Here is a 461,373-nt window from a genome sequence, read left to right as displayed (position 1 = left end):
TTCAGCGATGCTAGCGGTTTACATGCGGGCGAGAATATCAGTGTTACCGTTGACGCAAGGGCCAGGCGCACGCCTCGACAGATTCCCAGGCAGAAGACTCAGTTATGGGAGTGGCAGGCGGATGCGCACTGGCCGCAAGGGGAAGTGTTCTGGCAACCGCTGTATTTCGCTGCCCGGGGTGACCGTTTCGGTGTGCGTGGCGAAGTCGATAGCAGTATCCTCCGTCTCCGCACGGGAAAACTCTCTCTGGCGGAGATCGGGGAGATCGGTCTGGCCGGCAGCATGGACTGGAGCGCCAACACGCTGCACGATTTAGATCTCGACGCGCCTGATCTCCAAATGGCAGGGTTGTATAGCCAGATCGTAAAACCTTTTCTGGTCAACACTTCTTTTTCCGCATTGAAGACCGGCGGGCAGGCGGGAGTAAAGTGGCGATTCCGGAATGGTGTGAGCGAAATGCTCGATGTCGATCTGCGTGACGTATCGCTGGAGGACGAGGGCGGGCGCTTTGCGCTGCGCGATATCAATACGCGCATACCCCTGCGTGCAGCTGGGCTGACGCACGCCGCCATTACGATAGGGGGTGGTCACGTAAGCCGGCTACCGGTGGGGCCGGTCCATATCCCCCTGGAGATAACCGGATTAAATGAACCTGGTTTTCGCATACCCCGAATGGAAGCACCCTTGCTGGACGGCAAGCTGACCCTGGAGAACTTCAGCGCCATCAGGCAGGCGCAGGGATCGCTCCCCGGCTGGCACTGGCAGTTCAGCGGCGACCTCTCATCCATATCCATGGAGCAACTCACCCGTGCGCTCGGGATTCAGCCGATGCGCGGCACTCTCTCGGGAAAAATCCCCAAGGTAACATTCGATGGCTCCGCTATTGAAGTGCAGGGCGCCCTGCTTCTCAACGTGTTCGATGGCACGGTGCTGGTGTGGAATCTGAAAGCGCTGGAGCCATTCGGCTCCGCGCCCTCCCTCATGGCGGATGTGGACATGCGCAATCTCGATCTTGACCTGCTCACCGGCGCATTCTCATTTGGCAATATGGAAGGCCGCATAGATGTGGCCGTGCATGATCTCGAGCTTTTTGACTGGAAACCAGTGAAATTCGATGCCCGCCTCATGAGCAGCCCGGGCGATTACAGCCGCCGCATCAGCCAGCGGGCAGTGCAAAGCATTTCATCACTGGGTGGAGTCGGCGCTGCCGCCGCAATCCAGCGCAGTTTCCTGCGTGTCTTTGATGAATTCGGCTATTCGCAGATCGGGTGGAGCTGTAGATTGCGCAATGGTGTCTGCGATATGGGCGGGATAGAATCGGAACCTATGCCGCACGGATATCTGATCGTCAAAGGCGGCGGAATCCCGGCGATCACAGTGATAGGTTATAATCGCAGGGTGGACTGGCGGGAATTGGTAAGTCGTCTTCAACGGATTACGGACGCCAATGCCAGACCTGTCCTTCAACAGGATAAACAATGAAGAACCTTTTGTTCCAGGCAGCTTTGCTGACCCTGGTCAGCGCGATGCCAGCCGCCTGCGTCACCATCAATATTTATTTCCCTGCCGCCGCAGCCGAAAAAGCAGCAGACAAGATAATAGAAGAAGTGTGGCAACTCAAGAAACCAGAGGGGGGTGAGAAGACGGAGCCCGTTTCGCCTCCTTCTCCTTCCCAACCTGCGGTAGAGCCGCAGCAGCAGCCATAACAGTAAAGGCAAACATCATGGTCAGTTCGATTTTCCGGGCAGCGCTGCTGATGCTATTATCATTGATGCCGCTTGCCGGGCATACCCAGGCCAATATCGAAATCGATACCCCCGCGATAGCAAGCATCAAGCGGAGCATGCAGCAGCGCCATAGCCAACTGGAGTCGTATTATTCAAGTGGAGCAATAGGCTTCACGCGCGACGGCCTCATTGTCATGCGGGACGCCAATGCGGTACCCTTGGCGGCGCGGCAGTCGGTGAATGGATTGATCGCAGCGGAAAATCAGGACAGGAACGCGCTTTATCGCGAGATTGCCCGCGCCAATAGTCACCCGGAATGGGAAGCAGATATTCGCTCCACCTTCGGCCAACGCTGGATCGAACTGGCACGGAGCGGCTGGTGGTATCAGGGTGCGGACGGCGGATGGGTCAAGAAGTAAGGCGGGCGGCCGGGTACCCTCAAAAACAGATGCGCAGGATTTATTTGAATGTCTAGCGTGACTCCCGTACTGGTTTTCGACATCGAGACTGTTCCCGATACAGAGGGATTGCGCAGGCTCTACAATCTTCCCCATGAGCTTCCGGCCGTCGACATCGCCGAGATGGCGTTTCAGTCGCGCCGCCAGACTGTCGGAAGCGATTTTCTTCCCCTGCACCTGCATAAGGTGGTGGCGATTTCCTGTGCGCTGCGCGACAAGGATGAATTCCGTGTATGGTCTTTGGGGAGCGCAGCGGATTCCGAAGCCGAACTCATACAGCGCTTCTTCGACGGCATAGAGAAATATAGTCCCCAACTGGTCTCCTGGAACGGAGGCGGGTTCGACCTGCCCGTGCTCCACTACCGCAGTCTCATCCACGGCCTGAAGGCCCGGCGCTACTGGGACATGGGCGATGATGACCGCGAATTCAAATGGAACAACTATCTCAGCCGCTACCATACACGGCATCTCGATCTGATGGATATCCTGGCGTTGTATCAGCCGCGTGCCAATGTTCCACTGGATGAGCTGGCGAAGCTGGTGGGTTTTCCGGGGAAGTCGGGGATGGATGGCTCCCAGGTCTGGAGCGCTTTCCAGAAAGGCGAGATTGCCGCCATTCGCAACTATTGCGAAACGGATGTGGTGAATACCTACCTTGTGTTCCTGCGCTTTCAGCTTATGCGCGGAACCTTCAATAACGAACAGTATCAACGTGAATGCGAACTGGTTCGCTTCACCCTGAGCAAGTCTTCCGAGCCGCATTGGCAGGAATTTCTCGAACAGTGGTTCTGTTTGAGCGAAGCCTCTTCATTTCTGGATTAATAGCTGCTCCGGCTGCTCAGGCTGCTCATTCTCCTGTATGAAGGTGCGGCAGATTCCGGAAAGCACCCGAGGGTAGAATATCCAATCCTTCTGAACCCGTTCCCGATTTCGGATTTGACAGGGTGATATGACCTCGATGCGCGGCAAGCCTCGTCCTTCAGAACGGGGAAGGATAGCGCGGACGGCGTAGCCGTCCTACAATGCTGTTTATAAGCAGAGCCATTAAGCCTTGAAACGCCTCCAGGCCTTCAAATACGAACTGATGCCAACCAGCGATCAGCAGCACAACATGCGCCGCTTCGCGGGGTCATGCCGGTTTGTGTTCAATAAGGCTTTGGCGTTGCAAAAAGAGCGTTTTGAGCAGGGGGAGAAGAAGCTCGGCTACGCCGGGCTGTGCAAGCTGCTCACCGAGTGGCGCAATGGCTCGGAGACGCCGTGGCTGAAGGATGCGCCCGTGCATCCGCTGCAACAGTCGCTCAAGGATCTGGAGCGTGCCTACACCAACTTCTTTGCCAGGCGTGCTGACTTCCCCCGCTTCAAGCGTAAAGGGCAAAGCGACAGCTTCCGCTACCCCGACCTGAAACAGATCAGGCTCGACCAGGCCAACAGCCGTATCTTCCTGCCCAAACTCGGCTGGCTGCGTTACCGCAATAGTCGAGAGGTTCTGGACGAACTGCGCAACGCCACGGTCAGTCTGAGCGGTGGCAAGTGGTTCGTGTCGGTCCAGACCGAACGTGAAGTGGAAAAGCCCATACCGAAATCCAGCAATGTCATTGGCATCGATATGGGCGTGATCCGGTTCGCCACGCTCTCGGACGGCAGTCACCTTGCACCGCTCAACAGTTTCAGGCGGCACGAAACGGCACTCCGTAAAGCGCAACAAATCATGAGCCGTAAACAGAAATTCAGCAACAACTGGAGGAGAGCCAAAGCCCGCGTCCAGCGTATCCATTCCCGCATCGGTAACACCCGGCGCGACTACCTGCACAAGGCCACGACAGCTATCAGTCAAAACCACGCGATAGTGTGCATCGAGGACTTGCAGGTGCGCAATATGAGCAAGTCTGCCAAAGGCAATATCAAGAATCCGGGCAGAAATGTCCGGGCCAAGTCTGGCCTGAACAAGTCCATTCTCGATCAGGGCTGGTTCGAGTTTCGCCGCCAGCTGGACTACAAGCTGGCGTGGAACGGTGGCTACCTCATCGCCGTGCCGCCGCAGAACACCAGCCGTACCTGCCCGTGCTGTGGGCATGTATCAGCCGATAATCGCCAGACGCAAGCGCGATTCGCGTGTGTGGAATGCGGGCTCACAGAAAACGCCGATGTTGTCGGCGCGATCAACATTTTAAGGGCGGGACACGCCCGGTTCGCCTGTGAAGTGAGCGATGCAACAAGGTCGCCAGCAGCAGGAACCCACCGAAGCGTCTCAGGAGTGGCCCAATGCCACGTTTGACCGCCGCAGGAATCCCCCAACTTCAGGTGGGGGAGGATGTCAATGCTCCCGTTCTTATCGAATCCCTGGATCAGGAAGGCCGGGGCGTTGCGCACGCTGAGGGCAAAGTCATTTTCATCGAGGGTGCCCTGCCGGGGGAGGTTGTTACCTATAACGCCTATCGCAAAAAACCCAGCTTCGAGCTTGCCCAGGTCAATCAAATTCTCAAGTCTGCGTTTTCGCGCGTAACGCCGGAATGCCACCATTTCGGCATCTGCGGCGGGTGCAGCATGCAGCATATGGATGCTCGCACCCAAGTGGCAGCAAAACAGCGCGTGCTCGAAGATAATCTCAAGCACATCGGCAAGGTCGCACCCGAACTGATATTGCCGGCGGTTTATGGATCACCCTGGGGTTACCGGTACCGGGCGCGGTTATCGGTCCGTTACGTGGCAAAAAAAGGCGGGGTACTGGTCGGTTTTCATGAAAAGCGCAGCAGCTTCATTGCCGACATGCAGACGTGCAGGATCATGCCATCGCGTATTTCCGCGCTCATCATGCCATTACGAAAGCTGGTGGAAAACCTGTCCATCCGCGAGTGCCTGCCGCAGATTGAAGTTTCACTGGGCGAGAACGTGGATGTACTGGTCCTGCGCATTCTTGAACCCCTGACCGCGCAGGATGAAACCTTGCTCAAGGCTTTTGCCGATCAGCATCACGTTCAGCTTTTTCTGCAAACCGGCGGTCCTCAAACAGCTTATCCTTTCTATCCCAAAGACGCGCCGGAATTGAGTTATACGCTGCCGGAATTCGATGTAACCATTCCGTTTCACTCCACTGAGTTCACCCAGGTGAATCCGGCGGTCAATCGCATACTGGTGCGGCGGGCGCTAAACCTGCTTGATCCCCGAGCGGGAGAACGCATTGCGGACTTGTTTTGCGGCTTGGGTAATTTCACCCTTCCCATTGCGCGGCGCGGCGGACAGGTGGTGGGCTACGAAGGCAGCGCGGCGCTCGTTTCCCGCGCCCGTCAAAATTCACAACGAAATGGGTTGGCGGGCGGTACGCGTTTCATGGAGGCCAACCTGTTTGAAATCGATGAAAGCTGGATGCGGGAGCAGGGGGATTTCGACAAGATGATGATCGACCCTCCGCGGGAGGGCGCTATCGCCGTGGTGACTGCTCTCGAAGAGAAACAGCTCAAGCCGTGGCGCATTGTTTACGTCTCCTGCAATCCTGCCACACTCGCGCGCGACGCGGGCGTGCTGGTGCACAGGAATGGGTATGCGTTGAAGGCGGCAGGTGTGATCAACATGTTTCCGCATACCGCGCATGTCGAGTCCATCGCGCTGTTCGAGAAAGCCAGCGAGCAAGCTTGAAAAAGGCATGAAAAAGGGCGACTGTTTCCAGTCGCCCCGGAGGTATTGCCGGATTCCCCTGGCTTGCTCGCCGGAGTTTATCCTGTAATTTATCTATCGCGCTCTTCGCGTCAGTCTTTCTCGCCCGACAAAGCCAGCAGCAGGTGCAGCAGGCTGGTGAAGAGGTTGTACAGGCTGAGGTATATGCCCATGGTCGCCATTACGTAGTTGGTTTCCCCACCGTTCACGATGCGGCTTACATCAAACAGAATGAAGCCGGAGAACAGCAGTACCGCAACTGCCGAAATGGCAAGCGAAGCTGCCGGTATGGCGAAGAACAGATTGGCGATCGACGCGATCATCAGGAGTATCAGCCCCACGAACAGGAAGTTCTGCATGAAGCCAAAATCCTTCTTTGTCACCGTGGCGATGGTCGCCAGCGTGAAGAAGATCGCTCCTGTTCCCGCTGCGGCGGTTGTGATGATTTGCGCGCCATTCTTGAAATGAAGCGCATATTGCAGCATCGGGCCTAACCACCACCCGGCAACAAAAGTAAACAGAAACAGTAGCCCGATTCCCACCACGCTGTTACGGGTGGCGCTCACCCCAAACAGCAATCCCATCATGACGGCCAACATCACCAGCGGCCCCATGATAGGCGCTTGCGCGAGGAACGCGAAGTTGGTGCTCATTCCGATCATAGCACCAATCACCGTTGGAATCATGGTCAGGCCAAGCATCCAATAGGTATTGCGCAGGACCTTGTTGCGATCGACCGCAAGTCCTGTTTGCACAGTCGGGCTGGAATATCGAAGTTCAGGTTGCATGACGTCTCCTTGGTTGACGAAACTTTACATGCATAAGACTACTCATCTTTATGGAAAGTTGCAATCCTGTCGTTATTGCAGGTGCGCTGCTGGAAAAACAGGTCCCAAACGAGTATGATTCGCAAGCAGTTTCGGAGGCATGGCCGAGCGGTTTAAGGCAGCAGTCCGATTGTCATTGGAAGAGTGGCCGAGCGGTTGAAGGCACCGGTCTTGAAAACCGGCAATGGGCAACCATTCGTGGGTTCGAATCCCACCTCTTCCGCCACTTCAGTCCCTGAGTGGACACGGCGTTTACGCCATTACCCGCCACCAGCGTCTGGATAGGCGGAACTTTGATCCCATAATACTGACTTCGCCCATATAGACCTCGACGCACTGTGCGGGCGTGCGAAGATGATCGCGGCGAAGCCGTCGCCTTTCAGCCGATTGCGCTGACGGGCAGTCTTAGGCGGTTTTAACGAATTTGCACAGAATTTCCGGCGTCAACGGGCCGCGCGCGCTCGACTCGCTCACGCTCCTTGGGCGTATTCATTACCTCCCAAAGATCGTTGCGCCGCTGCACATTGAGCCAGAAGTCCGGGCTGTTGCCGAACACGCGCGCAAGAATCAGGGCCGTCGCCGCCGTCACGTTCCTGCGGTTTCCGCACAGTTCATTGACGTGCTTGCGCTGGACACCCATCGCCTCGGCGAGCGCGCCCTGGGTCAAGCCCATCGGCTGCATGAATTCTTCGGTGAGGATTTCGCCGACAGTCGCCGGCTTGCGCTTGGTAGTCAGCATTTTTGCCTCGCTTTCATCGGTAGCTGTGATCCTCCAGATAAATACCGTTAGCTAGGCTGCTTCTTGCTGCTGCAGCCAAGGATTGATCTTGAACACACGCCTCAACCAGTCCTGGAGACCATCGTCAATGACTTGGTTCTAAGCTCAACAGCTGTTGTAGCCTCAGTACTATGGCACTGTTTCGAGATTGCTCAATCGTAGCCTGGCTTCCTCGGCAACTGAAGCACTGGATTCCACCGGACATAATTACAGTTGTTTGAAAGCCTCTCAGTCCGGCTTCTTGAGGGCGAGTTATCCTCTTGATTACTTACTGCCTCCAGTTCCTGGTTCGGGCGTTTTGTCGCTCACCACCTGTTTACCACCTTCAGTATTTTGTTCGGGCGTTTTGTCGCTCACCACCTGCACTTGAGCCGAGGAACCGCGCGTTGTCGCCTTTCCGAGAACATAACCGGCAATTGCCGCCAGCAATGTGCCTATTTGTTCGTTTGAAAGTTGCCCGCCAACCCCGAGGATCACAGCGGCAAAGATAATGACGACAACAGCGGTGAACTCGAGCACGAATTCCGGGCCACGCCCGCGAATGGCCGAGAAATCGACTGCCCCCATGGCTTGCTTTGCCAGGTTTTCCGCTTCTTTTTTTGCCTCTTCGAGATCTTCTTCATACCGCTGATATGCCCATGCATACGCCTGCCTTACCCATTTCTGCGCGGCTTCGTGAAATTCGCCATATTTCTGACGGTAAGTAGCCATTTTCGATTCATCATTTCGTGCAGTATTAATCGCTGTTGGTACCCCGCCGGGGAGCGCATTCCCCCGAGCGAATGGGCTCGGAGTCCCCCCAGCGGCGGGGTTCGGAGTCCCCCAAGGATCACCCATGTTGCTGAATCCATCTCCGGATCCGGGAAGCCTATTCATTCCTCCACTTTGCATCCTTTGTTTTATGACTTCCAACTGATACTCATAATCCAGTTCTCTTGCGAGCTTCGAGAGCTCTTTATCCGGCTGCGGTCGCGGATGATCTTTAACCCATTGCTCTCCACGCTTGGTATCCTCACTAATTAGCTCATTCCAATACGTGCCTACATTCCATGCCGCTTCAATAGGAGCGCAGAGGCGAGAGGTCTCATTGAGCTTGATCGTATCCCGAAACCGCATTCCAAAGTACGAAGACTGCTCGACATTTTGCCACCACCGAAACAGAAGGTAAAACAAGATACCCATCAAAACGATGACTGCCATGATAATCAAGAAGCGTTCTGTCTGAAGGGTGGGTAGTGGCTCCGTGACTGAGTCAGCAGCAGAGGCAATTTCAGCAATGGCGAACCAGAACGTGGTCGAGGTCATAATATGAAACAATCGAATTTTGTTCATTATGCGTCTCATTTTGACTCCTACCTTTTGAAGTGAGAAAGAATAACGGCAAGAACAGATCATGGGCGAATTGGTTCAGTCGACGCGAACAAGTAATGATCACCTGCTGATCACATCTTTCATTTTGGCTGTACGTTGAGAGTGAGCCGGGCTATCCAACTTTCAACAAAAATGGGCAGCTAATAGGCTGGAGTGCTGTTCCTCTTAACTCTTACATTAGCACACGCTGAAGGACGATCTAGGCCTTCCATGCGACGATTGTCGCTTTTGCGGTCTTCGTGATGGTTCCTGCGAGGGTTGTTTCACAGAGACCGACGGTAAAGGTCTTTTAGGACGAAAGTTCTGAATGCCGGGCTGAGTATCCCGATTCAGCTCTACGCAATGTTCGGCGAGTCGGATTGCGCTACGCCTGCCCGCACCGGCAGCCGCGCAATCTCATGCCCGGTCTTTTCCTCCGCGACGCGGATTTCATAGAATCCTCGCAAGGAAACCTGCGACTTCAGTCGCGGGAGGAATTGCGTAATTGTCACAAGGTTCAGGTATTTCTTGTAAAATGCCTGAATGGAAGTTAAACGTGCCTACAAATTCCGGTTTTACCCGACGCCGCAGCAAGCGGAAGTTCTTGCCAGAACGTTCGGCTGCGCGCGTTTCGCCTACAACCACATGCTTCGCCAGCGCACTGACGCATGGTTTCAGCGAATGGAGAAGGTCAACTACAACGAGACTTCCGCAATGCTCACGGCACTCAAGAAAACTCCTGAGCATGCCTGGTTGAATGAGGTTTCCAGCGTCCCGGTACAGCAATCCCTGCGGCATTTGCAAACCGCTTTTTCCAACTTCTTTGCCAGGCGCGCCGGATACCCGGCATTTAGGCACAAGGACGGCGCCCAGGCGGCTGAGTACACGACCAGCGCGTTCAAATGGGACGGCAAAGCACTGAAGCTGGCGAAGATGGACAAATCTCTGAATATCCGCTTCTCGCGCACCATCCCGAAAGCGGTTGTCGTTTCCACCGTCACGGTCAGCAAGGACACGGCCAACCGCTATTTCGTGTCCATGCTTTGCACGGATCAAGTCACCGCCAGGAACAAAGCAGTCGGAAAGGTTGGCATTGATCTGGGCCTGACTCACTTCGCCATCCTCTCGACCGGCGAAAAGGTTGCTTCGCCCAACACATTCCGCAGGAATGAAACCAGACTGGCAAAGCTGCAACGCAGACTGGCGAAAAAACAGAAAGGCTCCGCAAACCGGCGCAAGGCCAGACTGAAAGTAGCCCGGCTGCACGCGAAGATTACCGATTCCCGCAGGGACTTCCTGCACAAACTTTCGACACGGCTGATAAACGAAAACCAAGTGATCGCCATTGAAAGTCTCGCTGTCAGCAACATGCAGAAGAACCGCTGCCTGTCGAAGTCGATCAGCGATGCAGGCTGGTCTGAATTCGCGCGGCAGCTTGAGTACAAGGCGCACTGGTATGGACGCGAACTGATCGGCATTGACAAATGGTATCCCTCGTCAAAACGCTGCTCCGGGTGCGGACATACCGCAAAGGCCATGCCTTTGAAGGTGCGCGAATGGACTTGCCCGGAATGCGGCAGTGTCCACGACCGCGACATCAATGCAGCGCGCAATGTTTTGGCCGCCGGACTGGCGGTGTCAGCCCATGGAGAAACTGTAAGTCCTGTTTGCATGTAAATGTGAATAGGCAAGGTTCTGTGAAGTGGGATCCTCCGTCTTCAGACGGGGGGAGGATGTCAAAAGCGCTTTGCAGGTTGAGCCAGAATTGCGGTTCAGTGCCGAACCAGTGCCCGAAGCGCAAGGCGCTGTCGCCGGTAACGGCGCGCTTGCCCGCGATGATCTGGCTGATCCGGTTCGGCGGCACGTCGATCTGTCGCGCAAACTCGGTTGGCGTAATATCCAGTTCATCCAGTTCGTCCTTGAGGATTTCGCCGGGATGAACGGCTCTCATGAACATGGCTGATCTCCTTTCCTCAGTGATAGTCCACGATTTCAACATTGCTCGGCCCGGTCTGACCGTCCGGCCACTCGAAACAGATGCGCCATTGCTGATTGATGCGAATGGAGTATTGTCCGGCACGATCTCCTCTGAACGCTTCGAGCCGGTTTCCCGGCAGAGCGCACAGCGTACCGAGCGACAGCGCCGCGTTCAGGATTGACAGTCGCGCCGCTCGGCCTTCAAAACCGTGGAAGGCTTTAACGTGGAAGGCTTTAATTGTGTCCAAACTTCTTCTCAAGATGGAGCAATTTATCAATGGTTCTCGCCTGTTGACAATCGCTTTTGGTGCAGAAAAGGGTGCAAGGATGCACCAAGGAGAGGATAAAAGGAGATAAAGTAGAGGTTGAGATATTTTATCTGGGGGAATACATGCAAAACTATATGCAAAACCTGAATTTGAAGTTATGGGCAGTTGTTTTTTTCCTGCTTCTGCTTTCATTTCTCTCCGGTTGCGCGGCGGTGGCGGTAACGGGGGCTGCTGCGGGTAGTGGCTATGCGGTAGCTGAGGACAGGCGTACAAGCGGCACCATGGTCCAGGATGAGAGCATCGAGTTCAAGAGCAACGGGAGAATCAAGGACAAATTTGGCCTCAAGGTTCATGTGGAGGTTACGAGTTTCAATGGTAACGTACTGCTGACTGGCCAGGCGGCGTCCACGAAGGTTAAAAATGAGATTGGAGACATCGTGAAGGCCGTGGAAGGCGTGCGTGACGTCACCAATGAAATTGCGGTCGGTGAGATCAAGCCGCTTACCGCGCGCACTTATGACGCCTGGGTTACATCCAAGGTCAAGGCGAAGTTCGTGAATGAGGGACTATTCCAGGCCAACCACGTCAAAGTCGTGACCGAGGATGGGGTGGTTTATCTGATGGGGCTGGTGGACCGGGAGGAGGCGCAAAGCGCGGTGAAGATTGCGAGATCCACGGATGGCGTCCGCAAGGTCGTCGAAGTGTTCGAGTATCTGGATTGACATTGAATTTTTTAATCTACCTGGAATACTGTCCGACACGATCCCTTGAGCGGGCGCTCAATGTATCATTGGCATCAAAGCGATGGATTCACAGTTTCCTTGCCGGGAAGGCGAAAAGACTAACCAGGCATCTTATCGATCTTATCTGTCCCATCTTCCGGTTTGCGTGGACGGCGTGCAGTTGGCTTTTTTCTTCCCTTGATTCCTGGTTTTTCAGACACCGTTTGATCTGCCGGATTGCCGGCAGCCTGTGCAGTTTCTGTCTCAAGTACAGGAATTGCTGGCAGCAAATCTGCTTTCTTTTCCACGGCCTTTCGACGACTTTTTCTTCGCTGATGCGTTTCATCCAGGGAGTTGATGCCGTCGAGCGGCACTGATGGTGCCGCAATCTCAAGTGAAGCAGGAACAGGCGGCGGTGCTTCCACTGCTGTCCCGCTATCGGCCGCCGCGCTGCTGCGATAAACGTACGTGCCTGATTTCTCGTCACGGCCCAATTCAAGCAGGCCCCGGGCTTGCGCCTCTTCAAGCAGATTACCGAAAGCACGAAAGCCATAATAAGATTCGTTAAAGCCAGGTTTACGGCGCTTGATCGCTTGTTTGAGCGTCGATGCCCAGATTTTTCCGCTGTCGCCGCGCTCGGATACCAGGGCGTCGAAAGTTTCTACCGCCATGTTGATTGCCTGACTCTTGCGTGCTTCGAGCTCCTCTCCTGGGCGTTTTTCCTCCGCAGGCGCACGCTTCACCACAGGCGGTGCTTCTGCTGTATCGCGTTTCGCCGCAGCGCATTCGATCTCGCGTACCAGATCGTCATAAAAAATGAATTCGTCGCAGTTGGCTATCAGCAGATCTGAAGTTGATTTCTTGACTCCAACACCGATTACTTGTTTCGCGTTCTCGCGCAACTTGGAGACGAGTGGCGAGAAATCGGAATCGCCGCTGATAATGACGAACGTGTTCACATGCGATTTCGTATAACAAAGATCGAGCGCATCCACGACCAGGCGGATGTCGGCTGAGTTTTTACCGGACTGACGAATGTGCGGAATCTCGATCAATTCGAAATTTGCTTCGTGCAGCGCAGCTTTAAAGGTCTTATAACGATCCCAGTCGCAATAAGCCTTTTTTATGACAATGCTGCCCTTGAGCAACAATCGCTCCAGCACCGGCTTGATGTCGAACTTCTCGTATTTCGCGTCACGCACGCCAAGAGCGACATTTTCGAAGTCACAAAATACCGCCATGCTGACATTTTCCTGAAGTGTGGCCATAAGGTTTATTCCCTATCAATAATGGGGGTTAGGGTGACTTCCCTTTCCCGTGTTCGACGTGTTCGAAATCCTGTATCAGTTCCCCGATATGCCTTACCGCTTCGGGAGCTAGAGCGGGGTAGATAGGCAGGGCCAGCACCTGATCGGCAAGACGTTCGGCCAGCGGCAGCGAGACACCGGGGTGCGATTCCGAGAAGGCTGATTGTCGATGACAGGGAATGGGATAGAAAACGGCAGTTGAAATATTATGCTCTGCCAGAAACAGTTGCAGCGCATCGCGTTGCGGATGGTTAACTACGAACTGATGGTGGACGGGAACGGTGCCTTCAAGGACTGCCGGCCAGTTGCATTCCGTATTTTGGAGAGCTTGCTGGTATAGCGCGGCGAGTTGACGACGCTGCGTGTTCCAGCTATCCAGATAGGGAAGCTTGACTCTCAATATTGCTGCCTGGAGTTCGTCGAGACGGGTGTTGAAGCCGATTTCGGCGTGCTGGTAGCGATCCTGCCGCCCATGATTTCGAAGGCGTCGCAATCGCGACGCAAGATCGGGATCGCTACAGGCAATCGCTCCGCCATCACCATAGGCACCCAGGTTTTTTGTGGGGTAGAAGCTGAAGGCGCCGGTGATGCCGAAGGATCCGATACCACGATCGTGATAGCGGGCGCCGATTGCTTGCGCTGCATCTTCGATCAACCACAGGTCGTGGTTCACGCAGAATTCCTGTAATGGCGCGAGATCGACCGGCTGCCCGAAAAGATGGACAGCGATGACGGCCTTTGTCCGCGGCGTCAACGCCTGCCTCACGCCGTTCGCATCGATATTGTATTGGCCGGGTGCACAGTCGGCAAAACAGGGGTGTGCTCCTGTCAGGCTCACTGCCTCTGCCGTTGCAAAAAAGGTGAAGGCGGGCACGATTACTTCATCCCCCGCACCTATTCCCAATGCCTTGAGGGAGAGTAACAGCGCGTCGGTACCGGAATTGACACAGATGACTTCAGCAGCGCCGATGTATTCCGCAAGTTCGTGTTCCAGCGCCGCGTTTTCTGCTCCGTCGATAAATGCACCTTTCAAAAATACCTGCTGCACAGCAGCGTCGATTTCCGCACGCAGTTGCTGATATTCCCCAGCCAAGTCGAGTTGCGGGATGATCACGGGCAGGGCCTGAGTATCTGCTGCCGGATATGGTGCGCCAGCTCCAGGGCAGCATTGCCTTCCGCCGGCGTAACCTGGGGTAATGAACGGTTGCGGCAGGCATCAAGGAAGGCTGCAAGTTGCAGACTCAACGTATCTTCCTGTATCCGTTGCATGGGAAACGGAAGCGTGCGACTGTTCGCAGGAGAAGCATCTGATGAGCTGTTGGATGCTTTCCGGTAGGTTATCCGGCGCCTGAAATCGATGACCCAGGTTTCATCATTTTCCAGTTCCGCAACCATGCGACGTTCTTCCTGCTCCGTACCCCGCCCCCAGTGCGCGTCCAGGTATGCCCGGCCTCCATTGGAGAAAGTCAGTTCAACTTCTGCTTCATCTATAGCTGTTAAACCGCAGCTTCTACCGGAGGCATGCAGTTCCACCACGGAGGAATCCAGGCCATGCAGAATCAGGTCAAGATCATGGATCAGCAGGTCGATAACCACATCCAGTGCGCTTGGTCGCGGGGGATGCCGAGTGGTGCGTACCGATCGGATGGTACGGGCGAGCGGGAGTAGTGTTCTGCCAGTGGCAAAGGCCGGATTGAAGCGTTCAATGTGTCCGATTTGCAGGATGCATTGATTTGCCTCCGCTACCATTCGCAGTTCCGTCGCCTGGGCTGCGGTTTCCGCAATCGGCTTTTCCAGCAGCACGTCCAGCCCTTGCTGGAGCAGGAATCTGGTCAGCTCGAAATGCGTAGCAACCGGTGTGGCAACCGATGCCGTGCGGATTGTGGGCGGGAGTTCTGCAACACATGTAAACCAGGGAACGTCCAGATGCTCAGCCAGGGATTGCGTAATCGGATCGGGGTCGACCAATGCCTGAAGGCGACTCCCCGGCAGGCGAGAGTAGCACAATGCATGCAAGCTGCCGAAATATCCGACACCGACAACAGCGGTATCAAGAGGCAATGCCGGTTCGGGGCCAGGTGATAACAGCACGGGCGCATTCATCGGATTCATCAGGAGAATGGCATCTCTGCCAGCATCCATATGCCCAGTATCTTTCCCGTTTGCGGATTTTCGACGATGCGCTCCAATGGAGGGGGAAGGTTGAAAGGCGCCAGCATCAGGTTCACAGAACGCGATCCGCCCGTGGTGATGTTTGTGTTGGTGCTGATCGTTTCATGGCTGGTTGCCAGCAGGTATTTTGCCCCGGAGCGGCGGATATTGGAAAGCGCCCGCAGAATATCCGCCAGCGACAGGTGGATCAGGGCATCGCGGCAGAGCACTGCGTCACCGCGCGGCAGGTCATCTTCTACCAGGTCGGCGACCTCGAATCTCCAGTTGGGATAGGGAAAGCGCCGCCGGTTTTCCTCTATCAGCGCAGGAACGATATCAACGCCGATGTATGCATCGAGATCGATTGCAGTATGCTGCCGCCAGTTGCAATCCCCGCAGGGTGCATCCACCAGCGTGCGAACGCCGAGGCGGGCCAGCAGAGGGGGAAGTTCGCGCCGCAGTATCTCGGTTCGTTCCAGCGTGGAGCCCGGCCCCGAACGGGATTCAGAACTCTGCCAGGCATTGCGGGCATAGATTTGCTCGAATACGCTGGCTCGATTGCTTGGATTACTGTTTTCTTTAGTCTTGTCCTCGCCTGTGTCCTTTCGATTTTCTAGGCGTAGATTCTCTCGACGTGCTCGCAGGGTGGCAATGGGACGATTCCATAACCTATACTTGAGTCGATAGAGCGACATGACAAGTGGCCAGAGATGCGAGTTGTGGATTTTCGCCAGCCCGAACTCGGCCTGCTCAGCACGTATGCGCTCCGCTGCGGCTTCAGCCAAAGCGAGATGTTTCTCCTGCTCCACCTGATGGCGCCTTTTGGTGAAATCGGCGATCTCGCGGAGATATCTGCTCGCCGACTGAAGGCGGGAATCGGAGTAGCCTTCCGGTCTTGGTTTCCTCTCCCTGGACTCGCGGACGTGCACTTCGATTGCCTCCTGGTAAACATGGAGGATCTGCTCGATTGCCGGATCGAGACCGGCTTCTGATCGCACGCGCCGGGTAACCTCACGCGCTCCGGCCGCCTCGTACCGGTTGAGTTCCCGCATGATGGTATCCAGAGTAATGGGATTACGCAAACTCCGTATACCGAAGTTGAACGCGCGAAAGGTTTCATAGTTGTCCGGCGTGACCATGCCCCCGAGGCCGGCTGCGTCGCAGGCTATTACAGCCGTTCCGCTGGCAAGGGCTTCAAGCGCGCAACGTGCTTTTGCAAAGACAATATCATAGCGGCCAAGAATCTGTTCAGGCCGCGCTTCACTGTGCCCGACAGAAAGGCCAATCGCGTCGAGCTCGATGCCGTGGGCAGCACAGGCTTCGCGCAGGATTCCGAGGCAACCGTCCTCATTGATATAGTTGCTGAAAACCAGGGCTTTATGTGGTATGGCAGGTAAATCGGTGCGCAGGCCAAATCGCTGCAGATCGACAAAATTGCGTATTACAGAAATGCGCTCAGGGGTTATGCCATGGAGGCATTGCAGGCGTTCCCGGCAGAGATCGTCAACGGCAACATAGCGCTGGATCGTGGGAAAGCGTGGCGCCATTTCCTCCCACGGCAGCCAGCCATGGCAGAAGTAGACCGCAGGCGTATCGGGAAAATGCAGCATGGCCGTCATCGCATCGAGATGATGCTGGCCATGAATAATGTCGGGCGCGACCGTCAGCAGATTGAGATCGTCGATGACAGGAATGGTCGCCGAACGCAATTCCTCGGCAACCGCTCCAAGCCGTGTGCTATAGGCCACAGGGTTATGACCGTGCCGCAGCAGCGACAGAGCCAGATCGCGGACGTATAGTTCGGAGCCGGCACGGGTATCGAGCGTGTTGTTGGTGATGAGTATCCTCATGGTGCTTTTCTGTCTTGCCCTGCTATATCCGCACAGCCGATATCTTTGTATTCAGCCGATTCATGATTGGCAGAACATGCTCATGAAACCGGATGACGTCCCGGTAGCGGCCTTCCGCCATACGCTGTTCCCCGCGGCTTTCATAAAAAGGTTTCTGTTGCAGGAAATTTCGTTCCGGCTCTTTCCCCGGTGCGGCGGACGCAAACAGGTATTCATGGCCAAAAGCGTCTTCACCATACGAGCGGAACGCATCCTCCACCTCCTGCTGGAGGATTCCCCCCGCTCGACTGACATACTCGCGCATGGTTTCCAGCTTGTGCGTCAACTCACGCTCGTTCAATTCGATAACGTGCTGTTCGCACCCCTGCTGGCTAACAGGATTCTTGGTTTCTGCGCGACTTACAGTTGGTTGCGCAGTGGGTCGCGCAGTTGGCCGCGGATCACCCATGAGGGGGATAGTGTAATGCTGGACAAAGCGTTCTTTTCCATCCGCACCCCTGCCGATGTTGGCGACGTCGTTGGTAATAGCCACCGCAGTCCGGACAAGTACCTCGCATAAATCGTGCGTCGGGTTGTAACCCTCGATGCCGTCGCTGACCACCGTGCGAATGTCTCGCGCAGCGATGAGCGCAGCCAACCGCTCGCAGAGGGCATCGAACATGTCGTATTCGCCTTGCAGCATCTTCTGGTAGATTTGCCGGTCGGTGAATTCACCACATACCGGGCCGATTTCAGCCCCCAGTTCCTGCAGGATGTTCAAGGTGGCCGCCAGCCGAGGCTTATCATCGCTTCCTGAACCGTCGGTAAGAATGCAAACCAGCGGTTTCGCCTGTGCGATCCAGCCGTAGAGGCGCAGTTCATGTCCCGGATGGGCGATTACCAGCAAACTGCGCGCCCCGGAAAGGTTGTCAGAAAGGTTGTTCCGCCGGGCATCGCTCATTCCAGAACCCTTACATCGAGCGTATTCGGCAGATAAACCTGTGTCCAGAACTTTGCAGTCGGATTGGGCAGCACTTCGAATACGTGAGCGATCTCCACGATATCGAAGAACAGCGCCTGTTGATGTGCGTTGACGGGGTGTGTGAGCGAAATTCTCAAGCTGTATCTGCCGTCGGTCAGCGGGAGCGATGTCCGGTAAAGCACCTCGGCCTGCTGCGACGGCTCCAGCGTCAACAGCGTCTGACTTTGCATGAGGAAGTCCGCTCCTATCACCGGCGTGCGATTCTTATCGCAAATTTTGTAATTGGCGGAAAAAGTACAGGTGCGGGCAGCTTCAACGATGATGCGTATGAGGACTGATTGTCCGAATTCTGCGGAGCGTATCGGAAGTCCGTTATCATCTATCATCTCCGCGTAAATTACACGCACATCGCCGGTCCCGGAGCGGCAGTGATTTGCATTTTCAGCAAAGCGTGCAAGATGCTCCTTCTCCACGCATTGGAATGGGCTTGCTGCTGTAAAGGATCCAGACGCGGCTCCAGACACCGCTCCAGACACTGCCTGCGGGCCGGTGGAGGGAACAGTAGGGTGGGGTGGAGTGAGCCCGGTTTCAGAAGTATTGCGGGTGCTGCCAGTTCTCGAATCGTTGTTTTCAGAAACGGTTGCGTTTATTTTCCGGTTGTTTGCTTCCTGTACTTCACGAATATAGCGTGCAACGATATCGGGGGTGGGACCTATCTCCAGTGCCCGGCCATGCTTGAGATAAAGAGTGCGCTCACATAAGGCGCTTACCGCTCCCACATCATGGCTGACAAAGAGGATGGTGGTGCCACGTTCCTGCATCTGCTTCAATGTCACCATGCACTTTGCCTGGAACTCCATGTCTCCCACTGCCAGTGCTTCATCTATGATCAGTACCTCCGGCTCAACCGAAATGGCGACGGCGAATGCAAGGCGTACATACATTCCGCTGGAGTACGTTTTTACCGGTTGATCGAGGAAATCGCCAATGTCGGCATAAGCGGCGATGCGCTCGTAGCGCTGTCTGATCTCTCCAGGGTTCAATCCCGCAATCGATGCCGCCATATGGATATTCTCGCGGCCGGTAAACTCCCCGTTGAAGCCGGCTCCCAGCTCAAGCAAAGCCGACACCTTGCCTTTGATATATATTTCACCGTGAGTGGGTGTCAGTGTTCCCGCGATCAGTTGCAGCAGCGTGCTTTTCCCGGATCCGTTCGGACCGATGATCCCGAAGGTTTCTCCACGACAGATCTCAAAGGAAATGCTGTCCAGCGCCCGGAATTCCCGATACAGTTGCTTCCGGTTACCCCACAAGCCTTGCAGCAGCCGATCCTGCGAACGGCCATAAATGCGATAGGTCTTTGACAGGCCCGATACGCGAAGCGCAATATCTGCGCTATTGGTATCATCAGTTGCCGTTGGCGGAGAGGAGGCCATGGAGGAGTCGCATCTTGTTTCGACTGTGAGTTCTCTCGGGGCTGTCATTACAAAGTCCCGTCGAGGTCCCGTTCTGGCACATCAAGCGCTTCAGATGGGATGGGGAAGTATGGCATGTATGTAATGTATGCCAAGAATTATCTTAGCCGAGAACCGGAGTTCCTGCCACTGAGGGTTTGAAGTATACGAAGTATCCGGAGTATCGGCGATCGTGCAGGTTAAAGCTTGCAATGCAGGACTGATTCATGAAGGAAGCCACTATCCACCCGACAGCTATTGTCCATCCCCGGGCACAACTCGGCTCGGGTGTAACCATCGGGGCTTATTCCATCGTGGAAGAGCATGTCGCGATTGGCGACAATACCTGGATCGGGCCGCATGTTGTCGTAAAGGGACATACGCGCATCGGTGGCAATAATCGGATTTTCCAGTTTTGCTCGCTAGGGGATGAGCCGCAGGACAAGAAATACAAGGGTGAACCTACCTGGCTGGAAATAGGCGATCGAAACACGATTCGCGAGTTTTGCACTTTCAGCCGCGGCACCGCCCAAGGCGCAGGCGTTACCCGCCTCGGGAATGACAATTTTATGATGGCTTACGTTCATCTGGCTCATGATTGTCAGGTGGGTAGCTTCACGACCTTTACCAATAACGCTTCTCTGGCTGGTCACGTCCAAGTGGGTGATTACGCGGGGCTTGGCGGATTCACCTCGGTTCATCAGTTCGTTCGCGTGGGCGCCTACAGCTTTACCGGTTTAGGCACCGTGCTGACTCAGGATTTGCCGCCTTATATCCTGGCAGCAGGGAATCCAGCCATGCCTTACGGCCTCAACTGGAGAGAACTCAAGCGCCGGGGATTTTCCGAATCCACTATTCGCGCACTGAAAAGCGCTTACAAGCTGGTATACCGATCCGGTCTCCCTTTGAAAGAAGCGGAAGTGCAGCTCATGCAGCTTGCTAGCGGTACACCGTCTGTCCAACGCTTTCTTGATTTCATTTCCGTGCGAGGACGTGGAATTATCCGATGATTGGTTAGCAGGGATTGATTCTACCAGTTAGCGGGATCGATCCGAATCAAGAGGCTGAGACGGACTGATTCCCGGGGTCTGGTCTGGCTTGATTCTTCCATTGATTTTGGGGCATGTGCCCGCTTCTGATATAATCGACCCTTAGTTTAGTTTAACTTGGTTTGTGTCCCGTATGGCCCCGTATGCAAACAGTGAACATTCATGAGGCGAAGACGCATTTATCGCGATTAGTTGAGGACGCAGCTGCAGGTGAGGAAATAATCATTGCCAAGGCGGGAAGGCCCGTTGCCCGTTTGGTGCCGCTTTCAGTCGTGCCGAAGCGACAGCTTGGCATATTCAAGGGGCAGCTCAATGTCCCGGACGATTTTGATGCACCATTGCCGGATGATGCTCTTGCTTTATTTGAATAGCGCTAAATGGTGTACTTGCTGGATACTCACGTTCTGCTATGGGTACTGGATACGCCCCATCGCCTCCCTATAGAAGTTTTGCAGCAGATCGAAACGCCGGATAATCAAGTATATTTCAGCGCGGTAAGCATTTGGGAAGTTGCAATCAAGACTTCACTTGGTAAAATAAGCTTTCAGTACTCAGCGGAAAGGATCGCACAAGCGGCCTTGGAATCGGGTTTTATCGAATTACCCGTAACTTCAAAGCATGCAGCCTGGGTTTGCAACCTGCCCTTACACCATCGCGATCCTTTCGATCGGCTGCTGATTGCGCAGATGCTTCTGATGCCTGCGCGGCTTATAAGCGTCGACTCCGCGCTGGTGCCATATTCGGAACTGATATGGCTCATCCCCGAACCCGGGGGTAATCAGAAGCAGTGAGAGCTTCCCTGGAAGGGAAGCTCGGTGAATTGATCTCGCTAACTTTTTGACGTGGAACAGGTTATTGCTTTGAATGTGAACGTCATGGGTCCTGTTGAAAATTGCCATGCCGGTTGCGTTATTCGTTTTTATTGCTGAGTTAGGACGTGGGTTTACTGAATCACAATCTGAGCGGGGGAATCGTCATATGAAGAATCAAAAACAGAAAGCGATTGCACAAGTAACGCGGGCGGTAGTTAACGGAGGATTATTTGCTGGCTGCCTGTCGTTCAGTTTCGTTGCGTATGCGGGCATCAACTTTCAGTTTGTATACAAGGATGCGCCGGGAACGGGGTTTCTTGATCCCGTAAATGGTTCCGGTCGACAAGCTGCGCTCAACACCGCTGCCACCGAATTCTCCAGAATGTTTGGCAGCCACTTCACCAACTCAGGCACTATCGTGCTGGAAGCGACGGCGACTAATAATCCGCAGGGTGATACCCTGGCATCGGCCGGAAGTGAATATGTCGATCGTGGAGTAGCAGGCTTCAATCTTGACGAAGTCGTGCGCGAGAAACTTCAGACAGGCACTGATCCCAACGGAAGCAGGCCCGATGGCTCTCTGGACATCAACTTTGGGAACAATTGGGAGCTTGGCTTCAACGCGCCGGTTTCGAGTGAGCGGTATGACTTCTACTCCACGATGTTTCATGAATTTACGCATACGCTTGGTTTCTCTTCGTCCATAGGGCAATTCGGCGATCCGCTTCTCGGTACACGGCACGCAGGAAGCTGGAGCGCCTTCGATAGCCACATAGTGGACAAGAACGGCACGCCGGTCATTGATCCCACAACTTTCGCGATCAACGAGAGGGTCTGGGACGCGAGCAGCGTGGGGGAGGGAAGTCCCGCAGGAGGTTTGTTCTTCGATGGACCCAATGCCGTAGCGGCAAACGGGGGTAATCCAGTAGGTCTATATACTCCATCCCCGTGGGAGGAGGGAAGCAGCGTTTCTCACCTGGATGATAATAATAGCGCTTATGCGGGAATGATGATGCTGGCCGCCTCTAATACGGGACCTGAGGCGCGCGACTACAGCGCGGTCGAGATCGGTATTCTCCATGATATTGGATATACGGTAACGGCTGTGCCCGAACCGGAGACCTACGCGATGATGCTGGCCGGATTGGGATTACTGGGCTGGGTAACACGGCGCAAAAAGCGCCATGACCAGTGATTCTGCCGGAATAATTTTTCGTGCCGCTGCCCTGCGGCGATTCTGCAGCCTGATTTTCCTGGCTTATCGAGTACGGTCATTACCGCACTGGATTTTCCCCGTCAGGCTGCTCCCTGTTTTCATATTGTTTTTTGCCGGGTCAGCGTCCATGGCAGGCGAACGCACTTTGGGACCTGAGGGTCCTCCACTCGCTTATCCTATCCAGGAGGTCAATCTCCATCTGACCCGCCAGCCTGGCAAGGCGGCCTTTCCAGTTCGGCGGGTTAGCCTGTCTGGCAAGGGAACAGCTGCATTCGAACAGGGGGAAGAATTTCTGCAAGTTTCCTACTCTACCCGCGCACTGGTTGCCCTCCTGAACGAGCTTTACAGGATTCGTTTCTTTGAACTTCCTTCGCAATACACCGCGCGCTATTCTGTCTTTCTCAAGGACGATGGAATGATTGCGACTTCTGCATTGCGCATGATGGATGCAGGGAGCACACGCATCTGCTTTGCGGTGACCGGCTATGAAAAATGTGTTACGTATGGACGTGATGGTCCGTATGACCTGGAGAATATTGTCAACGGCGTTTTTGACGATATTGAGAAGCAGGTGAAGCAGAAATAGACGCGGAAAGCATTAGAAAGAGGAGGTAGCATGGCAAATGAAGGTTACCACGAACCCATTGAGGAGCTCTCCGGCGAAACACGGGATATGCACAAGGCGATCGTTTCGCTGATGGAAGAACTGGAAGCGATAGACTGGTATAACCAGCGTATGGATTCCTGCAAGGACGAGGAACTCAAGGCAATCCTCGCGCATAACCGTGATGAGGAAAAGGAGCACGCGGCGATGCTGCTCGAATGGATTCGCCGTAAGGACCCGATCTTTTCGATGGAGATGAGAGACTATCTGTTCACTGACAAGCCCATCGCCCACAAATCATGATCATGGCTCCATCGATTTATCTGGGCAAGCTTTTCAACCAGCGTTCCCTTGCGCTGCGCGCATTCGCGAAAAATCTTTCGAGCGCATCACCATCGCCATGCGCCAGCATTTCGCGCACGGCTGTCAATTCCTTCTGGTAAGTATCGATCTGGTTGAGTAGCGCCTCCCGGTTGCCAAGACATATGTCGCGCCACATCTCGGGAGAACTGCCAGCGATACGCGTGGAATCGCGGAAGCCGCTGCCGGCAAAGCGCAGCAGATCATTATCGGACGCAGTATTGTTTGCGTCACCTTCGCCAGAGACGACATGATTCATCAGCGCAAAAGCAAGAACATGGGGGAGATGGCTGACAGCGCCCAATATCTCGTCGTGCCGGCTCGCACTCATCCGGGAAACCCGAGCGCCGCAAGCCTCCCATAATTCCGTTACCTTTTGCGTTGCCTCCCGGCTGGTTTCCTCAAGGGGGGTCAGTACAACATTTTTGCCCCGAAACAGATCTGCATTGGCTGCGTCTGCTCCGCTCTTTTCAGCACCGGCAACGGGGTGTCCGGGAACAAAATTTGTCAGATGAGGGGCGAGATGGGAACGTGCTGCCGCTACCACATCCTGCTTGGTGCTGCCCGCATCTGTCACGATGGTGGAGGGCGCAAGATATGCGGATATCTGCGGCATGATTTCGCCGGTTTGTCCGACGGGCACAGCGAGGAACACCAGATCCGCATCCTTCAAGGCTGATTCAATGTCGCTGGCAATATCGTCTATCTCGCCCAGCGTGAGGGCCCGTCGCATGTTTTCCCTGCTGCGGCCAACGCCGGTGATATGCCTGACGATACCTGCCTTGCGCAATGCGAGGGCGAATGAGCCACCAATCAGGCCCACACCGATAACCACCAGTTTGTGGATCACGATAGCGGTCATCGTCGGCCCCGATTTATGTGAGCTTTGATATCAAGCCTCGCTTGGCTATTATATGCGGCGGCTATTCATCAAAGACTCCGTCCGATTACTGCCGCTATTCCTTGCAGCGATCCCATCAGATCACGGAATTCCTCGGGATTCAATGCCTGGTCTGCGTCACACCAGGCTTCGCATGGGTTGGGATGCATCTCCACCAGCAGGCCATCCGCCCCCGCTGCGACTGCCGCGCGCGCCAGGGCGGACACCATCCATGCCTTTCCCCCCGCATGGGAGGGATCGACGATTACCGGCAAGTGCGTTTCTTTTTTCAGCACGGGGATGCAGGTTACATCCATTACATTGCGATAAGCGGTTTCAAAGGTGCGTATGCCGCGTTCGCAGAAAATGATGTTATGGTTGCCTCCTGCGGCGATGTATTCTGCCGCCATGAGCCATTCGGAAACGGTTGCGGACATGCCGCGCTTCAGTATCACGGGCTTGTTGATGCGCCCCACTTCCTTTAAAAGTTCGAAGTTCTGCATGCTGCGTGTACCAATCTGGATCACATCCACGTCATACTCAAGGAAAGTGTCCAGCATGCGGGCGTCCATCAATTCCGTGACGATTCGGAGGTTGTGCTTGTCCGCAGCCCTGCGGAACATTTTCAATCCTTCTTCGCCATTGCCCTGGAAGGTATAAGGACTGGTGCGAGGCTTGAAGGCGCCGCCACGCATCAGCTGGCAGCCCGCATCCGCGACATGTTGCGCCGCCGAATCCATCTGCTCCTGCGTTTCCACCGAACAGGGACCTCCGATCACCTGCACCTGATCGCCGCCAATCGGCACGCCTCCCACATCGATTATCGAATTATCCTTGTGCCATTCGCGGGACACGATCTTGTACTGCTTGACGATATGCATCGAATATTCAACACCGCTCAGTGTGTCGAATATTTCAGGGCTGAGCTTGCGCTCATCGCCAATTGCACCGATTACGGTGCGCTCGGTGCCACGCGAAACGTTCGCGTCGAGGTCGAAGCTTCGAATTTTTGCAACCACCGTGTCGATCTGCTCTTCGGTGGCGCCGTTATTCATGACAATAATCACGCTGATCCTCCCGAGGCAACCTGGGGGACTCTCACCGTCATCTCCGGTATTGTGTCCGCTGCTGCCCCTCCCGCCGTCTCCAGCGCTATTGCCAGCGATTTCAGGAATTTCTCATTTTCAGGTTCCAGCCCGACAGTTACCCGGAGATGTTCCGGCATTTCATAGATGCTGATGGGACGGACAATCACGCCCTGCCTCAACAGGCTCTCGTTTACTGCTTTCACATCGCCCTGCACCCGAAAGCTCAGGAAATTTCCGTAGGATGGAATGTACTCGATTCCCATCTGTCGCAGTCCGGTGACAATCTGCAGCATGCCCGCCTGATTGAGCGCATAAGAACGCTTTACGAATTCATCATCCTGCAGCGCAGCTACCGCGCCGGCGAGACCGATATTGTTGACGTTGAATGGCTGGCGCACGCGGTTCATGAGACCGGCAACTTGAGGATGCGCAAGGCCGAAACCGACGCGCACGCCTGCCATGCCGTAAGCTTTGGAGAAAGTGCGGGTAATGAGGAGATTGGGAAACTGCTTCAGCCATGCAATGCTATCTCCCTTGAGGGCGGGTGGCAGGTACTCGTTGTATGCTTCATCGAGTACGACCAGCACATCCGGGGACACACGATCGAGAAAGCGCAGTACATCATCGGCAGGCAGCAGAGTACCGGTGGGATTGTTGGGATTGGCAATAAATACAACCCGTGTTTCAGGCGCGACAGCATCCAGCATGGCGTCAAGATCATGTCCATAGTTCCTGGCGGGAACGGAAATGCCGATTCCACCCACCGCTTTCGTCACCAGTGGATAAACCGCAAAGGCATGCTGCGAATAAACGGTCGAAGCTCCCGGCTTCAGGAATACGCGGGCAGCCAACTCCAGAACGTCGTTGGAACCGTTGCCCAGCACGATCTGCTCGCTGGTCACGCCATAGCGCTCAGATAAAGCTGTTTTCAGTTCAAAACCACTTCCGTCCGGATACAACGAAACCTCGCCGAGCGCCTTGCTCATTGCGTTCAGAGCCATTGGACTGGTCCCCAGAGGGTTTTCATTGGACGCAAGCTTGATGATGAACTTTTCATCCATCCCCATCTCCCGGGCCAGTTCAGAAATAGGCTTGCCGGGCTGGTAGGGGCTGATGGCACGGATATACGCGGGAGCGAGATCGCAAATATTCATAAGATGGTATCGTGAATTGCAGAGGGAAGAAAAAGCAGAAAATAATAACCGTCAACGAGACAGGCAATCGCACAAAAAGCATGGATTCATGCTTGTAACAACCCGTTTCTTGGCCATAGGCAAATCTTCGTCATGGCCGCGCCCCCAGGGATACCCGGGATACCAGGGATTCCGGGATTCGGAGCCGCAATGATATGACGTTGAATTTTTCGCAGGGTAGCAGGATCATCGCACAGGTTCACTTTATTGGATTTCGTGGTAGTGCATGGAGGTTTGTGAGAAAACAGAAGAGCAGGGTCAGGCTGCGGGATATGAGCCAAGCACTTTGAGAAATGCTGCTTTTTCCACCAGCTCGCCCAGCGCCTGAGAGACTTTCGGCTCCTGCTGGTGGCCTTCGACATCCACGAAAAACACGTATTCCCATAAACCCGCACGGGACGGACGCGATTCAAGCCGGGTCATGCTGACTCCATAATGGGCGAACGGGGCCAGTAGCTCATGTATGGCGCCCGGCCGATTCCTGACCGACGTTACCAGGGATGTCTTATCCCTGCCGGAAGGCGCAACTTCCTGCTCGCCTATTACCAGGAAGCGCGTCGTATTATTGGGATCATCCTCGATGTTCTCGGCACAGACAGTGAGGCCATATACTTCTCCTGCCTTTTTTCCCGCTACTGCCGCGGCGCTTTCATCTTCCGCCGCCAGTCTTGCGGCATCCGCATTGCTTGCGGCGTTGATTCTTGCAGACGCGGGTAAATGGGGCAGATTGGCATTGAGCCACTCGTGACACTGGGAAAACGATTGAGGATGAGAGTAAATCCTGCGAATGCGTGCAAGGTCAGGATGATGCGCCAGCAGAAGCTGATGTATGGCGAGCGCCACTTCGCCACACACCTTCAACCGCGTTTGCAGCAACAGATCGAGCGATCTGCCCACTGCGCCTTCGGTCGAGTTCTCTACCGGCACAACACCATAATCTGCCTTTCCGGCTTCCACCTTGCGAAATACGTCATCTATCGAATTGCACGGCAGGGAAGTCACAACGCTACCGAAGCGCTTGAGCGCAGCCTCTTCGGAAAACGTGCCTCTCGGCCCAAGATATGCGATCGTCAGAGGTTCTTCCATGGATCGGCAGAGAGACATGATCTCCGTAAATAACCGCGCAACCTGTTCATTCTCCAGAGGCCCCGGGTTCAGTTCGCGCATCCGCGCCAGCACCTGAGCTTCACGTTCGGGCCTGTACGCAGTGCCATTCTTGATTTCTCCGATTTCGCGTGCGATGTTCGCCCGCGTGCTCACCAGTTTTAGGAGCTCGCTGTCGATTGCATCTATCTTGTCGCGGAGCTGTTTGAGTTGAGCGGTCATCGCGGGATAATTTTTGTCTTGAACCGTACCTGCCAAAGCCATAGCCTGAGATGGCAGCTATTTGGCCGGTATGGGCAGGTAGCGCACATTCAGCACACCCTTTATCGCCACAATCTCGTCGATCGTTTCTTGGGGTACCGGACTATCGACATCCACCAGGGTATAGGCCATTTCACCGCGGGACTTGTTACCCATGGTGTGGATATTGAGACCGGCTTTCGCCATGGCGGTTGAAATTTGTCCCACCATGTTCGGTACGTTGGCATTCGCAACGGCCAGTCGATAAGGGGATTCCCGCTCCATTGCTATATTGGGGAAGTTGACTGCATTGGTAATACCGCCGTTCTCCAGATAATCGATTACCTGCCTCGTCACCATCACCGCGCAATTCTCTTCCGCTTCCTGTGTGGATGCGCCCAGGTGCGGCAAGGTGATCACCCTTGCATGATGTTGAAGTTTTTCGCTGGGGAAATCGCTTACGTAATATTTTATCTTCCCCATCTCGATTCCTTCGAGCACGGCATTTTCATCGACGATGCCATCGCGCGAAAAGTTGAGCAGAATTGTACTGTTTCTCATGCTTTGCACAACCTGCCGGTTGACGAGGTGCCGGGTCGCGTCCAGCAAGGGTACGTGCAGTGTTACAAACTCGCTGTTGCGCAGCAGGGCTTCAATGCTTTCCGCTCGCTTGACTTCCGAGGACAGGTTCCAGGCTGCATCCACGGTGATATTGGGGTCGTATCCCATCACTTTCATGCCAAGCCGAAGCGCTGCATCAGCCACCAGTCGCCCTATAGCGCCCAAGCCGACAATGCCCAGGGTGCGTCCCGGCAATTCGGTGCCCGCGAACTGTTTCTTGCCGTTTTCGGCCAGCCTGTTCAGGGTCTCGTTATCGCCTTCCAGTTTCTCGGTGAAATGAATCGCCGGAATCAGATTGCGGGAGGCGATCAGCAGGCCCGCCAGCACCAGTTCCTTGACTGCGTTGGCATTCGCCCCCGGAGCGTTGAAAACAGGCACACCCCGCAGATTCATGGCGCTGACCGGTACGTTGTTCGTGCCTGCCCCAGCCCGGCCTATTGCTTTCACACTGGAAGGAATATCCATGTCCAGCATGTTATGGGAGCGCACCAGAATCGCATCGGGCTCGGCTGTATCGCTGCCCACCTTATAATGGCCGGGATCAAAAAGCTTGAGACCCAGCGGCGAAATCTGGTTGAGCGTCAGTATCCGGAAAATTTTATGTGCACGTTCAGGCATGATTGCTCGCAAATTCTTTCATGAATTCCACCAGGACCTTTACGCCTTCAAGCGGCATTGCGTTGTATATCGAAGCGCGCATTCCGCCGACGGAACGATGGCCTTTCAACTGGATGAGGCCGCGGGTTCGCGCCTGTTTCAGAAACTCTTCATCGAGCGCCGGATCTTTTAAAGTGAACGGCACATTCATGCGCGAGCGGTCGGGTTTTGCCACGGGGCAATGATAAAAATCAGTAGTGTCCAGGAAGTCATACAGCAGGCTCGCCTTGGCAATGTTGATTTTCTCCATTGCTTGAAGCCCGCCCTTCTGTTTCAGCCATTCCACCACCAGCCCCGTAATATACATGGCATAAGTCGGCGGCGTGTTGTACATGGAATCGTTATCGGCGTGAATCCTGTAATCGAACATGGTCGGCGTGCCCGGCACGGTTGTTCCTATCAGATCCTCGCGCACGATGACGATACACAAACCTGCGGGACCTACGTTTTTCTGCGCGCCGGCATAAATCAGCCCAAACCTGCTTACATCCAGGGGACGTGACATAAAGGCGGAAGAAATGTCCGCCACCAGGGGCATATCGGTACCCGGCAAGTCCGGAATCCAGTTGAACTCCACTCCGCCAATCGTCTCATTGGGTGTGTAATGCAGATAGGCTCCATCCGGATCGATGTTCCATTTATCCTGCGTGGGAGCATACGTAAAATTTGCATCTTCCGAGGAAGCTGCAACGTGAACGGCGCAATATTTTTTCGCTTCCTTGATCGCTTTCGTGGACCACTGGCCAGTATTGATATAGTTGGCACTTTTTTTGCCGCGCAACAGGTTCATCGGCACCATCGCGAACTGACTGGAAGCCCCACCGGACAAAAAGAGTACCTTGTAGTTGGCCGGGATACCGGCCAATTCCCGCAAATCCGCCTCGAGCCTCGTCGCGATGGACATGAATTCCTTGCCGCGGTGGCTCATCTCCATCACCGACATACCGCTGCCGTGCCAGTCGAGCATTTCGTCGCGCGCCTGCTGCAAAACTTCCTTCGGTAATACCGCTGGACCTGCGCTGAAGTTATAGATGGGTTCCATCGGAGTTCCTTATGAATTCCTTATGCGTTCCTTACCCTGGCTGCTTCACGGCTGATCCGTGGCTAAGCCTTCCCCTAATCCTGGCGCTTCGTCAGTTTCCACGACCCTTTCCAGCCCGGCAAGTTTCTCACCCTCATCCGGATTGATCAGTATCACGCCCTGTGTTGCCCGGCTCATCTCGCGAACCTCTTTCACGCGTGTGCGGATCAGCACGCCTCCAGTCGTGATGAGCATGATCTCGTCATCCTCGCGCACGAGCCGCGCCGCCACGACCTTGCCGTTTCGCTCGGTCGTCTTGATAGCGATCATGCCCTGAGAGCCACGGCCGTGACGAGTGAATTCGCTAATGGGGGTGCGTTTGCCATAGCCATTCTCGGTTGCGGTCAGCACTGCCTGCTCCTCGCTCTCGGCTACCACCAGCGAGATCACCTTTTGCCCCTTGCCCAGCGTCATCCCGCGCACGCCCCGCGCGCCCCGTCCCATCGGGCGCACGTCATTCTCGTCGAAACGCACGGCTTTCCCGCCATCGGAGAAGAGCATCACATCATGCTTGCCCTCGGTCAGCGCTACGCCGATCAGAAAATCATCCTCGTCCAGACCTACCGCTATGATGCCACTCGCGCGCGGTCGCGAAAACTCCGACAGGGGTGTTTTTTTCACCGTGCCCAAGGAAGTTGCCATGAATACATAACGGTTGTCATCGAATGTCTTTACCGGAAGAACGGCGTTGATCTTCTCGCCGTATTCCAGTTGCATCAGGTTGACGATAGGCTTGCCGCGGGAAGCGCGCCCTCCCTGCGGCACGGAGTAAACCTTGATCCAGTAGACCCTCCCCCGGCTGGAAAAACAAAGGATGTAGTCGTGCGTGTTGGCGATAAACAGGTTGTCGATGAAATCATCATCTTTGGTGCCCGTGGCCTGCTTCCCGCGGCCGCCCCGTTTCTGGGCGCGGTAGTCGTCGAGCGGCTGGGACTTGATGTACCCATTGTGCGATAGCGTCACGACCACATCCTCGGATGCGATCAGGTCCTCCATGCTCAGATCCTGGGTATTGATGACGATCTCGCTGCGACGTTCATCACCAAACTGTTGCTTCATGGCAACAAGTTCCTGGGTGATAATGGCCGTGATGCGCTTCGGTCGGGCAAGAATGTCGAGGAGGTCGGCTATTCTTTCCATTACATCCTTATATTCGCTGACAATCTTATCCTGCTCGAGCCCTGTCAGGCGTTGCAGGCGCAATTCCAGTATAGCCTGCGCCTGCGCATCGGAAAGGTGATAACCGTCATCAAATAACCCATATTCGGGCGCCAGGCCCTCTGGACGGAATTGTTTCGCATCCCCTGCAGCGCGCGCCAGCATTTGCTCCACCAGTTGCGAACGCCACACCCGCGACATCAATGCTTCCTTGGCTGCTGCAGGCGTCTGCGCCGCCTTGATCAGGGCAATCACTTCATCCACATTGGATAATGCGACGGCGAGTCCCTCCAGCACGTGGCCGCGTTCACGCGCCTTCTTCAACTCGAACGCGCTGCGCCGCGTAACAACCTCGCGCCGGTGGCGCAAGAATGCCTCCAGCATCTGCTTCAGATTCAGCAGGCGCGGCTGCCCGTCAAGCAGGGCCACCATGTTCATGCCGAAGGTGTCCTGCATTTGCGTTTCTTTATAGAGATTGTTCAGCACCACCTCGGGTACTTCGCCGCGGCGCAGTTCGATAACCACACGCATCCCAGATTTATCCGATTCGTCGCGCAAATCGGAAATGCCTTCGATTTTCTTTTCCCGCACCAATTCTCCGATACGGACAAGCAGATTGGCCTTGTTTACCTGGTAGGGCAGCTCGTCGATAATGATGCTCTGGCGTCCGCCCCCTTTTTCCATATCCTCGAAGTGAGTGCGCGCGCGCATGATCACGCGCCCACGGCCCGTGCGGTAGCCTTCTTTTACGCCAGTCACGCCGTAGATCAGGGCGGCGGTGGGAAAGTCCGGGCCCGGTATCAGGTCGATCAGATCGTCAATAGCGATTTCGGGGTCCTTCAGCAGGGCGAGGCAGGCATCCGTCACTTCATTCAGGTTATGCGGTGGAATATTGGTGGCCATGCCCACCGCAATGCCGGACGAACCATTGATAAGCAGGTTCGGGATTTTGGTCGGCAGGATCAGCGGTTCTTTCTCGGTTCCGTCGTAGTTAGGGCCGAAGTCAACCGTTTCCTTATCCAGATCGGCCAACATTTCATGCGCGATGCGCGACATGCGGATTTCGGTATAACGCATTGCCGCCGGGTTGTCGCCATCCACGGAGCCGAAGTTGCCCTGTCCATCCACGAGCATATAGCGCAGCGAGAAATTCTGCGCCATCCTTACTATAGTGTCATATACGGCGGTATCGCCGTGCGGGTGGTATTTACCGATGACATCACCCACGATGCGCGCCGATTTTTTGTAGGGGCGGTTCCAGTCGTTGGAGAGTTCATGCATAGCGAATAGCACCCGGCGGTGCACCGGTTTCAGGCCGTCGCGCACATCAGGTAATGCGCGTCCCACGATGACGCTCATGGCGTAGTCGAGATAGGAGCGGCGCATCTCCTCTTCGAGGCTGATCTGCAGGGTTTCTTTCGCGAATTGATCCATTACTTTTGAAGGGGGGCAGGAACTTGCGGGAACATATCGAGGATATATTTCTTTCCTGATATCGGCACGTAAAGCTCCCCATTTTAGCATGCCACCTGTATGGGAGTCACCCGGAAAGGCCAGTTTTCATGCCGATTGCAACACCTCGATTTGACAAGGACAAATATATGAATACATAATCGAAGCGCGATTATGCGATGATGAGCCTGCTATAATGAGGTGGCTTAGTCTTTCATTTGCATGACTTACAGGGATGATCTGATCTTGAATCTTAGTTTTTCTAAAAAGGGGCATAGCATGAAAAATACAGTAACGAAAAAATTCTTGCTTGGAGCGGCTGTTTTGCCAATGCTGTTTTCAGGCGTCGCTATGGCTCAGGAGATACCTGAGGCCTACGCGGTCGATAGCGTTGGCGAGGTAGTCAGAGATTCTTCCGGAGACTGTTGGCGCACCGGTTATTGGACACCTGCAATGGCGATCTACGAGTGCGATCCTGACCTGCTGCCAAAACCTGAGAAAAAAGTCGAAGCCCCCGCTCCAGAACCCGCTCCTGCCCCTGCTCCTGCTCCTGTTTACACCGAGCCTGAAAAAATCTCGCTCTCCGCCGATCAACTGTTCGATTTCGACAAGGCCAACCTGCGGCCCGAAGGCAAACAGACCCTGGATGATCTCGCGACCAAGCTCGGCGGCGTCCAATACGACACCATCGTTGCCATCGGATATGCCGACCGCCTCGGCAGCGACGCGTATAACAAGAAACTTTCCATGCGCCGCGCTGAATCCGTCAAGGCTTACCTGGTCAACGAAAAAGGCATTCCGGCTGATCGCATTTTCATTGACGGCAAGGGCGAAGCGGATCCTGTAACAGGCGATACCTGCAAGGGTAACAAGAGGACCAAGGCCCTGATTGCATGCCTGCAACCCGACCGACGCGTCGAAGTTGAAGTCGCCGGCACCAAGGAAACGATGAAGGAAACGATACAATAATTCGATTCACATACAAAAAACACAAAAAAATCAGACCCTGCCGTCGCGGCAGGGTTTTTTTTTGCTAAGCTTCGGCGATGACGGTGAATCCAGTAAAAATCGATACCTTGCTGGAGGCGCGCTGGGTAATCCCGGTTGAGCCTGCGGGTGCAGTGTTTCACGATCATGCCATTGCAATTGACCAGGGCATGATTCACGCAATCCTGCCCCGCGACGAGGCACACGTGCAATTTGAGCCGCGCGAACGCATCGTGATGAACAGGCACGCGCTCATTCCCGGCTTGGTAAATCTCCATACGCATGCGGCCATGTCGCTGATGCGAGGGATGGCAGATGGCCTGCCTTTGATGGAGTGGCTAACCAACCATATCTGGCCGGCGGAAGCGAAGCACGTGGACGCAGGTTTTGTTTTCGATGGCACCCGCCTGGCATGCGCCGAGATGCTGCAGGGCGGAGTCACCTGTTTCAATGACATGTACCTGTTTCCGGAAGCAGCGGCTCGCGCCGCCTTGGCCTCGGGCATGCGCGCCGGCATCGGCATGATCGCAATCGACTTTCCCACCGCCTACGCAAGCGACCCTGACGACTATCTGACCAAGGGCCTGGCGCTGCGCGACGATTACAACCTGCATCCCCTCCTGTCATTCTGTTTTGCCCCGCATGCGCCTTACACGGTAGGTGACAAAAATTTGTCCCGGGTTCTCACCTATGCAGAGCAACTGGATGTGCCCATTCACATTCATCTGCACGAAACCGGGGATGAAATCAGCAACAGCCTGAAAAGCTACGGAATGCGCCCGCTTGAGCGTATGCACAAGCTCGGGCTGCTCGGTCCCAATCTGATTGCAGTACACATGGTGCATCTTACCGAGGGGGAAATCGAACTGCTGGCGCAGCAAGGCTGTTCCGTAGCCCATTGCCCTTCTTCCAACCTGAAACATGCCAGCGGACTCGCGCCCGTTGCCGCTCTTACCGAAGCAGGGGTCAACGTGGGATTAGGAACGGATAGCGCCGCAAGTAACAGCCGCCTCAAGATGTTCGAGGAAATGCGGCTTGCGGCACTGCTGGCAAAAGGACAAAGCGGCAGGGCGGAAGTGCTGCCTGCGTGGCAGGTGCTGCAAATGGCCACGCTCAACGGGGCCAGAGCTTTAGGGTTGGGAGACCGTATCGGTTCCCTTGTTCCAGGCAAGGCGGCGGACATTGCCGCAGTGGATTTCTCCAGTCTTGATCTGGCGCCCTGCTATGACCCTGTTTCCCATCTTGTCTATGCTGCCGGATGTGAACATGTGAGTCATGTGTGGGTAAATGGTAAAATGCTGCTGCGTGACGGGGAATTGACCACGCTGGACCGGGAAGAATTGCTGCACAGGGCTGAATTCTGGCGGGAACAAATGGCAACGGGCGTGATTGCAGTTCACGAAAAATAATGGATAAAGAAATCGAAAATAGCAGTGTCAATGTCGATCTGCTGGAACTGGAAAAATTCAACCAGCTCGCGCATCGCTGGTGGGATCCCAACAGCGAGTTCAAGCCGCTGCATGAGATCAACCCGCTGCGGCTGGGTTACATAGACCGCCATGCCCGCCTGGCGGGTAAAGCCGTCCTGGATGTGGGCTGTGGTGGAGGCATCCTGTCTGAAAGCATGGCGGAGAGTGGCGCGCTTGTGACCGGCATCGATCTAGGCGACAAGGCGCTGAAGGTGGCTAAGCTGCACCTGCTGGAAAGCGGGAATAAAGTCAATTACCGTAAAATCGCAGTGGAAGCGCTCGCCGCGGAGCAGCCCCATCATTATGACGTGGTCACCTGCATGGAAATGCTGGAGCATGTGCCGGATCCGATCAGCACCGTAAGAGCCTGCGCGGAGCTCACCAAGCCCGGTGGCTGGGTGTTCTTCTCGACCATCAATCGCAACCCCAAATCGTACCTGTTTGCCGTGATCGGTGCGGAATACGTGTTGAATCTGCTGCCGCGCGGGACACACGACTATGCCAAATTCATCAAGCCGTCTGAACTTGGGCGCATGGCCCGCGAAGCAGGGCTGGATGTGCAGGAAGTAATCGGCATGAGTTACAATCCCATCACTAAAGTGTACTCCCTGGGACAGGATACCGACGTCAACTACATCATGGCACTGCGCGTCTGAAATCCTCGCGCTCCAAGACCAGACTCAAACGATCATTTTCTGCCTGTCCATCATCGGTTACATCATCAATCTGGATTGGCATCCCCTCTTTATTCCCCCGGTTCGTGTCCATGCCTCTTTCATGATTAACGCCATCCTCTTCGATCTCGACGGAACGCTTGCCGATACCGCACCCGATCTCGGGTACGCCCTGAATCGGCAGCGCATTGCCCGCGGGCTGCCGCCCCTGCCATTGGAGCTCATCCGCACCGAAGCTTCAGCGGGTGCGCGCGGCCTGTTGGGCCTGGGATTCAACATCAAGCCGGGTGATGCCGGATATGACGCCATGCGCGCCGAATTCCTCGACTTCTATGCGGAACACCTCTACCGTGAGACATCCTTATTCGGGGGTGTCGCAGAGCTCCTCGACCAGCTCGATGACCGAGGCATGATCTGGGGCATTGTCACCAACAAACCCGCCCGTTTTTCCGTACCGCTCATGCAGGCGCTGGGTTTGGGCAACCGCGCCGCCTGCATCATCAGCGGTGGCGATACCACGCACTCCAAGCCCCATCCCGAACCCCTGCTGACTGCAAGCGGAGCAATAGCCGTTCCGCCGGAAGAATGCATCTACCTGGGCGACGACCTGCGCGACGTCCAGGCCAGCCTCGCTGCCGGCATGGAACCCATCATCGCCAGATACGGCTATCTCGGCAATGTAGGCGCCCCCGAAACCTGGGGCGCCAGATACCTCATAGACCACCCGGAAGAATTGCTCGGATATTTGTAAAAACCGTTCGTCCAGAAGAACTCCCTCTCCATGGAAGAAGAATGTAGAGAGGGTGACTTCGGCCTTTCGCCCGCCGTTCGCCCAGAATGCTCTCTCTCCCTTGCAGGGAGAGAGACGGAGAGAGCAACCGTGTCAAGGGGTGATTAAATTCTTCCAGGGGGTTTGAGTTTTTATAATCACATTTACGGTTGTCAGGAGTTTGCGCATGCAGGCTGTCATGGCTACCTTGAAAGGTTTGCCAGAGGCGATCAGGCGTTCAAAGAATTGCCTGATTGCCGGGTTACAGCGTTTGGCCGTCAGAGTCGCCATATACAGCACGCAACGCACGTCGCACCGCCCTCCCCGAATGTATCGCTGTCCACGCCTCTGGCCGCTGTCATCATTGAAGGGGGCTACGCCAGCCAAAGCAGCAATTTGTCCCCGATTGAGGCATCCCAGTTCAGGCAGTCTGGCAAGCAGGGTGAAGATCGTTACCTTGCCCACGCCTGGTATGGAATCCAGCAGTTCCACTTTCTCCTTCCATGCCTCTGAGTTACGCAGCCGCTGATCCAGGTCGCGCTCGAATCTTTCAATGCGCCGATCCAGCCAGACAATGTGTTCCTTGATATCCCGCTTTGCCACCGGCAATACTGTTCCCAATCGGGCCTTTTCCTGGACACGCATGACCACCAGTTGCATGCGCCGATCCAGAAGCTCCGCCAGCTCGCGCTGCGCTTCATCAGGCAGGGCACGCACAGGCGGATCAATGACCTGGCCAAATAGCGCCAATACTCGGGCATCAAGCCGATCTGTCTTGGCTAGAATACCGCTTGCTTTGGCAAAGTCGCGTACCCGTTTGGGATTGACCACCACAATCGGTAAACCCGCTGCCGCCAGACAAGCAGCCAGATTGGTTTCATATCCGCCGGTTGCTTCCAGCACAATACGCTCCACGCCACTTCCCCTTAACAATTCAACCAGGGCAGCAATGCCTTCTTCATCATTGCTAAACTGCTGGGCCGCACTCTGCGGCAGACAGTCAAAATCAAGCCAAGCCTTGCTAACATCAATTCCCACAAATTTAATTTCCATATTGCTTATCCCTGCCTTGTATTCAATGCGGTTTGTCACCTCACAACCGTTCGGGTTTGGGCAACTGGCAATTAATCAGTTGGGACTGTCGATCTTCGCTCTCTCCCGAACTTGACATGCAGAGCCTGGGCCAGTCGATCTGGCAATCCCTAAACGCTATTTTCTAACATACAAGGGTCATGCCAGCTTCTCGACCGCCGCTCGCCCTGATCCTGAGCTTGTCGAAGGGGAACGGTGCCAAGACCAGATTTCTTCCTCGAAGACATAGCTATTCGGTAACGACAAAATCAGGGAATGGGTTTGAGTTCTCCCTCCAGACAATAGTGGGTATAATCCCGACCATAGTGTTGCTGCGAATCAAGAGAATCTTTGAGGCGTGCCGCGGGACTAATACGTAGCACTCTCCATTGAACTCTTTCGGTTCGCAGTCATCTAACTGGCAGTAATACAGAATGCCGGGGGCGACCTGGCTTCGACGTGGGTTGCAAAGCAGAGCAGGGCATACCGAGGACCAGTTACCTCGTAAATACATCTGGAAACCAATAGTCGCAAACGACGAAAACTACGCTCTAGCCGCTTAAATCCGGCTGGACTCCGCACCGGTGGGCCTCAACGCCGGGTCTGGCAACAGGCAGCGGAGCCATTAACGAGGATCGCGCCCGGTAGGGTTACTTTACAGGGTGTTAAACAATAGGTAACTCGCCTGTCATCAGTCCGCCGGTTGACGGATGTCAGGTTAAATCAAAGAACATGGCTAAGTATGTAGAACTGCCTGTAGAGGACTTGCGGACGCGGGTTCAATTCCCGCCGCCTCCACCATCACAACATTAAGCCGCTGATTTCTAGGCGGCTTAATCGTTTCTATACATTCGATCTGGCTTGGAACTCCAACCAAGCACTCCAAACAGATCGAAAATGCCAATTAAACTTCCTTCCCATTTATGCCGTAGCCGTTCTGGTATTCTTCATTTCCGTATCACTATACCCCCTGATTTACGGAGTCACTTCGACAGTAAAGAGATACATCGCAGTCTTGGCACAGCAAGTGTGCGGGATGCTAAACATTCAGCCCACTTGCTAGCGGGCACTTTCAAGCAAACTTTTGACAGAATTCGACAAGACGTTATGTCCGGTAAAGGCAAAAAGGCTGATAAAGGTTTAGAGATCGACTTTATCACTCACATCGATTTAGACGAGTTTGGAAGACGGAAGAGAATAACGCTACAAAGTGAACCGCACGACACGCCAGAAACGATTAAAGCTCATTTGGATGCATTCAGCGGAAATACCGTAGCGGATGCTCCATCAAGCCCCTCCTCAACAATTTTATTGTCAGAAGCTGCCGAAGGCTTCATCCGTGAAAAACTGGCACGAAATAGATGGCAAGAAAAAACAGAAGAAGAAAACCGCGCAATTTACGATTTGTTCATTGAAATTGTCGGGGACAAACCTGTTTCAGAGATTGATAATGAGATCACTGTTACCTATCTAGAAACACTCAAGAAACTCCCTCCTAACAGAAATAAATCCCCAATTTACGCTGGCAAGAGCATTCCAGAGATTATTGCACTTTCGCCTGAACCAATGACCGTGAGAACCATTAACAAAAACCTTGAACGCATGAGCAGCCTGTTCAAGTGGATGAAGGGAAAGAAAAAATACAATATCACCCACAATCCAATAGAAGGAATGGGCTTGAATGAAAGTGACGTTGAAAAGCGCTTACCCTTTACCGAAGCGGAGTTATTCACCCTTTTCAACTCGGAAGAGTTTCAACAGCGGGAATTTCAAAATCCTTATGCTTACTGGCTGATGCCATTAGGATTGCTAACAGGCGCTAGATTAGGGGAGTTGGCTCAACTGTATCTATCTGATTTTGTAAATTTTGACGGCATTCATTGTATAGACATATCTGATGAACAGCCGGATCAGAAAGTAAAGAACAAAAACGCTAAACGCCTTGTTCCCATTCATGACAAACTGATAGAGCTTGGCCTTTTGCAGTATGTGGAAATGTTGCGTCAAAAAGGGGAACCACGCTTGTTCCCTGAGATCAATGAGGGGCGGGATGGATATGCCCAAACACCTTCAAAGTGGTTCCAACGCCACAAGAAGAAATGCGGCATTGTGGGCAAGCATACAAAAGTATTTCACAGCTTCCGGCATACATTCATTTCAACTTTACTTGATGGCGGAGTGGCGGAGCATTTGGTAGCGAAAATTGTAGGTCATGAGGCTGACCTAACTACAGGAAATAAGTATTGGAATTCAACAGATGCATCCAAAAGAAAACCCATAATAGACGCGTATCAACCGCCCGAGAAGGCTTGGTCATTAATACCTAAATGGGAAGATGTAGTAACTGGCAAGCGGAAGGGACCAAGAAAAGATAAGCAGGTAAATCTTCTCGCTTAGCTATTGGACTAGAGTCCAGTGGTTTATGGGATGGAGTATTAGTAGCATTTCTAAGGGCTGAGCTATCTCATCCTTATCACTTTATTTGCTAATACTTCGATGAGATTTACTTGTTATGGTAAAAACTATTGTTGCAATTACTCTTGGCATCATACTGATTGGCTCTGGCAACGCTTCTGAAAAAAAACGTGGGACTCCTTTCGAAATTAAAGAATTTAGGCTAGGTATGAGCGAAGAGGCGGTTGTCTCTCGATTCGGTCAATCTCTGAAATGCGAACAATCAACCGATATCCCCGATAACCGAACATGCACAATCCACTTTCTCCGTGACGATTCAGAGTCAACCATGCGGACCTTAGCTAGTCGCTCCTGAAATACGGCCTAATCCTTATAGATATTAGCATTGAGGGGTATACAACGGCTGATGGAATTGCCAGAATTGGGAATATTTTCCCTGGATTTCTGGTGAATTCATGAAGCCGAAGAAGCAAGAGAGGCCTGCGTGTGATGACATGTTTCGCCTGCGTTTGCAACACATACTCGATCAACGGCATGCGTTGTATCGGCTGGCGGAGAAGATTGACTGGAATGCAGCAGAAGCGCGCTTTGGCAGGCTGTATGCCGAGGAAGGGCGTCCTGGTATTGCGATCCGGCTCATGGTGGGATTGCACTACCTCAAACACGCCTTTAACGAATCGGATGAAAGCGTAGTGGCACGCTGGGTAGAAAATCCTTATTGGCAATACTTCTGCGGGGAAGAATACTTCCGTCACACCTTGCCGATTGATCCGAGCCAGATGACGCGGTTTCGGCAGCGGATCGGCAAGCAGGGTTGTGAATTCATGCTTGCTCTTACGGTTAAGGCCGGACTTGAAACCAGGACCGTATCCAGAGCCTCGCTGGCCGTGGTAAATGTGGACACCACAGTGCAAGACAAAGCCATTGCATTTCCGACCGATGCCAGGCTCTACCACAAAGCCAGAGGCGCGTTGGTGAGAATGGCCAAAGGTATGGGCATTGGGCTTCGTCAGAGCTATGAGCGCTTATCCAAAGTAGCGCTAGCCAAACATGGGCGCTATGCTCATGCCCGGCAGATGCAGCGCGCCAAACGTGAACAGAAGCGGCTCAAGACCTATCTTGGACGAGTGATCCGTGACATCGAACGCAAAGTGGCGGCTGGGCAAATACCAGGGGAACAGGAACAGTCCAAGCTCAAGCGATTGCTGGAGGTTAGCCAGCGTATCCAGGCACAACAACGCCACGACAAAGGCAAGGTGTACAGCGTGCATGCACCCGAAGTCGAATGCATTGCCAAAGGCAAAGCCCACAAGCCTTATGAATTCGGCGTCAAGGTAGGAGTGGTCACCACCAGCAAGGAGAGCTTCGTCATCGGCATGCAAGCCTTACCCGGCAATCCCTATGACGGACACACGCTTAAAGCATCTTTGGCGCAGGCACGGCGGCTGACTGGACGGGTGCCCAGGCAAGTGTACGTGGATCGGGGTTATCGCGGTCATGGCATTGCTTCAGATCGGATAAAGGTATGGGTTGCCGGCGCCAAACGAGGTGTCACGGTACCCATCAGGAAGAAGCTAAAGCGCCGTAATGCCGTGGAGCCCGTAATTGGGCATATGAAAGCCGATGGGCGCCTGGCAAGAAACTTCCTCAAAGGTACAGCAGGTGATGCCATGAATGCTCTCTTGTGCGGTGCTGGGCACAATCTGCGTAAGATTCTGCGCCGAGTGGCGCTTTTGTACGCCTACATTCTGCAATGCCTGGAACATAAACAAAGTGAACACACCCATCAGTTCCTGATGCTTGTCCGCTAAAAACAGGTTTTTCAGGGACGACTAGCTAATGAACCCGTCATGAACTACTTTTTTTACTTTGATAATGAAAAACTCGGAAGAATGGTAGTTTGGTTTAATTCGTTCAATACCGATTTCATTGCATCTGCTGATTACGAAAATATTAGAGATGCGCTTACTGTTAAGTTCGGCAAGCCTAAAATATTAAAAAAACAATTTATTCATCGGAAAGCAGAAGAAGAAACTTGGGAGATAGCAATTTGGCGGCGACAAACACAAAGTATTCATTTAGATCAAAATATGCTGGCACAGGGGATAATTGAACTGAAACTTGATGAAGATGCCTACTCGAAAAAAGAGAAGGAATACTCTGACCGTCAGAAGTTAAAATCCGCAGAAGACCTATAGTCGTTAATGGTATTCCGTTTTGGTATATTTCATCACTCTTTGCAACTGAATCAACGACCATTGTCCACCTCTTGCCGTCCGTATGCCTAGCTGATTCAGTTACGCTACCATTGCCCTTTGTGACAGTTCATTAGCCTTAAACCCCTGAATTACTTCCACGCTGGTTTGAGTCTTCTTCAGATCAATATTACGCTTAACTTAGAACAATGGCATTATTATTTGCCCGGCGTTTTTGTTAATGCAGGATGCTAGGAACTTTGGTTAACGAGAGAAACACTACTATGAACACAAGTTTTAGCAAATCCTCTTCGATAAGCCCAGCCTTGAAGTCCAAGCAACTAATATCAACTCAGGGAAAGTATTTGTCTTCTAACATCCCGCATCAAGGATGGAGTTGCATTGGGGTTGAGGATTTAGGTAAAGATGATCACATCGAATGTCAAAAATGTAAGTTGAGGCAAATTCGCTATGCCCACCATCTAGAACATCCAGAGTATCCGGAAGTTCTAAAGGTTGGCTGCCATTGTGCAGCCAAAATGGAGGAGGATGCTGTTGCACCAAAAAAACGGGAAAAGACGTTGGCAAAACGAGCAAGTTGGATTGCCAGTGGATGGACACATGGTCCTCGTCGAGGAGTCTATAAGTGTTCAGATAAGTATGTAATTCATGTTTATAAGCAAGATGAAGGATGGAGGGTAACTATTGAAGCGAAAGAACTGCGGCAAGTAAAGGATGGCTTTGAAACCATAGAGAATGCCAAGTTATACGCCTTTAATTGCATATACCCATTAGAGGGAGTGAAGCCGCCTATTCGTAATTAACAAACTTACCTACGGTTTTAGTGGCAAGGAGAATTCGATTTCGCTTTATCTTGGATATTAAATTGCTTAGGGAGTTTATTTGGACTGGATCAACTGGACTATTAAAAACAAAGATTGGTTGTTCAGCGGGATTGCAATAGCTCTACCACTTGCGATTGGTGGGTGAATTTTTGGGGGTAGGAAAAATAAGGAAATTCAAAAAAACGGAAACAACTCCACTAATGTTCAGGCTAGCCAAATTGTTTTTCAAGAAGGTCTTAATTATTCCGAAGTAAGGCAAGTAGCTTTAGATTGATGTGCTCCCCATAAAACGTGCCATCTGGAATCTAGTAAAGTTTGTTTTTCCAGAGGAGAGCGAACGTGAAGAAGCGGTTTACGGATGAGCAGATTATTGGATTTTTGAAACAGGCAGATGGAGGTATTCCGGTTCGGGAATTGTGCCGTCAACACGGTTTTTCGGATGCCTCGTTCTACACCTGGCGCGCCAAGTTTGGCAGGATGACGGTGCCTGACGCAAAACGGTTGCGCGATCTTGAAGCAGAAAACGCACGGCTTAAGAAGCTATTAGCAGAATCTCTTCTGGATGCTGAAGCGCTGAAGGTTGCCTTGGGCCGAAAGCCTTAACTCCACAGGCCAGGCGTGAGGCAGTAACGGTGATGCTGGAGCAGACGCGAATCTCGCAGCGCCGGGCCTGCCTGCTTGTGGAGCTGTCACGTACGGTACTGAACTATGCACCCAAGGTGCAACCGGAGAATGAGCAGTTGCAGAGCCGAATGATTGAGTTAGCCTCTGCGCGTCGCCGTTTTGGCTATCGACGCATTCATGCTCTGCTGCGGCGCGAAGGCATTGAAGTCAATCACAAACGCATCTTTCGCCTTTACCAGGCTGCCGGACTGGCAGTAAAGCGCCGAAGGAAGCGATGTAGTGTAGCGGTTGAACGTGAGCCATTGCCGAGCCGGCCAAATGAGGTATGGTCAATGGATTTCATCAGTGATGCCCTGGCTAATGGTAGACGTATCAAGGTGTTGACCATCGTTGATGACTTCACCAAGGAATCCATTGATCTTGTGGCTGAGCATGGTATCTCGGGACAATACGTGGTGCGTGTACTGGAGCAAGCTGCACAGTTTCGTGGGTTTCCCCTGGCAATTCGCACTGACCAGGGACCGGAATTCACCTGCAAGGCGCTGGATCAATGGGCTTACCAGAATGGCGTTCAGCTCAAGTTGATCGAGGCAGGAAAGCCGACACAGAATGCCTATATCGAAAGTTTCAATGGCCGTTTTCGGGATGAGTGTTTGAACGATCACTGGTTTACCAGCCTGGCTGAGGCGCGGATTCGAATCTCGGCTTGGCGGCGCGACTACAACGAGCATCGACCTCACAGCGCACTAAATTACCTAACCCCGGCAGAATTTGCAGCTAGCTGCCGTATGCAAAACGAAGTCAACGGCTGCGAAAGAGAAAGTAGCTAATTTTTAAAGAACTTTACTAAAACGCCCTTGGCACTACTACCGGGGGCACATCAGGATACAGCTAGATCAAAAGTTTTCTTCAACTTCGTCTTCCATCATCTCATGAAGCAATTTTATTACGGCGGCTGTTAGGATCAAAAAATACCGTTTAGCTGGCGCTCCCCAAGCTCTCCAAGGATATCTGTCAATAATCAATCTCACAACTGGACTTCAGTACAGGTGCTGATGTGAATGAAAGGTTTTTGCGCGTGCAAAAATCCTTTTTGTCACTTTACTTCGACAAGCTGTAGCGTTTGAGCCATGCGTACAAACTATCTGGGAAACGCGTCCTGCTAGCCACCTCCGACGCCGCATGGCCCCTTTCGGGTGATCTGCTTCACCGTCTCAATCTTGAATTTTTCCGGATAATGCTTGCTGCTCATGGTTCCTCTTCATGCCTTAGTTCAAGGCTTCAGAGTGTCTACAGATCCAGGGAGAATTTAAGACCAGCTATACTGAAATTGTTTTGAACAAGAAAAATGATAGGACATGAACAAAGAAGAAAGCTTGGCACTTTATCGGAAAGGCAGCGAAGCTTGGAATATTTGGGCCAAGGAGATGTTAGCGCAGCGGACAAAGCTTGAGGAGACTGGACAGTGGATGGCAATTGGCCTTGTGGGAGCTAATCAGGCGACTAAAGATTGGCTTAATACTGTAAAGACTGATTTCTTTGGGCAAGATTTTGAGTCGTACGCAAATTTCCGGCATTTTGTATTTCCAGGAAACGTAAACCTCGATGGAGCGTCATTTAGAGCCGGTGTGGATTTTACAAAGGCGAAATTCATGAGCGAGGTATCTTTCCAAGAGACACAATTCATCGGAGGGGTATTGTTTTGGGATGCCGAGTTTGAGGGTTTTGCTGACTTCGCGAAAGCAGTGTTTTCTACAGAGGAAAGGATCGTAGAGGCAATGTTCGATAGGGCAAGCTTCAAGGATGTCCGGTTCTGGAATGTGATGTTTGATATTGTGTCTTTCGATGCAGTAAAGTTTACTAATGCTGATTTTAAAGATGTGGTAGTTAATATCAGTGCGAGGTTTGAGGAAGCAACCTTTTCTAGAGTGTCGTTTTTTACCAGAGTGACGTTTCGGCGAGTGGATTTCGGTCGAGCTGTCTTCGGTGGCCACACTAGCTTTGACCGAACCACTTTCAAAGATTCATCTTTTATAGCTGTGCAAGTGCAAGGTTTTTTTTTGCTTTTGAATGTGGTTTTCTCTTCGGTGCCAGATTTCAGGCAGGCGCACTTTGAGGAAGCACCTCAGCTTGACAAAGCACGTTTCTATAAGGAGCCTGTTAAAACTCAAGAGTTTTTCGGGATTCGACTGCCCGGTATTGATCCTGATATCACTGCACGATGGCGAGCATTAAAACGGCTTGCCATCCAAGGGCATGACTATGAACGCGAGCTGGATTTTCTGGCTGAGGAGGTCAAGTCAAGGCGCGGTGTTCTAGACCAATTTTTTCCGAATCCACTCAATCTCCTGACGAAGGACAAGCGCGTCTGGCCTGGTGGTGGTCGATGCTGGGCGGGCCTCTTCTATGAATGGTTCTCCGATTTCGGCCGCTCAATGTTGCGTCCGTTCTTGTATTGGGTGATCCTTACGATGGTCTCTGCATTCTATTTCCATTATCTCTCGGATGGATCTGGCTCTATTGCATGTTGTTCTGGCAGCGATCCCGTGACAGCTGCACTCTATCTATCTATTAGTAATGCCCTGGTAGTCTCAATCTCGGGACTCGGCCGTTCTGAAAAACTTTCGCAGAGCTATGCCTGTCTTTATGGAAAAAATGTTATGCCGGATGCAGTGGTATTTCCCAGCATCGCTCAGACAATCTTTTCAGCCATACTGATTTTTTTGTTTCTGTTGGCGCTGAGAAATTACTTCAAGATTAAGTGAGAAGTGGAGCTTCTGGCTCTCTAAGCTGACGATTTACTGGCTGTTTGGGCCATGCTAATAGATACGCCAGTAAGCTGCTTGCACGTAGACAGGAGATGCGTTATAGGGGTAACCGCAGCAAATAAATATTAAATCTATTTAAAATATCAATAACTAAGAATGGGTATTCGGTTGTCGCCGTCCATTAAATCATCCAAAGAAATCCGATACTATCCAAGAACCCGCTTAAGTGCGGGTTTTTTATTGCTTATTTGCGAACACCCCGCAATGGATGCAGTGAAACTTCTTCTCTTTGTGCTTGGGAGGATAGTGTTTTTGCATTTAGGTGGTAAAGCTTAGCAGTAGCATTCTACATTTGGGTTGCTGAGCGAACCCTATTGGGCTTTTGTACACCTGTCATTGAGTATGACACTTGGCGAAGATCATGCCTTTGGTGTCTTGTCTCTCCAATATTGCAGAACCTTCTCAGCAAGGGTAACTACTTCTATGCAAGAGGTTCCAAAGTATTCTTGGTACATCGGAGAAAGGTGTATAAACAATGAATCGTCGGAATAATCTTCCTTCACGTAGCCAGTTTTCACATAACGAGACTTTTCGACATCTTCTACAGATTGATGATGCTTGGCTGTAACTTCAAAGTGTTTGGCACCGTTGGCGATATGCGAAGTTACCGCAAGTAGCGGTAAACCGCGAAGTTTTTCACGTTTCTCCCTATCTTTAGAATGGTCCAGTCGATAATGTGTTCAGCGGTGACGAAGAAATCGAATGCTATGTATTGGTCTTGGGGCATTTCGGAGAGTCGCCTGAAATCGTGTTCAAGTTTCTGAACGAGGTCACATGGTGTCTTAAGCTCACCCAATCCCCAGAATTTACTCATCCTTGTGCTTGAAGCGTGGCGCATGCATTGGTATTACCGCGTTGATTGTATTACCTACCGCTATCATAGTAGTCGATGCGGTGCGATAAGCAATTCTACTGCACGTGTAGCTAATTACAGGGAGCAGGTCAGAACAGCCAGAGCAATCCGTGGGTAGTCGGTAGTCAATTGTAATCTTTCTGGACAGAATATAAGTGATGGCAAAATGTATCCCACGGCTACGAGTACCGGCGCGAGGATACACCCGACTGACGAGGATATAGGAAACTTCTGGAGTGGTTAAATGGAAAGAGAGGAGTGGCGGGAAAAACTGAGCAAGGCTCAAACGCAGGAGGAGTTTTCGGAACTGTTCGACCCTATAGGGGCAGCAACTGGAGCCGAGATCAGAACCGAAGCCAGCGACTTTTTTATCATGGAACAAAAGACGATTTTTTCGCATTTTACCTCGACCACCCGAACGGCAAAGACCAAGGCTGGCTAAGGCGCGCTGAGGCGTCTAGCCTAGCTAAAGGAAAGAATTAAAATGTATCAGGCTCCATCAACCTGGAGCATCGGAAACGCCGAATATCAATCCTGGTTCATGTAAAGGAGTAAGCCGTGGAAATCGATGAACAACATAATGCCGCCCTGGCTAAAGTGGCGGAAATGGTTGGTGATGCCAAATTCGCGATGTTGACGACCAAGGAAAAAGACGGGACCTTGCGTAGCCGCCCCATGGCTACGATGCAACTGGACAGCGAAGGCAACCTCTGGTTTTTTACTTCCCTGTCATCCCCAAAAATCGAGGAAGCGCAACCGGACCAGCAAGTCAATCTCTCCTACGCTCGTACCGATAAATACGACTATCTTTCCATATCCGGGGCAGCGGAGCTGGTGCACGACAAGGAGAAGATGCAGACTTTATGGTCTCCATGGCTCAAGCCCTGGTTCCCAAAGGGCTTGGATGATCCGGATCTCGCTTTGCTCAAAGTCAGCATCATAGCAGTCGAATATTGGGATGCGCCTGACAGCGCTACTGCGCGGGCATACGGACTCGTGAAAGCGCTGGTGACAGGTGATACCGATGCATTGGGGGAACATCACAAACTGGATGTAAACGAGGAATAATCGGAGCAGCTGTTGAAAACTCATGGCCTCCTGTGAAACCAAGGATCATAAGTTACCAAGGATTGTATAGCCACTGAGGCTAGCCTTATTTGCAACAGAGCGCAACGCTCACTGCGTGGAGGACTCGCGATGCCAGATGCACCTTCATCTCTTAAGTTCCCCGCCCCAACGTCCGAAACGTCTTGCGCAAGCTCCCACACGGATATCAGAAGTTGGCAAAGTTTGACTCAGTTTGCTGCCATGCCTTTTACGCTACAGCATCAATCTGCTTGTGCCTTCAATGACCTCATCCAGCGTTCCTGAGCTGCCATCCCTGTCTTCAGTCACTATTTTCTCTATAGAATAGAAGTGGATGGAAAAAACTATCCCTGAGACCGACAGCACTGGCAGGGCGGATACATCCGCCTGATGAGGGATTGAAAAGAGGGCATAAAACTTCTGGAGGCGGTCCAATGGCTTTCGACGAGGAAGAATGGAAGAAGAGGATGCGGGCGGCGAAAACGGGTGACGAGTTGGCAGCGATAGTGATGGAATTGCCGGATCGTGGACCACCGATAACGCCGGACCATCCCGATTATTTTTTCATGGAACCCATCATTACGCCTGAGCTTTTAGGCCATATCGACAAAACTAAGAGGACATAGGCGAGCACAACTGGAGGTACATGGGTACGCATTTTCTTGGAGGGGGTTCGATGGCTTTCAATCAAAAGGAGTGGATGGCAAAGATGGACAAGGCGCAAACAACGGAGGAAATAACAGCGCTGATAATGGAATTGCCGGATGGGCCGCGAGAGAGCGAGGAAGGCTGCGAGAGCAGTATGGCGGGGAAGGGGAATGGATCAGTTAAAAACTGTAGACAAGATATTCCTGGAAACGAATACGAGCCAGAAGATAAACGGGAATTGTACTTGCTTGACGGCAGGACACCGGTCCGCTGCTATGACGAGCGGGACGTGTATTTCTACATTCCGGTTTACGGGAAGATAGGAAATGACTGCATAAATGGGATACAGATCACGACAATGTTTGTATTCATGGATTACCGATTTTACGAGGACAGGACTCACTGGTTTGGAACAGATGGTCCGCTACTTTTTGAAACAAAAGTTTATGCCAAAGTGCCGGGCGTGGAGGTGAAGTATGTCCCCATGTTTTGCAGTACTTGGGAGGAAGCTGAGCAGATGCATCAAATGGCAGTAGAGCGGGTACGTACAACGCCCCTAGAGATACTAGCGCATGTCTACTCGCATATCTACGACGTTTGATAAAGATGTTTTGGTGTTCGCGCAGAAGGAGTGAGTTAGGCTGCTTGACGAACAAAAAGCTTTTTCTCTTATATATACCAGCAATTATCAGGTTGGTTGCTGTTGTACCTGGAAATGGCGATTTATAGGAAACAAAATGTGCGGACGCTTTGAGCAATCGGAGGTGCGACGGTACTATGCTGTCGCTCTCGGTGTTGGCACGAGCAACAACATGGATTGGCTTGGCGATGCCGAGTGGAGATACAACGTCTACCCCCCACTCTGTCCGGGGATGGTCATGCTCCACAAAGGAGAGCCCGTATTTATCGGAAAGAAGTGGGGCTAACCCCGAAGCACTCAAACCTGATTCACATCCTCTTCCATAAGCAGCGGATATCATTTAAACGCGTTTACAGCTTCTCTGTTACGTTATTGGAACCGAAGAGCATCCCAAAATACCGAGAAAAAATAATTTATTGCGGGGCTTTTAAAAGCTTTAAAGTTTTGCCGAATAAATCATCATTTAATTTAGCGTGGCGAAGCTTTATCCTTATGCCATCGCGCCCATCAGGTATCTGCATAGACAGGGCGATATCGCCGGACGTAATAGCCATTTGAACAAAGTGTATTTTATCTAAGGGAGAGGAAATATGGCGGATAACGAACAAAAACACCAACTTGTTCCAGTACAACCGCGAGAAACCAAACCGAAAGAAACCGTGACGCGGGTTTATGAGATAGACGGCGTCAGATACGTGGAGACTCAAGAATTCGGTTGCCAGCTGGTTAGTCGGGAGAGAAAAAGACCTCAAGTCACTATTGATAACGGAAGGCAAATCTTGGGGGAGAAGTTTGTCCCTTTGCACTCCAAAAGGTCGGGGTTATTTGAATACAAAGTCTTCTGGTGCCTCCAATCCGCTAGAGATGATCAGGGACGAAAGATCAGCAAAACACAACTATTCAGAAATTTATTCCTAAGTTAAGGAATTGATGAATGTTTTAAAGTTTGGCTGGCAGTTATAAAACGTGAATTTTAGGAATCTGGCTCGATTCCAAAAACAGAATTGAATGGCTGGGGAGTGCCCTCTGGCACACTCCCTCATCACGTTATACTCCCCAACCTGGAACCCCAAGTAAACCCCCAAAACTCAAGCTGATCGGTTTTAAAAACCTTTAAAATCAGAGGGAAACCACGTTGAATGGGAGGTTGTAGATTCTCGCCGCCTCTACTAATTAAAAGACTATCCTTGAGGTGGTTTTTTAATTTCAGAGTATCCAATCGCCGACCGATAGGATGCAACTGTTATCATTCGATCCTTGCCGAACTTCTACTTTTGCCCCCGTAAGTGCATTTTTTTTCAATTTCCGATCAATCGAATTTGCCTCCCTCGATTTGAATCATCATTTAATTTATCGATCTGATCCAAAAAAATACTATGAATCTCGTCATTTCGGGCTTGACCTGGAATCCAGCCCCGACCAATAATGGCGTGCTTTGAACATCACTGGAAACCGGCTTCCGCCGGTATGACATTCGTACTGTTTGCTCGCCGAATTAATAGCTTGGTGAACTTTATAGAATCCTCGCAAGGAAACCCGCGACTTCAGTCGCGGGAGGAATTGCGTAATTGTTACAAGGTTCAGGTATTTCTTGTAAAATGCCTGAATGGAAGTTAAACGTGCCTACAAATTCCGGTTTTACCCGACGCCGCAGCAAGCGGAAGTTCTTGCCAGAACGTTCGGCTGCACGCGTTTCGCCTACAACCACATGCTTCGCCAGCGCACTGACGCATGGTTTCAGCGAATGGAGAAGGTCAACTACAACCAGACTTCTGCGATGCTCACGGCACTCAAGAAAACTCCTGAGCATGCCTGGTTGAATGAGGTTTCCAGCGTCCCGGTACAGCAATCCCTGCGGCATTTGCAAACCGCTTTTTCCAACTTCTTTGCCAGGCGCGCCGGATACCCGGCATTCAAGCACAAGGACGGCGCCCAGGCGGCTGAGTACACGACTAGCGCGTTCAAATGGGACGGCAAAGCACTGAAGCTGGCGAAGATGGACAAATCCCTGAATATCCGCTTCTCGCGCACCCTCCCGAAAGCGGTTGTCGTTTCCACCGTCACAGTCAGCAAGGACACGGCCAACCGCTATTTCGTGTCCATGCTTTGCACGGATCAAGTCACCGCCAGGAACAAAGCAGTCGGAAAGATTGGCATTGACCTGGGCCTGACTCACTTCGCCATCCTCTCGACCGGCGAAAAGGTTGCTTCGCCCAACACATTCCGCAGGAATGAAACCAGACTGGCAAAGCTGCAACGCAGGCTGGCGAAAAAACAGAAAGGCTCCACGAACAGGCGCAAGGCCAGGTTGAAAATAGCCCGGCTGCACGCGAAGATTACCGATTCGCGCAGGGACTTCCTGCACAAACTTTCGACACGGCTGATAAACGAAAACCAAGTGATCGCTATCGAAAGTCTCGCTGTCAGCAACATGCAGAAGAACCGCTGCCTGTCGAAGTCAATCAGCGATGCAGGCTGGTCTGAATTCGTGCGGCAGCTTGAGTACAAGGCGCACTGGTATGGACGCGAACTGATCGGCATTGACAAATGGTATCCCTCGTCAAAACGCTGCTCCGGGTGTGGACATACCGCAAAGGCCATGCCTTTGAAAGTGCGCGAATGGACTTGCCCTGAATGCGGCAGTGTCCACGACCGCGACATCAATGCAGCGCGTAACGTTTTGGCCGCCGGACTGGCGGTGTCAGCCCATGGAGAAACTGTAAGTCCTGTTTGCATGTAAATGTAGAAGGCAAGGTTCTGTGAAGTGGGAATCCTCCGTCTTCAGACGGGGGAGGATGTCAACCTTATGCCTCGCGAGTTGTCGCACTCCTTGGTATCTGCACAGAAAAGCGCGCGATGCCGCAGGACGTAATAAGCTATTTGAACAAAGTGTATTTTTATCTAAGGGAGAGGGAGGAGATATATGGCCAAAGAACAGAAACATGAACTTGTTCCAGCACAACCGCAAGAAATCAAACCGCAAGAAATCAAACAGGAAGAAGCCGTAACACGAGTTTATGAGATAGGTGGTGTCAGATACGCGGAGACTCAAGAATTCGGTTGCCAACTGGTTAGTCGGGAGAGGGATAGGCCCCAAGTCACCGTTGATAACGGAAGACAAATCCTGGGGGAGAGTTTTGTCCCTTTGCACTCCGAAAGGTCGGGATTATTTGAATACAAAATCTTCTGGTGCCTCGAATCCATTAGAAATGATCACGGGACAAAGGACCAGCAAAACAGGGCTGTTCAGAAGTTTATTCATAAGTTAAGGAATTCATAAATGCCTTAAAGTTTGGTTGGCAGTTATAAAGCGTGATATTGCAGGAATCGAATCGAAGTTTCAAAGCAGGAATCAAACAGACTGAACGAGTTTGCTTCGGCTCGCTTCAACCCGCTGATGAGCAAGGCTTTAGAAGAAGAATAGCCATAGGTAGACGAGTCCGCTGACCACCGATAGAAACGGCAGCGAGAACGCATGAAAAGTCAGCCAGGCTCCGCTGTCATGGGCCATGCGGAGTGCAATGATGTTGGCAAGCGACCCCAATATGAAACCAAAGCCTCCGACATTTACTGCATAGGCGATTAATCGCCAATCATTCGAGTACTCAGCCAATAGGATCGCAGTCGGCACGTTACTGATGAGCTGAGAAATGGCAATGCCGGTAAAGTAAAGCTGCTGAGAATCACCCAATTTCAACTGCTCGATAAGCGCATGCACAGTCGGTTCTTGCGCAATCAGCCGCATGTCGACGAACATGAGCATGAATACTAGGATCAGCGCCCAATCGACCCGCGCCAGCACCCGGCGATGGGCAACGAGGAAGATCGCAAGCACCAGGACCGCTGCTGCTTCGGCCTGTTGTGCATCAATCGATGCCAGAAACGGAAAATACAAAGCCAGGGACAGGTACAGGAGCCTCTTGTTCAGAGGAGGCAGATCGGTATTATCTCTGATGGCGATGCGGCGGCCAGTAAACGTATAAGCGGTAAGCAGGAGAAGCGGAAGAAGAAAAATTAAGGCGAGTGGCAGCATGGCGCCAACATACTGATAAAACGGGATCTGGTGAAGTTGTGAGAGAAATAGATTCTGTGGGTTTCCAATCGGGGTTAGAGTGGATCCGGCATTTACTGCAAACGCTTCGAAGATGATAAGCCGCGTTACCGGTACCGTACTTACCGCACGCAGGCCTACGGTCAGAGGGACAACAATGAATAGCGCAACGTCGTTGGTGAGCAGGGTCGACAGGAGTGCCGCCGTAAGCACAAGAAACATGGCTACAGCCCGGTCGGTGGGCATTCGCAAAATGAGGCGCTCGCCTAGATGATGCAGGTAGCCAGAGAGTTCCACGCCTTTCGTGAGCATCAGCAGGCCAGTCAGTGCGGCGATGGTTGACCAATCCACCAGGCTGGGATAAATGAGAAATTGACCGGGTTTCGTTGCGGTTAGCAAGGCGAGAAGCACTAAGAGTGCCCAGAAAAAATAATCCTTGCGAAGCACTTGCAGTGGAGAAAGGACGGCTATAGCCTGGTCGTCCATTTTTTCATACACCGTTAAGAGTAGGCGTGATAGGTGCCGACGCAGTCAAGTAAAAGGAGGCAGTTGGAAGCGACGGAGCGTCCATGCTTGCAGCATTGCCTCCACGGAAAGCTACCAACGAAGACGAAAATGAGATTGATTTAATATCTCGGCCATTCTATATGACAAACAGCTATTCGGAACACAAGTATTAAATTCTAACCATCGACTCCGTTGGCTGAAACCGATCAGAGACAACTTTAGTAAGAGACATTTGAGGCCGAAATCCATAGAGCTGCTGGGTCTCTGCAATTGCAACATTGCCAAGAATCAGAAGCATGACTAACACCATTTTTCATATCAAGCCCAGGCCCTGCTATCAGGCGTTGCGGTACTCAAAATTCACGGTGGAAGTTAATTTGCGAAGTTAGTACATCAGCAAAAGTCACGTAAGATCATCAAGCATTTCCGCAAATGGTTATCTGGCTTCTGCCGGCCGAGATTGGCTGCCCGGCCTTACTTATGGTTTTATGATTAACGAGGCTTCGCCAATGCTGGAAAAAGTGGTTGCAGGGAGGCAAGACTGCTGCCAACGGCTGTTGCTTCAAGCGAGCGTCCGTATTGATTTTCAGTGCCATAACCGCTTGCCGCAAACGGCCCGCCTATGCTGATATGGGAGGCGGCCACGTAAGCGGCTTCTTTAGGCAATCGCACATTAGCCCCATTATCAAGAATGACGATCTTGGGTTCGCCGTGCTTGCCCGTGATAACCTGCTGAATTTTACCGGCAGTGCTTATTTCCTTGAGCCCGACCGCGCGCAAGTGTTTAGGCATGGGCCTTTCATTCCACGATGGCTCGTGCCTTAGCAGAACCTGGTTCGACTCCATGTTGGTGATAGAGTATGTCTCGAAGCTTGCCCCGGCTTCGGGCGTGCCTTGCAAAGTCACGCTATCACCCGGTTTGACCAACTCCGTCACATTGCTCGACATATGAGGTGGCGTTTTTGCCAGCGTGCCATTGTCAAGGATCAGTCCGTCAATTTCTCCAAATGGATTGATGAGGTAGGCAGCCACCTTGCCTTGCAGGCTGATTACCGGTTGCTGGGCATAGACAGCAGGTGCGACTACAAGTAACCCTGCCAACAGAGTGGAAATAAAACGACCGCGATCGATTTGCATGATGTCTCCTGATTTATGGTTGATTGATGGGTTTTCCCATCCTTTATTGGAGCAACTAACATGCCATATATAATACCTACAAAGAACAGCAGGTTAGAATGGAGCACTTCTTTATATATGTCCGGTCGCCGGACGGCGGGACGTCTGCATTGCAGACATCAATCCAGGCCGTATTCCTTCAGTTTGGCGTACAGCAGTTGCCGATGAATACCGAGCCGGCGGGCGGCCTCAGCACGATTATTCTGGCTCTCATTCAATGCCCGCCGAATCATGGCCCGCTCAAGTCCTGATATCGCGTCGGGGAGTGGAAGTTGCAGAAGATCTGCTGTAGAGATATCGATTCCTTTGGAAGGACCCAGCAGCGTGCTCACATCACTCTTGGCTATGGTCGTTCCACGCACTGTGACACATGCACGTTCGACCAGGTTGCGTAACTCCCGCACGTTTCCAGGCCAGGTATACGCACGGAGCAAATCCAGCGCATCGTCCGAAAGGTGCTTTTCCGAATGCGAAAAATGCGCCAGAAAATGATTGACCAGTGCTGGAACATCTTCGGGTCTTTCGCGTAATGAAGGCACACGTATCGGTAAGACGCTCAGGCGGTGATAGAGGTCTTCACGGAAATGGCCGTTGCGCACCCGCTCCCCAAGGTCGCGATGAGTTGCCGCGACAAGCCGAACATCAGCACTTTCCTCTTGCGCCGCACCCACGGGGGTATAGCGCCTGTCTTCGATCACCCGCAACACCTTCGCCTGCATGGCTAATGGCATATCGCCGATTTCATCCAGAAGCAGCGTGCCTCCTCGCGCCTGGCGGAAACGTCCGGCACGGTCGACGACAGCTCCAGTGAATGAGCCTTTTACATGCCCGAACAACTCACTTTCGAGCAATTCCGCAGGAATCGCGGCGCAATTGACGGCAATAAAAGGCGCTTCCGCTCGCATGCTTGCTCCATGCAGCAGGTGCGCCAGCACTTCTTTGCCACTGCCAGTTTCGCCAGTGAGCAGAACGGTCACATTGCTGACTGATGCCAGTCCAATGAGCTTGAGCGCTTCACGCATTGGCGCCGAATTACCGATCACTTCGCCCGGTTCGATGGCAACTTTTAATGGCGCTGCTATATCCGCTCCTTTGCTCGATCGCAGGGCCCGTTCGATAGCATGCGCAAGATCGTTGCGCCCCACCGGCTTGAGCAGGTGATCGAATGCGCCGAGTTTGATAGCTTCGACAGTGCCTGCTGCTGTCGCGAAAGCAGTCAGCATGATGACGGGCGGAATGTGTCGCTTGAGTTCTCTCATCCGTCGCAGGAATTCAAGCCCATCAGCGTCCCCGAGACGATGGTCGAGGATAATCAGATCGACCTGCGATTGTTCCAGCGCATTCAGTCCCGTCCGGCATGAGCCAGCCTCGTAGGGTACGTGACCGAGATCATGCACGGTTTCCGCCAGTCCTTCACGGAAAGCGGTGTCATCGTCGACGATCAGGATTCTTGCCATGGCAATTCGATTTCAAACACGGCGCCTCCTGAGGCCCGGTCAAGCAGCCGTAATGTTCCGTTATGAGCGCGGACAATATCGCGAGCCGCCACCAGTCCAAGCCCTATACCCCCCTGGCGCACGCTTGCAAAGGGTTCGAACAGCTGGTTCCGGAGTTCTGATTGAATTCCTGGACCGGTATCCGCCACCCGGATTATCAGGCTGTGCACGTCCCTCAAGGCCATTACCTGCACCGTGCCTCCCGTTGGCGTATGTTGAAGCGCATTCTGGATGAGATTATCCAATGCTTCCGCCATTAGAACCGGGTCGAAGCGCCCATGGTTTACCGATGATTGACCAATCAGTTCAACATCAGCGTTCTGCGCTTGCTCGACATGCAAGCTGAGCGTTTCTTTCAGCCATCTATCGATATCGACCTCTTGGACTTCCGGTTTGATGGAGCGGACCAACGAAAGCAGGCGAGTTAATAATCCTTCCAAGCGGCCGATCTGGGCTAATATCTTAACCAACGCGGGTTCGCGTCGTTCGGCTTCTCCAGCCAGCGCATTTTCCGCCTTAAGGCGCATTGCCCCCAGTGGATTACGAATTTCATGCGCCAGACCGGCAACCATGCGCCCTATGAATGCACTTCGCTCGGCTTGTCGCAAATCCCGCTCAAGACCCGAGGACCGCTCTAGCGCCGATTTGATCCGGACATTAAAAGCATTGAACGCATTCACGATTCGATCCAGATCGGGATAACCCGTCGCCGTTATCACTTGCCCACTTTCAGGAGCCGATCTGGCGACGTTGGTCGCGATGGAGTCAAGAGCGCGTGACCAGCGGCGCAGAACGATAATGTGCCAGGTACCGACGGCAAGAATCACTGCGGCAAGTACGCCTAGAGTAAATGCGGAATGTTCCGCAGCACGAGTCGCTTGTACGTCAATGCGTGTCATAGTCCACGCGACGTAGTGTGAAGTGAGTGCGCAGGCGGCGAGAATGCGCAACTCCCGCTCGCCCGCCCGCTGATCGGAAACGAGATAGTTTCCTGTCAACACTTCCCGCGTGATTTTAGCGATATGCGCCTGCTCGGCTGGAGGGGTATCTTTTTTCGGGCCGCCTTCATAAGAGGGAAAGGCGTATGCGACGAATCCTTGCTTATCGCCCCAAACGCCGCCCTCTATACCGGGCGCCCGCGATAATAGCAATTCCAGCACCACGTTGGCCAGGTCGAGGCGGAATCCTTCCTCTTTGCCAGGGGCAGAGGTGAGATATAGGGACCGGATTTCGCTACATGCCTGCTCCACTGCTTCCTGTGTCTGGGAAGCTTGGCTGTGTAGGCCTTGGCTGTACAATCCATAAGCATTGATCCCAATCACTATGCACGCTGCGACAACCAACAACATAAGAATGATGATGTTGTGGTGGAGAGTTGATGAACCGAGCTTACGCGTCATCTCATGCTGTCAGCATCTTCGGTACGGCAAGAAAAGCGGCTGCCGATCATCCAAATGGTATATGCAACAAAAGCTCGGGTACTCGCTGGGCGGCTTGATGAAGAAGCTTGGGATATCGCGTTTCGTATCCCTTCAGTAAAGCGTTTCGATGGATTTCATTTTTATATTAATGAAAGGTGCCTGTTCTGTAGGTCTGGGGCACGGTCGCCACACAGGCACCCAGGTAAATGGATGCTGAAACGAGAAAATAGAGTCTTGATACGGGACATATCCTTCTTTCTTCTATTGTAGACAAAAATCAGCGGGACGACTGCTTTCTCGTCAAGACGCAGTTCCTGGCATCAGGACGGCTCGCTGTCGCGATCCAACAAGGTCGCCGGTCCTTTCAATGCGGCATCTCGATCAGGTATCGATCGATCACCTGTAAATGATCATCCATGCGATAACCAAGCGGTATTGACGGATTGATGCCGTGGCGCTTTATGGTGACGCCATCTCGCGTGATTGCTTCATCAACCTGCAGGCCCGTCGCAGGTTCAAGTCATAGTGGCCCAGTGCGCCAGTCGCTCTTGTTGGGCGGAAGTGTCTACAGGTATTTCCGCTTCAGGTACGCAACGAAAGGTTTCGACGATAAGTCATGACCGGTCACATGGCGGATCAGTTCTTGCGGGAAAAAGCTTGAGCCGTACTGATAAATGTTGTCCTTCAGCCAGGAATGAAGGGTGTTGAAATTTCCCTGCATCATCGCCTCCGGAATTTCCGGATGGACCTCAAGAGCAGCCTCGAAGCACTGGGCGCTAAAGAGATTTCCGATCGTATAGCCTTGGAACATTCCGCCGACGCCCCCGTAATACCAATGGACATCCTGAAGGCAGCCCTGAGCATCGGACGACGGGCGTACGCCAAGGTCAGCCTCATACCGGTCGTTCCAGGCCACAGGCAGATCCTTCACTTGGAGTGAGCCATCCAGAAGCTGCGATTCGATGTCGAAGCGGATCATGACGTGGAGGTTGTAGGTCACCTCATCGGCCTCGGTGCGAATCAACGATGGTTCCACGCGATTAATGCCGCAATAGAATTCTTCCAGCGAAACATCCCCAAGAGCCTCTGAAAAGCAGGTCTGAAGGTGGGGATAAAAATATGTCCAGAATTCCCGGGACCGGCCAACCTGGTTTTCCCACAGCCGGCTTTGACTCTCGTGAATACCGGCGGAAGTGCCGTGACCCAGAATAGTGCCATCCAGGCTTGGCGAAAGCCCCAGTTCGTAAAAGGCATGACCGGACTCATGAATGGTGCTGAAAATGCCATCACAGAGATTCGTCTCACTGATTCGGGTGGTGATGCGTACATCTCCGGCGCCAAGCTTTGTCATGAACGGGTGGTGGGTGAGGTCCTGCCGCCCCCGATTGAAGTCATAACCGATATTCCTGGCAAGCCAGTTCAAAAACTCCAATTGCCGGGACTTGGGATAGGCCCGTGACAAAAAATCGGTTCGTGGCTTGCTGCGAGACGACAACTCCCGGACCAATGGTACGAGATCACGCCGAAGGTCAGCAAAAAGCGTCTTGAGACCTGTCGTGGTCATGCCAGGGTCAGCGTCTTCGATGTGCGGATCCATCGGATGCGCCCACGCGGTTTCCCCGGTATTGAAGAAATCCGAGAGGGCGCGTGAGTATGCGACTGTCTTTTCCAGAAAGGGCGCGACGACATTGAAATCGTTCAATTTTCGTGCATGAACCCAAACTTCGTAGGTCTCGGCCATGTGCTGAAAAAATTCGGCCTTGAAACCGGAAGGGATTTTCGAGGCGCGGAGAAACTGCCGGCGGGCCAGGCGTAGGAACGCCCGATCGTCTGTAGACAGCATTGCATCGGGCAATGCCCCTGTTTCCTCCAGAAGCCCGGCCAGATCGGGGTCGATGAGTTTTTCGTGAGCGGCCTTTTCGACCGTGGCTATCATACGGCCCCGGGAGGCTGTTCCGTCCTGAGGCATATGGGTGGACATATCCCAATGGAGCACGGAAACAGTTCGCCTTAGGTCATCGATTTCCGCAAACCGGTCCTTCAAAGACTGGAGGGCTGGATGCATGGCAGCACTGTCCTTTCTAAGTGAGAAGCGTTCAGGAAAAATAAAAGCTTTTTTTCATGGAAATGAAAGTACATGGAAATGGCTAAAGGCGCAATCGGGTGAAACAGGACAAGCAAAATAGGGTGTGCGCAGCAGGCGAAGGTTCAAACCATTGGGAAGCAAAGACAAGAGGTGCGAAGAGGCTGAATATCCCAAACGTTTTTCATAACTTGACAACAACCATCTGTTAACATATTCTTCACAAAAATATAACAAAAAACTCACAAAACTGAGGGAAAGACGGAATCGATCCGTTATATGACTAAGTTGAGCTGTCCGCTGCAAAGCGGGTTTCTTCGTTTCTAAGACTGAATAACTTCTTTGAGGAAAAAATGTTTGAATTGATTGAGTTTTTGAAGCCTGCTCTTTTTGGAGCCCCATTGATGACCGTGCTGTACGGAATCGTGCAGATATGGGAGGAAACCCCGGATCAGTCTACCTGAGTAGATATTCGAGAAGGTATGCACGTACCTCGCAGGAAGCATATTCCTGGTGATGCCAGTCGAGTATGCCTGCCTCGCCTGTATCTATCGCTTTATGCTGTCCCCGAGCCTGGAGTTCAAATCTCCTTCAAATCCAGGCTCCTCTGATTTTCAATCCTGAAAACAGGGAAAATAATATCCTGGATAGAAATGAAATCCGTCCAATTTTCCCCTGCATTTTGCAACTGTCGATCGACAGCCACCATTGGAATGCCGGATCTGGCCTGCTGATTATCTGCTGATTAAGGGAAGGGCTTCAACAGAAGCCCTTCAAGCTGAAAACCCGGCGTTCAGACTGCTGCTTCGGCTGGTGGAGTGCCAGGTACGCTTTTCCCAGTCGACTCTGTCATATCGGCAATGATGGCGGCTGGTGCGTTTTTTTTGACTGATTCTATTCCGCCATCCCGCGCTTTTTCCGTCTCATAGGATTCGCTGGTGCCAATCACCTGATTGTTGCCTGATTTGAGATTGAACCTGTATTTGCCGCTTTCAGTGGTTTTCCGTTCATACCGGACGTCATCCGGCGCATTTTTTCGGGCAGACTCCACTCCGTTCATGCATCCCGCTCTGGCCTTGTAGCCTTCACTGGCAAGAATGGTTTGTCCATTGGTGGCTTTCAATCTGAACCGAAACTCACCTGCCTTATCTTTATAAATCTCGAATTTTGCGGCCATGAAATTTCCTTTCGTATTAAATATGTTGAGCCGTATCAGCCCCTTGGTCCTTTCGATTCTTTCACGAGCGGCAGCATCCGTACGGCTTGCGAGCTGCCGCATTGTTTAACGCAGAGAAAGAGCTGGCGTTGACCTGCTATCATCCAGGAACACCTGCCATTCAAGAGAGATTGAAAAGAACATCTGTGCGGGCAGCCAGGATAGGAATCAATGACAAAGCAATTTAGAATGCGGTCTATTGGTTGCTATTGCTTGAACGAAGGCGGTTTGCTTTGTTTGGCTTATTGCATTGGTTGATGCATGGGGTGAATTGATGTTAATGAACCTGTCATTAAACTTCCAACTTATTGACGATGACGCATAACAAAACAGTCCCACAGGTCAAAGGCGATTTTCTGCTGGGTAATTTAAGGCAGATGGCTGCGAATCCCCTTCAAGCTTTTTATGACTGGCACCGAGATTATGGGGACCTGGTCAGCTTCAGATTGGCTACCCGCCAATTTTATTTATTCAGTCACCCAAAGCTGATTGAACAAGCCTTGATCAGGCAAAGCGATATTTTTAAAAAAATCTACAATCCTGAGAGACCAACCGGTATCGCGTTGATTTTAGGTCAGGGATTAGTAACAAGTCAGGGCGATTTATGGCAAAGACAACGGCAGTTGATGCAGCCCGTTTTCCAGAGAAGTAATGTAACCACGCTGCTGCCGCTAATGGTTACCGCTGGCAACAATATGTTGAATCGATGGCGGCAGCTGGGTGAAGGTGCACACCTCAATCTCTCTAATGAAATGACGCGGCTTACGTTGGAAGTCATCACCCAGACCATGTTCAGCACCAGTGTGCTCGACAAAATAGAGCATATCTCTCCCTCTCTGGATACTTTGCTTCGCTATGCCATTAAAAGCATCGTGAATCCTTTGACTCTTCCGTTATATGTGCCCACCCCCGCGAATCAAAAATTCAAACTGGCGTTGGGAACAATCGATGATGTCATTTACGGAATCATCGATCAACGCCGTGCCGCCCCGTCAGGGCAGAATGACCTGCTGGATATGCTGTTAAAAGCACGCGATGACAGCAGCGGCGAGAAGATGACCGATAAGCAGATTCGCGATGAAGTTCTTACCATTTTTAGCGCAGGCCATGAAACGACCGCGAACTTGCTAAGCTGGACCTTGTATTTACTAACCCGGCATCCGGATATACTTGCCAGAGTGCGTCAGGAACTTGACGGTTTGCTGCAAGGAAGAATCCCGAACGCCGAGGATTTGCAGCAGCTTGCTTATACCAGAGCCGTGCTCAGTGAATCGATGCGCCTCCGTCCACCTGCTGGCTTCTTGCTGCGTAAAGTTAATAAGGATACTGAGGTTGATGGGTATCTTTTAAAGGCTGGCAGGTCTGCGATATTCAGTATTTATAATCTTCATCATCATGCCGATTTCTGGCAGCAGCCTAAGCAGTTTGACCCTGACAGATTTTTATTGCCTCAAAAGAAGTATTCGTTCATACCTTTCGGTACAGGTGAACGGATCTGTATCGGTAGTCATTTTGCGTTAATGGAAAGCCAGCTTTTGCTAAGCATGATAGTTCAGCACTGTGATTTACAGTTGCTTGATCCGAATGAAGTCGAGATTGAGATGGCTGTAACCCTGCGACCTAAAGGTGGAATTCCGGTCCGCATAAACTGGCGATGAAGTGGCGATAAAATAAATCTTCAGTTCCGCAGCTCTGGCTATCGGAGGGTAATGACGATGCAAATACGGGGAAATACACGGAATTATTCACCGATCCGGCTCGTGATTCACGGGGGTGCTGGAGCCGTTAAACCCAGCGGCCAGCGGCACGAACGCGAGCAGGCTTACATGGAAGCGCTCGCACAATCGCTGATCGCCGGCCATGCGGTGCTTGCAGCGGGCGGCAGCAGCATCGATGCGGTGATTGCCGCAATTGCGGTGATGGAAGACTGTCCCTTGTTCAATGCCGGCAAGGGTTCCGTGTTCACTCATGATGGTCGCAACGAACTGGAAGCTTCAATCATGGAAGGGTCCGCTCGTGCGGCAGGCGCGGTTGCGGGGGTGGCGACGATTCGCAATCCGATTCGCGCCGCACATGCGGTAATGACGAAAAGCCCGCATGTGATGCTCATCGGTCAAGGTGCGGAAATCTTCGCTGCAAAGCAGGGTCTGGAAATCGTGGACCCGTCCTATTTCTATGCCCAGTACCGGTGGAATCAATTGCAGAAAGCTATCGCTAAAGAAAGTATTCTGCGCGATCATGATGCTGGTCTGGATACACTGCCGGACGAGGATGAAAAGCACGGAACCGTTGGCGCCGTAGCGCTGGACCGCTATGGCAATCTGGCGGCCGGCACGTCGACCGGTGGGCTCACGAACAAGCACTCCGGCCGGGTAGGAGACTCATCCATTATTGGCGCTGGAACCTACGCGGACAATCGCTCGGTTGCGGTATCCACGACTGGCACAGGCGAAATGTTCATTCGTACCGCTGCCGCTTTCAACACAGCAGCGCAGGTGCGATTTCTGCATACCCCGCTTACCGAGGCAGCCGATAACACGCTGGCGGAAATCGCTGCGATGGGTGGAGATGGCGGACTGATCGTACTGGATGCGGACGGCAACTATACGATGCGTTTCAACACTGGCGCCATGTTTCGCGGCACAATCGGGGAGGATGGCATAGCACGGACAGGTATTTTTTCCGGACCTGAAACACCGGTTATGTCGAGTTGACAGGCTGCCGATCTTTCGAGTCCAGCTTCTCATTTTTCCTCATGCGCAAGAATCTGGATAATTCGTCAGGATGAGCGAGTGCCGAAAACAACCATCGGGGAAGAAAAAGGTGCCTGGCTGATCTATACTTCCAGAGGTGAGTCTCGGCGTAATACAGGTCAGAGTATTGATAGATGCGCTGTAAGGCTCTGCTGCTGCTGTCAGTGAAATTTATTTCAATAGACTTTGTGGAGGTTATGTCATGAGATATATACCAGCAAGTTTTGCCATCGGTGTTTTGGGCGTTCTTCTGGCAACCCCGGTGATTGCCGATCATCACACTGCCCAGGCGATCGAACATGCCGCGATGGCAAAGGCACATGGCGAGGACGGTCACGCAAAAGTGCTGCTCAAGCACGCGGAAGAGAGTCTGGGTCATGCTCAGGCGGCGGAGAAACAGCACGCCGAACAACATAAGCATATGACAGACTCCATCAAGGAACTGAAGCAGGCAATCGAGCATGCCAAAGCAGGGCACGCTGACATTGCCACCAAGCACGTTGACGAAGCCCTGATGCACATGCGCAAGTCAACAAGCGATTAGACCGGGGATCAGGCTTGATTGATTCTATCCCCGGCAGAAGGATCTCAATCCGGAGGGATCGGAGTTAATCGAGTCTGACATGATGCGGGGCCGTGGTCTTTTGAGTACCATGGGGGCACTCTGAATGAGTAGGAGTGGTTTTGTACACGCTGATATTCTCCTGTCCACACTACCGCTCAGAACGCCTCGACTGTTTCTCAAAATAAGCAGCAGCATCGAGAACCGGCTTCGGGTCGTCGCCTTGCTCCATGAGTATCTTTGCAGTCTCCCTGTAGCCCTTTGCCAGCGATTTCGCCTGTTCCAGAAATAACGACTCGTGCCCCCTCAGTTTGAGATCGTTCACTTGCTGCGTCTTTTTTCGATTCTCATCTTCCGCCTGCTCTATTGTTTTGGCTGTCTCATCAGTTTTTTCCGCAGCCGCATTTGCCAAATCAGCGGCGCCACCAGTACCTGAAAAGGAAAACACAAGCAACAGGGAGAGGAGAATGCCGTTCAAGCGAATGCCGTTTATTCCCGGAATTCCTCCTGGTTCCTCCTGACTGCTTACAAAAATCTGGAGGTCGCCAACGTTCATCGACTCAACCCTCTGTCGACCTCGTACGTCGTGGCCTTCGTATCCACGTTGATGTTTCCGATAAGCTGGCCGCCGTAAATCTCCCCCCCGGAAAGACCGGTGACACGAAGGTGAGGCACTGCTTTGTTTGCCAATAAAGTAACCCGGTTGGTTGTTCGATTCCATATTGCATCGATCTTTGCGGACCTGGCGTTAAGGCTTTCCGCTGTGTGGTCGCCGATTTCATAGTAAGGAAGATTTTTGACCGGCAGGCTGAACAATCGCTCATATTCAGTGAAGACTGCATCGAGCCAGTCAAATTGAAGCGTACTGCCATTTTTATCATACTGAGCAAGATTCGACTGATGAAAAAAATGCGGCCACCGGTTAAAGCTCAACATGTGCCGCACTGCGATATCCGCTTCGATTGAGAGAATTTCTCGGTAATCTCGGGGGGAGCAAACTGCTCCTTGCACTTCGCATGGATTTTGTCCAAATTCGGTAAATCGCTGATAATACATGTAGTTGTACTCGTCCTCCAGCTGGGAAGGATTTGTCACGTTATAAAAGATGTTGGTCCACCAACGCGGAAGCATCAGCCGATCCGTAGGACTGCCATCCTCGTACTGGGCAATGTATTGTTCAACGTTCTGCCCACGTCGTGATGTGTCGGCAGCGACATACTGGATACCTGCAGTCGCGGCCGCGTGAAGGAACAGTGGGTTCGCACCGCCCGCATCGAACGCTATATCGTCAACTTGTAGATCAAACAGTTCCGGATGCAACTCCTGCTTAATCGTGCATTTCGGGTCTTCCAAGCCGGAGTGCATGCCGCTGATGAGAACACGGCTGTTCTCGTTTCTTTCTGGAAGATCCAGAAGTTTCCACACGTCCCGGTTCCGAATGATTTCTGCCCGGATCGCCTCAGCATTCGTAAAAGTGTGGTAATCGCAGGGGGCATCAGCCGGAACCGGTGACTTGTCCATATCTGCATGCGTGAAGGTGTGGTTTATAAAGCGGAAGTGCATTTTATTGGCCACTATTGCTGCTACCAGATCATCTTTCCAGTTTGCAGCGAGCGGCATCGCCTGGGGATTCACCACCGCTCCCGCACCATTGAATGCGAAATCCAGCTTGAAATTCCCCGCCGTCGGATGTGCGGCCCGGAGGGCAACCTGTTTGCTTACCGCATTGGTTATATCAGAGCCGGTGAGGCGATAGGTATTGGCAGCGTTATTCTTATGAAGGGCAGGATTCCATTGAGTGCTAGGAAGAAACAGATCATCCACATGCGCAGCCAGATGGATGAAGCGCGCACCGATGAAAACTCCCTGGGTTGCCCAGTTGATGAACTCATAAGCCAGAACTTTGGAATGCATGAGAAACGAAGCATTCGTAATCGTCGAAATCAGCACTTCGCGCACCGGCGCGGGTTGATCAGGCTTCATGTACCGCACAATAGACAGCAGTGCTTCGTCCTGTCCGGTTCGTAAAAGCGGCTCGACATAGGGTATGGAGCCATCTTTCAGATGTTTCATATCGTTTCGGGGACGGGTCGCAAAGGCAAGGGATGTAATTGGAAGCGGATTATTCCTGTTTACGTATTCAAAGGCTTCCTTGCTGTACCTCTCCGGTATTGTCCACCGCGCATCATGATTGCGTCCGCTTGAGGAGTAGACGAGACCATAATCCAGATAGATGTCGTGAGGCGGCCTCGGATCCGCGTACGTGGCTGGCCAGCCTGACAATACCGCTTCCCGGACCCGGAAGTTTTTCTCGTAATTGTGCAGCAGATCCCATTCGGCCGGGGTGAAGCCTGGAACCAGGTCCGCGTCGGTGAGGATGACTCCATTGTAGTTGCCGACACAACCTGCCTCCTCGGCCTTGCAGGCCGTTCCCTGCGAAGAAGCAGCCAGAAACGCGGGCGTCAGATCCTGCGTCCTGGCATTCAGCACGACATATGGAACGCCCATTTCATCGAGGACAGGCTTGATATAGGCCAATCCCGGGTCTTCCGCCACCTCTCCTGTAGCAACAACCAGTATTCTCAGTTTGACAGCATTATCAGCGTGCGCTGGAGCCACGGCAATTGTGGTAAACAGCATGGCTATTGCAAGAAGCTTGCGCTTCATGAATGAAGTCTCCTTATCGCGAAACAAAATGTAACGATTTGACAAATCCTCCTGTTATTTAGGTTCCTTGCAAGTCATCTTCATACACCATCACTGTCTTGTTGTTCCGGCTGTTTTAAGAAGTTTGAAAAGCATTTTCCTTGCAGATGGAATCTGTTACGGTTCCAATTCTCAACCTGAATAACACCCAGGAGATAAGCATGCAAAGCATCCAAAGGATTACCCCCTGTTTGTGGTTTGATAATCAAGCCGAAGAGGCAGCAGAATTTTATGCGAGCATCTTCAAAAATTCCAGAATTACAAAAGTGAGCCACTATGGAGAAGCAGGGCACGAGGTTCACGGACAAGCGGCGGGAACGGTAATGACTGTAGCATTTGAGCTCGATGGGCAGGGATTTGTCGCTCTCAATGGCGGCCCGACCTTCAAATTCAATGAGGCCATCTCGTTTCAGGTCAATTGCGAAACCCAGGAAGAAGTGGACTACTACTGGGAGAGTCTTTCCGAAGATGGAGACGAAAAGGCGCAGCAGTGCGGTTGGCTCAAGGACAAATACGGTGTTTCCTGGCAAATCGTTCCCCGGATTTTATCCGAGATGATCAGTGATCCCGATTCTGGAAAATCCGGGAGAGTAATGGAGGTAATGCTTCAAATGAAGAAAATCGACATCGACAAACTCAAGCGCGCATTCAATGGGTAACCCCTTTGAACTCTACATAGCGAGAGAAGGAACAGATATCTATTGGCATCGCCTACATTGACTGACTATGAATTCCAGATATGGAAATATGAAAGAAAGGTAACCGGAAGACCAGGATCAGCGCTATTGGCGAGGGCCCAGTCCAACGCTGCGCGATCCACGCCCGTCTGTCCGCCTGAAACGATTTTTTGTATCACCCAACTTCAGCCTGTTCTGAGCTTGACCGAAAAATCCGCAATGCCGATTTTGAAGAGCAATTTGGCCGCTGCGTCGAGTGTTTTGAATTCACGCGTTTCGCGTTTGGAGGTCTCAAGCGGCTGGCCGTCGATCACGACCATGTAGCCGTCCGACATTACTGCGTAATGCACCTGCACCCGCTTTACCGCATTAGCGTTAAGCAAAAGCTTCACCTCACGCTCTATCATGCTTCCTTTCCTTTGGCCAGAGCGTCGGTAAGACCGGATGCAGCGTGTGCTTCAAACAAGTCCGGCTGATCAATCATCACCAGCAAATCGCCCGGCTTCACCTGCAAAAATTTGCAAAGTTTTTCCAACACGGCACGATCGAAACTGTTCACACGATCGTAGTAGTAGCGATCCACCGTAGCGCGAGCGATACCGGTTCCTCGGCACACATCCGCGACCTTGATGCGCTTGGCCCCGAGGATGATAGACAGTCGGCAACTGATCATTTAATAGTATTATTTGCTCTAAATCGAGTAAATAATACCATTATAGAAGTAAGATGCGCTAACGGCTTATTCAAAATCACAGTGCTACAGTCAATACAAGAGCCACCGTTGCCATTGACCCATAGCTTATTCTGAGGGGGAACGAATTCCCTCAATTTCAACTTCTCTACTCTTGTTTTGATACAGTAGAGGTGTCACAAGAAAGTAGCTCAGCTTGAGAACCGGCAGTGAGCGACAATAAGCAATCAATGCCAGGGAGCGCCGGTTCAGCCGTGGCAAAAAAAACAACACCAACCAGAACCTACAGCCACTAGAGGAAGGCACATCGTGAAATTCATCATCCTTGCCCTACTTGCCGTATTCATTTCCCCCGTAGCCCAAGCTGATCCACCACATCTCAGGGATCGACAAACAGGAAAATATCTGGGAACTCTGAGCGCGAATCCTTACGATCCAGATTCGGTCAACAATCCCTATGGCCGGTATGGGAGCTCATATAGTGCAGATTCCATTAACAATCCCTATGGGCAATACGGCAGCAGCTACAGTAACGACAGTCCCAACAATCCTTATGCCATGAATGCGCCGGGAATATATGGGAGTGGTGGAGACGACCGCGGCTATTAGCGATGGAAAATGCTACTCTGCCTAGACAAGACAAGTTATCGATAGAACTGGATTTAACATGTCTCGGAGATCGCGGCGAGACGCTTCCATTTCGCATAAGCCTACATGCCGACGCCATCACGCTATTAATTGCCGATGGGTTTTGCGGCGATCGTGTCTACGAGTTTTTGTCCATACGCCGTCATGGCGACATCAAACACTACCTCTGGGTACACCTAATTGAAGTTGCCGAGCGAATAAAGGAACGTTATCGATATGCACGTGAAGGCACGCGTTGGCCGGAGAACGAATGCCCGTTTCCAGCATGGGACCACGCTCTCTTTTTGACTTGGGATGAATACCCCGAGGAATGTGTCTGGCATCAGGCAAAGGCATTGCCTACTTCAAGGGGGAACGGCGTAACTCTTCCATTATCAAATGAAACGTTCTGCAATGCGTTTCAAATCAGACCGCCAGCAGAGGTCCCTTCAGCTTGATGATTTGGAGGAGCGGGTAATAAATCGGAATACAACTCTTACCAAACAACCTCATAACCGCTACTCCTTCCACCTTTGTCCGTCGGAACGAGGCAGCCCTTCTCGACCAATTCGGAAAGTTCGCGATAAGCCGTGGCACGGCTGGTCTTGGTAAGGCTCATGTATTTACGGGTGTTGACGCCACCCTCGAAGCCGTTTCTTCCGGCATCGAGCAGGCGGTTTAGCACCTTGCGCTGGCGCTCGTTGAGGTTGGTATTTTGATGACGCAGCCAGAATTTGGCTTTTGCAAGTGTATTGGCAACCGTTTTCTCTGCGGTCATGGCCGAAGCTTCGACTTGGGTCAGGAACCAGGTCAGCCAGGGGGTTACATCAATGCTTCCGCGTTGCGTGCGTTCGAGAACGTCGTAGTAGTTCTCTCGCTCGCGCAGGATTTGCGCCGACAGGCTGAAAAAACGCATCGGCTGACGTTCGTCCTGGGCCAAAACCATATCCGTGATGGCGCGTGCCAGCCGGCCGTTCCCGTCTTCAAAAGGATGCAGCGTGATGAACCACAGATGCGCAAGGCCAGCACGGACCAATCCGTCCAGGTCGGGTGGAGGTTTGGCAAACCCTTCGTTGAACCAGACCAGAAACTGATCCAGTTCCTGCTCCAGTCCCTCGCGCGGCGGGGCGGTGAAATGGATACGCTCCCGGCCCATCGGTCCCGAGATGACCTGCATCGGCTCATCCCCTCGCAAGGTACCGGTTCTGATCCTGTGTAATCCGGAGTAGCCGGTCGGGAAGAGGGAGGCCTGCCAGCCGAACAGGCGCTCTTTCGTCAATGGTGAGGTGAAGTGACGTGTCGCGTCCAGCAGAACTTCGATCAAGCCATCCACCGCGCGAGGTGGAGTTGGCAAACCGGCAGTTGGCAAGCCGAGGTGGCGAGCAACCGACGAGCGAACTGCATCCACATCCAGACGCTCGCCTTCGATTGCGCTTGTGGTGACGGCATTTTCCACCAGGATGGCGGCAACCGCTTCCAGTGTCAGGTCAGCATCGAGCAATTGTGTTGCACCGAGCACCTTTCCCTGCGCCAGCCTTGCACGAGCCAATACTGAGGCCAGTGTTCCCTGGTCCCAGCGGAACACTGGCCAATCGGATTGCTGCCAAATCCACTCTTGAAGTCCGGTTTGAAGCGCTTCCATGCCTTATTCGCTCCGTATAATGAAGCGATTATGTTCCTTAAACGCTTCAACAACAAATCCGATACCTGACGGAACAGTGCCCTTGACAGGACTTGTCCTGAACCCGTTCGCGCTTCGACAAGCTCAGGGCCAATGGAGACGAAAGGGCTCAAGGCAAACGGGATGGTTCGATCAAGAGCGATTGTCCTCTTCATCGTTGACCGTTCGTCTATGCCAGATCAACTCGCCGTTCCTGTACACTTCCCTGATCCGGTGAAGGGGGACCTCACGAGTACGTCCCTCCTGATCGGTAAAGCGGAAAAAGAAATGATCATTTGATGTGAGCTGCATCTGCTGTAGTGGAACCTGTATGATTTCCCCACTCTTGCGATCGTAGTATCCGATCACGAAATTACCTTGTCCGAATGACTCATCCCAGCGAATCTGGCTGAGCAGGTCTTGTATGGGAGTCATGAAGCTTCCTTTTCAGGCAGATAGCCAGCCGCGTCAGCTTCCGGAAAGAATTGCATCCATTCCGGTCATGTGATTTTTGATGCTACATTGAATTGTAGGTCGAAAACCTATTGTTCCTGACCGTATCAACCAAAGAGGTCGAAATGCGGGAGATCGATGGTTCCTATGGAGAAGGTGGCGGCCAGTTGCTCCGCACGTCAGTCGTGCTTGCGGCGATAACGGGACTATCGGTTCATGTGTACAACATTCGCGCAAAACGTTCCAATCCCGGTCTTGCGCCTCAACATCTGACCGCCGTAAAGGCAGTGGCAGCGCTTTGCAGCGCGCAGACGGAAGGGGTGGAAGTCAAATCGCAGGAAATCATTTTTCGACCCGGCCCCTTGCGCGGGGGTGAATACGACTTTCCTGTGGGAACGGCAGGCAGCGTTACTTTGGTGCTTCAGGCAGCACTTCCGGCTGCCATGGCATGCGGAGAAAAGCTGCGGATGAGCATTTCCGGTGGTACCGATGTTCGCGCTGCGCCCCCTCTGGATTACTTCCGCTACATATTGCTGCCGCTGGTTTATAGCATGGGCGCCAGGGCGAAGATCGAAGTGCTGCTGCGGGGGTATTATCCCCGCGGCGGAGGAAAGGTGGTCGTGGACGTAGAGCCTTGCCTGCCTTTGCGTCCGCTGATCCTGAACACACCGGAAGGGCTGGAGGGTATAACCGGTTTTGCACACATTTCAAACCTGCCCAGGCACATCGTCCATCGCATGGCTAATGCGGCACTGGCGGAACTTTCGACCTTTCCCACGCCAGCCGTTGGCCTGGAGGTATTCGGGAAGGATGAAGCAATAGGCGAGGGCGGAGCAGTGCTTCTGACCGCGCACAAGGAGCATAGCCGCCTGGGGGCGTCTGCCGTGGCAGAAAGAGGCGTGCGAGCCGAACGGCTCGGTGCTGAGGCGGGAAAGCGTTTGCGCGAGGAAATCCTGTCCGGTGCAACGCTGGATATTCATGCGGCAGACCAGGTATTGATCTACCTCGCGCTGGCGAGTGGCGCGTCCTGCTTTCTCACGAGAGAACTCTCCTCCCACGTCGCAACAACCATTTGGCTGCTGGAACAGTTTCTGCCGGTGCGCTTCCAGGTCACACAGGAAGCACATTTGATTCGCGTCCGCGCAACGCCGGAATTCAATAGCAGATCAAGCTTTTTGTGGCGATAAGAGGATTTACCGGGCGGAACCCGGCCTACTACTGTCGGTACGCTTTCAGGTCATCGGGAAGCACATTTGATCGCATCAGTGCAGACCAAGCAGGAGTGGTGCCAATAGTAGGTCAGGTTCCACCTGGCGACAGTTGGACAATCTCCATGCTAAAAACATAATTCATGCGACATTCTGCATCTGGCTTGTTGACGTTCATGCTGGAGGAACCCCTGTACAAATCCTTGCGGACGCGACGACAGCTTTGCGGGATGGGATGCGCGAAAGGCGACGAAGCGAATGGTGCGACCGCGGAGAGAGGAGCAGTGTCTTCCGAAGGAAGATGCGACCTCGAAGCGGGATGCTGACGTCCCAGATTTGGTCTTGCGCTGTCGTTACGACCCGAAGCTGCCCGATCCCGCTTTGCGGGTCCCTCGGTCAACGCTTCGGGGCGTCCTTCGCAAGGAGCCTGACAAAGCAGACCCCCTGCAAAGCCTCGTCCCAAAGGGTTGCAATAAAATCGGGCGCTCCCGTCGTTGCACTCCTTGGCATCGTAGGCCAAGCTACGACCTGCGTCGTGCGCCTTGTGATCATCCCGATTTTACAGCACCGCGCTCCACAAGGACTTGTTCAGGGGTTCCTTCACGTGTTGGCTGCGTCCACGTTTGGCTCTTCTGGTATTTCTGATGAAATTACCTATATTGAAAATACCAGCTCATCGAGCGGCCAGCTTTTAGCTTGGAACAACACATGTGCGAGGAAAAAAATGGCTGAGCAGCGTGAAACTTATAAGGGTCGGGAGATTGTTGTTCGAACAGGGGAAGACGCACCAGCAGAAGGCGCCGCGGGATTGGAGGCAGCGGGGGCGGGAAGGGCAGGTGGAGAGGCAGTAGACGTGAGGATTGATGGAAAGCACGTTTTCATTATAAAGAATTCATCCGACTCGTATATCGCATCCGGCTTCGCTTTCGATCCGCAACCTTCGCCTATGGACCTGGCGCGGAAAATTATCGATTACCGTGAGGCGGGGAGATAAAAATGGGAACCCGAAAGAATCAATCCATGTTGACAGTCGCGGAGAAAGCGGCCTTTGTTGCGGCGGTAAAAGCGCTCAAGGCAAATGGCGCCTATGATGTATTTGTGGCCCAGCACCGTACCGCCTTTCTTGCCGGTGTGAACGATCCGGCACACGGCGGCCCCGCCTTTCTGCCCTGGCACAGGGAGTATCTCCGCCGGTTCGAGCGTGCCCTTCAGCAGATCGATCCCAGTGTTTCCATCCCGTATTGGGACTGGACAGTTGACCGCACGACGAATGCCTCCATCTGGAATGCGAATTTCATAGGTGGAAATGGAACGGGCCCTGGCGGACGTGTGATGACGGGTCCGTTCGCCTTTTCCACAGGACAGTGGACGCTTACTGTCCTGGACCCCGGCGACACAGATAATTTCCTCACCCGAGCCTTCGGCGCGATGGGGGCGCTGCCCACCCAACAGGGAGTGAATACCGCCATCAATATCGTGCCCTATGATTCAGCACCCTGGAATCGTAACAGCAGCATGAACACGAGTTTTCGGAATCATCTCGAGGGTATTATCCACAACCCCGGCCATATGTGGGTAGGTGGCTCGATGATGGCAATGTCATCCCCCAACGATCCGGTGTTCTGGCTGCATCATTGCAATATTGATCGGTTGTGGGCAGTATGGCAGCGAGAAAATCCGGGGCAGAATTATCGTCCACCGAGCGGCACAGCGGGCGTGGTGAACGGCCATGGACTGGATGACCCGATGCCGCCGTGGAACAACGAAGCTTCGCCGCCTACGCCCCGAGATGTTCTCGATCACCATGCGCTTGGCTACACCTACGATGACGAGGAAGAGGAACCTCCGCAGGTCGTGCCGCTGACCGTAGATGCGGCCCCGTTTGCCGCTTCCATAGGCCAGACGGGAGAAGTGGACGTATACAGCTTCGTTGCCTCAAGTCAGGGGAATTATGTCATCGAAACCGAGGGTTCCACCGATGTGGTGGCAGCCCTGTATGGTCCGAATGATGCCAACGCACTCATTGCCGAGGATGACGACAGCGGCGCTGGCCAAAATTCGCGTATTGCACGAGACCTGGCGCCGGGAACATATTATGTTCGCATAAGGCACTATAGCGGCTCATCCACTGGAAGCTACCGTATTTCAGTGCGAGGGTCAGGAGGGCCGCAGCCGGGTATCCAGACCATTCAGATAAACGGCCCGGCAGTGCAGGGCACACTCTCCGCCAACGAGAGGGACTTGTATACCTTTACTGTCGGGACGCCCGGATCGCATACCGTAGAAACCGCAGGCAGCACCGATTGCTTCCTCACGTTATTTGGCCCCGACAGTCAGACCACCGTCATTGCCCAGGACGATGACAGCGGTCCGGGAACCAATTCGCGGATCGTGCGAAACCTTGATGCCGGCGTCTACTATGTTCAGGTCAGGCACTACAGCCCGACCGGTACAGGGGCGTATAGCGTTTCCATCAGAACATGACAGGAAACGCGACCGGGTTCTTTCGACTTCCTGATGGCGGGCCTGAGTGAAAGGCATTCTGGCGCTCATGGTTCTTCTTCTTGCTGGCTGCAGCTCGACAATCGCACCCAAACTTGGCGGAAACGGTGACAGCCCAGGCGTCTATACCATCACAAATTTATACGATGGCACCCAGGCATCAAAAGATAGGCTTGCAGGATGGATGGATACCGAGGCGCAAAAGGTATGCCATTCACCCTATTCGCTGATTTCGGAAGAATCAGTTCCGACCATCAACCGGTTGGGCGAAGCGACGTTTTCGCGCCTTGTCTGGAAAATCAGGTGCCGGGGGCAGGTGAGCGAATGAGGTTTTCAGGGGCTGTCTTCTCGCGTCTGATTTGAGGCAGTCCGACCTATTTCAGGATTTTCAAAGCACCTCTCAGCTGCCTTCATCCGCTTCCTGAACCGCTTACAAAATTACTTCCCGCCCAGCCGGCCAGGCGTCATTCCGCCTGTCCCTATGCTGCCTGATGTATGATGCCATGCTTCGCCTCACCCACACAGCGATGCCAGGCAAACTCCAGAAAACTCTCCCGACAAAAAATCTCCCGCTGATACATCAAATAGTGCCTGTATTTGTGCTGGCTTCTTTCGCCGTACTTGTGCCCTTTCTGTGGCAGGGGCACAAGGGATTCAATCTGTGGAATGAAGGTTACCTATGGTACGGGGCTCAGCGGGTATTGCTGGGGGAGGTGCCTCTGCGCGATTTCATGTCCTACGATCCTGGCCGCTATTATTGGTCGGCAGCTCTGATGAGCTTGTGGGGCGACAATGGGATCATGGCTTTGCGTAACGCAGTGGCGGTGTTCCAGGCGATAGGCTTGTTCACGGGTCTGCTGCTGATCGTACAAAAGAGCGCCGTGCGCATCATAGAATCCTCGCAAGGAAACCTGCGACTTCAGTCGCGGGAGGAATTGCGTAATTGTTACAAGGTTTAGGTATTTCTTGTAAAATGCCTGAATGGAAGTTAAACGTGCCTACAAATTCCGGTTTTACCCGACGCCGCAGCAAGCGGAAGTTCTTGCCAGGACGTTCGGCTGCGCGCGTTTCGCCTACAACCACATGCTTCGCCAGCGCACTGACGCATGGTTTCAGCGAATGGAGAAGGTCAACTACAACCAGACTTCTGCGATGCTCACGGCACTCAAGAAAACTCCTGAGCATGCCTGGTTGAATGAGGTTTCCAGCGTCCCGGTACAGCAATCCCTGCGGCATTTGCAAACCGCTTTTTCCAACTTCTTTGCCAGGCGCGCCGGATACCCGGCATTTAGGCACAAGGACGGCGCCCAGGCGGCTGAGTACACGACCAGCGCGTTCAAATGGGACGGCAAAGCACTGAAGCTGGCGAAGATGGACAAATCTCTGAATATCCGCTTCTCGCGCACCATCCCGAAAGCGGTTGTCGTTTCCACCGTCACAGTCAGCAAGGACACGGCCAACCGCTATTTCGTGTCCATGCTTTGCACGGATCAAGTCACCGCCAAGAACAAAGCAGTCGGAAAGGTTGGCATTGACCTGGGCCTGACTCACTTCGCCATCCTCTCGACCGGCGAAAAGGTTGCTTCGCCCAACACATTCCGCAGGAATGAAACCAGACTGGCAAAGCTGCAACGCAGGCTGGCGAAAAAACAGAAAGGCTCCGCAAACCGGCGTAAGGCAAGGTTGAAAGTAGCCCGGTTGCACGCGAAGATTACCGATTCGCGCAGGGACTTCCTGCACAAACTTTCGACACGGCTGATAAACGAAAACCAAGTAATCGCCATCGAAAGTCTTGCTGTCAGCAACATGCAGAAGAACCGCTGCCTGTCGAAGTCAATCAGCGATGCAGGCTGGTCTGAATTCGTGCGGCAGCTTGAGTACAAGGCGCACTGGTATGGACGCGAACTGATCGGCATTGACAAATGGTATCCCTCGTCAAAACGCTGCTCCGGGTGCGGACATACCGCAAAGGCCATGCCTTTGAAGGTGCGCGAATGGACTTGCCCTGAATGCGGCACGATGCACGACCGCGACATCAATGCAGCGCGCAATGTTTTGGCCGCCGGACTGGCGGTGTCAGCCCATGGAGAAACTGTAAGTCCTGTTTGCATGTAAATGTAGAAGGCTGGGTTCTGTGAAGTGGGAATCCTCCGTCTTCAGACGGGGGAGGATGTCAAGTTCCCGGGTTTTCTCTACCTGTTGCTTTCGGCAATCACTCTCATGGTGTGGATGTACCCGCGCCATAAGCTGTTCGATATTTCACTGTCCATTCTTCTCGTTGGCGTATTGGCCTTTCTGGTTCAATATCCGGCGCGGCTACGTTACTTCGTTGCAAAGTTGTTTCGCCCGTCCTGGTGGCTTCGGTGTTCCTCGGGTTGCCCTATGCACATTATGCATATTCCCGTGCCGATGTCGGGCACCTTGCCCAAAGCATCTTTCCGTTATTGATCGGCTGCCTCGTACTGCTGGCCCCGCAGCGTGCGAAAATCAAATGGCCTTTCGCAGTGGCGTTATGCGCTGCGAGCCCCGGCTTTGTTCTGATATACGATCTTCCCCTCGATGGACGGGAGGAATTACGCTTTCGTAATACGCATCCTCTTATTTACAGCTACATCATCGAACACTTCGACCAAGTGCCTGATTCACCCAATCCCGCCTACCAGATCTATACGAGTAGAAAGCGAGCCAAGTAGTTGGCAGCCAGGCCCAGGCCTGTTTCTCCGGATCTGTGCAATGGCGTACATACCAATTGAATCGTTTCACCTATTGTTGTAATTCGTAGCGCTATTTCGGCTCTGTGAGATGTCTGCTTTTCGACTCGGATTTCTGCCCCAGCGCGTGCGTAAACAGGAGGGCAGAGGACAAAAAGGGAAGAAGGGGAAGGGGAAGAGAGGAGGGCAGTATGAATATCAAAGAGGTATGGGCTCTCGTCAAAGCTTCTTTTTCGTCCTGGCTGGACGATTATGCGCCCAGCATGGGCGCGGCGTTGGCTTACTACACCATGTTTTCCATCGCTCCGCTTTTGCTGATCGTCATTTCGACGGCAGGACTTGTTTTTGGCGAAGAAGCGGTGCGTGGGGAAATCTTCGGGCAATTGCGCGACTTGATGGGTGATCAAGGGGCGTCCGCAGTGGAAAGCTTGCTGGCAAGTGTCAGCAAGCCGGAAGAGGGGGCGGCAGGCGCCGTGGTCGGAACAGTTTTGCTCCTGATTGGCGCAACCACGGTATTTGCCGAGTTGCAAGGCGCATTCGACCGTATCTGGCGCGCGTCCGGCAAAGACAAGGAAGGCGGGATATGGGAGCTGATCAGGACCAGATTGCTGTCGTTTGGAATAATACTCGGAATAGGCTTTCTAATGATGGTATCCCTCGTTTTCAATGCCGCCGTGTCCGCATTGGGAAAGTGGTGGGGTGGGTTTTTTTCAGGACTTGAAATTCTGGTAACGAGCCTGAATTTCATATTCAGCTTTGTTTTTACCATGGCTGTTTTCGCAATGCTTTACAAGTTTATGCCCAAGGTAAAAATTCAGTGGAAGGACGTGTGGCTGGGGGCAGGCGTTACCGCATTGCTGTTTACCATCGGTAAGTTTTTGATCGGTCTTTACATCGGGAAAAGCGCGATCAGTTCCGGATTCGGTGCTGCTGGATCACTGGTTGTCGTATTGGTGTGGGTTTACTACTCAGCTCAGATTTTTTTACTGGGTGCCGAGTTTACCTGGGTATATTCCCATGCTCATGGATCGCGAAAAAACCAGGAGATTCCCTCCAAAACCACTCCTGCCGCGCGAGGGGTAGCGGACAGAGATGGAGCAGTGGAAGGCTCTATCCCCGAAAAACATCAGGAACGCGCTTTTCGATAGCCTTTTGCTGTATCCGCATCGCTTCCTTTGATACCACTCTGGGTAAGAGACCGCAATAATTGCGCAGTTTGAGCGACGATATCGCTCAGGTCGAACTTCTCTTCGACGCGTTTTCGGGCTGCTTCCCCCATCCTGATACGGGTCGAATTGCTCGTCATCAGGGTGACGACATCATTGGCCAGGCCTTCCGTATTTCCGGGCTGTTTCAGCAGACCGGTAGCGCCTACCTCGACAATATCGACCACGCCCCCGACATTCGTAGCCACCACCGGCAGACCTGACGCCATCGCTTCCACGATCACAAGGGGCATCGCTTCAGAATACGAAGTTGACACGACGAGATCGAGGCAGGGGTAGATTTTTGTCATGTCCCGCTGCAGGCCCACCATATGAATGTGGCCTGTCAGATCGTGCTCGTCGATCTCGTTCTGGAGCTCTCGCCGCATCGGCCCTTCGCCCACCAGTACGAAATGGCAGTTCTTGAGCCTCTTGTGCGCTAGCTGCGCCACGCGAACAAACATTTCCGGCCCCTTCTCGGGTGAGAGGCGACCGATGAAGCCTACAAGGGGCGCTTCTGGCGGGATCTTGATCAAGGAATGAAGGTAATTGGACTTGGGAGCCGGATGGAAGATCTTTGTATCGATTCCGTTAGGAATGAAGCGCAGTTTTGTGCTTGGTACGCCCAGAGTCAACGCTTGAAAGTAGGCGGTTTTTGCAACCACATTGATATGAGTATTCATGAGCTTGTGCACTTCAAAATCGCGCATGCTCAGGTAGCGTCCGTGGACAGTGGCTATTGCCGGCGTGTCGGTCAACCTGCTCAGGATACCTGCAAGCGAGTGCGCATTGGGAAGGTGTGCATGGATGACATCGATCGCATCAGCCCGGACGAGACTCGCGCCAAGGAGGATAGACTGCCAGTCAGGCTCATCGGTGACAGGGGTGATGTGAACACTGCAGCCGATATCGCGTAATTGCGATGTTAGTTTACCTTCCGCCACACAGAGGCAGGTGACACGAAAAGTGTCCTGCGGCAGTCGCTCGAGCAATCTCAAGACGTAAGTTTCCATTCCACCGACGATGGAGGCCCCTATAATTTCGAGAAGATTGATAGGCCGTTCGGTGGTTGAAATGATTTTCACGTCAATTTATTCCCAGCCAGGCTGCGGCTGTCCCTCCCATGATCCGGTCGCGGCTGGACTTGTCCACGTCGAGACGTTCCAGCAGCGTTAACACATCGTCAATTCGGCTTTTTATCAAATCCGCGCTACAGGGCAAAAACACATCGCTGCCGAATTGCAATAAATCGGGTGTGAGGACGTCGATTGCTTTTCTCAGAACTTCAAGGCGGTAAACAGGAGGCGCGCCAAAGGAAATGTCGAAGCGAAACTGGCTGTTGTCAGGCGACACTCCGTTGATGAGGTCTATGAGACCTACCGCATTCGCCTCGTCGGACCACGGCCATCCGAGGTGAGCAAGGGTAACGCGCAGGTCAGGATAATCGCGTATCGCTTCATAAAAGCTGGGGCGACAGAAACGCCCCGATTTTCCATCGATGAAAATACCACTGTGGAACAGGATTGGAATCTTGAGGCGGCATGCTGTTTCATAAACGTCCCGTGCACAGTCGTCATAAGGGTACCATCCGGCTGGCACCATTTTGAGTCCATGAAGTCCCAACTCGTGTGCGCTGACAAGATCTTCGCACGCACCTTCTAACGAAGGGTTTATTACCGCAAACCCGATCAGGCGATCGGTATGATGACCTACAAGCTGGGAAAGATAATGGTTGGCCGACCTTAACGACGCACTGTCGTGCATGGAATACGCGCCGCTCAAAAACGGCGCAAGCACAACCGCCTTGTCCACCTGCGCCAGATCCAATGCCTGTAGAACGTCATCTACTTTTTCATCCCCTGAACAATGAATATGAGCGTCTATTATCATGCTCGATCACACTGCAGTTTTGTCGGCAACACGTTCTTCGTTGCCAGAGAATTGACTGATAGCTTCTGCTGCCTTTTTTCCTGCCAGGAAAGCATGATCGGAGTTGTAATATTCCCACTCGCTGTAGCGCCCGGCCAGGATAATATCTCGCTCCGAAAGCCATTGCCGGATGGTTTCAACGCTCTGCTTTCTCGCATGGTCATATACCACATAGGCGTACGGCATATCCACCAGATTGGCTGTAATCAATTTATCGTCCCGCGTAAACAAACCCACCTTGATGCAGTCTTCCACGCATCGGTCGATTAACTCCTGGCCATCGAGTGGCAGCGGCTTGGCCGGCGAGTAGGATATTTCGCAGGTGAGCCCAAATCCGCCCGGCGGATTGCAGGCAGGGCTTGCATTTCCTTGGAGGAAAACCCGGTGGAAGATGGTGTCTTCCGGATAATAGATCCAGTGCTTGTCTGAAATGTTTTCCCTACCGATACCCAGGTTGACGCAGCGCACCGAAACGTGGCGCAACGCTACTGCCGCTTTTTTGATTGGCAGAGGCGCTTCATCGCCAATGCTGCGGATCAATTCAGGCAGCGGGATCGTGCTGAGCAGGTACTGGTACCGGTAGCGCCTTCCATCCGCCAATGTAATCAAGTGTTGGTCCGGTGAAATGCGGGCGACATCTGCATTCAGTTCAATGGCGCCTTTGATGTGGGGAACAAAGCCAGACATCATGGCCTGAAATCCCCCGCGAAGAGGGTAACCAAAGCGCGCATTGGGCCCCATTGGTTTGGCGACAGGCCGTAGTGCGCCTTCTATGATTTCCTCCAGGTCGGGCAGGGGTACCCGGCCCCCAAGCCAGGAAGTTTCCATTTCTGTCAGTGGAACTGTCCAGAGTTTTCTGTTGTAAGGTATCGCAAAATGTTTCGCGATACCTGCCCCCCACACCCGGTAGATGAAATCTTCGAAGTTTTCTGCTTTGCTTCTTTCAACCACGCCTTCGGCGGATCGTACTTTGCCGGACTCGGTCGTTATACTCCCGATCCCATCCGCGCAGCAGTCGGATACAACGGCAGCGGCGCCATCTGTACCCTGGCAGGTTCCTTCCATTGATTTTGTGTGCGGAGTCTTTAATGCGCCATAGCGCGCTTCCATCGCGCCGACAATGCATTCCCTGATTACGTCCGCCGGCAGCCCGTAGAGTGCGCCCTGGAATGGATAGCGGGTATGAATGCCTTTGCTGTAAACCCAGGCTTCACGGTCTTGCCAATGAACGTTATTGCCGAGCAGAATCTTGTAGAGCCGATGAACATAGGCATCGTTTGAAAACATGATGTGACCGGCGTGATCAAAGGTGAAACCCTTGTCTTCAATCGAGCGGCACCACCCGCCGACAATCGGATTCTTGTCCAGCAGCAGCGTCTCTTCGTCAAGGTGATAGGCAGCACTCAATCCGGTCGGTCCCGCTCCGATAATGACAAACTTTCTGTTTTCGGCAGGGACAGGTTCCATGTTCCGATGGATGAGGGACTTGGGTCCCATGAACCGGTGTACACCCCTCGGGGATCCTTCGTTTTGCAGGGCGGCAACCTGCATGAGTTCATGCATTTTTTCAGTAGTTGTATTCCAGGAGGTTGCCGATACCATTTTCCGCATTCTCATAATCGTTTGCGTATTGTCTTCGGGGGTGGTCAGCAACGCGTTCTCGCAGGCCCGTATGAAAGCCTGCGGTGTATCTGCAATCGATACGACTTCTCCATACAGTTCCACTACATCTGCAACTGGTGTGCTGACTATGGGCAATTCGGCAGCCATATACTCCAGCGTCTTGGTCGGGCTGATGAAGCGTGTGGATTCGTTCAGTGCAAAAGGCAGCAAACATACGTTCCAGCCAGCCAGAAAATGTGGAAGGGCCTTATAGGGCTGCTGACCCAGGTAGTGGATGTTATGCCGTCGTGGCAATGCGCTTCGGCTGATCTTCGCGATGGGCCCAACCAGGACGATCTGCCATTGCGGATGCGCCTCCGCCAGACGACCGATGAGTTCCAGATCAATCCGCTCGTCTATCACGCCATAATAGCCGAGCCGGGGGCCGGGTATGTCCTCGTGAGCCGGATGGTGATTGCTCCGGTCCCTTGCCTGTTCAAAATGGTCGATGTCTACACTGCTGGGAAAGCAGTGCACGTTCGGATGGCGCGCTCGTTTTGCGCGGTAGAGGCTTGGTCCGCCGGTAAAAACGAGGTCCGCCATTCTCAACAGCGCGTTCTCCCGTTGAAGCATTTGCTTTGGTGGATTCTTGAAAGCAGCGAGTTCATCCATGCAATCATAGATAACCAGGGAGGGTTGCAGTTCCTGCAGCAGCGGTAGCGCCATGGGCGTATAAAACCAGACGATGTGCTCTTCTTCCAGAACAACGAATTGCTGCATCAGTTTGATCAGATGCGGCAGTTGCTCATCGTGAAAACCCGGCGCCGGGACCGGAGTATGAGGCTTGAGTACCGTAATGTTCGGCCCAGGCCGGGAGTATTCGATGAAGCTGTCATGCCGGTGCAGAGTGGGCTCTTCAATGAAAACAATTTTGTAGTTTTCAGCAAGCCGGGAGAGAAGATGTTGGGGCCGTTGATATACAAAGTCCCAGCGCAGATGGGAAAAAACAATAATTGTCGTCATTGGGATTCCTTGAGTGTTGGGTGGGACGAACGTAGTTCGACCGATGAAAAATCGAAATGGCCGTCTTTTTCCGCTGATCGCCAACCCACACTTTCCCGGATCGGCCGGAACCTGAAATCCTCCAGCAGAAAATAATCGTGATATGCCAGAGCCATATGCCGGATCACATGATTCATGGATAAAGGCAAGTCTGCACCATTAATCCGAATCTCCACAGTCTGGCTACCGAAAAGAACGAAATATCTTGTTATTACGCGCGCCCATCGCTGATGTCCGAGAGCTGAACCATAGAGAAGCTGCGCAAGTCTTGTGTCAAGCGTCATGCTTTTAGCATCGTTTGACTAGTTTGCCTACGAGGCAGGGCATATAGCTGCCGCTATCATCGGGGTTTTTATGGAAGACTACTGTGCGATAACGAACAATTCATGCATCACTCGTACAGCACTTCGGGTTTCATTGTCAGTCCATCCGGCTCTTCGATCCTTCGGCAAGTTCATAATCAGGCAAACGAGATGAAGGGTTCAGGCGAATGGAGATGAAGGATTCAGATTTGGTAGGTCGGGTCGAGCGCAGCGGAACCCGACGGTAGCGAACGGTGATGCTAGATGCCCTTCGACGGGCCTGTCCTGAGTCTGCCCAAGGGTCCTGAGCTGTTTGACCTTCAACAGACTCAGGTCAGGGTGAACGGGGACGAAGGCTCAGGACACGGGAGCGTGTAGCTCTTCGACGTGTGGGTGTCAGGGCGTCAAGACAACCTTGCGGCAGTCGTCTTCCTTTTTTTCGAAGATTTTATATGCGGTAGCTGCTTCAGCAAGTGACATCCGATGACTGATGATGACATCCGGTTGCAGCTTTCCGGATTCGATATGTTCCAGCAGTTCGGGGAGGAAGCGCTGGACATGAGTTTGCCCCATTCTGAAGGTCAGGCCTTTCTCGAAAGCATCACCGAAAAGGAAGGCATGGATAAAACCTGCATACACTCCTGGCACGCTGATCGTGCCGCCCCGCCTTACTGCTGCGATGCATTGGCGCAAGGCCCCGCCGCTGCTGCCTTCCAGTTTCAGGTTGGTCATGACGGTCTCGAGTGCGCTGCCTTTGGCTTCAAATCCTATTGCATCGATGGCCGCATCGACACCTCTGTAAGAAGTTTTCTCGACAATGACCTCAGCAGGATCGACTTCATCGAAATTGATGGGAAGTATGTCATATGTTTGGCGAGCGAATTCGAGTCGATACGGATGATGGTCGACCATGAAAATTGTTTCCGCCCCAAGAAGCCGCGCGCAAGCCGCCGACATCAATCCCACTGGACCCGCGCCAAAAATCGCTACGCTGGAACCTGGGCCTATATCTGCATTCAGAACAGCCCGATAGCCGGTCGGTAAAATATCACTCAGGAACAGGACTTTCTCATCCGGAAGCGTTTCGGGGATCTTGATTGGTCCCACGTTTGCCTTCGGCACTCGTACATATTCAGCCTGCCCTCCGGGCACCCCCCCATAGAGGTGGGTATAGCCAAAAAAGGCAGCACCTGAACGTACGTTTTTTCTGTTCATGATTGCTCCCCGATCCGGATTGGTCGTTTCACAAGCGGCATATAATTGCCTCTCGCAGAAGAAGCATTGTCCGCAGGCGATAACGAAGGGGACCACCACCCGGTCGTCTTTTTTCAACGTCGTCACCTCGGAGCCGGCATCAACGACTGTTCCCATAAACTCATGGCCGAGTATGTCGCCATTCTTGAGCTCCGGCATTTTCCCCCGATACAGGTGCAAGTCCGAGCCGCAGATCGCGGTGGCCGTAATCTTCAGGACAATGTCGTCCGGTTCCTGAAGTATCGGGTCAGGTACGGTATCCACGCGAACGTCGTAGCTTCCATGATAGGTGACTGCGCGCATCTGACTTCTCCTTGAGGGGAATTGGCTGTTTTAAAGGAAAAAGGCAAGTCTGACCCCTGGACTTCGTAATCCTCGACTCAGACTCGCCTTGTTACCTCGTTATTGATCCGGTGAGCAAATAGTATTATTAATTCAGCGAGTAAATAGTATAAATGTCATACCGACGGAAGCCGGTATCCAGTGACGTTCAAAGCACGCCATTATTGGTTAGGGCTGGATTCCGGTTTGCTGGATTCCGGGTCAGGCCCGGAATGACGAGATTCATAGTATTTCCTGGTCGGATTCAATATCTCGGGAGTGGCGCTTCTGGCGGTATCTCGCTGGCTTCTTCCGGGCTTATTATTCCGTTTCGATCTAGGTCCGCCCCTTCCCGAATATTACGATTGAGTCTTTCCTGCATCGGGTCGCGTCCGCTCATCAGGCCGCTTGGGGGAGGGCCGGACTGTACCGGGCCGATCTGTCCGGGGGCGAGCGGTGGCGGTGTGGAATCGTTTTGCCTCATCGAGGGTTTCGGCGGCATGGTAGGTGGGGGAGGTGGCTGTCCGATGATGTAACCGCTCCCCGGCGTCATTCCCTGGCCGGGCGGTTGTCCGACGATGGAGCCTCCCGGCCCCGGCGCAATCTGCGCATGAATTGCCACTGGCGCCAGGAAAAATGTGCCCGCCAGGAAGGATTGAGTCACAAATTTTGAAGGTTTCATGGCTGCTCCCATAATGGTTTCAGGAAATAACCGACCGATCGAAAACGGGATTCTATTTAAGGAAGACATGATTTTCGGTGCGGAATCGCACTAACAGCACCAGAGAACTACCCGGTGACTGAATCCGCTACCGCGAGCGAGTTGTGAAGCACTTCTATTGCCGCTTCCAGTAGGTGCTCAGTGGAAGCGGCAATGACTCGTCCATCCGAATTCAAGGTGAGGGGTTTTCCTGTCCAGTCTGTAATCTGTCCGCCCGCACCGTTAATTATCGGTATAAGTGGCAGGTAATCGCAAGGTTCCAGATTGTCCTCGACCACCAGGTCACAATAGCCGGAGGCGAGCAAGCCGTATGCATAGCAGTCGCAAACAGGACGAGTGATGGCGGCGACGCGGTACAACGTCTCGATCCCTGCATATTTCTCATCAGAATCGGCTCCTGGCGGGGTCGTGATATAAAGCCGAGCTGCGCCAATGGAGCGACAGCCGCTGACATTCGCCTGGCCATTGCTGATCCCATCCGTGAATATTGCCCTTCTGCCCGTTCCACCCCACCGCTCTCCCATCGCAGGAAGATCGACCAATCCGGCGATAGGTTGACCGGCATCCAGCAGGCCAATGAGTGTCCCGAACAGCGGATTTCCCATTGTAAAGCTCTTCGTCCCGTCAATCGGGTCCAGGATCCAGCTATAGCGTCCGCCAGGAGTGCAGTCATATTCTTCCCCGATAACGCCATGGTCCGGATATCGATCACGTATTGCGCTACGCAGCGTGCTTTCAATCTTGCAATCTGCAATCGTCACGGGGCTCGAGTCTTCCTTCCAGCGGATATCCAGCAAAGTACGAAAATATCGTAGCGCGATGGATCGGGACACATCAGCCAGGTGTTGGGCGAACTCTAACGCTTCCTCTTGATCCATCAGGTTTTCTGTACGATCTTTTTACTTTTATGCTTGCCCGGTGGGAGTTCCGCTCCCCCTGCCATCGTGCAGCAACACGCTGATTTCGCCGTCTTCTTCAAGATACGCAATTTTTACCTCCCTTAAATCCTCGATACCCTGTTCCCGTAATTTGGATTCTAGTTCTTCGACAGTGATCAGTTCCCTGCGCATCGCTTTACGCTGGATTTTGCCATTTTGTATGAGAGCCAGTGGAGGCGGCTGAACGATGCGGCGGATGGCGGGAAAATGAAAGCTCAGCAAGTCCAGAAGATAATTCCAGCCGGCAAGGGTAGCAATAAGGAGGCAGCCATCCGTGATGGAATCGTAATTCCCGGACATGCCGTTACTGGCCGCATCCGCGATCAGGACAAGCAGCATGACATCGGCAATGGCAATGGCGCCTACATCGCGGTGAAGTATCAGCCGGAACAGCAAAAAGATGAACCAGTAGATGACTGTTCCTCGCAGAATGATTTCGGCGGGATTTACGGAAAAACCAAAAAGACGAGACCAATCAACCATGCCTTTGCTTTGATCAGGGAACTTTGGGTGCGGGTCAGAAGCGAATGTGGCAGCGAGATGAGTTCACTGCGCATTCCGACGGTGACAGATAGGAAACCTGCAATGAATATAGGGAATCGCTTGGGTGGCCTCAGTGCGATAACGTACATTCCGAGCCTCTGCCATTGGGGTAGAGTGGTAACAGTCCGGCATGAATTGCTGCTGGCCCTGTTGCCAGGGATTGGGAAAACGGCTTCAGTGTTTCCTGAATGCAGGGATGCCTGACTTTCTGCGGGCGGCGTTTGTCGGCGATGCAAATTTGCTTGCGGCGCTTGCGGTATACCCTCGGCGGGGAGATTTCCGAACGAACAGGACAGTTGCGGCTAATCCGAGCGCGAAGGTTCCATAGACGATAAGCAGGGAACGCTGGGAAAGTCGGTGCTCAAATCCCGGCGTCAGTCGTTTCGGTGTAAAGTGAAAATCGACGACATAAGCCGCGAGGGTTGTTGCGACAGCCGGAGCAAGCACGGCTGCAGTGCTTTCAGCAGGCGGGAGTTGCTGACGAAGCTTTTCATACCCGATTGCCCAGAATACGGATGCGGCGTGATGTATCGCATAGCCGATAAGCGTGTATCGGAGGCTGAAGTCATCTTGATAAGGCGCATGTCTTCCCCATATCCATTGACTGGGTCCATTGACAGGGGCGGCAGACTTACCCAATTCAGCCTTGCCGAGGATCGAAAGCGCAACGGTCGACACAACGCTCGCCACAGTACCGGAAACGAGGCCGTTAAGAATTGCGCTGCTCCAGGTTTTTTCAGGATCAGTCATGACTGATCCCATACTTTATTTCCATTCTATAAAGATATGAAAATCCCGCGCGAAAAAACCCGATCTGTCTATACAATCTTAATTCCAGTATATCTGATTATCTGATATGTCCACCATTTTGATTACCGGCGCTTCCGGCTTCATCGGCAGCCATCTGGTTGTGGCATTGGCTGCTGCGGGACACAGAATCGTATGTGCCACCCGGCGAGGCCAACCGGAGGATATAAGGGATATAAGGGATTCGAAGGAATCTCAGCTTACTTATATCGCGGCAGATTTTACGCGCGATTTCGATATGGAGGTCTGGAAAAAACGCCTTGCCGGCATCGATGTGATGATAAATGCGGTTGGAATATTGCGGGAGCATGGGAGCCAAACCTTCCTGGCATTGCATGACCTTGCCCCAAGGGCGCTATTTGCGGCTTGCCAGGAAGCAAATGTGAAGGTCTTGCAGATATCCGCGCTTGGTGCGGACGAGAATGCGCGCAGCCGGTATCACCTCAGCAAGAAAGCCGCAGATGATGCATTGCTTGCCCCTCAGAACAAGAGGAACAAGAGTGTGGTCGTACAGCCATCGCTCGTATACGGGCCGGGTGGGACAAGCGCGCAACTGTTCAACCTCATTGCGAGCCTGCCGGTTATTCCGCTGCCCGGACCGGGAGATCAGCGGATACAACCGATTCATATTGACGACCTGACGCAAGCCGTGGTGATGCTCGTCGAAACCGATCGATATCTTGGCCAGCGTATCCCTCTGGTAGGGCCGGAACCCATCACCTTTCGAGACTATCTGCGTGAACTGCGGCATTTGATGGGGTTGGGGCCTGCCAGGTTTCTGCCGGTCCCTGCCGGATTTGTCGAGTTCAGTGCGCGCCGCTTAGGTCAGTTAAGCCAGCGGCTCGGGAAGGGTTTGCTGGACCTGGAAACATGGCAGATGCTTCAGCGGGGGAACATCGCCGATCCTGCCAGGACGGGTGCGCTGCTCGGTCGCAATCCCCGGCCTGTACGGGAATTTGCCTCAAAGTGGGAAGTGAAGGCCCTGCGCTTGTCGGCGCTCCTTGGCTGGCTGCAGATCGTGCTGCGTGTGTCATTGGCAGCAGTGTGGTTTGTGGCAGGTGCGGTATCGATGGGAATTTATCCGGTAGAAGAAAGCTATGTTTTGCTTGGCCGTGTGGGAATTACCGGCAGTCTTGCGCCAATAGCGCTTTACGGTGCCGCTGCAATGGATATTGCCTTTGGGTTCGGAACCCTTTTTCTCCGCAACCGCCGGTTACTCTGGATAGCTCAGGTCACCCTGATTGGCATCTATATGGTTGCCATCACTCTTTTTCTCCCCGAGTTCTGGCTGCATCCCTTCGGTCCGTTGATAAAAAATCTGCCCATCCTTGCAGTCATCCTGTTGCTGTACGAATTGGAGAAACGATGATCGAGTTGGAGGGGCAGTGAACGACTACATTATTGTAAAGTGGCTGCACATCCTTTCATCGACATTGCTGTTCGGTACGGGCATAGGCACAGCCTTTTATATGTTTTCGGCGAGCCTGACGCGCGACTCCGCCATTGCTGCTGCGGTTACCAGAAATGTCGTTACCGCTGACTGGATATTCACGGCGACGACCATCGTCATTCAGCCGCTTACAGGTTTTTATCTCGTCTACCTGGCAGAAATTCCCGTGACCAGCAGATGGGTAATGTGGTCGACAGTTTTATACCTGATCGCGGGAGCTTGCTGGCTTCCGGTGGTATGGCTCCAGATACGGATGCACCGGCTCGCTGCCGATGCGAGCAACAGAAAGGACGAACTGCCGCCTTTGTACTGGCAGTACTTCCGGTTCTGGATCGGATTGGGTATTCCCGCGTTTGTTGCACTGGTTGCTGTATTTTACCTGATGGTGGCCAAGCCGATATGAACAGCGGTTCTGAGCAATGAAAGATAGCTGCGTGCTTCATGAATGCCCCGTTGCACTTCTTTTAATCGATGTCATTAATGATCTGGAATTCGAGAGCGGACAACATCTCGTTGAATACGCGGCGCCAATGGCGCGAAACATCTCGTCCCTTAAAGCTAAAGCCAAGAAACTCGGCATTGCCTGTCTATACGTGAACGACAACTTCGGACAATGGCAATCCGATTTCAAACATCTCGTGTCGCGTTGTGTAGAAGACGGTGTCTGCGGAGCTCCGATTGCCCGTGAGCTTGCTCCTCAACAGGACGATTACTTTGTCCTCAAGCCGAGGCATTCGGGCTTTTTCCAGACGCCTCTGGATCTTCTGCTCCAGAGCCTGCATGCGAAAAAGCTCATCCTTTGCGGCCTTACCACGGATTCCTGCGTGCTGTTTACCGCCAACGATGCCTATCTGCGCGGTTTTGAGATCCACATTCCTTCCGACTGCTGCGCAGCGATAAGCAAAAGCAGACATACAGACGCCCTGGGCCAGATGCGACGAACGTTAAAGGCTGCCACGGCGGAATCAGTCCGCATCGATCTGGAACAATTACTGGTTGATAATAGTCGATAAATAAGCTGGGATTGTCTCCGGGAAGAATCCCATTTCTTGCCGTCCACGCTCTCCCGCGTCGCTGCAATCCGGTGCTTCCCGCCCCCGTTTTCCCGGGCTCCTTCGAGCTTCCGGAAGGCACATAATTTCTTGACTAACCGTTCGTTTAGCTATAAATTTCAGTATCCCTTCTTTCCGGCAATTACCGCTTCTCTCCGTACTTACTCTAAAGGTCGCAAACAATGACTCTCGGTCTTATCGACTTGCCATGGTGGGGTTATATCGCCGTTATCCTCGGCCTTACTCATATAACCATAGCCAGTATCACAATCTTTCTGCATCGTCATCAAGCTCATCGCTCACTGGATCTTCATCCCTTGCCGAGTCATTTTTTCCGCTTCTGGCTGTGGCTCACGACCGGGATGGTCACCAAGGAGTGGACAGCAATACACCGGAAGCATCACGCCAAGTGTGAAACTGTCGATGATCCCCACAGTCCGCAAATAGTCGGGATCGCCAAGGTGCTGAGGGAGGGATCGGAGCTCTATCGCGCAGAAGCCGAAAACATGGAAACCATGGAAAGATACGGCCATGGTACGCCGGATGACTGGCTGGAGCGGAATATCTATGACAGGCACAGCCGCAAAGGTGTGGCCCTGATGCTGATCATCGATGTCATCCTGTTCGGGCCGATCGGCCTTACCATCTGGGCCATCCAGATGGCATGGGCGCCCATCATGGCTGCGGGCGTGATCAATGGGGTAGGGCATTACTGGGGCTACCGCAATTTTCAGGCTGAAGACGCGAGCACGAATATCGTTCCCTGGGGAATTCTCATTGGCGGAGAGGAGCTGCACAATAACCACCACGCTTATGCCACTTCCGCGCGCTTATCCAACAAGTGGTATGAATTCGACATCGGCTGGATGTACATTTGCATTCTCCAGTGGATGGGGCTGGCGCAGGTGAAGAAGGTGGCGCCGAAACTGCGCCTCGATGCCGCAAAGACGGAGTGTGACGCAGATACACTGCAAGCCGTCATTTCCCATCGCTACGAAGTACTGGCAAAATATGCCCAGTCTCTCAAACAGACGCTGGCAAAGGAAATTGACCATCTGAAAGAAGCGGCGACAAATCTTGGCGTTGACCGTTCCACACTCAAGCGCTGGGTGCTTGCGGACTCCAAGACCCTGCAGGAAGACGAGCGGGCGAAGCTCAATCTGGTGCTGAGCAAGACGAGCACGCTGGATAAGGTTTACAAAATGCGTGAGGAATTGATAACAGTGTGGCAGCGCTCCACTTCATCCAAGGATGAGCTGGTCAAACAGCTGGAAGACTGGTGTCACCGCGCCGAGGAAAGCGGCATCGAAGTGCTGCAGAATTTCTCCCGCAGATTGCGCTGCTATGCTTAAAGCTTTCTAAAGCTTAAGAAAAATTACGTAGAGCTCAATTAGAGCTCAATTCATAGGCTCCAAAACAGGAAGCCCGCCAAATGGCGGGTTTCCTGTTTTGGAGCCTATATTTTCTTGAGCTTATATTTTTACAATACTTCTTCCAGGGCTCCCCTGATCTCGGTGCGAGGAAATCTATTTGAGCTTGGTTTCCTTGTACTTGACGTGCTTGCGCGCAACCGGATCGAATTTGGTAATTTCGATTTTTTCCGGAGTGGTGCGCTTGTTCTTGGTTGTGGTGTAGAAATGGCCCGTTCCCGCCGAGGATTCGAGCTTTATTTTTTCTCTCATGGTAATGTCCTTATCTTGTCCTTAGATTACCTTGTCGCTACCTTATCGATACAGGTCAAGTTGCCGACTGAATGTGTCCTTGAATGCGCTTTAAACTCTTAGATGCTGTCGCGGCGTGCGCGCATTTCAGCCAGCACTGCATCGATGCCATTCTTGTCAATGGTACGAAGCGCTTCATTGGACACGCGCAGGCTGATCCAGCGACGCTCACTCTCAACCCAGAAGCGGCGGCGTTGCAGATTGGGCAAAAAACGCCGCTTTGTTTTGTTGTTCGCGTGGGAAACGTGGTGGCCGGTCATGGGCTTCTTCCCGGTAACTTCACATACTCGTGCCATGATTGATCCTGTCCGAAAGCGGAAAAACGAATATTATATCCCGATTTTCAGAATTTCCTCAAATCAAATCAATCCTCGTTCGGCAAACGACATGGTCGCGCCCCTTCCAACAATAAAATGATCCAGCACTCTCACACCGACGAGCAGAAGTGCCTGCTTCAGGGATTGCGTGAGAACCTCATCTGCGTGACTTGGCTCAGCCGCCCCCGAAGGATGATTATGTGCAAAGATCACAGCCGCGGCATTATGATGGAGTGCCCGTTTTACCACTTCACGTGGGTAAACGCTGGTCTGTGTAAGGGTGCCCTGGAACAGTTCTTCGGTTGCAATGACCCGATTCCGCGCATCGAGAAAAATGCTCACGAAGACCTCGTGCTCCTTCCCTTCGAGGCTGAGGCGCAAATAGGCTCCCACAGACCCTGGCGAATTCATCGCATCGCTGCTTTTCAGTTCTTCTTCCAGCGTGCGGCGCGTCATTTCCAGCACTGCCTGCAACTGCGCGAACTTCGCAGGACCCATTCCCGGCATCTGGCAGAACGCGCTTTGGTCTGCGGCAAAGAGCCCGGTCAAGCCCTTGAAACGTTTGAGCAGTTCTCTTGCCAGATCCACAGCGCTCTTGCCGGCGATGCCCGTACGCAGGAATATCGCCAGCAGTTCTGCATCGGAAAGGTATGCGGGCCCATTCTTCAGGAGTTTTTCCCGCGGACGCTCGGCTTCGGGCCAATCTGAAATCGGCATAATAATAAATGTAGCAATGTAGCGAGGAGTTGTTCAGAGGTTCCTGAGCTTAAACGTCAGTTCGCCAAAAAACTGTAGTTGAAGAACATATCGTTTCGTAAAGCGATGCGAGTTTTGGAAGTTTTGGGTTAGACTCCTGTTTTTTTTGGAGTGATTTGGTTGGAGACTGGCAGGATCACGCCTGAGGCAAAGCGCGTGCTTTTGGGGTTGACTGGGGGAGTTGCGGCATATAAGGCGGCGGAACTGGCGCGCCTTTTGATAAGTGGTGATGTGGAGGTGCAGGCAGTCATGACGGCTTCAGCCTGCCGTTTTGTCGGCACCGCAACGCTACAGGCCCTGACCGGCAGGCCCGTATTTACCGAGCTGTGGGATGCCAGCGTAGCCAACAACATGGCTCATATCGACCTTTCACGCAACGTCGATGCAATTGTCATTGCGCCCGCCAGCGCCGACTTTATTGCCAAGGTTGCCCATGGCCTTGCGGATGATCTGCTCTCCACATTATGCCTTGCGCGCGCCTGCCCCTTGCTGATTGCTCCCGCAATGAATCGGCAGATGTGGGAGAATTCCGCCACCCGTCGCAATCTCGAGACGTTGCGCAGGGATGGGGTGACAGTGCTGGGTCCTGCCAGCGGAGTGCAGGCGTGTGGCGAAACCGGCATGGGATGCATGCTCGACGCGCATGAGCTCGCAGAAGCGGTGCACGCTTTTTTTCAGCCCAAACCGCTGAAGGCCAAGCGCGTACTCATCACTGCCGGACCTACGTTCGAAGCGATCGATGCAGTTCGGGGCATAACCAATTCGAGTTCCGGCAAAATGGGTTACGCAGTGGCGCGTGCTGCAGCCGAGGCAGGAGCGGAAGTAGTCCTCATATCTGGCCCCGTGTGCCTGGAAGCGCCACCTGCTGCCCGGCTTGTCAGAGTGACAAGCGCGCAGGATATGCTGGTGGCCGTAAAAAGCGAAGTTTCACACGCCGATTTTTTTATAAGCGTCGCTGCCGTGGCCGACTATCGTCCCAAAAGCGCCAGCGAACACAAAACGAAAAAAAACGACAGGAATATCATGTTGGAGCTTGTTCCCAATCCCGATATTCTTGAATACGTGGCAAATCTGCCCGATCCGCCGTTTTGCATCGGTTTTGCTGCGGAGACTCAAAATCTGGAAGAGAATGCCGAAGCCAAGCGCCGCCGGAAAAAGCTTCCACTTCTTGCTGCCAATCTCGCCCAGGAGGCGATAGGCGCGGAGGAAGTTGCGTTGACGCTCTTCGATGATTCTGGCAAGCACCCCTTACCGAAATCACCGAAAATCAACCAGGCGCGACGCCTCATCGAGCACGCAGTATCGCTTTATGATAAATGGCAGAATTTTAATTCATGCAAAAAATAGATATCAAGATTCTCGATCCGCGCCTGAAAGGCCATTTGCCCGCCTATGCGACCTCCGGTTCCGCCGGCCTCGACTTGCGAGCCTGCATCGAGCATGTTATGACGATTCAGCCTGGAGAAGCTCACCTTATCCCCACCGGAATTGCGATGCACTTGGCCGACCCCGAGCTCGCCGCACTAGTGCTCCCTCGCTCCGGCCTTGGCCACAAGCATGGCATTGTGATGGGAAATCTGGTGGGATTGATCGATTCAGATTACCAGGGACAGATATTCGTATCGTGCTGGAATCGAGGGCAAGCGCCTTTCCTGCTGAACCCGATGGAGCGCATTGCGCAACTCGTAGTGGTACCCGTCGTGCAGGTTGGTTTCAACGTAGTGAATGACTTCGAGCAAAGCGAGCGGGGAGCGAACGGATTTGGCAGTACCGGGAAGCACTGATGCGCATCTTCGCCTTTATTCTCGTTTTTCTTTTATCGGCGCCAGGCAGGGCAGAAATGCCGGTACGCCAGCTCAGGATATCCCACCACACTTTTTCGGTTGAAGTGGCGCATACGGAGCCTGCCCGGGTCCAGGGATTGATGTTTCGACAATCCCTGGGTGAAAACGACGGAATGCTGTTCGTGTTTTCTCACCCTGAACGCTACAGCATGTGGATGATGAATACGGACATCCCCTTGAGTGTTGCTTTCCTGGATGAAAAGGGCGTTATTCTTAACATTGCCGACATGATGCCGCGCACCGCCACGGCGCATAGCTCAGCTGGTGCGGCAAAATATGCGCTCGAGATGAATCTCGGCTGGTTTGCCGCAAGAAACATCAAGCCGGGCCGGCGAATCGAAGGTCTCGAAAAAGTGCCGTCAGCGGAATGATCTATTGATCCGGCCAGAAAATACTATGAATCCCGTCATTCCGGGCCTGCCCCGGAATCCAGTAAACCGGAATCCAGCCCAAACCAATAATGGCGTTTTGAACGTCATACCGGCTTCCGCTGGTATGACGTTTGTACCGGTTGCTCGACGACTGCTCGCCGATTCAACAAGGGGACGCCGGTATCTCTCGCAGCCCTCGCGCTTGTTCATCGGTTCCTTTAGCGCATGCCGGGCAGCATTCCCTTCATGCTTCGCAGCATTTTCGTCATGCCCCCCTTATTCATCATTTTCATCATTTTTTGCGCCTGCTCGAACTGCGCCAGCAGCCGATTCACCTCCTGTACCGTGACACCTGCCCCAGCAGCAATGCGGCGCTTGCGCGAGGCCTTGAGGATTTCCGGCTTGAGACGTTCCTGGGGAGTCATGGAATTGATGATGCCCTCGGTGCGGCCAATCGCTTTGTCATCGACTTTCACATTCTGGGCAGCCTGGCTCAATTGAGCTGGCAATTTGTCCATCAGTGCACCCATGCCGCCCATGTTTCTCATTTGTTCAAACTGCATCTTGAAATCGTTCAGGTCGAAACTTTTGCCCGATTTCATCTTTTTGGCGAGTTTCTCGGCCTCCTGCTGATCCACGCCGCGCTGGGCTTCCTCGATCAGTCCCAGTACATCGCCCATTCCCAGAATCCGTGAGGCCATGCGGTCAGGATGGAACGGCTCCAATCCGGTCAGCTTTTCAGCGACACCAGCGAATTTGATTGGTTTCCCCGTTACGTGAAGCACGGAAAGCGCCGCCCCGCCCCGCGCATCTCCATCCAGCTTTGTCAGTATTACGCCCGTCAGGGGCAGTGCTTCGGAAAATGCCTTGGCGGTGTTGACAGCATCCTGTCCTTGCATGGCATCCACCACGAACAAGGTTTCGACGGGCTTCAGCAATGTTTCCAGCTGGCGAATTTCTGCCATCATTGCTTCGTCGATGGCGAGGCGTCCGGCCGTATCCACGATCATCACATCATGGAAGTGCCGGCGTGCGAAATTAAGTGCAGCGGCGGCGATCTCTTTCGGCTGCTGTCCCGCTTGAACCGGAAAGAACTCGGCACCCGTTTGTCGCGCCAGCAGTTCCAGTTGCTGAATGGCGGCTGGCCGGTAGGTATCGCAGGAGACAAGCAACACTTTTTTCTTTTTTTGTTCCATCAGCCACTTCGCCAGCTTTCCGCTGCTCGTGGTTTTTCCGGCGCCTTGCAATCCCGCCATGAGAATCACTGCGGGCGGGACAGTGGCAAGGTTGACATCTGCTTTCTGGCCTCCCATGAGGGCGATCAGTTCCTGATGGACTACGCCCACCAATGCCTGTCCTGGGGTAAGACTGCCGATTACTTCCTGGCCGACTGCTTTTTCCTTTACCCGCGCAATAAATTCCTTGACCACCGGCAGAGCGACGTCAGCTTCCAGCAGCGCCATGCGCACTTCCCGCAACGCTTCCTGTATATTGGTTTCGGTCAGTCGTGCTTCACCCCGCAAAGTCTTGATGACACCTGAAAGCCGACTGGTAAGATTGTCAAACATGCAAAATGCCTCTCTGGAAAAATTGGTGTAGACTTAAGGAACCGCTGAATAAATCCTTCACAGAGCGCGTTGCTGTCAATATCGGGATGATCGCAAGGCGCGCGACGAAGGTCGTAGCTTGGACTACGATGCCAAGGAGCGCAACAAAGTGAGCGCCCGATTTTGCTGCAACCCGAATGGGACGGAGCTTTGCGAGTGATCTGCTTTGTCAGGCTCCTAGCGAAGGGGGTCAACCATTCGCGTCGTCACCTTTCGCGCATCTCATCCCGCAAAGCCACCGTCGCGCCTGCGAGGATTTGTTCAGCGGTTCCTTCACTGAGGGTTTCATTTAATCTGCAATATCAATGTCCGATATTTTAGCCTATCTCGCTGCCTTCCTGCTCTATGCACTGATCGGCTGGCACTTCTGGCGCACCCAGTGGAATGTTCCCGCAAGGTCAGCGGGCCGTGAGGTTGCCACTGCGGGATGGGAACGGTATGTCATTGTCGCGCCCCTGGTATTGCACGGCTATACATTGTATGAATCGGTGTTTGCAGGGGTAGGATTGAATTTCGGCGTGGGCAGCGCGGTTTCTTCCATCGTATGGCTCACCGCCATGATCTACTGGCTATCCGGATTTTTTTATCGGCTGGAGGGGTTGCAAACACTGGTCGCCCCGGTTGCGGCCGTGGCGGTACTGCTGCCGCTGGCATTTCCTTCCCTGCGTCCCCTGGCCAATACCGAGTTCCCTGCTTTCAAGGCGCATATCTCGATTGCCATGCTGGCTTACAGCCTGCTGACCATTGCCGCACTGCATGCGTTGCTCATGGCAGTGGTGGAGCGGCGGTTGCATCACCACCCGACCTTGCCCGCGGTACTTACCAACATGCCGCCACTGCTGACCATGGAAAACCTGCTGTTTCGCGTCATCTGGGTGGGGTTCATACTACTCACGCTCACGCTCATCAGCGGTATCGTCTTCTCGGAAGAGGTCTTCGGGCAACCCCTCAAATTCACGCACAAAACTCTGTTCGGCATCATCTCATGGTGCGTGTTCGCAGCGCTGCTGGTAGGCAGACAGTTATACGGCTGGCGTGGCCGCATTGCCATTCGCTGGACGCTGAGTGGATTCATCATTCTCCTGCTGGCTTATCTCGGCAGCAAATTTGTACTGGAAGTGATCCTGCAGCGCTAGCAGCACCTGTATCATAAAACAGGTATAGTTGGGGTGGAAAAAGTGCATGGAAATCCGGGAATGAAATTTCCAGTTATTATTCTGCCTTCTTCCAGTCCTGAGTTTTTGTCTACTTGCAGAAAGGCTTTTTCTTGGAAGACATGCCGTGGTATGTGCTGCTGGCAGCACTGGCTGTTCTGTTGATTTTATCCGCATTTTTTTCTCTTTCCGAAACCAGCATGATGGCAATCAACCGTTACCGGTTGAAGCATCTTGCAAAAGAAGGCAATCACGGGGCGCGTCTCACCAGCCAGCTGTTGCTGAATACAGACCGCCTTCTGGGAGTGATTCTGCTCGGCAATAATTTACTGAATGCGGCGGCGGCTACCCTGGTTGCGGTGATTGTATCCATTTTTTTCGGCCATAGCGACGGAGCTCTTTTTATTGGAACGGTAGGGGTAACCTTCGCCATTCTGGTATTCAGTGAAATCACCCCGAAAGTTGTCGCCGCCGCCTATCCCGAGCGTATTGCCCTGGCTTCAAGCTATGTGTTGACGCCACTACTGAAAGTCTTCTCGCCTGTGGTATGGTTCATCAACCTGTTTGTGAAGGCGCTGCTTATCCTCCTGCGCCTGAAACCGCAGGCCGAGGATCCGACCCAGAAAATCAGCCTTGAGGAACTCAAGACACTCGTGCTGGAAGCAGGCCAGTTCATCCGGCAAAAACACCAGAGCATGCTGCTCAACCTGTTCGAACTCGAGAATGTCACGGTTGACGACGTCATGGTGCCGCGCGGCCAGATCGAGGCGATAGACCTCGAAGACGACGATGAGAGCATCCGGGATCAGCTGCTCACGTGTTATCACACACGTCTGCCGGTATACCGCGGTACGATGGATGATGTTACTGGAATAATCCATGTGCGCAAGGTGCTCAACCAGATGAGAAGCGAGGAAATCACCGCTGCGACGCTGGAGAAAATCATGCGCGAACCTTACTTCATTCCCTCCGGAACACCCCTGTTTTCGCAATTGCAATTATTCCAGGAAAACCGCGAGCGCGTCGGCCTGATCGTGGACGAATATGGAGAATGGATGGGCCTGGTGACACTGGAGGATATTGTCGAAGAAATCATCGGAGAATTCACCACTCATGCACCTTCCCAGGCTGGGAACTTCCTGAAACAGGAAGACGGCAGTGTAATCGTGGAAGGCAGCAGCCTGCTGCGCGACCTCAACCGCAAGCTTGGCTGGAACCTGCCTCTGGGCGGCCCCAAGACGTTGAACGGACTCATTCTCGAATATTTCCAGGACATTCCTGAAGCCGGCACCAGCGTGAAAATCGCCGGTTATCCCATGGAAATCATCCAGACGCAGGATCGCGTGGTAAAAGTGGTACGAATCTTTCCCCCATTAGTGCCGATCGAGGAGAAGGTCCCCGACTTCGACGTGGAACCGTAATTCCCGGGGATGCCTTTTAGATGTCATTTATCTCCGTGCTGCAACACTCTCCGGCGTTCTTTGTCTCGTTCTGCGCTCTCATTGGTCTGATTGTCGGCAGTTTTTTGAATGTGGTTATCTACCGGCTGCCGAGAATGCTGGAGCGGGAATGGCGGCAGCAGTGCGCCGAACTGCACGCCGAACTGGCCGCTGGAGCAAACGGAACGGAGCAGGCACACGAACCGCATGAAACTCTGCCGCATGAAATCTTTGTTGCGGGGCCGGCTTTCAATCTCATTACGCCGCCTTCCACTTGTCCCAATTGTGGGCACAGGATTACGGCGCTCGAAAATATTCCACTCATCAGTTATGTCGCGTTGAGAGGGCGCTGCTCGCAGTGCCGCACCGCCATTTCCATGCGCTACCCGGTGGTGGAAGCGTTAACCGCGGTCCTGAGCGGCCTTGTCGCCTGGCATTTTGGTTATGGGGTCATCGCTTTTGCGGCGCTTGCGCTTGTTTGGACCATGATTGCGCTTGCTTTCATCGACCTGGATACTCAACTGCTGCCCAATGACATCACCATGCCCCTGTTATGGGGGGGGTTATTGATCAATCTGGACAGTGGTTTTGCAGATATTCATTCTGCTGTGATTGGCGCCATGGTGGGGTATCTTGCCCTGTGGTCGGTGTATTGGGGCTATAAACTCCTGACCGGCAGGGAGGGAATGGGTTATGGGGACTTCAAGTTGCTGGCTGTCATTGGCGCCTGGCTGGGATGGCAAATGCTGCCCCTGGTGATTCTGTTTTCATCTATCGCGGGAAGCATGGCAGGGCTTGGCCTGATGCTGATAGCAAAGCAGGGACGTCATGTCCCTATTCCGTTCGGGCCTTATCTGGTGTGTGGAGGAATCGTGGCGCTGCTTTGGGGAAGCGAGATCAACAGCGCTTACCTGGGATTGTTTTAGTCCCCATGTTGGTAATCGGCTTGACCGGGGGCATTGGCAGCGGTAAAACCAGTGCTGCCAATATTTTTTCCGTGCTCGGCGCCGGTGTGATCGATACCGACGAGATTGCCCATGAACTCACACAGCCGGGAGGTGAAAGCATTTCCGCTATCCGGCAAGTGTTCGGGGAGAAATATATCACAGCGGAGGGAGCGCTGAATCGCAAGGAAATGCGTAACCTCGTGTTCAATGACACGGACGCGCGTCGCAAACTGGAGACTATTCTTCACCCGCTCATCCGGGACGAAGTGTCGCGGAGAGTAGGACTTGCTCAGGCGCCCTACCTGATAGTCGTGGTTCCGCTGCTGCTTGAGACCGGCCACTATCGGGGAATAGTCCAGCGCGTTCTGGTGGTGGATTGCAGTGAAGATGTGCAGATCAGCCGTGCCACTGCGCGCAGTGGAATGCATGAGCAGTCAGTGCGGGCCATTATGGCTGCGCAGGTTTCGCGCGATGAACGGCTGGGGCAGGCGGATGATGTGATTGTCAACGATGCCGACCTTCCCAGTCTCGAGCGGCAGGTACGGGCTTTGCACAAGAAATATATGACGCTGGCTCAGGGAGATTGATTTCCACAGGCAAGCAGGTTTCCTGCAAAGGCTTCACATTTGTTGCCTACCGATTTGGCTGCTAGAATAAGAATTTGGAACAATGCCTATCTACAGTCAGTCGCCGTTCTCTGTTCTTGGCCTCTATCCGTGATCCGTTACGAACACCCTCTCAACGAACGCGTCCGCACGCTCCTGCGTCTGGAGGACTTGTTTGACAAGGTAATGTCCTTTTCTGCCCAGGAAGAGCCCTATGATCACCATGCCGCACTTCTCACCCTGTTCGAGATACTCGACGTGACAGGTCGCACCGACATGAAGTCGGAACTGCTGCAGGAATTGGAACGGCAGAAGCAGGCGCTGGAATTGCTGCGTAAAAGCCCGGAGAACCAGGAAGGCGAGCTGGATCTGGATCAGATGGTGGATGATATTCAGACCTCCTCCCAGGACCTGCGGACCGTTGCCGGAAAAATCGGAGAACACATGCGCGATAACGAGTGGCTGATGGGCATAAAGCAGCGCGTCGGCATACCCGGAGGGGCGTGCGAATTTGATTTGCCTTCATATCGCTACTGGCTGCATCTCGACCCGGAAGTGCGGCGAAGTGACCTCAATGAATGGGTCGCCCCGCTGCTGCCAGTCGAGAAAAGTTTTCGTATCCTTTTGCATCTGCTGCGGGACACCGGGAAAACAGAAAACCACACCGCAAACAAGGGCATGTTCCAGCAGATGGGAGCGGGGAAGACAGCGCATCTGCTATCCCTCAAGCTGGACGAGAGCCTGCCCTGTGTTCCTGAGATCAGCGCGCACAAATTTGCCCTGACCATTCGCTTCGTTGTTTCCAGCTCCAGACAGAAAACCAGGATATACGAAGAAGATGTGGAGTTCGACTTGACTTCCTGTACTCTTTAGGAGAAATGGATTCTCTATCCATTTCTTCGCTTTTCAGGCGCGCTATTGTTCATGGCTGCTTTCCTGCCAGGGGTGCGCGCAGGGGAATCAGTGTCCCAGAAAGAGTTTGTTCTTGCTCATACTATGCTTTTTCAGTAATTTCCCAAACGCGCGGCGATCTTTTCCGACAAGGCTCGCAGCTCTCGTCACGTTACCTTGCGCTTTGACCATGGCTTCGGCAAGGTAATATTGTTCAAAAGCTGCTATGGCGCGGTTTTTGGCCTCGGTGAAGCTCAAGCCGTTCAATTCAGGGAGGCGGCGGTCAAACCCCGATCGCCGTTCGACTACTGTGGGCACGAGCGATGCGATATTTATGACAGATTCGTCGGCGAGAAGATACTCCCGATAAATCAGATTTTCCAGTTCCCGTATATTCCCGGGCCAACTGTATTTATCAAACCATGCGACAGTATTTGGATGTAAGGTTTTGTTGCCGCGGTTAAAACGCGCGGAGCATTCGCGCAGGAAGTAATCTGCTAACAGAACCGCGTCACCTTGACGTTCACAGAGCGGCGGCAGGGTGAGATACATGATTTTAAGGCGAAACAGAAGATCAAGCCGGAATTCGCCTTTCTCGGCCAAGTGCCCCAAATTTCTGTTACTGGCAATAATCATTCTCACGTTTGCAGGGCGCGCTCTACCGCCTCCCAGTGGAAAGTACTTCTGATCCTGGAAAAGTCGCAGCAGAGTAACCTGCGCTTTGGGAGATAACGCATCCACTTCATCCAGGAACAGTGTGCCGGACTGCGCATGCGCAATCAGGTCCGGGCGTTTCGATTGCGCCCCGGTATAGGAGCTTTGTTCGTGTCCGAACAGTTCGTTTTCAATCAGGGTATCCGGGATGGCGCCACAATTTATCGGCACAAACGGTCCGTCTCGCCTCGGGCTGCTGTCGTGAATTGCTCGTGCGGCCAGTTCTTTTCCTGTGCCTGTTTCGCCTTCGATAAGAACAGGTGCGTCGCAACCTGCAATTTTCTCAATGAGTTGGGTAACTTTTGCGAAGGCAGGGGATTGTCCAATCATGTTCTCTGCACCTGGAGGCGGGAAGATTAATCAATTCTTACGTAAGAGATCCAAAAAGCCGTGTGGAACTCATCTTTCTGCATGGCTCGTGGTATAAGTATTAAAGGACAAGATTAAATACGTCGATAGCTGTAAAATCTTACAGGTTAAAGGTACGCAGTCAGCCGGTGTTTCCTCGCATATCTCCATTGCTAATTCCATCGTATTTCCATTGCTAATTTTCACGGTTTAACACATATCCACGTGCCTGCCCTCGTTTGACCCATCAATTCAGCTACTTCCTGTAATACCAATCCAATGCAAAATTTCTTCGCACTCATCCCGGCGGCAGGTTCAGGCTCGCGCATGGGCGACCAGATGCCCAAGCAATACTTGCCCCTGGCGGGAAACCCCATGATCCGTCATGCGCTGGCAACGTTATGCAACTCGCCGCGGCTTTCTCGAGTCTTCGTTGTGCTGTCCCCGGGAGATGGAGAGTGGGCGCGGCATGACTGGTCAGAATTCTCAAACAAGCTGTCGATGCTCGAATGCGGGGGAACTACACGGGCTGAGACCGTGCTGAATGGTTTAAAAGCAGCGCAGGAAGGGACGGCTATCGAGGATGATGACTGGGTGCTGGTCCATGATGCTGCACGGCCCTGTTTGAGGGAGAAGCTTCTGGATAAACTGATGGATGAACTGGAAGAGGATGAAGTGGGCGGGTTGCTTGCGGTTCCGGTTGCAGACACCTTGAAGCGAAGCGATCCTACTTGCCGGGTTGAACGTACAGAACCGAGGGAAAGTCTTTGGCAGGCCCAAACACCGCAGATGTTCCGGTACCGAACGCTGGTGGATGCCCTGAGCAGGGCTGGAGGTATAACCATGACGGACGATGCAGGCGCGATCGAAGCACTGGGTTTGCACCCAAAACTGGTTCTGAGCGATGCGCGCAACCTGAAAGTTACTTATCCTCAGGATCTCGCGCTGGCGGAGTTGATACTGAAAAGTCTGTAGTGGTAGTGACTGTGGTGACGGTTGCGGCTTATTAGCCAGCTGAACGTAGTAGTAGATCCAGGCGTCGGGTGAACAAGATGTCGGGCAAAGCCCACCTGCTACTTGTATGATAGAAATTGTTTCGCTGCAGGATGAGTGGAGCAAAGCGTAACCCATCGTATTCGGTGAGGGGTTACGGCTTACGCCTTACGCCTGCACCCATCCTACAAATGCTGGCAATGAGCCGGGGGAATCTAACCACACAAGGATAAGTAGGTCAGGCTCGGCCTGACGAGTCGGGCAAAGTCCGAGAGTCGCAAAGCACCGGCTACTAGCACCGACTACTGTTTCTCATGTTTTTCCCGGAATTAAACAAGAAGAGGTGATAGTGGGCTGGTTCAGAATCGGGCAGGGTTTTGATGTACATCAGCTGGTCGAGGGTCGCAAGCTTATTATCGGCGGAGTGATCATTCCCTACGAAAAAGGATTGCTGGGGCATTCCGACGCGGATGTGCTGCTGCATGCAATATGTGACGCGGTACTGGGAGCTGCAGCATTGGGTGACATCGGCCGGCATTTTTCTGACACTGATCCGCGTTACAGGAATATCGACAGCCGCGTGCTACTGCAGAATGTGGGCAATCTCCTTGCGGAGCGCGGCTATAGGGTGGTGAATGTCGACGCCACTATCATCGCGCAGGCACCTAAAATGGCCTCCCATATTCCCTCAATGATCGCAAATATTGCGCAGGACCTGGGCATGCAGCCCGGAGATGTCAATGTCAAGGCCAAGACGGCCGAACGTCTTGGTCCGGTAGGGCGAGGCGAGGGAATAGAGGCGGAAGCGGTGTGCCTGATTACCCGCATGAATCAAATCACTGACTGAGCGATTGGATGGAAACGGGGCGGAAAGCAATCGGCGAAGGGGCGGCAGATGACTGGAGGATGAGCGGAAACCGGTATGGCTGAAGAGACCAGGCTTGTCAGGCAAAAAGCAGTACGCCTGTTTTTTGCGATATGGCCTGACAAGGAAGCCTGTATGCAACTGGGACGGCTGACCGGGCGATTGGCATCGTTTTGCGAGGGGCGGAAAACAAAAACGGAGAACATTCACCTCACATTGGTCTTTGTAGGGGAGGTGGATGCAAGCCAGGTAGATGCTCTGTGTCAGGCGGCGGATGAAATCGAAGGTCATGGTGTGAAAGCTTTCGACCTTGTTATCGAAAGAATCTGCGTGTGGAAACGCAAGAATATTGTTTACGCGGAAATCGGAGAGATTCCCCAGCCGCTCATCGATCTGGTCGAAGCTTTGCAGAGCAGACTTTCATTGGCAGGATTTTCATTGGAGGAGCGGCCTTACAAGCCCCATATCACGCTCATGAGGAATGCATCCTGTAAAACGCTGCCTGAGCTGGCAGAACCGATGGTGTGGCGGGCGCGGGAGTGGGTATTGGTTAAATCGCACCGGACCAGCGACGGTTCGGTTTATACGCCGATCGGCCGCTGGTCTCTGGAAGGATGATCAAACCATCCTAAGCGACTAAATAATCAAAGATAAATGCAGCTCTCCAGTTGTTTTACCAGGTTTCTTTCATTGGCCCTGGTGTAATCCTTTTCAAAAGTATCGCTTACGAGGTTGCGCACCTGGCTTCCCAGATTGCTATTGATGAGACCGATGAATGGGGCCGATACGACCAGGATCAGGCGTTGATAACTGTTGGTTTTGCGCCCATTCTCCAGTTCCCGGGCTAGCTGCGAGGCGAAAGTCCATGCCTCATGCTGCTTTGGATCGGTGGCGGGTATGTAGGAGCCGCGCCCATTCCCGCTACTTCTGTTATGTCCCGGGCGATCGGTAACCAGGTCCACCCGCTTCTCCCTGCTGGCGTCATGCCGGAATTCCCTGAGCTTCTGTAATCCTTTTCTCGGTCCGTAGTTTGCGTAAAGATATGCTGCGCTTGCGTTTGCAACCAGAATCCACGTGATGCTCATGACTCCTCCGTGCGATTAGTGATAAAGTTAAACGAACTGGAGTGTTGCTCAACAATAGACAATGATTTTTCCGCCGAAGTTTCCATACGGCAGTTGTCATTGTACTGACATTATGCTCGATATTTATTCGACTTTGCCTTGAAAATTCTCGCTTTCGATACATCCAGCGAATACTGTTCTGTTGCGCTGTTGTTGGAGCGTGACCTCCTCGGTGAGGAGGTTCTTGCGGGACAGCGCCACTCCGAACTGGTTTTGCCGATGGTGAGTCAAATACTGGATGAAGCCGGGTTGACGCTGGCACAACTGGACGGCATCGCTTTCGGCTCGGGTCCCGGATCCTTCACTGGGTTGCGCATTGCCTGCGGAATAGCACAGGGACTGGCTTGCGGGGCGGGACTGCCAGTGATCGGAATAGGTACATTGGAAGCATTGGCACAGCAAGCCGGCGGAACACGGGTCGTTGCAGCGCTGGATGCGCGCATGCACGAGATCTATCATGCCGCTTACAGGAAAGTGCTGGACGAATGGCAAGCCGTGAGCGAGCCCATACTCTGCCTGCCGCAAGATGCGCCTTCGGTGCAGGAGCAGGATTGGACAGGTTGCGGCAGCGGGTTCGATATGTATCCCGAAGTGTTGCGCAAACGTTACGAAGGTTACCTCAATCACATCATCAGCGGCGTCCGGCCGGATGCGCGTGCAATGGCGCAACTGGCTGCACCCAGATTCGCGAGGGGACAGGGTATCGATCCGGCTGATGCCGCTCCGCTCTATATTCGAAACAAGGTGGCCCTGAAGGAAAAGGAGCGATGAGTGCTCAGCTGCAGGAAGCGGCCCGAATAAGGCGAATGGTCCTGTCAGACCTCGACGCGGTAGTGACGATTGAAAGGGAAGTTTTTCTTTTTCCGTGGACTCAGGGCAATTTCAGCGATTCGCTCGACGCAGGCTATCATTGCCTGGTATTGGAGCAGGATAGACATATTTTTGGATATGGCGTAATGACAATCGGGGCAGAAGAAGCGCATTTGTTGACGCTCAGTATTGCGCCGGAATCGCAAGGAAAGGGCTGGGGTGAAAAATTGCTGCGTCATTTCATCGGGATTGCAAGGGAGCAGTTGGCGCTCACCATGTTTCTGGATGTGCGCGAATCCAACCATGCTGCTGCCCGGCTGTATGAACGCCTCGGATTCAGGCAGATCGGGAAGCGCAAGGATTATTATCCCGCGATGGGCGGGCGCGAAGACTCGCTGGTGATGGAACTGGTGTTGTGATCAGCGACGATAGAAAACGGGTCAGACGCGGCGAGATACTCAAAGAGTTGGGGTTGACGCCGGTATGGCGCGTCAGGGAGTGTACCGAAGATGAGAGAGTATCCGTAGTGCTGGAATCGACTCAGGTGACGGTAGCGCCGGTTGTTGCGCATCCCGAATTCGAAGAACAGGCGGAACAGGTTTGCGTGCGATCTGCCGACGCGACAGAGAAGCGCCGGGTGACGATTCTGCAGATGGACTGGGATCAGCTTAAAGAGAGTGTGGAAGGCTGTGTGGCCTGCCGGCTATGCAACTCGCGTACGCGCACTGTGTTTGGCGTGGGTGACCCGGATGCGGACTGGCTTTACGTAGGTGAAGGACCGGGTGCGCAAGAGGATGCCCTTGGTGAACCCTTTGTGGGGCAGGCAGGCAAGCTGCTGGATAACATGCTGATGGCCATTGGTTTAAAGCGCGGCCGCGATGTTTTTATAGCCAACATCGTAAAATGCCGCCCGCCTGGCAATCGCGAACCTTCGGACGACGAAGCGCAATGTTGCGAGCCGTACCTCGCCCGGCAAATCCAACTGATCGAGCCGAAGCTTATCGTTGCGCTTGGCAAAACCGCCGCCAGGAATCTGCTCAATACCGATGCAAGCATAGGCAGCCTGCGTAGCAGGTTGCATCAGCATGAAGGTATTCCGGTGATCGTCACCTATCACCCGGCGTATCTGCTGCGCACGCTGGTTGCCAAAGCGAAGGCATGGGAGGACCTCTGTTTCGCCCGAAGCACCATGCAGGCCTTGAAGGCCTCTGAATAAATCCGCGTTTGGGAACAGCAGGCGATACAGCCTCCTGGCATTACTCCTTGGAGGGGCGTTGTGATTCCATATTTGCAGAGGAATCCATTTTTTGCTTGAAAAGCAGTGCGCGGAGAGCTTCATTTGCGGCTTTGGCCACCTCCGGGTCGGGATCATCCAGGTGACGGCGAAGCTGCCCTTCGGATTCCGCCGCACCTATGTCCCCCAGCATCGTTAAAACCAGCGGCATGTTTCTGCGGTTTTTTAGTTCGTACTCCAAAAGGGGGATTGCCTTGCGGCCGCTCTGCACCAGAAACATCCCGGCCAAAGTCCTCACATTTTCGTTTGGCGAACTTAACCCCTCGATCAGCCTCTGTGCGCTGGCGCGCGTACCCAACAGTTTCCAGACCATGTTTGCCCGGTACAAATCCACTGCTTTGATGAGCCATTGCGAGCTTTCCCCCTTGCCATTCGGTGATCCTTCAGATTTTCGTTGGGACGTCATACCGTATCCATATATCCGGCTCGTGAGGCGCCGAATGGTCGAACCAGACAGATAATATATTTTCTATGATGTCTGGATGGTTGAATCGCTGCCCGCCGCGATCCGCCAGAATCACCAGATCCATTCGCACCCGTACCGATACCACGCGGTTTACATGTCCAAAGTTGGGCCAGTATTTGTTGCGGTGTACCGGACAGGCGAGGAGAACCATTCTGCCGATATCGATTGCCTGGTTTGCCAGCAGGACGACGTTGGCTCCATGGCTATGGGCAAAAAAGTCCGGTGATTCAAGTCCCTTGCCTTGCACCCATGCTGTCAAGTCAAGCGCTGCCAAGGCGCGGGCTTGATCGCTGTATCCGCCGGACCATTCAAATCGGTCCGACCCTGAATAAACGGAGGGGTCTACGGATTGCAGAATATAAGCGTGAAAGTCTCCGCCCGGCTGCCACCAGCTGGCTGTTCTTGCCCAAGTGCCGTGGATGATGAGGCTGGTGTGAGCAGGTTCGCCTTCTCCGCCATGGTCGGTATTTTGTAAGAGGGGCTGCAGCGCCGGGTGTTCCGGTAGCATGCGCGCCAGCGCGGTAGCGGCCACATCCCGTATCAATAGTTCCTTGCTTGCTGTGCCTCGGGCAAGAATGAATACCAGGCGCTCCATGTCCCCTTGAAAAGTGGGATGAGGTATGAAGAATCCATCAACCGCGTCCAGATACGAGACGGCAGCCGCGACCCGCACCAGCTCATCGGAATGATGCAATGAGACCGCAAGAAGCCTGAGAAGCGACTGCGCGTCACGGGTCTCGAAAAATTGACCAGTATATTTCGTTTGCAGCTCGGCGATCGGTTTGGCATAAATCGGTTGGCCGATGGGTGCGCCGCTTATGGTTCCAGGGGAGAGTGCGTTTTCCTCTTCAATCTCATTAATGAGTTCTGTGAGCAGCAGATTTTCGGGCGATACCTCTATATCCACTTTTACCATGTCTGGTGGGATGCCGAGCGATTCGAGGTCTTCAGGCGGAACGCTTTCAGGGTCCGGTGGGGGTTTCCTGTAGCGAACCAGGATGTGCGTTGGCTTAAACAGCACGCCCACATAGAGCAGAAAGGCAGCCTGGGATTGCGCTGCGAGGTCGTTATCCATGCTGAAAGCATCGGGTATGCGGGGCGGCTTATCGACAACTGTGGAATAAGGCATGGTTTCTCCTCTGGGTCAGATAGTTTTTTGTTGCACCTATTCAATCACGTCGCTTTTAATTCTAGGACAGCCTGCCTCGTTATGCTTCATTCAGGGAAGGCAGTTTGGCAGAGCTACCCGATGATGTAGAATGAAAATAGCTTCCGCGCGGGAATGATAGCGAACTCGTCTCTCGAACTCATTCAGCTGACCTCTCTTGAAATCCGCGCGCATCTGTCCTTATGTAGTGGTCAAGTAATTTCGGACACGGGGATAATCGGGATGATATAACTTTTAGAACTCGGCATGGACTCTAAGCCCATAGATATTCACAGGGCCGCGATCGGCATTGAAACCGGGGTTGGTAATATGCTGATAGTCGGCGGTCACCCAAAGGGAACTTAGCACATTGACGCTATAGAAAATGTCCACTACGTCCTCCGCGCGCGCCTTGATCCGGCCATCCCCGATAAATCCGTCGACGCCCCCCATATTCAAGTATTTGGCATGCTGGCTCGAAATCCAGCCCGCGGCGAACCCGATGCCCAGCAAATCTCTGTCCCGCCCCCAACGGAAACCGTTAACCAGAGCGCCAAGTGAAATCGATCTGTCGGTAGAGGTATAGGAATACACTTCAGTTTTGCCGTCGCTGTACATTCCGCGAAAGAATAAACCGACGCCGTCCAGTACTTGCTGCTCAATATTGATCCCTATGCCTATCTTGTCGTTCGGTTTGCGCGCCCAGCATAAATCCGGTGCTCCTGCATTACCTGATCCGTAATTGAAGCCCGTACAGGTAGTGGCATTTTTATTGGAATCAGAACGGAAGGCAGCAATGGCATCGCTGAATTTACCCATGTTTTCATGATTTCGGTAAGCCAGCACCCTGACAGCACCGGGACGGCCATACAACAAATGGCGGCGTTCAACTTCAACCTGCTGTCCGTAATATTTGAATACCCTCATATCGAGAGGGAGTTGATTGGGATCGATGGAGGTGGCTACATGGGCGAAGCGTATCGTCCAGTCATCATGAAAATATTCTGCTGCCCCACCCCAGGTATATCCTCTCGCGTCTGCGGCGAAATCGAAGGCTGCGTAAGTCATGAAGGCCATGTTTAAAAATTGCCTGCGCAGGTCGCCGGAGTATGAATTCTTATCGAAAAAATCGATCACGCTGAAATTGCCGAACCTCAGTACGAGGCGCCTGCTATCCACCGTTGTCCCAAGCTGCATCGGATCAGAAGTGAGTTGTATGCGCTCTCCGCCAAATCCAAAAGTTTGTTTGAAAAATAACCGGGATTGGTAATAGATCGGGGTCTCGCTACCGCCTTTTTGCAGTTCGAAGTTTTGTATGACTCCACCCAGCCCTTTCAAATCCGATAAAGGCCGCATGGATATCATCTCCGGTACGAAATAAATCTCGCCGCCATGCCATGTCTTGAGCCCCAGGTACAGCGTGGCCGTTCCGGTAAAGCTTCTTTCGCTTCCCGGCAATAATGAGTTGATACTTCCGTTCAGGTTGGTATACGAGGCCGGAAATCCACTTTTCCAACTGGAAATGTAGGTGAACTGGCCATAAGCATTCCAGCGCTCGTCCTTCAGGTCGTGGAGCCCCTTTTTCGCCAACGCATTCATGAAGTCGAATTCGTCCTCCAAGCGCGGGTTTGGTTCCGTCACCCCGGCTCGTACTAGCATGACCGAAAATAGCAGGTAACAGACAAGAAGTATCTTGAATAAAAGCACTGTTGTTCGGGGATTTTCCGAACCTGGGCTAGTGCGACAGTGTGCCAGGTGTTCGAGCGGCGATCGGCGTAGGAATTTTTTGCAGGATATCATTGCCCCTATCGCTCCACAGCAATTTATAATTTTAATTATGCTGATTAATTATGCCGGCTAATGTAGCTATCAGATTAGCATCGATCAATTGCAGCACTGAGGGTCTTTGGAACCATTCGTTGGTAAGCAGTTGGGTAGCTTGGCACGGTGACTGCTGTGAGCACCGCTTCACCACCGCGCGGGCAGATACCCATATGGTGTGTGTCAGACCACAATCATATGGAAGCCTCGGGTATTAAACCCAAGATTCAACAATCAATAGCTGTATTTGGGGTAAACCAGAATGTTAACGGCAGGCATGTCGTTACATCGAGATAATCCACTTATCAAGGTATCCGTGCAAATTAAACCACTACATTATTCATGAGTTCGCCTATACTTATCCCTATATCTGCAACTTTTTTCAGGAAGGTTTTCATGAACAACCTGCTGCGGTCTCTGATATTGCTTCTGGTGCTGAGCCTGAGTGGCTGTGGCTACAATACCCTGCAGTCTACGGATGAGCAGATCAAGGCAAGCTGGGGCGAAGTCCTGAACCAGTATCAACGCCGCGCTGACCTCATCCCCAATCTGGTAAACGTTGTAAAAGGTTTTGCTGCCCAGGAGAAAGAGGTACTGCTGGGTGTAACCAATGCGCGCTCCAAGGTGGGCAGCATCCAGGCTACACCTGAGCTTTTCAATGATCCGGAGGCATTTGCGAAGTTTCAGAGCGCCCAGGGGGAATTGTCGAACGCTCTGTCACGTTTGCTGGTTGTAGTGGAGAAGTATCCGGATCTGAAATCAAATGCCAACTTCCGGGAATTGCAGGCGCAACTGGAAGGTACGGAGAATCGTATTGCCGTGGCGCGTAACCGTTACATCAAGGCGGTTCAGGAATACAACATCGTCGTGCGCTCCTTCCCCACCAACCTTACCGCAATGATGTTCGGCTACAAGGTGAAGCCCAGCCTCACGGTTGATGACGAGAAAGCGATTTCAATCGCGCCCAAGGTGGATTTCAGCAAGCCTTAGGCGAAGGGACGTTTGCCGATCTGGGAAGTTGAAACTGGCTTCAATTTCCATTTGCATGTATTTTGATTAGCATTTATCGGGTTGAATTCTTCATCCTTTCGTTCTGAATCTCGGGCGTCCTGTTCGCCCCTTCGACAACTCAGGGCGAACGGGATTCAGTTTGAGTAGGATGGGTAGAGGCTGCAAGTCGTAACCCATCATTGTTCGATGGATTACGTTGCGCTTCATCCATCCTACTCGTGGCATCCAACCGGAAATGGCAAGGGTTTACATATGATTCATGCCGGGAAAAAAATCCTCGTATTCATCGCTCTGCTTATTTCCGCCTCCCTGTCGATGGCGGATGCCGCGATTCCGCTCCTCAAAGCGCGCGTTACCGATCTCACCGGGACACTTTCTGCAAACGAGGCTACCCAGCTGGAGCAGAAGCTCGCCGCATTTGAAGCCAGGAAAGGCAGCCAGGTTGCCGTATTGATCGTTCCCACCACTCAGCCTGAAACCATCGAACAGTATTCAATTCGGGTAGTGGATGCTTGGAAGCTGGGACGCAAGGGTATTGATGACGGTGTTCTGCTGCTGGTTGCAAAGCAGGATAGAACCGTGCGGGTGGAAGTGGGCTATGGTCTGGAGGGCGTGCTCCCGGACGCCGTAGCGAAGCGCATAACCGACGAGATCATCGTGCCGGAATTCAGACAGGGACGATTTGCGGCAGGCATAAATGCCGGTGTCGATCGAATAATAGGGGTAGTCGAAGGAGAGCCCTTACCCCTGCCTCCCGCTCGTTCCGCCCGTGGCGGCGATTCTTCCGCTGCTGCCGATATCCTGATGAATAATATTATTTTTGTCTTTATCCTGCTCTTCATTGCAGCCAAGGTATTTCAGTCCATTTTTGGCCGCTTCCTCGGTGCGACGCTGATGAGCGCAGCGGCAGCCATTATCGTCTGGCTGGTATTCGCTTCGATATTACTTGCCTTGATCGCTGCTGCCTTTGCGTTTTTCATCAGCCTGTTCGGTCACGCCGGCAGCGGAATTTACAGAGGAGGGCGCGGCTGGCCGGGTGGCTTTGGGGGTTATGGAGGATGGGGTGGCAGGGGCGGTTCCGGCGGCTTCGGCGGTGGCGGGGGTTTTGGCGGAGGCGGGGGCGGCTTCGGTGGCGGCGGCGCCTCAGGGAGATGGTAGATGGATTTCACGCGAGTACTGCGGCATCTTTTTACCGGGCCCCTGGCGGTGCGCAAGGCATTTCCCGCTACGGCCCTTACCGCTATCGAATATGCGATCGCACAGTCGGAATTCGGTCATCGGGGAGAAATCCGCTTTGCAGTGGAAGCAGCACTGGATATGCTGCCTCTGGTGAGAGCAACATCGGCACGCGATCGGGCTGTCGAAGTATTTTCGCAGCTGCGCGTGTGGGATACCGAGCATAACAACGGTGTCCTGATTTACCTGCTTCTGGCCGATCACAATGTCGAAATCGTTGCTGACCGGGGCATCGACGCGAAGGTCGGCCATAAAAAGTGGGAAACCATCTGCCGTGAAATGGAAACCCATTTCAGTCAGGGGCAGTTTGAATCCGGGGCCATCAGTGGAATCCAGTCGGTGGGTTGTCATTTGCAGGAACATTTTCCAGTCGGGCGAGAAAGTGGGGAAAATGAACTGCCCAACAGACCGGTTATCCTGTAGGCATTACGGCCGATAATTCCACAATAGCCTTACTGTACCCTCTTATCCCCTTAATCTCCTCAGTGCCCCTTATGCGCGCCAATGAGATGAAGAGAATCCTCGATGCTCTGGTTGTGCAGGTGCCACTGGCGTATCACCGCCATGATCACGGCTACGAACAGGCCGAACAGAATAATCACCGTATACACATGCACGTCAAAGCTCACCAGCAACGCATACAGTCCCAGCATGGTGAGAATACTCAGATTCTCGTTGAAATTCTGTACAGCAATAGAGTGGCCGGCACCCATCAGGATGTGGCCGCGGTGTTGCAGCAGTGCATTCATTGGCACGACAAAAAATCCTGCAAGCCCGCCAATCAGCATGAGAAGCGGAATCGCGATCCACAACTCGCGGGCAAAAATCATTGCCATTACCACAATGCCCATGGCAATGCCCAGAGGGATCACCTTCACGGATTGCCGGAGTGACACTATTCGTGCTGCAATGACTGCGCCTATGGCAATGCCGACGGCGACTACGCCTTGGAGTTGCGCCGCCTTGCTCAAGGGATAACCGAGGGCAACATCTGCCCATTTCAGCACGATGAATTGCAGTGTTGCACCGGCCCCCCAGAAAAGGGTCGTCACCGCCAGTGAAATCTGTCCCAGCTTGTCTGACCACAGCAGCCTCATGCAGTGACCGAACTCATGCACGAGAAACATTGGATTTTTCCTGAGAATGCGGTGATCGACTCCCGTATTGGGGATGTAAAGATTGAAGATGGCAGCAGCAGTATAAAATATGGCGATGAGCAGTATGCTTGCCTCCGGTACAGTGTCCACGCCGATATCCATCAGGGGAAAATCGAACGACAGCAGGACGGCGGAGATGGCTGGCGAGATCAGCAAGCCGCCCAACACCGTGCCCAGTATGATGGAGGCCACGGTCAAGCCTTCGATCCAGCCATTGGCGATGACGAGTTTTTCGGGCGGCAGCAGTTCAGTCAGTATCCCGTATTTTGCGGGGGAATAGGCGGCCGCGCCAAGCCCGACTACCGCATAGGCGGCGAGCGCGAAGTACTGGTGCGTGGCCAGGAAAAGCAGGCTGCAGCCCACAATCTTGATCGCATTGCTGATGAACATGACGCGGCCCTTGGCCATGGAATCCGCGAAGGCTCCGACGAAAGGCGCGAGGATCACGTAAAAGAGAACAAACACAAACTTGAGCATCGGGGTGAGATAAGCGGGCGCGTGCAGCTCCACCAGAAGGGCAATGGCAACAACCAATAGCGCATTGTCGGCCAGCGAAGAAAAAAACTGGGCCGCCATAATGGTATAAAATCCGCGTTTCAACGTTTTCTCCTAGAACTTGACCTTCTTTTTTAACGATGAGGCGTGGCATTATACAACGGTCGTCGGACCATCTCCTGATGGAAAATTTCAGGCCCTTGATGCTGCCCAAAAAAATGCCCGATGCGGAGCACTCATAACAACTCTTGGCTCCCGCAAAATCCCCTTCAAAGAAAATCTTAGAAAAACTTCCGGATATCCCTGAATTACCATGTCGCGTCCCATTCATGCGTTGATTGATCCCGCCGCGCTCGAGCACAATCTGGCTATCGTTCGTCGCCATGCGCCGAGTTCACGCGTGATGGCCGTCATCAAGGCGGATGCATACGGTCACGGATTGCTGCGCGCTGCCGAGGCCCTGGCGGAGGCAGAGGGATTTGCCCTGCTCGAACTGGATGCTGCCGTGCGTTTAAGAGAGGCGGGCTATCGCCAGACGATCCTGTTGTTAGAAGGTTTTTTCGACGTAGACGAACTGCGCTGGATCGAGCAATGCCATTTAAGTACCGTAGTGCATCACCCCGAGCAGCTTGCCATGTTGGAGGCGGTTCGACGGCGTGCAACGCTGGATGTATTTCTGAAGCTCAATAGCGGCATGAACCGGCTCGGATTTACGTCCAAGGAATTTCCCGCTGCGCTGGAGCGCCTCAAGGCGAATCCCGCGGTGCGGCAAATCACCCTCATGACCCATTTTGCATGTGCCGACGAATCGGACAGAACCGACAGCATTACAGCGCAACTGCAATGTTTCAACTTGGCTGCGGGAGGGAGAAATATGCCTCGTTCGCTCGCGAATTCTGCCGCCATTCTTCGTTTTCCCGAAGCACATGCTGACTGGGTGCGTCCCGGCATCATGCTTTATGGTTCCTCGCCGCTTGCTCACACAACCGCAGAGCAACTGGGTTTGCAACCCGCCATGACTGTATCGAGCAGAATTATCTCCGTGCAAACACTCAGGCCAAGCGATGGCGTGGGTTACGGGCACGCTTTTCGGGCTGACCGATCGATGCGAGTGGGCATTGTTGCAGGGGGCTATGCTGATGGCTATCCCCGCCATGCTCCTACCGGTACCCCGGTGCTTGTAAAGGGAAGACGAACACGGGTCGTGGGACGCATCTCCATGGACATGCTGCATGTGGACCTGAGCGAGATCGAAGATGCGGGCGTAGGCAGCCCGGTAACGCTATGGGGGAGGGGCATGCCGGTTGATGAGGTTGCGCAGGCCGCCGGTACACTGGGCTATGAACTGTTGTGCGCGATCGCGCCGAGAATGCAAAGGGTAACGTAAGCTTCTCCTCTTCCACCGCAGAACAGAATAAAAAAGGCAGCCGAGGCTGCCTTTTTTATACTCCGGAGCGATGCATCGCCGGGTAAAGGGAATGAGGGAATAAGGGAATAAAGCTTATGGGAAGAAGCTTACTCGACTTTCGCCTTCGAGCGCAGATCGTTGACCGAGGCTGCAAACTGACGTTGCAACACGCGCTGGGCCAGGTTTTGTTTTATTTCCTCGAAGGGGGGAATTTTCAGGGGTCGCACATCATCCAGACGGATCACATGCCAGCCGAAGGGGCTTCTTACCGGCTGATCGGTGAGCTGACCCTTGTGCAGCTTGGTCAAGGCTTCGGCAAAAGGTTGAACATAGCTTGCGGCCGGACTCCAGTCCAGTTCGCCACCCTTGCTCTTGCTGCCCGTATCCAGGGATTTTTCCCCGGCAAGTTTGTCAAACTTTGCGCCTTTTTTTAACTTGGCGATAATGTCTTTGGCTTCCTCTTCTGTAGCCACCAGAATATGGTGCGCCTTGTATTCCTTATCCCCCATCTGCGTCTTTACCGTTTCATATTCCTTATGCAGCTCTTCGTCGCTTACCGGGTGGTTCTTTATGTAATCGATCTGGTATGCTCTGACCATCGCTGTCTGGCGAGCCATGTCGAGCTGGGTGACAAAGTCAGGATCCCTGTCCAGCCCCTTCTTCTTCGCTTCCTGGGCGATTACCTCTTCAGTGATGAGATCCTCGCGCAAAGCTTTCCTCGCCTCCGGCGTATCCGGCTGACCCTGGCCAGCACGCGCCTTCATTATGAATTCGAGGCGCGATTGAGGAATCGGCGTACCGTTCACCTTCGCCATGGTTGAGCCGGTTTGGGCCTGAACGGCCGTCGCGGCGATCAGCCCGGAGATACCCAGTGCCGCAAGTCGAGTAAATTTCATAAAATGCATGAAGGTTCCTTCTCAGTGGATCGAATCAAATTCCTCGGGAGTATACGCTTTTACACTTAAGGCGTGAATATTCTTGTGCATCATCTCGTGCAGCGCATCGTAAACCAGCCGGTGCCGCGCCAGGGCCGACTTGCTGATGAATTGATGTGAGACGATGGTAAGTAAATAATGGCCACCCCCTGCTTTGGCGCCTTCATGTCCTGCATGGCGCGCGCTTTCATCCGCAATCCGGATTACCGCAGGCTCCAGAGCAGCGAGCTTCTGCTTCATCAATTCGATAGTGTTCATCCGGCCTCCGGTCAGATCAGGTTATGCCGGTAAAACCTTTTTGAATGGCTTCACCATCACTTTTGCATAGACGCCCGAAGTGACATAGGGATCCGCTTCCGCCCACGCCTGGGCTGCTTCGAGCGACTCGAATTCGGCTACGATCAGGCTCCCGGAAAATCCCGCCGGTCCGGGATCGGGGCTGTCAATCGCGGGATATGGACCGGCTAAAACAAGGCGGCCGTCTTCCTGCAACGCTTTGATGCGTTCGAGATGCGCAGGACGCACCGCCATTCTTTTCTCAAGACTGTCGGGCACATCCTCGCCACTTATTGCATATAGCATCATGCCTCTTTATCCTCGTCGGTTACCATGTATTTCCCCAGCATCAATCCCTGTAATACGACAAAAACCAGCATGAAGCCCATAAAGCCGAACAGCTTGAAATCAACCCAGGTTTCAGTAGAGTAATTGAAGGCGACATAGAGGTTGGCGGCGCCCATAAATGCAAAAAACGCTGCCCAGCTCGCATTCACCCGGGCCCAAACCGGTTCCGGCAGGGTAAGCTGCTCTTTCATCATCGTCCGGATAAAATTTTTCTTGAAAACCGCCTGGGCTATCAACAGTGTGGCCGCAAACAGCCAGTAGAGCACGGATGGTTTCCATTTGATGAATGTTTCATCCTGCAGAATAAGTGTTGCGCTGCCGAAGACGACTATGAGAACCAGGCTGACCCATAGCATGGTATCGACTTTGCCATGGCGGAACCATACCCAGCCGATCTGCACAAAAGTGGCGCCAATCGCTACAGCAGTGGCGGCATAGATGCCATAAATCTTGAAAGTTATGAAAAACAGGATTACCGGAAAGAGATCAAAAAGAAATTTCATTGCGATGGAGTTTGAGCGGACACAGTTATTTGAGAGTGCGGGTGCAATTAGCAAAGCGCATTGAGTCTCGTTTAACTTCCCTTGCTGCCCGTTTATTCAGTCTTCGAAGAATCTCGATCGAGCTTGAGGGAAGCGGAATTGATGCAGTAGCGCAGTCCGGTCGGAGCAGGGCCATCCTCGAATACGTGACCGAGGTGCGCGTCGCAGCGGGCGCACAACACTTCTACCCGCCGCATGAAATGGCTGTTATCTTCCTGGTTGACGACATTTTCCGATCGGGCAGGCTGCCAGAAAGAAGGCCATCCCGTACCGGAATCGAATTTGGTCTCCGAGTCAAACAAGGCAGCGCCGCAGCAGGCGCAACGATACACGCCCTGATCGTGGCAGTTCCAGTATTCCCCTGTGAACGCCCGCTCCGTCCCCTTTTCGCGGCATACATGATACTGCTGCGGGGTCAGCTGGTTTCTCCATTCCTGGTCGGATTTAGCAAGCTTGCCGCTCATGATTCCTCTTCCGGAAAAAAATTGATGCTCCTGAATAAGATGATGAACATTCTCAATGCAGATGTATGGGCGCTACTTCACCTTCTTCCGGGAATTCTGCATGCACGATTTCGCCATCCGCGTTGGGAAACAGCGGCCCCCCGCATTCTTCACAGTACTCCAGAAGAAAATGCTCTTGCAGCAGGATGGTTTGCGTCACTCCGCATTCCCGCAGCGCTGCCTCGATCTGAGCGACGCTATCTGTATTTTCATCCTCATCCCCTACCAGTCCCCAGATGATGCCGTAGAGCACGTTGTCCCGATCCTTGAGGGTGAAGCCAATGCGGTATTCCTCCAGCCACTGATCGTAGAAAGGCGCGATCACTGCACGCAACCTGTCTGGGGAAATACTCAGAGTGGTTTCCAGAAAATCAACCGTGGCACGCACCGAATAGGGGCGGGCCAGGCGGTCCGCCGCGCGCCATGCTGAAAAAAAGCCATCCGGCATCAGCAGTTCAAACGCACAGCCCTGGAATAGCGGCAGCAGCACCGCGGTACCGTGAGTCTGCCATGCGTGCAGTATCTGCTCTTTGGGGAACTGGAGGGTCGAAACGTTGCTGCCCTTGTGCTCGCCCGCGTCCCCCTGCTGCCAGCGGAACATGGGTTTTCCCTGAGGTACCGCGACCCCGCCGAGGAGATAGCGGGTATCAGAAAGAAACCGCCCCGTTTCAGCAAGCTGCTGTGGGTTCATATGCAAATCGCGTTGTCCTGTCACCGCTGCCGACCAGAGTTTGCGAGCCAGTTCATGTGTAAGATGATAGCCTCTTGGCAATTGATCGGGGCTGAAAAGACAATCCGCAAGCGCAAGCTGGGCATCGTCCGCCAACACCTGCACCTGCAACTGCCCGCGAAGTTCGGAAAGCACGGATTCTGCCATTGGTCCCGAGGGAATCGAAAAACGTGACCAGGTGAGCACCGGTACAGCAAACATTAAAACGTCGTAAGTGTGATCCCCTCGCGTGAATATGCTGCATTCTATTGCAGCTTCGATGGCATACATGAATTCACTGTAGCCTCCAGGATCAGCGTCATAAAGCTGATCCAGCGCAGCTTCGAGATTCTGATCGTCCCCCGTGCGCAGTTGGGCATGTATTTTTGCCGCGAGGCGATTCTCCCAGAAGGCGTCTTCTACGCGGCTGCCGGAGGCGGCAAGTCCCGCTGCCAGGCGCACAAGCTCCTGAACCATGCGCGCAGACTTGGTACGATGAGGGACGCGAAGTTTTTTCATCAAATTGGCGTCCTGGATGGTTAAAGGATTATTTTAACCTAAATCCTGAATTCCCTGATATTTTGAAGCACTTATTGAGTCGGCGAGCAAGCAGTACAAACGTCATATCGGCGGAAGCCGGTATCCAGTGACGTTCAAAGCACGCCATTATTGGTTTGGGCTGGATTCCGGGTCGGGCCCGGAATGACGGGATTCATAGTATTTTCTGGGCGGATCAATAGGATGATAATATTTCATCTGTTATGGCATGGTGGGGAAGACATCCTCTCGCCTCAAACGGATCAGATGGTCCGGCAGGCAGCAAAGCATGGCATAAAGCAGGCTGCGAAGCATAGCCGGAGGCAGGCGGATACAGCATTCCTCTCCGTCAGGGAATCGCCTCCTACGCTCTCATGCACCCTTTCAGGCCACCTCCGCAGGGTTACGAAGGGGGTCACTCGCCATCATCAGTTCTGATACGCTTCCTCAAAACCTTTCACGAACAGGCCCCCACGGAAGGAAGGGACACAAGGTCGCGTCACAGCTACAAGCTCCGGATGCAGGATTGCAATTGCAAAACAGTGTGCATCCTGGTCCGAGATCTATCGTTCGCATCATTTGCGGAATCACCGAGGTGTTATTCACGGCGCCCTGCCTGCTCTTGAAATAATTCCCGGTTGTTTTGTAAACCGATGACTCTGCGCTAAATCCTGGTATGTTCATGATGTATCTCCTTTTCAATTAGTGCAGCGATATTTCCCTAAAGCTCACCCAATACCGCATGAATTGCCCGTATGGCGCCATGTTCCGATTTACAGATACAGATGTCGGTTGCAGCATCACAATCGCATGTCCACTCCTGCAGCTTTATGCGTTGAGGGATAACTGATCCCTCTACCCGATGCATTGGCCCGGGCAACCGCCGAGCGATAGTATTTGTGCGACGAAGCGAGGCTTCAGCGGTAAATCCTGGCATATTCATTTCATACCTCCTTCTTTAGAAAATCAACGTTCATAATACGGAGAAATCTTGGTGACGAGGAAAGGAAACTCCTCAGTCACGTCCACGCGCACGAAGTACTTCTCGGTAAAATCGGTGTTGCGGTTGGTATAGGAGAAAATGACCTCGACGATGTTGCGCCCGCTGCTCAAGGACGAGGGGCGCACTTCCACGCCCGTCAGGGAATGATCTTCCGCGAACTCTTCCGCCGCCTTGGCATAAATGGCGGGATAGCGCATGGCAAGGTAGTTCAACGCCCGATGCTCATCCGTGGCTCCTGCGTTATCGGTCATGTGCATGATCCGGTCAAACAACTCCTCGGCAGCGGGGTCGAATCGCTCCTTGGCCATTTTCTCCGGTTTCGGGATTGCCTTGATCAATTCATCCCGCCCAAAGGAATAGATCTGGTCGAATACCACAATCGGTACCATCAAGCCGTTACACATCTCCGGCGGAGCAATGGGACCGCGCATTCCGATGACCACATCGATATCCTGGGGAGCAGGTGCAGGCCGGATGGCATCGATCAGCATATCGACATCGGCAGGATCGCGTGGAACCAGAAGATAGGTTTCCAGTCCCTGTACCGTCAGCACCCAGCATAGTTGCCGCACCAGATACCGGTTTTGCCGCTGGGACAGGACTTCATGAAAGGCCTGCTGATCGGTTTTGCCAGCAGTTTCCGCACGCCCGGTCGCCTGCGCAAATTCTTTTTCCACACTCAGATTAGGAAAGCGCGCCTCCACTCGTCCTATGGCATAAACAAAGGCATTCATCCCGCCATTCGCATTCATGCCTTCAGCCCCGCCCGGATTTTGGCTCATGCGCGTTCCGTTACAACCGCAGCCTCCTCCCATCTGGGGAGAGATCATTGCGTTCGAAGCCGAATCGGGCTTTGCCTGGATCGGTTGGCCTGTTGCGCTTTCGACTGGCTCTGCCATCGCAGTTTGTTCGTTCATATCGCTCCTCTCTTAACTTGGTAGTGCCAACGGCGTTAAAAAGCTGAAAATTTCCTCTAGAACGGCCCTCTACTTCTCTTCTTGTCATGCTTTTACTTCCGACTGCGGGGTGTAAAAGCGAGCCAGCGATTGAGTGCAGCCGCCCGCCCTTCACAACCTCCGCAAGGTTTCATTCGAAAATAAGTGGTGGCGCGCTTGATCGCATCACCGAGCCCGATCTCCTCATCGGTAATGAAACCGGGCAGGCGCACGCGGTGAGCGGCCTGCTTGCCTGTATCTGCAACGCTTTCGCGCTTAGCCGGGTTTTTACCACCTTCGCCATTTGTATTTCTTTCGCTCCCGTTCCTGCGACCCGGATTTACGTTGACATCATTTTCAGTCATGCTGTTTGCCTCCTCGTATTTACCGCGGACAGTATCTGCCAGGCCGACTCGGCATCCAGCAGGGGTGGAACCACCGAACCCCGCCGCGGGTGATGGAGTTGCATGCGGCCGCCTCCGGTTCCCATCATGGTTGCTTGCCGAAAGTTTTGAGGTTGGCGCATGAGGGCGAGCTTGATCTGGGCCGCCGTGGCATCAGGAAATTGCGACCACAGCAGCGCAATGGCGCCGGTGACAAAAGGCACAGCCACACTTGTACCACCCATAGTGAGGGTTCGTCCCTCAGCGCCGAGGCCGGTGATGTTGTCGCCGGGCGCGCTCAAGCCGCGCGTTCCGATCGTGCTGCCGAGATTGGATTCGTTGATCGGATAGCCGCGCAAATCGCAAGCTACGACCGGAATAACCCAGCGATGGCGAGTAATGACTGAACTCCCCAGTATGCCCTGATTGCCTGCTGCAGCGGCAATCAGTACACCGCGGCTGAGCGCCTGGTTGAATGCTTCATCCAGCAGCTTCTCTTCCCTCGTCGATGGCTGTGCCAGGGCCAGGCTCAGGTTGATAATGCGTGCACCCGCATTGATGCAGTCAAAAATTGCCGCTGCCAGCTCTTGCGGAGTAGCACTGGGCATGTTCTCGCGTCCGGCGGTACTTTCGCTGAAAATCGGGTGGATAAGGAGCGTACATTCGGGACAAATGGCAGGCGCAGGAGAAGTGCGCCTGGCCGCGAGGATGCCGGCGATGAAGGTTCCGTGCAGGCAGGCGCTGCTATTGGTCCTGGTACAGCTCGCCCCGTTATTTCCGGATATCTCCTGAAGATGTCCATTTGCCAGATCCGCATGACTGGTGGCGACGGGGCCGTCGATGAGCCCGATCCTGATATCGGGAATGCCGCTGGTACGCTGCATCAACCTGGTGAGCTTGACGAGTTCGGTAGGGCGCAACACTTTCTCCTGAATCTAAAGTTATAACCTTCCATGCAGGGCGAAGACAGCTTGAGCCAGGAAAGTACTCACCCAACTCTCGCCTGTTTTATGTTTAGCACACCTCATGCCGCAAGCAAGCTCAACCAGATCCTTAAATGCGGGCAGGTTTAGCAGGAATAAAGACCGGGGAAATTTTTATCCGAAGTGGAAGCGGGAAGGAGACTGTTATCCTAACGTTCATTGCGGTGGCGCCACTCCTGATGATGAAAGAAGCTATGGGATGGAAGGCGGCGGGAAGAGGTCGCGCAATTTTTTGGCGGATCAACCCGCAACCTAACGTGATCCGCCGAACTCTAAGAGAGCGCACGTTAAACAGGCATTACGGGTTCGACGTCAACTATACTACTTCCAGTGGTACAACCTCACTTTTGAACATTGCAGTTGACACGAACGGGGTAACAGTTACACCGTCTTCTGCATTCAACTCAAGTCAGCTTAATTTTTTCAAGAGAGTACGTTGGCGCTGGGCCTTGGCGGCTCGGCTGCGACACCTGGTACCCAGCTAACGGATATTAATTCCTTCATCAGGAACGATATAGCATCGGACGGATCGCTGATAGCACCACTTCACCTGGGAATCGTCCTGAGTGGTATTTCAACACCGATGACGCTGCTAAGCGATGAATCTGTAGCACACATAAGTATCCTAGGTCGGGGTTATTCCAGAACCATCTAAATGGTTTCTTTTTGCTGGCGGTCTTATTGTTGTACTGAGTGCTGGGTACTGGCGACAGAGGGAGACGGTGGCGTCCATCTGAGAGACTGCTTCATCCGTGGTACAAGAAGTCTACTTGCTGTCATCCTCCGCTTCGTCTTGCAGGATCGTTGCGTAGTCCTGGCCGCCATAGAAGACGCCGATGATGGAAACCAACTCGGCGTCCACATCGAAGGCGATCACTGTCCGCTTCTTGTAGTTCGTAATACGCAGGCCAGGCCGCACGTCATCGCGCATGGTGCCACGATGTGGAAACATGCGCAGGCTCTCACAATAGCTCACGATGGCATCGGTGTACCGGGCCGCGATGTCGGGTGATGCGGCTTCGGTGATGTAGCGGTATAGCTCGGCAAGCTGTTCCAGGGCCTCCGGGCTGAAGACAACGCGATAGCTCATCGCGCCGTCTTGGCATGCTCAGTGGCCAGGCGAGCGCGTACCTGGTCAGTCGTGACTGCGCGGGATGGATCGGTCTTCAAGGCGTCATAGGCAGGGCCGACCTGATTGCGCAGCCAGCTTTCCACGGCGCGATCCCGCGCCATCAATGCCCGCAGTCCGTCACGGATCACTTCGCTTTCACTGGCGTACTCGCCAGTGCGCACCTTGGCTTTCACCACGTCCGCCATGTCGTTGGGTAGGGTGATGCTCATTTGCTGGGTGGTTCTCATAGCGCGCTCCTTTAACCGGGTTGGAATAGGATTAAATCCTACTGCAATGGACAGCAGTAGTCCAGCCTTCTCGAAACTTGCCGTGCTGCACCTCGCCGGGCAAAGTGGGTTCTCGTTTTCCGGGACGACCATCCTCAAGGCAAAATCCTGCCACAAATGCTTAAGTATCTGATATATTGAAATTTGTAACACGCTTCATAAATGGTTAAACCAATACCCCATGCATGGTCAAAGCCATCGTCGCCGGTCAGTCGCCCCATCAGGTACTCAAGCTTGCCAGTCGACGACTCAAGGCCAGTCGTACAGAACTGTTCGACGCGTTGCAAGGGGAACTTACCGACAGCCATCGCTTCGTCCTCGACGAACTGATGCGGCACATCGAGGAAATCGAAGCACGCATCGCTCGCTTCGATACCAGATTGCTCCAGGGAGTCACCGACTATGAAGAAGCGCTTTCCGTTCAACGTAATGCTCCTCGCTGGATCAAGGCACTGACCCGCTTCGGCTTCATTCCAGCCATCTGATTCACCCGCCCCAATCAGTCGATGACTGTCAGAGTCAGGTCAGCGCTCGTCTTGAAGGCGGTTCTTTCACGTTAAAACAGCGATTGCAAACAAGATCCGACAGGTGACAGGTATATGGATGTTGTCCGCACTGGGTACAATTTGACCTGCACCAAAATTGTAAGGGGAAGAAAGGGAAGAAAAGAGCGAGTGTAGAGCCGATAATTCTGGCCGTTAATGCTCCCCCACATGACTCAATCCGAAGTCATGAGAGGCGTTAGAGATTATTTCAGGAATTGGTCGCAGCCGGCTGGATCCAAAAATATGGAAATTGCCAGCATTATCTCAAGTTGCCCCGGTGGGATCGGGCACATCTCCTCCATGGGCGAGATGGTACAGCACCGGTAGTACCAGCAGTGTCAGCGCCGTGGATGACAGAATTCCTCCAATGACCACCGTCGCCAGCGGCCGCTGCACTTCCGCCCCGATACTTGTAGCCAGGGCCATGGGAACAAACCCGAGGGCAGCCACCAGGGCTGTCATCAATACCGGTCGCAGTCTCGCGAGTGCTCCTTCCTTGATGGCATCTTCCAGAGACCGGCCCTGCGCACGCAAGTCCCGTATGAACGACAGCATCACGAGGCCATTCAGCACGGCGACACCAGACAGAGCAATGAACCCGACGGCGGCGGAAATGGACAGGGGAATGCCCCGCAACCACAATGCCACTATACCGCCGCTGAGGGCAAAGGGAACACCGGTGAACATCAACCATCCGTCCCGAAAATTACCGAACATGGCATAAAGCAGCATCAGGATCAGTCCAAGCGCCAGGGGAATTGCTATTTGCAACCGCTTCGCCGCGGAAACCAGTTGCTCGAACTGCCCACCCCAGGTGAGCCAATATCCGGAAGGAACCGGCACTTGCTCCACCACCAGTGCTTCCGCTTCTTCGACAAAGGAACCAAGATCCCTGCCTCGTACATTTGCTGTAACGACAGCCCGGCGCTTGCCGTTTTCCCGGCTCACCTGATTGGGTCCTTGGAGAACTTCGATAACGGCGACTTCGCCAAGGGTAACGTAGGTCATGCCGATGGGTGCCTGGCTTTGCGGATTTCCGGTTGATGCCTGGCGTTGTGGACTTCCGGTTGACGATCCCTGCATGGGAATGCCGATGGGGAATCGGCTGAGTGCATCAGGATCGGCCCGCAACTGTTCCGGTAGCCGCACCTGCAACTCGAAGCGGCGATCGCCCTCGAAAATGGTTCCGGCGTTTTTTCCACCAATGGCAACCGCTACTGCATCCTGTATATCCGCAACATTCAATCCATAACGGGCAAGCTTTACACGGTCAGGCTGAACGGTCAGCACCGGCAAGCCGGTAAGTTGCTCGATTTTTACATCCGCTGCGCCGGGAACAGTCTCGAGCAGATGCTCGACCTGGTCTGCCACCCTGAATAGGGTATCCATGTCATCACCGAATACCTTTACCGCGACATCCGCTCGCACACCGGACAGCAACTCATTGAATCGCATCTGGATGGGCTGGGTAAATTCATAATTGTTGCCCGGTACCTGGCCTACCGCCTGCTCCAGTGCAACAATAAGATCTGCCTTCGTGGAATATTGTTTCCGCCATTGCGACTGGGGTTTCAGCATGATGAAGATGTCCGCCACGTTCGGCGGCATGGGGTCGGTTGCAATCTCGGCAGTCCCGATCTTGGTGAAAACACGCTCCACCTCGGGAAATGCCTTGATCGTCTCCTCCACTTCATGCTGCATCTCGATCGCCGTGGTCAGGCTGGTACCGGGAATGCGGATCGCGTGCAGCGCGATATCTCCCTCATTGAGGCTGGGTACGAACTCCGTACCCATTTTTGTGGTCAGCAGACCGCTCAATGCAACAATCACAACGGCGGTAGTGACGGTGAGGCCCTGGTTCCTCATTACGGCGTCGAGAGCCGGCAGATAGGCTTTCTTCGTCCACGCAACCACCGCGCTTTCCTTTTCTGTCACTTTTCCCGTCAGGAAGAGTGCAATCGCTGCCGGGACAAACGTTATGGAAAGAATCATCGCCCCTAGCAGGGCGGTTAATACCGTGTAGGCCATTGGGTGGAACATTTTCCCTTCCACCCCTGAAAGCGTGAAGACGGGAAGATAAACCACCATGATGATGAGCTCGCCATAGATGAGCACACGCCGCGCTTCCCTGGTCGCGTCGAATACCACTGCAAGGCGTTCGTTCAATGAGAGTTGCCGCCCCAGCCGCGTCTGCTCATGAGCCAAGCGGCGCATGCTGTTTTCCACGATGACGATCGCGCCGTCCACGATGAGGCCGAAATCGAGCGCCCCCAGGCTCATCAGGTTGGCGCTGACCTCATTGGCTATCATTCCGGTAAAGGTGAACAGCATCGAGAGGGGAATCACGAGCGAAGTGATGACGGCCGCACGCAGGTTGCCAAGGAAAAGGAACAGCACGACGATGACCAGTATCGCGCCTTCGAGCAGGTTGGTGGCAACGGTCCTGATCGTCTTGTCCACGAGCGTCGTCCGATCATAGACGGCGATCGCCTCGACACCTTTCGGCAGATTCCGGTTGATTTCGGCAAGTTTTTCCGCGACGGCTTGAGAAACGACACGGCTGTTTTCCCCGATCAGCATGTGCGCGGTGCCGATGACAGTCTCCTGCCCATTTTGCGTCGCGGCACCCGTGCGCAATTCCCGTCCTATCAGCACATCGGCCACATCCTTGATGCGTATGGGAACTCCCAGCCGGGATCCCAGGGTGATGTTCCCGATCTCTTTCAGGTTTGCCACCTGTCCCGGCACTCGCACCAGGTACTGTTCGCCGCTTTTCTCGATATATCCAGCGCCGACATTGAGGTTATTGAGGCGCAATGCGACGATGACGTCATTCAGCGTCAATCCGAAAGAGATCAGCTTTTCGGGGTAGGGCGCGACATGGAATTGCTTGACGAAACCTCCGACGGCGTTTACTTCCGTGACGCCCGGTACCATGCGCAGCTGCGGGCGGATGATCCAATCCTGGATTTCCCGGAGGTCGGTGATGCTGTATGGTGACCCATCAGGCTTTCGTACATCCTCTTTTGCATTGACAGACCACATGAAAATCTCGCCCAGGCCGGTTGAGATCGGTCCCATGGTCGTTTCCACATCGACCGGTAAACGCTCTTTGGCTTCCTGCAGTCTCTGGTCGATCAACTGGCGGGCGAGGTAGATATCCGTGCCGTCCTCAAAAATAACCGTAACCTGCGAGAGACCGTAGCGTGAAAGCGAGCGGGTGTATGCGAGGTTGGGGAGTCCCGCCATGATCATCTCGATCGGGAAAGTGACGCGTTGTTCAACCTCGATCGGTGTGTACCCGGTTGCCCGCGTATTGATCTGTACCTGCACGTTGGTTATGTCGGGCACGGCGTCGATGGGGAGCTTCTGGTAGCTATGGATTCCCACGGCGCCCATCGTCAGCACGGCCATCAGAACCAGCACGCGCCGCTGAATGGAGAATTCGAGGATGCGCTCAATCATGATGCCAGTGAAACTGATCTATTTGATCGAGATGGATGGAGCCATTATCGGATCTGCCTGACCTGCGCCTAGTGTTCATGGGTAGCCTCCGATTTACCCAGCTCGGCTTTGATCGCAAAGCTGTTGCCTGCCGCGTATTGCTCTCCTGCCTCCAAGCCGTCGAGAACCTCGATCGTCTTGCCGTCGCCACGTCCCAGTTCCAGCGGCCGCGCTTCGAAATATTCACCATAACGCCCGAATACTACAGTCGAGTCATGGAGTGTCTGGAGCGCGTCGGCAGATACGGCAACAGGTACGTGAATTTCTGCGGCCACCATTTCGGCAGTTACAAACATCCCGGGACGCCATTTTCCCTCCTTGTTTTTCAGGGCGAGCCGCGCCGTGGCGGTACGGGTCTGGCCGCCGATCAGAGTGGTGATGTAGATAACAACGCCTTCCCCCTCTACATCCGACGCCGTTGCCCTGATGGTTGCCTTTTGCCCAACCTTGACTACATCCAGATCTTTTGGATAAACCGTGATGCCGGCCCACACCGTCGAAACGTCGGCAATAACAAAAATATGTTCATCTTCCTTCAGCGTCTGGCCGAGAGCGACAGTCTTGTCAATGATGAGCCCGGATATCGGTGCAGGGACTTCATAGCGAGCCAGATTGCCGGAAGAAGCCGCCGTTTCCGGCTGCACTCCAAGCGACTGGAGCTTGACCGCAGCCAGGTCCAATGCAATCTCGGCCTCATTCAGCAGTTCCTGGGCCACCAGGTAGTCCTGCTTGGCGGAGATTTTTTCTTCCCATAGCTGCCGTTCGCGCTCGTAGGTCGTTTGTGCCAGACCGAGCCGCTTCTTGGCTACCCGATACTGACTACGCAGTTCAGCCAGCATCTGGCTCTCTATCACCACGAGAATCTCTCCTTTCTGCACCTGCTGGCCGTGGTGACGCTTCACCGCTGTGACTATTCCCGGCAGTCGGGGTACCACCTGCACGATGGTATGCTCATTGAAGATGATTTCCCCAGGCAGCTTGAGCAGGGGTTTGATGATCGCAGGTCCCGCGGTGCGTATTTCGATGCCGGCGCCTTTCAGCATCTCGTCCGGCATTTCCACTCTGGCCTCGACCTGGCTGTATTCCCAATGCATCGTTCTGCCTTTCCATTCGGCAGCTATCGCGGCATCAAACGAATGAGGTTCTTTCACTATCTGGTCGCTCACCAGGTAATCAGCCTCGGGCGTGAACCTGAATATCTGCGCGGGCGCCCCAAGGCGGGACAGCGTCATGGTGACCTTGGCGGCGGTAGGCGGGAGGGGCTTGTTCTTTTCATATAGATAGAGCCTGAAGCGCGGCGGTACGTTGGTCTCAAAAATAGTCACCTCCACGCCAAGGCCATCTGTTCCGCCTTCGGTAAAAAGCTTTCCGCCTTTAGGCCCCACTCGATAATTGGATGATGTCTTGCCTTCGACCGCAGGTACTTCATAAGTGAGATGGGCTGTGGATTCCCCGGAGACGGATTGCGAAGTCTTGTCGGAGCTGAGTATCAACCCTCCCAGTGCAATTCCTGCGGCGATTACGGCAATGATCGGAATCAGTTTCTTCCTGTTATTCACTTCTACTCCTTATCATCCGTAAAATCGGTATAGGCCGGTTCATCGGTGTCCTGTCTCGCCACCCCATCGAGAGGTGCCGCAATCAAACGCTCGATTTCATTGACCAGACGCTGGTAATTCGCCTGCGCACGCACATACAAAATCTGGTTCTGAAACAGCGTGCGCTGGGCGTCGAGCACTTCAAGAAAGCTGAATTTGCCCAGTTCGTAGCCCTTGTTGGTGACTTCGAAGGCGCTCTTGGCTGCGGGTAATATCTCGTCGCGTAAAATGCCGATTTCCCTCTGTGAAGCGAACAGTGACTCATAGGCCTGTGTAAGCTCCGTTTTAAGCCGCAACTCGAGGGCTGCCTGCTCGTCAATGGCCTTGTCCACGCGTTGATGGGCTTCCCGGATATTGCCCTGGTTGCGGTCGAATAACGGCAACGGTATCCCCACGCTGACCACAGGCGTGGTTCCGCCGAGTGCCACATGGTGAATCACGCCTCCACTGACGGTGAGATTGGGTATGCGCTTTGTCTGCTCCACTTCCAGTTGCGCCTTACGCTGCTCAATGTTTTTCATGGCGCGCAGCGCCATGGGGCTGGCCAGAGCACGATCCGCCAGTGCCTCGAATTTCGGCAGAACAACGGATGATTCCAGGTCACCCAGTGCCTTGGTAAATTGTGGAGTGCTGTTGTCCCATAGCAGCGTCAGCCGTTTGCGCGCCGCCGCCAGATCCCGCTGCGCCTGCTCCAGCTCAATTCGCGTGGTGGAAAATGCTACCCCGGCCCTGGTTTCCTCAATGGGAGGCACCTTGCCGGCCTGAACGCGCTTCGCGACCGTGCTAACCACCTTTTGAGCCAACTGCTGGCTCTCCTCCGCAAGTCGCAGACGCTGTTGTCCCGCAAGCACCTCAGTAAACGCGTTTGCCACCCGGGCGATGAGCTCCACGCGTCGGGCTTCGTAATCTTGAGCGGCCAACTCCTGGTTGAGTGACGCAGCCACCACCCGCGCCGCGCGCTTTCCACCGAGCTCGATCAGTTGACTGATGCGAATCGTCGTGTTTTGCTGAATGACTTCCTGGGCAACATTTTTTTGGGAATTGATGTCTCCCTCAAGCTGCTGAATATTTCCCGCGTTTCCCACGTCCACGGATAACTCCGGATTTTTCAGCAGTCCGGCTTGAAGTGCGGCTCCTTCAAGGGCGCGTATTTCCCTGGCAAAAGCCGACAGTTCGGGATTACGCTGCAGTGTGAGAAGCGCGGCATCGCGCAAAGTGAGTTCTTTTTTTTCCTCGGAAAGCGATGGAGCAGAGTAATCCAAGTCCTCGGCAGTCAAAGCGCCCGAGAAAGTATTTTGGGCAATAGTCCCAGACATCCAGCTAAGCGCTAGAATGAGCAATCCTGCCGGCACCAGGTGCCGGCGCACCGTGAGCAACACGGTAAGTTTCATGGAAGTTCTCCGCAAATATATGCGCTAGCTCTATTGAGCCATCAGCTACTGGATGGCAAACGGAGCGCAGATGACTTTGCGGCAAGCCTGCGTACGGGATGACAATTGACGCTTGCTTTAAGCGGCTTTAGTGCCTAAGCAGCGCCATATTGCCGCACCGGAAGGCTTGCCGGTCAGATTGCGAAGCTGTTTTTGGGAGGGCGAAGCGGGGAATCCGGAACGGATTCGGGAACGATGAAAGAGACGAACGCAGCCAATACTTCCATGCCAATGGAAGCGGGCACCAGCGGGGGAGACGTAAAAAAGAAGGGGAGGTATTGCCCGGCTGCATGCAGGCACAGATGGGTTGCCGCGTCCAGATGACCTTTGTCGTTACGCAGAGCATGCCGATGGGCTTCGAGGTGAGCCGTCGGGTCGAGAGATAGAATGTGGTGCGCGTGATCAAGTTCATGCGCAAAAACTTCGCCATTAAATGCCCAGCTCAAAGCATTTGTCATCATGCTGACGAACAGCATGAGCATGACGAAATGGATACGGCGCCTGGGCATGATTCCGTTCATGGCATAAGAAAAAGGGGAAAAGGAATTCTATACCCTTGAAGCCGATAGTGCCAATGTTTGTTTCGTGCACCTGGTTCGACTCTAGCCGCCATACTGCTTCTTCCAGCAATAAAACTTCTGTTCCACAATCCAACCCTTTTTCTCATTGTGCTCATACCTTTGCTTGACATTCGCTGCTCATGAACTAGTTTTAATAACACAAAATAAATGATGGTATCGAACACAGCTATGCACCAGGGGATAAAAAACAGACAGCGCCAGGGTATCGTTGAGCGGAGATCAGAACTAGAACTGTAACTGTATGGCGGTCCTGTTCGATAGAACTGAAAAAATTCTACGGATAAATTCTACGGATATTAAATATAGGAGCAAACCGCCATGCCACTTATCGCCCCTGACTACAACACCGCCTTTACCCGCGATGTTCTCGGACGTTACGACTGCAATACCTTTGACGAAGCGCTCGTTACCATAGATCCAAACGCCCGTGCCGCTGCCGGCCTGTATGCTCGAGGCGATCTTCGGCCGTTTGATTTCATCATAATCGGCGGGGGCACATTTGGTGCGGCTATTGCTGAACATCTGTGGTTCCGAAGCACTCAGCGCAGTGAACGTATTCTCGTGCTCGAGGCGGGTCCCTTCCTCCTACCGGAACACGTGCAGAATCTACCAATGCTCGGCCTCGATACTGCGGGCGCGCGCAAGGATCATTCGCTGCAAGGCGAAGTTTGGGGCCTTGCCTGGAATTCAAGTGATCCTTTCGGTTTTCCTGGGCTTGCTTACTGCCTGGGCGGACGCTCGATTTACTGGGGTGGTTGGTCGCCCCGATTGCTTGACGCAGAAATGCCAAAAGACGTTTGGCCAAAAGGGGTGCTCGACGATTTAACGGCAAAGGTTCTGCCAGATGGCCGAAAGGGTTATTTCCGGCAATCAAGCGATCAGATCGGCGTCACAGAGACGAATGATTTCATTTTTGGCGATCTGCACCGGGCGATGCGGCAACAGCTGTTCGGAGGTCTCTCCTCGATCCCTGATGTATATGATCTTGCGTTGCTGCCCGACCATCCCGCAGTCTATTATGGCAACACTCCAGTAACAATCGACGATCTGGCCAAGCTGCTTGGCATCGATAAATTGCCGAGTCCGCCGCCTTCTATCCAGAAGCTCCGCGATGAAGCAAAACTTGAAGCACCGTTGGCCGTGCAGGGACAAGCGGGCCACGCTGGGTTTTTTCCGTTTAACAAATTCAGCGCTGTTCCGCTGCTCATGAAGGCAGCCCGCGAGGCGGCAACCCAAACCCCATTCGATGGAGTAATAAATCGGCTTGATGACATAAAAAAACGGCTAATGGTCGTGGAACGCTGCCATGTCACGCAACTCAACACCGTCAATACCGAAGGGGGGCGACGCGTGAGCGAGATCGTTACCGAGCGGGGAGTGCTGCCTGTTTCCCCGGACAGCAAAGTCATCATTGCTCTCGGCACGATCGAGAGCGCTCGCCTCGCGCTAACTTCCTTTGGGACGGATGGAAAAATCGGCAGGAATCTGATAGCCCATTTACGCTCGAATGTCGATTTTCGAGTTCCCCGCGCGGCACTGGCAGCGCTGCCGCCGGCAGTGAAAGCCCTCGAAGCGTCGGCGCTTTTTGTAAAAGGCCGACATGAGTTCAAGAGGGCCGATGGTTCCTCAGATGGCTTTGCACACTTCCATTTCCAGATTACTGCATCAGGTCTAGGCACCAACGGAACCAACTCCGAGGCTGAGCTGTTTAAAAAAATCCCGGACATTGATCTGTTCGACGCACACAAGAACGCTACCGATACGCACATCGTCATTACGATTCGTGGCATCGGTGAGATGGGGCCCAAGAATGACAATGACTTCGGCAACTCGGTTACGCTCGATCTCGATCCGCAACAGAAAGACGAATTTCAGGCACGGCGGGCATTTGTGAATCTCCAGCCAAGCTCTCGTGACTACGAACTGTGGGATGCGATGGATAAGGCATCGGATGAGGTCGCGAAAGTCTTTGCCAACGGTCAGAAAATCGATGTCATCAAGAACGGAAATGTGATTGTGACGAATATCGATCCGAGTTCACTTGCAACGGTTCTACCATATAAATTCTCTGATCAGGCCGGTCGGGGCCGGCGCGATGGCCTGGGCACGACACATCATGAAGCCGGAACGTTGCGAATGGGAGAGGATCCGAATAAATCGGTGACCGATCCCGATTGCCGTTTTCATAATGTGACAAACACTTATGTCGCTGGACCCGCACTCTTTCCTACCATCGGTTCACCCAATCCGATGCTCACAGGCGTTGCCCTGGTCCGCCGGCTAGGAGATCACTTGATGCCGGAACCGCCACTCGTGGTATCGGAACCAGGTTTCACGTACCTATTCGACGGGAGCGATGCGCAGTTCGCGAATTGGGAGATGGCTGGAGGAGGTTCTTTCTCCCGGTTTGGTCGCACGATAATCGCCCAGCAGAATGAAAAAGGCATGGGCTTGCTCTTCTACAAGCCAAAACCCTTTGAGGATTTCACACTGCGCCTCGATTTTCTTCTTCCTCAGCCGCGAGGCAATAACAACGATAACTCGGGTGTCTTCGTTCGGTTCCGCGATCCGCGCCTGCCTGATCCTGCTCCCGATCCGGTCGATCCCGCAGACAATGCCGCTTTCGTTGCGGTTCATACTGGGTTTGAAATCCAGATCGATGAAGAAGCACGTGGTGATAAGCGTTTCGGCGAGCCGGATGGTTCATTTTTTGCGAGAACCGGGGCAATTTATAAAATCAAGTCATTGGGGACCGGCGAAGGACAGCAGAATTACCAAAACAACATCTCTCTTGCGGCACGGCAATGGCATCACTACGAAATCGAGGTAAAAAAGCAGGATTACGTGGTTCGGCTCAACGGTCAGGAGGTAACCCGGTTTAAGCGTAGCCCCTCCGATACTGCCAGGGGGAATCCACCCAGCATTGATCCCAATTCAGGTTATATTGGGCTCCAAACACATACAGGGAACGTAGCTTTCGCGAATGTTCGGATCAATGCATAGAGTGGAGAACTCTATCATTTCGAAGGTTTAAAAGTTCTGTCGGTTGGTTCGGTTGTTGGAGCAAGCCGAAGAAGCAGTTTTCAATGTTCCATCAGTAAAGCTCCGACTGAACCCCCTTGATTCGGGTATTGGGCCTTCTTCGCTGCTTTTTATACCGTCGATGGCGCCACCGGTTGGGATAACAGTTTACTCTCCATTGTTCCTTTCGTGAAACGCGAACAGAGATTGTGATTGTAAAACTGAGCCGGAAGCGGGTGGCTGGCCGAAAGCCGTTGCAGGATTTTGGTTTTTGTATATCCTCAAATACCCGCTCATCGCTGAATTCGAGGACATCAAAGCTTTTTGGTTCATCAAGGCACCCAGCGGACTGAACCAAACTCATCTTTAATCTATGGCTGCAATTATCAAGCAATGATAGCTGGATAATTCTGGTTCCAGATTCAGTATTTGGAGGAACTGCCTTGTCAGTTCGGTCGATTTATAAATATTCTCAACCCCCCTGTACGTGTTTGAGAGAACACTAGCTCATGGAAATATCGATACTGTTTGCCCTTATCATTCTCAATGGTATTTTTGCGATGTCGGAAATCGCCTTGATAACTGCTCGCCGAGCCCAGCTTCAGAATTTGGCCCAGGCGGGTGATAGTTCTGCAGCAGCAGCCATTGAACTGGGGGAAGACCCCAATCGTTTTCTTTCCACCATACAAATTGGTATTACCTTTATTGGGATCCTGAATGGGATTATTGGTGAGGCGGCCCTGGCCCGGCCCCTCAGCCTATTGCTACAAGATCTTGGACTACAGGATTCCCTGTCAGAGTATCTCGCAACAGGACTAGTCGTCTTCAGCATTACTTACTTTTCCATCGTACTGGGGGAGTTGGTACCTAAACGCCTGGGGCAGACTAACTCCGAAGCGATCGCTCGTTTTGTTGCACGCCCGATGCTATGGCTATCCGCAGCTTCTTTGCCTTTTGTCAGATTGTTGTCCACCTCGACGCAGTTGGTATTACGCATCTTTGGCATCAAGGAGAGAAGCGGTCCACATGTAACCCAAGAGGAAATCCAACTGCTACTTGCAGAAGGAACCGACGCTGGCGTCATCGAACACCAGGAACATGAGATGGTTCGGAACGTTTTCCGTCTGGATGACCGCCAGATCGCTTCCCTCATGGTACCGCGGAGCGATGTTGTCTATCTGGATGCAGAGCAATCGCTAGAGGAAAATATAAAACGGATTGAAGCCAGTGACCATTCGCGTTTCCCGGTGATCAAGGGCGACTGGGGAGAAGTGCTGGGGGTGGCTAGCGCCCGACAATTTCTGACTCAAACACTGCATGGCGAGAAGCCAAGCTTGACTGAAAATTTGCAATCGGCCGTATTTGTTCCTGAATCGCTGACTGGTATGGAGTTATTGGAAAACTTCAAAAATTCAGGGGCGCACCTCGCTTTTATCATCGATGAATATGGTGAGGTACAGGGCACCGTCACCCTGCAGGATGTGATGGAGGCTATCACGGGAGAATTTAAGCCGCATCACCCGGAAGATGCATGGGCAATGAAACGTGATGATGGGTCTTGGTTACTTGATGGTTTTATTCCTATCCCTGAACTGAAGGACAGGCTCGGCCTTAAAGAAGTGCCTGAAGAGGAAAAGGGGCGCTACAACACGTTGAGCGGCATGATTATGCTATTAGTCGGCAGATTGCCTCAGACAGCAGATCGATGCGAATGGGAAGGATGGATATTTGAAGTTATGGACATGGATGGAAAGCGCATCGATAAGGTGCTGGCCACGGCAAGAATTTCAGCCCCTGAAGTGTAGACTCGGCTTAAATTGAATGAATAGGCAACCTTGCCAAGGTGACCGAAACTGATCTTTCTATTCTCGCTCCCGCGGAACATTCATGCGCCTGAAGGACACCAGCAACGCCAGATCATATGCAATCTTCAAAGCTCCACAAGCAATTAAGGGAGCGCTCAGAAGTCCACCGGCCAGCAAGGCGCCAGCCAAGCTTGGACTCAGGATTGAGGCGAGGCTGCGGGGTACGGTAGTGAAACTGGCAGCAGCCGCGCGCTCCGGTGGCGTAACTGCGGCCATCACGTATGCAGTCCGTGTGGGCACATCCATCTGAGATAACGTACTTCGCACGAACAATAGCATCAGCGCGATTTCTACGTTTGGAGCAATCGCCGCAAAAATGAGGCACACGTTCGCAGGAATGTGAGTGAAGACCATCGTGTTAAGCAGCCCGATCTTGCGCGCAACTACCGGTGCAGCGAGTTGCGAGCCGGCTGATAGAAGCCCTGCGCAGAAGAAGAAGGTTCCTGCCTCTCCCGTTGAGAGTCCAAATCGCTCAAAAAGCCAGAGTGTGAGTAGCGAATTCACCACCAATCCGCCGGCAAATGCATCAACACTGAACAACATCGCAAGCTTGAAAACGATACTGCGTGACGGACCCAGCGGCGTTGGTAGTTGCCCGGCAGGGATGTTGCCTGCTGGCAGAGCTCGATAGAGCAGCCAAACCAGTCCGCCGAGTAGGCCGTACAGTACGAACATCGTGCGCAAACCATTAATCAATGGTAGCCCCGCCCATTGCATCAGCCAGGAGGGGATGCCAGCGGCCAAGGCGCCTGCGGCCGCGCTTAGCGAGCCAGTAAGCGTATAACGGGCAAACAGAGTGGTGCGTAGGTTGCCGGGTGCCGCCTGTGCCAGACGGACGTGCTCCAGCGGCAAAAACATGCTCACATCGCCCGAACTCGGATTAAGGGTTCCAACGAATGCAACAACGAGGAGTGGCCAAAATGACGAGACGCTCGCGAAAGCAAGGCCGGTAGTTGCCATTAACAGGGCAGCAAACAACAACAGCCGGCGGCTTGACCATCGATGGCCGATTGCCCCGATCGCCAGTGTCGCCAGGGCCGATCCCGCAAGGGTGGCCGTACTTAAATAACCTACGTCCAGTTGGTCAAACCCCAGCGCCAGCAGGTACGCAGGTAGAAGCACAACGACATAACCGTCTGCAAAACCACGCAACGCGCGAGCAATCAGTAGTGGGGAAGCAATTTCGGCTACTCCTACAGGCATAAGCAAGCGGGCAAGTATCCTGCCGATTCGGCCTGTTTCCACCGACTTAACCTTCTCTACCTGATCCACCACTGGCACAGGCATCCCAGGATTGTGTCACACAGGACTATTCTGGATGGTCAGCTTGTTTATTCAACGCACTCCTGATGGTTTTGGCCAGGTCCTTCGCATTCCCTTTGCCCCAGTAGTGCATGAATAAATAGTGTGGCTTCTCATGCGTCATGTGTTGATGAATCGCAACAATATTGATGCCACCTGCTCGCATTGTTCTCAAAACAGCCTGCATTTCATCGGCAAGCATGGCGAAATCTCCATCCACGACTGCCTCGCTATCCGTACCTGCAAACGCTGCCCAAGTGTTTATACCCATTTCTTTTCCCACCGGCGCCCCATGCATAGTGGCGGATCGGCCGATGACAACTTTAAACATGCCATCTTTTGAGCTTCCTTTCATTCCCAGGATTTGTTCCAGAGGCTGAGGGGAAATCTTGTTCTCCTGCGGAATTGTCTTGGGAAACCAGGAAGAAGGTACAGGCTGGGCAGCGCGGATTTCAGCGACTTTGTCATAAATCCTTTTAACGCCAGCTGCAAGTTTGGCAGAGCTCCCAGTGCCGCCGATGTGCATGAAATATACCTTGGGTTCATCAAAGAAAAAATGATTGTGCAAGCCAGTCACTTCCAGTCCCGCCTCGAAAGCCGCGCTTATCACCGGATTGACCTCGTCCTCGAACAGCACGGTGTCGCCCATCATTACAACCTGGCCGTTCTGTGCAGGAGCAAAAGCAGCCCATGAGCCTAAGCCCATGAAAGGCGGCATTGGCCATTTATCTACCTTTATCTTTACATCAGTGCGGGGTTTGGAAACTTTGAAAACATTTTCTTCTTTTGAGTAGGTTCCCTTGAGACCTGTCAATTCCTCAATCTCAGCTGTATCTATATTGGCGGGGGCGGCATGAGCTGTTGTCATAAGCAGCAGTACAGCGGTAACGCGGTACCGCAGAGGCGGAACAAAAGAGGGCAGGGCAAGGAAAGGCATAACTATCTCCTTAAGCAATAATGGTGGCAGGTACATGATCGACGTATGTATGTTTGGCTGATTGTTCCGGGCAGTATCAGTTCAAGCATCAAGCCAGCCTTCGCGCTCCCAGGCAAACACTGAATTGTTCACTTTGATTTCGGAGCAATACTGCTATATATGCAATATGCTCTACACTTTTTGTAATGTATAAAACATCAATATAGATTCCCTTTATGAGTTCCGCAAATACACAATGGCTTCTACTGATTATCAGCCTGCCTACAAATAGCGCAACGGCGCGCATGCGCATCTGGCGGGCGCTGAAATCCCTTGGCTGCGGTTTTTTGCGCGATGGAGCTTATCTGCTCCCTTATAGTAGGGTCCAACAACAGGTACTGAGAGAGTTATCCGACGATACGGTGCGTGAAGGCGGGAACGCCTGGCTGCTAATGGTGCAGGCGCAGTCCGAAAACGAGAGTGAAGTCTACCGCGCCCTGTTCGATCGCAGCTGCGACTATGAGGAACTGTTTAAAGCCTTTGCGGAGGCCCGCAAGGCATTTTCAAAATCAACGCCGCAGGAAATTACAAAGTCGCTGCGCCGACTACGCCGTGATTATGAGGCCGTTCGCGCGATCGATTACTTCCCCGATCAGACCAGCATGCAAGCAGAAGTCTTGTGGATGGATTTCGTGAATGCGGCTGACAGCATATTGTCACCGGATGAGCCGCATGCGGCTGTGGAAAGAGTGATTCCACACCTGGAATTAACTCAATATCAGGGACGCACATGGGCAACACGCCGACATCTGTGGGTGGATCGTGTTGCCAGTGCTTGGCTTATCCGCCGTTTTATCGACAAAAAGGCCCGTTTTCTCTGGCTGGACTCTCCCGGTCATTGCCCGGCTGACGCCCTTGGCTTCGATTTTGATGGCGGCACATTTACCCATGTCGGCAATCGCGTGAGCTTTGAAGTATTGCTCGCGAGTTTCGCACTGGATCAGGATCCTGGTTTAAAGCGGATAGGGGCAATAGTGCATGCCCTCGACATTGGGGAAGGCTTCGTAGCCGAAGCCAGCGGTTTCGAAGCTGTACTGGCTGGCGTGCGTCAACGCGCGAAGAATGATGACGATTTGCTAAGTGAGTTCAGCCTTGTTCTTGATGCGCTGTATACGCATTTTTCAAATGATTCACAGTCTTCAGAGATACAGGAATAGGAGAAATGATGACCTCGGCGGTATCCAGCCAGTTTTTACCAGGGTTTTTCAGAATGGAGAGTTATAGGCGCCTGAATCAATGCATTGATTCCTTGAGCATTCTCATTCATGGTCATGCCAATGGTGTGCGTCAGGGTAGTGGGGGTGTGAGTGTGCCAGAGGCTTATGGCGATGCCTGTGAGTATGAGCGCCGGTTACAGCTTCTGAATGTGCATGCTGGTGATGGTCGTCATGTATATGCTCATGTTCGTGCTCCAATTCCTCGTGTGTATGCCAGTGCTCGTGTCGCTCGGTCAGATGCAGCCATACGCCGACAGCCATCAACAGCGCTGCAACCACGAACTGAATGGATAGCGATTCTCCCAGTAGGGGAATGGCCAGCAGAGCCCCTACGAATGGTGCTGTCGAGAAATATGCGCCTGTACGCGCCGTGCCGAGGTGGCGTAACGCCACCACGAACAACACGAGGCTAAGGCCATAACTGAAAAAGCCCAGGGTGCCGGCAGCCAGCAGAACAAATAGCTGTGGCAGCGTTATGCCCAGCAACCAGGCGATCGTAATATTTGCGGCTCCAGCTGTAAGACCCTTTATCATCGCAATAAACGTCGCGTCTGCCAGAGCCACTTTACGCGTAAGGTTATTGTCAATTGCCCATCCAAGGCATGCACCGACAATGGCAAGCGCGGGGAGCATTGAATCGAAACTGGCATCGCTTGACCACGTCAGCACTACAGTACCCAGCACGATCAAGATCATGCCGCTGGCAATACGGCGGTCGAAGCTCTCGTGGAACACGAACCAGGCGAGCAATACAGTCAGGACTCCTTCGGCATTCAATAGGAGTGCTGCACTCGAAGCAGGCATGCGAGATAAGCCCCACATTAACAGCACGGGTGCAATCACACCTCCTGCCAGAATAGCGCAAGTCAGCCATTTGGTTTCCCCATGGCTCAAATGCACTGGGAGAGCTTTTCTAATCAGCCGCAACAGCGCAAGGCCGAGCCCTGAACCGAGATACAACAGTCCGGCTGATAGCCATGGGTTCACCGGGCCGAGCAAAAGTTTGACGACGGGAGTGCCGGTCCCGAACAGAAGTGCCGCCGCCAATGCACTCGGTACTCCTGCGTTATACGGTATGCTCATGCCGTAGCAAGCTTATATCAATGGACCCGTCGAATATGAAAAATTCCATTGCGCTCCTCTTGCACCTCATCCATCACTATTTCATCTGGGTAATCGTGGCCTCTTATTTTGTTGCTGCGATATTGCCGGCGTTTGGGCTCTGGATTCGTAACGCGGACTTGGGTCGCGTAGAGGTACTTCATCGGGAGGTTACTTTTTCCCTTCCTCTCGTGATGCTGGCGGCACTACTATTTAACGCCGGTTTAGGGATGAAGATCGAGGAAGTGAGGAACCTGCTGAAAAACCCCTTGGTACTGTTGGGCGGGGTATTCGGAAATCTGGCGGTCCCACTGACTTTCATCATCGCCCTAAGCTTTGCAATGAAGCTTTGGCATAACCCCGAAGAGGTCCAGTTGATCCTCGTCGGGCTTGCTTTTGTGGCCGCTATGCCAATTGCTGGTTCCTCAACCGCATGGACCCAGAATGCGAATGGGAATCTGGCATTGAGCCTCGGGCTCGTCCTGCTCACGACGTTCCTCAGTCCATTACTGTCGCCATTGGCCCTCCACATTGTAGGTTTCATGGCTACAGGCGACTACTCTGAAGATTTGCATGAACTCGCTTCCAACGGGGTGGGAATTTTCCTTGGAACATGGGTCATCCTGCCTTCGCTGCTCGGTATCCTGACGAATTGATTCATTGGAGAGCGACGCATCGAGATGATGAAGCCTTACGTAAAACTCATAAATTATTGCGTCCTTGTATTGCTTAGAGCATTTTTGATTTAAGTAGTTACATGCATTAAACTCTCTCAGGTCAATCATGAGAGAGGTGGGATATGCGTGCGTATTCGCAGGATTTGAGGGATCGGGTGCTGCGCGCCCTGGAGCGGGCAGAGCGTCCGAGCGATATCTCCCGGCGTTTCGAAGTGAGTCGGATGTGGGTGTATGAGGTGCGACGGCGATGGGAAGAGCAGGGCTGTCGAAGCAGCCTGCCGATGGGGGGTCACCGCCGGTCGCGCATCGCCCATCTGGAAGGCACGATCCGTGGCTGGATCGAGAATGAGCCGGATTTGACGCTGGCCGAACTGTGTGAACGCCTGCAAGGCGAAGGGATCATGATCAAGTCGCCGGCGCTGTGGCACCAGTTGGACAGGTGGGGACTGAGCTTTAAAAAAAACTCTGCACGCCAGCGAGCAGCATCGCGAGGACGTGCAGCAGGCACGCCGTGACTGGCAGGACCAGCAGCCAAAGTGGAATATGGGAAGGCTGGTGTTTCTGGATGAGACGTGGATCACGACCAGTATGACCCGGTTGCGTGGTCGTGCCCCGCGCGGCACACGTTGTCTGGCTTATGCGCCTTGTGGCCATTGGAAGACGACCACTTTCATCGCTGGCCTGCGCCACGATGCGGTGAGCGCCCCGATGGTGGTCGATGGTCCGATCGATGGAGCGCTTTTCCTGGCATGGGTTCGTGACTTTCTTTGTCCCACCTTGCGTCCGGGCGACATCGTCATTGCCGACAACCTGTCCTGCCATAAGGTGTCCGGTGTCGAACAGGCTTTGACGGCTGTGGGAGCATCCCTGTGCTACCTGCCGCCTTATTCCCCTGACCTCAATCCGATCGAGAAACTCTTCGCCAAACTCAAAGCCATGCTGCGCAAAGCATCAAAGCGCACCGTCGATGCGCTCTGGAAGGAATTGGGCAAACTCCTCGATACCACCTCACCTCAGGAGTGTCAGAACTACTTCGAGGCCTGCGGATACGTCAACATGTAAAGCGAAAATGCTCTAACTATTCAAATGCCTCGCTGACCCTGCCAACGGTAGTAGCGCAACCTGACATCGACTTTTTGGCACTGATATTAGTGATCACCGTTGCGCTTTGCCTTGTTGCCTTTGTGTCGGGATACCTGCTGGGTCGTATTTTGGGAACTGAGCGGGACGAAACAATCTCGCTATTGTTTGGCCTCGGAATGAATAATAATGGCTCGGCGCTTGTATTAGCCTCCATGGCAATGGTTGATCATCCCCTAATTATGCTGCCCATTATTTTCTATAACCTCGTGCAGCACCTCGTGGCTTCGCTGGTTGATTCCGTTTTGTTTCGGCGGCAGATGAGGTGAAAAAAGAGATTTGCTCCAGCTTGTGAAAGATTTGGCCGATCAAAAAGCTGCGCAACCGGCGTGCGGAATAGGATATTCTTGCTGCTTCAGCCAGCAGCTTTTGAGGGTGGACAATAGACTCGTTATATTGATACTCCCGCTGTATCGGTGTAGTCGATCAGACGTTGGCGAGACGTTCGACCAGGAGGATTCTTCAGCCTAGATCTATACCTTTTTCTCCTCCTTTGGGTCCCCAGAATACCACCCAGGTTCCAAAATCGCTTGAGAAATTCTCGAACCGGTGCTCAATGTTGGCTGGCACAAAAAGACAATCGCCCTCTTTGAATGGATAACGCTCCCCTTCGATCACCAGCTCACCCGTTCCCCGATGGACGAAATAGACTTCATCCTGCTCGTGCGGCGTTTGCGGATCATGTCCGACGGGAGCGTAATATTCGACCGACATGGTGCCATGCGCCAGCGCAACCGCAAAACGTTCTCCCATCGGCCATTCCGCGGTTACGGGACCTGGAATGCCGGACAATACTTCTTCAACGGTGGCTTTGATTTTCAATGAAGACTCCTATCGGAAAAGATCGTGTGTTTATGTCTCGATACGGAATATCGCCTGCATTCTCATCTCCGCGGTGCCGCGAAAGGCAGACCGCATGTGAGGGATGCTGTAAACGCTATTTGTCAGGAAGAGATTCTTCCGGAGTCTCGTCCGATATTTCCTGAAATTTGCCTGATAAAGCAGCCAGGGACTCGCTGCGGGAGGTTAGAAACCGGTAAAGCGGATAGGCAAGAGCACCAAAGACTGCACCCAGAAGCAGGCCGGCGAACGGAGCTAGAAAGAGAGCGAGCAGCGCTCGACCGATCCCGCTGCTTTCGAAAGTGAAAAGTGCGTTGAAAGGAGAAAACAGCGTATTGGCGCAACAGAACGACAACGAGTTGAATTTTATAAAGGAGATGAAGTCGAGCTGGACTAAGTATCTGTTCATAGTATCCTCGCAAGGAAGCCCGCGACACAATTGATTGCCCCAGCAGCAATGTGGATTATCAGGGTTATCGGGATTATCGATTGAGAAAAGATAATACACCGGAACGTCTTCCGATATTCCTGCCGTGATTAAAGTCGGGGATTCCTGCGGCGCTCAGACGTGGCATCGAGTCACCCCTGAGACGCTTCGGTGGGTTCCTGCTGCTGGCGACATTACCGCACCACTCACTTCACAGGCGAACCGGGCGTGTCTCGCCCTTAAAATGTTGATCGCGCCGACAACATCGGGGTTTCCCTCGAAACCGCATTCCACACACTCGAACCTGGCTTGTGTCTGGCGATTACCTGCTGATATGGCTGATATTTGAAGGCTTGGAGGCGTTTCAAGGCTTAATGGCTCTGCTTATAAACAGTGTTGCAGGACGGCTACGCCGTCCGTGCTATCCTTCCCCGTCCTGAAGGACGAGGCTTGCCGCGCATCGAGGTCAGTAAATACCACCCATCAGTTTCGCCCAGGGCTCACTGCTGAGCTCCTGGGGCAATCCAAATCAATGTAACGCTATCGAAGCAATATAATCGCGTTTCGCAGGTTGCAACGCCATCCTGTGGCGAAAAGCAGCTTCGGTGGCTTTCTCTGCCGCCCGCTTGTATTTTTGCACTAGGGCGGCGTGCGACTGTGAATTCTGCCCGTGTCTCCCGTAGAGGTAGTTTTTGTCCTCGTAATACTGGAGCCGTTTCTCGTGTTCCGCTGCTATTTCCAGGAGCTTCCTGGCGCGGTTTTCATACCGCCTGGCGAGTTCGTCATGGTCGACAAAAGTTCTGATACTTTGTGCAGCCATGCCCGCATTGCCGTTCCTTGCTTCGAGCGTACCGGTCTCAGTGCAAGAGGCCAGCAAGCCCAGCATGAATATGGATGTTAAAAACTTCCTTATTTCTTTTTCCATGATAGATAGATTCCAATGAAATGGATGAAGTGAAAGCCACTCCATCTTGATGTGTCCATGACATTGGAACATTGTACTCGGTATAACTATAAATAAAAGTCACATGTTTTGATTATTATCATAATAATTTACTTATATATTACGAACCTTAAGTCCCTAACTGCAGTTCCCTCTGGAATATGCCAAAAAATGATACCCCTGCTATCCCCGCAGGGCCGGGGGAATCGCTGATTCTCTGCAAAATACTCAGGTCAATAAAGGTCTATTCCCGCAGGCGCGAGGGAATTCCTAGGCTTTGGTTTTCGCCTGCTGCGCTTCGATTGAAACTCCTTCCTTTACCTGCTGTTCGGTACTGAACCCGAACGTATCCGATTACTTTTTTCATGGAATCCTCGCAAGAAACTCCGCAGCTTTAGTCGCGGGTTATTTACTGCCCACAAGATGCTTGTTCAATAGGGTTGACCCGCTTTCCAGCCCTTGAGCCGTCGCTTTTTTAGTCCCTTTTCAATCATTTCCCGCATAAGCCGGGTGTAAGGAATGCCGCGTTCTTCCGCTTCCTCCTTGATGGCGGTCAGCATCGCTTGCGATATCCGCAAGTTCACTGGCACATTCTTTTTCTGGAACTCGAATTGAACCTGCTTGAACTGTGAAAAATCCAGATCGGACAAATCCTGATCAAGGAATTCTTCCGCTTCCTTATCAGTCCTGAGTTTTGGGATTTTCCTTTTCATAACTCTCAATTTCCTTACGATGCATATATCTCGCGCTAATTGGACGAATGAATACTCCGCCTTCTTTCATCCGAATGGCGAACGCCACAAAAATCGGTCTGCTCTCCCTGTTTCTGCCAATCGCAATATAACGATCTTCTGTTGTTGAATGCCTGATGTCAGGAGCAATGCGTGGACGACTTCTGAAAACCTCCTCAATTTCAGCAGTGGAAACGCCATGCTTTCTACATTTCTCGCGGTTTCCCGCGTCCCAGTCAAATCCATTTATCAGCATTATACTACTTTACATATGTATATACAAAAGTAAAGGTAATTTTGCCTTTACTGTCCGACCCGGCCCAGGCGAGCCGGGTTTTGTGCTAATTCTGCATTCCGGTTTCGCTTATTATTGCCTTACTTCCGCCAACGTCTTAGGCGTCCCAGTGGAAATCCAGTTCGGCGCCCAACCCTGTAATCTCGATCAGGCTGATATATCCGAGTTCTTCGCCATAGCCCATATCGGCCAGTCCGAACGCCTGGTGCTGGGGTCTATCCCCGCAGGCGCGGGGGAATCGCAGAAGAAGCTGACCGACCTAGGTGTGGAGGGGGTCTATCCCCGCAGGCGCGGGGGAATCTTCCAGTGTTTCCGCGTAACCCGCTTGCAACAGGGTCTATCCCCGCAGGCGCGGGGGAATCATATCTGCGCGAGATCGAATCTGACTTGTCCGGGGTCTATCCCCGCAGGCGCGGGGGAATCTGGTGGAACGGATGATTATTACGCCTATACCGGGGTCTATCCCCGCAGGCGCGGGGGAATCGGCGATGACTGCCAGTACAAAACCGGGCTCCAGGGTCTATCCCCGCAGGCGCGGGGGAATCTCACGAAATACGCATTGCCTTTTAGCAATGTGGGGTCTATCCCCGCAGGCGCGGGGGAATCTTCCGTACTTCTCGGAATCCGTGGCATCCAGAAGGTCTATCCCCGCAGGCGCGGGGGAATCCACCGCTGGCGGGGCCGGTATTCAGCCAATCTGGGTCTATCCCCGCAGGCGCGGGGGAATCGCAAAAGCGTTTCATGAAAATCCGTGGCTGCTGGGTCTATCCCCGCAGGCGCGGGGGAATCCCAGAGCCTGAGCCCGGAACACTGCATCAATAAGGTCTATCCCCGCAGGCGCGGGGGAATCTAGGGATGATTTACTCCCCCTCCCCTTCTTTAAGGTCTATCCCCGCAGGCGCGGGGGAATCGCAAGGCTGCGGGCTCAGGAATGCCGTGGGCTGGGTCTATCCCCGCAGGCGCGGGGGAATCGGTCTCCGAACCGCTATTGATTGTGTCAATGAGGGTCTATCCCCGCAGGCGCGGGGGAATCCAGCCTCCAACTTTTGCTGGATTTCCCAGTACGGGTCTATCCCCGCAGGCGCGGGGGAATCACAAGCAGCATCGATTACGCCGTTGAAATGAGCGGTCTATCCCCGCAGGCGCGGGGGAATCGATGGCGTAGCCATTTACAACCAGATCAAGCGGGGTCTATCCCCGCAGGCGCGGGGGAATCCAAGCGGAGTAGTCTGAGAGCGGATTCTGGCGGGGTCTATCCCCGCAGGCGCGGGGGAATCGATGGCGTAGCCATTTACAACCAGATCAAGCGGGGTCTATCCCCGCAGGCGCGGGGGAATCCAAGCGGAGTAGTCTGAGAGCGGATTCTGGCGGGGTCTATCCCCGCAGGCGCGGGGGAATCGATCTGGCGCGGGGCGACATGTGGGAAGCGTCGGGTCTATCCCCGCAGGCGCGGGGGAATCGAGCGAAGGCTGGAGAGCCGGTGAAGTTAAATGGGTCTATCCCCGCAGGCGCGGGGGAATCTTCTTCGCATCCGTAAAAGCCGTGCTGATCGTGGGTCTATCCCCGCAGGCGCGGGGGAATCCGTCAAATCTGGATGACGGAAAACGGACGTTTGGGTCTATCCCCGCAGGCGCGGGGGAATCAATGAATGCGGGCAGGAATATACGCTGGAACAGGGTCTATCCCCGCAGGCGCGGGGGAATCTACCAGTACCCATTGGGTCCAGTACGGACGAGGGGTCTATCCCCGCAGGCGCGGGGGAATCAGGTCATTGGTTCGAGCTTTAGATACCCCGAAGGGTCTATCCCCGCAGGCGCGGGGGAATCTGTCCCCTATTGTCCTCCCCACGAAGGAAGGAAGGTCTATCCCCGCAGGCGCGGGGGAATCGCCAGGGCACGGCCAACTTCAGCGGAGTAGATGGGTCTATCCCCGCAGGCGCGGGGGAATCCTTGTTCGCAGTCTTGATGATAGGGAAACGGAGGGTCTATCCCCGCAGGCGCGGGGGAATCCTGGATATATCTGTGGTAATGGATAGCTGGTACGGTCTATCCCCGCAGGCGCGGGGGAATCGTCTCCTTCATTAGCTTGATACCTGGAGGTAGGGGTCTATCCCCGCAGGCGCGGGGGAATCCAGCTTCTAGCTTTTGCTGGATTTCCCAATACGGGTCTATCCCCGCAGGCGCGGGGGAATCTAAGCACCCGATTGACTTCATGCGATCAAGAGGGGTCTATCCCCGCAGGCGCGGGGGAATCCGCTGGACGTGATCCACGCGCAAGCGATGGATGGGTCTATCCCCGCAGGCGCGGGGGAATCCATAGCGAAGGTGCTGGATATAGCGGGATGGAAGGTCTATCCCCGCAGGCGCGGGGGAATCGGCGTTGAGGATGGAGATTGAAGAGCGCGCTGCGGTCTATCCCCGCAGGCGCGGGGGAATCTGATCATGCAGATTCTGCCTCATTTCTTTGTTGGGTCTATCCCCGCAGGCGCGGGGGAATCTGGCCGGGGTAGCTCTCCTGTTTACCACGATGGGGTCTATCCCCGCAGGCGCGGGGGAATCCTGACCATGACCATTATTTGGAATCGCTGAATGGGTCTATCCCCGCAGGCGCGGGGGAATCGTTCAAAAAAGACGAAAACTGGCTTGAGAGAGGGGTCTATCCCCGCAGGCGCGGGGGAATCGATGAGTTTTGAGAATATCGAGCCCATATCCAAGGTCTATCCCCGCAGGCGCGGGGGAATCCTTTTGCTTGGCGGGGCTTTCCTGCTTTTCCTGGGTCTATCCCCGCAGGCGCGGGGGAATCCTGGGATAGGCCAGTCCATCTTCGTTGCAATAAGGTCTATCCCCGCAGGCGCGGGGGAATCGAGATCGAGGAAAGAGCTTCGTGTGAAGTTATGGGTCTATCCCCGCAGGCGCGGGGGAATCTGATCGGCTCTTTGTGTAATGCCGGTCCCTGCGGGTCTATCCCCGCAGGCGCGGGGGAATCAGTAGCCCCTACGGTAAAGAGGCTCAGGCATGGGGTCTATCCCCGCAGGCGCGGGGGAATCGGTGAGTGTGGCCGGTGCTGATCTCCGGCTTCGGGTCTATCCCCGCAGGCGCGGGGGAATCTTTTTCACCTAAAAACACAAACACACCTAAAAAGGTCTATCCCCGCAGGCGCGGGGGAATCTGGATGCATCGGCAGAAAGCGCCCGGTAGAGCGGGTCTATCCCCGCAGGCGCGGGGGAATCGCCGGACACCAGCGCCTTGCTGATGGTGTAGGGGGTCTATCCCCGCAGGCGCGGGGGAATCCTTTCCAGCCTCCCAGTCTTGAACGGTTCGGAGGGTCTATCCCCGCAGGCGCGGGGGAATCAGCGGCAGCCTGGGGGCGATACGCGGTATCCAGGGTCTATCCCCGCAGGCGCGGGGGAATCGTCGAAACGGGGAGCGTACCGTACTGCGCAATGGGTCTATCCCCGCAGGCGCGGGGGAATCTCCGCCTAAGTGTCTCTGATCCTGCCGCGCCTGGGTCTATCCCCGCAGGCGCGGGGGAATCCCCTCATTCCTCAATCTTTCCTTCATATCCTTGGGTCTATCCCCGCAGGCGCGGGGGAATCGGGCTGAGATCGAGGAGCGGGCAGCGTGCGAGGGGTCTATCCCCGCAGGCGCGGGGGAATCGCTCGACGACATACCGCTCTTTATCAGCCATGGGGTCTATCCCCGCAGGCGCGGGGGAATCACCTATCCATCTGCTTGTGTTTTCATACTCAAGGGTCTATCCCCGCAGGCGCGGGGGAATCCAGGGAGACGCGGTCATGAAAGATGCGCCAGTGGGTCTATCCCCGCAGGCGCGGGGGAATCTTGCTGCGCCTCGGATTTGTCAACGAGGCCTAGGGTCTATCCCCGCAGGCGCGGGGGAATCATAGCGAAGCCCCTCACGTGGCCGCTTTCTTCGGGTCTATCCCCGCAGGCGCGGGGGAATCGCCGCTGTCCAGGCTGGAAATTGCCCTCTTGACGGTCTATCCCCGCAGGCGCGGGGGAATCTCTTGTAGTTAAGTTGCTGAGCTACAAAAGTATTATTCAAAAATCATCCATTTTGTTAAAGATCAAATTGCATTATCGTTTGCTCACCCACATGCCATCAATTTCCATCAATTCGCAGGGAGGATCGCCTAAATTTTTTATACCTACTCCACCGGTTTCATTTATATCTCTCCACACCATGACAATACTCCCTTGTGGCTCCGCCTCGTACCAATCCGCGAGAACGTCCCAGGCTCTTTCTCTTACCCCGGGATTCATGCGTGGAGAGAGATATACGGTTGGAGCAATCTCGAGCATTATCGAAGAAAGAAACCCGCGATAACGGTAAGCAACGTCACGCGTCACTATCACTACCAGCGCCATTTATCTCCTCTGTACGCAGGACCAGTTTGATTTTGTCTATCATTGTGGGGATTACTCTCTGCTTTCTGAAGGTCACTGCTGCTTCACGCCTTACCAATCGATCTATTGTTTCGTCGCTGCTCCCAGCCTTTTTTGCTGCCGAGAAAGCGATATGCAGCGTTATGGAATCCCTGAACAGGTCGGCAATATCGAGCACGAATGCTTGTCCTGAGTCCTCGTGAATAAACCCGAGTTGAGGAATGGCTGCCAATGATTGCACCGCGATGGCGGCGGCAGCCTGTACAGCAGTAGCCGCATGATTGATCGCCTGGTTTGGCATATCTGCGGCGTTTGGATTGGCCCGGTCATAGTGACGGCCATTCCATTTAATGTCATATTTTTCAGCCATAAGACGATAAATCGTCTTGACGCGTGCGCCTTCAATCCCCCGCAAAGTGTCCAGGTCACGGTGCGGCAATACTTCCCCCAATCGCAATGCATACATGTGACGCGCCACGCTCACACGCCGTCGCGAGCTCCCCCACAGCTCCGCTTGTCGCCGCGCCACATCTGAGCGGTCCGGCATGAGAGGTGGCGCCGTGTAAGTGCGCACGCCATCCACCCCGACCGCCGCCATTAAAGTCCCATGCCGGGCCAGCAGGCGGAGCGCATCATGGGTGACGCTGCTGCCCGGCCCAAGCAATATCATGGATATCGCCTGATGAGGCACCTGAAGAACCTGCGGTGAAGGGGTGTTTTTACCAGACTGGAAATTGAGGCAGCCATCGACTACGCAAAGCTCACCGCGCTCCAACCATATCAGGCCGTGCCGATCAGCATGGGGTATGCGGGCAGTTTCGAGCCCGAGGCGGCCTTTCAGCACGGCATCGCAGGTTTGAGCAGCAGCATGCCGAAACCAAATGCCCGATGCCGCCCTACGCCGCGGGTGAGCAAGCGGGTAAACGCGGCTGAGTTGTCGACTTGCAACTGTCCTTTGAAAACCGCGCTTGGACCGGAAACGGCGCGTGACTTGCGTTTTCCATCATCCCGCACGCCTTCCTTGCGCAAGACTCGAGTCAAACAGAACGCTTCCATGTGCGCACGTATGATTTGCGCCGCACCTTCCGCTGTAAACTGCTTCACAAGCCAATCGCGGTAGATTTCAGCCCGCATTACCTTGTTTTCATTGGCGCTGGCAGGGGTAGCAGTTCCAACCGCATGTAAAAACACGTCCCGTTCGCGGCCGTCTTTAGTTCGGACCACTGGCCGCACCTTCACTTCGAACCCAAGTATCTGCCCCTCCTTCCATGTATCAGGAAACGGGCGTGCGTCCAACTCCTGCAGGCCCAATGCGCGTGCAGCATCAGGAGTAGCTAAGCTGGCGCCCAAGCGTAGGGATTCGAGTTCCGCCGACGTGTAGGCAAGCAGTCCTTGCTTGCCGCCCAGATGGCGAAAGGGCTTGGGCGCCTGCTCGCCAAATACGATAGTGAGCAAACTGTGTAATGCATACCCATCATCGCCGTCGGGCGATAACACGTTGTTGCGAACGCCCCAAGCAGTCAGTGATACAGGATCAGGCTGCAAACGCACCAATTTAAGAGTCATGTTTGCGCCCCTTCCGGTAGAAGGGGTACGAAGCTTCCTTCACGCACAGGCCTCCAGCCGCCATGTACACCGCTGGTCCAGTTGCGCTCGTCGCACAGGTCCATCAAGCGATCCCCATTTTCAGGAAGCCGGCCTTCGCCTTCGGGCCACTGCATGCGCACAGATTGCCCATTACTCATGTTAGAGAAGTGAGCGGATTGGAGGGCGTGCAGTACATTGTCGGCTTCCTGCCAGCCGGCAAAAATCCTCCGGTTGGGCAAACAGGATTTGCGGCCGATAAACAGGGGGCGCGCGGGATGATCCAGCGCATGAGCAAGTTTACTTAATGTGGGAGCTTCTTCGGTGGGTTCCAGGCGCAAAGCGACGAGGACATCCAGTCCCGCGTGATAGTCGCGATAGCGTAAGTGTGGCCCTTTATAGGTGTCCGCGCCTCCGCGTCTTTCTTCCGGCGTACCCCAGGTCGTCCAGCCTTTGTCGTTTTTTCCCAACTGCGCGGTTTGAAAGTCAGTGAGGCGTTGCACGGGTGTATTCAGGCGTGACCCAATTACTAGCCGGTACTGTAATCGGTCATGCAGTGAGCTATCCTCCCGTCGCCATCCAAGCGCATTTGCAAGCAGCCCGGTAATCATGGAAAGTGCTGGAAAGTCGCGAATAACGCCAAAGTTGTCGATGGCTTCGCCGCCAAAAGCGATAAGAGGCGCGTCCAGCCGCAACAAAAGATGACGTGGCATTCAACAGGCTCCCTGCCGCACGAGGCTGTTTGCCCATTCAGCCAGTTGCGCAAGATTATGGCGGGTGGCGCTCGGCACACTGATGGGGTCGAGCGCCAGATAACGGCGAGAAAGCGACGCGCCATAAGCCTCGTCCATTGCCTGAATTTCGGTTGTCATACGCGCTACCGCCCGTTGGCGGATGCTACCCGTGCCGGTTTTATCCTCCAACGGCAGCGCGTCGTGAAAAGCACCAGCCAGGCTGCGTGGTTGCCAATCGCCCGCCTCTACCAGCATAAACTTCGCCCAATCAAAGGGCGCGGTAGAGCCCCGCTTTGCGCCGGGACTCACGGTGGCGATCAGGTGTAGCAGATGCTGTACCACGCGTCCCGCTAGTTCACGGCGTTCCTGCGGTGTGGTGTCCGCGAAACAATCCTTGGCAGCAATACCTTCCAGATTTTCAATCAGTTGCGGGACATCGACCACTACGTAACCGTAATAGAGGCCGGAGGCAAGCTCGGTGTCGAAAATGCCGGCGGACCCCAACTCGCCCGCGTCCCTCGGCAGATCATCCACCACTGTGAAATAATCATTTTCCACCTGAGCTTGATGCACAGTAAAAGCATGGGAAACGTAGATGGAAGCTTCTCGGCTGGTGAGAATATCCGAAGTCACCATCCGGCCAAACAAGGCGGATTCGAGTCCACTACCATGCTTGAGGGCCTCGATATTTTTCTGTTCGCTTTTTAGGGTCTTACCAATCGCAGCCTTGATCGACTTTTCATCAGGGTTGGATTGAGCTAATTCAGTGCAACGTGCCACCAGATAGTCAATTTCCGGCTTGCCCATTAACACCGCCTGCCCCGTTTTGAGGGCGTCTTCCCCTTTTTTATCCTTGCCGCCCTTGTCCAGCAGACCAGCTTCACGTAGTGCTTCTGCGGCAGCCTGCGCTAGTGCAACAGGAACACCGTTTTCCTGAATGCGCTTGCTGATAAGCTCCAGTGTGACTCGGGAGCGAACAGCCATAGGTACATTTAGACGCGCCAATCCAAACTGATCATCTGTCATACGCCAGTGCCGTTTCAGGCACTGGGAAGAAATGCGTGTGCGAACGGCGTCGCCCAACGGTAAGCGTTTTGCCAGACCCGCATCGTCGCGATTAAGCAATGCAGCAGGGTAAGCGTGCAGGGTGTGGATCTGAATGAAGCGTGGCAGTGGCATTATGAGTCTCCCAATTGTAAGGTTGATGTTTTAGTCTTTTTTGCTTCGGCAGCGAAAAATCGTCCCGCGATTTTTAGTCGTATGGCTTCAGCTTTCTCCTCGTCCCGTGCCTGATTAAGGATCAGTCCGCCCAACTCGTGCCAGTTAGGAGCAATCCCTTTGCTGGCAAGCAAGCGCAACAGGCGTGGCAACACCTGGCGGAAGGCGACGCCCCGGGAGGTGAGCAGTTTGGTGACACGGGATTCCGATACCCCAGCACTGCTGAGTTGCCGCCCCAGGCTCTGATTCGCGTCATGCCCGGCTAAAGCCATGCCATGCGCAATCAACGCCCATGCGCGCCACGATTCAGGTTTTAACGTATCCGGCTCAATACCGGCATATATCAACGCTCGCGACAGCGCCGCCACTTGATGAGGACGGAGTTCACCATCGGGGTCCAGCCGGGCCAGTGCCGCGCGCTGGCCGTTATCCAGCCCATGCTCATCACCGGAAAAGCGAGCCGTCTGGGCGATGACGCGTGCCAGTCGCGAGATCGGCTGTTCCTGCCTGGAAGGGATGGTTGCCATGTTATTAATTTGTTTTTCGGGCAGGCCCGATTGAACAGCATCAGACAGGCTCATGAGCATCCTCCTTGTTGGCGGTTAACTGACGATAATAATCGGCGAGAACGGGAACGGTTTTGCTGCTCCGTAGGCCGCTGTGAAACCTGGCCATCGCGGCAGAACGAGCTCGGTAACGGCGCTCGGCACTTTGAGGTCCGGCGATAAAAGCGTTTTTCAGTATGATTTCGGCGCGCTCCGCCATAGACAGAAGCCACTGCAAGCGCGTGTGATCTGGGTCTTCAGATTCAATCTCCGCGTTGAGTTCTTCAAAAAAACGGGTATCCTCGGCTTGCTCGAAGGGTTTGATGGCATCGCTGGCTTTATTTTTTGCGTTGTCTGAAAACCCATCTTTCACAGCCCCCTGATCGAACAGTGTGGCCACAGCAGTCCACAGTATGCCTCGTATTTTTGCGATGCCCTCAACGCGCTCACCTGCAATTGTTGCCAGAAGATCGAATTCCTTCTGCAAAAGCAGTCTGCGAACCTTTGGGGAAACAGGGATGCGCCGTTCGTGGTAACCCTCGGTTTTGCCCTGGCCTCGCGTCACACCTTGCGCGAGCACCGTTATGCCTTCCGTTCCGTCTGCCGCACCGGTCACCTGCGCAATCGGGCTCAGGAATTTGTTGCCAAAAAGCAGCTCAGCAGCTAATTTGTAATGAAATCCTTCACCGGTAATGGTCAATGCCTTGCCTGCTGCGATATCGACAGGCATCCAGGGGTCACCCGTAATGCCATTGCGATCCTTCGCTTCTATACGTGCGGTTTTGCTACCCGTGGCGATTGCACCAACCGCCGGGCCATTGCCCTGTGAAATGAAGCGAATGCGGCGGCAGATTTCGATATAGAAAGGATCAAGGGAAGAGAAAGCTAAACTCTTTTCGCCGCTCCACGGTACCAGCCACAAGAGCCCAATGCCGTTTTCACCATTGAGACCCATGTGTTCAACTATCTTGTCCCGATTGCTCAATAGTGCCGCGACATCCCGTTGCCAGCGGCGGCCCCAATGGCCTTTTGGAACCACCCCAAGGGCCGGACGGCTCGCGAAACCGCCATTCATACGGGAAATTCCATAATTTCCGGCTCCCAGGAATCCCTCCTGCGTTTGCAGGCTGATCAACGCCATTACCCAATCCACCGGCTCGCCCTGTCGCATTCTGGCAGCTTTCAGGTCATGATTTTTTGAGGTCACGAGCATGTCCAACTCATCCGGCGACCATAACGTTTTCCAGCCGGTTACCACACCATCCGGTACCGGTGGTTGCATGAAGGCGGGCTTGTCATGCGGGGAGATCAGGCACCAGGCGGAGCCATCTGGATGCTCGGGCGCAAGTGCCAGTAGAACATCCTTCCATGCCTGTTCTGTTACAAAAGGCTGAATCTCCCCAGCCTCATGCAAGGCCATGGCTGCCAACTGCACCAGGAAGGCGTGCCAGGGGTGGCGTTGGTGCGGGCGTAGCGCGGGGAAGTCGCGCACTTCATCCTGTGCGAGCGCCACAAACAGACCGGGCAGGCTAAATCTCACAGGTTGTCCGCCGCGCACTAGCCGCGTGCGTATCAGCGGTTCATCAAGCAGAGAGTATCGAAGCGTCAAGGGAATTTCCAGGTTCAGTAGAATGCGCGGTGTCAACACGTTCCAATCCAAAACGAGAATATCGGAATTGCGCTGCGCCCAAATGAAAGGTAAGACTTGTTTTTCCTTGCCTTATCTCGCTTGGCAAAACGTCCGGTGATAGATCATTGGGCAGCAAATGGTGGCGAACGGGCAGTTCCTTGATTGGCTCGCCAAATGGACCAGGCGGATAAGGGTTGAAATTGAGAATCCGGTCTTGTGCTCCTAATCGAGTTGCAATACGCACGTCATTCGGGAACGCCTGCTGCTCGCTGAATATCTGCGAAACGTCGAGTGCTTGCAGGTGTCCGACTGTTTTCTTGGCGCTCGTGGCACCCTCGATCCTTTGTCCTAAGTCCCACCACTTCTCGCCTTTCTTTTCCTGGATATCATTCAGCTTGTCGGGATGTGTCGCCATCTCGACCAGGTAGCGATTGTCATCCGGAATTGACACGACAGGATGCTCGTGAAGCAACATTTGCGTTGCTTCCAATATGCGCAAATCCATATAGACTCCCCCGCCATTGCGGAACATGCCCAAACCATGCTGTGGCTGGGAGATTAGCGAATTGAGGTCATGTCCCACGGGAGTCAATACCCAGGCCTGCGCTGTTTGAAACGTTTGAGGTCGCTCGTTCGCGGAATGGCGATGAAGCCGTCCTATACGTTGCAGCAGCACATCCATGGGGCACAGATCGGTGATCAAGACATCAGAATCGATATCCAGGCTCTGCTCCAGCGTCTGCGTGCCAACTACAATACAGGGACCGGGAGGGCAATATTTTCCAAGACGGGCTTCAACAGCCTTATCCAGTATCGGGCGATCCTGCCGGCTAAAGCGGCTGTGGTGCAATGTGGAAATGCCATTTACAGAAAAGAGCCAGGACGTCTCTGGAATGTTTTCCTCGATAGCGGCCAGCGTAGCGATCGCGGCCGCTACAGTATTGCGTATGACGAGGACTTTTGCTCCTTCCCTGGCTGCGTCTATCGCCATTTCTGCGATCCTGTCGGGTGCATCGATCATGTCATAAGCAGTCCACGTCACCTGTTTAACATTGCCTGCGCTACCAACCGCATGGACTCGATGGTGATCAGAAATCGCCGGATAAGGAACGGCGCACGCTTCATCAAAGGACATAGCCTCCGTTGTTGCTCGTCGTATATCTGGCGTAAGCGCCAGATAACGGTTTCGAGCATTGGAACCCAAGGTGGCAGAAAGCAGCAATGCGTGGCCGCCATTATTGAGATGAGCCTGAAGCAGGCGTTCCATTAATACCGTCATGTAAGCGTCGGATGCATGCACTTCGTCCACGACGAGCAGGCTGCGCGCGAGCATCGCATAACGCAAATGGGCGTGCCGGACCTGTAACCCGCCAAGCAGTGCCTGATCGATGGTTCCCACCGCAATCGGCGCAGCCAGGAATCGCTTGGAGGATTCCGCGGCCCAACGCTCCTGAGCTTTGGCATCATCAGGATTATCCGACCATTGCACTTTAAAGTTTGGCAATTGCTTCGCGTCCGCCCCGTCAGCATTCACGTAACCTGGCAAGGCACGCACGATTAAGGGGGCATTTTCTTGCCAAAGATTTTTGACAGTGGCCTGAACGCGGTTATAAATCTGCGAGGCTGAGACGCGGGTGGGAAGAGCGAAATAAAGACTGTCGACCTCCCCTTTTCGTAGCAAATGTATGAATCGCCATAATGCGGCTTCCGTTTTTCCACTGCCGGTTTCTGATTCGACTATGACCAAGGGGCCAAGCTGGTCATCTGTCATCGCTGCTTGGATAGGTCGAGGTGCCGCAATGCCGAAAGTCTCCGCGAAGCTCGGAACGTAAACATTTAACTTGTTTCGCCAGCTATCCGCGTCGAGGCCGATTGCAGAAACAGCTTTTTGTGCTCTTTCCTTCGCTGAAACAGATCGGTTCTCACCTTTTTCGGAGTATGGGAAAAAATCGGTATCCGATCCCAGCCAGTCTGCCAATTGCACCAGGCCGGCGAACAGGTGCCCAAACGCGGGCGCATCGGGCAGCGCTTTGCCACCCGTTTTGAAGGCTTGTGGGAACCAATTTACAACCCGTTTGCCAATTTCGCGCAGCACAATCCCCGGATCGTAAGCGCCAGCTACCGGCTTCCAGATACTTCTGTTCCGATCGCCGGGCGTAGGCTTGAGGGGCCGGCCATGATGGCTGATGCTGGCAACCAATAATGGGCCGCAGGCTTCCCCCCAGGTACTCATCTCTTCAATGGGTAAGAGCGCTAACAAGTGTTGAAGTCGACTGGAAGGTTCAAAAAGCGTGAGTGCTTCCACACCATGTCCCGCATGACATGGCCATCCGTTTGGGATATTCTGTATGTGCTTCCATCGTTTGGCCTGAAATCCACTATTCGCCTTCCCGATATCGTGCAGGAAAGCGAGCGCCGTCAAGCGTGCGATGTCGCATTCATTTAGTGCCCGTCTTGCCGCTCTTTCCATTGAACGGCGAATTGATCGACAAGTACACAAGCATTCAAAAACCGATGCGACGTCGATCATGTGATCGATCAAAGGATGCCAGGCAATAACATTTCCAGGCTCGTTTCGTTGAAGTTTTCCGAAAGCACTTGTAGGAGCAATCATTATTTATTCTTTTGTCGGATATTCAGTGCTTCTATAGGCTCCTGAATTTTTGCTTAATCGTTCTCTTGGTTGACGTGAAAATATGGAAGAGTTAGAGTTAGAGGTGGAGATTATCTAAACCGCATCCGTATTACAACGGATTCCCCTGCGCGAGGAGTTTCTCCGAAAAAATACATGGAAGAACAAATCCCAGCGCTGTTTCTCACTCATATCTCTACGGCAACCAGCGATAGAAGTTGACCCTCAGCCGTCCGGTGCTAGACTAAATAGAATAGGTGTCCGTGCTGTGGTATTGCAGCCAGATTGCCAAAGCTATTGAGCGTGTCTGAGCGGGGAACTACACGGATTGCTCAGCCGATTCCTCGAATGTTTCTACAGAGAGACCGCTATGGGAGAGCTTATTGTAGCCAAGCCGGAATTGCCTCAGGACGTGATTGCCCTCATACCCATGCGCAATGTAGTGCTATTTCCGCATGTTTTGACTGCAATCACGGTGGGTCGTACCAAATCCATTGCCGCACTGGAGCATGTGCTCGATCCTAAACGGCCACTCGGCATTATTCTGCAGAAAGATCCAGCTGTGGATGAGCCGGGGCAGGATGCGCTGTTTAACGTAGGTACCGTGGTGAACGTTGTCCGGCATCTTGCCTCGCCTGACGGGCTGCGGCATGCCGTCTGCCAGGGGTTGGGCCGCTTTTCCATCGAAGAAATGATCGAGGATTATCCATTTCTTGCCGCCCGTGTGCGGCTTATTACGGAACTCGATGAGGTATCGACGGAGGCTGAGGCCCTGGCGATGCAGTTGCGGGAGCGTACGGTGGAAATACTCTCTCTGCTGCCCGGCGTACCGGCAGAACTGGCGCACGCGTTACAAGCTACTCGCGCACCTTCGCATCTGGCTGATATTGCCGCGAGCCTGCTCGATACCGAGGTTGCGGAGAAGCAGATGCTGCTCGAAACGATCAGTACCGAGGAGCGGCTGCGCAAGGTGCTCCAGATTTTGTCGCGCCGCATCGAGGTACTGAGATTATCCCAGGAGATTGGGGAGCGTACTAAGGAGCATCTGGAAGACCGCGAACGCAAGTTTCTGTTGCGTGAGCAATTGAAGACGATCCAGAAGGAGCTCGGCGAGACGGAGGGGGACGACCAGGAAATAGAGAAGCTGGATGAAGCGATCGCCGAGGCCGGCATGCCGGAAGAGATCGAGGCGCAGGCCAGAAAGGAGTTGCAGCGCTTAAAGCGCATGCCTCTGGCTTCAAGCGAATATTCGATGCTGCACACTTACCTTGAATGGATGACGGAGCTGCCCTGGAAGCTCCCGGAAGATGCGCCCATCGACCTCGATGCCGCACGCCAGATTCTCGAGCACGATCATTTCGGGCTGGAGCGCGTCAAGCAGCGCATTATTGAATTCCTCGCAGTTCAGAAGTTGAAGCCGCAGGGGCGCGCACCTATCTTGTGCTTTGTCGGGCCACCTGGGGTGGGCAAGACTTCGCTCGGCCAGAGCATCGCACGGGCATTGCAACGGCCCTTCGTGCGCGTGTCGTTGGGTGGCGTGCATGATGAGGCGGAAATGCGGGGTCATCGTCGCACCTACATTGGCGCCATGCCGGGCAACATTGTGCAGAGCCTGCGCAAGGCTGGCGCAAGAAACTGCGTGATGATGCTCGATGAAGTTGACAAAATGTCAGCCAGCCTTCACGGCGATCCATCGGCAGCCCTGCTTGAGGTGCTGGACCCCGAGCAGAATTCCACGTTCCGGGACAACTACCTGGGAGTGCCCTTCGATTTGAGCCGTGTTGTTTTCATCGCCACGGCGAACGTTATTGATAACGTGCCGCCCCCCGTGCGTGACCGGATGGAGATTATTGACCTCCCCGGCTACACCCGGGAGGAGAAGCTTCAGATCGCGCAGCGTTACCTCGTAAGCCGTCAACGTGAGGCCAATGGTCTGAACGAGGATCAGTGCGAGATAACGGTGGAAGCGCTCGATGGCATCATCGCCAATTACACCCGTGAGGCGGGAGTACGGCAACTCGAACGGGAGATCGGGCGGGTCATGCGGCATGCAGCCATGCGGGTTGCCTCGGATGCGGAGGCCAAGGTGCGCGTGGATGCCGCAGATCTGGATGCTATTCTCGGAGCTGCCAAATTCGAGCATGAGACCGGACTGCTTACCAGTCTGCCAGGGGTTGCGACGGGACTTGCCTGGACGCCCGTAGGCGGCGACATTCTTTTTATTGAAGCAACGCGGGTGAGCGGACGCGGACAGCTTATTTTAACCGGGCAGCTTGGCGGTGTGATGAAGGAAAGTGCCCAGGCCGCGCTTACGTTGCTGAAAGGCCGGGCAGACAGTCTTCACATTTCCGCATCCTTATTTGAAGGCATCGACGTGCACGTGCACGTGCCGGCCGGTGCTATTCCTAAAGATGGTCCCAGTGCGGGCGTGGCGATGTTTATAGCGCTTGCTTCGCTATTTACCAACCGGCCGGTACACCGCGACGTGGCGATGACGGGCGAGATCAGTCTGCGGGGGATGGTGCTGCCGGTGGGAGGTATCAAGGAGAAGGTGCTTGCCGCCCAGCGAGCGGGCTTGCGCAGGGTGCTGCTGCCTGCGCGCAACGAGAAAGATCTGCGCGAGGTGCCTGAAACAACGCGTTCCACATTGGAGTTCGTTTTTCTGGAAACAGTGGATGATGCGATTCAGGCGTCGCTGGGTCAGCAGGTACACCGTCAGGAATCGGAGTTCAAGCTTGTCTGAGTTATGCTACTCTCTCCAATAAGGGTACAAGTCGTTCTGGCTCATGCGTGCCTTCTTTAATCTCTTTTCTCCGCTTCCAGTCCCACATCGAATGCAGTCGCATAGCCCGCCTCCGCTTCGGCAAGCTTGAGCATCAGCTGCCTTCCACCCTTGAGATAGATGCTGTCATCTTCATTCCTGGTCCTCTGCTGGTATGAACCCTTTCTCGCATACCCGGCATAGGGGGATTGTGCGTGCACCTTATCGGTAATCGCATCATCGAAGTAGAGTTGCGACGTAAATTCACTACCACGCGTATATCCAGGCTCGGTACGTATCTTGAAATGAATATGAACAGTTCTGCCAGGATACCAGCCAGGATAAATGGTGATAAAACGCACGCTGCCGTTCCTGTCCGTTACCTGATAGCCGCGCAGGAACTTTTTTCCCACTGTATTGAAATTCCTGTCCTCGACATCAGAATAGATTCCCTGTGCATCGCAATGCCAGATATCGACTATGGAATTGGCAAGCGGCAGGCACCTGTCTGTACCCTCGTTGCCTACCGTGAAAACGCGCATTTCAAGTGCAAGCGGAAGGCCGTCTTTTACCGAGCCATCGGAAGGATCGGATCGAACGTCTGAACGGTGCAGGCGCTCATCGACGAAATAGGGGCCTTCCGTTTGCTGAGGTGTTATCACGCATGAAATCATCTTACGGGTTACCTCCCCACTTCCGGCGTTGATGGATGAATTTCGACCCAGCATACTGATTCCGGTTATCCCAAGCAATCCCAGCAGTTTTCGTCGATTCATGCCTGTTTCCCATTTTGTGTTCCTCGATGATGATGGCGACTGATATGCGACTATGCAATTGTACCGCCCCAAGCTTGGAGGGTTTGCCCGCTTTTGAAGTTCCTGCTGGAAGGACCGAGCCTGCCCTGCGATATATCTAATGCAATATATTACTCGGACGCGGGATTCCCCTGATTAGACGAGAGTTTGTCCAGCAGGTTGTTCTTCACTGACGGCCATTCATGCTGGAGGATCGAATAAACGACAGTATCGCGGATGGAGTCATCGCGCATGATCTGGTGATTGCGCAATATCCCATCTTGCTTCGCGCCCAGGCGTTCAATTGCGGTCCTCGAAACCTGGTTGAAAAAATGTGTTCTGAATTCTACCGCTATCGCTTTCTTTTTCTCAAAGACATGCTGGAGCAATAGCAGTTTGCTTTCCGTGTTCACCCCTGTTTTGCAGACCGATTTCGCATACCAGGTGTAGCCGAGCATGGGGCGCCTGTTTGTTTCATCCACGTTATAGAAACGGGTCGTGCCCACGATTCCGTCTGTTGCATTGAGCCTCACCGCAAATGCGATGTTTCCTTTTTCAGCATTTTCAATGGCAGTGATCACATAGTTTTTCATCTGCCCGGGCGAGGGCACGTTTGCATACCAGAGCTTCCAGAATTCTCCATCCCTGACCGCACATCGCAAAGGCTCGATGTGATCAGGTGCAAGCGGTTCCAGAGTGACAATCTCACCCTTCAATACGATACGTTCGAGCCAGATCATTTTTTTCATGCTGCCTGCTGTTTCCCAGTGCTCTTGCCCAGCTTTAAAACATTGGCTTTTTCGTAGCCGAGTTATAGCGGTTCACTCCACTTGTAATTTCCACTTCCGCTTCCGTTACCCCTGCCCATCCGGTTATCTTCACCCATTTACCGGGTTCCAGATCCTTGTAGTGTTCGAAAAAATGGGCAATCTGTGAACGCGTCAGTTCAGACAAGTCAGTGTGAGATTTCACCGCACGGTAGAGGGCGCACAGTTTGTCGATTGGCACCGCCAGAACCTTCGCATCTCCGCCTGCCTCATCGGTCATTTGAAGCATACCCAGCGGTCGGCACCGTACCACCACTCCTGAGATAAGTGGAACCGGTGAAATCACCAGAACATCCACAGGATCGCCATCTTCCGAGAGTGTGTGCGGGATATAACCGTAATTACAGGGATAGTGCATGCACGTGGACATGAAGCGGTCAACGAACATTGCGCCTGTTTCCTTGTCCACCTCGTATTTGATGGGGTCGGCATTCATGGGTATTTCTATGATGACATTGAAATCGTTCGGCACGTCGCGGCCGGAGCTGACTCTGTCAAGATTCATTCTTGTTCCTGTTACTGTTGACTGAAAAATCGCTATTATAGCTGTCGGCTCCAGGGATTAACTGCGGATTAAACAATCCATGCGCATGCTGCTCAGCTTGGCCATCATGGCTGCACTCATCTATGTCGTTTTCGCGGCGCTGATATTCTTCGTCCAGCCCAAACTTGTTTATTACCCTGAAATTGGACGTAGCATCACGGAAACCCCCCATCATTCAGGACTTGTTTACGAGTCTGTCGAACTGGAGACTGCGGATGGCGAAAGGCTACATGGCTGGTTTGTCCCGGCACCTGCTGCGAAAGCGACTGTCCTGTTTTTTCACGGGAATGCCGGGAACATTTCACACCGGATCGGCTATTTGTCGATGTTTTACCGGCTTGGATATAGCACCTTCATTTTCGATTATCGCGGCTACGGCGAAAGTAGCGGCAAACCGACAGAGCAGGGAACCTATCGGGATGCTGCTGCCGCATGGCAGTACGTAACCGAAAAGAAGGCAATTCCGCCTGCCGATGTTGTGTTGTTCGGTGAATCTCTTGGCGGAGCAATCGCTTCCTGGCTGGCGGCCCGCGAAATACCCGGCGTCCTGGTTCTGGCCTCCGCATTTACCTCGGTCCCTGACATGGGAGCGCAACTTTACCCCTATCTTCCCATCCGGCGGCTTTCCCGTTTCGAATACAGCACTCTCGGGCACTTGAAGGATGTGACATGCCCCGTATTCGTCGCGCACAGTCCTCAGGATGAAATTGTGCCGTTCAAGCAAGGGCAGAAACTGTACGAGGCAGCACGCAATCCGAAGCAATTCATCGAGCTGCAGGGCGGTCACAATGAGGGCTTCATTTACACGAGGGAAGACTGGGCAAATGCCTTGGGTAAATTCATAGATGCGAGCCTGGGAAGACGCTGAATATGCTGATACTGGCGCATCGTGGTTATCACGCCGCAGTTGCGGAAAATACACTCGAAGCTTTTGAAGCAGCGATAATGGCAGGTGTAAACGGTATCGAGACCGATGTACGCATGAGCCGGGACGGCGTGCCGGTGCTGGTCCATGACAGGGTAATGGCAACTGGACAGGCAGTGTCTGATCTTGCTCATCGCGAAATCGAAGGTGTGTTGGGGTACAAAATACCTACCCTGGATGAGGCGCTTGCGCACTTTCCGGACATACTATGGAATATCGAGATCAAAACCCTGGATCGCTTGTCAACGGTATTCGGTGTTCTGGAAAAGTATCAAACCCGCCATCGTATTATCGTCAGCTCCTTCCGGCATGATCTGATTGCAATCTGCGCATCGTCATTAAAACTCAATTGTGGGCTGTTGGTCGCACACAGGCCGCAAACCCTCGATTCTCTGTTGCCTGATTTCGATTGTGATGGCAACACCAGGATCAACCATCTGGTTTGGGATTACAATGTGCTGGATGAAGCCTTGCTGACGCAGGCCGCCGCGAATGGCTTTCGCAACTTCGTTTATGGTCCGATAACCCGGGCTGAGCATGAGGAGTGCCGGCAACTGGGCGTGGATGGAGTGATTACGGATTATCCATTGCTTATGCAGGGTGTATAAACACTATACCAGTTCTTGCTGTTTTGCGGTGCCGGGCAGGCTGGCCAGGAAGGAGATATCAAACCAGTTCCGGATATGAGAAAGTAATAAGGGAAAACCTGAAACAGACAAGTAATGGTGTCAGCAACAGGATATTGCATTCATTCGGAGGAAACAGATGGGCGAGAAGACAAAACCCCACATGGTCGGCATGAACCATGTTGCACTGGAGGTCGGCGATATTGAAGAAGCACTGGCTTTTTATGGCCGCATCTTCACCTTTAAATTACGAGGACGAGGCCAGGGTGCTGCCTTTATCGATATGGGAGACCAGTTCATTGCACTGATGGAAGGTCGATCGCAAAGCCCGGATGATGCCAGGCATTTCGGCCTTGTGGTCGATGACCGCTCAAATGTGCGCGAACTCGCTGAAGCGGCGGGAGCGACAATGCTCGAAGAAGGTTTCCTCGACTTCCTCGATCCTTGGGGTAATCGCATTCAGGTAGTCGAGTATCGCGATATACAATTTACGAAAATCCCCGCGGTGCTGAAATACATGGAACTGGATCTGGAGAAGAGCCAGGATGCAAAGGCGGAGCTGCGAAAAAAAGGAATTGAGACGTAAACTTCGATAGCATAGGAGTTTACAGCCGGATGTGCAGGTTCAGCTTATTCCACGGTTCTCCATGAAGACTCTTCGAAAGGGACCGGAAAAGCGCGGGCTAGAGGATGAAGACGATAAGCTGCCAGCGTGGCGGCCCGAATTCGAAACCGTGGATATGTTCTTCGTGCTCCGGCAGCAGCTGCCCTTTCTCTGCCACAATTTCATGGCCGCAGCCTATGCATCGATAGATACCGCTAACCGATGCCCTGCTACCTGGGGCAAGCTTAACGTTGAAGTCAAAGTGGTCGCAGCGAATAAGAAAACTGCTGTCCTGATAAACGGCCATAAGTGAACCTGTCAAAAAACTCTTGATATCATACACTTGAGTCTCAAACTTTCAATCCTACATTAATTTTATATTTGTCATTCACCTAATTCTGTTCGCTTTAGCACAAATGCACTTAATGCAGCTTAAAGTATCAAAAGATCGATTTTGTCGAGGCGGGCTGCCAATAAACAAAAACCCGCCGAAGCGGGTTAGGGGAGGGAATATCGGAAACACTTGGCTTAAAGGTCATCTGCCGCGTCCTTCACGGCTTCCTTGGCATCTCCATATTTCTTTTGAGCTTTACCGGAAATTTGCTTGCCGAGGCCTTTGGCTTCGTCTTCCTTGCTTCCTACAGCCCTTCCGGCCTCTTCCTGAACTTTTCCTGTGACGTCTTTCGCGGTTCCCTTCACTTGATCTTTGTTCATGAATCGATCTCCATTTAGAAAAACTTAAGCTTGATTTCCGTTGCAGTCGCTGCTGCTACGGCATGGAAAACAGATTAACGCGTTTTACTGGCTCATACTGTTCGGCAGGGCACACACCTTGGCCGGATTCCGCTGAATGTATATTGCGCTTAAAAATGGGCGACGACAGACGTAGTGAAAAAGGTGGCGCTATCTCTGGAAGCACCGTTTTTACCAGCAAAAATATCGTCATTACTGCGCAGCGTTCTGGCCTCAAGCCTCCATAGCAGATTGTCAGTGATGTTGTAATCGAAATTGGCTGAAAAGCCCCATGCCCGGAAACCATGAGGCGTTGCGGATGTAATGATTACACCTTGTTTGTCATCGTAATATTCTGCTCTCACAGCAACGGCTGTTCTGGGCGTTTGCACATATCTCAGGATGACAGTAGGGTTGAACCACATATTCATGCTGCCCGAATGCTTGCTTTTTTGTTCGACACCGATATCGAATCCAACGGTCGCGGCAAGCGCCTCATTCAGTTTGAAAATCCCGTAGAAATTATGGAAGTAACGCATTTGCCGGCGGCTGTCGGGTTTGTCGCTGCCTGCAAAGGTGCTGCTGTTGAGCGTTATTTCAGGAGAAGGTCTGTAGGTAACCTGCATGCCGAAGGCGGGAAGCGTGTTTCCATCCACCGGTTTTATATGTTGCCAGCCGTTCAGCACCAATCCGCTTAAAAACCATTTATCATCGGCTGAAGTGAAGTTGATCTTGGCACCTGACTCAAAATAGGGCGTGTTCTCCGCCGCCATGCTTCTCGTCAGGGTCCAATTGTTTTTCCCTGTGGCGCTTTCAAAGCCGATATGCGAAGGGAAAACGCCGGCTTCCAGCCAGAGTTTATTTTCGCCGGATAGCCTTAAGGCGATGCTGCCTTCGTATAAATGGCCCAGAATGCCAGGTTCCGCGGCATAGTTGGCGTTCATGTAGGTGCCTGCTGCCAGCGCAAAGTTTGCCCTGATACTAGGCGTTGCGTACGATGCCTTTATGAAGGCGAGATTTACTGCCGGTTGGTTGCTTTTGCTGAAGCTGCTGAGAAAAGGAGGTTTAGCGTTATTTACCGGCTTGTTGAAATCTTGACTGTAGTAACTTTCAACATAGGCAGCGAGCGTCAATGGCGAGCGCAGTTTATTGTCAAGGTCGCTATCCGCTCCTGCGGAGGCGCTTGCATTTAGAAAAAAGGCTGCCAACACCATCCTTTTCATTTTTTCCTGCAAGCTGCCCCTCGTAGAGTCCGACCCGGACAAACGAATAAATCAAGAGACGGAAAATAAAAAGAACTTTTGGTGAGCGCTGTCGCGCCATGAACAGGGAAGGTTCCATCTCAATCCCGTCGCAGCAAAAAGCGGACACATGACTCGAAATTACGTAAGCCAGTCGAGCGGCTTTGCGACTCATGAATGCGGATTTCAACGGCCATTTGGTTATTTTACGAGTAGAGAATCTTTACTCGTGTTTTCGCCAGTTCATCCTGTTTACGAGGGGCAGCAAAAATTTGCCTACTTGAGGATCTTTATGATTTGTCCCACTATGGGCTCACCTTCAGGTATTGCCCATTGAGCAGGCGCAATTTTTTCCTCCTCGGTAAGGGGTCGGAAGCTTTCATCGCATGGGAAAATTCAGGCTGATAACGCGCGAATGCGGCAGGCGAGTCGGCGCTTCCGGCCAGAAGGCAAGCTTGCCATCATGATAGAATCACCCCCGCACGGTGTGGTTTATCCTGTCGCAAGCAGGTACATGCAGCCGAGCACAGCAGCGATTTAAAAATGAGCTCATAAAACTCATCTTATCCACTGGAAGTAAAAAAGGCAGCCAAGAGCTGCCTTTTTCAAAGTTCAGTAACCGACTATCAAGCCGCCGGTTGCTTTTCCGCTTTCTTGCCGTATTTCTGACGGAACTTCTCGACACGGCCGGCAGTATCGACGATTTTTTGTTTACCTGTATAGAACGGATGACAAACCGAGCAAACCTCGATATGCAGGGGTTTGCCCATGGTGGAGCGGGTTTGAAAAGTGCTACCGCAACTGCAGGTCACGGTTATTTCCTGATAATCTGGATGAATGTCTGGCTTCATGAAATGATCCTCAGCATTGCAAATGCTCCCCGCACGATGTCTGCCTGATTTCGGGGAAAGCCGCGTATTATCCTCCACTCGGAAACGAGATGCAACAAGGCATTCCGAAAGGCGGAGGTGCCTGATGTTTGGGATGAATAATTTTAGACCCGTCGCATTGAGTCGAAGAAATCCGCGTTGTTCTTCGTCGCCTTGACCTTGTCGAGCAGAAATTCCATTGCTTCCATGTCATCCATCGGGTAGAGCAGCTTGCGCAGTACCCAGATTTTTTGCAGCACATCGGGCTTGATCAGGAGTTCTTCCCGACGAGTGCCGGAACGGTTGACGTTGATGGCGGGATAAATGCGCTTTTCTGCCATGCGCCGGTCAAGATGGATTTCCATGTTGCCGGTGCCCTTGAATTCCTCATAAATCACATCGTCCATGCGCGAGCCGGTATCGACCAGAGCGGTGGCAATAATGGTGAGAGAGCCGCCTTCTTCGATGTTGCGCGCCGCGCCAAAAAACCGCTTCGGACGCTGCAATGCGTTGGCATCCACACCACCCGTCAGCACCTTGCCGGAAGCAGGTACCACTGTGTTATAGGCCCGCGCGAGCCGGGTGATCGAATCCAGCAGGATTACCACGTCCTTCTTGTGTTCCACCAGCCGTTTGGCTTTTTCGATGACCATATCCGCTACCTGCACATGACGTACAGCCGGCTCATCGAAAGTGGAAGAAATCACTTCACCTCTTACCGACCGGATCATCTCGGTCACTTCTTCGGGCCGCTCGTCTATCAGCAGCACCATCAGCATCACATCCGGGTAATTGGCGGCAATGGCGTGGGCGATGTGCTGAAGCATGACGGTCTTACCCGATTTGGGACTGGCTACCAGGAGACCCCGCTGTCCTTTGCCGATGGGTGCAATCAGATCGATGATGCGGCTGGTAACGTTTTCTTCGGCTTTGATCTCGCGTTCGAGCTGCAGCCGCTCTGTGGGAAAGAGTGGAGTGAGATTTTCAAACAGTATCTTGTGCTTGGAGTTTTCAGGAGGTTCTCCATTGACCTTATCGACCTTGACCAGCGCAAAATAACGCTCTCCATCCTTGGGCGTCCTTATTTCACCCTCTATCGAATCCCCCGTATGAAGGTTGAAGCGTCGTATCTGGCTGGGTGAGACATAAATGTCATCCGGACCGGCGAGATATGAAGTGTCGGGAGAACGCAAGAAGCCGAAACCATCCTGTAGCACTTCCAGGGTGCCTTCGCCGAAAATGCTTTCGCCTTTCCGTGCCTGATTCTTCAATAACGCGAAAATCAGATCCTGTTTCCGTAGTCGGTTGGCGCCGTCAATTTCATTGGCAATTGCCATCTCCACCAGTTCGGTGACATGGAAGTTTTTGAGGTCGGATAGATGCATGAACGGAATCCGTGGGTGAAGAAGAGGGACGTAAAGAAAGCGTCAGGAAGCGTTGGGAAAACTAATGGAGCCGAACGAGAATTCGAAGCGGCGAACGTAATCGAACCGGAAACTAACCGGAGAGTTTGCGGAATGCGTTAATTATAACTTAACAGTTTTAGATATGACTGTCAATAAAAGCAGTGAGCTGGGATTTCGATAACGCGCCCACTTTGGTGGCTTCAATATTTCCGTTTTTGAAGAGCATGAGGGTAGGGATACCGCGAATGCCATATTTGGGGGGCGTAGCCTGGTTTTCGTCAATATTGAGCTTGGCAACCTTGAGACGGTCACCATATTCTTTGGCCACCTCGTCCAGGATGGGTGCTATCATTTTGCAGGGTCCACACCATTCTGCCCAATAGTCAACCAGTACAGGTACTGTCGATTGCAATACTTCGGTCTCAAAATTTCCGTCAGAAATATGGTGGGTATGACTCATGTGCTTTTCCAAATCGCTCAAATGAAATATGTACGACTGACGTCCAGTTAATTCTGCAAGGGCAGGGGTACATTAATGATACTTGCCACATTGTGATACCAGAAGTGGCAGGGACAGATACAAGAATATCAGGAATTATATTTTTGTTGCTTCGTAGACCAGCAATTTTCGGCGGTCTGTCATTTTTCAGTATCCTAGCGAAAAAAAACGAGAAAGGGAAGTACCAATTTAAGGGAATCTCGATACAAGCAGTCCATTCAACTGGCGGGGGAGCAAAATCGTACAAATTGGCGCTGCCCTGCTCACAGCGGAGCCAGCATACTTGTCAGAAATCAACCCGGTTTTCCCCACGAATCACGCAGGGTGACCGCGCGATTGAATACGGGTCTTCCCGGTTTTGTTTCCTTCAGGTCTGCAACAAAGTAGCCATGACGCTCGAATTGAAAACGTTCTTCCGGTTGCGCTGTCATGAGTGCGGGCTCGACATAGGCTGCAAGGACCTTCTTTGAATCCGGATTCAGAAACGCTTTGTAGTCCTGGCCGCCCGTGTCAGGGTGAGCCTGACTGAACAAGCGATCATAAAGTCGTACTTCGGCTGGTTGCGCATGGGCAGCTGAGAGCCAGTGAATGTTGCCCTTGACTTTGCGCTTATCGGCTCCCGGGGTGCCGCTCTTGCTGTCCGGGTCATAGGTGCAATGGATTTCCAGGATTTCTCCACTGACGCCTTTCACAACATCCACACATTTTACGATGTAGGCGTATCGCAATCGTACTTCGCCGCCGGGCGACAGGCGGAAATAGCCTTTGGGAGGATTCTCCATGAAGTCGCTGCGCTCGATGTAGATCGTTTTCGTCAGGGGTACGGTGCGGCTTCCCCATTCCGGCTTTTGCGGATGATTGGAGGCAAGGCACTCTTCCTCGGCATTCTCCGGATAGTTATCGATAACGACCTTGAGCGGATCGAGGATGGCCAGGCGCCGCTGTGCGCGCTCATTCATATCTTCGCGCAGGCAGTCTTCCAGGATGCCCATGTCTATCCATGAATCGGCCTTGCTGACGCCGATGCGTTCTGCAAACAGGCGGATGGATGCGGGTGTATAGCCGCGTCGTCTTACTCCGGCAAGCGTATTCATGCGAGGGTCATCCCATCCGTCCACAAAACCTCCGGTAACCAGCTCGATCAGCTTGCGCTTGCTCATGACGGTGTAGGTGAGATTCAAACGCGCAAATTCGATCTGTTGCGGATGACATGGAACGACGTCTGCCAACTGATCCAGTACCCAGTCATAGAGGGGACGGTGATCCTCGAATTCCAGTGTGCACAGCGAGTGCGTGATCCTTTCCAATGCATCGGATATGCAGTGGGTGTAGTCATACATTGGATAAATACACCATTTGTCACCCGTCCGATGATGGCGGACATGGCGAATCCGGTAAATCACGGGATCGCGCAGATTGATATTGGGGGAAGTCATATCGATTCTGGTGCGCAGAACGTGAGCGCCGTCAGGAAACTCGCCAGCCTTCATGCGGCGAAACAGGTCAAGATTTTCCTCGATGGAGCGGTCACGATAGGGACTGTTTTCACCCGCCTCGGTAAGCGTACCACGGAGCGCCCGGATTTCCTCGGCAGTCAGGCTGTCCACGTAGGCGTTACCCTGCTTGATGAGGTGTTCGGCAAACTCGTAGAGCTTGTCAAAATAGTCCGACGCATAGTGCAGGTGCTCGCCCCATTCGAAGCCGAGCCATCTTACCGCATCCATTATTGAATCGACATACTCCTGCTCTTCTTTTTCGGGGTTGGTGTCATCGAAGCGTAGATGACATATCCCGTTATAGTCCCGCGCCAGGCCGAAATTGAGGCAAATGCTTTTGGCATGACCGATATGCAGGTAGCCGTTGGGTTCGGGCGGAAAGCGTGTTTCAACCCGTCCGTTCCACTTGCCGGTAAGATTGTCTTCTTCGATGATATTGCGTATGAAATTGGACGCGGACGATGTTACATCGCCAAGTGTAGCTTTTTCGTTCAAACTGGACCTCTTGAAGGGAATTCCTGCTCGTCTTTTCCGGGAATGGGCAAACGGAAACGCCGTTCTGCTCCCGCCTGTTCGTTTGTACTTGCCTGGCTGCTCATTATAGTTGAATAACGTATCGAGCCAAATTCGGCCAGGTATGCCCACTGACTTTCTTCCTGCATTTCTTCTGCAATGAGCGAGAATGCGCGTAGCAAAGTTCCATTTCCATTTATTTGCACTACACTGGTTACATGAATCCACTCGCCTTTTCCATTCTCCGGCTGCTGAGCGATAATGAATTTCATTCAGGTCCGGCTATTGCCGAAGCTCTGGGAGTTTCCCGCGCCAGCGTATCGAACGCACTCCGCGACGTGGATGAAGCCGGATTGACCATCCATAAAATCAAGGGGCGCGGCTACCGCCTGCTCGACCAGGTGCAATGGCTGGAACGTAATACCATTCTTGAGCATCTCGGTAATCGGGCAGACAAGTTCAATCTGGAAATACTCGATACGATCGATTCCACAAACAGCCTTTTACTGCATGAGGCGGACAACCGGTTGAGCCCGGGTGACAGACCCATTCATGTGGTAGCGGCCGAGCTGCAAACGAAGGGGCGTGGACGAAGAGGACGGCAATGGCACTCTGGCCTGGGAGTCGGTCTCGCGTTTTCCGTGCTATGGCGGTTTCAGCAAAGCGCAAGCTTCCTTTCGGGTTTGAGCCTCGCCATAGGAGTTGCAATAGTACGTGCGCTCGAATCCTCGGGGATACAAGGAGCCGTACTCAAATGGCCAAACGATGTCATGTTCAATTTCTGTAAACTGGCAGGCATACTGATAGAGCTGCATGGCGATATGCTCGGTCCCACCGTCGCTGTAATCGGCGTAGGCATGAACCTGAAGTTGTCCGACAGCGTTCAGGCGCGGATAGACCAGGGCGCAACGGATATTTTTTCCATCAGTGGAGAAATGCCGGATCGCAATAAATTGCTGGCTGAATTGTTGCTAAATATTGCTCGAGTATTGAGAGAATTTGAGCAATCGGGTTTTGCGCCGTTCAAGGAGGAATGGGTTGATCGTCATGTATGTGAAGGCAAGGCTGTCACCCTCAAGCTGCCTGACGGGTCGGGCCAGGAGGGGATGGTGCACGGGGTATCGGATAGCGGATCGTTGTTGCTGCAAACGTCACTGGGTCTTCGCAGTTTCAGCGGCGGCGAGATATCGCTGCGCAGGACGGCATAAATGAAACCGCTTCTGCTGGCGGTGGATTCCGGCAATACACGCGTGAAATGGGGTCTGCACGATGGCCGCAACTGGCTCATGCAAGGGGTCGCGGCGCAGGGCGACACAGCGCGGCTCGAGCGAGAATGGAGGAATCTGCACGAACCTTCACGTGTATTGATATCCAATGTCGCCAACACCCGGATCAAGACCAGCCTGTCGGAGCTACTGGCACGGTGGAAAGCGGAGCCGCAATGGGTTACTGCCGCTCCCTATCAATGCGGTGTCCGCAACTATTACGCCAACCCTGCGCAGCTTGGCAGTGATCGCTGGGCAGCGCTCTTGGCAGCGTGGGTGCTGGAACGACAGGGGTGTCTGGTAGTCGATGCGGGAACCGCCATGACGGTAGATGCCCTTTCCGACACAGGTGAATTTCTCGGGGGAATCATTACCCCTGGCATCGATCTGATGCAGAAGATACCGGTGGAGAACCTTGGATCGCTGGAATCGGGGGACGGAAAATTTTGCGATTATCCTGACAGCACCGCCGATGCGCTCTATAGTGGTGCGTTGCACGCGATGGCGGGCGCAATAGAACGCATGGCGGCCTTGCTTGCCGGTACTCTCGGTCGCATGCCCGAGTGCATTCTCAGCGGCGGTGCAGCGCAACAGTTGCAACTCCAGCTTAACGTGAATGTGAAAGTGATGGATAATCTCGTTCTGCAAGGCCTGCTGGCCATTGCCCGGGAGACTTCAGAAACAGCTTCGGGAGGAGCCGCGGCTTCCTCGGAAGATTCCATCGGAAATTAATCTGCTTTTGCGTCCCGCGGACGTAGACTGGATATGTCCGTTTTTCAGAACGCAACCTTTTATACTACCGTCAGCGAGCTGCGCGACCTGCCTGTGCCTGTTGGGGTCGAGATAGCCTTCGCCGGCCGCTCGAACGCGGGCAAGTCCAGTGCAATCAACGCTCTGGCAAACCGTAATCGTCTCGCTTTCGTCAGTAAAACACCGGGACGAACCCAGCATCTGAATTTTTTCCAGTTGGGGAACGACAGATTCCTGGTGGATCTGCCTGGCTACGGTTATGCCAAAGTGCCAGCGGAAGTCCGTCAGCATTGGGAGCGCCTCCTCGGCACTTACCTTCAGACGAGGCAATCGCTTCACGGCATGGTTCTTATCATGGATGCACGGCATCCTTTAACACCGCTGGATCGGCAAATGCTTGCCTGGTTTGCGCCAACAAAGAAAGCGGTGCATGTGCTGCTTACCAAATCGGACAAGCTTACGAGGCAGCAGGGGCAGAAAGTTCTCAAAACCGTGCTGGGTTTTTTACGTGAATCTTATCCACAATGCAGCGTACAATTGTTTTCCAGCACAAGCAGAGAAGGTGTTGAGGAGGCGTCTGCCTTGCTTGATGCATGGTTCGGATCAGGGATCGACCCGGAAACCGAGGTGATCGGGGAAGTTGGCGTGCCGGGAAGCAATAAGGGAAATATGCCGGAAAGCACCGAACGCCAGAAATAAAAAACCCCCGGTTAAAGGGGAATAAAACCGGGGGCAAACTACCTTAATAGGGATTAAGGTACCCGCTCAGGGAGGAAAAGCGGGAGACAAATAAACAACGTCTGCCAGTAAGATATAAAATCCAGCCGCAAGTTCCCGGATTTTTGATTTTTTATCAGATTTTTTCTTTTTTTGCAGAATTATCATGCCAGTCATTAGTCAATTTCCCCAAAAAAGAATGCGGCGCATGCGCCGCGATGAATTTTCCCGCCGCCTGATGCGTGAGAATCAGTTACATGCGGATGACCTGATCTATCCGGTATTCGTGCTGGATGGTGAAAAACGTGAGGAAAAAGTTCCGTCCATGCCCGGCGTTGTGCGGCAAAGCCTGGACGTTCTGCTATCTCGTGCTGAAAAATGCCTGGAACTGGGAATCCCGGCACTGGCTATCTTTCCGGTCATCGATGCGGGGCTGAAAAATGAAACCGCCTCCGAAGCGCTCAATCCCTCGGGCCTGGTACCGCGCGTAGTAAGCGCGTTGAAAGCACGCTTTCCCGAACTTGGTATCATTACCGACATCGCCCTCGACCCATACACGAGTCATGGACAGGATGGATTGATCGATGACAGCGGTTATGTAATGAACGAGGAAACGGTGGCCGTTTTGACTCAACAGGCTCTGGCGCATGCCCAGGCGGGCGCTGACGTGGTTGCGCCGTCGGATATGATGGATGGGCGCATAGGCGCAATTCGCACTGCGTTGGAGAACCGGGGCTTTATTCATACCCGTATCCTTGCTTATTCCGCAAAATATGCATCCAGTTTTTATGGCCCCTTTCGCGATGCGGTGGGTTCGGCTGCCAATCTGGGTGCTGGAAACAAATACACCTATCAGATGGATCCTGCCAACTCGGATGAAGCATTATGGGAAGTGGGGCTGGATCTGGAGGAAGGTGCGGATATGGTCATGATCAAGCCAGGGCTGCCTTATCTCGACATCGTTCGGCGCATCAAGGAGCGCTTCGGAGCGCCCACCTTCGTTTATCAGGTGAGCGGCGAGTATGCGATGCTGAAAGCAGCCGGGCAAAACGGCTGGCTGGATGAAAAGGCCTGTGTGCTTGAAGCGCTGCTTGCCTGCAAGCGCGCGGGCGCCGATGGTATTCTGACATACTACGCCACCGAAGTGGCTGAATGGCTGAGGCAGCGCTGAACCGGGCTGAACTGAGATAGGGGCTGGAGGACGAACAGGCAGGAAGCAGGAATCGCACCATTTCTAATTCGACAGAAAGTCGTTTATGATGTCTTCCACCGATCTGATCGTGATATCTATCGGATCCTCCTCTTCGGGAGGAAGTTGCTCCTCCATGAAGTATTCCTCCAGCGTCGCGCCGGTGCCCCTCAGGCCGGTTTCCGGATTGATCCTGGCGGTTGTGATACCACTCGGAGGGGAATAGGAGGCGACCGGTACACCTTTCAATGCCTTGTCCATATAATTCATCCATATGGGGAGTGCCGCCCGACCGCCGGTTTCATTGTCTCCCATCGATTTCGGGTTATCGAAACCGATCCAGGCAATGGCGACCAGATCGGGCTGATATCCGCAGAACCAGGCATCGACATAATTACTGGTAGTACCGGTTTTACCAGCCAGATCGTTACGGCCCAACTGTTTCGCTTTAGTTGCGGTTCCGCGCTGCACCACATCCCGCATCATGCTGGACATGAGAAAGGCATTGCGCGGATCGATAATCTGCTTGGCGTTTTCACCTGCCAGCAGGGGCTTCGGTTGCTCTACGATATTGCCGTTGACATCCTCTACGCGCTGTATGAGATAGGGGGATATCAGAAATCCGCCGTTGGCGAATGCAGCGTAACCTACCGCCATCTGCATCGGGGTGACTGAACCTACCCCGAGCGCCATCGCAAGGTAGGCTGGGTGCTGCTTGGGATCAAAACCGAAGCGTGCCACGTAATCCTGCGCGTACTGCACGTCGATTGCCTGCAGAATGCGAATGGATACCAGATTCTTTGACCTCGCCAGCGCTTCACGCATGCGCACCGGCCCATCATACCTGTCCCCGAAATTTCGAGGATCCCACTGATCGCTCCCGGTTTCTTCGGCCGTAAACGAAAGTGGAGCATCATTGATGACAGTGGCCGGTGTGAAGCCTTTTTCCAGAGACGCGGAATAAATGAATGGCTTGAAGCTGGAACCAGGCTGGCGCCATGCCTGAGTAACGTGGTTGAACTGGTTGCGGTTGAAATCAAACCCTCCCACCATGGCCCGGATTGCCCCATCGTGGGGATTAATGGCGACCAGTGAAGCCTCTACTTGCGGCAGCTGTGTAATCTCCCAGGCGCCCTTTTCGTTTTTGTGGACACGAATCAGGGAGCCGGGTCGAATGACCTGCTGGTTGGCAGCAGGTTTGGCAGTCAGAAATTGCTGCGCGAATTTGAGCCCGTCGCCCTTGATTTCGATGATCTCGCCGCCTTTGCGGTATGCCTTGACCCGCTTCGGGTTGGCCTCCAGTGCTACTGCGGCAAGAATGCCATCGCTGTCAGTCACCTCCTGCAAGGCTTCCTCGAGTATTTCTTCCCGCTTCAAGTCTTCCGCCGACAGCTTTATGACTGCTTCCGGACCGCGATAACCGTGCCGGTCGTCGTAGTCCAGCACGCCTTGGCGTACCGCATTATAAGCGGCTTCCTGATCGAGAAAACGGATAGTGGTATAGACCTTGTAGCCTCTCGTGTACGCATCTTCGTGGTGGCGCTGATACATGGCCTGGCGCGCCATTTCTGCGACGTAATCCGCCCGCAGAGCGTATTCCTGCGATTCCCGCCTGATTTGCAGCGGTTGTTTTTCCGCTCGTTCGAACTCCTCGTTCGGAATGTAGCCCAGATCACGCATGCGTCGGAGCACATATACCTGCCGCGCTCGCGCGCGTTGCGGATTGACGACCGGATTGAAGCGCGAAGGCGCTTTGGGGAGTCCCGCGAGCATCGCGGCTTCCGCCAGATTGATCCTGTTCAGGCTTTTACCGAAGTAAACCTGCGCGGCAGCGGCAAAACCATAAGAACGCTGACCTAGATAAATCTGGTTGAAGTAGAGCTCGAGAATCTGGTCCTTGCTTAAACTGTGTTCGATCTTGAATGCAAGCAGAGCTTCGCTGAATTTACGGTTCAGTGTTTTTTCCTTTGTCAGGAAAAAATTTCGTGCCACCTGCATCGTGATGGTGCTGGCACCCTGACGCAGGCCGCCGGAGGTGAAATTGGAATAAGCAGCACGCAATATGCCAGTGTAGTCTACTCCACCATGCTGATAAAACCGGTCGTCTTCGGCAGCCAGAATTGCCTGCTTCAGTCGCAGCGGAACTGAATCGATTTTGACAACCTGACGTCGTTCTTCTCCAAACTCACCGATCAGGATGCCCTCCGCGCTATATACGCGTAAGGGTACCTTGGGCCGATAGTCTGTCAAAGCATCGAGCGAGGGTAAGGCACGGATGGTTACCAATGCTGCGAAACCAAAAACCAGGGCCCCGATGACACCCAATGCAAAAAGCGCGGCCAAAGGGTAAGCCCACCACCGCCACCGCGCTAGCATGTGAGTAGGTTCTTGCAGAGGAAGGTTAAGACAGGCATGGGCATTCTATAAAAATAACACTACGTTTTATGTAAGACACAGCAATCGCTCGGAGAGCATTGGCAGGGCATTTTGAAAGATTTTTCGGAAAATGCAAGGCCTGCGACCCAGTTTCTTACGAGATGGGGGAAAAAACTGCGGGATTTTTTGTCAGGGCGACCAGTACGATGTAAATAAATACGAATTGGGCTGCGACACATGCGGATATTTTTGCCTTGCGCGTTTTTCCAAATCTTAGCGCCGTCATGCCCAGACCGATATACAGCAGCAGCCCGACGACCTTGGCGCTGAGCCAGGAGTCATGTATCGGATCCTGTTGAATACGGATAGCCAGCGCAACAGCACTCGCAAGCAGTACTGTATCCACTATATGCGGTGTAATTTTTACCCAGCGCTGTTTCAAGCCAGCAGCTCCCTGGATCATCCAGATGCTGCGCAATGAAAACAAAAGATAGCTTATTATAACGCTGCCGACATGGATTATTTTTATTGCTGCATAACTCATGCCTATCCTCCCTGCAGCATCCAGCCGTGGCTACCGGCCACTGCCCCGGCAACGGTAACGAGACTTAAACTCAGTAATATCCAGTGCATCCGCTGCGCCAGTGCGAAAGCCTTCGCGGGATCGCGTTGAGACATTTTTGCCTTCTGCCTGCGAAATACCAGGGGTTCCACTATGAACAGCATCAGGGTGAAGATCAGCCACACAGCAACCATGGCGTGCATCCACCAGAAGCGGATATCAGTAAAACGATGCCAGGCGTCGAGAACATGTACCATGTAGAAGCCACTCAGACCCACGATCAGTGTTGTCCAGCGCGCCTGGGGAGCAAAACGGTTTTCGATGCGACTGAAAAATTCCGTTCGCTCGGTTGCGGATTTCATTTTCGCCATAATGGGAAACAGCACCGCTGTCACCATGGCGACACCCCCGATCCACAGCACAACTCCCAGGACATGCAGCACTCTGGCAAATGCGAATTCATTCATCAGGTTTTCCCTTCCGCTATTCCCGAGCTAAGACTTCCTGTGTAAATATTAAGTTCTGGCACTGACTGCATTTGTACGCTTTCGATATCCGTTCTGGTACCTCGAACTTCATGCCGGAGTTCCGGTAATATGCTGATGAAATATCGAAATCCGCAGCGTAACGTCCGTGTTGCATCAATCCAGCGCCTGTGCGCCGAATGCCTCACAGCCTGCAAGGTCGGATTCGCGGCAGCGGGGAAGTTGTTTCGAGAGCTCGCGTAATGCAGTCCGCAGACCTTCTTCCAGGACGGGATGATAAAAGGGCATGCGCAGCATGTCATGCACGGTGAGTGAGCGATCGATCGCCAGTGCCAGAAGGTGCGCCATGTGCTCCGCATCGGGACTGCACATTTCCGCTCCAAGCAGCCTGCCACTGTCCGGTTCGGCATAAATTCGCAGAATGCCGTCGTTACGTTGCGCCATGCGCGCCCGGCCCTGGCGTTCGAAACGCACTTCTCCGACCAATGTTCCGCTGGCGAGAGAGGCATGTTTTTTACCGACGATAGCTATGCCGGGATCGGTAAACACGATCGCAAGCGGTGTGCGGCGCTCAAAGCGAATGGGAGCGGGGTGGGTGGCATTGATTCCTGCAATGTGGCCCTCGTCCGCTGCCTCGTGCAATAGAGGTCTCATGCCGCTCACATCCCCTGCCATGAAAACCGGCAGGTCTGCTATCTGCATGGTATGGGGATCAACAGGGGGCAGCCCTCTTTCATTCAACTGGATGCCTAGCGTCTCCAGTCCCAGATTCTCGATATTAGGCCTGCGGCCCAGACTGGCAAGAACAGCATCGACCGCGGTTTCCTGTGTCCCGGCACACACCCGCATATCTCCATCAGCTACCCGGAGATCAGCCTGCTTGCCCAGATGTACCCTGAACTCGTCTGCAAGAAGCTCTGCCGCAACCGCATTGACTTTCGGATCACTCAAACCGGCGACGGTGTCGCTTTTATCGTACCCCATCACCTCGATTCCAAGCCGGCCGAGCGCTTGAGCCATTTCCACGCCTACCGCCCCCAGGCCTATGACTGCTACACGATCGGGAAGGGTTTTCTGTTCGAATAACGCGTCAGTCGTCAGGATCTGCCTGTCGAGTGCAAGCCAGGGAGAAGGTACAAACGGTCGGGAGCCAGTGGCAATGATAATGTGCCGAGCGCGCAATTGCCGCCCGTTTACCTCGAGCCTTCCTGTTTCAAGAAGACGCGCACGCCCGGAAATGGCTCGCTCTCCCAGCACTTCCGTCGCCTTCAGCGTGCTGGCGACAAAGTCATCCCGCAGTCGGCGCACACGTCGCAGGACAGCTGCAATATCCGGCATGAGGCAATCTGCTCCATGGATTCCGAATTCCTCAAAGGAGGTGCGGCGATGGAACGCCTTTGCAGCCTCGATCAATGCCTTGGAAGGCATGCACCCGACGCGCGCGCAGACTGTCCCCCAGGGACCATCATTGATAATGGCGAAATTGTCAGTCCGCTTCTTCACTTCCCTGAGAGCGGCCAATCCTGCGGTACCGGCGCCGATGATAATAACGTCGAAAGTTTCACTCACGAGGATTTCCTCTTCATCAGAAATGTTGGACGAATTTTCATGTTTTCATGAAATGAAGTGTCCCTTCTTGACTTGGCAATTGAACTGCGAATCATTTATCCAGGATAGCTCCCTGGCAGTCAGTTGTTCTGGTGAAGGGAAGGACGTGCTATTCAGCGGCGCGTTGTTTAGCAGTTATTGTTTACGCCTGTGGGGTGCTGATTCAACCCGGTCAGCCTCTTTTCCCCTTTCCGGTCCGGTCCGTGCCGCCAGCCACTCGCGGGAAATCTTCTGTGCCTGCGCCAGTTGCTTGCTGCTTAGCGCGCGCATGACTTCATCCCTGGCTGCCATGGCCTGCTGGACGCCGGCGGCTGCTGCAAGATTCAACCATACATAGCTTTGCACATGATCCGTAGGGAGGCCATATCCATTGCGATAGATGAGGCCCAGCTCATATTGTGCGGGCCCGTAGCCTTGCTCTGCGGCCAGTTGGAGCCATTTTGCAGCTTCGGCAAAGTCCTGGAGTGCGCCGTTCCCCGTCAGATACAGCAGCCCGAGCTTGTACTGGGAATCCGCGTCTCCGTTAATCGCTGCCTCCTGATATAGCCGAACGGTAAAACGATGATCCTCCATGGGATTTCGCGCAGGAGCGGAAGGAGTGATGCTTCCGGACGACTGGTTGATGTCATGAGTTCTGCGCGTCCCCGGTGCCGGGCCGAGGAGTGCTTCCTGGCCATTCTGCGGTTTGCTGGCCGCGGGGGCAACAGGATCAACAGGATCCTCGGTTCCAGTTTCCGCGGCGGGTCCCGCATAGGGATCAGCCATGTTGTGCTCTATGATCAGCCAGACCGTTGTAATCAGCAATGCGCCGATGAACAGCACTCCTCCCAATGCAAGAAAGGCATTCGGATTTTTCACCCAGAAGCGCTCCTTGCATTGCCGGCAACGTACAGGTCGAAGGAACAGCATACTCAATGTTCGCTCGCCGGGACGCACGCGAGAATGGTGCGTTCTTTCGCTCCCGCACTTGATGCATTTTGGGCACATGATATCGGGTAGGGTGGCTGTCCTGCTTGAGGAACTCATTGCGGTGTTTGTACCTGTTTTTTTTCCACAAGTCTAAATATTGCCTGTGCGAGCGTCAACCACCGAAACCGTGGTATTGCGGAACTGACGCCGCGAAGTTGCTTTTCCAGGATAAAAAGCCCGGCAAGACCGAAGTGCTTCAGCATTTGCAGTCCGACAGCTTTCCGCAACGAAGCCTGAGCCCGGATATTTCACGCCTCACGGGATGATGGCGAGGTGTTTTGCGAGCAGATTTGCGTAGCCCGCAGCCGGGACTAGATGCCGGCGCCGCCATCGAACACCTCGTTGCGTGTCTGCGCCTGGGAAATGACGCTGCCAGGAGGCACGCTGCGGGTGAGCCATACATTCCCGCCAATGGTCGAGCCTCGGCCGATGGTGATGCGTCCCAGGATCGTCGCGCCAGCGTAGATGACGACATCATTCTCGACGATAGGATGACGCAAATTGCCTTTTACCAAGGCCCCATGCTCATCCACTGGAAAGCGCTTGGCGCCGAGGGTGACAGCCTGGTACAGGCGCACATGTTCGCCGATGATGGCGGTCTCGCCGATAACCACACCCGTGCCATGGTCTATAAAGAAGAATCCGCCGATTTGCGCACCGGGATGGATTTCGATGCCGGTGGAAGAATGAGCAATTTCAGAAATCATTCTGGCGATCAATGGCGCGCCCAGCCGGTGCAACTCATGCGCTAGCCTGTAATAGGTAATGGCGGTAATTCCGGGGTAGCATACCAGAACCTCATCTACGCTTCGTGCAGCCGGGTCTCCTTCATAGGCTGCCTGAATGTCGCTTTCAAGCAAACTGCGTATATGCGGCAGCCTTTGGGCAAAGGCTTGCGTAATTCCCGCTGCCCGCTCTCTTTCAGAATTGCCTGTCGCGTCCGCATCACTAGCAAAGCGCAGTTCACGGCGCACCTGCACCATCAATTCCCGCAGCGTTACATCGAGCGTGTGGCCCACATAATAATCGACGCTTTCATTGGTGAGATCGGGCATTCCCAGACGATTGGGAAACAACACGGCTCTTAGTCCATCCGCAATGCCGACCAGCACCTTGCGGGAAGGAAGCTTGGGGGGCCTGTCGCGTCTCTGTCGGTTTTCCAGGGATTTGAGCCGCAGTGCACGCAATTCGGACACTACGCCGCCAATTTCCAGCCCTGTTCGTTTCAATCAGAAATACTCCTTCATTTACATTTATTATCACTCAACCTGGCTATTCCTGAGCCTCCTATACGTCCTCAAAAAGGTTGGAGCTCAGATAGCGTTCTCCTGAATCCGGCAGAACGACAACAATGGTTTTTCCGGCGCTTTCCGCTCGCTTCGCATGATTTAACGCGGCTGCAACCGCTGCGCCGCATGAAATCCCCGAAATAATGCCTTCTTCGCGTGCAAGGCGACGTGCATAGTGAATCGCATCTTCATTGCTGATCTGCTGTACATCATCCACGAGAGAGAGGTCCAGATTTGCAGGAATGAACCCTGCGCCAATTCCCGGAATTCGGTGAGGTCCGGGTTTCAGCGGTTCGCCAGCCCGATGCTGCGTGATCACCGGGCTGGCAGCGGGCTCAACGGCGACCGAGATGATGGACTTTTTCTTCGTCCCCTTTATATATCGCGAAACACCGGTAATGGTGCCTCCCGTGCCCACGCCGGCAACAAAAATATCGACTGCCCCGTCGGTATCGTTCCAGATCTCCGGTCCCGTGGTGCGCTCGTGAACGGCAGGGTTGGCCGGGTTGGAAAATTGCTGAAGCAGGAGGTATCGGCCTGGATCGGAAGCAACGATTTCTTCGGCCTTCGCCACCGCGCCTTTCATGCCCCGTGCGCCCTCGGTCAGAACCAGTTTTGCCCCGTAAGCGAGAAGCAGCTTGCGGCGTTCGAGACCCATGGTTTCGGGCATGGTCAATGTCAGTGGTATGCCGCGCGCAGCCGCAACAGAAGCAAGGGCGATGCCCGTATTGCCGCTGGTAGGTTCCACCAGTTCTATTCCGGCAAAAAGCAGTCCGCGATGCTCCGCGTCTTCGATCATTGCCGCGCCGATACGGCATTTTACAGAATAAGCGGGATTACGGCTTTCGATCTTGGCCAGTACCGTTGCCGGGGCGCCATCCGTAATGCGATTAAGCCGGACCAGCGGCGTGACGCCGATGGTCTGGGAATTATCTTTGAACCAGTGCGCCATTTTCAATGTCAATGCGTCCTTCCATACACGGATTGTCCAGGAGATACTGGAGATTCGAGCATGATCTGCTTCCCGGGAGCCAATTGTGCTTATTATTTATTCGGAATTGGAGGTCGATTATAATAGCGGGTTTTATCGCCGGACTGGCTGTTTATCGATGAAGACAATCCCTAAGGAACCGCTGAACAAATCCCTCGCAGGCGCGACGGTGGCTTTGCGGGATGAGATGCGCGAAGGGCGACGACGCGAATGGTTGACCCCCTTCGCTAGGAGCCTGACAAAGCAGATCGCCCGCAAAGCTCCATCCCATCCGGGTTGCAGCAAAATCGGGCGCTCACTTCGTTGCGCTCCTTGGCATCGTAGTCCAAGCTACGACCTTCGTCGCGCGCCTCGTGATCATCCCGATTTTGACAGCAACGCGCTCTGCGGAGGATTTGTTCAGCGGTTCCCTAAGGCAGCGTGTGAAATTTATTGACCTGCCGGTAGTCGGACGTGCTCAGGGTATCGTTCGCTTGCCTGGCTCAAAGAGCATTTCCAATCGAATTTTGTTACTTGCCGCGCTGTCGGAGGGAGTAACCGATATATGCGACCTGCTGGCTTCCGATGATACTGCCCGCATGCTCGATGCGCTTTCCACTCTGGGTGTATCCATCCTTCAGATTGGTAAAGACCATTATCGCGTGCAGGGGGTGGGGAGCCAGTTTCCCCTTCGTTTTCCTACAACGCAAGCGGACCTGTTTTTAGGGAACGCAGGTACCGTTTTCCGTCCATTGACAGCCGTGCTGGCGCTTGCTCAAGGACACTACTGCCTGTCTGGCGTGCCGCGAATGCATGAACGCCCCATTGGCGATCTGGTCGACGCCCTACGTCAAGTAGGCGCGAATATTACCTATCTCGGGAAGGAAGGTTTCCCGCCGCTCCAGATCAGACCCGGGCAGATCCATCCTGGAGAAATAACGGTAAGGGGCAATGTATCGAGCCAGTTCCTTACTGCCCTGTTGATGGTGCTGCCTTTCCTGCGAACAGAAATGGATGTATTGCCGGCCATCATCGTGACAGGGGAACTGATTTCGCGACCCTACATCGATCTTACCATCGCCTTGATGGCACGCTTTGGGGTGCAGGTGGAGCGGGAGGGCTGGCGGCGCTTTACTGTATCTCCAGACCAGCGCTATCGGAGCCCTCGTCAGGTATTCGTCGAGGGTGATGCGTCCTCCGCCTCCTATTTTCTTGCGGCCGGCGCTATCGGGGGAGGGCCCGTACGGGTCGAAGGCATAGGACGTGATAGTGTCCAGGGAGATATTCGCTTTGCTGAGGCGCTCGAGCAGATGGGGGCGGATATCAGATTTGGCGATAACTGGATCGAAGCAGGCGCTCCCGGAGCCGGTAGGCTGCGAGCAATCGATCTCGACTGCAACCATATTCCGGATGCAGCGATGACGCTTGCAGTGACAGCCTTGTTCGCGCAGGGAAACACCGTTCTCAGGAATATCGCGAGCTGGCGCGTAAAGGAAACCGATCGTATTGCAGCCATGGTGCAGGAATTGCGCAAACTCGGCGCAGAAGTGGAGGAAGGGCACGATTTTCTGCAAATCACGCCGCCCGCCGGGGAGCTGGCGGCGAATGCAGCTATTGATACCTATGACGATCATCGCATGGCAATGTGCTTTTCTCTCGTGTCTTTTGGCGCGCCTGTTCGAATCAATGATCCCCAGTGTGTCTCAAAGACGTTTCCTGATTATTTCGAAAAATTTGCGGCCATCACCCATGCCGATCCAGCCCAGGGTAAATTCGCCGCCCCGGTCGATTCTTTTGATATTTTATGAACGATAAGAATATTCAGGATATTCCCGTCATCGCGATTGACGGTCCTTCTGCTTCCGGCAAGGGCACCGTAGCGCAGCGGGTCGCCGCAAAACTCGGCTTTCACTATCTGGACAGCGGCGCGCTGTACCGTCTGGCGGCGCTGTCCGCAATGCGATCGGGAATCGAGCTGGGGGATGAGCATGCGCTGAGTGAAGTCGCTGCACACCTGAATGTCGTTTTTGCAGATGCGGAGATTCGCCTGGACAATGAAAACGTCACGGATGCAATACGTTCGGAAGAATGTGGCAATGCGGCGTCCAGAATAGCCGCTTATCCTCTCGTTCGCGCGGCGCTGCTGGAACGGCAGCGCGCATTCTGCCAGATTCCGGGTCTGGTAGCCGACGGTCGCGACATGGGATCGGTTGTGTTTCCCGCTGCCATTCTCAAAGTATTTCTTACGGCGACTGCTGAAACACGTGCTCAGCGGCGTTATAAGCAGTTGATGGAAAAAGGGATGGGTGCTAATATTGCCACCCTTTTGCAGGACATACGGGAGCGTGATGCGCGGGATTGCAATCGCAGCATTGCGCCATTGCAATTGGGCGCAGGGACACACTTGCTGGATACCACTTCACTCGACATCAACCAGGCGGTAGATCGCGTATTGAGTCTGTACGCTGAAATTTCTGCAAAAGGACCCATTTGAGCATGTCGTGTAGAGAGGTTCTATCCGTCAAATCCTATAAGCTTGCCCTCGCTTCGCTTCAAGCGCTCCTGAGTGACAGGAACACGTAAAAAATCCATTTCCCGGACCATTTTGTGTTTTTTCACATTCAATCGCATCGAATGCCGGGCAGCTGGATTCAAGATGAACCAGAGCAGGAAGTGCAGTTGAAGCCGGATATTTCGAATGTCCGAGCAGTTGAAACGTCGGTAATACGTAATACGAGTGCTGCCATATCGTTATAGGCTCTCAAAAAAAAGAGAACTATCCAGGGCAGTTATTATTAACCTTAACCCCATGAAAATCTGCCGGTTTTGATGGGACCCACATCAGGGTTTTTACAATGGCTACTGTTTCCCCCGCTGTCGATTCTTCCGAAAGTTTTGCAGCGTTATTTGAAGAAAGCCTTTCCCGTCAGGAAATGCGTATCGGTGAAGTCATCACCGCACAGGTCGTCCGGGTCGATTACAACATCGTAGTCGTAAACGCCGGACTCAAATCAGAGAGTTTCATCCCCGTCGACGAATTCAAGAACGACAAGGGCGAAGTTGAAGCCAAGCCTGGCGATTTTGTCAGTGTCGCCATTGAGGCGCTGGAAGATGGCTATGGCGAAACCCGCCTGTCACGGGACAAAGCAAAGCGCCTTACCGCCTGGCATGATCTGGAAGCTGCGATGGAAAACGGCGCCATCGTATCGGGTGTCGTGAGCGGCAAGGTCAAGGGTGGATTGACTGCCATGATCAATGGCATTCGCGCCTTTCTGCCCGGCTCGCTGGTGGATATCCGGCCGGTCAAGGATACGACTCCTTACGAAAACAAGGAGATGGAATTCAAGGTTATCAAACTTGACCGGAAGCGAAACAACGTAGTGGTGTCTCGCCGCGCAGTGCTGGAAGAAACCCAGGGCGCCGACCGCCAGACGTTGCTCGCCAACCTGACCGAAGGCGCCATCGTCAAGGGTATTGTCAAGAATATCACCGATTACGGCGCATTCGTGGATCTGGGAGGCATAGACGGCTTACTGCACATTACCGATCTTGCATGGCGGCGTGTGAAGCATCCCTCCGAAGTCATCAGCGTAGGTGATGAAGTAACCGCGAAAGTCCTCAAATTCGATCAGGAAAAAAACCGCGTCTCGCTGGGCATGAAGCAATTGACTGAAGACCCGTGGGTAGGATTGTCACGGCGTTATCCGCCCCATACCCGGCTGTTCGGCAAAGTCAGCAATCTTACCGATTACGGCGCGTTTGTTGAAATCGAGCAAGGCATTGAAGGCCTCGTGCACGTCTCGGAGATGGATTGGACCAACAAGAACGTATACCCGTCCAAAGTGGTGCAATTGGGCGATGAAGTGGAAGTGATGATTCTTGAGATCGACGAGGAACGGCGGCGCATCTCGCTTGGCATGAAGCAGTGCAAAGTGAATCCTTGGGAAGATTTCGCCATGAATCATCAAAAAGGCGACAAGGTGCGTGGCCAGATCAAATCCATTACGGATTTCGGCGTCTTTATCGGATTGCAAGGCGGGATAGACGGACTGGTGCATCTTTCCGATCTTTCCTGGAATCAGCCGGGCGAAGAAGCCGTGCGCAATTACAAGAAGGGTGACGAGGTCGAGGCAGTCGTGTTGTCCATCGATGTGGAGCGCGAGCGTATCTCGCTTGGCATCAAGCAACTGGAAGGTGATCCCTTCAACAGCTTTGTTTCGGTTCACGACAAGAACAGCATTGTCAAAGGTACGGTAAAGTCGATTGATGCGAAGGGCGCCGTGATTTCACTCGAGAATGATGTCGAAGGCTACCTGCGCGCCTCAGAGGTGTCTCGCGACCGGGTTGAGGACATTCGCTCTCATTTGAAGGAAGGTGATGTGGTCGAGGCGATGATCATTAACGTCGATCGCAAGAACCGTGGCATTAATCTTTCCATCAAGGCGAAGGATATGGCGGAGGAATCCGACGCGATGCAGAAGGTGGCAGGTGACGCATCCGCCAGCGCCGGAACCACCAGTCTGGGTGCTTTGCTCAAAGCCAAGATGGATGTTAAGAATACGGAACAATAAAGGGCGTCATGACAAAGTCTGAACTGATCGCGAGGCTTGCAGCTCGCCATCCTCAACTGGGAACAAAAGATGCCGAGCTGGCAGTCAAGGTTATACTTGACGCGATGGCGAAGAGTTTGTCACAAGGGCAGCGTATTGAAATTCGCGGATTTGGCAGTTTCGATCTGAACTATCGTCCCCCGCGTGTCGGGCGCAATCCGAAATCGGGAGAAAAAGTCCGGGTACCGGAAAAATACGTCCCTCATTTCAAGGCAGGAAAGGAAATGAGGGAGCGAGTGGATCAGAAAAACTGAAAAACGCGAATTGAACGGATGGATATAATGGCGGCATGATTGAAAGATCATGCCGCTTTTTTTATGCAGGTGCGCTCGCCGATTGCCTGCGCGGTGTCGTCCTGGTTTGAGCAATGCTCCTGATGTCAACCGAGTTCTTTTCCGGAAAAACTGATCATGCGTTATCTGATATGGTTCCTGCGGATTGTGCTGTTTCTCCTCCTGCTGGGCTTTGCCGTGAGAAATGTCGAACCGGTAACGCTTTATTATTACTTCGGTTATGAATGGACGGCACCGCTGGTACTGGTAATATTGTTCTTCTTTGCGCTCGGGGTGGCGCTTGGCGCAGCAGGCTTCCTTGCCATCGTATTCAGGCAAAGACGGCAACTCGCCTCATACCGGAGAAAATATGACGTCCCGGACGTTCATCTGTAAATCAACTGTATTTTCCTGTGATTTCCGTTCCAGATAAATTGCATATGAATGATCCCCGTATTATCGTCGCCCTGGATTTTCCGGACTCAACGTCCGCACTCAACCTTGTAGCCCGTCTGGATCCCTCGCTATGCCGGCTTAAAGTTGGCAAAGAGCTCTTCACCGCTGCCGGGCCGCAGCTGGTGGAAACGATGATGAGTAAAGGTTTCGAGATCTTCCTCGATCTGAAATTCCACGACATTCCCACAACGGTGGCAAATGCGTGCAGGACAGCCGCAGCCTTGGGAGTGTGGATGATGAACGTGCATGCGCTGGGTGGAAGAAGAATGCTGGCAGCAGCGCGTGAAGCCGTGCCGCCGGGATCAGCGAGGCTTATCGCAGTGACACTGCTGACCAGCATGGATCAGAGCGATCTCGATGAGGTGGGTCTGAAGGGCGAACCGCAGGACGTGGTGCAGCGTCTTGCATCGCTCACACGGGATTGCGGCCTGGACGGAGTCGTATGTTCCGCGCTCGAGGCGTCCAGGCTGAGAAAGGCGATGGGTGCGGATTTCTGTCTGGTCACGCCGGGAATACGGCCAGCCGATAGTTCTCCGGACGAACAGCGGAGAATATCAACCCCTCGCCAGGCGATTGAAAACGGATCGGATTATCTTGTTATTGGCAGACCTGTTACCCAGGCGACTGAACCAGTGGAGATGCTGAGCCGGCTGAACAAGGATATCGAAGATATCAGGGATGTCAGTCACTTCGACAATTTCTGAGGGAGGTGAAGCCTGTGCTCAGAATCTGTCGAAGGGCTTGCTGATTCAGGAAAAAATCGCTATCTATTTCGCCCACAAGTCGGATCTGGCCTCGCGCTTTTTCTTTCGGTTTATCCGGCTACCCTCGAAGTCACCCCAGAGTTTGTTTTTATTTGATTTTGCATGCTTTACCATCCTGGTGGTGGCAGGTTCAAGCCAATTATCAAATTCGGCAGTATTGAGATCGAAGCCCCTGTATGCGTTTTTCATATGCCGTTCTCCATGAAAGAAACTGTCGTCCACGAAAGAAACTGTCGGATAGAGTAGCAATTACTGAACGTTCTAATCGAGCCTGCCGCAAATCGCAAATGGAACAGATCAGTCGGAGCTATCCCTGCGATAAGCGTGAGGGCAATCTTCTACAGTTTGGCTACGCGCCTCTGTTCGCTTTCCCACATAAGGTCGGATCGAGCAGGCGTTGACGGTTTTTGCGCCCGCGACAGATTTTTTCTGCCGGAAAGCGCGGGTAACTTGTACTCCAAATGAAATGGATGAAAGGCTGGCGGGCAGGCAGCGCGTCTGACGTGATGAGAGGCTCTTTTTGCGGTTTGCTATATTCCGACGTTACAAAAAGTCGCATTGACCCTTTGTGAAGGTGGGCGTAGAGTTAGATTTAGGGGAATGCTTGAATTCGATTTCACTGATTTCAAGCGTATTCCCTCTCTAACGTGGAGGATATCGTTATGTCCGATTATCATCTCCTCCCGGTGCAGCGTCTCACGGGCGCTGTACGGGTGGCAACGCCAGCCCAGCCTGAACCGGTAACTCTGACATCACCCGCGCTCGTCGTAATGACCGACTTACGGCATATTCCGGCCGCTGTAATCGAGCCGGATGTGACCATGGAGTCGGCTAATGCCTATATGATGCTGCGCGGAATACGATCTCTGCTTGTGTTGAATGGGGACAAGCTTCTCGCAGGCATTATCACGGCGACCGATATTCTGGGGGAAAAACCACTGCGTTTCATTCAGGAAAGGCGTGTCAAGCACAATGAGATTCTTGTTTCCGACATCATGACCCCTTTGGATCGGCTGGAAGCGATTCACATGTCAGAAATCCAGCATGCAAGAGTTGGAAATATCATCGCCAACCTGTGTGACACCGGCCGCCAGCACGCCTGGGTAATAGAGAACGGGGTGGATGGCAAACCCTTAGTTTGCGGAATTTTTTCTCTGACGCAAATCGAAAAGCAGCTCGGGACTATCATTCCTTCAGTGGAAATTGCCAGGACCTTTACCGAAATAGAGGCGGCGCTCGCGGCGGGCTGATGTCTTATTGATTCGGCGAGCAACATACAAACGTCATACCGGCTTTCGCCGGTATGACGTTCAAAGCACGTCATTATTGGTTTGAGCTGGGTTCCGAGGCACTTAACCGCCGCATGATGCGCGTTCGATGCGCACGCCCACTTTTTTTACACCGCGAATCGCGCTGAGTTTCGCCACGCTTACCTTGATCCACGGTGATTTGAATTCGAGCAGGATGGCCTGCGCGATGTGCTCGGCCAAGGCTTCAAGCAGGGAAAAATGCCTTTCGGAAAGGATCTCGTGAATGCGCTGCACAACAAGGGCATAATCCAGCGCGTCCTCGAAATTATCGGTCTGACAGGCCCGGCTTGCAGGCAACGCGATCTCCAGATCGAGCTGGATCGTCTGCGCAACTTTGAGTTCCCACGGGTAAATTCCAATCAGCGTTTTAACTTTGAGTTCGTGCAGGAAGATGATGTCCATTGTTAAGCATTAAAGCACCGGCGAGCAACATTGCCGAAGCTGTTTTTCAAGTAGAATCAGCAGGGGATTTTATTCTATTTGCAAAGATGACGCTGATAGCTTTGGTTCTGGCAGCATATTTGCTGGGCTCGATTTCCTTTGGTGTGCTGGCGAGCCGGTTCTTTCATCTGCCTGATCCGCGCACGTATGGCTCAGGCAATCCCGGCGCCACGAACGTCCTTCGATCCGGGAAAAAATCCGCAGCGATATTTACATTGCTGGGGGATGCAGGCAAAGGCTGGCTTGCAGTCGCGCTGGCGGAGTATTATGCACCCTTTTTGAACCTGGGTAACGAGGCAGTTGCGGTAGCGGCCCTGGCGGTTTTTCTAGGCCACCTGTTTCCCGTGTTTCTGCATTTCAGGGGTGGGAAGGGAGTGGCAACCGCGCTGGGAATACTGCTGGGATTCAATCCCTGGATGGGATTGCTTGCGGTCACAATCTGGCTCGCAGTAGCGGTGATCTGGCGTTTTTCATCGCTGGCGGCAATAGCGGCAGCAGGCCTGGCGCCATTCTATGCCTTATTTTTTCTTGGCTTCGAAGCGCGCACCCTTGTTGTTTTCATCATGTCCCTGCTGCTTATCTGGCGACATAAGTCAAATATCGCCGGCCTGATCGCGGGCAGGGAATCGCGTATTGGCAAGCGCAACACCTCTTGAGGATGCTGCGCAACCCACCCTCCCGGCTATTGTCCGGAGAGCAGAACAAGTGCGAAAACCGATGGAATCTTATGCATCCTGGCCGGTTTCCTGCATTTCCAGATCCCAGCGGGCGTTTATCGTAAACCTGCCGGGCTTTAAACTCCCGGCTTCTCCAGATTCCAAGCCAGATTCCATACGCATCGCCCCTGCAAATGCGATCATCGCGCCGTTGTCGGTGCAGAATTCGAGTTTGGGATAATATACCGTAGCGCCAATCGTTTCCGCCCTGCGGTCGAGATTGCTCCTCAACTGGCGGTTTGCTCCCACCCCGCCGGCCACCACCAGTTGGGTAAGCCCCGTTTTTGCAAGTGCCGCAAGCGATTTCTCGGTCAGCACTTCGACCGCCGCCTCCTGGAAAGCCTGTGCGATCGCGCCCCGAGTCTGCGGTGTCATCTCGTGTTTGTTCACCAGTGTCAACACGGCTGTTTTGAGGCCACTGAAGCTGAAATTGAAATCGCCGCTGTGGAGCATGGGGCGTGGAAGCTCGAAGCGCACGGATTGGCCTGTCCGGGAAAATTCATCCGCCAGCCGGGAAAGCGCGGGGCCCCCTGGATAACCCAGCCCGAGCAGCTTGGCTGTCTTGTCGAAGGCTTCTCCTGCCGCATCATCCACAGTTTCGCCAAGCAATCGGTATTGCCCCAGGCCGGTCACTTCCATCAACTGCGTATGGCCGCCCGATACGAGCAGCGCTACGAATGGAAAAGCAGGGGCAGGGTCGGAGAGCAGAGGAGATAAAAGATGGCCTTCGAGGTGGTGAATCCCGAGCACGGGAACTTTGAGCGCAAAGCCAAGCGCGGCTGCCACGCTTGCGCCTACGAGCAAAGCGCCTGCGAGCCCCGGACCTCGAGTGTATGCGATGGCATCCAGATCTTGCAGTGTGAGGCCGGCTTCGGCAAATATCTGCCGGAGGAGGGGCAGCAATCGCCTGATGTGGTCGCGGGAGGCGAGTTCCGGAACCACTCCGCCATATTCCCCGTGCATTTCGGTTTGGGAATATAGCGCATGGCTCAGTAAACCCTGCCGGGTTTGATAAAGCGCGACACCCGTTTCGTCGCAGGAGGTTTCAATACCGAGTACGAGCAATTGAGGCAGAGAGAATCAGACTCTTTACAGGAGTTTTTAGGGATTGTTACTTGTTATATAATAGCGGGCTGTCTATATTTAGACGAAGACGAGTCATCACTTTTTATTGATCAACATTTTCAGGAAAGGAACCACATCTTCATGACCACTATTAAAGTCAAGGAAAACGAGCCCTTTGAAGTCGCCATGCGCCGCTTTAAGCGCACGATAGAGAAAACAGGCCTGCTTACGGAATTGCGTGCCAGGGAATTTTACGAAAAACCGACCGCTGAGCGCAAGCGGAAGCTGGCAGCAGCAGTAAAACGTACCTACAAGCGCCTGCGCAGCCAGTTGCTTCCACCGAAACTTTACTAGTTCAAGTCAGTCGAAAAATAAGCAGTTATCCGTAAATCTCTGTAAATTCCGTTCGGCCGCCGTGAGTCTGAAACAGCAAATAACCGAAGATATGAAAGCCGCGATGCGAGCGGGTGATGCGCGGCGCCGTGATGCCATCCGGCTGTTGCAGGCTGCGATAAAGCAGCGTGAGGTGGATGAGCGCAAAGAGCTGGATGATGCGGCCGTCGTTGCCGTTATCGAAAAAATGCTCAAGCAGCGCAGAGACTCCATTGTCCAATATGAAGCAGCACACCGGCAGGATCTCGCGGATGCAGAGAAGTATGAAATGGAGGTGCTGCAATCCTACATGCCTCAGGCATTGAGCGATACCGAGGTGGAATGTGCTGTCGCTGAAGCGATTTCCACTGCCGGCGCCAGGGGACAACAGGATATGGGGCGGGTAATGGCGCTGCTCAAGCCCAGGCTTTCCGGGCGGGCGGATATGAGCAAGGTATCTGCTCTGGTCAAGACCAGACTCGCCGTCTGACACGTCGCTTGCGGCCTCATTGAGGTAGCGGACTTCAATTGCAGGTACTGCGTGTATCAAAGGTAGGGTGCTCTTCTCTCACAAGTGAGTTTTCTGCCCGCGTTCCACTCTCCATATGCTTGCCTGATCTGTCATAAATGATTTCACAATCATTCATTCAGGAACTGCTCGACCGGACAGACATTGTCGATGTCATCGAGCGCGACGTGCCCCTCAGGAGAGCAGGCGCGAACTACAGCGCCTGCTGCCCATTTCATAGTGAAAAAACCCCCTCCTTCACGGTAAGCCCCACTAAGCAGTTTTATCATTGTTTCGGTTGCGGCGCCCACGGTAATGCCATTGGTTTCGTGATGGAGTACGGCGGCATGCACTTCGTGGAAGCTGTGAATGAGCTTGCGGCCCGAGTCGGGCTCCAGGTCCCCGTGCAACAAGCTGAAACGGGATCAGGGCCCCAATCGGATTCTGCACAGGCAAAGCCGCAAGGAACAGAGGGAACAGAAGGAACAGAACACTCCCCGGGTGCGTTGCTTGAGGCAATGAAGGTTGCCGCGCGTTTTTACCGGGAGCAACTCAAGCTTTCGAAAAATGCGATCGACTATCTGAAGCAGCGCGGCCTGACGGGCGCAACCGCTGCGCGTTTTGGCATCGGATATGCTCCCGCAGGCTGGCAGAACCTGCACGTTCCATTCTCCGGGCAGCCGGAGAATGCCAGGAAACGCCTGCTGGTACAGGCCGGGTTGATGGTCGAGGGCGACGGGGGCAAGTGTTATGACCGGTTTCGCGATCGCATCATGTTTCCCATCGTCAATCTCAAAGGAATGATTGTCGGATTCGGTGGCAGAGTGCTGGAGAAGGGGGAGCCCAAGTATCTCAATTCCCCGGAAACGCCTCTATTCCAGAAAGGCCGCGAACTCTACAACCTCTTTGGCGCCCGGCGTGCGATCCGGGAAGCGGGAAAGGTTATCGTAGTGGAAGGCTACATGGATGTAGTGGCTCTTTCCCAGCATGGAATCGAATACGCGGTGGCTACCCTGGGCACTGCCACCACGCCTTACCATATCCAGAAGCTGCTGCGGCAGACCGATAATATCGTCTTTTGCTTTGATGCAGACAGTGCTGGAAAAAAAGCGGCCTGGCGCGCCCTGGAGGACAGCCTCGCACAGCTTGCCGACGGCAAGAGCATCAGTTTTCTTTTTCTGCCAGAGGGGGAGGATCCTGACAGTTACATCCGCAACCATGGCAGGAGCGCCTTCGAAAAACTGCTTGAGCAAACATTGCCCCTATCTGTTTTTCTTTTCAGGGAACTGTCGGCGCGAGCCGACCTCAAAAGTAGCGAGGGGCGTGCCAAGCTGGTGCAGGATGTCAAACCCTTGCTGGCGCGAATCACCGCACCAGGGCTTGCATTAATGCTGGTGAAGCGATTGACGGAGATCAGTGGTCTGAGCGAGCGGGAGTTGGAGGGTATTTTGAAGATCAGACGGGTTACCGCTTTTCCGGTCCGCGAAAAGCCTTCCCGTCCGAAGCCTGTTTCTCCCTACCAATGGCTGCTCCAGGTATTGTTGTACCACCCTGCCTATATCCAGAAGCTGGACAGGGAACTGCTTGCATATGACCAGAAATATGAGAAAGAAGTAGCAGCGCTGGCCGCGCTCGTTGAATTTATCGACGCCCACCCCCACATGGGAGAAGGTACGTCGATACCTTTGATGGTTGTTTATTTTCGCGATAGTCCTCATCGGGCGCTCCTTGAACAGGCGGCAAGCAAAACACTTGCCTGGGACGGTGAGATCGACCTGGAAGCGGAATTTGCCGGAGCGATGGCGCGATTACATGAGATGAAACGCAAGCAACGCATGGCAGTGCTGCACAATAAATCCCTGAGCGCCCTTACCCTTGAGGAAAGGCAGGAGCTTCAGCGGATGGCGATGCCGTGAAGCAGAACTGCCAGCTGTGGCATGAATGCGAACATGTTCTGATATAATGGAAAAATTTTACTTTTCAACGGAAAGAACTCGGAAAAGAACGTGGTCAAACCCGGGCACAAGTCCAAACAGCGGTAAAAGCAAAGACGGCTGTGTCTGCCGAAGTTTCGGGTCAACCTGAGGGCGAGGTTCGGATGGCAATCAAGGAATCTGAAGATATGAAGAAGCTGTTGAGAGCGCAAGCGAAAGAAGCGGCAGCAAAAGAACTGACGAGGGTGGATGAAGAGATGTTCGAAAATGACAGTGAAACGGAAACAGATTCAATGGCTAAAGCTCCAGAGCAGGTGACCGAGATTGCGAAGGCAGTGATGGCGGCAAAAGAACCTGTCCTCGCCAATGGCAAGATCGCAAGATCAAAGGCAGCCAGGGAAGGAAAAAACTCCCAGGCCAGGGATCCGGAAAAAGCCACACCCTCGCAGGAGCTCGAGGCGCGTCGCCTGCGTCTCAAGAACCTGATCGTGCAGGGCAAGGAGCGCGGCTATCTCACTTATGCCGAAATCAATGATCATCTTCCCGACGACATGCTCGACGCGGAGCAGATCGAGAATATCATCAGCATGATCAATGACGTCGGGATTTCCGTTTATGACGAAGCGCCCGACGCAGAAACGCTGCTCATGTCTGAAACTGCCCCTACCGTGGCCGATGAGGATGTGGTGGAAGAAGCGGAAGCCGCGCTTTCCACTGTGGATTCGGAGTTCGGGCGCACCACCGACCCTGTCCGGATGTATATGCGCGAAATGGGCTCGGTGGAACTGCTGACGCGTGAGAGCGAAATCGAAATCGCAAAACGTATCGAGGACGGTTTGAAGCACATGATCCAGGCGATTTCCGCCTGTCCGACAACCATAGCCGGAATTCTCGAACTCGCCGATAGAGTGTCGAAAGACGAGATGCGTGTCGATGAGCTGGTGGATGGGCTGCTCGATCCCAGCACGGAAGAAATTATCAGCGAAGAGATTTCCGATGAATCCCTTGAACAGGAATTGAACTCGGACGCAGGAGAAGACGACGATGTCACCGCAGTTGCAAATGCCAACCTCCTCAAGCTGAAAAATGACGCGCTGGAGCGTTTTGAAGTGATTCAAAAGGCTTATGACGAAATGCAGAAAGTGCTCGAAAGGAAAGGGTCGGGCAACAAAGCCTATAAAGACATCCAGGAGCAGATTTCATCCGAGCTGATGGCTATCCGTTTCTCTGCCAAAATGGTTGAGCGGCTGTGCGATACGCAACGCGCGCTGGTGGATGAAATGCGCGGTTACGAGCGAAAAATAATGGAGCTTTGCGTAAGCAAGGTGGGAATGACGCGTAACCACTTCATCAAGACCTTCCCCGGTAACGAGAGCAACCTGAACTGGGTGGATGAGGAGATTGCGCTCGGCAAACCCTACAGCGCGACGCTGGAACGTTATCGTCCCGAGATCGTGGAACAGCAACAGAACCTGCTGGCACTGCAAAAGCAGGTAGGTATTCCCTTGAAGGAACTCAAGGAAATCAACCGTCGCATGTCCACGGGCGAGGCGAAGGCGCGCCGCGCCAAACGTGAAATGACCGAAGCGAATTTGCGACTGGTGATTTCCATCGCCAAAAAATACACCAATCGGGGATTGCAGTTCCTCGATCTCATTCAGGAAGGCAACATCGGCCTGATGAAGGCGGTGGATAAATTCGAATACCGGCGCGGATACAAGTTTTCTACCTACGCAACCTGGTGGATTCGTCAGGCCATCACACGTTCCATCGCGGATCAGGCGCGTACCATCCGTATCCCGGTGCATATGATCGAAACGATCAACAAGATGAACCGCATTTCCCGCCAGATCCTGCAGGAAACCGGACAGGAGCCGGAGCCCGCCGTCCTCGCACAGAAAATGGAAATGCCGGAAGAGAAGATTCGTAAAATCCTCAAGATTTCCAAGGAACCGATTTCCATGGAGACCCCGATCGGAGACGACGAAGATTCTCATCTCGGGGATTTCATCGAGGATTCAGCCACCATGGCGCCTGCGGATGCGGCGGTTTATGCCAGCCTGCGCGATGTTACGAAAGATATACTGGATTCGCTGACACCGCGCGAAGCAAAAGTGCTGCGCATGCGTTTCGGCATCGAAATGAATACGGACCACACGCTGGAAGAAGTCGGCAAACAATTCGACGTAACGCGCGAACGCATCCGCCAGATCGAGGCCAAGGCGCTGCGCAAGCTGCGCCATCCGTCCCGTTCCGAGCGCCTGCGCAGCTTCCTGGATACTGAAGGCTGACCAGCCTTCAGTGCCAGTTCAATACAGTTCCAGGTTAAAGTTTTAAAGTTGTAAGAGGGTCTGTAGCTCAGTCGGTTAGAGCAGGGGACTCATAATCCCTTGGTCGTTGGTTCGAGTCCAACCAGACCCACCAGTAAAACAAAGGCTTACGGATAAAACCGTAAGCCTTTTTCTTTTGTGCGTCCGGCAGGGCGCATTCTTGCGGGTGCAAGTCCCGCTGTAAGTTGATCACAGCGAACGAAGCGAAGCGCAACTGCAGGAGGATGACCGAGTGTACGTTTCAAAAAAGCATGCATGACAGCATGCATTGCTTTTGGGTCTCAGACGCAGCAGCCTTACTGGGCATTCAAGTTAGAGCAAATATTCCCTTATGGTCTAGTATGGAAATATAGAGGTAGCAGTTAAAGCTGAATAAAGGGGTTCTATCGTTAGGAGGCGAGTATACGCCTATCTCACTGTTTCTCCGGCCTTTTATATAGAGTTGCGAAGATCTGTTCGGGGTAGATGTCTGAACGACATTGACGAGCTATCGGCAGGAGCAGTTTCTCGGCGTTGAGGGGCTTGGGAAGAGTGCCAGAGAATGGGGTTAGCAAATGGCGGAACAAGACGATCATAAATTCAATCTGCCTCTCGCCGGGATGCTAGCGCTGGTGGCTGTCGTCAGCGGCCTTATAGTTTATCAAAATCCGCTCAAAACCTCTCGCCCGATCGATCAGCAAGCGGAACGAAAAGCAGGCAATCGAGATCAAGTTCAATCGCGTCTCTGGCAAGACCCATTCGAGGCTGTTAAAACACATCGATCAAATAGGTTGGAGCAGCTAAAAAACGATCCATCCCTCCAATCCATTGATGAAAAAACTCAGAAGCTGTCGTTCAAGGACCTTATTGGTCATATCAAAACAGTAGGAGGTCCCTCGAATTTTCGTGTATTAACTATTTTTGTAGATGGCAATCCTTATGCAAGCGGAGTCGAGTCAAGACTGAAAGATCGCTATGCAGTAGTGTCAGCTCTGGGTGCGGCAGGTTACATGCCTGAATCCGGGGAATATATAAGGTATTTCGAGCGGAGATCAGGATCCAGCCGCGTGACAATCCCAGTGGAGTGGTTTAAGCCAAACAAGTCAAAAATCAACATTTCGCAACCACAGGATGTTCTGATTCTCTGGCTCAAAGACCAGGATTCCGGGTCAAGGCCGCTTGAGTTTACGAATAACTTCATTAAAGAGTTGAGGCACGTTCTCGGTGGTGCATCATCATCCTATACGATACTGGGGCCAAGATTCTCCGGCACGCTTAGCGCCATGCTGAAAGAATTGCAAGGTTATCAAGAGGAGTGGGAATATTCTGCAGCAGCATTGCAAATTCGCCGGAGAGCACCGCACAATTTCACTCCCGTCTGTCCTATGCCTGTGCAAGATGTCCATCGATTGCAGAAGGAATATAAATTTTCTCGCGCTATAACAGCTTTACGAAAATTAGAGGGTATCAGCATCTATTCCTATTGGCCCACTGCCCAGGATACTTTTTTGCTAGACGAACCGCCGGACCAACCATATGGGATGATGGCTGTAGAAAGTTTGTTTGGGCTCGCTCAAATCTCTTTGTTCAGGACAATCGGAACTGACGCAGTGCTAGCAGAGCAGTTAGTGAAGGAACTGAAGCTTCGTGAAGTGGATGTTTGCCCGGTTCCTGATGCATCCCGCAAAATATGCACTCAACCTATCGTTGCACTGATTTCCGAATGGGATACCCTTTATGGACGCGCCCTGCCACGTACTTTTGTGGCAGTCGCCGAGAATATGGCGGAAAACAAGGCGAAGAAGAATGGTGTTTGGAAAGTTGATGAGAAAAAGCTAAAGGATAATATCGATAGGTTACGCAAAGACGATTGGCCGCCATGGGTCGTTCGCTACTCCTATCTTGCCGGGCTCGACGGCGAACTGCCTCCTAAAAAAGAGGGGAAGGATACGGACGAAGCTCGGCCCAAGGACAAAACAGACGACAAGGAAGAGAGAATCCAGCGTGCGATGGAAGTAGCGGAAGGTCGTGACCAGTTGGATTATTTGCAAAGATTGGCGACAGAACTGAAGTTGAACGAGAACGATAAACAAACGGTGCCCCCCGATGCGGAAGATGCAGACTTCAAAACCCGGAATGTGTTAGCCAGATTTGTCAAACTAGCCGAGGACAATCGCAAAAAGGAATTCAAGGCTATCGGTGTACTCGGGGGCGATGTGTATGACAAACTTCTCATTCTCCAGGCTCTCAGGAAAAAATTTCCACGAGCGATTTTCTTTACAATGGACCTGGACGCGAGGCTTATTCATCCGGCCCAGTGGCAGTGGGCCCGCAATTTGATAGTTGCTACACACTTCGGATTGCAACTTCATCCCGAAATCCAAAGCTCTATTCCTCCCTTCCGCGATAATTCCCAGACGTCGCTGTTTTATTCGGTTTTGCGCGCTTTAGGGCACTTACATATCGCTCCTGGTCCCTTTGCGCAGCCGCCCTTCGAACTAAATTCAACCGCCACCGAAAAAAAGCCGACGTGTTCTCCTACAGACGAACCGTCGAGATGTTTTTCCACGGATGTAAAGCCTAAATTATTTGAAATTGGACGATACGGGGCGATCGATATCAGCGACGAGCGGATGTTGTCGAAGGGGGAGTTCAAGAGCATTCATCCGACGCGTCCCGATCTTGATAATGGAAAGTTGCGGCCGCTCGTCGAGATAGAAACGGTCATATGGGCAAGTCTCCTAATCATATCTCTTGGCCTTTGCGCGAGGATGATCAGTAGCGAGGTTGGGTATGTTTTTCGATTTCGTCGCAACAATGCCTTCTGGTACGTAGTGCTTGGCATTTTCGTCTTCATTTTCTTTTTAGTGCTGCAGAGGGCAAGAAGTGATGGATGGGAAGGCGAGCCGTTTGTATTGATAGAAGGGGTCAGTGTGTGGCCAACGGTGGCGGTTCACCTACTGGCGATTAGCCTGTGTTTGTGCTTTTATTATTATTCATGCTGGATGCTCAAAAAAAATGATGAAAAATTGAGCGAAGAATTTCTTCGTCCATCAGAAAACGGGATAAAAAAAACCAAAAAGAGTCATCCTTTCTACCTCAGAACAGCCCTTTTACTCTTCGAAGCTCGATGGTTTTCGATTCCTCGCTGGTCTCACAATACGCGGTGTGAAAATGATGTTGTCAAGCTTTGGCAGGAGTATAGAGCACTTGGACGACTAAGCTATAGTTTGTGGCGCATCTTGCCCCAATTTTTCCTATTTGTAGTCTTCCTGGGGTTATTATTCTGGAAACTTGGGTTTCCGACGATTCCTTGTCGAGGTCCCGCCTGCTTCGATATTTACAGATTCATCGCATACTCCAGCGTGGCCGCGATGCTCCTGTTGACGCTATATGTAATAGATATAACCAGGCTCTGCCGCTGGTTGATAAAGATTCTCTGCGAAAAGAAATTCCCTTGGGGCGATAACGATCAAATACGAGATGAGTCAATCAAGCGTGGCGTGGATAAGGCATATTTGAACGAATTGCTGTGCATCGAGTTGATCGCAAAGCGAACGGCGGTTATCAGTAAACTGCTCTGCTTCCCATTTATCATCTTGTTCCTTATAGGCTTGAGCCGCTATCCCTATATGGATAATTTCGACTTGCCGAATACGCTTGTAATCGTTTACAGCATTATCGGAGCGTATGCGGCTGGCATTTTTGTAGCACTTCGGTCATCTGCTGAAAAAGCAAAATGCAAGGCTATCGAGCAACTCCAGATGAAGCTCGACGAACTCTCCTGGCAGTGCAATGACCATCGGACCAAGGACAAAAAAAGACGACAGATTGATAAATTAATCCAGGAAATCCGAGACAATCACGAGGGTGCTTTTTTGCCCTTCTATAAGTACCCGGTGCTAGCTATCGCGGTGTCAACGGGAGGCACTGGCCTCTTGTACCTGATCGATTATCTTGCGACAGCTTTGTGAGGGGAGCTTGATCATTTGTGATTTGCTCGCGTGCAAGAAACCTTCGGGTAATGGGAGACATGCGTTGGATCAGGCGGAAAGCATTTTTAAGAGGAGATGCTCCAGGTGGAGCATTCGGCGCCACAGTTGACAGGGAGAGTAAAATGGGAAATCCAATTGTTTTGATCCACGGATACTCTGATAAAGGTGACTCTTTTAAGTCTTGGGTTAAAGAACTGACTGATTCCAGGCGTGAGGTTATACCCATCCATACGTGTAATTATCGTACCTTGACCAACGAAGTCACCATCAAGGACATCGCCGAGGGATTCGACCGCGCACTGAGGTTCGAGGCTGGCCTGGGTGCAGAGGCCCCGTTCGATGCGATCGTTCATTCGACTGGCATGCTTGTAATCCGCGCGTGGCTGGCTGCTTATGCCACGCGTCGTAGTCGACTCAAACATTTGATCGGCCTTGCGCCTGCAACCTTCGGCTCTCCCCTTGCACATAAAGGGCGCAGTTGGCTCGGCGCCATATTCAAGGGGGAAAGAGAGTTTGGGCCGGATTTTCTTGAGGCGGGCGATCTGGTGCTTGATGGGTTGGAACTGGGTAGCCGCTTTACATGGGATCTCGCTCATCAGGATATGGTAGGCGGCAAGGACTTTTACGGCTGCGGTACAGAGACGCCCTATGTGTTCGTGTTCTGCGGTACCTCTCAGTACACAGGCCCGAAAAGCTTTGTGAACGAGCCTGGTACTGACGGTACAGTCAGGCTAGCTGGATGTGCGTTGAACTCGCGTAAGATCACTATGGATCTAACTGTAGAGCCGGGCAAAGAGGGTCCGAGAACTTGCATAGAACAATGGCCCTCACTCGATATACCATTGATCCCGATCAGAGGTCTTAATCATCACACAATCATCTCGAAACCGAGTCCCGTTCTCATTGATCTGGTCAAGAGCGCGTTGAATGTAGACAGCGCGAATGCATTCGATCAGTGGCTCGAAAAAACCGAGAATATGACCGGCGAAACAAAACAGGATACGGAGAAATGGCAGCAATTCGTCGTTCGCGTCGTTGATGAGCGAAAGGATCCTGTATCAGATTATCACATGGACGTGTTTGCGGAAAATGGGAAAGACATCGTTCAATTCGACCTGGATACCCACGCTTACAGCAGCGACAAGAGCTTGCGGTGCTTTCACGTCAATCTTAATAAGTTTGATTGGGCAAATATGAAGTCGCTGAAAGCAAGACTGATCGCGTCGTCAGGATCGGAACTCATCGGGTACTATGGCTATGGCAGTGAGCGAATCGACCCGGACACACGGACAAGGACGCCCGACGGCAAATGGGACGCTGTCATTGACATGACCAATTTGCTACCCGGCTCTGAGACCAGCTTCTTCTTCCCGTTTACGACAACTCTGATAGAAATAAAAATCAACCGCGAGCCGATGCCGCCATTTGGCAAGAACAAGCTGTTTGAATTTAGTCCGATTAAGGAGTAGTACCTCTTTAAAACTGGGCTGATTCCGAACGTAGGCTAGAAATGCAGTTACGTACAAGTCTACGTATAGACTCAAATAGGAAACTGCAAAGAAAGCTACCTCTTTACTTGAGAGGACAGCAATTCAGGTATTTTTCCATCAACAAAGTTTAGACAATCGCCTTGCTATTCCACGGATTGATTCTCTTTTAAGACTGCAAAAAAAGCCCGGCGTGAACCGGGCCTAGGGGAGTTGCATTGAATTCGTTTCCCTGTTTTTGGGAGGAGGGAAACGAGTAGGAAGTTTAACCGTGCGAATAAAACATTACCGTTAAATAGTTAACGCAAGCTGAAAAAACTTGATTGAAGAATGTGGGGGCAATAAAAAACCTGCCGAAGCAGGTTGCGGTTATTTCTCTTTTTCCTGTGAAGTTCGTTACAAGAAGCCGATGCTCTTGCTTCTTGAGCTTGAGCATCGGCTGATTGATTTGAGTGAACTTTGAGTTCTAGTATTGTGGATCAGTATTATTTTTCTCTGCGTCCTTCCTTGGTTTTGAAATACCAGAGAGCAACAGCACCTATACCTACTACGAGAATTGCCATTTCCATGATAACCCCCTTTCAGAATCAAGATGACATGCTAAAAAATACGATCAACTTGATGACCAACTGGATGAAGTCAGGTCACCAATACCTTCACAAGCGGACAAAAAACAACGCCTGCCCGCATGATATTTGATGCGGGCTCAAAGTAAAAAGTTCCTATATTTCTATAATGTTTTCGTAAAAAATGTGAGTTCAATCCAGACAAAAATCCAGCGAGAGCGGGCCGGATAAGGGTTTTTGCTGGCAAAAAAACGGGTAGCGGGTTTGCATAATCGATGGCCCCAGGAAGATAAAGAGCTAAATTTATAACTGATGTTTCCCCGGGCTTGAATCCTACTCTATGAGAGTCCACATATTGAGGATATCGACTACCTGGCTTCCGGGCAGATTATTTTTTCCGGATAACGTTGAAACCCGTTCGTATTCCCATTTCAATGCCCAGGGGTGATCGTGGAAAATAGCATTTTTCACAAGCGCCGGGTCAATACTGCCCTCCACCTTAAGTTTTTCGAAGACCTCGCTCAGCATTAATAGAATCAGTTTCTCCCCATCACTCAGTTTCATTTTTTCCCCCTGCTTTGTTAACACGCCTTCATCTTATAGAGTTCAAGGTCAATTACCATTGGCCTGAAGTACATCGTACGGAAGTACAACATCTTCCTGTTGAAGGCATGGGGTATACGGAGGATGGATGAGCGCGCTCCTTCCAGTTTTCGTATACCGTTTCTGTTGCCGATGGGCTGTCCTCGCTCGCGGTCTTCTGAGCGGGTCTGTAACCGAGGGTGCGTTAGCGCACCGATAGTTTCAGAGAAAGGAGTATATATATTGTCCCTGCAAGCGTATTGCAGGCCGGTGAAAATTTGCCGGCTTCCCGCTTGGAGGATTCAATGTTAGAAAGCATTACCTGTATTCGTCACCGAAACACTTGTGTTATTTCATCTGCCCATCCATTTACTTACAGGAGCTCGACATGAATAAACTCACATCGATAGCTGTTCTGGCGTCCTTCACGGCGGTTTGCAGCTTCAGCGCGTTTGCCGGATCGCATGATTCGGACAAGGGAGCAATGGACAAATCTTATCAAGACACGAGCAAGAAGGACGTCGACAAGAATGCGCCCAGCTCAACCTCTGAGATCACGCGCAATAAGATGCCAAAGGATTTACCGGAGGGAGTGAAGCAGGAATACAGAGATCAGGAAGTAATGAACAAGAAACCGTATAAGCAGCCGGACCGACAATAATATAAAGGATCAGAGGCGATCGTTTCCTGAGAAATCGCCTCTGATTTTTTCAATTCTTTATGGCTTGAATATTTCCGGGTTTGCCTCGCCACGCACCGTGAGATAGCCCGCTAATCCTTTCTCCATACGCGATAGCGCGTGATCAACCAGAATATAGCGGCCTGGATAATCGACCTTGAATTCCACAATGGTGGCGCCACCCGGCGGGACGAGCGTCGTTTGCACATCTGCCAGTGGCGGACTGGTCAATGAAGCCTGGTCGTACACCTTATCGAAGACTTCCCCGATGATGTGGAAGCTGGAGGCGAGGTTGGGACCGCCCACGCCGAAATAGATGCGAATGTTATCGCCCGTGTTCGCCTCCATGGTGTACGTTTTCGTAAGCGCATCCATGGTGCCATTGAACATCAGGTGCTGGGGATTCTCCGCGAGCAGATTTTCCAGCGAAAACTCCTGCAGACCTCGCGCATTGTGGGAGTGGGTGGTGTAGAGCTCACCCTGCATTACGTAGAATTCCCTGTCAACCTTGGGCAGGCCTCCCTCGGGCTCGACCAGAATCATGCCATCCATGCCGTTCGCAATATGGTGCGCAACCATGGGAGTTGCGCAATGGTAGACGAACAGTCCGGGGTGAAGCGTCTTGAAGGTGAAGCTCTTCGTCTCGCCCGGCGCCGCCTGTGTGACAGCGGCTCCCCCACCCGGCCCCGTTACGGCGTGGAAATCTATCGAATGGATGTTGGTGCTGCTTGCGCTGTTATGCAGATTGACGATGATGGTATCCCCTACCTTTACGCGCAGGAGTGGTCCAGGCACTCTGTTATTGAAGGTCCAGTATTTATAGATGCTCTTGTCCGAGAACTGTCCTTCGATTTCGGTCGCTTCGAGATCGAGGGTCAAATGCTTTGAAGCACGGGTTCCCACCGGTTCCCCGACCGAGCGCGGGTCCTGGGCCACGTTGATTACATACCCTTTCGCCTCCTCGCGCAGCTTGCCGACAATGAGACGACCGAACATGCCGGCAGCCTTGTGCCCAGGTAATGTGCAGAGGTATTCAAAGGTGCCAGTACGGGTCGCTCGAAATACCATCGAGGTTGCAGCACCTTTCGCCGTGATATTATCCGATTTGGCGCCCAGTTCGGGAATGGCGATGTCATGCGTCGCACCGTCGCCGTTGACCAGGTTGATCTGTACCACTGCGCCCGGGCTTACCTCCAGGTCGGGGTTGATTTTGCCCGCGATCGCACCCGCCTCACCGATAAATACCAGTTTACCCTCGCCGATGTCTGTGCGAAGGGTAAAGGTAACATCGGGTCGGTAGGTAACCCCTCTATTGCTGCCCTGTTCGGCAGCGACCGGGGACAAGGAACCGAACATTGCGCAAACGGTCGTAAGCAGTAAAAAGGCCCTTTGCATGCTTTTCTCCCAGGTAAACGGATACAAACAAAGATTGCGGATACAAAGACCCCTAAGTTGGTACGGGCAGCAGGACGTTCTTCCTGCAATGCAATGCTCCCCGATATCCGCGGTCACATGCGCTGCTCCAGGCCGAAGACGCGCGATCAAGGCTGGCAAATACATACATCGAGCATATCGAGCGGCCGCAAGCCACAGGAGGTTATACTTGATCAGCTTACATTCGGCCGGTGCAACCGACGTGGGGCTGTGGCGGGATAACAATGAGGATAGTTACCTGATCATACCACAGGCCCGAGTCCTGGCACTTGCAGACGGAATGGGTGGCGCGGCGGCCGGTAAAGCCGCCAGTCAATATTTTGTCGATATGGTGCGAAGCGCATTTTCCGAACTGGCTTTGCCTCCGAAAGATGCCGTTCCTGATCGCATTCAGCACGTATTCGAGTCGGCAAAGGGGCGCATGCTCGAACACATCATCCAGTACCCCGCGGATGCAGGAATGGGATGCACAGCAGATATTCTCGTGTTCGACGGCGGGCGGTATGTTATCGGCCACGTGGGCGATAGCAGAGTGTATCTGCTGCGCGACGGAAGGCTGCGGCAGTTGACTAAAGACCATTCGCTGGTACAGTCACAGGTGGATAGGGGCATGCTCACGCCCGAGGAGGCAAAGCATCACCCCCGAAAAAACATTCTCCTGCGCGTCGTGGGAACCGATTCGTCGGTGGCATGCGATATCATGCAAGGGGCCGTGCTCGGCAACGATATTTTTTTATCGTGTTCGGATGGATTGACCGACATGGTTGAGAATGCGGACATCGAAATTGTGCTCGCTTCCGCGGAATCTCTTGAGCAAAAATTGGAGAGACTGATCTCGGCAGCTTTGGAAGCTGGAGGAAAAGACAATGTCACCGTGATTCTCTGTGAAGTAGAGGATATGTAGATTGCGGTTGCAGGTGGCAATATCGGCAGTATCAGCAATTGCTGGCAATTAGCGATTGCCGGTTGTTATCCGTAATCCAGAGGGACGGCCGCCGCTCGACCGGGCGGGGAAGCAGGATGTCCGACCTCTGTTCCTATCCTCGTACGCTGGCACAGCTATTGAGCTATACTCCCTATTCACGTCGTTGGAGGTATCATGAAAATCCATGAATACCAGGCCAAACATATCCTGCATCAGTTTGGTATCCCCGTACCTCGCGGATACCCCTGCTTCAGCGTGGATGAAGCAGTAGCAGCCGCTGAAAAACTGGGTGGAAGCACATGGGTGGTCAAGGCCCAAATCCATGCAGGGGGACGCGGGAAGGGTGGCGGAGTGAAGATCGCCAGATCGCTCGATGAGGTGAAACAATTTGCCGGGAAAATACTCGGCATGACACTCGTCACGCCGCAGACGGGTCCGCAGGGCCAGGTTGTACGACGGCTGCTGATTGAGCAGGGCCTCGATATCAGGAAGGAGTTTTACATCGGGCTGGTGGTGGACCGCGGCCGCCGCCGTGTCTGCCTGATGGCGAGTGCCGAAGGTGGGATGGATATCGAACAGGTCGCTGCCGATCATCCGGAAAAGATCCACAAAGTGGATATGGATCCGGAGGCGGGGCTGACCGCTGCGGAAGCGGAAGATATCACGAACAGGATAGGTTTTTCCGGTGCGGCAGTGGCGGAAACAGCTGCGCTGTTGCAGAATTTATACCGCGCTTACGACAGCACGGATGCATCGCTCGTCGAAATCAATCCGCTGATACTCACTGCCGAAAATCGCATTGTCGCGCTCGATGCGAAGATGAATTTTGACGATAACGCGCTGTTCCGGCACCCCGATATCGCCGACTTGCGTGATCTTGACGAGGAAGATGCGGCGGAAATCGAGGCGTCCAGATATGGTCTTTCCTACATTTCGCTCGATGGCAACATAGGTTGCCTGGTAAATGGCGCCGGTCTTGCGATGGCTACCATGGATATCATCAAGCTCCACGGAGGAAACCCGGCCAATTTTCTCGACGTGGGGGGAGGCGCAACCGCTGAAAAAGTCACGGAAGCATTCAAGCTGATGCTGCGCAATCCGAGACTGCAAGCCATACTGATCAATATATTTGGTGGCATCATGAGATGCGACGTCATTGCGGAGGGAGTAGTGACAGCAGCGCGTGAAGTGAGGCTGAATGTTCCCCTGGTGGTCCGTCTCGAAGGTACGAATGCGGATATTGGAAAAAAAATCCTGGCCGAATCAGGTCTTGCCATCATTTCAGCCGGGAATATGGCGGATGCCGCGGAAAAGGCCGTTACCGCAGCCGCCTCGGCCGACTCGGCCGCCATCCCGGCCACCGGGTCGTGAACAGAATCGGCAAACGAGGGAAATCAGTATGTCGATCCTGATCGACCGTAACACTCGTGTCATGACGCAGGGGATTACCGGCAAGACCGGACAATTCCACACACGGATGTGTCGTGATTATGCTTATGGAAAAGAATGCTTTGTTGCCGGAGTCAATCCGAAGAAAGGGGGCGAGGATTTTGACGGCATCCCGATTTTCGCCACGGTAGAGGAAGCAAAGCAGGCAACAGGGGCCACTGTTTCTGTAATCTATGTACCACCGCCGTTTGCCGCAGCCGCAATCGATGAAGCGGTGGATGCGGAACTGGATCTGGTAATCTGTATCACCGAGGGTATCCCCGTGCGCGATATGATACGTACCTGCCACAGGATGGAAGGACGAAAAACGCGGCTGGCAGGACCGAACTGTCCCGGCATCATTACGCCCGACGAGATCAAGATCGGCATCATGCCGGGTTACATTCATCGAAAGGGACGCGTCGGCGTAGTCTCTCGTTCCGGGACGCTCACCTACGAAGCGGTGGCGCAACTGATGGAGCAGGGATTGGGTCAATCCACATGCATCGGTACCGGCGGCGACCCGGTGAATGGCTTGAGGCACCTGGATGTGATGCAGCTGTTCAACGAAGATGATGAAACCGATGCTGTTTTAATGGTGGGGGAAATCGGCGGTACCGATGAGGAGGATTGCGCCCGCTGGGTCAAGGAGAATATGCATAAACCAGTGGTAGGATATATCGCGGGTTTGACAGCGCCTCCGGGCAGGCGCATGGGTCACGCCGGCGCCGTTATTTCGGGCGGCCGGGGAACCGCGCAGGAAAAGCTTGCAGTACTGGAGGAGTGCGGGATTAAAGTCGTGCGAAATCCTGCCGAGATGGGCAAGGTTCTCAAGTCCGCATTGGGTTGAATAATGCTTATCCCTGAAACTGCTTTGAAGGAAAGCAGCATGATTTTCTCGCAATGAATTTTCTTTCGTTGATTTTCGCTCTTCTGCTGGATCAATGGCGCTCCGGCAGCACGCGCAAGCGTATCGTTTCCTCTTTCCTCTCCTATGCCGATTTACTGGAGCGTCATTTCAACACCGGCATCCATCGGCACGGCATCATTGCCTGGGTAGCCGCGGCAGGACCTTTCCTGATACTCTCCCTCCTGGTTTATTATTTACTATATGGAGTCAGTCCGCTGCTGGCATGGGCGTGGAATGTGGCAATACTTTATCTCACCACGGGCTTTCGCCAGTTCAGCTATTCCCTGACCGAAATAAAGGAGGCGCTCAGGAACGAAGATTTACCGCTTGCACGCGATCTCTTGAAGGAATACTACGGGATGGAGGGGGATGGTGTCAGCAGTGAGGATATTTCGCGGATTGCCATCGAGCTGGGGTTGATCCATGCTCATCGTAGCATGCTTGGCGTCATCGTCTGGTTCACCTTGCTGCCTGGGCCACTCGGGCCCATGCTCTACCGTCTTGCGGAATTGTTGAATGACGCCTGGGGGGAGCGCCCGGATGGCTTTGGTGTTTTTGCGGTAAAGGCGTTTTACGTCATCGATTGGCTGCCCGCGAGGGTAACAGCGCTGAGCTTTGCCATTGCGGGCAACTTCGAGGATGCGGTTTATTGCTGGCGCGCGCAGGCGGCATCATGGGCGGATCAGAACCAGGGAATCATTCTTGCCAGTGGCGCAGGTGCGCTTGGCGTGCGCCTGGGAGATCCACTGCGAGAAGAGACCGGTGCATATCACCGCCCCGAGGTAGGCGTGGGTGAAGAAGCCGACATGGATTTTCTGCAGGGCACCGTCGGTCTCATCTGGCGCACCCTGGTGCTATGGCTCATCCTGCTGCTGTTGCTCGAGATCGCTGGCTGGGCGGGGTGAGCAGGCAAGGAAAAACTGATACAGTTCGCATACAGCCGATATACAGAGTTTGTAAGCCGCATTTATGAGGGCACTATGGCACAACCGTTGCTGATCGCGCAATCCGACCATCCCCTTGGTTTATTGCCTGGCTTCGCCAACCGGCATGGCCTGATCACGGGCGCGACCGGCACAGGTAAGACCGTTACGCTCCAGGTACTGGCAGAACGCTTCTCGTCGATCGGCGTGCCCGTATTCATGGCGGACATAAAGGGTGATCTGGCGGGGCTCTCCTTTCCCGGTACCGCTTCAGTCAAAATGAAGGAGCGGCTTGCGCAACTCCACCTTCCAGAACCTGAATGGACTGCATATCCGGTTACGTTTTGGGATATTTACGGAAAAGCCGGACATCCCGTGCGAACCACCATATCCGACATGGGCCCTCTGCTGTTGGGCCGGTTATTCAATCTGAACGAAACGCAGCAGGGCGTACTGACACTGGTATTCAAGATTGCGGATGATAACGGGCTTCTGCTGCTCGACACGAAGGATCTGCGCGCACTGCTGCAGTTTGTCGGCGACAACGCGAAGGACTTCACGGTGCAGTACGGTAACATTTCCGCCGCCTCGATCGGTGCCATCCAGCGTTCGCTTCTGGGGATCGAGCAGCAGGGCGGCGATATCCTGTTCGGCGAGCCGATGCTCGATATTCATGACCTGATGCAGGTGGACAGCAGGGGGCGGGGGATGATAAACATCCTCGCAGCCGACAAATTGCTGAACGCTCCCAAATTGTATTCCACCTTTTTGCTGTGGATACTGTCAGAGTTGTTCGAGCATCTTCCTGAAATAGGCGATCCTGAGAAACCGAAGCTGATATTTTTCTTTGATGAAGCCCATCTGCTGTTCAATGATGCGCCCCGTCCTCTCCTGGAGAAAATAGAACAGGTCGTGAGGTTGATACGATCCAAGGGAGTGGGCGTGTATTTTGTAACACAAAATCCTCTCGATGTTCCTGAAACCGTTCTGGGACAGCTCGGCAATCGCGTGCAGCATGCCTTGCGCGCGTTTACGCCGCGCGATCAGAAGGCGGTGCGGGCGGCTGCACAAACCATGCGGGTGAATCCCGGTCTGGACACCGAAAAGGTGATCAGTGAGCTCTCTGTAGGTGAGGCGCTCGTTTCGTTGCTGGACGAGAAAGGCCGTCCCGCCATGGTTGAGCGAGCGTTTATCCTGCCACCTGAATCGAGGATAGGACCGATCACCGATGAGGAACGCGCGGGCATCATCAAATCCTCCGTAATTTTCGGTCATTACGAGCAACAGGTGGACCGTGAGTCCGCATACGAAGTACTCAAAGGCCGGGCTCAGAATATCCAGAATGCCGGAAATGAGGAAGCTCCCGTCCGTGGCAGGACAAAAAAGGCCGAATCCGAAGAGGGTATGATGGATGTGCTGGGTGATATGCTGCTCGGCAAAACCGGCCCGCGCGGTGGATATAAACCCGGCATTCTTGATACTGCCGCACGCAGCGCGGCGCGCTCTATCGGCTCGCGTGCCGGCCGTGAAATCTTCCGCGGCATTCTGGGAGGCATGTTCGGCGGTAACCGCAGACGTTGAAAAAACAGAATGCGCAACGAACTCAAATGCCTGCAAAATATCTCATTCTGAACGAGGGAAGCACAATGCGAGCAATCGCGGCAATTCTTTTGGTCATCACGATTCTGGGTTGCACTCCTACCACTACAAGTCAGAAGGAATCGCAACCCGCGCCTCCACCTTCACCGCCACCTTCGACTTCGACGCCACCTCCGACTTCGACGGCGCCTCCGCCTTCACCCGCGCCACAGCCTACCCGGCCGGTTTACAACCTTACCGGTTATTCGCCCAGTTTCAAGGATGGCTATATCGACGGTTGTGAGACTGCGAAGAAGACTGCAAACGGAGCGAAGGATGAGCAGAGGTTTGCAGGAGACAAGCAGTACCGGCTGGGATGGAACGATGGATTCAGCTTGTGCGGGCGTAACCGCGCCGAAAAGTAGAGCCGGGAAAGCCATTCGGAGCGTGGTACTTTTAAATTCGCTCCTCTTGCTGAAGACACCGTGGGCGGCCTGCGACAGCACGGGATAACCTTTGCTACCATGTCTGAGCGCCGCGGGAATCCCTTGACTTTAGGCGGGGGAGGACGTCAATGATTCAGAACCCCGGCGGATAACGTCTTCGGTATGGCTGGGATATAATAACGCTTTTTTGCAGATTGCCATGAGACGCTTGCTTCCTTTATCGCTGTGTCTGCTTGCCCTGCCCTTGGCCGCTCAGCAATCCCAGTTTCACACGCCGCCGCAAACCCTCTCCGTCGCCGCCAAGTCTTACATGCTTGCCGACCTTCAGAGCGGGCAGGTGCTCGTGAGTAAAAATGCCCATGAACGCGTCGAACCGGCGTCGCTGACGAAGCTGATGACGGCTTACGTGGTTTTTGTAGCCCTGTATCAGAAACGTGTTACCTTGACGCAAGCTGTGCCAGTCTCGGCACGTGCATGGCGAGCGCAAGGTTCCCGCATGTTCATCGAGCCGAAGAAGCCGGTAACGGTCGGTGAATTGATACGCGGCATGATCGTGCAGTCAGGAAACGATGCGTCCATTGCACTGGCGGAGGCCGTTTCAGGATCAGAGGAGGCATTCGCTCAAGCGATGAACAAGGAGGCGGTGCGCCTGGGTATGAAGAACACGCGTTTTGCCAATTCAACCGGACTTCCGAGCCCGGATCATTACAGCACAGCGTACGATCTCGCCTTGCTCGCGACCGCTATCATCCGCGATTTTCCAGAATATTATCCGCTCTATTCCCTCAAGGAATATACCTATAACAAAATCACTCAGGCGAACCGGAATCGCCTGCTCTGGCTTGACCCGAACGTCGACGGGATGAAGACAGGACACACTGAAGCAGCCGGTTACTGCCTCATTACTTCAGCCAGGCGGGGACAGCGTCGGTTGGTTGGGGTGGTGATGGGAACCGCCTCGGAGAGCGCACGTGCGATGGAAAGCCAGCGCCTGCTGAATTATGGTTTTCAGTTCTACGACACTGTTCGTCTCTATCCGGGAGAGCAGGAGGTGGTTGCTATCCCATTATGGAAAGGCGCCCAGGACAAACTCAGGACGGGATTCGGAAATGATGTTTATTTTTCGCTTCCTCGCCACCAGACTGACAAGCTCAAGGCCAGGATGGAATATAAGCAGCCACTTCTCGCTCCCGTCACTGCGGGTCAAAAAGTTGGCACAGTGAAGTTTACGCTCGAAGGGAAGCAGGTGGTTGAACATCCGCTGGTAGCGCTCGAAACCGTCAGCGCCGCGAATATTTTTGGCCGGGCGTGGGATAGCATGCGGCTTCTGTTTAACTAGAAGCAAAAATCCCGAGCTCTCCAGGCTGATCATGATCTATCTCAACGGCGATTTCCTTAGAATCGAAGAAGCACGTATCCCTGTCCTGGATAGGGGTTTTATTTTTGGTGATGGGGTATATGAGGTTATTCCTGTCTATTCCCACAAACCTTTTCGTCTGGCTGAGCATCTGCGCCGCCTCCAGCACAGTCTTGATGGCATTCGCCTGCGAAATCCGCATTCGGACAGCGAATGGACACATTTGCTGGAACAACTCGTCGCTCTGAATGAAGGCGAGGATCAGTATATCTATCTGCATATTACCCGAGGGGTCGCCCGGCGCGACCATGCCTTTCCACAAGGTGTCGCGCCCACTGTCTTCATTATGAGCAATCCGTTGCTGACGCCGCCGCCCGGGCTGCTGCATACCGGTGCGGTGGCGATTTCGGCCAATGATAACCGATGGTTGCGCTGCGATATCAAGGCAATTTCGCTCTTGCCCAATGTACTGCTGCGGCAGATGGCGATCGATGAAGGCGCCCTGGAAACGGTATTGTTTCGCGACGGTTTCATGACCGAGGGGGCGGCAAGCAATATTTTTGTCGTAAGAAGTGGAGTTCTGCTGGCTCCCCCCAAGAATCACCTGATGCTGCCGGGCATCACCTATGACGTAGTGCTGGAACTGGCGCAGGCGAATGGCATTCCCCATGAAGTTCGCGCGATTACGGAACATGAGGTACGCACCGCCGAGGAACTTTTGCTGACATCCTCGACCAAAGAAATCATGCCGATTACCCGTCTCGATGACCAACCGGTGGGTGAGGGAAAACCCGGCAAAATATTTGCATTGCTTTACCAGCTCTATCAAAGTTATAAACAAACCACCATGCGAGGCAACTCTTCGATATCCTGAAGGTCGTGAAACCTGTGACTTCGTCTGACGAGAGCACCCTGATCGAATATCCCTGCGATTTCCCGATTAAAATCATGGGGCGTGTCGGATCGCCGTCCGGCACTCCACCCAGTGCCGCAACACTGGAATATCGGCGGCAGGATTTTGCACAGAACGTACTGGCGATTGTAAAGCGCCACGCTCCGGATTTTGACGAGGCGACCATGGAGGCAAGAATCAGCAGAAAAAGCAATTATCTCAGCCTTACGTGTACGATTCGTGCTGTTTCTCGCGAACAACTGGATGCGCTATATCAGGAACTGTGCGATCATCCTACAGTGGTAATGGTACTTTAGCGAGTTTCTGATTCCTGTTCCGCGATTCCTGTTCCGGATTCAGGAAGCTTCTATCCGTGATACAGCCCGTTAGCTTGGTGTCCGCACTCTCTTCCGTGCACAGGACTACTTCAGGACTTGAAGTCAGATATGCTGCTGTGATGGATTATCTTTCCATCTGGCAGGCGATGAAGGCGTTCACGGCAAGTCGCACGCAAAATACCTCTGACGAAATCTGGCTGTTGCAACATTGGCCGGTCTATACCCAGGGTGTTGCCGGCAAACCCGAGCATTTGCTCTACAATCCAGGCATTCCCGTAGTACGCACGGATCGTGGTGGTCAAATCACCTATCACGGCCCGGGTCAGATTATTGCGTATCTGTTGCTGGATATGCGACGCCTCAAGTTAGGCGTGCGCGACCTGGTCAGAAAAATGGAGGGCGCCGTGGTAGACTTGCTGAATGAGTATCGTGTCGATGCCTGCGGCAACGAGGATGCGCCGGGGGTATATGTTGGCGGAGCAAAAATCGCGGCACTGGGGCTGAAGATAAAAAATGGATGCTGCTACCATGGCCTGGCTCTGAATGTCAGCATGGACCTCGCCCCGTTTATGGCTATCAACCCTTGTGGCTATGCAGGGTTAAGGGTTACGCAAACCAGCGATCTCGGTATAACCGACGAGCTGGAAACGCTGCAAGGAAAGCTTGCCGAAAAACTGAGGGGCAGGCTGGAACAATGATTTCGAGAGTATTTTAAAGATGAATATCAACCGATCCGGATATTCCGGATTGATATGGATCAATATCAAAAAGACGTTTCTTCCTTATCATGACAATTGAAAGTCGCCAGAAAGGCGTTGCAAAAACCGCGCGCAATCCGGTCAAAATCGCGCCGCAATCTCCCGATCAGTTGCTGCGTAAACCTTCCTGGATCAGAGTGCGGTCTTCCAACAGCCAGGAGTTTTATGAGGTCAAGCGGATTTTGCGGGAGCAGAAGCTGCACACGGTATGTGAGGAAGCTTCCTGTCCCAATATCGGGGAATGCTTCGGCAAAGGCACTGCTACTTTCATGATACTGGGCGATCTCTGTACCCGCCGCTGCCCTTTCTGCGATGTGGCGCATGGCCGGCCGCGTCCCCCGGATCCCGAAGAACCTCTGCACCTTGCGCAATCCATTGCCGCCATGAAGTTGAAATATGTGGTTATCACGAGTGTTGACCGTGATGACCTCAGGGACGGGGGAGCCCAGCATTTCGTGGATTGCATCCGCGAGGTTCGAGCCCATTCGCCGCAGACAAAGATAGAGATCCTGGTGCCGGATTTTCGCGGGAGACTGGATATTGCGCTGGAAAAATTATTTGCTTGCCCGCCCGATGTTATGAACCATAATCTCGAAACGGTACCTCGCCTCTACCGGCAGTGCCGTCCGGGCGCGGACTACACCCATTCGCTCCGGTTATTGAAGGACTTCAAGGCGCGTTTTCCGGACATCCCCACGAAATCCGGGTTGATGCTGGGACTGGGAGAAACTGACGAGGAGATTCTCGACGTGATGCGCGACTTGCGCGAGCATGATGTCGAGATGCTTACCATTGGCCAGTATCTGCAGCCAGGCATCGGGCATCTTCCTGTCATGCGCTATGTCACCCCGGGAGCATTCAAGGAATTTGAACGTGCCGCAATCGAAATGGGTTTCAGCAATGCCGCTTGCGGGCCCATGGTCCGCTCCAGCTATCATGCGGATCAGCAGGCTCATGAGGCAGGCATCATACAGAGGTAGCGGTTTTAGCGAAGAGAATCAGCCGAGAGAGGAATTTCAAGGCCGGTTACGCAAACCCGACAGGAGTTACTCCAATGCACATCATTCCTGCTATTGTTACCTGCTTTTTCGTTTCCATCCCTGTTTCCGCTGCAGCAAGTGATACTCTTGCAGATGAAGAGGCGACCGATGGTCTGAAGCAAGCACTTACACTGAGTGTGAATGCGGCGATAGACACACTTGGAGTTCCAAACGGTTTTCTCCATCATCCCAAAGCAAAAATTCCATTACCCGTCTCTCTGCAGAAAGCAGAGGGTTTGATGCGCTCCGTGGGTATGAACAAACATGCTGATGGGTTGATCGCGGCCATGAATCACGCGGCTGAAACAGCGGCAGCGGAAGGAAGGGCATTGCTGATAGATGCGGTGCAGGATATGCCTGTCAATGATGCGAAAGCGATACTTGCTGAGGGAGACGGCGGAGCGACGCAGTACTTCCGTAACACCTCATCCGATTCGCTTTCCGATCAATTTTTGCCGATCGTAAAAAAAGCGACTGAGCAGGCAGGTGTGCTGAAAAAATACAATGACTTTGCCGGAAAGGGCGCGAAGCTCGGATTGATTTCGGAAAAGCACGCAAATATAGAAAATCATGTCACGCAAAAAACCCTGGACGGAATCTACCTGCTGATGGCAGAGAAGGAACAGGCCATACGCGACAACCCTGCGGAGCAGGATAACGAACTGGTCCGCAGGGTGTTTGGCACGCTCAAGTAGATGGATCTGCCTGCTTATCTGAGCCGGTCTGTGTCTTCCTGACGTTGACGTATTTGCTGAAGATATCGTCGAGCTTTTTCTGGTAGATATCGGCCTGTGGGTTTTTCCTGTACGCATCGGCGAGATCGAGGACCGCCATGTTAAAGGACTCATCACCAGGGACAACCGATAGCGTAATCGAGCCATGGGTGGTGAACTCGTTTTCCCACCGTTTGCGCACATCTGCCCAGAAGGCGGAAGTACCATTCCAGTAGTTTACCGCAGGTTGAAAGTCGTAGCCTTTGATGCGCCGGTATTCATTGAAACCGAACTCGCGCACCAATACCGCATCCTTCTCATCTGGCGTCTGGATGACCTTGGTATTGTCCTGCTCATGAGTCCACCCCTGGGGTGCAATAGTATGGCGATTCTCTGTATTGATGATCTGGTAGTCGCTGCGCTTGGTGTACTCACGGCGCGGTAACGGCCGCCAGTTGCGCTCAGAAGTCCAGGTCGATACATCGTATCGATGGTTCCATTTGCCATTGCCCGAGTAGCGCGGCGCGTCGTTTACTTCGTAAACCAGTTGTGTCCATGTTCCCGGTACTTCAGCAGGATCACGCTTTTGTTGCTCGAACCGCTGGCTGCCGGTGTAGACCCAGCGCGTCGGCGCTTCATAAACCCAGTCCTGGCGCCAGTGCTTGGTGACTGTGCCATCACCCATCACCAGGATGTGTTGCAGTGAAATCTTGCGGCCAGTATCTTCCACCAGGAGCACGAACTCGAATCCCATGCTGCGCTTCGGTTCTGAGCGCTTGTAGCCCGGTTGCAGTACGACGGTTTCGTCGAATTTAAACTGGACCTCATATCCACCCTGCATAGCGAGTATAGCGCGCCGGTCGCAATCGAACGGCTTTTCACCCTCTGCGCATCCCGCGACCAGCCGCTCTATGGTCGGGTAGCCGGGTTCAGCGGATTTTGCGGGTGAGCTGCTTTTCAGCAGGGGAACCTTGCCTGCGCAAGCGTTGAGCAGTGACAGCGCAAGCAAGCTCGCGGCCAGGGTAAGTGAACGTTTCATAAATATTTCCTCATACAAATGCAAATGCGGTACCTGAAAGACGACGTTTGAGGCTTAAAAGCGTCCAGGCTGACAGGTTAGCAGTTTAACCCGGCTTTGTGTCTGATTCCCGTACTCGCGCTGTCATCCAGCCGCTCATTGGTAAGGGCATTGGGGATTTTGCAGCGAGGGGAGCGGTGTGGCTGGAGCTCCGTGCTTACGCGAATCATCCTTCCGAAAAACCTTCCTTTCCTTTATCTCGAAGTTCCTGCTCAAGCCATTCGATCAGACTTTCAATCAATTGGTCACTCGCCTCCGTAAGGGCTTTTACGGCGCCTGCGGCATTCGCCGTTGGCGCGGACAGTTCTACCCCAAAGCTGCGCTGGGAAACCGCGTAACGCGTGGCGCGATCGACAAGGCTGGCGCGAAGTTGCACAATAGCGCTGCTCCGGGATGGCGTATCGAACACCTGGGCAAATTCTTCCAGGTCGAGCCGCAATATATAATCTGCGCGTGTACCTTCGCCAGGGTTCATCACTCCCCGTTCATTAATGGCGGCAATGCGTGTTCTGACGCGTTGCGTGAGCAGCTTTGCAGGTGTGGAGGCCCAGCGGCTGCTGCGGTAAGCGAAAAACCGTGTGGGGTCATCGTAGGCTAGCCGGTAATGAATCGCCGTACTGTCTAGCCAGGCAGGTGCAATGGTTTCAGCGACCAGCAGACTTGTTCGCAGTTGCTTGTTTCCCCCCGCGTCATCCGCGCTGAGCTGGGCAGGGAAGGGCTGTAATCCGAAATCATATATCGCTACCGGTGCTGGATTACGAATAGCGGCGCACGCTGCCAGCGCTGCAATTGCCACTGCAAGAACCAAGTATTTTTTCATCTCATCTATTTCCTGGCGGTACAAAACCTGCCTCTCCGGGACCCGGCGGCGGCGGAGGGCGGCCAAATAGCAGGCTTGCCGGCTGATCTTCCAGTTGGAATAGCACCCGGTCGACGCTGCGGGTGGTATTTTTGATACCTTCCGTTGCTTCCCGCAATGACCGCATGGTTTCGCCCAGCTCTACCGTGGCCACGGAAAGGCCATCGATGGCTCCTCCCTGCCGGTTCAGCCTGGAGGTGATCTGGTTGAGGTCGACTACAAGCCGGTCGGCATTTTTCATCACGGAACTTGCTTCGGCAGTGAGCCCGGGGATTGTTTTGAGCCCGGGCTCCAGTTGGCTGAGAACCCTGGACAGGCGGCCTGTCGCCTTTTCCGTATTTTCCAGTATATGCATGAATCGCGTCCGATTCTCGTCTTCGAGGAGGAGATTCATTCTTTCGATCAATACGTTGGCAGTGCCAAGCAGGTGCTGGCCCGAACTTGTGATGCTGTCGAATAACGAGGGGCGCAAGGGAATTTGTGCGGGTTCATCCGAGTCGGTTTCCAGTTGTTCGGCCTCGCCGTCCTCATCATTCAGCTGCACGTATGCCAGACCCGTCAAACCCTGGTAACCCAGTTGGGCAAATGCATTCCGGGTCAAAGGCACGTTCTTGTCCACTGCGATCTGAACCAGAATCTTATGCGGATCCTTTTTATCCAGCTTGATATTCTCGACTTTACCGACCGTTACTCCCCGGTAACGCACCGTTGCCTGAGAATTCAGACCTGAGACCGGAACCTCCGACACGAGCATGTATTTGGCACGCATCATGGTGTCGCCCCCGAACCACATGATGGCAGCCGCCAGTGCCGTACTCAGAATAATTACGAATAAACCCGCTGCCAAGGCATGGGCACGGTTTTCCATAATCGCCCCCCCTATAAGATGCTGCTGTTGTTTCTCAATGTTTTCCTGCCGCGCACGCCGCAGAAAAAATTCGAAATGAAAGCGTGGTTGGTGTTTATTACCTCTCGCAGGGTTCCCAACGCCACCAGGCGTTTGTCGGCCAGCACCGCGACACGATCGGAAAGCGCAACCAGCGTGTCGAGGTCGTGAGTCGCCATGACAATCGTAAATGTCAACTCGGATTGCATCGTCTTGATGAGCTTGACGAATCCCTCGCTCAGCTCCGGGTCGAGCCCCGCCGTTGGCTCGTCCAGAAACAGGAGCTCCGGATCAAGCGCCATTGCGCGCGCCAACGCGATGCGTTTGATCATGCCGCCGGAAAGCTCGGCAGGCATCTTGTTTGCATGGACAGGCGCGATTTCCACCATTTCAAGCTTGAGCATCACGAGATCGCGAATCATGTCTTCGTCCAGCGTGCGCAACTCGCGCATGGGCAGGGCAATATTGTCATAGACCGACAACGCGCTGAACAGCGCGCCTTTCTGGAACAATACACCACAGCGGTTTCGCATGTTCTGTATCTGCTGGCGAGTCCGGTCGCGCAACGGTTCTCCGAAAACCCGCACCGTGCCTTGCGCGGGTGTCTCAAGGCCGAGCATCTGCCGCATGAGCGCCGTCTTTCCGCTACCGGAGCCTCCGACCAGCGTCAATACTTCTCCACACTGTACGCAAAGCCCGATATTTTCATGCACGACGTGGTTGCCAAACCGGGTATACAACCCCTCCACCTCGATAATACAGTTATCTTCCGGCATGCGACTCCCGCTTTACCTTAATCCCATATCCGAAAAGATCACGGCAAAAATTGCATCGATAATAATTACCACGGTAATGGATGTGACGACCGAGTTCGTTGTACCTTCGCCCAGGCTTTCCGTATTTGATTTGATTCTCAGACCGAAGTGGCAAGAAATCAAGGCGATTGCCATCCCGCATACAATCCCTTTGCCCAATCCCAGCCATAAGTTGGAGACGGCGACCACATCCGGAAGCCTGCTCAGAAAAAACTTGTAGCCCAACCCAAGCTGGAGCTCGGCAACGGTCATTCCTCCTATCAATGCAACAGCACTGGTCCATAGCACAACGAGTGGCATCGCAAGACCGAGGGCGATCACTTTCGGCAGGATCAGCCGAAGACTGTGGGGAATACCCATGACCGTCAGCGCATCCAGTTCCTCGGTTACCCGCATTACGCCCAATTGCGCGGTCATTGATGAACCGGAACGACCGGCCACCAGGATGGCGGCAAGCATGGGTCCAAGCTCCCGGATAACGCTGATGCCCAGAATATTGACGATGAAGATATCCGCTCCAAATATTTGCAACTGACGGGAAGAGAGGTAGCTCAACACCACACCGATGAGAAATCCGACCAGTGCCGTGATACCCAGTGCCTGTGCTCCGGTCCGGTACAGATTCGCGGAAATTTCGCGCCACGGTATTCGCGAGGGGCGGCCTGCCAGATACTTTATTTCCAGCACCAGTTGGCCCGCCAGAATCACGAGGCCGACCAGATGCGTCCAAAACAGGAAAACTGCCTTTCCCAGCACCGTAATTGGCCACAGGCGATCCCGCATTACCGGAGGGGGAGGTGCCGGCATTTCTTCCAGGCGCTCAAAAAACCTTTGGTGCTCAGGTTTTACAAACAGGTATCGGGGCTGATGGCCACCCCAGCCGCGCCACAGGAGAACAGCCCCTGCGTCATCCATCTGTGCCACCTGGGTAAGATCCCACCGCAGTTCCGGTTCGTTTGCGAGCTGGGAGATCTCCGTAGCAATCTGTTGAATCCGCTCGCCGATAGCAGTGAGGGTGCAGTTCCCTTCAACTATCACGCACGGAATTCCCTTGGCACCGGTAACACGGCGCAATACCAACGGTGAATTGCTGCCCTGATTCTCCGGCATCATGATTATCCTCAGGAAACACTTGTCAGGATAAGCTTTTCCGCTCTTCCTGGTATCAGCCTTTCCCGATATTGGTTACTTTATTCCTCGTGGTGCAGTCGTTGTCCCTATAAAGTATAGCTGAACAGTTCCGCTGCAATACCCTCCATTCTCCTAGTAAAACGCATTCGGGCTTTTGAGGCAAGCGAGGAGCGAGCAGAAGCAGAAAGAGAAATGGTTAAGCTCATGAAAGAAAAAATGAATGAATGTGCGCCCAACGAAAGCTTGAAGGGAAGCTGCGTTTTTTCCGCTTTTGCCAGACGGCATGACCAGATAGACCCACTATTTGCCGAAATTTCTTACACTCTTACATCTGAAAAGCAGGGGTGGACAGGTAATCCTTTGTTTTAGCAAGATTACAATAATTGGCACAGCATTTGCTTATTATATTATTGACTCCCTTTTAATAACAGGCGTACGAACATGTCCCATGGCTTCCCAGGTGCCTGATCAACTTCAGGCGACGAGAGACAAGAAGCGCAAGAAGCAAAATGGGCAGTATATGCTTCGTCCTCGGCAGATTTCCCGAAGCTGAGCGATGGATAAAAACAGAGGAGGGGAGCAGTAATAACAATAACTACGACAATAATAATAAATAGCAAATCAGGATCGGAGCGGTATCTTCTGACAATGAAATACGGCTCTGATTCTGATTATTTTTTCCTTATTTCCCTGATTGGATAGATTCGTACGCGGCCATTTTCCTGTCGCCGGACGGCGGGTTTGCCCTATTCATGAAGGATGTCGTGGAGCGAAGTGCAATCCATCATTCGATATCTCTTCCACTTCCACTCCCTCACCGAATTTTCTTATCGCTTGTTTCTAATTCCATAGCTCGTTTGAGAGTTGGTTGCGTTAATGTGAATGGATCAAATTGAGCACTTCGTATTGGAATCTGATTGATCTTTTGAAGTGCGGTAAAGTGCGGTAAAGTGCGGTACGTAAATATTGATGGGTTGCACTTCGCTCCACTGCATCCTGCTCGAAAGTCTGCATAGAGTACTCGTGGAGTCTTATTGACGGAAGCTGGTACCTTCCCCCATTTCTCACATTTCACCGACCACGCCCGTCGGCTCATGTTTTCGTACTATTTGATCGGTCGGAGTTGCCGGGCACTGTAACTTATCTTGGATTGTCCCCCCTTACGGCTCAGCCTCAGGCCGTCAAATTTAACGTGATGGAGCCGAGGGTTCGGCAAGATAAAGCGGCAGAGGTAATCAGCCGACTGCTTCTGAAAAAAGATCTTTAACCTGCTATAAAACTTTATGGCTGCCCTTTACAGACCTCCATTTTCAGATGAGCTTCGTAATTCCCCGCCAGGGATGAGCAAAACTGCCAATCGGCTGTGCGGAGTGAAAGGGTGGTGCACGCTCGTTTTATCCCTTATCTTGACCGTAACGCAGGTTACGGTAATTTCAGAAGCCCGGGCTGCACCGGAGGCTATTCACTGTGGCAGCCTTCTGGACGTCCGTGCCGGGCGGCTGATCGAAGATCAGGTCATCGCTTGGAACAAGGATGGCGTCATCATTTATGCCGGCCCGGCAGGCTTGTCTCCTGACAGTATTACGCCCATCGATCTCTCGGGCTTAACCTGCCTGCCTGGCCTCATTGACGTCCATACCCATATCACGTGGGATCCGCAAAATTCGGGCTACAAAGGTCTGGGCATTTCAGTTCCGCGCGAGGCTGTGACCGGCGTCAAGAATGCTCGTCTCCTGCTGTTTTCCGGCTTTACTTCCATACGGAATGTCGGCGCATCCCACTATACCGATGTTGCGGTGCGCGACGGTGTCAACGCGGGAGAAATTCCAGGTCCTCGCATGATCGTTTCCGGGCCTCCTCTCACCATTACTGGGGGGCATTGCGATAAGAATCTGCTGCCGAACGAATTCAGCGTTAAAGCTGAAGGTGTGGCAGACGGGCCATGGGTCGTTCGCCAAAAGGTGCGTGAAGTGATCAAATTTGGAGCAGATGTGATAAAGATCTGTGCCTCTGGCGGCGTTCTGAGCAAGGGGGATTCTCCGGGTACCGAGCAATATACGCTCGAAGAAATGCAGGCGATCGTCTCGGAAGCCCACAGGCTGGAGCGGAAAGTCGCAGCACACGCCCACGGCGCGGAATCGATCAAGGACGCCATTCGCGCGGGGGTGGACTCGGTTGAACATTGCAGCTTCATAGATGACGAAGGCATCCGCCTCGCAAAGGAGCGCGGCACCTATCTCGTATTCGACATCTACAATGATGACTACATCCTCTCTCATGGAGAGAAGAACGGCGTGCTACCCGAATCTCTTGAAAAGGAGCGTCAGCTCGGCCGTTTGCAGCGTGAAAACTTTCGCAAGGCATTTCAGGCCGGGGCCAGGATGGCATTTGGGACCGACTCGGGAGTCTACCCTCACGGGGATAACGCGAAGCAATTCGCAAAGATGGTCGAGTGGGGGATGAGGCCCGTCGATGCCATTCGGGCTGCCACTATCAATGCTGCCGACCTGCTCGGCCAATCCGGCAAACTCGGCATCCTCGAGAAAGGCTATTACGCCGATATCATTGCCGTCCACGGTAATCCTTTCGAAGACATTACTATCCTCGAGGGTGTCTCCTTCATTATGAAGGGCGGCAAGGTGTACCGCAGCGATATCGCCAAGTAATTTGGGTTAATGGTGGTCGTGGAAATGTTCTGCTGCTGGACCCCCTGATGGGACATCAGGCTGCTCTGTGACGCGAATCTGGTAAGTGACATGGCAAGTGGAACACATCATCATCGATTCGCTTAATTGCCGCAACGTATGTCGCGGATCTTTCCGGGACTCGGCATCAGCGGCAATTTCGTCGAACGCCTTGTGCACGGACATGCCGAGCTGCATGAATTCCTTTGGCAGCACTGACTGGAGATGATTTTCCCCCTTATGCGCCATGCCCATACCCAGTGCGCGAGCATGCTCTGCTACCGCCACCATGTCTTTCTTAGAGAGGGCCTCGAGAATACGTTGAGTTCCTGATAGCAGGGCGCGCATTTCCGTCAATATATGATCGCGCTGAAGCTCATTCAGAGCGAGAACCTGACGCTTATCGATTTCACTGGCGGTTGCAGTAGCGGCTATAAAAGCCAGTAGAACAGTAAAAACAGCAAAAATCTTTTTCAAGGTGGTCTCCCGTCCGGTTCGGTTTCTACTCACTCACCTGTTATTGGGCCATGATTCCTGCAATCAGCTTTTACCGGGATTATCGCTCTAATGCTGAGCTTGTCAACCGATAGCCACTTGGGATTCCTTACGTTCAGTTGTCGCTGACCTGTCGCGCGTACAGATCGTGTGCATCGGAGCGGGTAACTTCAACCTCAATAAATTCACCCGGTTTTACGTTTTTTGCTTTGTTGATATAAACCACGCCATCGATTTCCGGCGCGTCGGCAGTACTGCGAGCGATAGCCTTGTTTTTGCTTGCGTCGTCTATCAATACCATCATGCGCTTGCCGATTTTGCGAGTGAGGCGTTCAGCACTGATTTTTTCCTGTGTTGCCATGAAGCGCGCCCGTCGCTCTTCTTTCACCTCTTCCGGTACAGGGTCGGGGAGTGTATTCGCCGCCGCACCCTCGACAGGTGAATAGGCGAAGCAGCCAACACGATCTAGCTGCGCTTCCTCAAGAAACTCCAGGAGTTGTTCGAATTCCGCCTCCGTCTCTCCGGGAAAGCCGACAATGAAGGTACTGCGCAGCGTGATATCCGGGCAGACTTCACGCCATCGTTGAATACGGGAAAGATTGTCTTCGGAGTTGGCCGGACGTTTCATCGCCTTCAAAATACGCGGGCTGGCATGCTGAAACGGCACATCGAGATACGGGAGAATTTTTCCCTCGGCCATGAGCGGAATCACTTCATCGACATGAGGGTAAGGGTAAACATAATGGAGGCGAACCCATACCCCTAGCTCACCCAGAGCGCGCGCCAGCTCGGTCATCCGCGTTTTCAGCGGCCTGCCTTGCCAGAAACCAGTGCGGTATTTGACGTCTACTCCATAGGCGCTGGTATCCTGCGAAATGACGAGTAATTCCCTGACCCCTGCATTTACCAGGTTTTCCGCCTCCTCCATGACCTGATGGATGGGCCGACTGACGAGGTCGCCGCGCATCGAAGGGATGATGCAGAAGGTACAACGGTGATTGCAGCCTTCGGAAATCTTCAGGTAGGCGTAATGCCTGGGTGTCAGCTTTATGCCCTGTGGAGGAATGAGACTGGTATAGGGATCGTGCGGCTGGGGCAGATGCATGTGAACCGCTGCCATGACTTCAGGCAGGGCATGAGGTCCTGTCACCGCCAGCACTTGTGGATGGGCTTGTTTGACCACGTCCCCGCCTTCTTTTGCTCCCAGGCAGCCAGTGACGATCACCTTGCCGTTTTCCGCCAGCGCCTCGCCGATAGCGTCGAGTGACTCTTCCACTGCGCTGTCGATAAAACCGCAGGTATTGACGACTACAAGGTCCGCATCCTCATAGGTAGGGGAAGTTTCATAACCTTCGGCACGTAGCTGGGTAAGGATCTGCTCGGAGTCCACCAAGGCTTTCGGGCAACCGAGGGAGACAAAGCCGATACGGGGAGCCTGCTGTTTCAGAGATGCCATTTGATTTGTAATATCGCTTTCCTCAAGGGAAAGTCAGAGTGAGAAGAAGGATGTATTTTTGCAGAGACAAAATATCTGGCTCAGGATTCCCCGGAAGGTTGGGAATGCTCTTCAGGATTTTTGAGGAGGAGAAGGGCTTGAGCAAATGAAGCTCACGCATGATGGGCAAACAGATTTCCGGCTAACCAGATCGAGCTGATGCCGAGCGTGATGAGGGCGACCTGCTTGATGGTCGCGTCGATTTCCGGGCGCTTGTGCAGGCCGGGTATGAGGTCCGACATTGCCACGTAAATCATGGCGGCGGCTGCAAGACCCAGCAGCGACGGAATCAGGTGTCTCATATCCTGCAGCATGAAGTAGGCCGCCATGCTCCCAACCAGGGTGGCCCCGCTGGACAACAGATTGAAAAGCAGCGCCTGTTTCCGGGTATAGCCGGAGTTGAGCAGTATCAGAAAATCGCTGGCTTCCTGGGGGATTTCATGGGCAATGATGGCAATGGCGGTGACAATGCCCAACTGTATGTCGGCCATGAAGGCGGCAGCAATCAGTATGCCATCGACGAAATTGTGAAATGTGTCGCCCAGCATGATCATCATGCCGCTGCGGCCGTGATCGTGCTGGTGTGTTCCGGCAGCGATTACGCTGCGGGTGGGATCATGAACTTCACATTCTTCCGAATGGCAGTGACGCCACAACACCAGTTTTTCCAGAATGAAGAATAGCAGGATGCCGAACAGTACCGTGGCTGTCATTTGTCCCGGGTTTTTCGAAAGCTCCAGCGCCTCCGGCAGTGCGTTGAGAAAAGCGGCTCCCAATAGCGCCCCGATGGCATACGAGATCAACATCTGAACCCAGGAGGCGCGCGTGTTGAGCGTCAGCACAGCAGCGAACAATACGCTCAGGATGCCTCCGAACAGGCTGGTGACGATGATCCAGGCGAAAGTCGACATCGATACTATTAGAATGCGCGGGAAAAGGCGCGATTATACGCTGTTGCAAGCTACAAATTGCGGTGATGACAGCGTGGAGTTGGAGGGCAGAGCTATTCCATTCGGCATATTGTCGCCGTTATTGCTGCTGTTGCTGTACCGGCCGATTTATACCAGCCAGATCAGGGCGGTCATGCGCCCTGTGCTGCCATCACGCCGATAAGAGAAATACCTTGCGGGATCGCTGAAAGTACATTCCCCCCCGCCGTATACCTCGGTAATGCCGGCATTCTTCAACTGCTGCCGCGCCAGCAGGAAAAGGTCTGCATACCATTTTCCCTTATGGGGACCCGGGCGGAAGGCGAGGGCGGCTTCTTCATCGCGCCGGGTAAAAGCCAGGTGCACTTCCTCCCCGACCTCGAAATGTCCTGGACCGATTGCCGGACCGAGCCAGGCCATAAGAGAAGCTGGGTCTGCTCCCATTGCAGAGATGGCCTGTTCCACGATTCCTCCGGCCAATCCGCGCCACCCGCCATGAAGCGCGCCCACCGTGGTTCCTCCCTGGTCGCATAACAGTATGGGCAGGCAGTCGGCTACAAGAATCGCGCAGACGTGACGGGAGCGCTGGCTGAATGCAGCGTCGCCGCAGGAGGGGGACGTACAATCATTGCGGTCGATACTGATTGTGCTCGTGCCATGCACCTGGTTCAGCCACCGAGGTTCGGCGGGTAAAAATCGCCGCAGCAGGGCGCGGTTTTGTTCGACCGCTCCCGTGGCGTCTCCCACATGGGCGCCCAGGTTAAGGCTGGCATAAGGGGCATGACTCACTCCACCGTTGCGTGTAGTGAACAATGCCTTGACATTGGGCGGCGCAGGCCAGTCGGGAGTGATCCAGTCGTTCATTTGTTCATTTGATCATGGCTGGAATTGCATGAGACTCTTTATCATGCGCTTTCTGAAGCATCAGCAGCAGATTGCTCATGTCTTCCGGCAATGGCGCCTCCCACCCCATTCTCTGGCCGTGCTGCGGATGCATCAATTCCAGCCTGTGGGCGTGCAACGCCTGTCGGGGAAAAGTGGCCAACTGCATCGTCGCACCACTGCCTTTTCTTGCTTTGCCGCCATACACCGGATCTCCCACCAGGGGATGGCCGAGAGATTGCATATGCACGCGTATCTGATGCGTGCGCCCCGTCTCCAGGCTGCACCGCAGCAACGTGCAATCGGCAAATTGCTCCAATACCTCGTAATGCGTGCGGGCTTCCTTGCCACTTGCGACTACTGCCATTCTAGTCCGCTGTACGGGGTGGCGGCCCACCGGCGCATCAACCCATCCGTGGGAGGAAATGCTGCCCCAGACCAGCGCCAGATAATCCCGTTTAACCGTGCGCTTTTGCAACTGCCGCACCAGGCTGGTTTGGGCTTTCAGGGTTTTTGCCACTACCAGGAGACCGCTGGTTTCCTTGTCCAGCCGGTGAACGATACCGGAGCGCGGTATGCCGCTCAATTGCGGGGAATGGTGCAGCAATGCATTGAGCAGAGTGCCCTGCCAGTTTCCGCTGCCGGGATGGACCACGAGTCCGGCGGGCTTGTTGATGATAATGATGACATCATCTTCGTGGGTAATATCCAGTGCAATGGCTTCCGGCGCGTGCGCCATTTCAGCAGAATCACAGGCAGGGTAGAGTAGAATCTTTTCCCCACCCCACACTTTCTGACGGGGAATACTACTTGCGCCATCTACGCTCACCCGCTTTTCCAGAATCCAGGACTGGAGCCGGCTCCGGGACCATTCGGACAATAATTGCGCCAGGGCCTGATCCAGCCGGAGCCCGGCGCAATGGCCGGGAATGATCAGTTCGACAACCCCCGCGGCCGATTCGGGCGACGGATGCGCTGGTTCGGGCGCTATAGGCTTTGCGCTATAATGGTTATTCCTTTTTCCTGGCGCCGAACTCATCATGTTACGTAGTGTAGCTTTATTTCTCGTATTGCTGCTATCGGCATGCGGTCTGCTCCCCAAGGAAGTGCAGGACGACAAGTCTTGGTCTGCGAGTAAATACTATACCGAGGCAAAGTCGGAATTGAACGACGGCAATTACGCCGCCGCCATCAAACTGTTCGAAGCGCTGGAATCGCGTTATCCATACGGGCGCTATGCGCAGCAGGCACAACTGGAAATCGGCTATGCACACTACAAGGATGGCGAGCAGGCGCTGGCGATTGCGGCTGCCGATCGTTTCATCAAGCTTCATCCGAACCATCCCAATGTGGATTATGCGTATTACCTGAAAGGCCTGGCGAATTTCAACGATGACCTGGGGTTGATGGGCATCGTCACGGAAAAAATTCTCAACCAGGACATGAGCGAGCGCGATCCCAAGGCATCGCACGAATCATTCGAAAATTTCAAGGAGCTGGTGAACCGTTTTCCCAAGAGCAAGTACGCGCCGGATGCAGTGCAACGCATGAAGCATCTGGTCAATGTCGTAGCGCTGAATGAAATACAGGTGGCCCGCTACTATATGAAACGGGGAGGGTATGTTGCCGCGGCCAACCGCGCCCAATATGCAGTGAAGGAATATCCGCAGACACCGGCCACGGAAGAGGCCTTATTCATCATGGTGAAGGCCTACGACGCCTTGGGCATGACTGATTTGCGCGATGATGCGGATCGTGTCATGAGAAAAAACTTTCCAAACAGCCGTTTCCTGTCCGACTCGACGGGGGCTAGCGGCGAGCCCTGGTGGAAATTCTGGTGATGCCGGCAATGCCGCAGTACTGCAATACCGGCTGAAGCTGTGGAGTGACTGGATTGCAAAACGGAGGCCAGGCTAGGGCGCCAGGGGATCGAGCGCTGATCTCTCCAGTAGTGGCTCCTCGCTGGTTACCTCATCCTGCAGGCGAATGGCGATAACATCGCATTTCGCATGATGGAGAACGCTGTTTGCTGTCGATCCCAGCAGCAGTGCAAGGCCGTGACGTCCGTGCGAACCGACAATAATCAGGTCAACCTGTTCCTGCTCTGCAATGCGGACAATTTCCTGTGCGGGCACCCCCCAAACCAGCCAGCGCTGGCGGGAGCCCACCCCCAACCGGTCAGCCACCTGTTCCAGCTTCTTTTTTTTCGCTTCCAGCAACTCGTAAGCTGAATATTCCTCGAGAGGGACAATGGTTCCATAAGCTATATCAGGCATGGGAATGTTATCCAGCACATGAATAATGCTGAGCCTTGCCTGAAATGTTTCCGACAGATATCTTGCTTTGCGGATAACGTGATTTCCGTGCTCCGAAAAGTCCACTGCCAGAAGAATATGTCTGTAGCTACCGATCATTTTCTTTATTCATATTCGCAGGAACTTACTATTGAATCGGCGAGCAAACAGTACAAACGTCATACTGGCGAGGGCAGTATCCAGTGACGTTCAAGGCACGCCATTATTGGAGCCAAGGTTACATTACCGCAATTTCTGAACAGTGACAAACTCCGCAGGCAAGCTGATCCCAGCCTGGGCCTCACCGTGCCCCTGGAGAGTCATAAGCAAGCGGTGGTGAAGACTCCTGGGGAGCCTCGAGCATCGTTTTCAACACTTTCCAGACATTTTCCACGATTTTTTCCTGGGCACCAGCGGTGGGATGTATTCCATCCGCCTGGAAAAATTCGCGTTTGTTACCGAAGCCATCCAGCAGGAACGGCACGAGTTTGATGTCGTGGCGTTTGGCGAGCCGAGGGTAAATATCCTGAAACTTTTGGGTATATGTTATGCCATAATTTGGCGGCAATTGCATTCCGGCCAACAGTACAGTGGCATTGTTCCGCTTGCAGGCTTCAATGATGGCTTCGAGATTGTCCCGGATGGATTCGATGGACGCTCCTCTCAGCCCGTCATTACCTCCCAACTCGACAATGACGATGTCAGGACGATGGGTCTTGAGCGCTTTCTCGATCCGGTTGCGTCCTCCCCATGCGGTTTCGCCACTGATGCTGTTATTGATCAGATATGTCTGTGATTGCGCTTGCAGCCGGTTCTTGAGCAGATTGACCCAGCCTGCATCCGGGGGCAAGCCATAACCGGCGGACAAGCTGTCGCCGAATACCATAATGGTCGTGGTCCCGGAGGTGGGGGCAGGCCCGGGTGTCACGGTTGCGCCCGAAGCGGGGGTAAAGAAAGCCGATACCAGACAGAGAATAACCAGGAAATTTTTCATGACAGATAATGTTGTAGTACGGCCCATCGTGCAGGCAACCGGATTGACCAAGCAAGTGAGTACCGGCGACGAACAACTCACCATTCTGGAGAACATCAATTTAAGCGTAAATGCTGGCGATTCCGTCGCCGTAGTAGGAGCGTCGGGTTCAGGAAAATCGACATTGCTGGGGCTGTTAGCAGGATTAGATACGCCTTCGAGCGGTAAGGTTCACCTTGATGGCGAGGATATTTTTCTGTTGGACGAGGATGCGCGCGCGGCCCTGCGCGGACGCATGCTGGGATTTGTCTTCCAGTCATTTCAATTGTTGCCGGCGCTCACTGCGATCGAAAACGTGATGTTGCCCCTGGAGCTTGCAAATATGCCGGATGCAGGCAGCGCGTCGCGCGAATTGCTTGAACGAGTGGGGCTTGGACAGCGTCTAAGGCATTATCCGCGTCAACTCTCAGGAGGAGAGCAGCAGCGTGTCGCCATTGCGCGCGCCTTTGTTACCCAGCCTCAACTGGTATTGGCGGATGAACCGACAGGCAATCTTGATTCCGCGACAGGCGCCCAGATCATAGAGCTCATGTTTGAACTGAATCGCGAGCGGGGGACAACGCTCATTCTGGTAACACACGATGAAGCCATTTCCAGCCGCTGTGCAGGGAGAATACGGCTTGCCGGAGGAAAAATCGTGGATTGAAGAAGCAAGAAGTATCTCACCGTACGCGCAATTGATAAGACGGTGCTTCCCGCTGTACTTCTTGGTATGCTCCTCTCCCTTTCTGGATCATAATTCGATCGCATTCGGTCAAGTCTCACTGATGGAAGCTATTTCTGAAATAAAAACGGCTGCACCTGTCCGGCGCCTGAGAGTCACAATCCTTGGTCTTATACTCGCACTCCTGATAGCAGGGGCCTGGGTGTGGCGTAGCCCGAGTGGAGCGACCGATGCGAAGAAGAAGACTTCGGAACCCACGCCGGTAATAACAGCGGTCATCAGCCAACGGAATGTACCGGTGCAACTCGCTGCCAACGGTACCGTGTCTGCGCAGCAGACGGTGGCCGTGCGGCCCCAGCTGAGCGCAATGATCAGCGCAGTGCATATCAGGGAAGGCCAATTCGTTCGAAGGGGTGAGCCGCTTTTCACGCTCGACGCGCGCACCGAGGATGCCAATGTACGCAGAACCGAGGGGCAACTGGCGAAGTCACGCGCCGATCTGAGAAATGCGGAACGTAATCTTGAACGCCAGCGGGAACTGTTCCGGCAGAATTTTATTTCGCAGGCGGCCCTGGATGTGGCGGAGAATCAGGTAGATGCGCTGCGCGCCCAGCTTACAGTCGATGAGGCTACGGCTCAGGCAAATCGGATCGCGCGCGGTTTCAGTGAAATCACTGCCCCGATTTCTGGCCGTTCGGGCGCCATTTCGGTATACCAGGGCAGCCTGGTGCAGCCCAATGATGCTTTGGTGAACATCACCCAGATCGATCCGATCAACGTCAGCTTCACTTTGCCGGAACGCGAGTTCATACCTTTGCAGCAGGCTTTTGCGAAAGGTGAGGTACCGGTAATGGTGGAGTTGAATGGGCCACAAAAACAGACGAGAACCGGCCGTCTGATATTTATTGATAATGCCGTCGATACGGCAAGCGGTACAATTCGTCTCAAGGCAGAGTTTCCCAATGCAGACAGGCACCTGTGGCCAGGCATGTTTGTCATGGTGTCGCTCGCGCCGCAGACTCTGGCCCATGTCCTGACGGTGCCAGTGCAGGCCGTGCAGAACGGACCGGAAGGAAAATTCCTCTATGTATTAGATGAAACTGGAAAGGTAAAGCCTTTTTCGGTCGACGTGCGCCTGGTACAGGAAGGGTTTGCGGTAGTAGAGGGAAAGACTATTACTTCAGGGATGCATGTGGTCGCGGAGGGGGCGCAGAATCTCCGTCCAGGCAGCGCCGTAACGGAGGCGAGTTCCATCAAGACCGGTGCCGGGCCAGCGGGTAGAAACCCGGGATGAGCAAATTCTTTTGGCAGGGCAGGTCTGCAACCCGCATTAAGTCAGTGCGATGAATCTCTCGGAACTGTGCATTCGCCGCCCGATCATGACGGTGCTGCTGTCAGCCTCGGCTATTCTCGCCGGCATTGTGGCTTACGGTAATCTGCCTATTGCTGCCCTTCCCAGTTATGACTCGCCCACCATTTCGGTGACAGCGGTATTGCCGGGCGCCAGTCCCGAGACAATGGCTTCCTCGGTAGCCACGCAACTGGAGCGGCAATTCTCGACGATCTCCGGTCTTTCGGTAATCAGTTCCACAAGCACGCTTGGCAATACCGCGATTACGCTGGAATTCGACCAGAGACGGGATATCGACAGCGCGGCAATTGACGTACAGGCGGCCTTGCTGCGAGCCGAGCGCGCCCTCCCGGTCGAGATGACGTCGCCACCCTCGTATCGCAAGATCAATCCTGCGGAGTCATCCATCATCTTTCTTGCACTGACATCGCCTTCGATGTCGCTGCCGGAACTGAACAGTCTTGCCGAAGACCTGATTGCTCCCACTTTGTCGACGCTGTTGGGTGTTGCGCAGGTCCAGATCAACGGCCAGAAAAAATATGCCGTACGTATCCATGTCAACGCGGAAGCACTTGCTGTCCGCAATCTGACTCTGGACGATATCGCCACTGCGCTGGGCACCGCCAACGCCAACACGCCGATAGGCACTCTCGAGGGTCCGCGCCAGACGCTTACCATTCAGGCCAATCGCCAGCTCGGAAATGCGGCTGCCTTCGCGGATCTGATCGTGGCGACCTCTGACGCAGGCAATCCCGTACGTCTTTCGGAAGTGGCGCAGGTTGAAGACAGCGTGCAATCGGTCAAGACCGCAAGCTGGGTCAATGGCGAGCGGGCAATAACCTTGTCGGTGCAGCGTCAGCCGGGTGCGAATACGGTGGCGACCGTGGATGCTATAAAAGCCGTCCTACCGGCGCTGGTCGCGCAAATGCCTTCATCGGTGCAGCTCAGGCTGATCAGCGACCGCTCGGTTTCGATCCGCGACTCGATTCATGATGTACAGGTGACGCTGGCGGTAACGATCGTACTCGTTCTGCTTGTGATTTTCCTGTTCCTGCGCAAGGCTTCCGCCACGCTGATTCCAGCGCTGTCGCTGCCGATCTCGCTGCTCGGAACCGTAGCGATGATGTATCTGCTCGATTACAGCCTGGACAATATTTCGCTGCTGGCAATCACGCTCGCGGTCGGTCTGGTGGTGGATGATGCCATCGTAATGCTGGAGAATATCGTTCGCCATATCGAGAGGGGTATGTCGCCCTTGCAGGCGGCTCTGGTGGGGTCGAAGGAGGTGAGTTTTACCATCATGTCGATTTCCCTCTCGCTGGTGGCCGTCTTCATTCCGATTTTCTTCATGCCGGGGGTAATCGGCCTGCTTTTTCACGAGTTTGCAGGGGTAGTGGGGATTGCCGTCATGATGTCGGCGCTTGTCTCGCTCACGCTGGTGCCGGTGATGACAAGCCGATATATCATCCAGCACGAGTCCGAGAGCAGAAGCCTGAGGTGGACCGCCTGGTTCGAGCACGGATTCATCCGTATCCTGGGGGTCTATGAACGCGCCCTTGATCTCGCGTTGCTTCATCGCCGTACCGTGCTCGGCATTGCCATGGGCACCTTCATTGCCACGGCAGGCTTGTTCGTGATCTTGCCCAAAGGTTTTTTCCCTACCGAGGATATCGGCCAGGCGCTGATCACGGTGGATGCGGTTGAAGATATTTCCTTCCCGGCCATGACGGAATTGTTGCAGCAAACGGGGGAAGTCATAGGCGCCAATCCGGCGGTCGATACGCTCCTCGTCAATGCGACCGAAAGCAATAGCGCCCGCTTGTTCATGACCTTGAAGCCGCGGAGTGAACGTCCTCCTCTCAACAAGGTAACGGAAGATTTACGGCGCGAGGTGAGTACCATTCCCGGTGTCAACGTTTTCATCAATCCCATGCAGAATCTCAGGCTGGGAGGGCGCACCAGCAAGAGCCGTTATCAGTACGTCATGCGCAGTGTGCGTGCGGAGGAGTTGCGCGGTGCGGCGGAGGGTCTGATGGCGCGCATGCGTGTAGATCCGATATTCCGCGATGTCACCAGCGATTCCCAGTTGAAGGGCCTGCAGGCGCAACTCAATATCAATCGCGACAAAGTCAATCTCCTGGGCGTGCAGATGTCCGATATCCGTTCTCTACTGTATAGCGCGTTTGGTGAGCGCCAGGTGTCGACGATCTATACCTCTAGCGACAGTTATGCGGTTATCCTGCAGGTAGCCTCGGAGGACCGCGCTGACGAGAGTGCGTTCGATAAAATCTACCTGCGCGGCAAGAACGGTATGCTGGTGCCACTCTCCAGCGTCGCATCGGTTGAACGCCAGGTGGGACCCCTTGCGATCAACCACTCCGGCCAGCTCGAGTCGTTGACCATCTCATTCAATCTCGCGCCCGGGGCCGCGTTGGGGGAAGCCTCTGCCCGAATAGAGAAGTTCAAGCGCGAACTGAATGTGCCCGCCAGCATTCTCACGAGCTATGCGGGCGATGCGGCGGCATTCCAATCTTCACAGGCAAGCCAGGTGATACTCATCATCGGGGCGTTGCTTGTCATCTATGTTTTGCTGGGCGTGTTGTATGAAAGCTATATCCATCCCCTTACGATACTTTCAGGATTGCCATCGGCTGCGGTTGGAGCCCTGGGAATGCTATGGCTGTTCAATATGGAACTATCGATCATCGCCATGATCGGCATCCTTATGCTGATCGGCATAGTCAAAAAGAACGCAATCATGATGATCGATTTCGCGCTCGACGCCCAGCGCAACGAAGGGATGATGCCGCAGGAGGCGATCAGGACTGCTTGCCTGCTGCGATTCCGGCCAATCATGATGACGACCCTGGCAGCCCTCATGGGCGCGCTTCCTATCGCCCTGGGGTTGGGAGCAGGCGCGGAATTGCGCCAGCCGCTGGGTTTGGCCGTGGTAGGGGGACTACTGTTTTCTCAGGTGATCACCCTGTTCATTACACCGGTAATCTATCTCTATCTGGACAGGTATTCCGGCAAAGGACCATTGAAGCTCGAGACGGAGGACCTGGCGGGACAGCAGGCGTAGATCGTATCCATCTTTTCCCAGATCGTACCTCGAAAGGTGGGTTGTGGCGGGTTGTCGGATTCCGGGCACCCCCGATGCACGATGCCTGTCCCCTGCTATTCGGGTTCAGCCGTTTTTCTGTGCTCGAAATCAGCGTACATAGCGATGATCATGAGGGTGTAGTGCGAGTGCCCTTGATCCACGCCCCAGGTCCAGCCTGATGGCCACAGCCCAAGCATCAAGGGGCCGAGAGCAACCAGAAAGAAAAAACCGAAGAGGTTGAGTGCGATGCGCAAATACTTAAGGCGAGTGTCGAAGGACATGATGAGCTCCTCATGAAGGATGAAACGCGAGCGATGAGACTCGGTAAGCTCCGAGACATTATCCTCCGAAGTTGAAGGAAACAACCAATTTGAATTCACTATGACTCGAGAGCGAGAACTAAATTCTCTTCATATCATCGGACAAGCGGTTATCAGGGGCTTTCGCTATCGGCCCATGTGCGGGGTTGTCAGCTTTACATCAGCATGCTCCCATGCCTTTTTGAAGCGTGCCTCAATAACGCCCGCCTCGGCTTCCTTTTTCTGAGCGCGTAGGGCCTGCAGCAGCCCGAAAAGAGCCCAACCACTGTCGCGGTTGCGTTGCAGGTCGTTCCAATAGACTGTCTCTGCTTCGTCCGGATATCCCGCCTCCAGCAGGACGGTGCCTAACGCGAGCCGTGGCGGATAGTGCCATTCAGCGGGTTCCGTATAAACCAGCGCATCCTCGTAGCGGACTGCGCGTTCAAGATGCGCTATGGCCGAATCGAATTTGCCGCGCGCGGCGTCAATTTCACCGGCCAGCACTTCAGGAGCGATCCTGAGGACTGTCCGCGGCGTATTCTTGGAGAAGAGCGCACCATCCAGGCTTGGGTCTTTCATGATCTCGCGCAAGGTTCTCAGTTCCTGCTCGGCTTGGGAGAGACGTCCGGTTGCGACAAATGCGAGACCCCGGACATAATGCCAGCTCCCCTTGAGGAATGCGTTCGTGGCGGGAGGCGAGGGCTCATCAAGTATCTCCTGCCAGCGTCCGAATCTCGCGAGAGCCCAGTAGGGTGTCATGCGGAACACGGCAGTCAGGGGCATTTCCTTCAGCATGGCATCGTCTATCCTGCTGGCGGTCTTGCGGGCGGATTCGATTGCGATTCTGCTTTGACCGCTTGCCGTGGCAGAAAACGAAAGAAAATGGATGTTATGCGGGTAGTAGGCCATCGGGTACAGTCCCTGTGCCTGGCATTGAGCGATGTAGTCCTCGTCGGCCGTTATTGCCAACCGGTTGCTTTTTATCGCGTCCCCATACCGTCCCACCCGCTGATAAATGTGCGACGGCATGTGTATCATGTGACCCGCTGCAGGCATCAGCGGGAGCAGGACATCTGCGGCTTTTTCCGCTCGCTCGGGCGTGGCCGTGGGCTCCATTAGATGAATTTGCATGTGCAATGCGGCGGGATGTGAGGGATGGCGGCGCAATACTTCCTCGGTCAGTCCCACAATTTCAGCCGTTCCCTCATGGGGATGGCCGTCCCGCATCCAGTATCCCCAGGGACGAAGGTCCATCACTGATTCCACATAGAGCATTGCGATATCAGGGTCAGCGGGAAAACGCCGATGTACCGTCCGCATTGCTTCAGCATAAGCCTTGTCATTTGCCGCGCGATCCCCGGAACCGCCCGAATAACGTTTCTCCAGCGCGCTGATCAGCGCCTGTTCCCTTTCCGAGACCGATCCCATCAGCGATTTCGCCTTTTGCACCAGCTTCAAGGCATCGGGTTCATCGTTGGGATCCATGGGTGCATTGATGTTGGGGCCCAGTACCAGCGCCTGACCCCAGTATGCCATTGCCAGTGCGGGATCGAGTCGTGCGGCTTCGCGGAATGCACGTCGTGCTTCGGCATGGTTGAAGCCATAGGCCAAATTGATGCCCTGATTGATAAAGAGTTGTGCTCTTTTATTTCGCGTGCTGACTGGGAATGCATGATTGCCGAGGTTCTGCAACCTGGGTGCCAGTTGCCCATCCGGCCCTGGGTGGTTCGCCATGGGTGAAGCTTCATAATGCTTGTGGTTTGATCCCTGTGCCGCAGGGGCTCGGGTTTGCTCGCCCACAGCCGAGTCACGCGCTTCTGAGGACGGGCAAAAGACGCTTGTCCCAGCCAATACCAGTCCCATCATAAGGGAATTAAAAGCACGAGATTCCATGTACATCTCCTTAAAAGTATTTTTACAGTTGGGCGGTTTCTTACTCTATTGCTCGAATTCCGCGCGTTCGTTCCAGCAACTCTCTGCCGTGGTGGGATCGATTGCAGACAGGATGCGGGAAACACGATTTGCAGGAAAATCGCCTTGTTCGGCGTGGGCTCGTATGGCCATCTCATCGGGTGCAATATAGATGCAATAGACCTTGTCACCGGTCACGTAGCTCTCCACCCACTGGATCGGAGATCTCATTCTGGCCAGCACGCTGCATGACTTCTCTGAAATGGCTTGCAGATCCTGGGCGGTAAACGAGCCTGCTTCGGGGATTTCACGTTCAATGATGAATTTGGGCATTTATATCTCCTGCTTCGGTTTAAATATGACTGGTCGTCTTAATAAAAGAGAAAAAAATTAGCGGGATGCAGATGTAAGAGGCCTGAAAAAATCTCCGAGCAGATCCTGACAGCATTGCCTGACAGGTCCGGGCGATTTTTCGATCTTCGCTCTCAGCAAGGCCCCCTGCCAGGCATTTATCAATAAATCGGCCATCTCCCCCGCTGATTTGTCTGCCCTGACCGTGCCTTGTTGCTGAGCCTTGACCAAACCGGATTGCAGCAAATCCCGATATCGGGTAACAGCCGTCTGGAGGGATTGCTGACAAAGAGGACTGGTATCACCGATCTCACCCATTAAATTCCCAAGGAGGCAGCCACCCTTGAAATCGTTTTTCTCCAGCTCCGCGACAAGCTCATCAAAATAACACTGTATTGCACCCAGTGCGTCGGTTTCGGAGCGTTGTAAATGAGTCGTCAGCTGGGTGATAAAAGGATCGACGTAATGCTGGATGACCTTGGCGCCAAAATCTTCCTTGCTGTCGAAATAATTATAAAAAGAGCCTTTGGGAATATTTACCGCATCCAGAATTTCCTGGAGCCCGGTGCCGTGGTAGCCTTGGCGCATGAGCATGCTTACACCCTGATTCAACAGGTTGTCCCTGCTCGCTTCCTTTTTTGCAGATCGCGTCATGTATTAATAATACGACCGGTTGTCTTGTTTCGTCAACTGTTCTTGGCTATGCTCATGCAGCAAAGATATACGGAAATCAAAAGTTCGAGATCGATCCTGTCAAGGAAACGCTTATTTACTCGGGCTTTGAGCGGATTGTCATCTCGGTTCAGAGTCAGGAATACGATATTCTGGATGTGCCAGCCTTCGCGCGAGGGTTGGTGTTCAGTCCTGTCATCGAGGAAATCAGAGAGCGGGGCGGAGTGGAGCCGGAGGAGATAGTCGCGGCATTGGCGGAAGCGCTGAAAAGAGAGTATGGTTCAAACCCCACGCGCTATCCAATGCAGGCCATACTGTTCGAGGCGGGAAAGCCTTGAATTGCAATCTCTGTCACACTTCGCCAAGTCTGTCAGGTCCAGGAATCCATCCTCGTCATTTCACCTTCATTCCAGGGCGTGCGCCTTCATCGGGAGAAAGCAGATAAGGACCGTCACCATCTCCGGCGGCCAGCACCATTCCCTCGGATATGCCGAACTTCATCTTGCGCGGCGCGAGGTTGGCAACCATGACCGTCAGGCGTCCCTTGAGTTGCCCGGGATCATAGGCTGATTTTATGCCTGCAAATACTGTTCGCTGTTCCGAAGCAATATCCAGGGTGAGCTTGAGCAGCTTGTCCGCGCCCGGCACATGCTCCGCATCGAGGATTTTCGCGACCCTAAGATCAATTTTGCCGAAATCCTCGATGGAGATGGTCGACGCACCGGCTTGGCCTGCTTCTCCTGCTTTTGCAGGCGCAGGTGTGGCGGAAGAGTTTTTTTCCATGGTTTCTAAAGCTTGTGCAGCCTGCTGTGACTTTGCGGGCGCCAGGCTTTCCTTGTTTGCATTGGTAAGCATTTCGATCTGTTTTGGATCAATCCGGGTCATCAAGTGCTCGTAATCGTTGATCCGATGTCCCTCCGGCAATAATCTGTGCTGCGAATTCGCATCCTTCCATGTAAGAGAATCTAATCCCAGGAACTGCTCCGCTTCCATCGCAAGCTTCGGCAGCACGGGTTTCAGATACACCGTCAGCATCCGGAACATATTCAACGCGACACTGCATACTTCATGCAGTTCCCTGTCGTTCCTGCTGTCTTTCGCCAATACCCAGGGTTTCATCCGATCCACATATTGGTTGGCCACATCCGCCGCCGACATGATTTCCTTGATCGCTTTGCTGAACTCCCTGCGCTCATAGAAATTTGCAATGGACATATGACGGCCGAGGAAAGTATCTCCTTCCCCCAGTTCGCAAAAAAGAAACTGGTTGAACCATTTCCGGCTCGTTTCCGAAATGTTGTGCGTAAGCTTGCCGCCGAATTTTTTGATGATGAACCCTGCGCATCTGCTGGCAATGTTGACATATTTCCCCACCAGATCGCTGTTCACGCGCGCGACAAAATCCTCGAAGTTGAGGTCGATATCCTCCATGCTGTCGTTGAGCTTGGCAGCGTAGTAATAACGCAACCATTCTGGATTCAGACCTTGCTTCAGATAGCTCTCAGCGGTGATGAAAGTCCCCCGGGATTTGGACATTTTCTGGCCGTTGACGGTGAGAAACCCGTGAGCATAAATCTGAGTAGGAGTGCGATATCCCGAGAATTCCAGCATCGCCGGCCAGAACAGGGCGTGAAAGTAGAGAATATCCTTCCCTATGAAATGCACCATTTCCGTATTGCCGCCAGGACGCAGGAATTCGTCGATTTCGGCCTGGGTTCGCTGGTTCTGCTTGAAGTAATTCTTGAAACTGCCGAAATAGCCGACCGGTGCATCCAGCCACACATAGAAAAATTTCTTTCCGCCGGTATGTGGAATAGGGAAGCCGAAATAAGGCGCATCACGCGAGATATCCCAATCCACGAGGCCGGTTGAAAGCCACTCGTTCATTTTATTGGCTGCTTCAGGTTGAAGTCGGGGCCTCGTTTCCAGAGCAATGCCAGACTGAGCCGGAATCGATTCAAATATCCAGTTTTTGAGGAAAGTCTCGCAGCGTATATCCGAAAGCTTGAAAAAGTAGTGATTCGAAGCGCGGCGCTCCGGCTTGGCGCCGGAGACGGCAGAGTAGGGATCGATGAGGTCAATGGGCGAATAGGTGGCTCCGCAAACCTCACAGGAATCTCCATACTGGTCGCCGGCATGACACTTGGGGCATTCGCCCTTGATATACCGATCCGGCAGAAACATCTGCTTGACGGGGTCATAAAACTGTTCCACCGAACGTTTGGCAATCAGATCCCTTGCCCTGAGCTGGCGGTAGATATCTTCGCAAAACACCTGATTCTCAGGCGAATCGGTAGTGTAATAGTGGTCGAAACCAACATGGAAGCCATCGAAATCCGCCTTATGCTCGTGCCATACGCGGTCTATCAGTTGCCGTGGGGTAACGCCTTCCTGTTCTGCGCGAAGCATGATCGGCGTGCCATGCGCGTCGTCCGCGCAAACATAATGCACCTCGTGCTCTTGCATTTTCTGGAAACGAACCCAGATGTCAGTCTGTATATACTCCACCAGATGACCGAGATGGATACTGCCGTTGGCATAGGGCAGGGCCGAGGTGACGAGGATTTTCCGTTTGTTCATCAAGCGATTAAGAAAGGGATTCGAAAAGATGCAAAATGACAATTGTAACAAACTGTGAGGCTTGCGGTCTTTGGGGCTGACGAAAAGGATTTCTCAGTGTCCTGTTCATTTCTGTTCACCTTGCACCAGCGGCCTTGACAGATCGTTCCGAGCACCGCCCGGCTGATAAGATGAATTGAGTGAACGGGGCAAATGCGTTCGAGAGTGGAGCGGCAATTTCCACCCTGGAGAGGAGCGAGTACTTCATCCTCATCGGCAAGAGTTCGCGAACCCTGGATATTTGTTAATATTCGAGTCATCAGTGGCCCCAGATCAAAGGAGTTCAAAAAATGGCTATCACAGAACAGCAGATATTGGCCGCACTCGGGGAAATTACCGATCTCACCACGGGCAAGGATTATGTAAGCACCAATGAGGCGCGCAATGTCGTCATCGAGGGCAATAATATATCGCTGGATATTGTGCTCGGTTATCCGGCAAAAAGCGTGATGGCGAATATTCGCGCCCAGGTGATCGAGAAGCTCAAAGCCATTCCCGGAGTTGGCAACGTAAATGCCGATGTCTCAAGCAGGATCGTTTCCCACGCGGTGCAGCGCGGTGTAAAACTCATCCCCGGGGTCAAGAATATCATTGCTGTGGCCTCCGGCAAGGGTGGGGTAGGCAAGTCTGCCACGGCAGTCAACCTTGCGCTGGCGCTGGCTGCCGAAGGCGCTTCTGTCGGGATACTGGATGCGGATATCTATGGTCCCTCGCAACCGCAAATGCTGGGCATTACCGGCAGGCCCGATTCTCCCGATGGCAAGACCATCGAACCGATGAGAGCGCATGGCATTCAGGCCATGTCCATCGGGCTTCTGATCGATGCGGAAACGCCGATGGTATGGCGCGGGCCCATGGTTACCCAGGCACTGCAGCAGTTGCTGACCGATACCCGGTGGGAAGAGGTGGATTATCTCATTGTGGACATGCCGCCGGGAACGGGCGATATCCAGTTGACACTTGCGCAAAAAGTGCCGGTGACGGGAGCCGTCATTGTCACGACGCCTCAGGATATTGCGCTGCTCGATGCGCGCAAGGGTTTGAAGATGTTCCAGAAGGTAGGTATTCCCATAATTGGCATCATCGAAAATATGAGCACGCACATTTGCTCGAACTGCGGGCATGAAGAGCATATTTTTGGCGCGGGCGGCGCGGAAAAAATGTGCAGGGATTACGATGTGGAATTGTTGGGAGCGCTGCCCCTCGATATAAAAATTCGCGAACATACCGATTCCGGCAGTCCGACAGTCGTTGCAGAGCCTGACGGGCGAATAGCGGAAATTTATCGCAGTATCGCGCGGCGCCTCGCCGTGAAGATCGACGAACTGTCACTGGACCATTCCGCACTGTTCGCCAGGATCGTGGTTGAGGATACCTGATCCCCGAAACGGAAGGATTGGCATCTGGAAGGGGAGCGGGACTGCTTTGCCTGCCTGCTCTCCGGTTTCCCCGCCTGTACATTCTATTTACCTCGCATTCCTTCTTTCAACATGACAATCAAGTCGGATAAATGGATTCGCCGCATGGCGATGGAGCACGGCATGATCGAACCGTTCGAGCCGAACCAGGTCAAGCATGCTCCTGACGGACACAAGATCGTTTCATACGGCACTTCGAGTTACGGGTACGACATTCGCTGCTCGGATGAATTCAAGCTGTTCACCAATATCAACTCCGCCATTGTGGATCCCAAAAATTTCGATTCCAACTCCTTTGTCGACGTGAAAAGCAACGTCTGTCTTATTCCGCCTAATTCCTTTGCGCTTGCCCGCACAGTTGAATACTTTCGTATCCCGAGAAATGTGTTGACCATTTGCCTCGGAAAATCCACTTATGCCCGTTGCGGCATCATTGTCAACGTCACTCCCTTCGAGCCGGAGTGGGAAGGTTTCGTTACGCTGGAGTTTTCCAATACCACGCCTCTTCCCGCAAAGATTTACGCGAACGAGGGAGTGGCCCAGGTAATCTTTTTCGAATCCGACGAGGTCTGCGAGACCTCTTACAAGGACAGGGGGGGGAAATACCAGGGCCAGCATGGAGTGACGCTGCCAAAAATCTGAACGTCATACGTTCTTCTCTTTGCGAAAATTGCTCATCTCACTTACTTGCGCGAGCTTCGGGCAGCGGGACTGAACACCTGAATATTGATGAGCATTGCCATGTTCCGGGGGCGGAACTTTGGGCTGAGCAATGGGTCTTTTCCTCATTCAAAAAAACACTTGATTCCAGCGGAATCAAGTCTATAATCCGCATTTTTTTACGTTATCAAACTGAAGGACAGGAGGTCATCATGACAAGCAAAGCAAACCACTTCATCACGGCTGATCTGGTAAACATCCATACTCCCGTAACGTAGCGCCTCCAAAGGAAGGACGATCATGCAAATGCGCAATACCGCTCTACGGCAAACCGTAGAAGCAGAAGAAATATTCGACACCCACCCCGAAGTCAGCCTGGATTTTGAACATGTCCAGGCAGCCCTCAAAAAGGGCTACAGCAAGCCATTCTTGCTGGTTGACAGTAATATCATCCGCAACAAAGCCCGAAGATTCAAAGCCGCCATGCCGCGTGTGCAGCCGCACTATGCGGTCAAGGCCAATCCTGATCCGCGCGTGTTGAAAACGCTGATCGAGGAAGGCGTTGGATTTGAAATTGCCTCCATTTCAGAGCTTGACCTCCTGCTCAGCCTGGATGTGCCTCCTGCGGATATTTATTACAGTAATCCGATGAAGTCGCGTGCGTACCTGGAATATGCCGCAGCCAAAGGTGTGGAGTGGTATGTGCTGGATAGTGTCGAGGAGTTGCGCAAGATCGTCAGCGTGAAGCCGGACGCGAAACTGTATTTGCGGATAGATACGCCCAACATCGGGAGCGATTGGCCGCTCGCCGGCAAGTTCGGCACACATATAGCCGAGATCAAGGAAATCATTGACGAAGCCGCCAACCTCAAGGCTGATATGGCCGGAGTGACCTTTCACGTCGGTTCGCAATGCCGCAATCCACAGAACTGGCGGGTCGGCATCGAACGCGCAATCAAGGTATTCGCCGACATGCGCCAGGCGGGATTGTCACCGCGTTTGCTCAATATCGGCGGTGGCTACCCGGTGCGGCATGTCAAGCCCATTCCATCGATAGAAGTTATCGGTGAAGTCGTGAACGAAGCGATTACGAATCTGCCGGAGAACATTCGCATCATGGCTGAACCTGGACGCTACCTCGTTTCGGATGCGGCCTATTTTGTCTGCCGCGTAGTAGGGACGGCGACTCGTAACGGCAAACGCTGGATGTATTGGGATGCCGGGGTTTTCGGCGGCGTGATCGAGGTCACGGAGGGCTTGCGGTATGAAATTCTTTCCGATCGCACGGGCTCGAGCATCCCCTGGTCTGTAGCGGGGCCAACATGCGATTCGGTCGATATTCTCATGCGCGATGAAATGCTGCCGGAGGATATTGAGGAAGGTGATTTCATCTATATCCCCAATGCCGGCGCTTATACGACAGCCTACGCCAGCAACTTCAACGGCTTTCCTTTGCCAGAGGTTGTCGTCCTGTAACTCAATAAAATCAGGACTCCAGCCTGCCAGCCCGGTTCTGGACAGGCTGGTTCCGGGACGATCAGGCAGCGCAATCGGACAATAATAATAAAAAAGGCGGGTCACAGTTATCTGTGGCCCGCCACTTTTTTTGCGGGAACGCCTGCCAGGAATCAGAATTCCGGGATTCAGAATTCGCGATTCAGAGTCGCTGAGCGCCTTGTTCCTGTTGACCTGCCTTGCGATCGAGTGTGGCAAAATGGTACTCTAACCCATTGTCATCCACGTGCTCTTCGCGCGAGACCTCCCGCCAATCATTCCTGTCAAATTCCGGAAAATACGCGTCACCCTCGAAATCCCTGTGGATCTCGGTCATATATAAGCGATCACATAGCGGCAGCATCTGCTGGAATATGTCAGCACCACCGATGACGAAACATTCGTTCACTTGATCGAGGTGCTTCCCTTCTCCGCTTTTGGTCTGGCTGCAGATGCTCAGCGCCTCTCCTATGGATCTGGCAACCAATGCGCCCGGAACTTCATAATCCGGTTGTCTCGTGATAATGATGCTGGTGCGACCGGGAAGAAGCCGGCCGATGGATTCATACGTCTTGCGTCCCATGATGATGGGATGTCCCATCGTAAGCTCCTTGAAATGCTTGAGGTCGTGCGGCAAGCGCCAGGGGATCGCATTGTTATTGCCGATTATGCGATTTTGCGCCATCGCCGCCAGAACGGAGAGTCGAGGTGTTGTCATACTGCAATGGGCGCCCTGATTGACGGATGAGGATCGTACCCTTCCAGGGTAAAATCCTCGTACCGGAAGTCGAAAACATCCTTGATTGCCGGGTTCAATTTCATCATAGGCAGTTTTTTCGGCGGCCGCCCTAATTGCTCGCGTGCCTGTTCCAGGTGGTTGAGGTAAAGATGCGCATCGCCAAGGGTATGGATGAATTCACCTGCCCGTAAATCGCAGCTCTGCGCCAGCATGAGCGTAAGCAGAGCGTATGAGGCAATGTTGAACGGAACGCCCAGGAAGATATCAGCGCTGCGCTGGTAAAGCTGGCAGGAAAGCTTGTCATCCGCCACATAGAACTGAAACAGCGCGTGGCACGGCGCCAGCTTCATTTCCTGCAGTTCACCCACATTCCAGGACGATACGAGCATGCGGCGGGAATCGGGCGTTTTCCTGATCTGCTCGACCACCTGCCTGATCTGATCGATATGGCCTCCCTTCCCGTCCGGCCATGAGCGCCATTGGCGGCCATATATCGGCCCCAGATTGCCATTCTCATCCGCCCATTCATCCCAGATGGAAACGCCATTTTCGTTGAGATACCTTATATTGGTATCACCTTTCAGAAACCAGAGCAGTTCGTAAATGATGGATTTCAGATGCAGTTTCTTTGTCGTCAACAGGGGAAAACCTTCAGACAGGTCGAAGCGCATCTGGTAGCCGAAAACAGAAAGCGTGCCGGTACCCGTGCGATCGGATTTTTTTTGCCCCTGTTCCAGAACGTGCTGCATGAGATCAAGGTACTGGCGCATCGAAGTCGGTAACGTCAGCGAGTGGAATATAGTAAAAGGAAGCGTCCCGCGTATAATGGGATGAGGTCTCATTCTAACAGAATAAGGGGATTTCAATGCTTGCAGCGCTTGAACAGAAGAATACTCCCTTGGTATCCGTCAGTGATGCAGGCAAGGCTACTCATATTCTGGTGGTATTGCCAGCCCGGACTGAGCCATCGGATGAGCTCGATTTTTTTGGAAAAGATTTGCTGAGCATCTTGTTGTCGCGGCGCAAAATGAAGGCGGAAGAAATCAAAGAGACACCGGTTTCAGCCAATCTCGCGAGTGGGGCGTTATGCGCATGGGTGAGGATCGACCCGGTCAAATCCGTGTTCGAGCAGCAAGTATCAATGCGTAAAGCCTTGCAGTTGTTGCTGGAAGAAAACCCTTCCGAAATAAGCGTTACCGTTTATGGCGACTCCAGTGAAAGGCGAAAGGCCGCGCAACTGGCACTTTACGCGGCATGGATCAACGGTTCATTGCTGCCCTCGCGCAAAACAGGCAAAAAGGAGGAGAGCAGCCGCGGGCTCGAACGAATCGTGCTGCACGGGCACGAGGAAGCGGACAACTTTGCCTTGCTGAAAGCCACGGCGGAAGGAAACCTGCTTACACGCGAGCTTACGGTGCTGCCGCCCAATGAGTTGACGCCAGGGCTCTACCGCAAGCGCATCCAGGAGCTGGCGGCAAGGGAAGGCTGGGATTATCAGGACTTCGATGTCAAAGCGCTGCGCGAGATGGGCGCGGGCGCTTTTGTCGCGGTTGCCCAGGGGAGCGATCCCGAAGACGCGGCCATTGTGCACTTGCGGCGTCGGGTGAGAAAAGTGGACAAAACAGTCGCCCTGGTGGGCAAGGGTATCTGCTTCGATACCGGGGGACATAACCTGAAGCCGGCACGTTACATGCATGGTATGCACGAGGACATGAATGGCTCTGCCGTTTCCCTGGGCATACTGTTGGCTGCAACACGCGCCAACCTCCCTGTAAACATCGATTGCTGGCTTGCCCTCGCGCAGAACCATATCAGTCCGCATGCCTACAAGCAGAACGATGTCATCAGGACGCTCAATGGGACTACTGTAGAGATCGTTCATACGGATGCCGAAGGGCGGATGGTGCTCGCGGACACCCTGACGATGGCGGCAAGAGAGAGGCCCGATATGATGATGGATTTCGCAACACTGACAGGAAGCATGCACGTGGCGCTGGGATCGCGCTACAGCGGTATTTTCAGCAATCGCGAAGAGTTGATGCAGAAGGCGTTGACCGCAGGGAGGGTAACAGGCGAACGGGTCTGGGGATTTCCCCTCGATGCCGATTATGATGTCGAACTGGAAAGCAAGATTGCCGATGTCAGGCAATGCACCCTGGAGAGCGAGGCGGATCACATTCTCGCCGCCAGATTTCTCAACCGCTTCGTGGATGACGTTCCCTGGCTGCACATGGACCTTTCCGCGAGCAATCACAAGGAAGGGTTGGGCGTGGTTGGAAGCCCGGTGACCGGGTTTGGTGTGGCGTGGGGTGTGGAGATGCTCAGGACTTTTTTTCAGGCTCCCTTTAACCTTTAACAGGTGGATAGGTGGATGCAGGCCATATCTTGTTCCCGCTTATCGAGGATGTCCGGATACATGCCTCTTTCTGATTGAGCGGGTTTTGCAGGCCCTCATGCAATCAGTGTAACAAAACAGTTCTTTCGCCTGCTGTTACGCTTCACGGTTCGAAGCTGAAACTTGTATATCGCGAGCATTTCCTGCGAAGAGGAGGATCAGAACATGTCCGACCCTGCCATACAGAATCGTGTCGCCGGCGCCATCATGGGCGCTTTTATCGGAGATGCCCTGGGGCTCGGCCCCCACTGGTACTACGATCTGGCAGTGCTCCGCCGCGACTACGGCGACTGGATTACGACCTATACCGATCCCAAGCCAGGCCGCTACCACAGTGATCTCAAGGCAGGCCAGCTCTCCCAGACCGGTATCATTCTCCGGCTCATGCTGCGCTCGCTCATCGAACGTGGCGGCTATGATGAAGCGGATTTCTGTGGGCGGATGGATGAGGAAATATTCCCATTTCTGAACGGCATGCCCGTGAACGGTCCGGGCGGATATACCCAGCAGTCGATTCGCGACGCCTGGCGCAAGCGTGTCCAGCAGAACCTGCCATGGGGGCAAACGGGAGGCCAAGCCGATACCACTGAAGCGATAGGGCGCACGCTGGCCTTGGCGGTCCGTTACGCCTTCCAGCCGCAGGAGATGGCAGCCTTTATCTCCAGCAATACCCGGCTTACCCAGATCGACGATACCGTGGTTGCCCTGACTGTCGCGTATGGATCGGTATTGGGTCTCCTGGTGCAGGGACACCAGCTCAACAGGAGCCTTTCCGGCAAGCTCATGCGTTCGGCAAGGGCGGGAAAATTACCTTTCCATACGATGGCACATACCGACTTGCAGCCTCCTCAAGAGGATATTCCGTGCGAAAGCGGATACTTCATCTCTCCGGACGCCCTGCTCACGCCCTCATATGTGGCAGCAGCCGCGCTGGATCCGAATATCCAAATAGAGCCGGCATGGAAAGTCTCCATTGTTTATGGCATGACCTGCGCTATTTATCACCAGCTTCCTGCGGCCTATCATCTCACTGCCCGTTTTCCGAATGATTTCGAATCGGCTGTGCTCCACGCAGTGAATGGCGGCGGCGAAAATCAGGCGCGGGCTGCTTTGACCGGCGCACTCGTTGGAGCCCAGGTCGGCTTGTCTGGGATACCCCAGCGCTTCCTCGATGGTCTGGATGAAGGCGAAGCACTCCAGCGTCTTGCGATCGATCTGGGATCGAAAGTGGGGATTTCAACCGGCGGGGGAAAAAGCTGAAAACCGGGAGGAACCCTGGAAACTCAGGTTCTTCTTGAAAACCCGACCTCGGGCAAGTGGTGGAATGCCTTGGAAGAATGAAACCATTACGCAATCTTCAGCACGATCTTGCCCAAGGTATGTCCCCCTTCGATCAAACGATGCGCTTCGGCCGCTTCCACCAAGGGGAGCGTCCGACTGACATGAACCTTGAGGATGCCTTGTTCGAACAACCTCGAGCCTTGCTCCAGTATGCCGGTTTGTACGACACGCGCGGGATGTAAACCGAAGTAAAGGGGAGCAGCCATTTGCACATAGCCGATGCTCAGGTTGCGCAGCCGGGCAGTATTGAGTTGCTTTGCATCACAGGGCGTTGAAAGCAGCGACACTATCCTGCCATACAGCTGGATGGCAGAAAAGGATTTACAGAACGTCTCTCCACCGACAGTATCCAGGACGAGGCTCACGCCCAGCCTCTCCGTCCAATCGAGCGCTGTGTCAACGAAATCATGACGACGATAATCGATTGCAAGTTCGGCGCCCAGCGATTGCGCGAAGACAGCCTTTTTCTCGCTCGAAATTGTCGTGGCAACCCGTGCTTTCAGGTATCGGGCAAGCTGGATGGCGATATGACCCACTCCGCCCGACCCTGCATGAATCAGCGCGGTCTGGCCCTCCTTGAGATTGCCACGCTTTATCAGCGCTTCCCATGCGGTAATCAGAGCCAACGGAACGGCGGCGGCTTCCACCATTGACAGATTCCTGGGTTTCAATGCCAGATAATCTTCATGTACGACCGCGTATTCCGCGTAGTTTCCAGGTGCGCCACCCAGACCGTTATTGAAAAAGAAGACTTCATCACCTGTGCGCACACGAGTCACTGAACTGCCAACGGCTTCAACCACACCTGCCCCATCACATCCGAGGATAGACGGAAGCCTGTCCGGGTAATACATATTGGCCTTGCGCACCTTGGTATCGATCGGGTTTACGCCTGCCGCGTGCAAATTCACCCGGACATCGAACGCGCCAGCAAGATCGGGCATGGGAACATCGGCAGGTGTCAATACCTCTGGTGCGCCCGGAGCATCCATCAGGATGGCTTTCATGATTTCCCTTTATTCTTCTTTCTGGATTGCTGATCGATAATACGCGGTCCATCCTCCGGCTACGGGTGGAACAGGAATGAAAGGCGTACCGGAGGACGGTAAGCTATGGGGATATGTTAAACTTCGGGCCTTGATTTGGCTAGAAAAGTGAAATGTCCGGCAATACTTTTGGCAAACTGTTTTGCGTGACGTCTTTCGGGGAATCCCATGGCCCTGCCATAGGGTGCGTAGTGGATGGTTGCCCCCCGGGAATGGAGCTGTCCGCTGAGGATATCCAGCAGGATCTGGACCGGCGCAAGCCCGGCACCTCCCGTTACGTGACCCAGCGGCGCGAGTCGGACACTGTAGAAATTCTCTCAGGTGTGTTCGAGGGGAAAACTACGGGTACTCCCATTGCGCTGTTGATTCGCAACGAAGACCAGCGCAGCAAGGACTACAGCAAAATCATGGACACCTTCCGCCCTGGGCACGCGGACTATGTTTATTGGCAAAAATACGGCATACGCGATTACCGGGGTGGAGGGCGTTCATCCGCACGCGAAACTGCCGTACGGGTGGCGGCCGCGGCCATAGCAAAAAAATGGCTGGGTGCAAGATATGGAGTGGTAATACGAGGCCATATGGCGCAACTGGGACCTGTCGAGATTCCATTCAAACAATGGGAAGCGGTGGGTGAGAACCCTTTTTTTTCGGCTGACCCGGACATTGTGCCAAGCCTGGAAGAATTCATGGATAAGCTGCGGAAATCAGGCGACTCGGTGGGCGCCAGGATTCGTGTCGTTGCCGAAGGTGTGCCCGTGGGTTGGGGCGAGCCTGTATATGACCGGCTGGATGCCGAAATCGCCTATGCCATGATGAGCATCAACGCGGTTAAAGGGGTCGAAATCGGAGCCGGATTTGCTGCTGTGAGTCAGAAGGGAACCGAGCACTCCGACGAAATCAGTCCCGAGGGCTTCCTCAGCAACAATGCAGGAGGCATATTGGGCGGTATTTCGACGGGACAGGATATCGTCGTGAACATCGCCGTCAAGCCCACTTCAAGCATACGTCTGCCGCGCCGCTCAGTAGACAAGGCAGGCAATCCGGTAATGGTGGAAACTCACGGCAGGCATGATCCATGTGTCGGTATCCGGGCCACACCCATCGCGGAAGCAATGCTCGCCCTGGTATTGATGGACCATGCGCTGCGCCATAGGGCACAAAACGCGGATGTTGCGTGCACAACTCCAAAAATTCCCGGCAAAGCTGGCCGCAAGCAAAGCCAGAAAGAAGACTCAGCCGATAGCGACACAAACGCGGAGTTTGCGGAGGACCCCGAGCCGGACGAGGCGTGAAAGATGCAATGCTTCCAATAGGTCAGGGGGCCGGTGGATGGGATCAACGAGCTGCTTTCTTCAACACATTCCCGGCATGCCAGAGCATGGCTTCCGTCACATCTTCACGAAATCACTGAACGATGTGTCATAAGCGGGAGAGGGTGTTCCAATCAAAAATCCCTGGGCATAGTCGATCTGCATTTTCTCAAGGATTGAAAAAGTCGCTGCATTTTCCACGAACTCCGCTGTTGTCTTCTTTCCGAATCCTCTTGCCACATCGCACAAAGCCTGCACCAGTATTTGGTCATCGGGGCTGTCCGCCAGATTTCGTATGAATGAGCCATCGATCTTTACAACATCGATCGGCAGTTGCCGGATGTAATAGAAGGAGGAGAAACCGACTCCGAAATCATCCAGCGTGAAACTGCAGCCCAGCTTCTTGATCATCTCCATGAGTTCCCGTGCCGCGGGCAAATCCTCGAGTGCCGCTGTCTCGGTTATTTCAAACATGAAATTCGATGGATCCGCGCCATACTCGGCAAATGCATCTTTCAGTATCGGCAGCAGTTCCGGATCGTGAAATGCATGCGCCGACAAGTTTATGGAAAAACGGATGCACTGACCGGCACGCTGTATTTCAGCCGATTGTGCAATCGATTTACGTAAAACCATATGGTCGATGGCATGGATAAGTCCGGTCTGTTCTGCGGCGGGGATAAAAAACTGGGGCGCGAGAATGGTTCCATCATTGTCGATCATGCGCAGCAGCACCTCGTAATGATCGATAGTCCTGCGCCGAATATGCATGATGGGCTGGAAATAGAATAGGAAGCGTTCGTGTGAAAGAGCATACTCAATCTTCTCCTTCCAATAGACGAGTGTATGCATGCGTTCACGTGTTTTCTCCTCATCAGAAAACAAATGCCATCCACCTCGTCCGGCCTCCTTTGCCTGATACATGGCAAGATCGGCTGCGGCCAGGAGATCGTGAACATTGCTACCATGCTCCGGAAAAAGTGCGATACCGACGCTGGCTGAAGCTTTGTGAGTGCGGCCATTTATCGTAATCTTTCCCTGATTCAGGCTCGCAAGCGTATTTTTTGCCACTTCTATCGCCCCTTCGGCCGTGGTTTGGGGCAAAATCACTGCGAATTCATCGCCTCCCAGGCGTCCGAGTATGTCGACGCTGCGAATGTTGCCAAGCACCAAACGCGCGACCATTTTAAGTAAGGCATCCCCCGCCTGATGCCCGCTGGTATCGTTGATGTACTTGAACTGGTCAAGGTCGAAAAAGAGTAAGGCTCCGGAATACCCGTAGCGCGCGGCAAGATTCAGCATCTGTTCCAGCTCTTCCTGGAAGCGGCGGCGATTGAAAAGATCCGTGAGCGGATCATGATCCGCCAGCCAGGCAAGACGCCCTTCAGCGCGCTTGTGTTCCGTCATGTCGAGACCCACCGATAACATTGCGGGGTCATCCTCGGTGTGCCGGGTCAGGCGTGAATGCAGCCACAGAATATTACGAATGGAAGCATCCTTGCATACGATATTCGCTTCATGCCGAAGCTGGTCTCTTCGTTGGCACCGCACCTCTTCCAGGTGAGCGGGAAGATCGTGCAGATTTCCGTCGAGCACCAGAAGATGGAGGAAGGGCGTTCCCTGCAGCTCTTTTTCAGTATACTGAATAAGCGTTTCACCATAGGCATTGAGTGTAAGAATCTCACCGTCCGCTTTTTGCGTGATTACGATCACTTGCGCAATGTCCAGCAGATTGTTGATGAAATCCCTTTCCTTGCTTAGCTCGTCCATCTTGCTCGCCAGTATACGGGTCCTGTCCGCCACCTGATCCTCGAGTTTCTCCAGTTGATGCGACAGGGCCACCGCTGTTTCATCCAGCAGGTCAATCTCATCTTTCATCCATCGTTTCTGGTCGACAGAGCCAAGCTCCAGGCGAAAACTCTTGAAACTGCTGCGGGCCAGAAGAGGGAGAGTAAAAACGATGTGCTTGAGCCGCGACAGCGGCTTGGTGAGAATGATGAACAACAGTATTTCAGAGAGTATGAGCCCGACCAGGCCAATTATCATGTTTTGCTGTGTTGAGCTGTGAATGGTACGGATCGTGGAGGTGATGTCAGTTACAACCATGAAGTGAGCATCGTCTTCCGACATGGCCATTCTCTCCAGAAACAGCGGCTTTATCTGCAAGTGTCTATCGCCCCACGAAACCAGGATGCCCTCCTCGAGGCTCTCCAGGTCCGGATAATTCGCTGCAACATCATCCAGAACAGTAATGTTCATTTCCCTGCTGTGTGCAGCAATCGTGACATTCCAGTTTGCAATTTTTACCTTGCTGCTTTCGGGCAAATCGCCTTTTTCGCTCACCAGCAAGGCGATATCAGCGCCCGAGATATCCTTGAAACCCAGGATCACATCGACCAGGGGGGTCCCGATGACGATCACCCCCACATTGTTACCTTCCACGAGCAGGGGCGCCACGGCAAATTGCATACAGCTGCTGGGGCAGCTGAGGTGGCTTATCGGCTTTTCCTGCGCATTCACCTCGTGTACCCAAGCGGACATCAACGCGTCGTGAGTATGGGGCTGAGAAGTTCCCCAACCTGCCAGTTGCTGATTTGAGCTATCGTAAAAACGCAGCAACTCGATACCTTTGTGGAGTTGCAAAGGCGCCCAATATGGATCAAATGCCTGAGTGACGTATTTTTTGTTACCTGAGAGCAGGCTTTTATCCATTCCTTCCAGGAAAGGAATCAATCCGGCGAGTTGATGCAAATTTATCGAAACCTGGTCAATCAGTCCTTCAACTTCCTTGGCATAGCGCTGGTGCTGGGCGTTTCTCTGGCTCTCGAAGTCATCCATCAGGCTGAGATAGGTAATTCCCGTGAATGAAACCACGATGGCAATCAGTATGAGGCTGCTCAGCAGCAGAACCTTCCACTTCAGTCCCAGAAATTTTTGTGGCTTTTCAAGTGCTATCGCTCCATTTCTTCGCGTAGCCTGATTATGAAAATACTTATCCTGCAGCATGTCTAGAACCGGTAGGAGCCGAGGATGGAAAACAGATTCCAATGCGGCGACAGGTCTCCCGGATTGGGGTTGTCAAGGGTCGAAAGCCAGGCTGTCCCATTCACGCGGTGATACTCGGCGCGCAACATGAACTCCGGTGTGACATTCCAGCGCAGCCCTACGGTAATGTCTTTAGCATACCGCCGATGCGGGTCGCCGCCTGTAGCTGCCGCCCATTTTTTTCCGCTGCGGTCATCGCTGTCCGTATACAGGACATCGTAACGAGCGATCGCCTCCCATTCCGGCGTGATTCGATAAGCTCCCTGAAAGTAATAGCTTTCGCCAAAGAAATCCAGATTGAGTGGCGCGATGCCAAAATTTTTATATTCAAAATGGCGGAGCGCGTATTCCGAAGTGAAGCTCCAGCGTTCTGCGTTATATTGCGCGGAAAAAATGAGAGGTGTAAAGCGAATTGAGCCTGCATGAAGCGGGTCGCCGCTCACGGGATCATAATTTACATTCAACTGCGCCCCGCTGAATGCAAAACGAAGCCTGCCTTCGTCAAGTTCATAATTTACCTGGCCGATATACAATATATCCGGGCTGAGGTGGCCTGGCATTTCATGTCCCAATAGCGCCACCTCAGTTTCTGCGCCACGGACTAGTGGACGTACTGCTCCGAACTGAACAGAGAGATTCCCGATATCGGAACGGTGCTCACCGTACAAGTGCCCACCGTCCGCGGCGATGGCCAGTTTGCGGGTGCGATCAAAATAGATGGATTGAGGTAAAAGTATAGTGGGCCGCGTGAAGGGGACATCGCGCGTGGCATTGTAAAAGCCGAGCGGATTCTTCATCCTGCCCAGGCGAATTCCCATCTTGCTGTTTTCTCCCGATAGAAACGCATAATCAATGAATCCGTAATCGAGCCGGATGTTGCCCGGACTGCCTTTTCCCGCCGTGCGGGAAATCATCTGAACCGAAAACTGGAGGTTGGGCTTGGGCCTCATGGAAGCATTCAGTCCCAGTTCCCTGAAGTCAAAACTTCCGCTATCGGAACTGCTTTTCCCGAAAACGTTATTGTTGTCCGTGCTCTTGAGCCAACTCTGGCTGGCAAACCCATGTATTTGCAGGTTTTGGGGCAAGTTCTGAGGAATCGGCAGTTTTTGCGCGTAAGCAACACAATTCGAAAGGATGGCAGACACCACGACAAGCCGGACAGCATCTCGCGTCAAACAGCGGCGAATGTGGTTACTTGACGTGCAGAACATTGACAGTGCTATCCATTCTGGATCGGGTTAAATAGCCAATTGCTCCGGGTGTGCTACCGACTTTTGCAAGCATTTCCTCTGGAGAAGCGACCGTTTCCGGCGCCTGTCCCGTGCCCGAGAACACCAGCCTATCCCACGCTGCGCGGAGCTGATAGGGAAAGACATTCAGCTTTTCCTTGGAGAATGCGATGTGCAGTGGGGCATCATCCGGAAGCACGAACACATGAATGGGGGTGCCGTCCGGCCAAGTGTGCAGGCGCATGCCGAAGATGGCGCGCAAGACATTTTTGGAGAGGTTTTTTTCGCTGACGCCGGAGTTAGCCACGATCTCATAGGGCTCGACTGCCCGTGCACTGCCTGTCATGTATAACAGACCGAGCAGCAGGCACATAAACGAAATAAAACGTTTAATTTTTATTTTAATTGTCACAATTTTTACTCACCCGGCAGGGATATGCGCACTGAAGTGGTGTGTGGCGACCTTACCTTGGGTTGAGTCGGGACTTTCGGAATGAGAAATAGAGATAAGCAGTGACTCGTGAAGCCGGGCTGTGTCAGGCATGCCGCAAAAGTGCGGCTATTATTTTTCAATATCAGCAAGAATGGCGGAAATGGGTACTTGACTGAGAACCTGGGTTGGGCGCCTTGGAACGATGCTGCCGTAATCTGTAAGAAGTTCCCAGATCTGGTTATGATTTATCCGCATCTTGTCCAACATTATGGACAAGTCATAGTGATAGGGCCGCCGACTGCCATGATACTCGGCCAACGGACCCACAGGATCGTGCTGGAGCCCATAGAGGCTTAACAACCTGTTCAAGGCGGGATCCATGATCGACAGCCAATGGGTAATGTGATGAGTGGCGGACATGCGTACGAGGCCAACAACAAGCGCAAGGATAGGATGAGGGAAACGGCGGGGCTTTTCTGTAGCGCTGTCTCCAACAACTATTTCATTTTCCCGTCTGCCATTGTCACTTTTGCGGCGACGAAACCGCCGCGCGATCAGCAAGCGTGATACTTCAGCCGTTTGTTGTCGGGGTAACCGATTGATATTAAATCCCGGATCCAACTGCGTATGCTGCTCAATTGGGAACAGTTTTTCCGGGGAGAATGGATCGGGAAGTATGAGGCGCGCAGTGCCGACGAAATCGCCGGAAGGACGGTGCTGAAGAAGAATATGAGAGGAATGGACATCGTAATCGTCATGTTCGTACCCATCAAGATAGCGTGACGCTTCAAACCCAGGCAAGCGCTGCTCAATACAGAGTACCTGATAACGAAGGCGAAATACATCTCGCAACAACTCCGGAGTGTCGGCGTCGATAACTTCGAAATATTCGTTAAAGGCGGCCACAATATCGTTCATTTGGATGAGTCCGGGGAACTGTGATTCAAACCGGCAGAATTTAGAATCGACCGGGCGCAACGCAGTTCGGACTGCATCCAGGTTCGGGTTCTTACGGAAATATTCTTGTTCTTGTGTGGATATTTTGTCATCTTTGCCTTATTGAAGCTCCTGACAGAGCGGGCCGTCAGCGGTAACAGAATGAGTGGAATGTATTTACTCACCATGATGGCAACATAAATTGAATTTTCTTGGACACGAATCTTTAACGGCGAGAATCTGCTTCACTTTATCAACCAGATTATCAAGAATGCTTTCCTGCACTTCTCAAATGGCGGATTGAAAGTGCGATCTTTGGATCCAGCAAAGTCCGGTCTACATGCGGCAATGCGGTGCAGGTAGCAGTCTCGCCGGTTTTTTATTCTTTCCTGGTTGAAGTCATATTCGGCAAAAGCTTTTGCCGCAAGCATGTTTGAACCGTCTATTTTGATTTTGCAGGGACCTGTTATGAAACCCTGTTATGAGACAACGGATCGCGGCGCATGAATAGCTGTAAAATTTTACAGCTAGATATTATTTGGTAATGTCGTAGCTAAATGGCCGCAGAGCCTAAGCGTAACAAAAGGAAAAAATGGGCGGGTAGGGGTAATTCCGGAGTGCGATGCGCTGTCCTGCTATACTGAGAAAAGCAGCGCTTCCTGTGCTATTTGGACCGGCAAGGTCAGTACAGGCGGGATCAGCGGGAATGTTTTGATTGGTGCCCAGAAGAGGACTCGAACCTCCACAGTGTTGCCACCGCTAGGACCTGAACCTAGTGCGTCTACCAATTCCGCCATCTGGGCAATGAGCGAATCTGTCCTACGATGGGACAGAGGCGCAATTCTATAGGAAATCAGCTTTGACAATCAAGAAGAAACAAAAGCTCCGCAAGCTTGACCCTTATCTTGAACGGGAAAAAGAGCGTTATGGGCATGCGCTGCCCAGTCGGGAATTCATACTCCAGATGCTCGAAGAGCAGGGCGTTCCCGTACCCGAGGAGGCATTGCAGAACCTGCTCGGAATCACCGAAGAAGAAGACGAAATCTTCAGCCGCCGTCTTTCTGCCATGTTGCGCGAAGGCCAGATCATGCGCAACCGGAAGGGCGATATCTGTATGGTGGAGAAGCTCGATCTCATCAAAGGTAAGATTCAGGGTCACCCGGACGAATTTGGTTTTCTGGTACCCGACGATGGCAGCCCGGATTTATTCTTGAGCGCTAAAGAAATGCGCAAGGCGCTGCATGGCGACCGCGTGATGGTGCGTGAAATTGGGGTTGACCGGCGAGGCCGCAGGGAAGGGGCTATCGTGGAAGTGTTGGAACGTGCTGTAACCCAGTTGGTGGGACGATTGCATGCGGATCACGGAATTCTTTACGTGGAGGCGGAGAACAAGCGTATCAGCCAGGATATTCTGGTACCCAAAGAAGAATCGATGAATGCAAGGGCAGGCCAAGTGGTCATGGTCGAAATCATTCAGCAGCCAAACAAACATGCGCAGCCTATTGGCCGCATCACGGAGATTCTTGGTGACTATACAGCCCCTGGAATGGAGATCGAGATCGCGCTTCGCAAGCACGACTTGCCTTACCAGTTTCCACAGGAAGTGGAAAAGCTTTCGGAACGTCTTCCATCCAAGGTGTTAAAAAAAGACCTGGTCAAGAGGGAAGACCTGCGTCACCTTCCATTCGTGACAATAGATGGCGAAACCGCCCGGGATTTTGACGACGCCGTATATTGCGAGCGCGACGGAAAGGATTACAAGCTTTATGTTGCCATCGCAGACGTCAGCCATTATGTAAAGCCAAGCGATGCGCTCGACCAGGAGGCATACAATCGTGGGAATTCTGTCTATTTTCCGCGACGCGTTATCCCCATGCTGCCGGAAGCGCTATCGAATGGACTCTGTTCGCTCAACCCGGAGGTGGATCGTTTATGCATGGTGTGTGAAATAAGCCTGGATTCTGCAGGCGACTTCAAGGACTATCGTTTTTATCCTGCAGTCATGTTTTCGCACGCCCGGCTTACCTATACAAAAGTGGCGGCCATGCTGGAGAATCCCAAGGGAGAGGAAGCAAAACAATACAAGGATCTTCTGCCGCATATGCAGTTGCTCTACAAATTATTCAAGGTATTGCTGAAAGCGCGAAACCTGCGCGGGGCAATTGATTTTGAAACGATCGAAACGCGCATGATCTTCAACGATGAGGGCAAAATCGAGCGTATCCTGCCTATCCAGCGCAATGACGCGCATCGGCTAATCGAGGAATGCATGCTCGCTGCCAATGTATGTGCCTCCGATTTTCTGCAGAAACACAAGCAGGCGACTCTCTATCGCATTCATGAAGGTCCGACGCCGGAGAAACTGGCCGCCCTGCGTGATTTTCTCAAGGAATTCGGTGTTCAGTTAGGCGGGGGGGATGACCCCAAGGCGAAGGATTATGCTCGTACGTTATCTACAATAAAGGATCGACCCGATGCGCAGCTATTGCAGACCGTCATGCTTCGATCCTTGCGCCAGGCGGTGTACAGTCCCGACAATGTCGGCCATTTCGGTCTGGCGTATGAATCCTACACGCACTTTACGTCCCCCATCAGGCGTTATCCCGATCTGTTGGTACATCGAGCCATCAAGGCTGTCCTGAACAAGGCAGCGTACTCTCCCGGTAACTGGTGCGAGCTGGGCGCGCATTGTTCACAGACGGAGCGGCGGGCGGATGAGGCCACGCGCGATGTCGAAACATGGCTCAAGTGCTATTACATGCAGGACAGAATCGGAGAATGCTTTGAGGGAGTTGTCAGCGGTGTCGCAAGTTTTGGTCTTTTTGTGGCATTGGATGGAATTTATGTCGAGGGACTCGTGCATGTTTCAGAGCTGCCCAGCGATTATTTCCATTTTGACGCAGCCAGGCACATGTTGCTGGGGGAGCGCACCGGGAAGCGCTATCGACTGGGTGACTGGCTCAGAGTCAGGCTGGTTCGAGTCGATCTGGAATCCAGCAGGATAGATTTTGTGCTCGCTGAAAACGCCCCGGCTGCGGGGAAAATAAAAATCGGGGCAGCGAGTTGATTTCCCCGTGAATGTTCCCCCCGTTTATCCTTTTTGCAATTACTCATTACATTACTATAGATGTCCGGCTCACGTTTTATATTCGGTTTCCATGCGATCACCAGTCGGCTACGCCAGAATGCGGCCAGCGTCCGGGAGATTTTCCTCGATGCGGAGCGAAGGGATCAGCGTGCCCGTGATCTGGCGACGCTGGCGGAAACCCAGGGCATACGGTTGATTGCATGCGACACCGCAAGGCTTATGGCTTTGGCGGGCAGTGCCCGGCACCAGGGCGTAGTTGCGCGTATCGACTCCGCCCATGCGTATGTGGATATCGACGATGTGCTCGACACCCTCACTGAGCCCGCGTTGCTTCTGGTGCTGGATGGAATTCAGGATCCTCATAACCTCGGTGCCTGCCTGCGTGTCGCAGATGCTTTCGGTGTTCATGCTGTGATTGCACCGAAAGACCGCGCTGTGGGCCTCACCGCTGCGGTGCACAAGGTGGCAAGCGGGGCGGCGGATAACGTCCCCTATATTTCCGTGACGAATCTTGCCCGTACCCTGCGCGGGTTGAAGCATCGGGGGGTAACGATCCTTGGAACAGCTGCCGATGCCGATACGCAGCTTGGCGTCCTCAAGCTTGATGGGCCCGTCGCATGGGTACTGGGTTCGGAAGAGAAAGGAATGCGTCGGCTGACGCGGGAAAACTGCGATCAGCTTGTTTCGATTCCCATGCTGGGCAGTGTGGAAAGTCTCAACGTTTCCGTGAGTGCGGGCATCTGCCTGTTTGAAACGCACCGCCAGAGATATGCCTCCAGGCCCTGATATAACCCCCGATTAAAATTGATATTTTCCAGCGGGTTGAGTATAGTACCGGCCTCTTTGAAACATTCGACCTTGCCTCACCGTGCCCGCATCACGGGAGGCTTTACCCATAAGGAGACTGCATGCGACATTACGAAATTATATTCATTGTTCATCCCGATCAAAGCGAGCAGGTATCTGCAATGATCGAGCGGTATCGCAGCATCGTGACCGCCAGAAACGGGCAGGTGCATCGCCTGGAAGACTGGGGACGGCGCCAGCTCGCGTACCTGATCCAGAAAGTTCACAAGGCGCATTATGTGCTCATGAACATTGAATGTGATCAGGAAACGCTGGACGAGCTGGAGCACGCATTCAAATTCAATGACGCCATATTGCGCCACCTCACCATCAAAATGGATGAGCCGATTACCGCACCCTCACCCATGATGCGCGAAGAGAAGGCCAAACCCGCTCCGCAGCCCGCAGAGGAAGCCAAGGAAACGACGCTTGCGACCTAGGCTGCCAAGTCGTTGGATTGCAATCGAACTGAAATTTGCGGAACGATCACGGAAATCGGCAGCTTGCGTTATAGCCCGGCTGGAGTGGCAGTAGTCGAACTCAAGATCAGACACGTTTCCCGCCAAATCGAGGCGGGGAAGCCCAGGCAGGTGGAGTGTGAAGTTTCGGCCGTAGCCTTGGCGCAGATGGCTGAAACTGTTGCAGGCCTGGTTCCAGGGGCGACAGTAAAGCTCGCCGGGTTTCTTGCAAGAAAAAGCCGCATGAGTTTGCAGCTGGCGCTGCATGTAAACCGGATCGATCCTATCTAATGGATCTCATTTATAGACAGGAATAGACAGGAAAAATTATGGCACGTTTTTTTTCTAAACGTAAGGATGGCAAGGACAAGGATAAGGACAAGAAGGCTAACCGTCCTCTATTCAAACGCAGGAAGTTCTGCCGCTTTACCGCGGAAGGCATCAAGACAGTCGATTACAAGGACATCGAGTTATTGAAGGATTTCATCAACGAGAACGGCAAGATCATTCCGGCACGCATAACGGGGACGAAGTCCAGGTATCAGCGTCAACTGAGTACTGCCGTGGAGCGCGCCCGCTTTCTGGCATTGCTTCCTTATACTGATTTGCACTGAGGAGAGCTGATATGCAGATCATACTGATGGAGAAAGTTGTCAACCTGGGCCAACTGGGTGACGTTGTAAAGGTTAAAAATGGTTACGCGCGCAATTTCCTTATCCCACAGGGCAAGGCAAAGCGCGCCACCCAGGCGGCTATTGCCGAGTTCGAGGCAAAGCGCGCAGAACTGGAGGAAACCCAGGCGGATATCCTGGCCGCCGCCCAGGCTCGTGCTGCCAAACTGGAAGGATTGATGCTGCAGATCGCTCAAAAGGCAGGCGTGGATGGCAAGTTGTTCGGTTCAGTTACCAATGCGGATATCGAGGATGCGCTGAAAGCCCAGGGTTTTGAAGTTGAAAGGTCCATGATACGCATGCCGCAGGGCTCATTGAAGCAGGTGGGCGATCACTCGGTGACGGTCGTGCTGCACACAGATGTGGCCGCGCATATCGTCGTATCCGTTCTGGGCGAATCGACATCCTGAAAAGGTTTCTGTTTTTCATCTTCAAAAGGGGCTGGCAACAGCCCTTTTTCATTTTTGTGCACTGCAAGCAGTGTTAAAATCCGGACACCCCCGTAACGTCACGTAACTCCATGGCCCAATTTCTCACGGCAGCTTCAAACGACCAATCACTCGAATCATACAAATTGCCACCGCATTCGGTTGAAGCGGAGCAGTCGGTACTGGGCGGATTGATGCTGGACAATCACGCATGGGATAAGGTGGCTGACGTGATCACAGAAGATGACTTCTACCGGCAGGATCACAAGCTCATCTATCGGCATATCTGCAAACTGGTCGAGCATAGCAAACCGGCCGATGTCATCACGGTAGCCGAATCCCTTGAGATATCCGCGGAACTGCAGGGGGTCGGTGGGCTCGCTTACGTCGGGGTCATCGTACAGAACACGCCTTCGGCTGCAAATATCCGACGCTATGCGGAAATCGTGCGTGAACGGTCGATCATGCGCAAGCTTGCCCAGGTAGGCACCGGCATTACCGATTCGGCATACAATCCGGCTGGGCGTTCAGCCGCCACGCTGCTGGATGAAGCCGAGGCCAGGGTTTTTGAAATTGCAGAGGCGGGTGCGCGGGGCAAGCAGGGTTTTATCGATATCCAGCCGCTGCTGAAGGAGGTCGTGGAGCGTATAGAGACGCTCTACAACCAGGATAATCAAAGCGATGTTACCGGAATCGCAACCGGCTTCCATGATCTGGATGAAAAGACTTCGGGCTTTCAGCCTGGCGATCTTGTCATTGTCGCGGGCCGGCCCTCGATGGGCAAGACCGCCTTTTCGCTCAATATTGCCGAGCATGTTGCACTCACGCTCCAAAAGCCGGTAGCGGTATTCAGCATGGAAATGGGAGGCGCGCAACTGGCGATGCGCATGCTGGGCTCCGTCGGAAGACTGGATCAGCACAAGGTGCGTACCGGCCGCCTGCTGGATGAGGATTGGTCTCGCCTGACGCATGCGCTTGGAAAGCTGAACGACGCTCCGCTTTTTATTGATGAAAGTGCCGCTTTGAATGCCCTGGAATTAAGAGCGCGCGCCCGCCGGTTGCATCGCCAGCATGGGGATCTGGGATTGATCGTGGTGGATTATCTCCAGTTGATGTCAGCCGCCAGCCAGGGCGAGAACCGGGCTACGGAGATTTCCGAAATATCCCGCTCCCTCAAGGCTCTGGCAAAAGAACTGCATGTGCCCGTTGTCGCATTATCCCAGTTGAATCGAAGTCTTGAGCAGCGTCCGAACAAGCGTCCAGTCATGTCCGATCTGCGCGAGTCCGGCGCAATCGAACAGGATGCCGATCTGATTCTTTTCATCTACCGGGACGAGGTCTATAACCCAGAGACACAGGACAAGGGAATCGCCGAAATCATTATAGGAAAGCAGCGGAACGGACCGATCGGCAAGGTCGATCTGACTTTTCTGGGCGAATATACCCGATTCGAAAGCTATGCCAAATCAGGGCATTATTAAGACTGCCAGTTCGACTATCTTTCGCTATTGTCAGAACACGTTTCTGGAAGTGCAGCTGTAGGTCAGGCTCTGCCTGACGACTAAAATTTATCCGGCGTAACTCGACCTACCGCCAAGACCGGGGACGGCGCGCAGGTCTTGCCGGCGATAGCGCTTACAGTATCTCCGCAGCATAATCCGCCAGTCTCGAACGTTCGCCGCGTTGCAGCGTCACGTGACCGCTGTGATTCCATCCCTTGAACCGGTCCACTACGTAGGTCAACCCTGAGCTTCCTTCCGATAAATAAGGCGTATCTATCTGCGCGATGTTACCCAGGCACACGACTTTGGTGGCAGGGCCGGCACGGGTAATAAGCGTTTTCATCTGCTTGGGTGTCAGGTTCTGCGCTTCGTCGATTATCAGGAACTTGTTGATGAAAGTGCGCCCCCGCATGAAATTGAGCGATTTTATCTTGATGCGGGAGCGAATCAGATCGAGCGTTGCGGCTCGTCCCCATTCTCCGGCGCTGTTATCCGTCTTGTTGAGCACGTCCAGGTTGTCTTCCAGTGCGCCCATCCAGGGGGTCATCTTTTCTTCTTCGGTTCCAGGCAGAAACCCGATATCTTCACCCACCGGGACCGTCACGCGCGTCATGATGATTTCGGAGTACACCTTGTGCTCCAGTGTCTGCATCAGGCCCGCTGCCAGTGTAAGCAATGTCTTGCCGGTACCTGCCTGTCCCAGCAGGGTGACAAAATCTACTTCCGGGTTCATCAGCAGATTGAACGCGAAATTCTGCTCGCGATTCCGCGCCGTGATGCCCCAGACATTGTTCTTTTGATGAGTAAAATCCTTCAGTGTCTGCAGAACGGCTGTTCTCCCGCTGGTCTCCTTGACCTGCGCGTAAAACGGTTTGTCATGCTCCAGATAAACGAATTGATTGATTACAAAGCTGCCGGCAAGGGGACCGGTTACACGATAAAATGTCTGCCCCGACTGCTGCCAGGACTCCATGTCCTTGCCGTGTTCATCCCAGAAATCCTCGGGCAGTTCCTGAATGCCTGAAAAGAGGACATCGGTGTCTTCCAGAACCTTGTCATTGAAATAATCCTCCGCCGCCAGCCCCAGGGCCCGCGCCTTGATGCGCATGTTGATGTCTTTGGAAACCAGTGTGACAACGCGGTTCTGGTGGGTATCGTGCAAAAACTTGACTGCCCCGATAATCTGGTTATCCGCGCTGCCGCTTGCCAGATATACCGGCAGAACGTTTGTGATCGCCTGCGTCTGGAGGAACAGCCTTCCGGTTGCATTCTTGGTGCCATGCGGCTGTAAGGGAATGCCTTCGTCAATATCCGTTATCGCGCTGCAGACGATTTCGTCCAGAAAACGGCTGGTCTGGCGCGCATTGCGGGCAACCTCCGACATTCCCTTCTTATTGTTGTCGAGTTCCTCGAGGGTGGTCATCGTGATGTAGATGTCATGCTCCTGGAAGCGGAACAGGCTGGTGGGATCATGCATCAGCACATTGCTGTCGAGCACGAACAGCTTGGGCATCAGGCGGGTGACCGGAGCGATGGAAGCAGATGACTTGGAAGCCGTGGAAGAACCGGACTTTCTAGGACTCATGATTCTCGCTGGGCAGGGTTTTCACAAACTCCAGGACTTCCTGGACATGTTCGGGCACTTTGACACTTCGCCATTCGCGCCGCAGTATCCCCTTCGTATCGACTACGAATGTGCTCCGGTCAATGCCGCGGACCTGCTTGCCGTACATGTTTTTCATCTTCATCACACCGAACAGATTGCAAACTGCCTCATCCGTGTCGCTTAGCAACTCGAACGGAAAATTCATTTTTGCCTTGAATTTCTCGTGAGACTTGATGTTGTCACGCGAAATACCCACTATGTCACAATCGGCGTCGGTAAATTCGGTGTAAGCATCCCGGAATTCCTGCCCCTCGGTGGTGCATCCCGGGGTGTCGTCCTTGGGGTAAAAATAGATGACCAGGTTTTTTCCACGGGCTGTCGATAAACGAAATGTCTTATTACTGGTCGAAGGAAGTTCAAAATCGGGAACGGGCTGATTCAGCATTTCAATCCTCAGTGGTTACTCGCGATGTCATGTTAGCAAAAAAAGCATGTGCGGTTGCAACGAAGGGGAGACTCCTCACCTAAAACAGGCGGTCTCAATCCTCTTGATTTCATGAATGCCTGTTCCGGTTACTGCCATGTTGTGATCGATCATCAAACAGTGGATATGGGATGAGATGGACAATCAAAGTTGCCCTCGCACTGCATCTGCCCAGCAGTTGGGAGTTTCGAACAGGCGCACTTGCTCCAGCCTGAGATGATTGCCATAGCGATCCTGATATGCCTCATCGAGTATGTGGAAAGCGGTGAGAGCCAGATTTTCCGCCGTGGGTGGCGTATCCAGCACCACGGTTTTATGGTCTTCCAGGGATTGGAGGAATTCCAGCAACTTGTGGTCTTCCGCATATGCAAGGAACGCATGGTCCCATTTATCCACCAGCACCTTTTTCGCGATGCGTTTGACCTCGGAATAATCCATGACCATGCCTTGCTCGGAGACACCCGGTTCAGTGATAATTTCGCCTGACAGGGTGATTTCTATGACGTAACGATGGCCGTGCAGATGCCGGCACTGGCTCTTGTGGGAAGGTATACGGTGGCCAGCATCGAATTCCAGCCTGCGTGTAATTAACATTATCGGGATTGTAACATTGCAGCAAATTTCCAAACGATTGGATGTAGCAGATCATAGCCGCGATATAACCGGGATGACCTATGTTTATCCCGTTATTTCGCGCCGTGCCGGGGGGGTGTCGATCGGAATCAATCTTAATCCGAACAACGCGTGTAACTGGCGTTGCATCTACTGCCAAGTGCCGAATCTCTCGCGAGGTACTGCTCCCGAGATTGACCTGGCAAAACTTGAAGCCGAGTTGCGGGCTTTGCTGCACGAAATCGTATATGGCGATTTCATGCAAAGGCAGGTGCCTGCCGAGGCAAGGCGTCTCCATGATATTGCTTTATCCGGCAATGGCGAGTCGACCAGCGCAAAGGAATTCGAGCAGGTCATCGAACTGCTCGGGCGGGTAAAAGCCGCTTACGATCTGCCCGAAGCGCTTAAGCTGGTATTGATCACAAATGGCAGTCTGATAGATCGCGACAGTGTCCAGCGCGGGTTGAGCCGGATGTCAACGTTCAATGGCGAAGTATGGTTCAAGCTGGACAGTGTCACCCGCGAGGGGAGACAGCTTATCAACAACACGCGCATGAGCTTGAAAAAGATGCGCAGGAATCTGCAACTGTCTGCATCCCTGTGCCCTACATGGTTGCAGACCTGCGTGTTTCAGATCGACGGGATGCCACCTTCCAGAAATGAATCTGAAGCGTATTTGAGATTTATCGAGGAATTCGTGAGCGAGGGGAGAGTACTCGAAGGGGTGCTTCTGTACGGTCTTGCACGTCCATCCTTGCAGCCGGAGGGACCACGGCTCACGAAGATCAGGCAGGAGTGGATGGAGGCATTTTCGGAACAAATAAGACGCCGGGGACTCGCTGTAAAGCTGAATCCATAGCTTGAACTTTTCTCCTTCCTGATTCTCCGATGAAAGCTTGAGCAGTGATCCGGACAGGTTTCCGGTATTTATTGTCCTACTGCTTGGCCTTGGAGGCTTTCTTCAGACTCTTGTACAGTTCAGGATCCTTGCTTTTCAGTAAGGCCGCAACAGCCAGATCGTCTTTCTTGATCTTGGAGAGATCGATGTGCTCGATATGCACCAGGCGTACCAGTTCCCTTACCGGTCTGGGCATATTTCGTCCACTCTCATAACGGGAGCCACCGCTTTGGGTGACACCGACCTTGCTCCAGAAATCATGCTGATTGAGACCCAGCTTGCGTCGAATTTCACGAGGATTGGATATTTCTTCGAAGAGTTTCATTGGGCATCCCGACAGGTTATGTAGTTAGAATAGGCGCGCTTTTATGTTATAGGAGTATTGCACATACATAAATTTAATTTGTTTTTTTATTCTATGCAAGTATTATGAAACCCCTGAATCAATCAGGTTTTCCCTGAATGGAGCGGCTCCACGCCCTGAATTTGAGCTGCGTCAATATCCTGGAGGTTTTTCCGGTTATCATTTTGCATATCATGGAACCTGGAAAAAGCTTCTGCAAAGGTTCTCGGGTTTTCTTTCCGGTATTCCGGTAATAAGGTAAAATTCGAACACAATATCCATGCCGGGATTTAAGTCCTAAATTGATCCGACATATGGCATTTTGCCCGCGGCTTTGCCATTCTCAGTTAAGCAGGTTATCGTGACATTTATTGTTCAAAAATATGGCGGCACATCGGTGGGCAGCACGGAGCGCATCAAGAATGTCGCGCGCCGGGTGGCGAGATTCCAAGCTCGGGGCGATCAGGTAGTGGTCGTGGTGTCCGCCATGAGCGGAGAGACAAATCGTCTTATTGCGCTGGCCAGGGAATTCCAGGCTCATCCGGATCCCCGCGAAATGGATGTCATGGTTTCCACCGGGGAGCAGGTTTCTGTCGCTCTGCTATCAATGGCGCTGATGGATCTGGGCATCAGGGCGAAGAGCTACACCGGCCCCCAGGTGCGCATTCACACCGATAGCGCTTATACCAAGGCGCGCATACTCAAAATCGATGAGGACAAAATACGCGCCGACCTCGATGCGGGATATGTAGTGGCGGTAGCGGGCTTTCAGGGAGTGGACGAGACAGGCAGTATCACCACATTGGGTCGAGGCGGTTCCGACACCACAGCTGTTGCCCTCGCGGCAGCGCTCAAGGCGGATGAATGCCAGATCTATACGGATGTAGACGGGGTTTACACGACCGATCCCCGCATTGTGCCCGAAGCGCGCAGACTCAAGACGATTACCTTTGAAGAAATGCTTGAAATGGCAAGCCTCGGTTCCAAGGTGCTGCAAATCCGCGCAGTGGAGTTCGCGGGCAAATACAAGGTTAAATTGCGGGTGCTCTCCAGTTTCGAGGAGGAAGGAGAGGGTACCCTCATCACTTTCGAGGAAGAAAAAAACATGGAGCGGGCGATTATTTCAGGCATCGCATTCAATCGTGACGAAGCCAAGATTACGGTGCTGGGTGTACCGGACCGTCCCGGTATCGCCTATCAGATTCTCGGCCCCGTGGCGGATGCAAATATCGATGTGGACATGATCATCCAGAATGTCGGCCACGATGACATGACCGATTTTTCGTTTACCGTGAATCGCAATGAATGTGCGAGAACCATGGATATTCTGAAAAATCAGGTGCAGCCTCATATCGGCGCCCGGGGTGTGATCGGGGGTGACAGAATCGCGAAAGTCTCGGTGGTAGGCGTCGGCATGCGTTCGCACGTGGGCATTGCCAGCAGAATGTTCCGTACGCTGGCGGAAGAAGGTATCAACATCCAGATGATCTCCACTTCGGAAATAAAGATTTCCGTAGTCGTGGATGAAAAATACATGGAATTGGCTGTGCGGGTGTTGCACAAGATATTCGAACTCGACCAGATATCATGATATTCCTCTTACTGCGTTTCTTTCATAACCTTTGTTTGACCCGGAAGTTCTAAACCGCTATCCTAGTGCGGCTTTGTTGGAGAGATGGCCGAGTGGTCGAAGGCGCTCCCCTGCTAAGGGAGTATAGGCTCAAAAAGCTTATCGAGGGTTCGAATCCCTCTCTCTCCGCCACTTGAAATTGCGGCTCTTTCCCATTAACGGGGGATGGGCATTCATCAGACACGATTGATCACACCGTTCCAACCGCATTGAGCCAAGACCCTCATGCGGTAATTCTCAAAATTCCTGAACCCATACGCACGGCGCGAGAGCATTTCCATTTTAGTGTGGAAGCCCTCGGTAATCCCGTTGGACTTCGAGAAGCGCCACATTCTGGCAATGGGTTCGAGCCATGAACGTAGTCGTCCCTGAAAAACCTGTTTTTAACAAACAGCTCTCATTATTTGGAGACTGTTTGTATAGTATTTATGCATGGGGTCTTTCAGGATTTGGGCGCACAAAAGCGCCATGCGGCGCAGAATCTTGCGCAGGTTGTGACCTGCACCGCATAACAAGGCATTCATCGCATCTCCGCCTTGGCCTTTGAGGAAGTTTCTTGCTAACCGCCCGTCGGTTTTCATATGTCCGATGACCGGTTCTATGGCATTACGACGCTTGAGCTTTTTCCTGATGGCAACCGTGACACCTCGCTTGGCTCCTGCAATCCATACCTTCAGTCCCTCCTGGATCACTCCATGACCTCGGTAACCGCGATCCACGTACACTTCTTTGGGCAGCCTGCCTGTGAGCCGCTGTGCCTGGACCAGTGAGGTATTGAGGGTATGCCCGTCATAGGGGTTGCCGGGGAAAGCCTGCATGCCGATGACGAAACTCTCCTTGCTGGTGCTCACCACACCCACCTTGACGCCGAACTCGTAGGGCTTATGCGCTTTGCCCTTGGCAATGCATTCGACTTCAGGAGCATGCACACTGTACACCTTGCCTTTGTCGTGGCGTTGCTGGACATGAATGCGAAGGCTAAGCTCAAGTAGCTGCTTGAGCCTGGGGCAGTCCTGCTCCGGCACAGCCCCAAGCTTGCGTTCGATGTCACGGATCACTCGCCCAAGATAGGTCTTGAGCCGCTTCTGTTCGCGTTTGGCACGTTGCATCTGCCGGGCATGGGCATAACGTCCATGTTTGGCTAGCGCTACCTTCGACAAGCGCGCATAACTTTGCCGAAGCTTGATGCCCATCCCTTGCGCCATTCTCACCAGTGCACCTCTGGCTTTGTGGTAGAGCCTGGCATCGGTGGGAAATGCGATGGCTTTGTCTTGTACCGTGGTATCTACATTCACCACTGACAGTGAGGCAGAAGATACGCTCCTGGTTTTGAGTCCAGCTTGTATCGTCAACCCCAGCATGAATTCACAGCCCGCATCCCCCACCCGATCCCGAAACCGGGTCATCTGGCTTGGATCAATCGGGACAGCGTGCCAAAAGTATTCTTCCCCGCAGAAATATTGCCAGTAAGGATTCTCCACCCAGCGTGCCACTACGCTTTCATCCGATTCGTTGAAAGTGTGTTTTAAGTAATGCAATCCAACCATGAACGGATGGGAATGCCAGGCCGTCCTTCCTCAGCATAAAGTCCACCAAAGTGCGCCTCCGCTGAAGCCCAGTCGATCTTGCCTGCTAACCGATACAGAGCGTGGCGTTGATCCAGCATCTGCTCCAGACGCATGCGAAACAGGTCTTCACAAGGATTCGATCCTTGCTTCTTCGGCTTCATGAAATCACCAGAAATCAGAGGGAAAGAACGCAAATTCTGGCAATTCCCTCAGCTCCTGTATACCCCTAAATACTAATATTTATAAGGATTTGAAACGTATCTCAGGGGAGACGAACGTAAGGTCAATGCCTGTGCCGGGCTGTGAGCGAACTGTTCAAGCAGCATGAGCAATTGGGGCAACATCTTTCTGGCTCGTTTGGCCTGCACGGTCTTGAGCACCAGAAGGCCAGCCAGCTGCTGCTTGGCAAAATAAAGCGATTGGAGCACGAGGTATTGTGCTAGATACTGGTGACCGTAACGTGGTGTAGCAACGTCGTGAAGCGCATCTTCTTATGCTGCTTCGCCAACTGCCGTACGCGCTCCAGTCCCTGTGACACGCTTCCCCGCTTCTGCGCCCGGCACGTGTGAGTCTGGTTCGCGTTCCCTTCGGTCCCCGCCCTTGGCTCCATCCACTCCGCAGCCGGATTCCCGGCGTTGTTCGCAGGCTTCGTCGCTACTATAGCGGGATCTGACTTCTCATGTCCGTGCATCATCGGCTTCGGCTCCTCACCTTCCCAATGCGAGCCTGGCCATTGCTACAGCGCCAGGTCAGACGTGAGACCTCCCGGTTCCCGCGCAAGGTGCATGTGTGCATGCCAGGTTCTACGACCACGCCGGATCGGCGGGCGCTCGCGTTGTCGCGCCCGCGCGTATGGCCTGGAGCGCGTCGGCATCCGGGATATAAACCATTTCGTGGCTCCATGGCTGGCTCGCACATTCCCCTACCGACGCTTCACTGAAGACCAGCGCACGGCTTGGGGGCGATGTGGCTCGCTATGCCTTCATCGTAGTGGACTCTTACCACCTACACCTTGCCGGTCTCCCGGCGCACCCAGTAGGGATTTTCCACCCAGCCCCATACCACCTCTTCATCCGATAGCGCAAAGGTGTGTTGCAGGTACATGAGTCCTGCCACCAGGCGCGGCGCAGTCGCAGGACGTCCACGGCCGGAAGGGAAAAAGCCTGCCCACTTATGCTCGAACACTGACCAGTCGATATGTTGCCCAAGTTGCGCCAAGGTGTGTTTTGGATTGACCAGTTCATCCAGTCGTTGGCGAAACAGGTCATTGCTCTTTGGTGTGCTTGGTTTTGGTCCCACCACAACCCCCTAAATTTGCAAGGAAATTGCAGTAATTTTACCAAAAACAGGCAATTTCAACCATGCAAATTCAGCAATCTATACAATAAAATCAGAATGTTATGGGATTATTGACGTTTCCCCTGAAAATCGGTACAGGTTAAAACTGGAGGTAGGATTGCTTCCAAGGCCTCATGAGAGGCAAAGGAGAAGCGATGAAGAAGTCGAGATTCACAGAGGAGCAAATCATTTATGCGCTGCGACTGGCCGATAGCGGCACAGCGGTGGTCGATGTGTGCCGGCAGATCGGTGTGTCTGAGGCCACGTTCTACACGTGGAAGAAGAAGTACGCGGATTTGGGTGTGAGCGAGCTGCGCAGGCTCAAGCAGATCGAGGATGAGAATGTTCGGCTGCGACGTATCGTGGCGGACCTGACGCTGGACAAGCAGATTCTGCAGGAGGTGGTGCGAAAAAAGCTCTGAAGGCTGCCAAGCGGCGCGAGCTGGCAGCCTGGATGCAGGAGCGCTTCAAAATCAGTGTGCAGAGATCATGCCGCCTGGCGCAGCTAGCGCGTTCGGTTTGGTATGCCAGGAGCAGGGCGCGTGATCAAAGTGCGCTATGCCAGCGCATTCGCGATATCGCCATGAGCCGTCCCAGGTTCGGCTACCTGCGGGTGCTGGTGATGCTCAAGCGCGAAGGCTGGCAAGTGGGGAAGAAGCGTGTATATCGGCTCTATCGCCAGCAAGGCCTGCAACTGCGCATGAAGGTCAAGCGCCGCAAGCGCATTGCGCTGCTGCGCGGCAGGCCTCAGGCACCCACCGGCCCGAATCAGCATTGGAGCATGGATTTCGTCCACGACCAGATGCTCGATGGCCGGGCATTTCGCATCCTCACCGTCATTGATCAGTGGAGTCGCGAGAGTGTGTGCCTGGAGGCCAACTTCAGGCTGTCCGGGCGATGCGTGGGTCAAGCCCTGGACCGGCTTGCAGCACAGCGTGGATGGCCCAAAGCAATCACCGTGGACAACGGCACGGAGTTCACGTCCAAGGCCCTGGACGAGTGGGCATATCGCCGGGGGATCAAACTCGATTACACGCGGCCGGGCAAACCCACGGATAATGGGCTGATCGAATCCTTCAACGGCCGATTGCGCGATGAGTTCCTCAATGTCCACGAATTCGTTACATTGCACGATGCCCGTGAGAAACTGAAGGCTTGGCAGGACGATTACAATCACCACCGTCCCCATGGCTCACTCGGCCACCTGACCCCGAGCGAGTTCGTCAAAAAGAGGTCAGATCAAACCAACGAAGCGGTCCGCCTGTAGTTTTAAACCGTCCGGTTTTCGGGGATGACGTCATTATTCAGAGCAGACTAATGAGCTTCTGCAGCGAAATCAGGATAGATGGAACGAACTACATTTACCGTTGTAATTTGTTTTACAAATCAGCTTTTAACAAGCGATGAGCTGCCGGAGAGCCATGAATTGTTAAGCGAAGCCAAGGTTCTGTACGACAGTCCTCAGGAGGCTCGGTAGTGGTTGTGACGATATACTGGAATAGAGGAGATGCCCCTGTATTTTCCAGTCGTTTGGCAACTTCAAATAAATGACCGTAAATTGAAGCGCCCAAATCCGCTTCACGAGGGCTGTCATGGAGCAAGAAAGCGGGAAGATGCGTCTTGCCTTCTATAGTTAAAGTTAAAACAGAAAGGTCAAAAGCTACAACTTTTAATGAATCAATTGCTGCTGTGGATCGTTCTCCTCCAAGCTCCACTTTCAGATTTAGTCCCTTTCCGTCGAGCTTTATTTCACCTTGTATATTGGCATGTATCAATTCTCTAAGAATAGTATCAAATCGCCCTGATAAGTCCCTAATAACCTCAGAAACCGCAGTGCGATGAGCTGCTAAAGTTTCTCTGATTCTTTCCAATTGAGTTTCGGTGTTTTCTATCGCCCTTCCCAATTTGTCTTTTTCTGTCAGAAACTCCTCGTATCGCGCAATGTCGTCAACAAGCCGCTCAGCTTTGCGAACAGCGTCAGACCGTTGCAGAATCGAGTTTTCTAAAGCAGCAACGGTTTTTTCTAAAGGAGTAAGGCGTTGACGTACAAGGGCGATATTTTGCTTTAAGGTTGGCTCAATTGCTTTTAACTCGGCAATTTCTTTAATTTGCACTTGCATTTCAGCCCTGCGTTTTTCAATGCTTTCTTGAAGCGCAGATAAATCGCATGTTGTGGTAGAAATTCCGCATCCCTCAGCTAATGCCTTGTCAATCAGCACCTTGCAAATGGGGCATACGGGGTTTTGTTCCGAAACAGATTTTGCATACGCTTCTGGCAATTCAGATTCGATTGCCTTTACGACTTTCCCTTTTTCTTCAATTTTAATTGCATTTTGGTTAAGGCTATCCTCATATCCACGCAATTCAGAATGCGCTACGTCACGATTTTGCCGAGCTAGTTTAAGATCGGTTATATTGCTGCTCACAGTCAAATTGAGGGATTTTGCTAATATGGTGTTTGCACTATCCTTCATAGCAGCCGCATCAAGGTTTGTGCCTGATGCCACGCCGGTAGAGAAAACCTGATTTAATCGTTCACAGTATCGAGAAATTTGCCAATCTAACCGTCCAAACTCCGAGCGATCGCCAGATAGAAATCTATCTAGCTTTCCTTCTTCAATACGAGTCAAAATTTCTTCTTTTGTAAGTGCACCTATAAATGAGCGGACAACAGTTAATCGGTCTTCGACTGATCTTCCACGAATGGGAGAGTTAGAGCTAGTATTTGAATCACGCCAATCTAAATGATGACCGAAACGGCATTCTTGATCTCGTGTTAACCAAGCAAGAGCGGCCTCCCATGCACCATTTACACCAATTGCATTGGGCATTAACAGGGCAGAGTCCCCAAGGATTGTGCTTATAACAGCATCACGAAAAGGGGTAATTCCTATAATTTCTCTTTTTTCGCTAAACGCATCTGCAAACGATGCGTTCTCAATAGCAATGTCTCTTCTCTTGTTCCCCAGAGCGCGTAAAATTATCCAAAGGCTTCCATCAAGTAATACTTCAGCGCCAACATGCCCTTCTGGAAAATTATTCCAAATAGCAGTCCGCTGTCCCTCAGGGGCAAAGCTATCCTCACCTAAGCAATATCTTAGAAGTCGGCAAAATGTAGTTTTTCCGCTGCCATGACCAATCGGCGCGTCGTTTTGCTGAGTGGAATCAGGTGACCAGATTATATTTAAGCCCGGTCTTAACGCTATGTCCCGTATGATCTGACTAGGTTTTTCCCAAATAACCAAACGTCTTACCCAAAGGCGCGGCTCGTTTCGTCCACTTTCTGGTTTAAGTGTTAGAGATGAACGTGGAAAAAGGTCACGCTGCATTTGCTGCTATCCATGTCTGATCTTCCGTTGGAAGCTCGCTAAGAACACGCTCCTTGGAAAGACTTTGTAATGCCTGTAAAACAAAGTTGGCACGACCAGTTGACCATGCACCAGTATAAAATTGATCGAGTCCTTGGCCTCGTTTCCATGTCTGTCGGCTACTATCCTCAATAATTGCCCCCATACCGATAAGCAGGTTTACTGCGCTGCGCCAAGCCCCATCAATTCTGGGGGTAAAGGCGGTTACATTATTGGCGTGCATTTCTGCTTCAGGGCCAACAAGCCGCAGCCAGTCATTTCGCTTGCTACCTGATAGTTGACGGGTAAGGTAGGATGGCTCTAGCGCATACAAAGCTGCCAACCGAACAAAAGATATAGGGACGGATTGATGTAGAAGATCAGCAATCGCTGCTAATTGGGCAAGCGGAGCAGCAGAAGCATGTTCATTTCGTGTAGCTCTAGCCCACGAACTATCAGGTAACTCTGAGTAATTTATAACTTCATCCGCGATTGCCATCTTGGAGAAAATACTATGAATATAGGAATTCTTTTGATCCTCCATGAACAATACGTTCATCGCCTCTAGTTCATCTAAAGACCTACCCCAATTTAGCTTCCCAAATCTTGTTGGCGTAATGATGAAACTATTCAGCGTAATATTTACGTCTGATAGACGAGCTTCAATCTGTTTTATTAATGTATGGAATTCAATTTTCTTATGTCCTGGCCCTTCGTGCTGCAATCCGTGCGGTTCAATAAATGCAATACTCTGTTTTTTGCCACGCACTTGCCATAGAAGAAAATCTGGATAGAAATTTCCTGCTTCAAAGAATCCCATACCACGGCCACAACTTTCATTTCGCAGAAGGAATATTTCGGAACCTTCCTTAGAGAATCTGTCTGCGTGAGATAAGAGATATTCTCTTAGATCTTCTATAAAAAGGAATTCGCTTTCGTTAAGTGATACCGGAGCAATCTGAATTTTGCTTGCTTTTGAAATATGAATTAAAGGTTGATAAAGGTGATGGTTAAACAGGCACGATTTAAAATCATTTATTTTTAAAATACCCTGTTTTTTTGCAGTGAGTTCTTTTTTCAGCTTAAGGATGTCTTCAATAAGGGCAGATTCATTGCTATCAACAACAAGTTGGTACTCGTCTTCATAAGGTAAGTTTTGATCCTGCGGTTGGATAACTCGTAATTCCAGACGAGGCTGAATGAACTCAGCCTTGCAGTAGTTGTAATACTCTTCGCAGTATTTTTGTAGAAGCTCACAGGCCATTTCCTGCCATAGAGATACATTGACTATATCGGCTGTTTCCATTCTGCCAGAAGGTACTACGAGAGAGTACCAAGTGGAGTTTTCAAGCAGTAGTTTGACTTCGGAAAGCGCTATATTGATATTATGCCAACTACGCTCGCGTTTAAATTTTTCAAGCCTGAAATACAAATCGTCAAAATCAAGGAAAGAAAGATGATAAGTGGTAAAAACCGCTTTCTCTTTTTCTGCAATTCTCCCTGAAGACCTAGACGTGATAGATTGAATGCGAGGATACCAATCTATCTGAATTGATTTGGAAGTCAGTTTCTCTGGAATATCCCCAAAGCTAGGAACACGACCATCGCGCTTGAAATCATATTCCCGACCATCGCCGCGCTTTTCCCTAGGGCGCAGAACTTTAAGCTGTTTGCCAAAGTCATAGGTGATTGTAAGCGGTATGGTATGAACCGTTTTCTGATCGTTGCTAGGCAGATCTTCTTCCTCAAGAAACTTTTTAAATTTCTCCATGAAATCAGCCTCAATCCCGAAAACATTCAGTGTTTCCAAGGATTGAATATGCTCAGGTTGGTGCGCTGGCGTGGAAAAGCCGCTGCGCTTCAATGACCAGCTATGCCCTTTAAGGCGAACGCCCCGGCCAAATAGCTGGATAATCTGGGAGCCTTCACTCTTGCCCACGTGCATGAGGCCAAGGGTGCTTACGCGCCAGCAATCCCAGCCTTCCACGAATTTCTTGGAGCCGATAAGCACGTTTACGGGCGATGTAGAAAGATGAACTTGCCCGAACAGGGTATCGCTGAATTCGGATTCCTGCACTACAAGGTTTGAAACCCCGGACTCTTCGATATGTTTTATAAGACCAGAGGCATCCCCCACGTTGATAAGGCCAAAGGGTGTTTCTTCCTGCCCGGTACGCAGAATAACTTCATTCTGGTCGCCCTTGATACGCGATAATGTGAGCTGGCCGCCAGCGCGGTTTTGGAAGAGCTTTCCAAGAACATCGCGGAACAGTTCTTGTGGCTTCCAGTTTTCCTTGCGGATCAGCTCTTGCAGATACAAGAAGGAGCCAGCAAAAATATCTCCGCCTTTTTCATCAACCAAGCCAGTATCCTGCCCTTTGCGGCTCAGCAGCTTTTCAATTTCAGATATAGATTGTGCTTCGTTGCTTAAAAATCCTGCTATGAAGGAAAGGATTTGCGCGACATCGCCCATTGTTTCCTTGTCGGATTTTGCACCTGTAACGGTAGAACCCACAAAAACCCAGAGGGGTTTCTCCATGTTATAGGCGGTGTAACTAGCTTTTTTGTCTTCATACAGCTTGAGCTGCTGATAGAAGGCCAACAAACATGCGCTCAGATAACTGAAGCGAAGCTGTTCATAGGTCTTTGGTAGATTAAAGATACGATAGTCCTTGCCATACCCATCCTCATAGAAATAGCGATAGGAGTAATCGAATAGGATGGACTTAGCGTAAGATTCCTCAATCTCAGGCCGCTTGGCGGCCGTTACCGCTTCCTTGAAGGTAGCGGAATACTCAAAGACAAAGCCTTTCTCGGACAGCCTCTGGCGGCTTTTGAACCAGCCAGTCTCCTCCTTACTTCCCATGCCCCGGTGCGCTTCATCTACCAGAAGCAAATTCTGGTCGCCAAGGTTGCGCGTGGCAATCACGTTGACGCTATCGGCTTCGCCTAGCTTGGTGATTTCCGTGTAATCAATTTGGCGCAGCCCGTTCTTGCCGGAAGAAAGCAAATCACCCGTATCAGTCAGTAGGCGTTCAGCGGAAATACCACTGGCCTTGAATTCTCTGGCATGTTGTACGGAAAGGCTTTCATTCGGGGTAATCAGAACCGTGCGCGTCAGGTCATGCTTGAAAGATGATTGGTTCGCATAATGGCGGAATTGCAGAAAGTTGATGTGCATCAGGAGGGTTTTTCCTGATCCCGTCGCATTCTGAAAGCAGACCTTATTCAATTCATCATTACTGAAATGCTTAATGCCTGTCTCAAATTCCTTTTGTTGCCAGAAGACATTAAACTCATCGACATAGGCATTGAGGCTGGTCAGTAGATTTTCGCGGCTGCTGAAGAAGCGATCCAGATAAACTTCGGCAAACAGTAGAGAAAGCCACTGATAGTATTTCCAGACGATAGGACGGTTGCGACGCTCGTTAATCGCCAGCGTATGGCTGACAATATTTTGCTCATATCGCATCAGCTCTGCGCTTGTAATCGCGGCCTTGTCTTGTAGGTGAATATCCAGCGTCTTGTAAAAATGGTGAAGGTTATCCGCTGTTAATCCTTCAGGCACAGTCCTGAGAGTCGCTGAAAGTGGCTCAAGAGCGCGAAGCTTTCTCTTGCCCTTCCTAACGCTGGCTAGTGGGTCAAAGCCAAACTGAGAGATGAGCCATTGGTTCAAAACCTGCTTGAACGGCAGGTCGAGCATCCTTTTCTTGTCCGCGCTGCGACGTTCCATTAATTAATCCTCCACATCCCACATTTTTTGATGGAAGGATTCTTCGATCAGGCGAACTTTCCAGTTTTCATCATCGCGCTTCAGGTTCGGCAGGTTGTTGGAACCGTTGACGTAGATCACATCAAATTCCGTATCCTGCGTGGACAAGCGGTATTTCCTGAACCACTCATCCAGCATCAGGTTATCTTCTTCCAGATTGCCCGTAAGTTTGCGCCAGATGATAAGAACCTTATCCATGTTCTTTTTGTCGCCCGGTGTGCGGCAAATGCGGCCTTCCACCTTGCGGAACCACCATTTGCCTTTGGCATCTTCAGCCAGCTTGCCATCCAAAATCAGGCGCGTGGTTTGGTCGTTCGGCAATTCCGCGTCAGCTTCGCGCTTGAACTTGCCGCCGAAGGTACGCGGTGCGTCGATATGATCGACGTGGAGGCCAATCAGCCAGTTAAAGGTTTCAATCAGGTCAACGGCTTTTTCAACATATTCATCCGATTCCGGCTTTTTGATCTTCAGCTTATAAGCCGTAGGGTCAGAGAATTGCTCGACACTCAGCAGGGACGGACTGCCCTTGGTTTCAAATTCCAGCCAGTAATTGAGCATATACTCACGGCGGAAATCATCATTCTTGGCCAAGGCTTGCGTTCGCGTAGCATCTTCACGGAACGCTAGATTGTTCAGCGCGTCTTCGTAGGATTCGAGGCGAATATATTTGAAGCATTGGCTAATACCATCACGGGAGATGGGTTTTCCTTCTTTCCAATCTTTTGAATATGTTGCCTTTTGTACCCTTGGCTTTGTTACTTCATCAAAATGCGCTCCCATCTCAACAAGGATATACTTCCGCTGGCCATCATCCTCTCTATTAAGATCGATAATGGCATGCGCGGTTGTTCCGGAACCAGAGAAGTAATCTAAGCAAATTTCATTCTCAGACAATGAGCCAACTCTTAAACAGTCTTGCACTGCTGCTACAGCTTTAGGAAAGTCAAAAGTATTCTCTCTTTTGAACATATTTCTCAATGTTCTAGTGCCATTATCACGAGCTGAATACTCAGTTTTATCCCACCATGTTCTGGGTAGAATTCCTGCATCTTGTAAGTATTTTTTCTTATATACTTCCAGCCCGGAATCCTTGTTTTCAACTTTAATCTCTAACAGCTCCTTTAAAGTCCTCTCCATCCCAAAGTTCCAGACACGTTCTCGTCCTTGGGAGTCTATAGGTAAAATTTCAACTTCGTTTTCTTTTAGAGAATCCGAAATATTCCATTTCTTACTTGGATCATCCCAAACACAGTTTGGAATACGGAGTGAAGCAGATTTTTGATTGTAATAAAGTGGGAAAAATTGCTTAGGCCGATCTTGTCGGAAAGATCCGGCACTGCTTTTTCGGAAGTTTTCCCACTCAAATGACTTTCCCGCATCAGTTAAAAGATCATATCTCTTCTTCTGATCCTCGGAATGAGGTAAGCGTCCAATTTCTAATTGGATATTATCCTTTGAATAAAACAACGCATATTCATGACAAATGGCAAATCCTGATACAGTTGATCGGCCAGATGGGTTGTTTCTAATCAGAACGTTAGCAAGAAAGTTTTCTTTATTGAAAACATTATCAAGAACGGCTTTTAGATTGTATAACTCATAATCATCAATCGTTACGCATAAAACCCCTGAATCTGCGAGCAATTTTCTCCCGCTCTCAAGCCTATCTTGTATTAAAGAACACCATGATGAATCTTTGTAACCGTTCTTGTAAATAATTTCGGTAGCAGTTGCATTATATGGTGGGTCAATATAAGTACACTTTACCTGCTGTTGGTAGCGCTGCGTAAGTGTACGGAGGGCTTGAAAATTTTCAGAGTAAATCATCAAGCCATTCGATTTTTCATCTAAATCCTGAATCTCGGCCAATATCTTCGCCTTAAACGCCTCATCAAAAAACGCTGTATCTAGGACCAAGAAAGGATTATCTTTTAAGAAGTTTACCGAAAGAGGCTTGGCATACCCTTTAATCTCATCAATCGCAAAAAGCTTAAGCCATTCTTTCCGCTGCGCGTCATTCGTTGCAATGTCTGCATAGAAAGCTTCAGGAATACGATCCAGCGTTATGCAGTAGTTTGTTTCCACCACAAATTTTTTCTTGAGCCATAGCTTTTTCTGAAAATCCTCCAGTTGTGCCATGAAGTCGATCAAGTGATGTGATATTTTCCGAAGCACCTTTATTTTTGATAGGTAAAAATCCACGCGCGGCACATCGGCAGATTCAATATCATCCAGCCGCATGATTTCATTTTTGATATAGAAATCCAGCTCCCGGCGCATAAAACCGCCAAGGTCTTTATGGATGAAGTAATCCATCGTGTTGCGTGACGTATACTGGTTCAGATAACGGCGTAGCAAGGTTCTGTTTTTCTCTTGCCCGATCAGGGTGGAAAGCGGAGCCACGAAAACTTTTGCGTCGCTCACGGATTTCAAGGTTTCAAAAACTAACTTTTCCGCTTCCTCAATCCGCTTTTCTTGCCACTTTCCCCCTTGACCAGATTTTTCCGGGTCAGGGCGATATTCAAATTGGATGACCAAATCGCCGTGCTCGATTTTAAGGGGTTCATCCTTGTGGATGAGGAAATAGCGTTCTGTTTTATCCGTGGTTTTAACATTGCCATGTTCACCCTCGGCGGCATCGACAATGCGGCAATGCACCTTGCGCTCTTCTTGCTCGAACAATCCCTTCAGTTCCGTCGCATTGGCCAGATTAAAGGTGAAATTCGTCAGATATTCCGACGTTTTGATGTAATATTGGTCGCGATTCGCCCAATGCAAATACACTTCACGGCCATCATACGGGACAGAATAGGGCGCAGCTTTACCGTCCGTTTCCCGCGCATAGTAGCGGCGGCTCATAAAATCGCCGTTATCATAGTAACGCTCAAAAAACCGGAACAGATGGTCGTAAACATCGCCTTCGCCGTTGCCGGCATCCTTGATAGCGTCATAGGCGGCTTTAGCCTTTTTGACTGGTTCGGTTTCTTCAGGATTTGGAGCGTCGAATGCCTTGGCTTGCTTTATGGCAGTTTCATACGCCAAACGCGCTTCTTCCACGCGCTTGCCGTCCGCTTCGCCAAAGGCATCTTTAATGATTTTCAGCAGATCATTTTGCAGGAAGCTGGAAACACGATCCGCCTTGGCGTGCATGATCCGGTAAAAGCCAAAATCCAGATCAGGCTGATTTAGCTGGAACAGATCACCCAGAAGGGTTACCAGACGCTCTCTTTGTTTTTCTACGCTTGCCACAATTTCCTCAGTTTCCTTTACGCCACTTTCCAGCGGATCGTAAATAAATCTTGTATACCGGTTTTCTGTTTTAGTTTCTGCTCTAAAGCCGCAATAAGATCATCGCGCTTTTCGATAATCTCATCTTCGACTTCAAAAATTTCCTGTCTCTGGCGGCGCTGAAGGACTTCCAGTTCTCGTATTTCGGTCTGAAGGCGCTGCTGATCGTCAATGGAGGCCGCAAGCCGGGATTCACGCTTGATGGAGCGCAGACGGTTCTTGGTATCCGACAGCGCTTGCTCTGCGGCAAAAACCTTGTCATCTGCCCATTTTTCTAGCTTCTCCCGTTCTTCTTGGAAGAAGCGGTTATTGGCTTCGATAATCTCGCTGATTTGTGCATCAACATTACATTTGGTGTTAACCAATAAAACTTCAGGGGCGTTGTCGTTTACGGGCTTTGGGGTTGATGAAGACTCACAGCCGAAAAGCTTTTCGCAGGTTTCTTTATCAAGCGTTTGGCCCTTATCGGTTTGGGCCGTAAAAACCAGATATTCTTCTGTTTGCAGTGCCTCGACACGAACAAGACGCAGGTTAAGCCACCCCGATTTACCTTTGAGCTGTTCCACGGCAGAAATTTTCGTCGGGTGTCCACTGTACGAGAACACTACTTCCGCAGCAGGTGTATTGCAGTCTGCGCCTTGTTGCAGGACGAATTCTCCAAGCGAATGAGTCAGGCGGTAGGTATGCGCGTTCTCGATGGAAGCTGCGCCCTGCTTCTTTACGAGTTGATACTTGCCGACAGGAACGGAAGGCGCAATCTGCTGATTCAGTTGGAAGGCGTATTTTTCATCTTCAAACGCAGCTTTGCCTTCAAGGATATGCTTGGTTAGTCGCCAAAACCAGCGCCCAACCTTATCCAGGCGCTCTTCCGCCTGATCCAGCTTGATTTTTAAAAGATCGTGAATGTCTTCGTCAAAATTCTCGATCAAAATCTGCTGCGTTAACCTTATCTTTTCATTGATATGCTCTTCCAGCTCCCTTTGTAGGTCTGTAAACGCTTTTTCAATCGCATTAGGGGAACGGCAGGTATCATAAATCTCGGAAATCCTTTTCTCAAAATCTATGCCGCTTTCAATCCGCCCTAAGAGCTCATCCGAAGCGCCGAATACCCCGTTGAATAAGTTGAATTTCTCGCTCAGTAATTCAAGGACGCGCTGATCTGCTTGGTTCCGTTCATTCAGGAAGTTAATTACCACCACATCAAATTTCTGACCATAGCGATGGCAACGGCCAATCCTTTGTTCAATCCGTTGCGGATTCCAAGGAAGATCATAATTTATAATAAGGGCGCAAAACTGTAAGTTCACGCCCTCTGCGGCGGCTTCAGTCGCAATCAGGATTTCAGCATGGTTTTTGAAGTGGTCGATCAGGGCAGTGCGGCGATCCACTTGTGAGGAGCCACTTATTTTGTCCGAACCTTGATATTCGGCTACCCATTTTTTATATATGTCGTTAGCTTCTTGCCCGCTATTCGTACCGCTAAAAGATACGATCTTCCCGAAATGGCCATTGGCTTGAAGAAATGCCGATAGATACTCTTGTGTGCGACGGGACTCGGTAAAGATAATCGCTTTGCGCGGGGCGGGCTCTCCGGTTTTCGGATCAACCATATCTGCCATGCGCTGAAAGCCTATTTCAAGCGCCTTTAGAAGCGCGGAAGCCTTTGTATCGTTCCCAATGCCCTTGGCTTTTTCAATGAGCATATCAATAAGAGCAATTTCAGCTTCTATTTTTTCTTTTGCCTTCTCTTGTTCAGGCTGCTCCAAAAGCTCCAGCTGGTCTTCGTCTGCGCTATCTTCCTCAAGGTAATTTGTCTCAAGGTCGTCGTCCTCGATAAGGTCATCCAGAAACTTTTCGTCATTCTGAGGCAGATCGTCCTTAAGACCTATCAAGCGCTGCTTAATAGTCTCCATTGTATTGACGATGGCGTGAGAGGACGAAGCCAGCAGCTTTCTGATGATTAGAGCCGTTAAATGCCTATGCCGCTTTGGGAGAGCAAAGGTATCCTCATTCGCCAAAAAGTCAGAAATCGCTTCATATAGACCCTGTTCTTTATCTGTCGGCATAAAGGGAACAGTGATAGCCTTGCGCTCAGTGTAGCGGATATACTCAAGAACATTCCGCCTGAGTGTCCGCTTCACAAAATGGGAGAGCCTCTCCCGCAGTTCAGGTATTGAGCTGTCACTCGACATGAATTGCTTTCTGAAAGACTTATCATCCCCGAAAAGATGTTCATCTATCAGCGTGGAAAGGCCATACAGCTCAATTAAGCTGTTTTGCAAAGGTGTGGCGGTAAGAAGAAGCTTATTTCTTCCTTCAAATATCCTCTTGAGCGTCTGCCCAATCTTACTGCTTTGCCTGTGAGCGTTTCTAAGTTTATGGGCTTCATCAATAACGACCAAATCCCACGGAACGGAAATAAAGCTCTCTTCAAGTCGTAATGGAAAATGGTAGGAAACAATCGTTATCTTCCCTGATAGCAGGGGATTGTATATCCCTTGCTTCTGGAATTTCTTGAAGGTCGTAGTATCAAGAATCTGAGTTGGAAGATTAAATTTTTCTTGAAGTTCGGTCGCCCATTGTTTGCGTAAAGACGCGGGGCAGATAATGAGAAGATTGCGTTTTCTTTCGGCCCATAGCTGGCAGAGGACAAGCGCTGCCTCGATAGTTTTTCCCAATCCAACTTCATCAGCAAGAACAACACCCTTCGACAAAGGACTGCGTAGGGCAAAAAGTGATGCTTCAATTTGATGCGGATTAAGATCAACGGAAGCATCAAACAGTGAACGCGAGATACGATTTACCGACGATGACGAATGTTTAGCCGTCAATTCATGCGCGTAATATTTTGCATGGTAGTCTGTAATCACGTTGCGTCCGCCTCTTGTTTCTTAATCCACTTATCAATTTCGCTTTTACGGAAGCGCCAAGAACCGCCGACCTTAAAGCCGGGGACAGCGCCTTCGGCTGCAAGGCGGTAAAGTGTCTTTTCTGCCATCTTGAGATAAGCAGCCAATTCACGAATGGTCATTACGCGTTTGCACAGAATGCCCTTGCAACTGCTTGAATGAAGAGAAAATAGGAGAAAAGCGGGGAAGTGACAAGCGATTGAATACTTAGAATTAGCGTTGTGGCTCTTTATCCTGCCCTTTGTCTTGTGCGTGGGATTGCTGGTTGTCTTCTGATCTCTAGATTTCTGCGCCTCTTAGCCTTTCGGCCATAGAACGGTCAAGGCTCAGGTAGTGGGCAGTGTGTTCCAAAACCATTATCCCTTTATTTTAGCTACTTTATTCAATAATATTGACGATTGACGTAATGCGTCAATATGTGATAAGGTTAATAAGAATGATAAAGCGTTTTAAGTGTCGAAAAACAGAGCGTCTATTTGAAGGCCAGCATGTAGCCGCATTTTCAGGTTTTAAGCGCCAAGCGGAGAAGCGCCTTAGAATACTGGATGCTGCCGATACACTTGAAGCGCTGGCTGCTTTACCCAGTAACCGCTTTGAGCGCTTGTCCGGTGACAGGGTGGGACAATACAGCATCCGCGTTAATCAACAATGGCGTGTGTGTTTTACATGGGACGAAGGTGCCAACGATGTGGAAATCGTGGATTATCACTAAGTGGATATAGAGAAAGGTAATGGAACATGACGAGAGAAGCTATTCACCCCGGCGAATTTCTTGCTGATGAATTGGAAGAAATCGGTATGACGCGAACAGAGCTTGCGCGGCAAATCGATGTGCCTGCAAATCGTATCTCGCAGCTTATTCGTGGCAAACGCGACTTAACAGCAGATACGGCTCTACGTTTAGGACGGTTCTTCGGCACCGGCCCGGAACTATGGTTGAACCTGCAAAAAACCTATGAGCTTGATAAGGCGAGAACAGAACTGGGTATAAAAATCCAGAAAATCAATCCGTGGAAACCACAGGAAGAAGTCCATATTTGATATTCGGTATTTAGTCAGCCCTGAACAATTTGATTTTCAGGAACAGGCTGCTATAAGCTGGTGCCCATCTCTGTCATCATTCGCTGTTTGCGCCTGCAGCCGAACGAGAATCAGGGCGAGAAGAAGCCGCAGCTTCCTCAGAATCATGCGCAGGTTGTGCCGCAACCACAGAGCAAGGCATGGAAGGCGTCGCCTTGTGCGCCTTTCAACCAATTTCTGCGCAGCCGCCCGTCATTTTTCATGTGCCCGATCGCAGGCTCAATGGCGCTGCGCCGCCGAAATCCTGTAGCTTTCGACGGCAATAGAATCAGAACCGTTAACGGAAAGCAGAACTATAAATGCTGTTCGATATCCATCCGGCCGTGCAGGATGCGGACAATCTCGATCCGTTCTTTTCCGGTGTGACGGTAAAAAATCACATGCTTACCGACCCCGTATTTGAAATAACCTTCCCGGATATCATCGCATCCCCGACCCAGACCGGGTTTGTCCGCCAGATCATGAAAGGTGCTGTCAAGCTGGGTCAGGTAGTGTCTCTGCTGGGTCTTTCCCCATTGCTTGCGCGTGTAACGGCCAATGGCAAGCAAGTCGTCCCTGGCTTTCTGTGTGAGGATGAACGTCCCCATCTAGGCTCAGGACCTATTGATTTTGGGATTCACGGAAGTGAGCGGATGTGATTCACTTATGTCAGGAGGAGTTGCCATGAGTGATCTTTTTATGCTGTCAGAGAAACAATTCAACCGCATAAAGCCTTATTTTCCCTTGTCCCATGGGGTGGCGCGTGTGGATGATTTGCGGGTGATCAGCGGGATTATTTACGTGATAAAGAACGGCCTGCAATGGAAGGACGCTCCCAAAAGCTACGGCCCGCACAAGACGCTCTACAATCGCTTCATGCGCTGGAGCAAGATGGGTATATTCAACCGCATTTTTGCGGAACTGGCTGGCAAAGAGGAAACGCCGGATCGGCTGATGATTGACGCCACACATCTGAAGGCGCACCGTACGGCAGCCAGCCTTTTAAAAAAGGAGATGTTCCCCGCCGTATCGGTCGCACCAAGGGCGGCTTGAATTCAAAACTCCATGCCGTGTGCGACAGCATGGGCAAGCCTGTTGTCCTGCTGCTCTCCGAAGGGCAGATGAGCGATTACAAGGGTGCGGCCCTATTGTTGCCTGTTCTACCCAAGGCAAAAGAGTTGCTGGGGGATCGCGGCTATGATGCTGACTGGTTCAGGGCAGCCCTCAGAGAAAAGGGTATTACGCCCTGCATTCCCCCGAAGAAGAACCGTAAAACCCAGATCGAATACGACAGGGAACTCTACAAGCAACGCCACAAGGTAGAAAATATGTTCGCCAGGCTCAAGGACTGGCGACGCATCGCCATGCGTTATGACCGTTGCGCCCACACCTTCTTCTCCGCCATCTGTATCGCCGCTACCGTCATCTTCTATCTCAATTAATGAGTCCTGAGCCTAGTCTTCGCTTTCCAGTTCATCCAGTATGTTTTGCAGGGAATAATCGGCAAGGCCGCTTTGCTCGCCCTCGGTCAGGGCGCGGCGCAGTGCTTCCAACCTGGCCTCACGTTCTTCCAACAGACGAAGACCGGCGCGTATCGCTTCGCTGGCTGAGCCGTAACGCCCGGATTCAATTTGATGGGCGAGAAACTTCTCGAAATGCTCGCCCAGCGTGACACTGGTATTTTTCTGTACCGGCATGGCTTGCTCCCTGAATCAAAATCCTGATACCTAATTATAATATTTATTGGTATTAAGGGTAATTTAAATATGAAGGCTTCGATGGCTATGCGCCAAGCGAGTATGCGGTATTGAACCGTGCATATCTAGCGCGTCCGGCTGAGCGACCGGCATTCCTGAAATACGGCTTTAATCTGTTTTGGGTCTTTGCCAATGCGCTTGGCCTGTTGCCATTCTGCCAACGTGAAATTACTTGGATCGCGCGCCTGGGATTGCTTCAGTCCTTCTGGCATCGTCCAGCCGTGCTCCAGAAACAATTCTCGGGATAAATCTATTAATTTCCGTTTGGAGAAAGAAAGCCGTACCGCTTTCATTTCCGAAACGTCGATTCGTGACCAGACCGCATGGCAATGACCCAACTCACTTAGTACCAAAGCCAATAAGGTGGTATCCGGCGTGGGTTTTCTGATTTTGCGGCGCTTCTCAACCTGTTCGCCGAGCAAGCGGTCACGAATATATGACCCCAGCAGCTGGGTTCCTGCCATTTCATTAAGCCGTTTACGCTCCTCGATGGTGAAGCGTAGGGAAAACGGAGGCGTATAGCGCCGTTTAGATTTCTTTGGGGAAGGTGCGGCAGCGGTCGAGAATGCCCGAGCTACCGTTTGAACATTGCTGAAGCCGCTCATGGTGACGGCTCCTGATAATACGAAACATTATTCTTGAGATAGTCGTTCCATTCTTCTAGAATTTCCAGAACACGGTTCGAAGTTTCGCACTCCGTCTCCGCCACCCATCAAACTAAAGCAGTCGACGGTGATCAATAGAGGCTAAGAGTTAACCAACCCGGTTGTCGGCAGGACTGCTGCTATCTACTATATTTATCTGATAGTCCCAATTTTATCCAATCAGATATCAGTCATACCTGAGTAGCCGCTCGTCGCAATGATGAGCAAGCAATGCAGCGCTTTAGGAGGAGAATGCATTGAAGTTCGCGCACCCTCGACCGCAGATGCAGCGCTCCAACTGGACTCCACTCAATGGAGCTTGGCGCTTTCGCTACGATAATGCGCGAACTTTCACACATCCATCCCAGATCGAGTCGTGGCCGATGGAAATCATCGTGCCGTTTCCACCCGAATCCGAGGCAAGTGGAATCGGTGACCGCAGTTTTCATTCACTCTGCTGGTATGAGCGGGATTTCGATTGGGAGTCATCTGCTTCCGATAGGGTGATCCTGCATTTCGGCGCCGTCGACTACTCGGCAAAGGTATGGGTTAACGATCGTTTTGCTGCCAGTCACGAAGGAGGACATACGCCATTCTGGGGCGACATCACCCCTCTGCTCGATCCGTCCGGAAAACAGAAGGTGACGGTACAGGTGGAGGACGATCCGCACGAGCTGGCCAAGCCGCGTGGAAAGCAGGATTGGCAGCTCGAACCTCATGCCATCTGGTATCCCCGTACCACTGGTATCTGGCAGACAGTCTGGATCGAGCGGGTGCCCAAAAATTACATTGAAAAGATTCGGTGGACGCCCCAGGTCGAGATATACGCGATAGGCTTCGAAGCGCGCGTAATAGGAGAAGAGGCAGACGAACTGGCAGTAGACGTATGTTTGCGCCATGGGGATGAGTTACTTGCACATGATCGCTATCGCGTGGTCGAACGGGAAGTGGATCGCGTAATCATACTGTCTGACCCTGGAATTGATGATTTTCGTAATGAGTTGCTGTGGAGCCCGGAACGTCCCACATTGATCGATGCAGTGGTACGGCTTATGCGGGGCGAGGAGGTGGTGGACGAGTTCGCATCATACACTGCCATGCGTTCGGTCAACATCTTGCGCGATCGCTTCATGCTGAACGGCCGGCCCTATATGCTGAGGCTCGTGCTTGACCAAGGCTACTGGCCGGAGACGCTACTAGCTGCGCCGAGTGACGATGCGCTGCGTCGCGATGTGGAACTTGCAAAGGCGATGGGCTTCAACGGAGTGCGCAAGCATCAAAAGATAGAGGACCCGCGCTATCTCTATTGGGCGGATAAGCTCGGGCTGATGGTATGGGAAGAAATGCCTTCCGCATATCGTTTCACCCGCAGCGCTATAAAGAGGACGGTGCGGGAATGGACTGAGGCTATCGAGCGGGATTACAGCCATCCTTGCGTCATTGTATGGGTAACTTTCAATGAATCCTGGGGAGTACCCGAACTTACCGCAGTGGGTAAACAGCGGCACGCGGTCGAAGCGTTGTATCACTTGACGAAAACACTGGATGCGACGCGGCCGGTAATCGGCAACGATGGATGGGAAAGCAGCGCCACGGACATCATCGGCATTCACGATTATGACGCCAACGTTGAACACCTGCGTCAGCGTTATGGCGCCGAGATACAGCCTGAACAGCTGTTCGACCGGCGGCGTCCGGGTGGGCGAATTCTAACCCTTGACGGCTACCCGCACAGGGGCCAGCCGATCATGTTAAGCGAGTTCGGAGGGATTGCTTTCGCCAAGTGCCCGCAACCAGGCGTCAAACACACCTGGGGCTACACGATGGCACGAGACGAAGAGGAATTTGCGCGCATGTATACCAAGCTGATGCATGCAGTGATCCACACCGCGCTCTTCAGTGGCTTTTGTTATACCCAGTTTGCTGACACCTTTCAGGAAGCAAACGGCCTGCTCTGTGCAGACCGCACTCCCAAGATTCCCCTTGAGCAAATTGCGCGTGCCACGCGCGTCTCACCGACCCATATACTTGGAGGTATTTAGGTGTATTCGCTGGAGCTCATCAAACCGGATGGCCGCCAGCTGACCCTGTATTCGCGTGAGCCGATTAATCCGGATATTGTTGCGCCAAGCCCCTTCGCTGAACCCCTGAATGCGCATCCCCACCTGCGATGGCATCCGTTACGCGGAGAGTGGGTGACGTATGCGGCGTATCGGCAGGGGCGAACCTTCCTGCCTCCACCCGAATATAACCCACTCGGTATAACAACGGATCCGGCTCATCCCACCGAGGTGCCCTCCGGAAACTGGGATGTGGCTGTCTTCGACAACCGCTTCCCGTCCCTGGGGCCAATAGGAGAGCCACCCTTGCTCATCGTCCCCAGTGCGCCGGCCGTAGGGCATTGCGAGGTAGTGGTTTTCACGAAAGATGCCAAAGCTTCGCTCGGTGCCTTGCCGCTCGCTCACATCGAATTATTGATGGAAGTATGGGCAGACCGTACCGCTGTGATGGCGCGGCGGGGAGATATAGCTTACGTATTGCCATTCGAGAACCGGGGTGCAGAGGTTGGTGTAACTCTCCATCATCCGCATGGTCAAATTTACGCCTACCCCCTGGTGCCGCCTGTACCCAGGCGCATGCAGCAGGAGGCGCAACGCTACTATGAAGCGAAAGACAGGGGAGTGCTACAGGATCTCATAACCGGGGAGCGGGAGGCGAGTGTGCGCATGCTTTATGAGGGTGAACACGCCGTTGCCTTCGTCCCGGTATGCGCGCGTTATCCATACGAAGTCTGGGTCGCGCCAGTTGAGCCGGTTGAAAGCTTTGTTCACCTCACACCAGAGCAACGAGCAGACCTGGCGCGGGCATTGAAAACTGTTCTGCTCAAATATGAAGGCCTCTGGCAGAGGCCTTTTCCTTATCTGATGGCATGGTACCAGGCGCCGACCGATGGAAAAGCCCATCCTGAATCGCATTTACATGCCGAGTTCTATCCCCCCTATCGCACTCGTGATCGGCTCAAATATCTCGCAGGTACAGAAATTGCAGCCGGCTTCTTTGCGATGGATGCACTGCCTGAGGAGAAAGCCCGTGAGCTTCAACAGATAGAGGTGGCTGTCGAATGAATATATTTCGCCGTTCTCCCGACAATCGATCTGGAATTCGCTTTGAGGCTCGAAATCGGCGAGACAGGCACTGCGACCGGGATTTTGCGGAGGAGGAGTGAGCAGCTTCGAGGCGATATTTGGAAATCCGCCTGAGGTTGAGGCAGGGGCGCCGGGTCGTGTCAATCTGCTGGGAGAGCATACCGACTATAACGAAGGTTACGTGCTGCCGATTGCGATCGAGCAGCAGACGAGTGTCAGCATGCGCCGCAGCAGCAGGGCCCAGTATGCATTGTATTCGGAAACATTAGATGACATCGTTTACTTTACCCTCGGCAAATCTCCGCAGGAGCATTTCGCCACCTACGTATATGGATGCCTGCTCGAGGCGCAGGCAGCGGGGGTGGAAGTCCCGGTGCTCGACATCTACATTCAATCGAACGTGCCGATGGGAGCAGGCCTCTCCTCCAGCGCAGCGCTTGAGGTAGCTACGCTGCGAGCCCTGCGGGTTCTGACTGGTTTTCCCCTGGATGATGTCCGAATCGCACAACTCGCTCAGCGCGCCGAAATCCAGTACGCAGGAGTGCGTTGTGGCATCATGGATCAGATGGCATCGAGCCTTGCGGGAACCAAGGAGGCCTTATTATTGGACACACGCACGCTTGAGCGCAGGCTGGTTCCTCTGCCGCCGGCTTCGGCTGTGCTGGTGCTAGATTCAGGTGTTGCCCGCACACTTGCGACAAGCGGCTACAATCAGCGCCGGACAGAGTGTGAAGAGGCGGCACGTCAACTTGGAGTGCAATCACTTCGCGACGTCCACGACATTTCACTGGCGGACGCTTTGCCTGAGCCGCTATGCCGTCGGGTGCGCCATATCGTAAGCGAGAATGCACGCGTCCTGCGGGCGGCCGAATGCGATAACGCAGAGGAATTCGGTATACTGATGAACGCATCTCACCTCAGTTTGCGGGACGATTATGAGGTCTCGGTTCCACAACTTGATCAACTGGTAGCGCTGCTCCAGGCTCATCCTGATGTGTATGGAGCGCGGCTGACAGGAGCGGGCTTTGGCGGTGCGTGCGTCGCCTTGTGCAAGCTGGGATTATTGCAGCAAATTTCCGAAGCGGTGCTGCGCGACTATTCGAGCATGGGATTGAAGGGACGCGTCCTCGTGCCGCCACATTCGTGCAATAGGAACACTTTCTCTTAATGACAGGTTCAGCGTCTTGAACTTTCTGCTTTTTTGAGAATGGCTATACAAAACCAAAATGGATTGATGCAGGCAATGGTGCTGGACGCGCCCCGAGAAAAGGTTCAGATACGCTGTATCCCGCGTCCCCAGCCGGGTCCTGATCAATTATTGATCGAGATTGCGGCGTGCGCAGTCTGTCGCACTGACCTGCACGTGGTGGACGGTGAACTTCCTCATCCGAAACTGCCTATCATCCCGGGGCATGAAATCGTTGGACACGTGATTGCACGCGGAGCGGATGTTCGGGATTTTGCGATTGGAGAAAGGATTGGTATTCCCTGGCTGGGATGGACGTGCGGACATTGCCGCTATTGTCTCAGTGGGCGGGAAAATCTGTGCCCGAACGCCAGATTCACCGGTTATCAGATCGACGGCGGTTATGCGGAATATACAGTCGCGGACGCCCGCTATTGTTTTCGCATTCCGGACCATTATAGCGATCCGGAAGCTGCCCCGTTACTATGCGCCGGGTTGATCGGATACCGCGCACTCAAGATGACCGGCAATGCTGCACGGGTAGGTATCTACGGCTTTGGCGCCGCGGCGCACATTGCGGCTCAAATTTTGCATTATCAAGGGCGCAAACTGTTTGCATTTACACGCCCGGGTGATGCGGCAGCGCAGGAATTCGCCGTCAAGATGGGCGCAGCCTGGGCGGGAAGCTCGGATACGATGCCCCCTGAAGAACTCGACGCAGCCATCATCTTTGCCCCGGTAGGAGCCCTTGTGCCTGTTGCTCTGCGCGCTATTTGTCCGGGCGGGATCGTCGTCTGCGGGGGAATTCACATGAGTGACATTCCCACTTTTCCCTATGACATTCTGTGGCGGGAAAAACGCCTGGTTTCCGTTGCCAGCCTTACCCGCCAGGACGCCGAGGAATTTTTAAAGCTGGCACCACAAGTGCCAATCCATGTTACTACCGAATCCTTTCCACTCAGTGAAGCGAATACGGCTTTGACAAGATTGCGGGAAGGGAAATTGACGGGTGCTGCAGTGCTCATTCCGAAAAGAGTAGACGTTTCCCTCTCCTGAGGCAGAATAGAGTTCTGGCGTTATATTGTCCAGCTGTGCTTGCTCCTCTCTTTCACGCATGGACGAAGGGCAGGGGAGAGAACTCATGCAACGGGAAATATCCTGATCATAGGCGCTCTGCCATATCGTTTTCGATTCTGCAATGCAGTTTTCGGAAAAGTGCTTTGACTTGGAAGCGTACCTGTCTGATATAATGATGCACGATACTGGATATGCCAGAGTAGTTACCAGTCATAGCATAGCGCCCGTAGCTCAGTTGGATAGAGTACTTGGCTACGAACCAAGGGGTCGTGGGTTCGAATCCTGCCGGGCGCGCCAATTCATGCGGTTCTTCACAGGACCGCATTTTCTTTTTGTCCGATAGACGCGGTTCTGTCCGATAGATTTTCATTTCAGGCGCCTAACCCGCTCGGGTTTGCGCCGGTAGATGCCTCGGCGGTGCGCACGTCTGCGTGAAGCCGCGCTGATTTGCCCCGTTTACGCCTGTTTTTGTCTCGAAGCGTCCTGCCTCAAGGTGTTCGGTTCGGGGTGTGAGTTCCACCGGCAAGGCGATAGAAGATGTCTTTCCTGAACAGAAAATCCCTGAAGTCATTCTCCTTGACACTGAGCTAAATGACCCGCCTCTAGCTGAAATTATGTGTATAGCTACACACTATGAAAAGCGCAGACATCATCAAGCGATTGGAGAGTGAGGGATGGACCTGGTGGGTCAAGAACTCGGACCACCAATTCAAACTGGCAGGGAAGGGATTGGTAACGGTGAAGCATCCTGACTCAGATATACCAATCGTTGCACAACATTTATCGGCAAGCAGGATGGAAATGGAGATAGTATGAAATTCGCACTGGCTTTACATACAGATGACGGAGTGAAATACGGAGTCAACGTTCCCGATCTTCCAGGCTGTTTTTCTGCGGGAGATACGCTTGATGAGGCAATCGAGATGGCCTGCGCGGTATTCACATGAGCATTACGGGGACAGACGGCTCGCAGCCAGTGAAGATTGGGCCTATGCGAGTTTTCCAAAAGCGGTCGAACGATTTTGCAAAAAATGCAATCTAAAACTTTCTCAAGAACTCAATGATTACTTGAGCTTTGTTTTGAAATGAGCTGCGAACAATTTAAAGAGATCACGGGCATGCAGTGCAACCAGCTCGGTTCAGCTGTGGAAATCTTGACGCCGTTTACTTTTGCTGATGGTAACGGAATCGAGATATTTGCAGAAATATATGTATCTCAAATTCATTTCTTTGACGATGGATTTACTCTCCTTCATTTGCATTCTGCTGGCATTCCGATTGGAGGCAGCAAGCAGAAATGGAGACCGTTGACTTCGATTGCGAATGCTTATGGAGTCACATTATCGGAAGACGGTGTATTTGAGATAATGTGTGATTCCAAAAATCCGGGTAAGGGTTTTGCGAAGATCGTTTCTACTTTGTTAGGTGTTGCAGCATGGGAAAGAGAGCAGGCCGGGGTAGCCATGAGCTCGGCTTGGTTGGTAGATGAAGTGGCTCTATATCTCAAGGCATGGAAACCCAATTCCAAGTTAATTGAGCAACCTTCGATAAAAGGATTTAGCGGACGAATCTTGACTTTTGATTTTGAGCAGGATGGACAATACATTGATGCCGTAAGTCCGCATTTTGCCAGTATCGGCTCAGAGTTGAGAAAAATAGTGGACCTGAACAGCAGTGCAGGAGAAGTTCGGAAAGAAATGCTGGTTATTGTTGATGACCGGCAGAAACCTGAAGCAGCGAAACAGGAAATCAAACTTCTGGGGCGAGTTGCCAAGGCATGGCCATTGACTTCCCTTATTTCGGCTGCCGGTATTCCGGCATCAATCCAGTAGCTCGTTACTTCCCCTGCTTCTCCCCTACCATCCTTACGAGCTTGAATAGCATAATTGTTGCGAATCCGATGATGCGTACCAGAAAATTTCTCATGCGGCCTATTTGACGAGATACATTTTAGGCTTTGAGGATTCCAACCAATACCGCACCGGCAACCCAAAATAGTTCGCCAGCTACGGTATATACCGCTTCGCAATCAAGCCCCGTCTGATCCAGACCATGTTACGGCAAAGTGCCGTGCCACATCTATTTGCTAACTTTCTTGGCATAGATTGCCGCGCGTAACCTCTCACCGATGTGGATCGGAGATTCATCAATTATTTCTGGCCGATGATCTTTATCCATCCAGCGTGTTGCCCTTTATCCCCCATCCTTTCCTGAGAATTAGCCGCATACCTCCGTCAGCACCTTGATCACCTTCCGGCTCTGCTTTGATAAAGCCGAGGTGCGTCTTGTTTCCCCTGTACCAAAGTACAGGATGTACTTAAGTCCAATAGCGATATGGCGTGCCTTAGGTAAGATGGCGCCCGATTCTATTGTTTTCTTTTCAATATTCAGGGGGGAGTGTGAATAAATTTCTTCACAACACAATTGTATCCGGGATTTTTGCAGCAGCTGTATCGGCTACTCAGGCAGCACCTATTTATATGACTGCCGATTTCTCCGGCGGGATTCTCGCCATGGGCGGATTGGCTAACAGCCTGGGCTTGCAGCGAACCAATACATGCAGCGGCTGTGCCGCCGGCAGCGTCAGCGGCAATGTGTTATTCGATCAAAGTCTCATACCCGGGAGCGGTACTGGCACCATGACCATTGCACTCGCAGCAGTTGCCGGTGCATCAAGCAGTACTATCTTCGGTATGGAATTTGGGAGTACCCCACTGGAGTTTGAATTTGGAGACGCGGGTATTTTAGGGGGACCGTCCATACAGTTCGAGAACGGCGTATTCAGCGGGTTTTACTTCGTGAAAGATTTCGTGGTCAACGGAAAAACTTACGAACTCAACATGCAGGGTGCGAGCTGGACCATGAAATGGTTAAAAAACAATTCCTCTTCGGATCTTGTTGCATCCGGGTATCTGAACGTGGGTAATCAGGGGCTGACGAACCAGACGTATTTTGATCCTATGCCGGCTCAATTGCCTGGCGGTACAGTTCCGGAGCCTACCGTCCTCGCACTTATCATGATCGGTGCTTTGGGTATTTTTATGGCTCGACGCGCAAACGGATAATATATTGCGCGCGGGGGCAGTCTAATACGCTTTTTATGAAAGCAGGCAGCGTCCTTTCCAGTCTTCACCCCTGGTTGGCAGAGATGCGTCGCGTTTATGGCTGCGTTACCTGTGCTTTGAACGACGTCCCGAGGACCGGAACCTGATGAAGTGCTTGATGAGAGAGGCGCTCAGGAAGTTCTGATTGACGAGCCGGATTACGAGTGGCTGATGATTGACTGCCATTCAAGATTCACCCGCACGCCGCTGGACGGTGGGCGGGTTCGAATTCTTCTTCATGCGAGTCTCCTTCTTGGCTCGCTCAGTCTCTCATATTCTCGATCTCGCGGCTACAGGGCCTAAGAATTAGCTTAAGCAACTTGTGCGTTACATGCTTAATTATTGCTGAAGAGGATGTGCCAATTAAAAATAGATAGCGGGACCGCCTTAACACAATAACAATGATAAGAGGAATGGAAACCCTTCGTACGCCACCGTACGGAACAGATTCTGGAATGGATTATTATTCAAGCAGGCAATTTTGCTGAAATAAGACAGGGGTGCAATATGAAACAGAAATATGCTTCCACTTTGACACATGCTGCGCTGGCATTGATGACCGGGGTGATATTCGGCACAGTTGGCGTTGCTCAAGCCCAAGGTGACTCTGACCAGAACAAATCGAAAGCAGGACAATCCTCCTCTGGCAAGGCAGGTTCAGCGAGCAAGCAAAAGGGTCAAGGTAGTACAACCTCTGACGAGGATAGTTACGTTTACGGGAAAGACCAGGCAAGCGACTATTGGCGCGCTCAAGGCTACACCAAGGGCCACGGGTCCAAGTCAACCGGCCGCGCAACGGGTATGGGGTCCAGTTCCTCTCAAGGGTCAAGCACTTCAGGTACGGCTTCGGGGTCGGGAGGCTATTAATCCCTCTTCGTTAAGGGCAAGTCCGGTTTACTGGTCGAAAATCTCCATGCGGGCAGCATTACCAGGGCGATACAGTTCGACTGCTCCTATTTTTGGATGTATAGGAGCGTCATCATCTATCTGATTGATGATATTGAAGAGCGGATCGAGGAATTACTTGCCACGCAAATCCGCTCTTTGATCAGGCAGATTCCCTTCTGACGAGGGAAAGATTGGTGTCGGCTGTCAGGCCGCCGAGAAAACGCTGAAATTGACCGTCTGCTTTCAATACGGCACGGACGTCGATTATGAGACGTAACTGGCCGCTTTTCAGCCTCAGGAGCTTCAGGTAGTTGGGGAAGTCGGGATGAGCAGGTACGGCCACACCGTGACCCGGGTCCGCAGGATAACCGAGCCAATCGGGTACCAGGCCGGATTGACGCAGAGCTTCCTCCGATTCTTCGAATATGTAGGTAGTAATGCCGATGGCAGCGCTCGTCCAGCAGCTGATCGGTATGGGTGCCTGCGTCATCTGAGGATTGGGCTTCGCGCCTTTTAGCGGCTCGCGCTTGGGTTTTGCGTTCATAAGACTCCTCTGTAAGAGCGTTCCTGTCAGCGTTCAAAACTTGCTCTCTCTGCCAACGGATAGAACAGCCCGGGATCGGTTTCCTGTACAGAGCAAACTACGTCAAGAGCGATGTAAAGGGAATCATCCGAGAGAGATGCGCGCGTATTTTACTGGTTTTCAACCACGTTGCCCATTGGACTCTAGTACACCCTACTCCCTGATTGAGACTGGAGCGGCGGGAGAAATCCGCCGGGCAGGGGAGAGCGCATTGACAACAGATAATGGCAACGGCAGCAATTGCCCGCACGCGATTGCCGCAACCGATTCGGCTGAAAGTCCCGCGGTAATCAGTCCACGCGTTCCATGGCCGAGGCTGGTATACAGTCCGGGCAAGAGTTCGCCGACGAGCGGCATGGCGCCTGGAACAGACCCCCTGATAGAGGCGCGTCCATCCAGTTGCTCAAGCTGTCTGGTATCTTGAATTACATCGTCACTCAGCTTGTGGAGCACGGGAGAGATCTCGCGTAGTCTGGATAAGTTTTCGGCATGCTCCGATACATTCAAGTTAATCGATGTATCGTTGAAGCGATGGGTTGCTCCCACCACATGCCGTCCTGCAACAGCAGGGGCGAGATAGCCGCTGCCGCATACGATGGTGCGGAGATTCTGGCTTGCGGGTGTTGCAGGAATCAAGGTAAGCTGCCCGCGTACCGGGGTTAGCGGCAGGTTTGCCAACGCTGGAAGCGATTTCACCTGGTACCCGGTGCAAACAACAACTATCTCAGCCTCCAGGGACCACGCTTGCTTCCTCTGATCTTCTGCCTGCACACGCCAGCCGTGACTTGTTGGGGTAAGTGATTTTATCGTGCGACCGGTATACAGGGTGATAGCCTGACTACCAAGCAATGCTGCACAAAGTTGAGGGGGAGCAAGCCAACCGCTACCAGGGAACCAGAGGCCGCCGTATGAAAGCTCAATTCCCGCAAGGGCCGATGCTTCAGCCGCATCTACTGGTCGGAATACATGCGAGGGCCAGTCGAGGGCCGCAAGCTTCTCGGTTCGTCTTGCTTCTTCGGCGGAGAATGACAACTGCAGCTCTCCGCATTCACTTCGCATGACGCCATCAGCGGGTAGTTTTTCGTCAAGCAAGGCGAGCGCATGTCCGTAGGATGCCAGCACAAAGCGGTGCAGGGCATTCATTCCTGCACTCAGGCGGGCATGCAGTATGCCAATCGGATTGCCTGATGCGCCCGCGCCAAGGGTCTGTGATTCCAGAAGTTCAACTACAAGCCCACGGTTGGCCAGCGCCGAGGCAGCGGCACATCCCGCTACTCCCCCTCCGATAACGATCGCGGTGGAGGGAGCAGGTCGAACGGGAGGTGGGCCAGGAAGCTCGCCTTGCAGCATTTCACGCTTACGGCCAAAGCCGGATATTTTTCTGACCTGAAACCCTGCTTGCTCCAAACCGCGACGAACAACACCGGCACAGGTATAGGTCGCAAAGGTTGCGCCTGCTCGCGACGCGCACGTAATCCAGTGGAAAATCTGCTGTGTCCACATTTCTGGATTTCGCGCGGGTGAAAAGCCGTCAAGAAACCACGCATCGATGCCATGCGTTTCAGGCAGCGCCTTGGCTACGTCATCTATTACCAGCGTGAGACGTACTCTTCCCCCGGCAAAACTCCATCGATTCCATCCGGGTACGCGCCGCCGCCAGCGCAGCATGAGTTCAGCGGCGTATGGGCGCAGTTCGGGCCAGAGCGCGAGCGCTGCGCTCAGTTCTTCTTCATCGAGCGGATATTTTTCAACACTGAAGAAATCAAGGCTGGTCCGAAGGGATGCAACCTTGTCGAATAGCTGCCAGGCACATAAAAAGCTCAATCCTGTGCCGAATCCCGTTTCTCCAATGGAAAACGTGGTATCGGGCTGCAACGATCCGAACCGATCAGCCAGCCGATTGCCTTGCAGGAAGACGTACTGTTTTTCTTCCAGTCCCGAATCTCTTGAGAAATAGACGTCACCGAAGCGAGCGGAATACAGGTGTCCGTTTTGCCAGTCAAGCATGCGAGTGAAGATTCAGCCGATATGGCTGGCGAAAAGCCGAGTCCATCGTCAGTCGACGTTGTCTATGTGCCGGTGCAACCTGACCGGTTCCACCGTTTTCTTGCGTAGTCGAAGGTTGAGAAATTCCACAGTGACCGAGAATGCCATGGCGAAGTAGATGTAGCCTTTCGGAACATGGACGTCGAAACCCTCGACGATGAGGGTAACGCCGACCAGTATCAGGAAGGAAAGGGCAAGGATTTTGATTGTCGGATGCTTCTCTACAAAATCTCCTATTGGTTTAGCCGCCAGTAGCATGACCAGAACTGCGAGAATGATGGCAATAGCCATCAATGTAATGTGGTCGACCATGCCGACAGCCGTTATGACGGAATCCAGCGAGAACACAATATCAAGGATGGCAATCTGTACCAGGACCATGCCCATGCTCGTGACGGCGATGTCCCTGCTAGTATTGTCTGTACCTTCCAGACTGTTATGTATTTCATGGGTTGCCTTGAACAGGAGAAACAGCCCTCCTCCGATCAGGACCACATCGCGCCCTGAAATGGAATTGCCGAAAATTGCAAACCAGGGTTTAGTCAAGCTCATTACCCAGGAGATCGAGAACAATAGCGCAAGCCGGCTCAGCATCGCGAGACCAAGGCCCATCCTTCTGGCAAAATTTCGCTGGGCTTCGGGAAGACGTCCTACCAGTATTGAGATGAAGATAATGTTGTCGATACCCAGAACGATTTCCAACGTCGTCAACGTCACCAATGCAACCCATGCTTCCGGGCTTGTCAGCCACTCAAACATTCATACTCCTCATTCTCGATTTCCCGGCGCAGATTTTTTATTTGAACGCATTTGTCTTCCCGTGATTTTACTGTTTGGCCCGTCTTTGATACTGTACTGATATAGCGAATGGACGGGCTGCCCGAGTGCTGCGAGTTGCAACTTGGAAATGGAAATCGCGCGGAATGGAAATCACACCAGTCAGGCCAGAAATCTGAGCAGTTTTTATGTTATCACGCCAAGGCTGACCGCAAACCAGGAATCAGGATCTGTCCAGGTATGCTCGACCCGGAAGCCCCCGGATCGGAGCAGGTTTTCGAGATGCTCAACGGTGTATTTGTAACTGTTTTCCGTATGAATCCGTTCACCCCGATCAAAATGGAATGTCATATCAAGCGTATCTATCCTGATCGCCTGCCGGTAAGCGCTTTCAAGATGCAGTTCAATGCGCGATTCTGCCTCATTCCAGGATGAGATATGGCAAAACGATTCGGGGTCGAAGTGTCCCCCCAGTTCCCGGTTGATCCGGACAAGAAGGTTTTTATTGAATAAAGCGGTCACCCCCTCCCCGTCGTCATACGCCGCGCGCATGACTTTCGCATCCTTGACGAGATCTGCCCCGAGCAGCAGTTTATCTCCGGCTGACAGGTTCTGCGCAATGTTTTGCAGCAAAGCTATCGCTTCATCGTTTTCCAGATTTCCGATACTGGAACCGATATAAAGAACAAGGCGTGGCGGGGTCTGATGTTCAAGAAATGCCAGGTTGTCGAAATCTCCCAGCTGGGGGTGAACTTTCACCGTCCTCAATTCGCCTTCCACCTCATCCTTGGCCAACTGCAAGGCAGCACCGGAGACATCGAGCGGAAAGTAGTTCACGCCGAATTGTCGCTGCACAAGAGAACGTAGCAGAATGCGGGTCTTGGTTGCGGTTCCGGCGCCAAGCTCGCTGACAGAGACATTGCGGCGAAGATGGCTACATATCTCCTCCGCATGTGCCGTCAATATACCCGCTTCTGTTCTCGTAGGATAATACTCCGGCAAACAGGTGATCTGTTCAAACAAGGCGGATCCGGTAGCATCATAAAGAAGCTTCGGTGGCAGGCTCTTGGGTGTGCGAGAGAAGCCTTCCAGCACATCCTCGGCGATGGAAGGAAGCGGAGCAGGAATTGGTTTCTGGGTGAGGTATTTCGATGTGATCATCATGCAGCCTTGTCATTACTGTCATGAGCCAGGCGTATCCCGGAGAATTGCCAACGCTTCTGTGGCAGAAAGAAATTACGGTATGACTTTCGTATATGAGATCGAGGCGTAACGCAGGAACCACCGCGCAGGACCATCTGGTTACACATGAATTTCCCGTTATATTCCCCTTCCGCCCCCGCTGGTGGACGGTAACCGGGATAGGCGGAATAAGGGCTTGAGGTCCATTCCCACACATCGCCCAGCATCTGTTGCATGCTCGGCTGTTGTGGTTTGGAATGAACAGCTGGCACGGGATGATAAATTCCGCTTTCAAACAGGTTTGCAGAAATGGCCGAGCATCTGCTGGATCTCGCAGCAACTTCCCATTCAGATTCCGTTGGCAGTCGGACACCCCACCAGCGCGCGAACGCGTCCGCTTCGTAAAAGCTTATGTGGCATACCGGTTCGCTCGGGTCGAGTGGCACGGTCCCGCGGCAGGTAAATTGGCTCCAGCCATCGCCCATCCGTTCCCAGTAGAGCGGCGCTGTCCATTGATTCTCGCATACATGGTCCCAGGCATCCGACAGCCATAATTCCGGCCGTGTATAACCGCCGTCGGCCATGAATTCCAGGTATTCCTCGTTCGTTACAAGGCGGGAGGCAATGCAGAAGGGGCTCAGATAAGTGGGATGCCGGGGTAATTCATTATCAAAGGCAAAACCAGGCGCATCATGCCCTATCTGGTAGATGCCTTCGTCAAAACAATACCATTTCAACGGAGCAGCCGTTGCGGTTGCTGCAACAACGTGTATTCGTTCCGGTTGATAGCTGGGCCGCAGGGGATTGGTCCAGAACGCATGTTTGATATCCGTAACGATCAATTCCTGATGTTGCTGCTCATGATTCAATCCCAGCTCAAGCAATCGTAAAACTTCGGCTGAAGCTTCACGCACGAGCAGTTCCTCCATGGCATTGTCTACGTAGGCACGATAAAGACGAACCTGATCGAGCGTGGGACGGGAAAACGTACCTCGAATAGAGCGATGGGGATGCCCTCCCAGCCGTTTGTAGTACGAGTTGAAGAGAAAGCTGAACCGCTCATCGAAACGGGCATAACTATGAAAATGCTGCGCGAGGATGAATTCCTCGAAGAACCACGTGGTATGGGCGAGATGCCATTTGGACGGGCTCGCGTCGGCCATGGACTGGACCATCTGATCATCCGCCCCAAGCGTTTCAACGAGTTTCAACGTCTGCCTGCGAATTTCACGATATTGTTGAAGCCATGCCGGCAATGGCGATAATTCGACAGGTCGATCGAGTGTTTTCAGCATGATTATTTATCTATGTGACATTTACCTATCGTGACGGTATTCATTTCGATTGGAAGAGATGCCTTTCCTTTCGTGTGAACAGCCCATCCCTGTATTCCTTCATTCCTTATCTCTTATATCGACGACGAGTTCCTATTGCAATTTTCCTCAAAGAGAAAGGGTATTTCTGTACGCTTTCAGACATATAAGTTCTGATGATGGTGAATTGCGTGCGATATGCGGAAAAAGTCCGTTTTTGTTCGATACCGTACTGACCCTCTTTCCCAGTTGAAGCATCCTGTACGTGTCTGAAGCGCTTCGAGGAAGGACCGGCACACTGGCAGGAAGTGGCAGAAGCCGAATCGAAGCGGTGAGGGTGAAATAAAGAGAAGTTCTTAACAGGAAATTCAAGCAGCAACCTTTAAGAATTTACTGATTTCATACTTTCATAGGAGATAAACATGGCTTATACAGATCGAGATACCTACGGCATGTACAAGAAGTATGGTAAGGAGGAAGGGAAGGGACCCGGGCCCCGTCTGATGGGTGCGGACACCCTCATTGGTGAGGATGTATACAACACCAAGGACGAGGATCTTGGCGACATCAAAGAAATCATGCTCGACATGAACAACGGCAAAATCGCTTATGCCGTGCTGTCTTTCGGCGGATTTCTGGGAATGGGAGATAAGCTCTTCGCCGTGCCCTGGAGCGCGCTGACGCTCGATACAGAGAACAAGCGCTTCATCCTCAACGTGGATAAGGAACGCCTCAACTCCGCTCCGGGATTCGATAAGGACGATTGGCCGGATATGGCGGATCCATCCTGGCAGAATACAATCAATTCCTACTATGGAACGAAGTCTTACATGGATACAAGCTACGAAACCACATCCAAGAAAGACTATACGACCCCTGCCCATCGAAACAATGAAAGGATCATTCCGGTTGCACCGGTCGGCACTGACCACGTGAAAGACAAAACCGACGATACCTTTCACACGCACAAGTAAAGACTATTAGGTAGTGTCAGGTGAACAAGGGGTGCAGGATAATCCTGCACCCCTTGTTTTATGGGGTTGCATGCTGCTTGACCTCCTCATGCGGCCAACAGGCGCAGAACATCACGCTTTAAATCGCATACCCGTTACAGGCTGATTAAATGATCCGTCAAATAGCCTGTAAACTCGCATAAATGCAATCCATCCCCTATTGGCGTCTTTCCGGCTTCTATTTCTTCCATTTTGCCTTTATTGGCGCCTTTGCTCCTTACTGGACTCTTTACCTCAAATCCCTTTCCTTCGCTTCCTTTCAGATCGGCGTGCTCATGTCCCTGCTGCATGTCACTCGCATTTTTGCCCCGGCTGCCTGGGGCTGGCTTGCAGATCACATCGGCAAACGCATGTTCATTGTACGATCGGCTGCAATCGCAGGCTTGATCAGCTACTGTGGCGTTTTTCTCGGCGAGTCTTATGGCTGGCTGTTTGTGGTCATGGTGCTGATGAGTTTTTTCTGGAGCGCTTCGCTGCCGTTGATCGAGGCAACGACGCTTTCATATCTTGGAGAAAGCATCACAAAATACGGACTCATCCGGGTCTGGGGTTCAGTAGGATTCATTCTGGCGGTAACCGGCGTGGGTTATCTGCTGGATGCAACCAGCATCAGCTCGCTGCTATGGGCCGTCCTTGGCTTCAAGCTCGGTATTGTCTTTTTTTCGCGCCTGATTCCTGAAATCGGAACAGTAACGCATCCCGCCACCGAGCATTCCATTCCACAAATATTCCGACGACCGGAAGTACTGGCCTTTTTTGCAGCGTGCCTGTTGATGGTGTTTGCGCACGGCCCTTACTACACCTTTTACTCGATTTATCTTGTCGAGTACGGATACAGCAAAAGTCTCGTAGGCTGGTTGTGGGCCACAGGGGTTATCTGCGAGATCGGCATATTTTTCCTGATGCCGCAGCTGATGCGCCGATTCCGCTTGAAACAGATTATGGTGTTCAGTTTCAGCTGTGCCGTAGCGCGCTTCCTGATGATAGGCTGGGGCGTGGAATGGCCATTTGTCATATTGGCCGCACAGGTGCTGCATGCCGCAACCTACGGGGCGCATCACGCCACGGCCATGATGGTGGTGCACCGGCTCTTCGGTGGGCGCCACCAGGCGAAGGGGCAGGCGCTCTACACCAGCCTTACATTCGGGCTCGGCGGCACCATCGGCGGCATATTCAGCGGTTACTCGTGGGATTGGCTGGGAGCAGGGCTCACTTTTACGATCAGTGCGATGGCCGTGTTGCTCGGCCTGGGACTGGTAGTCTGGAAGATGGACATCGACCGCTCCGCGTGACAATTGCCTCACTCTTGCTGTTCCTTGATATCCCGTTATGGGATAATGAAAAATTGAGATTTGAAGCCGTTATCCCCATTTCCCACAAAAATGCAAACGTTATACGACAAACTCTGGCAAAGCCATGTGGTGCATGAAGAATCCGATGATCCGGAAGGCATGGCGCTGCTATATATCGATCGCCATCTCGTACACGAGGTGACCAGCCCCCAGGCGTTCGAAGGGTTGAAACTGGCCGGACGCAAGCCGTGGCGCCTCGGTTCCATTCTGGCGGTAGCAGACCACAATGTGCCGACCACCGGGCGAGACCATGGCATCAGCGATCCGGTATCTCGCCTGCAAGTGGAAACGCTCGATCAGAATTGCGAGGAATTGGGTATCACCGAATTCAGGATGAACGATCGGCGCCAGGGTATCGTGCATGTCATCGGACCGGAGCAGGGCGCCACCTTGCCAGGGATGACAGTGGTTTGCGGCGACTCGCATACCAGCACGCATGGCGCTTTTGCCTGCCTTGCTTTTGGCATAGGCACTTCCGAGGTGGAGCATGTGCTGGCGACACAGTGCTTGATGGCGAAGAAATCAAAAGCGATGCAGATCGTGGTAGAGGGCAATCTCGGCCATGGCATTACGGCCAAGGACATTGCGCTTGCCGTTATTGGCAGGATCGGTACTGCCGGAGGTACAGGCTATGCGATCGAGTTTGCGGGCAGCGCGATTCGTGGACTGTCGATGGAAGGGCGCATGACGCTCTGCAACATGGCGATCGAAGCCGGTGCGCGTGCGGGAATGGTGGCGGTGGATGACGTCACCATTGAATATCTCCGGGGCCGTCCCTTTGCACCTAAAGGCGATCTATGGGAAAAAGCGGTTGCGTACTGGCGGACTCTTAAGAGTGACAAGGGTGCGAGTTTCGATAAGGTGGTTCAACTGGACGCAGTCTCGATCAAGCCGCAGGTAACCTGGGGGACCTCCCCGGAAATGGTTACGACAGTGGATGGAAAGGTGCCTGATCCGGCAGAAATCGCGGACGCGGTGAAGCGTCACGACATGGAGCGGGCGCTCAAATATATGGCCCTGGCTCCCAACACCCCGATCAGTGAAATTCGCCCGGACAAGGTATTCATCGGCTCCTGCACGAATGCGCGCATAGAGGATTTGCGGGCCGCAGCGGAGGTGGTAAGGGGCCGTCGTGTTGCCCGAAGCATCAAGCTCGCGATGGTCGTGCCGGGCTCCGGCCTGGTCAAGCATCAGGCAGAGCAGGAGGGGCTCGACAGGATATTCCGCGATGCGGGATTTGAATGGCGCGAACCCGGTTGCTCGATGTGCCTCGCAATGAATGACGACAGGCTGGAGCCCGGCGAACGCTGCGCTTCCACTTCCAATCGTAACTTTGAGGGCAGGCAGGGGCCGGCGGGACGTACTCACCTGGTGAGTCCTGCAATGGCCGCGGCGGCTGCGGTCGCAGGACATTTTGTGGATGTAAGGGAAATATATTAGAATTCCAGTACAACCATAGCGGTTTTTTACACTAAAGGGAGTTGTGATGAGAGTGCTGACGATAATGGCTGCCTTGATCACTGCCTTTGGCCTGTCTGCGTGCCACACCATTCAGGGTGTGGGCAAAGACGTTCAAAGCGGCGGAGAAGCGCTGGAAAAATCTGCAAAATAATTGCAAAACCAAAACGATAATCAGCAGTGAAAAAGTTTCATTCATGTGCAGGATTGGTCGCGCCGATGGATCGGGCCAATATCGATACTGACGCCATCATTCCCAAACAATTTCTGAAATCCATCAAGAGGTCTGGTTTCGGGCAAAACCTCTTCGATGAATGGCGATACCTGGATCATGGCGAACCGGGCATCGATCCCGCCACCCGTAAACTCAACCCTGATTTTGTGCTTAACCTGCCGCGTTACCGCGATGCCCGGATACTTCTTGCACGCGCCAATTTCGGTTGCGGATCCAGCCGGGAACATGCTCCCTGGGCGTTGCAGGATTACGGCTTTGAGGTAATTATTGCCCCCAGTTTTGCCGACATTTTTTTCAACAACTGCTTCAAGATCGGTTTGCTTCCCATCGTGCTCGACACCTCACAGGTGGATCAACTGTTCCGCGCGGTCGAGGCCACCGAAGGGTACCGATTGCTCGTCAATCTGGAACAGCAATCGGTGGCCACCCCTGCCGGAGAATCTTTCTCTTTCGATATCGATCCTTTCCGCAAGCATAGTCTTCTGAATGGTCTGGACGAAATCGGCCTCACGTTGCAGCATGCGGACAAAATCCGGGCGTTCGAAGAAAAACGCCGCGTAGAACAGCCGTGGCTGTTCGCCTGACAGGCTTTCCCCTTTAAAAGGATTTTATGAAAATAGCAATTCTGGCCGGAGATGGTATCGGTCCGGAAATTGTCGCGCAGGCAGTGCGCGTGCTGGAAACGCTGAGAAGCGATGGATTGAAGCTGGAACTGGAACAGGGGTTGCTGGGCGGATGTGCGGTAGATGCAGCGGGCGAGCCTTTTCCCGAGGCAACGCGCAGATTGGTGGATGAGGCAGATGCTGTAATCCTGGGGGCGGTGGGCGGTCCCCGCTATGACGCGCTGCCCCGGCAACTCAGGCCGGAGCAAGGCCTTCTTGGAATACGGAAGGCCTTGAACCTGTTTGCCAATTTCCGGCCTGCAGTACTTTATCCTGAACTTGCCGATGCTTCCACGCTCAAGCCCGAGGTGGTGTCCGGGCTCGATATCCTGATCGTGCGCGAGTTGACCGGGGATATTTACTTTGGTGAGCCTCGTGGTATTGAATTACGGAATGGCCAGCGCATCGGCTACAATACCATGATATACAGTGAAGCCGAAATCCGGAGAATAGCGCGGGTGGCTTTCCAGGCAGCCCGCAAGCGTAGTCGCAGGCTGTGCTCTGTCGACAAGATGAACGTACTGGAATCAACCCAGCTGTGGCGTGACGTGGTGACCGAAACGGCGGGTGAATATCCGGACGTGGAACTTTCGCACATGCTGGTGGACAATGCGGCCATGCAGCTTGTACGCAATCCAAGGCAGTTCGATGTGGTTGTGACAGGCAACATGTTCGGCGACATCCTCTCGGATGAGGCATCCATGCTGACCGGCTCGATAGGCATGCTGCCTTCGGCATCGCTCGATGAGCGGAACAAGGGGCTTTACGAGCCCATACATGGTTCTGCTCCGGATATTGCCGGCAAGGACATGGCGAATCCTCTGGCAACCGTACTCTCGGTCGCGATGATGTTGCGCTATACCTTCGATCTGGAGGAGGAGGCATCCCGAATCGAACGGGCAGTGAAAAAGGTGCTGGCTGATGGATATCGGACTGCGGATATTTACGAGCCAGGAAAGATGAGAATCGGAACCGCAGCAATGGGTGATGCGGTTCTGGCAAGTTTGTAGATACAGCGGTTCACATCCTGTGATTGAATCAAACCAGGATTTCTTCCAAAAGAGAGATATCAATGAAACGAGTCGGTTTTATCGGTTGGCGTGGCATGGTAGGGTCGGTTCTCATGCAACGCATGCGGGAAGAAAATGATTTTGCATTGGTGGAATCAACTTTCTTTTCCACTTCGCAGAAGGGCGGCAAAGCACCGGATATCGGCCAGGAGGCTCCGTCACTGAAGGACGCGAATGATATAGACGAGCTCAGGTCGATGGATGTCCTGGTTTCCTGCCAGGGAGGGGATTATACCGGCGCGATTTTTCCCCGGCTGCGGGAAGCGGGCTGGCAGGGTTACTGGATCGATGCAGCCTCCACGCTGCGGATGAAAGATGATGCTGTCATCATACTGGACCCGGTTAATATGCCGGTTATCGAGCAGGCGCTGCACGATGGGATAAAAAATTATATCGGGGGCAATTGCACTGTCAGCCTGATGCTGATGGCCATGAACGGGCTCTTCAAAGAAGAACTGGTGGAGTGGATGAGCGCCATGACTTATCAGGCAGCTTCCGGCGCCGGCGCACAGAACATGCGGGAATTGCTTCTGCAAATGGGCGAAGCGCATCGCGTGGCGAAAAATCTGCTGGATGACCCTGCGGCCGGCATACTCGATATCGACCGTGAGGTGGCGGGAACACTTCGTAATGAAAATTTTCCAACCGAGAATTTCGGTGTGCCGCTTGCAGGCAGTCTTATCCCCTGGATAGACAGGGATTTGGGCAACGGGCAGACACGGGAAGAATGGAAGGGACAATCCGAGACGAACAAGATACTGGGACGTAGTGAACGAACGGTTCCCGTGGATGGCATCTGTGTTCGTGTAGGCGCCATGCGGTGCCATAGCCAGGCGCTGACCGTGAAGCTGAAGAAGGATGTTCCTCTGGATGAAGTTGAAGACGTGCTTGCCGCCTCGAACAGTTGGGTAAGGGTCGTTCCCAATGAGCGGGAGCATACATTGAAAGAGTTGACTCCTGCTGCGGTTACCGGCAAGCTGACAATACCGGTTGGCCGATTGCGCAAGCTTGCCATGGGCGGCGAGTATCTTTCTGCATTCACTGTGGGAGACCAGTTGCTCTGGGGCGCCGCCGAGCCGCTGCGCAGAATGCTCAGAATCCTGGTGGCGGCGGCCTGAGAACTGATAGAAGCGGCAAAGGCGCACGGTGGACCAAGACATCGTGCTGCCTGATTTCCATCTTCTGGAGCTTCCCCTGCGCCTTTTCGAGAGTCATTTTTCCGCAGTCGCCCGATTGAAGATTGCCTATCGTTCGATGGCAACCCGCTTTCTTCGTGAACGAAACCCGGCTGCGCGTCTTGCATGCCTGCGGCCAATGTCTGATCGGGCTCCCGATCTTCGTCAAGGGATAGGGCATTATTCCTCCCTGAGAGTATACTGCCGTGCAGAAGTCGAGGTTTAAGTGCAGCCTGTTTTTTTCATTTCTGGCTGCCGTGATATCGGTGGAAGCCAGTCACGCAGCAGGTCTGGGAAGGCTCACTGTCAATTCTGTGCAAGGGCAGCCGTTCAAGGCAGAAATCGATCTGGTGACGGTAACAACAGAAGAGAAATCTTCCCTGAATGCCCACCTTGCATCACATGATGTCTTCCGCAAGGTAAATGTCGATTATTCTCCGCTTTTATCCACGTTTAAAACCACTATTGAAATCCATCCAGATGGTCAGCCTTATATCCGGATTGTTTCTCCGCAACCCGTTGACGAACCGTTCCTGAATATCCTGATTGAGCTGAACTGGGCATCGGGGCGTTTGTTGCGTGAATATACAGCCTTGCTACCCCTTGCCGAAACGGGCGCATCGTCCCGGGAAAATGAGTCAGCTCAGCCGGCATCGCATTGCTATCCCCGGATTGACTCCGCAGATGGTAAAACAGATCCAGCTATAGTGCACGATAGTGTCCCGTCAGGACAAGCCAGACTCCTTCCGGGAGCAGCTGCGTCAAACCCGTCCTATCGGACCTATGGTCCCGTAAAATCAGGCGATACCCTGTCAGGAATCGCAAAAAATATCGCGCTTCCTCCTGAAGCAAGCTTCAATCAGGTGCTGGTTGCACTGTTTCGCGCAAACCGCGAGGCATTTTCTGGCAACAACATGCATCAACTCAAGGCAGGGCTCGTCCTGAGAATACCTGATAACAGTGAAATCAATACGGTACCCATAGCGGAAGCCGATCAGGAAGTGAGGATGCATACTGCTGAATGGCGCAAAAAACGATCTTCCAAAACAGAAGAAAGGGAGAAAGAATGGGGACCATTGCCGTGGGCACTCGTTCTGTAGCAGGAAAGCGTAAGATCCCTGCAGGATATCTTGTGGGGAAGCGATGGTCGATGGCGGACTAGTCAATCAGCACCCCACTGTTGCGCTGGAAAGCGTCTGTTTATACGTCACTACTTCCGTTTCCCGAAACGTGTTTAAAAATTCCCTGGGAAGGTCCGGTACAGGTATCACCAAAATCACGATGGTGGCTTTACCGTGAGAATCGCAATGGTGCTGGAGTATGACGGCAGCAATTTCTGCGGCTGGCAAAGCCAGCCAGGGGGAAATACCGTGCAGGATGCTGTGGAAGCGGCCTTATCGGAAATTGCGGGCGAGCCCATTCGAGTAGTCACGGCAGGAAGAACTGACGCAGGAGTCCATGCTATCTACCAGGTGCTGCATTTCGATACTCGGGCGGAGCGACCCATGAGTGCGTGGGTGCGGGGTGCAAATGCGTTGCTGCCCGACGGCATCGCCATGCTATGGGCATCCCGGACGGCAGATGATTTTCATGCCCGCTACTGTGCGATCGAGCGCTGCTACCTCTATCTGTTGCTGAACCATCCGGTGCGGCCGGGACTTCATCAGCACAGAGTCGGCTGGTTTCACCATCCGCTCCATCTCGAATCCATGCAAATGGCGGCTCAGATGCTGGTGGGCGAACACGATTTCAGCGCCTTTCGCGCTGCTGAATGCCAGGCCAAATCCCCCGTGCGCACCGTGACAAAACTGGAAGTTGCGCGAGTGGGAAACATTGTTGCGTTTGAGTTGCGCGCCAATGCATTTTTGCACCACATGGTACGTAATATCGTCGGTTGTCTGATCTATGTGGGTAAAGGTAAATTTCGTCCTGACTGGATAGGGAAACTGCTTGAAAACGGGAAGCGCAGCGAAGCTGCGCCGACTTTTTCCGCTTCCGGGTTATACTTGGCAGGGGTTGCCTATGATGCGAGGTGGAAGCTCCCGCCTTTTGTCGAACCCCCTCTTGCCGCAATAGTGCCGGGTACGAACAGGCCGGCTGTCGTCACATCATAGGCGACAAGTGACGGAAACCGGGTTTCGGCAACAAAACCGGAAGTCAGGGATATATGTCGATTCGAGTAAAAGTTTGCGGTATAACCCGAGTGGAAGATGCGCTTGCGGCAGTGCATCTCGGAGCGAATGCCGTGGGCTTTGTCTTCTGGGAGCAGAGCGCGCGTTATATTTCACCGGCTGGAGCTCGCGGAATCGTGTCCGCGTTGCCGCCATTCGTTACTTCAGTGGGTGTCTATGTCGACCCCGAGGCAGGTTGGGTGGACGAAAGCGTCTCGGTTGCTGGCCTGAACCTGCTGCAATTTCACGGCAGCGAAAGCCCCGAGTTCTGCCGGCAGTTTTCACTTCCCTATATAAAGGCGGTAAGAGTCAGAGCGGGGCTGGATTTGCTACAATACGCATCCCTTTATGCAGGAGCTATCGGTTTGCTGCTGGATACGTATGTGGAAGGCGAACCCGGGGGGACCGGAGAGGCGTTCGACTGGAACCTGATTCCGCGCAATCTGCCGCTGCCGCTGATTCTTTCGGGGGGATTACACGCAGGCAACATTACGAGCGCGATCCAGCAGGCGCGTCCTTGGGCAGTAGATGTGTCCAGTGGCGTGGAAGCCGCGAAGGGCATTAAGGATCCGGAAAAAATTGCAGCATTCATGCGAGGAGTTGGAATCAGTGAAAGTCTATGATCTTCCGGACAGTCATGGTCACTTTGGTCCGTACGGCGGCATCTTTGTCGCCGAAACGCTGATCTCGGCCCTGGAGGATTTGCGCATACAGTACGAGCGCTATCGCAGCGATGCTGACTTTCAGGCGGAATTCGCCCATGAACTCAAGTATTATGTGGGACGTCCGACTCCCATCTATCATGCCAAACGATGGTCGGCGCATCTGGGTGGCGCCCAGATCCTGCTCAAGCGCGAGGACCTGAACCATACGGGTGCACACAAGATCAATAATGCGATGGGACAGGCGCTACTGGCCAGGCGAATGGGCAAATCGCGGGTAATAGCCGAGACCGGCGCAGGCCAGCATGGTGTTGCCACGGCCACGGTCGCAGCGCGTTACGGGATGAAGTGTGTCATCTACATGGGATCGGTCGATGTGGAGCGCCAGGCCGCCAATGTTTACCGGATGAAGCTTCTGGGTGCGGATGTCATACCGGTCGAATCCGGTTCACGCACGCTGAAAGATGCCTTGAACGAGGCCATGCGCGACTGGGTGACCAATGTTGCAGATACTTTTTACATCATCGGTACTGTGGCCGGACCTCATCCCTATCCCATGATGGTACGTGATTTCCAGGCGATTATCGGGCGCGAGGCAATAATTCAGATGCAGGAGGATTATGGGCGGCAGCCCGATGCCCTGATCGCCTGCGTAGGTGGCGGCTCAAATGCCATTGGGCTTTTTTATCCCTATCTTGACAGCAGCACCCGGATGATCGGAGTGGAAGCGGCCGGACACGGAGTGGAGACGGATCAGCATGCCGCCACCCTGACGAAGGGACGGCCTGGCGTGTTGCACGGCAATCGTACTTACCTCATCCAGGACGAGAATGGACAGATCGTTGAAACACATTCCATTTCGGCAGGCCTGGATTATCCTGGCGTAGGGCCGGAGCATGCCTGGCTCAAGGACAGCGGCCGTGCTGAATATATCGGGATAACCGATGAGCAGGCTCTGGAAGCATTCCATGCACTGTGCCATTATGAAGGGATCATTCCCGCGCTCGAATCCAGCCATGCGCTGGCTTATGCAGCCCGGCTCGCACCTGCGCTCACTCCCGATAAGCTGTTGCTGGTGAACCTGTCGGGGCGTGGCGACAAGGATATGTCTACCGTTGCGCGCGCTTCGCATATCACCTTCTAACCTGCAAAGTCCGTTCATGTCCCGTATTTCCACACTGTTTGGCAAGCTGCGCCAGAATCGGAGAAAGGCACTCATTCCTTTTATCACTGCTGGCGATCCCGAACCCGGAATGATGGTCCCACTGATGCATGAACTGGTGCAGGCTGGCGCCGACATCATCGAGCTGGGCGTTCCATTTTCTGATCCGATGGCGGATGGACCGACGATTCAGCGTTCTTCCGAGCGTGCGCTGAAGCATCGCGTTTCATTACAGGATGTGCTGGCAATGGTGGGAGAATTCAGGGAAAGTGATTCCAGCACGTCGGTTGTGCTGATGGGTTACGCCAATCCAGTCGAAGCGATGGGCTATGATGCATTCACGGCAAGGGCAAAAGCGTGCGGCGTAGATGGCGTGCTGATTGTGGATTATCCTCCGGAGGAATCGGTGGAGTGGGTGGAATGCCTGAAACGTCAGAATATCGCTCCCATTTTCCTGCTTTCTCCGACTACGCCACAGCAGCGCGTCGAGCGGGTGGCGTCCCTCGCGGAAGGATATGTGTACTACGTTTCGCTGAAAGGCGTTACCGGTTCGCTTCACCTCGACCTGCGGGATGTGGCGGAGAAACTCGACGGACTGCGTTCCCACATTTCCATTCCCATCGGAGTGGGTTTTGGCATACGTGACAGCGCAACTGCGCGGGCAGTGGCGGAGCTTGCCGATGCAGTGGTGGTGGGAAGCCGCATTATCGAAGAAATTGAAAGATCGCCCAAGGCGGAGGTGCTAACAAATGTCCATCGTCTGGTAAAAAGTCTGCGAATTGCAATAGACGCGGCAAGTCCTGCACCATCAGCCGCCGTTAAACTTACACACTTATGAGCTGGTTTCAGAAACTTCTCCCGCCCAAGATCAAGCGCAAGGAAAGCGGTGAAAAGAAAGCGGTGCCTGAGGGACTGTGGAGCAAGTGCGCCTCCTGTGAGGCAGTGCTTTACTATTCCGATCTGGGGAACAATCTCAACGTCTGTCCCAAGTGCGGTCATCACAACCGGATCTCCGCACGCGTGCGGCTCGACCTGTTTCTGGATCCGGAGAATCGGCGCGAAATCGGGATGGAAGTCCATTCGCTCGATCCCCTTAAATTCAAGGATAGCAAGCGGTACTCCGACAGGCTGGCGGAGGCGAAAAGAGAGACTGACGAAGATGACGCCCTGGTCGTGATGCAAGGCAGCGTCAAGACAGTTCCCGTCGTTGCCGCAGCATTCGAATTCGGTTTCATGGGTGGTTCGATGGGGTCCGTGGTCGGCGAACGCTTCATACGCGGTGTGCAAACGTGTGTCGACCGGCATCTGGCCTTTGTATGCTTCGCGGCGAGCGGCGGTGCGCGTATGCAGGAAGGTCTGCTGTCGCTCATGCAGATGGCTAAAACCACTGCCGTACTGACCCGACTGAGTCGCGAAGGACTTCCGTTTATTTCGGTCCTGACGGATCCTACCATGGGCGGTGTATCTGCCAGTTTTGCTTTCATTGGCGATGTAGTGATTGCTGAACCAGGCGCCCTGATCGGTTTTGCGGGACCGAGGGTGATCGAGCAGACAGTGCGGCAGACCCTGCCGGAAGGATTCCAGCGCTCCGAGTTCCTGCTGGAGCACGGAGCGATAGACATGATCGTCGATCGCCGGCGCATGCGCGACAAGGTCGCCAACTTGTGTACGTTGCTGATGCGCACTTCCTCTCCCGCATCCTGAGCATTTTCGTTCAACGCGTAATCACACTTACCGTGCCATCGCAGGCATGAGCACTTTCTCCTTTGCTTCTGCAACGTTGCCAGAGTGGCTGGACTACCTGGAACACATGCATCCCACAGCTATCGAAATGGGCCTGGAGCGGATACGGCGCGTTCAGGCGGAGCTGGGGTCCGAGCCTTCATTTTCCATCATTTCCGTTGCGGGCACCAACGGGAAGGGATCGACATGCATGATGCTGGAAGCCATTCTGAGTCATGCCGGATATCGCGTCGGATGCTATACCTCGCCCCACTTGCTGCGATATAACGAACGCGTGCGGATCAACCGGAGGGAAGCAGGCGACGATGAATTGTGCGAGGCTTTCCGTGCTGTCGAGTCGGCGCGGATGAATAGCGACGTGTCCCTGACTTATTTCGAGTTTGGCACATTGGCGGCCATGTACTTGTTCGGTCAGGCCGAAGTGGAAATCGCAATTCTGGAGGTGGGATTAGGTGGGCGGCTGGATGCGGTCAATGTATTCGACACCGATTGTGCGGTCCTTACCAGTGTGGATTTCGATCATATGGATTATCTGGGCAACACGCGTGAACAGATCGGATTTGAAAAGGCCGGAATTTTCAGGTCGGGGAAGGCGGCGATCTGTTCCGAACCGGATTTGCCTGTAAGCGTGCGCCGTCATGCGCAATCGATCGGCGCCAACCTCATGCATATCGGGGAGTACTTCGGTTATTCAACCGCTCCACAATCCTGGAGCTACTGGTGGAACGGCGAGAGCAGACACGCACTCCCTTATCCAGCCCTGCGCGGCGCCTGTCAGCTGAAAAACGCCAGTGCATGTCTCGCCGTGCTGGATTCCCTGAAAGATACCTTCCCGGTCACCCTGAGCGACATTCGCCATGGATTGCTGGAGGTGGTTTGGCCAGGACGGTTTCAGGTCTTGCCTGGGCGGCCGGTCACGGTGCTCGATGTTGCCCATAATCCAGGCGCAGCGCGAGCATTTGCTGCCAGCCTCGATAGTATGGAGCGTTATCCTCGAACGTATGCGGTATTCGCGATGCTCAGGGATAAGGATATCGCCGGCGTGGTTCGGGAGGTGAGGTCCAGAGTGGATGTCTGGTTGGTATCGGGCATTGACGCTCCAAGAGGCGCGACAGTGGACGAAGTCGCCGCGCAGGTTGCCCAGGCGCTGCAAATCGCTGAACCGGGCGCGGGGAATGCAGGTGAAGTCGCCGTGCATACCATCCGCAAGTTCCGCAATCCATCCGAGGCATATGCCTACGCCTGTGAGCAGGCAGCCAGAAATGATAGAATTTGTGTTTTCGGCTCATTCCATACCGTGGCTAAAGTGTTAAAGAATATGGTTGAGCGCAGGTAGACTTCCCGATATTTAATGGCAAAGACCATCAGCGAAGAAGAGATTCAGCTAAGAAAGCGCGCCAGACGACGTCTGGTCGGCGCAATCGTCCTGGCAACCGCGGCAGTGGTGGTATTGCCGATGATCCTCGACAGCAAGCCTGACCGGCGCGGCCATGAAATCGACATACACATCCCGCCTGAGGATTCAGTGGAAGAGCTTGCCGCCGAATCTGTTTCCCCGGCAAATACGCCTCCCGCAACCGCTTCATCCATGCCTCAGGCTGAGGGTGGGCCGGGGCAGGCAGGTGCGGCATCCGGTAAGAATATAACGGCTGTACCTCCTCGTGAGACGCCTGCCTCCATCAATGAAAAGACCAGTGCAAGCCCTGCGCCGGCTGCTCCGCGGAATGAAACGGCGGCTACAAACACTGCTCCCACCGCTTCCCGAGGGGAAACAGTCAGTAAAAACGCCGCGCCTGCTGCTCCGCGGAATGAAACGACGGCTACAAACACTGCTCCCGCCACTTCCCGAGCGGAAACGGCCAGTAAAAACGCCGCGCCGGCTGCTTCGCGGGAAGCATCATTTGTGGTGCAGTTAGGCGCTTTTTCTACGCCAGCAAAAGCGGCCCGTCAATCGGAAAAGGTCGCTTCACAGAATTTCTCCGCCTATACTGAAATCGTGAAATCCGGCAAGGAAGAAGTAACCCGCGTGCGCGTCGGTCCTTTCGCGACGCGTGAGGAGGCTGAGAAAACACGGGAAAAACTGAAGAACCTGGGATTCGAAGGTGTGGTTACAGAAAAGTAGGTGAGGATCATGAAACCCTTTACACAAGGCTACCTCTCATTCTGCCATGTTTACTGCTGATCTGACTGGCTTCGATTACGCTGTCCTGGCGATACTGATTGTGTCAATCCTGCTCAGCGTATCGCGCGGCGTCGTGCGAGAAATATTGTCCCTGGTCAGCTGGATAGTCGCATTCATGGTGGCGAATTCTTTGGCCGCAGGATTCGCGCCCATGGTGCCTTCAGCTATTGGCGGAGAATCACTGCGCATCCTGCTGGCTTTCATTGCATTATTCCTGACAACCCTGGTAGCGATGGGTCTCGTGACCATGCTGATTTCAGCTTTGGTCCAGACGGTAGGATTGGGTTTCACCGACAGATTTTTCGGCTCCCTGTTCGGTTTTATCCGCGGGTTGGTAGTGGTGTTGGTAATCGTGCTGGCCGCAGGTCTTACCGCGGTGCCGCAGGAGCCCTTCTGGCGAAAAGCGGTACTGAGCAAGCACCTGGAGGCTGCAGCAATGGTGGTGCTGCCGTGGTTGCCGCAGGATTTGTCCAGGCGTATCCACTATGCGGAACTGAAGCGCAAGCAATAGGACAGTAAACCGGATGCACCGGATTCCACTCAATGAACTCGTGCAACTTTTCATCTAGCGTCGATCTAAGTCATTTTTGCGGAGTGCATTCATGTGTGGAATTCTGGGTTTAGTTTCGCATGCTCCCGTAAACCAGTTACTCTACGACGGGTTGCTGGTGCTGCAGCATCGCGGGCAGGATGCGGCCGGAATTGTTACCGCCCAGGGAAATACCTTCCACATGCACAAGAACAGCGGCCTGGTGCGCGACGTGTTTCGCACGCGGAATATGCGCGCCTTGCTCGGGAATATAGGGATCGGCCAGGTGCGTTATCCCACCGCCGGTTCCGCCGAGTCTGCTGCAGAGGCACAGCCGTTTTATGTCAACTCGCCATTCGGAATCGTACTCGGGCATAACGGCAATCTGACCAATTCCGCACAGCTCAAGGACGAGCTGTTCCGCGAGGATTTGCGGCACGTCAATACCAATTCGGATTCGGAAGTGCTCCTTAATGTACTGGCACACGAGTTGCAGAGGAGCACGAAAAACCACCAGCTCGATCCCGCCGCTATTTTTGCCGCCGTATCCGGCGTGCACGAGCGTTGCAAAGGCGCTTACGCCGTCATAGCAATGATTGCAGGTTACGGATTGCTCGCGTTCCGCGATCCTTATGGTATTCGTCCCCTTGTGTTCGGGTGCGCGGAAACCGAGCATGGGACGGAATATCTGGTGGCGTCCGAGAGTGTGGCGCTCGATACCCTGGGATTCAAGCTGGTGAGGGATGTTGCGCCAGGCGAGGCAATTTTTATTGATGACAGCGGCAATTTTTACAATAAGCAGTGCGCACCCAACCCCTCGCACAATCCCTGCATCTTCGAGTATGTCTATCTCGCACGCCCGGATTCAGTCATAGACGGAATTTCAGTCTATGAAACCCGGCTCAACATGGGAGAGAGTCTGGCCGATAAAGTCAAAGCCACGATGAGCCATCTCGATATCGATGTGGTCATTCCGATTCCCGATTCCAGCCGTCCCAGTGCCTTGCAGCTTGCCAATCGCCTGGGCATAAGTTTTCGTGAAGGTTTCGTAAAAAACCGCTACATCGGGCGAACCTTTATCATGCCGGGCCAGCAGTTGCGCCGTAAATCGGTCCGCCAGAAGCTCAATGCCATGGGCGTGGAATTTCGCGGAAAAAATGTGTTGCTGGTCGATGATTCGATCGTACGCGGCACTACCAGCCGCGAAATCGTCCAGATGGCGAAGGAAGCCGGCGCGAACAAGGTATTTTTTGCTTCTGCTGCACCCCCCGTGCGGTTTCCCAACGTTTATGGCATCGATATGCCTACGCGTCACGAACTCATTGCCACGGGGCGGGATGACGAGGAAATATGCCGGGAAATTGGCGCCGATCATCTGGTGTATCAGGAGCTCGATTCTCTCATTAAAGATGTGCGCCGCGTCAATCCGTCGATCTCGCAGTATGAGACCTCGTGTTTCGACGGACGCTACATTACCGGGGATGTAACGCCGGAATACCTGGCCGTTCTGGAGGCGCAACGCAGTGGCGCTCCTCTCACGGAGAGACGTTCCAGCACGCAACTCGACCTGAACCTGGTGGCAGCGAATTGATGAAGGTTTGACAAAAGCAGGTACCGAGCGTACCTTCACGGTAGGCGCCGATTTGATCTTCAGCTTGCGGGCGCAGTATAAATTCAGCTAAAGCGGGAAAACCCGTTTTTGGCGAACGCTGAACGGGTTTTTTATTTGGGGAATTTGAGGGAGATATCTGGCATGTCTGACGATTTCGAGCTGGAAACACTGGCACTGCATACGGGCATACATCGCAGTCAATTCAATGAGCACTCGGAAGCTTTATTCCTTACTTCGAGTTTTGTCTTCGACAGCGCCGCGCAGGCCGCAGCACGCTTTTCCGATGCGGAACCGGGTAATATCTATTCGCGCTTTACCAACCCCACGGTTACCGCTTTTCAGGAAAGGCTGGCCGCCCTGGAGGGGGCGGAAGCCTGTGTGGCAACCTCCTCCGGCATGTCAGCCATTCTAGCCTGCACCATGGGACTTCTCCGTGCGGGGGACCATATCGTGGCTTCCCGCAGCCTGTTCGGTGCGACTGTCAGCCTGTTCAACAATATCCTCAAGCGCTTCAACATCGAAACGACGTTTGTTTCCGCTACGGATGTTTCCGCCTGGGAAGCAGCGGTAAGACCTGCCACCAGGCTGCTGTTCATGGAAACGCCCTCCAATCCGTTGACCGAGATTTCCGACATTGCCGCACTGGCTGCTGTAGCAAAAAAAGCGGGCGTCTGGCTCGCCGTGGACAATTGCTTCTGCTCTCCCGCGCTGCAACGTCCGCTGGAATTGGGAGCAGACCTCGTGATTCACTCTGCGACCAAATATCTTGAGGGCCAGGGCCGGGTGTTGGGTGGCGCGGTGCTGGGCAAGCGCGATCTCGTGATGGACGGGGGAATATTCGGTTTTCTTCGCACTGCCGGGCCGAGCCTGAGCCCGTTCAATGCCTGGGTAATCCTGAAGGGAATGGAAACACTGAACCTTCGGATGGAAAGGCATTCCGAAAATGCCCTGGAAATTGCGCGTTGGCTGGAAGCGCAGCCTGGCGTAGCCAAAGTCCATTATCCCGGCTTGCCATCGCATCCGCAGTATGAGCTTGCCAGTCGTCAGCAGAAAACCGGGGGCGGAATCGTTTCATTCGAATTGAAGAAGGGAAGAGAAGCGGCATGGAGGGTGGTGGATTCCGTTCGCATGATTTCCATCACCGCCAACCTGGGGGATGCCAAGAGCACTCTTACCCATCCTGCCACCACCACGCATGGGCGGATCAGCCAGGAAAGCCGTGATGCAGCAGGCATTACCGAGGGCCTGCTGCGCATTGCAGTGGGACTTGAAGCGGTAAAAGACATAAAAGCCGATCTGGCAAGGGGTTTGACTCGGTAGATGATAGAGCTTCGTGGAGGATGTTGCTGAGGTTGGGAGAAAATCTGGCTCCGATTCCGGTTCCTGCTTGTCACGGCCACGCCAGTCGCCAGGAATGGCTCGTCGGCTGGTTCACTTTCTTTCCAGTTCTGTCAGTTCCTGGAAGCAGAAGTTGTCTTTCATTCCTTTGGCATGGGCTTGCAGTTATAATTATTCCGGCCTATAAAGAGTTTCTGGATATCTCCGAGGATCTTTATCACCGGAAACGGGGCGAATATTGCCAAAAGGTACCGGAATGGCTGGTGAGGCCAATATAGCCGCGAACAAGACTTTACAATCATCGCAAGACCCGATCGAAAGATAGTCCGACATTTAAGGTGAGTTATTAGAGAGACAACAAGATCAATCTCAGCAACATGTGCGAGTTCTAATCATGACACTTGCCCGGCTAAGGCGTGAGCAATCGCAAGGGGAAGAAATTGCGAACAGCATTAGCCATGGCATTGGTTTCGTCGCGGCACTGATCGGAACTCCCTTTCTCATCATGCAGGCAGCACGCCAGGGAAACGTCGGATTTGTCATTGGTGCAAGCCTCTTCTCCGCGACGACCATATTTCTTTACCTTGCTTCTACCCTCTACCATGCGTTGCCCACAGGCAAGACCAAGCGCATGTTTCGGGTCCTTGAGCATTCCGCAATCTTTCTTCTTATCGCCGGTACATATACGCCGTTTACGCTAGGAGTACTTCACGGCGTATGGGGCTGGATTCTTCTTTCAGCTATATGGGTTCTTGCTGCAGCCGGTGTGGTGCTGAAGGTGTTCTATAGAGCCTCCTTACCCATTCTATCCACCGGTCTCTATCTGTTCATGGGGTGGATGGTTGTGATTGCCGTGGATCCATTGGTTGCCAAAGTGCCCGCACCTGGCTTGCTTTGGTTGATTGCGGGAGGTTTGTCCTACACCATCGGGGTGATTTTTTTTGCTATGGATTCCCGCTTGCAGTATGCTCATCTAATTTGGCACCTCTTTGTTCTGGCAGGCACCACATGCCATTACTTCGCCGTGCTCTGGTATGCTGCCTAACCTTCCCCTCTCCTTCTACCACCCACCTGTAGCTCGAACGTATTAATGTCTTGTTACTAAAAAAATGTGGCAAGTTGTTGTGAAATATATTTTGAACTTCTTCAGATAGCGCGTATCCTACTAAAGTCTTTTGGATTCAAGCCGTAAAACGATACCTTTGGTTGACCCTTTCCCTTGATATTCAACGGCCACCTACAGGTCGCTGTAGGGTGAACTTATTAAGGAAATAACATGGCAACAGGTATTGTAAAATGGTTTAACGACAGCAAAGGTTTTGGCTTTATTACCCCAGATGACGGAGGAAATGATTTGTTCGCTCACTACTCTGCGATTACAGGTGGTGGCTTCAAATCGTTGCACGAGGCCCAGCGGGTCACTTTCGATGTGACAACTGGCCCTAAGGGTCAACAGGCATCGAATATCAAGCCCGACTAAAATCAGTAAAAGCAAACCAAAATTCCTCATTGGAAGTTTGGTTTGAGAATTGATACAGTTCCAAGCGGGGGGAGCCTGCGTGCAGATTCTTTATCCCCCCGACCTCCATATTATTTACAGTTAGTTATCCTGCTGCGGCACTTCGTCTGGAGTGAATTGAGGCTTGATGCGCCATAAACCAGCCATCCGCATTCTTCTGCTGCGCACCCAGTAAAATGTGGATATGACGTTCCGTTTCGGCTCCAGCTAGGTATGAATCGAACCGAATAAAAGCCCACACTCAACGGGCAGCAGAAAGAACACCTTCTGAAGCTTTTCAGGAAACTCCCATTACCGGCAGGCGTGCTATGCTCAAACTCGGACCACCGGAGTGATTCTGCCGATAAAAAAAGCCTTACTTCACAGGCTGAGCAGTTGTTCCCAATCGTTCCCGCGCTCTGTCTGCTTTGTCTGTTCCGTCATAAAGTGACAAATACCAAAAATAAAGTGACGAATACCAAAAATTAATCGGTTGATATATGCCAGCGAATGAAACAGAGCGAACGCTCGTGTTGAAGCAATACGAGATATTGTTACCCACCCCAGACCGAACCCTAGATCGAATTACCGCACTCGCAGCACGCCTGTTTGACGCTCCGGTTGCAGTAATCGGCATTGTCTATAGCGATCATATCCGGCTTGTATCCAGCTGTGGCCTTGAAACCACCGAAATTGGGTTTGCTCCGGAATATCCGGCAATCACTATGCTACGTGACGCTCCCTATATTGTTGCAAATACGAAGATTGATACCAGCCCGCTTACAAAAACGCTTGTAACTGAGGTGGCAGGTATAGGGTTCTATGCGGGAGCGCCCTTGATTACAGTCGGAGGTTTTAATCTGGGATCGTTATGGATTATCGATCGAAAGCCTCGGGTATTGAATGAGAAAGAATTTGCCAGCTTGCAGGATTTAGCCTATCTCATAATGGATCGGTTGGAATCAAGCCTAAACTTGAGCCAAATACTGACCCAGATAATCCGGAACAAAGATGCCACGAGAAAAGCCAGCTTGGAGCAATCGGAAATTATTTCAAGTATGGGCCACGAATTACGAACGCCGCTAAATACCATACTCGGATTTGCTCAACTTATGGAAATGGATAATCCACCCCCAACGCCATCTCAAAAGTCAAATATCGAATATATTCTTGAATCGGGGTGGTATCTATTGAGTCTGGTTAATCAAATCCTCCATTCGGCGGCGATTGAATCGGGGAAGTTATCCCTGTCGCAAAGGTCATTATCGCTGTTCACCATATTAGAAGAGTGCCAAACGATGATTAAATCCCAGGCACAGAAAAAGAACATCCGATTGAATTTCCCCCGATATGAACATACGTTTCCCGTGCATGTGCTGGCTGATGAAACCAAACTGAAGCAGGTTCTAATCAATCTTCTCACCAATGCGATCAAATATAACTGGGAAGCGGGAGATGTAACCGTTGAGTATTCTCAAATTGACTCTGGGATGACTCGTATCAGCATTCATGACACCGGTTTTGGATTGAACCAAGATCAGCTCGACAAATTGTTTCAGCCATTCAATCGCCTTGGCCGTGAAACCGGCTCTGAGGAAGGCACTGGCATCGGGTTGGTCGTTACTAAAAAACTGATTGAGCTTATGGGAGGAGAGATCGGCGTGGAAAGTGTTGTTTCAGCCGGCAGTACATTCTGGGTTGATCTACCATCAGCCGAGCCCCCCTTGAATCAAAAATAGTAATAGTGGGGCAACGAACAGATTATAGGAGGATGTTCCGGTAACTTGAGTGGTTTTATGAAATCATCACGGTTTGAAGAAACGAACAGGTTTTAATAATCCTCACTCCGTGCCCGCGACAGGCTCAAGGTCAAAGGCTGATTTCCAAGTCCCTGGGTTACCTTTCGCTCAAGGAATCACTCTTTTAAAAAGTATATCCATATGTTCAGTTTGCGATCGATATTTGATTCGAAACCGGTTCAACCGGTAGCTTCCAAAGCAAGTATTCTTATGAAGGGTTCGACTGAGCAGGTATTCCGCTATCTGGGCGATAATTTCTTTGAGAATTATCCAAAATGGTCCCCCGAAGTTAAAGAGCTTAAGCAAATCGGAGATCAGCCAATGGGACCAGGAGTTACCGCAAGGCAAGTGCGTGTTGATGGTGGACACCGATCTGAATCCAAATTCAGAATTACGCTTTATGAACCCAACCGATCCCTGGCTTTTGCAGGTATTTCTGAGTCTTTTCACTGTATGTACGAAATACAGGATGAAGGTAGAGAAGGTTTGGTCAAAGTGATATTTACCTTCGAGTTGTTAGAAATGAAAGTATTTATGCGACCCTTTGAACGACTAATACGCATTGCGGCTCAGCATGGAGCTGAGCGAACGGTACGTAATATAAAAAATCTGATCGAGGTTGACGCTGGCAGTGGCAGCTGACATATAGGACCTATACAATTCCACCAACACTTGGACGGGAAAAATTGCCTGAGGGATAAGTCGCACAGCAGACGCATTTTTGCGTTGTTACTTTACATCCCTTGAAGCAGCTAATGGGAGCTATCAATCGATGAACCAGGAGGTACTCATGTTGCACGACAAATGGCTTACTGCCAGACTGGCGTATCTACGTGGCCTCGAAGCACCAAGCGAACAACAACAACAGCTCCTCTTGTTGGCGGACAAGCTCAAGCGCACTGACACTGACGCGCGTATCCTTACCGCGTTAATTAAAGCGGAGGCGGCGGCCGAGCGGGCACAAAGGGCAAAGGCGGAAGCCGTGCGCCTTGCGGTAAGGGACGAGGAAGCCGTACGTATTTTGGAAGCGATCGATAGGGAGGCGACCTCCAGAGAGCGTGACCAGGAGCTGCACAATGCTGCCGAGCTGCTCATTCTGGCAGGTCTCGTCGATCCGGCAACCCGTGCTCCGGCATTCGATCGGGGGGAGCTATTGGGAGCTCTACTCGGACTGGCAAATGTGCCGGCAGAGGATCCTAGAAGACGCGAGTGGAAACGTGCCGGAGATGCATTGCTCGCTGAGAAAACAAAATAAGAATGCTATCCTGTCCAAAAATTGATAATATCATTACCATTCATAGAGTTATAGCTGCTGTGCAATAGCAGACGATAGGATAAGGTATTAAGCTTTGTCCCCAGCATAAAAATAAAAGCTGCTATGTCTGAAACCGCACGGTGACAGGCTTAAATTAAATCCAGTATTACATCTTCCCAACCAAGCATCGAGCCCCAAGCATCAGCTTCCACTCGCTTCGACCCCACCGCTGTGGTAAATCATTTACCACTTGAATGTATTGAACTTGTACAAGCAGATATTCGTGACTTAGGGGCAATGCGTAACGCGGTGCGCGGCTGCGAGCGCGTCTATCACTTGGCTGCCGACCCAAATCTGTGGCGCCGCGATCGCCGTGAGTTTGACGAGATCAATCACATTGGCACTCTTAACGTCATGCGTGCAGCGCTCGACAGCGGAGTTAGTCGAGCGCTGTATGTAAGCACCGAAAGTATTCTTACATCGGATCAATCCAACAGTGGAGCGGTTGAATCTGTTCTCCGTGTCGCCGGGAAGCCTTGCTGCCCCATCGCCGCATAAGAACCCAATCGCCCAGTAAGTCAAGAACCAGCTCAACCTCATGCCAACGCTGCGCTGTTTCCCAGCGTGCACGCGCAACCATTCGTTAACACTTCTTTGAGTGAGAGAAGATTTGATAGCCCCTGCTCAACTGTCGTCAGGAATTGGCACTCCATGCGGCAAGTCTTTTCACTTGCGCAACTAGCAATCTCCCGAGCCCTCTGTATCCGGCAATCAGGAATAGGGATTAGGATTACGCACGATCTGGGGCTACCACACGCCGAAGGAGGCGGAAGAGAAGAAGTGGGTCGTGGATATGCACGGGTAGAAAGAAATGCTGGCAGAACGCCCCGGTAGACAGTGGCACAGTCCGTGGGGGTAAATTCATGTTCAGCGCTTTCTCGCAACAGCGTGTGACCGATTAAACCCTACACTCGTGAATTCGAGTGAAGTCTGTCTTAAGCTTGAATGCCACGCAACCATGCCTCAACTGTTGCCATTTCCACCCGCCTGCCACCATCGAGCGTAACAAGTATCCGCGGACCATCGTACACCCGCGGGGTGCGGAAGAGGACGCGAAGCGCGAGCCAGTGTGGCGGAGCCAGGTAACGGTCGGCAGCGTGGCGGCGTAGGCTCTGCTGTACCAGGGGGTAGTAGTGGCTGCACATGTTGGGGAAAAGATGGTGTTCGACGTGATGGCTGAAGTGAAAGTGTAGCCTATCGATCGGCTTTGGCGTCGTGACACTCATAGTTGTGCCGAGAGTGTCGCGCTCGTGGGTGAGCGGACGCATCAGATGGTTAGTCACGATGTAAGACATAACGACAAAATTTGCGATGAGCATCGGCAGCAGCACAACCAATACAGCGCCTCTGGGCCCGCTTTCCACGCAGACCAGTAGCCAGAATGCTGCCAGGACTGCACTGTCAAGCATAGCTCGCCAGCGTTTGAGCTGCTTAAAATCCGCCCGCCCTCTTGATTTCAGCCAGAGCACTCCTTGGACTTGAAGAGTGAAGAACAGAAAGAGATATGTCGCGCTCAGCCAGTGGCCTGAACCCGGGGCAAATTTCAGCCACAGAACATCCGCACGAGTCGGCTGGCCGAGTTTGTAGTCACTCATGGTACCGAAGTTATCAGGATCGTGACCCTCCATATTCGCGTAGGGATGATGGACTTGCTGGTGCCAGACCCGCCACAAGTGGGGTGACAGACAAAAGATCGCAAACGCGGGATAGAGCAACCAGTCTTGCAGACGTTGCGAGCGGACTGTAGCACCGTGGGCGATCTCGTGCCCGAGAAACATCAGGCTTCCATATAAACTACCCAGGAACAAAGAACCGATGACGGCGAGGTACCATGGCAGCGGGATTCGAACCAAAGTTATGCTGCACAAGACGATGAGTCCAGCGAGCGGAAACACGAATAAGGCTCGCCAGGGTCGATTAGTGAACGCATCCGCAGGCAAGTCAGCCCGAATCTTACTTTTAAGGATTTGATCAGCTTTCACGTTCCCCCCATAATTGCTAGTACAGCAGAGGACGTATACTCATCTAAACGTCGGATTTACTTTACGTACGCCTTCGGCATAATCGCGCCAGCCTTTCATCGGATGGATCGATAGGTTGAAGCTGGGTAGCCTTTGGACAGTACAATTTGCCACAGCTGCAAACGCCGGGCCTTAAAGGCACTGGCAAAAGAGGCCAAGTAATACTCCCACATGCGGACAAAGTGGTCTTGAGAGATGGACGTCTGCAGGGGCAGCGGCTGATAATTCTGTTTGAAGTTATCGCGCCAGCTCAGTAGTGTTCGGGTATAGTCCACGCCAAAGTTGTGCCAATCCTCCATGACGAATAGGCCTTCTATGGCTTCTCCCATCTGCCGGACAGACGGAGCTACGCCGTTCGGGAAAATATACCTATCCAGCCATGGATCACAGCGCAGGCGAGAAAGGTTGTCGCCGATGGTATGGAGCAAGAACCAGCCCTCGTCAATCAAGACTCCATTTACCACTTCCATATACGTGCGGTAGTTTTTTGGACCGACATGCTCAAACATTCCGATCGAGACTACCTTCTCAAATTCACCATGCTCCCCCCGGTTAAGGTCGCGGTAATCGCCTTGGATAATTTCGATAGGCATTCCTGTACAGTTCGCTCTGGCGAAAGCGGCCTGTTCTTCCGAAATGGTGATTCCGACCCCTCGGCATTGGTAGCGCTCGCAGGCAAATTTCAAAAAACTGCCCCAGCCGCAGCCGATATCGAGTATGCGATCCCGAGGGGAAAGGGCTAATTTGCGGCAAATCAAATCCAGTTTGGCTTCTTGAGCTTGATCGAGTGTCTCCGCCTCCTTCCAATAGCCGCAGGAGTAGTTCATTCGCTTGTCGAGCATTGTTTGGAACAATGTGTTGCTCAGGTTGTAATGAGTCTGCGCCACCTCTACCGCCTTGCGGTAAGACTGCCGGTTAAAGACTTTCGCTTGAATAAGAGCCAGGCTCTCGCGCCAGCTCAGACTCAGTTTTTCATCGGCTTGGTAGCGTAGTAGGCGATAAAAAAACTCCTCCAATTGCCCACACTCCCACCAACCGTCCATGTATGATTCCCCTAATCCCAAGGTTCCTTGGGCGAGCACCCTTTCGTAAAACTGCTCATTGCTTACCTGGATGTCATAAGGTGCTGATCCATTGATCGTGATACCCGCTTGGGCAGCTAAGTTCTGAATCAGGGTACGGTACTTATTCACAGTTTCTTCTCCCGAATAAACCTGGCAACATGGAATTCAAACACCATTGGCTTGAGCTGGTAGTGAAAGTAACAGCCAAGTTCTAACGGGACGCGGTCAGTAGCAGCTATGAAATCTTCTTTCATCATCAGGTTCCCGGGTTACCTAAAGCCAGGATGTTCAAATGCGCTCTCACGCAGCCTATTGAGGAATTCCTGAACTATTTATAGGTGCGAGTAATTACAGTTGCAAGCTCATGCTAAAAGAATGCAAGTCAACTTCTGTGTTCAGGAACCGGACTCCGATGCAGAGCCGCGTGAGTATCGTTCTGGAGCGCATGGGAATGAACATCAACCTTACGCCTCAGCTGAGAAAGGGTGCGACAGAAGGTTACATCGGGGTTCTATACGTCAGCCAGCGAAGTGGTGCGTGAAGCCTTGCGTTTGATGGAAGAAAAAGATCAAGTGCGTGCTGAAAGCTAGAACAACTGCGTAACGATATCCACAGAAAGGAGTAAACAGCAGTCCGGCTACGGCTTGGGGTGCGGAGGATATCAAGCAGACTGGCCGGGCGAAGGGGAGGGGGTCCTCTACCAATCGCTCCCTATAAGCGTGAATGCCAGAGATCTACAAGTCACCTGTGGATTCCTTATCCCCTCGACCTCCATATTATTTACAGTTACTGTTCAAAATCGGATCATCAGATTAGATTCTGCCGGTAGAAAAAGCCTTGCTTCACAGGCTGAGCAGTCGCTCCCAATCGTTCCCGCGCTCTGTCTGCTTTGTCTGTTCCGTCATATAAGTGACAGATACCAAAACTCAACAACCACCGGCTTTAGCCGGTGGTTGTTGAGTAAGGCGAAGGCGGCGGCAGAGGGGGCACAAAGGGCAAAGGCGGAAGCCGCCCGCCTTGCGGCAAGGGACGAGGAAGTGGCACGTATTTTGGAAGCGATCGACAGGGAGGCGGCCTCCGGAGAGCGTGACCAGGAGCTGCACAATGCTGCCGAGGTGCTCATTCTGGCAGGTCTCGTCGATCCGGAAACTTGTGCTCCGGCATTCGATCGGGGGGAGCTACTGGGAGCCCTGCTGGGGCTGGCAAATGTGCCGGCAGAGGATCCTAGAAGACGCGAGTGGAAACGTGCCGGAGATGCACTGCTCGCTGAGAAAACAAAATAAGAATGCCATACATCTGCCGAAAGTATTGTTTTTTTGTTGTTAATGCACCAGCTGATTGATTTCCATGATGGGGAGCAGTATGGCAAGAACGATCACCAACACGACGCCTCCCATTACCAGAATCATTATTGGTTCCAACAGCGTTAAAAAGATGCCCAGTCGCCGCTCCAGCGCCTGAGCCTCGAGCTGGGCAACGCGTTCGAGCATTTCTTTCAGCTTGCCACTCATTTCCCCGCTTGCGACCAGATGCACGAGCAGGGGCGGAAACACGCGGGTTTCCCGCAGCGCCCTGGAAAGGCTCGCGCCTTCGCGGACCTGTTCGATGGTATTTTCGATCGCTTTACGCATGACCATGTTGCTCATCACGCGTGCACCGGAACTGAGCGCTTTAAGAAGCGGCACACCCCCTCCGATCAGAATGGAAAGCGTGCTGGCGAAACGGGATGTGTTGCTGCTGCGAATCAACGATCCCAGCCATGCGGTGCGCAGCAGCAGAGCGTGCCATCGGTATCTGGTGTCATCGCGCCGTAGTGCGATGCGTGCGGAAAGTGCCCCGCCGGCAATGGCGATAATCAGATAAGGCCATGACATGAGAAGGAAATCGCTCAACCCGATCAGCGCACGAGTCAGGAGAGGCAGGCTCTGGCGAGAATGCTGAAATACCTGCACTACCTGGGGAACCACATACATGAGCAGGCCGGCAACAATGATAATGGCAATGATGGTCACCAGTGCGGGGTAAAGGAGCGCAAGACTGGTTTTCTGTTTTAGTGTCTGGCGTGCATCGAGATACTCGGCAAGATGACGCAGTACCAGTGGCAATGTGCCCGATTCTTCCCCGCCATGTACCAGCGTCCGGTAGAAATCGGGAAAACTCCTGCTGTAGCTGCCCAGCGCGGCGGAGAGGGAGAGTCCGGCAATCACTTCTGTTTTGACACCGCCGAGCACTTCGCGTGTCATCGGCTCCTCGGCGGACTCGATCAGCGCAGCAAGCGACTGCTCGACTGTCAGGCCGGCGGTCAGCAAGGTAGCCATCTGTCGTGTCAGCAGACTCAGCTCCTCCGGGCGTAAGCCTCGGACCCAGGGCGCTTGGCTGCGGTCGCGAGCGCGAACCTGATCGACGGTCGAAGGCAGCAAGCCCTTCGCGCGCAACTGTGCCCGCGCCTGGCGCGCGGTATCAGCCTGCAGCACACCTGTTACCGTGCGGCCTTCAGAATCAAGCGCTTCGTAGCGGTACGCTTCCATATGGAACTGCTATTCGCGTGTCACACGCACGACTTCCTCCAGGCTGGTGATGCCCTGGGTAGCGAGGCGCATGCCATCGTCACGTAACGAGCGCATTCCAGTGGAAATCACATACTCTCGCAGGTCTTGTTCGGACGCGCGATCATGAATTCGCCGGCGCAGATCGTTGTCAACCGCGAGCAATTCATAAATCCCGGTACGTCCCTGATAGCCGGAGTGATTGCACGCAGCACAGCCCTGTGCCTTGTATAAAATTCCGGAAGCCGAAAAAGATCCCAGGGAAGGGGATTTTCCCATATCCTCGTCCCAGGGTTGGCGACATTCCAGGCAGAGCCGCCGCACCAGACGCTGTGCGCCTATGCCGATGAGACTCGATGCCAGCAGAAACGGCTCGACTCCCATGTCGACAAGCCGGGTGACGGCGCTTATCGCATCATTGGTATGCAGAGTCGCAAATACCAGATGGCCCGTAAGGCTGGCCTGTACCGCGATCTGTGCGGTTTCGAGGTCGCGAATCTCTCCGATCATGATGACATCCGGATCCTGACGCAGGATTGTCCGCAAGGCTCGCGCAAACGTCATTTCGATTCGCGGGTTTACCTGAGTCTGGCTGATGCCGTCAAGATCGTACTCGATGGGGTCCTCAACCGTCATGATGTTGAGCGACGCGGAGTCCAGCCTCGACAGGGCGGCATAAAGCGTGGTTGTTTTACCCGACCCGGTGGGACCGGTTACGAGGATAATGCCATGGGGCTCGCGAATAAGCCTGTCCATGCGAGTCAACGTGATTGCATCCATGCCAAGCCGGGGGAGATCCAGGCGGCCAGCCTGCTTGTCCAGCAAACGCAGTACGGCGCGTTCGCCGTGTGCGGTGGGGATGGTGGATACGCGCACGTCGACTGGCCTGCCCGCCATCCTGAGTGTAATCCGGCCGTCCTGCGGAAGGCGTTTTTCCGCAATGTCGAGCTGCGCCATGATCTTGATGCGTGAGATGAGGGCGGCATGTAATGCGCGCGCCGGTTCGATCAGGTCGCGCAATGTGCCATCCACTCGCAACCGTACAACCGAGCGTGTTTCATAAGGTTCAATGTGAATATCGGAAGCCGCGGTGCGTAACGCCTGTGTAAAGAGCGCGTTGATCAGCCGGATGACTGGGGCATCATCCTGGCTCTCGAGCAGGTCCTCGACCTTCGGCAGCTCCTGCAATAACCTCAAGAGGTCTATATCCTGGGCGAGATCATCTGCGAGCGCGGCGGCGCCTTCATTTGCGCCGTTATACAGCGCCGAAACGACCTCATTGAACTCGTCGGTATCGATGCGTCGTGCCCGCAGAGGTACACCCAGAACGCGACGCAACTCCGCCAGTGCCCCGGCCTGGACTTCGCCGCGGACCACCACCTCTGCGTGATCGCTCGTGACGCTCGTCACGGCCACTCCATTTGTCTTGACAAAGACATAAGGAATCCTGTCAGACGACATTATCGCAGCCCGGTTTCAAGGTGTATTATCCATCACTCCCCCGGTATCCCAGTTGCCTTGAACATTGGAGATATCCGGACTATCCCGACTATCGGGAGTGACGCTGTCATCAAGGATGACAGGCGGCGGTTGACGCGGCGGCAAAACAGGCGATTCCATATCCGGAAGCACAAGATTGAACCCGGGCCTGGCTTTTTTCTGTTCGCTCAGCACCCGATCGTACTGTGCGTCAGAAAGCGGATCGGCAGCTTCGCTCACTCGCATCAGCGTCGGGCGCAGGAATACCATCAGATTGGTTTTGTTGCGCGATCGTTTGTTGTAACTGAACAATTGTCCGACCAGGGGAATCGCTCCGATCAGTGGAATTCTTTCAACCGAGTCATTTACCGTATCCTGCATCAGACCGCCGAGCACGAGAATCTGCCCGTCGTCCACCAGCACTGTCGATTCTATCGAGCGCTTGTTGGTAATCAACCCGTTGGTGGCGTTGACCGTGCCGGGAACGACGCTCGAGACTTCCTGAAAAATCTGCACACGGACAGTATTGCCTTCCGAGATAAGCGGCTTGATCTTCAATGATAATCCCACATCCTGGCGTGAAACGGTCTGAAACGGGGAGGTAACGGCGCCCCCCACTGGTGGAATGAACTGGCCGGTGGGAATCGGAACGTTCTGCCCGATGACGATTCTGGCCTCTTCATTATTCAGTGTCAGCAGGGTAGGGGTGGAAAGAATGTTGGCCTTGGCATCCGTTTCCAGCGCCCGGATGAGCGTATGAATGTTGAGAACAGGGCCGATGCCGGGAATAGCCGTGACAAGGCCATTCATGATGCCGATGGTCAGGCCGGACGCTGCATTCGCTACCGGATTCTGGGCGGTGGAGATGATACTGCCGCCCCCGGCAGTGCCCGCATTGAAATTGGTGCCACCAAAAACCTGGGTGCCGCCTTGCGCGGCATTGCTCAGATTCTGCCACTGAATGCCGAATTCCGCGGCTCTGTCGGCAGTGATTTCGGCAATCAGCGCTTCAATATAAACCTGCACGCGGCGCACGTCGAGCTTCTCTACTACCGCGCGCAAATTATTATAAATAGCATCCGGGGCAGTAATAATGATCGAGTTGGTGGCCGCATCCGCCTGGATGATGCCGGGCGTGACGGAAGTTGCGGCAGATTGCATCGGAGCCGGGGTGACGGTGGAAGCAGCGGGAACAGCCCCTGCACCGAGGCTTGAGCCCGGCATGGAGGTGCCCATCGAGCCGCCTATTGAGGTACCTGATGAGGCACCCATCCCACCGCTGGTGGACGTCCCAAGGGAAGACGTTCCAAAAGCCGTGCCGGTTGCCTGACTCAGCCCTGAAGATGAGGAAACCGGGGACGCCATGTTGTGATAGATCGCCCTGAGGGTTTCGGCAAGCCTGACTGCATCCGCATTCTTGAGGAAAACGACGTGCATGTTGCCGGCAGCGCTAGTCGGAGAATCGAGCACTGTTACCAGTTGGCGCAGACGCGCAAGCGCTGCCCGGTTTCCGGAGCGTGCAAGGAGGGTATTCGAGCGAGCATCGGCGACGACTGTGAAACGCTGCTGGGCTGGATCCGCGGCGCCCTCGGCCTGGGACTGCGTCGATTCCGAAAACAGCCGGTTCACGGTTTGCGCGACATCGATCGCCGAGGCGTGCTGAAGGGGTATCGAGACGGGATCGGTTCCACTTGGTTGATCCATCGAATCAATTATTTTTGCCAAGCGCTGGAGATTGCTCGCGTAGTCTGTAATAACCAGCGTGTTACTGTTGGGATTTGCAGTGATACTGTTGTTTGGAGCGATCAGCGGACGCAGAATCGGCACCATCTGCACTGCGGATTCATACTGCAGCGTAAATACCTGGGTCTGGATACGGTCACCTGCGAACTGCCGCTTGTCCGTAGGGCCAAGGGTCGGGCTCCGGTATAGCTTGGCATCACTTTCCGGAACGACCCTGATGATGCCATAATCCTCAACAACTGCATATCCATGCAATCGCAATGCCGACAGGAATACGTCGTAGACCGCCGATCTCGGTACTGGCTTGGCTGAAACGATGTTGATCGTACCCTTGACGCGCGGATCGAGCATGAAATTTTTCCGGGTAATTTCGCTGACCGCTTTCACCACGCCTTCAATATCGGCATTGACGAAGTTGAGTGTAACGAGATCCTGACCGGCAGAAGGCTTGGGTTTACTGGCGCGCAGAGAATCCGCTTCCGGCAGCGCTCTCGGCGGGGCGTCAATTTCCTCGGCTGTCAGGGCGGCAGAGGGATTTACGGACCAGGCCTCAGTGGCCCAACCCGTCACCGCCATCCATAAAAAAACTGCACATAGCGAGGGATGCCGCATGATTTTACCTCTATAGCCCATGAGATGACGGCATCATTCAGTTATGACCGGCGCCTGAAGTTCGCCAGGCAAGGCTGTCTCCACCGGAAGAGCAGGGCCTGCAGGCGAGTTCTGGCGCTGCAATGCAAGTGTTTCTCGCATTCCGTCACGTTCCAGGACAATATATTCGGTATGAACCTCAGCCAACTGGAGGCCAGGAGCGATGTCTTCACCTTCGCGCACCGCAAGCGTCTCTTTTCCATCCACTTGCAGGATCGCGTATCCCCGCCCGCTCCTGGAAGCGGCGACAACCCCGAACAGCCTGATCTCAGGTCCGGCAGGAACAGCAATGGATGGTTGTTCTGGCTGTGCAATACCGAACAGGTCGCTAACAGTCGATATATCTTCGGCCGCTTCCATGTTCGCACGCGTGCCTGACTCGAGATTGGGCGGAGGGTGGGGGATGAGCCAAAGGCGTGTCCAGTACAACAATACCCCTCCAAGCAGTGCGAGTGCGGCGAGGATGATTAAATATACAAGGGCTGTTTGCGCGCGATTCGACCGGTCGATCGAGATTTCCGGCATTCTTTAATGCTTAACTTTTCAATACGGCTGAAGTAATGATCGAGAGATTTGACTTGAAGGAAAAATTTTATATTTCCTGGGAAAATGATAGATCATGGCAAGGTTATACGAGTCCTGATAAGAAGCACTTTTATCGGTCTGATCTGAATTGGATCACTTGGGACGCAATTGTACCCTGATCATCTCTCTGCGAGAGCCCTGAAAGTTGTGCCTGATCTACGTTGTGCCTGATCTACTCTCACCGGTGATTTGAACAATCTGCGCAGGGTGCAGCAACGGCTTTCTTAAAAGTGGAAAATGGGCCAGTGATTTGTTCGTATTTGACGGATAAGGAATATGTTTTTTTTAGGATTATTGCTGGTATCGATTTCCTGTGACTGAGAATTTTTCCCGGCGGAGTCAATAGAAGTTGCGCCGAGGTGCGTATTATGGGACAGATGGGGAGGTGTGTGTCATGGGCGCAAGACCGGAATCGACAATGAACAGTTTCTTGGGTAATCTTCGTTCCATTTTGTCTGTTTTTTGATGGGTATTTACGTAAAAATGATGGAGAAATCTGTTTCCGGTTTATTCTCTGAAAGACGACGGGCTCCGGTCCAGTTGGCAGCGTCCGAGTATAGGCCGAGCGGAATACAGCGCGGCTTCACTTTGCTCGAGGTCATGGTGGTGGTGGTAATTCTCGGAATTCTCGCTGTAATGGTGGTGCCGAAGATCATCAGCCGTCCTGATGAAGCGCGTATCATCGCAGCAAAACAGGATGTCGCAAGCCTGATGCAGATGCTCAAGCTGTACCGTCTCGACAACCATCGCTATCCCAAGACCGAGCAGGGATTGCAGGCGCTGGTAACGAAGCCGACTGATCCACCGATTCCACCCAACTGGAAAGCCGGAGGATATATCGAGCGTCTTCCAAAGGATCCCTGGGGCAATCCTTATCAATACCTGAACCCTGGGGTTCACGGCGAAATCGACGTTTTTAGTTTCGGGGCGGATGGCGCCCGCGGGGGAGACGGTAACGATGCGGATATCGGTTCCTGGAACCTGTAAGGCCGCCAGGATTCGTGACTGAGATAAGAGCCGGGGACGGATTCACGCTCATCGAAGTGCTTGTCGCACTGGTGATCATCGGGCTGTTTGCCGGACTCATCAGCAGCATAGTGCGGCCGGACGAACGGGCTCTTCTTCGTGTCGAGGCGGAACGGCTGGCGCAACTCCTTGACCTGGCTGGGACTGAGGCGCGCATGTCAGGAAGATCTCTCGAGTGGACAACAGACGGCTCGAGCTATCGGTTCTTGCGGAATCAACGGGGCACCGGTTGGTCGGAAATCCGTAACAATGATCTCTTCCGGGAACGAACGTTTCCGCACGGTATGAAGATCGCGGGCATGTTGATCGAAATGTCGCCAGCAGATTTTATGCGACTGGAGTTCAATCCTCACGGTTCGATGCCGGCTTATGCCATAAAGATATCTTTTGGGACGGAACGCTATACGATCACAGGATCTCCGGTCGGCGATGTGCAGGCATTGCCGGGAGAGGGAAGACCGAATGATGAAATCATATCCCGGCAGCTGCGGTAGAGGTCGTGGATTCACGCTGGTTGAAGTTCTGGTCGCATTGGCAATCATTGCGTTTGCTCTCATGGCCGCACTGCGTGCCGCAGGGCAGGGCACGCTCAATGTCGGCGAATTGCGCTCGCGGTTGCTGGCAGGATGGGTCGCGGAAAATCTGCTGACAGAGCAGCGTGCTCGCGGCGCCTGGCCGTCGCCGGACACATATCGTGGAACAGCAAAGCAAGGAAATATGGATTTCACGTGGCGGGTGGATATTACGGAAACTGCAAATCCCTCATTCCGGCGGGTGAATATTTCGGTATTTGCGCCTGCCGGAGAACCGCACCCGCTTGCGCATCTGACAGGATATCTGGCGCAACCGGCACTCCCAGGAAACCCGTGAGCAAGCTTGTCGGGAGACAGCGCGATGGCAGTTTGCAGGAGTGGAAGATCGCCGCTCAACTTTCCTATGACTTCTTGCGTTCATATCCTCGACGCAGAAGGTGTTCATAATCCATTTTCATGAAATCCATGCGTGAAACCAGTTTTCGGGGATTTACCCTGATTGAGCTGCTGGTTGCGCTGACTATTCTGTCTTTGCTGGCAGTGATGTCTTATTGTGGACTTGGAGCGATACTCGATGCGCAAGAGTATGTCAAGCGGGAAACTGAAAAGTGGCGCCGCATAAATTTATTCCTGACTCGGTTTGAGCATGATGTGCAACTTGCGATACCGCGTCCGGTTCGAACCGGCTCAGGCGTCTTGCCGGCCTGGCGTGGAGTGATAAAAGCAGCGCCCGATGGGGGCTTGTTGCCCTACATGGAATTCAGTCGTCTGGGCTCCATCGAAGAAACGGATGCCGCACGGCGGATCGCCTACCAGCTGAATGATAAACGGGAAATCGAGTTATGGTTGTGGCCGGGTCTTGACATCGGTCCCAGGGCAGCGGCCATGCGTTATCCGGTGCTGGCTGGGGTGGCGAAAATGGAGTTGCACTATCTTACCGCAAATCGTGCATGGGTGAATGCGTGGCCAAGTGCAGTGCCTGACTCTCCGGTGTCTACGATTTCTTCCATTCCCCAGGCCGTGCGCCTGCGGATTGCCCTAGCCTCGGGAGAGGAAATAGAACGTATCTTTCAATGAAGTCATGAGAACAGGACAACGTGGGGTAGCAGTGGTGCTAGCCATGGGTGTCGTTGCCCTCGCCTCGATAACCGCAACAGCTATCATTACCTCTCAGGGTATATGGTCACGGCAAAGCCAGCTTGCGCATGACTACGTTCAGGCGCAGGCGATGGTCAAGGCGGGGGTGGACTGGACTCGAGCCGTGCTGAGCGATGACAGCCGGATGGGCAGTGTCGACCATCTGGGTGAACCCTGGGCATTGCAGATGCCGGCGATGCCCGTTGAAAACGGTGAACTCACGGGCCACATCCACGATCAGCAGGGCTTGTTCAATCTGAACAACCTGGCTCCCGATGGAAAAATCAGTGCGGCACAGCTTGCTCACTTCAAGCGCTTGCTGGCCTTGCTCGATTTGCCGGATGCGCTTGCCGATGCGTTGGCTGACTGGATAGACGCTGACAGCGAACCGCGTCCGCAGCACGGCGCCGAGGATGAATATTACGGTGTGCTGAACCCCTCTTACCTTACTGCCAACAGACCCCTGACCGATGTAGCGGAACTGGCCCGTATTCGCGGTTTCAACAGGGATATCCGCGCGCGTTTGCGCCCGTTCGTGACGGCCCTGCCGAGCTTTACCACTGTCAATGTCAATACCGCGCCACCCGAAGTGCTTGCTGCCATTGTTGAGGGCCTGGGAATTGGAAATGCCCGCATATTGACTCTCCAGCGTGCGCGCGCCCATTTTCGCGATCCCGCCGATTTTCTCAACCGTCTTCCTCAGGGCGCTGCGGTAGAGGAAAGCGATATTGGAACCAGTAGCAATTATTTTCTCGCGGCACTCAGCGTAGCTATCGGCGAAGCGCAGGCCAGGGGAGTGGTTCTCCTTAACCGTGAGGAGGGCGGGTGGCCCGCTATTGTCTGGCGTAAATATTCATGAGTCTGCTAAGAATCCGGTGCCCTCTTCTGGAGGAACCATTGAACTGCCAATGGATATGGATTGGCGATGATGAACTGCCCTTGACAGGGGAAGGGCAGATAGCTGATCTGCCGAAAAACGCGAGTTCCGCCCAGTTGATCATTCCAGCTGCCCAGGTTTTGCTCACACGGGCTCGCTTACCTGGCGCTGCCAGGCGGGGGACTGGATCAGTACTGGCTTTTGCGGTGGAAGAAGAGATGCTGCGTGAACCTGATGCTAATCAGGTGAGCTGGATCGGTTCCGCTGGAGACGAGGGCGTGCTCGCGGCTGTGGATAAAAAAGGGCTGACAGAGTGTCTCGATGCGCTGCAGGCTGCTGCTATCCGGGTGGATGAAATTTACTGTGAAACACTGTTATTGCCATGGACGCCGGGAGAATGGAGTCTCGCCTGGAATGGCCAGGAAGGTTTCGTGCGCACCGGCGAGTTTGAAGGGGGAGCAACAGATTGCGGGGACGACGCGTCTCCTCCGCTGTCATTGCATCTTATGCTCGAAGATGCGGAAAGGCATGGAGCGAGACCGGCATCCATCGCGCTCTATACAATTGAGCCTGAAGGCGCAATGACATTTGAGGGGGGTGCCGGTGGGGTCATGGAAAATCCTGCGACAGCGCCTCATATCGAAGCGTGGCAGCGCGTGCTCGGTATTCCTGTATACATTGCGGGGACCTGGGATTGGCGCAGGGCACCGCAATCCAGTATCAGCCTGCTGCAGGAACGCAAACGCTGGCCTCTTTTCAGTGGGCTTTTTTCACGTCTGTGGCCAGCAGTCTGGATCGGCGCGGCAGCGTTGGTGATCCATTCCCTGGCCGTTGCCGCTGACTGGGCGTTGCTTGCCAATGAGGAGCGTACCTTGCATCAGCAAATGGAAACCCGGTTTCGCGCCCTATTTCCGGCTGCGGTCGCGGTAGTGGACCCTGCGCTACAGATGCGCCGAAAGCTCGCTGAGGCGCGGCATGCGGCAGGGGTGCCTGATACCGCCGATTTCTTGCCCATGATCAAAACAGTGGGGCCGGGATTGAGCGAATTGGCTCCTGGCAGCCTGCACGCAGTTTCCTATGATAGCGGGAGAATAACGCTTGAACTGGCCGCTGAGGAAGGGCTCGCGAACCGTATTGCCGCCCAATTGCGGGAAAACGATATGAGTGTCGATATCAATCCGGCGCCGGCAGATGCGGGAGGCGGAGTCATTGTGCTCGTGGTGAGGACCCCGTGAGGGAACGGCTGCGGAAAGCATGGGAATCACGCTCTCCCCGGGAGCGGCGGGTCATCATAATATTGGGCGTGATTTTGAGCGCGGTACTTTATCTGGAGCTGGTCAGCGCCGCGGACAGGGCGCGTACCCGAATGCGCTCAAGCCTTCCGCAACTGCGCGTCCAGGCGGAAGAGTTCGAGCAACAGGCGGCCGGGTACGAGCGTATAAAGGTTACTCCATTCACGCCCCAGTCATCCGTCGATTTACATGCACTCGCTCAAACCCAGGCAGACGCCCTGGGGCTTTCCCATGCTTTGAACGGCATCGATGCGCTGAGTGATGATCAGGTCCAGGTCACGTTTAAGGCTGTGCCATTCTCGGATTGGCTGAAGTGGGCCGTAGCAATGCAGTTACAGGGTGTGCGTTTTGAAAAGGGCCGGATTGAAGCCTTGCCCGAACCGGGAATAGTGACCGTGACGGGAACATTCGTTCGTACCACTACAGAATAGCGTCCGATAACGGCCAGACCGGTTATGGAGTTTTCTGGCACGCCTGTGACCAGCCTGTGATCAATAAGCGGTAGCAGTTACGCCGAAGATAATCCTTGCCCCAAAGATGTTCCTTACCCCAAAGATGTTCCTTACGCGCGCACCTCATCCGCTATAGCCTCGTCGTTCTCCAACGACATTCACATCCCCATATTCTCAGGAATTTATCCTCTACCGATCATTTCTGCGTCGCTGGAAGGCGACGGTCACGTGGGACCCGTTTTTCCTCAAGTATTTGTTTTAGCTAAAAGAGCAGGGTTGGCATAGAAAATGCTTCAAACGGGCTCAAGCTGATCATTTATTGGAAAAGGCAGGGGCTGGAAACAACAAAAGAATATTTGAGAGAGCGCTGTTCTGCAGGAACCGATTCAGTTTATTTTCCGGCAACTCGATTTGCGCATGATGTCACAGAGAATTTCTTCAGCTAATTCCCTGGACCATTCCGTTGCAGGCTACGGCGCGAGCCGCTAGCTCGACCGATATCCCGGCAGGAGTCTCAGACCTCCAGCTTTGGGTCAGGTTGCTGCATCTCAATCAGTCATCCCGGATTGGAGAGATATCGGCACGCTTATTTCCAGATTTCTATGGAAAGGCGCAGGGGCGCGTTATAAACGTAACGGCCTACAGATTTATTGCTGCTTTTTTTGAAGCTTGATTTCTCACAATCAGAAAGGAGTCGAACGTGAACGCCAACAAGATGGAAGAGCAGACCGGCTTACCGGAACGGCCTGCCGAAATGCTCATATCAACCATACTCGCAGGTGTTGCCTCATCTCGCCGCCGCTTTGCAGTGGCGATACTGGCAGTTTTCCTGGGGCTGGCCCCGGTCATTTCCGGTGCAGAGCCTCCGGAGGGCAGGGGGCCTGGAGTGAAAAAGCCGCTTGGCTGGGCGAAGGGTCGCATCCTCGTCATGCCGCGCGCAGGGCTGCCGGAAAAGGAACTGGCCAAGATTCTGGGCGAACATGGCGGCAAGGGCAGGAAGATCGGGCAGAGCAATCTGTACATTGTGGATTTGCCAGGCAATGCTTCGGAGAAGGCGGTGGCGGCACGGCTGGCGCATCATCCGGCATTCAAGTTCGCTGAGATCGACCAGGAAGTGGAACCTGCGCTCATCCCCAACGATCCCTACTATGGCAGCGCCTGGCATTTACCCAAGATTGGCGCTCCGTCCGCCTGGGACAGCTCCCTGGGCAGCGGCGTGACCATCGCCATTCTGGACTCGGGAGTCGATAGCACCCACGGTGATCTGGCCACGGAACTGGTGCCGGGCTGGAATTTCTATGACAACAATTCCAACACATCGGATGTCTACGGGCATGGCACCAAGGTTGCGGGTGCGGCGGCAGCGGCTGGCAATAATGCGCTGGGGGTTGCCTCGGTGGCGGCACGGTCGAAGATCATGCCGATACGCATCACCGACTTGAGCGGCATGGGTTACTGGAGCATGATCGCGCAAGGGCTGGTTTATGCTGCCGACCACGGCGCGCGCGTGGCGAACGTCAGTTTTCTCGGGCTCTCGGACAGCTCCACTACCCGGAATGCCGCGCAATACATGAAGAACAAAGGCGGCCTCGTCATTGTCAGCGGTGGCAACACCGGCGTGCAGCAAAATTACGTAGCGACCACTACCATGATTCCTGTCTCTGCCACTGACGGAAATGACGCACGGACCAGTTGGTCGAGCTATGGTAATTACATTGCTCTCGCGGCTCCTGGTGCGGGAATCTGGAGCACTACCAAGGGTGGTGGCTATGGCGCGGTTTCCGGCACCTCGTTTTCCAGTCCGATAACGGCTGGCGTGGTGGCGCTGATGATGGCGGCAAAACCGACATTACCCAATACCCAGATTGAAAGTCTGCTGTATTCCACGGCCGTGGATCTTGGAACGCCAGGACGCGATCCTTACTATGGCTATGGACGAGTGAACGCTGCGCGTGCTGTGCAGGCTGCCGCCGGCACCGCGCTGGTAGGGGATACGCAGGCGCCTGGAGTTTCCATCACTTCCCCTGCTGGCGGATCAACCGTGAGGGGATTGGTCGGCGTAAACGTGGCCGCGAGCGATAATGTCGGAGTGGCCCGTGTCGAGTTGCGGGTCAACAATGCCACGGTTGCAGTTGACACCTCGGCGCCGTTCGCCTTCACCTGGGATTCTGCAGGTGTGCCGAATGGAATGGCCAGCCTGGTCGCCTATGCATTCGATGTAGCGGGCAATTCCAAGGCTTCGACCGCTGTTTCGGTGAATGTGGCAAACGGAACGACCATGGTGACCAGGGATAGTACCGCGCCGCAGGTGAAGATCGTAAACCCGGTCGCGGGCAATGTCTCGGGCAGCAATGTGGCAATCAGCGTGAATGCAAGTGATGATAGCGGCGCTTCGGGAATCACCCATATGCTCTATATCGACGGTGTGCTCAAGGCTACCGGAAAAGGAAGTACGTTAGGATATAGCTGGAACACCCGTCCAAACAATGTTCGCGCGGGAACACACACCATCCGGGCGGTCACCAGGGATATGGCGGGCAATACGTCGTCTGCTTCGGTGAATGTGACAGTGATCAAGTAATCAGGTAGAAACCTGAACGAACATAGCGCTGTAAGCTGGGCCAGGTATCCTGCCTGATCCAGTTTTTGCCTGATTTCACCAGTTCGGAATGGGTACGCAGGTCGTCCTTCCTCACGATCGATCTGATTGTTGACCTGAGCCCGATGAGGATGTACTTCGGTCCAATGGCCAAAGCACCCGTAGTCAGAGGATATAACTGTTCCTGAAGATTGGCGGGGTGGAGACAACTCGGTAGGCAAACTTGCAGCAGTTTAAGTCATACGGTCAAATTATGCTCCAAGAAGCCATCCGGGTTTCTTTTGGCACCTTTTTTGTCGAATATTTTTACAACAAGATAGATTGTCAATTGGAGAAAATGTTAAATACTATTAAAAATTAAAAGCTTGAAATAATTTAATCTTTATGGTATGTAAATTGCGTCTATCCGGTCAGGGGGCATGTTTTTCGTTTACTGCTTACTGAGAGGAGGTCGTAATGAAATACTCGAAATTCTCCATAGCATTTGCAGGGCTTTTTGCAGCTGTCTCATTGGACGCTGCGGCAACTGCCATCACCTTCACGGGATCAGAGACAAGTCCGGGACTCGTTCCCGTCGGCGCATCGGCTACGTTTGATATCACAGGGAACACCTTGACTATCACCCTGCAGAACATCTCGCCCTCGAATGACGGGGAGGATGTTCCGGGTAGCACACTTACCGGTCTCTTCTGGAATTTTGCGACCGATCCAAGTAGTTTAACGCCAGTTTCAGCCATGCTGGCGCCAGGCTCGATCTTTGTCGGTGCAGCCTGCGATCAGCCTGGTTGCAGCGGTGTCACGAATGTGGGTGGCGAGTTTGGCTACCAGCAGGCTGCGTTTACCGGAGGGGCCGACAGGGGAATCTCAAGTTCGGGTTATGTATCGACTGGTTTGCCAGGGAATCTCGGCAACTTCAATGGCGTTAATCTGGATGATCCTACCTCTCTTGATGGCACGAATTATGGCCTCGTTTCGGCTGCAACGGGCTTTAATCCCAACGGTGGCCTGGAGAATGATCCTCTCATCCAGGACGCGGTGGTATTTGTCCTGAATGGGGTAACCGGCCTGACAACCGATGACATTTCGAACGTCAGTTTCCAGTATGGAACACAGATAACGGAACTCAATGTTCCCGGTGGTGGCGGCCCCCCTTCCCAAGAAATTCCCGAACCGGGGACGCTCACCCTTCTGGGCCTTGGTCTGCTGGGATTTGGTGTATCGCGCAGGCAGAGAAATAAGCTTGCTTAATCAGCTTCACTATTACAGATAAAAAGCTCGCTTCGGCGAGCTTTTTTTTGGGGTAACGGCAGAGACGGATCGGAAGGTGGGATATTTTGGTGTTATTACCACCCACCCCCGTCGATTTTTTTTACACCAATATTGGCTGTTCTGCTTGAGCATATGTTAAATCAATACCTTGCTGAGATAGTAATGCATGGCATGAAAATTGCTAAACGATTTGATCGGAGCATACTTTTTGCTTCTAATTGGAGGTTATAGTGAAATATTCAAAAAAATACTTAAAATTATCCGCAGCGCTTGCGGGCTTGCTTGTCAGCGCACAGGCTTCCGCTCTGGTCATTGATATAAACACGTATGTAACTGGCAGCCTAGTCACTACTGATGCTACGGTAGCCACACTGACACTAACTCAGAATGGATCAAGTGTAGACTTCACATTTGCAAATTCAGTAAATAATCTTGCAGACAACATTGGGGATGATGCTTTTATTAGGGCACTCTTGTTTTCATATGACGGGGATCCCCTGCTCGACACAAGCTCATTCACGAATTTTGGTGGATCGCAACTGGTAACTGCGGGTGCTTTTGAGGTTAACCCCTCCGGGGGGGATGCAGGTTACGATTTCTATTTGGACCTCGGTTATCCCGCGGGCCCTCCGTCTGCGCGGTTTACTAATGGCGAATTCAGCACGTGGACAGTTAGTGCAGCGGACGGTTTCTCCACTGTCTTAGTGAGTGATTTTACTGTTGCCGTAAACGGCAGCGGACCCGATGCACTCGCCATGGTGCATATCCAGCAGGTGGGGGCAGGACCAGGCGGAGCGGGATCACTGAAATTTGTAGGCAATGGTGGTGGACCCCCGTCTCAAGAGCTTCCCGAACCGGGGACGCTCGCACTTCTGGGGCTTGGCCTGCTGAGTATCGGCGCCTCGCGTAGATACGGAAAGAAAAAGTAAGTATCGGTATTTTTACTCAATGACAACCCGCTTCGGCGGGTTTGTCATTTGTGAGCAGGACATGCGCTCACAGCAAGGGGTGCCAAAGCCTTGTCGTAAAGTAGGGAGATAATCTTGCCGCCCATTTTCTCGACATCTCCTCTCACTAGCACAATGAGTCCCGGCCAAAGCATTTTATAAGCGGGATTTCTACCCTTTGTTACGGCAATTCCCTTGTTTCTCATTCAATACAATGATCGACGCAAATTAGCGTAATCGTTTTGTATCTGTTAATGGCAAACCTCGCGAAAGCGAGGGGACGCAAAGTCATCGGTCTACCGGGGAAACCCCAGGACGGCAGGACTGCCAGATATCGCCACTTCTCCTTCCATATGCTCATGGACGGGAATCGAGCAGAAGCCTGAAACTTGGATAATTTCTCTCCGTGGGTGATTCCGGTTCAGGCCAATTCAGGCAGTTCAGCCTCCACAGCACGAGGAGGAACTGTTCTTGAATATTCACAACCATCATAAAGCATCATCATCTGCCGGCCTTTCCACCAACGGCACATCATCGAGAAGCAGGACGAATATTTTGCCAGGACGACGCCAGGTGCGCTGGGGGAGAATTAGTTTTCTCCGACGCTTCGTGGCAATCGGCTTGCTCGCCGGCCTTGCCGGGCTAACCTCCACGTTCGTCGCCGCAGAGCCCCCGGAGGGCAGGGGGCCTGGAGTGAAAAAGCCGCTTGGCTGGGCGAAGGGTCGCATCCTCGTCATGCCGCGCGCAGGGCTGCCGGAAAAGGAACTGGCCAAGATTCTGGGCGAACATGGCGGCAAGGGCAGGAAGATCGGGCAGAGCAATCTGTACATCGTGGACTTGCCGGGCAATGCTTCGGAGAAGGCGGTGGTGGCACGGCTGGCGCATCATCCAGCATTCAAGTTCGCTGAGATCGACCAGGAAGTGGAACCTGCGCTCATCCCCAACGATCCCTACTATGGCAGCGCCTGGCATTTACCCAAGATTGGGGCCCCATCCGCCTGGGACGGCTCTCTAGGCAGCGGCGTGACCATTGCCATTCTGGATTCCGGGGTTGACCCAAATCACCCTGATCTCTCACCCCAGCTTGTTCCAGGCTGGAATTTCTACGAGAACAACTCCAACACATCGGACGTTTATGGGCATGGAACGAAGGTTGCAGGATCAGCAGCTGCCATGGCAAACAATGCCCAGGGCGTTGCCGGTGTGGCTGCGCAGTCTAAAATAATGCCTGTCCGCGTGAGCGGGAGCAATGGGTATGCTACCTGGAGTGCGATTTCTCAAGGGCTTATCTATGCGGCAGACCGCGGAGTTCGCGTCGCCAATGCCAGCTTCCTCGGGCTGACCGACAGTTCGAGCACCCGCAGCGCGGCGCAATACATGAAGGATAAAGGTGGCCTGGTTATCGTGAGTGGCGGAAATACGGGGGTTCTCCAGAATTATGCGGTAACGACATCGATGGTAGCTGTAGCCGCCACGGAGTCGAACGACTCCAGGGCCAGTTGGTCGAGCTACGGAAACTACATCTCTCTTGCTGCGCCTGGCGCTGGGATATGGACGACCACTTGGGGGGGCGGCTATGGCGCGGTTTCCGGCACCTCGTTCTCCAGCCCGGTAACGGCTGGCGTGGTGGCGCTGATGATGGCGGCAAAACCGGCATTACCCAATACCCAGATCGAAAGCCTGCTGTTTTCGACTGCGGTGGATTTGGGTACGGCTGGGCGCGATCCCTATTATGGCTATGGACGGGTCGATGCTGCACGCGCGGTGCAGGCGGCGGCCTCAGCAGTGGTCGCGGGAGACACACAAGCCCCGGCGGTTTCCATTACTTCCCCTGCTGGCGGATCAAGTGTGACGGGCCTGGTTGGCGTGAATGTGACCGCCTCGGATAACATCGGAGTGACTCGTGTCGAGTTGCGCGTCAACAGCACCACGATTGCGGTTGACACTTCGGCGCCGTTTACCTTCACGTGGGATTCTACAGGCGTAGCCAACGGCATGGCGAGCCTGGTCGCGTATGCGTTCGATGCAGCCGGCAACTCCAAGGCCTCGACCACCGTATCGGTGAATGTGGCAAACGGAACGACCACGGTGATCAGGGATACTACCGCGCCGCAGGTGAAGATCGTAAACCCGGTGGCAGGCAATGTCTCGGGTAACAACGTGCCAATCAGCGTGAATGCGAGCGACGACAGCGGCGCTGCGGGAATCACCCATATGCTCTACATCGACGGTGCGCTCAAGGCTACCGGAAAGGGAAGTACGCTGGGTTACAACTGGAATATACGTAACGTTGCGGCAGGCGCACATACTGTTCAGATAGTCGCCAAGGATGAGGCAGGAAATAGCGCATCCTCATCCGTCACTGTAACAGTAGTCAAGTAGCAGGCAGTTTGTTCCTCGGGTTGACAAAGCCGGGCCGAAAGGAAGGAGGCCGGCTTTGTTTCTGTTTTCCCGAGTGACGCCGGTGGCTTACCGACGCAAGTAGCTTGCTTTGAGGCCGCTAACCCAACTTTAGCCCTCAGTGGCGGGCTGCTTCATAAAGCGGCATGACGACTGGCAGCAGCGACTCGATCTGCTGCACGCGGGTGGAATCAGCAGGGTGACTGCTCAGGAACTCGGGCAGTTGCCCTCCCGCATTGGCGTTGATCATTTTTTGCCACAGTGTGACCCCGGCGCGGGGATTGTAACCGGCACGAGCCGACAATTCGAGCCCGATGCGATCCGCCTCGGCTTCGTCCGTGCGGCTGAAGTGGGTTGCGATGAACGCCTGATACCCGATGCTGGCAATTTGGGCGGTTGTCTGGCTGAGACCGAACACTGAGGTTCCCACCCCCAGTGCCGTTTGCGCCGCGATAGCCTGCGACACCTGCTCGCGCGAGTGCTCGCGCAGGGCGTGGGCAATTTCATGTCCCATCACCACAGCGATTTCTTCATCTGTCAATTTGAGCTGATTGATCAGCCCGGAATAAAACATGATTTTTCCGCCAGGCATGCAAAAAGCATTAAGCTCACCGCTGTCGATCACATTGACTTCCCAGTTCCACCCGGGAGCGTCCTTTCGGAATATGCCTGTTTGCGGTTCGATGCGACGAGCGATAGCGCGCACTCGTTCCAGCAGTTTTTCATTCGTGTTCAGGTCGCCTTTTTGGGTCGCTTCTGTTTTCAGCTGGCTATAGCCTTGCGCTGCCGTTTGCTCCAGCTGCTCCGAGGATATGAGCAAAAGCTGGGAACGGTTTGCGCCAACCGCGCCGCCTGCCGTTGTGGTGGCGCAACCGGAAAGCATTGCCAGCCAGGCACTGATCGATAGCGCGATGAGGAGCCTGAAGGTGGACAGGGTGGACATGATTTCTCCCGATAAAAGATAAGCTAGATAAGACAGTCTAAGACAGCCCGCGGCGACCATCCCCTGGCGGGTTCGAGCGCAATTCAACCTGCAATTCCATCATTACGTCGGCGAACAAAGGCCAGACCGACGGCAGCAAGGCCGAACAATGCGAGTGTTCCGGGCTCAGGAACCGTGGTGGAACGATAGTGGAGCGCCTCTACGGCATCCAGTGTATAGGCTTCTGGAAAGCCTTGGACGATGTTACCCGCGGCAGTGATTCGGAGGTAGCTGAACGCATCCAGCTGGAGGCCTGCAATATCTACATCGGCAGTGCAAGGCTGCTGAAGAGAACATTCAAAATACGACAAATTCCCGGTGGAGAAAAAGGCGTTCATGAAGTGTGTCCCATCCGCGCTTATTTCCAGGTTGAACCCGTCCTGAAAGCTGAGCGTGTCGTACAACCGCAGATCCGCGCCGGGCCCATTCACCACCTCACCGCCGCTGAAGTGCAAAGTTATGGACCCGGGCGTTCCGGCTGACCCACCCAGTCCGAGCACCGCTCCATCCAAGGTCGTTACTGCACGGGCATCAAAAACGCCTTCTCCCGACAGGCCTGTATAAATGCCACCGCTATCGTCCTCCACACCGTAGATGCTGTCAGGGAAATTACTGTTTCCGGGGGTAAAGCTGACTACCGTGTCTGCAAAAGGGAGGGCGTGCAAAGCCGGGGCCGGCAGCCACAGCGCGATCGCAAATCCAAGCGAGAAAAAAGTTTTAGGTGCAGACATGTTCACGATGTTAACAAACGTTATTGAATTATCTCTGCCTTCTCCAGTATCGCATTTTCTACAGGCACATCCTGATGACCGCTGCGTGTACCCGTTTTAACTTTTTTGATCTTGTCCACTACATCCATGCCTTCTACCACCTTGCCAAACACGCAGTAGCCATAGCCTTGCGCTGTGGGCGATTTGTAGTTCAGAAAATCGTTATCCTTGACATTGATGAAAAATTGACCGGTTGCTGAATGGGGATCAGAGGTACGCGCCATGGCAATCGTATATTTGTCGTTCTTGAGTCCGTTGCCGGCTTCGTTTGCAATCGGGGCGCGAGTCTTTTTCTGGCTCATGTCCGGTTCGAAACCGCCTCCCTGAATCATGAACTCGTCAATCACGCGGTGAAATATCGTGTTGTCGTAATGCCCGCTATTTACATAGTCTATAAAATTCTGGACAGTTACCGGCGCTTTTTCGTGATCGAGTTCGAGCATGATGTCGCCGTAGTTGGTGTGCAGTCTGATCATATCAATCCCTGTTTTGTGGGTGGATGGGAGAGGCGAGAGACGGGTTTGCAATAAGTCTCATTTCCTCAATTACTATGGTTTCCTTCGGCACATCGGCTGGAAATGGTCCGCCGGAACCGGTGGGAACAGCAGCAATCCTGTTGACTACGTCCATTCCCTCGATGACTTTGCCGAATACGGTATAGCCATAGCCGCGCGGGGTAGGCGAGGTGTGATTGAGAAATGTGTTATTGGCCACATTGATAAAAAACTGGGCGGTGGCTGAGTGGGGGTCCATGGTGCGCGCCATTGCAACTGTTCCGATCTCATTCCTGAGGCCATTGCCCGCCTCATTCTCAACAGGTGGCCTGGTGGGCTTCTGCTTGAAAGTCTTGTCGAATCCGCCCCCCTGGACCATGAATCCCGGGATAACACGGTGGAATATGGTGCCGGTATAGTGCCCATCCTTCACATAGCGCAAAAAATTGTCGACGGTTTTTGGGGCCTTGTCAGGGTAGAGTTCCAGCACTACTTTACCGAGACTGGTTTTTATTTCAACCTGCGGGTAGCTTGCCGGGGAATTCGCGGCAAGAGCGGTGAGGCTGAAAGAGAGCGCGAAGGCTGAGAAAACTTTGAAAATATGCATTAGCTTGGCCGTAATAATAAGAGTGGAAGAATTACCCGTTCATGGACCTGTCGATTCCTGCTCGATCTGTCCTCGAGCGGCATGTGGTGAAGAAAGGACAGGCAGCCCACGATTTCCTGAATTTCCTGATTATGCCGCACTTTCGTAAATGATCTTCCAGGAGCCGCTTTTATCTTCTTTCATCCAGTACTGGCGTTTTTTGATTTTATTGGAAAGATCATTGCTGGAATATTCTTCATCAAAGTTGATTACCGCCAGATCGTCCCTTCCGGGATAAAGAAAGATACCCACATTGCTGATGCCGACTTTGGCCGGGTTTTTTTCTGCACCTGCCTGCCGTTTGTCTTGCATCCATTCCGTCAGCTTCTGCTCGCCACTGGAAAAATCGTTTCCATAAATGGCGACGTAATCATCCATATTTCCGCTTTCCCAGCTCCGCCGCCATCTTTCCAGGTGCTGGGCCAGTTTTCTGCGCAACGCGGAGGCATCATGGGGTTTGACCCACTCCATCTGATCGCTGATAATGACGGATGTGATGCCGACCTGAAGTGTTGACGCCAATGCACTCAGGTCATCATTTGCAAGTACTACGCAGCCATCGCTCGCTCGAGGTGGACGGCTGTAGGTATCCGGAGGGGTGCCGTGCAGCCAGATGCCATAACCGCTGCGTCCATGCCTTTTGTCCCATTCGTTCGGGTAGTTGATGGGGAATGCCATGCCTCCATAAAAATCCGAAAGCTTTTGACGCGGCAGGTTGTCAGTGACGAAGTAGACGCCTATGGGTGTTTTTTTATCCCCCTCCTTCAGCTTTTGCGAACCGTTCTTGCCTGTGCTGATGTAGTAATCCGCCAGATAACGCGGGCTTCCATCGACATTCTTATAGAGATATAACCGCGATCTGCCTGTATCGGCAATGATTGCGTATTTCTGCTCAGGCGGCATTTGCAGCAGATACTTGGGCGTCATGTCGAGCGGTATCGGCGCCAGATGGCGTTGAAGTCGCGCTCTTGCCTCCTCGCGTAAATCGTCGATAGGCTGCTGTATTGCCATCCCGGTTTCGCCAATGGTGTGGATGGGGCGGGCGCGCGCCAGCAGCAGGTCACCTTTGATCAGATGAGCAAGCCGGAAATTGGGGTTGGTCTTGAGCAGTTGCTCGATTCCGTTTAATGCGGAATCCATGCGGCTCTCGGAGATTTCCTGGAGACTCTTGACGAGCATCGATTCCGGGCCGGTCGTGGAGGCAGTGGATAGGCCCGAGGCTTCCTCGGCCAGCGCGGCGGTAATCCAGAGCGAAAGCGCTGCCGCGGTTATTCCGGCAAGCGTGGTTATCAGCCGCCGGGTGCATCCGGCAGGCGGGGTTTGCACATTCATCTCCCGGAGCGCTCCTGCCGGATCTGCCACTTCCCATCGGTTTTAACCATTTCAAGTGTTTTGGACGAATCGTTTTTGAATGCGTCGGAGTGATAGATCTGCCTGAAGCTTACCTTCGCGCGTGTTGGATTGATTAAAGTTACCTTGGGGTGAGTGATTTCCACCTGGATGGATTTTGGTTTGATGATGCGGTCACGCCGCGTTCTTTCCCATGTTGTGCGTTTGGCGCCACGAGGAGTTTGAAAGTCACTTGCGTAGAATGCGAAGTATGCCGTCACATTCTTGTCGGACCATGCCTTGGCCCATGCATTGACAGTTTTGATGATATCGTCGGATTCATCCGGAACACCGGATTTCTTTACCGGTGAATGTGTTTCAACCGCCGCTATCTTTCCCGGTGCTGATTTTTCCGCCTTTTCAGTTTTTTTTTCCGATAATTTTTGCGGCGCCTTGCCGGGCGCGGCGTGGACGGAAGCAAGCGGCGTTGCGGGAGCAGTAGACGTGGCAGCAGATGGCGCCGCAGGAGCAACGGATCGGGTGGGAGATGGCGGAGTAGGAGATGGCATTGCGGCGGCAGCGGAGCGGGCTGCGGATGGAGTCGCGGCTGAAGCAGGCGGCGCCGGCGCAGTGGTAGCCGCGGATGCAGTTCTTATCGCGCCAGATTTGCCGATGAATAAATCCTTGATCATCGCAAGCTTGGTCTGCGCTGCCGCGTTGCTCTGGTCCAGTTGCAAGGCCTTGCCGTAAGCCTCGCTGGCCAGTTTTGCATAGATATCGCCCAGGTTCTCGTGCGCAATGGAGTAGCTGGGGTGAGTGCGTATGGCTGCCTCCAGCGCTCCCCTCGCCTTTTCATACAGGCCCTGGCTGGCATAGAGTACCGCCAGGTTATTATACGGCTCGGGCAGATTGGGGTAATCCTCCGACAGTGAAGAAAAGATCTTGATCGCATCAGGAATTTTCTGCTGCTCGGTCAGTATTAACCCCTTGTGAAACCGCATTTGCGGATCCTTGGGCTTGAGGGTGAGGTACGCGTTTGCCTGTTCCAGTGCCTTGTCCAGATTGCCCTGCTGGTAGAGTTTGGCAACCTCGTCGTTTTCATCAGCAAACGCAACCGGACAAGCAGTGAACAGCACGACCAAGGCAATGCGCGCACCCGCCCGGCGAAAATCCAGCGTTTTCATCAAAGTTTCCGTGAGACCCCGGCCTTCAGGCCGGGGAGATAAGGAGGCGATTTTGCAGCTTGCATCCTGCCTCCGTTGATATTCTTAAATGATATATTCTGTAAATGGAAGTCAAGCGTGCATACAAATTCCGCTTTTACCCAACGCCTGAGCAAGAAGAAAATCTTTCCAGGACGTTCGGGTGCGCTCGTTTTGCCTACAACTACATGCTGCGCCAGAGAACTGATGCATGGTTTCAGCGTCAGGAAAGAGTCGGATACGCTGACACTTCCGCGATGCTCACGGCGCTCAAGAAAACACCGGAGCACGTGTGGCTGAATGAGGTTTCCAGCGTTCCGGTTCAGCAATCCCTTCGCCATCTGCAAACGGCTTTCAGCAACTTCCTTGCTCGCCGTGCCAGGTATCCTGCGTTCAAGTGTAAGGACGGCAATCAGTCGGCTGAATACACGACCAGCGCGTTCAAGTGGGACGGAAAGAAGCTTCGCATTGCGAAGATGGATGCCCCACTGAATATCCGCTTTTCGCGCACCATCCCGAAGGCCGCTACCGTGACAACTGTCACGGTCAGCAAGGACACGGCCAACCGCTATTTCGTGTCCATGCTTTGCACGGATCAAGTCACCGCCAGGAACAAAGCAGTCGGAAAGATTGGCATTGACCTGGGCCTGACTCACTTCGCCATCCTCTCGACCGGCGAAAAAGTTGCTTCGCCCAACACATTCCGCAGGAATGAAACCAGACTGGCAAAGCTGCAACGCAGGCTGGCGAAAAAACAGAAAGGCTCCGCAAACCGGCGTAAGGCCAGATTGAAAGTAGCCCGGTTGCACGTCAGGATTACCGATTCGCGCAGGGACTTCCTGCACAAACTTTCGACACGGCTGATAAACGAAAACCAAGTGATCGCCATTGAAAGTCTCGCTGTCAGCAACATGCAGAAGAACCGCTGCCTCTCGAAGTCGATCAGCGATGCAAGCTGGTCTGAATTCGTGCGGCAGCTTGAGTACAAAGCACACTGGTATGGACGTGAGTTGATCGGCATTGACAAATGGTATCCGAGCAGCAAGCGATGCAGTGACTGCGGACATACCGTCAAGGTAATGCCTTTGAAAGTACGCGAATGGACATGCCCGGAATGCGGGACTATCCACGACCGCGACATCAACGCGGCGCGTAACGTTTTGGCCGCCGGACTGGCGGTGTCAGCCCATGGAGAAACTGTAAGTCCTGTCTGCATGTAAATGTGGATAGGCAAGGTTCTGTGAAGTGGGAATCTCCTTCCTTTAGGGAGGGGAGGATGTCAATGTGCTATACTTCTCCGTCCCGTAAGTCCGTAAGTAGTGCCCTCAGCGTCCGCAAGATTCTACCAAGAAGCCTGTTCAATTCAAAATCTCCCCCAGATGCTTAAAATTCATAATTCTCTTACCAGAGAAAAACAGGAGTTTATCCCGCTAACGCCGGGGAAGGTCAAAATATATGTGTGCGGAATGACCGTCTACGATTACTGCCATCTCGGCCATGCACGGGTGATGGTGGTATTCGATATGGTGCAGCGCTGGTTTCGCGCCAACCTTTTTGATGTAACTTATGTACGTAATATTACCGATATTGATGACAAAATTATCAGGCGTGCGCAGGAAAATAACGAATCTATTGAAGCGCTGACCGCGTGTTTTATCCAGGCAATGGAGGAGGATGCCGCAGCACTTGGGGTGGAGCCGCCTTCATGGGAGCCGCGTGCCACTCGCCATGTGGAAGACATGATTGCCATGATCCGGGTTCTGGTTGATAAAAAGCTGGCATACCCTGCCTCCAACGGCGACGTATATTATGCGGTTCACCAGTTTCCCGGTTATGGAAAGCTTTCCGGAAAATCCCTTGATGAGCTGCGGGCAGGCGAGCGGGTAATTGTCGATCCGCATAAAAACGACCCGCTGGATTTCGTGCTGTGGAAAGCGGCAAAGCCCGGCGAACCCCGGTGGGATTCGCCATGGGGGCCGGGGCGGCCGGGCTGGCATATCGAATGCTCGGCCATGGGCGAGCATTATCTGGGGGAACACTTCGACATCCATGGTGGTGGCCAGGACTTACAGTTTCCCCACCACGAAAATGAAATTGCACAAAGCGAGGGGGCGCACGGGCATCCTTTTGTCAACTACTGGATGCATAATGGTTTCGTGCGAGTCAATGACGAGAAGATGTCCAAGTCGCTCGGCAACTTTTTTACCGTACGCGAAATCCTCGCCCACTTTCAGCCGGAGGTGGTACGTTTTTTTATCCTGCGCGCTCATTACCGCAGCCCGCTCAACTATTCGGATACGCAATTGGAAGACGCCGGGCGAGCTCTCGATCGACTGTATACCGCGCTCAAGGGAAGCGGAGCCCACGACGAAATGGAAATAGACTGGGATAACGCATATGCATCGCGTTTCCGGGAAGCGATGAACGATGACTTCAACACGCCGGATGCTCTTGCCGTGCTTTTCGATCTCGCTACCGAAGTCAATAAAACCCGGCTACCCGGGGATATCGCCTTAATGAAAGCCCTGGGGGGGATGCTGGGATTGCTCCAGCAGGATCCCCGGCAATATTTCCAGCAGGCGGGTTCCACGGAAGATTCGGCATTTGCACCTGAAAAGGTGGAGCAGTTGATTCAACAGCGGCTGGTTGCGCGCGCCAACAAGGATTATCGGGAGGCGGATCGCATTCGCAGGGAATTGATGGAGGCTAACATCATTCTGGAAGACGGACCTCATGGCACTACCTGGCGGAGGACAACGAGTCTGTCCACTCTCTGAGTACTCCATGGATTGACGGGATAGTAGTCATGGCTCGCCTGTTTGCCGGGTCAAATTTGCCGACTCAAATATCCTCCACATCGGCTATCCTTTCCAATATAAGTACAAATATGAAGGAGAAGCGAGATGGACCTGCGTGTAAAAAGACTGGAATTTTCCGATGACAGTACGATAGGTGAGCTGTCAGTCGATGGACAGTTCGAGTGCTACACACTGGAAGACAAGGTGAGGCCTGTGAAGATCAAGGGCAAGACCGCGATTCCCGCGGGGCAATACGAGGTTGTCATCAATTTTTCCCAAAGGTTTCAAAAACCCCTTCCGCTTCTCTTGAACGTGCCAAATTTTGAAGGCGTCAGGATACATCCCGGCAATATCCCGGCGAATACAGAAGGGTGCATATTGGTGGGCGAAACCAAAGGTGTCGACTGCATCGGACAAAGCAGGGCTGCATTCGCTCGCCTGTTTGAGAAAATGAAAACCGCAGCCGAGACCCAGAAAATATTCATTGAAATCGAGTAGGGGGAGCAGTGCGGCAGGCGGCAGTAATGCTCCACGCATCAATCCGACGATGTTGAGTCCCTTGAAACGAAGTGTCTTGCGCTTTACCCTCTTCTCCGTTGCGTTGACCGGTCTATCCTTTTTCGTATCCCACACGGTTCTCGCGCAAAAGGAAGCGCTGCCCTTTCAGCACGAAAAAAACCATGCTCTTCCTTCCGGCAAAAAGGTAGGGGTGATTTTCCGTGAGCGCAAGTGTAAAAGCGGTGAGTGCCGTGAAACCGACGGTGGCATGTGGGGAATGGATAGCGGTGTGCCGCGGTTCGTGACTGAAGCTTTTCTTGTTTTCATCGACGGACAGCGGTTCCACATCCCGGAGAAATTCTATAGGGATCTTACCAACACCCGTTCGCTGCATGTCTCTGAGCAGAATGGCCGCGTGGTTATCGAACTGAAGGGGGGCGACGCGGCAGGCGCCTATACGGCACATTTTCGGCTGGGAGGCATGTGCGGATTCGAGCGAAAAATCTGCGGCGAGATATGTAGTGAAATCTGGGAACATAGCACATGGTACAACGCGTTTGCGTATAACTGGGATCCTCGATGTGAGGGCGGAATCGAATAGTTGAGCAGTTAAGCTTTTAATCCCCTTTCATCGCCGCCACTTCTGCCGTGTATTGTTCCGTCTATCATGCTGCGTATCGTCAATCCAGCCATAACTGAATTTTTCAACTATAAATCAGGTAGAGTGAGGGCTCGGCGGGATTGGGGTGGGCGTGCAGTCATTCGTGGCTTACCATGAGTTCGTTGTGATTTTTGAACGGGATTGAAAAGTGCGGCAGAAGACGAGTCACAGTCAATTCGGCAGTTTGCATAATGCCAGCTCTCGTTCATGGCCGAATTCCGGTACTTGGAAGGGGAAAGTGTGGAGCCGATATTTCAGGCGTTATCACGGGCATTTCGTGATTTGTTTCAGTTTCAGGTGCTATGGATCATCGTTTGGCCTATTCTCGCAGCAAGTCTGCTGTGGGTGGTTCTGGGCGTGGCCTTCTGGGGGACTTTCTCCGGCTGGATAGCCGAGGCGCTGACGGCGATCGGTATCCAGACTTGGCTTGAAGGCGTTGAACCGAGGGGGATCGCTTATGGAATCCAGGCGATCGCACATCTGATTCTGTTTGTGCCGCTGGTTTTTGTGACCGCACTCGTGATTACCGCCCTGTTCGCGATGCCTGCCTTGATCGGCCTGGTTGCGCGTCGCGACTATCCGCTACTCAAACGCGAAAAAGGCGGGACGCTCGCCGGCAGTGTGCTCAATGCGCTGATTGCTCTCGCCATTTTCATTGCCATCTGGCTGGTTACCCTCCCATTATGGCTGGTGGGTGCAGGCGTGGTCATCCCGTTTGTTGCTGCCGCCTATCTGAACCAGCGTCTGTTTCGCTACGATGCGCTGGCGGAACATGCCACACAGGAAGAAATGCAAGCTATATTTTCCAGGGACCGGCCTCTGTTGTGGGGGTTGGGGCTGCTCGCGGGTCTGGTGCAATTCGTGCCGATTTTAAACCTGTTCGCCGCTGTGCTGGCAGGGCTGGCCTTCATTCATTTTTGCCTGGCCCGCCTGTCGGAACTGCGCCACGAGTTGTCCGAGTTGCCCCACGAGTTGCCGCTATGAGTCATGTTTCAAATCCGTCATGTCCGCGGAAGATCCGCCCTCCGGCAGCAAAATTTTACGGATGAATATCGTGGATATTCGTTTGTAACGCTTTTTGAGTTGGGGTTATTTGTTTGTTGTCTCGTTATTGCTGCATATCAAAACAAAATACCAAAATACGGTTTCTGAATTTCGATCGGAAGCAGTCGAATCGGTGATAACCGGCTGACAAGGAGAGATCAATGCAAGCCTACGTTCTTCATTTCATTGCCCTGGTAATAATGTCCATGATCGGGACAACCTCCGGTGCTTTTGCCCAGAATGGACAAAGCAGCGAGGTCGGAGGGCCTACTGGAGACCACGCAACTCGTCGTCATCAGGAACAGGAAGGATTGGGTGAGCGAATGGCCGTTGATTACGGGGCTCCCCGACTGCTGAATCTCGGTTCGCATACGTTTCCCGTCAGCACTGGCAACCAATTGGCGCAGCAGTATATGAATCAGGGCCTGAATCTCTCCTATGCTTTCAATCATGCGGAAGCGGGACGTGCATTCAGGGAGGCGGCGCGGCTGGATCCTGCTCTCGCAATGGCTTACTGGGGGCAGGCGCTCGTGCTCGGACCCAATATCAATGCGCCCATGGAGGCAAAAAACGAAGCGTTAGCGCTGGAACTGGTCAGAAGGGCCGCTTCTCTCGGTTCAGGCGCGTCTGACAGGGAGCGCGCGTTGATCGGGGCTCTGGAAAAGCGGTACACCGGCAATCCCGAAAATAGAAAGGCCAACGACAAAGCCTATGCAAATGCTATGCGAGAGGTACATCGGCGTTTTCGCGGTGATCAGGATATCGCGATGCTTTTTGTCGAATCGGTAATGAATACCAGTCCGTGGGGTTACTGGATGCGCGATGACTATCCCCTGGAAGGGACAAGGGAAATCGTCGCAGTTACCGAGAATGTGCTGCAAGGCAATCCCCGGCATCCCGGCGCGACACACATGTATATCCACCTCATGGAACCAACCAACATGCCGGAGCGAGCCGAGCGGGCAGCCGATACGCTGCTTACACTGATGCCCGACGCTGGTCACCTGATACATATGCCGTCGCACATTTACCTGCGCGTGGGCCGCTATGAAGATGCAATAAATGCCAATCAGCGTGCAATCGCGGCCGATGAGAGGTATCTCGTCCGGCAGCATGAGCATGGCTTTTATGCGATGGCCTATTTTCCCCACAATATTCACTTCCTCTGGACTGTTGCGACTGCCGATGGCCAAAGCGAATTGGCGATCGAATCGGCAAGAAAGGTCGCGAGCACCATCGACGACGCGGTTTTGAAAGAAATGCCCATGACCGGAATATTCCGGGTGGTACCTTACTGGGCGCTTACGAGGTTTGGCAAATGGGACGAAATGCTTCAGGAACCGGAGCCTCCCTCAAGCAATGCGTTTCTGAAAGGCGGATGGCACTATGCCCGCGGCCTTGCCTTTGTCGCCAAGCGGCAGTTGCCCCAGGCTGAGCAGGAGCTGGCTGCTTTACGGAGGATCATGAAGGATGACTCGCTCGATGGGAGACTTCTTTCCGTCAACACGGCGCGCTCGGTTTTGAGCATCGGTCCCGCGGTCCTCGCCGGCGAGATTGCCGCTGCGCGCGGACAGTTCGATTCCGCCATTGCGTATCTGGAGCAGGCGGTTCGTCTCGAGGATTCGCTGGCTTACACCGAGCCGCCGGAATGGCAGGCGCCCCCGCGATTGACGCTGGGAGCCCTGTTGCTCGAAGCAGGTCATCCCGCCGAAGCCGAGACAGTATACTGGGAAGACTTGCGGCGCAATCGCAATAATGGATGGGCGCTTTATGGCCTGTTGCAAGCTCTGCGCGCACAGGGCAAAAACGAGCGGGCGGCGCTGGTTGAACAGCGTTTCAATAAGGCGTGGGCACGGGCGGACGTGAAACTCAGCGCCTCCCGCTTCGGGTGTGTTTTTTCACCTATGACAGTGGCGGGGCAATAGCGATAGCAAGCAATATCGGCTGATTCATCACAAAACAGGCCCTAACAAGCCGGATTTAATCCAGATCGTACCTTCCCGGTGTGGGGGTCTACTACAGACTGGATTTTTAGCGCTCCTATGGAAGCCACCGCGAACAGCATGAAAGATTCCTTCGATGCAGAGCCCTTGATATGCACCATCGGACATTCCACCCATCCGCTTGAGGAATTCGTCAATCTGTTGAAAAAAAACGAAGTTACACACCTGCTCGATGTACGAACCGTACCGCGTTCGCGACATAATCCCCAGTTCAACAAGGAAACCCTGCCGGACTCTCTGCGAGCAGTGGGTATCAAGTACACTCATTTACCCGGTCTGGGTGGGCTTCGACATGCGCACAAGGATTCGATCAATGAGGGCTGGCGCAATGCATCCTTCCGTGGCTATGCGGACTATATGCAAACTCAGGAATTTGTGGAAAATGTGAACCGCGTTATCGAGCTCGCTGCGCATGACCGTTGCGCATTGATGTGCGCCGAAGCCGTTCCCTGGCGATGCCATCGTTCATTGATTGCGGACGCGCTTGTCGTCCGTGGCGTGCGGGTGGAAGACATCATCGATAGCCACGGACGAAAACCGCATTCACTGACTCCATGGGCGCAGACGGATGGCCTGAAAATTTTTTATCCTGCGCAACAGGGGCGGCTGATATAAACGATGATTGGATTGTTACCTTTTGAAAGGGGGTAATGGAATATGAACATATGTTTTACCCGATTGATGGTGTTGCTCGGTTTTGCGATGTTGATCGTACAGCCCGCTGCGGCATCTGACGATAATCCGTGGGGAAAGCCAGGGCCTCAGAAAACCCAGACAAAACAGCGCGGGAAGGAAAGCGGCGAGCCAAAGCCCTGGGAAGCGCGTCCGTGGGCCGCCAATCCGTTGGAGACGAAACCCTTGCAGCCGAATCCAAGAGAATCGCGCCCATGGGAAGAGGCTTCAGAGGAGGTTAGACCGAAAGATGCCGCGGGAGAGGAAAGATCTGTGGAGAGCAGGCGTCGGGCGGGCAGGAAGGCGCGGAAGGAGCGGGCCGAGAAAAGCCATGAAAGCAAGCAGCGATTGAGCAGCTACGAGGAGCGCTCCAAGCAGCGCCAGGAGAGATGGCGGAAGCTCCAGATGCAAAGCGAATTGTATCAAGCCGGTCGTGCAAGATAACTTCTGGAGCACTGGAAAATGCAGCATGCTACATACTATGCTCAGTCACCGATTCCGATTTCCAGGTTTCGGTCCGCTGCCTGATGGAATGCCTTTCCAGGGCAACCGATGGTTTTTCTCCTGATCAGTAAAAGCAGGCAGATAAAGACCATTCTCCGGTATACTTCAGAAAATAATGCAAGACTACCTGCTGATCATTACTGCTGCCGCGATTCTGCTTGTCACCATGGCCTACCTGGTGATCAGGCTAGGCATGCTCTCGACCATGGTGCGCGAACTGCTAGGACAGCAGGCAAGGCTGATGGAAGACAAGCATCGCGACATGCTCAAGGATTTGCATGAAGGACTGTCAAACCAGGGCAACCGGCTTTCCGAAGTCCTGGGCAGGAATTCCGATCAACTGCGGGGAACGGTGGAAGCGCGGCTGGACCAGATCAGTGGACGGGTGGCGGAACGTCTCGACGAAGGGTTCAGGAAAACCAACGAGACTTTCACCAGCGTCATGACGCGGCTTGCGACAATCGATGAAGCCCAGAAAAAGATCGACAGCCTGACCACCAATATGGTGAGCCTGCAGGAACTCCTGGGCGACAAACGCTCGCGCGGTGCATTTGGCGAAGTGCAACTGGAGGCGCTGGTTCGCAATATCCTGCCGCCCTCTGCTTACGAAATGCAGCATACGCTTTCCAACGGCGGCCGCGCCGATTGCGTGCTGAAGCTGCCACCTCCAACGGGAATGGTCGCGGTGGATTCAAAATTTCCGCTGGAAAATTTTCATCGCATGTTCGATCGTCATACGGATGAAACGAGCCGTGCCCTGGCCCAGAAGCAGTTCAAGGCAGACGTGAAAAAACATGTGGATGACATTGCCGGCAAATATATCCTGCCACCTGAAACCTGTGACGGGGCGGTGATGTTCGTTCCCGCGGAGGCTGTTTTCGCCGAAATTCATGCCTACCATTCGGACATAGTCGACTACGCCATGCAGAAGCAGGTCTGGATAGTTTCGCCTACCACCCTGATGGCGGTACTGAATACCGCGCGCGCCGTGCTCAAGGATATCGAAACCCGCGAGCAGGTACACATCATCAAGAACGAACTGTCCAGGCTGGGCAAGGATTTTGCACGCTTTGACGAGCGCATGAAAAAACTTGCAGACCATATCCGCCAGGCCAATCAGGACGTGGAAGAGGTGCATGTTTCAAGCCGGAAGATAAGCCAACGTTTTGCCCGCATAGAGGCTGTGGATCTCGAGCCGCCTCAACTGGAAATGGAAACGCCAGTGATGGAACCGACGGACGAGGAAGCTTCCAGATAAATCCCGGCGGGCATCACATGCAGGAGGATACATCCAGAATCCCCCATGCTCTCGAACATCAAAACCTGGTATCGCCGCCGTATCATCGAGAATCAATCCGTCCCCGATGATATCTGGCAGAACGCGATAGCACACCTGCGATTCCTGCGTGCGCTCGATGCGGTTGAGCTCGAGCGCTTACGGGAATGCGTCATACTGTTTCTCCACGTCAAGCAAGTCAGCGGCGCCCACGGGCTGGTGATCACCGACGAAATGCGCGTACTGATCGCTGCACAGGCATGCATTCTGATCCTGAATCTCGATCTCGATTATTACGATGGCTGGGTAGAAATCATCGTTTATCCAGGTGAATTTATTCGCGATTACGAATATGTGGACGAGGACGGCATCGTGCATCATGCAGTGGAGCCTGCCTCCGGCGAATCCTGGCTGGGCGGACCGGTGATTCTCTCCTGGGAAGATACGGCGGCTGCTATGGCAGGAACCGGGATCAGCCAAGGATACAATGTCGTCATACACGAATTCGCCCACAAGCTGGATATGCTGAATGGGGAGGCCAACGGTTTTCCTCCCATACATCCGGACATGAGCCAGCAGGCATGGAGTGAAACGTTCAGTAAAGCTTATATGGATTTTTGCAGGAGTATCGACGAGGGGGAGGTGATGGAAATAGACCCTTATGCGGCCGAGAGTCCGGCAGAATTCTTCGCGGTAATCAGTGAAGCTTTTTTCGAAATGCCTCTCTCTGTCAGAATACATTTCCCGGCAGTATATGAACAGCTCGCGCTGTTTTATCGTCAGAACCCTGCACAGCGATGGAGTGAATCGTGAACGAATATTTCATCAGTGGTGACATTGGCGGAACCAAGACCTTGCTGCAGGCGGCAGAACTGAAAGACGGCAATGTCCGGGTACGCTGTGAACAGCGCTATGAGAGCTCGGCCTATTCGAGTTTTTCGGATATGCTCCGGGACTTTATGAATGAAATCTCCACGCTCGATACCGATGGCAATCCTGTGAGCGCCTGTTTCGCGGTAGCGGGGCCAATTGCCAGGCAGGAAGTGGCTGTCACAAATTTGCCGTGGGTAATGAACTCCGCGGCGCTCTCCTCGGAATTTTCTATTCCCAAGCTCAAACTCATCAATGATTTCGCAGCCGTGGCATCGGGGGTGGGTAGCCTACCGGAAAACGACCTGCTGACACTGCAGGGCGGTCAGTCTTATGCCGAGCGGATGCGAGTCGTGCTGGGTGCGGGTACGGGCATGGGAGTGGCATGGCTCACATGGCAAGATGGACGCTACTCAGCACTGCCCACTGAGGCCGGACATATTGATTTTGCGCCAGCGAATGAGTTGCAGGATCGGTTGTTGCATCATCTGCGAAAACGGTTGGGTCACGTATCGGTCGAGCGGATACTCTCCGGACCGGGACTGACAAATGTTTTTCGTTTTCTGCAGGAAGAATCGGGTGACAGCCGCGAACGGATGCCCCTGCAATTGGATGAAGATGATGCCGCTCGTATATCCGATCTCGCCTTCAACCACAAGCATCCGCTAGCAGTGAAAGCAATGGATTTATTTGTCGAGGTTTACGGGGCATACGCCGGCAATCTGGCCCTGACGGGCCTGTGCCGTGGTGGTGTGTATGTGGCGGGAGGGATTGCGCCAAAAATTATCGACAAATTGAGAGAAGGCGGTTTCATGAAAGCCTTTCGCGACAAGGGACGCTTTTCCGGGCTAATGGAGGAAATTCCGGTACATGTGGTGATGAATCCAAAAGTCGGATTGCTTGGGGCTGCGGAAGAAGCGCGGAGAATGCTGGACGAGGTGTAAAAACATCGCGAAAACAGTTGGGAGTCTGGATTTCTGGTCTGGATCTGGTCAAACAGGTACGGGCATTACGCCTGTCTGTCACAAGACCAGATCCGATTGCTGATCGATTGAATGAGATTGAATGAATAAGCATGAGCAAGGCATTTACCAGGGAAAGCGGGCCTGACGACCTTGACGAAGAAGGCAACGAGGATGCTCTGCCGTCATTACCTTCCGACACAAAAAATTACATCACTCCGGAGGGGCATAAGCGGCTGATGGACGAATTTTTGTGGTTGATGAACAGGGAACGTCCCCAGGTAACCGCAACGGTTTCCTGGGCCGCCGCAAACGGCGACCGTTCGGAGAACGCGGATTATATCTATGGCAAAAAGCGCCTGCGCGAAATCGACCGGCGCATTCGTTTTCTCACCAGACGACTGGATATGGCGGAAATCATCGATCCATCCACGCCCCGGGAAGATGAAACACGGATATTTTTTGGTGCCACCGTTACCTATGCCAATCAGAAAGGCGAGGAGAAAACGGTTTCCATCGTCGGTGTGAATGAGATCGATACCACCAGGGGCTACATAAGCTGGGTTTCGCCGCTGGCGCGTACATTGATCAAAGCGCGCGAAGGGGATGTGGTGACATTACATGCGCCCGGGGGAACGGAAGAACTGGAGATTCTGGAAGTCAGGTACCAGGCCATCCCCATGGAACCGTTCGAGATGGGTTCGGAAACGGGGAGGGCGATGGCGGGCTTCGCCGATAACTCCACTCCTCAATGAAGTTTATTACTTCTCGCGATAATCCCACCTTTAAAGAACTGGTTAAACTGCAGGAATCATCCCGGCAACGGCGAATTGCGGGATTGACACTCCTTGACGGCATTCATCTGGTTGAAGCTTATTTTGCGCTGGGAGAGCCAGAAAAGCTGGTCGTGAGCGAAACCGGGCGTGAAAATCCGGAAATCCGGTTCCTGCTGGAAAAAGTAACAAAAGTGACGCAGGTGACAAAAGGCGGCGGCGCCAACCGGGAAGCGATAGTGATGGTTCTGCCGGACTCGTTATTCCGCGAAGTTTCCACAGTAAAGACTGCAACCGGCCTCATGGCTGTGGTACCGATCCCTTCTCCTGAAGCCATTCCCATGCAAAAGAGAGGGCAGGCAGAAAGCTTCTGGGTATTGCTCGAAGCGATACAGGACCCTGGCAATGTAGGCTCCATACTGCGTTCCGCCGCCGCGGCGGGTGCGAGCGATGTTTATCTTTCCAACGGCTGTGCCGACGCCTGGTCGCCGAAGACGCTTCGTGCCGCCATGGGCGCTCATTTCCTTGTTCGAGTACACGAAGGTGCCAACCTGGCAGAAATTGCGCGGGCGTTCAGAGGCAAGGTGATTGCAAGCATACTGGGTGCGAAAAAAAGTCTTTACCAGATGCGATTGACCGGGCCGGTAGCCTTCTTGTTCGGGAACGAGGGTGCCGGTCTGACGGATGAGCTGCTTGAGGCTGCCCATGAACGGATTACTATCCCCATGCCGGGGGGTGCGGAGTCACTGAATGCCGCGGCTGCGGCAGCGGTTTGTTTTTTTGAGAGGGTGAGGCAGATGGAAGTGGGAAGCGCATAGCCATCCGCTTTTTATTATCCTCTCCTCATGCCGTTAATATAGCAGCTGTCTGAGTGGTGCGGTTCAACCTTTCCCCTCGGAATGATCCAGCCAGTTTTCCAAGCCCTGCGCATTCAGCTCGACGTCCAGGCGCAGCAGGTTACGAATCTCTTCCTCCGGTAATTTACAGCCGTGGGCGACGATCCGGCGCAACAACAGCTCGCCAAGTTCACCTACCAACGCTGCATGCCTGTCAGGCACGTTGCGCAGCTTCCTGGCGATCGACACGTGCGCGTCAATCAGGTCATGCAGTTCCTTCACATGGCGCGGAAGATGCGCGATGCGGCCATAATGCGTGAGAAAGGCGTAAGACGGGTTGTAGCTCATGAGCCGATCCAGTGAGGCATGCGCCGCAACGGGGTCGAACTGCACGGGAGTGGTCGTCGGAAACACGAACTCCATGCCATCGACATCGAATTCCCGATAGGAAAGGCCGAATGTGTCGCCGGTGAAAAAGGAATTGCTTTGCTCGTCGAAGATGCAGTAGTGGTGACGCGCATGTCCCGGCGTATCGAGAAACAGTAGCGGCCTGCCGTTGAAATCCAGCCTGAATTCATCCGGCGCCTCGATGATTCTGCTCGCATCTATCGGACGGATATCCCCGTACATGCGCTTGAATTCCGCTTCGCCGTAGACGGTCATCGCGCTGGCGACAAGACGCGCCGGGTCTACCATATGGCGAGCGCCACGCGGATGCACTACCAGTTTGGCGTTAGGGAGATGGCGCATGAATTCTCCCGCACCTCCCGCATGATCGAGATGGATATGAGTAACAAATATGTATGCCACATCTGCGGGAGCCAGATTCTTTTTCTGCAGCACTTCCAGTACACCGGGAACGGAAGATGAAGTTCCGGTGTCCACCAGCGCAGCTTTGCCGTTTTCCACAATCAGGTGAATTGCAGCCAGCCCGGGGCGCAAATAATCGGCATCAATGGCGCTGATGCCATTTTCATAATCAGTGAGGCCGGGAAGATGGGAAATGTGCGGAGGCAAAATAGAGGGCGATGAAGTCATTCCAGGCTCGGCGTCCGAAGATCGCGCGCCATCATGCAACTGGCCGAGACGCAGATTCCCCAACTACGCTACCACCTGTTTCAATTGTTCAAGTATCGCCGGGTTTTCCAGAGTGGATACATCCTGGGTTATTTCCTCATCCCTTGCGAGCGTACGCAGCAACCGGCGCATGATTTTGCCGGATCTGGTTTTCGGCAGGTTATCCCCAAACCGGATTTCATCAGGCCTGGCGATGGGACCGATCTCCTGCGATACCCAATTGCGCAACTCCTGGACAATGCGATGAGCGTCCTCCGCCTTCGGACGCGCACCTTTCAATACCACAAAAGCCACGATAGCCTCGGTTTTGATTTCGTCCGGCTTGCCTACCACCGCGGCTTCAGCAACCAGGGGACTCGCTACCAGTGCCGATTCGATTTCCATTGTCCCTAAACGGTGACCGGAAACAGTCAGCACATCGTCGATGCGCCCCATGATCCAGAAATAGCCGTCTGCATCGCAGTGAGCTGAATCTCCCGCGAGATAGTATTTACCGCCAAGCTCTTCCGGAAAATAAGTATTTCTGAAGCGTTCCGGGTCACCCCACAACGTGCGGGCCAGGGAAGGAAACGGGCGCTTGATCACGAGAAAACCACCTTTGCCGACCGGTACATCATGCCCCGCTTCATCCACGATACCGGCCTTGATACCGGGAAGCGGCAAAGTGCAGGAACCGGGTTTGAGCGTTACTGCTCCAGGTGTGGGGGCGATCATGTGAGCGCCTGTTTCGGTTTGCCACCAGGTATCCACCAACGGACAGCGGGATTGGCCAACGGTCGTGTAATACCACATCCAGGCTTCCGGGTTGATCGGTTCGCCCACTGAACCGAGCAGGCGCAACGAGGAAAGATCATATTGTTTCGGCAGATCAGGCCCGAGTTTTATAAGCGAGCGGATGGCAGTGGGTGCTGTATAAAACGTGGTCACCTTATGATCCTGGATCATTTTCCAGAAGCGGCCCGCATCAGGATAAGTAGGAACGCCTTCGAATATGATCTGGGTCGCGCCAACGGCGAGCGGACCGTAAGTCACATAGGTGTGTCCCGTGACCCAGCCTACGTCGGCTGTGCACCAGAAGATATCGGAGGGTTTGTAGTCGAAAATCCATTGCATGCTCGTGATGGCGCCCAGCAGAAAGCCCGCGGAAGAGTGTTGCACGCCTTTTGGTTTGCCGGTGGAACCGGAGGTGTAGAGCGTAAATAGGGGATGCTCGGCGTTCACCCATTCGGGCTCGCAGGTCTCGCTCTGATCCCGGATGAGATCATGCCACCAGATGTCGCGATTGGCGTGCAGCTGCAGGTCACCACTGCCCCGCTGGTAGACTACGACGGATTTCACCGAATCCGACCCACCTCTGCCAAGCGCATCTTCGACAACGGCTTTCAGATGGTTGATCTTGCCGCCGCGCCATTGCTCGTCCGCAGTAATCACGGCTACCGCACCTGTGTCAATAATCCGTTCATGCAGGCTTTTGGCGGAGAAGCCGCCGAACACGACTGAATGTGTCGCACCTATGCGCGCGCAGGCTTGCATTGCCACTACCGCTTCAATACTCATCGGCATATAGATAACGACGCGATCACCTTTCCTGATATTCAGTGACTTGAGACCATTTGCAAACTGGCATACGCGGCGGTAGAGATCCTGGTAGGTGCAGGGCGTAACGGCGCCATCATCCGCCTCGAAAATAAGTGCAACCTTGTCCGGCTGGGTGGCCTGGTGGCGATCGAGACAATTGTATGAAACATTCAGTTCTCCGTCATCGAACCAGGTGAGGAACGGATGATTGGTTTCATCCAGCACGCGGGTAAATGGTTTGTGCCAGGAAATGTGCTCCCGCGCCAGTCTGGCCCAGAACGCTGTCTCGTCCTTTTCAGCCTCTGCGCAAAGGGCATCATATTCTTTCCCGGATATATTCGCCTGTTCCACGAACGAAGCGGAGGGTGTAAAGGTTCGTGTTTCATTGAGGATGGATTGAATCGTCGCCACAGCTACCTCCCTGAATATTTTTGTTTCTGTTTCGGCTGTTAAATTGTATCATTCGGCGCTTTTCGTAATAAGTTTTTTCATACCGATCCGCCCTTTATGCATGCCGATGGCAAATCCGCGTATTGCGCTCCGCCCTTGCAGGCTTGCCGTTTTTTTTCTATAACATGTTGGCAGAAAAAACTTTTTGACAGATTTTTTGTCAGTTGATCATGAAAGCGGAACTCAGTTCCTATTTCCCCGATCATAAATGTTTGTTAAAATAGAACAATAACGATGGGCTTCTTTCAGCCCATTTTTTGTTTGTATCAGCACTATGGATCTGTACGAATTGCTCGAACCGACCCTTGCAGGACTGGGTTATGAACTGGTTGACCTGGAGCGGTCGCCAGGGGGAAAGCTGTTGCGGGTATTCATCGACAAGCCCGATGGTGTGAACGTGGATGACTGCGTGACTGTCAGCAATCATCTGAGCCGGCTTCTCGCCGTCGAGAACGTGGATTATGACAGGCTGGAAGTATCCTCGCCGGGCCTCGACCGGCCTCTGAAAAAGACAGCGGATTTTATCCGCTTTGCGGGAGAGTCCGTTAAACTCAGGCTGCGGGTGGCGTTACAGGGGCAAAGAAATTTTGTCGGCATTTTGCGCGAAGTGAAGGACGGGATTTTAAAACTGGAAGTAGATGGAAAAATGCTGGATCTTGAACTCAATAACCTTGAGAAGGTTCGCCTCGTTCCGAAACTGTAATTATGAGTAACTGGCTGGAGATAACATGAGCCGCGAGGTTTTGCTATTGGTGGATGCACTGGCGCGCGAAAAGAATGTCGAGAAGAACATTGTTTTTGCGGCACTTGAACTTGCATTGGCGTCCGCCACGAAAAAGCGTTTTAACGAGGACGCTGACGTGCGCGTATCGATCGACCACCAGACAGGAGACTATCAATCCTTGCGCCGTTGGCAGGTGGTGGCAGACGATGCGGTGGAGGACCCCGCCCGTCAGATATCGCTGAGCGGGGCATTGCAGCAAGATCCTGAAATCAAGCTTGACGAATATATCGAAGAGATCCTGGAACCGGTGGAATTCGGCCGCATCGGCGCCCAGGCGGCAAAACAGGTGATATTCCAGAAAATCCGTGATGCCGAACGCGAGCAGATCCTGAACGATTTTCTCGAGCGCAAGGAATATATGGTTACGGGGACCATCAAGCGCATGGAACGCGGAAACGCGATTATCGAATCCGGCAGGGTGGAAGCCATATTGCCGCGTGATCAGATGATCCCCAAGGAAAATCTGCGTGTCGGGGATAGAGTGCGCGCTTACTTGCACAGGATCGACCGTACCACGAGAGGTCCGCAGTTAATCCTGTCAAGAATCGTGCCGGAATTTCTGATAAAGCTGTTTGAGCTGGAAGTGCCTGAGATCGAGGAGGGCTTGCTGGAGATCAAGGTGGCAGCGCGTGATCCTGGTTCGCGTGCGAAGATCGCAGTGAAGTCGAATGATCAGCGGGTGGACCCGATCGGCACCTGCGTAGGAATGCGAGGTTCCAGAGTCCAGGCGGTGACCGGCGAACTGGCGGGTGAGAGGGTAGACATCATCCTCTGGTCGGATGACCCCGCCACATTCGTAATCAATGCACTGGCTCCTGCCGAGATCAGCAGCATTCTGGTGGATGAAGAGAAACACAGCATGGACATTGTCGTGGACGAAGGCAACCTTGCCCAGGCGATCGGACGTGGGGGTCAGAATGTCCGGCTGGCTTCGGAATTGACGGGCTGGGAGCTCAACATCATGACGATGGAAGAGTCGCAGGCAAAAAATGAAGAGGAATTCTCGGTTTTGCGCCAGCTCTTCATGGAAAAACTGGATGTGGATGAGGAAGTGGCGGACATTCTGGCGCAGGAAGGTTTTACTACCCTGGAAGAAGTGGCCTACGTGCCGCTCAGCGAAATGCTGGAGATCGAGGCATTTGACGAACAGACCGTCAACGAGCTTCGCAATCGGGCTCGCAACGCGTTGTTGACCGAGGCCATCGTGAGCGAGGAAAAAGTGGAGCACATTGCGGAAGACCTGCTCGCGCTGGAAGGCATGGACAGCCAGACCGCGCGTGAACTTGCGGCTAAAGGAGTAAGCACCCAGGAAGACCTGGCCGACCTGGCCGTGGATGATCTGGTGGAAATGGTCGAGATGGATACTGAACGGGCCAGGCAGTTGATCATGGCGGCACGTGCCCCGTGGTTTGCCCAGGCCGATAGAGCATAGCCGACTGAAGGTAATTAATGTCTCAAATGAATGTAGAGCAATTTGCGAGTGAACTTGGCGTGCTTCCCACCGTGCTGCTGGAGCAGTTGCAGGCCGCCGGTGTGCGCAAGCACATGACCGAGGATAGCCTGACGGAGAAGGACAAAACGCAGCTTCTCGAGTATCTGCGCAAGATTCATGGCGCCAAGGAGGAGAAGGGCAAGATTTCCCTGCCGCGTAGACAGACTTCGGAAATCAAGAAGGCAGATAGCACCGGTAAGCCACGCAGCATCCAGGTGGAAGTGCGCAAGAAGCGCGTATTTGTAAAAGGCGATTTGACAGCCGAACGGAAAACGGCTGAAACCGCTGCACCTTCCGCACCTTCCGCACCTTCCGCTCCTTCTGTGCCTCCGGTGCGAACCCCTGTCATCGATGCGGCGCAGCAGGCATTGCGGCAGGAGGAGGCAAGGCGGCAGGCTGAATTGATTGCGCGCCAGGCTGCCGAGTTGCGGGAAAAAAGGCTGCGTGAAAGGCCTCCGGTTGTGGAGATCAAAGAGTCCGAAGAACCTGCAACGCCCCCGGCGACGGTTGCTGCTCCTGTAGGCGGGCCCGAGGCGGCGCCGGTTGCGACTGAAACTCCTTCGACAGCCCCGGCAGCCCCGGCGGCAACGGTGGCGCCTGGGGAAGCGGAAGCAGCTGCGTCGCAGCCCGCCTCTACCGAAGGTACCTTGCATAAGCCGGTAGTGAAGCCGGAAGAGAAGGCGGATAAGAAAAAGAAACCCGCAAAGCAGGTTGTCTGGAAGGAAGAGAAGGTCGAGAAGCGTGGTCTCAAGACCAGGGGCGATCTGACCGGAGCAAAAGGCGGTTGGCGCGCGCGCAAGGATAAACATGGCAGAACTTCCGAGGAGTCCGCTCTTCATGCTTTTTCAGCGCCGACCGAGCCGGTGGTCCATGAGGTGCTGGTACCCGAAACCATTTCCGTCGGGGCGCTCGCGCAGAAAATGTCCATCAAGGCGGCCGAGGTCATCAAGGCTCTGATGAAAATGGGCAACATGGTGACCATCAACCAGATGCTGGATCAGGAAACTGCCATGATCGTGGTGGAGGAGCTGGGTCACGTCGCCAAATATGCCGCGATCGATAGTCCTGAAGCCTTCCTGGCTGATACCGAGATCGCGCCTTCCGAATTGAAAATGGAGGCACGTGCACCGGTCGTTACGGTAATGGGCCATGTGGACCATGGCAAGACTTCGCTTCTGGATTACATTCGCCGCACACGAGTGGCAAGCGGCGAAGCAGGTGGCATCACCCAGCATATCGGGGCCTATCACGTCGAGACTGAAAGGGGCATGGTTACGTTCCTGGATACACCGGGGCATGAGGCGTTTACGGCCATGCGTGCGCGGGGAGCCAAGGTTACCGATCTGGTCATACTGGTTGTGGCGGCGGATGACGGAGTAATGCCGCAGACGGCTGAAGCAATACATCATGCCAAGGCGGGGAAGGTGCCGATCGTAGTGGCAATGACGAAAATCGACAAACCGGAAGCCAATCCCGAGCGGATTCGTCAGGAACTCGTGACACAGGAAGTGGTGCCGGAAGATTGGGGCGGTGAAACCATGTTTGTCGAAGTTTCGGCGAAGACCGGTCAAGGCATCGATGATCTGCTGGAAAGCGTACTGCTCCAGGCTGAAGTTCTGGAACTCAAGGCGCCGAAGGATGCGCCGGCAAAGGGAATCGTGATCGAATCACGGCTGGATAAAGGGCGCGGTCCGGTCGCAACCATGCTTGTTCAATCCGGTACCTTGAAGCGCGGGGATGTATTGCTGGCGGGCGCGGCTTATGGCCGGGTGCGGGCCATGCTGGATGAGAACGGCAAACAGGTGGAGCAGGCAGGACCTTCCATTCCGGTTGAAATCCAGGGTTTATCGGAGGTTCCCGTAGCCGGAGAATCGGTGGTGGCTCTGACGGATGAGCGCAAGGCGCGTGAAATTGCCCTCTTCCGCCAAGGCAAGTTCCGCGATGTAAAGCTTGCAAAGCAGCAGGCAGCCAAACTGGAGAACGTGTTCGAGCAGAGGGGAGAAGTAAAAATCCTTTCACTTATTATCAAGGCCGACGTACAAGGTTCTTACGAGGCCCTGGCGCACGCGCTGCAGCAACTTTCCACTGACGAGGTGAAGGTCAACATCATTCATAGCGGGGTGGGCGCGATTACAGAATCGGACATCAATCTCGCATTGGCTTCCAAAGCAGTTGTCATTGGCTTCAACAGCCGTGCGGATGCGGTCGCGCGCAAGCTCATCAACTCTGCCGGAGTGGATGTGCGCTATTACAGCATCATTTACGAAGCTGTGGATGAGATCAAGGCTGCACTTTCCGGCATGATGGCGCCTGAGCGCAAGGAGAATATCACCGGGTTGCTGGAGATTCGCGAAGTATTCCGCATTTCCAAAGTGGGCGCTGTGGCGGGTTGCTTTGTGCAGGAGGGGCTTGTCAGGCGTGGTTCGCTCGTGAGAGTGATACGCAATGGACAGGTGATCCATACCGGAGAACTGGATTCGTTGAAGCGCTTCAAGGATGATGTGAAAGAGGTGAGGGCAGGTTTCGAGTGCGGCCTGTCACTCAAGAACTTTAACGACATCCAGGTGGGCGACCAGTTGGAAGCCTACGAAATCCAGGTAATCGCGCGGACTCTGTAAGCGGGGCGAAAGCTCCGCATTGAAGTTTTATGCCCAAAGATTATTCCCGCACGTTGCGGATTGCCGATCAGATTCAGCGTGAGTTGGCCGATCTGATACGCAATGAACTCAAGGACCCGCGCATAGGCATGATTACCTTGACCGGTGTCGAGGTGAGTCAGGATTATGCCCACGCGAAAGTTTTCTATACCACGCTGCATAGTGAAAGCGACAACTTTCTCGTCCAGAACGGGCTGGAAAATGCCGCGGGCTTTTTGCGCGGCCAATTGCTGCATCGGTTGAAGCTACGTGTCATACCGCAACTGCATTTCATTTATGATGAATCCATCGAACGTGGAGTCCGCCTGTCGCAACTGATAGATGAAGCCGTGGCTTCCGACCGTTCTGAAAAAGAAGCTGACAACACCTGAATTGTTTATCACGCTTATATCCGGTCGAATTCATGCAGCTACTCCCGCAAGCTGCATGACCGGAGCGGGATATCACCGGACCCATCATGATCGATGGCAGTTCCCAGCGCTATCTGCAAATCCCGCTCTACCTTCGATAGTAACTGCCGGGATTCAGATTAGCTCCGAGACCCCATAGCTCAAATGTCCGCAAGTACCAAGCGGCATATCAGCGGCGTGCTGCTGCTCGATAAAGCCTCCGGTTTCTCTTCCAACCAGGCCCTGCAGACCGCCAAACGCATTTTTTCCGCTCATAAGGCCGGCCATACCGGTACGCTTGACCCGATGGCGACAGGCTTGCTGCCCATCTGCTTCGGAGAAGCCACCAAATTTTCATCGGCGCTGCTCGGTGCGGACAAGACATATGAAGCCACGCTGAGACTTGGCTATATGAGTACGACCGGTGATGCAGAGGGGGAGATTTCAATTGCTGCCGGTGCGGAACCTCAATGCGTGGATCTGGCATGGGAGAAGATCGAGACAGTACGCAAAAGCTTTATCGGCGTAATTACGCAAGTGCCGCCCATGTACAGCGCAATCAAGCACCGCGGGAAACCCATGTATACCTTTGCCAGAGCAGGAGTGGAAATCGAACGGCAGCCACGTGAGATAACGATCCACGACTTGAGTATCGAGGCGTATCAAGGCAATGAAATACGCATGCGGGTGACATGCGGGAGCGGTACCTACGTTCGTACGCTGGCAGAGGACCTGGGACGTGCGCTGGGATGCGGTGGTGCTTATCTTACCGCATTGTGCCGAAGCGCACTGGGCGGTTTTGATTTGCCGCAGGCACATACACTGACTGCACTCGAAGCTATGCCGCCATCTCAACGGGATTCCTGCCTGCTGTCAGCCGATAGTCTCCTGAGGTCTTTTCCCGCGGTTATTGTGGATTCCGCCGCGGCTTTATCTCTGCTCCAGGGACGCGCAATCCCCAGTCACTCGGCAGGGGAAAGCCTCTCACCAGGAAGACAGGTGCGGTTGTATGACAAGGGGCAGCGATTCCTTGGACTGGGAGAAATTTCAACGGAAGGTTACGTCTCACCGAAAAGGCTCATAAGGGTTGAACAGTTATTGTGAAGCTTGGCTTGCATGCACGCTGTCGGTGACGTCCTTGCCAATACCCCGATAGCCAGTGAAGCGGCCGGAAGAATCGAACATGGGTTCACCGCTGACCATCAGATATTGTGTCGACCCATCCGGCTTGGTCCGTCTGTAGATAAAATCGATAAAAGGCCGTCTTGCCGCAATATTTGCCTTGAAAACTGAATACTCCGCTTCGTTCCAGCGCGTTCCATTATGTCCCTTGGATTCCCCCATCAAGTGGTCGACTTTAATCCCCAGCATATCCAGGACGGGACCATAAACTTTGGTGAAATTTCCCTTTTCATCCTGTTCCCAGTACCAGTCAGAAGCCAGTTCCGTGAGACGGCGAAATCTGGCTTCACTTTCACGCAGCTCCGCGGTTCGCTCCGCCACCGTTTGTTCCAGCCTTTTATTGTAATCCTCCAACTGCTTATACAGCAGGCGCACTTCCAGCATATTTTGAATACGGGTCTGAACTTCAATCAGGTCAAACGGCTTGCTGACAAAATCTTTTGCTCCTGCTTGCAGCGCCCGCAACTTATGACCCGGTTGCGCAGTGATTACGAGTACTGGAAGATAACTTTCCCGTTCAATTTTCTTTAGCGCTTCCAATACCTGAAAACCATCCATTCCAGGCATATACAGATCAAGAAGAATGAGATCGTAACGATTCTGCCGATAGAGGTCGCTGACCTCACGCGGTTCCATCGTTGAGGTAATGTTTTTATAACCCGCGTCGCCCAGCATCTGTTCAAGCAGCCGGACGTTGGCCTCCTGATCATCCACGATCAGGATTTTAGCGTTCAGAGTGTCAGGTTTGTTGATCATTATTTTTATCCTGTTTGTTCCCGTTAACCGGTTTCATCATTTTCCCCTGCTCGTAACCTGCCCGCCTTATAGATAGATGAACAGGCACGAAAAAACTGATTCTTCTTTTTTTGAGCCAGTCATTATTATATTTTCCCGGCGAGCAGAAACAGAACGTTGTTTTCCGATAAATGTCCTGATTTCAGCAAAATATGGGAGATTTGCGGCGACACAGCAATAATGGCGGAAACGGGGCTGAACGCTAGGCGTTTACTCGTTCTGAAATTCGATAAGTATTTTTGTTCGCCTGCTTTGCTTCCAGCAGGGCAGCATCCGCATTCTTGAAAAGGGTTTTCGCATCTTTGCCATTATCAGGAAAAATCCCGACACCAGCACTTGCGGTCAGGGTGATGGTATTTCCCTGAATGCTGTAAGGTTGTGACAGTGCTTTTATTACTTTTTCCGCTGTACGACTTATGCCATCGAGATTGCTTACGTGCGGCATCGAAATCACAAACTCATCGCCGCCGAGCCGAGCCACGGTATCTTCCTGGCGAACTGCGGCAATCAGGCGGGCCGCGACCAGTTTCAGAAGCAGATCGCCTATATCGTGACCCATTGTGTTGTTGATTTGCCTGAACCCATCCAGATCCAGATACAAGACTGCCATAACGCTATTGTTGCGCTTTGCATGGATGATAGCCTGGGATACTCTTTCCACCAGAAGCCGCCTGTTGGCCAGTCCCGTCAGCGGATCATGCAGCGCCATGAATTCCTGCGATTTTGCGTAACTGCGCGCTTGCTGATGCAGCAGCCGCACTTCGAGCAGATTATGCACGCGGGCGAGCACTTCGCTCATGTCAAAAGGCTTGCTGACAAAATCCTTGGCGCCGGACTGAAGCGCTCGCAGCTTGGAATCGGGGTTGGCGGTGACGACCAGTACAGGGAGATATCCATCTGCTTCGATTTCTTTCAGGGCTTCGAGTACCTGAAACCCATCCATGCCGGCCATTTTCAAATCGAGCAAAATCAGATCGTAGTGGTTTTTCCGGTGCAGTTCATACACCTTGAACGGATCGGTCGTCGAGGTGACAGACGTGTAGTTTGCGGCGGCTAGCATGCTTTCCAGCAACTGGACATTTGTTTCCTGATCATCAACAATCAAAATCCTTGCTGTATGAATATCAGCTTCGGTAATCATATTGCCTACACCTTCATAAGGACTTATCGCCTTTCTAAACCCCTTAACCTTCGGGCGGCCTGTCCCCTTTCTGCTTATCCGGACACAAAACGGCTGAAGGCAGCAAGTAGCGGAACTTAACGTGCAGGATCGCAAGGTCGAATATTGCCCCTATTTTACCTGTCTCTCTGTGCGCTAACTCTCATAAGAAAATGGGAATTAATGATAGTATGTAGAAGAAGGCGGTCGTTTTTTCCAGGAGATCGCTTTTCCCTTCACGAAAGGTCCGAAAGGCCTTCAGTTCAAGGCGAACATAAGTCCCATAATTATAATAAAAGAGATTTGACCTTTATAAATCCGGCTTGTTATAATCTCATTTCTCTGGCGCGGGGTGGAGCAGTCTGGCAGCTCGTCGGGCTCATAACCCGAAGGTCGTAGGTTCAAATCCTGCCCCCGCAACCAACAGGTTATTGATTTTGGGAAATTTCTCTGAAAAGCGGTAGATTAAATAGGTGCTAAATGATGTGTTTTGGCACCGGAATTACAGCTTTTTTGAGAAGATTTTTACCGCTTTCTCTCCAGTATCCAGCATCTGGCATAAGCCTGTCCTAAATCTGCCGGATCATCCTCCAGTCAGAATGTCCCATCTGCTGAGCTACCCACATGGGTGACTCCGGCAGAGATCATCATCTCAATTGCTCCGAGAAATCGCGTCTGATAAGACGACGGTACCTCGCTCCTGCTCTTTCCATGGCAGGTTTCCAATAGCTTTCACGCATTGCCTCATTGTCTCGTTTCTCTTCCAGCGCCTCAGCATGCCTGGATTCTGGAATACCTCGTTTCGGACCCACCATCTATGAACGGAAAATGGCAGCAATATCGCCTATTCCGGTGTCTAAAATTACTTGACCACTAAAAAGGCCCGACGAACGCCGGGCCAGGAAGTGAGTTTACTGCAATCGCTTCTCCGTTCAGGGAGGAAAGAAGCGAGCAGGCAGATTAACAATACAAGAAAGCTTTTACCGTTAAATACTTAACGTATGGAAATAAAAAACCCGCTTGGAGCGGGTTGGGGGAAAGAGAAACGGCTTGGGCTTACAATGGTTAATTAGGGTTGACTTTGGTGCGTTTTGTATAAACAATATGCCAATTTAATTGCCAACACAGAAGGAGTTGACGATTAAATCGGCATACGATCCTGGTACTGAAGAGTTGCGTATATACAGAAGGGTATCGCAACCTATTGATTAACTGGAAAGGAGAGGGCCATGAGTTATCGGGAGACAATCGAGAGCACGAAAGAGGAGCAGGATTCAAGAGAGCTTGGCGCAACAGAAGAGTGTATCACAATCGCCCCAGAGGATGTGCAGGCATTGACAGACAAGCATCATTTGCAACCTGTCTCAATACGACTTGAGAAATCTTTGATTGAGGATTTTAAGCTTATCGCCTCGATGTATGGAATTGGCTACCAGCCTCTGATGCGTCATATTTTGAAACGATTTGCAGATTCGGAGAAGAAACAGATATTGAGAGAGGCCGCTTCAAAGATGAAGTCAATGAGGAGGGAAGCATTAAGAGAGGCTGCTTCAAAGATGAAGTCGATGGGGAAAGAAGCGGCAAAAAATCTGCGTCAAATGGCTGCAAAACAAAGAAAAGTAGCTTGATCTAACCCGCTTCGGCGGGTTTTTTCTTATCAGCCCTTTCTGTTGCGAATTCCCAGAGCGGCGTAGAGGAGGGATCAGATCATGATCCGTGTCTCGCTATCATTGCTGCAGAATCTCAGAAAATAGAGACTTTGCTCCTTGGCGTAGCCTCGATACACCCATGCCATTCCGCAGTTACTGTTTATCCTATTTTGGAGCGGTAAGGGTGTCTCTATCAGAGACCTGACGATGGTGGCCAGAGAGATTGCGGCGCATGCAAAATTAAAATCCGAGCGGCGGCAATCCGGGTAGACCACCTTCGTAACTATTATTCCGATGCATGTTGTCCAGAGGCAGCCTTAATTGAGCTGATACTCGTCGTTTGGAAAGAACGGTAGTAGACGCGGGCTTCGAGTCCGGGCAAAATATCGAAATTACGGATACGCACAATTTCTCAATTTGAGAGGATTGTGCTTTTTTAATTTTTTCTTTTAGCTTTACGGCGGGCCTCCCCGCATTGCATGGTAGCGAACCTGGTCAGGTCCGGAAGGAAGCAGCCACAGCTATTTTTTGCAAGTGCCGGGGGTCGGGCTCGCCACCCTTTTTTGTGCAGTTGGGTGGATCGGACGATTACCATCTTCCCCAACTGCACGCTTCAATGATTCATACCGTCAGTTACGGCCTCAGCCTGAAAATCTGAAATAACCGTTTCGCCGATTCGATTCTCGACATAGCGTGTCCTCCCCGACTCAAGTCCTTGCCCGCAAATGGCGTCCCCGGCGTTTTTCCGAACTGACCGGACAGGATCATGTTGTTCGTGCACTTACCAATGCACTCGAACAGAAGCGTTTACATCATGCTTATCTGTTCACGGGCACACGCGGTATCGGCAAGACGACTATTGCGCGCATCCTGGCGAAAGCATTCAACTGCCAAGCCGGGGTTACCCCCGAACCTTGCGGAATCTGTTCTGCTTGTATCGAAATTGACGGTGGACGTTTTGTTGATCTGATCGAAGTGGATGCCGCCTCCAATACGCAGGTGGAAAAAATGCGCGAACTGCTGGAGAACGCGCTGTACGCTCCTACGGTTGCCCGCTACAAGGTGTACATCATCGATGAAGTGCATATGCTTTCCAAATCGGCTTTCAACGCCATGCTGAAAACGCTGGAAGAGCCGCCGGAACATGTCAAATTCATACTTGCGACCACTGATCCGCAGAAGATTCCAGTAACGGTTTTGTCTCGCTGCCTGCAATTCAACCTCAAGCAGATTCCGTTTCCGCTGATCGTCTCGCACCTCAGGCATGTTCTTGAGGAGGAGCATATAAACTGTGATGCAACTTCCCTGCAGTTATTGGCGCGCGCGGCGCAGGGCAGCATGCGCGATGCCTTGAGCATTCTGGATCAGGCCATCGCCTTTGGTGAAGGAAAGATCGAAGAAGCAGGTGTGCGCGATATGCTTGGCGCAGTCGATCAGGGGTACCTGTTTGATCTGCTGGAGGCGCTGGCGCAACGAGACGGCGCACGAATGCTTGCGATTGCCGATGCAATGGAAACCCGCAGTCTCTCGTTCGACGCCGCCTTGCAGGATCTGGCGACACTGCTGCACCGTCTGACCCTGGCGCAGATCGTGCCAGCGGCGATTGGTGACGATGAACCTGAGCGGGACAGGGTTTTCGAGTTGGCGAAAACATTCGCGCCAGAAGATATTCAATTGTTCTATCAGATTGCCATACACGGGCGCGAGGACCTGGGCCGGGCGCCGGATGAGTATGCAGGTTTCACCATGACTTTGCTGCGTATGCTGGCTTTCATTCCGGAGGATTTCCTGTCAGGAGGAGGGGAGGCAGGCAGGGACAGAGGAGCGCCAGGTTCTTCGCCTATAAAGTCAGGGAGCGGCAAATATCCTTCGACCCTTCGACAGGCTCAGGACTCAGGCCGAACGGAAACGAAAGGCTCAGGGCGAACAGGGATGGAAAAGGAAGGGCGCTCCAGGGAAGGGAGGACGGCCAGGAATGATTCCACTGGTGATTCAAGGCGGTCGACAGGGTTGGTGTCGGATTTGCCGGAGCGCGATCCGATGCCGGAAAAGCCGGGCTCCCCAGAGTCTTTCAGTCATAGCTGGATTACGATAGTCGGCCAACTGAAGGTGAGCGGATTGACCAGAATGTTGGCTCAATATTGCGAGGTGAAGAGTTTTTCCGAGGATGAAATAGAATTTTGCGTACCGGAACTCCATAAGCATTTACTGGACAAGACCTATCAGGACAGACTGCAAGCCGCCGTGAGGGAGTATCTTGGTAAGCCGGTGCGGCTGAAGTTTTCAGTGGGAATCGTTAACGGTATGAGTCCGGCTGAGCAGGAGAATCGTGAAAAGCAGGAGAAACAATCGCAGGCCATCGCGGCTATCGAGTCCGATCCGTTCGTGCGTGAACTCGTTGAAAATTTCGATGCAAAACTGATCGTTTCATCGATCAAACCTATTCAATAGTGGAGGTAAAAATGATGAAAGGTGGCTTGAGCAACCTGATGAAACAGGCTCAGCAGATGCAGGAGAACATGAAAGCCATGCAGGAGAAATTGGCTTCGATAGAAGTTGAGGGCCAATCCGGCGCAGGTATGGTGAAGGTCGTGATGACGTGTCGTTATGATGTCAGGCGCGTCAGCATTGACAGCAGTCTCATGGGAGACGATAAGGAGATGCTGGAAGATTTGATTGCGGCAGCGGTGAACGACGCGGTGCGGCGAGTGGAGTCAACCACACAGGAAAAAATGGCGGGATTCACCTCCGGTTTGGGCCTGCCTCCGGGAATGAAACTGCCGTTTTAACGTGAATTCCGGGTTGACGCGATTCCGCAACTCCTGATCCTGTTGAGTAATTTTAGGTTTGAGTGAACGCCCCGCGTAGTCTCGACGAACTGATCAATGCGTTACGCTGCTTGCCTGGTGTCGGTCCCCGGTCAGCACAGCGCATGGCGTATCATTTGTTGCAGCGCGACCAGGAGGGTGCTCGCCGTCTCGCCGATTCACTCGACTACGCCCTGCAACATGTCAGGCATTGCGAAAAATGCAATAACTTTACCGAAGAGGTGGTATGCGAGTTATGCAGTTCTCAACAGCGAGATTCTGCCTTGTTGTGCGTGGTGGAGATGCCTGCCGATTTGCTGATGATGGAGCAGGCGCATTGCTACAAAGGCATGTACTTCGTGTTGATGGGACGGCTCTCACCCCTGGATGGCATCGGTCCTCGGGAAGTCAATCTTGATCGCCTGTTGAAACGCACCCGGGATAATATGGTGAAAGAAGTCATTCTTGCTACCAATTTTACCGTGGAAGGTGAAGCTACCGCGCATTATATCGGGGAGATGCTGCAGAACGAGGGCTTGAAAATCACACGTATCGCGCGGGGATTGCCAGTGGGAGGGGAACTGGAGCATGTGGATAGCGGTACCCTGGCGCAGGCGGTTCTCGAGCGCAGGGAAGTCAAGTAGTGTTTATTCGGGAAAATATTTGCCCTATCTATCTTATGTTATTGCGCCTTTTTATCGATTCACTCTTCGACAAATCTGTCCTAAGCCTGTCGGAGGATATATCCTGAGCCTGTTCGACCTTCGACAGGCTCAGGACGAACCGAAAGACGAAGGGTTCAGTACAAACAGTACAGGTTTTTCTCGTGCCATCCGAGCGCTCGGTAGCGTGGAAAACTGGAAATTGGCAGAAAGCTTGAAATTGGGACTGCGATGAAAACCAGGTCATCGCAGTCACCCAATGCGGCCAGACAACGCCGCTCTGTGAAGATCACAAAGTCTCCTGCTTCGCCAACTCCGGCAGGCTCACCCAAATCACTCCAATCGCCTGTACGAAGCCGGCCGAAGGGATCGATAAAACCAGCCTCGGCAACGCACTCTGGCGCAGGTTCCACCTCCACTCAACCCGTTACACAGAAATTGCACAAGATTCTGGCGCAGGCAGGATTGGGTTCGAGGCGCGAAATGGAGGAATTGATCGCCAGCGGACAGGTGACGATCAACGGAAAGACCGCGCAGGTGGGGGACCGTATCGACGTTCGAGATGTCGTGAGGGTAGGGAAGCGCATCATTCACTTCAGATCCGCCCAGCGTTTGCCCCGCGTCATGCTCTATCATAAACCGGAAGGGGAAATCGTCAGCCGCGATGATCCTCAAGGCCGCCCGTCGGTTTTCGACAAACTGCCGCAGTTGAGGTCATCCAAATGGATCGCTATTGGGAGGTTGGATTACAACACCAGCGGGCTGCTGGTTTTCACCACGGATGGGGAATTGGCCAACCGACTGATGCATCCCCGCTTCGAAGTCGAGCGCGAGTACGCGGTGCGTATCATCGGACGGCTGACGGCGGAACAGGCAACGTTGCTGACCTCGGGGGTTGAGCTGGAGGACGGCGTGGCCAAGTTCGATTACCTGTCGGATGAAGGGGGTGAGGGCTCCAACCACTGGTATCGCGTGATATTGAAGGAAGGCAGGAATCGCGAAGTGCGCCGAATGTTTGAAGCGGCGGGAATGACGGTGAGCCGCCTGATGCGGGTTCGTTTTGGTCCTATCAACCTGCCCTCACGTTTGAAACGGGGAAAGTCCATGGAATTGAACGAGAAAGAGATAGGACGCCTGCTGGAACTGGTTGGTTACAAAGCTTAACGGCCGGGAAGCTGATTCCGCTTCAGCAGGAAAACAAATTCATCCCCCGAACTGGTTTCCAGCCAGGTAAAAGGTGTATCGGGAAAGGCACGCTCCAGGGTTTCCCTGTTATGACCGATTTCGACAATGAGCAATCCATCATCGGTCAAATGGTTTGCTGCGTCCCGTAATATTACCTTTGTCGCTTTCAGTCCATCCTCGCCGCTGGCAAGTGCACCTTGCGGCTCATGGCGATATTCCTCCGGCAACGCTGCCATTGCTTCCGCATTGACATAGGGTGGATTGCTGACAATAAGATCGTAGCGGCGGTCTGCCAATGCCGTGAATAGATCCGACTGAATAAGATCGATTCGGTCTTCCAGGCCATACTCCGCCACATTCTTTCCAGCAACCTCCAAGGCATCAGCTGAAATATCTGTCGCATCGATCGCTGCATTGGGAAACGTATGCGCAAGCAGTATTGCCAGACATCCGGAGCCGGTGCATAGATCCAATGCGGAATAAACTTCTTCCGGCTCTTCTATCCAGGGCGCAAGTTGTTCCCGCAGCAACTCCGCAATGAAGGAGCGCGGTACGATCACGCGTTCATCCACATAAAAACGGAAATCTCCCAGCCAGGCTTCTTTAGTCAGATAGGCGACGGGAATTTTTTCTGCTGCACGGCGCTCGATTATTTTCAGGACCAACTCCAGCTCGGCCGGGAGGAGGCGGGCGTCTAGAAACGGTTCCAGTTGGTCAAGTGGAAGATGCAGCGTGTGGAGAATGATATAAGCTGCTTCATCATACGCTGAGGCAGAGCCATGGCCAAAATGAAGTCCCGCATCGTTAAAGCGGCTTACCGCGAAACGCAGTACGTCGCGGATAGTCTGGAGCTGGTTTTTGGCTTCAATGAACATTCTCTTGTCCGTGAGAAAAAGTGATCTTTATATCGCCTATCCGTGCGCCATCGAACGGATTACTCCTGGTTTAATGTTTATCTTCTAATCGCTTGAAAATATTCGAAAGTGGGAATGTCAGCCGTACTATAGAGTTGAGTTAGCCTTAGCAACCGGAAGGAGGCAAGAAAATGAACACCGCGAATATGCCAGGATTTAACGCAGAGGCGTCCATGTACATGGCCAGCAATACTTATCGTGCTGCTCATGCAGCTTTTGCGGACGTTGCATCTGCCAGGGTCATTCCACAGCAATGTAGACTGCTTTGCCAGGTGGTGTGCCCGCCCCCGCAGCAGTGCTGCCCCACCGGCTGGAGATGCTGCGGTAGCTGTGAGAGCGGGCAGTGCGATGATGTGTGTATACGTCCGGGTCAGTCCTGCCCGTAGAAAAATAGAGTCAGAAGTCTCTGCTCCATTTTTCTTTTTATCTCAGCAACAAGCTTTCCATCGTAAGTTGGTAAATCTGTGGCAACTGTTCCAGATCCGCGACCTCGACGTATTCGTTGATCTTGTGAATGGTTGCATTCCGCGGTCCCAACTCCACTACTTGTGGGCAGATGTCGGCTATGAAGCGGCCGTCCGAGGTTCCTCCCGAGGTGGAAAGCTCAGGCTCGACCCCCGTCACAGCGCGAATGGCGGCACTTACCGCATCGACCAGACTGCCCCTTGGGGTGAGGTAAGGCTTGCCCGAATTTTCCCATTGCAAGTCGTATTCGAGGTTATGCCGGTCGAGAATTTCGTGCACCCGGGTTTTAAGCGATTCTACTGTGCTTGCTGTGGAGAAACGAAAATTGAACAGTATCGTTACTTCGCCAGGAATTACGTTGGCGGCACCCGTACCCCCATTGATATTCGAAACCTGCCAAGTAGTAGGGGGAAAATATTCGTTGCCTTCGTCCCACTTCGTATTGGCCAGTTCGGCAATGGCGGGAGCCGCCAAGTGTATCGGGTTTTTTGCCAGGTGAGGATAAGCAATATGGCCCTGTATACCCTTCACGGTTAACGTTCCGGACAGGGAGCCGCGCCGGCCGTTCTTGATCATGTCGCCGAGCTTGTCGACAGAGGTCGGCTCGCCGACGATGCAATAATCGATCAGTTCATTGCGCGCCTTGAGGGCTTCCACCACACGTACAGTACCGTCTACCGCAATACCTTCCTCATCCGATGTGATCAGGAGCGCAATCGAACCATCGTGATCGGGATGCTCCGCGACGAAAGCCTCGATCGCGGTGATGAATGCTGCTATCGATCCCTTCATGTCGGCGGCGCCGCGCCCATAAAGCCTGCCATTTCGAGTGACGGGATCGAATGGATCGCTTTCCCATTTTTCCAGGGGGCCGGTTGGTACGACATCGGTGTGGCCGGCAAAGCAAATCAGCGGTGCTTCCGTTCCGCGCCTGGCCCACAGATTATCGACCTCGCCGCAGCGTATCCTTTCAATGTTGAAGCCGATTTTTTCCAGGCGATCGATCAGGATTTCCTGGCACCCATTGTCGAAAGGCGTCGGAGAGCGGCGGGCGATCAGCATTTGCGCGAGCGCCAGTGTGTCATTGAGCATAGAGCAATTCCTGAAAAGAAGCTTGGTGTGGATGAAAGTCAGTTGTTAAATTCCGGCTGTTAAATTCCCCTCAACAGCTCATTGATACCGGTTTTCGCACGAGTTTTGGCATCCACCTGTTTCACAATGACTGCACAATAGAGGCTGTATTTGCCGTCGGCGGAAGGCAGGCTGCCGGAAACGACCACGGAGCCGGGTGGGATGCGGCCATAGCTGATTTCGCCTGTTTCGCGGTCATAAATCCTGGTGCTCTGGCCGATGTATACGCCCATGGAAATCACGGAATTTTCGCCGACAATCACGCCTTCCACGACTTCCGAGCGCGCGCCGATAAAGCAGTTGTCCTCGATGATGGTAGGATTGGCCTGCACGGGCTCGAGCACTCCGCCGATTCCGACGCCGCCGGATAGATGCACATTTTTCCCTATCTGCGCGCAGGAGCCCACCGTAGCCCAGGTGTCGACCATGGTGCCTTCATCTACGTATGCACCGATATTGACGTAAGAGGGCATCAGCACGACATTGCTGGCAATGAAAGCGCCTTTGCGTACGGTTGCGGGAGGCACGACGCGGAAGCCGCCATTACGAAAATCACGGGAGCTGTAATCTGCAAACTTGGAAGGTACCTTGTCGAAATAATTGGAAAATCCGCCCTTGATGAAGCTGTTGTCCTCGATGCGGAACGACAGCAGCACGGCTTTTTTTATCCATTGATGGGTTTTCCATTCACTGTCCGTTTTTTCCGCCACCCGCAGTTTGCCGCTGTCGAGCATCTCCAGTACCTGGGTAATGGATTCCTTGAGCTTCGCTTCGACGTTACGCGGTGTAATCTCGGCGCGGCGTTCAAACGCTTCTTCAATCGTGCTTTGGAGCTGATCCATGGTCTTCCTTCGATTTCTTGTTGATATATCGCTGCTCTACAGGCTGCCTGCTACAGGCTGGATACCAGCTTCTTTATCCGCTCGGTAGCGGCGGCGCATTCCATTACGGATGCCACCAGGGCAATCCGGACAAAATTTTCGCCGGGGTTGATCCCATGCGCATGCCGTGCAAGATAGCTGCCGGGCAAAACCGTGACATTATAATCGCGATAGAGCTGCCGGGCGAACTCGACGTCATTCATCGGTATTTTCAGCCACAGGTAGAAAGCCGCGTCAGGCAGCGAAACCGGTAGCGTGCCCTGAAGTAATTTGATGACTGCTTTGAATTTCTCGCGATAGAGGCGGCGGTTTTCGATAACATGAACCTCGTCGCTCCACGCCTCCTCGCTGGCTGCCTGCACTGCCGGATTCATCGCGCTGCCGTGGTAGGTGCGGTAGAGCAGGAATTTTTTCAGGATCGCCGCATCTCCGGCAACGAATCCGGAACGCATGCCGGGAACGTTCGATCTTTTGGAAAGGCTGCTGAATACGACCAGCCGGGGAAAGCATTCCCGGCCCAGACGGTGGGCTGCCTGGAGTGCGCCCAGCGGAGGAGAGGCTTCATCAAAATAGATTTCAGAATAACACTCATCCGACGCAATGACAAAGCCATAACGGTCCGAAAGCTCGAACAGATGGCGCCATTCGTCCATCGACATTACCCGCCCGGTGGGGTTGCCGGGCGAACAGACATACACAAGTTGGGTGCGCGCCCATATCTCATCGGGTAACTGGGCATAATCGAGCGAAAAATCATTCTCGGGCAGGGTATTGAGGAAGCAGGGCGTTGCGCCCGCAAGCAAGGCAGCGCCTTCGTATATCTGATAAAACGGGTTCGGACAAATTACAATCGCATCGGACCTGGAAGAATCGATCACTGCCTGCGCAAAAGAAAACAATGCTTCGCGGCTGCCGTTGACCGGCAGGATTTCGGTATCGGGATCGATTGCCGGCAGACCATAGCGCTGCATCAGCCATTTGCCGACGCTGGCGCGCAGGGATCGCGTCCCGAGAGTTGCCGGATAGTGCGCCATCTTCGCCAGATTTTCCATCAAGGCCTGGCGAATGAAATCCGGAGTCGAATGCTTGGGCTCCCCGATGTGGAGGCTGATAGGTGTAAAAGCCGATGCAGGCTCGATTCCTGCGAATAGCTTGGTGAGCTTCTCGAAAGGATATGGTTGCAGGCGGTTCAGATTGGGATTCAATTTAAGGCGGTGGGAAGAAAGCTCTATTCCCCAGGTTGAGTTATTGATCGAAGCAGGATTATAAGAGGCACTCTCTTGCTCACAAAGCAAAATAAACAATATAGCCAAGGTGAACGAAGCGGCGGGCAAAGCGCTTTCCCGATCGCTGCCCTGCTTGTGGGCGCCACGATCTGGGGTTTGCTGTGGTACCCCTACCGATTATTGGAACAGGCCGGGGTAAGCGGGCCAACTGCAACCGTTATTACCTACCTTGTGGCCCTGCTGCTCGGCCTGGCCGTATTTCGTCATAAATTGCGCACCGTACGCGTACTTGACAGGGAAACCTGGCTGCTCGTCGGAATAGGATTATCCGCAGGCTGGGCCAATCTCGCTTACGTTCTCGGTGTACTCCATGGCGAAATCATGCGGGTCATGCTGTTATTTTACCTCTCGCCGCTATGGACCATCGTATTCGCGCGTTTCCTGCTGGGCGAGGTGTTAAGCGTGCACGGCTACCTGGTTATCGTTTTTTCTTTGGGAGGTGCGATAATCATGTTATGGCAGCCGGAAGGCAGCCTGCTGCCTTCCTCCTATGCCGACTGGATGGGAATATCTGCTGGTTTCATGTTCGCCCTGGCGAACGTGCTGAGCAGAAAAGACCAGTATCATGATGTTCAATTAAAATCGGTTGCGGTATGGGTGGGAGTTGCCCTGGTGGCATCCGGTTACAGTCTGTTCCTGCCTGGTCTGCCTGTATCGGTCGATGTTTCCACCTATACGCTTTTGCTCCTGCTGCTGGTGGGGTTGACGGTATTTGCCCTGAGCCTGGTCGTGCAATACGGGCTTACCCATACCCCTGCCAACCAGGCTATCGTGATTATGCTGTTCGAGTTGGTGGTGGCAGCGGTTGCGGCTTACTTCCTGACTGACGAAGCCATGACGCTGAGGGAATGGGCAGGCGGAGCAATGATCGTTTCGGCCAGTCTTTTTTCAGCGAGAATGAACCGGGAGTAATGCCGGCCACGCCGGTTCTGCCGATTCTGCCGATTCTGCCGATTCTGCCGGTACTGGCGCCGGAATTCCGGTTTCTTATACAAATTTCACACAAGAGGGAAATGAACATGAATCATCACGTCGTTTTTCTGGAAAGGGATTCTCTGAAGGTGGAGGTGCGCCGGCCGAACTTCGAGCATACGTACGAGGAATACGCCAAAACGACACCTGACCAGGTGGTGTCGCATTTACAGCACGCAACCATAGCAATCGTCAACAAGGTGGGGTTGAGCGAGGAAACCTTGGCGCAATTGCCAAAGCTGAAAATGGTCGCCATTGCAGCCACCGGATATGACGCTGTGGATATCGGCGCTTGCCGCAGACACGGTATTGCCGTGGCGAATATCCGCAATTATGCAATTCATACCGTACCTGAGCATGTATTCGCCCTGGTGCTCGCGCTACGGAGAAATCTTTTTGCTTACCGGCAGGAGATCGAGCAGGGAAGGTGGCAGAAATCGGAGCAGTTCTGCCTGTTTACTCATGAGATCAGTGAGTTGTTTGGCGCCACCATCGGTATTGTCGGGGAGGGCACGATTGGGCGTGGCACTGCCGCCATTGCACAGGGATTCGGCATGCGGGTGCTTTTTGCCTATCATGAATCGCGGAAGAAGAAGGACATGGTTCTCACCCCATTCGATCAGGTACTTGCGGAATCCGACATCCTCTCGCTGCATTGCCCGCTGACGCCCGCTACCCGAAACCTGATTGGCATGAACGAATTGCGCAAGATGAAGCGCAACGCATTGCTCATCAACACGGCGCGAGGAGGATTGGTGGATGAGGCGGCGCTGGTACAGGCTCTGGACGATGGCACTATCGCCGGCGCCGGGTTCGATGTGCTGACGACAGAACCTCCCAGAAACGGCAATCCTCTGCTTGGCTTGCGCCGTCCCAACTTTATCCTGACCCCTCACATCGCCTGGGCCTCTACCGAGGCCATGCGTTTTCTTGTCGATCAGCTGGTCGACAATATCGAAGCCTGGGTGGCAGGCAAGCCGCAAAACCTGCTTACTTGAATTTCCAGTCCGCTGAATTTCCAGTCCGGTTCGCATCGGCAGAAAGGCGGAATATAAAGAACGCATATAGGCGGTTGACAACTCAAGTAGCCTTCGATAGTCTCATAAAGTTAGCGAGCTGATGCATATGGTCCCGGTTGCTCCCAGTTCATTCGGATCGCATATCCCGGCGCATTGGCGGAAAGCTCTATTTATTGGTAATTTGATACAGGAGGGGAATGATGGAACTCAAAGGAACGAAAACAGAAGGCAATTTGAAAGCGGCTTTTGCCGGGGAATCGCAGGCGAACCGGCGTTATCTCTACTTCGCAAACAAAGCGGATGTGGAAGGGCAAAACGATGTTGCAGTTGTTTTCCGCTCCACTGCTGAAGGCGAAACCGGACATGCGCACGGCCACCTGGAATACCTGGAGGCGAGTGGAGATCCCGCCACCGGCTTGCCATTCGGTCCGACCCGCGCCAACCTTGAAACAGCCATTGCGGGAGAGACGCATGAATATACGGATATGTATCCTGGAATGGCTAAAACTGCGCGTGATGAAGGTTTCGATGAAATCGCCGAATGGTTTGAGACACTGGGCAAGGCCGAGCGCTCTCACGCCAACCGCTTCCAAAAGGCTCTGGACAGTCTCGGCGACTAACGATTCGACAAGTGGCCCGATAAGCGACCTGATAGGCGGCTATAGACAACAAGCGGAAGGGATCGGCTCCTGCCTCCCGTTCCTTCCGCTTGTATTGTTATTGTTCCGGAATTTTCAACTGAATTCCCATCTGTTTTATTTCCCCATTCATTTTCCCGCATGACCACTCGCGAAGGCAGCCTGGAGGCGCCAAAGCGCCTTCCCATCGATTGGGAAACCCCGGAATATTATGACGAACCCAAGCTGTTGGCGGAGATGGAGCGTGTCTTCGATATATGTCACGGCTGCCGCCGCTGCGTGAATCTGTGCACTGCGTTTCCGCGCTTGTTCGATCTCATAGATGAGGGGCCGACCGGCGAACTGGACGCGGTGGAGAAATCGAGATATTGGGAGGTAGTGGATCGCTGTTATCTCTGCGATATGTGCTCCATGACGAAATGTCCGTATGTGCCTCCTCATCCATGGAATGTCGATTTTCCGCACCTGATGCTGCGCGCCAAGGCAGTCAAGCACGAAAAAGGCAGTGCACGTTTCCGTGACAAGCTGTTGTCCAGCACCGACGCGGTGGGCAAGCTTGCCAGCATTCCCGTCGTGGTCCAGGCAGTCAATGCGATCAACAAGGCGCCCGCCGCCCGCAAGCTGATGGACAGCATGCTTGGTATTCATGCAGAGCGCAGATTGCCGGAGTACGACAGTCACAGGTTTCGCAAGACCGCCCAGCCGAACGCGGACCACGAAGTGCGCAACGGCGAGCGGACGCTTGGGAAAGTGGCGATTTATTCCACCTGTTATATCAACTATAACGAGCCTGGAATAGGGCACGATTTATTGAAAATACTGGACCATAACGAGATTCCAGCGCGGCTGGTGGAGAAAGAAGCCTGTTGTGGAATGCCGAAGCTGGAACTGGGCGACTTGCACGCGGTGAAAGAACTCAAGGACAAAAATATTCCCCCGCTGGCGAAACTGGCCAGGGAAGGTTATGCAATACTCACCGCGGTGCCGTCCTGCACGCTCATGTACAAACAGGAATTGCCGCTCATGTTCCCGGACGACGAGGATGTGAAGGCGGTAGCCAAAGCCATGCTCGATCCCTTCGAATATCTGGCGATGCGAAACCGTGACGGCCTGTTGAAAACAGATTTCAAGAAATCTCTAGGCAAGGTTTCGTATCATATCCCCTGCCACTTGCGCGTGCAGAATATCGGGCAGAAGACGAAAGATCTGTTGCAGATGGTGCCGGACACGAAGGTGACCGTGGTGGAGCGCTGCTCCGGGCACGACGGCACCTGGGGCGTAAAAAGCGAATACTTTGCCGATTCCATGAAAATCGGCAGGCCCGTGTTCAGGCAGATGGCTCAGCATGATCCTGACTATATCAGTTCCGATTGCGCGATCGCTGGTCGCCATATCGAGCAGGGCATGGGCGAGACAAGCGCGCAGAAGGCGCATCCCCTGACCCTCATTCGCATCGCATACGGGCTGGCCTGAACGACTGCCGATATTCAGCTGGCATTGCCTCTATTCATTATCATGATCAAAGAATAATTATGCCTCCAATCACACGCAGCAGCCTGATGACCCTGGAAGATTACACAAAGTCACGGCAGGAATTCCGTGCGCGCGTAATGGCACACAAGCGTAACCGCAAGGTACATCTCGGCACGAACGTGACGCTCATTTTCGAGGATGAGTTGACCATGCGGTATCAGATCCAGGAGATGCTGCGGGTAGAAAAGATTTTTGAGGAAGCAGGCATCCAGGATGAACTGGAAGCCTACAATCCGCTGGTGCCGGATGGGACTAACTGGAAGGCAACGATGATGATCGAGTACCCCGATCCTGTTGAGCGCATAGCCAGATTGGCCGAATTGATAGGCATAGAGGACAAGGTGTGGGTAAAAGTGAACGGCTTCGATCCGGTCTATGCCATTGCGGATGAAGACCTGGACCGGGAGAATGAAAAAAAGACCGCTTCCGTCCATTTTCTGAGATTCGAGTTGGGGCTGGAAATGATAAAGGCATTGCGTGAAGGTGCCTCTTTGAGCATGGGCATCGATCATTCTGCCTATAAAGTGCCGGGACGGGAAGTGGATGCGGCAGCGCGGAATGCCTTGATGGATGATCTGACCACAGATCTCGCGGGGTGATGAGAACTTACCTGCTCATATTCTGGTTGCTGCTTTCGAATGCATCGATTTCAGCTTTTGCCCAGCAACAAAAATTCGAATATGAGTTCGATCATGAACGGCCGTGGGTTGAGCTGCAGGCGGAATTGCCTCCTTATCCCGAACAGGAAAATCTGCTGCAATTCGATGCCGGCCCCGCAAGTTCGAATACGCATTACGTCGATGGTGCCTCTATTACAGTGGGAGAAGATGGTGTCGTGCGTTACACCCTCGTCATCAAGTCCCCCACGGGTGCGATGAATGTGAGCTACGAGGGAATACGCTGCCAGACTGAAGAGAAAAGAACCTATGCCTATGGGCGCAACGATAAAACCTGGGCACGGGCAGGGTTGTCGAAATGGGTCGATCTTGAAGGTATCGTCCAGAACTATCCTCAGCGCGCGCTTTACCGGTATTTTTTCTGTCCTCTCGGACTTCAGACAGTGAAGGATGCGGATGAGGCGATCCAGGCGTTGAAAGCCGGCATTCATCCGCGAGCGGTAAGGTATTAAGGTATGGGGGCTTTCGGTGGGTGAAGCGGGTATGGTAAAGGAGTGCGGTGAAAAGGTATGAAAAGGTATTTAAGGATATTTATCGCGAGCGCTCGTAAAGCGCTTTGGAGCGAAGCCCGAGACGGCAGTAGCCAAGGGTTGGTCCGGGCAGTTCCTCGATGAGGGCCTTGAACTGCGCAATGTGGCTGTCATTGATTTGTCCTGGCACAACCGGCAGGTAGGCAAATTCAAGCCCCAGTTTGCTGGCTTCGGATGCGAGAAAATCGTGGTTTGGATGATGGCCTCCGTCCTCGTTATCCGGGCGGTTACAAATCACACTTTTAAAACCCGCGGCCTTGATGTCGATCAGGTCTTCGGCATCGATCTGCGGGCTGGTTGAAAAATTCTCGTCAATTCTGGTCGTGGGTTTCATCAGGTTTTCTCCAGCGATAATGGGTACCGTATAGGGTGTTAAAGCAGAACCAGGTTATCCCTATGGATGAGCTCTGGTTCGCCGATATAGCCGAGAAGACTTTCGATTTCGTCGCTTGCCCGGCGGAGAATACGCCGGGTTTCCGCAGCATTGTAATTGACCAGCCCGCGAGCGATTTCCCTTCCTTGCGGATCGAGGCAGCCTACGACCTCACCCCGTTCGAAGTTGCCGCGCACATCGATCACGCCGACCGGCAGAAGGCTTTTGCCGCCAACGGCGAGTGCTTCCACCGCTCCTTCATCCAGTGTGACATTTCCCCGGATTTGAAGATGGTCCGCCAGCCACTGCTTGCGAGCGGCGAGCATCATGGTTTCCGCCAGCAACTCGGTGCCGATCGCTTCCCCTCGGGCGAGACGAATCAGGACATCCACTTCGCGTCCCGACGCGATCACCGTGTGCGCGCCGCTTCTCGCTGCGCGTCTGGCTGCCAGCACTTTGGTCAACATGCCGCCCCGTCCTATTTCGCTGCCTGCGCCACCTGCCATCCGTTCGATGTCCGGATCTCCGGCCTTTGCCTGCTCCACCAGTTTCGCCTGGGCATCCTTTCGCGGATCGGCCGTGAATAACCCTTGCTGATCAGTCAGAATTACCAGCACATCTGCTTCGATCAGGTTGGTTACCAGTGCGGCTAGCGTATCGTTATCGCCGAAGCGGATTTCATCGGTCGCTACCGTATCATTTTCATTGATGATTGGAATGACGTTCAGATTCAACAGTGTGGCCAGCGTGGAGCGCGCGTTCAGATAGCGCTTGCGGTCGGACAAGTCTTCGTGGGTGAGCAAAACCTGCGCGGAGTGCAATTCGTGCTTGCGGAAGCAGGTTTCATAGGCCTGCACCAAGCCCATCTGCCCCACCGCTGCCGCCGCCTGCAACTCGTGGACCGCGTGTGGGCGCTTTTTCCATTTCAGGCGCTGCATCCCCTCCGCTATGGCTCCGGAAGAAACGAGCACCACTTCCTTGCCGATCTTCTTGAGTTTAACGATTTGCCCGGCCCAGTGTGCGAGCGCCGCATGATCAAGGCCCTGTCCCTGGTTCGTTACCAGACTGCTGCCGACCTTGACGACGATTCGCCGCGACTGCTTCAAAACGGATTCCATATTTGACGCTTTACAATTGAATATGCAGTTGCCCGTATTCCGGTTTTCAATACCGGGTACCTATTCCAGATACAAAAAAATCAAATCAAGGGCATTTTGAAGAGGCAGTTAAAGGTTAGAAGGGCCAGAAGGCCCAGAAGGCCAGAAACAAATCTCAAATCTGTGCGGCTATCATGGAGGATTGAAGCACGGTTTTTATTATAAACCGTTGCCGCCATCCTTATAAACAGCGAAGTTTCGAACCCTCAGCGAGCCATTTCCGCCAGAACCGGCTGCCTGCAGGAAGGCTCGGTGACAGCATAGCACACGGGTGTCAGTATGAGGCTCGCGGCCATGCCCACCAGCAGGCCTACGGTCAGGGAGAGCGTCATGGGGACCAGGAACTGTGCCTGTTCGCTCCTTTCGAGCAGGATGGGAAGAAACCCGACAAAGTTGGTGAGAAATGCGAGCAGAATTGGCCTGAAGCGGGCGCTGCATGCCTCGAGGATAAGCGCCGATACGGGTCGGCCGCTGTCTCCCCGTTTTTGTACGTAATCCAGCAGTACCAGACTATCGTTTATTACCACCCCGCTCGCCGCAATCATGCCCACCAGCGACTCCATGGATAGTGGAAGACCGATCAGCCAGTGCGCCCACACCGCACCGCTCCAGGCCACCGGAGCCGCCAGAAGAAAGATCAGCGGCTTGGTATACGAACGAAAGGGGATGGCAATCAGGGCATAGATAACGGCCAAGGCAGCTCCGGTAAAAAGCACCAGCTTCTGGATCGTCTGTTCCTGTTCCTGGCGCTCTTCGCCAATATCGATATCCAACCCTGGAAACTGACGTTTTATTTCAGGTATTTCATGCGCTGCAAAACCGGCGTAAATCTGGTTCACATCAGCAAGTTTGGGATCGGTCTGGGCTTGTACCTTGAGGATGCGCTGCCGGTCCTGGCGAAGCAGTTTTGCCTGACCGGGCATCAGTTCGATTTCCGCAAGGACTCCGAGGGGGGCCTGGGCTCCGCTGGGCAAACGAACTGGAAGATTCTGCAGATCGTCGAGTGACTGCCTCTCGCTACGCGGCAGGCGCACCATGACCTTGACCTCATTGCGCCCTCTCTGGAGCCGATGCACTTCGTCGCCATAGTAGGCGTGGCGCATTTGCTCGGCAATATCTTCCAGCCGGATGCCCAGCCGTTCCGCCTCGGGTTTGAGACGCAGGCGGACTTCGGGTTTGCCGGCCTCGGCGGAATCCACCACATCGTATACCCCGATGTAATCCGCCAGTTTCTGTTTGAATACCGCCACGGCTGCCGTCAGGGTTTCCGGATCGGGGTGACCGAGATCGAATTCGATATCGTAGGGGAGATCCCCCTCCTTATACAGGAAATCGATCTTGGCCCGGCCGATGTCACCAATACGCTTGCGCCATTCCCGGATGAAATCCTCTACCACGATGTGCTGGCGGCCGGTGGGAGAGAGTTCGGTCCAGAAACCCGCGCTGTGCTCCGCGATGATCGTTTCCATGCCGACGATGACGCTCCCACCGATATTCGGGTCACTGTCTGCCGCCTCTCTATCCAGCTCCTCCCGCAATTGCAGCAGCGCCTGTTCTACTTTTTCCGCTATTCTCCGCGTTTCGCTATAGGGTGCGTCTTCGGGCAATTTCAGGTAGACCCAGAAGCTCTCTTTTGTCACGTCTGCCTGCAAGGCCATCCGCACATGGCCTCCGGCCACCAGTGCCACCGCCAGCATCAGCAGGACAGCGAAAATGGCGATCGTGAGATAACGCCAGGCAAGCGCTTTCTGTAGCAATGGTTCGTAAACGCGGCGGACGAACTGCTGCAATCCATGATTGAGCGCGGCGCGCAGCCGCAGCAACGGGGGATAGGCCCATGTGCTCCTGGAGGGTGTCGCCAGATGAGAGGGTAGGATCAGCAGCGCTTCAACCAGCGAAAATACCAGCGTGAGAACCATTACCAGGCAGATGGGTTTCATCATCTGGCCCGCCCACCCCGGCAGGAATAAGCCGGGCAGAAACGCGACAAGCGCGATCATGACGGCGAGAGTAACCGGCAGCGCGACTTCGCGTGCGCCGAGGATCGCTGCCTGCAGGTTTCTTTGCACCCAGCGGGATTCCGCAGCCGATGAGCCGTTCCCTTCTCCCGCCGCAGCAGCGGCTCCTGCTTTCGCCTCTTCCTGGCGGGCATAGATGGCTTCTCCTATGATAATTGCATCATCCACGAGAATTCCCATCGCCAGCAGAAAACCGAACAGCGACAGCATGTTGAGGGAAATATCCAGAGCTGGCATCAGCCAGAACGCGCCGAATATCGACGTTAGGATTCCCGCTCCGGCCCACACGGCCACTTTGAACTGAAGGAACAGCGTCAGGATGAGGCAGACCAGTGCGAATCCCGTGAGCCCATCCTCGAGCAGGGTTCCAATACGCTCTTCGTAAGCCTGCGAATCGTCCCACCAGGTGGTCAGACCCACTCCCTGGGGAAGCTCCGCCTTTTTTTCCGCTACATAAGCCTTGACACGGCGCGCCACTGCCACTGAATCTTTTTCGGCGTGAATTTCCCAGCCTTGAGCGGTTTCCCCATTATGGTGCCACTCCGACAACCGCTCTTCCAGGCCATCCTTGACGACCGCTACATCGCGAAGCAGCACGCGGCTTCCGTCCGGCCGGGTGCTTACCACCAGATTTCCAACCGCTACGTCATCCTGAGCTTTACCCTTGACCCTGAGCAGCAGCTCGCCTGCCGGGTTCTTCATTACTCCTCCGGGCAGATCCACCGAAGCGCGTCGAATGGTTTCCGTCACCTCGTTGAGCGACACGCCATACTGGCGCAGTTTCTCCGTGGATACCTCGATTGCAATTTCGTACGGCAGCTCGTAATAGTTGTGCGCCCGCGTTACCCCAGGTATGCGGGAGAGCTCGGCATGAATGCCGTCGCCCAGGCGCTTGAGGGTAAGCGGATCGGTAGGGCCGTATAACGCCACCCAGATAACGCCATCGTCTCCGATGCGGTTTGCCGGCTGCACGTCAATTTTCTCCAGGCCTTTCGGCAGCCGCTGAATCGCTTGCACCCTTCCACGCGCCACATTCATCACCTGATCCCTGTCGTAGGTGGGCAAGGCAGTCAGCTTGATCGTGCATTCCCCCTCGACAATTTCCGAGTTCAACCTTTTAATGCCGGGCAAGTTGTAGACCGCCTCTTCGATGCGGACGCAAACGGACTCTTCGATCTCCAGGGGACCCGCACCGGGATAGGCTGCCTTGATCTCGATCTGATGTGGCATGAAGCGGGGAAACACTTCCTTGTCCATCAGCAGCAGGCTGCCCGTACCCCCAAGCAGAATGAGCAACATGAGGAGGTTGGCAGCGATCGGATTCGCCGCGAACCACCCAATCCACCCGGAGGAGGGAAGGGAAGGAGGAGAGATGCCCTTCATTCAAAAAAACTCACGAATGGATCCTTCCCTTGGCCAAGAGGTGGGCATAACGGATGGAATACAGAACAGTGGGGCATAAAAGCTTCGCTCATCGCGTGCTGCCCTGCGTTGTCGTCTCCAGACCGGTCTTTTTGAGCTTCGGCTCCAAAGTCACAATCTCGGCGCTTACCTTCATTCCCTCCACTGGAACCTCGATTCTCGATATGACCAGCCTGTTCCCCGCGTTCAACCCGCTTTTAGCGAGAATGCGATCGGGCTCACGGCGCAAAATTTCTATACGGCGGATATGCAGGCGGTTTTCCGCATCGACGAGTAACACCTCCTGGGAGGCATTGACGGCGCCCGGCGGCAATACAAACACATCGGCCTGTTCCCGTCCTTCGATCTCGGCCTTTACAAACAAGCCGGGTATGAGCGGGGGCTGGCCTGGCTCGACCTTATAAGGATTCCGTACCTCGGCAACGGCGTGGAGGAGTCCCGTTTCCTCATCCAGCGCGCCCTCTGTCCGGATAACGTGCCCCTCCCAACGGTGAGTGACACCGGCAAACTCTCCACTCAAGATGACCCTCGGCCCCCTTTCTGCCTTGTTGTTCCTATGGTCGAGCAGGAGATCGAGGTATGCGAATTGGTCGGTCGCCAAAGGCAGGCGTATCTGGGCAACATCGGTCGCATAAAGGCGGGCCAGTTTTTCTCCAGGTTGAACGTATTGACCAAGACCGATGCGCATGTTGCGCACACGCCCGGCAAATGGCGAGCGCCACTCGCAGCGGCTTCGCTGCAGGCGGGCTTTTACCATGTCTGCCTGCGCTGCCTTCAGTTTTGCGCGTGCCTCTGCCAGTTGCGGCTCGCGCATGGTCAAAGGCGAGGGCATTCCCTCTCCCAGAACCTGCCATTCCTGGCGCGCTTGTTCCGCCTGCGCCTCTTCCATGGCGACCTGGCGCTCCGCCTCGGCGATGCGGGCGTGTGCCTCGGCAATCGCGTGATCATAGTCGCGAGTATCGATCATCATCAGGATATCGCCCGCCTCAAAAAATCCTCCGGCGGCCAGGCTGGGATGAAGTCGAACGATCTGACCCGCTACCTCGGGGACGAGATCGATCTCGGTACGGGGCACGACCACACCCTGTGAACGGATATTCAGCCTGATCGTTTGTGGAGTTGCCTCGATTACCCGTACCATTGGTATTCCGCTATCCGGCAATTCGGATTTCAGTGATGGCCGATGAACAGCAATCGCCCACGAAATACTGATGCCGGCCAGCACGACAAGAACGGGGATGATGATTTTGAGCATGCTCTTGCTTGCCAGTTGTTTCAGCACGCCTCGCAAATGCTGCCTCCTAATGCCAGGTAAAGATTGATTCGGTTGCTCAGAAGCTGGCGCTTGACAGAAAGATGGGCGCTCTGGGCATTGAGGGTGCTGCGGTAGCTATCCAGCAGTGTAAGAATTTCGATATACCCATGTTGATAGGAATAGACTGCCAGTTTTCGGCTGGCTTCGGTTTGCTCAACTGCATTTCTCAAGGCTTTTTCTTCCTTCCGTAGCCACTCGTCGGCTGCCAGCGCCTGTTCCACTTCCCGGAAAGCATTGAGTGCCGTGTCCTTGTACAGATTAAGGGCCTGCTCGGTCTGCGCCTTGTCAAGTTCGATCTGGCCCCGGATGCGCCCCCCCGTGAATACCGGTTGCGCCAGCCCGATGAGCACGTTCCATGCGAGAGCCCTGGGATCCACCAATTCGGTCAGTGCTGGACTGCGCATTCCTCCGGCGGCAGTCAGGGCAACACGCGGCAGCAGTAATTTTCTCGTGCTCTGCAGACGGGAGTCGGCAGCCAGCAAACGATCATAGGCAGCGACGAGGTCCGGTCGTCTTTCCAGCAATTCCGAGGGCAACCCGGCTGGCATATCGGGGGGAAGCTCAGGCAGTTCCGCAGTCGCCGTCAACTCGGCTTCCGGATAGCGCCCCAGCAGCACTTGCAGCCGGCGTGCAATGATCTGAACCTGGTTGCGTGCCTGGGTAAGCTCAGCCTCCGCATTGGCAAGGTCGGTGAGGGCCAGGCGCACGTCTAGCGCTTTCGTCAAACCGCGGGCGAAGCGCCCACGCACCAGGTCGACAATAACGCTTCGGTCCTTTACTGACCGCTCCCCCACTGCTGCTTGCAGCCTGGCTTCGGCAAGCTCAAAATAACTCTGCGCCACCCGTGCGGCCAGAGACAAGCGCGCGCCTTGAAAATCGGCTGCGGTCGCATTCGCCTCTCTTATTGCTGCCTGCTGGAAGTCGCTTATCCGTCCCCACACATCCAGCTCCCAGCTCAGGCTGAACAATGTTTCAAACACACTGAATCGAGCCGAACCGAATCCCTCCTCGCGGATTTGCGTATATTGGTAATCCGGGGCAAAGAGCAGTTGTGGCCATCGGCTTGCACCGTCTATGCGCGCCTGGGCCACCGCAGCTTTTACCCGCGCCGCCACAGCCTTCAGTTGATAATTATCCGCCAGGGCGCTGTTAACCAGGGCGCTCAGATTAGGATCACCAAAAGCTTCTACCCAGTTTTCCGGGGTCGGCTGTGGAGTCCCTTTATCCGCCGCCCATCTGGCTGGGAGTGCTGCGCCTGCATCTCCAGGATTTCTCAGTGGAGATGTTTTGCAACCGCCAATTCCGGCGAGGGAAATCGAAACAATTATTATCGCAAATATCCTGGGCATTTCGGTTCAAGCCGATCCAAGAAGGGAGGATATTCGCAATATCCTTCGGGACCGGAAGTTGATCCATATTGTAAAATAGAAATTGCTATATGATAATAAGAATAGTTCTCGTTATTGTTATTATTATATGCTTTCTGTGGAGATGCGTGATGATTGTCGAAGAGCAGGTTGAACTGAGCGAAGTTTTCATGGCTCATCGGTCCCAGTTACGCTGGGCGGCGCTCAAGATTCTCGGTAATTCCGAGCGGGCGGAGGACGTGGTGCAGGATGCATATCTCAAAGTATCGGAAGCAGCAGCAGTATTCCATGTCAAGCAGCCTGTGGCCTACCTGTTCCAGATGGTCCGCAATCTTGCCATCGATCATCATCGGCGCATTTCATTCGAATTGAATCTTTTCGAGGGCGAAGACAACGGGCTGCATGTGCCATCTCACATCGGAATGCCTGAAGCCACGGTCATCGGCCGCGAACATCTGAAACTGGTTGCAAAAGCAATATCGGAACTTCCGGAGCGGACGAGGCGCGCTTTTGAACTCCATCGTCTGGAAGGGCAGACGCACCGTGCCATCGCTGCCGAGCTGGCTATTTCGACATCCCTGGTGAATATCCTGATCCACGAGGCAATAGACCACTGCCGCGCCGCTCTCCAATCCACCTAATCACCCCACTTGATTGCTGGCAGCTTGATCACTGCCCGCCACCTCACGGCACCTGCACAGCGGTATCCGCTATACTTGTTTCGGGGTAAGTTTAAAACCGCGAAAAAATCGATGAATTCGAAGATTCATCGGGGGAACATCAAGGTGAGACCGTGGCGAATTCCGAGGACCAGGATTCGGATCAGGTGTGGCATACAGCAGTCGAGTGGGTGATACGCGAGCACGGGTCACTCAACCCCGCTGAACGGGAAGAGCTGATCGGTTGGCTGAACATGAATCCTGCGCATAGAAAGGCCTACGACGAGGCCTTCCGCCTCTGGCTCATCACCGGTCTTGTTCCACCCTTTGAACCGCCTTCCGAGGATTGAGTACGAAGAAGTAATACTCGCTTTGTTTAATAACGAAGTAATCTTGGTCTGGTCTCTGCGCTTAGCGTGTGGAACACCTTGCTGAAAAATCTGATGGACGGATGACACATCGTCCACGTGGTTTCCCACGTGGATTGCCCAAGACCTTCTCTGCCTTTATCAGCATAATCCCCCAATCTTCCTGGTGACCTTTGGCTTTTCCAAACAATTTTAACTTTTTTACATTTTCAAGCGAAAAGTCCACTATATTTTAAATCGTGCCCTTGTAATCCAAGTAGGCACGCCAGCTGTCGATGAGTCCGTTTACATAGCGTAAAGCTCAATCGGAGTGTGATATGGTGGGAAACGAGCTCGGGAAGGAGACTGAAAAAAGCGCCTCGAACGCTGAGACTTCTCCGTTTTCTGCACCTCAGATCAATTTGCCAAAGGGCGGCGGAGCGATCCGGGGCATCAATGAGAAATTTGCAGCAAATCCTGTTACCGGTACCGGTTCACTCAGTGTTCCCATTGCAATAAGCTCGGGGAGGTCTGGATTTGGACCTCAGCTATCTCTGACTTATGATTCTGGCTCCGGGAACGGTATTTTTGGGCTGGGCTGGAGCTTATCCTTGCCCTCTATAACCCGTCGAACGGATAAGGGTATCCCGCAATATCGAGACGGTGAAGAATCGGACATCTTCATCCTGTCGGGCGCTGAAGATCTCGTCCCAGTCTTCAAGAATAGCGACGGTAGATGGACTGCAGATGAGTTTGAGCGTGAGGGCTATCGGGTAAAGCGGTATCGGCCGCGTATCGAAGGGCTGTTCGCACTGATCGAGCGTTGGACCTCCTTGAGAGGGGATGGGGTTCACTGGCGCTCGATCTCGAAGGACAACGTCCTGACGGTTTATGGGTTCGACTCCAATTCACGCATTGCCGATCCAGAAAAAACCGACCATGTTTTCAGTTGGCTTATTTGCCGAAGCTACGATGACAAAGGCAATGCCATTGTTTATGACTATGGTGCGGAGAACGACGCCGACATAGATAAAACAAAGGCGAGCGAGCGCAACCGAACAAGATGTGCAAACCGCTATCCAAAGCGCATCCGCTACGGCAATCGAGTACCCCTTCTTCTTGACCCCAGCACCCCAAGCTTTCGCCTTTCTCACGTTCAACCCCACGATCTTGATGAAGCAAAATGGATGTTTGAGGTCGTGTTCGATTATGGTGATGGCCGTTATTGCGAAGATCAGCCGGACGATTCCGGCCGGGTTTTTGCTCGAGCCGATATCAACCCTGACCGTCCCTGGCCGGCTCGACAAGACCCTTTTTCTTCTTACCGCTCGGGTTTTGAAATTCGCACCTACCGCCTATGCTGCCGGATATTAATGTTTCATCACTTCCCTGAGGAACTCGGCACAGAATCCTGCCTGGTGCGGTCCACAAGTTTTCATTATCTTCAAAAACCGACGGGCTCCTTTATTACTCAAGTTTCACAGTCAGGCCATAAGCTTCAGGAGGATGCGCGCTACTTGACCCGATCTCTGCCTCCGCTTGATCTGTCCTATACCGCAAGTCCGCTCGAAGATCCGGATTTCCATGAATACCAGATCGCGGAAGTCAATGAAGAAAGTCTCGCCAATCTACCAGGTGGAATCGACGGCAATAACTATCGCTGGGTGGATCTCGATGGAGAGGGAATTTCGGGCGTTCTTACCGAACAAGGAGACGCGTGGTTCTACAAGCCCAATCTCGGCGACGGGCATTTCGGGGCCACCCAAACCGTAAGTTCTCGACCTTCGCTCGCCGCCTTGAATGGCGGGACCCAGATGTTGATGGATGTGGCGGGCGACGGCAATCTTGATCTCGTCAGCTTGTCGCCATTTTCTCCGGGGTTCCATGAGCGGACCCACGACGCGGGATGGGAAGGGTTTCGAGCTTTCCTTTCATTACCTGTCAGGGACTGGAGCAGTCCCAATCTTCGGTTCGTCGATTTGACTGGCGATGGTGTTGCTGATGTTCTCGTCACTGAGGACGACATCCTGACCTGGCACCCGTCCTTGCTCAAGGAAGGTTTTGGGGACGGCGTGCATGTTCGTATGCCTGCCGAAGAAGAGAAAGGCCCACGCATCGTTTTCGCTGATGGAGAGCAATCCGTTTATCTGGCGGATATGTCAGGCGATGGCCTATCCGACATATTGCGTATTCGTAACGGCGAAATCTGTTATTGGCCTAACCTGGGGTATGGCCGGTTTGGCGCCAAGATCCATATGGATAATGCGCCACGCTTCGACGAGCCAGACCTTTTCGACCAAAGCCGAATCCGGCTAGCCGATACGGATGGGTCGGGAACATCAGATATTTTGTACTTGGGCGAAGACTGCATTAAGGTCTTTCTCAACGAGACGGGCAACGGCTGGAGCAGTGCGCGGCGACTTCGCCGGTTTCCCCCGGTTGACGATGTCGCGTCAATCATGGTGGTCGACTTTCTGGGGCACGGCACTGCCTGCCTTGTCTGGTCTTCGCCGCTGCCACGGGAGGCTGGACGGCAACTCCGGTATATCGACCTCATGTGCGGACAAAAGCCGCATTTGCTAACAAGTGCTGCCAATAATCTCGGAGCAGAGACTCGCGTCGAATACGCGTCTTCTACAGAATTCTATCTCGCAGATAAGAAAGCCGGAACCCCATGGGTGACCAAGCTGCCTTTTCCGGTCCACGTCGTTACTCGTGTCGAGACATATGACTATGTGAGCCGCAATCGCTTCGTCACTCGCTATACCTATCACCACGGTTTTTATGACGGGATTGAAAGAGAGTTTCGTGGCTTCGGGCGGGTCGATCAGCTCGATACTGAGGAATTCGCCGCCTTGACTGAAAGCGGCAAATTTCCTTTTTGCGACAATATTGATGCCTCTTCCCATGTACCGCCGGTTCTCACAAAAACCTGGTTCCACACCGGAGCCTATCTCCGGGATGAACGCATCTCCCTGCACCTTGCCCATGAGTACTATCGTGAAGGAACGGGAAAGTATGGGAAAAGCAGATTAAGTCGGGAGCAGATCGAGGCAATGCTGCTCGACGATACCATTCTTCCGAAACATTTAACGGCAGAAGAGGCTCGCGAGGCCTGCCGGTCACTAAAAGGGGCGATGTTACGGCAGGAGGTCTACGCCCTGGACGGAAAGGAAGAATCGGAGCGGCCCTATACGGTGACCGAGAGCAATTACACGATTCGAACATTGCAATGCAAGCGGATTAATCGTCATGCCGTTTTTTTTACTCATGCTCGTGAGTCCCTGAGCTTTAATTACGAACGCAAACTCTACGAGATCAATGGACGCAAACACGCCGATCCAAGGGTTTCGCATACTCTCACACTGGAAGTCGATGATTACGGCAACGTGCTGAAATCTGTGGTCATCGCTTATGGACGTCGGTTTCCAGACTGTTCCCAGCTGCTCACGGACGCGGATCGCGAAAAACAGGGGCAGACTCATTTAACCCTGACGGAAAACGATTACACGAATGCAGTCAGGCAGCACGACGCTTATCGCGCGCCGCTTCCTGCCGAATCGCGCCTCTATGAAATTGTTAAAGTAAAACCAGCGAATAATCTCGAAGGCATTACCAGTCTTTTTCGTTTCCGCGAATTTGCCGATAAGGTGTCACGGGCGAGCGATGAATTGCACGATCTTCCGTTTGAGGATTGGCACGCGAAAGACGCGATCGGCCCAGGGCCTTATCGGCGCCTACTCAAGCAAAGCCGCACTCTTTACCGAAGCAACCAGTTGGACCGGTTGCTATCTGTGGGCGCTCTCGAATCCCTGGCGCTCCCCGGCGAGAGTTATAAGTTGGCGTTTACGCCAAGCTTGCTGGCAACCGTCTATATCCGTAATAGCGGGGACCAGCCTCCCAAGGTATTACTACCCGACCCTCCTGCTGTTTTAGGCAGCCAGGCAGGTGATGGCGGGGGCTATGTGGATCTGAATGATGAGGAGTGTTGGTGGGCTCCGAGCGGCAAGGTATTTTTTGATCCTGATCCCCATGTCGATCCGGGCAGCGAGCTGGATTACGCCATCAAACACTTCTTCCTGCCGCGCCGGTACGAAGATCCCTTCAGGAATAGCAGCACTATCGAGTTTGATATCCACGACTTGTTGACCGTCCGTACCACCGACGCGGTGGGTAATACGGTGAGCGCAGACAACGACTATCGCGTTCTCCAGCCGAAGCTTGTTACCGACCCCAATGGCAATCGGTCTGAAGTGGCTTTCGATACACTCGGCTTAGTTGCTGGCTCCGAAATCATGGGCAAGGTCACGGAAAACCTGGGGGATTCATTAGCGGAATTCCACGCGGACCTCACACGAGCCGAGGTCGACCAGTTCTTTGCAGGTCCAAAAGCACGTTCGTCTTCCGAACTGCTTGGCAAGGCTACGGCGCGTATCGTCTACGACCTGGACCGTTTCTACCGAAGCCGAAGGGCATACCCAGATAATTCGGAAAAATGGCTGCCAGGCTTCGCCGCAACAATCGCTCGCGAAACTCATGTAAGTGATCTGCCGGATGGGGAGCATTCAAAAGTCCAGGTCAGCTTCAGCTATTCAGATGGCTTTAGCCGTGAAATTCAAAAGAAGATTCAGGCGGAACCAGGACCGATCATCGACGGGGGAAACGTAGTTGATTCGCGCTGGGTCGCCAGTGGCTGGACCGTCTTCAACAACAAAGGCAAACCGGTTCGCCAATATGAGCCATTTTTTGATGATACCCACGATTTCAGGTTCGGCAATAAGGCAGGTGTAAGCCCGATTCTATTCTACGATCCGCTCGCCCGCGTAGTCGGTACCTTAAACCCGGACCATACATGGCAAAAAGTAGTGTTCGATCCCTGGCGCCAGGAAACCTGGGATGTCAACGATACGGTACTTGTAGGAGATCCTAGGAAGGATTGCAATGTTGGTGACTTTTTTTGCCGCCTGCCCGATACGGATTATTTGCCCACATGGTACGAGAAGCGTGCTTCAGGTGCTCTCGGCAAGCATGAGCAGGAAGCTGCCCACAAAACCTCGGTCCACGCCAGTACCCCCAGCATCGCCTATTCCGACTCCCTGGGTCGCGTGATTCTTACCGTCGCTCACAATCGCTTCAAGCGTAGCGATAGTCCCGTAGACGTGTTGCCGACGGAAGAGTTTTACGCGACGCGATCACTTCTGGATATTGAAGGTAATCAGCGCGAGGTCATCGATGCTCTGGATCGCGTCGTGATGCGCTATGACTACGATTTGCTTGGCAGCCGAATCCATCAAGCGAGCATGGAGGCGGGAGCGCGGTGGCACTTGAACGATGCTATGGGCAAATCCATTTTCGCCTGGGATAGCCGTGAGCATCAATTCCGCATCGCCTATGATCCCCTGCGCAGGCCAACAGACTCGTTCCTCCGTGAAGGCGAAAATGCGGAGCTACGGATTGGGCGAACAGTGTATGGTGAAACACAGCCTAATCCGGAATCAGGCAACCTGCGCGGCAAAGTCGTGCAAGTCTTCGATCAGGCGGGCCTCGTTACCACTGACGACTATGACTTCAAGGGCAATCTATTGCGCAGCCAGCGCCAGTTGCCCCGGGAGTACAAGAAGGCTTTGGATTGGTCCGCCGCCGTGCCGCTGGAAGAGGCATTATACACGAGCCACACACGTTACGATGCGCTGAGCCGCCCAACCGAGCTCATCAGTCCGGACCAGAGCGCAGTCCGGCCCGTATACAACGAAGCCAACCTGCTGGAACGAGTCGAAGCCAACTTGCAAGGGTCCGGTACCGTAACTCCATTTATCACCAATATCGATTACAACGCCAAGGGCCAGCGAATCCTGATCGACTACGGGAACGGTGCGCGAACAAACTACAAGTACGATTCGCTCACCTTTCGCCTGGCTCATCTCCTTACAAGCCGCAATTTGGCCGCCTTTCCTGACGACTGCCCAAAACCCCCGCCTTCCAATTGGCCTGGTTGCCAGCTTCAAAATATCCACTATACATACGACCCGGCGGGCAATATCACTCATATTCGTGACGACGCTCAGCAGGCGATTTATTTCCGCAACCGTCGCGTCGACCCGAGCAATGACTATTCCTACGACGCTATCTATCGTCTGATCGAAGCAACCGGGCGCGAGCATCTAGGCCAAGCGAGCGGTCCTCCCATTCCTTATAGCTACAAAGACGAACCACGCATCGGCTTGCTCCAGCCCGCCGATGGTAATGCGATGGGGAGGTACAAAGAGCAATACCTTTACGACGCCGTGGGCAATATCCTCGCCATGCAGCATCACGGTAATGACGCGGCACAGCCGGGTTGGAAGCGCACCTATTCGTATACAGAAACCAGCCAATTGGAAGCCGGCAAGCCGAGTAACCGGTTGAGCAGTACCAAGATCGGAGCAACGACTGAATCCTATTGCTATGACGGTTCAGCCGGCTTGCATGGCAATATCACGGGCATGGCCCATTTGCCACTGATGCAGTGGGATTACCGGGACCAGCTTCAAGCCACCGCAAAGCAGATCGTGAACGATGGCGTTCCGGAGACGACTTGGTATGTCTATGACGCCGCCGGGGAGCGTGTGCGGAAGGTGACCGAAAGCCGAGCTAGGGCAGGGGAAACGCCAATGCGGTCAAAGGAGCGTGTCTATCTAGGTGGTTTCGAGATTTACCGCGAATATGAAAATGACGGCGAAGCTGTCAATCTGGAGCGAGAGACGCTTCACATCATGGATGAGAAGCAGCGTGTGGCTTTGGTAGAAACCCGAATACGAGGTGATGACGATTCACCTGCTCAACTTCTACGCTATCAATACGCCAACCATCTTGGTTCGGCCTGTCTCGAATTGGACGGCCAAGCACAAATTATTTCTTACGAGGAGTACAGTCCCTTCGGCGGTTCGACATACCAAGCTGCGCTTGGCCATATCGAAACCCCTAAGCGATATCGCTATACGGGAAAAGAACGAGATGAGGAGAGCGGCCTTTATTACTACGGGGCACGATATTGCGCTAATTGGTTGGCGAGGTGGTTAAGTCCTGATCCGAAAGGAATGATTGATAGTACGAACCTCTATGTTTATGTCCGCAATAGTCCGTTAAGTTTTACTGATTCTACCGGAACTCAGTGTGACCCCAGCACACAATCGTGTATAGACCCGAGTGCGCCAACTCTGCGGGAGGAACAAGAACAAAGGAGTATTCCCGAAGAGCACCCACTGGAGTCGCGACAACAGCCTGCTCCTTCAGGTCAGACTTATTCTCAATATCATCGCCGAGTTTTATCTGGGGCTGAGTCTGAGTATATAAATGCGTTGGTATCTCGCCGCAATTGGCCCGAACCCGGTGAGGGTAACAACGGCGGAGAAAGAGTTTCAATTCTCGGTTCCCTTTTTCCCGCGCATCTTACCGGTGCGTTGAGGCCCCAATACGAACCTGCGCTAAGGGGGTATCCCGCATTGCAGAGATTTCAGGCAAGTGTGGAGCGCGAGATTATCAGTGGAAGTGCCCACGCAACACTTGCTACCGGGGCCGGGGGTTTGGCAATTGCTGCCCTTCCGGAGACGGTGATGGTCGCCGGAGCGGCAAGTAGGGTGGTTCCACCGAAGGTGTGGTTTGGCTTAGGGCTGCTAGAGCTGACTCAGGCTAAGAACGAGAACGATCCTCATCTCTTCTTTGGAATACTGGGCGTGGCTGGAGGGATTGGCGAAGGTGCACTGTTAGCGCCGGAGACTGCCGCAGCTGAGGAAATCTCAGGCACTATCTCCGAAATTCGGATAGCGCCATTTAATCCCAGTGGATCACGGACAAATTGCGTTAATTGCGTCACTTCATTTCTCAATAGCGTTCAAGAAGGTGAGCTAGTAACAGCCAGCGCAAACGCGGCCGAGAATTTAGGTAGCATCGCGAGGGCGAATCAACAAATCGCTTCTCAGACTGGCGGGCGCTTCGGCCAGGTACAGTTCAACACATTGGCTACCACACGAGCAAGACAATTCTATGTCGTTTACCCAGGAACGAGTACTATCGAAGCCCAACATGTAATGATCGGAATAAATAATCGTGGGGTAACCATGTTGTACGACCCCCAGACGGGTGCAAAGATCTTCGATACTGCAAGTTATGGAAATTTTGTCGCCTACCCGATAGCGTTTTAGGAATAAATAGCGATGCCAAAACTAAAGGTAGCGAATGAATTGATCGATTGGTGGACTCTTGGAATGAATCGAGAATGGGCAGGTTGCCGGTTAACTAAAGATTTCATCTTCGACGCCGGTGTAGAGATCCTTACTACTGAGAGCCTCTGGCAAATCGAAAACACCCTTCCATGGTCCGATGTCAGGGTGCTGGGTTTGCTAATGGACAAGCAGACAGTAGCAGCCTTCTTCGAAGGGATAGAGGGAGTCACATTATTGCGGCAGCGAATTGCGTGGTTAATTTGTTTTCAAGGTGAGTTGGTTTGCAGTATCAGGCAGGCGAGATCGACCACTTTGTACCCGGAGTTCCCAAGTGCAAGTGCGAACGATTAAAGAGCATATGGCTAAAAAACTTCGAAAGCGAAATCTAGATAAGCTAGATAAGCGAAATCAAAACAGGGTTAAGGGTTATAAAATACATCAAAAGAACGGATTAGCTCTATGGCAAATCTCATCATCATCCGTCTTCATCCAGACAAGCCCATCAAAGGTTCGGATTTCACGAACTACTTAAATGGGCTGAAAATCACCGCCTATGACCTTTACACTGGCGATCCCAAGGTTGGAACGAAAATTGGCGAAGCCGATTATTTGCCGCCGCCCAATCCTGCCAATCCATGGGTTCCCGATCCTGCTACACGCATCGTTCAGCATTACACCAATCCACCTTTTCCACCTTTTCCACCGGTTCCCGAAGCTATCGCAACAGCGGTAATCGAAGCGAGCTTGCTGCCCACCGGTTATAAGGAATACAGTCTGCCGGATTTGCGAATCGAGATCAGCCGAAGCGGAACGGTAATCTCGGACAAAAATTTCTTTTACGACGTTGTGACAGTGCCCGGGCTGGTTCCGGCAACGACCGTATTCCCCACCTTGCCAGCCGAGCAGGTTGGCATCTACCTCAAGCTTCCACGTCCAGTGTCAGCAGGGCTGACGGCTCTGGATATCAACGACGACGGCTCGCCACCGAATTACAAAACCCTGACTGATGCAGTAAATGCAATATTAAATGCTGATGAGCAAACCACGCCCCCTGCAGTTTTGGGTCATCTGACGCCGGAGCAGGCACGGCACATTGCGTACGAAATCATTTGGGGCCAGGGGGATCCTCTTCCGTTGCCGCCTTCAAAGGATATTCCTTTTGGCTGGGATAACATTGGCGCTCTTTATTCCCTCGAAGTGAATGATGGAAGCACGACAAGCCCTCTCGAGCAGAAGCGAATGCAATTTGAGGGTGACCTGAACAGTCATTATTCCACACGCAACGCTAAGGTCGACAGGCTGGCCCGCTTCATATATGCGGCAAGTACAGCAGTTGCATGCGAAGAGATGAGCACGAAGGCGAAATCCGCCTTGCTTCAGTTTCCGGTCAATCCGGGGCAAACCGGCACGCAGATCACAGTCAGTACCACCGCAGTCGTGCTTATTGATAGTGCAAACGGCCCGCTCGTGCCTGCATTTCAGGTTCCTGCCGAGTATTTCTACGTCCTCGGTGCGCACCTGCCGCTGCAAATGGGAGCAGATCAGCGATTCCTCCTCGCCTCCCGGGACAATCAGGAGCATCTTCTGCCCACTCTTACTGCTGCAGTTGATGATGTAACGATTAGCCCAATGCCGGCAATTAATCCTGCACAGGCAGTGCGAAGGCTTACCGCCCTTGCTCCCGTATCATCGACCGTCGCGCCGCCATGCGAACTTGACGGACCAATTCTTCCATTAATAAACGATTGGCTTGCCTTTCCGGGTGCTGCCGACTGGCGTGCTTATCGACCGGGAGATGATTTTGTCAAATTCTGGCAGCCTGAGCTTGTGGCCCAGCCTTTCTCTTATCTTCAATTAGTTCTCCGGGCACTGACCGGCAACCACAAGCCGCTGATCAACGCGATACTTGCGATTCCAGTTGGTTCAGTATCGCAGCTGGCAGCGCTGCGAGAAAACGACTGGAAAAACTTGTTCGGAATACCGCCCAGCAACCTCGCCCTCCTGCCGCCTTTCACAGCGCCCGGGACCCCGGAGGCGCGAGTCGCAGCATTTATCCGCCACGCTCAAAAGTTTTTCCAGGTGCAGCCCTCGCCGCCGGCCATTTCCCCTATCACCGGGGACGCACCTCCCGGTCTGGATCCTCCATCGGTTGACGTAATAGCGCGATTCGTCTCCAGCTATGGAGGTGCTTTCATTTTCGGTGCCGGCCCGCTTAACGAAGCAACGGTTAGTACAGCGGTACAAGCTGTCTTTCCGGGCGATCCCAGCGCTCAATCCTGGCTGAATCAGAGAGTGCATGTCATCAATGACCTCTGTGAAGTAGCCGGTGTTGCATCAAATGTCACGCCACCTGCGCCGAGTCTTGCCTTTTCAATGGCTGAAGCTCTCTATGCTCGCGGTTTTGCTAGCGCCGCGGATATCAGGGCGCTCAGCCAGGCAGATTTCACCGACGCTCTGCGTGGCACAGTGGTATTTGCGCAAGCTGCCAGTATTTATGCGAAAGCAGGCGCTGTCGGGTTGCCGCCTCCGCCGGCTCCCGGGCCCTTTCAACCGGTCAATCCCGGCTCACTGGTCAATTGCATTCCTCCCTGTTACCTGTCTCCGCTGGGTCCTGTTGAATATCTGCACGAGTTGCTCAATCTCTCGGAAGCCTCGAACTGCAAGGATCCATTCGCTCCTCCCCCTGCTGGAAAACAAAAATTAGGTGACGTTATCGCCGGGAGGCGGGGTCCGTTAGGCAATCTCGCCGTGACCGAAGCAAACGCTGAGACCCAGCTTCCGCTGATCGATATCGTGAATGAAAACCTCGAGTATTTAGTTGCAACCCTTCCCGCCTCAACTGGAGTCGTTTATGACACAGCCGTTGACAAGGTAAGCGGCCATGCTCTTTGCGCGCCTGATACAAAGCATTCAGCTGCCTGTCATGACCCCTCCAGGCTGCTCGAAGCGGTCCCGGAACATTCATCTCCGGCGACACCTGTAGCTCAGCCTGGCGCCTACGAGAAGCTCAAGCTGGATTTCTCTTCCCCCACATTATCCTATTCTGAACCACTCGATATCTGCCGGACATATCTGGACCATTTCCGGACTTGCCGTTACGAAGTCATGCGTACGTTTAGGCAGGATATTACCGAATTCACGCTTGACCCCAGCCTGTCTGCCCCTGTATTTCAAAGCCATTTATGGCGCTATCCCGTGCGCATCGATATAGCGATCGAATACTTGGGGATCAATCGCGAAGAATATAATTTGCTCTTCACCAAGGATATTGTAGATGTTCCGACGCCCGGACAGCTCGTCCTTTATGAACTGTACGGTTTCGACGATCCCAAGCCGGGGGGAGTTGACTGGTTCACCGTCGTTTTGTTGATCCCCGAGTTTCTCAAGCGTACCGGGCTCACCTATTGCGAACTGGTGGAGCTGCAAAAATCCCGCTGCTTCGAGTTCATTATCATTAGGAGGCAGCAAAATATCCCGCGCGCTACTGAAGGTCAGAACGAGAATGCTCTGCCCGATTGCGAACCTTGCTGCCTGGAAGATTACTGGATATGGTTTACCAACCCTCAGGATCAGAAAGAAGCGCTCAGGAAGCTGATCGTGTTTCTACGCCTTTGGCGAAAGCTTCAGAGCGTGTGCGGAGCAAGGTACACATTTTCGCAACTCTGTGACATCTGCGAGATCCTGAAGCTGTTTAATGGGGCAACGATAAATCCGGAGTTTATCCGCCAGCTTGCTGCGTTTCAAATACTTAAGGACCGGCTCAAGCTCAAGCTGACGGATGGAACAGTCAGTCCAGGAACTCATGGTGCCGACCGCACCCATATTCTCGCTCTCTGGATTGGTACAGGCGCAGCAAAGTGGAGCTGGGCGGTCGGGCATCTTCTCGATCACATTCAGCATCTTGCAAAGATACGACACAAGAGCCGCGACCGTTCCCCGCACTTTATCAAATTACTGATTGCCAATCTCGATCCGCTGTCCGTTCTCGCCGGGTTCGACCCAGCCATACCCTCCGATACCTGGCACGCTCGGCCTACGAATACCCTTCGTTTTGCCGAAATCCTGGCAAAGATTTATGCGTCTCCCTTTGGTATCGGCGAAATTCTCTATCTCTTCACATCGGATGAGCATCTGGGAGGCGATGACCCGTTCCCTCTTCAGGATGCGAACGAGGCCTCCGGCGATCCACTTGGAGTGCCGGACGATGAGCGCGAGTACGGATTGTCAGCGTTGCGGCGCAAACTATTATCGGTCGAAGTGACAGAAGAGCAAGAACGTGAGTGGAGTTGGCGTCGTATAGAAGCTGCGATTCGAGATGAACTGGGATACGAAGTGGCCCCTGGCGGAAGCGATTATCTGACTTCGCTGGGACGACATTTCTTTCCGACAGTCCTGGAGCATTCGGGCACGCCCGTTGCAGTTAAAGATCGCCAGTATAGGGTCGGTCTTGCCGCCTCCTCATCGGATATGTGGAACATACCACCGGACGGGCCTTTTCATTTTGATACCGCAACCAATGAGTTATGGATACAGCTACCCCTGAGGGACGAGGCAGTTATTAGAAAACTTGAACACTTGCGCCCGCTGGATGCCCAGGAGCGGCAGGCGGTCCAGAACCTGTACTACAGCCCAAGGGTGGATCTGGCGCCTTTCGCCTGTTTTTTTCCGAGTCTTGCCGCCGCTGAGAAACACCTGATAGAGGAGCAAGACGAAGAGCGACGCTGGAACTGGTTCCGCAGGCACTTTGTTCAGGCATACAGGCGTTGTCACGTAATTACCGAGCATCTTGTTAAACATGTTGCGGCGCAAACCGAGTGTGAATGGGAAGATGCTAAGACAACAGCATGGTTGATCCTGAAGCGCTTGTTTGCCGATGAGAATCGGGCAGTGACGACTTGGGAAGATGATTCAGGCGCTGTGCCTGCGTTGACGTGGAAACCGAATCCCAGCGGGGGGGCTTTTGCCGCTCTCTTGGGGATTGGCGGAACAGGTCTTTTAGGTCAGATCAGGCGGGCAGACAACAACCTGGCTTCGCGGGAGGTGCGGGGCCCCATGAGCGCCTTCGGTCATGAGAAAAATGAACTCAATGCTCCAGCCCCGACCGTTTTACCCGCAATGGATGCGACCCTGACTTCTGATCAGCTCAGATTTGTGGAACTGCGTAACGGGTTCGCGGTTCAAGACGAGCGGGGCAGGCAGTTGGGGGGCGCGGAAAGCTTTTCCGTCAACTGGTCCGGAGTACTGCTTGTCGACGAAGAGGGCGAGTACCGGTTTAAGGCCGGTGCGCCAGTTCCGGAGGGTGAAGAACCCGACCTCGAGCGTGCCGAACATTGCAAATGGCGGTTGATGCTTAATCGAGGACAAAAAACCTGGATGGTACTGAGTCATCATTGGTCGGGTGAGCACGGGCTGGTGGAATCTACTCTCTCGCTGAAACGTGGCGCATACGGAATCACCATAGAGTTTGTTCAGCCGCCGCCAGATTTTTCGGGCGTCGATGACATTTATCCGCAACATACAGGTTTCCAGGTGAAATATTCGGGGCCAGATACAGGCTGTCGGATGGAAACATTGCCGTTGAAGCGACTTTTTCGTGATTTCAAGGATGAGGCGCTTGATGTTGGGATCGAATTTCCGAAAGACAGTGTTGCCCAGCTTTTCCTGAAACTGCAGTATGGCAGTACGCTGCGTGACATTCGACGCACATATCAACGCGCCTTCAAAGCCTTGCTGTTTGCATCCCGGTTCGAGCTCTCCGGTCGTCCGTTGAGGCAGTACCGTCAATCTGAGTTGGGTTATCTGCTCGATCATCCCGACTTGTTTGTCGGGCTGAGCTACTACCGCAACCCTGCAGCGTTTTCACGGCACGCAGCAAATTTCGATTTCAACCTTCTGCCATTGCTGGACCTGTATCAGCCGCCGTCAATCGGTCAAGATCAGAGAGTCAAGCCTTCACCCAAACGGGAGCAGGCTTTGTTCGACTGGTGGGAGCGCATTTTCGACTACACTCGAATGCGGCAAGATAGGGAAAAAGCCAGAGAGTACCCCGTGTGGCTCCTCTTCGAAGAGGCCTCTACAAAGCAGCCGGACAACCCGGCCCAGCTATTGCGCCACCTAGATATTGACTTGCGCCACGCCAGCTTGGTTCTGAGCTATTTCACAAGCCAGGTTGCTGCGGTTTACAAAGTATCAAGCGGTAATTTGGAGGACGATCGCTGGGCGGTTCGGGTCTGGCACGGGGATCAATGGATCCGCCACCTTCTGCGTCACTTTTCACCCCATGATATCCGCCTCGCTCGGACCGATCTTTGGGCTTCTGATGACCCCGGTAGTCTTGTAGCAGGTGAGACAGAAACAGGTGACGAGAACCTGTCGCGTTTTTTACTGGACGCCTGTTTTGAGAACGGGGAACCGCGGCGATACAAGGATGTGAAGCAGCTTAATGACTGCTTGCGGGAACGCTCCAGATCAGCACTGATCGCTTATCTGTGCGGAATGAATCGTGTATCACTTCCATGGGGTGGAAGCGCCAAGTCAGCCAAGGATTTGAGTGCATTGCTCTTGCTCGATGTGGAGGCGGGTTGTTGTGAAAGAGCAAGCCGGATCGAAGAGGCCATTACGGCGGTACAGACTTTCATTCGTCGTGCCCGGCTTGGACTCGAGCCTCAGTGGATTGTCTCTTCAGATTTCGTGCATTTATGGAAACACGAATTCGAGCTCTTCCAGGTCTGGGAGAAGTGCAAATGCCGCTCACTCTACAAGGAAAATTGGGTCGACTGGAATGAGTTGCGCAAAGCACGAAAGATCGAGGCGTTTCAATTCCTTGAAGCTGAGTTGCGACGTTCCAGTTTGACGATTGCTGTTCCAGGCGGGCTGGAATACTGGCCAGATAACCTCCCGCCTGTGCATCCCGCGGTCAAGCTTTTACAAAAGCGCGAACCCTCTGCACTGCGACTGCTAGATCCGCCGCGCGAGGGGCTTGGTATATTAGGGACACCGGAACGGGACGTCCGCCCTTCATGGTTGGCCCCGGCCATCGCCGATGAAGGAAGAGTGGGATTACCTGGCTCAGCCAATGCGAATGCGGCTGGCGTGCTATCTTCTACTACATTCGAAAATGCTGAAAAGTTGCCTTTCTGGATTCAGGCAGCGATCCGGCTGGGCGCCAAATTTTTCCGGATTGCTGCAGGGGGTGTGGCCCCGGCAGCAACCGAATTCCACCCCAGCGACTTTCATGAAGAACCGGTGTGCTGTAATGAGTGTGGTTGCGAGCACCCGCCACTTGTGGACGAATACTACTTCTGGCTGGTTGGCTCGCAGATATATAACGAAGCATCTAATCAGGATGAATATTACGATTCCACGGTACAAGCATCCGTACCTTGGCATGACGCGAAACAACTACCGATGCTGTTGGACTGGAAGTCGGTCTCCGCTGTAAGACTGGCATGGTGTCGTGTGCACAATGGGGAATTCAAGCAGCCGCGGCGCTCGGACGAGTATGTGCAGATAACTCTGGGCAGCACCCCGGATCTGATCTATCTCGGAAGACTCGGAGATTCTCTCAAATTCTCGGTTGCCGGAGGCGCCATACCCACCGGATACAATGGAACCGATCTTCCAGGTTTTCGTTATGACCTGGCAACAGATTCTTGTATTTCGCTTCCCATGGTCGCCGATCCTCCAGCAGCTCCCAGCCCTTATCCCGCCGGACTTCCTGCCTACCCGTATTTTGTATTTGTTGAACCTGGCGATAAGCTCTTTCCCGGCTCCCTGTTCAGTCCTGTGGTTTCCGTCGCCGGCGTCCTACGCTGTCACTGTCGATTTGAGTCTGCCCTGAAATGGTATCAGCTGGCTTTGAATCCCCTGGCTGTTGATAACGCCTGGGTCCACTGTTTCGAAGATATCCCGCCTCCTGGTGTGCCGGACGTTTCGGTTCCCGTCGCATCCGACCTTGGGTCACAGCGTGTATTCAACCCACCACCACAGATGTGCTGTGACAGCACCCTCATCTCACGCGAGGTGGCACTTAATCGTGCAATTCTCCTGCATTATTTGGAGACGCTGGTGGAGTGGTCAGAAGCATTGATGCGGCAGAATTCCAGCGAATCGGCTCAGCAGGCACGTCTTGTTTTAGACACTGCCGAGATGATCCTTGGCCCATGCCCACGTACAGTCATGAATCATGAACCGCCGAAAAAACAGACTGTGGCGACGTTTGTGCCCCTAATTCCGTCCCTCAATCCTCGCCTGATGCAAGTGTACTGTCACGTTAGTGAGGGTCTGGCGCTGGTTCATCGATGCTTGACAGATGCCCGATTGCGCAACAATACAGTGGAATGTCGGACGCCCTATTGGGGACAGGAACCCTGTAACTGCGGGCCTTTAGGTCATCACTGCGGGTGCGAATCGATGGAGGAACCGTGTTGCGATGAGGAATGGTGCCATCCCCACAGTCCTTATCGTTTTGTCTTTCTGCTACAAAAAGCACAGGAGGCGGCAGCGAAAGTTCACGAACTGGGCGGTGCACTTCTATCGGCATTCGATCGAGGCGATGCTGAGTACTTGGCCTCTATGCGGGCACGACATGAGGAACAGCTGGCTGACATGACGATCAAGGTGCGCCAGGATCAATGGCGGGAAGCGGATTGGCAGGTCAAGGCTCTTGGAAAAACGAAGGAGGTTAGCCAAACAAACCGGCGCTATTACAAGCAACTCATCGACGTTGGACTCAACAATGGCGAACTGAACTACCAGAGCAACACCGATTCATCAGTCAACTTGCGCTCATCGGCCATTCCGGTCGAGGCAACTGGCGAAGTCATGCGCCTGATACCCGACTTGTTTGTAGGATTTCCTTGCGAAGAAACTTGGCTGCCACTCGGCACAAAGCTCGGGGAGATGTTTCAAGCAATCGCTCGTATTGTGAATGAATATGCCGAAATTGCCGGTATCAATGGATCCCTCGACTTAACTCAAGGAGGCTGGCAGCGCCGGTTGGACGAATGGGTCCACCAGGTTGAGATATTGGACATCGAAATCGAGCAGATCGAAGTTCAAATCCTCGGCGCTGAGCGGCGAAGGAGTCAGGCATTGGAAGAGCTGAACATTCAACAGCGTCAACTCGAACAATCGCGCGAAATGATGGATGCGCTTCGCGATAAGTTTACCAATCATGAGCTCTACCTCTATCTTCAAAAAGAGACAGCAGCGCTTTACTGGAGGATGTATGAGTTAGCGCGACATTTGGCACTACAGGCGCAAAAGGCATTCAACTTTGAGCTGGGGTATACCAAGAGGAATTTTCTAGGCTGCGAGGATTGGGATAACCTTCGCGAGGGATTACTAGCAGGGGAGCGGTTGCAGCTGGCGTTGCAGCGGATGGATAGTGAATATATTGATTGCAACCGCCGGGAATACGAACTCACGAAGCACATATCGCTCGTCTTGCATTTTCCGCTTCAGTTCCTCCGGTTGAAAATCACAGGCATCTGTGAAATCGAAATTCCCGAGTGGATGCTGGATGTGGATTACTCGGGGCAATACATGCGGCGAATCAAGAGCGTGAGCTTAACTATCCCCTGTGTCACGGGCCCGTATACTGGCGTGCATTGCCGCCTTACTTTACTTAGTAGCCGGACAAGGGTGGATCCTTGTCTGCCATGTCCGGTTACAGAGTGCTGCCATGAAAGACAGGGCGGACCTTGTGGATGCCGTCATGAGCTCCACGAACATTATGAAGCACATCCAGGCGATCAGCGACTGATTAAGCATTATGGTGCTCGCGAGGCTATCGCTACATCGTCTGGCCGCAATGATTCCGGGCTGTTCGAGCTGAATTTTCGTGATGAGAGGCATCTACCCTTTGAATTCTTCGGTGCGATAAGCTGCTGGCGAATTGAACTTCCGGCGGAAAATAATTACTTCGACATGGATAGCCTTACTGATGTGGTAATGCACATGAATTACACATCGCGCGAAGGCGGGGATGCATTGAGAGACGCTGCCTGGGCAAGCGCCCGCAAGAAATTGCCCGGCAATGGCTGGATATTGATGGATCTGCGAAAAGACTTTCCCGACGCTTGGGAACTGTTCCGACGTTCGCGCAAGAATCGGGAATGCGAGCGTGCCATGACTATGAAAGTAACGCGTAAACTATTCCCCTTTTTACCGGGGGACCCCGCTATCAAGGTCACCAAGCTAGCTGTTTTGTTCGAGGTAGAGGAGCGTTGTAAGCATTCCTGTCCAGAAATCAGTAGTTGCCCTTGCGCTCATGAAGATATCGAGGGAGGTTACTTGGTTGAGATAACCATCGATCATCCTGACGAAGACGTTGACGATACTGATGAAGTCGAGATCACATGTGTGTCAAGCGTAGATTGGCCGAAGCTTTATCATGGGGTTGGCGAGGTAGACATCGGCCCGATCGATAGATGTCACGAATGTCACTCTCTTTTCTTGACATTTGTCGACTTGCCCTGCGAACTCACGCGAGCATTTTTATTGTGCCGATATGAGGTAATCGAGGAGTGCTGCGAGACTGTGCGATACGTCAAGGAACAAGCCCCTGCCTGCTAACACGCTTTCAGAACGTGGAGGTCAAATGCCAAGGTACGAATTCATTGTTGGGGTGAGCCTGCCAATGCTGGAAGAAGAACTCAATCGACGAGTTGCAAGTGATCCTTGCCTGACGCTAAACCAGGTCATGTATGCTCCAGGAACGGGCTTTGTTGCCGTCATTGAGAACACCGAGGGTACTGAAGTCGCAAAAACTAAGCGGAAAGGCTCAGAGGAGATTAGGAAAAATCAACCGTCTCAGAAAACGTCCTGATTTTGTTTAAATGTCATTGCTATTCCCGGCGATATTTGAAATACAGAAGTAGAAATTTCTGCGTTGCCTATTTTAATAACTCACATCTCTTATCAGAGGGGAGCGGGATTCATTACATCCGGCGTACAATTCGCTTTAACAATCGTAGAGGGATTCCCCGATACAATTGAATAAGGAGGGACGCTCTCCGTAACGAATGCGCCTCCTGCGATTCTGCTTCCGCGACCTATAGTCACTCCTCCGACGATGATCGCGTGGGTTCGATCCAGACTTCGTCCTCAATGACGGGGTATTCAGTTTGACGATTTCCGTCAGGGGAAATGCGATCACGACGCCCAAGGGTGACCCCATGAAAAAGGGTTACGTTATTACCAATCCTTGCGCCTGGATTCACAACCAGACCCCAGCCATGTGTTATGGCTATACCTGCGCCAACCCTGGTCCGCCAGAAAAGTCTGCAGCCGCCAAGTGCGTCGACAAACGATGCATAATTTTCAAAGGGATGAGCGTAAGGCGTAGGAAACCCGGCTCTGCTGCCGCTGCCTGGCACAGCCTCATCGTTACGACCACCCGAAACGTTCTGCTAGTGATCGCCCCCTTGACTAGATGGCCCCAACTGAATTGCCCGTACTGACGATGGGTATCAGATTTCAGTTCATTCAATGTCATTGCTGACACCTGGATGCACTCATACTACTACCGGTTCCAATGCAGAGGTCAACAATCGAGGACAGGTTATTGCAGTCGAAATTGTTCCTGAATCTGAAATCTATGCCCTGATACTTGCCGGTTGGCTGTGGTTGGTTTTCTCGCAACATCTTTGCGAGAAAAGGCTACGAAAAAATTTTGTCCTGTTAGATTATAGCTGGCTTTGATCAAAAAGCCCTCCAGGCTATCAGTCATTTTCCTAAATTCTTCGAATCCTTATTCGTCTAGCTAAACAAGATTCCAAATAAGATTAAGACGCATTTCCAATCCGTGGAATTCGTCCAGGGAATCTGGAACGCCATCTGTTTACAGACATAAGGGGAACAAGCATGACAAGTTGCTTCGACCGCGAAGACGGGACGTTTCGCGTGCTGGTCAATCATGAAGAGCAGTACTCTATCTGGCCGGAGTGGAAAGCCATTCCGGGAGGATGGCGGGATACCGGGGTGCTGGGAGACAAGAAAACCTGCCTGGAACATGTAGAGAAAGTCTGGACGGATATGCGCCCCCTCAGCCTGAGGCGCTTCATGGACGAACAATGTCTCGCTGAAGCCAAGTGATGCCCGCACCTCTGACGCTTTTCGTGCTGCCTTGCGCAGGCGCGAGCTCGGTCATGTATCTGCGCTGGCGGCGCAGGTTGCCTTCCTGGGTGCAAGTGGAACCCGTCGAGTTGCCCGGCCGTGGAGGTCGCTTGGATGAAACATTCGAGAGGACCTTCCCTTTACTGGTCGAGCGCCTTGCGGAGGAGCTCGAGGCGTATCCGTCTCGGCGATATGCATTCTTTGGGCACAGCATGGGGGCGCTGCTCGCTTTCGGAATTACTCATTCCCTGCATAAGAGAGGAAAACCCTTGCCTCTTGCCCTGTTTGTGTCCGCCTGTACTGCACCCTCCCGGCAGGACTGGCGCCGCTATGCGGACAAGAATACCGACACATCGCTCATCGCCGATCTGCGCAAGCAGAACGGGACGCCGGAAGAAGTGTTTGAGAGCCCGGAGTTGTTGTCCATGACGCTCAGTCTGTTGCGCGCTGACTACCGCATCTGCGCAAGCTTCCGTCACGCACAATCCTTGCCTTTGCCGCTGCCGATTCATGTTTTTGGGGGCCGTGACGATGAAATTCATGAGTCGAAGCTGGAAGCGTGGCGATCCGAAACTACAGAAAATTTCTCGCTGGACCTGTTTGAAGGAGGGCATTTCTTTCTCCGGCAGCACGAAGAGGCTTTTCTTCACGTGCTCGTCCAGCGGATGGCGCTGCACCATCCGGAAGCATACCAAGAGGCACATCGAGAACCTGCTGATATGTCCCTATGTATTCCTTAAGGTATCCCCTAAGGCGCTTATCGCTGTCCGAGCGCATTCCGGATGGCATCGAAGTGTGGTTGCTCGAGTTTGATGTGGGGCTGTCGGTGCCGGATTCCGAACTGGCGTTGTTATCTGCAGAAGAGTGTGTGCATGCGCAACGGTTTCGACGGCAAGAAGACCGCGTGCGGTCCGTCGCAACCCGTGCCGCCCTGAGGCGACTTGTCGGAGCGCAGTTGATGCTGCCGCCCGACCGGCTGCGTTTCGTGGTCAATGCGTATGGCAAGCCGCGGCTGGAAGGTGAGTCGGAGATCGAGTTCAATGTCTCTCATGCCGGTTGTTGCGCCCTGATCGCTCTTTCGACCAGCGGACCGGTCGGCGTCGATATTGAATGCGAAGACCGTGCCTTCGATGCTAAAAACCTCGAGGACCTCGCAGCCTACGTCTTTTCCCCATTGGAGCGCCGGCTTGCGTTGTACACCTCCAAAGATTTCATCCGGCACTGGGCAGCGAAGGAATCCGTGCTGAAAGCCTTGGGATTGGGTATCTCCGAACACCTGCAATCCGTGTCCATTCTGCCCCGGGACGATGAAGCTTACGAGATTACGCATGATTCCCCGGAATGGCCGGAAATACAGGCCTGGCGCCTCCCGGTACCCGATGGCTATACAGCGGCCCTGGCATTACAGACTCATGACCGGCCTTCAGCTCAGGGGAAAAGCCACGAAGTGTCGCGACTGACTTCCCTGCCAGGATTGGATCGCTGCCAAGGTCGGGCTGCATATCCGCAGGTTTGCGATCAGTTCGCTCGCCAGATAGATCACGCCTGAAAAGGTTTCAAAGTCAGTCCACTGAAAGGTTCACTATGACGCCAAGGTCAATTTCTCACCGCGTTTATCCGCAAAACCTGGTTGCGCATCTTCGTAGTCTCGCGTTGGCACGTCCCACAGACCTCGCCTTGACGGCAGTACATCAGGAAGGCGAGAGAGCCGTGGAAAAAGCATTCGACTACACAACACTGGATCAGCATGTCCGCGCACTCGCAGCTATTTTGCAGGACCGTTTTTCGGCAGGCGAGCGCGCCCTGCTGCTCATGGAAAATGATGAGCATTACGTAATCGGCTTCTTCGCCTGTCTTTACGCAGGGCTCATCGCCGTGCCCGTTTTCCCACCGGAGATGATACGAGAACGGCACCTGGCACGCCTGCTCGCCATTGCAGCCGATGCTGAGGCACGCTGCATATTGACCACGAGCGAAATCATGCCACTGATTGCTCGTGCCGCAGTGGAACAGTTTTCTTATGCGACCATCCTGACTGTGGACACGGTGAAATGCGATAACGCCTTCGCATGGCGTGAATATTTTCCCAAAGAGGGAGATATCGCGTTTTTGCAATATACCTCCGGGTCTACATCCACGCCTAAAGGGGTAATGGTGAGCCACGGCAGTCTGATGACAAATGCAAGGGTGTTCGAGGAGGGCATGTTGATCAATGAAAACGACATATTCGTGAGCTGGTTGCCGCTGTATCACGATATGGGACTGATCGGCGGCTTGCTGCAACCCATCCATCGGGGCATTCCTGTCGTGCTGATGACGCCCCGGTTTTTTATCGAACGACCGGTACGATGGTTGAAAGCCATTTCGCACTATCGTGCGACGGTGAGTGGTGCGCCCAATTTTGCGTTTCAACTCTGTGCGGACCGGGTGAGCGATGCCCAATTACAAGAGCTCGACTTGTCGAGCTGGCGTGTCGCCTTTTCGGGCGCCGAACCGGTACGCCGGGAAACGATGAGAGCATTTATCGAACGCTTCGCACCGGCAGGGTTTCCACCTGGCACAATTTATCCGTGCTACGGTCTGGCCGAAGCAACGCTTTTTGTCGCCGGTGGGACGCGTGGAGACGGCATGGAGGCAAATTGCTTCTCTACCCGGATGCTGGCGCAAGGCAGAGCCGCGGTGGCAGAGCCAGGAACATCTCTGGTAGCTTGCGGTGTGCCGGCTTCCGGCCATACGGTAAGAGTTGTAGACCCGGAAACATATATCCAATTGTCCGATGGAACGATCGGGGAGATCTGGACGGATGGCGCCAGCCTTGCCTGCGGCTACTGGCGACGGCCAGAGGAGACAGCCGAAACTTTTGTTTCCCACGAGGGGGGACGTTGGCTGCGCACCGGAGATCTGGGCTTCATACATGATAGACAGTTGTACATTGCAGGAAGGCGCAAGGATCTCATTATCATAAGGGGGCAGAACGTCTACCCGCAGGACCTCGAGCAGGTGGTCGAGGATGAGGTGGAGGCGGCACGGAAGGGAAGGGTGGCCGCGTTTTCGGTAGAAACCGAAAACGGGGAAGGAATCGGCATCGCCGTGGAGATATCTCGCGGCATGCAGAAGCTTATCGCCGTCGAAACTCTGGTGCAGGCGTTGAGCGAGGCCGTGAGCGGAAGCTGTCACGAGCCGCTCTCGGTGGTGGTATTACTGAATCCGGGAGGCCTGCCCAAGACTTCCAGCGGAAAATTGCAGCGCACCGCCTGTCGGCAGGGCTGGCAAGAGCGCACCCTTGACGCGTATGCGATCTATGAGTTTGGCAATTTCGTGCTGGGTGACAGTAGCCGGCCTGTATCCACATTGACGGATGACGTCGAAATTTTGCTCGCGGGCATCTGGGAAACCGTGCTGAATCGCCGTGGGTTGGGGTGCGAGGACCATTTTTTTGCCAGTGGCGGAAATTCGCTCTCGGCAGTGCAAGCTGTGGCGCGTATTGCTGACCATTGGCAGATCGATTTTCCGCTCCGTAGCCTGTTCGAGAATTCGAAATTGAACGAGTGTGCGGAGGAAATCAAGCGCATTCTATCTGCCGGTGCCCCCAGGCGTACTGCAAGCATCAGCTTATTTCCCACCCGCGCCAGGATCAACGCAACTCAACCGGTGCCGCTTTCGTTTGGCCAGCAGCGTCTCTGGTTTCTATGGCAACTGGATCGGACGTCCACAGCCTATCACATCAAGCAGGCGCTGCGCTTGTCGGGATCCCTGGATGTGGAGGCATTGCAGGCCAGTCTTGACGGGCTGGTTGCGCGCCACGAATCTTTGCGCACCGTTTTCCGGCCGGGAGGGGAGGGTTCCGCCGAGCAGGTACTGAGACCGGTGTCGAGGGTGGATATTTCGCATATCGATCTGAATGGTGATCTCCCATCGGAGCGTGAAGCGCGTGCGAACGAGGAGGCCAACCGGATCATTTCCGCTCCCTTCGATCTGACACAAGGCCCATTGCTGCGAATGGTCCTGATCCGGCTTGAGCAGGATGAGCATATCCTGGTCATAGCCATGCATCACATTATCTCCGATGGTGCCTCGATGCAGGTACTGCTTGACGAACTCGCCGTCGGGTACCTGGCTCATGCCCAGGGGCAGTTGCCACAGCTCGATCCGTTACCCATCCGTTACGCGGACTACACCGAGTGGCAGCGCAACTGGCTGGAAGCAGGCGAGAAAGACAGGCAACTGGCCTACTGGCACGATTATCTGGGCACCGAGCACCCGGTATTGGAACTGCCGGCCGACCATCTCCGGCGGCCCGTGGCAAATTATCAGGCGGCCCGTCATTCTTTCGACCTGCCGCCGGATGTTCTGAACAGCCTCCGAAGCCTTGCCCAACGCCGTGATAATCGCAGTGCGACTCTTTTCATGGCGCTGATGGCGGGTTTTCAAGCCTTGCTCTACCGCCTTACAGGACAAAAGGATATTCGTGTCGGCGTACCGGTTGCCAATCGCAACCGGATTGAAACCAAGGGCATCGTCGGTTTTTTCGTGAATACTCAGGTACTGCGCGGGAAGGTTAACGGCCGCATGGCTTTGTCAACCCTGCTCGCGCAGGTCAGAGAAGCGGCAATCGACGCCCAGGCACACCCGGATTTGCCCTTCGAGCAACTGGTTGAAGCATTACAGCCGGAGAGAAGCTTGAGCCGGACGCCGCTCTTCCAGGTGACCCTTAATCACCTAGTAAGCGACCGGCGCAAGCTCGATCAGATCAAGGGACTGAAGATCGTTGACTATCCGCTGGGCGAGCAGGCTGCACAGTTCGAGCTGACGCTGGAAACGATCGAGTCACCTGATGGAAACGTGCGCGCAAGCTTCATCTATGCGTCGGAGCTCTTCGATACCCGCACGATCGAGCGCCTGGGACGCCATTATGTGACCCTGCTGCGCGCAATGGCCGGGCAGCCGGAAACGCCCATCGGCGATGTGCCTCTGTTGAACGAAAGCGATATGGCGCAGCTCGGAGCATGGGGAACATGGGGAACATGGGGAACGAATGCTGTAGCGCACCTTTCAGGTAGCGCGGTATCCCATCAATCCGCTCATCAAGTCGCGCATCAAGTCGCCCATGAAGCCGCTCATGAACCTGTGCATCGGCGCATAGAGCGTCAAGCGGAAGAACGTCCGAACGTCTGCGCCCTGATTTTCAACGATACCGAAATAACCTATCAGGAACTGAACCGCCGCTCAAACCAGCTCGCACACCATTTGATCGCTCTGGGAGTCAAAGCGGAAGTAAAGGTCGGCATTACGGTAGAACGTTCCATCGAGATGATCATCGGCCTGCTGGGCATTCTCAAGGCAGGAGGGGCATATGTACCGCTCGATCCCGACTATCCGCGCGAGCGCCTCAACTATCTGGTTGAGGACAGCGGCATCCGGTTGCTGTTGACGCAATCCCCTCTCAGGAATCGTATCCCCGATTCGGAAAAGCTTTCCGTGCTGGAACTGGATAGCGCCGACGTGAAGGGGGTAGCAGAGACCAACCCGGAGATTGTTCTGCATCCCGATAATCTCGCTTATGTCATCTACACATCCGGGTCGACCGGTAGGCCGAAAGGGGTAGGAGTAAGTCATGGTCCCCTGGCGATGCATCTGGCAGCGATCAGGGAAATCTACGACGTACGCCCTGGTGATCGCGAACTCATGTTTTTCTCGATGAATTTCGATGCGGCTGCGGAACAGTGGATCACACCCCTGTGCGAAGGTGCGACGCTTGTCCTTTCATCGACGCGCGACCTTGCTGGCGACGGTTTCGTCGATCGGATCGGAAAGCACAGCATAACCACACTGCACTTGCCGCCCGCTTATCTGCGGATGCTGCTTCCCTTGATGCAGGGCGGTGCCATGTCGGTTCGCACCTGCATAGCAGGGGGCGAAGCATGGTTTGCAGCGGATCTGGCCGCCACGCAGGCGGCTTTCCCGCAAGCCCGGCTGGTCAACGCCTATGGGCCCACCGAAACCGTCATCACCCCAGCCGCCTGGGTAGCCCCTGCGTCTGAAACTGCTGGGGCCGGTGCCATCGGCGAGTTCGCGCTCATCGGCCGTGCCGTTGGAGATCGCAAGTTGTACGTGCTCGATGAAGACTTGAATGTCGTGCCTCCGGGGTGTGTCGGAGAACTCTATATCGGTGGAACAGGGCTGGCCCGCGGATACCTCGATCGTCCCGGTCTCACCGCAGACCGGTTCGTTGCCGATCCTTTCGTGTCGGATGGAAGCCGCCTTTATCGCACGGGAGATCGGGTCCGTTGGCGCAATGAGGACAATGGTGGCCAACTCGAATACCTGGGTCGGCTCGATCACCAGGTCAAGCTTCGCGGTTTCCGGGTTGAGTTGGGGGAAATCGAAGGCCAGTTGCTGGCGCAGCCCGGAGTTCGCGAGGCGGCGGTAGTGGCACAGGAAAGCCGCAATGGAGCGCGTCTCATCGCCTACGTCGCCTCGCATCAGGGCGTAACACTCAACGCATCCATGCTCAAGACTGCGCTTGCCACCGTGCTTCCGGATTACATGCTGCCTGGTTCGTTTGTGCTGCTCGATAGGCTGCCGCTCAACCCCAACGGCAAAGTTGATCGCCAGGCGTTGCCCTTGCCCTTGGCTGAGCAGATCGATGAGGCCGCCTATCAGGCGCCCGTGAATGCTGTGGAGACGATGATTTCGGAGATCTGGGCGGAAGTCCTGGAACTACCCCGAGTGGGGCTGCACAACAATTTTTTCGATCTGGGCGGGCATTCGCTGCTGCTCATTAAGGTGCAATGCAAGCTGGAAGAGCGGTTGAAAACACGCATCGCCATTATCGACCTTTTCAGATATACCACCGTCGCGAGCCTGGCCAGATTCCTTAGTCAGGAGGATAGGCAGGCGGATAAGGAGCACCTGCCCTTGCAGCGCCACCAGGAACGGGCGCAGCGGCAGAGAGCGACTTTCATACAACGCAAGCTGAGAGCGGAGAGGACGCATTAATGGATCATACGGAAGATTTTTCGGAGAGAGCCGATATCGATATCGCAATTATCGGTATGGCAGGCCGTTTTCCCGGCGCGGACAACGTGGAGGCTTTCTGGCGCAATTTGCGGGATGGAGTCGAGTCCGTTACTTTCTTTACCGACGAGGAGCTCCTGGCGCGAGGGGTCTCGCGCAAGACCCTGGAAGATCCGCACTACATCAAAGCGGGCGCCGAACTGCCCGGCGTCGACCTTTTCGATGCCTCTTTCTTTGGTTATACCCCGCGCGAAGCGGCGGAAACGGACCCCCAGCACCGGCTGTTCCTGGAGGTGGCCTGGCAGGCGCTGGAAGATGCCGGCTATGACGCGTCGAACTGCAGCGTCCCGGTCGGGGTTTATGCCGGCTGTGGAGTTAACACCTACCTGTTGCTGAATCTGTTTTCCAGCGGGCGGTTTTCGGATATGCACGACATTTCTTCCCTGCAAGGGTTGATGAATGGGAACAACAAGGATTCCATGACGACGACCGTCTCCTACAAGCTCAATCTGCGCGGACCGGGAATCACCGTGCAGACAGCCTGTTCCACCTCGCTCGCAGCCGTGCATGTCGCCTGCCGTGGCCTGCTCAATCACGAGGCGGATATGGCCATGGCCGGGGGTGTCTGGATCAATCTGTTGCACGAGGGCGGTTATCGATACGAGCCTGGGGCGATCCTGTCACCGGATGGCCACTGCCGGGCGTTTGACACAAAGGCCGCGGGCACCGTGATCGGCAGCGGGGTGGGGATTGTCGTGCTCAAGCGGCTGTCGGACGCACTCTCCGATGGCGATACGATTCATGCCGTAATTAAAGGGTCCGCAATCAACAACGACGGTTCGGCCAAGGTGGGCTACACCGCACCGAGCGCGGAAGGCCAGGCGGAAGTGATTCTGGCTGCTCAGGCCATTGCCGGCGTAGACGCCGACACGATCAGCTACGTGGAGACGCATGGCACGGGAACGACGATCGGCGACCCGATCGAGATCGCCGCGCTCACGCAAGCCTTCCGCGAAAGCACGAACAGGCGCGGATTCTGCGCCATTGGATCGGTCAAAACGAATGTAGGCCATCTGGATGCAGCAGCAGGCGTCGCGGGCCTGATCAAAACTGTCCTGGCAATGAAGCATCGAACCCTTCCGCCCAGCCTAAATTTCGAGCAGCCCAATCCACAAATCGATTTTTCCTCGAGCCCTTTTTACGTGAACACCGCGAGCAGGGATTGGCCGAATGGATCTACACCGCGGCGCGCGGGGGTGAGTTCCTTCGGCATCGGGGGGACCAACGTGCACGTGGTGCTCGAAGAAGCTCCGCCCGTAGAGTCCGTGAGTCCCTCACGCGCCTGTCAGTTGCTCACACTCTCGGCGCGCACGCCCACGGCGCTGGAGTCGATGATTGCCGGGTTGCACGAGCATCTGCGCGCACATCCCGGTTTGCCACTTGACGACACCGCTTATACCCTTCAAACGGGAAGAAAAAGTTTTGCCCACCGTGCAGTAGTGCTGTGTCACGACAGGGATGAGGCGCTCAGCGTTTTGGAAGGAAAGCCTGCGGATCGCTTTGTTACCGGACAAGTGACCTCGGAAAATCGCCCCATAGTCTTTCTTTTCCCCGGTCAGGGTGCCCAGCATATCGATATGGCGCGGGAGCTTTACCACGGGGAGGCGGTTTTTCGGCGGGAATTCGATCGCTGCGTCGAATTGCTGCAACCCCACCTGAATTTCGACCTGCGCGCCACCTTATATCCTAACCTTGAGGGTAGGGATGAGGCATGGAAGAAAGAGTTGTCCGCGCGCCTCGAACAGACGGAAGTCACCCAGCCCGCACTCTTTGTCGTCGAATATGCTCTCGCACAGCTATGGATGTCCTGGGGCATCCAGCCAGCGGCAATGATCGGCCACAGTGTGGGCGAATACGTTGCGGCGTGTCTTGCGGGCGTATTTTCGCTCAAAGACGCGCTGCGCCTGGTTGCCCTGCGTGGGCGCTTGCTCCAGCAGACGGAGACAGGCGGCATGCTTGCAGTCATGTTGCCCGAGGCGGAAATAACGCCTTACTTGTCGGAAAGGTCGGAAGGCTGCGACCTCGCCGCCGTCAACGGACCTGAGTTGTGCGTCCTTTCAGGCTCGGTCCCTGCAATTGAAGCATTGGAAACCGATCTGGGCAATAAAGGTATCGGGACGCGGCGCCTCCACGTCTCCCATGCATTTCATTCCTGCCTGGTCGAGCCGATGTTGCCGGCTTTCATGGAACTGGTTTCCGCCATGGAGTTGTGCCAACCACGGATTCCCTTTCTTTCCAATCTCAGCGGCGACTGGATTACTTCCCAGGAAGCCACCGACCCCGGCTATTGGAGACGGCAGGTGCGCGGTACGGTACGTTTCGACGATGGGCTGCGCGAGCTGTTGGGCAATCCCGATCGAATCCTGCTGGAGGTGGGACCGGGCGAAACATTGACTACCCTTGCGCGGCGTCATTCCGAAGCAAAACCGGAGCACCTCATCCTTTCATCCTTGCCTCATCCTGGCAGAGTAGACCAGTCTCAAGCACATTTTTATCTTTGCCTGGGGAGATTGTGGCTTGCCGGGGCCGATATCGATTGGGGGAGTTTTTACGCTGACGAGCATCGCCGCCGCGTCTCCTTGCCGACTTACCCATTCGAGCGCCAGTCATACTGGATCAAGCCCGGGAGCCTGAAGACGGGGAAGACCGCGAAGACCGCAAAGGCAGGGGGGGAAGAAAACATGCCTCGGCTCATGGCTGGCCTTGAGTCAAGTGCACGCCCGCAGTTGACAGATAATGGCGGGCCGGTAGCTCGACCGCTCGATGAATGGTTTTACACCCCTTCGTGGCGCCGCTCGGGCAGCATTGACCAAGAGAGCGTCCTCCTGGACGAGGGAAGATCAATCATCATCTTCCAGGATGATCATCCCTTCGGGATGGCCCTGATAGAGCATTTGCTTACGCTGGGAATAAAACCTGTCATCGTTTCCATGGGCTCGGCCTTTCACCGCGAGGACAAGGATCACTATATCGTCCGTCCGGGCGAACGGCAGGATTACGATCTTCTGTTGCGCAACATCGGCGAGGATGGCAGGACTCTCGGGCATGTCTTTCACTTGTGGAGCATGACCGGGAACGATGACACCTGTATCTACAACAGGGAAAGCCAGGTCGAAAATCAAGTGGAAATCGAGGCCAGGAACTTCTTCAGCCTGTTTTATCTCGCGCAGGCGCTGGAGAGTGCCAAACAGGTGATCCCGAGCGACGCGAAGGTCGAAATTACGGTCATCACCGACCAGTTCGAGGATGTCACCGGCAGCGAATCCCTTCGCCCGGAAAAAGCACTGTTGCTTGGGCCCTGCAAGGTCATTCCCCAGGAATATGCTTACCTGACCTGCCGACTGGTTGATGTCGAGTTGCCAGCAGGCGACGATACTGCAAAAAACCGGCTTGTACGTCAGATAGTGGCCGAGTCTCAGGCTGAGCCGGTTTCCTCAATGGTCGCTTACCGGGGGCCGCACCGCTGGATTCAGACTTTCGAACCCATCCAATATCGGAAGCCGGGGAAAACGCGCCTTCGCCTTCGAAATGGCGGCGTCTATCTGATTACCGGCGGGCTCGGCGGCATCGGATTGACGCTGGCCGAACATCTGGCGCAGAACTATCGCGCAAAGCTGGTGCTGCTGGGGCGTTCCCCGCTTCCTGCCCGCGAGCAGTGGCCTAATCTGATTTCGAAGATGGGAAAAGGGGATCCCGTCCGCAGCAAGATCGAGAAAGTGATGCACCTGGAGGCCCTGGGCGCGGAAGTGCTGGTATTGCAGGCCGATGTTGCGATCCAGGCCGAGCTGAAAACGGCGGTGACGCACGCCTATGAGCGCTTCGGCGCTATTCACGGTGTGATTCATTCTGCGGGAGAGGTCGGCACCGATCTCATTTCGGTGAAGACCGAGGAGATGGTGGCAAAAGTGTTTGCACCCAAGATACAGGGAACGCGAGCATTACAGGCCGTATTCAAGGATGCCTCCCTGGATTTCATGCTGCTGTGCTCATCGCTGGCAACTATTGCGGGTGGCCTCAGCAAAGTCGATTATTGTGCCGCCAATGCCTACCTCGATGCTGTCGCCCGCGGGGCTACCCGTTCTGCCGATAGCGATTCCATATTTCCCGTCATATCCGTCAACTGGGATAGCTGGCGGGACGTGGGGATGGCAGCCAATATGGCAATGCCCCAGGGGATGGGAATTTCGCCAAGAGAAGGAGCCGAGGCTTTCGAGCGCATCGTCAATAGCGTAGCCAGGCCGCAGGTGATCGTCTCCACCCTTGATTTGCATAGCCGGCTCAACCAGACGCAGGAGGACCTGGTAGATCTGGTCGGGCAGTCTTCTGCGCTTGCGGAGAGCCGGCAGCCTGAACAGGGAGGCCAGCAACGCTATCCGCGACCTGCCTTGCACACGGTTTTTGTCGCTCCCGAGAGCGATCTGGAGAAGAGCATCGCAGAGATCTGGCAGAGCCTGCTTGGAATGGACGCCGTCGGTATTCATGACAATCTGTTTGAGCTGGGGGGGGATTCGTTGCTGGGTATTCAACTGCTTTCGAGAGTACGCACAGTTTTCGGAATCGACATGCGTCCTGCAGACTTTTTCCGGTCTCCCACCGTTGCAGGTCTCGCCGAGTTGGTGGAAACGAAATTGCTGGACGAGATCGAGTGCTCATGATTGCATCCTTGCGAGGTGAAGTCATTCTGTCTCCTGATGCCTCGTCATTTATTTCATCATTTTTATCCGCACCATCATGCATAGCAGCAGTCTAGCGCAAAGACGCGCGCGCCTGACCCCTGAGCAACGGGAGAGGCTGGCGCACCGGCTGGCAGGAGCCCATGTTCCGGCACCCCGATCGAGTATTTCCCGCCGCAACACTTCCGCGCCGGTGCCGCTCTCTTACGCCCAGCAGCGTCACTGGTTTTTATGGCAACTGGAGCCGTTGAGCACGGCTTATCATTTGAGCGGGGGATTGCGGCTGACGGGCGAGCTGGATATTGAAGCGCTGCGTTGGAGCTTTGCGGCGCTGGGCAGGCGGCATGAATCGCTGCGCACGGTATTCAGGGCCAATGCGGAAGGGTTGCCGGAGCAGATCATCGAAGATGAGCCGCGGCTTGAAGTTCCTTTGACTGACTTTTCCGGATTGCCTCTGGAACAAGCGAGAGCGCAAGCCGGTGAAGAAGCGGGCCGGATATCCGCAACTCCCTTTGATCTGACGCAAGGCCCGCTGCTTCGGCTTGCCCTCATCCGCATTGCACCGGAAGAACACCTTCTTGTGGTGGTGATGCACCACATCATCTCGGACGCCTGGTCCAACCGCATTGTCATTGACGAATTTGCCGCCCACTATCGGGCACGCGTGCAGCAGGAGCAGGAGGGGGAGGAGCAGGGGCAGGGGCAGGGGCAGGGGCAGGGGCAGGAGCTCTCCCTGCCGGCACTGCCGGTCCAGTATGCCGATTACGCGATATGGCAGCGCAACTGGCTGGAAGCGGGAGAAAAAGAGCGCCAGCTGACCTACTGGCGCAGCCAGTTGGGAGAAGAACATCCGGTATTGCAACTGCCCACCGATCACCCCCGATCTTCCAAGGCCAGTTACCGTGCCGCGCGCCATACCTTCACATTACCCGCAGGTCTGGTTACGCGCCTGCAGCGTCAGGCGCAAAGCCAGGGTGCGACCCTGTTCATGGCGCTGCTCTCGGGCTTTCAGGGCCTGCTCTACCGCTATACCGGACAGCAGGATATCCGTGTGGGGGTGCCGATTGCCAACCGTCACCGGGTTGAAATAGAAAACATCGTCGGATTCTTCGTCAACACCCAGGTATTGCGCACCCTCATGGACGGGCGCATGCCCCTGCACGCGGTGCTCGATCAGACGCGGGAAGCAGCGCTGGGTGCCCAGACTCACCAGGATTTGCCGTTTGAGCAACTGGTTGAAGCACTGCAACCCGAACGCAACCTGAATCAGAATCCTCTGTTTCAGGTCATGTACAACCACCTGCGCGAAGACTACCGGGCACTTGAGCAATTGCCCGGACTCATGGTGGAAAATCACGAGTTGAGCGAGCAGGCGGCGCAGTTTGAACTGACCCTGGATACGGTTGAGCAACCCGATGGCAGGCTGGAAGCGACCTTCACCTATGCCGCCGAACTGTTTGAGCCTGCCACCATTGCGCGGTTGGGCGACCATTATCTGCATCTTCTGGAGCAACTGGCCGAGCATCCGCAACAGAGCCTTGGCGACATCGACATCCTCGGTGAAGCCGAGCGGGCGCAGCTTAGGGCCTGGGGGATCAACGAGCAGCGCTATGGAAATGCGGAGCCCGTGCACAGGCTGATCGAGCGGCAGGTTGAAATCCAACCGGAAGCAGTGGCGCTGATCTTTGGGGATGTCGAATTGAGCTATGGTGAGCTGAATCGAAGAGCGAACCGTCTGGCGCACCGTCTGATCAGGCTTGGGGTTGAGGCCGAGGTTAAGGTGGGCATTGCGGTGGAGCGCTCGATCGACATGGTGGTGGGCCTGCTTGCCATTCTGAAGGCGGGCGGGGCGTATGTGCCGCTCGACCCGGAATATCCGCAGGAGCGGCTGGCCTACATGGTGGAAGACAGTGCCATCGGGCTGCTGCTGACGCAAAGCCGGATTCGATCGCGCATTCCCCACTCCAGTCAATATCCGGTGCTGGAGCTGGACAGGCTCGACCTTGAGAGTGAATCCGACAGCAACCCGCAAGCCGCCCTGCATCAACACAGCCTTGCCTACATCATCTATACCTCAGGCTCCACCGGAAAACCAAAGGGCGTGAGCGTCACCCACCAGCCTCTGTCAATGCATGTTCAGTCTATAGGTGAAATTTATGGCATGACACCGGCGGATCGGGAGTTACAGTTCGCATCGATCAATTTCGATGGTGCGCATGAGCGCTGGCTCGTGCCCCTTGCCTTCGGATCAGCGTTGATGCCGCGTGATAATGATTTCTGGTCCGTCGAACGTACTGTTGCGGAGATTGTAAAGCATCGGATAACCATTGCCTGTTTTACCCCGAACTATCTGCACCAGATGGCGGAGCTGCTGGACAATGCGGGACGCGCTCTGCCGATCCGTTCGTATACGGTCGGTGGCGAAGCCATGAGTCGCGCCAGCTTTGATTTTGTACAAACCACACTTCGGCCGCCTCGCATCATCAACGGCTATGGCCCGACCGAAACAGTCATTACACCGCTCATTTCGAAAGCATATCCCGGAACGTGGTTCGAGTCCGCCTACATGCCCATTGGTTGTCCTGTCGGTGATCGGACTGCCTATATTCTCGACTCCGATTTGAACCCGGTTCCTGCGGGCGTAGCGGGAGAGCTATATCTGGGTGGCATCGGGTTGGCACGCGGCTATTTCAACCGTGGAGGGCTGACTGCGGAGCGTTTCATAGCCGATCCCTTCGATGAGGCAGGCGGTCGGCTCTACCGCACGGGGGATCTGGCAAGATGGCGCCCAGACGGGCAGATCGAATACCTGGGACGGCTGGATCATCAGGTCAAGATCCGGGGATTCCGCATCGAGCTGGGGGAAATCGAAACGCAGTTGCTGGTGCAGCCGGAAGTCAGGGAAGCAGTGGTGGTTGCCAGGGAAGGCGCCGGTGCCTCCAATCCCGCAGGAGGCACAAGGCTGGTTGCCTATGTTTCCTTGCATGCGGGGGCAGAGGTGGAAGTTGGACAACTGCGTGAAGCGTTGGGCAAGGTTTTGCCAGATTACATGCTGCCTTCGGTGATTGTAGTGCTGGAGAGTCTGCCGCTCAATCCGAGTGGCAAGGTAGACCGGAAGGCCTTGCCTGAGCCGGAGTTTACTCATACGGAGCATTATGAGGCGCCGCTGGGGGAAGTGGAGGAGGCGCTGGCGGGCATCTGGGCACAGGTGCTGGGGGTGGCAGAGGTGGGGCGGCATGACAACTTCTTCGAGCTGGGAGGCGATTCCATACTCAGTCTCCAGATTGTCACCCGGACACGCCGTGCCGGTTGGAAGATCACGCCACGCCAATTATTCGAACGGCAGACCATTGCTTCGTTGGCGGCGGTGGCAATGGCTCTCGAAGCTCAAGATGCAACCGTTGCTACCCTGACCCCGATCGCAAGCGCACAGTCGAACGAAGGATTAAGCGATGGAGGATCGGGGAGGCGCCTACCGCTGCTGCCCATTCAGGCTGAATTCTTCGCACAGGAAATTCCCGGGCGACATCACTGGAACCAGGCCGCGCTCCTGGAAAGCCGGGAGCATCTGGATCCTGCACATCTTGGACTGGCACTGGAAGCCGTGGTGCGGCACCACGACGCGCTTCGTTTCCGCTTCGCTAGAAATGAGGGCGGCGAATGGCAACAGTTTTGTGGGCAACAGTTCTGTGGGCAACAGTTTTGTGGGGAATCCATTGCGGATGATTTGTTATGGGTGCGCAAAGCTGCTACCGAGACGAACCTGGGGGCACTGTGCAACGAGGCGCAGCGCAGCCTGAATCTCATCGAAGGCCCACTGCTGCGCGCCGTGCTTTTCAACATGGACGATGGCAGTCAGCGGTTGCTGCTGGTCATTCATCACCTCGTGATTGATGGCGTTTCCTGGCGCATCCTGCTTGAGGATTTGCAGAGTGCCTATAGCCAGGCCCGGCATGCCAAAGCTATCGCGTTGCCTGAAAAATCGGGCAGCTATGAGGTGTGGACCGAGCAGCTGCGGCGTTATGTGCGTGAAAATGCAGAAGAATTGATTTACTGGCGAAGCTTGACGAGAGTATCGGTCATGCTGCCCTGCGATAGCCCCAATGGCGCGAGCTTGGTCCGTCACCAGTGCAATGCTCTGCTCAAGCTGGGTAAGGTGCAAACCCACGCCTTGCTCAAGGAGGCGCCCGCAGCCTATCGTACTCATGTGAACGACTTGTTGCTTACCGCCTTGGGCAGCGCCCTCTGCTGGTGGAGCGGCCATAAGACAATCCTGATCGATCTTGAAGGCCATGGCCGGGAAGATTTATACGATATCGACCTTTCGCAAACGGTCGGCTGGTTTACCACCCTCTATCCGGTGATGCTCGATCCATCCGGGGATCTGGATCAGAGGATTAAGCGCATCAAGGAAAACCTGCGAAAGATACCGAATAAAGGATTGGGTTACGGACTGTTCAAATATCACGGAACGCCCGAACAGCGTGAAGTCCTGGCATCCTTGCCCAAGCCCGAAGTCGTATTCAATTACCTGGGGCAACTGGATGCGAGTTTCGACGAAAGCGCGCTGTGGACGTTGGCGGCCGAGCCGGCAGGGGCTCTGACGGATGAAAATGCACTCCTCAGTCATGATATTTCCATAAATGGCCATGTTTACGAGGGCGAACTGTGCCTTACGGTGAGCTATAGCGAAGCGCGTTACCATAAGAGCACGATTGAAGCGCTTATAAACGTCTACCGCACTGAGCTTGAAACGCTGATTGTCCATTGCACCAGTGGCATACAAGGCCTTACCCCTTCGGATTTCCCCCTGGTCGAAATCACCCAACGCGAGCTGGACAGTCTGCCTCTGCCTGTCGCCGCCGCGCAGCTTGAAGATCTTTATCCGCTTTCTCCATTGCAGGGGGGGGTACTTTTCCACAGCGTATTTGACAGGGAGGACCACGATGTTTACCTCAATCAGTTGAGGGCCGATATCGAGGGACTGGATGCAACGCGTTTCAAAGCGGCATGGCAGGCGGCGGTGGCTTGCCACCCGGTGTTACGGACAGGTTTCGTGATTCAGGATGGCAAGTCCCTGCAATGGGTTTCGAAGACGGTCGAATTGACATTTGTGGAACACGACTGGCGGGATAGGGTGCATGGAGAGCACAGGGAGCATAGGGAGCGCGATCTTGAGGCATTGGCCCAGGCGGAACACGCCTCGGGTTTTGATCTTGCCAGACCTCCGCTCATGCGCCTCGCGCTGGTGAGATTGACCGGTGATCGTTACCACCTCATCTGGACGATCCATCACTTGCTGCTGGACGGATGGAGCACTTCCCAACTGGCTGGGGAAGTGTTGCGACGATATGCCGGAGGCCTCTCTCCAGCTCAGGAAGCGTCGTTCCGGGGCAGAGGCGAATATCGCAGGTTTATCGAATGGCTGCAGCAGCGCGATATGGAAGCTTCCGAAGCATACTGGAGGGAGCGGCTGAACGGAATCGGGGAGCCGACGCGGCTGGCGGCGACATTGCCTGCACACCGAGGAAATTCCGATCATGAAGAGTATGGGGAGCATATCACTGAACTGCCGCTCTCCCTTTCCGAGAGGTTGATTCAGTTCGCCCGGCGTGAGCGCGTCACCCTCAACACTCTGATACAGAGCGTCTGGGCGATCTTGCTGAGTCGGTACACCGGGAAGCAAACTGTCGTCTTTGGTGCGACGGTGGCGGGAAGGCCGGCGGACCTGACGGGAGGGGAGCACCTGTTGGGATTGTTCATCAATACGCTTCCCGTGGCGGTAACGCTCCCGCCCGAGCAGCAGATCGGCGCATGGCTGCGCGATCTGCAAGCGCAGAATCTGGCTTCACGCGAACACGAACATACGCCCCTGTACGAAATCCAGCGCTGGCTGGGGCAGAGCGGCCAGGGATTATTCGACAGCATTCTCGTATTCGAGAACTATCCCATGGATGAGGCGTTGCGCGAATCTACTCCGGGGGGGCTTGTCTTTTCCAACATTCGCAATCGCGAAAGCAGCAATTACCCGATGATGGTATCGGTCATGCAGAGTAACGTGCTGTCACTGGGCTACAGCTACGATTGCAGGTGTTTTTCGCGAACGGCGGTGGAATCCATTGCGACGCAGCTCAACAGACTGCTCGACAGGATTGCCGCCACTCCCGCGAACTCGCTGCAGAGATTGGGCGACATCGACATCCTCCGTGAAGCCGAGCGGGCGCAGCTTAAGGCCTGGGGGATCAACGAGCAGCGTTATGCCAATACCGAGCCTGTACACAGGCTGATCGAGCGGCAGGTTGAAATTCAACCTGAAGCAGTGGCGCTGATCTTTGGCGATGTCGAGTTGAGCTATGGGGAATTGAACCGAAGGGCAAACCGGTTGGCACACCGCCTGATTGAGCTTGGGATTGGGCCCGAGAGCCGGGTGGGCATGGCGGTGGAGCGCTCGATCGACATGGTGGTTGGTCTGCTTGCCATCCTGAAGGCGGGTGGAGCGTATGTGCCGCTCGATCCGGAATATCCGCAGGAGCGGCTGGCCTACATGGTAGAAGACAGTGCCATTGGACTGCTCCTTACACAAAGCCATGTCAAGTCCCACATGCCGCAGGCCGCAAGATGCCCTGTCCTGGAACTGGACGGGCTTGATCTCAGGAACGAGCTTGAGAGCAATCCGCAAGTCCGGCTGCACGGCGATAACCTCGCCTACATCATCTATACCTCAGGCTCCACTGGAAAACCAAAAGGCGTAGGCGTGGCGCATCATGCGCTAAGTCACTTTCTTACCAGCATGGGCGAGCTTCCGGGCATGGATGCCCAGGATACGCTTGCGGCGGTAACCGCGCTGTCGTTCGACATTGCTGCCCTGGAACTCTATCTGCCTTTGAGTGTTGGCGCACGCCTCGTGCTTGTTCCGCAGGGGGTCAATCGCGATGGCCTGGCCCTCGCGCAGCTCCTTCAAACCCACCCCCCTAGCGTCCTGCAGTCCACACCTGCCGGATGGCGCATGCTGCTTGCGGCCGGATGGGATCGTCTGCAAGGAAAAGCAGAAGGAGAAATGCAGGGAGGAGACAACAAACCGTTCAAGCCCTTGAAAGCGTTGTGTGGCGGCGAAGCGCTTCAGCCCGACCTTGCTGATCAGTTGCGTGCCTGCGGCGTCGAGTTATGGAACATGTATGGGCCCACTGAAACCACTATCTGGTCCGCAGTGGGAAGAATCGACCAAAGCGGTGCAACGGTATTAGGTAAGCCCATAGCGGCCACCCGCGCATACATCCTCAATGCGAATCTCAATCCTGTTCTGGCAGGCGTGGCTGGAGAACTGTATCTCGGAGGGGTAGGGTTGGCGCGTGGCTATCCCAACCGTGGAGGACTGACAGCAGAGCGTTTCATAGCCGATCCTTTCGATGAAGAAGGAGGACGGCTGTATCGAACTGGCGACCTGGCAAGATGGCGCGGCGATGGGCAGATCGAATACCTGGGGCGGTTGGATCATCAGGTCAAGATTCGAGGGTTTCGTATCGAACTGGGTGAGATCGAATCCCAACTGCTGGCTCAGCCTGAAATCAGGGAAGCGGTGGTGGTTGCGCGGGAAGGGGGCGATGCTGTCCTGGCAGCCGGTGATATGCGGTTAACAGGAGGCGCGAAGCTTGTTGCCTATGTTTCATTGCATGCCGGGGGAGATGTGGATGTTGCCTTATTGCGCCAGGCACTAGCCAAAGTGCTTCCGGACTATATGATTCCTTCGGCAATCGTTGTTTTGGAGAGTTTGCCGCTTAATCCCAATAGCAAGGTGGATCGCAAGGCCTTGCCTGAGCCGGAATTTGCCAATACGGAGCGTTATGAGGCACCACAAAGTGAAGTGGAAGAAGTGCTGGCGGGAATCTGGACCCAGGTGCTTGGCGTAGCCCAGGTGGGCCGGCATGACAACTTTTTTGAGTTGGGGGGCGATTCCATTCTCAGTCTTCAAATCGTCGCCAAAGCCCGGCGTGCCGGCTTGAAGATCACACCCCGGCAATTATTCGAACAGCAAACCATCGCTTTGCTGGCAGAAATAGTGGAAACCATTGAGGAACCGGTTGCAGAACCGGCCAAGCCCGAGCGTGGTTATCTGCGCGATTACCTGGGCTCTGCAGCGATTGCAGGACTCGCCTTTACAGAGGATGAAATTGAAGATGTCTATCCTTTGTCACCGACACAGGAAGGCATGCTGTTTCATACCCTGGAAACGGCAGCGGAAGGCGCGGGTCTTTATGTAAATCAGCTCAGCGTGGAAGTTGAGGGGCTGGATCCGCAACGGCTGGCAAACGCGTGGATGGCTATGGTTAGCCGTCATCCAATACTGCGCACCGGTTTTCTATGGCAAGCTGGCTTGACGCGTCCGTTGCAAATCGTCTTCAAAAAAGTCCATGCACCTGTCGTCCACCTGGATTGGCGCGGACTGGATGCGTTGGAATCACGTGTTGCTGCCTGCGCAGAGGACGAGTTGAAACGGGAATTCGATTTTCTCATGCCTCCACTGGCGCGACTTGCCCTCATACGTCTTGCCGATGATCGCTACCAGCTGGTATGGACGCGGCACCACATATTGCTCGATGCGTGGGGCGATTCCATACTCATCAGCGACTGGCTGCGCCGTTACGATGGGCAAGCGCTTGCTGCGCCAGGGCCGGATTATGGTCACTATGTACGGTGGCTTCTGCAACAGGACGAGCAGGCGACCAAGGCTTTCTGGGAAGCCGAACTTGCAGGGGTTGAGGGCCCGACTCTGTTGGCGAAGTCGACAGGAAAAACATCGACAGGAAAAACAACAAATGGAGCAAGCGAACCAGACAAGCGATCAGGGTTTGCGCAGATATATACCCTTCTCAGCACCGAGGAAACCCATCGGCTGAAAGCCTTCGCGCAGCGGCAGCAAGTGACCCTCAATACTTTCGTACAGGCAGCATGGGCATTGCTTTTGCAGCGCTATACCGGCAAAGATACAGTGGTATTCGGCGCTACCGTGGCGGGACGTCCCCCCAGCCTGCCAAAAGCCGACGAAATAGTGGGAATGTTCATCAATACCATTCCCGTTCCGGTTGAGCGGAAAAGCGAATTGACAGTAGCGGGGTATCTCAGCCTGCTGCAGAAAACGAATGCAAGACTGCGCGAGCATGAGCACGCGTCTCTTGCAGATATTCAGCGATGGGCGGGCTCCTCCGGCCGGCCCCTCTTCGACAGCATTGTCGTATTCGAGAATTATCCCATCGATGAGGCAATGCGCAGCAACGAGCTTTATGGACTGCGCTTTGGGGAAATCAAAGGCAAGGGGCTGACAGGATACGCGATGGACTTACAGGTCGTGGTGGACGACAGGCTGGAAATCGAATACTGCTACGGACGCGCCGAGCTTCCCGACGACTTCGTGCTTGACTTGCGCGCGCATATGGAATTCCTGATGAGGGAAATGATGGCTCATCCGGAGGGGCGTGTGGGAGAGTTGGCATGGATGGAAAAAAGAGAGATTGACCACCTCCTTTCACTCGGATCCAATGCACATCTGGAAACCTTGCCATCGCGGCTTTCGCGTCAGTTTGTGCACAACCTGATCGAGCAGAACGCGGAACGACAACCTGAGGCGATTGCCCTGCTGATGGGTGAGCAGGAACTCTGCTATGGCGAATTGAATCTGCGGGCGAACCGGTTGGCGCACCATCTCGCCAGTATCGGTGTGGGGCCGGAAGTAAGAGTAGGGGTGGCGATGGAACGTTCGCTGGACGTCATCGTAACGCTGCTGGCCGTGCTCAAGGCCGGTGGAGCCTATGTGCCACTCGATGCTGAATATCCGGTTGAGCGCCTGTCCTTCATGGTGAAGGACAGCGGCATGTCGCTTCTTTTGACGGAAGAGAAATTGCTCGCCAAGCTTGGCAGCAGTTTTGGAGTGCCGACGCTGTTGCTGGATTCACTGGACTTGATAGCCGAATCAAGCTCTGACCCCGACATTCCCCTCCATGAGCATAACCTGGCATACATTATTTACACATCGGGCTCGACCGGACTCCCCAAGGGAGTGGCGGTAGCGCACGGTCCACTGAGCATGCACTGCCGCGCAACCGCCGGAATTTACGGTATGACGCCGCACTCGTGCGAGCTGCTCTTCATGTCATTCTCCTTCGATGGCGCACATGAGCGCTGGCTGACCGCACTGACAGTCGGTGCCGGCCTGGCGGTGCGCGATCAGGAATTGTGGACCGCGGAGCAGACATACGACGCTTTGCACAGCTATGGCATTACCAATGCGGCGTTTCCGCCCGCTTACCTGGGACAGGTTGCCGAATGGGCTGCGCCACGCAGCGATCCGCCGCCGGTAGAGCTTTATGTCTTCGGGGGCGAAGCCATGCCCAAGGCTTCCTACGACCTGGTGCGAAAGACCTTGCGGCCGCGCATTCTGATCAATGGTTACGGACCCACCGAGACGGTTGTTACGCCATTGATCTGGAAGACGGAAGCGAGCAACAGTTTCGATTGCGTCTACGCACCTATCGGCAAGCCCGTGGGAGAACGTACCGCGTACGTGCTTGACGTCGATATGCAGCCGGTACCTGTAGGCATGATAGGGGAATTGTACATCGGCGGCTATGGCCTTGCTCGCGGGTACCTGGGGCGAGCGGGACTGACAGCGGAGCGCTTTGTAGCGGATCCGTTTGACGGGAATGGCGGGCGGCTCTATCGCACGGGTGATCTGGTGCGTTGGCTGGATGACGGCAACATTGAATATATCGGCCGTGCTGATCAGCAGGTGAAGATTCGGGGGTTCCGGATCGAGCTGGGCGAAATAGAGGCATGCATACGTGAGCTTACCGGACTGACCGAGGTTGCAGTCGTTATTCGGGAAATGGCGGGAGGCCCGCAACTCGCCGCTTATGTCGCGCCGAATGAGATGACGGGGACGGTGGGGAAGATGGGGACGGCTGCGCCAGTCCGGAAGGGGGGTGCAGGGCTGGAAAGCAGGCTGAAGCAGCAACTTGTCAGGCGGCTGCCCGAATACATGGTGCCCGCGCACATTGTCATCCTGGACGAACTGCCCCGATTGCCCAGTGGCAAGCTTGACCGCACTGCATTACCGGAGCCGGATGCGGTAGCCGGCAATACTTATCGGGTGCCTTCCACCCCTGAAGCTCAACTTCTCGCACAGATCTGGAAGGAAGTACTCGGTGTGGAACGGGTAGGCGAGACCGACAACTTCTTCGCCCTCGGCGGAGATTCACTCTCCAGCCTGAAAGTCATGGCCCGAATGCGCAACCTGCCCGGGTTGAAATTCGATTTCAAGCTGCGGGATCTGATGCAACGTCCGACCATTGCCGGTTTGCTCGGCCTGGACGTTGAAACCCCCGGCAAAACACAGCCACTGCTGCTGTTAAACCAGTGCGACGAAAAAGCGAAAATCGAGCCGTTATTCTGCATCCATGCCGGTTTGGGCACCGTGTTCGACTACCAGCCGCTTGCGCGGCATCTACAGGGTAAGCGAACGGTCTATGGAATACCTTGCCGCATGCTTTCTGATCCCGGACATCGCGATGCTTCTCTCGCCCAGATGGCGGCAGATTATGTCCAGATCATTCGCCGGGCACAGCCGGAGGGACCCTACCATCTGTCAGGCTGGTCCCTTGGAGGCACTCTTGCAGCCATGATGGCTGCGTTACTGGAGGCGGAGGGGCAGGAGGTCGCGTTTCTCGGCCTTATCGATTCCTTCATCCCCGCCATGGGAGAGGTCGAGCCAGACGACTGGCGACAGGATTTTTCCGATTTTGTTTCCTTGGTGCTGCCCGGAGCGAAAATTGACGGGGCGGATGGAGTTTTTCCTGATGGAAATCAGAAAAGTTGTCTGCAATCCTCGGAGCAGCCATCGGAAGAGGCTTTGGCAGGTTTGCTGGATGAATTAATTTCTGCCATGCAGGCCTCGGAAGGTGCAACTTCGCCTACGAAGGGGGAGCGCGACAGGTATGCGGCTCTGGGAGCAAGCGAACTTGCCCGCATCTTCAGCGTTGCGCGGCACTTGAAAACACTTGCGGCGCAGGCTCCGGAATTAGGCTGCTTGAACATCCGACCCGCCTGCTGGTGGGTTGCGACCCGCCCCTTGTCCGAGCGGCTGGCTCTTTCAAGGCAAACCGGCCAGGCTGAATTGTCCGGGAACGAAATCGATACCGATCACTTTTCGATCATAAGGACAGAAGCGTTGTTTGTCGGGATGGAAAGCACATTTCGATCTGCTGGTGCAAGGACAGCAATTCCCTCAAAGGCTCTATAACCTTTGCACCTTGCCTTTCAGGCTTTATCGGCTATAAAGAAAAATTGAGTCGATGTGAAAAGTGCTGAAAGTCAGATCGATAATCCCAAAGGAAAGAACATTGACATCCTCCCCTCCCTAAAGGAAGGAGATTCCCACTTCACAGAACCTTGCCTATTCACATTTACATGCAGACAGGACTTACAGTTTCTCCATGGGCTGACACGGCGAGTCCCGCCGCCAGAACATTGCGCGCCGCGTTGATGTCGCGGTCGTGGATAGTCCCGCATTCCGGGCATGTCCATTCGCGTACTTTCAAAGGCATTACCTTGACGATATGTCCGCAGTCACTGCATCGCTTGCTGCTCGGATACCATTTATCAATGCCGATCAACTCACGTCCATACCAGTGTGCTTTGTATTCAAGCTGCCGCACGAATTCAGACCAGCTTGCATCGCTGATCGACTTCGAGAGGCAGCGGTTCTTCTGCATGTTGCTGACAGCGAGACTTTCAATGGCGATCACTTGGTTTTCGTTTATCAGCCGTGTCGAAAGTTTGTGCAGGAAATCCCTGCGCGAATCTGCAATCCTGGCGTGCAACCGGGCTATTTTCAACCTGGCCTTGCGCCTGTTCGTGGAGCCTTTCTGCTTCTTTGCCAGTCTGCGTTGCAGTCTGGCGAGCCTGGCTTCGTTCTTGCGGAACGTGTTGGGCGAAGCAACCTTTTCGCCAGTTGAAAGGATGGCGAAGTGAGTCAGGCCCAGATCAATACCAACCTTGCCGGCTGCTTTGGACTTTGCTCCGACCTCATCAGTGCAGAGCATGGACACAAAGAAGCGGTTCGCGGTGTCCTTGCTGACCGTGACGGTTGTCACGGTAGCGGCCTTCGGGATGGTGCGCGAAAAGCGGATATTCAGCGAGGCATCCATCTTCGCAATGCGAAGCTTCTTTCCATCCCACTTGAACGCGCTGGTCGTGTATTCAGCCGACTGATTGCCGTCCTTACACTTGAACGCAGGATACCTGGCACGGCGAGCAAGGAAGTTGCTGAAAGCCGTTTGCAGATGGCGAAGGGATTGCTGAACCGGAACGCTGGAAACCTCATTCAGCCACACGTGCTCCGGTGTTTTCTTGAGCGCCGTGAGCATCGCGGAAGTGTCGGCATACCCGACTCTTTCCTGACGCTGAAACCATGCATCGGTTCGCTGGCGCAGCATGTAGTTGTAGGCAAAACGAGCGCACCCGAACGTCCTGGAAAGATTTTCTTCTTGCTCGGGCGTTGGGTAAAAGCGGAATTTGTATGCACGCTTGACTTCCATTTACAGAATGTATCATTACTCTGTAAGAATATCAACGGAGGCAGGATGCAAGCTGCAAAACCGCCTCCTTATCTCCCCGGCCTGAAGGTCGGGGTTTCATGGAGACTTTGATGAACGTATCTGAATATGTTCGCGTTACCAGCCTTCCATACAGCTTCCTATTGCACGAACTCAATATCTGGGGCAAGCTTTTCTCATCGAAGCAGCTCGCATTCAACATGCAGATGCAGACCCAATCCAACTGGTGCTGGGCGGCAACTGCAACGAGCGTATCTCATTTCTATTGGTGGTGGAGTACGTGGACGCAATGCCGGGTCGCAAATGGAGAGCTTGGTCATAGCGACTGTTGCAACACTCCTGTCCCATCGGCATGTAATGTGCCCTGGTATCTCGACAAGGCCCTCACCCGTACCCACAATTTTGTCAGCATAATGGGCGGACAAGCCAGTTTTCAGGCGGTGAAGAGTGAAATAGACGCTGGCAGGCCCGTCGGAGCGAGGATCGGATGGAACGGCGGAGGTGGCCACTTCATGGTGATTTATGGTTACAGTCGCGTCCTTGGTCATGAGTACTTTGATATCGACGATCCGATATATGGAAAGAGCCATCTTGCTGTATCCGATTTTGCCAGCAACTATCAAGGAAGCGGCACCTGGACTCATACGTATTTCACCAAGAGCTTTTTCAAAATGCCAATAAAATATCTGATCCCGATAGAGCCTGTACTTCATCGCATATGGGAAGCTCGTCCACTGCTCCAGATAAAGCAGGGAAAAATTCCGGCAACCGAATCCGCAGAATCGCGTGCATCTCGAGAAACGGAGGATGAAAAGCGGACATCTCTGGGCATGGCCCAGCGTGTATATTCTCTGGGGCTGGATTCATTGCTCGGCTCGCGGGAGGTTGCTCCGGAACCGGTCGCGTTGCGGGTTTATGAAGTTGCAGGAGATACTCCACAGGCTTTTTACGATGTTACCGAGGAAGGCGAGCCCCGCGTGCTGCAAATGTCCGCGGCACAGCGGCAACTGGATTTATTCTCGCAAGGCTTGACCAAAGTCCTCGAGGCGGTGGGAGAAGCGGAGCAGGAGGCTGAGCTTCGCGTATTTCGCGTGCCCGCGCTAAACTTCGAAGCGCTGTGGATCAGTTACGGAGACGAAGGCAGGGATTTGCTTGTCCCATTGCACACCGTAGGCCGCCTGGTGCAAAACGAGCCGGTGCCCATGCGTGCTGCCCTGGAGGCGTTACGGGAAGCAGCACGGCCATTGGCAGACATGGATGACACGATGGGAGCGTGAGCAAGTACCACCCTGGCTAGGTTCGAGGCGCAGCAAAAGCCCTCTGTAATTGCTGCGCTACTTCTTCACGCACCTTGCTCGCCTCGTTGACGATATTCCCCAGACGTGCAAAATCATGCGTCATCCCTTCATATATTTTCAGTTGAGTAGGCACGCCGGCCTCTTTGAGCCTGTTGGCATATTCAATTCCTTCATCCACGAGCGGGTCGTATTCGGCCAGGGCGATGAATGCCGGAGCGAGGCTGCTTAAATTCTCTGCCTCAAGCGGCGCAAAACGCCAGTCTGTCCGGTCTCTTTCGCTGGTCAGGTAATTGTTGAACATCCATTGCAGCGTCGGGGCTTCGAGCAGATATCCCTTTGCGAGGCGGCGGTGCGAATCGGTATCCTGCCAAGCGCTTGTGCACGGGTAGAGCAGCGCCTGGAATACTGGTTGCGGCCAACCCATTTCCCGAGCAGCAATAATCAAACCGGTTGCCAGTGTGCCTCCTGCGCTGTCGCCTCCTACGGCTATCCGTTGGGGATTGATACCATGTGCGCGTCCGTTCGAAAGAAGCCATTGATAGGCATCCTGGGCGTCATGCACCGCTGTGGGGAACGGATGTTCAGGCGCCAACCGGTAGCCGACGTTCAGCACGCAGCAGGGCGCCAGCGCAGCCAGTGTCCGACACAGGGAGTCGTGGGAACCAGGGCTGCCGACACAGTATCCGCCTCCATGAAAATACAGCAGCGCGGGCGCCGATAAGCCGTTCAATGGCTCGTCCAGCAGAGGCGTATAGAGTCTTGCCGTTATTTCATTTCCATCCCGGCAGGGGATACCGATTTCCTTGACGCTCGCCACCTCCATACCTGGGCTATCCAGAGCCAGGGTGGAAATATCATATTGTTCGCGTGCTTTCGCGGGCGGTAGCTCGTGCAAGGAAGGGGCACCATTGCTGATACCCGCTTCCACAAGTTCGAGAAATGCTGCAAGATCAGGATCAAGCGCCATGCGAGCGTCTCGACTATCGTAGAGTAAGTTTCTTTGCTGACATTAAAACCTGAGTTTCAATGTCCCTATGACGCTACGTCGCGTTCCCAGGAAGAACTGTCCGCCGGAGCCCGGGACGACGTTATTTGCAGTGTAGTATTTCTCATCAAATATGTTGTTGGCATTGATGAGAAACTGCCAGGGGCCGTGATCGTATCGCAGCATTGCATCGAACAGGGTAAAGGAAGGGGTAGTACTGGTATTCGCCTCATCATTGAACACCCTGCCCACATAGCGTACGCCACCTCCGATGAAGAACCCCTTCAACCAGCTAACATTCAATGTGCCGAGGTTATAGTCGAGCCAGCCCGAAGTCGTCAGGTTGGGTACGCGGACGGGCATGTTACCTGTAAAACCACTGGCGCTTTCTGTTACCCTGACATCGTTATAAGTGAACGCGCCAATCAAATTCATTCCCCGGTAAATTTCCGTTCTTGCTTCCAGTTCCGCGCCTCGGGAGCGTATCTCGCCTGCTTGCGACAAGCCAAGCGGTGTACGGGGATCAGGAATCAAAACGTTGGTTTTGGTCAATTCGAACAATGCCGCCGTAAACAAATTCCTGGTGCCCGGAGGCTGATACTTGATACCTACTTCATACTGGGAAGCGCGCGCAGGTTTGAAGGGGCTGTTATTAAAAAAATCGATCCCGTATTGAGGCAGAAACGACTGTGAGTAGCTGAAATAAGGCGCGATGCCGTTGGAAAAAAGATAGGTCAACCCCGCCCTGCCGGTATATGCTGAATCCTTGCTCGCGGTATGCTGCGGATCGAAAATATTAACATTGGTAACGCTCGACACCCTGTCGTGGCGGCCGCTCAGAGTCAACACCCACTGATTGAACTTGATTTGATCCTGTACGTAAAATCCGACCTGGTCTATCTTTTGGTTGCCATCGATGGCCAAGAAATCCGGGGTGGCAATCGGCTGGTTATATACGGGATTGAAAATATCAATGGAGGGAGCGCTGCCTGCAAAATATTTGAGGGTGGACTCAACCCGGTTCCAGTCGATTCCGGCCAATACGGTATGATTGAGGGGACCTGTCCGGGTACGAGCTTCCACGTGCGTATCCAGCACGGTTTGATTCAACCGTTCGCGGGTAGCGACTGTACT

At 53.5% G+C, this 461,373-nt stretch carries 401 protein-coding genes, 6 tRNA genes, 2 other RNA genes, 5 pseudogenes, 1 CRISPR repeat array and 1 riboswitch (2 of these 416 running past the window's edge); of the genes and pseudogenes, 233 read left to right on the top strand and 181 right to left on the bottom strand.

Going from position 1 to position 461,373, the window contains the following annotated elements; translation table 11 throughout:
• The 6 genes from ACZ5BW_RS11595 to rlmD all read left to right on the top strand — a co-directional run.
• A protein-coding gene (locus ACZ5BW_RS11595; protein WP_464540096.1) for an intermembrane phospholipid transport YdbH family protein crosses the window boundary here: on the top strand, positions 1–1,482 show its 3' portion. The gene continues 609 nt to the left of window position 1, outside the view; 1,482 of the gene's 2,091 nt are visible here — the last part of the coding sequence; the start codon falls outside the window, past its left edge; the stop codon is at positions 1,480–1,482.
• The gene (locus ACZ5BW_RS11590; protein ID WP_464540094.1) at positions 1,479–1,706 is read left to right on the top strand and encodes a hypothetical protein; all 228 of its coding nucleotides are present in this window, start codon (positions 1,479–1,481) and stop codon (positions 1,704–1,706) included. The genes ACZ5BW_RS11595 and ACZ5BW_RS11590 overlap by 4 nt, the downstream gene beginning before the upstream one ends.
• A gap of 17 nt (positions 1,707–1,723) precedes the next feature.
• On the top strand, positions 1,724–2,146 hold the full coding sequence (locus tag ACZ5BW_RS11585; protein ID WP_464540092.1) for a YdbL family probable chaperone protein: 423 nt from the start codon (positions 1,724–1,726) through the stop codon (positions 2,144–2,146).
• 57 nt (positions 2,147–2,203) lie between these two features.
• The gene (locus ACZ5BW_RS11580; RefSeq protein WP_464543699.1) at positions 2,204–3,007 is read left to right on the top strand and encodes a 3'-5' exonuclease; all 804 of its coding nucleotides are present in this window, start codon (positions 2,204–2,206) and stop codon (positions 3,005–3,007) included.
• 229 nt (positions 3,008–3,236) lie between these two features.
• Entirely contained in the window at positions 3,237–4,460 is a 1,224-nt protein-coding gene (locus ACZ5BW_RS11575) for an RNA-guided endonuclease InsQ/TnpB family protein (protein WP_464540090.1), read from the top strand.
• Positions 4,448–5,818 (top strand): 23S rRNA (uracil(1939)-C(5))-methyltransferase RlmD, encoded by a 1,371-nt coding sequence (rlmD, locus tag ACZ5BW_RS11570; protein WP_464540088.1) that lies wholly within the window; start codon positions 4,448–4,450, stop codon positions 5,816–5,818. The genes ACZ5BW_RS11575 and rlmD overlap by 13 nt, the downstream gene beginning before the upstream one ends.
• A 110-nt stretch (positions 5,819–5,928) precedes the next feature.
• On the opposite strand, the gene ACZ5BW_RS11565 is transcribed toward rlmD, so the two are convergent.
• Positions 5,929–6,624, bottom strand: coding sequence for a Bax inhibitor-1/YccA family protein (locus tag ACZ5BW_RS11565; RefSeq protein ID WP_464540085.1), 696 nt, complete (start codon positions 6,622–6,624; stop codon positions 5,929–5,931).
• Positions 6,625–6,801: 177 nt separating this feature from the next.
• Here ACZ5BW_RS11565 and ACZ5BW_RS11560 point away from each other — a divergent pair.
• A tRNA-Ser gene (locus tag ACZ5BW_RS11560) sits at positions 6,802–6,889 on the top strand.
• A gap of 189 nt (positions 6,890–7,078) precedes the next feature.
• Here ACZ5BW_RS11560 and ACZ5BW_RS11555 read toward each other — a convergent pair.
• The 3 genes from ACZ5BW_RS11555 to ACZ5BW_RS11545 all read right to left on the bottom strand — a co-directional run bounded on the left by ACZ5BW_RS11555 (position 7,079) and on the right by ACZ5BW_RS11545 (position 9,303).
• A complete protein-coding gene (locus ACZ5BW_RS11555; RefSeq protein ID WP_464540083.1) occupies positions 7,079–7,402 on the bottom strand; it encodes a HigA family addiction module antitoxin in 324 nt (107 codons plus the stop codon).
• 303 nt (positions 7,403–7,705) lie between these two features.
• A complete protein-coding gene (locus tag ACZ5BW_RS11550) occupies positions 7,706–8,773 on the bottom strand; it encodes a hypothetical protein (protein ID WP_464540081.1) in 1,068 nt (355 codons plus the stop codon).
• A gap of 374 nt (positions 8,774–9,147) precedes the next feature.
• Complete coding sequence (locus ACZ5BW_RS11545) at positions 9,148–9,303, bottom strand: hypothetical protein (protein ID WP_464540079.1); 156 nt, start codon at positions 9,301–9,303, stop codon at positions 9,148–9,150.
• A 31-nt stretch (positions 9,304–9,334) separates the two neighbouring features.
• On the opposite strand from ACZ5BW_RS11545, the gene ACZ5BW_RS11540 reads away from it, so the two are divergent.
• Positions 9,335–10,468, top strand: a complete 1,134-nt coding sequence (locus ACZ5BW_RS11540) for an RNA-guided endonuclease TnpB family protein (protein WP_464540077.1) — start codon at positions 9,335–9,337, stop codon at positions 10,466–10,468.
• On the opposite strand, the gene ACZ5BW_RS11535 is transcribed toward ACZ5BW_RS11540, so the two are convergent.
• Positions 10,389–10,742 (bottom strand): HigA family addiction module antitoxin, encoded by a 354-nt coding sequence (locus tag ACZ5BW_RS11535; protein WP_464543698.1) that lies wholly within the window; start codon positions 10,740–10,742, stop codon positions 10,389–10,391. The two genes, ACZ5BW_RS11540 and ACZ5BW_RS11535, sit on opposite strands and share 80 nt — an antisense overlap.
• A gap of 22 nt (positions 10,743–10,764) precedes the next feature.
• Positions 10,765–11,016 carry a type II toxin-antitoxin system RelE/ParE family toxin gene (locus tag ACZ5BW_RS11530; protein ID WP_464540074.1) on the bottom strand — a complete coding sequence of 84 codons (252 nt, stop codon included), beginning with the start codon at positions 11,014–11,016 and terminating at the stop codon, positions 10,765–10,767.
• A gap of 155 nt (positions 11,017–11,171) precedes the next feature.
• Between ACZ5BW_RS11530 and ACZ5BW_RS11525 the strand changes: the two genes are divergently transcribed.
• A complete protein-coding gene (locus ACZ5BW_RS11525; RefSeq protein WP_464540072.1) occupies positions 11,172–11,759 on the top strand; it encodes a BON domain-containing protein in 588 nt (195 codons plus the stop codon).
• 119 nt (positions 11,760–11,878) lie between these two features.
• On the opposite strand, the gene ACZ5BW_RS11520 is transcribed toward ACZ5BW_RS11525, so the two are convergent.
• The 6 genes from ACZ5BW_RS11520 to ACZ5BW_RS11495 are packed head-to-tail and all read right to left on the bottom strand — an operon-like array spanning position 11,879 to position 19,512.
• Positions 11,879–13,027, bottom strand: coding sequence for an NYN domain-containing protein (locus ACZ5BW_RS11520; protein ID WP_464540070.1), 1,149 nt, complete (start codon positions 13,025–13,027; stop codon positions 11,879–11,881).
• A 28-nt stretch (positions 13,028–13,055) separates the two neighbouring features.
• Complete coding sequence (locus ACZ5BW_RS11515) at positions 13,056–14,180, bottom strand: DegT/DnrJ/EryC1/StrS family aminotransferase (protein WP_464540068.1); 1,125 nt, start codon at positions 14,178–14,180, stop codon at positions 13,056–13,058.
• Positions 14,177–15,208, bottom strand: a complete 1,032-nt coding sequence (locus tag ACZ5BW_RS11510) for a Gfo/Idh/MocA family protein (RefSeq protein WP_464540066.1) — start codon at positions 15,206–15,208, stop codon at positions 14,177–14,179. The genes ACZ5BW_RS11515 and ACZ5BW_RS11510 overlap by 4 nt, the downstream gene beginning before the upstream one ends.
• Positions 15,178–17,067, bottom strand: a complete 1,890-nt coding sequence (locus tag ACZ5BW_RS11505; protein ID WP_464540064.1) for a glycosyltransferase — start codon at positions 17,065–17,067, stop codon at positions 15,178–15,180. The genes ACZ5BW_RS11510 and ACZ5BW_RS11505 overlap by 31 nt, the downstream gene beginning before the upstream one ends.
• Before the next feature lie 22 nt (positions 17,068–17,089).
• Positions 17,090–18,007, bottom strand: a complete 918-nt coding sequence (locus ACZ5BW_RS11500; RefSeq protein ID WP_464540062.1) for a hypothetical protein — start codon at positions 18,005–18,007, stop codon at positions 17,090–17,092.
• Entirely contained in the window at positions 18,004–19,512 is a 1,509-nt protein-coding gene (locus ACZ5BW_RS11495; protein ID WP_464574149.1) for an ABC transporter ATP-binding protein, read from the bottom strand. The genes ACZ5BW_RS11500 and ACZ5BW_RS11495 overlap by 4 nt, the downstream gene beginning before the upstream one ends.
• A 197-nt stretch (positions 19,513–19,709) precedes the next feature.
• Here ACZ5BW_RS11495 and lpxA point away from each other — a divergent pair, with 197 nt between their 5' ends.
• The 6 genes from lpxA (at position 19,710) to ACZ5BW_RS11465 (ending at position 23,466) form a co-directional block, all read left to right on the top strand.
• Positions 19,710–20,492, top strand: coding sequence for an acyl-ACP--UDP-N-acetylglucosamine O-acyltransferase (gene lpxA, locus ACZ5BW_RS11490; RefSeq protein WP_464540056.1), 783 nt, complete (start codon positions 19,710–19,712; stop codon positions 20,490–20,492).
• A 182-nt stretch (positions 20,493–20,674) separates the two neighbouring features.
• The gene (locus ACZ5BW_RS11485; RefSeq protein ID WP_464540054.1) at positions 20,675–20,902 is read left to right on the top strand and encodes a type II toxin-antitoxin system Phd/YefM family antitoxin; all 228 of its coding nucleotides are present in this window, start codon (positions 20,675–20,677) and stop codon (positions 20,900–20,902) included.
• Positions 20,903–20,908: 6 nt separating this feature from the next.
• Entirely contained in the window at positions 20,909–21,322 is a 414-nt protein-coding gene (locus ACZ5BW_RS11480; RefSeq protein ID WP_464540052.1) for a type II toxin-antitoxin system VapC family toxin, read from the top strand.
• 187 nt (positions 21,323–21,509) lie between these two features.
• The gene (locus tag ACZ5BW_RS11475; RefSeq protein WP_464540050.1) at positions 21,510–22,538 is read left to right on the top strand and encodes a PEP-CTERM sorting domain-containing protein; all 1,029 of its coding nucleotides are present in this window, start codon (positions 21,510–21,512) and stop codon (positions 22,536–22,538) included.
• Complete coding sequence (locus ACZ5BW_RS11470) at positions 22,528–23,145, top strand: hypothetical protein (RefSeq protein ID WP_464540048.1); 618 nt, start codon at positions 22,528–22,530, stop codon at positions 23,143–23,145. The genes ACZ5BW_RS11475 and ACZ5BW_RS11470 overlap by 11 nt, the downstream gene beginning before the upstream one ends.
• A 30-nt stretch (positions 23,146–23,175) precedes the next feature.
• On the top strand, positions 23,176–23,466 hold the full coding sequence (locus ACZ5BW_RS11465; protein WP_464540046.1) for an encapsulin-associated ferritin-like protein: 291 nt from the start codon (positions 23,176–23,178) through the stop codon (positions 23,464–23,466).
• Positions 23,467–23,482: 16 nt separating this feature from the next.
• Here ACZ5BW_RS11465 and ACZ5BW_RS11460 read toward each other — a convergent pair whose 3' ends face one another.
• The 7 genes from ACZ5BW_RS11460 to gyrA all read right to left on the bottom strand — a co-directional run bounded on the left by ACZ5BW_RS11460 (position 23,483) and on the right by gyrA (position 32,979).
• Positions 23,483–24,385 (bottom strand): prephenate dehydrogenase, encoded by a 903-nt coding sequence (locus ACZ5BW_RS11460; RefSeq protein ID WP_464540043.1) that lies wholly within the window; start codon positions 24,383–24,385, stop codon positions 23,483–23,485.
• 68 nt (positions 24,386–24,453) lie between these two features.
• Positions 24,454–25,470, bottom strand: coding sequence for a 3-deoxy-7-phosphoheptulonate synthase (gene aroF / locus ACZ5BW_RS11455; protein ID WP_464540041.1), 1,017 nt, complete (start codon positions 25,468–25,470; stop codon positions 24,454–24,456).
• Positions 25,467–26,645, bottom strand: a complete 1,179-nt coding sequence (gene hisC / locus ACZ5BW_RS11450; protein WP_464540039.1) for a histidinol-phosphate transaminase — start codon at positions 26,643–26,645, stop codon at positions 25,467–25,469. The genes aroF and hisC overlap by 4 nt, the downstream gene beginning before the upstream one ends.
• Before the next feature lie 297 nt (positions 26,646–26,942).
• Complete coding sequence (pheA, locus tag ACZ5BW_RS11445) at positions 26,943–28,010, bottom strand: prephenate dehydratase (protein ID WP_464543697.1); 1,068 nt, start codon at positions 28,008–28,010, stop codon at positions 26,943–26,945.
• A gap of 57 nt (positions 28,011–28,067) precedes the next feature.
• Entirely contained in the window at positions 28,068–29,267 is a 1,200-nt protein-coding gene (locus ACZ5BW_RS11440; protein ID WP_464540037.1) for a phosphoglycerate dehydrogenase, read from the bottom strand.
• Positions 29,260–30,348 (bottom strand): 3-phosphoserine/phosphohydroxythreonine transaminase, encoded by a 1,089-nt coding sequence (gene serC, locus ACZ5BW_RS11435; RefSeq protein WP_464540035.1) that lies wholly within the window; start codon positions 30,346–30,348, stop codon positions 29,260–29,262. Before serC ends, ACZ5BW_RS11440 begins: the two co-directional genes overlap by 8 nt.
• A gap of 45 nt (positions 30,349–30,393) precedes the next feature.
• Positions 30,394–32,979: a DNA gyrase subunit A gene (gyrA, locus tag ACZ5BW_RS11430; protein WP_464540033.1), complete on the bottom strand. Its 2,586-nt coding sequence runs from the start codon at positions 32,977–32,979 to the stop codon at positions 30,394–30,396.
• Positions 32,980–33,276: 297 nt separating this feature from the next.
• On the opposite strand from gyrA, the gene ACZ5BW_RS11425 reads away from it, so the two are divergent.
• From ACZ5BW_RS11425 to ACZ5BW_RS11410, 4 genes are all read left to right on the top strand, one after another.
• Positions 33,277–33,966 carry an OmpA family protein gene (locus ACZ5BW_RS11425; RefSeq protein ID WP_107762812.1) on the top strand — a complete coding sequence of 230 codons (690 nt, stop codon included), beginning with the start codon at positions 33,277–33,279 and terminating at the stop codon, positions 33,964–33,966.
• An 83-nt stretch (positions 33,967–34,049) separates the two neighbouring features.
• Entirely contained in the window at positions 34,050–35,393 is a 1,344-nt protein-coding gene (locus ACZ5BW_RS11420; protein ID WP_464540030.1) for a TRZ/ATZ family hydrolase, read from the top strand.
• Positions 35,393–36,109, top strand: coding sequence for a bifunctional 2-polyprenyl-6-hydroxyphenol methylase/3-demethylubiquinol 3-O-methyltransferase UbiG (gene ubiG / locus ACZ5BW_RS11415; protein ID WP_464540028.1), 717 nt, complete (start codon positions 35,393–35,395; stop codon positions 36,107–36,109). Before ACZ5BW_RS11420 ends, ubiG begins: the two co-directional genes overlap by 1 nt.
• A 121-nt stretch (positions 36,110–36,230) precedes the next feature.
• Entirely contained in the window at positions 36,231–36,878 is a 648-nt protein-coding gene (locus tag ACZ5BW_RS11410) for an HAD-IA family hydrolase (protein ID WP_464540026.1), read from the top strand.
• Between the two features lie 132 nt (positions 36,879–37,010).
• Here the strand turns inward: ACZ5BW_RS11410 and ACZ5BW_RS11405 are convergent, their stop codons facing one another.
• The gene (locus ACZ5BW_RS11405) at positions 37,011–37,949 is read right to left on the bottom strand and encodes an IS110 family RNA-guided transposase (RefSeq protein ID WP_464540024.1); all 939 of its coding nucleotides are present in this window, start codon (positions 37,947–37,949) and stop codon (positions 37,011–37,013) included.
• 457 nt (positions 37,950–38,406) lie between these two features.
• Between ACZ5BW_RS11405 and ssrA the strand changes: the two genes are divergently transcribed.
• From ssrA to ACZ5BW_RS11345, 12 genes are all read left to right on the top strand, one after another.
• Positions 38,407–38,768, top strand: a transfer-messenger RNA (tmRNA) gene (gene ssrA / locus ACZ5BW_RS11400).
• 96 nt (positions 38,769–38,864) lie between these two features.
• Positions 38,865–40,364 carry a DUF6538 domain-containing protein gene (locus tag ACZ5BW_RS11395; RefSeq protein ID WP_464540022.1) on the top strand — a complete coding sequence of 500 codons (1,500 nt, stop codon included), beginning with the start codon at positions 38,865–38,867 and terminating at the stop codon, positions 40,362–40,364.
• A gap of 473 nt (positions 40,365–40,837) precedes the next feature.
• Entirely contained in the window at positions 40,838–42,193 is a 1,356-nt protein-coding gene (locus ACZ5BW_RS11390; protein WP_464540020.1) for an IS5 family transposase, read from the top strand.
• Between the two features lie 39 nt (positions 42,194–42,232).
• Entirely contained in the window at positions 42,233–42,580 is a 348-nt protein-coding gene (locus tag ACZ5BW_RS11385; RefSeq protein WP_464540018.1) for a hypothetical protein, read from the top strand.
• Positions 42,581–42,861: 281 nt separating this feature from the next.
• Positions 42,862–43,401, top strand: a complete 540-nt coding sequence (locus tag ACZ5BW_RS11380) for a hypothetical protein (protein WP_464574147.1) — start codon at positions 42,862–42,864, stop codon at positions 43,399–43,401.
• 360 nt (positions 43,402–43,761) lie between these two features.
• Positions 43,762–44,876, top strand: a protein-coding gene (locus tag ACZ5BW_RS11375) for an IS3 family transposase (protein ID WP_464540014.1) whose coding sequence is annotated in 2 segments (ribosomal slippage) — positions 43,762–44,020 and positions 44,020–44,876 — 1,116 coding nt in all. Because the reading frame shifts where the segments join, the coding sequence is not laid out codon by codon here.
• A 528-nt stretch (positions 44,877–45,404) separates the two neighbouring features.
• Positions 45,405–46,811 (top strand): pentapeptide repeat-containing protein, encoded by a 1,407-nt coding sequence (locus ACZ5BW_RS11370; protein WP_464540012.1) that lies wholly within the window; start codon positions 45,405–45,407, stop codon positions 46,809–46,811.
• A 1,160-nt stretch (positions 46,812–47,971) separates the two neighbouring features.
• A complete protein-coding gene (locus ACZ5BW_RS11365; protein ID WP_464540010.1) occupies positions 47,972–48,169 on the top strand; it encodes a hypothetical protein in 198 nt (65 codons plus the stop codon).
• Positions 48,170–48,285: 116 nt separating this feature from the next.
• The gene (locus ACZ5BW_RS11360) at positions 48,286–48,795 is read left to right on the top strand and encodes a pyridoxamine 5'-phosphate oxidase family protein (protein WP_464540008.1); all 510 of its coding nucleotides are present in this window, start codon (positions 48,286–48,288) and stop codon (positions 48,793–48,795) included.
• A 452-nt stretch (positions 48,796–49,247) separates the two neighbouring features.
• On the top strand, positions 49,248–49,439 hold the full coding sequence (locus tag ACZ5BW_RS11355) for a hypothetical protein (RefSeq protein ID WP_464540006.1): 192 nt from the start codon (positions 49,248–49,250) through the stop codon (positions 49,437–49,439).
• Between the two features lie 50 nt (positions 49,440–49,489).
• Complete coding sequence (locus ACZ5BW_RS11350) at positions 49,490–50,062, top strand: hypothetical protein (RefSeq protein WP_464540004.1); 573 nt, start codon at positions 49,490–49,492, stop codon at positions 50,060–50,062.
• A 136-nt stretch (positions 50,063–50,198) separates the two neighbouring features.
• The gene (locus ACZ5BW_RS11345) at positions 50,199–50,387 is read left to right on the top strand and encodes a hypothetical protein (RefSeq protein WP_464540001.1); all 189 of its coding nucleotides are present in this window, start codon (positions 50,199–50,201) and stop codon (positions 50,385–50,387) included.
• 127 nt (positions 50,388–50,514) lie between these two features.
• Here the strand turns inward: ACZ5BW_RS11345 and ACZ5BW_RS11340 are convergent, their stop codons facing one another.
• Positions 50,515–50,715: a hypothetical protein gene (locus tag ACZ5BW_RS11340; RefSeq protein WP_464539997.1), complete on the bottom strand. Its 201-nt coding sequence runs from the start codon at positions 50,713–50,715 to the stop codon at positions 50,515–50,517.
• Between the two features lie 992 nt (positions 50,716–51,707).
• Here ACZ5BW_RS11340 and ACZ5BW_RS11335 point away from each other — a divergent pair.
• Positions 51,708–52,841 (top strand): RNA-guided endonuclease TnpB family protein, encoded by a 1,134-nt coding sequence (locus ACZ5BW_RS11335; RefSeq protein ID WP_464539995.1) that lies wholly within the window; start codon positions 51,708–51,710, stop codon positions 52,839–52,841.
• A 183-nt stretch (positions 52,842–53,024) separates the two neighbouring features.
• Positions 53,025–53,381 carry a hypothetical protein gene (locus ACZ5BW_RS11330; protein ID WP_464539993.1) on the top strand — a complete coding sequence of 119 codons (357 nt, stop codon included), beginning with the start codon at positions 53,025–53,027 and terminating at the stop codon, positions 53,379–53,381.
• Positions 53,382–53,510: 129 nt separating this feature from the next.
• Here the strand turns inward: ACZ5BW_RS11330 and ACZ5BW_RS11325 are convergent, their stop codons facing one another.
• From ACZ5BW_RS11325 to ACZ5BW_RS11305, 5 genes are all read right to left on the bottom strand, one after another.
• Complete coding sequence (locus tag ACZ5BW_RS11325; protein ID WP_464539991.1) at positions 53,511–54,638, bottom strand: SLC13 family permease; 1,128 nt, start codon at positions 54,636–54,638, stop codon at positions 53,511–53,513.
• A gap of 513 nt (positions 54,639–55,151) precedes the next feature.
• Positions 55,152–55,796: a hypothetical protein gene (locus ACZ5BW_RS11320; RefSeq protein WP_464539989.1), complete on the bottom strand. Its 645-nt coding sequence runs from the start codon at positions 55,794–55,796 to the stop codon at positions 55,152–55,154.
• 158 nt (positions 55,797–55,954) lie between these two features.
• Positions 55,955–57,292, bottom strand: coding sequence for a sigma-54-dependent transcriptional regulator (locus ACZ5BW_RS11315; RefSeq protein ID WP_464539987.1), 1,338 nt, complete (start codon positions 57,290–57,292; stop codon positions 55,955–55,957).
• The gene (locus ACZ5BW_RS11310; RefSeq protein ID WP_464539985.1) at positions 57,277–58,731 is read right to left on the bottom strand and encodes a sensor histidine kinase; all 1,455 of its coding nucleotides are present in this window, start codon (positions 58,729–58,731) and stop codon (positions 57,277–57,279) included. Before ACZ5BW_RS11310 ends, ACZ5BW_RS11315 begins: the two co-directional genes overlap by 16 nt.
• A gap of 586 nt (positions 58,732–59,317) precedes the next feature.
• Positions 59,318–60,817 carry a carboxypeptidase M32 gene (locus ACZ5BW_RS11305; RefSeq protein ID WP_464539983.1) on the bottom strand — a complete coding sequence of 500 codons (1,500 nt, stop codon included), beginning with the start codon at positions 60,815–60,817 and terminating at the stop codon, positions 59,318–59,320.
• Between ACZ5BW_RS11305 and ACZ5BW_RS11300 the strand changes: the two genes are divergently transcribed.
• Positions 60,816–60,938, top strand: coding sequence for a hypothetical protein (locus tag ACZ5BW_RS11300; protein WP_464539981.1), 123 nt, complete (start codon positions 60,816–60,818; stop codon positions 60,936–60,938). The genes ACZ5BW_RS11305 and ACZ5BW_RS11300 overlap by 2 nt on opposite strands.
• A 690-nt stretch (positions 60,939–61,628) precedes the next feature.
• On the opposite strand, the gene ACZ5BW_RS11295 is transcribed toward ACZ5BW_RS11300, so the two are convergent.
• A complete protein-coding gene (locus ACZ5BW_RS11295; protein WP_464539979.1) occupies positions 61,629–62,012 on the bottom strand; it encodes a YegP family protein in 384 nt (127 codons plus the stop codon).
• 353 nt (positions 62,013–62,365) lie between these two features.
• Here ACZ5BW_RS11295 and ACZ5BW_RS11290 point away from each other — a divergent pair, with 353 nt between their 5' ends.
• From ACZ5BW_RS11290 to smbP, 3 genes are all read left to right on the top strand, one after another.
• Positions 62,366–63,709 (top strand): cytochrome P450, encoded by a 1,344-nt coding sequence (locus ACZ5BW_RS11290; protein WP_464539976.1) that lies wholly within the window; start codon positions 62,366–62,368, stop codon positions 63,707–63,709.
• A 51-nt stretch (positions 63,710–63,760) separates the two neighbouring features.
• Positions 63,761–64,765 (top strand): isoaspartyl peptidase/L-asparaginase family protein, encoded by a 1,005-nt coding sequence (locus ACZ5BW_RS11285; RefSeq protein ID WP_464539974.1) that lies wholly within the window; start codon positions 63,761–63,763, stop codon positions 64,763–64,765.
• 241 nt (positions 64,766–65,006) lie between these two features.
• Positions 65,007–65,348: a small metal-binding protein SmbP gene (gene smbP, locus ACZ5BW_RS11280; protein ID WP_464539972.1), complete on the top strand. Its 342-nt coding sequence runs from the start codon at positions 65,007–65,009 to the stop codon at positions 65,346–65,348.
• A 169-nt stretch (positions 65,349–65,517) separates the two neighbouring features.
• Here the strand turns inward: smbP and ACZ5BW_RS11275 are convergent, their stop codons facing one another.
• Both ACZ5BW_RS11275 and ACZ5BW_RS11270 read right to left on the bottom strand, forming a co-directional pair.
• On the bottom strand, positions 65,518–65,922 hold the full coding sequence (locus tag ACZ5BW_RS11275) for a hypothetical protein (RefSeq protein WP_464539970.1): 405 nt from the start codon (positions 65,920–65,922) through the stop codon (positions 65,518–65,520).
• Positions 65,919–68,033 (bottom strand): Agd3-related carbohydrate deacetylase, encoded by a 2,115-nt coding sequence (locus tag ACZ5BW_RS11270; protein WP_464539968.1) that lies wholly within the window; start codon positions 68,031–68,033, stop codon positions 65,919–65,921. The genes ACZ5BW_RS11275 and ACZ5BW_RS11270 overlap by 4 nt, the downstream gene beginning before the upstream one ends.
• A 200-nt stretch (positions 68,034–68,233) precedes the next feature.
• Here ACZ5BW_RS11270 and ACZ5BW_RS11265 point away from each other — a divergent pair, with 200 nt between their 5' ends.
• Positions 68,234–68,731, top strand: a complete 498-nt coding sequence (locus ACZ5BW_RS11265; protein WP_464539966.1) for a VOC family protein — start codon at positions 68,234–68,236, stop codon at positions 68,729–68,731.
• A 65-nt stretch (positions 68,732–68,796) separates the two neighbouring features.
• Here ACZ5BW_RS11265 and ACZ5BW_RS11260 read toward each other — a convergent pair whose 3' ends face one another.
• Genes ACZ5BW_RS11260 through ACZ5BW_RS11250 form a run of 3 tightly spaced genes read right to left on the bottom strand, consistent with a single transcriptional unit; the run spans position 68,797 to position 69,422 of the window.
• Positions 68,797–68,892 (bottom strand): hypothetical protein, encoded by a 96-nt coding sequence (locus ACZ5BW_RS11260; RefSeq protein ID WP_464543696.1) that lies wholly within the window; start codon positions 68,890–68,892, stop codon positions 68,797–68,799.
• Between the two features lie 42 nt (positions 68,893–68,934).
• On the bottom strand, positions 68,935–69,156 hold the full coding sequence (locus ACZ5BW_RS11255; RefSeq protein ID WP_464539964.1) for a hypothetical protein: 222 nt from the start codon (positions 69,154–69,156) through the stop codon (positions 68,935–68,937).
• Positions 69,153–69,422, bottom strand: a complete 270-nt coding sequence (locus tag ACZ5BW_RS11250; RefSeq protein WP_464539962.1) for a helix-turn-helix domain-containing protein — start codon at positions 69,420–69,422, stop codon at positions 69,153–69,155. Before ACZ5BW_RS11250 ends, ACZ5BW_RS11255 begins: the two co-directional genes overlap by 4 nt.
• 327 nt (positions 69,423–69,749) lie before the next feature.
• Between ACZ5BW_RS11250 and ACZ5BW_RS11245 the strand changes: the two genes are divergently transcribed.
• On the top strand, positions 69,750–70,049 hold the full coding sequence (locus ACZ5BW_RS11245; RefSeq protein ID WP_464539960.1) for a hypothetical protein: 300 nt from the start codon (positions 69,750–69,752) through the stop codon (positions 70,047–70,049).
• 2 nt (positions 70,050–70,051) lie between these two features.
• On the top strand, positions 70,052–70,525 hold the full coding sequence (locus tag ACZ5BW_RS11240; protein ID WP_464539958.1) for a hypothetical protein: 474 nt from the start codon (positions 70,052–70,054) through the stop codon (positions 70,523–70,525).
• 38 nt (positions 70,526–70,563) lie between these two features.
• Here the strand turns inward: ACZ5BW_RS11240 and ACZ5BW_RS11235 are convergent, their stop codons facing one another.
• On the bottom strand, positions 70,564–71,709 hold the full coding sequence (locus ACZ5BW_RS11235; protein ID WP_464539956.1) for a Fic family protein: 1,146 nt from the start codon (positions 71,707–71,709) through the stop codon (positions 70,564–70,566).
• Between the two features lie 171 nt (positions 71,710–71,880).
• Positions 71,881–72,162: a DUF504 domain-containing protein gene (locus ACZ5BW_RS11230; protein WP_464539953.1), complete on the bottom strand. Its 282-nt coding sequence runs from the start codon at positions 72,160–72,162 to the stop codon at positions 71,881–71,883.
• 143 nt (positions 72,163–72,305) lie between these two features.
• On the opposite strand from ACZ5BW_RS11230, the gene rtcA reads away from it, so the two are divergent.
• The 8 genes from rtcA (at position 72,306) to ACZ5BW_RS11190 (ending at position 79,749) form a co-directional block, all read left to right on the top strand.
• Entirely contained in the window at positions 72,306–73,367 is a 1,062-nt protein-coding gene (gene rtcA / locus ACZ5BW_RS11225; protein ID WP_464539951.1) for an RNA 3'-terminal phosphate cyclase, read from the top strand.
• Between the two features lie 745 nt (positions 73,368–74,112).
• Entirely contained in the window at positions 74,113–74,382 is a 270-nt protein-coding gene (locus ACZ5BW_RS11220; protein WP_464539948.1) for a hypothetical protein, read from the top strand.
• A 2-nt stretch (positions 74,383–74,384) separates the two neighbouring features.
• Entirely contained in the window at positions 74,385–75,872 is a 1,488-nt protein-coding gene (locus ACZ5BW_RS11215; protein WP_464539946.1) for a DVUA0089 family protein, read from the top strand.
• A 46-nt stretch (positions 75,873–75,918) separates the two neighbouring features.
• Positions 75,919–76,218: a hypothetical protein gene (locus tag ACZ5BW_RS11210; protein ID WP_464539944.1), complete on the top strand. Its 300-nt coding sequence runs from the start codon at positions 75,919–75,921 to the stop codon at positions 76,216–76,218.
• 175 nt (positions 76,219–76,393) lie between these two features.
• On the top strand, positions 76,394–76,849 hold the full coding sequence (locus ACZ5BW_RS11205) for a hypothetical protein (RefSeq protein WP_464539942.1): 456 nt from the start codon (positions 76,394–76,396) through the stop codon (positions 76,847–76,849).
• Between the two features lie 22 nt (positions 76,850–76,871).
• Positions 76,872–78,005 carry an RNA-guided endonuclease TnpB family protein gene (locus ACZ5BW_RS11200; protein WP_464539940.1) on the top strand — a complete coding sequence of 378 codons (1,134 nt, stop codon included), beginning with the start codon at positions 76,872–76,874 and terminating at the stop codon, positions 78,003–78,005.
• A 248-nt stretch (positions 78,006–78,253) separates the two neighbouring features.
• On the top strand, positions 78,254–78,583 hold the full coding sequence (locus ACZ5BW_RS11195) for a hypothetical protein (protein WP_464539938.1): 330 nt from the start codon (positions 78,254–78,256) through the stop codon (positions 78,581–78,583).
• 209 nt (positions 78,584–78,792) lie between these two features.
• Entirely contained in the window at positions 78,793–79,749 is a 957-nt protein-coding gene (locus ACZ5BW_RS11190) for a YihY/virulence factor BrkB family protein (protein ID WP_464539936.1), read from the top strand.
• Here the strand turns inward: ACZ5BW_RS11190 and ACZ5BW_RS11185 are convergent.
• The 9 genes from ACZ5BW_RS11185 to ACZ5BW_RS11145 form a co-directional block, all read right to left on the bottom strand.
• Positions 79,728–80,891 carry a glycosyltransferase family 4 protein gene (locus ACZ5BW_RS11185; RefSeq protein WP_464539934.1) on the bottom strand — a complete coding sequence of 388 codons (1,164 nt, stop codon included), beginning with the start codon at positions 80,889–80,891 and terminating at the stop codon, positions 79,728–79,730. The two genes, ACZ5BW_RS11190 and ACZ5BW_RS11185, sit on opposite strands and share 22 nt — an antisense overlap.
• Position 80,892: 1 nt before the next feature.
• Positions 80,893–81,696, bottom strand: a complete 804-nt coding sequence (locus tag ACZ5BW_RS11180) for an amidohydrolase family protein (protein WP_464539932.1) — start codon at positions 81,694–81,696, stop codon at positions 80,893–80,895.
• A gap of 6 nt (positions 81,697–81,702) precedes the next feature.
• Positions 81,703–84,360, bottom strand: coding sequence for an NAD(P)-binding protein (locus ACZ5BW_RS11175; RefSeq protein WP_464539930.1), 2,658 nt, complete (start codon positions 84,358–84,360; stop codon positions 81,703–81,705).
• Positions 84,357–84,683: a hypothetical protein gene (locus ACZ5BW_RS11170; RefSeq protein WP_464539928.1), complete on the bottom strand. Its 327-nt coding sequence runs from the start codon at positions 84,681–84,683 to the stop codon at positions 84,357–84,359. Before ACZ5BW_RS11170 ends, ACZ5BW_RS11175 begins: the two co-directional genes overlap by 4 nt.
• 414 nt (positions 84,684–85,097) lie before the next feature.
• Complete coding sequence (locus ACZ5BW_RS11165) at positions 85,098–86,258, bottom strand: zinc-dependent alcohol dehydrogenase (protein WP_464539926.1); 1,161 nt, start codon at positions 86,256–86,258, stop codon at positions 85,098–85,100.
• 283 nt (positions 86,259–86,541) lie between these two features.
• The gene (locus tag ACZ5BW_RS11160; RefSeq protein ID WP_464539924.1) at positions 86,542–86,958 is read right to left on the bottom strand and encodes a hypothetical protein; all 417 of its coding nucleotides are present in this window, start codon (positions 86,956–86,958) and stop codon (positions 86,542–86,544) included.
• 107 nt (positions 86,959–87,065) lie between these two features.
• Entirely contained in the window at positions 87,066–87,875 is an 810-nt protein-coding gene (locus ACZ5BW_RS11155; RefSeq protein ID WP_464539921.1) for an inositol monophosphatase family protein, read from the bottom strand.
• A 27-nt stretch (positions 87,876–87,902) separates the two neighbouring features.
• Positions 87,903–88,418 (bottom strand): DUF421 domain-containing protein, encoded by a 516-nt coding sequence (locus tag ACZ5BW_RS11150; RefSeq protein WP_464539919.1) that lies wholly within the window; start codon positions 88,416–88,418, stop codon positions 87,903–87,905.
• 234 nt (positions 88,419–88,652) lie between these two features.
• Positions 88,653–89,228 (bottom strand): hypothetical protein, encoded by a 576-nt coding sequence (locus ACZ5BW_RS11145; protein WP_464539916.1) that lies wholly within the window; start codon positions 89,226–89,228, stop codon positions 88,653–88,655.
• Between the two features lie 106 nt (positions 89,229–89,334).
• Between ACZ5BW_RS11145 and ACZ5BW_RS11140 the strand changes: the two genes are divergently transcribed.
• The 4 genes from ACZ5BW_RS11140 to ACZ5BW_RS11125 all read left to right on the top strand — a co-directional run bounded on the left by ACZ5BW_RS11140 (position 89,335) and on the right by ACZ5BW_RS11125 (position 93,139).
• Positions 89,335–90,654: an NAD(P)H-binding protein gene (locus tag ACZ5BW_RS11140; RefSeq protein ID WP_464539913.1), complete on the top strand. Its 1,320-nt coding sequence runs from the start codon at positions 89,335–89,337 to the stop codon at positions 90,652–90,654.
• A 16-nt stretch (positions 90,655–90,670) separates the two neighbouring features.
• The gene (locus ACZ5BW_RS11135) at positions 90,671–91,138 is read left to right on the top strand and encodes a DUF2269 family protein (protein WP_464539911.1); all 468 of its coding nucleotides are present in this window, start codon (positions 90,671–90,673) and stop codon (positions 91,136–91,138) included.
• A gap of 16 nt (positions 91,139–91,154) precedes the next feature.
• Positions 91,155–91,748, top strand: coding sequence for a cysteine hydrolase family protein (locus tag ACZ5BW_RS11130; protein ID WP_464539909.1), 594 nt, complete (start codon positions 91,155–91,157; stop codon positions 91,746–91,748).
• A 221-nt stretch (positions 91,749–91,969) separates the two neighbouring features.
• Positions 91,970–93,139 (top strand): DesA family fatty acid desaturase, encoded by a 1,170-nt coding sequence (locus tag ACZ5BW_RS11125; RefSeq protein ID WP_464539907.1) that lies wholly within the window; start codon positions 91,970–91,972, stop codon positions 93,137–93,139.
• Between the two features lie 174 nt (positions 93,140–93,313).
• Here ACZ5BW_RS11125 and rpmG read toward each other — a convergent pair whose 3' ends face one another.
• From rpmG to radC, 3 genes are all read right to left on the bottom strand, one after another.
• A complete protein-coding gene (gene rpmG, locus ACZ5BW_RS11120) occupies positions 93,314–93,469 on the bottom strand; it encodes a 50S ribosomal protein L33 (protein ID WP_011381442.1) in 156 nt (51 codons plus the stop codon).
• Between the two features lie 98 nt (positions 93,470–93,567).
• Complete coding sequence (gene rpmB / locus ACZ5BW_RS11115) at positions 93,568–93,804, bottom strand: 50S ribosomal protein L28 (RefSeq protein ID WP_074744918.1); 237 nt, start codon at positions 93,802–93,804, stop codon at positions 93,568–93,570.
• Positions 93,805–93,867: 63 nt separating this feature from the next.
• Positions 93,868–94,542, bottom strand: a complete 675-nt coding sequence (gene radC, locus ACZ5BW_RS11110) for a RadC family protein (RefSeq protein WP_464539902.1) — start codon at positions 94,540–94,542, stop codon at positions 93,868–93,870.
• 159 nt (positions 94,543–94,701) lie between these two features.
• Here radC and coaBC point away from each other — a divergent pair, with 159 nt between their 5' ends.
• From coaBC to ACZ5BW_RS11095, 3 genes are read left to right on the top strand one after another with little or no spacing between them, the layout of a single operon-like run.
• Positions 94,702–95,928: a bifunctional phosphopantothenoylcysteine decarboxylase/phosphopantothenate--cysteine ligase CoaBC gene (gene coaBC, locus ACZ5BW_RS11105; protein ID WP_464539899.1), complete on the top strand. Its 1,227-nt coding sequence runs from the start codon at positions 94,702–94,704 to the stop codon at positions 95,926–95,928.
• Complete coding sequence (dut, locus tag ACZ5BW_RS11100; RefSeq protein ID WP_464539896.1) at positions 95,916–96,365, top strand: dUTP diphosphatase; 450 nt, start codon at positions 95,916–95,918, stop codon at positions 96,363–96,365. Before coaBC ends, dut begins: the two co-directional genes overlap by 13 nt.
• Positions 96,365–96,796, top strand: a complete 432-nt coding sequence (locus tag ACZ5BW_RS11095; RefSeq protein WP_464539893.1) for a DUF192 domain-containing protein — start codon at positions 96,365–96,367, stop codon at positions 96,794–96,796. Before dut ends, ACZ5BW_RS11095 begins: the two co-directional genes overlap by 1 nt.
• Before the next feature lie 218 nt (positions 96,797–97,014).
• On the opposite strand, the gene ffh is transcribed toward ACZ5BW_RS11095, so the two are convergent.
• Positions 97,015–98,364, bottom strand: coding sequence for a signal recognition particle protein (gene ffh / locus ACZ5BW_RS11090; protein WP_464539890.1), 1,350 nt, complete (start codon positions 98,362–98,364; stop codon positions 97,015–97,017).
• 344 nt (positions 98,365–98,708) lie between these two features.
• Here ffh and ACZ5BW_RS11085 point away from each other — a divergent pair, with 344 nt between their 5' ends.
• From ACZ5BW_RS11085 to zapD, 5 genes are all read left to right on the top strand, one after another.
• Positions 98,709–99,539: a cytochrome C assembly family protein gene (locus ACZ5BW_RS11085; RefSeq protein ID WP_464539887.1), complete on the top strand. Its 831-nt coding sequence runs from the start codon at positions 98,709–98,711 to the stop codon at positions 99,537–99,539.
• 140 nt (positions 99,540–99,679) lie between these two features.
• The gene (locus ACZ5BW_RS11080) at positions 99,680–100,978 is read left to right on the top strand and encodes an HlyC/CorC family transporter (protein ID WP_464543695.1); all 1,299 of its coding nucleotides are present in this window, start codon (positions 99,680–99,682) and stop codon (positions 100,976–100,978) included.
• A 20-nt stretch (positions 100,979–100,998) separates the two neighbouring features.
• Positions 100,999–101,922 (top strand): prepilin peptidase, encoded by a 924-nt coding sequence (locus ACZ5BW_RS11075; RefSeq protein WP_464539884.1) that lies wholly within the window; start codon positions 100,999–101,001, stop codon positions 101,920–101,922.
• A gap of 5 nt (positions 101,923–101,927) precedes the next feature.
• Positions 101,928–102,530, top strand: coding sequence for a dephospho-CoA kinase (gene coaE / locus ACZ5BW_RS11070; RefSeq protein WP_464539881.1), 603 nt, complete (start codon positions 101,928–101,930; stop codon positions 102,528–102,530).
• 129 nt (positions 102,531–102,659) lie between these two features.
• On the top strand, positions 102,660–103,421 hold the full coding sequence (gene zapD / locus ACZ5BW_RS11065; protein ID WP_464539878.1) for a cell division protein ZapD: 762 nt from the start codon (positions 102,660–102,662) through the stop codon (positions 103,419–103,421).
• Between the two features lie 87 nt (positions 103,422–103,508).
• Here zapD and ACZ5BW_RS11060 read toward each other — a convergent pair whose 3' ends face one another.
• The gene (locus tag ACZ5BW_RS11060) at positions 103,509–104,483 is read right to left on the bottom strand and encodes a sigma 54-interacting transcriptional regulator (protein WP_464539875.1); all 975 of its coding nucleotides are present in this window, start codon (positions 104,481–104,483) and stop codon (positions 103,509–103,511) included.
• Between the two features lie 297 nt (positions 104,484–104,780).
• On the opposite strand from ACZ5BW_RS11060, the gene ispD reads away from it, so the two are divergent.
• From ispD to thpR, 3 genes are all read left to right on the top strand, one after another.
• Positions 104,781–105,476, top strand: coding sequence for a 2-C-methyl-D-erythritol 4-phosphate cytidylyltransferase (gene ispD / locus ACZ5BW_RS11055; protein ID WP_464539873.1), 696 nt, complete (start codon positions 104,781–104,783; stop codon positions 105,474–105,476).
• 367 nt (positions 105,477–105,843) lie between these two features.
• Positions 105,844–106,341, top strand: coding sequence for a 2-C-methyl-D-erythritol 2,4-cyclodiphosphate synthase (gene ispF / locus ACZ5BW_RS11050; protein WP_464539871.1), 498 nt, complete (start codon positions 105,844–105,846; stop codon positions 106,339–106,341).
• Positions 106,342–106,416: 75 nt separating this feature from the next.
• On the top strand, positions 106,417–106,977 hold the full coding sequence (gene thpR / locus ACZ5BW_RS11045) for an RNA 2',3'-cyclic phosphodiesterase (RefSeq protein WP_464539869.1): 561 nt from the start codon (positions 106,417–106,419) through the stop codon (positions 106,975–106,977).
• Positions 106,978–107,003: 26 nt separating this feature from the next.
• On the opposite strand, the gene ACZ5BW_RS11040 is transcribed toward thpR, so the two are convergent.
• A complete protein-coding gene (locus ACZ5BW_RS11040; RefSeq protein WP_464539867.1) occupies positions 107,004–107,444 on the bottom strand; it encodes a host attachment protein in 441 nt (146 codons plus the stop codon).
• Positions 107,445–107,582: 138 nt separating this feature from the next.
• On the opposite strand from ACZ5BW_RS11040, the gene tsaB reads away from it, so the two are divergent.
• Genes tsaB through ACZ5BW_RS11025 form a run of 3 tightly spaced genes read left to right on the top strand, consistent with a single transcriptional unit; the run spans position 107,583 to position 109,509 of the window.
• Positions 107,583–108,254: a tRNA (adenosine(37)-N6)-threonylcarbamoyltransferase complex dimerization subunit type 1 TsaB gene (gene tsaB, locus ACZ5BW_RS11035; protein WP_464539865.1), complete on the top strand. Its 672-nt coding sequence runs from the start codon at positions 107,583–107,585 to the stop codon at positions 108,252–108,254.
• Positions 108,251–108,712 (top strand): ribosomal protein S18-alanine N-acetyltransferase, encoded by a 462-nt coding sequence (rimI, locus tag ACZ5BW_RS11030; RefSeq protein ID WP_464539863.1) that lies wholly within the window; start codon positions 108,251–108,253, stop codon positions 108,710–108,712. The genes tsaB and rimI overlap by 4 nt, the downstream gene beginning before the upstream one ends.
• Complete coding sequence (locus tag ACZ5BW_RS11025) at positions 108,709–109,509, top strand: uracil-DNA glycosylase (protein WP_464539861.1); 801 nt, start codon at positions 108,709–108,711, stop codon at positions 109,507–109,509. The genes rimI and ACZ5BW_RS11025 overlap by 4 nt, the downstream gene beginning before the upstream one ends.
• Before the next feature lie 40 nt (positions 109,510–109,549).
• On the opposite strand, the gene ACZ5BW_RS11020 is transcribed toward ACZ5BW_RS11025, so the two are convergent.
• From ACZ5BW_RS11020 to ACZ5BW_RS11010, 3 genes are all read right to left on the bottom strand, one after another.
• Entirely contained in the window at positions 109,550–109,993 is a 444-nt protein-coding gene (locus ACZ5BW_RS11020; RefSeq protein ID WP_464539859.1) for a HEAT repeat domain-containing protein, read from the bottom strand.
• Positions 109,971–111,182 carry a hypothetical protein gene (locus ACZ5BW_RS11015; RefSeq protein ID WP_464539857.1) on the bottom strand — a complete coding sequence of 404 codons (1,212 nt, stop codon included), beginning with the start codon at positions 111,180–111,182 and terminating at the stop codon, positions 109,971–109,973. The genes ACZ5BW_RS11020 and ACZ5BW_RS11015 overlap by 23 nt, the downstream gene beginning before the upstream one ends.
• 273 nt (positions 111,183–111,455) lie before the next feature.
• Positions 111,456–112,841: a carbohydrate porin gene (locus ACZ5BW_RS11010; RefSeq protein WP_464539855.1), complete on the bottom strand. Its 1,386-nt coding sequence runs from the start codon at positions 112,839–112,841 to the stop codon at positions 111,456–111,458.
• A gap of 576 nt (positions 112,842–113,417) precedes the next feature.
• Here ACZ5BW_RS11010 and ACZ5BW_RS11005 point away from each other — a divergent pair.
• The 3 genes from ACZ5BW_RS11005 to ACZ5BW_RS10995 all read left to right on the top strand — a co-directional run bounded on the left by ACZ5BW_RS11005 (position 113,418) and on the right by ACZ5BW_RS10995 (position 115,691).
• Positions 113,418–114,011, top strand: a complete 594-nt coding sequence (locus ACZ5BW_RS11005; protein WP_464539853.1) for a LemA family protein — start codon at positions 113,418–113,420, stop codon at positions 114,009–114,011.
• 207 nt (positions 114,012–114,218) lie between these two features.
• Positions 114,219–115,190: a TPM domain-containing protein gene (locus ACZ5BW_RS11000; RefSeq protein ID WP_464539851.1), complete on the top strand. Its 972-nt coding sequence runs from the start codon at positions 114,219–114,221 to the stop codon at positions 115,188–115,190.
• Complete coding sequence (locus tag ACZ5BW_RS10995) at positions 115,191–115,691, top strand: TPM domain-containing protein (protein WP_464539849.1); 501 nt, start codon at positions 115,191–115,193, stop codon at positions 115,689–115,691.
• A gap of 59 nt (positions 115,692–115,750) precedes the next feature.
• On the opposite strand, the gene lplT is transcribed toward ACZ5BW_RS10995, so the two are convergent.
• Positions 115,751–117,025: a lysophospholipid transporter LplT gene (lplT, locus tag ACZ5BW_RS10990; RefSeq protein WP_464539847.1), complete on the bottom strand. Its 1,275-nt coding sequence runs from the start codon at positions 117,023–117,025 to the stop codon at positions 115,751–115,753.
• A 208-nt stretch (positions 117,026–117,233) separates the two neighbouring features.
• On the opposite strand from lplT, the gene alr reads away from it, so the two are divergent.
• Positions 117,234–118,307 carry an alanine racemase gene (gene alr / locus ACZ5BW_RS10985; protein ID WP_464539845.1) on the top strand — a complete coding sequence of 358 codons (1,074 nt, stop codon included), beginning with the start codon at positions 117,234–117,236 and terminating at the stop codon, positions 118,305–118,307.
• A gap of 128 nt (positions 118,308–118,435) precedes the next feature.
• On the opposite strand, the gene ACZ5BW_RS10980 is transcribed toward alr, so the two are convergent.
• The 11 genes from ACZ5BW_RS10980 to ACZ5BW_RS10930 all read right to left on the bottom strand — a co-directional run bounded on the left by ACZ5BW_RS10980 (position 118,436) and on the right by ACZ5BW_RS10930 (position 126,841).
• Positions 118,436–119,233, bottom strand: a complete 798-nt coding sequence (locus tag ACZ5BW_RS10980) for a peptidylprolyl isomerase (protein ID WP_464539843.1) — start codon at positions 119,231–119,233, stop codon at positions 118,436–118,438.
• A gap of 12 nt (positions 119,234–119,245) precedes the next feature.
• Positions 119,246–119,521 (bottom strand): BolA family protein, encoded by a 276-nt coding sequence (locus ACZ5BW_RS10975; protein ID WP_464539841.1) that lies wholly within the window; start codon positions 119,519–119,521, stop codon positions 119,246–119,248.
• Positions 119,522–119,542: 21 nt separating this feature from the next.
• Positions 119,543–119,845, bottom strand: coding sequence for a YciI family protein (locus ACZ5BW_RS10970; protein WP_464543694.1), 303 nt, complete (start codon positions 119,843–119,845; stop codon positions 119,543–119,545).
• Entirely contained in the window at positions 119,845–120,390 is a 546-nt protein-coding gene (locus ACZ5BW_RS10965; protein ID WP_464539839.1) for a septation protein A, read from the bottom strand. The genes ACZ5BW_RS10970 and ACZ5BW_RS10965 overlap by 1 nt, the downstream gene beginning before the upstream one ends.
• 92 nt (positions 120,391–120,482) lie before the next feature.
• Positions 120,483–120,893, bottom strand: coding sequence for a peptide-methionine (R)-S-oxide reductase MsrB (msrB, locus tag ACZ5BW_RS10960; RefSeq protein ID WP_464539837.1), 411 nt, complete (start codon positions 120,891–120,893; stop codon positions 120,483–120,485).
• 52 nt (positions 120,894–120,945) lie between these two features.
• Positions 120,946–122,160 (bottom strand): DUF2863 family protein, encoded by a 1,215-nt coding sequence (locus tag ACZ5BW_RS10955; RefSeq protein WP_464543693.1) that lies wholly within the window; start codon positions 122,158–122,160, stop codon positions 120,946–120,948.
• Between the two features lie 984 nt (positions 122,161–123,144).
• Positions 123,145–124,098: a cyanobactin maturation protease PatG family protein gene (locus ACZ5BW_RS10950; RefSeq protein ID WP_464539835.1), complete on the bottom strand. Its 954-nt coding sequence runs from the start codon at positions 124,096–124,098 to the stop codon at positions 123,145–123,147.
• A 92-nt stretch (positions 124,099–124,190) separates the two neighbouring features.
• Positions 124,191–124,481, bottom strand: coding sequence for a hypothetical protein (locus tag ACZ5BW_RS10945; RefSeq protein ID WP_464539833.1), 291 nt, complete (start codon positions 124,479–124,481; stop codon positions 124,191–124,193).
• Positions 124,478–125,422 (bottom strand): S8 family peptidase, encoded by a 945-nt coding sequence (locus ACZ5BW_RS10940; RefSeq protein WP_464539831.1) that lies wholly within the window; start codon positions 125,420–125,422, stop codon positions 124,478–124,480. The genes ACZ5BW_RS10945 and ACZ5BW_RS10940 overlap by 4 nt, the downstream gene beginning before the upstream one ends.
• A gap of 826 nt (positions 125,423–126,248) precedes the next feature.
• Positions 126,249–126,572, bottom strand: a complete 324-nt coding sequence (locus ACZ5BW_RS10935; RefSeq protein WP_464539829.1) for a type II toxin-antitoxin system RelE/ParE family toxin — start codon at positions 126,570–126,572, stop codon at positions 126,249–126,251.
• Positions 126,569–126,841, bottom strand: coding sequence for a ribbon-helix-helix domain-containing protein (locus ACZ5BW_RS10930; protein ID WP_464539827.1), 273 nt, complete (start codon positions 126,839–126,841; stop codon positions 126,569–126,571). Before ACZ5BW_RS10930 ends, ACZ5BW_RS10935 begins: the two co-directional genes overlap by 4 nt.
• Before the next feature lie 224 nt (positions 126,842–127,065).
• On the opposite strand from ACZ5BW_RS10930, the pseudogene ACZ5BW_RS10925 reads away from it, so the two are divergent.
• Positions 127,066–127,317, top strand: a pseudogene (locus tag ACZ5BW_RS10925) (IS110 family transposase); the annotation flags it as partial.
• 372 nt (positions 127,318–127,689) lie between these two features.
• Here the strand turns inward: ACZ5BW_RS10925 and ACZ5BW_RS10920 are convergent.
• From ACZ5BW_RS10920 to ACZ5BW_RS10905, 4 genes are all read right to left on the bottom strand, one after another.
• Complete coding sequence (locus ACZ5BW_RS10920) at positions 127,690–130,890, bottom strand: efflux RND transporter permease subunit (RefSeq protein ID WP_464539825.1); 3,201 nt, start codon at positions 130,888–130,890, stop codon at positions 127,690–127,692.
• 68 nt (positions 130,891–130,958) lie between these two features.
• Positions 130,959–132,488, bottom strand: coding sequence for an efflux RND transporter periplasmic adaptor subunit (locus ACZ5BW_RS10915; RefSeq protein ID WP_464539823.1), 1,530 nt, complete (start codon positions 132,486–132,488; stop codon positions 130,959–130,961).
• 2 nt (positions 132,489–132,490) lie between these two features.
• Entirely contained in the window at positions 132,491–133,918 is a 1,428-nt protein-coding gene (locus ACZ5BW_RS10910) for a TolC family protein (RefSeq protein WP_464539821.1), read from the bottom strand.
• Between the two features lie 173 nt (positions 133,919–134,091).
• Positions 134,092–134,466, bottom strand: coding sequence for a hypothetical protein (locus tag ACZ5BW_RS10905; RefSeq protein WP_464539819.1), 375 nt, complete (start codon positions 134,464–134,466; stop codon positions 134,092–134,094).
• Positions 134,467–134,856: 390 nt separating this feature from the next.
• Between ACZ5BW_RS10905 and ACZ5BW_RS10900 the strand changes: the two genes are divergently transcribed.
• Positions 134,857–137,541 (top strand): 3-keto-alpha-glucoside-1,2-lyase-like domain-containing protein, encoded by a 2,685-nt coding sequence (locus tag ACZ5BW_RS10900; RefSeq protein ID WP_464539817.1) that lies wholly within the window; start codon positions 134,857–134,859, stop codon positions 137,539–137,541.
• 527 nt (positions 137,542–138,068) lie between these two features.
• Positions 138,069–139,364, top strand: coding sequence for a hemolysin family protein (locus ACZ5BW_RS10895; RefSeq protein WP_464539815.1), 1,296 nt, complete (start codon positions 138,069–138,071; stop codon positions 139,362–139,364).
• A gap of 57 nt (positions 139,365–139,421) precedes the next feature.
• Here ACZ5BW_RS10895 and ACZ5BW_RS10890 read toward each other — a convergent pair whose 3' ends face one another.
• Together ACZ5BW_RS10890 and ACZ5BW_RS10885 are read right to left on the bottom strand one after the other, a co-directional pair.
• On the bottom strand, positions 139,422–140,669 hold the full coding sequence (locus ACZ5BW_RS10890; protein WP_464539813.1) for an MFS transporter: 1,248 nt from the start codon (positions 140,667–140,669) through the stop codon (positions 139,422–139,424).
• 64 nt (positions 140,670–140,733) lie between these two features.
• Positions 140,734–141,663, bottom strand: coding sequence for a DUF1259 domain-containing protein (locus ACZ5BW_RS10885; RefSeq protein ID WP_464539811.1), 930 nt, complete (start codon positions 141,661–141,663; stop codon positions 140,734–140,736).
• A gap of 215 nt (positions 141,664–141,878) precedes the next feature.
• On the opposite strand from ACZ5BW_RS10885, the gene ACZ5BW_RS10880 reads away from it, so the two are divergent.
• Complete coding sequence (locus ACZ5BW_RS10880; protein ID WP_464539809.1) at positions 141,879–142,859, top strand: chromate resistance protein ChrB domain-containing protein; 981 nt, start codon at positions 141,879–141,881, stop codon at positions 142,857–142,859.
• A gap of 102 nt (positions 142,860–142,961) precedes the next feature.
• On the opposite strand, the gene ACZ5BW_RS10875 is transcribed toward ACZ5BW_RS10880, so the two are convergent.
• Positions 142,962–144,002, bottom strand: a complete 1,041-nt coding sequence (locus ACZ5BW_RS10875) for a DMT family transporter (protein WP_464539807.1) — start codon at positions 144,000–144,002, stop codon at positions 142,962–142,964.
• A gap of 20 nt (positions 144,003–144,022) precedes the next feature.
• On the opposite strand from ACZ5BW_RS10875, the gene ACZ5BW_RS10870 reads away from it, so the two are divergent.
• The 4 genes from ACZ5BW_RS10870 to ACZ5BW_RS10855 all read left to right on the top strand — a co-directional run bounded on the left by ACZ5BW_RS10870 (position 144,023) and on the right by ACZ5BW_RS10855 (position 146,106).
• On the top strand, positions 144,023–144,676 hold the full coding sequence (locus ACZ5BW_RS10870) for a bile acid:sodium symporter (protein WP_464539805.1): 654 nt from the start codon (positions 144,023–144,025) through the stop codon (positions 144,674–144,676).
• Between the two features lie 143 nt (positions 144,677–144,819).
• Entirely contained in the window at positions 144,820–145,212 is a 393-nt protein-coding gene (locus tag ACZ5BW_RS10865) for a helix-turn-helix domain-containing protein (protein WP_464539803.1), read from the top strand.
• On the top strand, positions 145,193–145,759 hold the full coding sequence (locus tag ACZ5BW_RS10860) for an IS630 family transposase (protein ID WP_464539801.1): 567 nt from the start codon (positions 145,193–145,195) through the stop codon (positions 145,757–145,759). The genes ACZ5BW_RS10865 and ACZ5BW_RS10860 overlap by 20 nt, the downstream gene beginning before the upstream one ends.
• Positions 145,760–145,848: 89 nt before the next feature.
• Positions 145,849–146,106, top strand: a complete 258-nt coding sequence (locus ACZ5BW_RS10855; RefSeq protein WP_464539799.1) for a hypothetical protein — start codon at positions 145,849–145,851, stop codon at positions 146,104–146,106.
• A gap of 193 nt (positions 146,107–146,299) precedes the next feature.
• On the opposite strand, the gene ACZ5BW_RS10850 is transcribed toward ACZ5BW_RS10855, so the two are convergent.
• From ACZ5BW_RS10850 to cas3, 13 genes are all read right to left on the bottom strand, one after another.
• On the bottom strand, positions 146,300–146,659 hold the full coding sequence (locus ACZ5BW_RS10850) for a cupin domain-containing protein (protein ID WP_464539796.1): 360 nt from the start codon (positions 146,657–146,659) through the stop codon (positions 146,300–146,302).
• 115 nt (positions 146,660–146,774) lie between these two features.
• A complete protein-coding gene (locus ACZ5BW_RS10845) occupies positions 146,775–147,086 on the bottom strand; it encodes a hypothetical protein (RefSeq protein WP_464539794.1) in 312 nt (103 codons plus the stop codon).
• Positions 147,087–147,633: 547 nt separating this feature from the next.
• Complete coding sequence (locus tag ACZ5BW_RS10840; RefSeq protein ID WP_464539792.1) at positions 147,634–148,029, bottom strand: hypothetical protein; 396 nt, start codon at positions 148,027–148,029, stop codon at positions 147,634–147,636.
• Between the two features lie 449 nt (positions 148,030–148,478).
• Positions 148,479–148,760, bottom strand: coding sequence for a CopG family antitoxin (locus ACZ5BW_RS10835; protein WP_464539790.1), 282 nt, complete (start codon positions 148,758–148,760; stop codon positions 148,479–148,481).
• Complete coding sequence (locus ACZ5BW_RS10830) at positions 148,729–149,034, bottom strand: BrnT family toxin (RefSeq protein ID WP_464539788.1); 306 nt, start codon at positions 149,032–149,034, stop codon at positions 148,729–148,731. Before ACZ5BW_RS10830 ends, ACZ5BW_RS10835 begins: the two co-directional genes overlap by 32 nt.
• 250 nt (positions 149,035–149,284) lie before the next feature.
• Positions 149,285–153,095: direct repeats of the CRISPR family, unit length 29 nt; unit sequence GGGTCTATCCCCGCAGGCGCGGGGGAATC.
• Between the two features lie 72 nt (positions 153,096–153,167).
• Positions 153,168–153,458, bottom strand: coding sequence for a type I-E CRISPR-associated endoribonuclease Cas2e (cas2e, locus tag ACZ5BW_RS10825; RefSeq protein ID WP_464539785.1), 291 nt, complete (start codon positions 153,456–153,458; stop codon positions 153,168–153,170).
• Positions 153,430–154,320: a type I-E CRISPR-associated endonuclease Cas1e gene (gene cas1e, locus ACZ5BW_RS10820; RefSeq protein WP_464539783.1), complete on the bottom strand. Its 891-nt coding sequence runs from the start codon at positions 154,318–154,320 to the stop codon at positions 153,430–153,432. The genes cas2e and cas1e overlap by 29 nt, the downstream gene beginning before the upstream one ends.
• The gene (cas6e, locus tag ACZ5BW_RS10815; RefSeq protein WP_464539781.1) at positions 154,314–155,042 is read right to left on the bottom strand and encodes a type I-E CRISPR-associated protein Cas6/Cse3/CasE; all 729 of its coding nucleotides are present in this window, start codon (positions 155,040–155,042) and stop codon (positions 154,314–154,316) included. Before cas6e ends, cas1e begins: the two co-directional genes overlap by 7 nt.
• Positions 155,039–155,773 (bottom strand): type I-E CRISPR-associated protein Cas5/CasD, encoded by a 735-nt coding sequence (gene cas5e / locus ACZ5BW_RS10810; RefSeq protein ID WP_464539778.1) that lies wholly within the window; start codon positions 155,771–155,773, stop codon positions 155,039–155,041. Before cas5e ends, cas6e begins: the two co-directional genes overlap by 4 nt.
• Entirely contained in the window at positions 155,774–156,973 is a 1,200-nt protein-coding gene (gene cas7e / locus ACZ5BW_RS10805; RefSeq protein WP_464539776.1) for a type I-E CRISPR-associated protein Cas7/Cse4/CasC, read from the bottom strand.
• The gene (gene casB / locus ACZ5BW_RS10800) at positions 156,973–157,593 is read right to left on the bottom strand and encodes a type I-E CRISPR-associated protein Cse2/CasB (protein ID WP_464539773.1); all 621 of its coding nucleotides are present in this window, start codon (positions 157,591–157,593) and stop codon (positions 156,973–156,975) included. Before casB ends, cas7e begins: the two co-directional genes overlap by 1 nt.
• Positions 157,580–159,166, bottom strand: a complete 1,587-nt coding sequence (locus tag ACZ5BW_RS10795) for a type I-E CRISPR-associated protein Cse1/CasA (protein ID WP_464539771.1) — start codon at positions 159,164–159,166, stop codon at positions 157,580–157,582. The genes casB and ACZ5BW_RS10795 overlap by 14 nt, the downstream gene beginning before the upstream one ends.
• The gene (gene cas3 / locus ACZ5BW_RS10790) at positions 159,141–161,801 is read right to left on the bottom strand and encodes a CRISPR-associated helicase Cas3' (RefSeq protein WP_464539769.1); all 2,661 of its coding nucleotides are present in this window, start codon (positions 161,799–161,801) and stop codon (positions 159,141–159,143) included. The genes ACZ5BW_RS10795 and cas3 overlap by 26 nt, the downstream gene beginning before the upstream one ends.
• Positions 161,802–162,189: 388 nt before the next feature.
• On the opposite strand from cas3, the gene lon reads away from it, so the two are divergent.
• Complete coding sequence (gene lon, locus ACZ5BW_RS10785) at positions 162,190–164,562, top strand: endopeptidase La (protein WP_464539766.1); 2,373 nt, start codon at positions 162,190–162,192, stop codon at positions 164,560–164,562.
• A gap of 56 nt (positions 164,563–164,618) precedes the next feature.
• On the opposite strand, the gene ACZ5BW_RS10780 is transcribed toward lon, so the two are convergent.
• The 3 genes from ACZ5BW_RS10780 to ppa all read right to left on the bottom strand — a co-directional run bounded on the left by ACZ5BW_RS10780 (position 164,619) and on the right by ppa (position 166,706).
• Entirely contained in the window at positions 164,619–165,356 is a 738-nt protein-coding gene (locus tag ACZ5BW_RS10780) for an intradiol ring-cleavage dioxygenase (protein ID WP_464539764.1), read from the bottom strand.
• 149 nt (positions 165,357–165,505) lie between these two features.
• A complete protein-coding gene (locus tag ACZ5BW_RS10775) occupies positions 165,506–166,123 on the bottom strand; it encodes a GNAT family N-acetyltransferase (RefSeq protein WP_464539762.1) in 618 nt (205 codons plus the stop codon).
• A 34-nt stretch (positions 166,124–166,157) separates the two neighbouring features.
• Complete coding sequence (gene ppa, locus ACZ5BW_RS10770; protein ID WP_464539760.1) at positions 166,158–166,706, bottom strand: inorganic diphosphatase; 549 nt, start codon at positions 166,704–166,706, stop codon at positions 166,158–166,160.
• 79 nt (positions 166,707–166,785) lie between these two features.
• Between ppa and ACZ5BW_RS10765 the strand changes: the two genes are divergently transcribed.
• The 4 genes from ACZ5BW_RS10765 to ACZ5BW_RS10750 all read left to right on the top strand — a co-directional run bounded on the left by ACZ5BW_RS10765 (position 166,786) and on the right by ACZ5BW_RS10750 (position 169,213).
• Complete coding sequence (locus ACZ5BW_RS10765; RefSeq protein WP_464539757.1) at positions 166,786–167,613, top strand: alpha/beta hydrolase; 828 nt, start codon at positions 166,786–166,788, stop codon at positions 167,611–167,613.
• A gap of 2 nt (positions 167,614–167,615) precedes the next feature.
• A complete protein-coding gene (locus tag ACZ5BW_RS10760) occupies positions 167,616–168,278 on the top strand; it encodes a glycerophosphodiester phosphodiesterase (RefSeq protein ID WP_464539755.1) in 663 nt (220 codons plus the stop codon).
• 157 nt (positions 168,279–168,435) lie between these two features.
• On the top strand, positions 168,436–168,882 hold the full coding sequence (locus tag ACZ5BW_RS10755; protein ID WP_464539753.1) for a VOC family protein: 447 nt from the start codon (positions 168,436–168,438) through the stop codon (positions 168,880–168,882).
• Positions 168,883–168,943: 61 nt separating this feature from the next.
• Entirely contained in the window at positions 168,944–169,213 is a 270-nt protein-coding gene (locus ACZ5BW_RS10750) for a hypothetical protein (RefSeq protein WP_464539751.1), read from the top strand.
• Positions 169,214–169,428: 215 nt separating this feature from the next.
• On the opposite strand, the gene ACZ5BW_RS10745 is transcribed toward ACZ5BW_RS10750, so the two are convergent.
• The 6 genes from ACZ5BW_RS10745 to ACZ5BW_RS10720 all read right to left on the bottom strand — a co-directional run bounded on the left by ACZ5BW_RS10745 (position 169,429) and on the right by ACZ5BW_RS10720 (position 175,638).
• Positions 169,429–169,614, bottom strand: coding sequence for a CsbD family protein (locus tag ACZ5BW_RS10745; RefSeq protein WP_464539748.1), 186 nt, complete (start codon positions 169,612–169,614; stop codon positions 169,429–169,431).
• A gap of 149 nt (positions 169,615–169,763) precedes the next feature.
• Entirely contained in the window at positions 169,764–170,855 is a 1,092-nt protein-coding gene (locus tag ACZ5BW_RS10740; RefSeq protein WP_464539746.1) for a porin, read from the bottom strand.
• Positions 170,856–171,499: 644 nt separating this feature from the next.
• Positions 171,500–171,724: a 50S ribosomal protein L31 gene (gene rpmE, locus ACZ5BW_RS10735; RefSeq protein ID WP_464539743.1), complete on the bottom strand. Its 225-nt coding sequence runs from the start codon at positions 171,722–171,724 to the stop codon at positions 171,500–171,502.
• 143 nt (positions 171,725–171,867) lie between these two features.
• Positions 171,868–173,127 (bottom strand): transcription termination factor Rho, encoded by a 1,260-nt coding sequence (rho, locus tag ACZ5BW_RS10730; RefSeq protein ID WP_464539741.1) that lies wholly within the window; start codon positions 173,125–173,127, stop codon positions 171,868–171,870.
• A 157-nt stretch (positions 173,128–173,284) separates the two neighbouring features.
• Complete coding sequence (trxA, locus tag ACZ5BW_RS10725; protein ID WP_011381389.1) at positions 173,285–173,608, bottom strand: thioredoxin TrxA; 324 nt, start codon at positions 173,606–173,608, stop codon at positions 173,285–173,287.
• Between the two features lie 332 nt (positions 173,609–173,940).
• On the bottom strand, positions 173,941–175,638 hold the full coding sequence (locus tag ACZ5BW_RS10720) for a glutamine--tRNA ligase/YqeY domain fusion protein (RefSeq protein ID WP_464539738.1): 1,698 nt from the start codon (positions 175,636–175,638) through the stop codon (positions 173,941–173,943).
• Between the two features lie 236 nt (positions 175,639–175,874).
• On the opposite strand from ACZ5BW_RS10720, the gene ACZ5BW_RS10715 reads away from it, so the two are divergent.
• The 4 genes from ACZ5BW_RS10715 (at position 175,875) to hemB (ending at position 179,559) form a co-directional block, all read left to right on the top strand.
• Positions 175,875–176,864 (top strand): biotin--[acetyl-CoA-carboxylase] ligase, encoded by a 990-nt coding sequence (locus ACZ5BW_RS10715; RefSeq protein WP_464539736.1) that lies wholly within the window; start codon positions 175,875–175,877, stop codon positions 176,862–176,864.
• Positions 176,865–177,653 (top strand): type III pantothenate kinase, encoded by a 789-nt coding sequence (locus ACZ5BW_RS10710; protein ID WP_464539734.1) that lies wholly within the window; start codon positions 176,865–176,867, stop codon positions 177,651–177,653.
• Between the two features lie 33 nt (positions 177,654–177,686).
• The gene (gene yihA, locus ACZ5BW_RS10705) at positions 177,687–178,370 is read left to right on the top strand and encodes a ribosome biogenesis GTP-binding protein YihA/YsxC (protein WP_464539732.1); all 684 of its coding nucleotides are present in this window, start codon (positions 177,687–177,689) and stop codon (positions 178,368–178,370) included.
• 184 nt (positions 178,371–178,554) lie between these two features.
• The gene (gene hemB / locus ACZ5BW_RS10700) at positions 178,555–179,559 is read left to right on the top strand and encodes a porphobilinogen synthase (protein WP_464539730.1); all 1,005 of its coding nucleotides are present in this window, start codon (positions 178,555–178,557) and stop codon (positions 179,557–179,559) included.
• Positions 179,560–179,622: 63 nt separating this feature from the next.
• Here the strand turns inward: hemB and ACZ5BW_RS10695 are convergent, their stop codons facing one another.
• From ACZ5BW_RS10695 to cysK, 7 genes are all read right to left on the bottom strand, one after another.
• Complete coding sequence (locus ACZ5BW_RS10695) at positions 179,623–181,953, bottom strand: penicillin-binding protein 1A (protein ID WP_464539728.1); 2,331 nt, start codon at positions 181,951–181,953, stop codon at positions 179,623–179,625.
• 154 nt (positions 181,954–182,107) lie between these two features.
• Positions 182,108–182,497, bottom strand: a complete 390-nt coding sequence (locus ACZ5BW_RS10690) for a SirB2 family protein (protein ID WP_464539726.1) — start codon at positions 182,495–182,497, stop codon at positions 182,108–182,110.
• A gap of 2 nt (positions 182,498–182,499) precedes the next feature.
• Entirely contained in the window at positions 182,500–182,982 is a 483-nt protein-coding gene (locus ACZ5BW_RS10685; protein WP_464539724.1) for a hypothetical protein, read from the bottom strand.
• 174 nt (positions 182,983–183,156) lie between these two features.
• On the bottom strand, positions 183,157–184,569 hold the full coding sequence (locus ACZ5BW_RS10680) for a dihydrolipoyl dehydrogenase (RefSeq protein ID WP_464539722.1): 1,413 nt from the start codon (positions 184,567–184,569) through the stop codon (positions 183,157–183,159).
• A 174-nt stretch (positions 184,570–184,743) separates the two neighbouring features.
• Positions 184,744–185,466: a tetratricopeptide repeat protein gene (locus ACZ5BW_RS10675; RefSeq protein ID WP_464539720.1), complete on the bottom strand. Its 723-nt coding sequence runs from the start codon at positions 185,464–185,466 to the stop codon at positions 184,744–184,746.
• A gap of 422 nt (positions 185,467–185,888) precedes the next feature.
• Entirely contained in the window at positions 185,889–186,806 is a 918-nt protein-coding gene (gene epsC, locus ACZ5BW_RS10670) for a serine O-acetyltransferase EpsC (protein WP_464539718.1), read from the bottom strand.
• Between the two features lie 58 nt (positions 186,807–186,864).
• Complete coding sequence (gene cysK / locus ACZ5BW_RS10665; RefSeq protein ID WP_464543692.1) at positions 186,865–187,818, bottom strand: cysteine synthase A; 954 nt, start codon at positions 187,816–187,818, stop codon at positions 186,865–186,867.
• A 461-nt stretch (positions 187,819–188,279) separates the two neighbouring features.
• Between cysK and aroA the strand changes: the two genes are divergently transcribed.
• From aroA to pyrF, 6 genes are all read left to right on the top strand, one after another.
• Positions 188,280–189,644 carry a 3-phosphoshikimate 1-carboxyvinyltransferase gene (gene aroA, locus ACZ5BW_RS10660; RefSeq protein WP_464539716.1) on the top strand — a complete coding sequence of 455 codons (1,365 nt, stop codon included), beginning with the start codon at positions 188,280–188,282 and terminating at the stop codon, positions 189,642–189,644.
• A complete protein-coding gene (gene cmk / locus ACZ5BW_RS10655; protein ID WP_464539714.1) occupies positions 189,641–190,330 on the top strand; it encodes a (d)CMP kinase in 690 nt (229 codons plus the stop codon). The genes aroA and cmk overlap by 4 nt, the downstream gene beginning before the upstream one ends.
• Before the next feature lie 361 nt (positions 190,331–190,691).
• The gene (gene rpsA, locus ACZ5BW_RS10650) at positions 190,692–192,407 is read left to right on the top strand and encodes a 30S ribosomal protein S1 (protein WP_464539712.1); all 1,716 of its coding nucleotides are present in this window, start codon (positions 190,692–190,694) and stop codon (positions 192,405–192,407) included.
• Between the two features lie 8 nt (positions 192,408–192,415).
• Positions 192,416–192,700, top strand: a complete 285-nt coding sequence (locus tag ACZ5BW_RS10645) for an integration host factor subunit beta (RefSeq protein WP_011381373.1) — start codon at positions 192,416–192,418, stop codon at positions 192,698–192,700.
• A 156-nt stretch (positions 192,701–192,856) separates the two neighbouring features.
• Entirely contained in the window at positions 192,857–193,114 is a 258-nt protein-coding gene (locus tag ACZ5BW_RS10640; RefSeq protein WP_464539710.1) for a LapA family protein, read from the top strand.
• 44 nt (positions 193,115–193,158) lie between these two features.
• Entirely contained in the window at positions 193,159–193,878 is a 720-nt protein-coding gene (gene pyrF, locus ACZ5BW_RS10635; RefSeq protein ID WP_464539708.1) for an orotidine-5'-phosphate decarboxylase, read from the top strand.
• Positions 193,879–193,941: 63 nt separating this feature from the next.
• On the opposite strand, the gene ACZ5BW_RS10630 is transcribed toward pyrF, so the two are convergent.
• A complete protein-coding gene (locus ACZ5BW_RS10630) occupies positions 193,942–194,127 on the bottom strand; it encodes a hypothetical protein (RefSeq protein WP_074974727.1) in 186 nt (61 codons plus the stop codon).
• A gap of 473 nt (positions 194,128–194,600) precedes the next feature.
• On the opposite strand from ACZ5BW_RS10630, the gene ACZ5BW_RS10625 reads away from it, so the two are divergent.
• The gene (locus ACZ5BW_RS10625; protein WP_464539706.1) at positions 194,601–195,188 is read left to right on the top strand and encodes a CBS domain-containing protein; all 588 of its coding nucleotides are present in this window, start codon (positions 194,601–194,603) and stop codon (positions 195,186–195,188) included.
• A 102-nt stretch (positions 195,189–195,290) separates the two neighbouring features.
• Here ACZ5BW_RS10625 and folB read toward each other — a convergent pair whose 3' ends face one another.
• Positions 195,291–195,650: a dihydroneopterin aldolase gene (gene folB / locus ACZ5BW_RS10620; protein WP_464539704.1), complete on the bottom strand. Its 360-nt coding sequence runs from the start codon at positions 195,648–195,650 to the stop codon at positions 195,291–195,293.
• Between the two features lie 86 nt (positions 195,651–195,736).
• On the opposite strand from folB, the gene plsY reads away from it, so the two are divergent.
• Complete coding sequence (gene plsY / locus ACZ5BW_RS10615) at positions 195,737–196,345, top strand: glycerol-3-phosphate 1-O-acyltransferase PlsY (RefSeq protein ID WP_464539702.1); 609 nt, start codon at positions 195,737–195,739, stop codon at positions 196,343–196,345.
• Between the two features lie 69 nt (positions 196,346–196,414).
• On the opposite strand, the gene tsaD is transcribed toward plsY, so the two are convergent.
• On the bottom strand, positions 196,415–197,470 hold the full coding sequence (gene tsaD, locus ACZ5BW_RS10610; RefSeq protein WP_464539700.1) for a tRNA (adenosine(37)-N6)-threonylcarbamoyltransferase complex transferase subunit TsaD: 1,056 nt from the start codon (positions 197,468–197,470) through the stop codon (positions 196,415–196,417).
• A 141-nt stretch (positions 197,471–197,611) separates the two neighbouring features.
• Between tsaD and rpsU the strand changes: the two genes are divergently transcribed.
• The 8 genes from rpsU to ACZ5BW_RS10570 all read left to right on the top strand — a co-directional run bounded on the left by rpsU (position 197,612) and on the right by ACZ5BW_RS10570 (position 208,538).
• The gene (gene rpsU / locus ACZ5BW_RS10605; protein ID WP_004179462.1) at positions 197,612–197,824 is read left to right on the top strand and encodes a 30S ribosomal protein S21; all 213 of its coding nucleotides are present in this window, start codon (positions 197,612–197,614) and stop codon (positions 197,822–197,824) included.
• 61 nt (positions 197,825–197,885) lie between these two features.
• A complete protein-coding gene (locus tag ACZ5BW_RS10600) occupies positions 197,886–198,332 on the top strand; it encodes a GatB/YqeY domain-containing protein (protein WP_464539697.1) in 447 nt (148 codons plus the stop codon).
• 137 nt (positions 198,333–198,469) lie between these two features.
• Entirely contained in the window at positions 198,470–200,266 is a 1,797-nt protein-coding gene (gene dnaG / locus ACZ5BW_RS10595) for a DNA primase (protein WP_464539695.1), read from the top strand.
• A 182-nt stretch (positions 200,267–200,448) separates the two neighbouring features.
• On the top strand, positions 200,449–202,575 hold the full coding sequence (gene rpoD / locus ACZ5BW_RS10590) for an RNA polymerase sigma factor RpoD (RefSeq protein ID WP_464539693.1): 2,127 nt from the start codon (positions 200,449–200,451) through the stop codon (positions 202,573–202,575).
• Between the two features lie 56 nt (positions 202,576–202,631).
• Positions 202,632–202,708: transfer RNA gene (locus tag ACZ5BW_RS10585), tRNA-Ile, on the top strand.
• Between the two features lie 460 nt (positions 202,709–203,168).
• Positions 203,169–206,567, top strand: a complete 3,399-nt coding sequence (locus ACZ5BW_RS10580) for a hypothetical protein (protein ID WP_464539691.1) — start codon at positions 203,169–203,171, stop codon at positions 206,565–206,567.
• Positions 206,568–206,710: 143 nt separating this feature from the next.
• Complete coding sequence (locus ACZ5BW_RS10575; RefSeq protein ID WP_464539689.1) at positions 206,711–208,057, top strand: esterase/lipase family protein; 1,347 nt, start codon at positions 206,711–206,713, stop codon at positions 208,055–208,057.
• Between the two features lie 337 nt (positions 208,058–208,394).
• Positions 208,395–208,538, top strand: a complete 144-nt coding sequence (locus ACZ5BW_RS10570) for a hypothetical protein (protein WP_464539687.1) — start codon at positions 208,395–208,397, stop codon at positions 208,536–208,538.
• Between the two features lie 436 nt (positions 208,539–208,974).
• Here ACZ5BW_RS10570 and ACZ5BW_RS10565 read toward each other — a convergent pair whose 3' ends face one another.
• Positions 208,975–209,205, bottom strand: coding sequence for a YfbU family protein (locus ACZ5BW_RS10565; protein WP_464539685.1), 231 nt, complete (start codon positions 209,203–209,205; stop codon positions 208,975–208,977).
• A 406-nt stretch (positions 209,206–209,611) separates the two neighbouring features.
• On the opposite strand from ACZ5BW_RS10565, the gene ACZ5BW_RS10560 reads away from it, so the two are divergent.
• Positions 209,612–209,884 carry a hypothetical protein gene (locus tag ACZ5BW_RS10560; RefSeq protein WP_464539683.1) on the top strand — a complete coding sequence of 91 codons (273 nt, stop codon included), beginning with the start codon at positions 209,612–209,614 and terminating at the stop codon, positions 209,882–209,884.
• Positions 209,885–209,941: 57 nt separating this feature from the next.
• Here ACZ5BW_RS10560 and nirK read toward each other — a convergent pair whose 3' ends face one another.
• The gene (gene nirK, locus ACZ5BW_RS10555) at positions 209,942–211,297 is read right to left on the bottom strand and encodes a copper-containing nitrite reductase (RefSeq protein WP_464539681.1); all 1,356 of its coding nucleotides are present in this window, start codon (positions 211,295–211,297) and stop codon (positions 209,942–209,944) included.
• 208 nt (positions 211,298–211,505) lie between these two features.
• Here nirK and ACZ5BW_RS10550 point away from each other — a divergent pair, with 208 nt between their 5' ends.
• The 12 genes from ACZ5BW_RS10550 to ACZ5BW_RS10495 all read left to right on the top strand — a co-directional run bounded on the left by ACZ5BW_RS10550 (position 211,506) and on the right by ACZ5BW_RS10495 (position 222,626).
• Entirely contained in the window at positions 211,506–212,240 is a 735-nt protein-coding gene (locus ACZ5BW_RS10550) for a PP2C family protein-serine/threonine phosphatase (protein WP_464539679.1), read from the top strand.
• Between the two features lie 195 nt (positions 212,241–212,435).
• The gene (gene sucC, locus ACZ5BW_RS10545) at positions 212,436–213,632 is read left to right on the top strand and encodes an ADP-forming succinate--CoA ligase subunit beta (RefSeq protein WP_464539677.1); all 1,197 of its coding nucleotides are present in this window, start codon (positions 212,436–212,438) and stop codon (positions 213,630–213,632) included.
• Positions 213,633–213,660: 28 nt separating this feature from the next.
• Positions 213,661–214,539: a succinate--CoA ligase subunit alpha gene (sucD, locus tag ACZ5BW_RS10540; RefSeq protein WP_464539675.1), complete on the top strand. Its 879-nt coding sequence runs from the start codon at positions 213,661–213,663 to the stop codon at positions 214,537–214,539.
• A 53-nt stretch (positions 214,540–214,592) separates the two neighbouring features.
• The gene (locus ACZ5BW_RS10535; RefSeq protein WP_464539673.1) at positions 214,593–215,504 is read left to right on the top strand and encodes a CobD/CbiB family protein; all 912 of its coding nucleotides are present in this window, start codon (positions 214,593–214,595) and stop codon (positions 215,502–215,504) included.
• Between the two features lie 75 nt (positions 215,505–215,579).
• Positions 215,580–217,103, top strand: coding sequence for a helicase HerA-like C-terminal domain-containing protein (locus tag ACZ5BW_RS10530; RefSeq protein WP_464539671.1), 1,524 nt, complete (start codon positions 215,580–215,582; stop codon positions 217,101–217,103).
• Positions 217,104–217,129: 26 nt separating this feature from the next.
• Positions 217,130–217,525, top strand: a complete 396-nt coding sequence (locus ACZ5BW_RS10525; protein WP_464539669.1) for a hypothetical protein — start codon at positions 217,130–217,132, stop codon at positions 217,523–217,525.
• Positions 217,526–217,745: 220 nt separating this feature from the next.
• The gene (locus ACZ5BW_RS10520; RefSeq protein ID WP_464539667.1) at positions 217,746–218,885 is read left to right on the top strand and encodes a D-alanyl-D-alanine carboxypeptidase family protein; all 1,140 of its coding nucleotides are present in this window, start codon (positions 217,746–217,748) and stop codon (positions 218,883–218,885) included.
• A gap of 31 nt (positions 218,886–218,916) precedes the next feature.
• Positions 218,917–219,777, top strand: coding sequence for a D-amino acid aminotransferase (locus ACZ5BW_RS10515; RefSeq protein WP_464539665.1), 861 nt, complete (start codon positions 218,917–218,919; stop codon positions 219,775–219,777).
• Positions 219,778–219,782: 5 nt separating this feature from the next.
• Complete coding sequence (locus ACZ5BW_RS10510) at positions 219,783–220,112, top strand: YbeD family protein (protein ID WP_464574143.1); 330 nt, start codon at positions 219,783–219,785, stop codon at positions 220,110–220,112.
• A gap of 140 nt (positions 220,113–220,252) precedes the next feature.
• Positions 220,253–220,831: a lipoyl(octanoyl) transferase LipB gene (gene lipB, locus ACZ5BW_RS10505; protein ID WP_464539663.1), complete on the top strand. Its 579-nt coding sequence runs from the start codon at positions 220,253–220,255 to the stop codon at positions 220,829–220,831.
• An 89-nt stretch (positions 220,832–220,920) separates the two neighbouring features.
• On the top strand, positions 220,921–221,871 hold the full coding sequence (gene lipA, locus ACZ5BW_RS10500) for a lipoyl synthase (RefSeq protein ID WP_107762562.1): 951 nt from the start codon (positions 220,921–220,923) through the stop codon (positions 221,869–221,871).
• 74 nt (positions 221,872–221,945) lie between these two features.
• Positions 221,946–222,626 carry a DUF4197 domain-containing protein gene (locus ACZ5BW_RS10495; RefSeq protein WP_464539660.1) on the top strand — a complete coding sequence of 227 codons (681 nt, stop codon included), beginning with the start codon at positions 221,946–221,948 and terminating at the stop codon, positions 222,624–222,626.
• Here ACZ5BW_RS10495 and ACZ5BW_RS10490 read toward each other — a convergent pair.
• The 5 genes from ACZ5BW_RS10490 to ACZ5BW_RS10470 all read right to left on the bottom strand — a co-directional run bounded on the left by ACZ5BW_RS10490 (position 222,619) and on the right by ACZ5BW_RS10470 (position 227,392).
• Positions 222,619–223,683 carry a DUF6607 family protein gene (locus ACZ5BW_RS10490; protein WP_464539657.1) on the bottom strand — a complete coding sequence of 355 codons (1,065 nt, stop codon included), beginning with the start codon at positions 223,681–223,683 and terminating at the stop codon, positions 222,619–222,621. The genes ACZ5BW_RS10495 and ACZ5BW_RS10490 overlap by 8 nt on opposite strands.
• Before the next feature lie 205 nt (positions 223,684–223,888).
• Positions 223,889–224,542 (bottom strand): ABC-type transport auxiliary lipoprotein family protein, encoded by a 654-nt coding sequence (locus ACZ5BW_RS10485; protein WP_464539655.1) that lies wholly within the window; start codon positions 224,540–224,542, stop codon positions 223,889–223,891.
• Position 224,543: 1 nt separating this feature from the next.
• On the bottom strand, positions 224,544–225,449 hold the full coding sequence (locus tag ACZ5BW_RS10480) for an MlaD family protein (RefSeq protein ID WP_464539653.1): 906 nt from the start codon (positions 225,447–225,449) through the stop codon (positions 224,544–224,546).
• Between the two features lie 11 nt (positions 225,450–225,460).
• Positions 225,461–226,243 carry an ABC transporter ATP-binding protein gene (locus tag ACZ5BW_RS10475; protein WP_464539651.1) on the bottom strand — a complete coding sequence of 261 codons (783 nt, stop codon included), beginning with the start codon at positions 226,241–226,243 and terminating at the stop codon, positions 225,461–225,463.
• Between the two features lie 12 nt (positions 226,244–226,255).
• Positions 226,256–227,392 (bottom strand): MlaE family ABC transporter permease, encoded by a 1,137-nt coding sequence (locus ACZ5BW_RS10470; protein ID WP_464543690.1) that lies wholly within the window; start codon positions 227,390–227,392, stop codon positions 226,256–226,258.
• Positions 227,393–228,696: 1,304 nt separating this feature from the next.
• Between ACZ5BW_RS10470 and ACZ5BW_RS10465 the strand changes: the two genes are divergently transcribed.
• The gene (locus tag ACZ5BW_RS10465; protein WP_464539649.1) at positions 228,697–230,079 is read left to right on the top strand and encodes a Xaa-Pro dipeptidase; all 1,383 of its coding nucleotides are present in this window, start codon (positions 228,697–228,699) and stop codon (positions 230,077–230,079) included.
• 6 nt (positions 230,080–230,085) lie between these two features.
• On the opposite strand, the gene ACZ5BW_RS10460 is transcribed toward ACZ5BW_RS10465, so the two are convergent.
• The 5 genes from ACZ5BW_RS10460 to rluD form a co-directional block, all read right to left on the bottom strand.
• Positions 230,086–230,574, bottom strand: a complete 489-nt coding sequence (locus tag ACZ5BW_RS10460) for a hypothetical protein (RefSeq protein WP_464539647.1) — start codon at positions 230,572–230,574, stop codon at positions 230,086–230,088.
• Between the two features lie 133 nt (positions 230,575–230,707).
• The gene (gene rimO / locus ACZ5BW_RS10455) at positions 230,708–232,048 is read right to left on the bottom strand and encodes a 30S ribosomal protein S12 methylthiotransferase RimO (protein ID WP_464539645.1); all 1,341 of its coding nucleotides are present in this window, start codon (positions 232,046–232,048) and stop codon (positions 230,708–230,710) included.
• Positions 232,049–232,200: 152 nt separating this feature from the next.
• On the bottom strand, positions 232,201–232,998 hold the full coding sequence (locus ACZ5BW_RS10450) for a ZIP family metal transporter (RefSeq protein ID WP_464539643.1): 798 nt from the start codon (positions 232,996–232,998) through the stop codon (positions 232,201–232,203).
• 147 nt (positions 232,999–233,145) lie between these two features.
• Positions 233,146–233,880 (bottom strand): peptidoglycan editing factor PgeF, encoded by a 735-nt coding sequence (gene pgeF, locus ACZ5BW_RS10445; RefSeq protein WP_464539641.1) that lies wholly within the window; start codon positions 233,878–233,880, stop codon positions 233,146–233,148.
• Between the two features lie 4 nt (positions 233,881–233,884).
• Entirely contained in the window at positions 233,885–234,940 is a 1,056-nt protein-coding gene (gene rluD, locus ACZ5BW_RS10440) for a 23S rRNA pseudouridine(1911/1915/1917) synthase RluD (RefSeq protein ID WP_464539638.1), read from the bottom strand.
• Between rluD and ACZ5BW_RS10435 the strand changes: the two genes are divergently transcribed.
• Positions 234,939–235,739 carry an outer membrane protein assembly factor BamD gene (locus ACZ5BW_RS10435; protein ID WP_464539636.1) on the top strand — a complete coding sequence of 267 codons (801 nt, stop codon included), beginning with the start codon at positions 234,939–234,941 and terminating at the stop codon, positions 235,737–235,739. The genes rluD and ACZ5BW_RS10435 overlap by 2 nt on opposite strands.
• A 72-nt stretch (positions 235,740–235,811) precedes the next feature.
• On the opposite strand, the gene ACZ5BW_RS10430 is transcribed toward ACZ5BW_RS10435, so the two are convergent.
• Both ACZ5BW_RS10430 and ACZ5BW_RS10425 read right to left on the bottom strand, forming a co-directional pair.
• Positions 235,812–236,312 carry a universal stress protein gene (locus tag ACZ5BW_RS10430; RefSeq protein WP_464539634.1) on the bottom strand — a complete coding sequence of 167 codons (501 nt, stop codon included), beginning with the start codon at positions 236,310–236,312 and terminating at the stop codon, positions 235,812–235,814.
• A gap of 181 nt (positions 236,313–236,493) precedes the next feature.
• On the bottom strand, positions 236,494–237,186 hold the full coding sequence (locus tag ACZ5BW_RS10425) for an arylesterase (RefSeq protein WP_464539632.1): 693 nt from the start codon (positions 237,184–237,186) through the stop codon (positions 236,494–236,496).
• Here ACZ5BW_RS10425 and ACZ5BW_RS10420 point away from each other — a divergent pair.
• The 3 genes from ACZ5BW_RS10420 (at position 237,185) to ACZ5BW_RS10410 (ending at position 242,322) form a co-directional block, all read left to right on the top strand.
• A complete protein-coding gene (locus tag ACZ5BW_RS10420; RefSeq protein WP_464539630.1) occupies positions 237,185–237,871 on the top strand; it encodes an ABC transporter ATP-binding protein in 687 nt (228 codons plus the stop codon). The genes ACZ5BW_RS10425 and ACZ5BW_RS10420 overlap by 2 nt on opposite strands.
• A gap of 121 nt (positions 237,872–237,992) precedes the next feature.
• Positions 237,993–239,183 carry an efflux RND transporter periplasmic adaptor subunit gene (locus ACZ5BW_RS10415; RefSeq protein ID WP_464539628.1) on the top strand — a complete coding sequence of 397 codons (1,191 nt, stop codon included), beginning with the start codon at positions 237,993–237,995 and terminating at the stop codon, positions 239,181–239,183.
• A 49-nt stretch (positions 239,184–239,232) separates the two neighbouring features.
• Positions 239,233–242,322: an efflux RND transporter permease subunit gene (locus tag ACZ5BW_RS10410; protein WP_464539626.1), complete on the top strand. Its 3,090-nt coding sequence runs from the start codon at positions 239,233–239,235 to the stop codon at positions 242,320–242,322.
• Positions 242,323–242,417: 95 nt separating this feature from the next.
• On the opposite strand, the gene ACZ5BW_RS10405 is transcribed toward ACZ5BW_RS10410, so the two are convergent.
• The 4 genes from ACZ5BW_RS10405 to ACZ5BW_RS10390 form a co-directional block, all read right to left on the bottom strand.
• The gene (locus ACZ5BW_RS10405) at positions 242,418–242,624 is read right to left on the bottom strand and encodes a DUF6632 domain-containing protein (protein ID WP_464539624.1); all 207 of its coding nucleotides are present in this window, start codon (positions 242,622–242,624) and stop codon (positions 242,418–242,420) included.
• Positions 242,625–242,789: 165 nt separating this feature from the next.
• Positions 242,790–244,535: a tetratricopeptide repeat protein gene (locus ACZ5BW_RS10400; protein WP_464539622.1), complete on the bottom strand. Its 1,746-nt coding sequence runs from the start codon at positions 244,533–244,535 to the stop codon at positions 242,790–242,792.
• Between the two features lie 45 nt (positions 244,536–244,580).
• The gene (locus ACZ5BW_RS10395) at positions 244,581–244,886 is read right to left on the bottom strand and encodes a DUF4242 domain-containing protein (protein ID WP_464539620.1); all 306 of its coding nucleotides are present in this window, start codon (positions 244,884–244,886) and stop codon (positions 244,581–244,583) included.
• Between the two features lie 57 nt (positions 244,887–244,943).
• Positions 244,944–245,498: a TetR/AcrR family transcriptional regulator gene (locus ACZ5BW_RS10390; protein ID WP_464539618.1), complete on the bottom strand. Its 555-nt coding sequence runs from the start codon at positions 245,496–245,498 to the stop codon at positions 244,944–244,946.
• Between the two features lie 44 nt (positions 245,499–245,542).
• On the opposite strand from ACZ5BW_RS10390, the gene ACZ5BW_RS10385 reads away from it, so the two are divergent.
• A complete protein-coding gene (locus ACZ5BW_RS10385; protein WP_464539616.1) occupies positions 245,543–245,914 on the top strand; it encodes a hypothetical protein in 372 nt (123 codons plus the stop codon).
• Between the two features lie 55 nt (positions 245,915–245,969).
• Here the strand turns inward: ACZ5BW_RS10385 and metG are convergent, their stop codons facing one another.
• Positions 245,970–248,156: a methionine--tRNA ligase gene (gene metG / locus ACZ5BW_RS10380; protein WP_464539614.1), complete on the bottom strand. Its 2,187-nt coding sequence runs from the start codon at positions 248,154–248,156 to the stop codon at positions 245,970–245,972.
• A 329-nt stretch (positions 248,157–248,485) separates the two neighbouring features.
• Between metG and apbC the strand changes: the two genes are divergently transcribed.
• The 3 genes from apbC to ACZ5BW_RS10365 all read left to right on the top strand — a co-directional run bounded on the left by apbC (position 248,486) and on the right by ACZ5BW_RS10365 (position 251,749).
• Complete coding sequence (gene apbC / locus ACZ5BW_RS10375; RefSeq protein WP_464539612.1) at positions 248,486–249,574, top strand: iron-sulfur cluster carrier protein ApbC; 1,089 nt, start codon at positions 248,486–248,488, stop codon at positions 249,572–249,574.
• A gap of 111 nt (positions 249,575–249,685) precedes the next feature.
• Positions 249,686–250,255 carry a dCTP deaminase gene (dcd, locus tag ACZ5BW_RS10370; RefSeq protein WP_464539610.1) on the top strand — a complete coding sequence of 190 codons (570 nt, stop codon included), beginning with the start codon at positions 249,686–249,688 and terminating at the stop codon, positions 250,253–250,255.
• 318 nt (positions 250,256–250,573) lie between these two features.
• A complete protein-coding gene (locus ACZ5BW_RS10365; RefSeq protein ID WP_464539608.1) occupies positions 250,574–251,749 on the top strand; it encodes a type III PLP-dependent enzyme in 1,176 nt (391 codons plus the stop codon).
• A gap of 181 nt (positions 251,750–251,930) precedes the next feature.
• On the opposite strand, the gene ACZ5BW_RS10360 is transcribed toward ACZ5BW_RS10365, so the two are convergent.
• Both ACZ5BW_RS10360 and ACZ5BW_RS10355 read right to left on the bottom strand, forming a co-directional pair.
• A complete protein-coding gene (locus ACZ5BW_RS10360; RefSeq protein ID WP_464539606.1) occupies positions 251,931–252,485 on the bottom strand; it encodes a dihydrofolate reductase in 555 nt (184 codons plus the stop codon).
• Complete coding sequence (locus ACZ5BW_RS10355; RefSeq protein WP_464539604.1) at positions 252,482–253,276, bottom strand: thymidylate synthase; 795 nt, start codon at positions 253,274–253,276, stop codon at positions 252,482–252,484. The genes ACZ5BW_RS10360 and ACZ5BW_RS10355 overlap by 4 nt, the downstream gene beginning before the upstream one ends.
• A 95-nt stretch (positions 253,277–253,371) precedes the next feature.
• Here ACZ5BW_RS10355 and ACZ5BW_RS10350 point away from each other — a divergent pair, with 95 nt between their 5' ends.
• Together ACZ5BW_RS10350 and ACZ5BW_RS10345 are read left to right on the top strand one after the other, a co-directional pair.
• Complete coding sequence (locus tag ACZ5BW_RS10350; RefSeq protein ID WP_464539602.1) at positions 253,372–254,862, top strand: M17 family metallopeptidase; 1,491 nt, start codon at positions 253,372–253,374, stop codon at positions 254,860–254,862.
• Between the two features lie 204 nt (positions 254,863–255,066).
• Complete coding sequence (locus ACZ5BW_RS10345; protein WP_464539600.1) at positions 255,067–256,161, top strand: ADP-ribosylglycohydrolase family protein; 1,095 nt, start codon at positions 255,067–255,069, stop codon at positions 256,159–256,161.
• A gap of 86 nt (positions 256,162–256,247) precedes the next feature.
• Here the strand turns inward: ACZ5BW_RS10345 and ACZ5BW_RS10340 are convergent, their stop codons facing one another.
• Positions 256,248–257,249: a zinc-dependent alcohol dehydrogenase family protein gene (locus tag ACZ5BW_RS10340; RefSeq protein WP_464539598.1), complete on the bottom strand. Its 1,002-nt coding sequence runs from the start codon at positions 257,247–257,249 to the stop codon at positions 256,248–256,250.
• Positions 257,250–257,401: 152 nt separating this feature from the next.
• On the opposite strand from ACZ5BW_RS10340, the gene aroC reads away from it, so the two are divergent.
• Positions 257,402–258,583 (top strand): chorismate synthase, encoded by a 1,182-nt coding sequence (gene aroC / locus ACZ5BW_RS10335; protein WP_464539596.1) that lies wholly within the window; start codon positions 257,402–257,404, stop codon positions 258,581–258,583.
• A gap of 96 nt (positions 258,584–258,679) precedes the next feature.
• Here the strand turns inward: aroC and ACZ5BW_RS10330 are convergent, their stop codons facing one another.
• The 5 genes from ACZ5BW_RS10330 to ACZ5BW_RS10310 all read right to left on the bottom strand — a co-directional run bounded on the left by ACZ5BW_RS10330 (position 258,680) and on the right by ACZ5BW_RS10310 (position 265,047).
• On the bottom strand, positions 258,680–261,607 hold the full coding sequence (locus tag ACZ5BW_RS10330; RefSeq protein WP_464539594.1) for a bifunctional diguanylate cyclase/phosphodiesterase: 2,928 nt from the start codon (positions 261,605–261,607) through the stop codon (positions 258,680–258,682).
• A 2-nt stretch (positions 261,608–261,609) separates the two neighbouring features.
• A complete protein-coding gene (locus tag ACZ5BW_RS10325; RefSeq protein ID WP_464539591.1) occupies positions 261,610–262,857 on the bottom strand; it encodes a hypothetical protein in 1,248 nt (415 codons plus the stop codon).
• On the bottom strand, positions 262,838–263,287 hold the full coding sequence (locus ACZ5BW_RS10320; RefSeq protein WP_464539589.1) for a hypothetical protein: 450 nt from the start codon (positions 263,285–263,287) through the stop codon (positions 262,838–262,840). The genes ACZ5BW_RS10325 and ACZ5BW_RS10320 overlap by 20 nt, the downstream gene beginning before the upstream one ends.
• A 150-nt stretch (positions 263,288–263,437) precedes the next feature.
• Positions 263,438–264,226: a PEP-CTERM/exosortase system-associated acyltransferase gene (locus ACZ5BW_RS10315; RefSeq protein WP_464539586.1), complete on the bottom strand. Its 789-nt coding sequence runs from the start codon at positions 264,224–264,226 to the stop codon at positions 263,438–263,440.
• A gap of 734 nt (positions 264,227–264,960) precedes the next feature.
• Positions 264,961–265,047 (bottom strand) — tRNA-Leu (locus tag ACZ5BW_RS10310).
• 56 nt (positions 265,048–265,103) lie between these two features.
• On the opposite strand from ACZ5BW_RS10310, the gene rnr reads away from it, so the two are divergent.
• The 7 genes from rnr to dnaB all read left to right on the top strand — a co-directional run bounded on the left by rnr (position 265,104) and on the right by dnaB (position 271,216).
• Positions 265,104–267,311: a ribonuclease R gene (rnr, locus tag ACZ5BW_RS10305; RefSeq protein WP_464539582.1), complete on the top strand. Its 2,208-nt coding sequence runs from the start codon at positions 265,104–265,106 to the stop codon at positions 267,309–267,311.
• 60 nt (positions 267,312–267,371) lie between these two features.
• Positions 267,372–268,118, top strand: coding sequence for a 23S rRNA (guanosine(2251)-2'-O)-methyltransferase RlmB (gene rlmB / locus ACZ5BW_RS10300; RefSeq protein WP_464539580.1), 747 nt, complete (start codon positions 267,372–267,374; stop codon positions 268,116–268,118).
• A 122-nt stretch (positions 268,119–268,240) separates the two neighbouring features.
• The gene (gene rpsF, locus ACZ5BW_RS10295) at positions 268,241–268,618 is read left to right on the top strand and encodes a 30S ribosomal protein S6 (protein WP_074973097.1); all 378 of its coding nucleotides are present in this window, start codon (positions 268,241–268,243) and stop codon (positions 268,616–268,618) included.
• Between the two features lie 63 nt (positions 268,619–268,681).
• Positions 268,682–268,927, top strand: coding sequence for a primosomal replication protein N (priB, locus tag ACZ5BW_RS10290; RefSeq protein ID WP_464539577.1), 246 nt, complete (start codon positions 268,682–268,684; stop codon positions 268,925–268,927).
• A gap of 38 nt (positions 268,928–268,965) precedes the next feature.
• Positions 268,966–269,250, top strand: a complete 285-nt coding sequence (gene rpsR / locus ACZ5BW_RS10285; RefSeq protein ID WP_107762532.1) for a 30S ribosomal protein S18 — start codon at positions 268,966–268,968, stop codon at positions 269,248–269,250.
• Between the two features lie 11 nt (positions 269,251–269,261).
• Entirely contained in the window at positions 269,262–269,717 is a 456-nt protein-coding gene (gene rplI, locus ACZ5BW_RS10280) for a 50S ribosomal protein L9 (protein ID WP_464539575.1), read from the top strand.
• A 110-nt stretch (positions 269,718–269,827) separates the two neighbouring features.
• Positions 269,828–271,216, top strand: coding sequence for a replicative DNA helicase (gene dnaB / locus ACZ5BW_RS10275; protein WP_464539573.1), 1,389 nt, complete (start codon positions 269,828–269,830; stop codon positions 271,214–271,216).
• Positions 271,217–271,370: 154 nt separating this feature from the next.
• Here dnaB and ACZ5BW_RS10270 read toward each other — a convergent pair whose 3' ends face one another.
• The 3 genes from ACZ5BW_RS10270 to queD form a co-directional block, all read right to left on the bottom strand.
• Complete coding sequence (locus ACZ5BW_RS10270) at positions 271,371–272,822, bottom strand: PhoH family protein (RefSeq protein WP_464539571.1); 1,452 nt, start codon at positions 272,820–272,822, stop codon at positions 271,371–271,373.
• A complete protein-coding gene (locus tag ACZ5BW_RS10265; protein ID WP_464539569.1) occupies positions 272,812–273,288 on the bottom strand; it encodes a peroxiredoxin in 477 nt (158 codons plus the stop codon). The genes ACZ5BW_RS10270 and ACZ5BW_RS10265 overlap by 11 nt, the downstream gene beginning before the upstream one ends.
• 183 nt (positions 273,289–273,471) lie before the next feature.
• Positions 273,472–273,921 (bottom strand): 6-carboxytetrahydropterin synthase QueD, encoded by a 450-nt coding sequence (gene queD, locus ACZ5BW_RS10260; RefSeq protein ID WP_464539567.1) that lies wholly within the window; start codon positions 273,919–273,921, stop codon positions 273,472–273,474.
• Between the two features lie 73 nt (positions 273,922–273,994).
• Between queD and ACZ5BW_RS10255 the strand changes: the two genes are divergently transcribed.
• Complete coding sequence (locus ACZ5BW_RS10255; RefSeq protein ID WP_464543689.1) at positions 273,995–274,798, top strand: radical SAM protein; 804 nt, start codon at positions 273,995–273,997, stop codon at positions 274,796–274,798.
• A gap of 76 nt (positions 274,799–274,874) precedes the next feature.
• On the opposite strand, the gene ACZ5BW_RS10250 is transcribed toward ACZ5BW_RS10255, so the two are convergent.
• On the bottom strand, positions 274,875–275,162 hold the full coding sequence (locus ACZ5BW_RS10250; protein ID WP_011381257.1) for a helix-turn-helix domain-containing protein: 288 nt from the start codon (positions 275,160–275,162) through the stop codon (positions 274,875–274,877).
• A 379-nt stretch (positions 275,163–275,541) separates the two neighbouring features.
• Here ACZ5BW_RS10250 and ACZ5BW_RS10245 point away from each other — a divergent pair, with 379 nt between their 5' ends.
• Both ACZ5BW_RS10245 and ACZ5BW_RS10240 read left to right on the top strand, forming a co-directional pair.
• Positions 275,542–276,771 carry an aspartate kinase gene (locus ACZ5BW_RS10245; RefSeq protein ID WP_464539564.1) on the top strand — a complete coding sequence of 410 codons (1,230 nt, stop codon included), beginning with the start codon at positions 275,542–275,544 and terminating at the stop codon, positions 276,769–276,771.
• Positions 276,772–276,849: 78 nt separating this feature from the next.
• Positions 276,850–276,942: transfer RNA gene (locus ACZ5BW_RS10240), tRNA-Ser, on the top strand.
• Between the two features lie 44 nt (positions 276,943–276,986).
• Here the strand turns inward: ACZ5BW_RS10240 and ACZ5BW_RS10235 are convergent.
• The 5 genes and pseudogenes from ACZ5BW_RS10235 to ACZ5BW_RS10215 form a co-directional block, all read right to left on the bottom strand.
• Positions 276,987–277,172, bottom strand: a pseudogene (locus ACZ5BW_RS10235) (transposase); the annotation flags it as partial.
• Positions 277,173–277,193: 21 nt separating this feature from the next.
• Positions 277,194–278,476: pseudogene (locus ACZ5BW_RS10230) on the bottom strand (IS5 family transposase).
• Positions 278,477–278,611: 135 nt separating this feature from the next.
• Positions 278,612–278,806, bottom strand: coding sequence for a hypothetical protein (locus ACZ5BW_RS10225; protein WP_464539562.1), 195 nt, complete (start codon positions 278,804–278,806; stop codon positions 278,612–278,614).
• A gap of 11 nt (positions 278,807–278,817) precedes the next feature.
• Positions 278,818–279,072: a hypothetical protein gene (locus ACZ5BW_RS10220; RefSeq protein ID WP_464539560.1), complete on the bottom strand. Its 255-nt coding sequence runs from the start codon at positions 279,070–279,072 to the stop codon at positions 278,818–278,820.
• Positions 279,073–279,410: 338 nt separating this feature from the next.
• Positions 279,411–279,677 (bottom strand): annotated as a pseudogene (locus ACZ5BW_RS10215) (transposase); the annotation flags it as partial.
• Positions 279,678–279,871: 194 nt separating this feature from the next.
• On the opposite strand from ACZ5BW_RS10215, the gene ACZ5BW_RS10210 reads away from it, so the two are divergent.
• Positions 279,872–280,983, top strand: a protein-coding gene (locus ACZ5BW_RS10210) for an IS3 family transposase (RefSeq protein ID WP_464538878.1) whose coding sequence is annotated in 2 segments (ribosomal slippage) — positions 279,872–280,127 and positions 280,127–280,983 — 1,113 coding nt in all. Because the reading frame shifts where the segments join, the coding sequence is not laid out codon by codon here.
• A 112-nt stretch (positions 280,984–281,095) separates the two neighbouring features.
• Here ACZ5BW_RS10210 and ACZ5BW_RS10205 read toward each other — a convergent pair.
• From ACZ5BW_RS10205 to ACZ5BW_RS10185, 5 genes are all read right to left on the bottom strand, one after another.
• Complete coding sequence (locus ACZ5BW_RS10205; RefSeq protein WP_464539558.1) at positions 281,096–282,961, bottom strand: hypothetical protein; 1,866 nt, start codon at positions 282,959–282,961, stop codon at positions 281,096–281,098.
• Positions 282,962–283,034: 73 nt separating this feature from the next.
• The gene (locus tag ACZ5BW_RS10200; RefSeq protein WP_464539556.1) at positions 283,035–286,796 is read right to left on the bottom strand and encodes a DEAD/DEAH box helicase; all 3,762 of its coding nucleotides are present in this window, start codon (positions 286,794–286,796) and stop codon (positions 283,035–283,037) included.
• Positions 286,797–286,799: 3 nt separating this feature from the next.
• Positions 286,800–290,084 (bottom strand): site-specific DNA-methyltransferase, encoded by a 3,285-nt coding sequence (locus ACZ5BW_RS10195; RefSeq protein ID WP_464539554.1) that lies wholly within the window; start codon positions 290,082–290,084, stop codon positions 286,800–286,802.
• A gap of 17 nt (positions 290,085–290,101) precedes the next feature.
• Positions 290,102–292,993 (bottom strand): SNF2-related protein, encoded by a 2,892-nt coding sequence (locus tag ACZ5BW_RS10190; protein WP_464539552.1) that lies wholly within the window; start codon positions 292,991–292,993, stop codon positions 290,102–290,104.
• Positions 292,990–293,154 (bottom strand): helix-turn-helix domain-containing protein, encoded by a 165-nt coding sequence (locus tag ACZ5BW_RS10185; RefSeq protein WP_464539549.1) that lies wholly within the window; start codon positions 293,152–293,154, stop codon positions 292,990–292,992. Before ACZ5BW_RS10185 ends, ACZ5BW_RS10190 begins: the two co-directional genes overlap by 4 nt.
• Positions 293,155–293,468: 314 nt before the next feature.
• Between ACZ5BW_RS10185 and ACZ5BW_RS10180 the strand changes: the two genes are divergently transcribed.
• Positions 293,469–293,744: a type II toxin-antitoxin system RelE/ParE family toxin gene (locus tag ACZ5BW_RS10180; protein ID WP_464539547.1), complete on the top strand. Its 276-nt coding sequence runs from the start codon at positions 293,469–293,471 to the stop codon at positions 293,742–293,744.
• A 26-nt stretch (positions 293,745–293,770) separates the two neighbouring features.
• Complete coding sequence (locus tag ACZ5BW_RS10175) at positions 293,771–294,073, top strand: HigA family addiction module antitoxin (RefSeq protein ID WP_464539545.1); 303 nt, start codon at positions 293,771–293,773, stop codon at positions 294,071–294,073.
• Positions 294,074–294,109: 36 nt separating this feature from the next.
• On the opposite strand, the pseudogene ACZ5BW_RS10170 reads toward ACZ5BW_RS10175, so the two are convergent.
• Positions 294,110–294,351, bottom strand: a pseudogene (locus ACZ5BW_RS10170) (IS5/IS1182 family transposase); the annotation flags it as partial.
• 54 nt (positions 294,352–294,405) lie between these two features.
• Positions 294,406–294,699: a type II toxin-antitoxin system RelE/ParE family toxin gene (locus tag ACZ5BW_RS10165; RefSeq protein ID WP_464539543.1), complete on the bottom strand. Its 294-nt coding sequence runs from the start codon at positions 294,697–294,699 to the stop codon at positions 294,406–294,408.
• A 76-nt stretch (positions 294,700–294,775) separates the two neighbouring features.
• On the opposite strand from ACZ5BW_RS10165, the gene ACZ5BW_RS10160 reads away from it, so the two are divergent.
• Positions 294,776–295,533, top strand: a protein-coding gene (locus tag ACZ5BW_RS10160; protein WP_464539541.1) for an IS5 family transposase whose coding sequence is annotated in 2 segments (ribosomal slippage) — positions 294,776–295,094 and positions 295,094–295,533 — 759 coding nt in all. Because the reading frame shifts where the segments join, the coding sequence is not laid out codon by codon here.
• A gap of 12 nt (positions 295,534–295,545) precedes the next feature.
• Here ACZ5BW_RS10160 and ACZ5BW_RS10155 read toward each other — a convergent pair.
• Positions 295,546–295,788 (bottom strand): type II toxin-antitoxin system ParD family antitoxin, encoded by a 243-nt coding sequence (locus ACZ5BW_RS10155; protein ID WP_464539539.1) that lies wholly within the window; start codon positions 295,786–295,788, stop codon positions 295,546–295,548.
• A 125-nt stretch (positions 295,789–295,913) separates the two neighbouring features.
• Positions 295,914–296,453: a hypothetical protein gene (locus ACZ5BW_RS10150; protein WP_464539537.1), complete on the bottom strand. Its 540-nt coding sequence runs from the start codon at positions 296,451–296,453 to the stop codon at positions 295,914–295,916.
• Between the two features lie 296 nt (positions 296,454–296,749).
• On the opposite strand from ACZ5BW_RS10150, the gene ACZ5BW_RS10145 reads away from it, so the two are divergent.
• The 9 genes from ACZ5BW_RS10145 to ACZ5BW_RS10105 all read left to right on the top strand — a co-directional run bounded on the left by ACZ5BW_RS10145 (position 296,750) and on the right by ACZ5BW_RS10105 (position 305,872).
• The gene (locus ACZ5BW_RS10145; protein WP_464539535.1) at positions 296,750–298,534 is read left to right on the top strand and encodes a glycoside hydrolase family 2 protein; all 1,785 of its coding nucleotides are present in this window, start codon (positions 296,750–296,752) and stop codon (positions 298,532–298,534) included.
• Positions 298,535–299,617 (top strand): galactose-1-phosphate uridylyltransferase, encoded by a 1,083-nt coding sequence (gene galT, locus ACZ5BW_RS10140; RefSeq protein ID WP_464539532.1) that lies wholly within the window; start codon positions 298,535–298,537, stop codon positions 299,615–299,617.
• Positions 299,618–299,714: 97 nt separating this feature from the next.
• Positions 299,715–300,806, top strand: a complete 1,092-nt coding sequence (gene galK / locus ACZ5BW_RS10135; protein WP_464539530.1) for a galactokinase — start codon at positions 299,715–299,717, stop codon at positions 300,804–300,806.
• Positions 300,807–300,845: 39 nt separating this feature from the next.
• Positions 300,846–301,880, top strand: a complete 1,035-nt coding sequence (locus ACZ5BW_RS10130) for a zinc-dependent alcohol dehydrogenase family protein (protein ID WP_464539527.1) — start codon at positions 300,846–300,848, stop codon at positions 301,878–301,880.
• 241 nt (positions 301,881–302,121) lie between these two features.
• Positions 302,122–302,198 (top strand) — tRNA-Arg (locus tag ACZ5BW_RS10125).
• A gap of 515 nt (positions 302,199–302,713) precedes the next feature.
• A complete protein-coding gene (locus ACZ5BW_RS10120; protein WP_464539523.1) occupies positions 302,714–302,848 on the top strand; it encodes a type II toxin-antitoxin system HicB family antitoxin in 135 nt (44 codons plus the stop codon).
• 138 nt (positions 302,849–302,986) lie between these two features.
• Positions 302,987–303,733, top strand: a complete 747-nt coding sequence (locus ACZ5BW_RS10115) for a DUF1828 domain-containing protein (protein WP_464539521.1) — start codon at positions 302,987–302,989, stop codon at positions 303,731–303,733.
• 537 nt (positions 303,734–304,270) lie between these two features.
• Positions 304,271–304,966 (top strand): PEP-CTERM sorting domain-containing protein, encoded by a 696-nt coding sequence (locus ACZ5BW_RS10110; RefSeq protein ID WP_464539519.1) that lies wholly within the window; start codon positions 304,271–304,273, stop codon positions 304,964–304,966.
• Between the two features lie 546 nt (positions 304,967–305,512).
• The gene (locus ACZ5BW_RS10105) at positions 305,513–305,872 is read left to right on the top strand and encodes a hypothetical protein (protein ID WP_464539517.1); all 360 of its coding nucleotides are present in this window, start codon (positions 305,513–305,515) and stop codon (positions 305,870–305,872) included.
• Between the two features lie 181 nt (positions 305,873–306,053).
• Here the strand turns inward: ACZ5BW_RS10105 and ACZ5BW_RS10100 are convergent, their stop codons facing one another.
• From ACZ5BW_RS10100 to egtB, 5 genes are all read right to left on the bottom strand, one after another.
• Positions 306,054–306,437, bottom strand: a complete 384-nt coding sequence (locus ACZ5BW_RS10100) for a hypothetical protein (protein ID WP_464539515.1) — start codon at positions 306,435–306,437, stop codon at positions 306,054–306,056.
• Positions 306,438–306,629: 192 nt separating this feature from the next.
• On the bottom strand, positions 306,630–308,483 hold the full coding sequence (gene mnmC / locus ACZ5BW_RS10095; protein WP_464539513.1) for a bifunctional tRNA (5-methylaminomethyl-2-thiouridine)(34)-methyltransferase MnmC2/FAD-dependent 5-carboxymethylaminomethyl-2-thiouridine(34) oxidoreductase MnmC1: 1,854 nt from the start codon (positions 308,481–308,483) through the stop codon (positions 306,630–306,632).
• A gap of 48 nt (positions 308,484–308,531) precedes the next feature.
• Positions 308,532–309,281 (bottom strand): TerC family protein, encoded by a 750-nt coding sequence (locus tag ACZ5BW_RS10090; protein WP_464539511.1) that lies wholly within the window; start codon positions 309,279–309,281, stop codon positions 308,532–308,534.
• A gap of 204 nt (positions 309,282–309,485) precedes the next feature.
• Positions 309,486–310,463 (bottom strand): L-histidine N(alpha)-methyltransferase, encoded by a 978-nt coding sequence (egtD, locus tag ACZ5BW_RS10085; protein WP_464539509.1) that lies wholly within the window; start codon positions 310,461–310,463, stop codon positions 309,486–309,488.
• Positions 310,460–311,776: an ergothioneine biosynthesis protein EgtB gene (gene egtB / locus ACZ5BW_RS10080; protein WP_464539507.1), complete on the bottom strand. Its 1,317-nt coding sequence runs from the start codon at positions 311,774–311,776 to the stop codon at positions 310,460–310,462. The genes egtD and egtB overlap by 4 nt, the downstream gene beginning before the upstream one ends.
• Before the next feature lie 440 nt (positions 311,777–312,216).
• Here egtB and ACZ5BW_RS10075 point away from each other — a divergent pair, with 440 nt between their 5' ends.
• From ACZ5BW_RS10075 to ACZ5BW_RS09955, 25 genes are all read left to right on the top strand, one after another.
• Entirely contained in the window at positions 312,217–312,768 is a 552-nt protein-coding gene (locus ACZ5BW_RS10075; protein WP_464539505.1) for a PRC-barrel domain-containing protein, read from the top strand.
• A 182-nt stretch (positions 312,769–312,950) separates the two neighbouring features.
• Positions 312,951–314,099, top strand: coding sequence for an MFS transporter (locus ACZ5BW_RS10070; RefSeq protein WP_464539503.1), 1,149 nt, complete (start codon positions 312,951–312,953; stop codon positions 314,097–314,099).
• Positions 314,100–314,189: 90 nt separating this feature from the next.
• Positions 314,190–315,599, top strand: coding sequence for a 3-isopropylmalate dehydratase large subunit (leuC, locus tag ACZ5BW_RS10065; protein WP_464543688.1), 1,410 nt, complete (start codon positions 314,190–314,192; stop codon positions 315,597–315,599).
• Positions 315,600–315,645: 46 nt separating this feature from the next.
• A complete protein-coding gene (locus ACZ5BW_RS10060) occupies positions 315,646–315,771 on the top strand; it encodes an entericidin A/B family lipoprotein (RefSeq protein ID WP_464539501.1) in 126 nt (41 codons plus the stop codon).
• A gap of 26 nt (positions 315,772–315,797) precedes the next feature.
• Complete coding sequence (gene leuD, locus ACZ5BW_RS10055; RefSeq protein WP_464574140.1) at positions 315,798–316,436, top strand: 3-isopropylmalate dehydratase small subunit; 639 nt, start codon at positions 315,798–315,800, stop codon at positions 316,434–316,436.
• Positions 316,437–316,462: 26 nt separating this feature from the next.
• Positions 316,463–317,524: a 3-isopropylmalate dehydrogenase gene (gene leuB / locus ACZ5BW_RS10050; RefSeq protein ID WP_464539499.1), complete on the top strand. Its 1,062-nt coding sequence runs from the start codon at positions 316,463–316,465 to the stop codon at positions 317,522–317,524.
• 62 nt (positions 317,525–317,586) lie between these two features.
• Positions 317,587–318,702, top strand: a complete 1,116-nt coding sequence (asd, locus tag ACZ5BW_RS10045; protein WP_464539497.1) for an aspartate-semialdehyde dehydrogenase — start codon at positions 317,587–317,589, stop codon at positions 318,700–318,702.
• A 28-nt stretch (positions 318,703–318,730) separates the two neighbouring features.
• Positions 318,731–318,985, top strand: a complete 255-nt coding sequence (locus tag ACZ5BW_RS10040; RefSeq protein WP_464539495.1) for a hypothetical protein — start codon at positions 318,731–318,733, stop codon at positions 318,983–318,985.
• Complete coding sequence (locus tag ACZ5BW_RS10035) at positions 318,966–319,859, top strand: type IV pilus assembly protein FimV (protein WP_464539493.1); 894 nt, start codon at positions 318,966–318,968, stop codon at positions 319,857–319,859. Before ACZ5BW_RS10040 ends, ACZ5BW_RS10035 begins: the two co-directional genes overlap by 20 nt.
• 195 nt (positions 319,860–320,054) lie before the next feature.
• Positions 320,055–320,873, top strand: coding sequence for a tRNA pseudouridine(38-40) synthase TruA (gene truA / locus ACZ5BW_RS10030; protein WP_464539491.1), 819 nt, complete (start codon positions 320,055–320,057; stop codon positions 320,871–320,873).
• Positions 320,874–320,926: 53 nt separating this feature from the next.
• Positions 320,927–321,553, top strand: coding sequence for a phosphoribosylanthranilate isomerase (locus tag ACZ5BW_RS10025; RefSeq protein ID WP_464539489.1), 627 nt, complete (start codon positions 320,927–320,929; stop codon positions 321,551–321,553).
• Positions 321,540–322,736, top strand: a complete 1,197-nt coding sequence (gene trpB, locus ACZ5BW_RS10020) for a tryptophan synthase subunit beta (protein ID WP_464539487.1) — start codon at positions 321,540–321,542, stop codon at positions 322,734–322,736. Before ACZ5BW_RS10025 ends, trpB begins: the two co-directional genes overlap by 14 nt.
• Positions 322,737–322,752: 16 nt before the next feature.
• Entirely contained in the window at positions 322,753–323,592 is an 840-nt protein-coding gene (trpA, locus tag ACZ5BW_RS10015; protein ID WP_464539485.1) for a tryptophan synthase subunit alpha, read from the top strand.
• On the top strand, positions 323,589–324,458 hold the full coding sequence (gene accD, locus ACZ5BW_RS10010) for an acetyl-CoA carboxylase, carboxyltransferase subunit beta (protein ID WP_464539482.1): 870 nt from the start codon (positions 323,589–323,591) through the stop codon (positions 324,456–324,458). Before trpA ends, accD begins: the two co-directional genes overlap by 4 nt.
• A gap of 46 nt (positions 324,459–324,504) precedes the next feature.
• Positions 324,505–325,833: a bifunctional tetrahydrofolate synthase/dihydrofolate synthase gene (gene folC / locus ACZ5BW_RS10005; protein WP_464539480.1), complete on the top strand. Its 1,329-nt coding sequence runs from the start codon at positions 324,505–324,507 to the stop codon at positions 325,831–325,833.
• A 15-nt stretch (positions 325,834–325,848) separates the two neighbouring features.
• The gene (locus tag ACZ5BW_RS10000) at positions 325,849–326,619 is read left to right on the top strand and encodes an SPOR domain-containing protein (protein ID WP_464539477.1); all 771 of its coding nucleotides are present in this window, start codon (positions 325,849–325,851) and stop codon (positions 326,617–326,619) included.
• A 46-nt stretch (positions 326,620–326,665) separates the two neighbouring features.
• Positions 326,666–327,190 carry a CvpA family protein gene (locus tag ACZ5BW_RS09995; RefSeq protein WP_464539475.1) on the top strand — a complete coding sequence of 175 codons (525 nt, stop codon included), beginning with the start codon at positions 326,666–326,668 and terminating at the stop codon, positions 327,188–327,190.
• Between the two features lie 91 nt (positions 327,191–327,281).
• Positions 327,282–328,799: an amidophosphoribosyltransferase gene (gene purF / locus ACZ5BW_RS09990; RefSeq protein WP_464539472.1), complete on the top strand. Its 1,518-nt coding sequence runs from the start codon at positions 327,282–327,284 to the stop codon at positions 328,797–328,799.
• A gap of 162 nt (positions 328,800–328,961) precedes the next feature.
• Positions 328,962–330,140 carry an O-succinylhomoserine sulfhydrylase gene (locus ACZ5BW_RS09985; RefSeq protein ID WP_464539470.1) on the top strand — a complete coding sequence of 393 codons (1,179 nt, stop codon included), beginning with the start codon at positions 328,962–328,964 and terminating at the stop codon, positions 330,138–330,140.
• 412 nt (positions 330,141–330,552) lie between these two features.
• Positions 330,553–331,203, top strand: coding sequence for a PAQR family membrane homeostasis protein TrhA (trhA, locus tag ACZ5BW_RS09980; RefSeq protein ID WP_464539468.1), 651 nt, complete (start codon positions 330,553–330,555; stop codon positions 331,201–331,203).
• 231 nt (positions 331,204–331,434) lie between these two features.
• Complete coding sequence (locus ACZ5BW_RS09975) at positions 331,435–331,638, top strand: cold-shock protein (protein WP_464539466.1); 204 nt, start codon at positions 331,435–331,437, stop codon at positions 331,636–331,638.
• Positions 331,639–332,156: 518 nt separating this feature from the next.
• Complete coding sequence (locus ACZ5BW_RS09970; RefSeq protein ID WP_464539464.1) at positions 332,157–333,395, top strand: GAF domain-containing sensor histidine kinase; 1,239 nt, start codon at positions 332,157–332,159, stop codon at positions 333,393–333,395.
• A 270-nt stretch (positions 333,396–333,665) separates the two neighbouring features.
• Positions 333,666–334,097, top strand: coding sequence for an SRPBCC family protein (locus ACZ5BW_RS09965; RefSeq protein ID WP_464539462.1), 432 nt, complete (start codon positions 333,666–333,668; stop codon positions 334,095–334,097).
• A 130-nt stretch (positions 334,098–334,227) separates the two neighbouring features.
• A complete protein-coding gene (traD, locus tag ACZ5BW_RS09960) occupies positions 334,228–334,710 on the top strand; it encodes a conjugal transfer protein TraD (RefSeq protein WP_464539460.1) in 483 nt (160 codons plus the stop codon).
• Positions 334,711–334,941: 231 nt separating this feature from the next.
• On the top strand, positions 334,942–335,268 hold the full coding sequence (locus ACZ5BW_RS09955) for an NAD-dependent epimerase/dehydratase family protein (protein ID WP_464539458.1): 327 nt from the start codon (positions 334,942–334,944) through the stop codon (positions 335,266–335,268).
• Between the two features lie 437 nt (positions 335,269–335,705).
• Here the strand turns inward: ACZ5BW_RS09955 and ACZ5BW_RS09950 are convergent, their stop codons facing one another.
• Positions 335,706–336,548: a fatty acid desaturase family protein gene (locus tag ACZ5BW_RS09950; protein WP_464574222.1), complete on the bottom strand. Its 843-nt coding sequence runs from the start codon at positions 336,546–336,548 to the stop codon at positions 335,706–335,708.
• Positions 336,549–336,847: 299 nt separating this feature from the next.
• Positions 336,848–337,984 carry a cyclopropane fatty acyl phospholipid synthase gene (gene cfa, locus ACZ5BW_RS09945; protein WP_464539453.1) on the bottom strand — a complete coding sequence of 379 codons (1,137 nt, stop codon included), beginning with the start codon at positions 337,982–337,984 and terminating at the stop codon, positions 336,848–336,850.
• A 356-nt stretch (positions 337,985–338,340) separates the two neighbouring features.
• Here cfa and ACZ5BW_RS09940 point away from each other — a divergent pair, with 356 nt between their 5' ends.
• Positions 338,341–338,445, top strand: a complete 105-nt coding sequence (locus ACZ5BW_RS09940; protein WP_464539451.1) for a ribbon-helix-helix domain-containing protein — start codon at positions 338,341–338,343, stop codon at positions 338,443–338,445.
• 366 nt (positions 338,446–338,811) lie between these two features.
• Positions 338,812–339,138, top strand: a complete 327-nt coding sequence (gene traD / locus ACZ5BW_RS09935; protein ID WP_464539449.1) for a conjugal transfer protein TraD — start codon at positions 338,812–338,814, stop codon at positions 339,136–339,138.
• Between the two features lie 39 nt (positions 339,139–339,177).
• Here the strand turns inward: traD (ACZ5BW_RS09935) and gspF are convergent, their stop codons facing one another.
• Genes gspF through ACZ5BW_RS09915 form a run of 4 tightly spaced genes read right to left on the bottom strand, consistent with a single transcriptional unit; the run spans position 339,178 to position 344,799 of the window.
• Positions 339,178–340,383, bottom strand: coding sequence for a type II secretion system inner membrane protein GspF (gene gspF / locus ACZ5BW_RS09930; RefSeq protein ID WP_464539447.1), 1,206 nt, complete (start codon positions 340,381–340,383; stop codon positions 339,178–339,180).
• A gap of 9 nt (positions 340,384–340,392) precedes the next feature.
• Positions 340,393–341,862, bottom strand: a complete 1,470-nt coding sequence (gene gspE / locus ACZ5BW_RS09925; RefSeq protein WP_464539445.1) for a type II secretion system ATPase GspE — start codon at positions 341,860–341,862, stop codon at positions 340,393–340,395.
• A gap of 15 nt (positions 341,863–341,877) precedes the next feature.
• Positions 341,878–344,235, bottom strand: coding sequence for a type II secretion system secretin GspD (gene gspD, locus ACZ5BW_RS09920; RefSeq protein WP_464539443.1), 2,358 nt, complete (start codon positions 344,233–344,235; stop codon positions 341,878–341,880).
• Positions 344,236–344,268: 33 nt separating this feature from the next.
• Positions 344,269–344,799: a type II secretion system protein N gene (locus ACZ5BW_RS09915; protein ID WP_464539441.1), complete on the bottom strand. Its 531-nt coding sequence runs from the start codon at positions 344,797–344,799 to the stop codon at positions 344,269–344,271.
• Between the two features lie 543 nt (positions 344,800–345,342).
• On the opposite strand from ACZ5BW_RS09915, the gene gspG reads away from it, so the two are divergent.
• The 11 genes from gspG to ACZ5BW_RS09860 all read left to right on the top strand — a co-directional run bounded on the left by gspG (position 345,343) and on the right by ACZ5BW_RS09860 (position 357,373).
• Positions 345,343–345,846, top strand: coding sequence for a type II secretion system major pseudopilin GspG (gene gspG, locus ACZ5BW_RS09910; RefSeq protein WP_464539439.1), 504 nt, complete (start codon positions 345,343–345,345; stop codon positions 345,844–345,846).
• A 14-nt stretch (positions 345,847–345,860) separates the two neighbouring features.
• Entirely contained in the window at positions 345,861–346,379 is a 519-nt protein-coding gene (locus ACZ5BW_RS09905) for a GspH/FimT family pseudopilin (protein WP_464539437.1), read from the top strand.
• Positions 346,348–346,755 (top strand): type II secretion system minor pseudopilin GspI, encoded by a 408-nt coding sequence (gene gspI, locus ACZ5BW_RS09900; RefSeq protein ID WP_464539435.1) that lies wholly within the window; start codon positions 346,348–346,350, stop codon positions 346,753–346,755. The genes ACZ5BW_RS09905 and gspI overlap by 32 nt, the downstream gene beginning before the upstream one ends.
• A 128-nt stretch (positions 346,756–346,883) precedes the next feature.
• The gene (gene gspJ / locus ACZ5BW_RS09895) at positions 346,884–347,495 is read left to right on the top strand and encodes a type II secretion system minor pseudopilin GspJ (RefSeq protein WP_464539433.1); all 612 of its coding nucleotides are present in this window, start codon (positions 346,884–346,886) and stop codon (positions 347,493–347,495) included.
• Positions 347,496–347,499: 4 nt separating this feature from the next.
• On the top strand, positions 347,500–348,414 hold the full coding sequence (gspK, locus tag ACZ5BW_RS09890; protein WP_464539431.1) for a type II secretion system minor pseudopilin GspK: 915 nt from the start codon (positions 347,500–347,502) through the stop codon (positions 348,412–348,414).
• Between the two features lie 38 nt (positions 348,415–348,452).
• Entirely contained in the window at positions 348,453–349,667 is a 1,215-nt protein-coding gene (gene gspL, locus ACZ5BW_RS09885) for a type II secretion system protein GspL (protein WP_464539429.1), read from the top strand.
• Positions 349,664–350,155: a type II secretion system protein M gene (locus ACZ5BW_RS09880; protein ID WP_464539427.1), complete on the top strand. Its 492-nt coding sequence runs from the start codon at positions 349,664–349,666 to the stop codon at positions 350,153–350,155. Before gspL ends, ACZ5BW_RS09880 begins: the two co-directional genes overlap by 4 nt.
• A 721-nt stretch (positions 350,156–350,876) precedes the next feature.
• The gene (locus ACZ5BW_RS09875; RefSeq protein ID WP_464539424.1) at positions 350,877–352,757 is read left to right on the top strand and encodes a S8 family serine peptidase; all 1,881 of its coding nucleotides are present in this window, start codon (positions 350,877–350,879) and stop codon (positions 352,755–352,757) included.
• Positions 352,758–353,231: 474 nt separating this feature from the next.
• Entirely contained in the window at positions 353,232–354,023 is a 792-nt protein-coding gene (locus ACZ5BW_RS09870) for an XDD4 family exosortase-dependent surface protein (RefSeq protein WP_464539422.1), read from the top strand.
• Positions 354,024–354,274: 251 nt separating this feature from the next.
• Complete coding sequence (locus tag ACZ5BW_RS09865; protein ID WP_464539420.1) at positions 354,275–354,973, top strand: PEP-CTERM sorting domain-containing protein; 699 nt, start codon at positions 354,275–354,277, stop codon at positions 354,971–354,973.
• A 264-nt stretch (positions 354,974–355,237) separates the two neighbouring features.
• A riboswitch (cyclic di-GMP riboswitch) is annotated at positions 355,238–355,323 on the top strand.
• 139 nt (positions 355,324–355,462) lie between these two features.
• Positions 355,463–357,373 (top strand): S8 family serine peptidase, encoded by a 1,911-nt coding sequence (locus ACZ5BW_RS09860; protein WP_464539418.1) that lies wholly within the window; start codon positions 355,463–355,465, stop codon positions 357,371–357,373.
• Positions 357,374–357,509: 136 nt separating this feature from the next.
• Here the strand turns inward: ACZ5BW_RS09860 and ACZ5BW_RS09855 are convergent, their stop codons facing one another.
• From ACZ5BW_RS09855 to ACZ5BW_RS09830, 6 genes are all read right to left on the bottom strand, one after another.
• Positions 357,510–358,334, bottom strand: a complete 825-nt coding sequence (locus ACZ5BW_RS09855) for a M48 family metallopeptidase (RefSeq protein ID WP_464539416.1) — start codon at positions 358,332–358,334, stop codon at positions 357,510–357,512.
• A gap of 83 nt (positions 358,335–358,417) precedes the next feature.
• Positions 358,418–359,104 carry a PEP-CTERM sorting domain-containing protein gene (locus ACZ5BW_RS09850; protein WP_464539414.1) on the bottom strand — a complete coding sequence of 229 codons (687 nt, stop codon included), beginning with the start codon at positions 359,102–359,104 and terminating at the stop codon, positions 358,418–358,420.
• 20 nt (positions 359,105–359,124) lie between these two features.
• Positions 359,125–359,619, bottom strand: coding sequence for a peptidylprolyl isomerase (locus ACZ5BW_RS09845; protein ID WP_464539412.1), 495 nt, complete (start codon positions 359,617–359,619; stop codon positions 359,125–359,127).
• Between the two features lies 1 nt (position 359,620).
• Positions 359,621–360,244 (bottom strand): peptidylprolyl isomerase, encoded by a 624-nt coding sequence (locus ACZ5BW_RS09840; protein ID WP_464539410.1) that lies wholly within the window; start codon positions 360,242–360,244, stop codon positions 359,621–359,623.
• A gap of 129 nt (positions 360,245–360,373) precedes the next feature.
• Positions 360,374–361,615 carry a L,D-transpeptidase family protein gene (locus tag ACZ5BW_RS09835; protein ID WP_464539407.1) on the bottom strand — a complete coding sequence of 414 codons (1,242 nt, stop codon included), beginning with the start codon at positions 361,613–361,615 and terminating at the stop codon, positions 360,374–360,376.
• Positions 361,612–362,796 carry a L,D-transpeptidase Cds6 family protein gene (locus tag ACZ5BW_RS09830; RefSeq protein ID WP_464539405.1) on the bottom strand — a complete coding sequence of 395 codons (1,185 nt, stop codon included), beginning with the start codon at positions 362,794–362,796 and terminating at the stop codon, positions 361,612–361,614. The genes ACZ5BW_RS09835 and ACZ5BW_RS09830 overlap by 4 nt, the downstream gene beginning before the upstream one ends.
• A gap of 104 nt (positions 362,797–362,900) precedes the next feature.
• Here ACZ5BW_RS09830 and ACZ5BW_RS09825 point away from each other — a divergent pair, with 104 nt between their 5' ends.
• The 13 genes from ACZ5BW_RS09825 (at position 362,901) to ACZ5BW_RS09765 (ending at position 375,693) form a co-directional block, all read left to right on the top strand.
• The gene (locus tag ACZ5BW_RS09825) at positions 362,901–364,034 is read left to right on the top strand and encodes an RNA-guided endonuclease InsQ/TnpB family protein (protein WP_464539403.1); all 1,134 of its coding nucleotides are present in this window, start codon (positions 362,901–362,903) and stop codon (positions 364,032–364,034) included.
• Between the two features lie 159 nt (positions 364,035–364,193).
• A complete protein-coding gene (gene cysS / locus ACZ5BW_RS09820) occupies positions 364,194–365,591 on the top strand; it encodes a cysteine--tRNA ligase (RefSeq protein ID WP_464539401.1) in 1,398 nt (465 codons plus the stop codon).
• Between the two features lie 126 nt (positions 365,592–365,717).
• The gene (locus ACZ5BW_RS09815) at positions 365,718–366,110 is read left to right on the top strand and encodes a DUF5675 family protein (protein ID WP_464539399.1); all 393 of its coding nucleotides are present in this window, start codon (positions 365,718–365,720) and stop codon (positions 366,108–366,110) included.
• The gene (locus ACZ5BW_RS09810) at positions 366,097–366,711 is read left to right on the top strand and encodes a hypothetical protein (protein WP_464539397.1); all 615 of its coding nucleotides are present in this window, start codon (positions 366,097–366,099) and stop codon (positions 366,709–366,711) included. The genes ACZ5BW_RS09815 and ACZ5BW_RS09810 overlap by 14 nt, the downstream gene beginning before the upstream one ends.
• A gap of 300 nt (positions 366,712–367,011) precedes the next feature.
• A complete protein-coding gene (locus ACZ5BW_RS09805) occupies positions 367,012–367,755 on the top strand; it encodes an EI24 domain-containing protein (RefSeq protein WP_464539395.1) in 744 nt (247 codons plus the stop codon).
• A 221-nt stretch (positions 367,756–367,976) separates the two neighbouring features.
• Positions 367,977–369,740, top strand: a complete 1,764-nt coding sequence (locus ACZ5BW_RS09800) for a tetratricopeptide repeat protein (protein ID WP_464539393.1) — start codon at positions 367,977–367,979, stop codon at positions 369,738–369,740.
• 117 nt (positions 369,741–369,857) lie between these two features.
• Positions 369,858–370,433 (top strand): DUF488 domain-containing protein, encoded by a 576-nt coding sequence (locus tag ACZ5BW_RS09795; RefSeq protein ID WP_464539391.1) that lies wholly within the window; start codon positions 369,858–369,860, stop codon positions 370,431–370,433.
• A 42-nt stretch (positions 370,434–370,475) separates the two neighbouring features.
• Entirely contained in the window at positions 370,476–370,934 is a 459-nt protein-coding gene (locus tag ACZ5BW_RS09790) for a hypothetical protein (RefSeq protein WP_464539389.1), read from the top strand.
• 175 nt (positions 370,935–371,109) lie between these two features.
• Positions 371,110–372,252: a DNA recombination protein RmuC gene (locus tag ACZ5BW_RS09785; protein ID WP_464539387.1), complete on the top strand. Its 1,143-nt coding sequence runs from the start codon at positions 371,110–371,112 to the stop codon at positions 372,250–372,252.
• A gap of 45 nt (positions 372,253–372,297) precedes the next feature.
• The gene (locus ACZ5BW_RS09780) at positions 372,298–373,083 is read left to right on the top strand and encodes a M90 family metallopeptidase (protein WP_464539385.1); all 786 of its coding nucleotides are present in this window, start codon (positions 372,298–372,300) and stop codon (positions 373,081–373,083) included.
• Positions 373,080–374,084, top strand: coding sequence for a glucokinase (locus tag ACZ5BW_RS09775; protein WP_464539383.1), 1,005 nt, complete (start codon positions 373,080–373,082; stop codon positions 374,082–374,084). The genes ACZ5BW_RS09780 and ACZ5BW_RS09775 overlap by 4 nt, the downstream gene beginning before the upstream one ends.
• Positions 374,085–374,215: 131 nt before the next feature.
• Complete coding sequence (greB, locus tag ACZ5BW_RS09770) at positions 374,216–374,857, top strand: transcription elongation factor GreB (RefSeq protein WP_464539381.1); 642 nt, start codon at positions 374,216–374,218, stop codon at positions 374,855–374,857.
• Positions 374,854–375,693, top strand: a complete 840-nt coding sequence (locus ACZ5BW_RS09765) for a TrmH family RNA methyltransferase (protein ID WP_464539379.1) — start codon at positions 374,854–374,856, stop codon at positions 375,691–375,693. The genes greB and ACZ5BW_RS09765 overlap by 4 nt, the downstream gene beginning before the upstream one ends.
• 63 nt (positions 375,694–375,756) lie before the next feature.
• Here the strand turns inward: ACZ5BW_RS09765 and ACZ5BW_RS09760 are convergent, their stop codons facing one another.
• Both ACZ5BW_RS09760 and acs read right to left on the bottom strand, forming a co-directional pair.
• Positions 375,757–376,749, bottom strand: a complete 993-nt coding sequence (locus ACZ5BW_RS09760) for an MBL fold metallo-hydrolase (RefSeq protein WP_464539377.1) — start codon at positions 376,747–376,749, stop codon at positions 375,757–375,759.
• A gap of 63 nt (positions 376,750–376,812) precedes the next feature.
• The gene (acs, locus tag ACZ5BW_RS09755; protein WP_464539375.1) at positions 376,813–378,777 is read right to left on the bottom strand and encodes an acetate--CoA ligase; all 1,965 of its coding nucleotides are present in this window, start codon (positions 378,775–378,777) and stop codon (positions 376,813–376,815) included.
• A gap of 313 nt (positions 378,778–379,090) precedes the next feature.
• Here acs and rimP point away from each other — a divergent pair, with 313 nt between their 5' ends.
• The 5 genes from rimP to truB all read left to right on the top strand — a co-directional run bounded on the left by rimP (position 379,091) and on the right by truB (position 385,242).
• Positions 379,091–379,519 carry a ribosome maturation factor RimP gene (gene rimP, locus ACZ5BW_RS09750; protein WP_464539373.1) on the top strand — a complete coding sequence of 143 codons (429 nt, stop codon included), beginning with the start codon at positions 379,091–379,093 and terminating at the stop codon, positions 379,517–379,519.
• A gap of 25 nt (positions 379,520–379,544) precedes the next feature.
• Positions 379,545–381,032, top strand: a complete 1,488-nt coding sequence (gene nusA, locus ACZ5BW_RS09745; RefSeq protein WP_464539371.1) for a transcription termination factor NusA — start codon at positions 379,545–379,547, stop codon at positions 381,030–381,032.
• A gap of 17 nt (positions 381,033–381,049) precedes the next feature.
• Positions 381,050–383,710, top strand: a complete 2,661-nt coding sequence (gene infB / locus ACZ5BW_RS09740) for a translation initiation factor IF-2 (RefSeq protein WP_464539369.1) — start codon at positions 381,050–381,052, stop codon at positions 383,708–383,710.
• Positions 383,711–383,739: 29 nt separating this feature from the next.
• Entirely contained in the window at positions 383,740–384,120 is a 381-nt protein-coding gene (gene rbfA, locus ACZ5BW_RS09735) for a 30S ribosome-binding factor RbfA (RefSeq protein ID WP_464539367.1), read from the top strand.
• 183 nt (positions 384,121–384,303) lie between these two features.
• Positions 384,304–385,242, top strand: a complete 939-nt coding sequence (truB, locus tag ACZ5BW_RS09730; RefSeq protein WP_464539365.1) for a tRNA pseudouridine(55) synthase TruB — start codon at positions 384,304–384,306, stop codon at positions 385,240–385,242.
• On the opposite strand, the gene ACZ5BW_RS09725 is transcribed toward truB, so the two are convergent.
• Positions 385,234–386,076, bottom strand: a complete 843-nt coding sequence (locus ACZ5BW_RS09725) for a response regulator (protein ID WP_464539363.1) — start codon at positions 386,074–386,076, stop codon at positions 385,234–385,236. The genes truB and ACZ5BW_RS09725 overlap by 9 nt on opposite strands.
• Positions 386,077–386,317: 241 nt before the next feature.
• Positions 386,318–387,256 (bottom strand): response regulator, encoded by a 939-nt coding sequence (locus tag ACZ5BW_RS09720; protein ID WP_464539361.1) that lies wholly within the window; start codon positions 387,254–387,256, stop codon positions 386,318–386,320.
• A 364-nt stretch (positions 387,257–387,620) separates the two neighbouring features.
• Here ACZ5BW_RS09720 and ACZ5BW_RS09715 point away from each other — a divergent pair.
• The 7 genes from ACZ5BW_RS09715 to rluB all read left to right on the top strand — a co-directional run bounded on the left by ACZ5BW_RS09715 (position 387,621) and on the right by rluB (position 393,556).
• Positions 387,621–387,697 (top strand) — tRNA-Met (locus ACZ5BW_RS09715).
• Between the two features lie 806 nt (positions 387,698–388,503).
• The gene (locus tag ACZ5BW_RS09710) at positions 388,504–388,902 is read left to right on the top strand and encodes a hypothetical protein (RefSeq protein WP_464539359.1); all 399 of its coding nucleotides are present in this window, start codon (positions 388,504–388,506) and stop codon (positions 388,900–388,902) included.
• Positions 388,903–389,382: 480 nt separating this feature from the next.
• An RNA gene (gene ffs, locus ACZ5BW_RS09705) (signal recognition particle sRNA small type) lies at positions 389,383–389,481 on the top strand.
• A 135-nt stretch (positions 389,482–389,616) separates the two neighbouring features.
• Positions 389,617–391,374, top strand: a complete 1,758-nt coding sequence (gene dnaX, locus ACZ5BW_RS09700) for a DNA polymerase III subunit gamma/tau (RefSeq protein WP_464539357.1) — start codon at positions 389,617–389,619, stop codon at positions 391,372–391,374.
• 14 nt (positions 391,375–391,388) lie between these two features.
• Positions 391,389–391,712, top strand: a complete 324-nt coding sequence (locus ACZ5BW_RS09695; protein ID WP_177219689.1) for a YbaB/EbfC family nucleoid-associated protein — start codon at positions 391,389–391,391, stop codon at positions 391,710–391,712.
• A 62-nt stretch (positions 391,713–391,774) separates the two neighbouring features.
• Entirely contained in the window at positions 391,775–392,374 is a 600-nt protein-coding gene (gene recR / locus ACZ5BW_RS09690) for a recombination mediator RecR (RefSeq protein ID WP_464539355.1), read from the top strand.
• Between the two features lie 249 nt (positions 392,375–392,623).
• Positions 392,624–393,556 (top strand): 23S rRNA pseudouridine(2605) synthase RluB, encoded by a 933-nt coding sequence (gene rluB / locus ACZ5BW_RS09685; protein ID WP_464539353.1) that lies wholly within the window; start codon positions 392,624–392,626, stop codon positions 393,554–393,556.
• Here the strand turns inward: rluB and prmB are convergent.
• The 4 genes from prmB to dapC form a co-directional block, all read right to left on the bottom strand.
• Positions 393,553–394,452: a 50S ribosomal protein L3 N(5)-glutamine methyltransferase gene (gene prmB, locus ACZ5BW_RS09680; RefSeq protein ID WP_464539351.1), complete on the bottom strand. Its 900-nt coding sequence runs from the start codon at positions 394,450–394,452 to the stop codon at positions 393,553–393,555. The genes rluB and prmB overlap by 4 nt on opposite strands.
• Before the next feature lie 462 nt (positions 394,453–394,914).
• Positions 394,915–396,048 (bottom strand): succinyl-diaminopimelate desuccinylase, encoded by a 1,134-nt coding sequence (gene dapE, locus ACZ5BW_RS09675; RefSeq protein WP_464539349.1) that lies wholly within the window; start codon positions 396,046–396,048, stop codon positions 394,915–394,917.
• A 59-nt stretch (positions 396,049–396,107) separates the two neighbouring features.
• Positions 396,108–396,929: a 2,3,4,5-tetrahydropyridine-2,6-dicarboxylate N-succinyltransferase gene (gene dapD / locus ACZ5BW_RS09670; RefSeq protein WP_464539347.1), complete on the bottom strand. Its 822-nt coding sequence runs from the start codon at positions 396,927–396,929 to the stop codon at positions 396,108–396,110.
• Between the two features lie 50 nt (positions 396,930–396,979).
• The gene (gene dapC, locus ACZ5BW_RS09665; RefSeq protein ID WP_464539345.1) at positions 396,980–398,173 is read right to left on the bottom strand and encodes a succinyldiaminopimelate transaminase; all 1,194 of its coding nucleotides are present in this window, start codon (positions 398,171–398,173) and stop codon (positions 396,980–396,982) included.
• Between the two features lie 75 nt (positions 398,174–398,248).
• Between dapC and ACZ5BW_RS09660 the strand changes: the two genes are divergently transcribed.
• The 6 genes from ACZ5BW_RS09660 to ACZ5BW_RS09635 all read left to right on the top strand — a co-directional run bounded on the left by ACZ5BW_RS09660 (position 398,249) and on the right by ACZ5BW_RS09635 (position 403,545).
• On the top strand, positions 398,249–399,166 hold the full coding sequence (locus ACZ5BW_RS09660; RefSeq protein ID WP_464539343.1) for a DMT family transporter: 918 nt from the start codon (positions 398,249–398,251) through the stop codon (positions 399,164–399,166).
• Positions 399,103–400,224 (top strand): D-2-hydroxyacid dehydrogenase, encoded by a 1,122-nt coding sequence (locus ACZ5BW_RS09655; RefSeq protein ID WP_464539340.1) that lies wholly within the window; start codon positions 399,103–399,105, stop codon positions 400,222–400,224. Before ACZ5BW_RS09660 ends, ACZ5BW_RS09655 begins: the two co-directional genes overlap by 64 nt.
• Before the next feature lie 221 nt (positions 400,225–400,445).
• On the top strand, positions 400,446–400,865 hold the full coding sequence (locus ACZ5BW_RS09650; protein WP_464543686.1) for a rubrerythrin family protein: 420 nt from the start codon (positions 400,446–400,448) through the stop codon (positions 400,863–400,865).
• A 159-nt stretch (positions 400,866–401,024) separates the two neighbouring features.
• Positions 401,025–402,356 (top strand): (Fe-S)-binding protein, encoded by a 1,332-nt coding sequence (locus ACZ5BW_RS09645; protein WP_464539338.1) that lies wholly within the window; start codon positions 401,025–401,027, stop codon positions 402,354–402,356.
• Positions 402,357–402,415: 59 nt separating this feature from the next.
• Entirely contained in the window at positions 402,416–403,015 is a 600-nt protein-coding gene (locus ACZ5BW_RS09640; RefSeq protein ID WP_464539336.1) for a DUF3501 family protein, read from the top strand.
• A complete protein-coding gene (locus ACZ5BW_RS09635; RefSeq protein ID WP_113067768.1) occupies positions 403,015–403,545 on the top strand; it encodes a CNP1-like family protein in 531 nt (176 codons plus the stop codon). Before ACZ5BW_RS09640 ends, ACZ5BW_RS09635 begins: the two co-directional genes overlap by 1 nt.
• Before the next feature lie 79 nt (positions 403,546–403,624).
• Here the strand turns inward: ACZ5BW_RS09635 and ACZ5BW_RS09630 are convergent, their stop codons facing one another.
• The 5 genes from ACZ5BW_RS09630 to ACZ5BW_RS09610 all read right to left on the bottom strand — a co-directional run bounded on the left by ACZ5BW_RS09630 (position 403,625) and on the right by ACZ5BW_RS09610 (position 411,257).
• Positions 403,625–403,957 (bottom strand): protein tyrosine phosphatase family protein, encoded by a 333-nt coding sequence (locus tag ACZ5BW_RS09630; protein ID WP_464539334.1) that lies wholly within the window; start codon positions 403,955–403,957, stop codon positions 403,625–403,627.
• Positions 403,958–403,995: 38 nt separating this feature from the next.
• Positions 403,996–405,114: a glutamate 5-kinase gene (proB, locus tag ACZ5BW_RS09625; protein ID WP_464539332.1), complete on the bottom strand. Its 1,119-nt coding sequence runs from the start codon at positions 405,112–405,114 to the stop codon at positions 403,996–403,998.
• 245 nt (positions 405,115–405,359) lie between these two features.
• Complete coding sequence (locus ACZ5BW_RS09620) at positions 405,360–408,554, bottom strand: efflux RND transporter permease subunit (RefSeq protein ID WP_464539330.1); 3,195 nt, start codon at positions 408,552–408,554, stop codon at positions 405,360–405,362.
• Positions 408,555–408,642: 88 nt separating this feature from the next.
• Positions 408,643–409,875 carry an efflux RND transporter periplasmic adaptor subunit gene (locus ACZ5BW_RS09615; RefSeq protein WP_464543685.1) on the bottom strand — a complete coding sequence of 411 codons (1,233 nt, stop codon included), beginning with the start codon at positions 409,873–409,875 and terminating at the stop codon, positions 408,643–408,645.
• Entirely contained in the window at positions 409,869–411,257 is a 1,389-nt protein-coding gene (locus ACZ5BW_RS09610) for an efflux transporter outer membrane subunit (RefSeq protein WP_464539328.1), read from the bottom strand. Before ACZ5BW_RS09610 ends, ACZ5BW_RS09615 begins: the two co-directional genes overlap by 7 nt.
• A 149-nt stretch (positions 411,258–411,406) precedes the next feature.
• On the opposite strand from ACZ5BW_RS09610, the gene ACZ5BW_RS09605 reads away from it, so the two are divergent.
• The 12 genes from ACZ5BW_RS09605 (at position 411,407) to ACZ5BW_RS09550 (ending at position 456,641) form a co-directional block, all read left to right on the top strand.
• Positions 411,407–411,916 (top strand): RNA polymerase factor sigma-70, encoded by a 510-nt coding sequence (locus tag ACZ5BW_RS09605; RefSeq protein ID WP_464543684.1) that lies wholly within the window; start codon positions 411,407–411,409, stop codon positions 411,914–411,916.
• Positions 411,917–412,068: 152 nt separating this feature from the next.
• Positions 412,069–412,284, top strand: coding sequence for a FecR/PupR family sigma factor regulator (locus ACZ5BW_RS09600; protein WP_464539326.1), 216 nt, complete (start codon positions 412,069–412,071; stop codon positions 412,282–412,284).
• Between the two features lie 335 nt (positions 412,285–412,619).
• Positions 412,620–420,461 carry a SpvB/TcaC N-terminal domain-containing protein gene (locus ACZ5BW_RS09595; RefSeq protein WP_464539324.1) on the top strand — a complete coding sequence of 2,614 codons (7,842 nt, stop codon included), beginning with the start codon at positions 412,620–412,622 and terminating at the stop codon, positions 420,459–420,461.
• 12 nt (positions 420,462–420,473) lie between these two features.
• Positions 420,474–420,833: a hypothetical protein gene (locus ACZ5BW_RS09590; protein WP_464539322.1), complete on the top strand. Its 360-nt coding sequence runs from the start codon at positions 420,474–420,476 to the stop codon at positions 420,831–420,833.
• A gap of 108 nt (positions 420,834–420,941) precedes the next feature.
• Positions 420,942–431,060 carry a Tc toxin subunit A-related protein gene (locus ACZ5BW_RS09585; protein ID WP_464539320.1) on the top strand — a complete coding sequence of 3,373 codons (10,119 nt, stop codon included), beginning with the start codon at positions 420,942–420,944 and terminating at the stop codon, positions 431,058–431,060.
• A 25-nt stretch (positions 431,061–431,085) separates the two neighbouring features.
• Positions 431,086–431,313, top strand: coding sequence for a hypothetical protein (locus tag ACZ5BW_RS09580; protein ID WP_464539318.1), 228 nt, complete (start codon positions 431,086–431,088; stop codon positions 431,311–431,313).
• 1,037 nt (positions 431,314–432,350) lie between these two features.
• Complete coding sequence (locus tag ACZ5BW_RS09575; RefSeq protein ID WP_464539316.1) at positions 432,351–432,581, top strand: MbtH family protein; 231 nt, start codon at positions 432,351–432,353, stop codon at positions 432,579–432,581.
• The gene (locus ACZ5BW_RS09570) at positions 432,581–433,342 is read left to right on the top strand and encodes a thioesterase II family protein (protein WP_464539314.1); all 762 of its coding nucleotides are present in this window, start codon (positions 432,581–432,583) and stop codon (positions 433,340–433,342) included. The genes ACZ5BW_RS09575 and ACZ5BW_RS09570 overlap by 1 nt, the downstream gene beginning before the upstream one ends.
• Positions 433,330–434,151 carry a 4'-phosphopantetheinyl transferase family protein gene (locus ACZ5BW_RS09565; RefSeq protein ID WP_464539312.1) on the top strand — a complete coding sequence of 274 codons (822 nt, stop codon included), beginning with the start codon at positions 433,330–433,332 and terminating at the stop codon, positions 434,149–434,151. Before ACZ5BW_RS09570 ends, ACZ5BW_RS09565 begins: the two co-directional genes overlap by 13 nt.
• Positions 434,152–434,186: 35 nt before the next feature.
• Positions 434,187–439,601, top strand: a complete 5,415-nt coding sequence (locus ACZ5BW_RS09560; protein WP_464539310.1) for an amino acid adenylation domain-containing protein — start codon at positions 434,187–434,189, stop codon at positions 439,599–439,601.
• A complete protein-coding gene (locus ACZ5BW_RS09555; protein ID WP_464539308.1) occupies positions 439,601–444,334 on the top strand; it encodes a type I polyketide synthase in 4,734 nt (1,577 codons plus the stop codon). The genes ACZ5BW_RS09560 and ACZ5BW_RS09555 overlap by 1 nt, the downstream gene beginning before the upstream one ends.
• Positions 444,335–444,410: 76 nt before the next feature.
• A complete protein-coding gene (locus tag ACZ5BW_RS09550) occupies positions 444,411–456,641 on the top strand; it encodes an amino acid adenylation domain-containing protein (protein WP_464539306.1) in 12,231 nt (4,076 codons plus the stop codon).
• A 163-nt stretch (positions 456,642–456,804) separates the two neighbouring features.
• On the opposite strand, the gene ACZ5BW_RS09545 is transcribed toward ACZ5BW_RS09550, so the two are convergent.
• On the bottom strand, positions 456,805–457,938 hold the full coding sequence (locus ACZ5BW_RS09545) for an RNA-guided endonuclease InsQ/TnpB family protein (protein ID WP_464539304.1): 1,134 nt from the start codon (positions 457,936–457,938) through the stop codon (positions 456,805–456,807).
• Between the two features lie 110 nt (positions 457,939–458,048).
• Between ACZ5BW_RS09545 and ACZ5BW_RS09540 the strand changes: the two genes are divergently transcribed.
• Entirely contained in the window at positions 458,049–459,233 is a 1,185-nt protein-coding gene (locus ACZ5BW_RS09540; protein ID WP_464539302.1) for a papain-like cysteine protease family protein, read from the top strand.
• A gap of 16 nt (positions 459,234–459,249) precedes the next feature.
• Here ACZ5BW_RS09540 and ACZ5BW_RS09535 read toward each other — a convergent pair whose 3' ends face one another.
• The gene (locus ACZ5BW_RS09535; RefSeq protein ID WP_464539300.1) at positions 459,250–460,221 is read right to left on the bottom strand and encodes an alpha/beta hydrolase; all 972 of its coding nucleotides are present in this window, start codon (positions 460,219–460,221) and stop codon (positions 459,250–459,252) included.
• Positions 460,222–460,263: 42 nt separating this feature from the next.
• On the bottom strand, positions 460,264–461,373 hold the 3' portion of the coding sequence (locus tag ACZ5BW_RS09530) for a TonB-dependent siderophore receptor (RefSeq protein ID WP_464539298.1). Its footprint extends 1,263 nt past the window's final position; 1,110 of the gene's 2,373 nt are visible here — the last part of the coding sequence; its start codon lies off the right edge, out of view; the stop codon is at positions 460,264–460,266.

The sequence above is a fragment of the Nitrosospira sp. TNL300 genome (genome assembly GCF_055385915.1).
This window is presented reverse-complemented; position numbering and strand designations above follow the sequence as displayed.

What these genes read in the sequence shown, in the direction of transcription:
- ACZ5BW_RS11590 (WP_464540094.1), top strand. Translation starts at nt 1,479, where the DNA reads ATGAAGAACCTTTTGTTCCAGGCAGCTTTGCTGACCCTGGTCAGCGCG.
- ACZ5BW_RS11585 (WP_464540092.1), top strand. Translation starts at nt 1,724, where the DNA reads ATGGTCAGTTCGATTTTCCGGGCAGCGCTGCTGATGCTATTATCATTG.
- rlmD (WP_464540088.1), top strand. Translation starts at nt 4,448, where the DNA reads ATGCCACGTTTGACCGCCGCAGGAATCCCCCAACTTCAGGTGGGGGAG.
- ACZ5BW_RS11565 (WP_464540085.1), bottom strand. Translation starts at nt 6,624, where the DNA reads ATGCAACCTGAACTTCGATATTCCAGCCCGACTGTGCAAACAGGACTT.
- ACZ5BW_RS11555 (WP_464540083.1), bottom strand. Translation starts at nt 7,402, where the DNA reads ATGCTGACTACCAAGCGCAAGCCGGCGACTGTCGGCGAAATCCTCACC.
- ACZ5BW_RS11550 (WP_464540081.1), bottom strand. Translation starts at nt 8,773, where the DNA reads ATGAACAAAATTCGATTGTTTCATATTATGACCTCGACCACGTTCTGG.
- ACZ5BW_RS11540 (WP_464540077.1), top strand. Translation starts at nt 9,335, where the DNA reads ATGGAAGTTAAACGTGCCTACAAATTCCGGTTTTACCCGACGCCGCAG.
- ACZ5BW_RS11535 (WP_464543698.1), bottom strand. Translation starts at nt 10,742, where the DNA reads ATGAGAGCCGTTCATCCCGGCGAAATCCTCAAGGACGAACTGGATGAA.
- ACZ5BW_RS11525 (WP_464540072.1), top strand. Translation starts at nt 11,172, where the DNA reads ATGCAAAACCTGAATTTGAAGTTATGGGCAGTTGTTTTTTTCCTGCTT.
- ACZ5BW_RS11520 (WP_464540070.1), bottom strand. Translation starts at nt 13,027, where the DNA reads ATGGCCACACTTCAGGAAAATGTCAGCATGGCGGTATTTTGTGACTTC.
- ACZ5BW_RS11510 (WP_464540066.1), bottom strand. Translation starts at nt 15,208, where the DNA reads ATGGATGCTGGCAGAGATGCCATTCTCCTGATGAATCCGATGAATGCG.
- ACZ5BW_RS11505 (WP_464540064.1), bottom strand. Translation starts at nt 17,067, where the DNA reads ATGAGGATACTCATCACCAACAACACGCTCGATACCCGTGCCGGCTCC.
- ACZ5BW_RS11500 (WP_464540062.1), bottom strand. Translation starts at nt 18,007, where the DNA reads ATGAGCGATGCCCGGCGGAACAACCTTTCTGACAACCTTTCCGGGGCG.
- ACZ5BW_RS11495 (WP_464574149.1), bottom strand. Translation starts at nt 19,512, where the DNA reads ATGACAGCCCCGAGAGAACTCACAGTCGAAACAAGATGCGACTCCTCC.
- lpxA (WP_464540056.1), top strand. Translation starts at nt 19,710, where the DNA reads ATGAAGGAAGCCACTATCCACCCGACAGCTATTGTCCATCCCCGGGCA.
- ACZ5BW_RS11485 (WP_464540054.1), top strand. Translation starts at nt 20,675, where the DNA reads ATGCAAACAGTGAACATTCATGAGGCGAAGACGCATTTATCGCGATTA.
- ACZ5BW_RS11480 (WP_464540052.1), top strand. Translation starts at nt 20,909, where the DNA reads ATGGTGTACTTGCTGGATACTCACGTTCTGCTATGGGTACTGGATACG.
- ACZ5BW_RS11475 (WP_464540050.1), top strand. Translation starts at nt 21,510, where the DNA reads ATGAAGAATCAAAAACAGAAAGCGATTGCACAAGTAACGCGGGCGGTA.
- ACZ5BW_RS11470 (WP_464540048.1), top strand. Translation starts at nt 22,528, where the DNA reads ATGACCAGTGATTCTGCCGGAATAATTTTTCGTGCCGCTGCCCTGCGG.
- ACZ5BW_RS11465 (WP_464540046.1), top strand. Translation starts at nt 23,176, where the DNA reads ATGGCAAATGAAGGTTACCACGAACCCATTGAGGAGCTCTCCGGCGAA.
- ACZ5BW_RS11460 (WP_464540043.1), bottom strand. Translation starts at nt 24,385, where the DNA reads ATGACCGCTATCGTGATCCACAAACTGGTGGTTATCGGTGTGGGCCTG.
- hisC (WP_464540039.1), bottom strand. Translation starts at nt 26,645, where the DNA reads ATGAATATTTGCGATCTCGCTCCCGCGTATATCCGTGCCATCAGCCCC.
- pheA (WP_464543697.1), bottom strand. Translation starts at nt 28,010, where the DNA reads ATGACCGCTCAACTCAAACAGCTCCGCGACAAGATAGATGCAATCGAC.
- ACZ5BW_RS11440 (WP_464540037.1), bottom strand. Translation starts at nt 29,267, where the DNA reads ATGCCTGAACGTGCACATAAAATTTTCCGGATACTGACGCTCAACCAG.
- serC (WP_464540035.1), bottom strand. Translation starts at nt 30,348, where the DNA reads ATGGAACCCATCTATAACTTCAGCGCAGGTCCAGCGGTATTACCGAAG.
- gyrA (WP_464540033.1), bottom strand. Translation starts at nt 32,979, where the DNA reads ATGGATCAATTCGCGAAAGAAACCCTGCAGATCAGCCTCGAAGAGGAG.
- ACZ5BW_RS11425 (WP_107762812.1), top strand. Translation starts at nt 33,277, where the DNA reads ATGAAAAATACAGTAACGAAAAAATTCTTGCTTGGAGCGGCTGTTTTG.
- ubiG (WP_464540028.1), top strand. Translation starts at nt 35,393, where the DNA reads ATGGATAAAGAAATCGAAAATAGCAGTGTCAATGTCGATCTGCTGGAA.
- ACZ5BW_RS11410 (WP_464540026.1), top strand. Translation starts at nt 36,231, where the DNA reads ATGATTAACGCCATCCTCTTCGATCTCGACGGAACGCTTGCCGATACC.
- ACZ5BW_RS11405 (WP_464540024.1), bottom strand. Translation starts at nt 37,949, where the DNA reads ATGGAAATTAAATTTGTGGGAATTGATGTTAGCAAGGCTTGGCTTGAT.
- ACZ5BW_RS11395 (WP_464540022.1), top strand. Translation starts at nt 38,865, where the DNA reads ATGCCAATTAAACTTCCTTCCCATTTATGCCGTAGCCGTTCTGGTATT.
- ACZ5BW_RS11390 (WP_464540020.1), top strand. Translation starts at nt 40,838, where the DNA reads ATGAAGCCGAAGAAGCAAGAGAGGCCTGCGTGTGATGACATGTTTCGC.
- ACZ5BW_RS11385 (WP_464540018.1), top strand. Translation starts at nt 42,233, where the DNA reads ATGAACTACTTTTTTTACTTTGATAATGAAAAACTCGGAAGAATGGTA.
- ACZ5BW_RS11380 (WP_464574147.1), top strand. Translation starts at nt 42,862, where the DNA reads ATGAACACAAGTTTTAGCAAATCCTCTTCGATAAGCCCAGCCTTGAAG.
- ACZ5BW_RS11370 (WP_464540012.1), top strand. Translation starts at nt 45,405, where the DNA reads ATGAACAAAGAAGAAAGCTTGGCACTTTATCGGAAAGGCAGCGAAGCT.
- ACZ5BW_RS11365 (WP_464540010.1), top strand. Translation starts at nt 47,972, where the DNA reads ATGGAAAGAGAGGAGTGGCGGGAAAAACTGAGCAAGGCTCAAACGCAG.
- ACZ5BW_RS11355 (WP_464540006.1), top strand. Translation starts at nt 49,248, where the DNA reads ATGGCTTTCGACGAGGAAGAATGGAAGAAGAGGATGCGGGCGGCGAAA.
- ACZ5BW_RS11350 (WP_464540004.1), top strand. Translation starts at nt 49,490, where the DNA reads ATGGCTTTCAATCAAAAGGAGTGGATGGCAAAGATGGACAAGGCGCAA.
- ACZ5BW_RS11345 (WP_464540001.1), top strand. Translation starts at nt 50,199, where the DNA reads ATGTGCGGACGCTTTGAGCAATCGGAGGTGCGACGGTACTATGCTGTC.
- ACZ5BW_RS11335 (WP_464539995.1), top strand. Translation starts at nt 51,708, where the DNA reads ATGGAAGTTAAACGTGCCTACAAATTCCGGTTTTACCCGACGCCGCAG.
- ACZ5BW_RS11330 (WP_464539993.1), top strand. Translation starts at nt 53,025, where the DNA reads ATGGCCAAAGAACAGAAACATGAACTTGTTCCAGCACAACCGCAAGAA.
- ACZ5BW_RS11325 (WP_464539991.1), bottom strand. Translation starts at nt 54,638, where the DNA reads ATGGACGACCAGGCTATAGCCGTCCTTTCTCCACTGCAAGTGCTTCGC.
- ACZ5BW_RS11320 (WP_464539989.1), bottom strand. Translation starts at nt 55,796, where the DNA reads ATGCAAATCGATCGCGGTCGTTTTATTTCCACTCTGTTGGCAGGGTTA.
- ACZ5BW_RS11315 (WP_464539987.1), bottom strand. Translation starts at nt 57,292, where the DNA reads ATGGCAAGAATCCTGATCGTCGACGATGACACCGCTTTCCGTGAAGGA.
- ACZ5BW_RS11310 (WP_464539985.1), bottom strand. Translation starts at nt 58,731, where the DNA reads ATGACGCGTAAGCTCGGTTCATCAACTCTCCACCACAACATCATCATT.
- ACZ5BW_RS11300 (WP_464539981.1), top strand. Translation starts at nt 60,816, where the DNA reads ATGGCAGCACTGTCCTTTCTAAGTGAGAAGCGTTCAGGAAAAATAAAA.
- ACZ5BW_RS11305 (WP_464539983.1), bottom strand. Translation starts at nt 60,817, where the DNA reads ATGCATCCAGCCCTCCAGTCTTTGAAGGACCGGTTTGCGGAAATCGAT.
- ACZ5BW_RS11295 (WP_464539979.1), bottom strand. Translation starts at nt 62,012, where the DNA reads ATGGCCGCAAAATTCGAGATTTATAAAGATAAGGCAGGTGAGTTTCGG.
- ACZ5BW_RS11290 (WP_464539976.1), top strand. Translation starts at nt 62,366, where the DNA reads ATGACGCATAACAAAACAGTCCCACAGGTCAAAGGCGATTTTCTGCTG.
- ACZ5BW_RS11285 (WP_464539974.1), top strand. Translation starts at nt 63,761, where the DNA reads ATGACGATGCAAATACGGGGAAATACACGGAATTATTCACCGATCCGG.
- smbP (WP_464539972.1), top strand. Translation starts at nt 65,007, where the DNA reads ATGAGATATATACCAGCAAGTTTTGCCATCGGTGTTTTGGGCGTTCTT.
- ACZ5BW_RS11275 (WP_464539970.1), bottom strand. Translation starts at nt 65,922, where the DNA reads ATGAACGTTGGCGACCTCCAGATTTTTGTAAGCAGTCAGGAGGAACCA.
- ACZ5BW_RS11270 (WP_464539968.1), bottom strand. Translation starts at nt 68,033, where the DNA reads ATGAAGCGCAAGCTTCTTGCAATAGCCATGCTGTTTACCACAATTGCC.
- ACZ5BW_RS11265 (WP_464539966.1), top strand. Translation starts at nt 68,234, where the DNA reads ATGCAAAGCATCCAAAGGATTACCCCCTGTTTGTGGTTTGATAATCAA.
- ACZ5BW_RS11255 (WP_464539964.1), bottom strand. Translation starts at nt 69,156, where the DNA reads ATGATAGAGCGTGAGGTGAAGCTTTTGCTTAACGCTAATGCGGTAAAG.
- ACZ5BW_RS11250 (WP_464539962.1), bottom strand. Translation starts at nt 69,422, where the DNA reads ATGATCAGTTGCCGACTGTCTATCATCCTCGGGGCCAAGCGCATCAAG.
- ACZ5BW_RS11240 (WP_464539958.1), top strand. Translation starts at nt 70,052, where the DNA reads ATGGAAAATGCTACTCTGCCTAGACAAGACAAGTTATCGATAGAACTG.
- ACZ5BW_RS11235 (WP_464539956.1), bottom strand. Translation starts at nt 71,709, where the DNA reads ATGGAAGCGCTTCAAACCGGACTTCAAGAGTGGATTTGGCAGCAATCC.
- ACZ5BW_RS11230 (WP_464539953.1), bottom strand. Translation starts at nt 72,162, where the DNA reads ATGACTCCCATACAAGACCTGCTCAGCCAGATTCGCTGGGATGAGTCA.
- rtcA (WP_464539951.1), top strand. Translation starts at nt 72,306, where the DNA reads ATGCGGGAGATCGATGGTTCCTATGGAGAAGGTGGCGGCCAGTTGCTC.
- ACZ5BW_RS11220 (WP_464539948.1), top strand. Translation starts at nt 74,113, where the DNA reads ATGGCTGAGCAGCGTGAAACTTATAAGGGTCGGGAGATTGTTGTTCGA.
- ACZ5BW_RS11215 (WP_464539946.1), top strand. Translation starts at nt 74,385, where the DNA reads ATGGGAACCCGAAAGAATCAATCCATGTTGACAGTCGCGGAGAAAGCG.
- ACZ5BW_RS11205 (WP_464539942.1), top strand. Translation starts at nt 76,394, where the DNA reads ATGCTTCGCCTCACCCACACAGCGATGCCAGGCAAACTCCAGAAAACT.
- ACZ5BW_RS11200 (WP_464539940.1), top strand. Translation starts at nt 76,872, where the DNA reads ATGGAAGTTAAACGTGCCTACAAATTCCGGTTTTACCCGACGCCGCAG.
- ACZ5BW_RS11190 (WP_464539936.1), top strand. Translation starts at nt 78,793, where the DNA reads ATGAATATCAAAGAGGTATGGGCTCTCGTCAAAGCTTCTTTTTCGTCC.
- ACZ5BW_RS11180 (WP_464539932.1), bottom strand. Translation starts at nt 81,696, where the DNA reads ATGATAATAGACGCTCATATTCATTGTTCAGGGGATGAAAAAGTAGAT.
- ACZ5BW_RS11175 (WP_464539930.1), bottom strand. Translation starts at nt 84,360, where the DNA reads ATGACGACAATTATTGTTTTTTCCCATCTGCGCTGGGACTTTGTATAT.
- ACZ5BW_RS11170 (WP_464539928.1), bottom strand. Translation starts at nt 84,683, where the DNA reads ATGACGCTTGACACAAGACTTGCGCAGCTTCTCTATGGTTCAGCTCTC.
- ACZ5BW_RS11165 (WP_464539926.1), bottom strand. Translation starts at nt 86,258, where the DNA reads ATGCGCGCAGTCACCTATCATGGAAGCTACGACGTTCGCGTGGATACC.
- ACZ5BW_RS11160 (WP_464539924.1), bottom strand. Translation starts at nt 86,958, where the DNA reads ATGAAACCTTCAAAATTTGTGACTCAATCCTTCCTGGCGGGCACATTT.
- ACZ5BW_RS11155 (WP_464539921.1), bottom strand. Translation starts at nt 87,875, where the DNA reads ATGGATCAAGAGGAAGCGTTAGAGTTCGCCCAACACCTGGCTGATGTG.
- ACZ5BW_RS11150 (WP_464539919.1), bottom strand. Translation starts at nt 88,418, where the DNA reads ATGGTTGATTGGTCTCGTCTTTTTGGTTTTTCCGTAAATCCCGCCGAA.
- ACZ5BW_RS11145 (WP_464539916.1), bottom strand. Translation starts at nt 89,228, where the DNA reads ATGACTGATCCTGAAAAAACCTGGAGCAGCGCAATTCTTAACGGCCTC.
- ACZ5BW_RS11140 (WP_464539913.1), top strand. Translation starts at nt 89,335, where the DNA reads ATGTCCACCATTTTGATTACCGGCGCTTCCGGCTTCATCGGCAGCCAT.
- ACZ5BW_RS11130 (WP_464539909.1), top strand. Translation starts at nt 91,155, where the DNA reads ATGAAAGATAGCTGCGTGCTTCATGAATGCCCCGTTGCACTTCTTTTA.
- ACZ5BW_RS11125 (WP_464539907.1), top strand. Translation starts at nt 91,970, where the DNA reads ATGACTCTCGGTCTTATCGACTTGCCATGGTGGGGTTATATCGCCGTT.
- rpmG (WP_011381442.1), bottom strand. Translation starts at nt 93,469, where the DNA reads ATGAGAGAAAAAATAAAGCTCGAATCCTCGGCGGGAACGGGCCATTTC.
- rpmB (WP_074744918.1), bottom strand. Translation starts at nt 93,804, where the DNA reads ATGGCACGAGTATGTGAAGTTACCGGGAAGAAGCCCATGACCGGCCAC.
- radC (WP_464539902.1), bottom strand. Translation starts at nt 94,542, where the DNA reads ATGCCGATTTCAGATTGGCCCGAAGCCGAGCGTCCGCGGGAAAAACTC.
- dut (WP_464539896.1), top strand. Translation starts at nt 95,916, where the DNA reads ATGCAAAAAATAGATATCAAGATTCTCGATCCGCGCCTGAAAGGCCAT.
- ACZ5BW_RS11095 (WP_464539893.1), top strand. Translation starts at nt 96,365, where the DNA reads ATGCGCATCTTCGCCTTTATTCTCGTTTTTCTTTTATCGGCGCCAGGC.
- ffh (WP_464539890.1), bottom strand. Translation starts at nt 98,364, where the DNA reads ATGTTTGACAATCTTACCAGTCGGCTTTCAGGTGTCATCAAGACTTTG.
- ACZ5BW_RS11085 (WP_464539887.1), top strand. Translation starts at nt 98,709, where the DNA reads ATGTCCGATATTTTAGCCTATCTCGCTGCCTTCCTGCTCTATGCACTG.
- ACZ5BW_RS11080 (WP_464543695.1), top strand. Translation starts at nt 99,680, where the DNA reads ATGCCGTGGTATGTGCTGCTGGCAGCACTGGCTGTTCTGTTGATTTTA.
- ACZ5BW_RS11075 (WP_464539884.1), top strand. Translation starts at nt 100,999, where the DNA reads ATGTCATTTATCTCCGTGCTGCAACACTCTCCGGCGTTCTTTGTCTCG.
- coaE (WP_464539881.1), top strand. Translation starts at nt 101,928, where the DNA reads ATGTTGGTAATCGGCTTGACCGGGGGCATTGGCAGCGGTAAAACCAGT.
- ACZ5BW_RS11060 (WP_464539875.1), bottom strand. Translation starts at nt 104,483, where the DNA reads ATGATTGGACAATCCCCTGCCTTCGCAAAAGTTACCCAACTCATTGAG.
- ispD (WP_464539873.1), top strand. Translation starts at nt 104,781, where the DNA reads ATGCAAAATTTCTTCGCACTCATCCCGGCGGCAGGTTCAGGCTCGCGC.
- thpR (WP_464539869.1), top strand. Translation starts at nt 106,417, where the DNA reads ATGGCTGAAGAGACCAGGCTTGTCAGGCAAAAAGCAGTACGCCTGTTT.
- ACZ5BW_RS11040 (WP_464539867.1), bottom strand. Translation starts at nt 107,444, where the DNA reads ATGAGCATCACGTGGATTCTGGTTGCAAACGCAAGCGCAGCATATCTT.
- rimI (WP_464539863.1), top strand. Translation starts at nt 108,251, where the DNA reads ATGAGTGCTCAGCTGCAGGAAGCGGCCCGAATAAGGCGAATGGTCCTG.
- ACZ5BW_RS11020 (WP_464539859.1), bottom strand. Translation starts at nt 109,993, where the DNA reads ATGACGTCCCAACGAAAATCTGAAGGATCACCGAATGGCAAGGGGGAA.
- ACZ5BW_RS11015 (WP_464539857.1), bottom strand. Translation starts at nt 111,182, where the DNA reads ATGCCTTATTCCACAGTTGTCGATAAGCCGCCCCGCATACCCGATGCT.
- ACZ5BW_RS11005 (WP_464539853.1), top strand. Translation starts at nt 113,418, where the DNA reads ATGAACAACCTGCTGCGGTCTCTGATATTGCTTCTGGTGCTGAGCCTG.
- ACZ5BW_RS11000 (WP_464539851.1), top strand. Translation starts at nt 114,219, where the DNA reads ATGGATTACGTTGCGCTTCATCCATCCTACTCGTGGCATCCAACCGGA.
- ACZ5BW_RS10995 (WP_464539849.1), top strand. Translation starts at nt 115,191, where the DNA reads ATGGATTTCACGCGAGTACTGCGGCATCTTTTTACCGGGCCCCTGGCG.
- alr (WP_464539845.1), top strand. Translation starts at nt 117,234, where the DNA reads ATGTCGCGTCCCATTCATGCGTTGATTGATCCCGCCGCGCTCGAGCAC.
- ACZ5BW_RS10980 (WP_464539843.1), bottom strand. Translation starts at nt 119,233, where the DNA reads ATGCATTTTATGAAATTTACTCGACTTGCGGCACTGGGTATCTCCGGG.
- ACZ5BW_RS10975 (WP_464539841.1), bottom strand. Translation starts at nt 119,521, where the DNA reads ATGAACACTATCGAATTGATGAAGCAGAAGCTCGCTGCTCTGGAGCCT.
- ACZ5BW_RS10970 (WP_464543694.1), bottom strand. Translation starts at nt 119,845, where the DNA reads ATGCTATATGCAATAAGTGGCGAGGATGTGCCCGACAGTCTTGAGAAA.
- ACZ5BW_RS10965 (WP_464539839.1), bottom strand. Translation starts at nt 120,390, where the DNA reads ATGAAATTTCTTTTTGATCTCTTTCCGGTAATCCTGTTTTTCATAACT.
- msrB (WP_464539837.1), bottom strand. Translation starts at nt 120,893, where the DNA reads ATGAGCGGCAAGCTTGCTAAATCCGACCAGGAATGGAGAAACCAGCTG.
- ACZ5BW_RS10955 (WP_464543693.1), bottom strand. Translation starts at nt 122,160, where the DNA reads ATGAAAAAACTTCGCGTCCCTCATCGTACCAAGTCTGCGCGCATGGTT.
- ACZ5BW_RS10950 (WP_464539835.1), bottom strand. Translation starts at nt 124,098, where the DNA reads ATGAACGAACAAACTGCGATGGCAGAGCCAGTCGAAAGCGCAACAGGC.
- ACZ5BW_RS10945 (WP_464539833.1), bottom strand. Translation starts at nt 124,481, where the DNA reads ATGACTGAAAATGATGTCAACGTAAATCCGGGTCGCAGGAACGGGAGC.
- ACZ5BW_RS10935 (WP_464539829.1), bottom strand. Translation starts at nt 126,572, where the DNA reads ATGAGCTATCGCGTTGTCTTCAGCCCGGAGGCCCTGGAACAGCTTGCC.
- ACZ5BW_RS10930 (WP_464539827.1), bottom strand. Translation starts at nt 126,841, where the DNA reads ATGAGAACCACCCAGCAAATGAGCATCACCCTACCCAACGACATGGCG.
- ACZ5BW_RS10920 (WP_464539825.1), bottom strand. Translation starts at nt 130,890, where the DNA reads ATGATTGAGCGCATCCTCGAATTCTCCATTCAGCGGCGCGTGCTGGTT.
- ACZ5BW_RS10910 (WP_464539821.1), bottom strand. Translation starts at nt 133,918, where the DNA reads ATGAAACTTACCGTGTTGCTCACGGTGCGCCGGCACCTGGTGCCGGCA.
- ACZ5BW_RS10905 (WP_464539819.1), bottom strand. Translation starts at nt 134,466, where the DNA reads ATGCCCAGGCGCCGTATCCATTTCGTCATGCTCATGCTGTTCGTCAGC.
- ACZ5BW_RS10900 (WP_464539817.1), top strand. Translation starts at nt 134,857, where the DNA reads ATGCCACTTATCGCCCCTGACTACAACACCGCCTTTACCCGCGATGTT.
- ACZ5BW_RS10895 (WP_464539815.1), top strand. Translation starts at nt 138,069, where the DNA reads ATGGAAATATCGATACTGTTTGCCCTTATCATTCTCAATGGTATTTTT.
- ACZ5BW_RS10885 (WP_464539811.1), bottom strand. Translation starts at nt 141,663, where the DNA reads ATGCCTTTCCTTGCCCTGCCCTCTTTTGTTCCGCCTCTGCGGTACCGC.
- ACZ5BW_RS10880 (WP_464539809.1), top strand. Translation starts at nt 141,879, where the DNA reads ATGAGTTCCGCAAATACACAATGGCTTCTACTGATTATCAGCCTGCCT.
- ACZ5BW_RS10875 (WP_464539807.1), bottom strand. Translation starts at nt 144,002, where the DNA reads ATGAGCATACCGTATAACGCAGGAGTACCGAGTGCATTGGCGGCGGCA.
- ACZ5BW_RS10870 (WP_464539805.1), top strand. Translation starts at nt 144,023, where the DNA reads ATGGACCCGTCGAATATGAAAAATTCCATTGCGCTCCTCTTGCACCTC.
- ACZ5BW_RS10865 (WP_464539803.1), top strand. Translation starts at nt 144,820, where the DNA reads ATGCGTGCGTATTCGCAGGATTTGAGGGATCGGGTGCTGCGCGCCCTG.
- ACZ5BW_RS10845 (WP_464539794.1), bottom strand. Translation starts at nt 147,086, where the DNA reads ATGAACAGATACTTAGTCCAGCTCGACTTCATCTCCTTTATAAAATTC.
- ACZ5BW_RS10840 (WP_464539792.1), bottom strand. Translation starts at nt 148,029, where the DNA reads ATGGAAAAAGAAATAAGGAAGTTTTTAACATCCATATTCATGCTGGGC.
- ACZ5BW_RS10835 (WP_464539790.1), bottom strand. Translation starts at nt 148,760, where the DNA reads ATGAAAAGGAAAATCCCAAAACTCAGGACTGATAAGGAAGCGGAAGAA.
- ACZ5BW_RS10830 (WP_464539788.1), bottom strand. Translation starts at nt 149,034, where the DNA reads ATGCTGATAAATGGATTTGACTGGGACGCGGGAAACCGCGAGAAATGT.
- cas2e (WP_464539785.1), bottom strand. Translation starts at nt 153,458, where the DNA reads ATGGCGCTGGTAGTGATAGTGACGCGTGACGTTGCTTACCGTTATCGC.
- cas6e (WP_464539781.1), bottom strand. Translation starts at nt 155,042, where the DNA reads ATGACTCTTAAATTGGTGCGTTTGCAGCCTGATCCTGTATCACTGACT.
- cas5e (WP_464539778.1), bottom strand. Translation starts at nt 155,773, where the DNA reads ATGCCACGTCATCTTTTGTTGCGGCTGGACGCGCCTCTTATCGCTTTT.
- cas7e (WP_464539776.1), bottom strand. Translation starts at nt 156,973, where the DNA reads ATGCCACTGCCACGCTTCATTCAGATCCACACCCTGCACGCTTACCCT.
- casB (WP_464539773.1), bottom strand. Translation starts at nt 157,593, where the DNA reads ATGAGCCTGTCTGATGCTGTTCAATCGGGCCTGCCCGAAAAACAAATT.
- cas3 (WP_464539769.1), bottom strand. Translation starts at nt 161,801, where the DNA reads ATGATTGCTCCTACAAGTGCTTTCGGAAAACTTCAACGAAACGAGCCT.
- lon (WP_464539766.1), top strand. Translation starts at nt 162,190, where the DNA reads ATGGGAGAGCTTATTGTAGCCAAGCCGGAATTGCCTCAGGACGTGATT.
- ACZ5BW_RS10780 (WP_464539764.1), bottom strand. Translation starts at nt 165,356, where the DNA reads ATGAATCGACGAAAACTGCTGGGATTGCTTGGGATAACCGGAATCAGT.
- ACZ5BW_RS10775 (WP_464539762.1), bottom strand. Translation starts at nt 166,123, where the DNA reads ATGAAAAAAATGATCTGGCTCGAACGTATCGTATTGAAGGGTGAGATT.
- ppa (WP_464539760.1), bottom strand. Translation starts at nt 166,706, where the DNA reads ATGAATCTTGACAGAGTCAGCTCCGGCCGCGACGTGCCGAACGATTTC.
- ACZ5BW_RS10765 (WP_464539757.1), top strand. Translation starts at nt 166,786, where the DNA reads ATGCGCATGCTGCTCAGCTTGGCCATCATGGCTGCACTCATCTATGTC.
- ACZ5BW_RS10760 (WP_464539755.1), top strand. Translation starts at nt 167,616, where the DNA reads ATGCTGATACTGGCGCATCGTGGTTATCACGCCGCAGTTGCGGAAAAT.
- ACZ5BW_RS10755 (WP_464539753.1), top strand. Translation starts at nt 168,436, where the DNA reads ATGGGCGAGAAGACAAAACCCCACATGGTCGGCATGAACCATGTTGCA.
- ACZ5BW_RS10750 (WP_464539751.1), top strand. Translation starts at nt 168,944, where the DNA reads ATGAAGACTCTTCGAAAGGGACCGGAAAAGCGCGGGCTAGAGGATGAA.
- ACZ5BW_RS10745 (WP_464539748.1), bottom strand. Translation starts at nt 169,614, where the DNA reads ATGAACAAAGATCAAGTGAAGGGAACCGCGAAAGACGTCACAGGAAAA.
- ACZ5BW_RS10740 (WP_464539746.1), bottom strand. Translation starts at nt 170,855, where the DNA reads ATGAAAAGGATGGTGTTGGCAGCCTTTTTTCTAAATGCAAGCGCCTCC.
- rpmE (WP_464539743.1), bottom strand. Translation starts at nt 171,724, where the DNA reads ATGAAGCCAGACATTCATCCAGATTATCAGGAAATAACCGTGACCTGC.
- rho (WP_464539741.1), bottom strand. Translation starts at nt 173,127, where the DNA reads ATGCATCTATCCGACCTCAAAAACTTCCATGTCACCGAACTGGTGGAG.
- trxA (WP_011381389.1), bottom strand. Translation starts at nt 173,608, where the DNA reads ATGAGTCATACCCACCATATTTCTGACGGAAATTTTGAGACCGAAGTA.
- ACZ5BW_RS10715 (WP_464539736.1), top strand. Translation starts at nt 175,875, where the DNA reads ATGAATCCACTCGCCTTTTCCATTCTCCGGCTGCTGAGCGATAATGAA.
- ACZ5BW_RS10710 (WP_464539734.1), top strand. Translation starts at nt 176,865, where the DNA reads ATGAAACCGCTTCTGCTGGCGGTGGATTCCGGCAATACACGCGTGAAA.
- yihA (WP_464539732.1), top strand. Translation starts at nt 177,687, where the DNA reads ATGTCCGTTTTTCAGAACGCAACCTTTTATACTACCGTCAGCGAGCTG.
- hemB (WP_464539730.1), top strand. Translation starts at nt 178,555, where the DNA reads ATGCCAGTCATTAGTCAATTTCCCCAAAAAAGAATGCGGCGCATGCGC.
- ACZ5BW_RS10695 (WP_464539728.1), bottom strand. Translation starts at nt 181,953, where the DNA reads ATGCTAGCGCGGTGGCGGTGGTGGGCTTACCCTTTGGCCGCGCTTTTT.
- ACZ5BW_RS10690 (WP_464539726.1), bottom strand. Translation starts at nt 182,497, where the DNA reads ATGAGTTATGCAGCAATAAAAATAATCCATGTCGGCAGCGTTATAATA.
- ACZ5BW_RS10685 (WP_464539724.1), bottom strand. Translation starts at nt 182,982, where the DNA reads ATGAATGAATTCGCATTTGCCAGAGTGCTGCATGTCCTGGGAGTTGTG.
- cysK (WP_464543692.1), bottom strand. Translation starts at nt 187,818, where the DNA reads ATGGCGCACTGGTTCAAAGATAATTCCCAGACCATCGGCGTCACGCCG.
- cmk (WP_464539714.1), top strand. Translation starts at nt 189,641, where the DNA reads ATGAACGATAAGAATATTCAGGATATTCCCGTCATCGCGATTGACGGT.
- rpsA (WP_464539712.1), top strand. Translation starts at nt 190,692, where the DNA reads ATGGCTACTGTTTCCCCCGCTGTCGATTCTTCCGAAAGTTTTGCAGCG.
- ACZ5BW_RS10645 (WP_011381373.1), top strand. Translation starts at nt 192,416, where the DNA reads ATGACAAAGTCTGAACTGATCGCGAGGCTTGCAGCTCGCCATCCTCAA.
- ACZ5BW_RS10640 (WP_464539710.1), top strand. Translation starts at nt 192,857, where the DNA reads ATGCGTTATCTGATATGGTTCCTGCGGATTGTGCTGTTTCTCCTCCTG.
- pyrF (WP_464539708.1), top strand. Translation starts at nt 193,159, where the DNA reads ATGAATGATCCCCGTATTATCGTCGCCCTGGATTTTCCGGACTCAACG.
- ACZ5BW_RS10630 (WP_074974727.1), bottom strand. Translation starts at nt 194,127, where the DNA reads ATGAAAAACGCATACAGGGGCTTCGATCTCAATACTGCCGAATTTGAT.
- ACZ5BW_RS10625 (WP_464539706.1), top strand. Translation starts at nt 194,601, where the DNA reads ATGTCCGATTATCATCTCCTCCCGGTGCAGCGTCTCACGGGCGCTGTA.
- folB (WP_464539704.1), bottom strand. Translation starts at nt 195,650, where the DNA reads ATGGACATCATCTTCCTGCACGAACTCAAAGTTAAAACGCTGATTGGA.
- plsY (WP_464539702.1), top strand. Translation starts at nt 195,737, where the DNA reads ATGACGCTGATAGCTTTGGTTCTGGCAGCATATTTGCTGGGCTCGATT.
- rpsU (WP_004179462.1), top strand. Translation starts at nt 197,612, where the DNA reads ATGACCACTATTAAAGTCAAGGAAAACGAGCCCTTTGAAGTCGCCATG.
- dnaG (WP_464539695.1), top strand. Translation starts at nt 198,470, where the DNA reads ATGATTTCACAATCATTCATTCAGGAACTGCTCGACCGGACAGACATT.
- rpoD (WP_464539693.1), top strand. Translation starts at nt 200,449, where the DNA reads ATGGCAATCAAGGAATCTGAAGATATGAAGAAGCTGTTGAGAGCGCAA.
- ACZ5BW_RS10580 (WP_464539691.1), top strand. Translation starts at nt 203,169, where the DNA reads ATGGCGGAACAAGACGATCATAAATTCAATCTGCCTCTCGCCGGGATG.
- ACZ5BW_RS10575 (WP_464539689.1), top strand. Translation starts at nt 206,711, where the DNA reads ATGGGAAATCCAATTGTTTTGATCCACGGATACTCTGATAAAGGTGAC.
- ACZ5BW_RS10565 (WP_464539685.1), bottom strand. Translation starts at nt 209,205, where the DNA reads ATGAAACTGAGTGATGGGGAGAAACTGATTCTATTAATGCTGAGCGAG.
- ACZ5BW_RS10560 (WP_464539683.1), top strand. Translation starts at nt 209,612, where the DNA reads ATGAATAAACTCACATCGATAGCTGTTCTGGCGTCCTTCACGGCGGTT.
- nirK (WP_464539681.1), bottom strand. Translation starts at nt 211,297, where the DNA reads ATGCAAAGGGCCTTTTTACTGCTTACGACCGTTTGCGCAATGTTCGGT.
- sucC (WP_464539677.1), top strand. Translation starts at nt 212,436, where the DNA reads ATGAAAATCCATGAATACCAGGCCAAACATATCCTGCATCAGTTTGGT.
- sucD (WP_464539675.1), top strand. Translation starts at nt 213,661, where the DNA reads ATGTCGATCCTGATCGACCGTAACACTCGTGTCATGACGCAGGGGATT.
- ACZ5BW_RS10535 (WP_464539673.1), top strand. Translation starts at nt 214,593, where the DNA reads ATGAATTTTCTTTCGTTGATTTTCGCTCTTCTGCTGGATCAATGGCGC.
- ACZ5BW_RS10530 (WP_464539671.1), top strand. Translation starts at nt 215,580, where the DNA reads ATGGCACAACCGTTGCTGATCGCGCAATCCGACCATCCCCTTGGTTTA.
- ACZ5BW_RS10525 (WP_464539669.1), top strand. Translation starts at nt 217,130, where the DNA reads ATGCCTGCAAAATATCTCATTCTGAACGAGGGAAGCACAATGCGAGCA.
- ACZ5BW_RS10520 (WP_464539667.1), top strand. Translation starts at nt 217,746, where the DNA reads ATGAGACGCTTGCTTCCTTTATCGCTGTGTCTGCTTGCCCTGCCCTTG.
- ACZ5BW_RS10515 (WP_464539665.1), top strand. Translation starts at nt 218,917, where the DNA reads ATGATCTATCTCAACGGCGATTTCCTTAGAATCGAAGAAGCACGTATC.
- lipB (WP_464539663.1), top strand. Translation starts at nt 220,253, where the DNA reads ATGGATTATCTTTCCATCTGGCAGGCGATGAAGGCGTTCACGGCAAGT.
- lipA (WP_107762562.1), top strand. Translation starts at nt 220,921, where the DNA reads ATGACAATTGAAAGTCGCCAGAAAGGCGTTGCAAAAACCGCGCGCAAT.
- ACZ5BW_RS10495 (WP_464539660.1), top strand. Translation starts at nt 221,946, where the DNA reads ATGCACATCATTCCTGCTATTGTTACCTGCTTTTTCGTTTCCATCCCT.
- ACZ5BW_RS10490 (WP_464539657.1), bottom strand. Translation starts at nt 223,683, where the DNA reads ATGAAACGTTCACTTACCCTGGCCGCGAGCTTGCTTGCGCTGTCACTG.
- ACZ5BW_RS10485 (WP_464539655.1), bottom strand. Translation starts at nt 224,542, where the DNA reads ATGAAAAAATACTTGGTTCTTGCAGTGGCAATTGCAGCGCTGGCAGCG.
- ACZ5BW_RS10480 (WP_464539653.1), bottom strand. Translation starts at nt 225,449, where the DNA reads ATGGAAAACCGTGCCCATGCCTTGGCAGCGGGTTTATTCGTAATTATT.
- ACZ5BW_RS10475 (WP_464539651.1), bottom strand. Translation starts at nt 226,243, where the DNA reads ATGCCGGAAGATAACTGTATTATCGAGGTGGAGGGGTTGTATACCCGG.
- ACZ5BW_RS10470 (WP_464543690.1), bottom strand. Translation starts at nt 227,392, where the DNA reads ATGCCGGAGAATCAGGGCAGCAATTCACCGTTGGTATTGCGCCGTGTT.
- ACZ5BW_RS10465 (WP_464539649.1), top strand. Translation starts at nt 228,697, where the DNA reads ATGGCTGCCCTTTACAGACCTCCATTTTCAGATGAGCTTCGTAATTCC.
- rimO (WP_464539645.1), bottom strand. Translation starts at nt 232,048, where the DNA reads ATGGCATCTCTGAAACAGCAGGCTCCCCGTATCGGCTTTGTCTCCCTC.
- ACZ5BW_RS10450 (WP_464539643.1), bottom strand. Translation starts at nt 232,998, where the DNA reads ATGTCGACTTTCGCCTGGATCATCGTCACCAGCCTGTTCGGAGGCATC.
- pgeF (WP_464539641.1), bottom strand. Translation starts at nt 233,880, where the DNA reads ATGAACGACTGGATCACTCCCGACTGGCCTGCGCCGCCCAATGTCAAG.
- ACZ5BW_RS10435 (WP_464539636.1), top strand. Translation starts at nt 234,939, where the DNA reads ATGTTACGTAGTGTAGCTTTATTTCTCGTATTGCTGCTATCGGCATGC.
- rluD (WP_464539638.1), bottom strand. Translation starts at nt 234,940, where the DNA reads ATGATGAGTTCGGCGCCAGGAAAAAGGAATAACCATTATAGCGCAAAG.
- ACZ5BW_RS10430 (WP_464539634.1), bottom strand. Translation starts at nt 236,312, where the DNA reads ATGATCGGTAGCTACAGACATATTCTTCTGGCAGTGGACTTTTCGGAG.
- ACZ5BW_RS10420 (WP_464539630.1), top strand. Translation starts at nt 237,185, where the DNA reads ATGACAGATAATGTTGTAGTACGGCCCATCGTGCAGGCAACCGGATTG.
- ACZ5BW_RS10425 (WP_464539632.1), bottom strand. Translation starts at nt 237,186, where the DNA reads ATGAAAAATTTCCTGGTTATTCTCTGTCTGGTATCGGCTTTCTTTACC.
- ACZ5BW_RS10415 (WP_464539628.1), top strand. Translation starts at nt 237,993, where the DNA reads ATGGAAGCTATTTCTGAAATAAAAACGGCTGCACCTGTCCGGCGCCTG.
- ACZ5BW_RS10410 (WP_464539626.1), top strand. Translation starts at nt 239,233, where the DNA reads ATGAATCTCTCGGAACTGTGCATTCGCCGCCCGATCATGACGGTGCTG.
- ACZ5BW_RS10405 (WP_464539624.1), bottom strand. Translation starts at nt 242,624, where the DNA reads ATGTCCTTCGACACTCGCCTTAAGTATTTGCGCATCGCACTCAACCTC.
- ACZ5BW_RS10400 (WP_464539622.1), bottom strand. Translation starts at nt 244,535, where the DNA reads ATGGAATCTCGTGCTTTTAATTCCCTTATGATGGGACTGGTATTGGCT.
- ACZ5BW_RS10395 (WP_464539620.1), bottom strand. Translation starts at nt 244,886, where the DNA reads ATGCCCAAATTCATCATTGAACGTGAAATCCCCGAAGCAGGCTCGTTT.
- ACZ5BW_RS10390 (WP_464539618.1), bottom strand. Translation starts at nt 245,498, where the DNA reads ATGCTCATGCGCCAAGGCTACCACGGCACCGGGCTCCAGGAAATTCTG.
- metG (WP_464539614.1), bottom strand. Translation starts at nt 248,156, where the DNA reads ATGAACAAACGGAAAATCCTCGTCACCTCGGCCCTGCCCTATGCCAAC.
- apbC (WP_464539612.1), top strand. Translation starts at nt 248,486, where the DNA reads ATGGCTATCACAGAACAGCAGATATTGGCCGCACTCGGGGAAATTACC.
- dcd (WP_464539610.1), top strand. Translation starts at nt 249,686, where the DNA reads ATGACAATCAAGTCGGATAAATGGATTCGCCGCATGGCGATGGAGCAC.
- ACZ5BW_RS10365 (WP_464539608.1), top strand. Translation starts at nt 250,574, where the DNA reads ATGCAAATGCGCAATACCGCTCTACGGCAAACCGTAGAAGCAGAAGAA.
- ACZ5BW_RS10360 (WP_464539606.1), bottom strand. Translation starts at nt 252,485, where the DNA reads ATGACAACACCTCGACTCTCCGTTCTGGCGGCGATGGCGCAAAATCGC.
- ACZ5BW_RS10355 (WP_464539604.1), bottom strand. Translation starts at nt 253,276, where the DNA reads ATGCGCCAGTACCTTGATCTCATGCAGCACGTTCTGGAACAGGGGCAA.
- ACZ5BW_RS10350 (WP_464539602.1), top strand. Translation starts at nt 253,372, where the DNA reads ATGCTTGCAGCGCTTGAACAGAAGAATACTCCCTTGGTATCCGTCAGT.
- ACZ5BW_RS10345 (WP_464539600.1), top strand. Translation starts at nt 255,067, where the DNA reads ATGTCCGACCCTGCCATACAGAATCGTGTCGCCGGCGCCATCATGGGC.
- ACZ5BW_RS10340 (WP_464539598.1), bottom strand. Translation starts at nt 257,249, where the DNA reads ATGAAAGCCATCCTGATGGATGCTCCGGGCGCACCAGAGGTATTGACA.
- aroC (WP_464539596.1), top strand. Translation starts at nt 257,402, where the DNA reads ATGTCCGGCAATACTTTTGGCAAACTGTTTTGCGTGACGTCTTTCGGG.
- ACZ5BW_RS10330 (WP_464539594.1), bottom strand. Translation starts at nt 261,607, where the DNA reads ATGCTGCAGGATAAGTATTTTCATAATCAGGCTACGCGAAGAAATGGA.
- ACZ5BW_RS10325 (WP_464539591.1), bottom strand. Translation starts at nt 262,857, where the DNA reads ATGTTCTGCACGTCAAGTAACCACATTCGCCGCTGTTTGACGCGAGAT.
- ACZ5BW_RS10315 (WP_464539586.1), bottom strand. Translation starts at nt 264,226, where the DNA reads ATGAACGATATTGTGGCCGCCTTTAACGAATATTTCGAAGTTATCGAC.
- rlmB (WP_464539580.1), top strand. Translation starts at nt 267,372, where the DNA reads ATGTCCGGCTCACGTTTTATATTCGGTTTCCATGCGATCACCAGTCGG.
- rpsF (WP_074973097.1), top strand. Translation starts at nt 268,241, where the DNA reads ATGCGACATTACGAAATTATATTCATTGTTCATCCCGATCAAAGCGAG.
- rpsR (WP_107762532.1), top strand. Translation starts at nt 268,966, where the DNA reads ATGGCACGTTTTTTTTCTAAACGTAAGGATGGCAAGGACAAGGATAAG.
- rplI (WP_464539575.1), top strand. Translation starts at nt 269,262, where the DNA reads ATGCAGATCATACTGATGGAGAAAGTTGTCAACCTGGGCCAACTGGGT.
- dnaB (WP_464539573.1), top strand. Translation starts at nt 269,828, where the DNA reads ATGGCCCAATTTCTCACGGCAGCTTCAAACGACCAATCACTCGAATCA.
- ACZ5BW_RS10270 (WP_464539571.1), bottom strand. Translation starts at nt 272,822, where the DNA reads ATGAGTCCTAGAAAGTCCGGTTCTTCCACGGCTTCCAAGTCATCTGCT.
- ACZ5BW_RS10265 (WP_464539569.1), bottom strand. Translation starts at nt 273,288, where the DNA reads ATGCTGAATCAGCCCGTTCCCGATTTTGAACTTCCTTCGACCAGTAAT.
- queD (WP_464539567.1), bottom strand. Translation starts at nt 273,921, where the DNA reads ATGTTAATTACACGCAGGCTGGAATTCGATGCTGGCCACCGTATACCT.
- ACZ5BW_RS10255 (WP_464543689.1), top strand. Translation starts at nt 273,995, where the DNA reads ATGACCTATGTTTATCCCGTTATTTCGCGCCGTGCCGGGGGGGTGTCG.
- ACZ5BW_RS10250 (WP_011381257.1), bottom strand. Translation starts at nt 275,162, where the DNA reads ATGAAACTCTTCGAAGAAATATCCAATCCTCGTGAAATTCGACGCAAG.
- ACZ5BW_RS10220 (WP_464539560.1), bottom strand. Translation starts at nt 279,072, where the DNA reads ATGATGCACGGACATGAGAAGTCAGATCCCGCTATAGTAGCGACGAAG.
- ACZ5BW_RS10200 (WP_464539556.1), bottom strand. Translation starts at nt 286,796, where the DNA reads ATGGAACGTCGCAGCGCGGACAAGAAAAGGATGCTCGACCTGCCGTTC.
- ACZ5BW_RS10185 (WP_464539549.1), bottom strand. Translation starts at nt 293,154, where the DNA reads ATGACCATTCGTGAATTGGCTGCTTATCTCAAGATGGCAGAAAAGACA.
- ACZ5BW_RS10180 (WP_464539547.1), top strand. Translation starts at nt 293,469, where the DNA reads ATGATAAAGCGTTTTAAGTGTCGAAAAACAGAGCGTCTATTTGAAGGC.
- ACZ5BW_RS10175 (WP_464539545.1), top strand. Translation starts at nt 293,771, where the DNA reads ATGACGAGAGAAGCTATTCACCCCGGCGAATTTCTTGCTGATGAATTG.
- ACZ5BW_RS10165 (WP_464539543.1), bottom strand. Translation starts at nt 294,699, where the DNA reads ATGGGGACGTTCATCCTCACACAGAAAGCCAGGGACGACTTGCTTGCC.
- ACZ5BW_RS10155 (WP_464539539.1), bottom strand. Translation starts at nt 295,788, where the DNA reads ATGCCGGTACAGAAAAATACCAGTGTCACGCTGGGCGAGCATTTCGAG.
- ACZ5BW_RS10150 (WP_464539537.1), bottom strand. Translation starts at nt 296,453, where the DNA reads ATGAGCGGCTTCAGCAATGTTCAAACGGTAGCTCGGGCATTCTCGACC.
- ACZ5BW_RS10130 (WP_464539527.1), top strand. Translation starts at nt 300,846, where the DNA reads ATGGCTATACAAAACCAAAATGGATTGATGCAGGCAATGGTGCTGGAC.
- ACZ5BW_RS10120 (WP_464539523.1), top strand. Translation starts at nt 302,714, where the DNA reads ATGAAATTCGCACTGGCTTTACATACAGATGACGGAGTGAAATACGGA.
- ACZ5BW_RS10115 (WP_464539521.1), top strand. Translation starts at nt 302,987, where the DNA reads ATGAGCTGCGAACAATTTAAAGAGATCACGGGCATGCAGTGCAACCAG.
- ACZ5BW_RS10105 (WP_464539517.1), top strand. Translation starts at nt 305,513, where the DNA reads ATGAAACAGAAATATGCTTCCACTTTGACACATGCTGCGCTGGCATTG.
- ACZ5BW_RS10100 (WP_464539515.1), bottom strand. Translation starts at nt 306,437, where the DNA reads ATGAACGCAAAACCCAAGCGCGAGCCGCTAAAAGGCGCGAAGCCCAAT.
- mnmC (WP_464539513.1), bottom strand. Translation starts at nt 308,483, where the DNA reads ATGCTTGACTGGCAAAACGGACACCTGTATTCCGCTCGCTTCGGTGAC.
- ACZ5BW_RS10090 (WP_464539511.1), bottom strand. Translation starts at nt 309,281, where the DNA reads ATGTTTGAGTGGCTGACAAGCCCGGAAGCATGGGTTGCATTGGTGACG.
- egtD (WP_464539509.1), bottom strand. Translation starts at nt 310,463, where the DNA reads ATGATGATCACATCGAAATACCTCACCCAGAAACCAATTCCTGCTCCG.
- egtB (WP_464539507.1), bottom strand. Translation starts at nt 311,776, where the DNA reads ATGCTGAAAACACTCGATCGACCTGTCGAATTATCGCCATTGCCGGCA.
- ACZ5BW_RS10075 (WP_464539505.1), top strand. Translation starts at nt 312,217, where the DNA reads ATGGCTTATACAGATCGAGATACCTACGGCATGTACAAGAAGTATGGT.
- ACZ5BW_RS10070 (WP_464539503.1), top strand. Translation starts at nt 312,951, where the DNA reads ATGCAATCCATCCCCTATTGGCGTCTTTCCGGCTTCTATTTCTTCCAT.
- leuC (WP_464543688.1), top strand. Translation starts at nt 314,190, where the DNA reads ATGCAAACGTTATACGACAAACTCTGGCAAAGCCATGTGGTGCATGAA.
- ACZ5BW_RS10060 (WP_464539501.1), top strand. Translation starts at nt 315,646, where the DNA reads ATGAGAGTGCTGACGATAATGGCTGCCTTGATCACTGCCTTTGGCCTG.
- leuB (WP_464539499.1), top strand. Translation starts at nt 316,463, where the DNA reads ATGAAAATAGCAATTCTGGCCGGAGATGGTATCGGTCCGGAAATTGTC.
- asd (WP_464539497.1), top strand. Translation starts at nt 317,587, where the DNA reads ATGAAACGAGTCGGTTTTATCGGTTGGCGTGGCATGGTAGGGTCGGTT.
- ACZ5BW_RS10025 (WP_464539489.1), top strand. Translation starts at nt 320,927, where the DNA reads ATGTCGATTCGAGTAAAAGTTTGCGGTATAACCCGAGTGGAAGATGCG.
- trpA (WP_464539485.1), top strand. Translation starts at nt 322,753, where the DNA reads ATGTCCCGTATTTCCACACTGTTTGGCAAGCTGCGCCAGAATCGGAGA.
- accD (WP_464539482.1), top strand. Translation starts at nt 323,589, where the DNA reads ATGAGCTGGTTTCAGAAACTTCTCCCGCCCAAGATCAAGCGCAAGGAA.
- folC (WP_464539480.1), top strand. Translation starts at nt 324,505, where the DNA reads ATGAGCACTTTCTCCTTTGCTTCTGCAACGTTGCCAGAGTGGCTGGAC.
- ACZ5BW_RS10000 (WP_464539477.1), top strand. Translation starts at nt 325,849, where the DNA reads ATGGCAAAGACCATCAGCGAAGAAGAGATTCAGCTAAGAAAGCGCGCC.
- ACZ5BW_RS09995 (WP_464539475.1), top strand. Translation starts at nt 326,666, where the DNA reads ATGTTTACTGCTGATCTGACTGGCTTCGATTACGCTGTCCTGGCGATA.
- purF (WP_464539472.1), top strand. Translation starts at nt 327,282, where the DNA reads ATGTGTGGAATTCTGGGTTTAGTTTCGCATGCTCCCGTAAACCAGTTA.
- ACZ5BW_RS09985 (WP_464539470.1), top strand. Translation starts at nt 328,962, where the DNA reads ATGTCTGACGATTTCGAGCTGGAAACACTGGCACTGCATACGGGCATA.
- trhA (WP_464539468.1), top strand. Translation starts at nt 330,553, where the DNA reads ATGACACTTGCCCGGCTAAGGCGTGAGCAATCGCAAGGGGAAGAAATT.
- ACZ5BW_RS09975 (WP_464539466.1), top strand. Translation starts at nt 331,435, where the DNA reads ATGGCAACAGGTATTGTAAAATGGTTTAACGACAGCAAAGGTTTTGGC.
- ACZ5BW_RS09970 (WP_464539464.1), top strand. Translation starts at nt 332,157, where the DNA reads ATGCCAGCGAATGAAACAGAGCGAACGCTCGTGTTGAAGCAATACGAG.
- ACZ5BW_RS09965 (WP_464539462.1), top strand. Translation starts at nt 333,666, where the DNA reads ATGAAGGGTTCGACTGAGCAGGTATTCCGCTATCTGGGCGATAATTTC.
- traD (WP_464539460.1), top strand. Translation starts at nt 334,228, where the DNA reads ATGAACCAGGAGGTACTCATGTTGCACGACAAATGGCTTACTGCCAGA.
- ACZ5BW_RS09950 (WP_464574222.1), bottom strand. Translation starts at nt 336,548, where the DNA reads ATGTTTCTCGGGCACGAGATCGCCCACGGTGCTACAGTCCGCTCGCAA.
- gspF (WP_464539447.1), bottom strand. Translation starts at nt 340,383, where the DNA reads ATGGAAGCGTACCGCTACGAAGCGCTTGATTCTGAAGGCCGCACGGTA.
- gspE (WP_464539445.1), bottom strand. Translation starts at nt 341,862, where the DNA reads ATGTCGTCTGACAGGATTCCTTATGTCTTTGTCAAGACAAATGGAGTG.
- gspD (WP_464539443.1), bottom strand. Translation starts at nt 344,235, where the DNA reads ATGCGGCATCCCTCGCTATGTGCAGTTTTTTTATGGATGGCGGTGACG.
- ACZ5BW_RS09915 (WP_464539441.1), bottom strand. Translation starts at nt 344,799, where the DNA reads ATGCCGGAAATCTCGATCGACCGGTCGAATCGCGCGCAAACAGCCCTT.
- gspG (WP_464539439.1), top strand. Translation starts at nt 345,343, where the DNA reads ATGATGGAGAAATCTGTTTCCGGTTTATTCTCTGAAAGACGACGGGCT.
- gspI (WP_464539435.1), top strand. Translation starts at nt 346,348, where the DNA reads ATGATGAAATCATATCCCGGCAGCTGCGGTAGAGGTCGTGGATTCACG.
- gspJ (WP_464539433.1), top strand. Translation starts at nt 346,884, where the DNA reads ATGCGTGAAACCAGTTTTCGGGGATTTACCCTGATTGAGCTGCTGGTT.
- gspK (WP_464539431.1), top strand. Translation starts at nt 347,500, where the DNA reads ATGAGAACAGGACAACGTGGGGTAGCAGTGGTGCTAGCCATGGGTGTC.
- ACZ5BW_RS09870 (WP_464539422.1), top strand. Translation starts at nt 353,232, where the DNA reads ATGAAATACTCGAAATTCTCCATAGCATTTGCAGGGCTTTTTGCAGCT.
- ACZ5BW_RS09855 (WP_464539416.1), bottom strand. Translation starts at nt 358,334, where the DNA reads ATGTCCACCCTGTCCACCTTCAGGCTCCTCATCGCGCTATCGATCAGT.
- ACZ5BW_RS09850 (WP_464539414.1), bottom strand. Translation starts at nt 359,104, where the DNA reads ATGTCTGCACCTAAAACTTTTTTCTCGCTTGGATTTGCGATCGCGCTG.
- ACZ5BW_RS09845 (WP_464539412.1), bottom strand. Translation starts at nt 359,619, where the DNA reads ATGATCAGACTGCACACCAACTACGGCGACATCATGCTCGAACTCGAT.
- ACZ5BW_RS09840 (WP_464539410.1), bottom strand. Translation starts at nt 360,244, where the DNA reads ATGCATATTTTCAAAGTTTTCTCAGCCTTCGCGCTCTCTTTCAGCCTC.
- ACZ5BW_RS09835 (WP_464539407.1), bottom strand. Translation starts at nt 361,615, where the DNA reads ATGAATGTGCAAACCCCGCCTGCCGGATGCACCCGGCGGCTGATAACC.
- ACZ5BW_RS09830 (WP_464539405.1), bottom strand. Translation starts at nt 362,796, where the DNA reads ATGAAAACGCTGGATTTTCGCCGGGCGGGTGCGCGCATTGCCTTGGTC.
- ACZ5BW_RS09825 (WP_464539403.1), top strand. Translation starts at nt 362,901, where the DNA reads ATGGAAGTCAAGCGTGCATACAAATTCCGCTTTTACCCAACGCCTGAG.
- cysS (WP_464539401.1), top strand. Translation starts at nt 364,194, where the DNA reads ATGCTTAAAATTCATAATTCTCTTACCAGAGAAAAACAGGAGTTTATC.
- ACZ5BW_RS09815 (WP_464539399.1), top strand. Translation starts at nt 365,718, where the DNA reads ATGGACCTGCGTGTAAAAAGACTGGAATTTTCCGATGACAGTACGATA.
- ACZ5BW_RS09800 (WP_464539393.1), top strand. Translation starts at nt 367,977, where the DNA reads ATGCAAGCCTACGTTCTTCATTTCATTGCCCTGGTAATAATGTCCATG.
- ACZ5BW_RS09795 (WP_464539391.1), top strand. Translation starts at nt 369,858, where the DNA reads ATGGAAGCCACCGCGAACAGCATGAAAGATTCCTTCGATGCAGAGCCC.
- ACZ5BW_RS09790 (WP_464539389.1), top strand. Translation starts at nt 370,476, where the DNA reads ATGAACATATGTTTTACCCGATTGATGGTGTTGCTCGGTTTTGCGATG.
- ACZ5BW_RS09785 (WP_464539387.1), top strand. Translation starts at nt 371,110, where the DNA reads ATGCAAGACTACCTGCTGATCATTACTGCTGCCGCGATTCTGCTTGTC.
- ACZ5BW_RS09780 (WP_464539385.1), top strand. Translation starts at nt 372,298, where the DNA reads ATGCTCTCGAACATCAAAACCTGGTATCGCCGCCGTATCATCGAGAAT.
- greB (WP_464539381.1), top strand. Translation starts at nt 374,216, where the DNA reads ATGAGCAAGGCATTTACCAGGGAAAGCGGGCCTGACGACCTTGACGAA.
- ACZ5BW_RS09765 (WP_464539379.1), top strand. Translation starts at nt 374,854, where the DNA reads ATGAAGTTTATTACTTCTCGCGATAATCCCACCTTTAAAGAACTGGTT.
- ACZ5BW_RS09760 (WP_464539377.1), bottom strand. Translation starts at nt 376,749, where the DNA reads ATGACTTCATCGCCCTCTATTTTGCCTCCGCACATTTCCCATCTTCCC.
- rimP (WP_464539373.1), top strand. Translation starts at nt 379,091, where the DNA reads ATGGATCTGTACGAATTGCTCGAACCGACCCTTGCAGGACTGGGTTAT.
- nusA (WP_464539371.1), top strand. Translation starts at nt 379,545, where the DNA reads ATGAGCCGCGAGGTTTTGCTATTGGTGGATGCACTGGCGCGCGAAAAG.
- infB (WP_464539369.1), top strand. Translation starts at nt 381,050, where the DNA reads ATGTCTCAAATGAATGTAGAGCAATTTGCGAGTGAACTTGGCGTGCTT.
- rbfA (WP_464539367.1), top strand. Translation starts at nt 383,740, where the DNA reads ATGCCCAAAGATTATTCCCGCACGTTGCGGATTGCCGATCAGATTCAG.
- truB (WP_464539365.1), top strand. Translation starts at nt 384,304, where the DNA reads ATGTCCGCAAGTACCAAGCGGCATATCAGCGGCGTGCTGCTGCTCGAT.
- ACZ5BW_RS09725 (WP_464539363.1), bottom strand. Translation starts at nt 386,076, where the DNA reads ATGATCAACAAACCTGACACTCTGAACGCTAAAATCCTGATCGTGGAT.
- ACZ5BW_RS09720 (WP_464539361.1), bottom strand. Translation starts at nt 387,256, where the DNA reads ATGATTACCGAAGCTGATATTCATACAGCAAGGATTTTGATTGTTGAT.
- ACZ5BW_RS09710 (WP_464539359.1), top strand. Translation starts at nt 388,504, where the DNA reads ATGAGTTATCGGGAGACAATCGAGAGCACGAAAGAGGAGCAGGATTCA.
- ACZ5BW_RS09695 (WP_177219689.1), top strand. Translation starts at nt 391,389, where the DNA reads ATGAAAGGTGGCTTGAGCAACCTGATGAAACAGGCTCAGCAGATGCAG.
- rluB (WP_464539353.1), top strand. Translation starts at nt 392,624, where the DNA reads ATGAAAACCAGGTCATCGCAGTCACCCAATGCGGCCAGACAACGCCGC.
- prmB (WP_464539351.1), bottom strand. Translation starts at nt 394,452, where the DNA reads ATGTTCATTGAAGCCAAAAACCAGCTCCAGACTATCCGCGACGTACTG.
- dapE (WP_464539349.1), bottom strand. Translation starts at nt 396,048, where the DNA reads ATGCTCAATGACACACTGGCGCTCGCGCAAATGCTGATCGCCCGCCGC.
- dapD (WP_464539347.1), bottom strand. Translation starts at nt 396,929, where the DNA reads ATGGATCAGCTCCAAAGCACGATTGAAGAAGCGTTTGAACGCCGCGCC.
- ACZ5BW_RS09655 (WP_464539340.1), top strand. Translation starts at nt 399,103, where the DNA reads ATGGGCAGGCGGAGCAATGATCGTTTCGGCCAGTCTTTTTTCAGCGAG.
- ACZ5BW_RS09650 (WP_464543686.1), top strand. Translation starts at nt 400,446, where the DNA reads ATGGAACTCAAAGGAACGAAAACAGAAGGCAATTTGAAAGCGGCTTTT.
- ACZ5BW_RS09645 (WP_464539338.1), top strand. Translation starts at nt 401,025, where the DNA reads ATGACCACTCGCGAAGGCAGCCTGGAGGCGCCAAAGCGCCTTCCCATC.
- ACZ5BW_RS09640 (WP_464539336.1), top strand. Translation starts at nt 402,416, where the DNA reads ATGCCTCCAATCACACGCAGCAGCCTGATGACCCTGGAAGATTACACA.
- ACZ5BW_RS09635 (WP_113067768.1), top strand. Translation starts at nt 403,015, where the DNA reads ATGAGAACTTACCTGCTCATATTCTGGTTGCTGCTTTCGAATGCATCG.
- ACZ5BW_RS09630 (WP_464539334.1), bottom strand. Translation starts at nt 403,957, where the DNA reads ATGAAACCCACGACCAGAATTGACGAGAATTTTTCAACCAGCCCGCAG.
- proB (WP_464539332.1), bottom strand. Translation starts at nt 405,114, where the DNA reads ATGGAATCCGTTTTGAAGCAGTCGCGGCGAATCGTCGTCAAGGTCGGC.
- ACZ5BW_RS09620 (WP_464539330.1), bottom strand. Translation starts at nt 408,554, where the DNA reads ATGAAGGGCATCTCTCCTCCTTCCCTTCCCTCCTCCGGGTGGATTGGG.
- ACZ5BW_RS09610 (WP_464539328.1), bottom strand. Translation starts at nt 411,257, where the DNA reads ATGCCCAGGATATTTGCGATAATAATTGTTTCGATTTCCCTCGCCGGA.
- ACZ5BW_RS09605 (WP_464543684.1), top strand. Translation starts at nt 411,407, where the DNA reads ATGATTGTCGAAGAGCAGGTTGAACTGAGCGAAGTTTTCATGGCTCAT.
- ACZ5BW_RS09595 (WP_464539324.1), top strand. Translation starts at nt 412,620, where the DNA reads ATGGTGGGAAACGAGCTCGGGAAGGAGACTGAAAAAAGCGCCTCGAAC.
- ACZ5BW_RS09590 (WP_464539322.1), top strand. Translation starts at nt 420,474, where the DNA reads ATGCCAAAACTAAAGGTAGCGAATGAATTGATCGATTGGTGGACTCTT.
- ACZ5BW_RS09585 (WP_464539320.1), top strand. Translation starts at nt 420,942, where the DNA reads ATGGCAAATCTCATCATCATCCGTCTTCATCCAGACAAGCCCATCAAA.
- ACZ5BW_RS09580 (WP_464539318.1), top strand. Translation starts at nt 431,086, where the DNA reads ATGCCAAGGTACGAATTCATTGTTGGGGTGAGCCTGCCAATGCTGGAA.
- ACZ5BW_RS09575 (WP_464539316.1), top strand. Translation starts at nt 432,351, where the DNA reads ATGACAAGTTGCTTCGACCGCGAAGACGGGACGTTTCGCGTGCTGGTC.
- ACZ5BW_RS09570 (WP_464539314.1), top strand. Translation starts at nt 432,581, where the DNA reads ATGCCCGCACCTCTGACGCTTTTCGTGCTGCCTTGCGCAGGCGCGAGC.
- ACZ5BW_RS09565 (WP_464539312.1), top strand. Translation starts at nt 433,330, where the DNA reads ATGTATTCCTTAAGGTATCCCCTAAGGCGCTTATCGCTGTCCGAGCGC.
- ACZ5BW_RS09560 (WP_464539310.1), top strand. Translation starts at nt 434,187, where the DNA reads ATGACGCCAAGGTCAATTTCTCACCGCGTTTATCCGCAAAACCTGGTT.
- ACZ5BW_RS09555 (WP_464539308.1), top strand. Translation starts at nt 439,601, where the DNA reads ATGGATCATACGGAAGATTTTTCGGAGAGAGCCGATATCGATATCGCA.
- ACZ5BW_RS09550 (WP_464539306.1), top strand. Translation starts at nt 444,411, where the DNA reads ATGCATAGCAGCAGTCTAGCGCAAAGACGCGCGCGCCTGACCCCTGAG.
- ACZ5BW_RS09545 (WP_464539304.1), bottom strand. Translation starts at nt 457,938, where the DNA reads ATGGAAGTCAAGCGTGCATACAAATTCCGCTTTTACCCAACGCCCGAG.
- ACZ5BW_RS09540 (WP_464539302.1), top strand. Translation starts at nt 458,049, where the DNA reads ATGAACGTATCTGAATATGTTCGCGTTACCAGCCTTCCATACAGCTTC.
- ACZ5BW_RS09535 (WP_464539300.1), bottom strand. Translation starts at nt 460,221, where the DNA reads ATGGCGCTTGATCCTGATCTTGCAGCATTTCTCGAACTTGTGGAAGCG.